380 protein-coding genes, 1 tRNA gene and 2 pseudogenes (1 of these 383 only partly in view) are annotated in these 461,373 nt (G+C 63.4%); 169 read left to right on the forward strand and 214 right to left on the reverse strand.

Annotation, left to right across the window (positions count from 1 at the left end; genetic code table 11):
• Positions 1 to 45 precede the first annotated feature (45 nt).
• The 3 genes from trpB to sstT all read left to right on the forward strand — a co-directional run bounded on the left by trpB (position 46) and on the right by sstT (position 3,796).
• Positions 46 to 1,293, forward strand: coding sequence for a tryptophan synthase subunit beta (gene trpB, locus NFG58_RS14950; protein WP_108133831.1), 1,248 nt, complete (start codon positions 46 to 48; stop codon positions 1,291 to 1,293).
• Between the two features lie 25 nt (positions 1,294 to 1,318).
• Complete coding sequence (gene trpA / locus NFG58_RS14955; protein WP_045993785.1) at positions 1,319 to 2,146, forward strand: tryptophan synthase subunit alpha; 828 nt, start codon at positions 1,319 to 1,321, stop codon at positions 2,144 to 2,146.
• Between the two features lie 429 nt (positions 2,147 to 2,575).
• The gene (gene sstT, locus NFG58_RS14960) at positions 2,576 to 3,796 is read left to right on the forward strand and encodes a serine/threonine transporter SstT (RefSeq protein WP_045993786.1); all 1,221 of its coding nucleotides are present in this window, start codon (positions 2,576 to 2,578) and stop codon (positions 3,794 to 3,796) included.
• 126 nt (positions 3,797 to 3,922) lie between these two features.
• Here the strand turns inward: sstT and pflA are convergent, their stop codons facing one another.
• Together pflA and pflB are read right to left on the reverse strand one after the other, a co-directional pair.
• A complete protein-coding gene (pflA, locus tag NFG58_RS14965) occupies positions 3,923 to 4,666 on the reverse strand; it encodes a pyruvate formate lyase 1-activating protein (RefSeq protein WP_348826860.1) in 744 nt (247 codons plus the stop codon).
• Positions 4,667 to 4,754: 88 nt separating this feature from the next.
• A complete protein-coding gene (gene pflB, locus NFG58_RS14970; RefSeq protein ID WP_348826861.1) occupies positions 4,755 to 7,031 on the reverse strand; it encodes a formate C-acetyltransferase in 2,277 nt (758 codons plus the stop codon).
• A 370-nt stretch (positions 7,032 to 7,401) separates the two neighbouring features.
• Between pflB and NFG58_RS14975 the strand changes: the two genes are divergently transcribed.
• Both NFG58_RS14975 and NFG58_RS14980 read left to right on the forward strand, forming a co-directional pair.
• Positions 7,402 to 7,902, forward strand: coding sequence for a hypothetical protein (locus NFG58_RS14975; protein WP_222515836.1), 501 nt, complete (start codon positions 7,402 to 7,404; stop codon positions 7,900 to 7,902).
• Positions 7,902 to 8,807, forward strand: coding sequence for a tetratricopeptide repeat protein (locus NFG58_RS14980; protein WP_222515837.1), 906 nt, complete (start codon positions 7,902 to 7,904; stop codon positions 8,805 to 8,807). Before NFG58_RS14975 ends, NFG58_RS14980 begins: the two co-directional genes overlap by 1 nt.
• A gap of 117 nt (positions 8,808 to 8,924) precedes the next feature.
• Here the strand turns inward: NFG58_RS14980 and htpG are convergent, their stop codons facing one another.
• The 3 genes from htpG to NFG58_RS14995 all read right to left on the reverse strand — a co-directional run bounded on the left by htpG (position 8,925) and on the right by NFG58_RS14995 (position 12,644).
• Positions 8,925 to 10,829 (reverse strand): molecular chaperone HtpG, encoded by a 1,905-nt coding sequence (gene htpG, locus NFG58_RS14985; protein ID WP_045993791.1) that lies wholly within the window; start codon positions 10,827 to 10,829, stop codon positions 8,925 to 8,927.
• Between the two features lie 242 nt (positions 10,830 to 11,071).
• Positions 11,072 to 12,091, reverse strand: coding sequence for a PaaI family thioesterase (locus NFG58_RS14990; protein WP_240184312.1), 1,020 nt, complete (start codon positions 12,089 to 12,091; stop codon positions 11,072 to 11,074).
• A gap of 196 nt (positions 12,092 to 12,287) precedes the next feature.
• Complete coding sequence (locus tag NFG58_RS14995; protein WP_045993792.1) at positions 12,288 to 12,644, reverse strand: YkvA family protein; 357 nt, start codon at positions 12,642 to 12,644, stop codon at positions 12,288 to 12,290.
• Positions 12,645 to 12,904: 260 nt separating this feature from the next.
• Here NFG58_RS14995 and NFG58_RS15000 point away from each other — a divergent pair, with 260 nt between their 5' ends.
• Positions 12,905 to 14,848, forward strand: a complete 1,944-nt coding sequence (locus NFG58_RS15000) for a transglycosylase SLT domain-containing protein (RefSeq protein WP_124803029.1) — start codon at positions 12,905 to 12,907, stop codon at positions 14,846 to 14,848.
• A gap of 157 nt (positions 14,849 to 15,005) precedes the next feature.
• Here NFG58_RS15000 and NFG58_RS15005 read toward each other — a convergent pair whose 3' ends face one another.
• Positions 15,006 to 15,659, reverse strand: a complete 654-nt coding sequence (locus NFG58_RS15005; RefSeq protein ID WP_045993794.1) for a LysE family translocator — start codon at positions 15,657 to 15,659, stop codon at positions 15,006 to 15,008.
• Entirely contained in the window at positions 15,659 to 16,084 is a 426-nt protein-coding gene (locus tag NFG58_RS15010) for a TM2 domain-containing protein (RefSeq protein ID WP_045993795.1), read from the reverse strand. Before NFG58_RS15010 ends, NFG58_RS15005 begins: the two co-directional genes overlap by 1 nt.
• Positions 16,085 to 16,441: 357 nt before the next feature.
• Between NFG58_RS15010 and NFG58_RS15015 the strand changes: the two genes are divergently transcribed.
• Entirely contained in the window at positions 16,442 to 16,648 is a 207-nt protein-coding gene (locus NFG58_RS15015) for a cold-shock protein (RefSeq protein ID WP_045993796.1), read from the forward strand.
• A gap of 271 nt (positions 16,649 to 16,919) precedes the next feature.
• On the opposite strand, the gene NFG58_RS15020 is transcribed toward NFG58_RS15015, so the two are convergent.
• Positions 16,920 to 17,480, reverse strand: a complete 561-nt coding sequence (locus NFG58_RS15020) for a hypothetical protein (protein ID WP_348826862.1) — start codon at positions 17,478 to 17,480, stop codon at positions 16,920 to 16,922.
• A 364-nt stretch (positions 17,481 to 17,844) separates the two neighbouring features.
• Positions 17,845 to 18,774, reverse strand: coding sequence for a lipid kinase YegS (gene yegS / locus NFG58_RS15025; RefSeq protein WP_045993797.1), 930 nt, complete (start codon positions 18,772 to 18,774; stop codon positions 17,845 to 17,847).
• A 258-nt stretch (positions 18,775 to 19,032) separates the two neighbouring features.
• On the opposite strand from yegS, the gene NFG58_RS15030 reads away from it, so the two are divergent.
• Positions 19,033 to 20,655, forward strand: a complete 1,623-nt coding sequence (locus tag NFG58_RS15030; RefSeq protein WP_197037166.1) for a cation:proton antiporter family protein — start codon at positions 19,033 to 19,035, stop codon at positions 20,653 to 20,655.
• 297 nt (positions 20,656 to 20,952) lie between these two features.
• Positions 20,953 to 21,246 carry a hypothetical protein gene (locus NFG58_RS15035; RefSeq protein ID WP_348826863.1) on the forward strand — a complete coding sequence of 98 codons (294 nt, stop codon included), beginning with the start codon at positions 20,953 to 20,955 and terminating at the stop codon, positions 21,244 to 21,246.
• Between the two features lie 112 nt (positions 21,247 to 21,358).
• Here NFG58_RS15035 and pepN read toward each other — a convergent pair whose 3' ends face one another.
• The 4 genes from pepN to NFG58_RS15055 all read right to left on the reverse strand — a co-directional run bounded on the left by pepN (position 21,359) and on the right by NFG58_RS15055 (position 25,804).
• Entirely contained in the window at positions 21,359 to 23,992 is a 2,634-nt protein-coding gene (pepN, locus tag NFG58_RS15040) for an aminopeptidase N (RefSeq protein ID WP_348826864.1), read from the reverse strand.
• A gap of 123 nt (positions 23,993 to 24,115) precedes the next feature.
• Complete coding sequence (locus tag NFG58_RS15045; protein WP_231498735.1) at positions 24,116 to 24,496, reverse strand: YbaN family protein; 381 nt, start codon at positions 24,494 to 24,496, stop codon at positions 24,116 to 24,118.
• 174 nt (positions 24,497 to 24,670) lie between these two features.
• Positions 24,671 to 25,156: a YajQ family cyclic di-GMP-binding protein gene (locus NFG58_RS15050; protein ID WP_108133842.1), complete on the reverse strand. Its 486-nt coding sequence runs from the start codon at positions 25,154 to 25,156 to the stop codon at positions 24,671 to 24,673.
• Between the two features lie 27 nt (positions 25,157 to 25,183).
• Complete coding sequence (locus tag NFG58_RS15055) at positions 25,184 to 25,804, reverse strand: N-acetyltransferase (RefSeq protein ID WP_108133843.1); 621 nt, start codon at positions 25,802 to 25,804, stop codon at positions 25,184 to 25,186.
• 317 nt (positions 25,805 to 26,121) lie between these two features.
• Here NFG58_RS15055 and NFG58_RS15060 point away from each other — a divergent pair, with 317 nt between their 5' ends.
• Together NFG58_RS15060 and cobO are read left to right on the forward strand one after the other, a co-directional pair.
• The gene (locus NFG58_RS15060; RefSeq protein WP_348826865.1) at positions 26,122 to 27,684 is read left to right on the forward strand and encodes a RimK family protein; all 1,563 of its coding nucleotides are present in this window, start codon (positions 26,122 to 26,124) and stop codon (positions 27,682 to 27,684) included.
• 78 nt (positions 27,685 to 27,762) lie between these two features.
• On the forward strand, positions 27,763 to 28,368 hold the full coding sequence (gene cobO / locus NFG58_RS15065; RefSeq protein WP_348826866.1) for a cob(I)yrinic acid a,c-diamide adenosyltransferase: 606 nt from the start codon (positions 27,763 to 27,765) through the stop codon (positions 28,366 to 28,368).
• Positions 28,369 to 28,560: 192 nt separating this feature from the next.
• On the opposite strand, the gene NFG58_RS15070 is transcribed toward cobO, so the two are convergent.
• The gene (locus NFG58_RS15070) at positions 28,561 to 35,229 is read right to left on the reverse strand and encodes a retention module-containing protein (protein ID WP_348826867.1); all 6,669 of its coding nucleotides are present in this window, start codon (positions 35,227 to 35,229) and stop codon (positions 28,561 to 28,563) included.
• Positions 35,230 to 36,099: 870 nt separating this feature from the next.
• On the opposite strand from NFG58_RS15070, the gene NFG58_RS15075 reads away from it, so the two are divergent.
• The 7 genes from NFG58_RS15075 to mgrA all read left to right on the forward strand — a co-directional run bounded on the left by NFG58_RS15075 (position 36,100) and on the right by mgrA (position 47,537).
• Positions 36,100 to 37,446, forward strand: coding sequence for a UDP-glucose/GDP-mannose dehydrogenase family protein (locus NFG58_RS15075; protein ID WP_213231477.1), 1,347 nt, complete (start codon positions 36,100 to 36,102; stop codon positions 37,444 to 37,446).
• A 10-nt stretch (positions 37,447 to 37,456) separates the two neighbouring features.
• Positions 37,457 to 39,370, forward strand: a complete 1,914-nt coding sequence (locus NFG58_RS15080; RefSeq protein ID WP_045992565.1) for a glycosyltransferase — start codon at positions 37,457 to 37,459, stop codon at positions 39,368 to 39,370.
• A gap of 90 nt (positions 39,371 to 39,460) precedes the next feature.
• Positions 39,461 to 41,029 carry a PilZ domain-containing protein gene (locus NFG58_RS15085; protein ID WP_124803043.1) on the forward strand — a complete coding sequence of 523 codons (1,569 nt, stop codon included), beginning with the start codon at positions 39,461 to 39,463 and terminating at the stop codon, positions 41,027 to 41,029.
• 81 nt (positions 41,030 to 41,110) lie between these two features.
• The gene (locus tag NFG58_RS15090; protein WP_205254744.1) at positions 41,111 to 41,989 is read left to right on the forward strand and encodes a polysaccharide lyase; all 879 of its coding nucleotides are present in this window, start codon (positions 41,111 to 41,113) and stop codon (positions 41,987 to 41,989) included.
• A 179-nt stretch (positions 41,990 to 42,168) separates the two neighbouring features.
• On the forward strand, positions 42,169 to 43,425 hold the full coding sequence (locus NFG58_RS15095; RefSeq protein ID WP_083970380.1) for an alginate lyase family protein: 1,257 nt from the start codon (positions 42,169 to 42,171) through the stop codon (positions 43,423 to 43,425).
• A 29-nt stretch (positions 43,426 to 43,454) separates the two neighbouring features.
• Positions 43,455 to 46,214: a tetratricopeptide repeat protein gene (locus NFG58_RS15100; RefSeq protein WP_348826868.1), complete on the forward strand. Its 2,760-nt coding sequence runs from the start codon at positions 43,455 to 43,457 to the stop codon at positions 46,212 to 46,214.
• Positions 46,215 to 46,508: 294 nt separating this feature from the next.
• Positions 46,509 to 47,537, forward strand: a complete 1,029-nt coding sequence (gene mgrA / locus NFG58_RS15105) for an L-glyceraldehyde 3-phosphate reductase (RefSeq protein WP_124803047.1) — start codon at positions 46,509 to 46,511, stop codon at positions 47,535 to 47,537.
• 198 nt (positions 47,538 to 47,735) lie between these two features.
• Here mgrA and NFG58_RS15110 read toward each other — a convergent pair whose 3' ends face one another.
• Complete coding sequence (locus NFG58_RS15110; RefSeq protein ID WP_108133714.1) at positions 47,736 to 48,188, reverse strand: hypothetical protein; 453 nt, start codon at positions 48,186 to 48,188, stop codon at positions 47,736 to 47,738.
• Entirely contained in the window at positions 48,188 to 49,036 is an 849-nt protein-coding gene (locus NFG58_RS15115; protein ID WP_287165881.1) for a tyrosinase family protein, read from the reverse strand. The genes NFG58_RS15110 and NFG58_RS15115 overlap by 1 nt, the downstream gene beginning before the upstream one ends.
• Before the next feature lie 279 nt (positions 49,037 to 49,315).
• Here NFG58_RS15115 and NFG58_RS15120 point away from each other — a divergent pair, with 279 nt between their 5' ends.
• From NFG58_RS15120 to NFG58_RS15130, 3 genes are all read left to right on the forward strand, one after another.
• Positions 49,316 to 49,615, forward strand: a complete 300-nt coding sequence (locus NFG58_RS15120; RefSeq protein ID WP_045992559.1) for a hypothetical protein — start codon at positions 49,316 to 49,318, stop codon at positions 49,613 to 49,615.
• A gap of 424 nt (positions 49,616 to 50,039) precedes the next feature.
• Positions 50,040 to 51,458 carry a DUF1800 domain-containing protein gene (locus tag NFG58_RS15125; RefSeq protein ID WP_348826869.1) on the forward strand — a complete coding sequence of 473 codons (1,419 nt, stop codon included), beginning with the start codon at positions 50,040 to 50,042 and terminating at the stop codon, positions 51,456 to 51,458.
• 33 nt (positions 51,459 to 51,491) lie between these two features.
• A complete protein-coding gene (locus NFG58_RS15130; RefSeq protein ID WP_348826870.1) occupies positions 51,492 to 52,631 on the forward strand; it encodes a DUF1501 domain-containing protein in 1,140 nt (379 codons plus the stop codon).
• A gap of 60 nt (positions 52,632 to 52,691) precedes the next feature.
• Here the strand turns inward: NFG58_RS15130 and zigA are convergent, their stop codons facing one another.
• Positions 52,692 to 53,915: a zinc metallochaperone GTPase ZigA gene (zigA, locus tag NFG58_RS15135; protein ID WP_348826871.1), complete on the reverse strand. Its 1,224-nt coding sequence runs from the start codon at positions 53,913 to 53,915 to the stop codon at positions 52,692 to 52,694.
• A gap of 115 nt (positions 53,916 to 54,030) precedes the next feature.
• Between zigA and NFG58_RS15140 the strand changes: the two genes are divergently transcribed.
• Positions 54,031 to 54,720: a DUF1826 domain-containing protein gene (locus NFG58_RS15140; protein WP_348826872.1), complete on the forward strand. Its 690-nt coding sequence runs from the start codon at positions 54,031 to 54,033 to the stop codon at positions 54,718 to 54,720.
• Positions 54,721 to 54,781: 61 nt separating this feature from the next.
• Here NFG58_RS15140 and NFG58_RS15145 read toward each other — a convergent pair whose 3' ends face one another.
• Positions 54,782 to 56,053 (reverse strand): FAD-dependent oxidoreductase, encoded by a 1,272-nt coding sequence (locus NFG58_RS15145; RefSeq protein WP_045992555.1) that lies wholly within the window; start codon positions 56,051 to 56,053, stop codon positions 54,782 to 54,784.
• Between the two features lie 153 nt (positions 56,054 to 56,206).
• Here NFG58_RS15145 and NFG58_RS15150 point away from each other — a divergent pair, with 153 nt between their 5' ends.
• From NFG58_RS15150 to nhaC, 11 genes are all read left to right on the forward strand, one after another.
• A complete protein-coding gene (locus tag NFG58_RS15150) occupies positions 56,207 to 57,658 on the forward strand; it encodes an NAD-dependent succinate-semialdehyde dehydrogenase (RefSeq protein ID WP_045992554.1) in 1,452 nt (483 codons plus the stop codon).
• 264 nt (positions 57,659 to 57,922) lie between these two features.
• A complete protein-coding gene (locus tag NFG58_RS15155; protein ID WP_071211106.1) occupies positions 57,923 to 60,106 on the forward strand; it encodes a bifunctional diguanylate cyclase/phosphodiesterase in 2,184 nt (727 codons plus the stop codon).
• Positions 60,107 to 60,212: 106 nt separating this feature from the next.
• The gene (locus tag NFG58_RS15160) at positions 60,213 to 60,809 is read left to right on the forward strand and encodes a sigma-70 family RNA polymerase sigma factor (RefSeq protein ID WP_045992553.1); all 597 of its coding nucleotides are present in this window, start codon (positions 60,213 to 60,215) and stop codon (positions 60,807 to 60,809) included.
• A complete protein-coding gene (locus NFG58_RS15165; protein WP_045992552.1) occupies positions 60,806 to 61,564 on the forward strand; it encodes an anti-sigma factor in 759 nt (252 codons plus the stop codon). The genes NFG58_RS15160 and NFG58_RS15165 overlap by 4 nt, the downstream gene beginning before the upstream one ends.
• A gap of 336 nt (positions 61,565 to 61,900) precedes the next feature.
• Positions 61,901 to 62,356, forward strand: coding sequence for a hypothetical protein (locus NFG58_RS15170; RefSeq protein WP_045992551.1), 456 nt, complete (start codon positions 61,901 to 61,903; stop codon positions 62,354 to 62,356).
• A gap of 337 nt (positions 62,357 to 62,693) precedes the next feature.
• Positions 62,694 to 63,626 carry a 4-hydroxyproline epimerase gene (locus NFG58_RS15175; RefSeq protein WP_045992550.1) on the forward strand — a complete coding sequence of 311 codons (933 nt, stop codon included), beginning with the start codon at positions 62,694 to 62,696 and terminating at the stop codon, positions 63,624 to 63,626.
• 122 nt (positions 63,627 to 63,748) lie between these two features.
• The gene (locus NFG58_RS15180) at positions 63,749 to 64,696 is read left to right on the forward strand and encodes a dihydrodipicolinate synthase family protein (protein ID WP_045992549.1); all 948 of its coding nucleotides are present in this window, start codon (positions 63,749 to 63,751) and stop codon (positions 64,694 to 64,696) included.
• A 151-nt stretch (positions 64,697 to 64,847) separates the two neighbouring features.
• Positions 64,848 to 66,425 carry an aldehyde dehydrogenase (NADP(+)) gene (locus NFG58_RS15185; RefSeq protein WP_045992548.1) on the forward strand — a complete coding sequence of 526 codons (1,578 nt, stop codon included), beginning with the start codon at positions 64,848 to 64,850 and terminating at the stop codon, positions 66,423 to 66,425.
• A 108-nt stretch (positions 66,426 to 66,533) separates the two neighbouring features.
• Entirely contained in the window at positions 66,534 to 67,205 is a 672-nt protein-coding gene (locus NFG58_RS15190; protein ID WP_045992547.1) for a GntR family transcriptional regulator, read from the forward strand.
• 453 nt (positions 67,206 to 67,658) lie between these two features.
• On the forward strand, positions 67,659 to 68,978 hold the full coding sequence (locus NFG58_RS15195) for an FAD-dependent oxidoreductase (protein WP_348826873.1): 1,320 nt from the start codon (positions 67,659 to 67,661) through the stop codon (positions 68,976 to 68,978).
• Between the two features lie 56 nt (positions 68,979 to 69,034).
• Positions 69,035 to 70,471: a Na+/H+ antiporter NhaC gene (gene nhaC, locus NFG58_RS15200; protein WP_348826874.1), complete on the forward strand. Its 1,437-nt coding sequence runs from the start codon at positions 69,035 to 69,037 to the stop codon at positions 70,469 to 70,471.
• 239 nt (positions 70,472 to 70,710) lie between these two features.
• Here the strand turns inward: nhaC and NFG58_RS15205 are convergent, their stop codons facing one another.
• Complete coding sequence (locus tag NFG58_RS15205; RefSeq protein ID WP_348826875.1) at positions 70,711 to 71,418, reverse strand: FadR/GntR family transcriptional regulator; 708 nt, start codon at positions 71,416 to 71,418, stop codon at positions 70,711 to 70,713.
• 245 nt (positions 71,419 to 71,663) lie between these two features.
• On the opposite strand from NFG58_RS15205, the gene NFG58_RS15210 reads away from it, so the two are divergent.
• The 5 genes from NFG58_RS15210 (at position 71,664) to NFG58_RS15230 (ending at position 76,855) form a co-directional block, all read left to right on the forward strand.
• The gene (locus tag NFG58_RS15210) at positions 71,664 to 72,656 is read left to right on the forward strand and encodes an asparaginase (RefSeq protein WP_348826876.1); all 993 of its coding nucleotides are present in this window, start codon (positions 71,664 to 71,666) and stop codon (positions 72,654 to 72,656) included.
• 114 nt (positions 72,657 to 72,770) lie between these two features.
• Positions 72,771 to 73,766, forward strand: coding sequence for a TRAP transporter substrate-binding protein (locus tag NFG58_RS15215; protein WP_348826877.1), 996 nt, complete (start codon positions 72,771 to 72,773; stop codon positions 73,764 to 73,766).
• 12 nt (positions 73,767 to 73,778) lie between these two features.
• Positions 73,779 to 74,300 (forward strand): TRAP transporter small permease, encoded by a 522-nt coding sequence (locus NFG58_RS15220; RefSeq protein WP_045992541.1) that lies wholly within the window; start codon positions 73,779 to 73,781, stop codon positions 74,298 to 74,300.
• Between the two features lie 13 nt (positions 74,301 to 74,313).
• Entirely contained in the window at positions 74,314 to 75,588 is a 1,275-nt protein-coding gene (locus tag NFG58_RS15225) for a TRAP transporter large permease (protein ID WP_045992540.1), read from the forward strand.
• A 10-nt stretch (positions 75,589 to 75,598) separates the two neighbouring features.
• A complete protein-coding gene (locus NFG58_RS15230) occupies positions 75,599 to 76,855 on the forward strand; it encodes a M20 family metallo-hydrolase (protein WP_348826878.1) in 1,257 nt (418 codons plus the stop codon).
• Positions 76,856 to 76,893: 38 nt separating this feature from the next.
• On the opposite strand, the gene NFG58_RS15235 is transcribed toward NFG58_RS15230, so the two are convergent.
• The 7 genes from NFG58_RS15235 to hutC form a co-directional block, all read right to left on the reverse strand.
• Positions 76,894 to 77,700 (reverse strand): SDR family NAD(P)-dependent oxidoreductase, encoded by an 807-nt coding sequence (locus tag NFG58_RS15235; RefSeq protein ID WP_348826879.1) that lies wholly within the window; start codon positions 77,698 to 77,700, stop codon positions 76,894 to 76,896.
• A 290-nt stretch (positions 77,701 to 77,990) separates the two neighbouring features.
• Positions 77,991 to 79,358, reverse strand: coding sequence for a nucleoside recognition domain-containing protein (locus NFG58_RS15240; RefSeq protein ID WP_348826880.1), 1,368 nt, complete (start codon positions 79,356 to 79,358; stop codon positions 77,991 to 77,993).
• 130 nt (positions 79,359 to 79,488) lie between these two features.
• Positions 79,489 to 80,451 carry an FAD-binding protein gene (locus NFG58_RS15245; protein ID WP_348826881.1) on the reverse strand — a complete coding sequence of 321 codons (963 nt, stop codon included), beginning with the start codon at positions 80,449 to 80,451 and terminating at the stop codon, positions 79,489 to 79,491.
• Positions 80,448 to 81,200: an electron transfer flavoprotein subunit beta/FixA family protein gene (locus NFG58_RS15250; protein ID WP_348826882.1), complete on the reverse strand. Its 753-nt coding sequence runs from the start codon at positions 81,198 to 81,200 to the stop codon at positions 80,448 to 80,450. The genes NFG58_RS15245 and NFG58_RS15250 overlap by 4 nt, the downstream gene beginning before the upstream one ends.
• 23 nt (positions 81,201 to 81,223) lie before the next feature.
• The gene (locus NFG58_RS15255) at positions 81,224 to 82,357 is read right to left on the reverse strand and encodes an acyl-CoA dehydrogenase family protein (RefSeq protein WP_348826883.1); all 1,134 of its coding nucleotides are present in this window, start codon (positions 82,355 to 82,357) and stop codon (positions 81,224 to 81,226) included.
• Entirely contained in the window at positions 82,354 to 83,496 is a 1,143-nt protein-coding gene (locus NFG58_RS15260) for a CoA transferase (RefSeq protein ID WP_348826884.1), read from the reverse strand. Before NFG58_RS15260 ends, NFG58_RS15255 begins: the two co-directional genes overlap by 4 nt.
• 466 nt (positions 83,497 to 83,962) lie before the next feature.
• On the reverse strand, positions 83,963 to 84,670 hold the full coding sequence (gene hutC / locus NFG58_RS15265) for a histidine utilization repressor (RefSeq protein ID WP_348826885.1): 708 nt from the start codon (positions 84,668 to 84,670) through the stop codon (positions 83,963 to 83,965).
• Between the two features lie 192 nt (positions 84,671 to 84,862).
• On the opposite strand from hutC, the gene NFG58_RS15270 reads away from it, so the two are divergent.
• A complete protein-coding gene (locus tag NFG58_RS15270) occupies positions 84,863 to 85,876 on the forward strand; it encodes a zinc-binding alcohol dehydrogenase family protein (RefSeq protein ID WP_348826886.1) in 1,014 nt (337 codons plus the stop codon).
• Between the two features lie 145 nt (positions 85,877 to 86,021).
• On the opposite strand, the gene nspC is transcribed toward NFG58_RS15270, so the two are convergent.
• Both nspC and NFG58_RS15280 read right to left on the reverse strand, forming a co-directional pair.
• A complete protein-coding gene (gene nspC / locus NFG58_RS15275; protein ID WP_348826887.1) occupies positions 86,022 to 87,197 on the reverse strand; it encodes a carboxynorspermidine decarboxylase in 1,176 nt (391 codons plus the stop codon).
• A 3-nt stretch (positions 87,198 to 87,200) separates the two neighbouring features.
• Positions 87,201 to 88,421: a saccharopine dehydrogenase family protein gene (locus NFG58_RS15280; RefSeq protein WP_045992530.1), complete on the reverse strand. Its 1,221-nt coding sequence runs from the start codon at positions 88,419 to 88,421 to the stop codon at positions 87,201 to 87,203.
• Positions 88,422 to 89,091: 670 nt separating this feature from the next.
• On the opposite strand from NFG58_RS15280, the gene NFG58_RS15285 reads away from it, so the two are divergent.
• The 8 genes from NFG58_RS15285 (at position 89,092) to NFG58_RS15320 (ending at position 96,292) form a co-directional block, all read left to right on the forward strand.
• Positions 89,092 to 90,090 (forward strand): TRAP transporter substrate-binding protein, encoded by a 999-nt coding sequence (locus NFG58_RS15285; RefSeq protein WP_108133688.1) that lies wholly within the window; start codon positions 89,092 to 89,094, stop codon positions 90,088 to 90,090.
• Positions 90,091 to 90,152: 62 nt separating this feature from the next.
• The gene (locus NFG58_RS15290) at positions 90,153 to 90,665 is read left to right on the forward strand and encodes a TRAP transporter small permease (RefSeq protein WP_348826888.1); all 513 of its coding nucleotides are present in this window, start codon (positions 90,153 to 90,155) and stop codon (positions 90,663 to 90,665) included.
• Positions 90,666 to 90,667: 2 nt separating this feature from the next.
• Positions 90,668 to 91,936 (forward strand): TRAP transporter large permease, encoded by a 1,269-nt coding sequence (locus NFG58_RS15295; protein ID WP_045992526.1) that lies wholly within the window; start codon positions 90,668 to 90,670, stop codon positions 91,934 to 91,936.
• A gap of 20 nt (positions 91,937 to 91,956) precedes the next feature.
• A complete protein-coding gene (locus NFG58_RS15300; protein WP_108448356.1) occupies positions 91,957 to 92,730 on the forward strand; it encodes an SDR family oxidoreductase in 774 nt (257 codons plus the stop codon).
• 16 nt (positions 92,731 to 92,746) lie between these two features.
• Entirely contained in the window at positions 92,747 to 93,682 is a 936-nt protein-coding gene (locus NFG58_RS15305) for a 3-hydroxyacyl-CoA dehydrogenase (protein ID WP_348826889.1), read from the forward strand.
• Positions 93,683 to 93,756: 74 nt separating this feature from the next.
• Complete coding sequence (locus NFG58_RS15310; RefSeq protein WP_348826890.1) at positions 93,757 to 94,689, forward strand: 3-keto-5-aminohexanoate cleavage protein; 933 nt, start codon at positions 93,757 to 93,759, stop codon at positions 94,687 to 94,689.
• Positions 94,690 to 94,700: 11 nt separating this feature from the next.
• Complete coding sequence (locus NFG58_RS15315; protein WP_108133685.1) at positions 94,701 to 95,228, forward strand: gamma carbonic anhydrase family protein; 528 nt, start codon at positions 94,701 to 94,703, stop codon at positions 95,226 to 95,228.
• 38 nt (positions 95,229 to 95,266) lie between these two features.
• Entirely contained in the window at positions 95,267 to 96,292 is a 1,026-nt protein-coding gene (locus NFG58_RS15320; RefSeq protein WP_045992521.1) for a LacI family DNA-binding transcriptional regulator, read from the forward strand.
• 67 nt (positions 96,293 to 96,359) lie between these two features.
• On the opposite strand, the gene NFG58_RS15325 is transcribed toward NFG58_RS15320, so the two are convergent.
• Both NFG58_RS15325 and NFG58_RS15330 read right to left on the reverse strand, forming a co-directional pair.
• Positions 96,360 to 98,696, reverse strand: a complete 2,337-nt coding sequence (locus NFG58_RS15325; RefSeq protein WP_348826891.1) for a type I secretion C-terminal target domain-containing protein — start codon at positions 98,694 to 98,696, stop codon at positions 96,360 to 96,362.
• Between the two features lie 626 nt (positions 98,697 to 99,322).
• Positions 99,323 to 102,103: a cadherin-like domain-containing protein gene (locus tag NFG58_RS15330; protein ID WP_348826892.1), complete on the reverse strand. Its 2,781-nt coding sequence runs from the start codon at positions 102,101 to 102,103 to the stop codon at positions 99,323 to 99,325.
• 1,299 nt (positions 102,104 to 103,402) lie between these two features.
• Between NFG58_RS15330 and NFG58_RS15335 the strand changes: the two genes are divergently transcribed.
• A complete protein-coding gene (locus NFG58_RS15335; RefSeq protein WP_348826893.1) occupies positions 103,403 to 103,612 on the forward strand; it encodes a hypothetical protein in 210 nt (69 codons plus the stop codon).
• A 25-nt stretch (positions 103,613 to 103,637) separates the two neighbouring features.
• Complete coding sequence (locus NFG58_RS15340; RefSeq protein WP_348828142.1) at positions 103,638 to 104,999, forward strand: arylsulfatase; 1,362 nt, start codon at positions 103,638 to 103,640, stop codon at positions 104,997 to 104,999.
• 113 nt (positions 105,000 to 105,112) lie between these two features.
• Here NFG58_RS15340 and NFG58_RS15345 read toward each other — a convergent pair whose 3' ends face one another.
• The 5 genes from NFG58_RS15345 to NFG58_RS15365 all read right to left on the reverse strand — a co-directional run bounded on the left by NFG58_RS15345 (position 105,113) and on the right by NFG58_RS15365 (position 110,247).
• Positions 105,113 to 106,006: a DMT family transporter gene (locus NFG58_RS15345; protein WP_261392059.1), complete on the reverse strand. Its 894-nt coding sequence runs from the start codon at positions 106,004 to 106,006 to the stop codon at positions 105,113 to 105,115.
• Positions 106,007 to 106,178: 172 nt separating this feature from the next.
• A complete protein-coding gene (locus NFG58_RS15350; protein WP_348826894.1) occupies positions 106,179 to 107,216 on the reverse strand; it encodes an Ldh family oxidoreductase in 1,038 nt (345 codons plus the stop codon).
• Between the two features lie 29 nt (positions 107,217 to 107,245).
• A complete protein-coding gene (locus NFG58_RS15355; protein ID WP_045992516.1) occupies positions 107,246 to 108,577 on the reverse strand; it encodes a TRAP transporter large permease subunit in 1,332 nt (443 codons plus the stop codon).
• Positions 108,574 to 109,089, reverse strand: a complete 516-nt coding sequence (locus NFG58_RS15360; protein ID WP_108133679.1) for a TRAP transporter small permease subunit — start codon at positions 109,087 to 109,089, stop codon at positions 108,574 to 108,576. The genes NFG58_RS15355 and NFG58_RS15360 overlap by 4 nt, the downstream gene beginning before the upstream one ends.
• 93 nt (positions 109,090 to 109,182) lie before the next feature.
• Complete coding sequence (locus NFG58_RS15365) at positions 109,183 to 110,247, reverse strand: C4-dicarboxylate ABC transporter substrate-binding protein (protein ID WP_348826895.1); 1,065 nt, start codon at positions 110,245 to 110,247, stop codon at positions 109,183 to 109,185.
• A gap of 376 nt (positions 110,248 to 110,623) precedes the next feature.
• Between NFG58_RS15365 and NFG58_RS15370 the strand changes: the two genes are divergently transcribed.
• Positions 110,624 to 111,226, forward strand: a complete 603-nt coding sequence (locus NFG58_RS15370) for an XRE family transcriptional regulator (RefSeq protein ID WP_185696385.1) — start codon at positions 110,624 to 110,626, stop codon at positions 111,224 to 111,226.
• A gap of 169 nt (positions 111,227 to 111,395) precedes the next feature.
• On the opposite strand, the gene NFG58_RS15375 is transcribed toward NFG58_RS15370, so the two are convergent.
• The 7 genes from NFG58_RS15375 to NFG58_RS15405 all read right to left on the reverse strand — a co-directional run bounded on the left by NFG58_RS15375 (position 111,396) and on the right by NFG58_RS15405 (position 118,429).
• Entirely contained in the window at positions 111,396 to 112,700 is a 1,305-nt protein-coding gene (locus NFG58_RS15375; RefSeq protein ID WP_348826896.1) for an amidase, read from the reverse strand.
• A 41-nt stretch (positions 112,701 to 112,741) separates the two neighbouring features.
• Positions 112,742 to 113,530, reverse strand: a complete 789-nt coding sequence (locus tag NFG58_RS15380; protein WP_348826897.1) for a sulfite exporter TauE/SafE family protein — start codon at positions 113,528 to 113,530, stop codon at positions 112,742 to 112,744.
• A gap of 113 nt (positions 113,531 to 113,643) precedes the next feature.
• Positions 113,644 to 114,624 carry an ABC transporter substrate-binding protein gene (locus NFG58_RS15385; protein ID WP_348814648.1) on the reverse strand — a complete coding sequence of 327 codons (981 nt, stop codon included), beginning with the start codon at positions 114,622 to 114,624 and terminating at the stop codon, positions 113,644 to 113,646.
• Positions 114,625 to 114,836: 212 nt separating this feature from the next.
• Positions 114,837 to 115,667 carry an ABC transporter permease gene (locus NFG58_RS15390; protein WP_348814649.1) on the reverse strand — a complete coding sequence of 277 codons (831 nt, stop codon included), beginning with the start codon at positions 115,665 to 115,667 and terminating at the stop codon, positions 114,837 to 114,839.
• Positions 115,664 to 116,506, reverse strand: coding sequence for an ABC transporter ATP-binding protein (locus NFG58_RS15395; protein ID WP_348814650.1), 843 nt, complete (start codon positions 116,504 to 116,506; stop codon positions 115,664 to 115,666). The genes NFG58_RS15390 and NFG58_RS15395 overlap by 4 nt, the downstream gene beginning before the upstream one ends.
• 331 nt (positions 116,507 to 116,837) lie before the next feature.
• On the reverse strand, positions 116,838 to 117,662 hold the full coding sequence (locus NFG58_RS15400) for a metal ABC transporter permease (RefSeq protein WP_348826898.1): 825 nt from the start codon (positions 117,660 to 117,662) through the stop codon (positions 116,838 to 116,840).
• Complete coding sequence (locus tag NFG58_RS15405; protein WP_348826899.1) at positions 117,662 to 118,429, reverse strand: metal ABC transporter ATP-binding protein; 768 nt, start codon at positions 118,427 to 118,429, stop codon at positions 117,662 to 117,664. The genes NFG58_RS15400 and NFG58_RS15405 overlap by 1 nt, the downstream gene beginning before the upstream one ends.
• Before the next feature lie 177 nt (positions 118,430 to 118,606).
• Here NFG58_RS15405 and NFG58_RS15410 point away from each other — a divergent pair, with 177 nt between their 5' ends.
• The 3 genes from NFG58_RS15410 to NFG58_RS15420 all read left to right on the forward strand — a co-directional run bounded on the left by NFG58_RS15410 (position 118,607) and on the right by NFG58_RS15420 (position 121,734).
• A complete protein-coding gene (locus NFG58_RS15410; RefSeq protein ID WP_348826900.1) occupies positions 118,607 to 119,536 on the forward strand; it encodes a zinc ABC transporter substrate-binding protein in 930 nt (309 codons plus the stop codon).
• A 74-nt stretch (positions 119,537 to 119,610) separates the two neighbouring features.
• Positions 119,611 to 120,318 carry a metal-binding protein ZinT gene (locus NFG58_RS15415; protein WP_348814653.1) on the forward strand — a complete coding sequence of 236 codons (708 nt, stop codon included), beginning with the start codon at positions 119,611 to 119,613 and terminating at the stop codon, positions 120,316 to 120,318.
• A 243-nt stretch (positions 120,319 to 120,561) separates the two neighbouring features.
• A complete protein-coding gene (locus NFG58_RS15420) occupies positions 120,562 to 121,734 on the forward strand; it encodes a hypothetical protein (protein ID WP_348826901.1) in 1,173 nt (390 codons plus the stop codon).
• Between the two features lie 513 nt (positions 121,735 to 122,247).
• Here NFG58_RS15420 and NFG58_RS15425 read toward each other — a convergent pair.
• Positions 122,248 to 122,451, reverse strand: a complete 204-nt coding sequence (locus NFG58_RS15425; RefSeq protein WP_045993826.1) for a cold-shock protein — start codon at positions 122,449 to 122,451, stop codon at positions 122,248 to 122,250.
• 621 nt (positions 122,452 to 123,072) lie between these two features.
• On the opposite strand from NFG58_RS15425, the gene NFG58_RS15430 reads away from it, so the two are divergent.
• The 4 genes from NFG58_RS15430 to NFG58_RS15445 all read left to right on the forward strand — a co-directional run bounded on the left by NFG58_RS15430 (position 123,073) and on the right by NFG58_RS15445 (position 126,986).
• Positions 123,073 to 123,888, forward strand: coding sequence for a CsgG/HfaB family protein (locus NFG58_RS15430; protein ID WP_045993825.1), 816 nt, complete (start codon positions 123,073 to 123,075; stop codon positions 123,886 to 123,888).
• A 29-nt stretch (positions 123,889 to 123,917) separates the two neighbouring features.
• Positions 123,918 to 124,652 (forward strand): hypothetical protein, encoded by a 735-nt coding sequence (locus NFG58_RS15435; RefSeq protein WP_045993824.1) that lies wholly within the window; start codon positions 123,918 to 123,920, stop codon positions 124,650 to 124,652.
• Between the two features lie 152 nt (positions 124,653 to 124,804).
• Positions 124,805 to 125,221, forward strand: coding sequence for a hypothetical protein (locus NFG58_RS15440; RefSeq protein ID WP_348826902.1), 417 nt, complete (start codon positions 124,805 to 124,807; stop codon positions 125,219 to 125,221).
• Between the two features lie 349 nt (positions 125,222 to 125,570).
• Positions 125,571 to 126,986 carry a sigma-54 dependent transcriptional regulator gene (locus tag NFG58_RS15445; protein ID WP_083970521.1) on the forward strand — a complete coding sequence of 472 codons (1,416 nt, stop codon included), beginning with the start codon at positions 125,571 to 125,573 and terminating at the stop codon, positions 126,984 to 126,986.
• Positions 126,987 to 127,160: 174 nt separating this feature from the next.
• Here NFG58_RS15445 and NFG58_RS15450 read toward each other — a convergent pair whose 3' ends face one another.
• Positions 127,161 to 129,419: an ATP-binding protein gene (locus NFG58_RS15450; RefSeq protein WP_348826903.1), complete on the reverse strand. Its 2,259-nt coding sequence runs from the start codon at positions 129,417 to 129,419 to the stop codon at positions 127,161 to 127,163.
• 3 nt (positions 129,420 to 129,422) lie between these two features.
• Positions 129,423 to 129,938 (reverse strand): hypothetical protein, encoded by a 516-nt coding sequence (locus tag NFG58_RS15455; protein ID WP_348814661.1) that lies wholly within the window; start codon positions 129,936 to 129,938, stop codon positions 129,423 to 129,425.
• 117 nt (positions 129,939 to 130,055) lie between these two features.
• On the opposite strand from NFG58_RS15455, the gene NFG58_RS15460 reads away from it, so the two are divergent.
• Positions 130,056 to 130,748 carry a response regulator transcription factor gene (locus tag NFG58_RS15460; protein ID WP_348826904.1) on the forward strand — a complete coding sequence of 231 codons (693 nt, stop codon included), beginning with the start codon at positions 130,056 to 130,058 and terminating at the stop codon, positions 130,746 to 130,748.
• A gap of 192 nt (positions 130,749 to 130,940) precedes the next feature.
• On the opposite strand, the gene NFG58_RS15465 is transcribed toward NFG58_RS15460, so the two are convergent.
• Entirely contained in the window at positions 130,941 to 131,738 is a 798-nt protein-coding gene (locus tag NFG58_RS15465) for an OBAP family protein (protein ID WP_348826905.1), read from the reverse strand.
• 439 nt (positions 131,739 to 132,177) lie between these two features.
• Between NFG58_RS15465 and NFG58_RS15470 the strand changes: the two genes are divergently transcribed.
• Together NFG58_RS15470 and NFG58_RS15475 are read left to right on the forward strand one after the other, a co-directional pair.
• The gene (locus tag NFG58_RS15470; RefSeq protein WP_348826906.1) at positions 132,178 to 132,966 is read left to right on the forward strand and encodes a CmcJ/NvfI family oxidoreductase; all 789 of its coding nucleotides are present in this window, start codon (positions 132,178 to 132,180) and stop codon (positions 132,964 to 132,966) included.
• A gap of 192 nt (positions 132,967 to 133,158) precedes the next feature.
• Positions 133,159 to 133,908 (forward strand): oxidoreductase, encoded by a 750-nt coding sequence (locus tag NFG58_RS15475; protein ID WP_348826907.1) that lies wholly within the window; start codon positions 133,159 to 133,161, stop codon positions 133,906 to 133,908.
• Between the two features lie 138 nt (positions 133,909 to 134,046).
• Here NFG58_RS15475 and NFG58_RS15480 read toward each other — a convergent pair whose 3' ends face one another.
• Positions 134,047 to 134,961: a LysR family transcriptional regulator gene (locus NFG58_RS15480; protein ID WP_348826908.1), complete on the reverse strand. Its 915-nt coding sequence runs from the start codon at positions 134,959 to 134,961 to the stop codon at positions 134,047 to 134,049.
• A 183-nt stretch (positions 134,962 to 135,144) separates the two neighbouring features.
• Here NFG58_RS15480 and NFG58_RS15485 point away from each other — a divergent pair, with 183 nt between their 5' ends.
• Positions 135,145 to 135,603 carry a YeeE/YedE family protein gene (locus NFG58_RS15485; RefSeq protein WP_348826909.1) on the forward strand — a complete coding sequence of 153 codons (459 nt, stop codon included), beginning with the start codon at positions 135,145 to 135,147 and terminating at the stop codon, positions 135,601 to 135,603.
• Positions 135,600 to 136,013: a DUF6691 family protein gene (locus NFG58_RS15490; protein WP_348826910.1), complete on the forward strand. Its 414-nt coding sequence runs from the start codon at positions 135,600 to 135,602 to the stop codon at positions 136,011 to 136,013. The genes NFG58_RS15485 and NFG58_RS15490 overlap by 4 nt, the downstream gene beginning before the upstream one ends.
• A gap of 263 nt (positions 136,014 to 136,276) precedes the next feature.
• Here NFG58_RS15490 and NFG58_RS15495 read toward each other — a convergent pair whose 3' ends face one another.
• On the reverse strand, positions 136,277 to 136,633 hold the full coding sequence (locus NFG58_RS15495; protein ID WP_348826911.1) for a nucleotide pyrophosphohydrolase: 357 nt from the start codon (positions 136,631 to 136,633) through the stop codon (positions 136,277 to 136,279).
• 482 nt (positions 136,634 to 137,115) lie between these two features.
• On the opposite strand from NFG58_RS15495, the gene NFG58_RS15500 reads away from it, so the two are divergent.
• On the forward strand, positions 137,116 to 137,403 hold the full coding sequence (locus NFG58_RS15500; RefSeq protein ID WP_348826912.1) for a hypothetical protein: 288 nt from the start codon (positions 137,116 to 137,118) through the stop codon (positions 137,401 to 137,403).
• Between the two features lie 54 nt (positions 137,404 to 137,457).
• On the opposite strand, the pseudogene NFG58_RS15505 reads toward NFG58_RS15500, so the two are convergent.
• From NFG58_RS15505 to NFG58_RS15565, 13 genes and pseudogenes are all read right to left on the reverse strand, one after another.
• A pseudogene (locus NFG58_RS15505) lies at positions 137,458 to 137,666 on the reverse strand (transposase); the annotation flags it as partial.
• A 222-nt stretch (positions 137,667 to 137,888) separates the two neighbouring features.
• Entirely contained in the window at positions 137,889 to 140,318 is a 2,430-nt protein-coding gene (locus NFG58_RS15510; protein WP_348814669.1) for a DUF2357 domain-containing protein, read from the reverse strand.
• 6 nt (positions 140,319 to 140,324) lie between these two features.
• Complete coding sequence (locus NFG58_RS15515; protein WP_348826913.1) at positions 140,325 to 142,841, reverse strand: AAA family ATPase; 2,517 nt, start codon at positions 142,839 to 142,841, stop codon at positions 140,325 to 140,327.
• Positions 142,842 to 143,253: 412 nt separating this feature from the next.
• Positions 143,254 to 143,532 carry a hypothetical protein gene (locus tag NFG58_RS15520; protein WP_348826914.1) on the reverse strand — a complete coding sequence of 93 codons (279 nt, stop codon included), beginning with the start codon at positions 143,530 to 143,532 and terminating at the stop codon, positions 143,254 to 143,256.
• Between the two features lie 716 nt (positions 143,533 to 144,248).
• Positions 144,249 to 144,776, reverse strand: coding sequence for a hypothetical protein (locus NFG58_RS15525; protein WP_348826915.1), 528 nt, complete (start codon positions 144,774 to 144,776; stop codon positions 144,249 to 144,251).
• 20 nt (positions 144,777 to 144,796) lie between these two features.
• The gene (locus NFG58_RS15530; protein WP_348826916.1) at positions 144,797 to 145,297 is read right to left on the reverse strand and encodes a hypothetical protein; all 501 of its coding nucleotides are present in this window, start codon (positions 145,295 to 145,297) and stop codon (positions 144,797 to 144,799) included.
• A gap of 178 nt (positions 145,298 to 145,475) precedes the next feature.
• Positions 145,476 to 145,922: a Holliday junction DNA helicase RuvB C-terminal domain-containing protein gene (locus tag NFG58_RS15535; RefSeq protein WP_348826917.1), complete on the reverse strand. Its 447-nt coding sequence runs from the start codon at positions 145,920 to 145,922 to the stop codon at positions 145,476 to 145,478.
• A 36-nt stretch (positions 145,923 to 145,958) separates the two neighbouring features.
• Complete coding sequence (locus NFG58_RS15540; RefSeq protein WP_348826918.1) at positions 145,959 to 148,721, reverse strand: SNF2-related protein; 2,763 nt, start codon at positions 148,719 to 148,721, stop codon at positions 145,959 to 145,961.
• Positions 148,722 to 148,734: 13 nt separating this feature from the next.
• A complete protein-coding gene (locus NFG58_RS15545) occupies positions 148,735 to 149,256 on the reverse strand; it encodes a hypothetical protein (RefSeq protein ID WP_348826919.1) in 522 nt (173 codons plus the stop codon).
• Positions 149,256 to 152,543 (reverse strand): hypothetical protein, encoded by a 3,288-nt coding sequence (locus NFG58_RS15550; RefSeq protein WP_348826920.1) that lies wholly within the window; start codon positions 152,541 to 152,543, stop codon positions 149,256 to 149,258. Before NFG58_RS15550 ends, NFG58_RS15545 begins: the two co-directional genes overlap by 1 nt.
• Before the next feature lie 2 nt (positions 152,544 to 152,545).
• The gene (locus NFG58_RS15555; protein WP_348826921.1) at positions 152,546 to 153,538 is read right to left on the reverse strand and encodes a hypothetical protein; all 993 of its coding nucleotides are present in this window, start codon (positions 153,536 to 153,538) and stop codon (positions 152,546 to 152,548) included.
• Positions 153,535 to 156,270 (reverse strand): hypothetical protein, encoded by a 2,736-nt coding sequence (locus tag NFG58_RS15560; protein ID WP_348826922.1) that lies wholly within the window; start codon positions 156,268 to 156,270, stop codon positions 153,535 to 153,537. The genes NFG58_RS15555 and NFG58_RS15560 overlap by 4 nt, the downstream gene beginning before the upstream one ends.
• Before the next feature lie 40 nt (positions 156,271 to 156,310).
• Entirely contained in the window at positions 156,311 to 156,505 is a 195-nt protein-coding gene (locus tag NFG58_RS15565; protein WP_348826923.1) for a ribbon-helix-helix protein, CopG family, read from the reverse strand.
• A 1,086-nt stretch (positions 156,506 to 157,591) separates the two neighbouring features.
• On the opposite strand from NFG58_RS15565, the gene NFG58_RS15570 reads away from it, so the two are divergent.
• Positions 157,592 to 158,698 (forward strand): GTPase, encoded by a 1,107-nt coding sequence (locus tag NFG58_RS15570; RefSeq protein ID WP_348826924.1) that lies wholly within the window; start codon positions 157,592 to 157,594, stop codon positions 158,696 to 158,698.
• A 63-nt stretch (positions 158,699 to 158,761) separates the two neighbouring features.
• Here the strand turns inward: NFG58_RS15570 and NFG58_RS15575 are convergent, their stop codons facing one another.
• Positions 158,762 to 159,781 (reverse strand): IS30 family transposase, encoded by a 1,020-nt coding sequence (locus tag NFG58_RS15575; protein ID WP_348826925.1) that lies wholly within the window; start codon positions 159,779 to 159,781, stop codon positions 158,762 to 158,764.
• A 41-nt stretch (positions 159,782 to 159,822) separates the two neighbouring features.
• Between NFG58_RS15575 and NFG58_RS15580 the strand changes: the two genes are divergently transcribed.
• The 5 genes from NFG58_RS15580 (at position 159,823) to NFG58_RS15600 (ending at position 165,589) form a co-directional block, all read left to right on the forward strand.
• Positions 159,823 to 160,488 carry a site-specific integrase gene (locus NFG58_RS15580; RefSeq protein ID WP_348826926.1) on the forward strand — a complete coding sequence of 222 codons (666 nt, stop codon included), beginning with the start codon at positions 159,823 to 159,825 and terminating at the stop codon, positions 160,486 to 160,488.
• Between the two features lie 363 nt (positions 160,489 to 160,851).
• Positions 160,852 to 161,484, forward strand: coding sequence for a phosphoribosyltransferase family protein (locus NFG58_RS15585; RefSeq protein WP_348826927.1), 633 nt, complete (start codon positions 160,852 to 160,854; stop codon positions 161,482 to 161,484).
• Complete coding sequence (locus NFG58_RS15590; RefSeq protein ID WP_348826928.1) at positions 161,481 to 162,347, forward strand: addiction module antidote protein; 867 nt, start codon at positions 161,481 to 161,483, stop codon at positions 162,345 to 162,347. The genes NFG58_RS15585 and NFG58_RS15590 overlap by 4 nt, the downstream gene beginning before the upstream one ends.
• 52 nt (positions 162,348 to 162,399) lie before the next feature.
• Positions 162,400 to 163,650, forward strand: a complete 1,251-nt coding sequence (locus NFG58_RS15595) for an SIR2 family protein (protein WP_348826929.1) — start codon at positions 162,400 to 162,402, stop codon at positions 163,648 to 163,650.
• A complete protein-coding gene (locus tag NFG58_RS15600) occupies positions 163,643 to 165,589 on the forward strand; it encodes an ATP-binding protein (protein WP_348826930.1) in 1,947 nt (648 codons plus the stop codon). The genes NFG58_RS15595 and NFG58_RS15600 overlap by 8 nt, the downstream gene beginning before the upstream one ends.
• Positions 165,590 to 165,692: 103 nt before the next feature.
• Here the strand turns inward: NFG58_RS15600 and NFG58_RS15605 are convergent, their stop codons facing one another.
• From NFG58_RS15605 to cadR (NFG58_RS15655), 11 genes are all read right to left on the reverse strand, one after another.
• The gene (locus NFG58_RS15605; RefSeq protein ID WP_348826931.1) at positions 165,693 to 166,688 is read right to left on the reverse strand and encodes a relaxase/mobilization nuclease domain-containing protein; all 996 of its coding nucleotides are present in this window, start codon (positions 166,686 to 166,688) and stop codon (positions 165,693 to 165,695) included.
• On the reverse strand, positions 166,672 to 167,190 hold the full coding sequence (locus NFG58_RS15610) for a relaxase/mobilization nuclease domain-containing protein (RefSeq protein ID WP_348826932.1): 519 nt from the start codon (positions 167,188 to 167,190) through the stop codon (positions 166,672 to 166,674). Before NFG58_RS15610 ends, NFG58_RS15605 begins: the two co-directional genes overlap by 17 nt.
• Positions 167,183 to 167,701 carry a plasmid mobilization relaxosome protein MobC gene (mobC, locus tag NFG58_RS15615; RefSeq protein ID WP_348826933.1) on the reverse strand — a complete coding sequence of 173 codons (519 nt, stop codon included), beginning with the start codon at positions 167,699 to 167,701 and terminating at the stop codon, positions 167,183 to 167,185. The genes NFG58_RS15610 and mobC overlap by 8 nt, the downstream gene beginning before the upstream one ends.
• Positions 167,702 to 168,203: 502 nt before the next feature.
• A complete protein-coding gene (locus NFG58_RS15620) occupies positions 168,204 to 168,497 on the reverse strand; it encodes a hypothetical protein (RefSeq protein WP_348826934.1) in 294 nt (97 codons plus the stop codon).
• 3 nt (positions 168,498 to 168,500) lie between these two features.
• On the reverse strand, positions 168,501 to 169,496 hold the full coding sequence (locus tag NFG58_RS15625; RefSeq protein ID WP_348826935.1) for a type IV secretion system protein: 996 nt from the start codon (positions 169,494 to 169,496) through the stop codon (positions 168,501 to 168,503).
• Positions 169,493 to 169,786 (reverse strand): EexN family lipoprotein, encoded by a 294-nt coding sequence (locus NFG58_RS15630; RefSeq protein WP_348826936.1) that lies wholly within the window; start codon positions 169,784 to 169,786, stop codon positions 169,493 to 169,495. Before NFG58_RS15630 ends, NFG58_RS15625 begins: the two co-directional genes overlap by 4 nt.
• A 9-nt stretch (positions 169,787 to 169,795) precedes the next feature.
• Positions 169,796 to 170,446, reverse strand: a complete 651-nt coding sequence (locus NFG58_RS15635) for a type IV secretion system protein (RefSeq protein WP_348826937.1) — start codon at positions 170,444 to 170,446, stop codon at positions 169,796 to 169,798.
• Between the two features lie 2 nt (positions 170,447 to 170,448).
• Positions 170,449 to 170,772, reverse strand: a complete 324-nt coding sequence (locus NFG58_RS15640; RefSeq protein WP_348826938.1) for a hypothetical protein — start codon at positions 170,770 to 170,772, stop codon at positions 170,449 to 170,451.
• Positions 170,773 to 170,845: 73 nt separating this feature from the next.
• Positions 170,846 to 171,811: a helix-turn-helix domain-containing protein gene (locus tag NFG58_RS15645; RefSeq protein WP_348826939.1), complete on the reverse strand. Its 966-nt coding sequence runs from the start codon at positions 171,809 to 171,811 to the stop codon at positions 170,846 to 170,848.
• On the reverse strand, positions 171,811 to 172,026 hold the full coding sequence (locus tag NFG58_RS15650; RefSeq protein WP_311948404.1) for a plasmid-related protein: 216 nt from the start codon (positions 172,024 to 172,026) through the stop codon (positions 171,811 to 171,813). Before NFG58_RS15650 ends, NFG58_RS15645 begins: the two co-directional genes overlap by 1 nt.
• Before the next feature lie 912 nt (positions 172,027 to 172,938).
• Positions 172,939 to 173,346 carry a Cd(II)/Pb(II)-responsive transcriptional regulator gene (gene cadR, locus NFG58_RS15655; protein ID WP_004364961.1) on the reverse strand — a complete coding sequence of 136 codons (408 nt, stop codon included), beginning with the start codon at positions 173,344 to 173,346 and terminating at the stop codon, positions 172,939 to 172,941.
• Positions 173,347 to 173,441: 95 nt separating this feature from the next.
• On the opposite strand from cadR (NFG58_RS15655), the gene NFG58_RS15660 reads away from it, so the two are divergent.
• Genes NFG58_RS15660 through NFG58_RS15670 form a run of 3 tightly spaced genes read left to right on the forward strand, consistent with a single transcriptional unit; the run spans position 173,442 to position 176,165 of the window.
• Complete coding sequence (locus NFG58_RS15660; protein ID WP_004574643.1) at positions 173,442 to 174,338, forward strand: cation transporter; 897 nt, start codon at positions 173,442 to 173,444, stop codon at positions 174,336 to 174,338.
• A 3-nt stretch (positions 174,339 to 174,341) separates the two neighbouring features.
• Positions 174,342 to 174,854, forward strand: a complete 513-nt coding sequence (gene lspA / locus NFG58_RS15665) for a signal peptidase II (RefSeq protein WP_004863699.1) — start codon at positions 174,342 to 174,344, stop codon at positions 174,852 to 174,854.
• Positions 174,855 to 174,875: 21 nt separating this feature from the next.
• Positions 174,876 to 176,165: an ISL3-like element ISPpu12 family transposase gene (locus NFG58_RS15670; RefSeq protein WP_004574636.1), complete on the forward strand. Its 1,290-nt coding sequence runs from the start codon at positions 174,876 to 174,878 to the stop codon at positions 176,163 to 176,165.
• On the opposite strand, the gene NFG58_RS15675 is transcribed toward NFG58_RS15670, so the two are convergent.
• The 4 genes from NFG58_RS15675 to NFG58_RS15690 form a co-directional block, all read right to left on the reverse strand.
• Positions 176,134 to 176,964: a DUF6216 family protein gene (locus NFG58_RS15675; RefSeq protein ID WP_348826940.1), complete on the reverse strand. Its 831-nt coding sequence runs from the start codon at positions 176,962 to 176,964 to the stop codon at positions 176,134 to 176,136. The genes NFG58_RS15670 and NFG58_RS15675 overlap by 32 nt on opposite strands.
• A gap of 66 nt (positions 176,965 to 177,030) precedes the next feature.
• The gene (locus NFG58_RS15680) at positions 177,031 to 178,089 is read right to left on the reverse strand and encodes a site-specific integrase (protein ID WP_348826941.1); all 1,059 of its coding nucleotides are present in this window, start codon (positions 178,087 to 178,089) and stop codon (positions 177,031 to 177,033) included.
• 97 nt (positions 178,090 to 178,186) lie between these two features.
• Positions 178,187 to 178,263, reverse strand: a tRNA-Ile gene (locus tag NFG58_RS15685).
• A 393-nt stretch (positions 178,264 to 178,656) separates the two neighbouring features.
• A complete protein-coding gene (locus NFG58_RS15690) occupies positions 178,657 to 179,697 on the reverse strand; it encodes a hypothetical protein (RefSeq protein ID WP_348826942.1) in 1,041 nt (346 codons plus the stop codon).
• Between the two features lie 381 nt (positions 179,698 to 180,078).
• On the opposite strand from NFG58_RS15690, the gene NFG58_RS15695 reads away from it, so the two are divergent.
• From NFG58_RS15695 to NFG58_RS15720, 6 genes are all read left to right on the forward strand, one after another.
• Positions 180,079 to 182,238, forward strand: a complete 2,160-nt coding sequence (locus NFG58_RS15695) for a TonB-dependent receptor (protein WP_348826943.1) — start codon at positions 180,079 to 180,081, stop codon at positions 182,236 to 182,238.
• 212 nt (positions 182,239 to 182,450) lie between these two features.
• Entirely contained in the window at positions 182,451 to 184,025 is a 1,575-nt protein-coding gene (locus tag NFG58_RS15700) for an MFS transporter (protein ID WP_348826944.1), read from the forward strand.
• Positions 184,026 to 184,147: 122 nt separating this feature from the next.
• Complete coding sequence (locus NFG58_RS15705) at positions 184,148 to 185,266, forward strand: iron-siderophore ABC transporter substrate-binding protein (RefSeq protein WP_348826945.1); 1,119 nt, start codon at positions 184,148 to 184,150, stop codon at positions 185,264 to 185,266.
• Positions 185,266 to 186,270: an iron ABC transporter permease gene (locus NFG58_RS15710; RefSeq protein ID WP_348826946.1), complete on the forward strand. Its 1,005-nt coding sequence runs from the start codon at positions 185,266 to 185,268 to the stop codon at positions 186,268 to 186,270. The genes NFG58_RS15705 and NFG58_RS15710 overlap by 1 nt, the downstream gene beginning before the upstream one ends.
• Positions 186,267 to 187,349: an iron ABC transporter permease gene (locus NFG58_RS15715; RefSeq protein ID WP_348826947.1), complete on the forward strand. Its 1,083-nt coding sequence runs from the start codon at positions 186,267 to 186,269 to the stop codon at positions 187,347 to 187,349. The genes NFG58_RS15710 and NFG58_RS15715 overlap by 4 nt, the downstream gene beginning before the upstream one ends.
• A gap of 65 nt (positions 187,350 to 187,414) precedes the next feature.
• Entirely contained in the window at positions 187,415 to 188,038 is a 624-nt protein-coding gene (locus tag NFG58_RS15720) for an RraA family protein (RefSeq protein WP_348826948.1), read from the forward strand.
• Between the two features lie 78 nt (positions 188,039 to 188,116).
• Here NFG58_RS15720 and NFG58_RS15725 read toward each other — a convergent pair whose 3' ends face one another.
• The 6 genes from NFG58_RS15725 to NFG58_RS15750 form a co-directional block, all read right to left on the reverse strand.
• Positions 188,117 to 190,225: an IucA/IucC family protein gene (locus tag NFG58_RS15725; RefSeq protein WP_348826949.1), complete on the reverse strand. Its 2,109-nt coding sequence runs from the start codon at positions 190,223 to 190,225 to the stop codon at positions 188,117 to 188,119.
• A 120-nt stretch (positions 190,226 to 190,345) separates the two neighbouring features.
• The gene (locus NFG58_RS15730) at positions 190,346 to 191,110 is read right to left on the reverse strand and encodes an aldolase/citrate lyase family protein (protein ID WP_306168585.1); all 765 of its coding nucleotides are present in this window, start codon (positions 191,108 to 191,110) and stop codon (positions 190,346 to 190,348) included.
• Positions 191,104 to 193,200, reverse strand: a complete 2,097-nt coding sequence (locus NFG58_RS15735; RefSeq protein WP_348826950.1) for an IucA/IucC family protein — start codon at positions 193,198 to 193,200, stop codon at positions 191,104 to 191,106. The genes NFG58_RS15730 and NFG58_RS15735 overlap by 7 nt, the downstream gene beginning before the upstream one ends.
• A gap of 8 nt (positions 193,201 to 193,208) precedes the next feature.
• Entirely contained in the window at positions 193,209 to 194,477 is a 1,269-nt protein-coding gene (locus tag NFG58_RS15740) for a type III PLP-dependent enzyme (protein WP_348826951.1), read from the reverse strand.
• The gene (locus NFG58_RS15745) at positions 194,470 to 196,296 is read right to left on the reverse strand and encodes an IucA/IucC family protein (RefSeq protein WP_348826952.1); all 1,827 of its coding nucleotides are present in this window, start codon (positions 196,294 to 196,296) and stop codon (positions 194,470 to 194,472) included. The genes NFG58_RS15740 and NFG58_RS15745 overlap by 8 nt, the downstream gene beginning before the upstream one ends.
• Positions 196,297 to 196,638: 342 nt before the next feature.
• Positions 196,639 to 198,774 carry a TonB-dependent receptor gene (locus NFG58_RS15750; protein ID WP_348826953.1) on the reverse strand — a complete coding sequence of 712 codons (2,136 nt, stop codon included), beginning with the start codon at positions 198,772 to 198,774 and terminating at the stop codon, positions 196,639 to 196,641.
• A gap of 419 nt (positions 198,775 to 199,193) precedes the next feature.
• On the opposite strand from NFG58_RS15750, the gene NFG58_RS15755 reads away from it, so the two are divergent.
• From NFG58_RS15755 to NFG58_RS15775, 5 genes are all read left to right on the forward strand, one after another.
• Positions 199,194 to 200,189 (forward strand): ABC transporter ATP-binding protein, encoded by a 996-nt coding sequence (locus NFG58_RS15755; protein ID WP_348826954.1) that lies wholly within the window; start codon positions 199,194 to 199,196, stop codon positions 200,187 to 200,189.
• A complete protein-coding gene (locus NFG58_RS15760; protein ID WP_348826955.1) occupies positions 200,186 to 201,238 on the forward strand; it encodes a sucrase ferredoxin in 1,053 nt (350 codons plus the stop codon). The genes NFG58_RS15755 and NFG58_RS15760 overlap by 4 nt, the downstream gene beginning before the upstream one ends.
• Before the next feature lie 74 nt (positions 201,239 to 201,312).
• A complete protein-coding gene (gene fhuF / locus NFG58_RS15765; protein ID WP_348826956.1) occupies positions 201,313 to 202,197 on the forward strand; it encodes a siderophore-iron reductase FhuF in 885 nt (294 codons plus the stop codon).
• 2 nt (positions 202,198 to 202,199) lie between these two features.
• Positions 202,200 to 203,222: an AraC family transcriptional regulator gene (locus tag NFG58_RS15770; protein ID WP_222515929.1), complete on the forward strand. Its 1,023-nt coding sequence runs from the start codon at positions 202,200 to 202,202 to the stop codon at positions 203,220 to 203,222.
• A gap of 534 nt (positions 203,223 to 203,756) precedes the next feature.
• Positions 203,757 to 205,754 carry a TonB-dependent siderophore receptor gene (locus tag NFG58_RS15775; protein ID WP_348828143.1) on the forward strand — a complete coding sequence of 666 codons (1,998 nt, stop codon included), beginning with the start codon at positions 203,757 to 203,759 and terminating at the stop codon, positions 205,752 to 205,754.
• A gap of 132 nt (positions 205,755 to 205,886) precedes the next feature.
• On the opposite strand, the gene NFG58_RS15780 is transcribed toward NFG58_RS15775, so the two are convergent.
• From NFG58_RS15780 to NFG58_RS15790, 3 genes are read right to left on the reverse strand one after another with little or no spacing between them, the layout of a single operon-like run.
• On the reverse strand, positions 205,887 to 206,852 hold the full coding sequence (locus NFG58_RS15780; RefSeq protein ID WP_348826957.1) for a biotin-dependent carboxyltransferase family protein: 966 nt from the start codon (positions 206,850 to 206,852) through the stop codon (positions 205,887 to 205,889).
• The gene (gene pxpB / locus NFG58_RS15785) at positions 206,849 to 207,571 is read right to left on the reverse strand and encodes a 5-oxoprolinase subunit PxpB (RefSeq protein ID WP_108132500.1); all 723 of its coding nucleotides are present in this window, start codon (positions 207,569 to 207,571) and stop codon (positions 206,849 to 206,851) included. Before pxpB ends, NFG58_RS15780 begins: the two co-directional genes overlap by 4 nt.
• The gene (locus NFG58_RS15790) at positions 207,568 to 208,320 is read right to left on the reverse strand and encodes a 5-oxoprolinase subunit PxpA (RefSeq protein WP_222570144.1); all 753 of its coding nucleotides are present in this window, start codon (positions 208,318 to 208,320) and stop codon (positions 207,568 to 207,570) included. Before NFG58_RS15790 ends, pxpB begins: the two co-directional genes overlap by 4 nt.
• Before the next feature lie 314 nt (positions 208,321 to 208,634).
• Here NFG58_RS15790 and NFG58_RS15795 point away from each other — a divergent pair, with 314 nt between their 5' ends.
• From NFG58_RS15795 to NFG58_RS15815, 5 genes are all read left to right on the forward strand, one after another.
• A complete protein-coding gene (locus tag NFG58_RS15795; RefSeq protein ID WP_045992313.1) occupies positions 208,635 to 209,072 on the forward strand; it encodes a VOC family protein in 438 nt (145 codons plus the stop codon).
• Positions 209,073 to 209,203: 131 nt separating this feature from the next.
• Positions 209,204 to 210,196 carry a TRAP transporter substrate-binding protein gene (locus NFG58_RS15800; protein ID WP_348826958.1) on the forward strand — a complete coding sequence of 331 codons (993 nt, stop codon included), beginning with the start codon at positions 209,204 to 209,206 and terminating at the stop codon, positions 210,194 to 210,196.
• Positions 210,197 to 210,352: 156 nt separating this feature from the next.
• The gene (locus NFG58_RS15805; RefSeq protein ID WP_045992315.1) at positions 210,353 to 210,910 is read left to right on the forward strand and encodes a TRAP transporter small permease; all 558 of its coding nucleotides are present in this window, start codon (positions 210,353 to 210,355) and stop codon (positions 210,908 to 210,910) included.
• Between the two features lie 54 nt (positions 210,911 to 210,964).
• Positions 210,965 to 212,269, forward strand: coding sequence for a TRAP transporter large permease subunit (locus tag NFG58_RS15810; RefSeq protein WP_348826959.1), 1,305 nt, complete (start codon positions 210,965 to 210,967; stop codon positions 212,267 to 212,269).
• A gap of 42 nt (positions 212,270 to 212,311) precedes the next feature.
• Positions 212,312 to 212,482 carry an acetyltransferase gene (locus NFG58_RS15815; protein WP_108132496.1) on the forward strand — a complete coding sequence of 57 codons (171 nt, stop codon included), beginning with the start codon at positions 212,312 to 212,314 and terminating at the stop codon, positions 212,480 to 212,482.
• A gap of 250 nt (positions 212,483 to 212,732) precedes the next feature.
• Here NFG58_RS15815 and NFG58_RS15820 read toward each other — a convergent pair whose 3' ends face one another.
• Positions 212,733 to 213,605 carry a LysR family transcriptional regulator gene (locus tag NFG58_RS15820; protein WP_108448298.1) on the reverse strand — a complete coding sequence of 291 codons (873 nt, stop codon included), beginning with the start codon at positions 213,603 to 213,605 and terminating at the stop codon, positions 212,733 to 212,735.
• Positions 213,606 to 213,742: 137 nt separating this feature from the next.
• Here NFG58_RS15820 and NFG58_RS15825 point away from each other — a divergent pair, with 137 nt between their 5' ends.
• The gene (locus NFG58_RS15825) at positions 213,743 to 214,978 is read left to right on the forward strand and encodes an oxidoreductase (RefSeq protein ID WP_348826960.1); all 1,236 of its coding nucleotides are present in this window, start codon (positions 213,743 to 213,745) and stop codon (positions 214,976 to 214,978) included.
• A gap of 48 nt (positions 214,979 to 215,026) precedes the next feature.
• Here the strand turns inward: NFG58_RS15825 and NFG58_RS15830 are convergent, their stop codons facing one another.
• The 4 genes from NFG58_RS15830 to NFG58_RS15845 all read right to left on the reverse strand — a co-directional run bounded on the left by NFG58_RS15830 (position 215,027) and on the right by NFG58_RS15845 (position 220,035).
• On the reverse strand, positions 215,027 to 216,079 hold the full coding sequence (locus NFG58_RS15830) for a hypothetical protein (protein ID WP_348826961.1): 1,053 nt from the start codon (positions 216,077 to 216,079) through the stop codon (positions 215,027 to 215,029).
• Positions 216,076 to 217,296 carry an MBL fold metallo-hydrolase gene (locus NFG58_RS15835; protein ID WP_348826962.1) on the reverse strand — a complete coding sequence of 407 codons (1,221 nt, stop codon included), beginning with the start codon at positions 217,294 to 217,296 and terminating at the stop codon, positions 216,076 to 216,078. Before NFG58_RS15835 ends, NFG58_RS15830 begins: the two co-directional genes overlap by 4 nt.
• A 169-nt stretch (positions 217,297 to 217,465) precedes the next feature.
• Positions 217,466 to 219,265, reverse strand: a complete 1,800-nt coding sequence (locus NFG58_RS15840; protein ID WP_348826963.1) for an ABC transporter ATP-binding protein — start codon at positions 219,263 to 219,265, stop codon at positions 217,466 to 217,468.
• Positions 219,266 to 219,423: 158 nt separating this feature from the next.
• Positions 219,424 to 220,035, reverse strand: a complete 612-nt coding sequence (locus NFG58_RS15845; protein ID WP_045992322.1) for a superoxide dismutase — start codon at positions 220,033 to 220,035, stop codon at positions 219,424 to 219,426.
• Positions 220,036 to 220,440: 405 nt separating this feature from the next.
• Here NFG58_RS15845 and NFG58_RS15850 point away from each other — a divergent pair, with 405 nt between their 5' ends.
• The 4 genes from NFG58_RS15850 to NFG58_RS15865 all read left to right on the forward strand — a co-directional run bounded on the left by NFG58_RS15850 (position 220,441) and on the right by NFG58_RS15865 (position 224,915).
• Positions 220,441 to 221,208, forward strand: coding sequence for an ATP-binding cassette domain-containing protein (locus NFG58_RS15850; protein ID WP_045992323.1), 768 nt, complete (start codon positions 220,441 to 220,443; stop codon positions 221,206 to 221,208).
• Positions 221,209 to 221,276: 68 nt separating this feature from the next.
• Positions 221,277 to 222,305 (forward strand): iron-siderophore ABC transporter substrate-binding protein, encoded by a 1,029-nt coding sequence (locus NFG58_RS15855; protein ID WP_348826964.1) that lies wholly within the window; start codon positions 221,277 to 221,279, stop codon positions 222,303 to 222,305.
• Positions 222,292 to 224,298 (forward strand): Fe(3+)-hydroxamate ABC transporter permease FhuB, encoded by a 2,007-nt coding sequence (gene fhuB, locus NFG58_RS15860; RefSeq protein ID WP_348826965.1) that lies wholly within the window; start codon positions 222,292 to 222,294, stop codon positions 224,296 to 224,298. Before NFG58_RS15855 ends, fhuB begins: the two co-directional genes overlap by 14 nt.
• Before the next feature lie 50 nt (positions 224,299 to 224,348).
• On the forward strand, positions 224,349 to 224,915 hold the full coding sequence (locus tag NFG58_RS15865; protein WP_348826966.1) for a peptide-methionine (S)-S-oxide reductase: 567 nt from the start codon (positions 224,349 to 224,351) through the stop codon (positions 224,913 to 224,915).
• Between the two features lie 186 nt (positions 224,916 to 225,101).
• On the opposite strand, the gene NFG58_RS15870 is transcribed toward NFG58_RS15865, so the two are convergent.
• Together NFG58_RS15870 and NFG58_RS15875 are read right to left on the reverse strand one after the other, a co-directional pair.
• Positions 225,102 to 227,240, reverse strand: coding sequence for a TonB-dependent siderophore receptor (locus tag NFG58_RS15870; protein WP_348826967.1), 2,139 nt, complete (start codon positions 227,238 to 227,240; stop codon positions 225,102 to 225,104).
• 314 nt (positions 227,241 to 227,554) lie between these two features.
• On the reverse strand, positions 227,555 to 229,258 hold the full coding sequence (locus tag NFG58_RS15875) for a multidrug ABC transporter permease/ATP-binding protein (protein ID WP_348826968.1): 1,704 nt from the start codon (positions 229,256 to 229,258) through the stop codon (positions 227,555 to 227,557).
• A 384-nt stretch (positions 229,259 to 229,642) separates the two neighbouring features.
• Between NFG58_RS15875 and NFG58_RS15880 the strand changes: the two genes are divergently transcribed.
• Positions 229,643 to 230,245 (forward strand): hypothetical protein, encoded by a 603-nt coding sequence (locus tag NFG58_RS15880; RefSeq protein ID WP_052704314.1) that lies wholly within the window; start codon positions 229,643 to 229,645, stop codon positions 230,243 to 230,245.
• 365 nt (positions 230,246 to 230,610) lie between these two features.
• Here the strand turns inward: NFG58_RS15880 and NFG58_RS15885 are convergent, their stop codons facing one another.
• From NFG58_RS15885 to NFG58_RS15905, 5 genes are all read right to left on the reverse strand, one after another.
• Entirely contained in the window at positions 230,611 to 231,486 is an 876-nt protein-coding gene (locus NFG58_RS15885; RefSeq protein WP_083970345.1) for an ABC transporter ATP-binding protein, read from the reverse strand.
• A 61-nt stretch (positions 231,487 to 231,547) separates the two neighbouring features.
• Positions 231,548 to 232,552 (reverse strand): iron ABC transporter permease, encoded by a 1,005-nt coding sequence (locus NFG58_RS15890; protein WP_348828144.1) that lies wholly within the window; start codon positions 232,550 to 232,552, stop codon positions 231,548 to 231,550.
• A gap of 101 nt (positions 232,553 to 232,653) precedes the next feature.
• Entirely contained in the window at positions 232,654 to 233,622 is a 969-nt protein-coding gene (locus tag NFG58_RS15895) for an iron ABC transporter permease (protein ID WP_274601865.1), read from the reverse strand.
• A 29-nt stretch (positions 233,623 to 233,651) separates the two neighbouring features.
• Positions 233,652 to 234,635: an iron-siderophore ABC transporter substrate-binding protein gene (locus NFG58_RS15900; RefSeq protein ID WP_348826969.1), complete on the reverse strand. Its 984-nt coding sequence runs from the start codon at positions 234,633 to 234,635 to the stop codon at positions 233,652 to 233,654.
• Positions 234,636 to 234,804: 169 nt separating this feature from the next.
• Positions 234,805 to 236,706: a ligand-gated channel protein gene (locus NFG58_RS15905; protein WP_348828145.1), complete on the reverse strand. Its 1,902-nt coding sequence runs from the start codon at positions 236,704 to 236,706 to the stop codon at positions 234,805 to 234,807.
• A gap of 672 nt (positions 236,707 to 237,378) precedes the next feature.
• On the opposite strand from NFG58_RS15905, the gene NFG58_RS15910 reads away from it, so the two are divergent.
• The 10 genes from NFG58_RS15910 (at position 237,379) to NFG58_RS15955 (ending at position 249,270) form a co-directional block, all read left to right on the forward strand.
• The gene (locus tag NFG58_RS15910; RefSeq protein ID WP_124803206.1) at positions 237,379 to 238,314 is read left to right on the forward strand and encodes a LysR family transcriptional regulator; all 936 of its coding nucleotides are present in this window, start codon (positions 237,379 to 237,381) and stop codon (positions 238,312 to 238,314) included.
• 88 nt (positions 238,315 to 238,402) lie between these two features.
• Positions 238,403 to 238,621, forward strand: a complete 219-nt coding sequence (locus tag NFG58_RS15915) for a DUF1656 domain-containing protein (protein ID WP_108132484.1) — start codon at positions 238,403 to 238,405, stop codon at positions 238,619 to 238,621.
• Positions 238,622 to 239,485 carry an efflux RND transporter periplasmic adaptor subunit gene (locus NFG58_RS15920; protein ID WP_348826970.1) on the forward strand — a complete coding sequence of 288 codons (864 nt, stop codon included), beginning with the start codon at positions 238,622 to 238,624 and terminating at the stop codon, positions 239,483 to 239,485.
• The gene (locus NFG58_RS15925) at positions 239,485 to 241,746 is read left to right on the forward strand and encodes an FUSC family protein (RefSeq protein WP_348826971.1); all 2,262 of its coding nucleotides are present in this window, start codon (positions 239,485 to 239,487) and stop codon (positions 241,744 to 241,746) included. The genes NFG58_RS15920 and NFG58_RS15925 overlap by 1 nt, the downstream gene beginning before the upstream one ends.
• A gap of 16 nt (positions 241,747 to 241,762) precedes the next feature.
• Positions 241,763 to 242,638 (forward strand): AEC family transporter, encoded by an 876-nt coding sequence (locus NFG58_RS15930; protein WP_045992015.1) that lies wholly within the window; start codon positions 241,763 to 241,765, stop codon positions 242,636 to 242,638.
• Positions 242,639 to 242,759: 121 nt separating this feature from the next.
• On the forward strand, positions 242,760 to 243,890 hold the full coding sequence (locus NFG58_RS15935) for a PQQ-dependent sugar dehydrogenase (protein WP_348826972.1): 1,131 nt from the start codon (positions 242,760 to 242,762) through the stop codon (positions 243,888 to 243,890).
• Positions 243,891 to 244,251: 361 nt separating this feature from the next.
• Complete coding sequence (locus NFG58_RS15940; protein WP_287164171.1) at positions 244,252 to 245,454, forward strand: glycine betaine/L-proline ABC transporter ATP-binding protein; 1,203 nt, start codon at positions 244,252 to 244,254, stop codon at positions 245,452 to 245,454.
• Positions 245,455 to 245,459: 5 nt separating this feature from the next.
• Positions 245,460 to 246,293 carry a proline/glycine betaine ABC transporter permease gene (locus tag NFG58_RS15945; RefSeq protein ID WP_045992040.1) on the forward strand — a complete coding sequence of 278 codons (834 nt, stop codon included), beginning with the start codon at positions 245,460 to 245,462 and terminating at the stop codon, positions 246,291 to 246,293.
• A gap of 106 nt (positions 246,294 to 246,399) precedes the next feature.
• The gene (locus tag NFG58_RS15950) at positions 246,400 to 247,254 is read left to right on the forward strand and encodes a glycine betaine ABC transporter substrate-binding protein (RefSeq protein ID WP_045992018.1); all 855 of its coding nucleotides are present in this window, start codon (positions 246,400 to 246,402) and stop codon (positions 247,252 to 247,254) included.
• 345 nt (positions 247,255 to 247,599) lie between these two features.
• Entirely contained in the window at positions 247,600 to 249,270 is a 1,671-nt protein-coding gene (locus NFG58_RS15955) for a BCCT family transporter (RefSeq protein WP_108132480.1), read from the forward strand.
• 109 nt (positions 249,271 to 249,379) lie between these two features.
• Here the strand turns inward: NFG58_RS15955 and NFG58_RS15960 are convergent, their stop codons facing one another.
• The 5 genes from NFG58_RS15960 to dctP (NFG58_RS15980) form a co-directional block, all read right to left on the reverse strand.
• The gene (locus NFG58_RS15960; protein WP_045992020.1) at positions 249,380 to 250,102 is read right to left on the reverse strand and encodes a 3'-5' exonuclease; all 723 of its coding nucleotides are present in this window, start codon (positions 250,100 to 250,102) and stop codon (positions 249,380 to 249,382) included.
• 5 nt (positions 250,103 to 250,107) lie between these two features.
• Positions 250,108 to 252,006 carry a DUF294 nucleotidyltransferase-like domain-containing protein gene (locus NFG58_RS15965; protein ID WP_348826973.1) on the reverse strand — a complete coding sequence of 633 codons (1,899 nt, stop codon included), beginning with the start codon at positions 252,004 to 252,006 and terminating at the stop codon, positions 250,108 to 250,110.
• Positions 252,007 to 252,368: 362 nt separating this feature from the next.
• Positions 252,369 to 252,758: a DUF4168 domain-containing protein gene (locus NFG58_RS15970; protein ID WP_108132478.1), complete on the reverse strand. Its 390-nt coding sequence runs from the start codon at positions 252,756 to 252,758 to the stop codon at positions 252,369 to 252,371.
• A gap of 292 nt (positions 252,759 to 253,050) precedes the next feature.
• Positions 253,051 to 255,246 (reverse strand): TRAP transporter large permease subunit, encoded by a 2,196-nt coding sequence (locus NFG58_RS15975; protein WP_108132477.1) that lies wholly within the window; start codon positions 255,244 to 255,246, stop codon positions 253,051 to 253,053.
• A 93-nt stretch (positions 255,247 to 255,339) separates the two neighbouring features.
• Positions 255,340 to 256,509, reverse strand: a complete 1,170-nt coding sequence (dctP, locus tag NFG58_RS15980) for a TRAP transporter substrate-binding protein DctP (RefSeq protein ID WP_083970293.1) — start codon at positions 256,507 to 256,509, stop codon at positions 255,340 to 255,342.
• A 674-nt stretch (positions 256,510 to 257,183) separates the two neighbouring features.
• Between dctP (NFG58_RS15980) and NFG58_RS15985 the strand changes: the two genes are divergently transcribed.
• Positions 257,184 to 258,056 carry a DMT family transporter gene (locus tag NFG58_RS15985; RefSeq protein WP_108448279.1) on the forward strand — a complete coding sequence of 291 codons (873 nt, stop codon included), beginning with the start codon at positions 257,184 to 257,186 and terminating at the stop codon, positions 258,054 to 258,056.
• 16 nt (positions 258,057 to 258,072) lie between these two features.
• Here the strand turns inward: NFG58_RS15985 and NFG58_RS15990 are convergent, their stop codons facing one another.
• The 8 genes from NFG58_RS15990 to doeA all read right to left on the reverse strand — a co-directional run bounded on the left by NFG58_RS15990 (position 258,073) and on the right by doeA (position 267,628).
• Positions 258,073 to 258,885 (reverse strand): DUF1206 domain-containing protein, encoded by an 813-nt coding sequence (locus NFG58_RS15990; RefSeq protein WP_108132476.1) that lies wholly within the window; start codon positions 258,883 to 258,885, stop codon positions 258,073 to 258,075.
• A 61-nt stretch (positions 258,886 to 258,946) separates the two neighbouring features.
• Complete coding sequence (locus NFG58_RS15995; RefSeq protein WP_287164182.1) at positions 258,947 to 259,906, reverse strand: cyclodeaminase; 960 nt, start codon at positions 259,904 to 259,906, stop codon at positions 258,947 to 258,949.
• A 58-nt stretch (positions 259,907 to 259,964) separates the two neighbouring features.
• Positions 259,965 to 260,999, reverse strand: a complete 1,035-nt coding sequence (gene eutB, locus NFG58_RS16000; RefSeq protein WP_108132474.1) for a hydroxyectoine utilization dehydratase EutB — start codon at positions 260,997 to 260,999, stop codon at positions 259,965 to 259,967.
• Between the two features lie 264 nt (positions 261,000 to 261,263).
• Complete coding sequence (locus NFG58_RS16005) at positions 261,264 to 262,673, reverse strand: aminotransferase (RefSeq protein WP_045992026.1); 1,410 nt, start codon at positions 262,671 to 262,673, stop codon at positions 261,264 to 261,266.
• Positions 262,674 to 262,782: 109 nt separating this feature from the next.
• On the reverse strand, positions 262,783 to 264,252 hold the full coding sequence (locus NFG58_RS16010; protein ID WP_045992027.1) for an NAD-dependent succinate-semialdehyde dehydrogenase: 1,470 nt from the start codon (positions 264,250 to 264,252) through the stop codon (positions 262,783 to 262,785).
• Positions 264,253 to 264,498: 246 nt separating this feature from the next.
• Complete coding sequence (locus tag NFG58_RS16015; protein WP_045992028.1) at positions 264,499 to 264,984, reverse strand: Lrp/AsnC family transcriptional regulator; 486 nt, start codon at positions 264,982 to 264,984, stop codon at positions 264,499 to 264,501.
• 114 nt (positions 264,985 to 265,098) lie between these two features.
• Entirely contained in the window at positions 265,099 to 266,112 is a 1,014-nt protein-coding gene (doeB, locus tag NFG58_RS16020) for a N(2)-acetyl-L-2,4-diaminobutanoate deacetylase DoeB (RefSeq protein ID WP_108132473.1), read from the reverse strand.
• 316 nt (positions 266,113 to 266,428) lie between these two features.
• Entirely contained in the window at positions 266,429 to 267,628 is a 1,200-nt protein-coding gene (gene doeA, locus NFG58_RS16025) for an ectoine hydrolase DoeA (protein WP_045992030.1), read from the reverse strand.
• A 210-nt stretch (positions 267,629 to 267,838) separates the two neighbouring features.
• Between doeA and NFG58_RS16030 the strand changes: the two genes are divergently transcribed.
• The gene (locus NFG58_RS16030) at positions 267,839 to 269,245 is read left to right on the forward strand and encodes a PLP-dependent aminotransferase family protein (protein WP_045992031.1); all 1,407 of its coding nucleotides are present in this window, start codon (positions 267,839 to 267,841) and stop codon (positions 269,243 to 269,245) included.
• A 31-nt stretch (positions 269,246 to 269,276) separates the two neighbouring features.
• Entirely contained in the window at positions 269,277 to 270,221 is a 945-nt protein-coding gene (locus NFG58_RS16035; RefSeq protein WP_045992032.1) for a glyoxylate/hydroxypyruvate reductase A, read from the forward strand.
• 165 nt (positions 270,222 to 270,386) lie between these two features.
• Here the strand turns inward: NFG58_RS16035 and yghU are convergent, their stop codons facing one another.
• The 5 genes from yghU to NFG58_RS16060 form a co-directional block, all read right to left on the reverse strand.
• The gene (gene yghU / locus NFG58_RS16040; protein WP_045992033.1) at positions 270,387 to 271,262 is read right to left on the reverse strand and encodes a glutathione-dependent disulfide-bond oxidoreductase; all 876 of its coding nucleotides are present in this window, start codon (positions 271,260 to 271,262) and stop codon (positions 270,387 to 270,389) included.
• Between the two features lie 178 nt (positions 271,263 to 271,440).
• The gene (locus NFG58_RS16045; RefSeq protein ID WP_045992034.1) at positions 271,441 to 272,199 is read right to left on the reverse strand and encodes an SDR family oxidoreductase; all 759 of its coding nucleotides are present in this window, start codon (positions 272,197 to 272,199) and stop codon (positions 271,441 to 271,443) included.
• A 123-nt stretch (positions 272,200 to 272,322) separates the two neighbouring features.
• Positions 272,323 to 273,429: an alkene reductase gene (locus tag NFG58_RS16050; RefSeq protein WP_222515954.1), complete on the reverse strand. Its 1,107-nt coding sequence runs from the start codon at positions 273,427 to 273,429 to the stop codon at positions 272,323 to 272,325.
• 285 nt (positions 273,430 to 273,714) lie between these two features.
• Positions 273,715 to 274,299 carry a TetR/AcrR family transcriptional regulator gene (locus NFG58_RS16055; protein ID WP_108132469.1) on the reverse strand — a complete coding sequence of 195 codons (585 nt, stop codon included), beginning with the start codon at positions 274,297 to 274,299 and terminating at the stop codon, positions 273,715 to 273,717.
• Between the two features lie 138 nt (positions 274,300 to 274,437).
• A complete protein-coding gene (locus NFG58_RS16060) occupies positions 274,438 to 274,995 on the reverse strand; it encodes a DJ-1/PfpI family protein (protein ID WP_222515955.1) in 558 nt (185 codons plus the stop codon).
• 175 nt (positions 274,996 to 275,170) lie between these two features.
• Between NFG58_RS16060 and NFG58_RS16065 the strand changes: the two genes are divergently transcribed.
• The 7 genes from NFG58_RS16065 (at position 275,171) to NFG58_RS16095 (ending at position 281,648) form a co-directional block, all read left to right on the forward strand.
• Entirely contained in the window at positions 275,171 to 275,860 is a 690-nt protein-coding gene (locus NFG58_RS16065; protein WP_045992038.1) for a hypothetical protein, read from the forward strand.
• A 348-nt stretch (positions 275,861 to 276,208) separates the two neighbouring features.
• Positions 276,209 to 277,135: a lysine exporter LysO family protein gene (locus NFG58_RS16070; RefSeq protein ID WP_222515956.1), complete on the forward strand. Its 927-nt coding sequence runs from the start codon at positions 276,209 to 276,211 to the stop codon at positions 277,133 to 277,135.
• A gap of 182 nt (positions 277,136 to 277,317) precedes the next feature.
• Positions 277,318 to 278,445, forward strand: coding sequence for a LacI family DNA-binding transcriptional regulator (locus tag NFG58_RS16075; RefSeq protein WP_348814725.1), 1,128 nt, complete (start codon positions 277,318 to 277,320; stop codon positions 278,443 to 278,445).
• Positions 278,446 to 278,593: 148 nt separating this feature from the next.
• On the forward strand, positions 278,594 to 280,033 hold the full coding sequence (locus NFG58_RS16080; RefSeq protein WP_045994065.1) for an ATP-binding protein: 1,440 nt from the start codon (positions 278,594 to 278,596) through the stop codon (positions 280,031 to 280,033).
• A complete protein-coding gene (locus tag NFG58_RS16085) occupies positions 280,030 to 280,737 on the forward strand; it encodes a response regulator (protein WP_045994066.1) in 708 nt (235 codons plus the stop codon). Before NFG58_RS16080 ends, NFG58_RS16085 begins: the two co-directional genes overlap by 4 nt.
• 223 nt (positions 280,738 to 280,960) lie before the next feature.
• A complete protein-coding gene (locus NFG58_RS16090; RefSeq protein WP_348814726.1) occupies positions 280,961 to 281,347 on the forward strand; it encodes a type II toxin-antitoxin system RelE/ParE family toxin in 387 nt (128 codons plus the stop codon).
• On the forward strand, positions 281,328 to 281,648 hold the full coding sequence (locus NFG58_RS16095; RefSeq protein WP_108132465.1) for a DNA-binding transcriptional regulator: 321 nt from the start codon (positions 281,328 to 281,330) through the stop codon (positions 281,646 to 281,648). Before NFG58_RS16090 ends, NFG58_RS16095 begins: the two co-directional genes overlap by 20 nt.
• A 281-nt stretch (positions 281,649 to 281,929) precedes the next feature.
• On the opposite strand, the gene NFG58_RS16100 is transcribed toward NFG58_RS16095, so the two are convergent.
• On the reverse strand, positions 281,930 to 283,453 hold the full coding sequence (locus NFG58_RS16100) for a DUF3360 family protein (protein ID WP_348814727.1): 1,524 nt from the start codon (positions 283,451 to 283,453) through the stop codon (positions 281,930 to 281,932).
• Between the two features lie 291 nt (positions 283,454 to 283,744).
• On the opposite strand from NFG58_RS16100, the gene NFG58_RS16105 reads away from it, so the two are divergent.
• Entirely contained in the window at positions 283,745 to 284,656 is a 912-nt protein-coding gene (locus NFG58_RS16105) for an AraC family transcriptional regulator (RefSeq protein ID WP_348814728.1), read from the forward strand.
• Positions 284,657 to 284,683: 27 nt separating this feature from the next.
• Here the strand turns inward: NFG58_RS16105 and NFG58_RS16110 are convergent, their stop codons facing one another.
• Entirely contained in the window at positions 284,684 to 285,280 is a 597-nt protein-coding gene (locus NFG58_RS16110) for a LysE family translocator (protein WP_348814729.1), read from the reverse strand.
• A gap of 279 nt (positions 285,281 to 285,559) precedes the next feature.
• On the opposite strand from NFG58_RS16110, the gene NFG58_RS16115 reads away from it, so the two are divergent.
• The 3 genes from NFG58_RS16115 (at position 285,560) to NFG58_RS16125 (ending at position 289,172) form a co-directional block, all read left to right on the forward strand.
• The gene (locus NFG58_RS16115; protein WP_108132461.1) at positions 285,560 to 286,186 is read left to right on the forward strand and encodes a hypothetical protein; all 627 of its coding nucleotides are present in this window, start codon (positions 285,560 to 285,562) and stop codon (positions 286,184 to 286,186) included.
• 416 nt (positions 286,187 to 286,602) lie between these two features.
• The gene (betT, locus tag NFG58_RS16120) at positions 286,603 to 288,648 is read left to right on the forward strand and encodes a choline BCCT transporter BetT (RefSeq protein ID WP_108132460.1); all 2,046 of its coding nucleotides are present in this window, start codon (positions 286,603 to 286,605) and stop codon (positions 288,646 to 288,648) included.
• Between the two features lie 176 nt (positions 288,649 to 288,824).
• Positions 288,825 to 289,172, forward strand: a complete 348-nt coding sequence (locus NFG58_RS16125) for a DOPA 4,5-dioxygenase family protein (RefSeq protein WP_181248601.1) — start codon at positions 288,825 to 288,827, stop codon at positions 289,170 to 289,172.
• A 3-nt stretch (positions 289,173 to 289,175) separates the two neighbouring features.
• On the opposite strand, the gene phnX is transcribed toward NFG58_RS16125, so the two are convergent.
• From phnX to NFG58_RS16140, 3 genes are all read right to left on the reverse strand, one after another.
• A complete protein-coding gene (gene phnX / locus NFG58_RS16130) occupies positions 289,176 to 290,009 on the reverse strand; it encodes a phosphonoacetaldehyde hydrolase (RefSeq protein ID WP_108132458.1) in 834 nt (277 codons plus the stop codon).
• Positions 290,010 to 290,157: 148 nt separating this feature from the next.
• Positions 290,158 to 291,186, reverse strand: coding sequence for an alcohol dehydrogenase AdhP (gene adhP / locus NFG58_RS16135; RefSeq protein ID WP_108132457.1), 1,029 nt, complete (start codon positions 291,184 to 291,186; stop codon positions 290,158 to 290,160).
• A gap of 189 nt (positions 291,187 to 291,375) precedes the next feature.
• Positions 291,376 to 292,896 carry an aldehyde dehydrogenase family protein gene (locus NFG58_RS16140; protein WP_348826974.1) on the reverse strand — a complete coding sequence of 507 codons (1,521 nt, stop codon included), beginning with the start codon at positions 292,894 to 292,896 and terminating at the stop codon, positions 291,376 to 291,378.
• A 147-nt stretch (positions 292,897 to 293,043) separates the two neighbouring features.
• Between NFG58_RS16140 and NFG58_RS16145 the strand changes: the two genes are divergently transcribed.
• On the forward strand, positions 293,044 to 293,742 hold the full coding sequence (locus NFG58_RS16145) for a response regulator transcription factor (RefSeq protein WP_108132455.1): 699 nt from the start codon (positions 293,044 to 293,046) through the stop codon (positions 293,740 to 293,742).
• 35 nt (positions 293,743 to 293,777) lie between these two features.
• On the opposite strand, the gene NFG58_RS16150 is transcribed toward NFG58_RS16145, so the two are convergent.
• The 6 genes from NFG58_RS16150 to ptsP all read right to left on the reverse strand — a co-directional run bounded on the left by NFG58_RS16150 (position 293,778) and on the right by ptsP (position 303,126).
• Entirely contained in the window at positions 293,778 to 295,190 is a 1,413-nt protein-coding gene (locus NFG58_RS16150) for a hybrid sensor histidine kinase/response regulator (protein WP_348826975.1), read from the reverse strand.
• Positions 295,174 to 296,379 carry a nitric oxide-sensing protein NosP gene (nosP, locus tag NFG58_RS16155; protein ID WP_348826976.1) on the reverse strand — a complete coding sequence of 402 codons (1,206 nt, stop codon included), beginning with the start codon at positions 296,377 to 296,379 and terminating at the stop codon, positions 295,174 to 295,176. Before nosP ends, NFG58_RS16150 begins: the two co-directional genes overlap by 17 nt.
• A 97-nt stretch (positions 296,380 to 296,476) precedes the next feature.
• Positions 296,477 to 297,049 carry an antibiotic biosynthesis monooxygenase gene (locus NFG58_RS16160; protein WP_204248979.1) on the reverse strand — a complete coding sequence of 191 codons (573 nt, stop codon included), beginning with the start codon at positions 297,047 to 297,049 and terminating at the stop codon, positions 296,477 to 296,479.
• A 430-nt stretch (positions 297,050 to 297,479) separates the two neighbouring features.
• Entirely contained in the window at positions 297,480 to 299,243 is a 1,764-nt protein-coding gene (locus tag NFG58_RS16165) for a PTS fructose-like transporter subunit IIB (RefSeq protein WP_348826977.1), read from the reverse strand.
• Positions 299,240 to 300,241, reverse strand: a complete 1,002-nt coding sequence (gene pfkB / locus NFG58_RS16170; protein WP_348826978.1) for a 1-phosphofructokinase — start codon at positions 300,239 to 300,241, stop codon at positions 299,240 to 299,242. Before pfkB ends, NFG58_RS16165 begins: the two co-directional genes overlap by 4 nt.
• Entirely contained in the window at positions 300,238 to 303,126 is a 2,889-nt protein-coding gene (gene ptsP / locus NFG58_RS16175; protein ID WP_348826979.1) for a phosphoenolpyruvate--protein phosphotransferase, read from the reverse strand. The genes pfkB and ptsP overlap by 4 nt, the downstream gene beginning before the upstream one ends.
• A 330-nt stretch (positions 303,127 to 303,456) precedes the next feature.
• On the opposite strand from ptsP, the gene cra reads away from it, so the two are divergent.
• The gene (gene cra / locus NFG58_RS16180; RefSeq protein ID WP_213229162.1) at positions 303,457 to 304,455 is read left to right on the forward strand and encodes a catabolite repressor/activator; all 999 of its coding nucleotides are present in this window, start codon (positions 303,457 to 303,459) and stop codon (positions 304,453 to 304,455) included.
• A gap of 53 nt (positions 304,456 to 304,508) precedes the next feature.
• On the opposite strand, the gene NFG58_RS16185 is transcribed toward cra, so the two are convergent.
• The 6 genes from NFG58_RS16185 to NFG58_RS16210 form a co-directional block, all read right to left on the reverse strand.
• Entirely contained in the window at positions 304,509 to 306,683 is a 2,175-nt protein-coding gene (locus tag NFG58_RS16185) for an ATP-binding protein (RefSeq protein ID WP_348826980.1), read from the reverse strand.
• Between the two features lie 166 nt (positions 306,684 to 306,849).
• Positions 306,850 to 307,263: a molybdopterin-dependent oxidoreductase gene (locus NFG58_RS16190; RefSeq protein ID WP_231498610.1), complete on the reverse strand. Its 414-nt coding sequence runs from the start codon at positions 307,261 to 307,263 to the stop codon at positions 306,850 to 306,852.
• Between the two features lie 242 nt (positions 307,264 to 307,505).
• Positions 307,506 to 308,324 (reverse strand): DUF2189 domain-containing protein, encoded by an 819-nt coding sequence (locus tag NFG58_RS16195; RefSeq protein WP_045994083.1) that lies wholly within the window; start codon positions 308,322 to 308,324, stop codon positions 307,506 to 307,508.
• A gap of 221 nt (positions 308,325 to 308,545) precedes the next feature.
• A complete protein-coding gene (locus tag NFG58_RS16200) occupies positions 308,546 to 308,974 on the reverse strand; it encodes a universal stress protein (protein WP_045994084.1) in 429 nt (142 codons plus the stop codon).
• Positions 308,975 to 308,985: 11 nt separating this feature from the next.
• Complete coding sequence (locus NFG58_RS16205; protein WP_287164204.1) at positions 308,986 to 311,580, reverse strand: TRAP transporter permease; 2,595 nt, start codon at positions 311,578 to 311,580, stop codon at positions 308,986 to 308,988.
• Positions 311,581 to 311,792: 212 nt separating this feature from the next.
• A complete protein-coding gene (locus tag NFG58_RS16210; protein ID WP_045994086.1) occupies positions 311,793 to 312,776 on the reverse strand; it encodes a TAXI family TRAP transporter solute-binding subunit in 984 nt (327 codons plus the stop codon).
• A 437-nt stretch (positions 312,777 to 313,213) separates the two neighbouring features.
• Between NFG58_RS16210 and NFG58_RS16215 the strand changes: the two genes are divergently transcribed.
• Both NFG58_RS16215 and NFG58_RS16220 read left to right on the forward strand, forming a co-directional pair.
• Positions 313,214 to 314,080: a carbon-nitrogen hydrolase family protein gene (locus NFG58_RS16215; RefSeq protein ID WP_348826981.1), complete on the forward strand. Its 867-nt coding sequence runs from the start codon at positions 313,214 to 313,216 to the stop codon at positions 314,078 to 314,080.
• 11 nt (positions 314,081 to 314,091) lie between these two features.
• Positions 314,092 to 314,619, forward strand: a complete 528-nt coding sequence (locus NFG58_RS16220; protein ID WP_348826982.1) for a macro domain-containing protein — start codon at positions 314,092 to 314,094, stop codon at positions 314,617 to 314,619.
• Positions 314,620 to 314,695: 76 nt separating this feature from the next.
• Here the strand turns inward: NFG58_RS16220 and NFG58_RS16225 are convergent, their stop codons facing one another.
• The 3 genes from NFG58_RS16225 to NFG58_RS16235 form a co-directional block, all read right to left on the reverse strand.
• Positions 314,696 to 315,991 (reverse strand): TRAP transporter large permease, encoded by a 1,296-nt coding sequence (locus NFG58_RS16225; RefSeq protein ID WP_045994088.1) that lies wholly within the window; start codon positions 315,989 to 315,991, stop codon positions 314,696 to 314,698.
• Positions 315,981 to 316,457 carry a TRAP transporter small permease gene (locus NFG58_RS16230; protein ID WP_045994089.1) on the reverse strand — a complete coding sequence of 159 codons (477 nt, stop codon included), beginning with the start codon at positions 316,455 to 316,457 and terminating at the stop codon, positions 315,981 to 315,983. The genes NFG58_RS16225 and NFG58_RS16230 overlap by 11 nt, the downstream gene beginning before the upstream one ends.
• Positions 316,458 to 316,546: 89 nt before the next feature.
• A complete protein-coding gene (locus tag NFG58_RS16235; protein ID WP_108132557.1) occupies positions 316,547 to 317,569 on the reverse strand; it encodes a DctP family TRAP transporter solute-binding subunit in 1,023 nt (340 codons plus the stop codon).
• A 424-nt stretch (positions 317,570 to 317,993) separates the two neighbouring features.
• Here NFG58_RS16235 and NFG58_RS16240 point away from each other — a divergent pair.
• A pseudogene (locus NFG58_RS16240) lies at positions 317,994 to 318,833 on the forward strand (EamA family transporter); the annotation flags it as partial.
• 54 nt (positions 318,834 to 318,887) lie between these two features.
• On the opposite strand, the gene NFG58_RS16245 reads toward NFG58_RS16240, so the two are convergent.
• The 9 genes from NFG58_RS16245 to gcl all read right to left on the reverse strand — a co-directional run bounded on the left by NFG58_RS16245 (position 318,888) and on the right by gcl (position 328,607).
• A complete protein-coding gene (locus tag NFG58_RS16245; protein WP_348826983.1) occupies positions 318,888 to 319,397 on the reverse strand; it encodes a DUF192 domain-containing protein in 510 nt (169 codons plus the stop codon).
• Positions 319,398 to 319,406: 9 nt separating this feature from the next.
• Positions 319,407 to 320,555 carry an ABC transporter ATP-binding protein gene (locus tag NFG58_RS16250; protein WP_348826984.1) on the reverse strand — a complete coding sequence of 383 codons (1,149 nt, stop codon included), beginning with the start codon at positions 320,553 to 320,555 and terminating at the stop codon, positions 319,407 to 319,409.
• Positions 320,556 to 320,557: 2 nt separating this feature from the next.
• Positions 320,558 to 321,226 carry a molybdate ABC transporter permease subunit gene (gene modB, locus NFG58_RS16255; RefSeq protein WP_222515969.1) on the reverse strand — a complete coding sequence of 223 codons (669 nt, stop codon included), beginning with the start codon at positions 321,224 to 321,226 and terminating at the stop codon, positions 320,558 to 320,560.
• A 7-nt stretch (positions 321,227 to 321,233) separates the two neighbouring features.
• Positions 321,234 to 322,049, reverse strand: coding sequence for a molybdate ABC transporter substrate-binding protein (gene modA / locus NFG58_RS16260; RefSeq protein ID WP_348826985.1), 816 nt, complete (start codon positions 322,047 to 322,049; stop codon positions 321,234 to 321,236).
• Positions 322,050 to 322,095: 46 nt separating this feature from the next.
• The gene (locus tag NFG58_RS16265) at positions 322,096 to 322,818 is read right to left on the reverse strand and encodes a GntR family transcriptional regulator (RefSeq protein ID WP_045994095.1); all 723 of its coding nucleotides are present in this window, start codon (positions 322,816 to 322,818) and stop codon (positions 322,096 to 322,098) included.
• Between the two features lie 162 nt (positions 322,819 to 322,980).
• Positions 322,981 to 324,456 (reverse strand): pyruvate kinase, encoded by a 1,476-nt coding sequence (pyk, locus tag NFG58_RS16270; protein ID WP_045994096.1) that lies wholly within the window; start codon positions 324,454 to 324,456, stop codon positions 322,981 to 322,983.
• A gap of 581 nt (positions 324,457 to 325,037) precedes the next feature.
• On the reverse strand, positions 325,038 to 325,922 hold the full coding sequence (locus NFG58_RS16275) for a 2-hydroxy-3-oxopropionate reductase (RefSeq protein WP_348826986.1): 885 nt from the start codon (positions 325,920 to 325,922) through the stop codon (positions 325,038 to 325,040).
• Between the two features lie 46 nt (positions 325,923 to 325,968).
• Positions 325,969 to 326,748 carry a hydroxypyruvate isomerase gene (gene hyi, locus NFG58_RS16280; protein WP_348814741.1) on the reverse strand — a complete coding sequence of 260 codons (780 nt, stop codon included), beginning with the start codon at positions 326,746 to 326,748 and terminating at the stop codon, positions 325,969 to 325,971.
• Between the two features lie 83 nt (positions 326,749 to 326,831).
• A complete protein-coding gene (gene gcl / locus NFG58_RS16285; RefSeq protein WP_213229135.1) occupies positions 326,832 to 328,607 on the reverse strand; it encodes a glyoxylate carboligase in 1,776 nt (591 codons plus the stop codon).
• Positions 328,608 to 329,187: 580 nt separating this feature from the next.
• Between gcl and NFG58_RS16290 the strand changes: the two genes are divergently transcribed.
• Positions 329,188 to 331,242, forward strand: a complete 2,055-nt coding sequence (locus NFG58_RS16290; RefSeq protein WP_348826987.1) for an EAL domain-containing protein — start codon at positions 329,188 to 329,190, stop codon at positions 331,240 to 331,242.
• Positions 331,243 to 331,309: 67 nt separating this feature from the next.
• Here the strand turns inward: NFG58_RS16290 and NFG58_RS16295 are convergent, their stop codons facing one another.
• The 3 genes from NFG58_RS16295 to puuE form a co-directional block, all read right to left on the reverse strand.
• Positions 331,310 to 332,152, reverse strand: coding sequence for a bifunctional allantoicase/(S)-ureidoglycine aminohydrolase (locus NFG58_RS16295; RefSeq protein WP_213229131.1), 843 nt, complete (start codon positions 332,150 to 332,152; stop codon positions 331,310 to 331,312).
• A 79-nt stretch (positions 332,153 to 332,231) separates the two neighbouring features.
• The gene (locus NFG58_RS16300) at positions 332,232 to 332,723 is read right to left on the reverse strand and encodes an ureidoglycolate lyase (protein WP_045995185.1); all 492 of its coding nucleotides are present in this window, start codon (positions 332,721 to 332,723) and stop codon (positions 332,232 to 332,234) included.
• 77 nt (positions 332,724 to 332,800) lie between these two features.
• Entirely contained in the window at positions 332,801 to 333,742 is a 942-nt protein-coding gene (gene puuE / locus NFG58_RS16305) for an allantoinase PuuE (RefSeq protein WP_045995184.1), read from the reverse strand.
• A gap of 939 nt (positions 333,743 to 334,681) precedes the next feature.
• Here puuE and NFG58_RS16310 point away from each other — a divergent pair.
• The 4 genes from NFG58_RS16310 (at position 334,682) to NFG58_RS16325 (ending at position 339,234) form a co-directional block, all read left to right on the forward strand.
• Positions 334,682 to 335,440 (forward strand): aspartate/glutamate racemase family protein, encoded by a 759-nt coding sequence (locus NFG58_RS16310; protein WP_108132434.1) that lies wholly within the window; start codon positions 334,682 to 334,684, stop codon positions 335,438 to 335,440.
• Between the two features lie 71 nt (positions 335,441 to 335,511).
• Entirely contained in the window at positions 335,512 to 336,873 is a 1,362-nt protein-coding gene (locus tag NFG58_RS16315; protein WP_108132433.1) for an NCS1 family transporter, read from the forward strand.
• 66 nt (positions 336,874 to 336,939) lie between these two features.
• Entirely contained in the window at positions 336,940 to 337,713 is a 774-nt protein-coding gene (locus NFG58_RS16320; protein WP_348826988.1) for an aspartate/glutamate racemase family protein, read from the forward strand.
• Between the two features lie 66 nt (positions 337,714 to 337,779).
• Positions 337,780 to 339,234, forward strand: coding sequence for an NCS1 family nucleobase:cation symporter-1 (locus tag NFG58_RS16325; RefSeq protein ID WP_348826989.1), 1,455 nt, complete (start codon positions 337,780 to 337,782; stop codon positions 339,232 to 339,234).
• 111 nt (positions 339,235 to 339,345) lie between these two features.
• Here NFG58_RS16325 and NFG58_RS16330 read toward each other — a convergent pair whose 3' ends face one another.
• The 3 genes from NFG58_RS16330 to uraH form a co-directional block, all read right to left on the reverse strand.
• Positions 339,346 to 340,080, reverse strand: a complete 735-nt coding sequence (locus NFG58_RS16330) for a GntR family transcriptional regulator (RefSeq protein WP_083970245.1) — start codon at positions 340,078 to 340,080, stop codon at positions 339,346 to 339,348.
• Between the two features lie 110 nt (positions 340,081 to 340,190).
• A complete protein-coding gene (locus NFG58_RS16335) occupies positions 340,191 to 341,423 on the reverse strand; it encodes a urate hydroxylase PuuD (RefSeq protein WP_348814748.1) in 1,233 nt (410 codons plus the stop codon).
• Between the two features lie 77 nt (positions 341,424 to 341,500).
• Entirely contained in the window at positions 341,501 to 341,854 is a 354-nt protein-coding gene (uraH, locus tag NFG58_RS16340) for a hydroxyisourate hydrolase (protein ID WP_045991737.1), read from the reverse strand.
• Positions 341,855 to 342,292: 438 nt separating this feature from the next.
• Here uraH and uraD point away from each other — a divergent pair, with 438 nt between their 5' ends.
• A complete protein-coding gene (uraD, locus tag NFG58_RS16345; protein WP_045991736.1) occupies positions 342,293 to 342,811 on the forward strand; it encodes a 2-oxo-4-hydroxy-4-carboxy-5-ureidoimidazoline decarboxylase in 519 nt (172 codons plus the stop codon).
• 713 nt (positions 342,812 to 343,524) lie between these two features.
• Here the strand turns inward: uraD and NFG58_RS16350 are convergent.
• The 3 genes from NFG58_RS16350 to NFG58_RS16360 all read right to left on the reverse strand — a co-directional run bounded on the left by NFG58_RS16350 (position 343,525) and on the right by NFG58_RS16360 (position 345,487).
• On the reverse strand, positions 343,525 to 343,881 hold the full coding sequence (locus tag NFG58_RS16350; RefSeq protein WP_045991735.1) for a hypothetical protein: 357 nt from the start codon (positions 343,879 to 343,881) through the stop codon (positions 343,525 to 343,527).
• A gap of 227 nt (positions 343,882 to 344,108) precedes the next feature.
• Positions 344,109 to 344,315 (reverse strand): hypothetical protein, encoded by a 207-nt coding sequence (locus NFG58_RS16355; RefSeq protein ID WP_348826990.1) that lies wholly within the window; start codon positions 344,313 to 344,315, stop codon positions 344,109 to 344,111.
• 458 nt (positions 344,316 to 344,773) lie between these two features.
• The gene (locus NFG58_RS16360; RefSeq protein WP_108132429.1) at positions 344,774 to 345,487 is read right to left on the reverse strand and encodes a glutathione S-transferase N-terminal domain-containing protein; all 714 of its coding nucleotides are present in this window, start codon (positions 345,485 to 345,487) and stop codon (positions 344,774 to 344,776) included.
• Positions 345,488 to 345,844: 357 nt separating this feature from the next.
• Here NFG58_RS16360 and NFG58_RS16365 point away from each other — a divergent pair, with 357 nt between their 5' ends.
• Positions 345,845 to 347,548, forward strand: coding sequence for an L-lactate permease (locus NFG58_RS16365; protein ID WP_108132428.1), 1,704 nt, complete (start codon positions 345,845 to 345,847; stop codon positions 347,546 to 347,548).
• Positions 347,549 to 348,162: 614 nt separating this feature from the next.
• Here NFG58_RS16365 and NFG58_RS16370 read toward each other — a convergent pair.
• The 10 genes from NFG58_RS16370 to NFG58_RS16415 all read right to left on the reverse strand — a co-directional run bounded on the left by NFG58_RS16370 (position 348,163) and on the right by NFG58_RS16415 (position 360,234).
• Positions 348,163 to 348,687, reverse strand: coding sequence for a gamma carbonic anhydrase family protein (locus NFG58_RS16370; RefSeq protein ID WP_045991732.1), 525 nt, complete (start codon positions 348,685 to 348,687; stop codon positions 348,163 to 348,165).
• A gap of 88 nt (positions 348,688 to 348,775) precedes the next feature.
• The gene (gene ltaE / locus NFG58_RS16375; RefSeq protein ID WP_253553135.1) at positions 348,776 to 349,804 is read right to left on the reverse strand and encodes a low-specificity L-threonine aldolase; all 1,029 of its coding nucleotides are present in this window, start codon (positions 349,802 to 349,804) and stop codon (positions 348,776 to 348,778) included.
• Between the two features lie 101 nt (positions 349,805 to 349,905).
• Positions 349,906 to 352,914 (reverse strand): FAD-linked oxidase C-terminal domain-containing protein, encoded by a 3,009-nt coding sequence (locus tag NFG58_RS16380; RefSeq protein ID WP_348826991.1) that lies wholly within the window; start codon positions 352,912 to 352,914, stop codon positions 349,906 to 349,908.
• Between the two features lie 65 nt (positions 352,915 to 352,979).
• Positions 352,980 to 354,203, reverse strand: a complete 1,224-nt coding sequence (locus tag NFG58_RS16385; RefSeq protein ID WP_348826992.1) for an aminotransferase class V-fold PLP-dependent enzyme — start codon at positions 354,201 to 354,203, stop codon at positions 352,980 to 352,982.
• A 178-nt stretch (positions 354,204 to 354,381) separates the two neighbouring features.
• On the reverse strand, positions 354,382 to 355,569 hold the full coding sequence (locus NFG58_RS16390) for a CoA transferase (RefSeq protein WP_045991728.1): 1,188 nt from the start codon (positions 355,567 to 355,569) through the stop codon (positions 354,382 to 354,384).
• 25 nt (positions 355,570 to 355,594) lie between these two features.
• Positions 355,595 to 356,389, reverse strand: coding sequence for an enoyl-CoA hydratase (locus NFG58_RS16395; protein ID WP_108132423.1), 795 nt, complete (start codon positions 356,387 to 356,389; stop codon positions 355,595 to 355,597).
• A gap of 28 nt (positions 356,390 to 356,417) precedes the next feature.
• Positions 356,418 to 357,704: a TRAP transporter large permease gene (locus NFG58_RS16400; protein WP_045991726.1), complete on the reverse strand. Its 1,287-nt coding sequence runs from the start codon at positions 357,702 to 357,704 to the stop codon at positions 356,418 to 356,420.
• 13 nt (positions 357,705 to 357,717) lie between these two features.
• Positions 357,718 to 358,284, reverse strand: a complete 567-nt coding sequence (locus NFG58_RS16405) for a TRAP transporter small permease subunit (protein ID WP_071211091.1) — start codon at positions 358,282 to 358,284, stop codon at positions 357,718 to 357,720.
• Between the two features lie 62 nt (positions 358,285 to 358,346).
• Positions 358,347 to 359,321: a TRAP transporter substrate-binding protein gene (locus tag NFG58_RS16410; protein ID WP_045991725.1), complete on the reverse strand. Its 975-nt coding sequence runs from the start codon at positions 359,319 to 359,321 to the stop codon at positions 358,347 to 358,349.
• A 436-nt stretch (positions 359,322 to 359,757) separates the two neighbouring features.
• Positions 359,758 to 360,234: a heme-binding protein gene (locus tag NFG58_RS16415; RefSeq protein WP_348826993.1), complete on the reverse strand. Its 477-nt coding sequence runs from the start codon at positions 360,232 to 360,234 to the stop codon at positions 359,758 to 359,760.
• Positions 360,235 to 360,468: 234 nt separating this feature from the next.
• Here NFG58_RS16415 and NFG58_RS16420 point away from each other — a divergent pair, with 234 nt between their 5' ends.
• A complete protein-coding gene (locus NFG58_RS16420; RefSeq protein WP_045991723.1) occupies positions 360,469 to 361,128 on the forward strand; it encodes a GntR family transcriptional regulator in 660 nt (219 codons plus the stop codon).
• Positions 361,129 to 361,174: 46 nt separating this feature from the next.
• Here NFG58_RS16420 and glcC read toward each other — a convergent pair whose 3' ends face one another.
• Positions 361,175 to 361,948: a transcriptional regulator GlcC gene (gene glcC / locus NFG58_RS16425; protein WP_108132421.1), complete on the reverse strand. Its 774-nt coding sequence runs from the start codon at positions 361,946 to 361,948 to the stop codon at positions 361,175 to 361,177.
• Between the two features lie 186 nt (positions 361,949 to 362,134).
• Between glcC and glcD the strand changes: the two genes are divergently transcribed.
• The 10 genes from glcD to NFG58_RS16475 all read left to right on the forward strand — a co-directional run bounded on the left by glcD (position 362,135) and on the right by NFG58_RS16475 (position 372,817).
• Positions 362,135 to 363,634, forward strand: a complete 1,500-nt coding sequence (gene glcD / locus NFG58_RS16430) for a glycolate oxidase subunit GlcD (RefSeq protein ID WP_108448248.1) — start codon at positions 362,135 to 362,137, stop codon at positions 363,632 to 363,634.
• 393 nt (positions 363,635 to 364,027) lie between these two features.
• Entirely contained in the window at positions 364,028 to 365,113 is a 1,086-nt protein-coding gene (gene glcE, locus NFG58_RS16435) for a glycolate oxidase subunit GlcE (RefSeq protein ID WP_348826994.1), read from the forward strand.
• 128 nt (positions 365,114 to 365,241) lie between these two features.
• On the forward strand, positions 365,242 to 366,474 hold the full coding sequence (gene glcF / locus NFG58_RS16440; RefSeq protein WP_348826995.1) for a glycolate oxidase subunit GlcF: 1,233 nt from the start codon (positions 365,242 to 365,244) through the stop codon (positions 366,472 to 366,474).
• A gap of 120 nt (positions 366,475 to 366,594) precedes the next feature.
• The gene (locus tag NFG58_RS16445) at positions 366,595 to 366,996 is read left to right on the forward strand and encodes a heme-binding protein (protein WP_045991718.1); all 402 of its coding nucleotides are present in this window, start codon (positions 366,595 to 366,597) and stop codon (positions 366,994 to 366,996) included.
• Positions 366,997 to 367,137: 141 nt separating this feature from the next.
• Positions 367,138 to 368,034 carry a DMT family transporter gene (locus NFG58_RS16450; protein WP_348814756.1) on the forward strand — a complete coding sequence of 299 codons (897 nt, stop codon included), beginning with the start codon at positions 367,138 to 367,140 and terminating at the stop codon, positions 368,032 to 368,034.
• Between the two features lie 182 nt (positions 368,035 to 368,216).
• Positions 368,217 to 368,531, forward strand: coding sequence for a hypothetical protein (locus NFG58_RS16455; RefSeq protein WP_045991716.1), 315 nt, complete (start codon positions 368,217 to 368,219; stop codon positions 368,529 to 368,531).
• Between the two features lie 533 nt (positions 368,532 to 369,064).
• Positions 369,065 to 369,415 (forward strand): hypothetical protein, encoded by a 351-nt coding sequence (locus NFG58_RS16460; RefSeq protein ID WP_108132416.1) that lies wholly within the window; start codon positions 369,065 to 369,067, stop codon positions 369,413 to 369,415.
• A 275-nt stretch (positions 369,416 to 369,690) separates the two neighbouring features.
• On the forward strand, positions 369,691 to 371,265 hold the full coding sequence (locus NFG58_RS16465) for a bifunctional GNAT family N-acetyltransferase/carbon-nitrogen hydrolase family protein (RefSeq protein WP_045991713.1): 1,575 nt from the start codon (positions 369,691 to 369,693) through the stop codon (positions 371,263 to 371,265).
• Between the two features lie 2 nt (positions 371,266 to 371,267).
• Positions 371,268 to 372,113, forward strand: coding sequence for a M90 family metallopeptidase (locus tag NFG58_RS16470; protein WP_083970243.1), 846 nt, complete (start codon positions 371,268 to 371,270; stop codon positions 372,111 to 372,113).
• On the forward strand, positions 372,110 to 372,817 hold the full coding sequence (locus NFG58_RS16475) for a TVP38/TMEM64 family protein (RefSeq protein WP_108132413.1): 708 nt from the start codon (positions 372,110 to 372,112) through the stop codon (positions 372,815 to 372,817). The genes NFG58_RS16470 and NFG58_RS16475 overlap by 4 nt, the downstream gene beginning before the upstream one ends.
• 16 nt (positions 372,818 to 372,833) lie before the next feature.
• On the opposite strand, the gene NFG58_RS16480 is transcribed toward NFG58_RS16475, so the two are convergent.
• From NFG58_RS16480 to NFG58_RS16490, 3 genes are all read right to left on the reverse strand, one after another.
• Positions 372,834 to 373,910, reverse strand: a complete 1,077-nt coding sequence (locus tag NFG58_RS16480) for a sensor domain-containing diguanylate cyclase (RefSeq protein WP_083970241.1) — start codon at positions 373,908 to 373,910, stop codon at positions 372,834 to 372,836.
• A gap of 167 nt (positions 373,911 to 374,077) precedes the next feature.
• A complete protein-coding gene (locus NFG58_RS16485; protein ID WP_348826996.1) occupies positions 374,078 to 375,415 on the reverse strand; it encodes a glycosyltransferase in 1,338 nt (445 codons plus the stop codon).
• Between the two features lie 236 nt (positions 375,416 to 375,651).
• A complete protein-coding gene (locus NFG58_RS16490) occupies positions 375,652 to 376,530 on the reverse strand; it encodes a LysR substrate-binding domain-containing protein (protein WP_045991711.1) in 879 nt (292 codons plus the stop codon).
• A gap of 164 nt (positions 376,531 to 376,694) precedes the next feature.
• Here NFG58_RS16490 and NFG58_RS16495 point away from each other — a divergent pair, with 164 nt between their 5' ends.
• The gene (locus tag NFG58_RS16495; RefSeq protein WP_348826997.1) at positions 376,695 to 377,873 is read left to right on the forward strand and encodes a TauD/TfdA family dioxygenase; all 1,179 of its coding nucleotides are present in this window, start codon (positions 376,695 to 376,697) and stop codon (positions 377,871 to 377,873) included.
• Between the two features lie 16 nt (positions 377,874 to 377,889).
• On the opposite strand, the gene NFG58_RS16500 is transcribed toward NFG58_RS16495, so the two are convergent.
• Entirely contained in the window at positions 377,890 to 378,795 is a 906-nt protein-coding gene (locus NFG58_RS16500; RefSeq protein ID WP_348826998.1) for a LysR family transcriptional regulator, read from the reverse strand.
• Positions 378,796 to 378,968: 173 nt separating this feature from the next.
• On the opposite strand from NFG58_RS16500, the gene NFG58_RS16505 reads away from it, so the two are divergent.
• Positions 378,969 to 380,045, forward strand: coding sequence for a tartrate dehydrogenase (locus tag NFG58_RS16505; RefSeq protein ID WP_045991709.1), 1,077 nt, complete (start codon positions 378,969 to 378,971; stop codon positions 380,043 to 380,045).
• 39 nt (positions 380,046 to 380,084) lie between these two features.
• Here the strand turns inward: NFG58_RS16505 and NFG58_RS16510 are convergent, their stop codons facing one another.
• The 4 genes from NFG58_RS16510 to NFG58_RS16525 all read right to left on the reverse strand — a co-directional run bounded on the left by NFG58_RS16510 (position 380,085) and on the right by NFG58_RS16525 (position 384,685).
• Positions 380,085 to 381,398, reverse strand: coding sequence for a TRAP transporter large permease subunit (locus NFG58_RS16510; protein ID WP_045991708.1), 1,314 nt, complete (start codon positions 381,396 to 381,398; stop codon positions 380,085 to 380,087).
• Positions 381,398 to 381,907, reverse strand: a complete 510-nt coding sequence (locus NFG58_RS16515) for a TRAP transporter small permease subunit (RefSeq protein WP_258183914.1) — start codon at positions 381,905 to 381,907, stop codon at positions 381,398 to 381,400. The genes NFG58_RS16510 and NFG58_RS16515 overlap by 1 nt, the downstream gene beginning before the upstream one ends.
• Before the next feature lie 55 nt (positions 381,908 to 381,962).
• Positions 381,963 to 383,012 carry a TRAP transporter substrate-binding protein DctP gene (gene dctP, locus NFG58_RS16520; protein ID WP_348826999.1) on the reverse strand — a complete coding sequence of 350 codons (1,050 nt, stop codon included), beginning with the start codon at positions 383,010 to 383,012 and terminating at the stop codon, positions 381,963 to 381,965.
• Positions 383,013 to 383,635: 623 nt separating this feature from the next.
• Positions 383,636 to 384,685: a class I SAM-dependent methyltransferase gene (locus NFG58_RS16525; RefSeq protein ID WP_124803316.1), complete on the reverse strand. Its 1,050-nt coding sequence runs from the start codon at positions 384,683 to 384,685 to the stop codon at positions 383,636 to 383,638.
• A 155-nt stretch (positions 384,686 to 384,840) separates the two neighbouring features.
• Between NFG58_RS16525 and NFG58_RS16530 the strand changes: the two genes are divergently transcribed.
• The 11 genes from NFG58_RS16530 (at position 384,841) to msrA (ending at position 394,925) form a co-directional block, all read left to right on the forward strand.
• Complete coding sequence (locus NFG58_RS16530; RefSeq protein ID WP_348827000.1) at positions 384,841 to 385,437, forward strand: lipocalin family protein; 597 nt, start codon at positions 384,841 to 384,843, stop codon at positions 385,435 to 385,437.
• 128 nt (positions 385,438 to 385,565) lie between these two features.
• Positions 385,566 to 386,588: an SMP-30/gluconolactonase/LRE family protein gene (locus NFG58_RS16535; RefSeq protein WP_348827001.1), complete on the forward strand. Its 1,023-nt coding sequence runs from the start codon at positions 385,566 to 385,568 to the stop codon at positions 386,586 to 386,588.
• Between the two features lie 428 nt (positions 386,589 to 387,016).
• Positions 387,017 to 388,024: a succinylglutamate desuccinylase gene (locus NFG58_RS16540; RefSeq protein ID WP_045992791.1), complete on the forward strand. Its 1,008-nt coding sequence runs from the start codon at positions 387,017 to 387,019 to the stop codon at positions 388,022 to 388,024.
• Between the two features lie 223 nt (positions 388,025 to 388,247).
• A complete protein-coding gene (locus tag NFG58_RS16545; RefSeq protein WP_045992792.1) occupies positions 388,248 to 389,018 on the forward strand; it encodes an ATP-binding cassette domain-containing protein in 771 nt (256 codons plus the stop codon).
• A gap of 18 nt (positions 389,019 to 389,036) precedes the next feature.
• Positions 389,037 to 389,741: an ABC transporter permease gene (locus tag NFG58_RS16550; protein WP_045992793.1), complete on the forward strand. Its 705-nt coding sequence runs from the start codon at positions 389,037 to 389,039 to the stop codon at positions 389,739 to 389,741.
• Entirely contained in the window at positions 389,741 to 390,472 is a 732-nt protein-coding gene (locus tag NFG58_RS16555; protein WP_108132404.1) for an ABC transporter permease, read from the forward strand. The genes NFG58_RS16550 and NFG58_RS16555 overlap by 1 nt, the downstream gene beginning before the upstream one ends.
• A 200-nt stretch (positions 390,473 to 390,672) precedes the next feature.
• On the forward strand, positions 390,673 to 391,434 hold the full coding sequence (locus tag NFG58_RS16560; RefSeq protein WP_045992836.1) for a transporter substrate-binding domain-containing protein: 762 nt from the start codon (positions 390,673 to 390,675) through the stop codon (positions 391,432 to 391,434).
• A gap of 415 nt (positions 391,435 to 391,849) precedes the next feature.
• The gene (locus NFG58_RS16565) at positions 391,850 to 392,632 is read left to right on the forward strand and encodes a transporter substrate-binding domain-containing protein (protein ID WP_253553179.1); all 783 of its coding nucleotides are present in this window, start codon (positions 391,850 to 391,852) and stop codon (positions 392,630 to 392,632) included.
• Positions 392,633 to 392,693: 61 nt separating this feature from the next.
• Positions 392,694 to 393,851 (forward strand): beta-aspartyl-peptidase, encoded by a 1,158-nt coding sequence (gene iadA / locus NFG58_RS16570; RefSeq protein WP_348827002.1) that lies wholly within the window; start codon positions 392,694 to 392,696, stop codon positions 393,849 to 393,851.
• A 115-nt stretch (positions 393,852 to 393,966) separates the two neighbouring features.
• The gene (msrB, locus tag NFG58_RS16575) at positions 393,967 to 394,413 is read left to right on the forward strand and encodes a peptide-methionine (R)-S-oxide reductase MsrB (protein ID WP_045992796.1); all 447 of its coding nucleotides are present in this window, start codon (positions 393,967 to 393,969) and stop codon (positions 394,411 to 394,413) included.
• Between the two features lie 2 nt (positions 394,414 to 394,415).
• Entirely contained in the window at positions 394,416 to 394,925 is a 510-nt protein-coding gene (gene msrA, locus NFG58_RS16580; RefSeq protein WP_045992797.1) for a peptide-methionine (S)-S-oxide reductase MsrA, read from the forward strand.
• A gap of 143 nt (positions 394,926 to 395,068) precedes the next feature.
• On the opposite strand, the gene cadR (NFG58_RS16585) is transcribed toward msrA, so the two are convergent.
• A complete protein-coding gene (gene cadR, locus NFG58_RS16585) occupies positions 395,069 to 395,518 on the reverse strand; it encodes a Cd(II)/Pb(II)-responsive transcriptional regulator (protein ID WP_045992798.1) in 450 nt (149 codons plus the stop codon).
• A 374-nt stretch (positions 395,519 to 395,892) separates the two neighbouring features.
• Between cadR (NFG58_RS16585) and NFG58_RS16590 the strand changes: the two genes are divergently transcribed.
• On the forward strand, positions 395,893 to 397,983 hold the full coding sequence (locus tag NFG58_RS16590; RefSeq protein ID WP_348827003.1) for a cation-translocating P-type ATPase: 2,091 nt from the start codon (positions 395,893 to 395,895) through the stop codon (positions 397,981 to 397,983).
• 140 nt (positions 397,984 to 398,123) lie between these two features.
• Positions 398,124 to 398,375, forward strand: coding sequence for a plasmid stabilization protein (locus NFG58_RS16595; protein ID WP_287164245.1), 252 nt, complete (start codon positions 398,124 to 398,126; stop codon positions 398,373 to 398,375).
• 12 nt (positions 398,376 to 398,387) lie between these two features.
• Here NFG58_RS16595 and NFG58_RS16600 read toward each other — a convergent pair whose 3' ends face one another.
• The 11 genes from NFG58_RS16600 to NFG58_RS16650 form a co-directional block, all read right to left on the reverse strand.
• A complete protein-coding gene (locus NFG58_RS16600) occupies positions 398,388 to 398,642 on the reverse strand; it encodes a type II toxin-antitoxin system prevent-host-death family antitoxin (RefSeq protein WP_045992800.1) in 255 nt (84 codons plus the stop codon).
• A gap of 211 nt (positions 398,643 to 398,853) precedes the next feature.
• On the reverse strand, positions 398,854 to 399,123 hold the full coding sequence (locus NFG58_RS16605) for a BrnA antitoxin family protein (RefSeq protein ID WP_108132401.1): 270 nt from the start codon (positions 399,121 to 399,123) through the stop codon (positions 398,854 to 398,856).
• Positions 399,092 to 399,376, reverse strand: coding sequence for a BrnT family toxin (locus NFG58_RS16610; RefSeq protein ID WP_108132400.1), 285 nt, complete (start codon positions 399,374 to 399,376; stop codon positions 399,092 to 399,094). The genes NFG58_RS16605 and NFG58_RS16610 overlap by 32 nt, the downstream gene beginning before the upstream one ends.
• Positions 399,377 to 399,504: 128 nt before the next feature.
• Entirely contained in the window at positions 399,505 to 400,239 is a 735-nt protein-coding gene (locus NFG58_RS16615) for a GMP synthase (protein WP_348827004.1), read from the reverse strand.
• A gap of 111 nt (positions 400,240 to 400,350) precedes the next feature.
• A complete protein-coding gene (locus NFG58_RS16620) occupies positions 400,351 to 401,529 on the reverse strand; it encodes an iron-containing alcohol dehydrogenase (RefSeq protein ID WP_185696393.1) in 1,179 nt (392 codons plus the stop codon).
• Positions 401,530 to 401,536: 7 nt separating this feature from the next.
• Positions 401,537 to 402,922: an aldehyde dehydrogenase family protein gene (locus NFG58_RS16625; RefSeq protein ID WP_348827005.1), complete on the reverse strand. Its 1,386-nt coding sequence runs from the start codon at positions 402,920 to 402,922 to the stop codon at positions 401,537 to 401,539.
• A 76-nt stretch (positions 402,923 to 402,998) separates the two neighbouring features.
• Positions 402,999 to 404,378 carry a glutamine synthetase gene (locus NFG58_RS16630; RefSeq protein WP_348827006.1) on the reverse strand — a complete coding sequence of 460 codons (1,380 nt, stop codon included), beginning with the start codon at positions 404,376 to 404,378 and terminating at the stop codon, positions 402,999 to 403,001.
• Between the two features lie 99 nt (positions 404,379 to 404,477).
• Complete coding sequence (locus tag NFG58_RS16635; protein ID WP_348827007.1) at positions 404,478 to 405,536, reverse strand: twin-arginine translocation signal domain-containing protein; 1,059 nt, start codon at positions 405,534 to 405,536, stop codon at positions 404,478 to 404,480.
• Positions 405,537 to 405,672: 136 nt separating this feature from the next.
• Positions 405,673 to 406,995 (reverse strand): TRAP transporter large permease subunit, encoded by a 1,323-nt coding sequence (locus NFG58_RS16640; RefSeq protein WP_045992804.1) that lies wholly within the window; start codon positions 406,993 to 406,995, stop codon positions 405,673 to 405,675.
• 184 nt (positions 406,996 to 407,179) lie between these two features.
• Positions 407,180 to 407,755, reverse strand: coding sequence for a TRAP transporter small permease subunit (locus NFG58_RS16645; protein ID WP_348827008.1), 576 nt, complete (start codon positions 407,753 to 407,755; stop codon positions 407,180 to 407,182).
• 183 nt (positions 407,756 to 407,938) lie between these two features.
• On the reverse strand, positions 407,939 to 408,898 hold the full coding sequence (locus tag NFG58_RS16650) for a LysR family transcriptional regulator (RefSeq protein WP_045992806.1): 960 nt from the start codon (positions 408,896 to 408,898) through the stop codon (positions 407,939 to 407,941).
• 183 nt (positions 408,899 to 409,081) lie between these two features.
• Between NFG58_RS16650 and NFG58_RS16655 the strand changes: the two genes are divergently transcribed.
• Positions 409,082 to 409,882 (forward strand): TraX family protein, encoded by an 801-nt coding sequence (locus NFG58_RS16655; protein ID WP_108132396.1) that lies wholly within the window; start codon positions 409,082 to 409,084, stop codon positions 409,880 to 409,882.
• A 116-nt stretch (positions 409,883 to 409,998) separates the two neighbouring features.
• Here NFG58_RS16655 and NFG58_RS16660 read toward each other — a convergent pair whose 3' ends face one another.
• On the reverse strand, positions 409,999 to 410,943 hold the full coding sequence (locus NFG58_RS16660) for a LysR substrate-binding domain-containing protein (RefSeq protein WP_045992807.1): 945 nt from the start codon (positions 410,941 to 410,943) through the stop codon (positions 409,999 to 410,001).
• Positions 410,944 to 411,144: 201 nt separating this feature from the next.
• Between NFG58_RS16660 and NFG58_RS16665 the strand changes: the two genes are divergently transcribed.
• A complete protein-coding gene (locus NFG58_RS16665) occupies positions 411,145 to 412,155 on the forward strand; it encodes a YeiH family protein (RefSeq protein WP_108132395.1) in 1,011 nt (336 codons plus the stop codon).
• Between the two features lie 110 nt (positions 412,156 to 412,265).
• On the opposite strand, the gene NFG58_RS16670 is transcribed toward NFG58_RS16665, so the two are convergent.
• The 3 genes from NFG58_RS16670 to purE all read right to left on the reverse strand — a co-directional run bounded on the left by NFG58_RS16670 (position 412,266) and on the right by purE (position 415,065).
• Entirely contained in the window at positions 412,266 to 413,255 is a 990-nt protein-coding gene (locus NFG58_RS16670; RefSeq protein ID WP_348827009.1) for a BMP family protein, read from the reverse strand.
• A 135-nt stretch (positions 413,256 to 413,390) separates the two neighbouring features.
• A complete protein-coding gene (locus NFG58_RS16675) occupies positions 413,391 to 414,506 on the reverse strand; it encodes a 5-(carboxyamino)imidazole ribonucleotide synthase (RefSeq protein ID WP_108448226.1) in 1,116 nt (371 codons plus the stop codon).
• A gap of 37 nt (positions 414,507 to 414,543) precedes the next feature.
• Entirely contained in the window at positions 414,544 to 415,065 is a 522-nt protein-coding gene (gene purE, locus NFG58_RS16680) for a 5-(carboxyamino)imidazole ribonucleotide mutase (protein WP_045992811.1), read from the reverse strand.
• 249 nt (positions 415,066 to 415,314) lie between these two features.
• On the opposite strand from purE, the gene NFG58_RS16685 reads away from it, so the two are divergent.
• A complete protein-coding gene (locus NFG58_RS16685; protein WP_052704348.1) occupies positions 415,315 to 416,013 on the forward strand; it encodes a YbaY family lipoprotein in 699 nt (232 codons plus the stop codon).
• Positions 416,014 to 416,105: 92 nt separating this feature from the next.
• Here the strand turns inward: NFG58_RS16685 and NFG58_RS16690 are convergent, their stop codons facing one another.
• From NFG58_RS16690 to NFG58_RS16715, 6 genes are all read right to left on the reverse strand, one after another.
• On the reverse strand, positions 416,106 to 418,109 hold the full coding sequence (locus NFG58_RS16690) for a TRAP transporter permease (RefSeq protein ID WP_348827010.1): 2,004 nt from the start codon (positions 418,107 to 418,109) through the stop codon (positions 416,106 to 416,108).
• A gap of 139 nt (positions 418,110 to 418,248) precedes the next feature.
• On the reverse strand, positions 418,249 to 418,848 hold the full coding sequence (locus NFG58_RS16695; RefSeq protein WP_348827011.1) for a DUF1850 domain-containing protein: 600 nt from the start codon (positions 418,846 to 418,848) through the stop codon (positions 418,249 to 418,251).
• On the reverse strand, positions 418,848 to 419,810 hold the full coding sequence (locus tag NFG58_RS16700) for a TAXI family TRAP transporter solute-binding subunit (protein WP_348814775.1): 963 nt from the start codon (positions 419,808 to 419,810) through the stop codon (positions 418,848 to 418,850). Before NFG58_RS16700 ends, NFG58_RS16695 begins: the two co-directional genes overlap by 1 nt.
• A gap of 245 nt (positions 419,811 to 420,055) precedes the next feature.
• Positions 420,056 to 421,258 (reverse strand): L-2-hydroxyglutarate oxidase, encoded by a 1,203-nt coding sequence (gene lhgO / locus NFG58_RS16705; RefSeq protein WP_348827012.1) that lies wholly within the window; start codon positions 421,256 to 421,258, stop codon positions 420,056 to 420,058.
• Positions 421,259 to 421,408: 150 nt separating this feature from the next.
• Complete coding sequence (gene glaH, locus NFG58_RS16710) at positions 421,409 to 422,404, reverse strand: glutarate dioxygenase GlaH (RefSeq protein WP_348827013.1); 996 nt, start codon at positions 422,402 to 422,404, stop codon at positions 421,409 to 421,411.
• Positions 422,405 to 422,569: 165 nt separating this feature from the next.
• Entirely contained in the window at positions 422,570 to 423,991 is a 1,422-nt protein-coding gene (locus NFG58_RS16715) for an APC family permease (RefSeq protein WP_045992816.1), read from the reverse strand.
• 323 nt (positions 423,992 to 424,314) lie between these two features.
• On the opposite strand from NFG58_RS16715, the gene NFG58_RS16720 reads away from it, so the two are divergent.
• From NFG58_RS16720 to NFG58_RS16735, 4 genes are all read left to right on the forward strand, one after another.
• Complete coding sequence (locus NFG58_RS16720; protein ID WP_071211119.1) at positions 424,315 to 424,599, forward strand: XRE family transcriptional regulator; 285 nt, start codon at positions 424,315 to 424,317, stop codon at positions 424,597 to 424,599.
• Positions 424,600 to 424,713: 114 nt separating this feature from the next.
• The gene (locus tag NFG58_RS16725; RefSeq protein ID WP_348827014.1) at positions 424,714 to 425,379 is read left to right on the forward strand and encodes a hypothetical protein; all 666 of its coding nucleotides are present in this window, start codon (positions 424,714 to 424,716) and stop codon (positions 425,377 to 425,379) included.
• 240 nt (positions 425,380 to 425,619) lie between these two features.
• A complete protein-coding gene (locus tag NFG58_RS16730; protein ID WP_181248598.1) occupies positions 425,620 to 426,771 on the forward strand; it encodes a diguanylate cyclase in 1,152 nt (383 codons plus the stop codon).
• Positions 426,772 to 426,950: 179 nt separating this feature from the next.
• Positions 426,951 to 427,622, forward strand: coding sequence for a hypothetical protein (locus tag NFG58_RS16735; RefSeq protein WP_306168907.1), 672 nt, complete (start codon positions 426,951 to 426,953; stop codon positions 427,620 to 427,622).
• A gap of 2 nt (positions 427,623 to 427,624) precedes the next feature.
• Here NFG58_RS16735 and NFG58_RS16740 read toward each other — a convergent pair whose 3' ends face one another.
• Together NFG58_RS16740 and NFG58_RS16745 are read right to left on the reverse strand one after the other, a co-directional pair.
• Positions 427,625 to 428,212: a peroxidase-related enzyme gene (locus NFG58_RS16740; protein WP_222516136.1), complete on the reverse strand. Its 588-nt coding sequence runs from the start codon at positions 428,210 to 428,212 to the stop codon at positions 427,625 to 427,627.
• A gap of 239 nt (positions 428,213 to 428,451) precedes the next feature.
• On the reverse strand, positions 428,452 to 429,951 hold the full coding sequence (locus NFG58_RS16745) for a CoA-acylating methylmalonate-semialdehyde dehydrogenase (RefSeq protein ID WP_348827015.1): 1,500 nt from the start codon (positions 429,949 to 429,951) through the stop codon (positions 428,452 to 428,454).
• Between the two features lie 248 nt (positions 429,952 to 430,199).
• On the opposite strand from NFG58_RS16745, the gene NFG58_RS16750 reads away from it, so the two are divergent.
• Positions 430,200 to 431,147 carry a LysR family transcriptional regulator gene (locus NFG58_RS16750; RefSeq protein ID WP_108448215.1) on the forward strand — a complete coding sequence of 316 codons (948 nt, stop codon included), beginning with the start codon at positions 430,200 to 430,202 and terminating at the stop codon, positions 431,145 to 431,147.
• Between the two features lie 127 nt (positions 431,148 to 431,274).
• On the opposite strand, the gene NFG58_RS16755 is transcribed toward NFG58_RS16750, so the two are convergent.
• The 3 genes from NFG58_RS16755 to NFG58_RS16765 all read right to left on the reverse strand — a co-directional run bounded on the left by NFG58_RS16755 (position 431,275) and on the right by NFG58_RS16765 (position 434,882).
• The gene (locus tag NFG58_RS16755) at positions 431,275 to 431,937 is read right to left on the reverse strand and encodes a response regulator transcription factor (protein WP_045992823.1); all 663 of its coding nucleotides are present in this window, start codon (positions 431,935 to 431,937) and stop codon (positions 431,275 to 431,277) included.
• A gap of 234 nt (positions 431,938 to 432,171) precedes the next feature.
• Positions 432,172 to 434,121 (reverse strand): acetate--CoA ligase, encoded by a 1,950-nt coding sequence (acs, locus tag NFG58_RS16760; protein WP_222516005.1) that lies wholly within the window; start codon positions 434,119 to 434,121, stop codon positions 432,172 to 432,174.
• Between the two features lie 170 nt (positions 434,122 to 434,291).
• Positions 434,292 to 434,882, reverse strand: coding sequence for a SprT-like domain-containing protein (locus NFG58_RS16765; RefSeq protein WP_348827016.1), 591 nt, complete (start codon positions 434,880 to 434,882; stop codon positions 434,292 to 434,294).
• Between the two features lie 97 nt (positions 434,883 to 434,979).
• On the opposite strand from NFG58_RS16765, the gene NFG58_RS16770 reads away from it, so the two are divergent.
• Positions 434,980 to 435,732, forward strand: a complete 753-nt coding sequence (locus NFG58_RS16770; RefSeq protein WP_108132384.1) for a YecA family protein — start codon at positions 434,980 to 434,982, stop codon at positions 435,730 to 435,732.
• Positions 435,733 to 435,806: 74 nt separating this feature from the next.
• On the opposite strand, the gene NFG58_RS16775 is transcribed toward NFG58_RS16770, so the two are convergent.
• Positions 435,807 to 436,919 carry a phospholipase D-like domain-containing protein gene (locus NFG58_RS16775; protein ID WP_348827017.1) on the reverse strand — a complete coding sequence of 371 codons (1,113 nt, stop codon included), beginning with the start codon at positions 436,917 to 436,919 and terminating at the stop codon, positions 435,807 to 435,809.
• A 141-nt stretch (positions 436,920 to 437,060) separates the two neighbouring features.
• On the opposite strand from NFG58_RS16775, the gene plsB reads away from it, so the two are divergent.
• Positions 437,061 to 439,505 carry a glycerol-3-phosphate 1-O-acyltransferase PlsB gene (gene plsB / locus NFG58_RS16780; RefSeq protein WP_348827018.1) on the forward strand — a complete coding sequence of 815 codons (2,445 nt, stop codon included), beginning with the start codon at positions 437,061 to 437,063 and terminating at the stop codon, positions 439,503 to 439,505.
• On the opposite strand, the gene NFG58_RS16785 is transcribed toward plsB, so the two are convergent.
• The 6 genes from NFG58_RS16785 to ampD form a co-directional block, all read right to left on the reverse strand.
• A complete protein-coding gene (locus NFG58_RS16785) occupies positions 439,489 to 440,193 on the reverse strand; it encodes a class I SAM-dependent methyltransferase (protein WP_306168922.1) in 705 nt (234 codons plus the stop codon). The genes plsB and NFG58_RS16785 overlap by 17 nt on opposite strands.
• 38 nt (positions 440,194 to 440,231) lie before the next feature.
• Positions 440,232 to 440,951, reverse strand: coding sequence for a tRNA (adenosine(37)-N6)-threonylcarbamoyltransferase complex dimerization subunit type 1 TsaB (tsaB, locus tag NFG58_RS16790; protein WP_306168901.1), 720 nt, complete (start codon positions 440,949 to 440,951; stop codon positions 440,232 to 440,234).
• Between the two features lie 100 nt (positions 440,952 to 441,051).
• Positions 441,052 to 441,708: an adenylate kinase gene (gene adk, locus NFG58_RS16795; protein WP_222516010.1), complete on the reverse strand. Its 657-nt coding sequence runs from the start codon at positions 441,706 to 441,708 to the stop codon at positions 441,052 to 441,054.
• Between the two features lie 289 nt (positions 441,709 to 441,997).
• Positions 441,998 to 444,052, reverse strand: a complete 2,055-nt coding sequence (aceF, locus tag NFG58_RS16800; RefSeq protein ID WP_108448209.1) for a pyruvate dehydrogenase complex dihydrolipoyllysine-residue acetyltransferase — start codon at positions 444,050 to 444,052, stop codon at positions 441,998 to 442,000.
• 74 nt (positions 444,053 to 444,126) lie between these two features.
• A complete protein-coding gene (gene aceE, locus NFG58_RS16805; RefSeq protein WP_045992830.1) occupies positions 444,127 to 446,799 on the reverse strand; it encodes a pyruvate dehydrogenase (acetyl-transferring), homodimeric type in 2,673 nt (890 codons plus the stop codon).
• A 358-nt stretch (positions 446,800 to 447,157) separates the two neighbouring features.
• Entirely contained in the window at positions 447,158 to 447,715 is a 558-nt protein-coding gene (ampD, locus tag NFG58_RS16810) for a 1,6-anhydro-N-acetylmuramyl-L-alanine amidase AmpD (protein ID WP_222516011.1), read from the reverse strand.
• 107 nt (positions 447,716 to 447,822) lie between these two features.
• On the opposite strand from ampD, the gene nadC reads away from it, so the two are divergent.
• Positions 447,823 to 448,680 (forward strand): carboxylating nicotinate-nucleotide diphosphorylase, encoded by an 858-nt coding sequence (gene nadC, locus NFG58_RS16815; protein ID WP_222516012.1) that lies wholly within the window; start codon positions 447,823 to 447,825, stop codon positions 448,678 to 448,680.
• Between the two features lie 185 nt (positions 448,681 to 448,865).
• On the opposite strand, the gene NFG58_RS16820 is transcribed toward nadC, so the two are convergent.
• A complete protein-coding gene (locus NFG58_RS16820) occupies positions 448,866 to 449,387 on the reverse strand; it encodes a GNAT family N-acetyltransferase (protein ID WP_045992833.1) in 522 nt (173 codons plus the stop codon).
• Between the two features lie 283 nt (positions 449,388 to 449,670).
• On the opposite strand from NFG58_RS16820, the gene tsaA reads away from it, so the two are divergent.
• A complete protein-coding gene (gene tsaA / locus NFG58_RS16825; protein ID WP_222516013.1) occupies positions 449,671 to 450,408 on the forward strand; it encodes a tRNA (N6-threonylcarbamoyladenosine(37)-N6)-methyltransferase TrmO in 738 nt (245 codons plus the stop codon).
• A 187-nt stretch (positions 450,409 to 450,595) separates the two neighbouring features.
• Here tsaA and NFG58_RS16830 read toward each other — a convergent pair whose 3' ends face one another.
• The 5 genes from NFG58_RS16830 to dapA form a co-directional block, all read right to left on the reverse strand.
• A complete protein-coding gene (locus tag NFG58_RS16830; RefSeq protein ID WP_348827019.1) occupies positions 450,596 to 454,957 on the reverse strand; it encodes a YadA-like family protein in 4,362 nt (1,453 codons plus the stop codon).
• Between the two features lie 1,878 nt (positions 454,958 to 456,835).
• Positions 456,836 to 457,549: a phosphoribosylaminoimidazolesuccinocarboxamide synthase gene (gene purC, locus NFG58_RS16835; RefSeq protein ID WP_045992003.1), complete on the reverse strand. Its 714-nt coding sequence runs from the start codon at positions 457,547 to 457,549 to the stop codon at positions 456,836 to 456,838.
• A gap of 56 nt (positions 457,550 to 457,605) precedes the next feature.
• Entirely contained in the window at positions 457,606 to 458,403 is a 798-nt protein-coding gene (locus NFG58_RS16840; RefSeq protein WP_348827020.1) for an MBL fold metallo-hydrolase, read from the reverse strand.
• On the reverse strand, positions 458,403 to 459,368 hold the full coding sequence (locus NFG58_RS16845) for an outer membrane protein assembly factor BamC (protein WP_045992001.1): 966 nt from the start codon (positions 459,366 to 459,368) through the stop codon (positions 458,403 to 458,405). The genes NFG58_RS16840 and NFG58_RS16845 overlap by 1 nt, the downstream gene beginning before the upstream one ends.
• A 60-nt stretch (positions 459,369 to 459,428) precedes the next feature.
• A complete protein-coding gene (dapA, locus tag NFG58_RS16850; protein WP_045992000.1) occupies positions 459,429 to 460,313 on the reverse strand; it encodes a 4-hydroxy-tetrahydrodipicolinate synthase in 885 nt (294 codons plus the stop codon).
• A gap of 213 nt (positions 460,314 to 460,526) precedes the next feature.
• On the opposite strand from dapA, the gene NFG58_RS16855 reads away from it, so the two are divergent.
• Positions 460,527 to 461,003 carry a peroxiredoxin gene (locus tag NFG58_RS16855; protein ID WP_348827021.1) on the forward strand — a complete coding sequence of 159 codons (477 nt, stop codon included), beginning with the start codon at positions 460,527 to 460,529 and terminating at the stop codon, positions 461,001 to 461,003.
• 94 nt (positions 461,004 to 461,097) lie between these two features.
• Here the strand turns inward: NFG58_RS16855 and NFG58_RS16860 are convergent, their stop codons facing one another.
• A protein-coding gene (locus NFG58_RS16860; RefSeq protein WP_045991998.1) for an AI-2E family transporter crosses the window boundary here: on the reverse strand, positions 461,098 to 461,373 show its 3' end. The gene runs 846 nt beyond the window's last position; the window shows 276 of its 1,122 coding nt (coding positions 847-1,122); its start codon lies off the right edge, out of view — the gene reads right to left on this strand; it ends in the stop codon at positions 461,098 to 461,100.

Raw genomic sequence — 461,373 nt, forward strand, 5'->3', positions numbered from 1 at the left:
GCCATTCGGGGCGCAGATCGCGCCTGGTCAGCCTTGGAGCCCGTCATGAACCAGCAACGCCCAACTCCCAGCCTCCGTCACGGACCCGACCCTCGTGGTTTCTTCGGTGACTTCGGCGGTCGTTTCGTGGCCGAGACCCTGATGCCGCTGATTCTGGATCTCGAGCAGGAATACGACGCCGCACGCCAGGACCCGACCTTCGCTGACGAGCTGGCCTCGCTGTCGGCCGACTACGTCGGTCGCCAGAGCCCGCTGTACTTCGCCGAGCGCCTGACCGAGCATCTGGGCGGCGCGCGCATCTATCTCAAGCGCGAAGACCTGATGCACACCGGCGCCCACAAGATCAACAACGCCCTCGGCCAGATCCTGCTCGCCCGTCGCATGGGCAAGCGTCGCATCATCGCCGAGACCGGCGCGGGCATGCACGGTGTGGCCACCGCCACCGTCGCCGCGCGTTTCGGCATGGACTGCGTCATCTACATGGGCAGCACCGATATCCATCGCCAGCAGCCCAACGTACAGCGCATGCAACTGCTGGGCGCCAAGGTGATTCCGGTCACCGCCGGCGACGGTACTCTGAAGGACGCCATGAACGAGGCGCTGAGAGACTGGGTCACCAACGTCGACTCCACCTTCTATATCATCGGCACCGTGGCCGGCCCCCACCCCTACCCAGCGCTGGTGCGCGACTTCCAGTCGGTGATCGGGCGAGAGGTGCGCGACCAGATCACCGCCAAGGAAGGACGCCTGCCGGACTCGCTGGTCGCCTGTATCGGCGGCGGCTCCAACGCCATGGGCCTGTTTCACCCCTTCCTCGACGACCCTGAAGTGGCGCTGGTCGGCGTCGAGGCGGCCGGCGAAGGCCTCGACACCCCACGCCATGCGGCCAGCCTCAAGGGTGGACGTTCCGGCGTGCTGCACGGCAACCGTACCTTTCTGCTGCAGGACGACGAAGGCCAGATCAGCGACGCCCACTCCATCTCCGCCGGCCTCGACTACCCCGGCATCGGACCCGAACACGCCTGGCTGCATGCCATCGAGCGCGCCGAGTACGTGGCAGCCACCGATCGTGAGGCGCTGGACGCCTTCACCCTGCTGTGTCGCAAGGAAGGCATCATCCCGGCGCTGGAGTCTTCCCACGCCCTGGCCGAGGTGATCAAGCGCGCCCCGCGACTGCCGGCGGATCATCTGATGGTGGTCAACCTGAGCGGCCGCGGCGACAAGGACATGGCCACCGCCACCGAATGTCTTGCCGATGAACTGGGCCTGGGAAAGCCCGACCAGCAGGACTGACACCCCGGATTCCAGGAGAGAGACCATGACCACGACCACGACCGCCGAGGGGCGCCTCGCACGTCGCTTCGCCGAGACTCGCCAGCAGGGACGCGCCGCCCTGGTGACCTACATCGCAGCCGGTGATCCCGACTATGACACCAGCCTCGCGACCCTCAAGGGCCTGGGCGAGGCCGGCGCCGATGTGATCGAACTCGGCATGCCGTTCACCGACCCCATGGCCGACGGCACCGCCATCCAGCATGCGACCCGCCGGGCGCTGGATGCCGGCCAGACCATGGACAAGACCCTCGAGATGGTCCGCCAACTGCGTCGGACCGATCAACAGACTCCGGTCGTGCTGATGGGCTACTACAACCCCATCTACGCCCGTGGCGTGACACGCTTTCTCGATCAGGCCAAGGCTGCCGGCGTCGACGGTCTCATCGTGGTCGACCTGCCGCCGGAACACGACGACGAGCTGTGCCTGCCTGCCAATCAAGCCGGGCTCAACTTCATTCGTCTGGCGACCCCCACCACTGATGCCCGCCGTCTGCCGGGGGTGCTCACCAATACCTCGGGCTTTCTCTACTACGTCTCGAGCAACGGGGTCACCGGTGGTGCTGCGCCAAGCGCCGAACGCGTGCAACAGGAGGTAGCCCGCATCCGCGAGCACAGCGATATTCCCATCGCCGTCGGTTTCGGTATTCGCACCGCCGCCCAGGCCAGAGAGATCGGCGCCTTCGCCGACGGCGTGGTGGTAGGCTCGGCGCTGATCGATGCCCAGGCCAGCGGCGACACTCCCGCCGAAGGTACCCAAGCCGTGCTCGAATTGACGCGCGAGCTGGCCCAGGCGCTGACCGGCGCCCGCTAAGCCCTGGCAAAGAACCCCGGTCAGGAACTCCGGTAAAGAACCCCTTATCGCGTGATCCCGGTACAGAGGCCCTGTCGGCGTCTGCTCGACATAAAGACGCCTCGAGGAGACTCACGCCAGGCCTTGCGCCAAGCCACTCCCGGGAAGCGTCTCTTCCCCACGCAAGCCCCGCCGATCAGGCGGGGCTTGCTGCCATCGGGCCGAACATCTCCCCAACCCAGTCAATATTTTCAGCGGACACCAGGAATGCAGCCACACCATCTATGCAACTGCTGATCCATGCCAGATTCTTACTGCTGATATCATGCTTAAGTCGAACCGTTGGGTGTGGCCGACGGTGATAGAATCGCCCTCCTTCCGGCCACAAGCCGACGCCCATCCGTCCTGACGCGACGGTCGATGCACACTCCACGCTTCGAGACCAGAGCCATGTCCACCTCCTTGAGCGCCCCCTTCAAGGCGCTGAATCGTCTGGGGCTGATCCCTCAGATCGTGATCGGTATCCTCTGCGGTATCGCCGTCGCCACCCTGTCCCCCGAGCTCGCCGCCTCGGTATCGCTGCTCGGCCAGGTATTCATTTCGGCCTTGAAGGCGGTCGCCCCGGTGCTGGTCTTCGTGCTGGTGATGGCCGCCATCGCCGGCCATCAGCGCGGCCAGCCGACCCAGATACACAGCGTACTGGTGCTGTATCTGATCGGCACCCTGGTGGCGGCGCTGGTGGCGGTGGTGGCCAGTTTCGCCCTCCCCACCGAACTGACCCTGAATACCGCTCAGGCCAGCGGCAATCCGCCAGGCGGCGTGGTAGAGATCCTGCGCAACCTGCTGTTGAGCGCCGTGGCCAACCCGGTCAGCGCATTGATGAACGCCAACTTCATTGCCATCCTGGTGTGGGCCGTCAGCCTCGGCCTGGTGCTGCGCAGCGCCAGTGCCGCTACCAAGGGCATGATCGAGGACCTGTCCCAGGCGGTATCGACCCTGGTGCGCTGGGTCATTCGTCTGGCACCGCTGGGTATCTTCGGACTGGTCGCCGGCACCCTGGCCGAAGCCGGAATCGGTGCGCTGCTGGAGTACGCCCAACTGCTGTCGGTGATCGTCGGCTGCATGCTGTTCGTCGCCCTGGTGACCAATCCGCTGATCGTCTTCCTGGCCACTCGCCAGAACCCTTATCCGCTGGTCTTCAGCTGTCTGCGCGGTAGCGCCATCACCGCCTTCTTCACTCGCTCAAGCGCAGCCAACATCCCGGTCAACCTGGAGCTGTGCAAGCGTCTGAAGCTGGATGAGGACACCTACTCCATCTCGATCCCGCTCGGCGCCACCATCAACATGTCCGGTGCCGCCATCACCATCAGCGTCATGACGCTTGCCACCGCCCATACCCTGGGCATCAGCGTGGACTTCGTCACCGCCCTGCTGCTGTGCGTGGTCTCCGCCCTGGCCGCCTGCGGCGTCTCCGGCGTGGCCGGTGGCTCGCTGCTGCTGATTCCCATGGCCGCCAGCCTGTTCGGCATTTCCGCCGACGTGGCGATGCAGGTGGTCGCCATCGGCTTCGTCATCAGCGTGGTCCAGGACTCCACCGAGACCGCCCTCAACTCTTCCACCGATGTGCTGTTCACCGCCGCCGCCAGCCGCAGGGGCGAACTGAGCGACTGACGCCCAGAGGCGCTGCCGCGCTTGCTCATCTCCTGAAACAACAGCTCTTCTGAAACGACAGCGAGCCCCTCTCACCAAAGGGTGAAAGGGGCTCGCTGTGTTGTTCGAGCGGGCGACATCGCCACGTCAGCCAGCGATGACCTCCGGATGATACCGCGAGGCGATCGTCACCAGGCGCTGCATGGTCTCGCCACTCGGTGGCGCCACTCCTGCCAGCGGATAGTGCTCTCCCAGCTCCTGCCACTTGTACTCGCCAAGTGCGTGATAGGGCAGCAGCTCGACACGCTCGACGTTGTCCATCGTCTCGACGAACTCCCCCAGCAGGTGCATGGATGCCTCGCTGTCGGTAAAGCCAGGCACGATCACCTGACGAATCCAGGTGGGCTTGCCGATCGCCGCCAGATGACGGGCAAAGGCCAGGGGACGGCGTCGGGGGATACCGGTGAGCTCACGGTGCACGCCCTCGTCGAGATGCTTGAGATCCAGCAGCACCAGGTCGGTGGCGGCAAGCAATTCGTCGAGGACCTCATCGTAGTGGCAGACGTAGCCATTGGTGTCGAGGCAGGTGTGCATGCCCTCGGCCTTGGCCGCCTGAAACAGGTCGCGCACAAACGCCGGTTGCAGCAGCGCCTCGCCGCCGGTGCAGGTGATGCCGCCCCCCGACGCCCGCATGAACGGCAGATAGGTTCTGGCTTCGGTGAGTATCTCGTCCACCGTCACCTCACGTCCGCCCTGGCGATCCCAGCTGTCGCGGTTGTGGCAGTACTGACAGCGCATCACGCAGCCCTGCAGAAACACCAGAAAGCGAATGCCTGGGCCATCCACGGCACCACAGCTCTCCAGGTGATGGAGACGGCCAGTGATCATCATCGGGACTCCTCACGAAAAGGGGCTCCGGGAGAGACCCGGAGCCCGGAAAGGGACCGCTGTCGCGGCCCCGGGCGAGACGACTGTCGGCTCAGAGCGTTTCGGTGAAGGTGCGGGAGATCACGTCGCGCTGCTGTTCCGCGGTCAAGGAGTTGAAGCGCACCGCGTAGCCGGACACGCGAATGGTCAGCTGAGGATACTTGTCCGGATTGACCACGGCGTCCTCGAGCATCTCGCGGTTGAGCACGTTGACGTTCAAGTGCTGACCGCCCTCCTGACGTTCGCTGTGGTGGAAGTAACCGTCGAGCAGGCCAGACAGGTTGCTGCGCTGGGCGCCCTCGTCCTTGCCCAGCGCCCTCGGCACGATGGAGAAGGTATACGAGATCCCGTCCTTGGCGTGGGCGTAGGGCAGCTTGCCCACCGACGTCAACGAGGCCACAGCGCCCTTGGTGTCACGCCCGTGCATGGGGTTGGCACCCGGTGCGAAGGGCTCGCCGGCGCGACGACCGTCCGGCGTGGTGCCGGTCTTCTTGCCGTAGACCACGTTGGAGGTGATGGTCAGCACCGACTGGGTCGGCTCGGCGCCACGGTAGGTATTGAGCTTGCGGATCTTGTTCATGAAGGTCTCGACCAGCTCGCAGGCGATATCGTCGACGCGCGGATCATTGTTGCCGAAGCAGGGGTAGTCGCCCTCGATCTCGAAGTCCACCGCCACGCCGTCAGGATCACGCACCGGGCGCACCTTGGCGTACTTGATCGCCGACAGCGAGTCCGCCGCCACCGACAGCCCGGCGATGCCACAGGCCATGGTGCGCTTGACGTCGAGGTCGTGCAGCGCCATCAGCGCTGCCTCGTAGCTGTACTTGTCGTGCATGTAGTGGATGGCATTGAGGGCGGTCACGTACTGGCGTGCCAGCCAGTCCATCAGGCCATCCATGCGCGCCCACACCTCGTCGAAGTCGAGCACCTCGGTGGCGATCGGCTCACTCCTGGGGCCGACCTGGATCTTCAGCTTCTCGTCGACGCCGCCGTTGATCGTGTAAAGCAGCGTCTTGGCCAGGTTGGCCCGGGCACCGAAGAACTGCATCTGCTTGCCGATCACCATGGGAGACACGCAGCAGGCGATGGCGTAGTCGTCGGAGGCGAAGTCCACGCGCATCAGATCATCGTTCTCGTACTGGATCGACGAGGTATCGATGGACACCTTGGCGCAGTAACGCTTGAAGCCGTCGGGCAATTGCTCAGACCACAGCACCGTGAGGTTGGGCTCCGGGCTCGGACCCATGGTGTAGAGGCTATTGAGGAAACGGAAGCTGGTACGGGTGACCAGGGTGCGTCCGTCAAGCGCCATCCCGCCCAGGCATTCGGTGGCCCAGATCGGGTCGCCGGAGAACAGCTCGTCGTACTCAGGGGTGCGCAGGAAGCGCACCATGCGAAGCTTCATGATGAAGTGATCGACCAGCTCCTGGGCGCGGGCTTCGTCGATCACGCCTTGGCGCAGGTCACGCTCCAGGTAGATATCGAGGAAGCTGGAAGTACGTCCCAGTGACATGGCGGCGCCGTTTTGCGACTTCACTGCCGCCAGGTAGCCAAAGTAGGTCCACTGGATGGCCTCCTGGGCGGTGGCAGCCGGGACCGAGACGTCGAAGCCGTACTTGGCGGCCATTTCCTTGAGCTGGCCGAGTGCACGATGCTGCTCGGCGACTTCCTCGCGCAGCTGGATCACCGCCTCCAGGTCCTCGCCCTGTTCGAAGCGCTGCTGCAGCGAGGCAAACTGCGCCTGCTTGTCACGCATCAGGAAATCGACACCGTAAAGGGCGACCCGGCGGTAGTCACCGATGATGCGTCCACGACCGTAGGCGTCCGGCAGTCCAGTCAGCACCCCTGACTTGCGACACTTGAGGATGTCCGGGGTGTAGACATCGAACACCCCCTGATTGTGGGTCTTGCGAAATTCGGTGAAGACCTTCTTGACCTGAGGATCGAGTTCACGACCGTAGGCCTGGCATGAGCCCTCCACCATCTTGATGCCGCCGTTGGGCATGATCGCCCGCTTCAGCGGCGCGTCGGTCTGCAGTCCAACGATGGTCTCGAGACGCTGATCGATATAGCCGGCGTCATGAGCGGTGATGGTCGAGACCAGCGAGGTGTCGAAGTCCAGCGGTGCATGGGTGACGTTTTCCTGCTTGACGCCTTCCATCACAGTGTCCCATAGCTCGCGAGTGCTGGCCGCCGGCTCGCTGACCAGGAAACGCTCGTCACCCTCGTAGGGCGTCACATTGGCCAGCAAGAAGTCTCGTACGTCGACGTCCTTCTTCCACTCGCCCCCGGCAAACCCTTCCCACGCTTGCGCGAATTGCTCTTTCATCGACTTGCACCTCAACAGAGTAAATGACAACGCTAGTCCTGCATGCTGAGCGACGGCCATCCCTCGGAGATGGCAGCCGGCCCGCCTGTTCGGTGGCAGCAGCGGTCGCCGCATCGGAGGCGGCGGGTGTGCTGCACGCTTCTCGATCGGCGAAAAAACACCTGCCCTCGAGAGCACAATTCGACCTTAGCAGTAGTCCCGTCGCCCCTACTTGACCCGCATCATGGCGCCACGGGACGGCGATACAGCGCGAGCGAAGCGGCCAAGAAACCTGTACCAGGCCAATTTCGCGCGGCGAGGACGGCCGCCTGCGCTATGCTGACAAGGGCATACGTAGGCCTGAGCCCTGTCCCACCGCCGGGTGCCCGTGATGAACAGCTTTCCCACGCTTCTGGAGTACGGTCTGCCAGGCTTCGCCGTGGTGCTGCTGATCCTCGGCTACCACCTGCTCAACAAGACCCACACCCTGTTGCTCAATGAGCGCTCTGGCGAGACCAGTGAGGGCACCGAGTTGCGCATTCGCTATCTGCAGGAGATCTCCAAGAACGCCAGGCTGTTCATGGCGCTGAGTCTGCTGTTCTTCGTCGGCGGGCTGGCCATGGCAATGATGAAACCCTCGAGCCAGGTCAATCTTTCCATCGCCCCGCCGGAAGGCGTACTGCCGGTCATCCGTCTGCAGGAGCGGGACATGCCGCTGGATGGCCGGGGCACGGTCGTGCTGAAGGTCCAGGACGACAATGTGCTGCGCATCTTGAACAACGATCTGCACGGCCGGCTGATCGCCATCGAGCAGGAGCGCGACGCCTTGAAGAGCCAACTGGCCGACGTCATCGCTGCAGCGGAGCGAGATTCTCCGCAGGTAGGCTTCTAATGAAGAACAGGCAGGGCGCCTTGGCGTCGCGCGCGATGGCGACAGACCTGGCCGGGCCAGCGAAGGGAAAACGACGGCGCCACCCCACGTCTACGATAAACGCCCTGCTGATCGTGCTGCTGAGCGTCGGGGTGGCGTGGCCGGTGATTGCCCAGCAGGCCCCGCTGTCCAGGGCCAAGGCGCTGTTGCAGCAGGGTGACAACCAGGCCGCCCTGCGCGAACTACGGCCTCTGCTCGAAAGTCCTGATCCGCTGGCCCGGATGGAAGGCTTGAACGCCCAGGGCTGGATTCTGTATCGGGAAGGCCGCCACGCTGACGCCTCAGCGCTGTTCGAGCAGGCGCTCAGGGCGAGTCAAGGTCATGACGGCTTGCGTGAGGTGCGCCTGAAGGCTCTCAACAACGCTGGCATCAACGCCTTTTCCGCCGGAGAGCTCGACAAGGCTCGAAGCTACTTCGAGGCCGCACTGGCCCTCGGCAGCGACGTGGCCCCGCGCTACCTGACCATCATCACCCGCCAGGCCCCCATGCAGTCGGCCCAGCAGCAGGTCAGCGCAGGACGTGAAAAGCGCATCGAGCGCGACTTCGAGGGGGCGGTGGCCGACTACACCCGGGCGCTTGCGATCGACCCGAACAACAACGACGCGCTCTCCTACCGCGGCTACGCCTACTACCGCTTGGGCCAGTACGACAGGGCCCGGGCGGATATCGAGGCGGCCCTGGCGAGTTCTCCCCAGCGGCTGGACGCACTGATCAACCTGCTCAAGGTGAGCTGCGCCAGCGGCGATGACATCGATGCGGTGCTCAAGCGCCGAGGTCACGCCATCCAGCGTCAGCGTGAGGCCATGCTCGACGACAGGGAGCTTCAGCGCCAGTGCCCCGACCTCTTCGCCAGCCTGAAACACTGAACAACCGCCATCGGCGCGGCAAGGACGTCGCCTTGCAGTTGCCTGAACGCAGCGACGCCACCCGAAGGTGGCGTCGTGGTTGGGGCGCTTGAGCTCTTGACGTAGGCAGCCAGCTTGTCAGGCACTCAGCAGGGCGTTGAGACGCTTGACGTAGGCGGCCGGATCGTCGAGATGACCACCCTCTGCGATGATCGCCTGATCGAGCAGGATCCGCGCCAGATCACCGAAGCCGTCACCGTCGGCCCCTTCCAGGCGAGCGACCAGGGCGTGGTCCGGGTTGAGCTCGAGGATCGGCTTGACCTCGGGCAGGCTCTGGCCCGCAGCCTCCATGATACGGCGCATCTGGAAGCCCATCTCGTGCTCGGGTAGCACCACGCAGGCAGGTGAATCGGTCAGGCGGTGGGTGATCTTGACCTCCTGGACCTCCTCGCCGAGCGCTTCCTTGACCCGCTTGACCAGATCCTCCTTGGACTTGGCGGTCTCCTCCTGGGCCTTCTTCTCGTCCTCGTCCTCGACGTCCCCCAGGTCCAGATCGCCCTTGGCAACATCGGCAAACTTCTTGCCATCGAACTCGGTGAGATGGCTCATCAGCCACTCATCGATGCGATCGTGGAGCAGCAGCACCTCGATGCCCTTCTTGCGGAAGATTTCCAGGTGGGGGCTGTTCTTGGTGGCGTTGAAGCCATCGGCGACGATGTAGTAGATCTTGTCCTGACCTTCCTTCATCCGCTCCACGTAGTCGGCCAGGGACTGATCCTGGGTGGCGCTGTCGGTGTGGGTGGAAGAGAAACGCAGCAGTCCGCTGATCTTGTCGCGGTTGGCGTAGTCCTCCGCCGGACCTTCCTTGAGCACCGAACCGAAGGTGTTCCAGAACGTCTGGTAGGCTTCCTTGTCCTTGGCCAGCTTCTTGAGCATGTCCAGGGCACGCTTGGTCAGCGCGGACTTGATCTTCTCTACCTTCGGGTCCTGTTGCAGCAGCTCACGGGATACGTTCAGCGACAGATCGCGGGTGTCCAGCACCCCCTTGATAAAGCGCAGGTACAGCGGCAGGAACTGCTCGGCGTCGTCCATGATGAACACGCGCTGGACGTACAGCTTGACCCCACGGGCACCGTCACGCTCGTACAGGTCGAAGGGTGCGCGGCCCGGCACGTACAGCAGGCTGGTGTACTCCAGGTTGCCCTCGACCTTGTTGTGGCTCCAGGTCAGGGGGTCGGAGAAGTCGTGGGCCACGTGCTTGTAGAAGGCCTTGTACTCGTCCTCGGAGACCTCGCTCTTGGGCCGCACCCACAGCGCGGTCGCCTCGTTGACGGTCTCCCAGGTGGTGACCTCGCTACCGTCGACCTCGTTGCCATCGTCGTCGGTGGCCTTTTCGGTACGCGGCATCTTCACCGGTACTTCGATATGGTCGGAGTACTTGCGCACCAGGCTCTGCAGGCGATAGTCGTCGGCAAACTCCCTGGCGTCCTCCTTGAGGTGGAGGATGATCTCGGTGCCGTGCTTCTCGCGCTCGATCTCGGCGACCACAAACTCGCCCTCGCCTTTCGAGCGCCACTCGACGCCGGCATCGGCGGCGTCACCGGCCTTGCGGGTACGCACGGTGATCTCGTCGGCGACGATAAAGCCTGAATAGAAGCCGACCCCGAACTGGCCGATCAGCCGGGCGTCCTTCTGCTGTTCGCCGGAAAGCTGCTTGAGAAACTCGGCGGTGCCACTCTTGGCGATGGTGCCCAGGTTGGCGATCACGTCCTCGCGGTTCATGCCGATACCGTTGTCACGAAGGGTGACGGTGCCGGCCTCGCTGTCGTGCTCGATCTCGACGCGCAGCTCGCTGTCGCCCTCGTAGAGCGCATCATTGTCCAGCGCCTGATAACGCAGCTTGTCGCAGGCGTCGGCGGCGTTGGAGATCAGCTCCCGAAGAAAGATCTCGCGGTTGGAGTACAGCGAGTGGATCATCAGGTTGAGAAGCTGCTTGACCTCGGTCTGAAAGCCCAGGGTTTCTTCGTGGGTAGCGGTGGTCATGGTAGATCGAACCCCTTTCGACATGGCGATTTCCGGGCCAGCGATGGGTCGCTGGCGGTCCAGAGTGCACGGCTCGCGCCGCACGTCATTCAAGATGACAATCGATATGGGGTCCGCGCTGCGCTTTTCAAGGCTGGCGCCACCAAGTCAAGGCTGGCACCTTCACATCAAGGCTGGCCAGACCTGGGCCGACGTCCCTGGCCGTGGTCACCCGGCTAACGGCTGCCCAGGCCGGCTCTCACCTACGCCGGCGCCCCCAGCACGTAGGTCAAGCGAGCCCGGGCAACCGGCGCGTCTTCGTCGTCCTGCCACGCCCATGCCTCGACATTGGCCATGCGCCGCCCTTCGCGCACCAGACGACAACGCGCGAAGGTTGGCTTCACCCCGGCCGAACTGAGGTAGTCCACGGTGACGTTGACCAGCCTCGGCAGGCGCGGCTCACGGGTCTGCGCCAGGGTATCCAGCGCTGCAGCAGTCTCCAGAAAGGCCGACACCACACCACCGTGCAGCGCCGGCAGCATCGGATTGCCAACGTTGTGGGGACGCGTCTCCAGTACAAAGCGCCTGCCGTGCTCATCGCGGTCCTCCCTCACCCCGATGAAGTCGGCGTAGGGCACCTCGCCAAGCCAGGCGTTGATCTCACCGCTGGCACGCCCACGTTCCAGCAAGCCGCTGACACTCTCGTGTGGAGCCGCCGCTATCGCACCACTGTCGGCATCGCCAACTGGGGCCTTCTCTTCGATAAGGGGATCGCCCTCGTCTTCCACAAGACCGGCGAACATGGCCTCGGCAAAACCTGCTGGCGTGTTGCGCGGCCCCAGCCGGGCAAAGTGCCCGCGGGCGCAGGCCACCACCTGTCCTTCGTGCTGCCAGGCCCGGGCCTCGGTGAACACCACCGAGTCGGTGATGGCCTCCACTTCGGCACGTACCCACAATGACGCCCCCTGACAGGCAGGGCGACGATGACTGATATGCAGATCCAGGGTGGGACAGACCTCAGGACTTGGCAGTGCCGGCAGGACCGAGGCACCGCAGGCGGTGTCCAGCAGTACGCTGAGCACCCCGCTGTGCACCAGGCTTCTCGAGCGATCACCGCACAACTCGGCGCCCCCGGGCAGATATAGGGTGACGCCGCTGGCATCCACCGCAACGACGCGCATGCCGAGCGCCTGGGTATGTGGAATGACATCGACAAAGCGCTGAAGCGCCTGCCGCCAGAGCGACACGGAGGGTGGCTGCAGGGTGCGGTGCGAGGAGGACATGAGCGGGCTCGAATTCAAACGTTTGACTGACAATCTAGACCCAGCCCGCCGACGCCACAATAGGTCCTTGGTCCGCATTTTTACCTTTTACCCGCCAAATGCTCGCCAAGCGTCAGAAACAGACGACGTACCCTGAAGCAAACGCAAAAAGCTCGAATCCGCACACTTCGAGCCAGAAAATCAAGAACAAGGCACCTTAGATGTCGTGGATATCCCGCTCCTCCCGCGGAGCATCGTCCTCGCCAATACCACGCCAGGCGCGATAGTCGGCCAGACTATTGTCCACCTTGGTCAGCAACCAGCCGACGATGACCACATCATCGAGAAGACCGAACAGCAGCAGCACATCGGGAATCAGATCCAGCGGTGACACCAGATAGGCAAAGGCCACCGCCATCCAGCCGAAAGCCGCCCAGGGCACCGGGCGGTAGCGACCGCTGAGCACGTCCTGCAGCATCGGGATAAACAGCTTGAGCGCCCGCATTATATGCTTGAACGCTCGGGTGCGTTGGGTAAAGCGACCAATAACGGGGATTCGATCAAACAGGGCCATGGATAGTCTCCTCGACTCAATTCAGCACCAACGATTGCCGATGGTATTTATCGGGTGTCAACGGCTATCTTCATGGCGTCGACGTCGTCTTATCGCAACATGGGGGCGAAGCTGACCGGGGTCAAGTCTCGTAACCTGGCCGGGCAACTGTTCAAGGCCCGCCGGTTCGGTCACCATGTGGCTTCGATCCGACATCGATTCGCCGTCTACGGCACAAAAAGGCAGCAATGTCTTCTTCTTCACAGACCAGGAGGGTCTCCATGCCATTCGCCTTGTTTCGTCGCCTCGTGCCGCTGGTGGCAGCCACGGCACTGTGCATGCCATTGACGGCTACCGCCCAGGGCAGTGACGGCGCCATGCGCAGCGCCCTGGAAGCCGCCCGTAGCGGCAACTTCCACAACATCAACGACGCCGCCATTCGCGGCCACGAACTGGCCGGCTATGTGGCGTACTATCGTCTGCGCGATCGCCTGCCCAACGCCAGCCCTCAGGAAGTTCTCAGCTACATCTCGGCCAATGCCGATGCGCCGCTGGGTGACTGGATGCGTGAGCAGGCCATCCTGCGCTACGGCAAGGCCGGGCGCTACGGCGATCTGCTGGCCGTCGCCGGCGGCGTTCCCGAGACCACCGCCGAGCAGTGCTACTACTACACCGCGCAACTGGGCCAAAGCCCCGCCGTCGCCGCTCAGGGCGGCCGCGAACTATGGCTGGTGGGTCGCTCCCAGCCGGATGCCTGCGACTCCCTATTCTCCACCCTGCGCGCCCGCGGCGAGATCGGTGGCACGGAAATCTTCGAGCGCATGATGCTGGCCTGGGAAAACGGCGAAGACGGACTGGTCAGCTATCTTGGCCGTCAATTGGGACCCGCCTGGAGCTCCGCTGCAGCAGCGCAGCAAAGCGTGGCCGCCAACCCGTCGCGACTGGCAAGCGTAGCGCGCTGCGTCGGCCCCAACTGCGCCGGCACCGCCTCCTTTGTGCGGGCCGCCATCATCGCCACTGCAGAGTCATCCCCGGCGGCGGCGCTGTCCGCCTGGCAGCAGGTCTCCGGCAGTGTGAGCCTGCCGGCCCAGTCTCGCCAGGCGCTGGAGCGCGAGATCATCTATTACGCCCTGCGCCGCGACCAGCGCAGCCTGCTCGGCTGGATCGACGGCGCCCTGGCCGGCCAGCAGGATCCGGAGGTGTTCGAACTGCGTGCACGCCTGGCCATCCGCGATCGCGACTGGGCCGCCGTCGAGCGCACCGTTGGCATCATGCCCGCCGAGACCCAGGCCAAGGCGCGCTGGCAATACTGGCTGGGCCGCGCGCTGGCCCTGCGCGGGCAGCAGGCAGACGCGCAGGCCGCCTACGCCCGGGCAGCGGGTCAACGCGACTTCTTCGGCTTCGTCGCCGCCGACCGCCTCGGCCAGTCCTACGATCTCAACATGGAAGACACGCGTTTCAGCGAAGCCGAGCGCGCCCAGGTCGCCGGCTGGCCGACGGTGCGTCGCACCGAGGCGCTGCTGCGCGTCGGACAGGAAGGGCTTGCCAACCTCGAGTGGAATCACGCGGTACGCAGCGCAGGCCCCACCGACGCCCGGCGCCTGGCGGACTACGCCGCAGGACGCGGTTGGCACGTACGCCTGGTGCAGACGACCATCGTCGGCAAGATGCTCGACGCCCTGCCCTGGCGCTTTCCCGAAGCCTACCGGGAGGACTTCCGCCGCTGGGGCCAGGCCAACAATGTCGATCCCTACCTGCTGATGGGGATCGCCCGTCGCGAGAGCGCCTACAACCCCGAAGCGCTATCACCCGCCGGGGCCAGGGGCCTGATGCAGTTGATGCCGGGTACCGCCGCGCTGGTAGGACGCCAGGTGGGCATCGGTGATCCTGGACCCTACGGCGTGCTCGACCCGGCCACCAACATTCGTCTGGGCAGCACCTATATCCGTGACATGATCGCGCGCTACGGCGGCAACCGTATCGCCGCGGCGGCGGCCTACAACGCCGGCCCCCACCGGGTCGACACCTGGCTTGCCCGCGCGCCGGGCGAATTCGACCTGTTCGTCGAGGAGATCCCCTTCAAGGAAACCCGCCGCTACGTCCGCGCGGTGCTCGAGTACCGGGTAGTGTTCGAAAGCCTGGCCCAGGGCTCGACCCAGGGCGTGCAGGTGCTGACAGCGGCCGAGAAGAGCTCGCGCTACGACGGTTCCATGGTACGTCGATGATGTAGCGGAGCCCCGGTGCGTCGATGAGGTGAGATCGCCTCGCAAAGCAAGAACCCCCGGCCTGTGGTCGGGGGTTCTTGCTGTCGAGGTCCGGCTTTTGCGGTAGCTTCGCTGGCCTGTGTCTCGGGCTATTGGCCTACGCGCCGATCGCGTCGGCTCAGGACGGCGCCCGCGTCAACGCCAGCTTGACCCCGAACGCCACCAGCACGCCACCGGTCAAGCCGTTGAGCACGCGCGAGAACGCCGGCCGAGCGAGCCAGTGGCTGGCGCTGCCCACCAATACCGCGACCAGGATCTGCCACAGGTTGGCAATCACGAAGTGGATACCGGCAAGCCACAGGGACTTCAGCAAGGCCGGATCCGTGGGGGCGATGAACTGGGGCAGAAAGGCCATGTAGAACACCACCGTCTTGGGATTGAGCACGTTGGACAGCAACCCCTCGCGCAGCGGCCGCCACGGCGATACGCGCTGGCGGCGGGCGCCACTCGCCGCCGACACCGCGAGCCCCTTGCCGGCCCAGGCCTGACGCAGGCTGGCGACTCCCAGCCAGGCCAGGTAGCCGGCCCCGATCATCTTCAACGCCGAAAACGCCCAGGCCGACTGCAGCAGGATCAGCGATACCCCCAGGGCGGAGATGGTGGCGTGGACGAACAGCCCCGAACAGATCGCCAGGCTGGTCAGCACACCGTCGCGCAGACCGCCCCGAGCGGTGTTGCGAATCACCAGCAAGGTGTCGACCCCGGGAGTGACGCTCAACAGCGTGATCGCCACCACGAAGCCCAGCAACTGGGCATCGATCCAGCCTTCCATCAGCGCACGGACTCGAGGCTATCGGAGTGTTTCAGCGAAATCTGGTCGTTGAGCGTCCAGAAGTCGTAGAGGATGCCGATCAAGAACAGACCACCGGTGAGCAGATAGATGATGCCGGTCACCCATTTGCCCATGTAGAAACGGTGCAGGCCGAATACCCCGAGGAAGGTCAGCAGCACCCAGGCCAGGGTGTAGTTGGTGGGACCACCGCGGAACCGCAGGTCGGCCTCGCGATCCATGCTCGGGATCAAGAACAGGTCGATGATCCAGCCGATGAAGAACAGTCCGAGGGTCAGAAACCAGATGGTGCCGGTCACCGGCTTGCCGTAATAGAACCGGTGGGCGCCGAGGAAACCGAACAGCCACAACAGGTAGCCCACCACCTTGGAGTGGGTATCGTCGCTATGGATCACGGGGGCAGTCATGTGAATTCCTTGTGTCATCTTTTCCGTTAAGAGGCAGCAACGGGCGTCCGGCTGGACGCTGCTGGCCTTTCGATCTACAGTAACTTGGCGAGTCGAGGTAAGCCATTCTCGCCTGCCAGGGGTGGTCGACACCAGAGGTGTCGTTTCCCGGGTAATCGGAATCGCCAACTCGACCGCAGCGTAGGACAGCAAGTAGAAACGTCAGCAGTGGTAGTTCGATCGCTCTATTGTCGAAACACGCAATGCGCCCTTCTTTCTTGTCATGCCCACGCAACAGGGTTCAGACCACACGACGGGAGAAAAGCTCCCCGGGTGGTTGAGCCTGCACCATCATTTAGCGAGTTAAGGAAATCGACAATGGCAACTGGCACTGTCAAGTGGTTCAACGATACCAAGGGCTACGGCTTCATCTCTCCGGACGACGGCGGAGACGACCTGTTCGCCCACTTCTCCGAGATTCAGGCTGAAGGCTTCAAGTCCCTGCAGGACGGCCAGAAGGTCTCCTTCGAGGTGACTCAGGGCAAGAAAGGCCTTCAGGCCTCCAACATCAAGGTCGCCGACTGAGCCTAGTGCCTGTCTGACCTTGTCACGGGGAGATCGCATTCTGCGTGATCTAGCCACCCCGTGAAGCAACAGCGCTTGAGCAGGATTGCCGCAAGTTGTGACGATCCTCGATCATGCGACAAGAAGGCCCACCATACGGTGGGCCTTTCTTGTTGGTCGGCAGAGCCTGCCGGGGGGCCGATCGGATGCCGTAAGAGCTTGCTAGCACGCCTTGGGCCCATGACTAAGCCATGATTAAGCCACCCGGACCTGATGCCCTGCCAATACCAGCTCAGGGCGAGTTGTCGGTACGGGTCTCGACGTCGCCTTCGGCGTTGACGTCGGCATCGAAGGACGCGTCCGCGTCGGCGGGCACCTCCTCGGGGACCTGGCGCTCGGCCTGCTCGAAGGTCTCGTCGATCTTGCGCTTGGCTTCCTCGAACCGGCGTTCGGTTTCCTGAAGGATGGCGTCGACCTCCTCGCTCGATCCCTCGAATTGCACCGGTTCCTCGACAGGGTCCGGCACCGAGGGCACCGAGGCTTCTCCGTCGCCTGTGTCGCTCTGCTGCCCTTCACTGTCCGGTGTGCCTTGGCTAGCGCTCGTTGCCTCGGCCTGCTTATAGGTCTCGTCGATCTTGCGTTGCGCTTCCTCGAAGCGACGCTCGGTCTCCTCCAGGATGGCATCGACATCTGACTCGGTGCTCTCCCCCGGCAGCGCCTGGCCCTGCTCCAGGGTGTCGGTGGCACTGCTGCCGAGGTCTACATCGGCCCCATCGGCGTCACTGTTGCTCTGCGCCCCGTCGGCCCCGCTCGACGCCGCTTCACTCGATGACTCTGACTGGGCTGCGGACATCCCGCTCTCGGAATCGGATGGCTGTTGTTGAGTCGCTGACGGCTCCTCGTCAGTAGCTGAGGGCTCTTCCTCAGTAACTGAAGGCTCTTCCTGAACAGCGGAAGGCTCACTCTGAGACGCCGGGGGCTCCTCTCCATCACACCCAACCAGCCACAGCGGTACGCTCAGTGCCACCAGGGCCGCCGCCATTCGAGGGGTCATTGCCATCGTCTTCTCTCCATAAAGCCTTTGTCCATGCGCCCAATCTCCATGATTGATCGCGCGCTATTGCACCAAAGCCACCCCGGCCACGCAACTTGCGTTGGCGCTGCAGCAAGCCGCAATCTCGCCTATCGGGCGACGTCTATGGCGGCTCCCGCCCTGATCATTCTCCCCGGGGTGAGGCCATGCGACAGCTGTCGGGCATGGTCAGACGCAGCGCCAACGGCATGACCCGGGCCTCGAACGCGCGCTGATAGCAGGCTTCGCCGTCCAGCGTCAGCGGCAGGCGCGCCTCGCCATCGGCTTCAAAGCGCAACCAGGCGCTGCGAAAGGCGTCGACGTACTGGCCATGGTAGGGCCTGGCCCGCAGTTCCTGCATCATTGCCCGAAGCTGGCGCAGCGAGCGGAAGTCACGCACCAGCAGCACGTCGAACAGGCCGTCGTCCAGTCGCGCCGCCGGCGTCAACTGCTGACCGCCACCGGCCTGGATGCCATTGCCGATACCCAGCAGAAAGATGCCCGCTCGACTCTCCCCACCATCCCAGGCCAGGTGGCCCTGGTAGAGCTGATAACGCCAGGCCTTGAAGGCACCGAACACCGAGTAGGCTCCCCCGCCCATCAAGCGCTTGAGCGGCTTCGGTGTCGATGTGGTGATCTCGGCACCGAAACCACCGGTGGCCATGTTGATGAAATAGCGATCATTCATCCTTGGCACATCCACCCAGCGGCTGGGCAGACGACAGGCGGCGTCCAGCGACGCTGCCTGGCCGAGCGGCAGGCCCAGGGACTTGGCCAGGTCATTGGCGCTGCCCAACGGCATGATGGCAAGCTCCGGACGCTCTTCGCGCGGCAACTGCATCAGCCCGTTGACCACCTCATGCACGGTACCGTCACCACCGCCGGCGATGACCCGCTTGACCCGATCGCGTCCAGCCTGGGTGGCCTGGCGTTCGCCGTCGCCCTTTTCCCAGGTGACACGCACGTCCACATCGAGGCCGCCTCGCCGACAGGCGAAGACAGCGCTTCGCACTTCCGGCAATTGCGCCGATTGTCCGTTGAGGATCAGCCGATTGGTGCCCGGCGGCTGGGTCATCCTGACGCTTCCTTTTTCACATGAGGTTCATGAAAGTCGCACATCCTCCCTGTGCGGCGCCTATTTCATCACATCCTTCCCCCGGCATGGAGGCCCGCAGCGGCGATCCGACACCTGCCGGCGTCCAGCCACGTCCTGCTGCCGACGCCGCACCTATGCTGTTGCGGGACGGGCACAATCGCAGCCATAGCGCTGACTTGACCCGTATTTCCCTTACAATTGATCAAGACACGCCCCCCTTTGCGACCGAGTTCCTGCATGATTGAACCAATTTTTGTGCTGACCGCCTTTGTTTCAGGCCTGGCCGCCATGGCCCTCAGACTACCACCCTTGGTGGGTTTTCTCGCCGGTGGCTTCATCCTCAATGCTCTCGGCTACGACGAAACGCCGGTCCTGACGCTGATCGCCCACCTTGGCGTCACCCTGATGCTGTTTACCATCGGTCTCAAGCTCAACGTCAAGACCCTGCTGCGCCCGGACGTCTGGGGAGGCGCCAGCCTGCATATGCTGGCAAGCGTCGTGCTGTTCGTAGGTATTCTGGCTGTCCTGAAGGCGATCGTCACCCTCGGCTGGCTGACGTCACCCAACGGTCTACTCGCTGGACTCGACCTGACGACGCTGCTGGTGCTGGCGTTCGCCCTGTCCTTCTCCAGTACCGTCTTCGTGGTCAAGGTCCTCGAAAAGCGAAGCGAGACCCATGCGGCCTACGGACGCCTGGCCATCGGTATCCTGATCATGCAGGACCTGTTTGCGGTGATCTTTCTCACCGCCTCCACCGGCAAGCTGCCGAGCCCCTGGGCCCTGGGCCTGTTCGCGCTGCTGCCGCTGGCGCCGTTGCTGCGGCGGCTGCTCGACCGCATGGGCCACGGCGAGATGCAGATGCTGTGTGGCGTGGTGATGGCCCTGGTGCTGGGCTACGGCCTGTTCGAGGCGGTCGGCGTCAAGGGGGATCTCGGGGCGCTGATCATCGGCATGCTGCTGGCGCCCCACCCCGCCGCCCAGACGCTGTCGCGCTCGATGTTCAATATCAAGGAACTGCTGCTGGTCGGCTTCTTTCTGAGCATCGGCCTTACCGCCCTGCCCAGCTGGTCGCTGTTCGGCATCGCCTTGCTGCTGGTGGCGCTGTTGCCGCTGAAGAGCCTGCTCTACCAGCTTATTCTGATGCGTTTCGGCATGCGCCACCGTACCTCGGTGCTGGCCACCCTCAGCCTGAGCAACTATTCCGAGTTCGGTCTGATCGTCGGCGCCATCGCGGTATCCAGCGGCTGGCTGGCGCCGCAGTGGCTGGTGGTGGTGTCGCTCGCGGTCGCGCTGAGCTTCGTGGTATCGGCGATCCTCAATGCCGTCAGCGAGCAGTTCTACCGCTGGCTCGAGCCACGCCTGCCACCGGTCGACGAGGCGTCGCTGTCCCCCAGCGACCGCCCCATCGAGGTCGGCGACGCCGAAGCGGTGGTGCTGGGCATGGGCCGTATCGGTCGCAGCGTCTACCGTCGCCTGACCAAGGAGTATGGACTCAAGGTGCTGGGGGTCGACTCCAATCCCAAGAGCGTGAAGATGCTGGCCGACAAGGGCTTCAATATCGTCGAGGGCGACGCCGTAGACTCGGACTTCTGGGACAAGATGCTGATGTCCTCTCAGGTAGAACTGGTGGTGCTGGCGATGCCCCACCATGCCGGTAACCTGTTCGCCCTGAAGCAGCTGCGAAGCCGCCACTTCCCGGGCAAGATCACCGCCGTGGTCGAGTACCTGGAGGAGATCGACACCATCCGCGAACTGGGCGCCCACGCGGTCTACCACGTCTACGACGAGGCCGGCCGCGCCCTGGCCGACAGCGCGGCGGAGGAAGCGGGAATCATCTCGCGTACCGAACAACTCGGCTAGGCGCTGTCCGAAAAGTCGACGAGCGAAGGTTAGACAAGGCAAAAATCGGTGAGAAAGCGCAGTTTACGGGGTGTAAATGAGCATGTTGATCCGATTTTTAACGCCGTATTACCGAGCGCAGGCACTTTTCAGACAAGCCCTAGCAAGTGGCGCGCGCAGACCTGTGCAACACCCAGACGCGCTCGGCCACGGGGCTTGCCGTGGACAGGTCGGATGCGGATACTCGGGGCTCCCATGGCCAAGGCTCGTGCTCAAGGCGCGCGCCGAGGCCCTTTGCAAGCTCCACGACAAGGATGCATGGCGGTGGAAGACGTCTTTACCTGGCTGGGCGAGGCCCTTGGCACCCTGATTCGCTTTGTGGTCGATACCCTGGGCACCTTCTTCAACAACATCGATGACGCCGCCGCCGGCTTTATCGACGGCCTGTCTCGCTCGCTGGGCATCGCACCGACCTTCTTCACCCTGGCGCTGCTGGTGCTGGGCCTTTTCTTTCTTTGGCGGGGTCTACGCGCGATCCTCACAGGCTCCCCCATCGCCGCCCTGCTGTGGGCACTGCTGGGCCTCTTGACCCTGGGCATGCTGCTGCCCTGACGCGGGACGGGCTTCAAGGCCAGCCGAGCCGGTAGCACACAGCACAACGCCGCCCCGAGGGGCGGCGTTGGCATTCATGACGGTGGCTCAAGCAGCGATCGTCGTCGCTACATCAGGCCAGCGCCTTTTCCACGATCTCGTAGACGTTGGGCGAGAGTTCCTCGCCACGGATGCGCTCCAGCTCGGCGCGCATCAGCGCCTGGCGAGCCTCGTCGAAGCGCTGCCAGCGGGTCAGCGGCGTGATGATGCGTGCGGCGATCTCGGGGTTCAGCCGGTTCAACTCGATCACCACGTCGGCCAGCAGGCGATAGCCTTCGCCATCCAGGCGGTGGAAGTTGACCCGGTTCTGCCCGGCAAAGGCACCGATCAACGCGCGCACCTTGTTGGGGTTCTTCAGCGAGAAGGCCGGGTGCTCCATCAGATAGCGCACCCGATCCAGGGCGTCCGCCTGGGGGCGGGTCACCTGCAGGCTGAACCACTGGTCCATCACCAGCGGATCGTGGGACCACTTGCGCCCGAAGGCCTTGAGTGCCGGATCGGCGATATCCGAGCGGCTACTGTGGACCAGCAACGTCAACGCTTGGCGCACGTCGGTCATGTTGTGGTCGGCCTCGAACTGGGCCTGGGCCAGCTCGATCGCCACCTCGTCCTCGATGCTCATCAGGTAGGACAGCGCGACATTCTTCAGGGCGCGCTGGCCGATCTGCTCGGGCGTGGGCGCGTAGGCGGCGTCGCTCTGGTTGTCGCGATACAGTGCCAGCAGTTCGTCACGCAGCTCTTGCGCCAGCGACTGCTGGATGAAGGTGCGCGCGGCGTGGATGGCGTCGACGTCGACCAGCGGCTGCTGTTCGGCGATGTAGGCTTCGCTCGGCAATTGCAGCATCTCGGCCAGCACCGCCTTGTCGTCATTGCCTTCCTCGATCAGTGCGCGGAAGGCCTCGACCAGGCGCGTATCCATGACCTTCTCGACACCATTGCGGTGGGCCGCGATCAGATCATCGAGTGCCAGCAGGGTCAGCCGCTGGCCGGCGTCCCAGCGGTTGAAGCCATCGCTGTCGTGGGCCATCAGGAAGGCCAGATCCTCCCGCGAATAGGGGAAGGACAGCTTGACCGGCGCCGAGAACCCGCGCAGCAGCGAGGGCACCGGAGCCTCTTCGATATCGGTGAAGATGAACTCCTGCTCGTCTTCACGCAGATGAATCACGGCGTCTCTACCCAGGCTCTCGCCGTCCAGGGTCATCGACAGGTCGCGGCCGCTCTTGGTGCCGACCAGGCCCAGGCGAATGGGGATATGCAGCGCCTGTTTCTCCGGCTGGCCGGGGGTGGCCGGCGTGCGCTGACGCAGGATCAGGCGGTAGCGGGAGTTGGCGTAGTCGTACTCCCCGAAGGCGTCGATCTCCGGCGTACCCGCCTGGGAGTACCAGCGCATGAACTGCTCGAGATCCTGCCCGGACACCTCGGCCATGCAGTCGACGAAGTCCTCGATGGTGACCGCCTGCCCGTCGAAGCGCGAGAAGTACAGATCCGAGCCCTTGCGGAAGGTCTCCGGCCCCACCAGGTTGGACAGCATCCGCACCACCTCGGCACCCTTCTCGTAGATGGTCAGGGTGTAGAAGTTGCCGATCTCGATGTAGGAGTCGGGGCGAATCGGATGCGCTGTGGGGCCTGCGTCCTCGGCGAACTGGGCGGTGCGGAAGAACGACACTTCCTCGATGCGCTTGACCGGCGCGGAATTGACCTCGGCCGAGAAGCTCTGATCGCGAAAGACGGTGAAGCCTTCCTTCAACGACAGTTGGAACCAGTCACGGCAGGTAACGCGGTTGCCCGACCAGTTATGGAAGTACTCGTGGGCGACGATTCCCTCGACCCGCTGGAAGGCAGCGTCGGTGGCGGTGTTGGGGTGGGTCAGCACCGCCGCCGAGTTGAAGATGTTGAGCCCCTTGTTCTCCATGGCGCCCATGTTGAAATCATTGACCGCCACGATCATGAACAGGTCCAGGTCGTACTCGCGACCGTAGGCCTCTTCATCCCAGCGCATGGCACGCTTGAGTGAGCCCATGGCGTGGTCGGTCTTGTCGAGGTTTTCTTCCTCGACCCAGATCTGCAGGGTGACGTCGCGGCCGCTCATGGTGGTAAAGCGATCCTCGACCTTCTTCAGGTCACCGGCCACCAGCGCAAACAGGTAGGCGGGCTTGGGATGAGGATCGTCCCAGGTCACGAAGTGGCGGCCATCCGGCAGCTCTCCCCGCTCCACCGGATTGCCGTTGGACAGCAACACCGGCTCACGAGTCAGGTCGCCGATCACGGTGGTCGAGAAGGTCGCCATCACGTCCGGGCGGTCCGGGTAGAAGGTGATGCGGCGGAACCCTTCGGCTTCGCACTGGGTGCAGAACATGCCACCGGAACGGTAGAGGCCGGATAGCGCGGTATTGTCCTCGGGCGAGATCTCGACCTCGGTGTCCAGAACAAACGCCTCCGGCGCACCGGTAATCGACAGCCCCTTGCGGGTCAGTTCGTACTCGCCTTCCTCCAGCGGCTGGCCATCGATGGCGATGGCCTTGAGCGAAAGCTGCTCGCCATCCAGCCAAAGCGGTGCACCAGCCTCGCGCTCGGGATGACGCTCCAGATGCAGGCGTGCCTTGACGCGGGTGGTGCCAGGCGCCAGGTCGAAGGTCAACTCGGTGCGTGAGACAAGGTAGGCCGGCGGACGATAGTCGCTCAGATGGATCGGCTGGGGGTCGGACATCGGGGATGCTCCAATCAGAAAAGTCGACGATATTGTACGGGTACGGACGTGCCGGGCTCAAAGAACCGGCGCGACCCGGAGCACGTCGGAACCATCAGGCGAAACGGATCAAGGCGGAAGACGTCAGGACGAGGAGGCGGGCTCGGGCCGGGTCACGATCCAGATGGCAATCCCTATCAGCATGACGGTCAACCCAAGCTTCAACCACCACAGTGACACCGTGATCAACAGCACCACCACCGACAGTGACAGCATCGCCAGCGCCATCCACTTGGCATGACGGGGAATCGCACCGGATTCTTCCCAGGCCACCACCGCAGGGCCGAACCGAGGATGACTGCGAATCCAGCGAGCGAACCGCGGCGACCCCTTCGACGCCGCCCACACCGCCACCAGCAGAAAGCAGGTACTGGGCAACAGCGGCACGAAGGCCCCGATGACACCGAGGGCAAAGCTGGTCCAGGCCAGCAACTGCCAGGCCAGGCGACGGGTGGTGGAAATCAAGGGCGAACTCCGGCGGCGCACTCGCCACGCCAATTGGTCAAGAATTCACTTATTGAAACGCAGCAGGTGCGACGAGGCCAATCGGACGCCGCTATCAGGCCAGTAGCCTGCCGAATCCGCAGGGCCACTCGCCTCACGATGCCGGCAACAGAGACATGTCAGCCGCCGATCCTGTCAGTCGCGGAAATTGTCGAACTGCAGCGCCAGATCAGGGCCCTCATCAGCGCGCAGCAGTGCCATCACACTTTGCAGGTCATCGCGCTTCTTGCCGGTCACGCGTACCTTGTCGCCCTGAATCTGGGCCTGGACCTTGAGCTTCGAGTCCTTGATGCGCTTGACGATGTCCTTGGCTTCCTTCTGCTCCAGCCCCTGCTTGAGGGCGACCGTCTGACGCGCCTTGACGCCGGACAGCTCAGCGTCCTGAACGTCCATGATGCGCGGGTCGATGCTTCTGGCGATCAGCTTGTTGCGCAGGATGTCGAGCATCTGCTTGAGCTGGAAGTCGACCTCGGCGTGCAACGCCACGGATTCATCGGACAGCTCGAAACCGGCGTCGACACCGCGAAAGTCAAAGCGCCCCTGGACCTCACGGTTAGCCTGGTCCACGGCGTTCTGGGCTTCGTGGCGATCGAATTCGGACACAATATCGAAAGAGGGCATGCTCGCTCTGCTCCGCTGACAAAAACGCTAGTCTACCATCGACGGCGACCCGCAGGGTGTCACTACCGAGTCCTCCCCGGATGTCACGGAGGACGGCTCGGAAGGTGGTGTAGAAGACGGCGCCGAAGATGTCGCTGGAGCTGCCACGGAAGGTGAACCCCGAGGCACGACGGCAGGCTGCTCTCGAGACAGGCCCAGCGACTTGACCATGCGCCAGGCGGCACAGCCATCCTCGTAGTAGTCGTCGAGCCAGCAAGCCAAGCGAAAGCCCGCCCGTCGATAGAGGCCGAGAGCAACACGATTGTCGGCCCGCACCTCCAGCGTCATGCGCTCGCAGCCACGCTTGCACCCGTCACGCTCGAGCGCCTCGAGCAAGGCCTTTCCCACTCCTTGGCCACGCGCCTCGGGGGCCACACACAGCGAATAGAGGCGCGCTGCGCGGCTGTTGCGACGAAACAGCAAGGTACCGTAGCCGAGCGGCAAAACGGAGCCGGTGGCGTCCTCGGCGATCAGGGTCAGCCCATGGGCGCGCTGGAGCAGGTGGCGCAATTGGCGACGAGTGAAGCGGTCCCCCGAAAAACCGCGACTCTCCAGTCCCTCCAGGGCATCGAGATCGCTTGGGGTGGCCGAACGCAAGGCAAGTGGCATAGTGAGAGGTCCCGTCTCGGCAGCCCGACGCCCGACTCGGGCGACGTGTGTTATCTGTTGATTCTGTCTGGCCCACACGGCGCTGTCAGCCGCCGACAGAATGAATATTTTTCACTTTCTTGCCGTATTGCTTTGCCGCCAACCCAGGCGCATCCTGCCACCGTCGGCCCTGACCTCTACCCCGACTCGTGCGGTGTCCTCCGGCTTCGGGCTATCACCTTGTTTCGGCCTTGCTTCACCCTTGCTCCGCCATTGTCTCGTCCCAGTTTCGCCCCTTGTCTCGCCCCTATCTCGCCCCTTGCCGAGGAATTCTTGCGATGTGCGCCCTGCGTATCGTTGTCGACCGCCAGCGCGACTGGCAGCCCTACCACCCCAGTGACGATGTGATCGACGCCGACCACTATGTCGACGCCGCGGACATCGCCGATGCCAAGGCCACCTCGGGCGCCACCAGCGCACAGGTCATCAACCTGTGTTCCGACCTCGGCTACCTGGGCCGAGGCTACTATGTCTCGCTGCTCGCCCAGGCGCGAGGCGCCAGAGTGATCCCCAGTGTCGATACCCTCAACTCCCTGCGCCGCAAGTCGACCACCGACATGCAGCTCGAGGGCCTTACCGGACTGCTCGATGAGCTGAGCCGGCCTGCTGCAGTCGAGCGACTCGGCGATGACGTCCATTTCAGGGTGCTGTTCGGCGAATGCGTCGAGCCCCTGCTGGCACGCGTCGCCCGCCGCCTGTTCGAGCGCCTGCCCTGTCCGCTGATGGAGGCGCGCCTGAATCGCACCGCCCAGGGCTATCGACTGGTGCGGCTGCGTCCGCTTGCGCTTGGGCGGCTTCATGAAGACGAGCAGGACGCCTTCGCTCGCGCCCTCAATCGCCATTCGCTGAAGATCTGGCGTACCCCCAGGGCGCGGAGGCGCTATCGCTTCGACCTGGCCATGTTGATCGACCCTGAAGAACACCTGCCGCCCAGCAACAAGGGCGCGCTCAAGCAATTTATCCGCGCCGGTCGGCGCCAGGGCATCAATGTCTCGCTGATCACCCATCGCGACAGCGCCCGGCTGGCCGAGTTCGACGCTCTGTTTCTGCGCCAGACCACCGCCCTCGACCACCCCACCTGGCGCATGGCCCGACGTGCCGAACACGAAGGCCTGGTGGTCATCGACGCGCCCCAGGACATTCTGCGCTGCACCAACAAGGTCTATCTGCATGAACTGCTTCGCACCCGGGGGGTCGCCGCTCCCGAGGGACTGTTGCTCAAGCGTTCGGATCGAGCACGTCTCCTCGAGCAGACGCAGGGTCTCAGCTACCCGAGGGTGCTGAAGGTCCCCGATGGCGCCTTCTCCCGTGGCATCGTCAAGGTAACGTCCAGCGAATCGCTGGCTCGGGAAGCCGATACCCTGTTCAAGAGCTCGGACCTGCTGTTGCTGCAGGAATGGCTGCCTACCGAATACGACTGGCGCATCGGCGTGCTCGACGGTGCTCCACTGTTCGCCAGCCGCTACTACATGGCCCGTGGCCATTGGCAGATCTACGATCATTCCGGTTCTCGCACCCGCAGCGGCGGCTTCAGCAGCCACCCCATCGACGAGGTGCCGGCCGCCGTGCTGCGTGCGGCGCTCAAGGCCACCCGGCTGATCGGCAATGGCCTCTACGGTGTCGACCTCAAGCAGGTCGGCGACCGTGTGCTGGTGATCGAGGTCAACGACAATCCCAACATCGATGCGGGCATCGAGGACAGCGTGCTGGGTGCGGCGCTCTACGATCGCCTGATGGAGGTCTTCGCCAGGCGCATGGAGGCGCGCCGACAGGCACGCTCGGCTAACACGGCTTCGCCCCAGGCGGGACGCCAGAGCCTTCCAGCCAATGATCCCGGCTGAGGCGGAAAGGCATATCCGGGCTGACGCCGGCGTCCGCCTCGGCTACCCTGCGCTTTTCACCAGACAGCGGGAGCCGGCATGAGCGAGCAGGACAGAAACACCCGACACAAGAAGGCCATGGAGAAGCTCAAGTCCCACGTCGACGCCAAGGTCGCCGCCGCCGACGAGGAGCGCGGGCTGATGCTGGTGTTTACCGGCAACGGCAAGGGCAAGACCACCGCCGCCTGGGGCACCGTCACCCGCGCCCTGGGTTACGGCTACCGGGTGGGCGTGGTGCAGTTCATCAAGGGACTGTGGGAGTGCGGAGAGCGCGACCGTCTCGAGGCCGACGACAACCTCGAGGTGGCGATCATGGCCACCGGTTTCACCTGGGATACCCAGAATCGCGAGTCGGACACCCAGGCATGCCGCGAGGTCTGGCAGGAGGCCAGCCGCATGCTGGCCGACCCCGAGGTCTATCTGGTGGTGCTCGACGAGATCACCTACATGCTCAAGTTCGGCTACCTGGACATCGACACCGTGCGCACGGCCATCGCCAACCGGCCTGCCGAGCAGACGGTCATCATCACCGGGCGCAACGCCCATCGCGAACTAATTGCCATGGCCGACACCGTGACCGAGATGCAGGAGGTCAAGCACGGCTTCACCAATGGCCTCAAGGCCCGCCGCGGCATCGACTTCTGAGCACACCCGACGCCAGCAAGCGCCGCGAGCGACGATAGGCACCTCGCGGCACAAATGCCCTCGACCCGACGACACAGAGCCCGACGCCAGCCGGGCTCTGTTCCTTTTCACTCGCCGAGACCGGACAGCCCTGTCCGGCGTTGGCCTCCCCCGGTCGCGCCGAGGGAGACCGCTGCCCTGCAACTCAACCTGCTATTCCACCTGCAACTGGCCGTCGTCGATCATCTGCTGCAGGAAGGTCGCCGAGTCCTGTCCCCCCATATCGACGCCATTGAGGGTAATGACCTGATCGGCATCGCCTCCTGTATTGCCGATGCCACCATCGCTCTTCACGTACAACACGGTATTGCCGCCGCCGTCCTCCTCGGCGTAAAGATAGTTGTTGACGGTTGCCTCGGTCGCTCCATCGAGTAGATCCGACATCTCCAGGCGATCGGCCTCGGCGTCACTGCCGACGTCTCCCAGGGTAAAGTCATTGATCTCATCACTGGCAGGCGCAGCACTGGTCCCAGCGTCGCCATCATTCCAGGCGACCACATCGGCGCCGGTGCCCAGATCGATGATATCGTTGCCCGCGCCGCCATCGAGCGTATCGTTGCCGTTGCCACCAACCAGGGTGTCATCACCTTCGCCGCCAAGGAGGGTATCCCCCCCGGCGCCGCCGATCAGGGTATCGTTGCCTTCGCCGCCGTCCAGGGTGTTGATCCCGCCTTCATCACGCGACTCGTCAATCAGATCGTCGAGATTGTCCCGGATATAACCGATCATTTCGCCATCGGTGGGTTCGGTACCACCATTGACTCCCCACTTGACGTATTCGTAGAGCCCTTCGTAGCCCAGACCGTCATGCCCACCCGCGGTAAAGACCTCACCGGTGTCGGTATTCGTCCAGGCCAGGTGGTCACTGTTGAGCACATCGCCGATCAGGATGTCGTCGCCGCCTCCGCCCGACAGGACGTCATCGCCAAGTGCCAGAAGCCCTCCTGCGGCTTCCTGGATGGCACTGTTGAGACCGTCCTCGTCGTTGACGATCTGAACCTGGCCGACCGGATCATTAAACGTCGTACCGCCAATGGTCAGGCCTCCGGTGCCATCGACGTTGCTGTTGTCGAAGTACTCAAGCGTTTCCTCGTTGATCCCGTTGCCGATGCCGATGGCGGCCACCTCGACATCATTGGCGACCAAGTCATTGAAGGCGGCGATCGATTGCGTCATCACCGCGGTGCTGTTGTTGCCTCCGGGGCCGCTGAAGCCACCTGAGCTATTGACATGGTAAGTCGGCTCGCCATCGGTCAGAAACAGCGCGAGGTTCTTGTAACCCGAGGTCGAGCCAGCAATACCTTCGAAGAACGTCTCGGATTCGTTGAACCCAGCCTCGTAGTTGGTGCCCCCGAAAGCCACCATGGCCTCGATATAATCAATTGCATCCTGTAGATCATCAGGGCCGAAGTTCTCAATGATCAGCGAATCAACCGTCTGACCTGTGCCGTCGAGCCCAGGCCTCACCAGGGAGTCAAAGTCCACGATCTGCAGATTGATGGTCCCACCGTAGGTCTGGAGATGGATAAGAAGATTCTCCAGGGCGTCCTTGGCCAGCTGCATCCGCGTCTTGCCGGCGGTGCCCGACGCATTGCCCATGCTGCCCGAGCTGTCGATGATCAGTGACAGGTTGTAATTCTCCGGCTGCGCCTGGGCCACCCCGCCGGCGTCGCCGATCAGCACGTCGTCGCCATCACCACCGGCCTGTTCGCTGTTGTCGTTGTCATCCACGTACAGGGTATCCGGCGCCTCTCCGTTAAGGGTCAGGGTGCTCTCGAGTCGATCGCCGTCGCCATCGACACCGACCAGACCGAGGGGCACCTCGAAGTCCTCGCGCTGCTCGCCGCTGCGATGGTTGATGTCACCCAGTGACAGATCGCCAGGGGACTCACTGCCACTCTGCTCCGCCTCGATGGAGACCGCCTCGAAGGGGCGATCGTCACCGGTGCTCAAGCGCACCTCCCAGCCATCCTTGAGGCCGTCGACCTCAATGCCATCGCCGGTATCGACCAACGACACCCTTCCCGTGACATCCACGCCCCGAGCGTCGAACACCTTGACGTCATCGACGCTCAGATCCATGGCGGCACCGCTGGTCGCCCCTGGATCACCGCTGCCTGCGCCTTCAGCATCGAACACGACGGCAGAGAGCAACAGAGCGGCGGTGACGCCGTTGGTCACATGGACCTTCTGCGAATAGCTCGTCAGGCCAACGTGGTCCTGCCACTCGGGCGTCGCCCCGGAAGCGGTAACGCCCTTGAGCGCATCGATGCGCAGGGTCCCGTCGGTACCGAGGGCGATACGGCCGTCGCTATCCTGGTCGGTCGTTCCCGACAGCAAGAGGTCGTTGACCGCGACGTCATCACCGGCGTGCAAGGCCAGGTAGTCACCGATCGTCTGGGCATCTGCCGGGCTTGAGTCGAACGCCTCGCCATTGGTGATCGCACCGATCACCTCGACGCTGTAGCCATCACCTGCTGCGTTGAGGGTGACGCTGAAGCCGTCCTCGGCACCATCGGCGCTTTCGGCGTATAGCGTCGTTCCACCAGCGCTCAAACGGTAGTTCAGCGGCTTGCCGTCGACCCGCAGCGCGTTGCCCTGGCTATCCGTCGCCGGCTGTCCGTCGAGGGCGGCGGCAAAGACCACCTCCCCGACCCCATCGGCTCCGACATTGGGCCCGAAGTCCAAAGTGCCGTTGCCACTTTCCAGGACGTGCTCCGCCTCGGAGAACACCTGGGGCACGTCGTCCTTGATGTCGATGGTCAGGGTGGCCGGATCACTGGCGTCACCGTCGGAGTCGGTCACCACCACGCTGAAGGCGTCCTGCACAGCGTCGCTGGCGGTACCCTGGCTGGTATGGTCCGTGCTGTTGTCGGTCAGGGTATAGCGATACTGATAGGTCCCCGCGTTATCCTTCCACACCTCCAGGGTGCCGAGGTCTCCGTCGACCTCGACCGGATTGGCCTCGGTACCGTCGGTCACATCGATACCATCGATCTCCACCTTGGCCAGGCTGTCGCTGCCGGTGTCGATGGTGAGCGACCCCAGAGTGGTCTCGAGGTCGGTGGAGGCCTTGCTCCCGCCGTCGTCGAGACCCGCCTCGTCCACCTCGCTGTTGCCCGAGGCATTGGGCGACTCGGGATTGACCTCGACCTCGGGCGTGGCGTCCACGGTGATCGTCAGGGTCGCGCTGCTGAGATCACCGTCGGCGTCGCGGATCGAGTAGTTGATCACCGCGTCACCCTCGAAGCCGTCGGCTGGCGTGAAGGTGATATTGCCGCTGGTGTCGACGCCACTGATGGTGCCGCTGCCACTCTCCAGCTTCACGCTGTCGATATCCATGGTGATCGGTCCATCGGCACCAGGGATATCCTTGCCCCCGGCCGTGCCGTCGAGCACGTTGACGGTGACCGGCTCGCCCTCGTCAGTCTGGACCTCGTCATTGACGGCCGCGGGCACGTCATCCTTGATGTCGATGGTCAGGGTGGCCGGATCACTGGCATCACCGTCGGAGTCGGTCACCACCACGCTGAAGGCGTCCTGCACGGCGTCGCTGGCGGTACCCTGGCTGGTGTGGTCCGTGCTGTTGTCGGTCAGGGTATAGCGATACTGATAGGCCCCCGCGTTATCCTTCCACACCTCCAGGGTGCCGAGGTCTCCGTCGACCTCGACCGGATTGGCCTCGGTACCGTCGGTCACATCGATACCATCGATCTCCACCTTGGCCAGGCTGTCGCTGCCGGTGTCGATGGTGAGCGACCCCAGAGTGGTCTCAAGGTCGGTGGAGGCCTTGCTCCCGCCATCGTCGAGACCGGCCTCGTCCACCTCGCTGTTACCCGAGGCATTGGGCGACTCGGGATTGACCTCGATCTCGGGCGTGGCGTCCACGGTGATCGTCAGGGTCGCGCTGCTGATATCACCGTCGGCGTCGCGGATCGAATAGTTGATCACCGCGTCACCCTCGAAGCCGTCGGCCGGCGTGAAGGTGATATTGCCGTTGGCGTCGACGTTGGTGATGGTGCCGCTGCCGCTTTCCAGGCTCACGCTGTCGGTGACGAAGGTGTAGGGACCGTCGGCCCCGGCCACGTCAGGCTCGCCCGCCGCACCGTCGAGCACATTGACGGTGATCGGCTGGTTCTCGTCTGTCTCGGCGGCGTCATCCTTGGCCAGGGGCACGTCATCCTTGATGTCGATGGTCAGGGTGGCCGGATCACTGGCGTCACCGTCGGAGTCGGTCACCACCACGCTGAAAGCATCCTGCACAGCGTCGCTGGTGGTACCCTGGCTGGTGTGGTCCGTGCTGTTGTCGGTCAGGGTATAGCGGTACTGATAGGTCCCCGCGCTATCCTTCCACACCTCCAGGGTGCCGAGGTCTCCGTCGACCTCGACCGGACTGGCCTCGGTGCCGTCGGTCACATCGATACCATCGATCTCCACCTTGGCCAGGCTGTCGCTGCCGGTGTCGATGGTGAGCGACCCCAGAGTGGTCTCGAGGTCGGTGGGGGCCTTGCTCCCGCCGTCGTCGAGACCCGCCTCGTCCACCTCGCTGTTGCCCGAGGCATTGGGCGACTCGGGATTGACCTCGATCTCGGGCTCGTCGTCCTCCACCTCCACCCGCCAGGTCGCCTGGCTGGTATCACCGTCGTTGTCGGTCAGGGTATAGAGGATTTCGGCGGTCCCCTCGAAGCCCGCCGCCGGGGTAAAGGTAATGGTACCGTCGGCGTCGAAGTCCAGGCTGCCGGCGGTGCTGTCCACCAGTTCTGCAGCGGTCAGCTCGGCGCCATCGGCACCGAGCGTATCGGCGCCTGGCCCATCGTTGATAACGTTCAACATGACCGGAGCATTGTCGGACGCGCCGATAGTCTCGTCATCCTTGGCCTCGGGCACGTCATCCTTGATGTCGATGGTCAGGGTGGCGCTGTCGTTGACGTCGCCATCGCTGTCCTCGATCACCAGCGCGAAGTCGTCCTTGATCCCGTCGGTGGCGGAGCCCTGGGTCGAGTGCTCTTCGGTGTTGTCAGCCAGGGTGTAGCTGTAGCTGTAGTCGCCGTTCGACTCGGTCACCGTCAGGGTGCCGTAGACGCCTTGCACAGTACCGCCATTGGTCACGTCGACCTGTGTGCCATCCTTGTCCACGATCTTCAGCGAGGCCAGGGTGTCACTGCCGGTGTCGATGTTGATCGCACCGCTGGTGGTCTCCAGGTTGGTCTGCGCCTTGCTGCCGCCGTCATCGAGACCCGCCTCGTCGACCTCGCTGTTGCCCGAGGCATTGGGCGACTCGGGATTGATCTCGATCTCGGGCTCGTCGTCCTCCACCTCCACCCGCCAGGTCGCCTGGCTGGTGTCACCGTCGTTGTCGGTCAGGGTATAGAGGATCTCGGCGGTCCCCTCGAAACCCGCCGCCGGGGTAAAGGTGATGGTACCGTCGGCGTCGAAGTCCAGGCTGCCGGCGGTGCTGTCCACCAGTTCTGCAGCGGTCAGCTCGGCGCCATCGGCACCAAGCGTATCGGCGCCTGATGCGTTGGTGATGACATTGATACTCACCGCCGTATCGTCGGTGGTCTCGACGGTAGGATCGTCCTCGGCGCGGGGCGCGTCATCCACGATCAAAATGTCGAGCGAGCCGCTGGCGCTACTGCCGTCCACGTCCACCGCCTGCACATTCAGGCTCTCGAGATAGCCGCCATCGGTGGCGCCGGCAACGCTGTCATTGTCGACGTTGTCGGTCAGTTCATAGGTGTAGCTGACGGTGCCCCCTGCGGCCGAACCGGTGAAGCCGGTCAGCGTCACCACACCATGATCGGTGACGATGGTGACCGGCGAGGTCCCCAGGGCATCAAGCTGGGCAAGCGTCAGGGAAACCGGCCCCACCGTCAGGGTGGCCAGGCCGTCAGGTGAATCAAACCCAAAGGAGCCGGTGCGAACCAGCTGGGTGGCGTCGCCACGGCTACCGCCGGCCAGGTCTGCTTCGAACAGCACTTGTTCGGCACCGGCGGCGCCAATCGGCAGCTCGCCAGGGCCGCCAGGACCACCAGGGCCGTCAGGACCACCGGGGCCATCAGGACCACCGGGGTTACCTGGGTCACCAGGGCCAGTGGGATCTTCGGGGCCGTCAAGACCGGTCAGGGTGACACCTTCGTCGTCATCGCCGGGATCCACCGCGTCGACACCGGTGAAATCGCGCTCGATGGGACCATCGCGCCCCTCAAGGCCAAACTGGAAGGCCAGCGGATCCACCGTCTCCACGATGCGCAGCAGACGGACAAAACCACTGCCCTCGTCGTCCCCTCCCCCGCCGGTGCCGCCGGCCGCCGGATCCTCAAGATCATCGAACAGGTCGCCTTCGCCGGAGTCGATGGCGGCCAACAGCTCGTTGAGCTCTTCGTCACCCAGCACGTTGTCGGCCTGCTCGGCGATCTGGGCGAGAGCCGCGAGCTCATCGTCCGTGGAGCCGGACGCCTGGGTACCCTCGGGAACCGGTGCGTCAATGCCGACAGCCGCGCCAGCCGTCACCGGGCTGCCCAAAGGGGTCGCGGGTGCAGCAATGGGTGCCGAGTCGTCGGTGGTCTGCACAATACCCTGATCGACCAGCGAAGGGCCGGCCGGCTCGGTGGTGGAAGGCAACAGGCGCACCTGTCCGCTACCGGAAAGTGTCACGGGGTCGCCGACGCCACCGGGCGAAATCGAGATTTCACCACCCTGTGACGTCACCAGGCGCTCCCCGTCGCTGATCACGTCTCCCGGCCTGAGTTCGCGAAGGCTTCCATCGGTGCCCTGAACAAAAGCCTGCCCCTGTACCATCACCACCGTCGCCGTGCTCATGTCGCTTCCCCTGATGCTCGTTGTCGTTTATCGAGCGCGCCCAAGGATATTTCTGTCCTCGATAACGCACCTTATCGGCACACTGTGGAAGCAGTATTAGCGAAGCTTTTTTATGACTAGCATTGGACTCAAGTACAGTGGTTTTGGGAACCATCTATTCCATAGATGTTTTATGCAAACTTCTGAAAACAACGCTCATATAATTAACGCCAATAACTTCGCGTAATTCATACTTAACTAACACCAATGATGGCGATAAACCTCATACTCTCCAGTGGACGCATGTGAGCTTCGGTCCCTCCTGGTCCCCCTGTCCGGCCCACATTCAAAGCCTAAGCCACTGTTCAACAAAGCATTCCTCCCCTCATCCGCTGAGGGCGCTGTTTCACTGCCGGGTCGTCCAGCTCGACGTTCGCCACGGCTCGACGCCTGGCGGCTATGCCGTTACTCGGCTTCGATAACGTCAGCATGGCGATCGTCATGCCGCAAAAACCGTCTCAAGCATGATGCTCCGATCGGGTGCTGATCGGAGAAACGTAAGAAAACAGTGTTTTCACTTTATTATCAATAACTTATAACACAAAAAACCATTGGCGTATCCATAGAGCAACATATAACTAATTGATTTCTAATGATTTATACGAACGTCGCACACCATTGTCTCTTAATGGCGACATTCCGCCCGACCATCGGTCATCCCGGAGAACGCTCACCAGAGTAAGTCATCCAATAACCTATTGTTTTTTAAAGATAAAAAGATAACTGGATCGATCCTTGCCCTCATTGCGGTCAGAACAAGGCTTTCCCGGCGTCCCTCCGACGCCCGAGGCAAGGCCGCCAATATCACAAGCGACGGCAAGGAGTGAGTTCATGAAAATCACGATTCACGGCTCGGGTTACGTAGGACTGGTCACCGGCGCCTGCCTGGCCGATGTGGGACACGACGTGATGTGTGTGGACGTCGATCAGGTCAAGGTCGCCCGCCTCAAGCGCGGTGAGGTACCGATCTTTGAGCCAGGCCTCGAGGATCTGATCCGCCACAATATGGAAGACGAGCGCCTGACCTTCTCCGATAGCCCGGAGGAAGGAGTGGCCCATGGCCTGTTGCAGTTCATCGCGGTGGGAACGCCCCCTGACGAGGACGGCAGCGCCGACCTGACCCACGTGCTTGGGGTGGCCCGTACCATCGGCCAGCACATGGACGGATATCGCGTCATCATCAACAAGTCCACCGTCCCGGTGGGGACCGCCGACAAGGTTCATCAGGCGGTGGCCGATACCCTGGAGGGACGCCAGGCCGAGGTCGACTTCGACGTCTGCTCCAACCCGGAATTCCTCAAGGAAGGCGCTGCTATCGAGGACTTCTCGCGGGGGGCGCGGATCGTCATCGGTACCGACAGCGACAAGGTCCGCAAGCTGATGCGCGAATGCTATGCCCCCTACAGCCGCCAGCGCGACAAGCTGATGTTCATGGACGTGCGCAGCGCCGAACTGACCAAGTACGCCGCCAACGCCATGCTCGCCACCAAGATCAGCTTCATCAACGAAATCGCCAACCTGGCCGAGCACCTGGGTGCGGACGTCGAGCAGGTCCGCCACGGTATCGGCAGCGACCCGCGTATCGGCTACCACTTCATCTATCCCGGCTGTGGCTACGGCGGCTCCTGCTTCCCCAAGGACGTCAAGGCACTGGCTCGCACCGCCAGCGAGGTCGGCGCCCCCGCCCGCATGCTGCAGGCGGTGGAAACGGTCAACGACGCCCAGAAGACGCGGCTGTTCGACAAGCTGGAACTGGCGCTCCACGGCAACCTCAAGGGCCGTACCATCGCCCTGTGGGGGCTCGCCTTCAAGCCCAACACCGACGACATGCGCGAGGCGCCGAGCCGAGTACTGATGGAACAGCTGTGGCAAGCCGGCGCCCGGGTCCAGGCCTACGACCCCGAGGCCGCCGCCGAGTGTCACCGCATCTACGGCGAGCGCTCGGACCTTTGTCTCTCCAAGCAGCGTGACGCTGCCCTGGAAGGCGCCGACGCCCTGGTCATCTGCACCGAGTGGAAGGCCTTCCGCACCGTCGACTTCGACAAGATCGCGCGCACCCTCAATCACCCGCTGGTGATCGATGGACGCAACCTCTTCTCACCCGAGGACGTCGAAGCGGCGGGTCTCGAATACTACGCCATGGGTCGCGGCGCCTCCCTGCAACACCCCCGGGTGTAAGGACGCCACCATGTCATCGCTACCCAAGCACACCTCCGTGGCCAGCAAGGCCACGGAGCTGACCACCCTGGCGCTGCTGCTGTCGCTGCTGATCGTGCTGGTCAGCGAGTTGCCCTCCGAGGTGTTCTCGCCGGCGTCGAAGAGCTTCTTCTTCGCCATTGGCGCGGTCGGTGCGTGGCGCTATTCATGGTGGTTCGTCCAGGCGCTGCGATCGGTGTGGTACAACCGCCGCGTCTTTCCACAGATGCGGGCCGAGGCCGACGCCCTGGGAGAGTCCGGCAAGCCGTCAGAGCTCTACGTGCTGTGCACCTCCTTTCGCATCGACCCCGACGTCTGCTTCCGGGTCTACGACGCGCTGATCGAGGAGACGCGGCACTATGGCGTGCCGACCACCATCTTTGCCTCGGTCTCGGACCAGACCGACGTGGACATCATCTCCCACGTACTGCAGGAACACCGCTGGCCGTCGCACATCGAGGTCCGCTACATGTTCCAGAAGGGCGACGGCAAGCGTTCGGCCATGGCCGAGGTGCTGCGTGCGATCTCGCGCCGGGCCCCGGCCCCCGACGCCCTGCTGGTGTCCATGGACGGGGATATCCTGCTCGAGCCCGGAACCCTGGAGCGCTCGCTGTCGTTCTTCGCCCTGCGCGATGATCTCGGCGCCCTGACCACCAACAACAGCGCCATCGTCACCGGCAACGATGCCACCAAGGAGTGGTACGACCTGCGTTACGCCCAGCGTCATCTGGTGATGAGCTCGATGTCGGTGTCCGAGCGGCTGCTGGTCCTGACCGGCCGCTACAGCGCCTTCCGCGCCGACCTGGCGACCCACCCGGACTTTATCGACATGGTCGAGAACGACCACGTCGAGCATTGGCGCTTCGGCAACTTCAAGTTCCTGTCCGGGGACGACAAATCGACCTGGTACTGGTTGCTCAAGAACGGCTGGAAGATGCTCTACCTGCCGGATGTCTACGTCTCGGGATTCGAGGAGCTGCCGGACCGCAAGCGCTTCTTCGCCTCGACCACCGACCTGATGCGTCGCTGGTACGGCAACATGCTGCGCACCAGCGGTCGCGCCATTGCCCTGGGGCCGAGGCCGATGGGGCTATTCACCTGGTGGAGCCTGATCGACCAGCGGCTGTCCATGTGGACGACACTGATCGGCCCCATCGTGGCGATCCTGGTGACGCTGTTTGTGCGGCCGTCGTTCATCTTCGCCTATGCCCTGTGGATCCTGTTCACCCGCGGGATCTCCACCTCGATCCTGGCCTGGCAGCGTGGTCGCTTCAGCCTTCTGTGGATCCCGCTGATCTACTACAACCAGGTCTACGGCGCCCTGCTCAAGACCTACGTGAGCTTTCGCTTCAACCGTCAGAAGTGGTCACGCCAGGGCATTTCTGCCGGCGAGCCTGGTGACGAAAAGGCGGTACGCCGCCAGCGTCGCATGGGGCATCTGCTGCATGGCTTTCATGTGTGCCTGATGTTGTTCGTGCTGACCCTGGCCACCGGCGTACTGAAGGTACCTGACGCTACTTCGCTGAAGATCCTCGAGCGTGCAGGCCCGGTGCCCAGCGACAGTGCCGCGCTGCCTGACGCCAGTCGCTGGCTGGCCAGCCGCATCGAGGACGGCTCGGGTGAGCTACGCCTGCCTGCCGGCGAGCTGCGGATCAGCGATCGGCTGATCGAACGCCTGGGCGCAAGCAGCATCGGCGAGGCCACCAATCTCAGCGGCAGCCCCCAGGGCACCACGCTAGAGGTTCCGCCGACCTTGATCGATCGCCTCAAGGACGCCCAGGGCACCACTCCAGCCCCCGGCGATCTGTTGAGCTGCACCGACCAGCAGCGCTGCTCGCTTGATCTTCACGACACCAGGCTGTCGCTGAGTGACCTGCGCATCCAGGTGCAGCCACGCCACGGCTGACAACGACGACACGGCCACACTTTGTCGCTGAGCCGCATGTACGGCCAGACACCGCCACGGCTCAGCGAATACTGACTTCAGGACACCGATATGAGCGATTACTTCGACGACAAGGACACCTCCACACCTCGCCACGAGCCCACACACCAGCCGGAACCCGCACCTCGCGCCGAACCCCATCTGGGCGATACGCGCTCCCAGCCGCGCCAAGAAGAGGCACCGGCAGGCTCGGGACTGGCCCATGAGCGCCGCGATGAGCGCCGCTACATCCGCGTTTCGCCGACCTTCGAGGTGCGCTTCGATGACGGCAACCGCTTCCGCGGGCTGGACCTGTCCCAGGGCGGCTTCGCCATCGAGAGCCCGCGCCCGATGCGCCAGGACGCTAGGGTGCGCGGCAGCATCGCCATCACCACCGCCAGCGGCGAGCTACTGGTGCCCGTGAGCGCCCAGTGCCGCCATAGCCTGGCGCTGGAAGGTCGCGGTGGTGCACACCACGCCGGCTTCGAGATCACCGACATCTCCCCCTCCCACCTTGAGCTGCTGCGCCGCGTGGTCCGCGCCCACCTGGCCGGCCGACCGCTGGACGTCGAGCAGATGGTCCAGGGCGAGGATGCCCAGACCCCACGCAAGCGTCGCGGCACCGGCAGCACGCCCCAGGCAGCGGCTCGTCCGCCGAGGCCCATGGGCCGCTACGTGGCGCTGTTCATCGGCTTCGCGGTACTCGCGGTGGTGGCGGCGGCCACCGCCTACCGCAACTTCATGCTGATCGAGCCCAACTTCGCCGCTGTCACCGCGCCACGCATCGACATTCGTGCACCGAGCCCCGGCATCCTGATGGCGCACGAGCTCAAGGCCGGTGACCGTGTCACACGGGACGAGCAGCTCACCCGGGTCAAGGACGTCGATCTGGAGTCCGACCTGATCCTGGCCGAGGCCGCCCAGCGCTACAACAGCCAACTGATCGAGAACCTTCAGGAAAACCTCGACGGCGCCAATGGCGGACAGGTCAGCCTGGCCAACTCCGCCGAGCCCGGCAACGGTGACGCCGTGAGCTTCGAGACGGTGTCCCCGGACATCGCTCGTGCACGTATCGATCAGTTCGAGACCGCCCGAGACTTCCAGGCGTCCAGGGTCACCGCGCTGCAGGCGCGCCAGTCCCAGAACGAGATCTACAGCCCCTGCGACTGTCTGGTGGCGTGGGCGCTGTCGAGCTCCGACGGCACCTACATCAACGAAAGCGAAAAGATCATGACGCTGATGCGTACCGGCGACGACGAGGTCATGGTCGAGGCGCTGGTGCACATGGACGACATCGATCGCATCGAGCCCGATCAACTCGCCTATCTGTCGCTGCCCAACGCCTCCGGCCCGATCAGCGCTCGGGTGCGCAGCGTGGCGCTGGACATCGAGCGCCAGCCGCGCGCCGGCTTCCCGAGCTGGGTACGCCAACAGCAGAACGTCGCCAGCGTGCTGCTGGTACCGGAAAAGCCGCTGCCGGTGGAAAGCGTCGGTACTCCGGTGGACGTGCGCTTTACCGAACAGGCCCTGCTGGGCGCCACCGCCGAGTGGATCTGGCAGAGCGGCCGCCGGGTGGTCCAGCAGGCCAGCCAGCTGTTCTCGGGCATTGGTGACAACGACGCCGCCGACACCGCCGGCTGAGCCACGCTCTTTCTTTACACGTATCCGTCCCACTTGCCACGACCACCGCGGTGGTCGTGAGCCAACAGGAGTACGAACGCCATGTCGACACTGACGACGCGCCTGTCCGCCACCCTGCTGGCCATCTGCGCTACCCAACCCGCCCTGGCGGACAACGGCGCCAATGACAGCGACGCCGATCAGCAGAGCCCCGGCGTCCCCCAGGTCGCCGCCTGCTCGGCGCGCCATCCGCTGGTCGCCTCACCCGCCCCTGCGCTGGGTGAGAAAAGCGCCCACGACGCCATCCGCGAAGGCTTCGACACCACCCGTACCTGGGGCACCGAGGAGAACGTCGAGCTGTTGTCGGGTCATTCGGCGACACCGGCGCTCAGGGTCCTCTATCCCGAGGACACCTCCTCGCCTGGCGACACCGACACCGGAGGCGCCGGCTTCTACACCGAGCCTTCCGCGCTCGAAGGGCGCGATCACGCCTGCCTGAGCTACCGGGTTCGCTTCGAGAGCGGGTTCAACTTCGTCAAGGGCGGCAAGCTGCCGGGGCTCTACGGCGGCGAAGCGCCCAGCGGCGGTGACGATGTCACCGGCGAGAATGGCTTCTCCATGCGCTACATGTGGCGCGAAGACGGCCAGGGTGAACTTTACGAATACGTGGTCGGCGGCGAGGGCGACTACGGCGACTCGGTGGCCCGAGGCCGCTTCACCTTCCCCACCGGTCAGTGGGTCACCCTGGAGCAGGAGATCATCCTCAACGACCCCGGCAAGGCCAACGGCATTGCCCGGGTGTGGGTCGATGGTCGGCCGGTGCTCGAGCAGACCAATCTCACCTACCGTACCGACGACGACGTGCACATCGATGGCCTGATGTTCTCGACCTTCTTCGGTGGCCACGGTGAGGACTGGCGCACCCCCAGTGACCAGCACGCCGACTTTGCCGACTTCCGTTTCTACGCCCCCCGTTCATGATCGCGGCGCCCCCAGGGGCGCCGCCAAGGAGACGCTTGATGCCCCCATCCCATGGCTCATCCCCCGGTCCCCTCCCCACCCGAGGCCTGGGCCCATCGATGCCGGCATTCGAATCCGGCCGGTGCCACCACTTCGACCAACGCTCGGCAAATCCGCTCAAGCGTCTGGCACACAGAGTGATGGGATGGCCGACGGCCAGGTTGTCGGGAAAGCTGGCAACGGGCCTGACGCTCGGCCTGACGATGGGTGCCGCCCTGGTATCGTCCGCGCACGCCATGACCCTGGAAGAACGGGCCGAGCTGGACCTCAGCGACTACCGAGTGACCAGACCTGACGCCTCCTACTTCGATGTAGAGGCCCGCATGGAAACACTGGCCGACACCGACAACTCGATCCTGTTGCAGGAGCTCGATCAACTGACCAACGGACCCAGCTGCCAGCAACTGCTGGCCCAGGAGCCGATTACCACGCGCCTGCGGATCCCCGGCTATTATCCCAGCCCCAAGGAGTGGGAACTGGCATCCGAACCCCTGTTCGACTTCGAGGACAGTGTGTCGATGCTCGCCGGCTCCTTCGTGGCCACCGGCGACACCTACTACGCCGACTGCCTGGTGACCTTTCTCGATCAATGGGCCCAGCACGATGCCCTGACCGACTTCCACTACGATCCCAAGGAGCCTCAGGCCTGGTTCGCCACCGAATCGATGATCTTCGCCGCGGGCATGGCCTACTCGGTGGTGCGTCCCCGCGTCGAGGGCAGCGACCAGGCCAAGCAACGTGTCGAGCAGTGGCTCAACCGGCTCGCCCACAAGCACGCCGCCATTCAGGGGCAGCCCGGCAACAGCTGCTGCAACAACCACTTCTACCGCCGCGCCCTCTACGCCAGCATGATCGGCGTGATTACCGAGGACGATGAGCTGTTTCGCTTCGGCGTCAGCGCCATCCATTCGGCGCTCTCCGACATGACCGAGCGCGGCGCCTTTCCGCTGGAGATCGAGCGTGGTCGTCGCGCCACCCACTACCAGAACTATGCGCTGCTCTACCTGATCACCAACATGCAGGTCATCGCACGCCAGGGCTATGACATCTTCGAACTCGAGATCAACGGCCATGACATCCACGACGCCGTGGACTTCGCCATGACCATCTTCAACGATCCCGAGGCGCTTGGAGACCTGGCGCCCCACGAGCAGTACACCGGCTTTCTCAAGGACAACCAGTACTTCGCCTGGATGGAGATCTATCAGAGCCGCTTCGATGACCCGCGCATCGAACGGTTCCTGGCCCAGGTGCGTCCGGTCTACAACCGCAGCGCCGGCGGTTACCAGACGTTGTACTTCATGTCACCCGAGGCGCAGCAGCACCTCGTCGTCGATGAACAGGAGCGCGAGACCACCGCCTTCGAGGGTCTCGACGACGACAGCGCGTCTCAGTGACAGCACACGATCAACCAGGAGGCCTGCTTATGATGCTCCCCCGTTTTCGCCCACACACCGCCCAGGGCCAACGCTGGTCCCGGGCCTTTCCGCTCACCGCCTCGGTCGCCGTGGCGCTGTGGCTTGGCGGCTGCGCCGCCCCCGGTACCGAGTTCCAGAGTACCGGCGTCGACCCGCTGCCTGCCGAGTATCAGGACTTCTTCGACAAGGAGCAGCCGCGCAACCCCGAATGGATGCATGACAACACCCTGGAAGAGGCGCAGCAGCTCGTCGCTGCCGGCCAGACCCGAGAGGCGATCCTCAAGCTCAAGGGGCTGGCCGCCCAGGACATCCCCAAGGCCTACTACGAACTCGGCAAGATCTGGGATCAGGGCAAGGGCATCCAGGCGGACCCCGCCAAGGCCGCTGCCTACTACGAGGACGCCGTGCGCACGCCGTCCTATATCCTTGGCCACGCATCGCTCAACCTGGCCAAGCTGAGCCTGGAACAGCAGGGTGCGCCCTATCGTCCGGTACTGGCCTACTATCTGCTCGAGCAGGCCATGGAAGAAGAAATCGGCCGTGACGAAGGCGTGGTGATGGCCTCATTGCTGGCCCGCGGCGCCGACGGCGTCGCGGCGGACCCCCAGCGCGCCCTGGCGCTGTATCGTCAGGCGGCGAACAACGGTAATCCGGATGCCATCCTGGCACTGGCCAACGCCTACGCCGAGGGCGGTTGGCTCGACACCGACAAGGCACGCTCGCGCGAGTACGCCGAGCGTTACGCCGAAGGCCTGCGCGAGCGCGCCGGCGGCGGCGATATCAAGGCGATGACCGAACTGGCTGAGCTGTACTCGGCCGACGGCCTGCTGGCCGGCAACGACGATCGCCGCCTGCACTGGCTGACCCAGGCCGCCCAGGCCGGTGACCCCGACGCGGTGGCCAAGGCGGGCCGCGAGATGCTCGACAGCGGCCGCGCCGAACAGGGCGTGACCCTGCTGACCCAGGCGGCCGAGAACGGTGACGTCGACGCCATGGAGCGCCTGGGCCGGATTCTGCTGGAGGGCGACGGCCTCAGGGCACGGCCAATCGAGGCACGCAATTGGCTCGAAAAGGCCATCGACGAGGACTCGGTCGAGGCCCGCGTGACCCTGGGTCGCGCCTTGCTGGAAGGCGACGCCCTGCCGGCGGAACCCCAGCGCGGCATCCGCCTGCTCGAGCAGGCCGCCCGACACGACGACCCGCTGGCACTGGCGATGCTCGGCCAGGCCTACCTGGCCGATGAGGTGGTGCCGACCCAGCCAGTGATCGCCGCCCGCTATCTCGAGCGCGGACATGAGCTGGGCCATCCGTTTGCCACCGAACAGCTGGGCGCGCTCTACCTCAGCGGCCGTGGCGTGGCCACCGATCCGGCCCGGGGCGAACGGCTGTTGCGCGAGGCCATCGACCAGGGGCAGAGCGGCGCCCTGCGCACCCTCGGCGAGGCCTATCTGGCCGAGGACGGCCCCCTGCCCTATCAGCCCCGTGAGGCGGAGCGCCTGCTGACCCAGGCGGTGGAAGCCGGCGATACCAGCGCCGCTACCCGCCTGGGCGAGGCCTATCTGACTGGCGAGCTGACCGGCGAGACGACAGGCCCGAATCCCACCCAGGAACCGGGCGGCGACGCCATGGCCGTGGCCGATGGTGCTTCGACCCAGCGAGGAAATTCTCGGGTGGATCACGGACGGCGCCTTCTGGAGAACGCCGCCGAGCAGGGCGACGCCTACGCCATGGTCGTCCTCGGCCGCGCTTACCGCGACGGTACCGGGGTGAGCCGTGACCTTGCCCAGGCCACCGAGTGGCTCGAACGGGCCGAGGCCGCCGGCCACCCCTCCGCCGCCGAGGCGCTGATGCGCACCCAGCGCGATCGCGGCCAGGCCGGTGACATCCAGGCGCTGATCGCCTCTGCCCGTCAGGGCAACGTCAACTCCATGGCGGACCTGGGCCGCGCCTATCGCGACGGCCAGGGCGTCGGGCGCAACCTGTCCGAGGCCAGCCGCTGGCTCGAGCGTGCCGCCCGCCAGGGTCATCCAGGCGCCGCCGCCGCGCTTGGCCGCATGTACCTGGACGGTGAAGGCGTCGCCCGCGACCCGGCCAAGGGCGCCGAACTGCTCCAGGTGGCGGTGGCCGGTGGCCACGCCGGCGCGCGTGCTGACCTGGGCGGCATGCTGCTGACCGGAAACGGCGTGGAAGCCGACCCCGAGCGGGGTCGTCGCCTGCTGAGCGAAGCCGCCGAGGCCGGCAACGAGTATGCCGCCCAGACCCTTGGCGAGGCCTACCTCGAAGGCAATGGCGTCAGCGCCGACCCGGCCGAGGCCGAGCGCTGGCTGACCCGGGCCAGCGACGCCGGCAGCCTGTCGGCACGCGCCCTGCTTGGCACCGCCCTGGTGCGAGGCGACCAGAGCCTGGCTCAGGACCCGAGCCGGGGCGAACAGCTGCTGACCAGCGCCGCCGACCAGGGACACGCCGGCGCCCAGGCCAGCCTCGGCCGCGAGTACCTGCGTGGCGAAAACCTCGAGCGGGACACCCGCCAGGGCGCCGACTACCTGCTCAAGGCCGCGCGTCAGGGCCACGAGACCGCGCGGCTGGCGCTGGCCAAGGCCTACCTGGCCGCCAATGGCCTGGAGAACGCCAACCGTGAGCAGGCGCTGGTATGGCTCGACGGGGTCATGGACGGCAACTCCCAGATGGCGTCCCAGACCCTGCACGACCTGCTCTCCGACGAGGCTACCCTGGCCGCCATGCCGGAGACCATGAACGCCGGCGGCTGACCCCTGCCCCTGGCGTCACGCCCCAGGCGCCATGTGCCCACTAACTGGTACATGGCGCCCTGGGTTACCTCACGGCTTCTCATGCCCGCAGCTTCACCGTCGCCTGAGTCCCCCTGAGTCTTCTCCCGCTCGCCTTTCCAGGCGCTCACCATCTTGCCCGGACTGCGCCCTTGCCTGCGTGCTGCCCGCCTTCACCTGGCTTTTTCGGGGCGGCCCTTTTGGATACCTCGACAAACACAGCTAAAGTGCTGAGACGACAGCCACGGCGCCCGTGCGCCCTGACAGGAGACCATCATGAGCTATCGTCCCGCCGAAGACCGTTACGAACGCATGCGCTATCACCGCTGCGGTCGCAGTGGCCTCAAGCTGCCCGCCCTGTCCCTCGGGCTGTGGCACAACTTCGGCCACAACGCCCATGAAGACAACGCTCGCGAGATCTGCCGTACCGCCTTCGATCACGGCATTACCCACTTCGACCTGGCCAATAACTATGGCCCGCCGCCTGGCAGCGCCGAGTCCATGTTCGGGCGCATCCTCAAGACCGACTTCGCCGGCCACCGCGATGAACTGATCATCTCCACCAAGGCGGGCTATAACATGTGGCCCGGCCCCTACGGCGAGTGGGGCAGCCGCAAGTATCTGCTGTCGAGCCTCGACCAGAGTCTCAAGCGCCTGGATCTGGACTACGTCGACATCTTCTACTCCCACCGCTTCGATCCCGAGACACCGCTGGAAGAAACCATGGGCGCGCTGGACCAGGCGGTACGCTCGGGCAAGGCGCTCTACGCCGGTATCTCGTCGTACAGCCCTGAGCGCACCCGCGAGGCCGCTCGCCTGCTGCGCGAACTGGGAACCCCCTGCCTGATCCACCAGCCCAGCTACTCGATGATCAACCGCTGGATCGAGGACGACGGGCTGCTCGATGTGCTGGACGATGAAGGCATCGGCTCGATCGTCTTCTCGCCACTGGCCCAGGGCCTTTTGACCGCCAAGTACCTGGGTGGGGTGCCTGACGACAGCCGTCTTGCTCGCGGTGGTGCGATCCGCGAACAGCACCTGTCCGACGACAACCTCGAGCGTGTCAGGGCGCTCAACGCCATCGCCGAGCGGCGTGGCCAGAGTCTGGCGCAGATGGCGATTGCCTGGGTGCTGCGCGGCGGCCGCGTGACCAGCGCCTTGATCGGCGCCAGCCGCCCCGATCAGGTCAGCGACTGCGTCGAGGCCCTGGACAACCTCGACTTCAGCGACGAGGAGCTGGCCGACATCGACCGCTACGCGGTGGATGGTGGGGTCAATCTATGGGCCCAGTCCTCCAAGGCCTAGGGCTTGTCTGAAAAGTGCCTGCGCTCGGTAATACGGCGTTAAAAATCGGATCAACATGCTCATTTACACCCCGTAAACTGCGCTGTCTCACCGATTTTTGCCTTGTCTAACCTTCGCTCGTCGACTTTTCGGACAGTGCCTCGGTAAGGCAGAAAGCATCAAGCCTGCCGCGCACACCGAAACTGCGCCTGCGCTCGATCACAAGGTGACCAGTTGCACCCCGCTGCAACACACCAGTGACTTGTCGCCACGATCGGGCCAGGCCTCGCGCGTATAGGCGTAGATCTGGATGTCCAGGGTGCTCTTGCCGGCGTGCAGGTGGCGCTTCAGGGCCTGGGTCACCGGTACCCGCTTGAACGCCGGTGTCATCGGATGGGAAGGCCGGGTATCGAAGCGTCTGAGACCATCCGGGCCATGGCAGTGTCCTGGCGAGCCCCAGCATTCGGCGTGACCGAACAGCGCAAAGGTGCCAGCATAGCCCCGGCTTTGCGGGGTCACCTTGGCCGGCAGGCGCGCGCTGAAGAAGAGCCAGGCGGTGTAGCTGGGGCGCAGGTGGTGGATGCCATACAGCTCGACGAAGGCTTCCTCGAACTCATCGGCGCGAAGCGCGCCCAGGTCGAGCCGCGGCAGGCGATAGCGTTGCTCGATCATCAGGCCTCCTCCAGACCGCTGCCGGCCAGGGTCAGGTCCGCCACCGAACGGGCATACTCGTAGCCCAGCGACTGGACATTGAGCACTTCACCGACGGTCAGGCCGAAGGGTTCCAGCACGATATCCTCGAGCCCCGGGGGAAAGTTGGTGATGCCGTGGCGCTTCTGCCACAGCGACCAGAGCCGGTCGATCATGCAGTGGTGAGAATAAAAGATCGGATCATAGGCGGCGTAGGTGGTGCTGGCCATGGTCGCACCGACATAGACGTGGAGCTGATCATGCACCGTCTCGATCAGGTCGTTGAACTGCTCGAAGGTGTCTACCCGCTCCACCAGGAAGGCCGCGATCTCGCCCAGCGTCGCCCGGCCATCGCCGTTCACGTCGGCCACCGGAAAGGAAAACACCGGCAACAGGCCGTCGGGATCACGCTCGGTGACCAGGTCCACCGGTTCGGGCACCTGGGGGGGATAAAGCTGGATGCGCGAGGAGTGGAGCGGATTCTCCTCGCCATCGATCAGCGCAACATCGAAGGCCTCGGGAATGCCCTCGCCTTCGGTCCAGTCCCACCAGGGGATCGAGACCTCTTCATCGATATCCTGCAGCGACTGCTCCAGACGATGGAGGTAGGCCCGGTGCCAGGGCAGAAACAGCCTGGCGCTCAGGCTGGTGCGAGGCGAGAACTGATGATGCCAGCACCAGCGCCCCGGGGCGCCATGGATGCCGGCGTAGTGGTAGAAGCCTCGATTATCCTGTCGAGCCTTGGACGCGCCCAGTGCAGCGATGTAGCGGCGCATGTGCACACGCTCGGCAGCTTCCACCGGCAAGCGATACATCATCTGACCCGACATGCTTCCCCCTTGCCATCCCGGTCGACGGCAGTCTCGGGCGCCGAGGAACCATTGCCTCCGGCTCGTTTCAGCCTAGTTCAGTCCACAAGGCTCGACCACGCCGCCGTTCGCCCTCATTACCGGCCAGCCAGCCGGCTCGGCTCGCCCCCGAGACATCGTCCTGATGGTCCCAGCCTGCACGGAGCGACCGCCCGTTATTGAGCAATTGCTCAAAATGCGTTTGAATGGTGGCCTCCCACGACATCACCGAGTCGTCCCGCGCCCCTCCAAGGAGTCCCCATGGCAAGCGTCACCAATCGAACCCTGCTGGATCTGGGGCGGCTGACCGCCAACCTGGTCACCTACCCCGAAGGCCACAGCGTCTATCGCCACAATGACCCCATGGGTGGCGGCCGCTACTACAAGCTGAACCTGATCCTGAAGGCCCCTCAGGCTGGCGGGGTGTTCGAGACCGAAAAGGTGATCTTCAACCTGTTCGACCGGGTGATCCTGTTTCGTCCCGACCTCTACCAGCACAGCGTCTCGAAAATCGAAAAGGGCAAGCGGGTACTGTTGAGTATTGCCCTGCACACGCCCTGAGCCTATGGCTTTGCATGAAAAGTGCCTTCGCTCGGTAATACGGCGTTAAAAATCACACCAACATGCTCATTTACAACTCGTAAACTGCGCTGTCTCACCGATTTTTGCCTTGTCTGACCATCGCTCGCCGACTTTTCGCCATCCACCTTGCGCCGTCGCCGAAGACTCTGACCTGAGACGTTGGCGTGGGCGTTGGCGTTGGCGCGACACGCCTATCGAAAATGCACGAAAGGTGCGCCTCAGGCCGGTGCAAACGTAGCCCTGGCCTCGGACCTGGGCCTGCTCGATCATCCCCCCCCGCTCGGCTGAACGCCCCCGCCACCTACCGGCCAAACTGTTGGCGATCCCCGGCGCCTCACCCCAGGGCCGGCCCCCGGCATCCTGCCCCAGGCTTCGTCAGCCATGCCAACAGGAGGCGTCAGCTGTGACAACCACCCTCGTTCAGGCGGAAATCGCCGCCAATCGCTTTGGCCTCGGCGCGGGGCCAGGTGAGCTTGCCGAGATCGCCAAGGACCCCCAGGGCTGGGTGCTGGCGCAGATCGACGAGGCCGAACGAGCGCCACTGATCGATCCTCTCGCCGCGTTGCCATCCACCATCACCTACCTGGAGCGCTTTGATCGCTTCCGCCGAGACCACGCGGCCGCCCGTCGACGCATGAGCGAGGCCCCCGCCAATGACAAGTCCACACAGAGCCTGCCGACCCTGCTCGAGCGTTTTGGCGCGATGAAACAGGCCGAGATCCAGGCCAGGGGGTGCCAGCAGTGTCTGAGTCCGTTTCCGGTACTCGAGCGCTGGGTGATGTTCTGGAGCAACCACTTCACCGTGTCCGCCGACCGCGGCGGCGTACAGTTGCTGCCCGGGGCCTTCGAGCGCGAGGCCATCCGGCCCTATGTGTCGGGTAGCTTTTCGGCCATGTTGCTGGGCGTCGAGCAGCATCCGGCCATGCTGCTCTATCTCGACAATGCAGCGTCGGTGGGCCCCGATTCGCCGCTGGCCAGAAGTGCCAGAGCCTCTGCGGGGCGGCTCGGGCTCAACGAGAACCTGGCGCGGGAAATCCTGGAGCTGCATACCCTCGGCGTCGACGGCCCCTATCAACAGCAGGACGTGATCGAACTGGCCAGGGCCATCACCGGATGGCGGACACGGCTAGAAATGCCGCCATCGACCGAGGCGCCGGCCCTCGGACCCTACGGTAGCCTGTTTCATGGCGCGGCCCATCAAGGCGGCGAGCGAGAACTGCTGGGGCGGCGCTTCGCTGCAGGCGGGGCCAGGCAGGGGCGTGACATGCTGCGCTTTGTGGCCGGCCAGGAGGCCACCGCAACCTTTGTCGCCACCAAGCTTGCCCGTCACTTTGTCGCCGACGACCCACCCGGTGAGCTGGTATCGGCCTTGGCCTCCACCTTCCAGCGCGAGAACGGTCGCCTGTCGACGCTGTTTCGCACCCTGTTCAGCCACCCCCAGGCGTGGCAGCCGCAAGCGCTCAAGTTTCGCCGTCCGCAGGAATATCTCGTCGCGCTCTATCGCGCGCTGGGCAAGGCACCCTCGCCCGATGGCAGTGACTGGGGCCAGCAGCTTCGCCTGCTGGGCCAGCCACCTTTTCTCGCCGGCGCCCCGGCCGGATGGAGCGATGATGCCAACGACTGGATCGGTGCCGACGCCTTGAACAAACGACTGCTGGTGGCCCAGCGCCACGCCGGTGACGCCAGCGGCGAGGCCATGGAGCTGGCCCAGCAGAGCCTGGGCCCTCGCCTGCGTGAAACCACCGCCGTGGCACTCAGTCAGGCGCCCCGCAACCAGGCGCTGGCCATGGTGCTGGCAAGCCCCGAGTTTCAGTGGCGCTGAGCGCCGTCGCGACACCACCCAATGGAATCCGCCATGTTCAACCGACGCGAGTTTCTCAAGGCGCTGGGCGTAGGCACCAGCCTGCTGCTGTGGCCCTCGCTGGCTGCGGCAGACTCCCCGCTCGGCAAGCGCCGCCTGGTCGTCGTGCTGCTGCGCGGTGCCCTCGATGGCCTCGCCGCCGTCCCCTGCGACAGCGACCCCGCCTACCAGCGCTTGCGCGGTAGCCTGGCATCGCAGGAAGGAGTCGTTGCACCACGACTGGACGGGACCTTTTCGCTGCATCCGTCACTGGCCTTCTGCCACCGTCTCTACCAGGCCGGCGACTTCGCTGTGGTTCACGCCTGCGGACTGCCCTATCAGGGACGCTCGCACTTCGACGCCCAGGAGTGCCTGGAAAACGGCACCGCCACCCCCACAGGAAGCCGCACCGGCTGGCTGAACCGTGCGGTGGGCAGCCTCGGCGACACCCAGGGACTGGGCCTCACCTCCTCGCGCCCGTTGTTGATCCGTGGGCCGGCCCCCTTCGCCACCTGGTCGCCGTCGGCGCACGGCACCACCCTGCCGTCACTGGCCCAACGGGTCGCTGCGCTCTATCGACAGGATCCCCGGCTGGGCCCGGTGTTCGAGCGCGCCCTGGCGATGCAGCAGATGGCCCCCACCGATATCGACAGCGGTGGCCTCCTGAAGGACACCCTGGCGGCGGCAGCACAGTTCCTGGCCGCCGCGGATGGCCCCCAGATCGCCATGGTGGAAGACGACGGCTGGGACACCCACGCTCGCCAGAATGCGGTGCTGTCACGCAAGCTTGAACAGCTGGATGGCGGGCTTGCGGCGCTGCACGGCAAGCTCGGCGAACGCTGGCAGCACACCGCCGTAGTGGTCATCACCGAGTTTGGCCGCACGGTGGCCGTCAACGGCACCGGCGGCACCGATCATGGCACCGCCAGTTGCATCCTGTTGGCCGGTGGCGCCATTCGAGGGGGGCGCGTCCACGGCCAGTGGCCGGGGCTCGCCCGGCTGCGTGACGACCGTGATCTGATCGCCGCCCAGGACACCCGCGCCGTCCTCAAGGGTGTGCTGCGCGACCACCTTGGCCTCGACCTCGATCCCCTGGCCGAGCAGGTCTTTCCCGACAGTCGGCAGGTGGGCCCTCTAGCTGGCCTGATTGGCTGAGCGGATGGCCTGATCGGACAGCCTGGGCTGACTCACTGAGCCAGCGTCGATAGCCTGGTTTTACCAGGACGGGAAAGGGTCATCCGAGTCGACCCAGGCGTCCATACCGAGGGCCAGCTCCGATTCGCTCAGCAGGCACTCATCCAGCGCCTGACGAATGCGATGCTCCGCCAGGTTCTGGCCGATGAACACCAGTTCCTGGCGCATATCACCGAAGGGCTCCTGCCATTTGGCCAGAATCGCCTCGCGATACTCCGGGTCCTCGGGCCACTGATCCTCGGGTACCGCCCGCCAGAAGCGACCCGCCAGGCCATGGTGAGCGATGCCTCCCGCCTGACTCCACTGACCGGCGAACTGAGGACGGCTGGCAAGCCAGAAGAACCCCTTGGAGCGCAGCAAGGTGCCACCGAACCAGTCGCCATGCAGCAGTTCATGAAACCTGCGCGGGTGGAAGGGGCGGCGCGCCTCATAGGCAAAACTCGAGATACCGTACTCCTCGGTTTCCGGCACATGCTCACCGCGCAGCTCCTTGAGCCAGCCCGGGGCCCGCTTGGCCCGCTCAAAGCTGAAGCGTCCGGTATCCAGCACCCGCGACAGCGCCACCTCGCCCTGGACCATGTGGACGATGTCGGCCTCTGGATTGAGGGCGCGCAGTACCGCCTCGACCTCCGCCAGTTGCTGCGCCGAGATCAGGTCGCACTTGCTGATCGCCAGCACATCGCAGAACTCGATCTGGTCCACCAGCAGGTCGGCGACATTGCGCTCATCGTCCTCGCCCAGCGACTCCCCCGCCTCCTTGAGGGAGCGGGCTTCAGCGTACTGGCTCAGAAAATTGGCGCCATCGACCACGGTGACCAGGGTATCGAGTCTGGCGATCTCGGACAGGCACTGACCGTCCTCATCGGCGAAGGTAAAGGTCTCCGCCACCGGCAGGGGTTCAGAGATGCCGGTGGATTCGATCACCAGGCTGTCGAAGCGCTCCTCCTCGGCCAGCCTGCGGACCTCGATCAACAGGTCCTCGCGCAGGGTGCAGCAGATACAGCCGTTGCTCATCTCCACCAGGCGCTCTTCGGCGCGGTTCAGCGTGACCCCGTCCTCCAGCTCGTCTGATGCCCCTGGCCCACCGCGCACCTGAGCGGCGTCGATATTGACCTCGCTCATGTCATTGACGATGACCGCGACCCGACGCCCCTGGCGATTGGCCAGAAGGTGATTCAGCAAGGTGGTCTTGCCGGCTCCCAGAAAGCCTGACAGTACCGTGACCGGCAACCTGGCATCATTCATGAACCTGTTCTCCCGATGTGCGCTCGCAAAGGAAAGCCCCTCGCGGCACGAGGTGCTTTCCTTGTTTTAAATGTTACGTTATAACATTGTAAACACATCCCATGGAGACGCCAAGATGTCGCTGTCCAGCTCACTGTCCACCTGCGTCGACAGAGACGCCCCGACCGCGTCTTGCGAGGCGCAGCCAAGTGTCCACTGGGCCCAGGGTATCGATGCCTCGATCCTGCCGCGCATCTTCGAGCAAGGCATCACCATCGCGGTGATGCAGCGCGCGCTGTCCCCCAGCCTGGAACGCAGCATCCAGGCACAGTGCGATACCAAGCGTCGCTGGAGCTTCCAGTGGCTGGGAGTTCCCGACGCCGCCATGAAGCGCGAACTCCGGCGCAGCATGCCCGCCCCGGAGCAAGCCTGCCCCCTGTTAGACGACGTCGTGCTGTTGACCCAGGCCATGGCGATGCTGTTCGACACCGACACTCTGGGAATACGGCTGCGCCTGCTGGACAGCGCCATGTGTCCACGCTTTCACTGCGACAAGTTGCCGGTGCGACTGGTCACCAGCTATCGGGGGCCGGGCAGCGAATGGCTGCCCGAGTCTGCGGTCAATCGCGCCGGGCTCGGCGCACCCTCGCCGGACAAGCCCGAGACGCTTCGCCAGGCCCATGCCATTCAGCGGCTGGGCACCGGCGACCTGGCACTGTTGAAGGGAGACGGCTGGAGCGGCAACGAGGGCCGCGGACTGGTACATCGCAGCCCGGCGCAGCAGGCAGGGGAGACGCGCCTTTTGTTGACCATCGATCCGAGCTGAGTCGAGCGGCCGCCGACGCTTTGCCAGGGGCGTGGCGGCCGCCGGCGCACGCAACGCGTGGTCAGTGGATCTTCAGGCGTGGCCCGACCGAGCGGCCGAGGACGTCGCTCAGCGCCTCGGCGGTACCCTTGAGCGGCCCCAGCAGGATGAACTGGTGCTGGCGCTGCAGTCCCTGGTAGGCCGCCCGCGCGAGTCGCCCGCGCAACTGGACGTCATCGGCGAACCAGCCTTTCACTTCGCCGACGCTGCCGGCCTCACCCAGCGACAGCAGGGTACCCTTGTCCTCGTAGACGAAGGGCGCCGGCGTTTCCCCCGCGAGAAAACGCGGCAACTCCTTGGCCAGATGTTCTGCCTGCTCGCTGGCCGCCTGGGCGGTGGGAGGTGCGGGCTCGTCGTCGATAACCGAGCAGTCACCCAGCACAAAGACGTGATCACTGTCGACACTCTGCAGGGTCGGCTTCACCCGCCACTGGCGCTTCTTGTTGGTCGCCAGCGCGTCGATCGAGTCGGCCACCGGCGGCCCCACGCGGCCGGCCGCCCAGATGGTCAGGTCCGCCGGAAACTCGTCGCCGCCATCGGTGGTAAGACGGTCGCGATCGACGCGACTGACCTGCTGTTCGGTATGAATGTCGATGCCGACATTCAAAAGGCGCTTGCGGATGGACTGGCGCACCTCATCCTCCATGCCCGGCATGAAGGTATCGGTCGCCTCCAGCAGGGTCACCTTGACCCTGGGCTGGCACTCTCGTGGGGCCACACTCGAGGCCCGCGCCTCGGTGGCCAGCAGCCCTGCCAGTTCCACCCCGGTGGCCCCTGAACCGACGATGGCGATATGGAAGGGATCACTGCGCTGCCCGGCGCGATGCGCCAGCAGCCCCGTCGAGAAGCGCTCGAACAGTCGCTCGGCGTCGGCCTCGCTGTCGAGCATCAGGGCATGCTCGAGCACGCCCTCCACGCCCATGTCCGGGGTCACCCCGCCAATCGCCAGCACCACCGCCTGGTAGCCGATGCAGCGACCGGGCACCCTCACCCGACCGTCGTCTTCGGGCCACTCGGCCAGGGTCAGGGTACGCGCCTCGGGATCGATGTCCGCGAGTTCACCGCGCTCGAAGCCAAACCCCCAGTGCTCGGCGAGTCCTGCGTAGTCCAGCTCATCGACCTCGCCACGCCGAAAACCGGCGGCAAGCTCATGCAACCGCGGTTTCCACACATGGGTGGCGCTACGGTCGATCAGCAATACGTCCTTGTGGCCTGCCTTGGCCAGCCGGATGGCAAGCTCGAGGCCGCCGGCACCACCACCTACGATCACCACGCCTTCACTGCGAACGTTCATGGGACCTCCTGTCATCGCCCCTGCGGGGGATCCACAGGGACGTCCGGTGTCGATTCGTCCCCACCCTACCACTCCGTGCCCGGCTTGAGGACATGCTCGTTGCAGCGTAGTTTGGGGAGGTCGGAAACGGAACTTCTTCAGGAGATTGCCCCTATGCACACCCCTGAGAACCAGCTGATGACTGACCATGCCTATCTTGGCGGACGTTGGGTCGAGGCCAGTGACGGCAAGACCCGGGAGGTCGAAGACCCGGCCACCGAAAAGACCATCGGCAAGGTGCCCCAGCTGACCGAGGACCAGTTGGGCGAGGCCATCGATGCCGCCAGTCAGGCCTTCGAGCGCTGGCGTGACACCCCCGCCCTGGAGCGCGCCGACGCGCTGATGGCCTGGTACCAGGCGATGCAGGACAACGCCGAGGCGCTGGCCCGCCTGATGACCCTGGAGCAAGGCAAGCCCCTGGCCGAGGCCCGTGGCGAAGTCGATTACGCCGCCAGCTTCCTGCGCTGGTTTGCCGGCCAGGCGCGACGCATCGCCGGTGATACCCTGGCCTCGGATGACCCCGACATCTCGCTTGGCACGCTGCGCCAGCCGGTCGGCGTGGTGGCCATCATTACCCCCTGGAACTTCCCGCTGGCGATGATTACCCGCAAGGTCGGGGCCGCGCTGGCGGCGGGCTGCACCACCCTGGTCAATCCAGCAAGCCAGACCCCTTTCTGCGCACTTGCCCTGGCCAGACTGGCCGAACAGGCCGGGCTGAACCGGGGCGAATTCAACGTCCTCACCTGCCCCGGCAAGCGCTTTTCCGAAAAGGTCTGTGACGACAATCGCGTTCGCGCGCTGTCGTTCACCGGCTCCACCGAGGTCGGCCGGACGCTGCTGGCTCAGGCCGCCGACACGGTCAAGCGCAGCGCCATGGAGCTGGGTGGCAACGCCCCTTTCATCGTCTGCGAGGACGCCGACCTGGACGCCGCCGTGGAAGGCGCCATCGCCGCCCGCTTCCAGACCAGCGGACAGGACTGCGTGGCGGCCAACCGCCTGTTCGTCCACCGTTCTCTCTACGACACCTTCATCGAGCGCTTCACCCAGCGCATGAATGACATGCCGGTGGGCAACGGCTTCGATGAGGACATCGAGATCGGCCCGCTGATCAACCGCGACGCGGTGGCCAAGGCCCGCGAACTGGTAGAGGACGCCAGATCCCGGGGGGCGCGCGTGCTCGGTCGCGGCCAGGGCCAGGCCCCAGGGCCACGCTTCTTCATGCCGACCCTGGTGGCCGGCTTCACCGATGATATGCGCATCGCCAGTGAAGAATCCTTCGCGCCCCTCGCCCCGGTGCGCGCCTTCGACAGCGATGACGAGGCCATCGCCGCTGCCAACGACACGGTCTACGGTCTGGCCGCCTACGTCTATGCCAAGGACCAGCAGCGCATCCGTCGCTACCAGCAACGTCTGGAAGTCGGCATGGTGGGTACCAACACCATGGATATCACCGGGCCCCAGGTCCCCTTTGGCGGCGTCAAGCAGTCCGGCCTCGGTCGTGAAGGCGGCCTCGAGGGCATGGAGGAATACCTCGAGACCAAGTACCTGTGCACCGCCCATGGCTAGCGTGTACACACCCTGAGTCCCCCGGGAGAAGCGCAGCCTTCTCCCGGGGAGCACGGTTATCTCCTGCGACCCCGTCCCGCCGAGGATACCCGGCAGGGCCTGCGGCGCCCCCACCGACCCACAGATCCCCCCTCCAGACTCCGTCAGAAACTTAAGAAAAGCTGGCTTTTCAGGAGATTGCCTCACCTCCTGCACAAGGCTGAGGGTAAAGTGAATGCGACACCTGGCCGATACTAATACTTTACTCTCAAGGATCTCACCTGCATGGACCACTCGCTTGCGTCCTACAACCCGGCACTGGTCGCCCTGAGCCTTGGCATCGCCGCCATCGCTTCGCTCACTGCCCTCGATCTCGCCGGACGCGTCAGAGCGAGCCAGGGCCTTGCCCGCCACCTGTGGCTTGCCGGCGGTGCCTTCGCCATGGGCACCGGCATCTGGTCGATGCACTTCGTCGGCATGCTGGCCATGGACCCCGACTCGCACTTCGCCTACGGGATCCCCCTTACCCTGGCGTCCCTGCTGGCGAGCCTTCTCGCTTCCGCCTTGGCACTGGCAACAGTGCAGTCAGGCCACCTCACCGGTCCTCGACTGGCCGTCGGCGCACTGATCATGGGTAGCGGCGTCTGCCTGATGCACTACATCGGCATGGAGGCCATGCTGTCGGTAGACAGCCTGCGCTACCGACCGGACCTGTTTGCCCTGTCCGTGGTCATCGCCGTGCTGGCCTCAGCGGTCGCCCTCAGCCTGGCCTTTCGACTCAACCCGGTGGGGGGACGCTCCCCGCTGTGGCAACGTGGCCTGGCCTCGCTGGTCATGGCCGCAGGCATTTCGGGCATGCACTACACCGGCATGTCCGCCACCAGCTATCGCACCCTGAGCTACTCGGCCTCGGCCCCGGGCATCGGCACCGACCAGCTGGCCATCGTGGTGGCGCTGATCGCCACCTGCATCATGCTGGCAGCGTTGATGATGTCGATCTACGACGCCCATCTGTCCTCGCGCAATGCTCAGCTGGCACGTTCGCTACAGCAGGCCAACCAGGAGCTCAAGGACCTGGTCCATCATGACGTCCTGACCCAACTGCCCAACCGACTGAAGCTCGAGGAGCACCTCGATGAACTGCTCGAGGACAACATCGATACCTTCGCGGTGTTCTTCGTCGACCTGGACCGCTTCAAGCAGGTCAATGACGGCCTCGGCCACCATGTGGGTGACGAGCTGATCAAGGGCGCGGCCCGACGCCTGCAGATGGCGGTGCGCGACAGCGACCTGGTCGCCCGGGTGGGCGGCGACGAATTCATGGTGGTCACCCATCAGGTTGCCAGGCGCGGCGACGCTGAAGCGCTGGCCCAGCGCATCGTCAGTTCGCTGGACAAGCCCTTCCAGATCGGCAACAGCATGGTCAAGGTCTCCACCAGCCTGGGCATCAGCCTTTACCCCGACCACGGGCGCAGCAAGCATGCCCTGATGGTCCACGCCGACGCCGCCATGTATCGCGCCAAGCAGCAGGGACGCAACAACTTCCAGTTCTTCGCCTTGGACATGACCTCCGAGGCGGACCGTCGCAGTACCCTCGAGCGACGCCTGACCCAGGCCATCGAGGAGGATCGCCTGAGCCTGGCCTATCAACCGAAGATCCGCGTCGACAGCGGTGAGGTCTCTGGCGTCGAAGCGCTGCTGCGGTGGCACGATGAGGAACTCGGCCAGGTCACTCCTGACGAGATCATTCCCGTCGCCGAAGACTGTGGCCTGATCCTTCCCCTGGGCGCATGGGTGCTACGCACCGCCTGCCGGTTTTCGAGCGAGTGGCTCAAGGAGTCCGGCGAGCCATTGCCGGTGGCGGTCAACATCTCGGCCATTCAGCTCAATCATCGCGGCTTCGTGGCCACCATCGAGGCTGCGCTTGCCGAATCGGAGCTTCCCCCTCACCTGCTGGAACTCGAACTGACCGAAAGCACCCTGGTACAGAACCCTGATCGCGCCCTGGAAGTACTGAGTACCCTGCGCAACATGGGTGTGCTGCTGTCCATCGATGATTTCGGCACCGGCTATTCCAACTTGACCCAGTTGAAGTATCTGCCCGTGGACCGTCTGAAGATCGACCGCACTTTCATGCAAGGCGTGGTCGATTGCGAACAGGACGCGGCCATCGTCCAGGCGGTGATCTCGCTGGCCAGGTGCCTGGGGCTTCATATCATCGCAGAAGGTGTCGAGAGCGAAGAACAGCTGGCCTTTATCCGCCAGCTGCAGGGCCACGAGTACCAGGGCTACCTGTTCAGCAAACCGGTCCCGGCCGAAGAGCTCAAGGCACTGTTGGCCAAGGGTCACCTCGTGGCAGCGGCCGCAGCGGAACCCCGACACGTCACCCGGGATACGCCGGTGCGCGAGGCCCGCCTATCAGGGCTCGAGCCTGAAGGCAGACCTTCCCACCCCACTGGCATCGTCTAAACGGCAGCCCGATACCGTCGATACAGGCTGCTTGACCTTGCCGGTCAGGCAGCGTCACCCTTCAGCCACCACGACAACAACACTCCGCAGCGCAGAGATCGCCGCCATGTCCAATGCCTTTCGCGCCCCGCCCCCGGCGCACCAGGAATCCCCGCCGCTGTCCTCCCCGGAGCGGCTGGTTCATCTGCTGTCCAGAGTCGCCGACAAGGACCGGGAGGCCTTCGCCGAGTTGTACGAGGCCAGCGTGGCGAAACTCTTCGGCACGGTGTTACGTATCTTGAAGCAGCAGGCCTGGGCCAACGATGTCATCCAGGAGGTCTACGTGACCATCTGGCAGAAGGCCGGACGCTTCGAGAGCGAGCGCGCCTCCGCCATCACCTGGATGGTGACCATCGCCCGCAATGCGGCCATCGACGAGCTACGCAAGGCACCGACACGGCCCACCGAGAGCGACAGTATCCTCGAGAACTGGGTCGCCGAGACGCCCTCCGCCTACGATCAGCGTCACCAGGACGAGACGTCGACACAGCTGACGTTGTGCCTTGATGAACTGGAAGAGAGCCGGCAGCAAATGGTGCGCCTGGCCTATCTGGAGGGCTGGTCGCGGGCCGAACTGGCAAGCCACTTCGACCAGCCGGTCAATACCGTCAAGACCTGGCTGCATCGTGCACTGAAACAACTCAAGGGGTGCCTGGGATCATGAGCGACCGCGACGACAAGGACATGCTGGCCGCCGAGTTCGTGCTGGGCACCCTGGATCGTGACGAGCGCGACAGGGTGCGCCGCCAGCGTCAACACGACAGCGAACTCGAGCAGCGTATCGGTGAATGGGAGAGCCGACTGGCGCCTCTGGCCGACGAGATCCAGGACCTCACCCCGGGCCCGGACCTGTTGCCGCTTATCCAGCAACGCATCAAGGCCATCGAGGACGCCGCGCGTGGCGATACGGCGCCCAACGCCCCCCCGAGCACCGCCAGCGTCACGCCGCTGCACCGCCGCCTGGCCTTCTGGAAGGCCGCCACCGGCCTGTCCAGCGCCGCGGCGGTCATCCTGGCGGCGGTGCTGCTGGCACAGCCGTCGCCGTCCACCAGTGAGTCCAACTTTGTGGCGGTGTTCCAGCAGGACGATCGCCAGCCCGCCTTCATGCTCAGCGTCAACCTGGAGCAGCGCCGCCTGCATGTCCGCCCGGTCAGCGCCGAACCTCTGCCCGACCGCTCCTATCAACTTTGGATCAAGCATGATGATCTGGGCTCCGCTCCCCGGTCCGTCGGTGTACTCGACGATGACCTGAGCCTCGACCAGGCCGCCCTGCGCGACTACGAACCTGAATTGCTGAAGCATGCCACCTTTGGCATCAGCGTCGAGCCTCCGGGTGGCTCGCCCACCGGCCAGCCTACCGGCCCCGCTATCCACGGCTACCTGTACCCCACCGAGCCCAGCGGCGGCCAGCGTCTCTGAGAATTTCAGTCCTCACTGAAACCTTTTCGCCTCCCCTGCGTAGCTAGTCGATGACCCCGCCACCGGCAACGGCCGATGGCGGGGTCATCGTGGCGGGCATGCGTTTCGACACCCTCGAGGCGTACGCCCCGCACCACGACTTCCCTGCTTGGCCACTCGTTCGAGTGGCCTTTTTTATCTGGACGTCGGCTCTCGCCTTGGCGTCAGGGCACAACATTTTTTTTCGATGACCTGAAACCCACCGTGGCATCGGCACGTAGCTGTTATCAACTCGGCAGCCATCCTGTCGTGGAGCACCTTCGGCAAGCCAATCAGCAACACCAGGAGACCATCACCATGTTCAAGCCATTGGCAGCACGTACCCTCATCACCTCAGCCCTCCTCGTCGGCGCGGCCACCCTGGCCACCGGCGCCCAGGCCGCCCACCATGGAGAGATGGACGAAGCCGGCCATCTCGGCGTCTGGGCCGAAGATCAGTCGGTGGAGAGCGGCACCGTCACCGCCGATCGCATCGTCGCCGAGAACAACGGTTGGCTGGTCGTCCACCGTACCGACGAAAGCCACAAACCAGGGCGCGTTGTCGGTCACGCCCCGCTCAAGGCCGGTGAGAACACCGATATCGCGGCCATCCTGACTGAAGAGGTCAGCAGCGGCGAACATCTGATGCTGATGCTCCACGGCGAGGACGGCGGCATGCAGACCGGCATCTTCGAATACACCCTGGGCGCCAGCGAAGACGGCCCGGTCAAGGTCGACGGCAACCTGGTGATGAGCGTGATCACCGCTCAATGACACCAGCCCCCTCCTTTTGACGACTTGGCGAGGGCCCTGCCCCTCGCCTTTTTTGTGCCTGCTGCTCGCCCTTCGTACCCCACCGCTGTCCTTCCGCGCCGGCCTCCCGGTCTTTTTTGTGCCTGCTGCTCGCCCTTCGTATCCCGCCGTTGTACTTCTGCGTCGGCCGCCCGGTCTTTCCTGTGCCTGCCGCTCTTCCTGCTTGCGCCAGCCCCCGCAAAGAATCCTCTTTGATGACTTCACAACGCCTCTTGAAGATTGTATAAAATATAAAACCTGATCAACGACGCCCAGATGATCGTCGATCACCACAACCGACAACAAACCGGGGTACTCCATGCAACGCGTACACGTCATCGATTCCCACAGCGCCGGCGAGCCCACGCGCCTGGTCATGGACGGCTTTCCGACGCTTGCCGGCGCCACCATGACCGAGAAACGCGACTGTCTGCGCGACCGACACGACCACTGGCGCCGCGCGGTGATGCTGGAACCCCGCGGCCACGACGTGCTGGTCGGCGCACTCTACTGTGAGCCGGTATCTCCGGACGCAACCTGCGGGGTGATCTTCTTCAACAACGCCGGCTACCTGGGCATGTGCGGTCACGGCACCATCGGCCTGGTCGCCTCGCTGCATCACCTGGGCCACCTCAGCCCCGGCGACCACCGCATCGACACGCCGGTGGGCCAGGTCGAGGCGACCTTGCATGCCGACGGTGCCGTGACCGTACGCAACGTCCCCTCCTACCGCTACCGCCGGCAGGTCGCGGTGGAAGTGCCCGGCCACGGCATGGTCCATGGCGACATTGCCTGGGGCGGCAACTGGTTCTTTCTGGTCAGCGACCATGGCCAGCGCATCGCCCTGGACAATGTGGAGACCTTGACCGGCTATACCTGGGCCATTCGTCAGGCGCTTGCAGGCCAGGGCTTCACCGGCGATGACGGTGGCGAAATCGACCACATCGAGCTGTTCGCCGATGACGACGAGGCCGACAGCCGCAACTTCGTGCTGTGCCCCGGCAAGGCCTACGACCGATCCCCCTGCGGTACCGGCACCAGCGCCAAGCTGGCGTGCCTGGCCGCCGACGGCAAGCTCGCTCCCGGCGAACGCTGGCGCCAGGCCAGCGTCTGCGGCGGCCTGTTCGAGGCGAGCTATGAATGGCAGGGCGATCAGATTCGCCCCAGCATCACCGGACGCGCCTTCATGAGCGCCGACAGCACCCTGCTGATCGACGAGCAAGACCCCTTCGCCTGGGGCATCGGCGGCTGAAGCCCCAGCGGCTGGCGCCCCAGTACCCGACGACGGCCATTGACGTTTTTACCCACCGGCGGCTGCCCAAGAAGGGCGGCGCCTCCCTGACCCCGTGACACCGTCCCACTCAAGGACCCGACATGAACGACAATATCTTCACCGGCTGCATCCCCGCCCTGATGACCCCGTGCACCAAGGACCGCCAGCCCGACTTCGACGCCCTGGTCGCCAAGGGCCGTGAACTGATCGAGGCCGGCATGAGCGGCGTGGTCTACTGTGGCTCCATGGGCGACTGGCCGCTGCTGACCGAGGCCCAGCGCCAGGAAGGCGTCGCCCGCCTGGTGGAAGCCGGCATCCCCACCATCGTCGGCACCGGCGCGGTCAATTCCCGCGAAGCGGTATCCCACGCTGCCCACGCCGCCAAGGTCGGCGCCCATGGACTCATGGTGATTCCTCGGGTGCTGTCTCGCGGCACCTCGGTGACCGCCCAGAAGGCACACTTCGCCGCGATCCTAGACGCCGCGCCGGACCTCCCCGCGGTCATCTACAACAGCCCCTACTATGGCTTTGCCACCCGCGCCGACCTGTTCTTCGAATTGCGTCGCCAGCATCCCAACCTGATCGGCTTCAAGGAATTCGGTGGCGCCGATGACCTGCGCTACGCCGCCGAGCACATCACCTCCCAGGATGATCAGGTCACCCTGATGGTCGGCGTCGACACCACCGTCTTCCATGGCTTCGTCAACTGCGGCGCCACCGGCGCCATCACCGGCATCGGTAACGCCCTGCCCCACGAGGTGCTGACGCTGGTGGCCCTCAGCAAGAAGGCTGCCAAGGGCGATGTCGAGGCCCGCCGCCGGGCCCAGGAACTCGAGCAGGCCCTGGGGGTGCTGTCCTCCTTCGATGAAGGTGCCGACCTGGTGCTCTACTACAAGCACCTGATGGTGCTCAACGGTGACGAAGAGTATCGCCTGCACTTCAACGAGAGCGACGCCCTCAGTGATGCCCAGCGTCGCTACGTCGAGACCCAGTACGACCTCTTCCGCACCTGGTACGCCGGCTGGTCAGCCTCGCTCGACCTGTCCTGAAGCCCGATATGTCCTGAAACCACCGGGGAGGCTCGCTCGACGCCGGGCCTCCTGTTGTTTTCGGCATGGGCGACAGGGGCGTTGGCACAACACCCCTCTCACCCATGCCGCTTCCCGCACTTCCCACACTTCCCCTCGACAGGAGAGTCAAATGACACTGGAAGGCAAGATGCTGATCGGACAGGACGCCGTGACTGGCAGCCAGGCGCCGATCCACGCCATCGACCCCGCCACCGGCAAGCGCCTGGAGCCGGCCTACCCGGGCGGCAGCCAGGCCGAGGTGGAGCGCGCCTGCGCCCTGGCAGAGGCCGCCTTCGATGACTACCGCGAAACCACGCTCGAGACACGCGCCCGTTTTCTCGAGACCATCGCATCGGAAATCGAGGCACTCGGCGATGCGCTGATCGAGCGCGCCATGCAGGAAACCGGCCTGCCCCAGGCCCGCCTTGCCGGAGAGCGCGGACGCACCTGCGGACAACTCAGACTGTTTGCCGACACCGTACGCGCGGGCGAATGGCTCGACGTTCGCATCGACCCTGCCCAGCCACAACGCCAGCCCATGCCCCGTGCCGACCTGCGTCAGCGTCAGATCGCCCTGGGGCCTGTCGCGGTGTTCGGTGCCAGCAACTTTCCGCTGGCCTTCTCGGTGGCCGGCGGCGACACCGCTTCGGCCCTGGCCGCTGGCTGCCCGGTGGTGGTCAAGGCTCACTCGGCCCACCCCGGCACGTCGGAGCTGGTCGGCCGCGCAGTACAACGGGCGGTGGCCCGGTGCGAGCTGCCCGAAGGCGTGTTTTCGCTGATCTTCGGCTCCGGCCGCGTGGTAGGCCAGGCGCTGGTCGAGGACCGCCGAATCAAGGCAGCCGGCTTCACCGGCTCTCGCTCTGGCGGCATGGCCCTGTGGCAAAGCGCCCAGCGCCGACCGGACCCCATCCCCTTCTACGCAGAGATGAGCTCGATCAACCCGGTATTCCTGCTGCCCGAGGCGCTCAAGGCCCGCGGCAAGGACCTCGGCGAGGCCTTTGTCGGCTCACTGACCATGGGCGCCGGACAGTTCTGCACCAACCCGGGGCTGGTGATCGCGGTCAAGGGCGAGGCCCTGGACGCCTTCATCGAGTCGGCCGCCGAAGCCGTCAAGGCCGCGGGCGCCCAGACCATGCTGACCCCGGGCATCCATGACGCCTACACCCAGGGCGTAGAGACCCTTGGCGACAGCGACAAGGTCCGAGAAATCGCACGTGGGCCGCAAGGCGAAGGTGTCAATCAGTGTCAGGCGGGTCTCTTCGTGGCCACGGCCAGCGACTTTCTCGGCGACGAAGCACTACAGGCCGAGGTATTCGGTTCGACGTCCCTGGTGCTGGAGTGTGCCGACATAAGTGAGGTCAAGGCGCTGGCCGAAGGTCTCGAGGGCCAGCTGACCGCCACCTTGCAGATGGACGACGGCGATACCGAGACGGCCCGCGGCCTGCTTTCGATCCTCGAACGCCGGGCCGGACGTATCCTGGTCAACGGCTGGCCAACCGGGGTCGAGGTATGCCATGCCATGGTGCATGGTGGCCCCTTCCCCGCCACCTCCGATGCCCGTACCACCTCGGTGGGCAGCGCCGCGATCCAGCGCTTCCTGCGCCCGGTGTGCTATCAGGATCTGCCCGAATCGCTGTTGCCCCAGGCACTGCGCGACGACAACCCCTGGGCCCTTGGCCGCCTCATCGACGGCAAGCGCGAGGCCTGAATCAGGTCCCTTGCCCAGGCGGCGGCCCCTGGGGCCGCCGCCTGCCCATGGACATTCATCGCGGTTTGTATACAGTGTGCAATAACATCCGATGGGCAGAGAGAGGCTATGGCGACTTTCAAGACACGCGCACAGTTCGTCGCGGATGACCTGCGCAGGCGTATCCTGGGCGGAGAGTTCCAGGGGGGAACCCAGCTGCGCCAGGATGCCCTGGCAAAGGACTATGACGTCAGCCGTATTCCCGTGCGCGAAGCCCTGCTGACCCTGGAGTCCGAAGGGCTGGTCGAGTTCCATGCCCACCGCGGTGCCTTTACCACCGAACTGTCGGTCGCCAAGATTCGCGAGCTGTTCGACCTGCGAGTATTGCTCGAGACCTACGTCCTGCGCCATGCCATCAGCGAGTTGACGGAAGACGACCTGCTCAAGGCAGAGCGCATCCTCGAGAAGTACGACGATGCCCTGAACAGCGGCGGCGAGATCGACAACTGGAGCGAGTACAATTTCGCCTTCCACCAGGCCCTCTATGCACCGGCCAGGTTGCCCGAAACCCTGGCGTTGATCAGTCAGCTCAACACCAAGTCGGATCGCTACATCCGCATGCAACTGCTCTACACCCAGGAGATCGAAAAGGCCGAGCGCGAACACCATGGGCTGCTCGACTTCGCCCGTCAGGGCAAGGCCGACGAGGCCTGCGAATTGCTCCAGCGCCATATTCAGGAAGCCTGTGAAGGCATCGTGACCCTGCTCGAAGAACGCGCCCAGCGCGGCGACGCCGACTGAAGCGCCATCCCTCCCCTTGTGCTTACCCTGTCGGCGCCTTGCGGGCGCCGACTCGCTAGAACCCTGGCGTCAACGCCATAGCCCCCTGAACGTCCGCGGGTGAGCTGCCCGCTTTCAGTGTCATCGCCCTTGGCCTGCCAGTGGCGTTATCGCCCTCGTCGGCGCCAGCCGCCTGTCATCAAGGTTTCCTCCTGCGCTGGCTTGTTCAAGGCCCTGCCCTGAACGCACCGTCCTGACGCTCCATCCCCTTGGCACGTTTTCTGCGCTCCGAACACGGCGCATTCCTTTGCGCTCCGGCCCCAGCGCGTCGTTCATGCGCTCCTCCTCAATGCGTCGCCCATGCAGACCGTCCAGCGGATAACGCCAACGTTGAATATCGACCCTATTGATCCGAAAGGGCACCTATCTTATATTTTATACAATCGACAAAGACAAACGCTGCAGAGGCAAACCATGGGTTCACCCGGCTCGCGACAAGACCGCCAACCCGGCGACACGCGCATTACCGTGATCGGTGCTGGCGTCATCGGCCTCGCCTGCGCACTCGAGCTGCGCCGCCAGGGCTTTTCGGTGCAGGTACTGGATCGTCAGGCTCCCGGCATGGGGGCGTCATACGGCAACGCCGGGCATATGGCCACCGAGCAGGTCTTTCCCATCGCCGACGCCTCGATCCTGACGCAGCTTCCCGCCATGCTGCGTGATCCGATGGGGCCGCTGCGACTGGACTGGCGCTACCTGCCCCGCGCCCTGCCCTGGTTCACTCGTCTATTGCTGAACCTGCGCTCTGCCCCCTACGCCAACAGCGTGGCCGGGATTCGTGCCCTCAACGAGGTCAGCCTGGACGCCTGGCGCAAGCTGCTCGATTCGATCGATGGCCGCCATCTGATGAAGGAGGACGGCTCGCTGCTGGTCTATGAGCAGGACCTGTCAAAGCCCCGGATCGACCACCTGGCCGCCGCCATGTCGGCCCAGGGGGTAGCCCTCGAATCCTGGTCGGGTGACGCCATACGCGAGCTTGCACCGTCCCTCTCGACCAAGCTCCGTGGCGGCCTCTTCTTTCCCGCCACCGCCCATGTGGTCGACCCCGCCGCCATCTCCCGGGCCCTGGTCGACGCCGCCCGCCATGCAGGCGTTACCTTCGCCACGGCGGAGGTACGCACTGCCCGTGTCCATGGCCAGGGCGTCAGCCTCCAGACCGATTCGGGGGCGCTGGACTGTGAACGGGTACTGCTGGCCTGCGGCGCCCACTCGGCCCCCCTGGCCGCAGACCTCAGCGGTCGCCGGGTGCCACTGGATACCGAGCGTGGCTATCACCTGATGCTGCCGGAAGAGCGGCACCGATTGCCGGTGGCGGTCACCTCGCTGGAGCGCCGCTTCATCATGACGCCGATGAGTGACGGCCTGCGCCTGGCCGGCACTGTCGAATTCGCCGGCCTCAAGCGCCCCCCCAGCATGGACCGCGCCTGGCAGCTCCACCGCCTGAGCCAGGGTCTGTTCGAGCACGACCTGGACGCCACCGATGCCAAGCCCTGGATGGGCTTTCGCCCTTCCCTTCCCGATTCGCTGCCGATCATCGACAGCGCCCGTGACGGCCGCGTGCTGCTGGCCTTCGGCCACCACCACCTGGGACTGACCCAGGCCGCTGTGACGGCACAGCTTGTCGCCCGCCTGGCGACGGGGCGGACGGGCCCAGCGACCGGATCCGGTCCGGTGTCACTCCCGCCACCATCGCCACTCCCGCCACTGTCGCCCTATCGGCTCGAGCGCTTCTGAGCATGACCGCTCGGCCCCTGCACCGCAGAACCCACAACAACACCAAAGGAGATCCCATGACGTCGTCTTCCACCCCCATCCGCCTACCCGGCATGGCCGAGGTTCTGGCCGTCATGATCGGCTTCATCGCCATCATGTTCTTGAGCATCAATGTCCTTGGTCTGCCCATCCAGCTTGCCCTGTTCGCCTCCTGGTTTCTGGTCATGGCGCTGGGCGTCAGGCTCAAGATCCGCTACGCCAGCATGCAGGAAGGACTGATCAACGGCATTCACAACGGCATGGAAGCCATACTGGTGCTGACCACCGTCGGCGCCCTGATCGGCACCTGGATCGCCGGTGGCATCGTGCCGAGCATCATCTACTACGGTCTGACGGTGATGGACCCGCAGATCTTCCTGTTCGCCGCCTTCATCATCTGCGCCCTCACCTCGCTGGCCACTGGTACCTCCTTCGGTACCGCAGGCACCGCCGGTGTCGCCATGATGGGCATCGGCCACAGCTTCGGCATCCCGCTGCCGCTGGTCGCCGGCGCGGTGATCTCCGGTGCCTACGTCGGCGACAAGATGTCGCCGCTGTCCGATACCACCGTGATGACCGCCTCGCTGTGCAAGGTCAACCTGATCGACCATATCCGCTCGATGATGCTGGTCAGTGCACCGGCAATCCTGATCGCCGGCGTGCTGTTTCTAGTGGTCGGCTTCTTCTTTATCGACGGCGACGTCGACACCTCCCGTGCCACTGTCGCCATGCAGGCGCTGGAGACCCACTTCACCATCAGCCCCTGGCTGTTGCTGCCGGCGGTGATCGTGATCGGCCTGCTGACGCGCCGATTCCCCGCCATCCCGGTAATCACCTTCGGCGCCGTGCTGGGCAGCATCTGCGCCTGGTGGGCCCAGGACGTGTCTCCGGTCGATGCCATTCGCATCGCCTATGACGGCAACACCATGGCCTCGGATGTGGAATTCCTCAATACACTGCTCAATCGCGGCGGCATCCAGTCGATGCTCGGCGTGGTGGCACTGATCCTTTTCGCCCTGGGCCTCGGTGGCCTGATGGACCGGGTCGGCATCCTCAAGGCGATCAGCAACGGCTTCCTGCGCTGGGCCAACAACCCGGGCCGGCTGACCCTGTCGACCATGCTCGGTGGCTTCTTCGGCAATTTCTTCGGGGGCGCCGCCTACGTCTCGCTGATCACCGCCAGCACCATCACCGAGAAGAACTACGACGACCAGGGCATCGATCGTCGGGTGCTGTCGCGCAACGCCGAAGCCGGTGGCACCGTGACCACCCCGATGGTGCCCTGGACCGATGGCGGCGTGTTCATGGCCACCACCCTCGGCGTGTCCACCATGGCCTACCTGCCCTTCCTCTGGTATCACATGCTGGTCATCGCCATCTCGCTGTTCTACGGCTACGCCAATATCGCCATCTGGCGCACGACGTCGTCCACTGAGAAAACGACCACCTCCAGCGGCGAATTTCAGACCACCTGAGCCGTCACCAACAGCAGGCAACCAAAAGCCCCCGCTCGCCTTCACGGTGAGCGGGGGCTTTATCTTGTAGCGGGGCTGGGTAGGCGCGCGCCAGGCTCGTCCCCGGTCGAGGCATCCAGGTCTGGTTCGTGCAGGACGCTTCCTGCCTGGCCTTCTGCTCACGACGGAGTGTCAGCAACGGCCGCGCGGGTGTCGACGCTGGTCCAGGTATCCGGCAAGCTTAAGAGGCCAAACGCCGCTCAGCCACCTTCTGTACCTTCCAGATAGGTCAGGGTGGTTTCCCAGCTTTGGCTGCTGACCTCAATCGCGGCCCTGACGGCCGCTTCGTCGCCGTCACGAAACGCCGCGTAGATCGCCTTGTGGTCCTTGAGCGCCACCTCCGGTAGGGTCTGCATCGACGTCTCCAGGCCCGCCTCGACCAGTTGAATCAGCGTCTCGCCGACGCGAATCGTCATGGGGTTGTGGGTGGCGGCCAGGATCGCGCGATGAAAGGCCGTATCGTGGCAAGCCGTCTGCTCGTCATTGGCAATGGCTGCCTCGAGCGCGTCAATGGCAGCGCCAATCGCCTCATGATCCTCGGGCGTGGCATTGTCCATCGCCTGCAGCGTATAGGCGGGTTCGAACATCTTGCGAAACTCCAGAACGTCACGGGTCATGCCTCTGGCCAGGATCATGCCAAATGCCATCGGATCGACCAGCGGCTCTCCGGGCTCCTTGCGAATCAGCGTCCCCTGCCCCCGCTTGACCTCGACGATGCCGATCGCCTGCAGCATCTTGATCGCCTCACGCACACTGGACTTGCCGATTCCCAAGCTATGGGTCAATTCCGTCTCCGAAGGCAGATAGTCTCCTGGCTTGAGCTCACCGGCGATCAGCGCCGTCTTGATGCGCTCGAGCAGCTGCACCGCGACCGACTGGCGGTCGATTGAACTCCCGAAGAGATCCATTGGCTTTATCCTTGTTGATGCGTTTCGAACTTGGCGTGGCGCGGCTGGGTAACACGTCAAAAGCGGTCAGCGACAGAAAATATCCAACCAATCTGCGCATCGACACAAGACGGCCGCGACGAAAATCTATTTTTATCGGTTTTATCATTACTTTTTGAGCGCCAGGACTTGCCTGGACAGCAACCTTGAGTCTAGCATGATGACAGACATCTGATGTCTTATGACAACAACAAAGAGACGCGAACATGTCCTCCCTACCCCGTATTCTGGTGATGACCACCGGAGGCACCATTGCCAGTGCCCTGGATAGCTCCGGGCGCAGTCTGTCCGGCGCGCTCCCAGGCGACGCCTTGCTGGCAAACGTTGCGCTACCCGAAGCGCTCCGCGCTCGCGTCGACGTGGTTTCGGTCCTGCAAAAGCCAAGCAACGCCATCAGCCGCGCCGACCTTGTAGCGTTGCACCAGCGTTGCCTGGACGCCATGGCCGACCCAGGCGTGCAAGGCATCGTGGTTACCCACGGCACCGATACCCTGGAAGACACGGCGTTCTTCCTCGATCTGACCCTGCCGTCGCACAAGCCTGTCGTGGTGACTGGCTCCCAGCGACCGCCACACCAGGCCGGGACGGACGCTTTCATCAATCTGGCCGACGCCATCCGGGTGGCCGCCGACGAGCAGGCACGAGGACTGGGCACACTGGTCGTGTTCAACCAGTCGTTGTTCGCGGCTCGGCAGGTACGCAAGGTCTCGACCTATCAGCTGGACGGCTTTACCGCGCCTGCCGCTGGCCCCGTTGGCCGAGTGGATGGAGAGAACGTCCACCTGCTGCAGCGCCCCGTCGATCACCAGGTCTTCGAGTTGCCCTTGCAGGCACAACTTCCTCGCGTCGACATCGTTCCCGCTTACCTCGACGCCAGCCCCGCACTGCTCGAATGCGCCATCGACAACGGCGCCGCCGGCATCGTCATCGACGCCCTGGGTAGAGGCCATGTCCCTCCCGACTGGATGCCGGCTGTTCGTGATGCCAGCTCGCAAGGACTTCCTGTACTGGTCACGAGCAGTTGCCTGTCAGGCCCGCTCCACCAGAGCTACGAATTCTCGGGAAGCCTTGTCGATCTGTGTCAGGCAGGCGCACTGCCGGTCAGCGGGCTTGGCGCACGCAAGGCGCGAATTGCCCTGTCGATATTGCTGGCCAGCGACACTCCACTGGCGGCAACACTCGATGCACTGGCTCGCTGAATCGAAGCACCAGGTCTGACTCAGCCATCTCCGATGGTGCTCCACCATTTTCATCGCGTTGTACCGACCACAACAACAACCCCGACAACAACCACGACAAAAAAGGAACCATCCATGAAAATGTCCCTGAAGCTGGCCCTGCCCCTGGCCATCGCCGCAGCCTCCATCTCCGGCCAGAGCCTGGCCGCCGACTACACCTTTTCCTTTGCCCATGTGTTGATTGAAGACACGCCCAATGGCAAGGCCGCCCTCGCCTTCAAGAAGGAGGTGGAGGAGAACTCCGACGGCCGTATCAGCATCAACGTGCTGCCCGCCGCCCAGGTCGGTGGCGATGTCGAAATCATCGAACAGATCCAGATGGGGCTGGTGGATATCGGCATCCCCCCCACCGCAACCCTGGGCAACTTCGAACCCCGCCTGCAGATTCTTGACCTGCCTTTCCTGATCTCGACCTACGATGACATGGAAGCGGTGCTTGATGGCGACGTGGGACGGGAAATCCTCGATACCCTCGAAGATGATGGCATGCATGCCTTCAACTTCTGGGGCGCGGGTTTTCGCCATATGACGAATAACGTGCGTGCCATCGAGTCCCCCGAAGACCTCGACGCCATTCGCATGCGCACCATGCAGGCCCCGATCATCATCTCGACCTACGAGAACTATGGCGCAAACGCGACTGCGATGGCGTTCACCGAGGTCTACAACGGCTTGCAGCAAGGCGTGGTAGAAGGACAGGAAAACCCGCTGGCCAATATCTACACCATGCGCTTCCACGAGGTTCAGGACTACCTGTCACTGACCAGCCATGCCTACCACGCCTACGCCGCCGTCATGAACAAGGATGCCTGGGAATCCCTGCCCGAAGACCTCCAGCAGGTCATGCTCGAAGCCTTCGACAACGGTCGCGATGCCTCACGCCAGATGACGCTCGAGAACGAGGAAGTGATCATGTCCGAGATCAAGGACGAGATCGCCATCAACGAGATCAGCGATGAGGCTCGCCAAGCCTTTGTCGAGGCCAGCATGCCGGTACACGAGGACTACGAAGACGTGGTGACGCCGGAACTGCTGCACAAGGTCTACGACGTCGTCGGTATCGAATACTAAGAGAGAGCTCCGATGATCAAGACGCTGAATGCAGCGATTGATCGCCTGGAGAGCGTTTCGATGGTCGCGTTCATGTCGATCGCGACCGTCATTACGGCGGTTCAGGTGGTTTATCGTTATGGCTTCAACAGCTCGCTGTTCTGGGCCGAGGAAGTTGTCATCTATTCCATCATCTGCATGAGCTTCGTCGGTGCCAGCATGGGGGTGCGACACGGCGCTCATATCTCGGTCGATGTGCTCAATGCCATCGCCTCGCCCAGGGTCAATCGCCTGTTGCATCTGGTCTCGGCGGTACTCGGCATCATCTTCGCCGGATTCATGGTCTTCTACGGGTTCCAGCTATTCGGAAAGACCATGGATCGCGGACAGCTGACGGCAGCCCTGAGACTGCCGATGGCATGGTTCTACCTGCCGATCGGTATCTCGGGAGTGCTGCTGATCATCCGTTACCTTGGACTCTTGCAGACGATGTGGTCGAGCCCCCCCATGAGCCACGCTGAACAACTCGCCGCAGAGGCAGACAAGCTCGTCTAACCAGGAGACTCCCATGATTACGGCGCTTCTGCCAATCTTCTTCGCGGTGTTGTTGCTCGGTCTACCGATATTCGCCGCACTCTCACTCGCCGTTTTTGTCGCAATTGAGCTGTTCGGCTCGACCAGTGCGCTGATTGTTCCCATGCGCATGTTCACGGGCATGAACAACTTCTCGCTGATGGCGATCCCCTTCTTTATTCTAGCCGCCGAATTGATGCGTATCGGCGGGCTGTCCGACCGCCTGATCAACCTGGCCAAGGCACTGGTCGGCTGGGTGCCCGGAGGACTCGCAGCGGCCACCGTGCTGTCATGCCTGTTCTTTGGCTCCATCTCAGGTTCCAGCCCAGCCACCGTGGTGGCCATCGGCACCATCATGTTTCCCGCCCTGGTCGCGGCAGGCTACAACCGGCTTTTCGCCATTGGCCTGATCGCCACGGCCGGCACCCTTGGCCCGATCGTGCCCCCCAGTATCGCCTTGATCATCTATGGTTCGGTGACTGGCACCTCGGTGGGTCAGCTATTCGCTGCGGGGTTGCTGCCGGCCATCCTGATCGCCTCTCTGTTGATCGGCTACTGCATGGTCTACGCCAGCCTCAAGGGCTATGCGCGTGCGCCGATTCCCTCTTTGGGCGAGATCCTGCGTGCCTTCAAGGCGGCAGCCTGGGGCCTGGGGCTCCCCTTTATTCTGCTGGGCGGCATCTACAGCGGCGTCTTCACCCCCACGGAGTCGGCCGCGGTGGCCTGCGTCTACGGACTCTTCATCGGCATGGTCGTGTATCGAACCATTGGTCCCCGGGAGCTGGTCGCCACCCTGAGAAGCTCTGGCTTGACCTCTGCGACCTTGCTGCTGATCACTGCCGGCGCCTCTGCCTTCTCATGGCTGCTGGCGATCACCGGTACGCCAACCCAGCTGGCCAGTCAGGTGCTATCACTGACCGACGATCCCATTCAGGTCATGGCGCTGTTCAATGTGGTGATGATCGTCGCAGGCTTCTTCCTCGACAGTGCCTCGGCCATCATCGTGCTGTCCCCTCTCCTTCAGCCTATCGCCGAGCAGGTCGGCGTCGACCCCGTGCATTTTGGCGTGATCACCCTGATCAACTTCTCGGTGGGAATGATCACTCCCCCGGTCGGGCTGAATCTTTTCGTGGCCATGTCCATCTCGAAGATGTCACTGCAGGAAGTGTTCAAGGCGTGCCTGCCCTTCATAGCCATGATGCTGCTGGCGTTGATTGTCATCAGCTATGTTCCCTGGTTCAGCACCTGGCTGCCCTCACTCATCTATTGAGACGAGCACAATGCAACAGCACAGCACATTAGGGCGAGAGGTCGATATCGATCGCTTCTGGCAGGACGTTCAGACCCAGGCGCGCATCGGCGCGCTACCCGAAGGCGGCCTCGGCCGCCTGGCACTGGACGAAAGCGACATCGAGGCACGTCTGTGGCTGATGCAAGAGGCGGCTTCCCTCGGCGCGAGCGCCTTCCACGACCCCATCGGCAACCTCTACCTGCGCCGAGAGGGGCGCTCCCCGGAGCTCCCGCCGCTGTTGATCGGCAGCCATCTGGACAGTCAGCCTCGAGGGGGAATCTACGACGGGGCGCTGGGCGTCATCGCAGGCCTCGCCGTGCTGCGCACACTGCACGAACAGGACATCACGCTCGAGTGCCCTGTCGAAGTGGTGAGCTGGACCAACGAGGAAGGCGCCCGTTTCGCCCCGGGAACACCGGGGTCTGCGTGGTTCGCGGGGGTTAGAGACATCGCGGCGATCATGGCGTCACGCGATGATGCCGGAGTGTCATTCGAACAAGCCCTGGCCCCTTGTCTAGAGGCCATGGAAGCCCGGGGGTCGACCAAGCGAGAAACCCCCTTTTCACCATCGGCCTACCTGGAGCTGCATATCGAGCAAGGTCCCGTGCTGGATGCAGGCCAACTTCCCGCCTGTGTGGTCGTTGGTATTCAGGGTGTCAACTGGTACCGCTTTCGCCTCCAGGGACGTGCCAACCACGCCGGCACAACGCCCATGGACATGAGACGAGACGCAGTGATGGGGGCACATGCCCTGATCAGGGAGCTGGAGAACTGCGTCAACCGGCGGGGCTCGCAGGTACGTTTCACCATCGGCAAGTTCAGCGTGGCACCAGACTCGATCAATACCATCGCCGACGAGGTCACCTTCACGGTCGATCTGCGCCACCCCGATGGCTCGGTACTGGCAGCCATCGACGACGATTTTGCCGCCCTGGCAGCGACTCACTGGCAGGGCTGTCCGGCCACACTGGAACGGTTGTCCTCGATCGCACCGGTCACCTTCGATTCGGCCATCCTGGCATCACTTGAACAGAAGCTTGAGACGTACGCCACCAAAGCCCCCCGACTGGTGTCTGGCGCCTTTCATGACGCCATCCATCTGGCCAACCTGTGCCCTGCTGCGATGCTGTTCGTCGCCTGTCGGGACGGCATCAGTCATCACCCGGACGAACATGTCGAGAAGGACGATGCCGCAGTGGCCGTCCGAACCCTGACCGACACCGTCCTCGAGCTTGCTCAAGGCTAAACACGACTGGCCAGGGCACTCTCGTTCGTGGCAACGGGCTAGGCCTGGCGCTCCAGCACCTCTTCCATGGCCTCGACCAGGCGACGGCATCGGCCATCGTCCATGGCGTGGGCATGCGGTGACGAGAAGCCCTTGCCGTCGTTGTCGTAGTACTGGCCGCCGGCGTTGCCGAACTCCTCGGACAATGCTGCCCGGACCAGGATGTCGACGCCGATGGACAGGTCGTTGCCGGCCACGCCAAAGCCTTCCTTGACCATCTTGCTGGCCAGCAAGGAGCCGGGGTTGACCGCCACCACCATGGGATCACAGGCACTGGACCTGGCGGCCAGGTCGCGGGTCCACATGATCAGCGCCAGCTTGCTCTGGGCGTAGGCGTCGAAGTCACCGTCGGCGTCGGCGGTGCCGGCAAGCGCCGCCAGCGACACCGGCGCCTGGGCGGCAGAAGCCAGATTGACCACGCGCCCCTCGTCACCGAGCACAGGCGCCAGGCGCTTCGTCAGCACATAGGGCGCCAGGGTATTGACCGCAAAGCGCACATCGAGGGCGTCTTCGGTGCGGGTGTTCGGGGTGCGGTAGACACCGGCGTTGTTGATCAGCACATCGATGCGCTCATCGCTCTGCTCGATCTCCACCGCCAGTGCCGCCGCCTCGGCCAGGCGCGACAGGTCGGCGACATGCCCGGCGGGCACCTCGCCTTGCGAGACCGCTGCCAACTGCTCACGGGCCGCCGCGAGCTTGTCCGGGTTGCGTCCATGCAGGATGACGCGATGGCCCTGGCGCGCCAGTTCGCTGGCGGTGGCAAGGCCAATCCCATCGGTGGACCCGGTGATCAAAATCGTCTTCATGGCAATCTCCTGGCGGCGCCGGCAACCGAATAGGGCCCGGCGGCATGTTTTCCCTCATCCTAGTGCAGCCCGACACCGACGATAAGCCGGCAAGCGGCGCAATCAGTTTTCGGTTTTTTCAACAAGCCATCGCCGGCACCCATTCCGCAGCCGCTGCCATCGGCATTCCATGTTCTTCCCGACACCCCGGCGACGCCTCAAGTCCGGCACATGAAAAAAGGCGCTGCCGACGGAGGTCGGTAGCGCCAATGGGCGACACAAGGAGATGAGGCTAAGGCTTTGGACAAGCCTTAGAACAGCAGATGGGTCGCCAGCGCCACCATGGGCATGGCCACCAGGGTGCGCAGCAGGAATACCACGACCAGGTCACGCACCGTCAGCGGGATGTCCGACTCCAGCATGGCGTTGGCACTCTCGGTGAAGAAGATGATCTGCACCGACGACAGGGTGCACACGAAGAACACCGCCATGGGGTCGACGTCGGCGCCGGAGATGATGATCGCCGGCAGCGCGATCTCGGCGATCGACACCAGCACGGTGGGGGCAATGGCGCTGGCATCCGGCAGCTGAAGCGCAGAGATCAACGGCTCCACCAGCACGCCCAGGTAGTCGAATACCGGGGTGTAGGTCGCCAGCAGCAGCGCCAGGGTGGCGATGGCCAGGATGTAGGCGACGATCTTCTGGGCAAAGGTGATGGCCTCCCAGAAGCCCTTGTAGAACACATCGAGCCGAGTCTGGGAGGCGCGCTCGGCGGCGGCGCCACAGGCACGGGCCAGGATGTGTCCATCACTGGAAACCTCAAGATCCTGAGCCGTCTGGGTGTTGCCCTGATGGTAGACGTCGAGCTTGCGCGACAACGGCGGAATCCTGACCATCAGCGCCGCCAGGGTGAAGTTGATGATGAAGGAGACGATGATCATGTGCGGCAGGTAAGCCATGATGCCGCCGATGGACGCCAGCAGGGCGAAGAAGCCCAGGCTGCAGATACTGAAGTTGGTGGCAATGCTGGCCGACTCCCGCTGAGTATAGTGGCCTTCCAGATAGAGCTTGTTGGTGATGAAGATGCCCACCGCCGGGGCGGCGACGAAGGAGGCAACCGCGTCCACCGCAGACTTGCCCGGCAGACGATAGAGCGGACGCATCAAGGGCTCCATCAGGGTGCCGACAAATTCCAGGAAGCCGAACTCGGTCAGAAACAGCACAAACAGGCCGGCGATGGCCACGGTCAGAAAGACGCTGCCCCCCAGATAAAGCGCCAGCCCTCCGACATCCTTGTGCAGCAGCCAGTCGGGGCCAATCTGGAACACCAGCATGAAGGTGAACACCGCCGCCAGCAGGAAGGTCAGCCCGGTCATCGTGCCGTCCTTCTCATGGTAGGCGGCGACGGCTCGGCGCCATGGAGACGACGCCCCGGAGGAAGCCACCAAGCGTGACAGCAGCCAGGTCACGCACAGCAAGGCAACAAGGCCGAGAGTCACGTACTCGAGGGCCCCGCCGAGCGCTGTCTTCAGGTAGTCGATGATGATCACCAGCGGAATCTTCAGCTCGCCGTCCGCCGTCGGGAAGGGAAAAAAGAAGAAGCAAAGACCGATCAGGCTGCCGACCAGTGAGGTCAGGCCAGCGCTGCGTGGAGGGGCTGCCACCTTGGGATTGTTCATGTTGTGTCTCCAGTGAGGCTTGCAATGAGCATCGCCCGCTGGGGCGACGCTCGTTGGTGCCGGCGCCGTCATCGACACCAGCGGGATGGGTGATACTCAGGGACGAATGGCCAGTGCCGTAGCGCACCAATCAGCGATCGGCCAGCGCCCGTTCGAGCTCGGGCAGTGCCTCGAACAGGTCGGCGACCAGACCGTAGTCGGAGACCTGAAAGATTGGCGCCTCCTCATCCTTGTTGACGGCGACGATGACCTTCGAGTCCTTCATCCCCGCCAGGTGCTGAATGGCGCCGCTGATACCCACCGCGATGTACAGCTCCGGCGCGACCACCTTGCCGGTCTGTCCCACCTGCAGGTCGTTGGCCACAAAGCCTGCGTCCACCGCGGCTCGCGATGCCCCGATGGCGCCGCCAAGGGAATCGGCGATGCCTTCGAGCAGAGCAAAGTTGTCACCGCTGCCCATGCCGCGACCACCGGAGATGACCACCCTGGCGGCCGAGAGCTCCGGGCGTTCGCTCACCGCCCGAGTCTCGCCGACAAAGTGCGAGTGCTCATTGACGATGGCAATATCGACGGCCTCGATGGGGGCTGCGCTTGACGCCTGGACCTCCGCATCGAAGGCGGTGACCCGCACGGTGATGACCTTTATGGGGTCCAGGCTCTGAACCGTGGCGATGGCGTTGCCGGCGTAGATCGGCCGTTTGAAGGTATCGGCGGACTCGATCGCGATGACCTCGGAGAGCTGGGCAACACCCGCAAGCGCCGCCACCCGTGGCAGCAGGTTCTTGCCGCTGGTCGATGCCGCCGCCAGCACGTGGGTGTAGTCGCGGGCCAGGCTCGCCACCAGATCTCCCATGGGCTCGGCCAGTTGATGGGCAAGACTCGCCTGATCCGCCACCCGCACTTGGCTCACGCCCTCAAGCCTTGCCGCTGCCTCGGCGATGCCCGCGACGCCCTCGCCTGCCACCAGCACATCGATATCGACGTCGCTTGGGTCCGGCGCTGTCTGCGCGATCTGCCGGGCGGCGGCGACGACCCGCGCGGTGGCCTCGCCGAGCTGTCCGTGATGGTGTTCCCCCACAACCAGAATCTTCATGCGATCACCTTGGCGTCGTTCTTGAGCTTGTCCACGAGTTCGGCCACCGAGGCCACCTTGATGCCTCCCTGCCGCTCGGGCGGTGGCTCCACCGCCTTGAGCCTCAGCTGAGGGCTGACGTCGACGCTCAAGGCGTCAGGCGTGGTGACGGCCAGGGGCTTCTTCTTGGCCTTCATGATGTCCGGCAGCTTGGCGTAGCGAGGCTCGTTGAGGCGCAGGTCGGTGGTGACCACCGCCGGCAGCGCCAGCGCCAGGGTCTCGAGGCCGCCGTCGATCTCGCGGGTGACCTTGATCTGGCCCTGCTCCACCTCCAGGGCGGAAGCGAAGGTGCCCTGAGGCATGCCACCGAGGGCGGCCAGCATCTGGCCGGTCTGATTGTTGTCACTGTCGATGGCCTGCTTGCCGAGCAGCACCAGGTCCGGCTGTTCCTGCTCGACGACCGCCTTGAGCAGGCGTGCCACCGCCAGCGATTCCAGCGCGACCTCGGTGTCGATGTGCAGAGCGCGATCGGCACCGAGAGCCAAGGCGGTACGCAACTGTTCCTGCACCGCCTTCGGCCCGGCGCTGACCACCAGCACCTCGCTGGCGACGCCGGCCTCCTTGAGGCGCACCGCTTGCTCCACGGCGATTTCACAGAACGGGTTAAGGGCCATCTTGACGTTGGTGAGGTCCACGTCGGAGTGGTCCGGCTTGACCCGGATCTTGACGTTGTGATCGATGACGCGCTTGACCGCGACAAGGATTTTCATGGGCTATCTCCTGTGCTGGGCGATCAGGCGGTGATGGCACGGCCGATAATGATCTTCTGAATCTCCGAGGTACCCTCGAAGATCCGGGTGATGCGGGCGTCACGGTAGTAACGCTCGATGGGCAGATCGGAGATATAGCCGTAACCGCCGTGGACCTGCACTGCGGCGTCGGTCACCTTGGCCGCCGCCTCGGAGGCCACCAGCTTGGCCACCGCCGACTCCAGGCTGAAACGCTGGCCGGAGTCCCGCGCGTCCGCCGCCTTGTAGGTCACCAGCTTGGCGGCCTCGAGCTGGGCGTGCATTTCGGCCAGCATCCACTGGATGCCCTGGTGCCGGCACAGCGGCTTGCCACCGACGATGCGTTCCTTCGACCAGGCCAGCGACGCATCTCGAGCGGCCCGCGAGATACCGACGCTCATCGCCGCCACCTCGACCCGGCCGCGATCCAGCACCTCCATGGCGGTGGCGAATCCGGCCCCCTCCTCGCCCATCAAGGCATCCAATGGCAGCACACAGTCGAAGCCGATCTCGTAGATATGGCTACCGCGCAGGCCCAGGGTCTTCTCGGGACTCGAGAACTCGATGCCGGCGGTGTGACGGTCGACCAGAAAGGCAGAGATGCCGCGGTGGCCCTGATCGGGGTCGGTCTTGGCGTAGACCACCAGGAAGTCGGCAAAGGCGCCATTGGTGATGTAGTGCTTGGTGCCGGTCAGGTGCCAGCCGTCACTGGTGCGTACCGCCCGGGTGCGCATCTCGGCGGGATTGGAGCCTGCTCCGGGTTCGGTCAGGGCGAAGGCGCCCAGCTTCTCGCCGCTGGCACATTGGGGAAGCAGCGCCTGCTTCTGATCCTCGGTGGCGCCGATCAGCACCGAGTCGGTGGCCAGAAAGTGAGCGGTCAGCGATGAACAGGTGGCCGCGCAGTGGTAAGCGATTTCTTCTACCGCCAGCGACATGGCAATGCTCGAAATCTCGACACCGCCGTACTGCTCGGGCAGGTTCATGCCCCAGAAGCCCAGCTCGCCCAGGGCGTCGAGGCTTTCGCGGCAGAACTCCCGCGTCTCGTCGTAGCGTGCCGCATTGGCCTTGAGCACCTCGGCACACACCCGGTGGGCGGCATCCTGGAAGGCGATATCATCTTCATTGAAGGTAAAGTTCATGCGTCGATCTCCTTGTTGAGGTGCAGTAACTCGAGACAGGCGTTGTGTTGGCCAAGCGTCGGCGCGGGCCGATCGCAGACGACCCGACGGCCATTGAAGAACACCGGCTGAGCGGGCGAGCGCCAGTGCCCCATATCGAGCAGCAACTGACGGTCTCCGGCATGCGGGGATTCGGCAAGCTGGGCAATATTCCAGATCGGAGACGCCGGCACCCCGGCCTGATCGAGGCGTGTGCAGACCTCCTCCACGGTGAACTGGCCGGTCCAGCCTTCGATCAGCGCCTTGAGCTCGGCCTGGTGGAGGCAGCGCCGCTCGTCGTCGACAAAGCGTGCATCTTCGGCGATCTCCGGCGCCTGCATGCACTCGGCCAGGCGGGAAAACAGCGTGTTGTTGATCACCGCGATGATCACCTGGCCATCCTTGGCCTCGAAGCTGTCGAAGGGTGCCGACAGCGGATGGCGGTTGCCGATGGGAGCAGGCGCCTGGCCGCTGGCGACAAACTGCGCCAGGTTGGTGACCTGCATCGAGAACAGGCAATCGAGCATGGACACATCCAGGTGACAGCCCTGGCGCTCCGGGTCACGTTCACGGGCGAACAGCGCCGCCGCGATCGACCAGCTGGCGAACATTCCGGCGCACACATCGCCCAGCGACTCGCCGATCCGGGTCGGCATGCCGCCATCGGGCCCGGTGGCCGCCATCATGCCTGACAGCGCCTGGGCGATGATGTCGTAGGCCGGTTTGGCCCGCATGCCACCGCTCTGACCGAAGCCGGAGATCGAGCAGTAGACGAGACGGGGGTAACGCGCACGTAGCGTGGCCTCGTCGATCCCCAGCCGCTCGGTGACCCCGGGCCGGAAGTTCTCCACCACCACGTCGGCGCTCTCGCAAAGACGATAAAAACGCTCGAGGTCCTGAGGGTCCTTGAGGTTCAGGCACAGGCTCTTCTTGCCACGATTGAGCATCGAGAAGTACAGGCTTTCGCCCTCGACGTAAGGCGCGATATGGCGGCTGTCGTCGCCCTGCCCCGACTCTACCTTGACCACCTCGGCGCCCAGATCGGCCAGCATGGCGGTGCAGTAGGGCCCGGCGAGCACCCGGGACAGGTCGAGGACGGTGATCCCCTTGAGTGGTTGCATAGGGTGTTGCCTCCGGTGTTGTTGTTGGCGGTGGTATCGAGCGCTACAGGACGCTCAACATGTATATACATTTTTATCGCTAAATTCGGAGGCTTTCCACCCAGGCAATTCTTCTGACAATGCAGAATTAACTATAAATATCTGCTTTTTAAAGATTTATAGAAATTTGAGTAAAAATACCAACGACCAAAGTCTAAGAAAAACCGACGGCACGAGGCGCTTATAGCACATATTGGTATATACATCTAAAGGCGTCGAAGGCCCACACCGGCGATACGAGACCCGCCACAGGAAGCCCGGCAGGCGTGAAGGGAGAGGAAAGTCCGGAAGACCCGGCGCGCTCGATCGCACCGGCGAGAACTGGCTAGAGAGAGGTAAAAAGCGCAGGCACTGGATGACGCAGACAGCGGAAAGGCTTGCCGAAGGTAGCCGCCCGCGCGGGAGCGGCAAGGCTCGAAGGAAGACGTCAGGTGTTGCGGGAGGCGTTCAGCTTGTAGCGCTTGCCGGGATGCAGAAGCTGGGTGTAGCTGATCAACAACTCCCCTGACCAGGTGCGACGAACCACCAGCAGGCAGGCATCGCGGGAAGACATCTCCAGCAGCGCCGCTTCCTCGTCACTTGGCAGCATCGCCTCGACGCTGTTCTCGACATCGGTGACCGGATAGCGCGCCACCAGGATGGCGTTGGGCGTCTGGCGCTCGAAGTCCTGCTGCAGGTAGTCCGGCGCCAGCTTCGGGTTGACGTGGCGCCGCTCGAGCTGGATCGCCACGCCATTTTCCCGGTGGACGATCTCGGAGTAGAACACCCGGGTCCCGGTCTTCACCCCCAGAAAGACGGCGACCTCTTCGGATGCCGCCACCTCTTTCAAGGCGATGATCTGGCTTGAGTGCTCACCGCCCCGCAGGCGGATCTCGTCGGCGATATTGCGGATGTCGAACAGCGACGATTCGGACTTGCGCTGACTGACGAAGGTACCGGACCCCACCCGGCGCACCAGCAAGCCCTTCTGTACCAGATCGCGTATGGCCTTGTTGGCGGTCATGCGGCTGACCCCAAACTGGGTGGCGAGTGCGTTCTCGGCAGGGATTCGATCACCGGCGACGTAGGCCCCGCTCTCGATCTCGGACAGCAGGTATTCCTTTATTCTTGCGTAGCTGGGCCGCGAGCTTGCCATGTAACGTCCTGTGGGCAATGGGAAACGACAAGTGTAGCCATGTCTCTGACGCCAAGGAAAGCGAAAACCTGTTGCCTCCTGATCGGGCCATTGTCCGGCATTTCCGAATAGTGTGTTTGGCGGCCGCCGGTGTTTCACGACTCCATAGCACGCTAAGGTGTTGCCATTGATGAACACCTTACGGGAGATCCCATGAAAGCTATCGGTTACCACGCCCCCGGCCCCATCGACCGCGCCGACGCCCTGGTCGACCTGACCCTCGACACGCCACAGGCCAGCGGCTTTGACCTGCTGGTCAAGGTCGAGGCGATTTCGGTCAACCCGGTGGACGTCAAGATTCGCCAGGCCCGCGCCCCCGAAGAAGGTCAGCCTGCTGTGATTGGCTGGGACGCGGTCGGCGAGGTGGTCGCGGTCGGTGACCAGGCCTCACGCTTCGCCGTGGGCGACCAGGTCTGGTACGCCGGCGATATCTCCCGCCCGGGCACCAACAGCGAGTACCATCTGGTCGACGAGCGCATCGTCGGGCATGCGCCTCGCTCCATCCCCACCGCCCAGGCAGCGGCACTGCCGCTCACCACCCTGACCGCCTTCGAGATGCTGTTCGATCGCCTGCGGGTGCTTGATCCGGTCCCCGGTGCCGCCCGTGCAGTGCTGGTGATCGGCGGTGCCGGCGGCGTGGGTTCCATCACCATCCAGCTGTTGCGCGCCTTGACCGACCTGCAGATCATCGCCACCGCCTCGCGCCCGGAGACCCAGGCCTGGGTGAAGGAACTCGGCGCTCACCACGTGATCGACCACAGCCAGCCGCTGCCCGAACAGGTCGAGGCGCTGGGCCTGGGTGCGCCAGCCTTCGTCTTCTCGACCAACTATTCGGAGCACTATGCCCCCCAGGTGGCCGAGTTGATCGCCCCCCAGGGCCGCTTCGGGCTGATCGATGACCCAGAGACGCTGAACATCACGCCGTTCAAGCCCAAGGCGGTGTCGATCCACTGGGAGCTGATGTTTACCCGCGCGCTCTTCACCACCGACGACATCGCCCGCCAGGGCGAGATCCTCGACAAGGTGGCGGGGCTGATCGACACGGGTCGGATTCGCTCCACCGCCACCGACAGCTACGGCACCATCAACGCCGACAACCTCAAGCGCGCCCATGCGCTGATCGAGAGCGGCAAGGCCAAGGGCAAGATCGTGCTCGAAGGTTTTTAAGGCGCAGACGAAAAGACGCCCGCCCCGCTCGGCAGTGCCGAACGGGGCGGGCGGCTTGCGTATCGAAGACGGTCCGATCGAATCGATACCACGATCCGCGTCAGTCGAGCGCCAGAACCTCGGACTCGAACCTTCCACCCTGCGGTCAGGACAGGCGTTCGCGGAAGTCCTGATAGCCGAACTCGCGGATCACCCTGAGCTCACCGGTCTCGGAGTTCCACACCGCAATGGCCGGCAGGCGCGTGCCATTGAAGGTGGTGGTCTTGACCATGGTGTAGTGGGACATGTCCTTGAAGATCAGCTTCTGACCGATCTCAAGCGGCTCGGGGAAGCTGTAGTCGCCGATCACGTCCCCGGCCAGACAGGTCAGCCCGCCCAGTCGATAGGTGTGCGGGTACTCGCCTGGCTCCCCCGCCCCCAGCAGACCAGGGCGGTAGGGCATCTCCAGCACGTCCGGCATATGGCAGGTGGCCGAGGTGTCGAGGATCGCCTGGTTCAGCGCATTGAAGCTCGTGTCCAGCACCGTGGTCACCAGAACCCCGGAACCGATGGCAACCGCCTCGCCGGGCTCCAGATAGACCTGCACCTGGTGACGCTCGGCGAAGTCACGCACGCAGCGGATCAGATCGTCACGCTGGTAGTCGGGACGGGTGATATGGTGGCCACCGCCGAAGTTGACCCACTGCATGCGCCCGAGCAGATGGCCGAAGCGCTCTTCCACCGCCGCCAGGGTACGCTCGAGCGGCGGGAAGTCATGCTCGCACAGGGTATGGAAGTGCAGGCCGCTGATGCCGTCGAGGCTCTGCTCGTCGAGCTCGGACAACGGGATACCGAGCCGCGACCCCGGTGCACAGGGATCATAGATCGGCACATCGCCCTCGGAGTGCTCCGGATTGATGCGCAGCCCGAAGCGCAGCCCCGGACGACGCGCCAGCGCCTCGCGCACCAGCGGCTGGGCCCGCCGCCACTGAGCCGAGCTGTTGAACACCACATGGTCGGCGATCTTGAGGATCTCGGCCAGATCGGCGTCGCTGTAGGCGGCACCGAAGACGTGGACCTCGCCACCATAGTGCTCACGCCCGAGCTGCGCCTCGTGCAGGCCGCTGGCGCAGGTGCCGCTCAAGTAGCGCGACACCATCGGCGCGAAGTGCCACATGCTGAAGGCCTTGAGCGCCGACAGCACCTTGGCACCGCTGGCCTCGGCGACCTCGGCGAGGATCGCCAGGTTGCGCTCCACCGCCACCTCGTCGACGACGTAGCAGGGTGACGGCCGCGCCTCGGCGTCCAGCCGCGTGATATCCGTGAACTGAAGGATCTCCACGCCTTAGAGGTCCTCGCCCTTCTGCACGTCCAGACGGAACGACGGATCCAGCTCGATGACCTTCCACGGCAGACCGTACTCGTTCATGTCGGCCATGAACGGATCGGGATCGCACTGCTCCATGTTCCACACGCCCGGACGCTTCCAGTGGCCCTCGAGGATCATCTTGGCGCCGATCATCGCCGGCACGCCGGTGGTGTAGGAGATCGCCTGGGACTTCACCTCGGCGTAGCAGTCCTGGTGGTCGCAGATGTTGTACAGGTACATGACCTTTTCCTGGCCATCCTTCTTGCCGCGCACCACGGTGCCGATGCAGGTCTTGCCCTTGGTGCGCGGGCCCAGAGTGGAGGGGTCGGGCAGCAGGCTGGCCAGGAACTGGATCGGCACGATCTGCTGGCCGTTGTACTCCACCGGCTCGATGCCGGTCATGCCGACATTCTTCAGCACCTCCAGATGCTTGAGGTAGCTGTCGCCGAAGCTCATCCAGAACTGGGCACGCTTGAGGCTCGGGAAGTGCTTGGACAGCGACTCCAGCTCCTCGTGGTAGAGACGGTAGATGTTGTAGTCACCGACCTCTTCGGGGCAGCTGAAACGCGCCATCTTGGACATCGGCGGCGTGGTAACGAACTCGCCATCTTCATAGTGGCGGCAGTCCGCGCTGACCTCCCGGATGTTGATCTCCGGATTGAAGTTGGTGGCGAAGGGGTAGCCATGATCGCCGCCGTTGACGTCGATGATGTCCAGCTCCTCGATCTCGTCGAAGTAGTGCTTGGCGAGATAGGCGGTGAACATGTTGGTGGCGCCCGGATCGAAGCCGCTGCCGAGCAGCGCGGTCAGGCCGGCCTGCTTGAAGCGATCCTGGTAGGCCCACTGCCACTTGTACTCGAACTTGGCGGTATCCAGCGGCTCGTAGTTGGCGGTGTCGAGGTAGTGCACGCCGGCGGCCAGGCAGGCATCCATGATGCTCAGGTCCTGGTAGGGCAGCGCCACGTTGATGACCAGCTCCGGCTTCTCGGCTTCGAGCAGGGCAGTCAGCTCGGCGACGTTGTCGGCGTCGACCTGGGCTGTGCGAATCGGGCGCGGCAACTGCTCGGCGATGGCCTTGCACTTGGACTCGGTGCGACTCGCCAACAGGATATCGGTAAACACCGATTCAAGCTGCGCACACTTGTGAGCGACGACACTGCCCACACCGCCGGCACCGATGATGATCACTTTTGACATAACAATACGCTCCCGCCTGAGTACAACGACCCGTCAAGATGGATAGGCCCGGTCGAGGTGAGCCGAATCGCGACCCACGAGGCTCGTCCACCCGACGAGCCCCCTACCCTACTACCGGACGGCGCATGCTAACCAGATTTGCCGTTTCACGCCACGGCTTTTCGCCCCTTGCTTGTGCGTCGCCGAGGTGGACGTCAAGGCGTGCCACCGACCTGGCGACAGTGTAGTCAATCACCACCAGATGACAGCTTGATGTGACGCTGTCGAGCGCCTGGTGCGAGCCCATGAACGAGCCGCCCTCACCTCGCGCCAGCTCACTCCACCTCACGCCAGCCCACTCCAGCTCACTCCACCTCACGTCAGCTCATTCCAGCTCACTCCACTTCAGGTCACCTGACGTCACTTGCCCCAGCCTCCACCCGACGCTACAGAGCGCGCACGCTACCCATCAGTCCACAAAAAAAGACTACGTAGTCACTAAATTAAACTAAAGTATATTTAATTACTATTCAGCAACTTACTTCACATACATGGATCATGGAATTTTCTATTGTTGAATACGTATGTCGTTTGGATTTACAAGTGTGCACTCCGCAGCGCCACCACCTCGAGCGCCGCCGATTGCCCCTCGCTGCCGGCCAGGGGCTCACAACGACAACAGGAGAGCTCCATGCGCCACTTTCACCCCCTCCCCTTCAGCCTGACCGCCCTGACCGCCGCTGTCGGTCTTGGCCTGTCCGCGACCGCCCTGGCCCAGCAGGAACGCACCATCGACGTCAGCCTGCCGCTGGGACCCGAGTCACAGCAGGGCATCGGTATCCTCAAGTTCGGTGAGGAACTTGAGCGCCTGTCGGATGGCCGTCTGACCATCGAACCTCACTACGACAACGCCTTGGGCGCCGAGCGTGAGGTCATCGAGGGCATGGGGCTTGGCATCATCGACGCCGGCATCGCCTCCACCGGCCCCATGGGCGGTTTTGTCGACGAGTTCCTGCTGTTCGACCTGCCCTACATCTTCGAGGACCACGAGCACGCCTACGGCTTCCTCGACAGCGAACACGGCGAACAGCTCGCTCAACTCGCCGAAGAGCAGATGAACGTCAAGTTCCTGGCCTGGATGGAAAACGGCTTCCGCCACAACACCAACTCGGTACGCCCGCTCGAGCACCCGAGCGATCTCGACGGCATCAATCACCGCACCCAGGAAAGCCGCGTTCAGGTGGACACCTGGGAAGCGCTGGGCGCCAACGCCACGCCGATGGCCTGGACCGAGGTCTACACCGCGCTGCAGCAGGGGGTCATGGACAGCCAGGAAAACCCGCTGGCCACCATCTACGACGTCAACTTCTACGAGGTCCAGGACTACCTGAACATCACCCAGCACGTCTATTCGCCGGCGCCGCTGATGATGAGCCTGAACCTGTTCAACTCGTTCAGCGAAGAAGATCAGCAGATCATCCTCGAAGCCGCGCAGATCGCACTGCCGGTGCAGCGTGAAGCCAGCCAGGAACTGGAGCAGCGCTACAAGGGTGAACTGGCGGAACTCGGCATGACCGTGACCGAGCCGGACCTGGGTCCCTTCCGTGAGGCCGTCCGTCCGGTCATCGACAAGTGGGCGCCGACCGTGGGCGAGGACCTGGTCGACGCCGCGATCAACTTCGACCACTAAGCAACAAGGCGCCCACCGAGCCCATGGCAAGGCGGGCGCCGTCTCTTCCTGCGAGGCATCCCATGCAATCCTTCCTGCAATTCGTCAACGTCGGGATCGGGCACTTCAACCGCTTGATCGGCTGGGGCCTGGCGCTGCTGCTGCTGGTCATGACCGTACTGATCTTCTGGCAAGTCTTCGCCCGATTCGTGGTCGGCAGTCCCTTGTTCTTCTCCGACGAGATCGCGCGCTTTTCGATGCTCTGGCTGACCTTTATCGGTGCCGGCTACGCCTACCGCAAGGGCACCCTGATTTCGGTCGACATCGTGCTGGAGTATTGCGGCGAACGCGTGGGCCGCCTGATGCGCATCCTGGTTGTGCTGTGCTCGGCGGTGTTCGCCTACGTCATGATCAAGTACGGCTTCGAGCTGGTCGGCCGGGTCTCCAGCCAGACCGCCCCCAGCACCCGTATTTCGATGATGTGGCCTTACCTCGCCATCCCGGCAGGCGGCATCGTGATCATGGTCAATAGCCTCGGCCTGCTGATCGACGAAGCCCTGGGCCAACCGGTCCACCACCATCAGGAGGTGAACTGACCATGGCACTGTTACTGTTCGTCCTGCTGATTTCACTGTTCATTCTTGGCGTCCCCATCGCCTTCTCGCTGGGCTTGGCCTCGGCCATTACCGTCTGGCATGGCGACCTGATGCCGATGCTGATCGTCGCCCAGCAGATGCTGGCCTCGGTCAATTCCTTTCCGTTGATGGCGATCCCGTTCTTCATCCTGGCGGGCTACCTGATGCAGGGTGGCGGCATCTCCAAGCGCCTGGTCGACTTTTCCAACACCCTGGTGGGCAGCATGACCGGCGGCCTGGCCATGGTGGCCATCGTCACGTCGCTGTTCTTCGCGGCGATCTCCGGCTCCGGCGCCGCCACCACCGCCGCGATCGGTGCCATCCTGATTCCGGCCATGCTGTCCAAGGGCTATCCCGGTGGCTACGCCGCCGCCAACCAGGCCGCCTCCGGCGCCCTCGGCGTGATCATCCCGCCCAGCATCCCGCTGATTCTCTACGGCATCGCCGCCAACGTCTCGGTTGGCGACATGTTCATCGCCGGTATTCTGCCGGGCATCCTGGTGACCCTGACCCTGCTGGTGTTTGCCTACTTCTTTGCCCGTGCCAATGGACTTGGCGGCGGAGAAAAAAGCTCGCTCGGCGACGTCTTTCGCGCCGGTAAAAAGGCGATTCTGGCCATCCTGATGCCGGTGATCATCCTCGGTGGCATCTATGGGGGTGTCTTTACGCCCACCGAAGCCGCCGTCATCGCGGTCGCCTACTCCTTCGTCATCGGCACCCTGATCTACCGCGAGATCAAGTTCGCGAGCCTGGTCGGCATCCTCAAGCAATCCGCCGTGACCACCGCGGTGGTGCTCAGCATCATCGGCGCCGCCGGGCTCTATGGGCGCATCCTGCAAAGCCTGCGGGTCCCCGACATGATCTCGGACTTCGTGATCTCGGCCATCGACAGCCCGCTTCTGTTCATCCTGCTGGCGAACCTGTTGCTGCTTCTGGCCGGCATGTTCATCGAGGCCGCCGCCGCCATCCTGATCTTCGTGCCGATCCTGCTGCCGATCGCGGTGAGCTACGGCTTCGACCCGATCCACTTCGGCATCATCATGGTGGTCAACCTGGCCATGGGCATGTTCACCCCGCCGGTCGGGCTCAACCTCTTCGTCGCCTCCCAGATCACCAACATCGGCATTGCTCGTCTGACCTGGGCGGTCATGCCCTTTGTCGCGATCGTGCTCGCCAACCTTCTGATCATCAGCCTGCTGCCGGTGTTGTCCACCTGGCTGCCGTCGCTGTGACCCCACACAAGGAGAACACCATGAACGTCGTTGAAAGCCTCACCCCGCGCCAGGGACTGCGCGTGCTGGTCACCGCCGGCGCCTCCGGCATCGGCCTGGCCATCGCCGAGGCCTTCGTCCAGGCCGGCGCCAGGGTCCACGTCTGCGACATCGACAGCGAGGCCCTGGCCGCCCTGCCAGACGGCATCACCCATACCCGTTGCGACGTCAGCCGCGAGGACGAGGTCGCCCGCCTGTTCGATGACGCCCGCGCACTCGGCGGTCTCGATGTGGTGGTCAACAACGCCGGGATCGCCGGCCCCACCGCGGGCATCGACGAGATCGATCACGCAAGCTGGACCCAGACCATCGACATCAACCTGAACGGCCAGTACCGCGTCGCCCACCGCGCCGCGCCGCTGCTGCGCGAAAGCCAGGGACTGCTGGTCAACCTGGCCTCGGTGGCCGGACGGCTTGGCTTCGCCTACCGCACGCCCTACGCCGCGAGCAAGTGGGCGGTGGTCGGCCTGACCAAGAGCCTGGCCTGCGAGCTCGGCCCGGACGGCGTGCGGGTCAATGCCATCCTCCCGGGCATCGTGCGCGGGCCACGCATCGAGAAGGTGATCGAGGACCGTGCCGCCAAGCGCGGCATCAGCTACGCCGAGATGGAAACGGAGAACCTGTCGAAGATCTCCATGCGTCGCATGGTCGAGCCCACCGATATCGCCGCCATGGCACTGTTCCTGGCGGCGCCGGGGGGCACCAACATCAGCGGCCAGGCACTCAGCGTCTGCGCCAACGTCGAATCCCTGTGACCACGGAAGCCTCCTTATGACCAGACCCGTAGGTATTCTCGGCGCCGGCCTGATCGGCCGCGCCTGGGCCATCGTGTTCGCCCGAGCCGGCATCGACGTGCGCCTGCATGACGCCGCAGACGAGGCGCTCGAACGGGCCCGCGACGCCATCGCCACCTCCCTCGACGACCTCCACCAGGCGGGGCTGATCGAGGACCCGGAGCGGGCGATGTCGCGTATCCGCTACGACAGCGACCTGGCATCGGCCATGGCCGGGGTCGGCTACGTGCAGGAGTGCGGGCCGGAAGATGTCGAGACCAAGCGGCGCATCTACAGCGACCTTGAAGCCGTGGTGGCCAAGGACACGGTGCTGGCTAGTTCGACCTCCGGTATCGCCGCTTCGCGCTTCACCGATCACCTCCATCACCCTGACCGTTGCCTGGTGGCCCATCCGGTCAATCCGCCCTACCTGATCCCGCTGGTGGAAGTGGTGCCGGCGCCGGCCACCGGGCAAGCCGCGGTGGCGTCCACCATGGCGCTGCTGGAGCAGGCCCGGCAGACACCGATCCTGGTCAACAAGGAAGTCCCTGGCTTCGTGCTCAATCGCCTGCAAGGCGCCCTGCTCAACGAGGCGCTGAGACTGTTCGCAGACGGGGTGTGCTCCGCCGAGGATCTGGACAAGACGGTCAAGCACGGGCTGGGCCTGCGCTGGTCGTTCATGGGGCCCTTCGAGACCATCGACCTCAATGCGCCCGACGGCGTGGTCGACTATGGCAACCGCTATGGGCCGCTGTATCGCGACGTCGACCGCGAGCGCGGTGACGACGATCCCTGGCAAACCACGACCCTGGCGGCACTCGACCAGCAGCGCCGTCAACAATTGCCGGCCCAGCGCCTAGGCGAGCGACAGGCCTGGCGCGACCGACGCCTGATGGCGCTGATCGCCCACCAGCAGTCGCTGACAAACGATTGACCCGGGCCAACGACGGACCCAGACCAGCCACTGTCCCACCTTACCCGCCTATCCATCATTCAAGGACCCGACCCATGGCAAAGCAACGCAAGGTCATCATCACCTGCGCGGTCACCGGCGCGATCCACACCCCGTCCATGTCGCCGCACCTGCCGGTCACCCCGGAAGAGATCGCCGAGGCAGGCATCGCCGCCGCCGAGGCCGGCGCCTCGATTCTGCACCTGCATGCGCGTGATCCCGACAACGGCAAGCCGACCCAGGACCCGGCCATGTTCGAGCGCTTCCTGCCCCGCATCAAGGACGCCTGCGACGCGGTCATCAACCTCACCACCGGTGGCAGTCCGCACATGAAGGTGGAGGAGCGCATGCGCCCGGCCATGGAGTTCAAGCCCGAGCTTGCCTCCATGAACATGGGCTCGATCAACTTCGGGCTGTTCCCGATGCTCGACCGCTACGCGTCGCTTGAGCACCAGTGGGAGCGTGAGCACCTGGAGAACAGTCGCGACCTGGTGTTCAAGAACACCTTCGCCGACATCGAGAAGGCGATGACCCTGGGCGCCGAGAACGGTACCCGTTTCGAGTGCGAGTGCTACGACATCGGACACCTCTATTCCCTGCGCAACCTGCTCGACCGCGGCGTCATCGGCGGCCGCGTGTTCGTCCAGAGCGTGTTCGGCATCCTCGGTGGCATCGGTCCTCACCCAGAGGACGTGATCCACATGCGGCGCACCGCGGACCGGCTGTTCGGCGACGCCTACGAGTGGTCGGTGCTGGGCGCCGGCAGCAGCCAGATGCGCATCGCCGCCCAGGCCGCCGCCATGGGGGGACACGTGCGGGTCGGGCTCGAGGATTCGCTGTGGCTGGGCCCGGGCAAGCTGGCCGAGACCAACGCAAGCCAGGTCGCCAAGGTGCGCGAGATCCTCGAGGGTCTGTCGTTTGAGGTGGCGACACCGGACGAAGCGCGTCAGATGCTGGGACTCAAGGGCGCCGACCAGGTCGGCTTCTAGGGAGACGGGCAATGACCCTGTATCGACTCGGGGGCAAGGCCCCCGATATCGCCGCCAGCGCGCTGGTGTTCGACGAGGCCACGCTGATCGGCGACGTACGCCTGGGTGAGCGCGTCAGCGTGTGGCCCGGGGCCGTGCTTCGTGGCGACAATGCGCCTATCGTGGTGGGAGACGACAGCAACCTGCAGGACGGCTGTGTGGTTCACTCGGACCCCGGCTATCCGGTTACCATGGGACGCCAGGTCACGGTCGGTCACCTGGCCATGCTGCACGGCTGCCGCATCGGCGATGACGTGCTGGTGGGAATGAATGCCACGGTACTCAACGGTGCCGACATCGGTGATCGATGTATCATCGGCGCCGGCGCGCTCGTCACCTCGGGCAAGCGCTTTCCCCCTGGCTCGTTGATCGTCGGCAGTCCAGCCAAGGTGGTCAGAGAACTGACCGAGGACGAGATACAGTCGGTGCGCGACAATGCCAGCGTCTACACCGACAAGATCGCCGCCTATGCGTCTCTGGAGCCTGTCGAGCCGGCGTGATCGCCGGCCATTTCTGCCACCCGACACGACATGACTCGATGAAAAAGAAATCCGTCACCTCACACGATGTCGCCCGTCTTGCCGGGGTCTCGCAGTCTGCCGTCAGCCGGACCTTTTCGCCGGATGCCAAGGTGTCGGACAAGACCCGCAAGAAGGTCATGGAAGCGGCGCGGCAACTGGGCTATCGGCCCAACACCATCGCCCGCTCTCTGATCACGCGATCGAGTCGCACCATCGCGGTGGTCGTCTACAGCCTCGAGAATCCCTTCTACAGCTATATGCTGGAAAAGGCGTCCCGCTTCTTCAAGCAGCAGGGTTACCACCTGCTGCTATTCTCGGCGTCCAGCAGCGACGGCTTCGATGACGTGCTCGACGACATCCTGAGAAGCCAGGTCGAAGGCATCCTGATGCTGGCGATTACCCTCAATGACGACCAGGCGGCTCTGGTCTGCGACTACGGCATTCCGGTGGTGATCATCAACCGTACGGTCGACTACGCGGGCATCAGCCAGGTCGCCTGTGACAACTTCCAGGGCGGCTACTGGGCGGGCCGCCACCTGGTCTCGCTGGGCCATCGCCGCATCGCCTACCTGTCAGGCCTGGTCGACTCCTCCACCGACATCCAGCGTCGCGCTGGCTTTGTCGAGGGCCTGGCCTCCATGGGGGCAGCCCTTCACGACAGCGGCATCGGCCACTATCAATACACCAGCGCCTGCCAGGCCACCCGTCTGCTGTTCGCCAGCACCACCCCGCCCGACGCCCTGTTTGCCGCCAACGACCTGATGGCCATCGCCGCCATGGAAGTCATCCAGAGCGAGTTCTGCCTCAAGGTGCCCGAGGACGTCTCGGTCATCGGTTTCGACGACGTGCCCATGGCCGCCTGGCCGAGCCACTCGCTGACGACCCTGCAGCAGCCGGTACAGACCATGATCATGCGTGCCACCGAATTGCTGCTGGCCCAGATCGACCAGCCGGACACCCCACCACAGCAGATCACCCTGCCGGTCACGCCGATGCTGCGCGGCAGCGTCAGGCGCCCTTCAGGCGACGTCAACGACACCTAGTGAAGCGACGACCCTCTCGCCATCCGCCGACGCATGCGTGAGCATGCGCCGGCGGATGGGCCAGCGCCTATTCCACCTCGAGCTGTCCATGGTCGATCAATCGATCGAGGAAGGCGTCGCTGGATGCTCCGCCCATGCGCACGCCGGCCAGGACGATAAACTGATCGGCGCCGGCGCCGTGTGCGCCGATACCACCATCGGACTTGACCGCGATGACGGTATCGTCCCCCTCCTGACTGGCGTGCAGGAAGTCCGACACCTGGTGGTCACGGGCGTCATCGAGCAGATCAGACAGATCGAGCCGGTCTGCCTCGGGGTTGCGGGCGGTGTTGCCCAGGGTGAAGTCCTTGATCTCGTCTTCTGCAGGCCTGCGCACACTGCCCGCATCCCCCGCCTCGTAGCCAAAGGTGTCGGCGCCAAAGCCGCCCCACATCACGTCGCCACCGCGACCGCCGATCAGCACGTCGTCACCACCACCGCCGATCAGCACATCGCGCCCCCCTTGCCCAAGCAGGGTGTCGTTGCCGCCATCGACACGGTCTGTATCCATCAGCTCCCGGTAGTGGTCCTGGATATAGGCAATGATCTCTGCGTCGCTCGCCTCGGCGCCATTGCCATGGTGAACCGACCACTTGAGGTACTCGGTCAGCCCTTCGTAGCCGAGGCCGTCGTGGCTGCCGGCGGCAAAGCTCTCGTTGGTATCGCCGTCTCTCCAGCGGAGGTGGTCGGAGTTGACGGTGTCGCCAAACAGAATATCGGCCTTCACCCCGCCGGCAAGCACATCGTCACCGAGCACCTCGAGCGGTGCGTCGGGGCCACCCTGCGCCAGCGCGGCGTTCAGTACCTCCTGGGTGTTGACGATGACCGACTCACCGGCGGGTGACGTCCACTCGGTGCCGTCCTGCAGGGTGATGGTGCGAGCCCCCTGGGTCTCGGTATTGTCGAAGATGTCCAGATAGTCCTTGCGCAGCAGACCCGCAGGATCCGGCTCCCCCGCGACCTCTTCACCGATGCCGAAGGTATGCACCTCGGACAGCCGACCGAGTTGAAGGAACTGTTGATACGCCTTGTGGACAGGGGTAAAGGCCCCCGCCACATCGCTCTCCACGATGTGTCCACCCTCCCGGTAGGCGGTTGGGAGACCATCGGTCAGGAACAGGGTCAGCGACCCGTCACCTTCATCTTCCTTTGCGACATGGTATTTTCTGGCGGCGGAGAGGGCTGCCTGATAGTTGGTGGAGCCCTGGGCCGCCGCACCGTTGACGTAAGCGATAAGGCCAGCCACGTTATGTTCGTTCAGACCATCGACCGCTCTGGGTGAATGCGCCTTGTCGTCAAAACGCACCACTTGTACGTCCACATTTCCGTCGTGACCCGCCAGACGTGTGAGCAACAGATTGACGTTCTGCTGCAATAGCTGGAGCCGAGTCAGACCATCGGTGCCGGACGGCTGGCGCATGCTGCCGGACTCGTCGATCAGGATCGAGATATTGTAGTCGACACCTGACGCAATCAATCCCTGCTTGCCGCCCAGGTCGCCGATCAGGACGTCATCACCCGGGCCGGTCGACCCATGATTGTCCCCATTGTCACCGACATAGAGTTCACCATCTTCCCGGCCCGCCATCACATCGACCGTCAGTGACGCCGAGGTGATATCACCGTCGCCATCGGTGCCGTTGTAGTCGATCACTGCGTCACCGGCGAAGCCCTGGTGCGGGACGAAGGTCAGGGTGCTGTCGGGGTTGATGGTGACGCTGCCGACGCCAGCACCACCCTGAACGCTGGCCCTGATGACATCGCCCGGGCCATCGGCACCATGCTCATCGTTGGCCAGCACATCCACACGCACCGGCGTGCCGCTGGCGGTAGTGGCACTGTCGTCATGGGCGATTCCGCTGTCGTCATCGATGATGATCTGCACAGCTCCGTCAGCGCTGTCGCCGTCCCCATCCGTGACGGTGTAGCCCACCGCGAACTTGATATCGTCTTCAAACGTACCGCTGCGGTGGTCCAGCGGACCTTCGACAAACAACTTGTAATAGGCCGTTTCAGGGCCATGCAGTATCCAGATAACGCGGTCACCGTTGTCGTCGAAACCTTCCAGCGAACGACCGTTACCACTGAGCTGCCAATTGATCGGGACGCCGCCGGAAGTTAGTGACGGCAGCCCGGCGGTGTGCCAGGTGAAGGAGCTCACGCCGTCGTTGCCGACGTCATAGTTCAAACGAGCGGCGGTAAAGCTCTGGGAAGTCAAGGCGTCGCCTACGCCACCTCGAATGCCGCCGGGCAGGCCCTCTTCGTCAACCACCGACCTGATCAGACCGGCGGTCGGGGTATGGTCGTGTGGACTGTCGATCGAGGTGTAGGTGCTCACATTGTCTGTTTCGGAATCGGTGTTCATGACAGTCTCCTGTCCTTGGGTGGGTCGAAATTCGCGTATGACTCCTTGAAGCTAGGCGGTCGATACCGACCTCGACACTGGACTGGTGGCCACCACTTTTCGCCCCATTACTCCTCGATATCTGGCACCAAACGCGACTTTCATAAAAAACCGACACTTGCGAATCAGCAAAAAACCACTTCGCACCAAAAGCCACACGAAAGAAAATTCACGAAATTCGTTACCAACTGAAAAATAAACCTTTTTGTTTTTCCAGCGATTTTAAAACATGAGATTCCGGCATCGAAAAACTCGAAACAACACAGTTCCGTAGGTCGGATCAACGCCGGCGCTGCCCTGGCTTATAAAAGCCAACAGTCCACCTTGTCGGTCACCGCTACCTTTTGGAATATTGATCGATCAACATTGATCACACGACAGAAAAAACATCCATCAATCATCAAGACGTCGAGGCAGCGTTTCAGCCGGTTTATCGACACAAAAAGACGCGAAGAATATCGCGATAGCCGACAAGACATCACCCAGCCAAAGGCCGGGTGATCGAAGGGAATCTTCGCTGGAGTGATCCACCGCTGACTCCACTCTCTACTCCACTCTCTACTCCACTCTCTACTCCACTCCACTGCCTACTCCACCAGCAGCGCAGCCTCCTGGCCGATGCGCTCCAGCGTGGTGTCGCCGGCACCGGCGCCGTTCAGGGCCAGTGCTTGTTCACTATCTGCGCCGCTGTCCATGCCGCCACCACTGCCTCCACCACTGCCCCCTGCCGACGCGGGGCCTACGCTGTCGGTCTGGTCCTGTTCCGGAGGCAGCCAGACCGATACCTCCTCGTCGCTCTCGTCATCAAGCAATTCCGACAGCGCCAGCCGGTCCGTCTGGGCGTTGTCCAAAGCGTTGCCGAGGACGTCGTCCTGAGCCTCGGCTTCGAGGACACTCACGGAGCCAAAGTCGTAGGGCAGCGATCCCGACTGGATGCTGGACTCACCGGGGGCGTCATCACCGCCATCGGTGATACCGTCCGCCAGACCGTCCTCAGCGACGACAACCGGGGTGAGACTCGAGTTGGCCCTGGCGTAGTCACCGGTATCGACATTGCTCTCCACTGTGATGGAAACATCGTCCACATCGATGGAGCCGTCACCGTCGATGACGTTCAGGTAGACGGTGGCGATTCCCGTAAAGTCGGGATGGGCCGTGAAGAAAAATCCTGCGCTGGTGGTGCTGACGCTGCCGACCGCGTCACCCCCCTGAACCTCGACGCTGAAGTCGAGGCCATAGTCGGCACCGGACCTGGAGAAGCGCAGTACATTGCCGAAAAATACCTTGGAGCCACTCTCGATGGTTGCTTCCATGCTGGCCACGGCGAAGGGGCTATCATCGTTTACCCGTACCTGTATCTTGCTTGCGGCACTGTCACCGTCGCCATCGGTGATCCGGTAACCAATATCGAAGTCGATGTTGCTTTCCACATAGGCATCGTCATGGTCCATCGACTGCTCCAACCACACCTGATAGTCCCCGCTGAGGACATCGGTGAGTTCAAACCGTATTACCGTACGCCCATCGGCAGCGCCCCTGAGCACAAGACCGTCGTCGCTGAGCTGCCAATCGATCGAAGATCCCCGACTCGTCAGCGTCGGCAGGTCCTCGGTCAGCCAGGTAAAACTGCCAGGCCCGTCATCGCCGAAGTCATAGCCCAGTTGACCATTGTAAGAAGTGCCAGCGGGGTCAGGAATATCGCCAGGACCACCACCTATACCGTCAACCAGACCGTCCTCGTCGAGGAGAACCCAGGGCGGCGTGGAGGGGGTGGTGGGGATACCATTCCCCTGCGGGTCCCTGACGGTGACGGTAAGCCGCCCCTCACTGGTGTCGCCGTCGCCATCGCTGGCGCTGTAGTCGATCAGGGCGCTACCGGTGAAGCCGTCGCCAGGCACGAAGGTCAGGGTATCGTCGCCATTGACGCTGACGCTGCCGACGCTCGCCCCTCCCTGGACGCTGGCCGCGACCACCCCGCCACTCCCGTCGGCACCGAAGGCGTCATTGGCCAGCACGTCCACGGTCACCGGTGTCTTGGTGCCGGTGGTGGCGCTGCCGTCGCTGACCTGCGGGCTGTCGTCGTCCACGGTGATACGCAGCACGCCTGAGGCGCTGTCGCCGTCTCGGTCGGTGACGGTATAGCCCACGCTGAAGTTGAGATCGTCCTCGATGCCGGCGTAGGTGTGATCCAGCGGCTGTGCCACCGCCACCTTGTAGCTGCCGCTCGCCACATCCGTAAGCTGCACCGAAATCACCCGATCGCCGTTGCCGTCGAACCCCACCAGCGAGCGACCATTGCCATTGAGTCTCCAGCTCACCGGGTCGCCGCCGCTGGTCAGCGCCGGCAGGCCATCGGTGTGCCAAGTGAAGCCGCCCAGACCGTCATCGCCAGCGTCGTAACCCAAGACGCCGGTCTCCACGGTCTGCTCGGTGAGCGCATCCCTGACACCGCCGTGGATGCCGCCGGCCAGGCCATCCTCGTCGACCACGGCCTTGGCCGGACCGGTGGCCGGGTCACCATCGGTTTCAGGGGTGGTCGGGACATCGTTGCGCTGCCCCTCGACCGTGACAGTAAGCTGGCCGTCACTGGCGTCGCCATCACGATCCTGCATGGTGTAGTCGATCAGGGCGCTACCGGTGAAGCCGTCCCCCGGCACGAAGGTCAGAGTATCGTCGCCATTAACGTTGACACTGCCGACGCTCGCCCCGCCCTGGACGCTGGCCGCGACCACCCCGCCACTCCCGTCGGCGCCAAAGGCGTCATTGTCCAGCACATCCAGCGTCACCGAAGTGCCAATGGTGGTGGTGGCGATGTCGTCGTTGGCCCGGCCACTGTCGTCATCCACGGTGACGCGCAATACACCGTCGGCGCTGTCGCCATCAGCGTCGCTGATGGTATAGCCCACGCTGAAGTTGAGATCGTCCTCGATGCCGGCGTAGGTGTGATCCAGCGGCTGTGCCACCGCCACCTTGTAGCTGCCGCTCGCCACATCCGTAAGCTGCACCGAAATCACCCGATCGCCGTTGCCGTCGAACCCCACCAGCGAGCGACCATTGCCATTGAGTCTCCAGCTCACCGGGTCGCCGCCGCTGGTCAGCGCCGGCAGGCCATCGGTGTGCCAAGTGAAGCCGCCCAGACCGTCATCGCCAGCGTCGTAACCCAAGACGCCGGTCTCCACGGTCTGCTCGGTGAGCGCATCCCTGACACCGCCGTGGATGCCGCCGGCCAGGCCATCCTCGTCGACCACGGCCTTGTCGGGACCGGTGGCGGGATCATCGTCGGTCTCGGGAGTGATGGGGGCATCCACGCCGCGGGTATTCATCAGCGCAGTGGCGCTGGCATTGGCTCTTTCGGTGTCGGTATTCATGGGAGCGTCCTCGCCACCGGTTGGTGGCGGCAAACAACGAAAACAAGGCAACAAGCTCGGTTTTATTCCTGCGTCTGCCCTAAACCTAGGCACTGATTTTCGCTCTCGACACTGGACTGACGAACATCATTATCACTCGAAGCCTCCTTGTTTTCCGACATCAAAAATTTCTTTTTTATAAAACAGATAATTGCGCGTCAGAAAACGCCTCATCCACCAATTCACACTTTGTGATAAAAAATTCACAAATTTTTAAATGATTGATAATTCGACACTTTACTGTATAAATAAATACCAAGGTCGCTGCCATCAAGCGACTAAACAATCGATTAAGCACAATTTTGCATGCTTATTCCACGCCTCGGGCAATGATGACTGCGAACAATCACACAAAACACTCTAGATTTTACGTCACGATTTTCTTCCCTTGTCAGTTCGACAACTGAAAAAACAAAAACCACACTTCCATCTTTCCATAAGCGAGTACACGCCGGCCTTTACGCACGTCGCTATAACGCCATAACAAAAAATTATCACCTTTTGATAAAAACCCCGATTGGCCGAATTCAAGTGCTGATGTTGTGGGTCGAGATCACCGCCCGAAGAACAGCCGATAGTTGCTGCGCTTGCAGGATGCAGTGCACGGCCCTGTCGCTGGGAGGGGGCTGGGAGAGAGGGCTGGGAGCGCTCGTAGCGATGCGAGATAGCCGAGGCGTCTCGTACTCGAGGGAGGCTCGTCGCTATGCAAAAAACATCACCCGGCCAAGGGCCGGGTGATCGAAGGGGACTTTCGCTGGAGTGATCCACCACTTGCTCCACGGCCTATTCGACCGCTTGCTCCACTCTCTACTCCACTGCCTACTCCACCAGCAGCGCGGCCTCCTGGCCGATGCGCTCCAGGGTGGTGTCGCCGGCACCGGCGACGCTCAGGGCCAGCGCTTGTTCGCTGTCTGCGCCGCTGTCACTGCCACCACAGCGCCATTGGGATGATCAGCCCAGCAGCCTTCGAAGCTCGAATGATCGCATAGACCGGTGTCCACTTTTGTTGGGCAAGATCAGGAAGCACCCGCCTGGCGATGGAGCCCAGGCCGTTATGCCTTTCGGGGGATGGCGCCCTCCCACCTCACTCGCCACACTGCGACCACGCCCGAGCAACACGCCAATGCTGCACATCCTGGCACCACCCGACGGATACCGGGAAGACATCAGGCGCCAGACAGCGTCCTGCTTCAGTGATCACATGTCTCCCCTGGCACCGCGGCTCTTTTCTTTCCCTGGGCCCGACACATGGAGTGGAAAATGAGGACTTCCATCGCTGCGACAATGCTGACCGTGGCCCTGTCGGCAGGCCTGTTGGCGGCCAAGGCCCCCATCGCCATGGCCAGCACGCTGTCCCGGGCGGTGGCGGAAAACGACCATCGCCAACCGGCCATTCCCCACCCCCCAGCAGCAGGCTGCGGCCGCCCAGGCACTGGCGGACTTCGAGGCCCGCGCGGGCCAGAAGCCTAATATCCTGCTGTTTATCGTCGATGACCTGGGCTACGGTGACCCCGGCGCCTTCGGTGGTGGCGAGGCCGTCGGCGCCCCCACCCCGCATATGGACCGGCTGGCCGATGAAGGCCTGATGCTGACGTCGACCTATTCGCAGTACACCTGCACGCCCACACGTGCGGCCATCTTTACCGGCCGTCTGCCGGTACGCACCGGACTGATCCGCCCGATCCTTGCCGGCGACAGCGTCAGCGTGAATCCATGGGAAGGCGAGACGTCCATTGCCAGGCTGCTGTCGAACCAGGGCTACTACAGTCTGCTGGTGGGCAAGTGGCATATCGGGGAAGAAGAAGGCATGCGCCCCCACGATGTGGGCTTCGATGAGTTCTACGGCTACTATCGCGCGCAGAAGGAGTACACCCAGCGCTTCGATGAGCGTCGCTATCCCGACCTGGTACTGGATGACGACAAGCTTGAGCGCTACGACCGGATCAAGGCCGATGACAACCTGATCCACGGCCTCGCCGACGGCACCACCGAGGTGGTCAGCCAGGTCAGCTCCATCGAGGACATGGCCGAGGGTGACGCCCGACTCAGGGACTACACCGTCGACAGCATCCAGCGGCTGTCGCAGCAGGACGCGCCCTTTTTCATCACCCACGCCTTCATGAAGGTGCACGCCGACAACTGGCCATCGGAGGCGTTTCGCGGCGCCAGTCCATCGAAGTATCCCTACAAGGACGCCGTCGTCGAGGTCGACAGCTATATCGGTGACATCGTTCAGGCGCTGGAAGACAGCGGCGAGCTGGAGAACACCTTCATCTTCGTCACCTCGGACAATGGGCCCCAGATGGATAGCTGGCCGGACAGCGGCTACACCCCCTTCCGTGGCGCCAAGGGCACCACCTGGGAAGGCGGCGTGCGGGTCCCGGGCATCGCCTACTGGAAGGGCATGATCCCGCCCGGCCAGCGCTCCGACGGCCTGTTCGATCTGATGGACCTGTTCAATACCTTCGCCACCCTGGGCGGCGCCGAAGACGGCATCCCTCAGGACCGCTACATCGACGGCATCGACCAGACGTCCTTCCTGCTTACCGAGAACGGTCAGTCCCACCGCGAGCAGGTCTACATGTGGCTGGGCAACCAGTTCACCGCCCTGCGCATGCGTGAGTACAAGATGCATACCGCCGTGGTGCGCGCCGACGATGGCCTGCGCTGGATCGACATGGCGACGGTGGAAAGGACCGCCCTGGCCCCTTGGCTGTTCAATCTCTACATCGACCCCAAGGAACAGATGACCGTCGGCCACCGACGCAACGCCTGGCAAGCGTCCATGGTGGCCGAAGCCGGCGCCCATCGCGCCACCTTCGAGAAATTCCCGGCCAAGAACATCGGACTGGAGTAGCCCGGGCGCCGGGCTCAAGGCCCGCAGCCCCCCTCGCAGGAATCGTCTCTGCCAGGTCGGCAGACGGTGACGACCGTGGCGCCGACGACGTCTGTGCTATCGAGGCGACTTGCCTACTCTGAGGCTGTCGCCGCACGGTGCTTGAGCAGGCTGATACCGGTCACCGCGCCGAGAATCAGCAGCATGCCCCCGACCTGAGGCAGGGTCAGGCTCTCGTCCAGCACGAACAGCCCGAACAAGGTCGCGGTGACCGGTTCGACCATGGCGACGATGGAGGCCATGGTCGGCAGCGTATAGCGCACGCCGACAACGTAGCAGAAGAACGACAGCGCGCCGCCCAGCACACCGACCAGCAGAAACAACGAAACGTCAGCGGACGCCGGCACCGAGGCCAGTGTCGAGAAATCCGCCAGCGGCAGGATCAACAGGGCGGCGGTGGCCAGCGCCATCGGCAGCGCCGCCGTGGCCGAGCCATGCAATGCCGCAAAGCGAAAGCCGAAGATGAAGAAGGCGTAACCGACGCCTGCCAGCAAACCGGCGGCGATGCCGAACGGCGTCACCACCCCGGCATCGGCGCGATAGATGCCGGTCAACAGCACGATACCGCCCATCACCACCGCCATGGCCAGCCACTGCACCAGTGACGGACGCTCGGCCCCGGTGAGGAAGGACACCACGAACACGAAGATCGGCGCGCTGTACATCAGGGTCGCCGCCACCGCCACGCTGCTCTCACTGATGCTGATGAAGTAAAAGGTGAAGTTGGCGGCGATACCGCACCCGGCGAGCATTGCCCACATCACCATCCGGCGGTTGACCGTCGGTCGCCCGCGCCGCCACCAGGACAGCGCCAGCCATACGAGCATCACACCCACTCCCACCAGCGCCCGCCAGAAGGACACCGCCTCAGGCGTCCAGTCGCGCTGCAACAGCAGGCTGCCGAAACCGCCGGCGAGCCCCCACTGCAGCGATGCCAGCATCACCAATAACGTCCCTGTCATTGCCATGACATGCCCTCGCTTCGAACAAATGAGCTCTCGGTCGGGCGTCGCTGCCCAACCGTACCCCAGCGTAGGAAATGATCACGGCGCGTCCTAGAGGCGCGGCAATGACTTCGTGTAAGCCTCATGTACCTTCGGTCGGGTGGCGACACCTTCGGCTAAGGCGCCCCGTGTCACCTCACTCCAGCAGCGCCTCGATATCATCGAGCAGCGCCTGGGGCACCCAGGCGCCACGGGATTCACTCAGCGCCCGCTCACGGTAACGACGCTGGGCCGGCAAGCGTGCGCCCTGGCCCAAAAGATCGTCGAACAACCGCTCGGCCCTGGCCATGTGCGCCTCGCTGGCGGCGCCTGCGGTGCGCGCCGGGTCGATGGCAATGATCAGTTCGCCGTGGTACGGAAGCCCTGCGCGACCGGCGTCGTGCTCGCTGGACTCGACGCTCAGCAGGTCGCCGATCATCGGGCCGGCGATCAGCTCGACCATCAGCGCCAGTGCCGATCCCTTGTGCTGACCAAACGGCAGCATGGCGCCGTGATCCAGTACTTCTTCGGGATCGGTGCAGGGCGCCCCGTCGCGATCGATCCCCCAGCCCTCGGGGATCGGCTTGCCCTCACGGCGATGCAACTCGATGTCGCCCCGGGCGATGGCGCTGGTGGCAAAATCAAACACCAGCGGCTCGCGCCCTGGCCTGGGCCAGCCAAAGGCCAGCGGGTTGGTGCCCAGAAGCGGGCGACTGCCGCCGTGGGGCGCCATATAGGCCTGGGTGGGGTTACAGGCGATCGCCACCAGGCCCTGTTCCGTCAGCCGCTCGAGCTCGACCCACAGGGCGGTGGAATGCACGCAGTGATTGATCGCCATCAGCGCGACCCCCGCGTCGCGGGCCTTGTCCACCAGCAGCGGCAGCCCCAGCTCGAAGGCCAGCGGCGAAAAGCCCCCGCCGGCATCGACCCGCACCACTCCGGCGGCCACGTCTTCTACCTCCGGGACGGCGTCGGCGACCACCGCGCCCTGGCGCAGCGTCTGGACGATCCCCAGCAGACGGTAAAGCCCGTGGGAGTGACTGGCGTCCATCTGCGCCGCCACCAGGGTCTCGCCGAGGGCCCTGGCCTGCTCGGCACTGAAGCCCTGGTGCTCCAGCACGCGGCGACTGAGCGACATCAGCGCCTCGCGGGTCAGGTAGGCCCCGTTGTCGACGGTGGTGTCGGTGTCCTTCATGGGGGCGTCTCCTTTTTCAGTATCCGGGGTCATTTCCACGAGGGGCCACTCAACTGCTCGGGTAGCCACAGCGCCAGCGACGGGAAGCTGAGTACCAGCGCCAGCACCACCAGCTGTACCACGATAAAGGGCACCACCCCGATGTACATGTGCTTGAGCGTCACCTCCGGCGGCGTGATCGCCCTGAGGTAGAAGATCGACGGTGCCAGCGGCGGCGTCAGATAGCTCGTCTGCATCACCACCAGGAAGGCCACGCAGAACCAGATCTCGTCGAAGCCGAGTGCACGCACGATGGGCATGGCCACCGGGATGACGATCAACACCACCGAAATCATGTCGAGCACGAAGCCGGCCAGGAAGGCGATCAGCAGGATCATGCCGAGGATCATCCAGGGGCTCATGCCGGTGTCCATCAACAGCGACTGCACCGTGGCCATGCCACCGGCGGCGAAGAACACCCCGGCAAACATATTACCCCCCAGCACGATCAGCAGAATCATCGCCGAGATATTCAAGGTCCGCTTGGCCGAGTTCCACAGCACGTCCAGGGTCAGGTTGCGATAGGCCAGCGCCAGTACCACCGATCCCAGGGCGCCGCAGGCGGCCGCCTCGGTCGGCGTGGCGATGCCGAGCAAGATCGTGCCGAGCACCGTCATGATCAGCGCCATGGTCGGCAGCAGCGCACCGAAGGTCATCTTGAGCTTCTCGCCGAGGGTCGCCCGCTCGGCGTCATCCTGCGCCATGCGCGGTGCCATCTCCGGCTTCAAGTAGGCGATCAGCACGATGTAGAGCAAGAAGAACAGCGCCATCAGGAAGCCCGGGAACATCAGGCCGCTGAACAGCGACCCCACCGAGACGCTGGCCACCGGGCCCAGCACCACCACCGTGATAGACGGCGGGATCGCCGTCCCCAGCGAGCCGCTGGCACAGATGGTGCCGGACATCAGCGACTTGCTGTACTGATGCTTGAGCATGACCGGGATGGCCAAGAGCCCAATCACCGCCTCGGTGGCACCGACCACGCCACTGGCCGCGGCAAACAAGGTCCCCATGACCACCGCGCCGACGCCCAGTCCCCCCGGCAGCCGACGGGTCCAGAAGTGGATCGCCGTGAACAGCCGCTCGGCGATACCGGAGCGCTCGAGCATGGCGCCCATGAAGATGAACAGCGGCACCGCCGCCAGGATCGAATTGGAGGCGGTGTCCTCGATCTTGGTCAGCAACTGATAGGCGGCAGCGTCGCCGAACTGCATGATGCCGAACAGCGTCGCCACCAGAATCATTGAAAATGCGATCGGAAAGCCGGCGATGATGAAACCGATCAAAGCCGGGAACATCACCAGCGCAAGATAGTCGCTCATGCCGCGCCCCCCTGTTCGGGCGTGCGCCCTTGCATGATATGAACCGCCTTGAGGATCTCGGCCACGACCTGCAGCGCCAGCAGCACGAAGCCGGCCCACCAGGTCAGAAATACGGGCCAGATCACCGGGTTCCAGGCCGAGCGGCCAGAGCGCTCGTTCGAGGCGAAGGCCTCCAGCGCATACTGCCCCAGCTCCCACACCAGCCAGCCCAGCACCGGCAGAAACAGCAGGTAGCCGACCAGGCGCACCGCTGCGTTGGTGCGATCCGACCAGCGCAACGTCAACAGATCGACGCTGACGTGCTGGCCCAGGCGCAGGGCGTTGGCCATGCCCAGCATGAAGATGGCACCCATGACCATGTAGCTGACCTCGAAGGCCCACAGGGTCGGGCGGCCCAGCACGTAACGGCTGAACACCTCATAGACCAGGGCCGCGATCAGCGGAAAGGTCAGCATGGCGCCCAGCCCTCCCGCCAGGCGGGTCAGCCGCTCGATAGCGTGAATAAGCTTCATCTCGTTTGCCCACAGGTGGTGGTAAAGACAGCGGCCCGACCAGGCAGCAAGGGGGTTAGCTCTTGCTGTCTGGCCGGGCCGCAAGACGTGTGGTCAGTCGCGACCCATGGCACCGATCGGCAGGCGATACTGCTGCCAGTTGGTCATGCTGGCCTTGAACTCACGCTGGGACTCGAGCACCCGGGCAAACCACTCGTTGCTCTCGGCGTTCTCGTCTTCCCACTTGCGCGTTTCTTCATAGATGGCGTCGATGAACGACTGATCCAGCTGGACGATCTCGTTGGGACCGTCGACCAGCTCCTGGTAGGCCTCGAGGTCGGCGTAGGAGCTCGCGAGCCAGGAGTCGAACACGCTTAGCTTGCCGGCCAGACGCAGCAGCTCCTGCTGTTCGGCGCTCAGCGCATCCCAGGCGTCCTGGTTGACCTGGCACTCGAGGAAGCCACCCGACTGGTGCACGCCAGGCAGGATCACGTACTGCGCCACGTCCTGGAAGCCGGTGGGCTTGTTCATCTCGGGGCTACCCCACTCGGCGGCGTCGATCACGCCACGGTCCAGGGCGTTGTAGATCTCGCTGCCCGCCATGACCACGGTGGATGCACCCAGCTGAGAGGCGATCTCGGCCCAGGCGCCGGAGGTGCGCAGGCGCAGACCCTGGAAGTCCTCCAGCGTCTCGACCTTCTTGTTGGAGTGCAGGAAGATCTCGGTGCCCAGAATCGAACAGGGGAAGGCCACCACATCGAAGACGTCACGGCGGAAATCTTCATACAGCTCCACGCCGCCGCCCTCGTACATCCACATCATGAACTCTTCCGGCGTCAGGCCGCTGGAATGCCCGGCCAGCAGCGCCGCGGTGGGATCGGTGCCGTAGTCGTAGTTGACGTAGTTGTGGCTGACCTCGGCCACCCCGGCCTTGACCGTATTGGTGACCCGCAGCGCGCCCCCTAGGGTGCCACCGGGGAACACCTCGATGGCGATGTCGCCGGCCGTCAGCTGGTCGACATAGTCGGCGAAGGTCTGGGCATCGCGCTCAAGCCAGGGACCGCCGCCCCAGGGAGTGGCCATCTTCCAGTTCATTTCCTCGGCGTTTGCACTCAGCGAGGCACCCGCCAGCGCGGCCGCCAGGGCGACACCGCCCGCCAGTCGATTCAGTTTGTACATTATTATCCCCATTGGATTTTCTTGTGGAAATTAGGCGCTGTCCGAAAAGTCGACGAGCGAAGGTTAGACAAGGCAAAAATCGGTGAGAAAGCGCAGTTTACGGGGTGTAAATGAGCATTTTGATCCGATTTTTAACGCCGTATTACCGAGCGCAGGCACTTTTCAGACAAGCCCTAGGAGCGCAATGACCGTGCTGGCAAGCGCTTTGGCAACCCCGGGATCACGCCGGAGCGCCCGCTCACACGCACACACCTTGCTATTGTCGCGTTCGTGAATGAGGATTGCATATACGCAATATTCAGTCAAAATTATAAAAAAAGACCAACAATCAACGCTTTTTCTTGAAAAATTCGAGACAAAGGCGTCGGAGACCAGCATGAGCGACACCGTCACCCCGCCTCCACGCGTCAGGGAGCGTCCGCGCAAGGCAGGTTCCATCGGCACCAACCTGAAGGCACTCAGAAGCGATAGGGGCCTGACCATCGCCCAGATGGCCGAGGCCTCGGGCAGTTCCGCCGCCAGCATCTCGCGTATCGAGAACGGCCGGCTATCCCCGACCTACGACGTGATCGTCAAGCTGGCCGCCGCCCTGGAGGTAGATGTCAGCGAACTCTTCTATCACAACGAACGCAGCGCCCTGAGCGGCTGGCGCACCCTGACCCGGGCGGGCCAGGGGCCGGTGGTCGAGACGCCCAACTATCGCTTCGAGCTTCTGTGCAACGACATGGTGGCCAAGGACTTTCTGGTGTTTTCCACGACGGTGCTCAACACCAGTATCGAGGAGTTCGGCGAGTTGCAGCGCCACACCGGACATGAGCAGATCGTGGTGCAGCAGGGTGAAGTGGAGGTATGGACGGAGCACTACGAGCCGACCCGGCTCAAGGTCGCCGACAGCATGTCCTTCGACAGCCAGATGGGCCACGCGGTGATATCGGTCGGTGACGAGCCGGCGCGGATACTGTGGATCTGTACGTCCTGAGGGGCCCGGCAGCCGTAGGCTCGTCCCGACGCCGAGCCCCATGCACACTGCGCCGACCCGGGCCGAGCGCCGGCGTGGTCGGCCACACAGGGGGCCGACCACGCTCGTCGCCCGTAGCGCTTGCGTACAGGCAGACGAGCGATGGCTCCAGTGCGAGCGACGCCAGGCATCAAGCCGACAGCGCTGGCTCCCGTTCGGCAACGGCCACGGGCTTGAGCCCGCCAACCAGACCGGATGCCAGCGAAAGCAGGTGCTCATCGGCCCAGCGATCGGCGATCAACTGCACACCGATGGGCATGCCATTGCTGCCCTGCCCGATCGGCAGGTTGAGACAGGGCACCCCCAACAGGGTCCAGGCACGGCAGTAGAGTGGATCGCCTGTGGCCTCCAGCCCCAACGGCGCCTCGCCCGTGGCGCTGGCTGCCAGGATCGCATCGACCTGGGTGTCGAAGATCTGCGTCAGCGTTTGCCGGACACTGGCCACGGCACGCATTGCCTCGCAGTAGCGCATCCAGCTGATGTTGCGCCCTTCTTCGATCAGCTCGACCAGCTTGGGGCCCATCTGATCCGCGAATCGGTCGTACTCACTGGCCAGGGTGCCCGCGGACTCGTAGGCCATGACCACCCGCTGATGTTCGACCAGTTGTTCAAAGTCATCACCGAGCGCCAGCGGCACGATCTCGGCACCGGCCTCTTTCGCCAGCGCTTCGGCGTCGGCAATCACCTTCTGCACGTCGGGCGCCAGTGGCTGGCCTGCCGGCAGGCTGAAGGTGCCGATGCGAACGCCGGCAAGGCTTTGCTGCGGGGCGATCTCGGCCGCACCGGTCAGACTGGTGAATACCGTACAGATGTCGCCGATGCTGCGCGCAAACCAGCCGAGGGTATCCAGCGATGGGGCGAAGCCCCTGACGCCTGCGGTGCTCAGGGTATTGAACGTCGGCTTGAAACCATAGACGCCGCAATAGCTGGCCGGACGAATCATGCTGCCGGCGGTCTGCGTGCCGAAGGCGATGGGCACCATGCCCGCCGCCACCGCGGCGGCGGACCCACTGGATGAGCCGCCCGGCGTACGCGCTTCATCGTGGGGATTGCGGGTCTTGCCCGGGGTGAAATAGGCGAATTCCGTCGATACCGTCTTGCCCATGATCAGCGCGCCCTGCTGCTTGAGCAGGGTGACCAGGGACGCATCGACCAGCGCGCCGGCAGAACGCAGGTAGCCGCCGGTTCCCCAGGCTGTCGGCAGGTCCACCGTATCGATGATGTCCTTGATGCCCACCGGCACACCGTACAGGGGGCGATCCGCCAGCGCCGGATCCAGCGCCGGCGGCGACTCGGCGAGCGCCTCCCAGGCCCCTACCGAGGCCTCGCTGTGTTCGATTGTTGCCGTACACTCGTGCCACCAGTCCAGCGCCTCGGCGTCGGACTGGTCGAGCCTGTTACGAAAGGCGCCAATGGTGTCAGGACCTGATTGCATATGGATCATCCTCGAGGATTGTTGAAAGCGTTGTTGTGACGTCAGAGGATCAACTTGAGACCCACCACCAGCATCACCGCGGCAAACAACTGGCGCAGCCGGTGGGGGGGAAGAAAGTGGGCGAGCTTCGCGCCCAGCCGGGCCGCCGGCACACTGAACAGGGCGACGCCGAAGAAGGCCGGCCAGTAAAGGTAGCCGGAGCTACCGCTCGGCAGGCCGGAATGCCCAAGCCCGGTGAACAGGAAGGTGATGGCACCAGCGGCGGCGATCGGCAGGCCACACGCTGCTGATGTGCCGACAGCGTGGGTGACCCCGGCGCCGTTTCGGGCAAGCCAGGGCACGCTGAGCACACCACCGCCGACACCGAACAGCGCCGAAAAGGTACCGATGGCGGTGCCCGCAGCAAACATGGCCGGACGACCGGCGCCACTGTCGGCTTCACTGACACCCTTGGAAAGCAACATGTGAAGCGCCAGCAACAGCATGAACACACCGAAGTAGCGCTCGAGCTGCTGTGCGTCCAGCTGCTCGGCCACCAGCCCCCCGAGCACCGCACCACACATCAACCCGGGCAGCATGCGCGTCAGCAGATCCAGTGACACCGCCCCCTTCCTCCAGTGGCTGAAGGCCGAGGAGGCGCCGGTCACCACGATGATGGCCAGCGAGGTACCGATCGCCAGGTGCATCACCAGGTCCGCCTCCACGCCCTGGTGGGCCAGGGCCAGTGACAGTGCCGGCACGATGATGATGCCGCCCCCGATGCCAAACAGCCCCGCGACCAGCCCCGCCAGTCCACCGACCGCGCTGAAGAACAACAGTGCCGCTAGCATTCACTTTTCCTCCAGCATCGAAGATGGGCGGAGGTCATCCTCCACCCACCTTCTCGCTTATGGCGTACTCGACGCCCTGTTACGGTGGTCGACGAGCGACCCGGGAACGCGCCTTAGTTCACGACCTTGGCGGCGAAGGAGTCATCGACGATATCTTCGTAGTACATCTCGCCCTGGATGTTGCCGACGAACTGCTGCATCTCGATGGCGTTGGTAAAGGCGTCTTCGGTAATCGTCACGCTTTCGGGATAGACGTTGTTGTCGATCATGCGCTGCACCGCCGCGTCGACGACCTCACCGGACAGATCGCCGAACTCCTCACGCGCCACCGCCTTGGCAGCATCGGCGTCGGAATGGATCAGCGCCAGGGAGTCATTGATGGCATTGACGAAGCGCAGTACCAGGTCCGGATTGTCATCGATCATCTCCTGGGAGGTGTTGATGGTCGAAAACGCGTACTCGGGATAGTCATCGGTGAAGGCGTGGATTACCTCCAGCCCCTGGGAAATACCCTGCTCAACCTGAGGCTGGTACGCCACGGCGATGTCGCCACGCCCGGACAGCACCGGCCCCAGCTCCGAGCCATTCTGCACCTCGGTGATGGACACCTCGCCGTCGAGCCCGGCGTCTTCGATCAGCCGCTTGATCAAGGTATTCGACGTACCAGGCGCCAGCCCCACGACGACTTCCTTGCCGGCCAGATCAGCAGGCGAACTGTAGTCGAGATCGGGGCTCGCCAGCACCCAGACAGGGGCGCTGTTGGCCACCGCGCTGATGGCCTTGCCGCTGCCCCCCTGTTCCTGGGCAAAGCCGACATGCTCTGGTCCATGCACGGAGAACTGCGATTCGCCGGCCAGCACCGAGGCCAGAGCCGCCGGTCCAGAGCCCGCCGAACGTACCACCGGGACCTCGATGTTGTACTCGTTGAACAGCCCTTCGTGCTTGGCCACGTAGACCGGCAGGTAGAGCAGCGAGTGAAACGCCTCGTTGATCAAGATGGTATCCATGTCTTCGGCCTGAGCCTGGAACGAAGACACGCTGGCCAGGAGGCCGAGACCGACGACAATTTTCTTGGAGCACGCAAATGAATTCATGATGGTTCTGTTCCTTGTCGTTATATTTTCAGCTTCGGGACTGCACTCACTGCACTCACTACTTTCACTACACCTTCAATACTCACTACGCTTACTACCTTCACTACATCTTCTGCACTTTCCACACCTTCCACTCTTGCCACTCTTTCCTTTTGCCACGTCTATTGCTTGTTACACTCACCACCTGACACAGCGTTCTGCGACGGAAATTTCTACTTGTTCTCCCACGGCAACAGACGCTTCTCCACCTTCGATACCACCACGTAAAGTGCGATAGCCACCATCATCAGGACGATCACGCCTACCCAGACCACATTCAGGTTGAACAGGTTGCCCGCCACGAAGATCATTCTGCCCAGCCCGCGATCGGATGAGATGAATTCACCACCGATTTCGGCGATCAACGCAAAGCCGATGTTCAGACGGAAGGCCGAGATGATCCAGGGGAGGGTTGCCGGGGCGACCACCTTGGTAAAGATCTCGCGGCGGGTGCCACCCAGCGACCTCATCAGGTTGATCATGTTGCGATCGATCTGATGGGTACCCTGGTAGGCCGACAGCAACGCCACCACGAAGGTCGCGACGAAGGCCAGCATGATCTTGGAAAACATGCCCGAGCCGAACCAGATGATGATCATCGGTGCCAGGGCGATCTTCGGCAGACCGTTCAAGGCCACCATGAAGGGATCGATGATCCTTGCCGTGGTACGCGAGAACCACAACAGCAGGCCACACACCGAGCCGAGCACGCTGCCGAGAAGAAAGCCCGCGATGGTGGCAGAGACCGTGGCCAGGGTGTCATCCAAAAGCTGACCCGACTGCAACAGGCGCCAGGCCTCTTCCGCGATGCCTGCCGGCGAGCCCATCAAGAACGGATTGATCCAGCCGAGATTGACGCCCATCTGCCACAGCACCACCACCAGCGCGATGCCCGCGCCACGCCAGAGGTTGTCCGTCAGCAGGATCGAGCGACCGGGCGCTTCGCAGTTTTCCCTGTTGCTGCCCGACTGGATCGTATGGGTGTAGACCTGGGCCTCACTCATGCCGCACCTCCGGCTACCTGGATATCCAGGTCATCCCAGATGCGGTCGAACAGCTGTTGATAGCGGACGTCACTGCGTGCCTTGAGGCAGGACCCAAGCTCCCTGGACAGGCCCACGTCATAGACCTTCTTGACCGAGGTGGGTCGCTTAGTCATGACGGCGACACGATCCGACATGGCGATGGCCTCGCCGATGTCGTGGGTGATCAGCACCACCGTCTTGCGATGCTCTTTGAGGATCGACACGATCTCTTCCTCGAGCACCAGGCGGGTTTGATAGTCGAGCGCGGAGAACGGCTCATCGAGCAGAATCAGATCGGGTTCGGTGATCAGGGTGCGTATCAGTGCCACCCGCTGACGCATACCTCCCGACAGCGTATTGGGATACTGATCGGCGAAATCGGCCAGGCCATAGCGCGCCAGTTGCTCCCTGGCCATTTCATAGCGCTTCGCCTTGGATACGCCTTTGACTTCAAGCCCGAGGCAGACGTTGTCGATGATGGTACGCCAGGGAAAGAGCAGGTCACGCTGCAGCATGTAGCCGATCCGCGCCCCACAGACTGGATCGCTCCCGCGCAGCGTGATCTTTCCATCCGTGGGTTCCAGCAGGCTGGAGATGATGTTGAACATCGTGCTCTTGCCACACCCGCTGGGCCCGACGATGCTGACAAACTCTTCCTGTTTGATATCGAGTGTGATGTCTCTTATCACCTCGACGCTGTCATTGCCTGGACTGGAAAAGGTCTTCCTTACCCCCTCCAGCGAGATGACACTCGGGCGCGGCGGAGCTATCGCCTGCGGCTGTTCCAAGGGTAGTGCGTGCGACACCGGGGCATTCATTCGTTACCTCCTGAGCAAGGCCAGTATCCAAGATCATGTGACCTTTACTCAGGCATAACCGGTGCCACAAAAGCGGTTTTCCTTATCAATCAACTCCATAACAAATAATTCATGTACATGAGTCAGATGTGTGCCGATTCGCTCACCTCTTTGTGGTGCAGCGCACCATCCCCATGCACCAAGGCGCTCTGCTGACGGATTCGTAAGCTTTCCAGTGCTCTCACCCCGATTCTCGCCACCTCTCATCGCCCTCGGGACGCGCGACGAGGACACGCGGGTGGTCGCCCTCCCTCCCCTCTGCGCCCATAGCAGCAACGCACGGGTCACCCGTTCAGGACGAGATATCGCTGGAAGACATTCTTGCGAGCCGGCGCCTGCCGAGATCCACCAGGCTACACAGGACAAACACCACAGCGGCGAGGCTGACGATGGTGGGACCGGTGGGCGTGTCGAGCCAGTAGGCCGCCTGAAGACCGCCGCTAGTAGACGCGGCACCGATCACCGCTGCCACCAGCACCATGGCTTCCGGGGTGCGGCAGAAGGGTCTGGCGGCGGCGGCGGGAATGATCAGCAGTGCAGCGATCAACAGTACCCCCACCACCTTGAGCGCCACCGCCACGACCACCGCCAGGGACAGTGTCAGCACCAGTTGCTCGCGCCCGGGATGGATGCCATTGGCCCGTGCCAGATCCGCATCCAGGGTCGCCGTCAACAGTGACGACCAGCGCCACCCCACCAGCGCCATGACCAGCAAGGCGCCGCCAGCGATCAACACCAGATCCCCCTTGCCGACCGCCAGAATGTCACCGAACAGATATGCCATCAGGTCGATACCCACCCCGGACACGAAGGACACCGCCACCAACCCGAAGGCCAGCGCCGAGTGAGCCATGACCCCGAGCAAGGTATCCATGGCATAGCCACGACCGCTGAGCAACGAGACCAGAATCGCCATCAGCAGCGACACCACCAGCACTCCGGCGAAGATCGAGGTCGACAGCAACAGCGACAGTGCCACACCAAGGATGGCGGCGTGCGCAGTGGCATCGCCGAAGTAGGCCATGCGGCGCCACACCACAAAACAGCCCAGCGGGGCGGCGGCCAATGCCACACCGATTCCGGCGAGCGCCGCACGCAGCATGAAGTCATCGAGCATCAGGCCGAGACCCCCAACGAGCGGGCAGCGCCCACCTGCGCCAAGGCCGGGCTAGCGGCGTCTTTTTCGCGCAGGTGTTCGTGGCGGTAGAAGGCGAGCGCGTCAGCGGTATCGGGGCCAAACAGCGCCTGATAGGCCGGGGACGCCAGCACTCGCTCGGGCGTGCCCTGGCAGCAGACGTGGCGATCGAGGCAGATCACCCGGTCCGAGGTGCGCATCACCACATGCAGCTCATGGCTGACCATCAGGATCGCGCAGCCCGTTTCGCGCCTCACCCGCTCGATCTGGCGATAGAAATCCGCCGTACCCCGGTGGTCGAGGCCCTGGGTTGCCTCATCGAGCAGCAACAGGTCGGGCTTCTCCAGCAGGGCTCGCGCCAGCAGAACGCGCTGTCGCTGGCCGCCTGACAACGACAGCAACTGTTGCGAGCCCAGCTCAGGCACGCCGGCCTGCGCCAGGGCCTGCTGCACGGCTTCGCGGGAACGTCGACGAGGCAGGTTGAGAAAGCGCGTGACCGTCATCGGCAGGGTCGGATCGATGGCCAGTCGCTGCGGTACATAGCCGATGGTGAGCCCGGGCCTTCGCACCAAACGTCCGCCAGCGGACGTCAGTGCACCGATGATGGTACGCAAAAGCGTCGATTTGCCCGACCCGTTGGGGCCGACCAGCGTCACGATTTCGCCGCATTCGAGCTTGAGGTCTATGCCCTCGAGGATGGTCTGCCCTCCCAGGACGACCCGCAGATCATCGATCGACAATAGCGGCATGAACATTCTCCAGAGCCTTTCTCGATTTCGAAAACAATGTTATATCATAACAAAATATGCCACAATCACCCGCCCCGAGAACGCTCCAAGAGATCGATGACGATGCACACCTCGCTACGCCCCCTTCTCCTCCCTTGCCTGCTGCTTCCTGCGATGGCTGCCGCAGAGGTCCCCTCGGTGGCTGTGGATATTCCGCCGGTCCACAGCCTGGTGGAGCGCGTGATGGGAGACCTGGGGACGCCGCAACTGGTGATCCAGCCTGGGGCCTCCCCCCACGGCTACGCCATGCGTCCTTCCGAGGCCGAAGCCCTGGCGCAGGCCGACGTAGTGTTCTGGGTCAGCGATGGATTGACGCCCTGGCTTGCCAAGGCACGCCAGTCACTGGCGGTGGATGCGCAGCAGGTGGAGCTGATGGAAAGCGCCGGCACGCAGCGCCTGACCTATCGCCAGGGCGCCACCTTCGAGGCCCACGATCATGATGAGCACCATGAGCACGAGGAGCATAAGGGCCACCGGCACCACGAAGGGCATGACGGGCACGAGCACGAGCAGCATGCCGGCCACGACCATCACGACCATTCAGGCTGGGACCCCCACGGCTGGCTCGACCCGGTCAACGCCCAGGCCTGGCTCGATGCCATCGCCACCTCACTGGCCGAACTCGATCCCGACAACGCCGACATCTATCGACACAACGCAGAGGAAGCCCGCAGCGAGCTCGACGACCTGATCGATGAACTGGAGACCCGCCTCCAGCAGGCCCAGGGTACGCGCTTCATCGTCTTCCACGATGCCTACCAGTACTTCGAGCGCCGCATCGATGTGCCGGCGGCCGGGGCGATCTCCCTGGGGGATGCCTCCGACCCGAGCCCTGCGCGTATCCGAGAGATCCAGCAGCGTGTCGCCGAACTCGGCGTGCAGTGCGTCTTCCGAGAGCCCCAGTTCAACCCGGCGCTGGTGGACAGCGTGTTCCAAGGCACCGGGGTCGAGACGTCGCTGGTCATCGATCCTCTGGGCGTCGACCTGCCGCTTGGCGCCGAGCTCTATCCCGCATTGCTGCGCCAACTGGCCGACGGCGTCGCCCGCTGCGCCGCCGAGGCCGAGTGATGAAAGCCCTGTTCTTTCCAAGGCCTCCCCGGGGAGGCCACAACGCCCCACCGATCATCCCAAGGAGCAAGACGATGGACCCGATTCTGACCCGCCGCATGGCCGTCGCCGCAATCAGCGCCCTGACACTGGCGACCGCCCCCCTGGCCCTCGCACAAAGCGATTCCGCGGCCAGCGAAGCGCACGATCACGATCACGATCACGATCACGATCACGACCATCATGATCATGAGCATGATCACGCCAAGGACATCTACGCCGGCTATTTCGACGACGACCAGATCAAGGATCGGCCGCTGTCCGACTGGGAAGGCGACTGGCAGTCCGTCTACCCCTACCTGCTGGACGGCACCCTCGACGAAGTGTTCGCCCACAAGGCCGAACAGAGCGATGACAAGACCGCCGAGGAATACAAGGCGTACTACGAGATCGGTTACGAGACCGACGTCGACCGTATCGTCATCGATGGCTCTACCGTCTCCTTCCACGAAGATGGTCAGGTGCTCTCCGGCGAATACGCCTCCGACGGCTACGAGGTGCTGACCTACAAGGCCGGCAACCGCGGCGTTCGCTACATCTTCGAGTACCAGGGTGAAGACGACAGCCTGCCGAACTACATCCAGTTCAGCGACCATGCCATCTACCCGACCGAGGCCGATCACTACCACCTGTACTGGGGTGACGACCGTGCGGCCCTGCTTGAAGAGGTCACCAACTGGCCGACCTACTATCCCTCCGAACTGGATGGCCAGGGTATCGTCGATGAAATGCTGGCCCACTAAGGCCCAGGCATAGGCACAGAGAGACCAAAGCCCCTCGATCGAGGGGCTTTGTTTTATCGGTGAGTCGGTGCACTAGCCGGAATGCACAGCAGTGCGCCGGACGAACCGTTCACCCACCAGAAACGGTTCGCCAGCGCCATCCTGCTGAACTCGCCTATCGTGCTGGCGATGCAGGCCCGCATTATCGCCCTTTACCGCCATGATGCATAATTTTACGCATAGCTGCGTAAAGAGGCGTATTCCATGGTTTCCGCAACTTATGTCTTTCACCGACCAGCCCTCGCACAGTCGATCGTGACAGGCCTGGCTGGCGATGGCCTGATCGACTACAGCGGCGGGCTATTCCTCGCCGCACCACGGCGCACCGGCAAGAGCACCTTCCTGCGGCAGGACCTGATGCCTGCCTGCGAACAGCACGGCTGGGAAGTGGTTTACGTCGACCTCTGGGCAGACCGCCAGATGGATCCAGGCCTGCTGATCGAACGCGCCATCATGGCCAGATTGCAGACCTACGCGCCGCGCATCAAGAAGCTCTGGAGTGCTGCCGGCGTCGATTCCGTCACGCTACACAAGAGGCTGACGTGGGACCTGACAGGTTCCGCTCTGCCGGATGAAGCCACCCTGACGGAAGCCCTGCAGGCACTGCACGAAGCATCGGAACGTCTGGTCGTACTCTTCATCGATGAGGCACAGCATGCACTCAGTAGCGAGCAGGGGATGAACACCATGTTCGCACTCAAGGCCGCTCGCGATGCGCTGACCCTGGGCAGGGCGAAACCAGGCCTGCGTCTGGTGTTCACTGGGAGCAGTCGTGACAAGCTGGCCCAACTGGTGTTGAGCCGCGACCAGCCCTTCTTCGGCAATACCGTCACACCCTTCCCGCTGCTGGGGGATGATTTCGTGGAGGCATTTACCCACCACGTCAATGCAAGGCTGACTCCTGGCAACACCTTCCAGGTCGCAGATGTCGCCAAGACCTTCGAACGTGTGGGTCGCCGTCCTGAACTGCTGTGGGACTTCATCAAGCGCGTTGCCTTGGAGCACGGGCGGGCCGACGACCTCGGAAAGCTGCTGGAGCAAGGTGCACAATCGATCCAGGCAGACTACCAGGCCCTCTTCCAGTCCGACTTCGATCAACTGCCCGAGCCACAGCGCGCCATCCTGCTCGTCCTGGCCCGAATGTCGGCGCAACAGCGCCCTTTTACACCCTTCACCAAGGATACGCTCAAGGAGATCCAGGCTCTTGCCAAGCGCAAGACCCAGCCTTCGGCATCCACCGTTCAACGTGCACTCGACTCGCTTCGCGATAAGGGCCTGGTATGGCGCTCTGGTCGGGGAGTTTACGCCCTTGAGGACAGCGGCATGGGAGACTGGCTGCTCTATGCTGATGAGGCAGGCCCAGCGAAGCCCCTTTGACGCGTTAAAGCCGTCAGCAAAGTTTGCTATCCACCACTATCGCCTCTTGGGCAGGTTGAGCTACCGGCCTGCCAATCCCGCTGGTCCAGCACGAAGGCCTCCTAGGCTCAGTCCGGAAAGTCGACGAGCGAAGGTTAGACAAGGCAAAAATCGGTGAGAAAGCGCAGTTAACGGGGTGTAAATGAGCATTTTGACCGGGATGGCGAACCAGCCGATTTTTAACGCCGTATTACCGAGCGCAGACACTTTTCAGACAAGCCCTAAGCCGTATCCAGAAACACTCTTACAGGGATGGCAGCCTTGCCCACCCAGTACCCGGGCCGCTAGAAGCAGACGATCTACAAAGACAGATCATCGCCAGAGATTGATCTACGCAAGACAACCCGAGCAGGCTGAGCGCGAAATGAAGCTCAACGCCGGCCACACACGGCCAGACCTAAACTTTTCACACACAAAAACGACAAGACCCGCCGAAGCGGGTCTTGTCATTCATCTCAGTCAGCTAACTAGAAGTTAGATAACCTTGATGTTAGAAGCCTGAAGGCCTTTCTTGCCCTGGGTCACGTCAAAAGAGACCTCTTGACCGTCCTGCAGGGACTTGAAACCTTCAGCCTTGATTTCGGAGAAGTGGGCGAACAGGTCGTCACCACCGTCGGCCGGAGAAATGAAGCCGAAACCTTTAGCGTCGTTGAACCACTTAACTGTGCCAGTTGCCATGATCGATTTCCTTAACGCAGAGCGTTGTCATTACAGTTTGCCGGGTGTCATCCCAGAAATATGGATATAACAAGGGGGATATTGCCAGGCTACCGAATGATTCGATCACTACTGAAATATACGACTTGCTAACCAACGAGAAGCATCGTCTCACGGCTCGCCGCGCCTTGTCAAACCTTTTTAAAGCATGGCAACAGAACTTTCGCACGTTGCGCTGCTGGTCCTCGGGACGATCGAAAAAACATCATCAAGATCCGATAAAAAACTGAATTATTAATCACTTACACGAAATCAGCCTGCGTGATCGACATTGGCATCGTCCGGTACGGCCAGGCGATGGCGGCAATCACCCACGCTTTCGTCCTGCTCTCGGCCCAGCACTCCTGTCAATCGCGCGCCGCATGTGTACGACGGTTTCTCCTAATTCAGTCGTGCAAAACGCCAGAGTCTGGCGATTCGCCACGCTTTCCCTCTAGCAAAACGCTTCGGTTGGCCGAACACGGCTACCTCAAGTCATCTCCTCGCTGCTATTCACTACCCCAACCTATTGAATAAAAAGACCAATTGGTCTTTCTGGCACGACTTGAGCAATAGCCATGTCAATCACAGGAGGACGCCAGGATGAAGGTCTCGCTGCCCCACAAACTCACCACCGCCTTAGCACTCACTGCAACCCTGGGTGGCTGCGCCTCCATCGGTACCGATCCCGTGGCACCCCGTGAAGGCTCGCGAGTGATGACCAACCACACGCCCTACACCCGCTGCCTGAGCGCACTCAGCCAACAACCCGGTGAAAACCTGCCAGTGGTCAGCGTAGGACAGATCCTCGACCGGACCGGCCAAGTCAGCTACTCGACCATCACCGAGAGCCGCACCTTGACCCAGGGCGTGTCTGAAATGCTGATCAGCGCGCTCTACAAGACGCGCAAGGTACGCCTGGCCGAGCGCCTCGACATTCGCATTCCGCTAGCCGAGCGCCAGCTCAAGGATGCCGGAGCCATGCAACGCGCGCCCGCAGCGCTCAACGTGCAGCCCGTCAACTACGTCATTCTCGGCGCACTCACCGAGCTCAACTACAACATCCTGACCCAGGGGGCACGCCTTTATGTAGGACTGATAGGCGCAAGCAACCGAGAAGCGGTCATCAACGTAGGCCTGGATCTCCGAGTGGTGGACGCCACTACCTTTCAGACCGTCTACGTCACCAGTTTGCAAAAGCAGATTGTCGGCAACCAGGTGGAAGCGGGCGTCTATCGCTTCTTCGACAATCAGCTCGTGGAATTCGATGCCGGGACGGTGAGGAACGAACCTCTCCAGCTCGGTGTTCGATCCGTCGTGGAAATGGCTGCATACCAGATCCTGACGGAAGGGCTCGGCCTGCCGATCAACGACACCCAAGCGTGTCAGGTGGCAGACGGGCATTACCCTGCGGCTTGAAAACATCCGAAAAACCAAGGAACGCCGTCATGAAAACTCAGCAAAAAACCGCACTGTCCGCTGCTATCGCCCTCACTGGTCTGATGTCAGCCTCCTCGGCCTTGGCCTTCGACTCGGTGACCTGGGTGTGGGATGCCACGGTCAACAGCACGGTCGACACTTCGGCGCTGTCTGAAGTCAATGTCGCCCCCGAAGGCCTGAACATGACCGAAAATGACCAGACCGCCCTGGGCACCATCAGCGCCACTAGCCTGGTCACCGCCGTCGACAACACCATCATACCGCTGCTCGATGGAAACGCCTTTGAAGACCTGGCGGCGGTAGAAAGCATCGCGACCGCAGTGGGTAACAACGCCGCGATCGAGTCCGATGTGTCGACCCAAACCGACAACTCTCAGGTGTACGCGGGGCTCGACGCCTCAGTCGGCACGCCGCTGACCGGTGAACTGGTGGATGCCACGCTGCCTGGTGCCGTCACCGCGACCGCCTCGGCACTCGCCATCCTCAACGCCACAGTAGACGTTGACGCAACGGCCGTAGGCAACAACATGACCGTCGACCTGACCACCCTGTCTGACAACGACGCCTTCGCCATCACCAACAACGAACAGCTCTCTGTGGCACTGGTCACCAGCACTGCCACTGCCGACGGTGTGCTGTTCAACGGCATCAACGGTATGGGAGGAGGCGATACCGCCGCCGTATCCTCCACCGCCACCGCCGTGGGCAACAACCTGTCGGTCAAGGTGGATGGCAACTTCTGATTCCTCATCTCAACCCTGGCTCGGGCATCCGTGGCCTCCACGGATGCCCTGGGAGTTCTCTCATGACACGCACAGTTAACCGACATGTTTCCGACATTGACTGCCTCCCCCTCGACTCTGGTGCCCTTCCCTCTCGGCGATGGGCCAGCTGGATGGCCGCAGCCCTTGGCGCAGCGCTTCTATCTGCCGGTGGCCCCGCTGAGGCGAGAGATCGAGATCCGCTCGTCGGCCCCTACCCCTACGACTTCCCCGCGCGAGCCAGCATCCAGGGTTCCCTCATCCTGCAGGAGGCACGGCGTCGCAGTAACGGTAGTGGTGGTTCAGGATCTGGCGGCAGCGGCAGCATTAATGCCGGTGCCATCGTCAACAACAATTCCACGTCGATCGCCGTGGGCAACTGGCAACAGATCGAAATGACCCTGGGCGATGGGGCAGAGGGTCTGATCATGACCGAAAACCATCAGACTAATGAAGCCGAGGCCAACGCCCTGTCAAAGATCAATACCACGCTGAACCTGGATGCCGAGAGCTCAGAGGACGTGCTTTCCAACGAACAAACAGCGAAGTAGCAATAACTTGCCCTAGCAATAATGAGAAATTCAGTACTCAAAGTGGAATAACTACGAATGGAGTACCAGCCAAATCCCAGACAATGTCAAACACTGTTAAAGCAACCTTTAAAACAAGGAAAGCTGCTTCGAGTCTGGCTAGGGTGGCAATTGACTCTTGTACGAATCAGAAAGGCTGCGGCAACCGGTACACCCGTTCATACCGAAGCCATCGGTGTCATCAAACCCGATCGCCAAGCGCTGATCGGACGGCGCACTGAAAGATGGCGACGCACGCATCCAAAGAGCACCTCGAGTGACAACTCGTACAAGCTCTGAAACCGGCTTAGAGCCAGCCAAGGGTATTGCCATGACGTCTTACAATGCGCAGGAGCATCACCTTACTTCAACCACATGTCTCCCCAAGCCTGGAGTGCTGATAATCGTAGTCGAGGATGACACCGATACCGCTCACCTCTATCAGACCATCCTGGCCACGCGTTACCACCACGTGGCCGTCTGCCACAGCGGTAGTGAAGCCGTCGCCAGGCTGGTCAGCCACCAAGGCCCTGCCGTAGTGGTACTGGACTACCACCTTCCCGACATGACCGGTATCGAAGTCATGGCCACCTGTCGTGACCTTGAACACCCAGTCGCCTGCATGATGGTGTCCGCCGACCGCCTGAACGACCAGGAGGCCGGATGCGGCGAAGCGATACGTCTGACCAAGCCGCTCGGCTGTCAGACGCTGCTGCAGTGGACCGCAAAGCTCGTGCACAAGGTACAGACTGCAGTTCACGGCGAAGGCCCCGGCGACCATGCCCCCGAAAATCTGCTGATCGGTCAGAGCGCCGCCATGCAACACCTCCGCACGCTCATCCCACGCTTGGCGCAGTCGCGTTCTCCCTTGTGGCTACACGGAGAAAGCGGGACCGGAAAGGAACTCGCAGCGCGCAGTGTGCACTACTGCAGCCCAAGATCCTCCGGTCCGTTTGTGGCCGTTAACTGCGCAGCATTTCCCGAGGCACTGATCGAATCCATGCTCTTTGGTCACGTCAAAGGAGCCTTCAGTGGGGCCACGCGGGATCACAAGGGTTTCTTCGAAGCGGCCGACCAGGGCACCCTGTTTCTCGACGAAGTCGGCGATATGCCACTTCCCTTCCAGGCCAAGCTGTTGCGCGCACTTCAGACCGGCACCATCACTCCCGTGGGAAGCACGCGAGACGTTCGTGTCGATTGCCGGGTGATCACCGCCTGCCACCGAGACTTGGCGCAGTCCGTGCGAGAGGGGGCGTTTCGGGAGGATCTCTATTACCGTCTCAACGTTCTGAGTCTTGCCTTGCCACCCCTGCGCGAGCGACAAGGGGACGCCTTGATGCTGGCAGATCACCTGCTGGAGTCGCTGGCCAGAGAAGAACGTATCGCAGTCTGCCCCCTGGATGAGGAGGCCAGAAACTGGATCCAGCAGCACGACTGGCCCGGCAATGTCCGAGAACTGGAAAATCGTCTGAGGCGCGCCTTGCTGCTATGCGACGGAAAAGCGATAACGGTCAACAACCTGATGCTGAACGATGACGAGCGCCTTCCGTCCGCACTCCCGCCCTCGCAAGCGCCGTCTGGCGTCGGTATACACTTCAGCCCAGGTCGCATGACCTTGCGCCAGATAGAAGACGCGGCCATCGAAGCGACTCTGGAAGCCTGCGACGGCTGTATAGAACGCGCCGCCCGGCAACTCGGAGTGGCGGCGTCCACCTTGCACCGACGGCGCAGGCGCCAGGCCGCCTGAGGCATGTCGAGACCAGCGGCCCGGACACCAGCAAACTCACACACTGTCCTCAGACAAACCTGGGGCGGACGCCGGTCCCCGCCTCCTCGGTACCTGACATGGGACACTCGAACGCCAAGGTCCATCGCCGATGACACTGCGACAAGACCTTATGCATCGGTGCTGCTAGGCCGCTCAGGACAGATCGACACCCCTGCCACGCCATTGGCAAACCGCGTCACTACCCCCGCGCTCGATACGGGCAATTTGCTCGCGACAGTGCGACATTTTTGCCTTCGGCGCCAACTGCTCCAGGCGCGCCGCTTCCGCGGCAAGCTGCCGACACCCCAACGAGGCCGCCGCGCCCTTGAGCGAGTGCGCCTCGCGTTTGATCCGCTCACGGTCACTGCCATCGACAGCCTCGCGCAACGCTTCGACCCGACCATCGAGTCGAGAGAAAAACGCTGCGAGCAGCGACTTCAACGTCTCATGCTCCAGGCTCTGCTTGATTTCGATCACGGTGTCAGCATCCAGGCCGCCCCTCCCGACGCAGCTGTGATCCTGCACGGGCCTGGCGCCGTCAACATCGGCAACCTGCTCGGGCGCGTAGTCAAAAGGCACGACATGCAAAGCAGCCTGACGGCGCCTGGGTGGGTAAGCGCGAAGGACATCGGCCAGCTCCAGCCGCGTGAAAGGCTTGCTCAGAATGTCGTCCATTCCCGCATCACGACATGCCTGCCGATGCTCCGGCATGACATTGGCCGTCATGGCCACAATAGGCAGGTGGCCCTCGCCCTCTTCGGCACGAAAGCGCCGAGTCGTCTCCACGCCATCCATGCAGGGCATCTGCATATCCATTAGCACCAGGTCATAGTCCTTGCACTTCATCGCAGCCAGCCCCTGCTCTCCGTCTTCGACAAGGTCGAAGGTCTGACCGAGGCGCTTGAGCAAAGCGGCCACCAGATCCCGGTTGACAGGGTTGTCTTCCACCACCAGCAGATGTCGTGAGGCCAGTGCTTCAGACGGATCGTCGAGCAGACGCTCGCTGACACCCTCGGCGGCGCTCAGTGGAAGACAAAAGCGAAAGACGCTGCCCAGGCCCGGCATGCTGTTCAATTCAAGGTTTCCCCCCATGGCTTCTATCAGCCGGTAGCAAATCGCCAGGCCAAGACCGGTCCCCTCGTGACGGCGCGACAGAGATGTATCCACTTGCGTGAATGGCTCGAAAAGCGCGGCCTGGGCCTGTTTGTCGATTCCGACTCCAGTATCACGCACCTCGAAGATGATCGACGCAGGCTTTCGCGATTGGACAGCGAGCGTAATGCTGCCCGCCTGGGTGAACTTGAAGGCGTTGTCCATCAGGTTCATCAGCACTTGTCGTAGGCGGGTCGCATCACCGATCACCACCGCAGGCAAGTCATCACCTAACTGCACGATAAACGACACGTCTCTGGTCTGACGTGATCGATATCCTTCGGCAAGCCTCGCGACCATCCGCGTCAAGGGAAATGGAGAATGGTCAAGATCAAGACGTCCGGCCTCGATCTTCGAGTAGTCCAGTACGTCATTGATGACCGCGCGCAGCGAGGCGGTGCTTTCCCTCAGGGTCGCAAAGTGCTGCTCACGCTTTTCCTGGCAGCGCTCATCCTCGAGCACATCGAGCATGCCCACCACACCATTGAGCGGGGTGCGGACCTCGTGACTCATGATCGCCATGAATTCCGACTTGGCCTGACTCGCCGCTTCTGCCTGCTGCACAGCACGCTGAAGTTCCTGAGACTGCTGCTGCAGACGCTCACCGTGGCGAGCACGAGAGCGCGCCTCGCGCCACAGCGCCATGACAAGATAAGTTCCTGCCAGCATGATCAATATCATCAGCGCGAACAGCAGGACGTACACCCGCAGCATGCCCTGCCGGGTCTGTTCACGAACGCTAGCGAGCGCCTTGTTATGGTCGAGCAGCAACCGTTCCGCATCGTCACGCATGGCGCTGATCAGCTGTGACAATTGCCGGCGCTGAGCAGGCAGCGGTGCCAGCGCTTCCTGATAGAGTGGCTGCAGCAGTACATCAATATCTTCAAGGCGGGCATCGAGGTGCCACAATGCTTCGAGGAGCTCAGGTTGTGAAGCCAGATATTCTCGATATTGTCCTTGCTGCAGCAGCTTTATCCGGCCGTAGAGAATGTCGAAACGCTCCATCAGCCGGGTCCAGGAAGAAAGCTCGCCACGAGTACCTGATACGCCGTGCGTCAACTGGCTGTCCACCTGCTCCAGCGCCACTTCGACTTCACGTGATTGACGATCCAGTTGATAGATCGCCCAGGTGACGTTCTCCAGCCCTTCATGTCGCAGTCGATCGTGACGCTGGAAAGCGGTCACACCGATGACAAGACAGGCCGCGAACAGCAAAAGTGCCGCTGCCGCGGATAACTTGAGACCGCGCGCCTCCTTCATCGACTAGTTGTCGTATACATCAATGGCGGCTACCTGCCAGACGGAGCGGGTGAGATAGGTCTCGGTAAGTAGATCGGGATTGTCATCGAACGGGTAGACGATAAAGAGAGGCCCTTGTTCGCGAATGCTCATCGGCTCACCATTCTTGTGGGTCGCCAGCACGACCCCATGTTCAGCAAAGTCAGAGGCCGGCACATCGGCGGCGTAATCGTTCAGCGCGGTGACGCGCAGATCACTCCCTTGTGCTCCCACCTCCGCCAGCAAGGCGACGCCCAGCGGTCCACTGAAAGACACCTTCCCCTCATGCCAGGGAGTCTGTGTCACGATCTCGCCCTGCTCGAGGCTCGCCAACATGGCCATGTCGAAATGTGCCTCGTCACCGACATTGGTCTGGGTGATGTCACCGCTCACCACCAGTACCGTCTTGCCGGCAGGCGACTCCAGCGCCATTGCCTGATTCGCAACAAGCCCAACCGCCAGGACCAGCAGGACAGGAGTCTTGCACCACAAGGTCTTCATCGACGCATCTCCAAACGTTTGAGCACTTACCTATTCGGTATATGCTAATTTTGGATGTAGGTTTGTGAAACTTTGTCAAACCTGCTCCTGCGAGGCACCAAGACAGGAAACTTCGGTATGCGCATCGCTATCCTCGAAGACGACCCCGACCAGCAGGCTTTGATCGCCGCGGCGCTAGGCGACGGCACAGCCACGCTGACCCCCTTCACCACGGCCCACGACCTGTTTCGGGCAATGCAGAACACAAGTTTCGAGCTACTGGTGCTCGACTGGCGTTTACCGGAAGTCGATGGGTTCGAAGTGCTTGAGACCTTGCGCAATGCATATCAGTGGCCGGGCGCGGTGCTGTTCATTACTGCCGACGACGCCGAAGACAACGTCGTCCGAGCCCTCGGGGCAGGGGCCGATGACTTTCTGCACAAGCCGCTGCGGGTCCCCGAGCTCAGGGCTCGGATCGAAGCCCTGAGTCGCCGGCTAGGTCACGTAGACAGCGTTGGAACGACGCTGTTCGAATGCGGCCCCCTCCAGCTCGACCTGACGGCAGGGATCATCCGCCTACATGGCGATATCGTCGAGCTCACCGATCGGGAATATCGGCTGGCTGCCCTGTTTCTCCAGAATCCCGGTCAGCTCTTCACGCGCGCCTATCTGCTTGAGCGAATCTGGAGCGTCAGTGGTGACCTCAATACCCGTACCGTCGACACCCACATCAGCGGCCTTCGGCGCAAGCTGAAGCTGGATGGGCAACAGAACCACCGACTCAAGAGCGTCTATCAACAAGGTTATCGTCTTGAACTGAGCCAGCCCTAAACCTCTGCCACGCGACGCCCCCTCCTCCGAGCCCCGCCAAGGCAACAACACGACGCGACACCCTCCTGTGGGCCGCCTGTAGCGTTTGTAGCGCGGCATGCGTCAACCCGGTAGTTAAACCGACATCAAGGGGATGGTCAGCGCCACGCGAAACATCAGCGCAGCCGACCGGTAAAGCTGTGAACGTCAACATCACTCGCTGGTCTTGGCTTCCACACCAGGGATGGGCTGGGTTGACCTGGGAAACTCTCCTTTCAACACATCAACACCCGACTGGGGATTGGCCAGCGGCACCAGATCTTGCCTGGCCTGACGCCGCTCCTCTGTGTCGATCCCCATACGTTGGTCTCGATCTTCGACCAGGCCCGGCTGCGGCTCTCCGGTACGATTAAAGGACCAAGCCAGCTCGGGCTTACCCAGCGGCAACGCCTGGTCTTGTTCATCGCTGTGTGAACTGCTCCATGTGTGCCACGTCTTGCCATAGCTGTTCATCTTGGATTGCATCAGCTCATGATCAGCGGTTTCAGGCAGGTTGGGCGCGACCAATTGGCCAGACAGAATCTCCCCGTTATGGGGATGCCAATATTGCTTCTCTTCTTCAGGCAGGGTCTCAAAAACGCTTTCGGATATGATGTATTCCACCCCGGTGAGGTGGGCATCCGCAGTATTTCCATCGTAAAGCGCACACTGCATGAAGTCTTCATTGATCTGCTGGCAGAAATGATGCGCTTCGAATTGATGGCTTGGCTCATCCTTCATGGGATGGAAACCGACAAGATAGATATTGAGCTGATCCGTCGGTGCGTCGGTCTGCAATGCACTGGCTCCTGCTTCCAGCACATTGGTCTTGGTGCTTTCTGGCTGTCCGGGCACGTCGGCTGCAGGGCCCGTCTCGGCCATACCGGTACAGCCGTTCAGAGCGACGACACACAGAGCCGCTGACGCACCGCGATAAAACACTGGAGTTCCAGGCACACGCTTATCTTTCATGACCATTCCCTTGGCACGATGAATATCACGCTCCCCCATCGCACAATCTGACAGATGCGCCTGGGAGACGTCTTTGCAATAGCAACTTGACTATACAAGCCGACCCTTATTTACATCAACACGCCGAATGCCAACTCTATAAGACGTCAGCCTTGCTCTTGGCGGCTCCCCAAGTCTTTGCTTATCAGTTGCTTAGCGGTTTATTGGGATGGAAACAAGGACGGAGACGGAGACAACATGCGGAAGCCACGGACGCTTGTCAGCCGTTGATTATTGCCACTCGTGCAATAACAAATTGCAGACAGGCGCCTTTTTTGTATCTGCGCCAATGCACTAAGCTCGCGAACCAGCCTCTTGGACTCGCCACAGCACAGGCGGCCGGCCCAAGTGCATGTCAGTGCTCATCCTCTGACAACTCATCGTGAAGGAGGTCTCGATCATGTCAGCGCCCATCCTTACCCGCTTGGCGTTCGTCAATTATCAGCTCGATCGCCCGGAAGGTCTGCAGATCAAGGTGGACCCGGACGGCGAGACCGGTCGGCGCATTGAGCCGAAGCATGATCGCCAAAGCGTCAGCTTGCAGGATCTGCGCGCCACTCCGCCAAGCTTCGCGTCCCATGGCCTGCTGTTTCTCGATACGCCCGAGCTTGCCGTGGATGTACGCGACGCCAAGGCGCGCGACCGCCTGCACACGCCAGCCATCGAGGCGTTGCTCAAGCAGCAGCTCGGTGTCAGTGAGGTGCATGTGTTCGACCACACCTTGCGTGGCTTCGAAGGTGAACGCGTGCCGGCGCAGCATGTGCATGTCGACTACTCGCCACGCTCTGGCCCGCAGCGCGTGCGCGATCTGCTGCCGCCCGAGCAGGCCGAGCAGTGGCTGAGCGGCCACTACGGCATTGTCAATGTCTGGCAGCCCGTCGAGCAGGCCGTCGCGCGTGACCCGCTGGCGTTCGCCGATACCCAAAGCGTGCACCACGAGGACTGGGTCAACATCGACATCCTCTATCCGGATCGCTGCGGCCAGATCCAGGGCCTCGTCCACAACCCGGATCACCGCTGGTACTTCGTCTCACACATGCGCCCCGACGAAGCCATCGTCTTCAATGCCTTCGACAGCGCCGGCAAGCCACCGGTCGCGCATACCGCGGCCGAGCTGCTCGACACGCCCGAAGATGCGCCGACACGCACCAGCCTGGAGACGCGGGTATTGGTCCGCTATCCCGACTGAGGTGCATCGGCCGTTGGTGGCGGCTGAGTTCCACGGTCAACATGGCGGATACCGGGCCCATCCAGGTAGCTGACTATTTCTCCTCGGTACCGACACTCACCGCCAGTTGACGGTCATCCAGGCCTTCCTCCCGGCAGGCATCGCTGTCCCCACGTTTTCGTCTCACATTCTTCGTCATTCAGGAGCTTTGCCATGAGCTTGTCATTCCATGTCGTCAGCCACGAACGCGGCTTCTCCCCCATGCCCCTGCCCATCTGGACGGACAACGGCGACGTGTCTGACCTCTTCGAAGCCGACGCGACGCCAGAGGTTGTCCGTCAGGAGGTCGAGGGTGTCCCCGGCGCCTTCCAGCTGCTCAATGTGCTGACACCTGCCGAGGCCGACAACTTCGTTGCCGTTGTGGAGGACATGGGCTTCGAGGAAGATGCGCCCGTCTCCCTGCCGCGCTCGGTACGCCACAATCACAACGTCAACTGGGTCGTCAGTGAAGCGGTCGATCAAGTCATCTGGCAGCGCTCGGCGCCGCGGGTCACCGAGCAGATCCAGGGCGAGGGAGCCAAAGGCATCAATGCGCGCTTTCGTGTCTATCGCTACGAGGCCGGCGACTTCTTCAAGCCGCACACCGATGGCGCCTGGCCGGGCAGTCGCGTCATCAATGGCGAGGTCGTCCAGGACGCCTATCCGGGCCTGATGAGCCAGTACACCTTTCTTATCTTCTTAAGCGATGGCTACACTGGCGGACGCACCGAGTTTCTGGTCAGCCGCCGTGATCCCGACAAGCCGGCTCAGTCGCGGGACGATATCCAGACGGTCTCGGTCTCCACGCCCAAGGGTGGCGTACTGTGCTTCCCGCACGGCTCGCATCCGCAGCACTGCGTGCACGCCAGCGAGCCGATCCGCGACGGCGCCAAGTACATCATCCGTAGCGATATCCTCTACTGAAGGCTGCCAGATGAGCACCATCTGATAAACACCGCCTGATGAGTATCGTCCAAGCAGTCGCGACGTGCGCACAGGGCCCGATCTCCCTTTAGATCGGGCCCTTCGTGTATCTGGACGACGGACAGCGCGCACGGCTGGCTAGTGACAGGACAGCCGCTCGCGGCGGGCCAGCAAGAAGTCGATCCAGGCGCGCACGCGCGGGTTATGCTGATTCTCGCGCGCGTAGACGACATGGATACCGGTGTCGAAATCCGATGAGGTGACCTGATAGTCCCCCAGCACCGGCATCAGGCGGCCGCTTGCCAGCTCTTCTCGTATGGCCCAGAGCGGCTGTACCACGACGCCGGCGGCGCCCAGCGCCGCCTGGGTGAGAATGTCGGCATTGTTGGTGCGCAACGCACGGGCCCGCACCGAGATACGATGCTCACGATCCCCTTGCACCAATCGCCAGTGATGATTGGCGGTGGTATAGCTGAAGGTCAGCAGACGGTGCTGCTCCAGGTCTTCCGGCCGATGGATCGGGGGCTGGGCCGCGAGGTAAGACGGCGCGGCGGCCAGCACGAAGCGCTGGTCACTGATGTGCCGCGCGATCAGGCTCGAATCTTCCAGGTGACCGATGCGCAGGGCCACGTCGAAGTGGTCCTCGATCAGATCCACACGCTGGTCGCTGCTGACGATATCCAGCGCCACCTCGGGATAGCGCTGCATGAACTCGCTCACCAGCGGCGCCAGATAGAGGCGTGAATAGCGCCACGGCACCGAGATACGCAGCGGCCCCGCGACGCGCTCACTCAGCGTCTCGAGCTCACCCTCCAGTTGTTCCACCTCGGCCAGAATGGCGCGAAAGCGGATCAGCGCTCGCTCTCCAGCGGGTGACAACCGCACATGGCGAGTGGTGCGCACCAACAGCGGCTCGCCCAGCTGGCGCTCCAGATGATTGACATGACGTGTCGCCGTGGAACTGGCGATATCCAGCTCACGCGCCGCCACATTGAAGCTCTGATGCTCCGCCACCTTGAGAAAGGTGCGCAGGCGTTGGGTCAGTTCGTTCATGGTGCTCCTGCGAATCCTCGGCGTCCTTGTCGCATGCCCCACAGGTCAGCCGGCCGGCCAATCACCTGACCAGTAGACTCGGCAATCGGTGGGCGACGTCGCCTGGCGATGACGGTTGGCGATGGTCGGGCACGAGCATATCATCGTCGCAACGCTGGATGGCCGAAAGGGAGAACGAATGACATGGACATCATGAGCAGCATGAAAGGACTCGCCGGCGGCGTCCTGATCGGCCTCTCGGCAGTGATGCTGATGGCCTTTCTGGGACGTATCGCGGGTATCAGTGGCATCACGCGGGGAGCGCTTCTGGAATCAGGCCCGGACCACCGCTGGCGTATTGCCTTCGTGCTCGGGTTGATCAGCGGCCCGCTGCTCCTTGTGCTGTTCAATCTTGACTGGGGCAATGTGGCCGAGCGCTCAGATGCGCTGATCGGCGATCCCACCAGCGGGGGTGTGAGCATGATGTTCGCAGGCCTGCTGGTAGGCGTGGGAACCGGCATCGGGGGCGGCTGTACCAGTGGCCACGGCGTCTGCGGTATCGCTCGTCTTTCACTCCGCTCGCTGGTGGCCACTGTGGTGTTCGTGGCCGTCGCCATGCTGACGGTCTTCGTGAGCCAACACCTGCTGGGAGAGTCACCATGAAAGCGATCATCGGCTTCATCACCGGCCTGGTCTTCAGCCTCGGGCTGACACTCAGCGGCATGACCGATCCCGCGCGTGTCGTCGGCTTTCTCGACGTGGCCGGTGACTGGGACCCCACACTGATCTTTGTACTTGGCGGTGCCGTCATCACCACCTTCATCGGTTATCGCCTCGTCTGGCGGCGTGGCGCTCCCCTGCTGGGCGAGCGCTTCCAACTGCCCAGGCGTCGCGATATCGATGCCCGCCTGCTGCTCGGCGCGGCCCTGTTCGGTGTTGGCTGGGGCCTGAGCGGTTACTGCCCCGGGCCTGCCATCGTCTCCAGCAGCGCCATGAGTCTGCCATTGGCGGGTTTTCTGCTGACGATGCTACTGGGCTGGTGGCTGGCCACACGCCTGACTCGCGGTCACTGAACCGAATGCCACGCTTCGCCCAGCAAACGCCGGCCATCCGGCCGGCGTCACAACGGCGTCACAACGGCGTCACACGGGATATTGTGCGGTAGCTGGTTTATTTATCACTCTTAAATCGGAACAAAAGACCGCTTTTAGCAGATAATTTAAACCGAAAGCTGAGTCTCTGGCCCTGCTTGAGGCCAAAATCAGTCGTAGGAAGCTTGAGGGACGAGGCCAGGCTGAGAAGGCCGCTGCAGAGGACGAAGCGGCCACGCATCACGTCAATCCTGATAGTGCGTGTACTTTTTCGCACTACCCTTCACTTTCTCGGCCGGATATTTCACCGCATTCTTCTCCATCTTCGTCCGGCACGCCGCTTCGATATCCACGTCCAGCTTGCCTGCCAGCCGGATCAGGTAGAGCTGAACATCGGCGATTTCATCGCGTACGGCGGCCAGTTGCTGCTCATCCAGCACCCTGGACTGCGCCTCGGTCAGCCACTGAAAGCACTCCTGCAGCTCAGCTGCCTCCACCGTCAGCGCCATGGCCAGGTTCTTGGGTGAGTGGAACTGATCCCAGTCGCGCTCGGTGGCGAACTGGTCCATGGCGTCGCGGAGCTGCTTGAACGGGTCTGACATCTGGGGGTCACCTAGTTCAGCGGTATCGGATAGCGCTGAGCATGCCTGCTCTGTCACTCGCTATCCAGCCAGCATCGACAAAGGCGACCACTCAGCCGTCCACTCGCTCACAGCGTAGAGAGGAATTTTCCGATGCCAGTCAGGTCCCCGACCTTCTCGCTCTGATACAGCTTGATCGTGACACTGCCGCCGTGGTCCGGGCCCTCAATGGCGCGATGCTGCACCACAACGATCTTGCCTTGCCGTGTGTCACCAGGATTGGCGCGGACCAGGCGCCGTTGGGGATGCGCCCTCACCGCACAAACGATGGTCTATCTACCATTGAGCAAAAACAGCGTGATATCCAGAGCCTGACGTGTGTCTCGAATAGTCGGTGCGATTCAGTACCGGTGGTGTACCTGTTCAGGGAAGATGCGAGTGGATGCATGGCATACTTCCCGTGCTATCCCGTGGTCACCGTGTAACACATGAGGATGTGTGTCATGAGCGATGCTACCTTCACCTTTCGGGTCGATGAAGGCCTGAAAGCAGAATTTGCCAGTGCTGCCAAGGCTCACGATCGTGCCGGGGCACAGCTTCTACGCGACTTCATGCGCAACTATGTAGCCCAGCAGCAGGAAGCGCAGGACTATGATGCCTGGCTGGTTGCCAAGGTCGAGCAATCACGGGCCTCGGCAGAAGCTGGCAATCTCATACCTGCCGCCGATGTGGAAGCCAGGTTTGCTGCCCGCCGTGCGTCTACCCGTGCACGTCTGGAGAAGACTAAATGATGGGTTCTTCGTCACTTCATGTGGATTTGACCTGATCCCGCATACGCTCCACAGGCTGCCGATCTGGTAGATCATGGTGATGAAATAGGCCCCGTTCCGGTATCCACGTGTACCTGACCTGGCAGCCTGAAACAGTCCGTTCATACCTTCCAGCCGGGCGTTGGTCGGCCTCGAGTCCCACGCCTCATCACTTGTTCAGCATGGCGCTTGAGTGTCGACAACGCCTTCGCCATCGGTTAGAGCAGTGGCAGATCACTGCCGGCCGCCGCCATTGCCGGAGAGGTGCTGGGCCACCGAGATCAATAGCAGGCGCATGCCTTCGTTAATGTAGGCGCGAGAGAAGAACTTCTCGGCATCCTAATACTCCTCGGCGACCGTGCCGGTTGCCACCTGGGTGATATCCGCAGCGCATTCCGACTACTTGAGGGTGCCTCCCAGCACGTCCTTATGTGGCATGACGACATCTAGCCAGGCTTTCAGTGACATTATGACGACCCCACGTCTGCTTGTGCGATGAATTCAAGCTCACTCTCTGGCTGCCCAGTGACTGGGTCAGTGAAGCGTTGCCGCTGAATACGTACTGAGGGGAAGCGCGTCTTCAGCGTCTTCCATTCAATGAATTTTTCCCAGCTGCTGAGAAACTGCAATTCTGGCTCCAACTCCTGGAGCGCCACCTCCAGGCCCAGTCGGGTGATGAAGTAGCGCCCTGTGCGATTACCCTTCATCTGGCCACCAGCATGCAAGTCGGCGTGCTGTATCGGCTCAAGACGATAGACGTAGTAGGGCTGGTCAGGCCGGTTCGGCGCCCAAGTGGTACCCGTCTGCTTGAGCTCCTTGCCCAGCAGTACCTCAATACCCACGACGTTGGCCCAGCCGATGATCTTTCTCTCTTGCTGGTCATAGAGCGCCACCGCCTTTACCTCATGCAGCGGATAGCGTGGTGAGTCCGGACGCTGGGTGTAGAAAATCTGGCAGTTACGATGGTAGTGCAGCCTGGCTTCCCGATCCCTGGCGGGAATCATGCCCACCATTACCAGGTCCCGACTGGACTGCCGGCGCTGCTGGTAGGTACGGTCGTCGTAGTGGTAAAGCGACTCGGTAATCACCTCGCCAGGTTGCTCAAAGAGGCTATCCAGATACTGCCGGAACAGTAGGTTCTCGCGCGCTCTACCCGGCTGTAGCGGTACCGCTCCGATATTGACCTTCTCGATGCTCTGGTAGAAGGGGTGGGCCACAAAATCCTGCTCATTTTCCGGATAGGGGAACAGGATTACCCCGCCGATACTCTTGTTGGCCATCTTGACGGATTTCTGCTGCTCCCCCTTGTCCTCCCACAAAATGGCATCACGATAACGATGCAGCTGAGCGATGGTATCCAGCGGCGGACCATAGGGCGTGTCCTTGGGGCCGGTGGGGTACCCCTTCGAGCCACGATCGAAGCGGTACTTGGCATCCATCATCACCTTGAACGACTTTTTGTCACGGCTGCTGCCGAACCCGCTCCGAGAGAATTCGATGAACTGATCCGGCTTTTGGTCGAAGGTGTAGGTGTAGTCCTTCCGCGGGAAGGTGCGGTTGAAGTAGATGGCAATGTCATCGCCGGTACCGCGCTGCACGAAGTTGACCGCAGATTTCGTGCCCTTGCGGAGGTTCACTTTAAAGCGGTGGTGCTCTAGCTTGACGATGTCATTGCTGGCCAATTCGTACTTGGGATTTTCCCGCAGTAGCTTCACTGTCTTCAGGAAGCACCAGTACTCGTAGATGGTGGCGATGTCCTTATAGTCCATCTTGAACAGCGGGTGCTCGGCCATGGTAAGGCCCTTACGCAGCAGCAGGAAGCGGTGATAGAAGTCCTTGTACCCCGGCGCCATGGTCAGGGTGGTCGAGAAGAACATCTGGTGATTGAAGGCCCCTACTTCGGCCAGCACCGGACCTCTCAGGCGGCGCCGCAGGTGGGATTTGCTGCGCTCCAGCGCCTCCACTTCCACTTGGACCCGTTGACTGTCCAAGCCCCGACCGCCGCTCAGATGGCGGATGGCACGCTGAATCTGACGCAGGATTTCGGTGATTGCCCAGGCGACGAAACGGTTCTCCTGGGTGTCGTAACTGATACGCTTATGCTGCTCGCTCAGGTGTGAAAGTTGAACCCCAGGAACCACCTGCAGCCCACCGCCGCGGCAGTAGCGGTCGGGGCGCTGGGTGGCGGCCTTGATCGCCCGAGGTGTCGCCCGCTTCACCCGGTGAATGGGCTTTACCCGTGACTCCTTGCGCAGATCCGACTTGGGCGAGCGCAACAGCGTGTCCAGGCTCTGCTCTAAGCTGTGATAGAGCGCCTTGAACAGATTCAGCCACTCCGAGGTGAGCTGGTGGTAGGTAGAGCGTGGACGGGTCGATGCAAAGGTCCTGGTGAACGCATCGAAAGCTAGCGAGTAGAGGATCTCGGTGATCTCATCGAGCATCGCCGGGAAGTCGTCCTTGTAATCCAGCTTCTGGGGAAACACCTCGCTATCCAGGGCGAACAGCACCTTGCCACCGGCGTCACGCACCTCGAAGCGCGTCAGCCCGACGCTATTCTCGAGGTTTATGGTGCCCATCAGGCGGACCTGGCCATGTAGCGACCTCGACCTGACCCGCTTCTGATGCACGCCATTGACGTAGAGCGACAGAGGAGGCTCGCAGCGGCAGCCCGGGCCTGGCTCGAACAGCCACTCCAGCTGCTGCCATTCGAAGAACAGCGGCGAGTTTAGCGAGCCTTCCAACTCCGACTCAGATTCGTTGAACGCCAGGCCGTGTGCCTTGAAACGAGAACGCTGCTCGCGGTGACGCTGAGCCTCAATCGCCGGCGTCAGGGCCACCTCGCTTACGGCGAGTTGGCAGATGGTGCCATCGGGGTGGTCGAAACAGAGCGCCGTCATACCCACCTACAGCCAGAACGAGGTGAAGCCGTCGTCGTGGAAGCGCTGCAGCATGAACAGCAACTTCTTGACGCTTCTGGGGTAACGGGTCTGTTCTGGGCTTACCTCCTTCTCGACAACGCTGTATTCCGCTTCATCATCGAGCGGTTTGTTGGCCAGCAGGCCCAGCAGGCGTATCAGCACCTTGAGCACGCTCAGCGAACTGCCTTGAATGCGCGGCAGCACCTTCTGCATCAGCTGGAAATCCAAGGCAGCGTCGGCACCGAAGCCATCTAGCCGTTCTAGGCCCTCTTCGCGGTGCAATGTCAGGTAAAAGGCGACCTCGTCGCGCACGCGGTAGCCAAAGTGGAGCCCGGCAGGCTCCAAGATGGCGTTAACCTTCATAAGAAACGCCATGGGCGTCTCGAGCGCCTGCTTTTGGCCGGCGGTCAGGTCAATAGAGTTAAGGAACGGACTTCTCAGCGCATCGGCATGGATGTCGGAGACCGGCCCCACATTCAGAGGCGGGCTCACCCACGCCAAGTCGATATCGTTCATCTCGATGGCATTGGCCCGGTCCAGCACCTTGCGGCTGAAGGCGTGTGTGGTCTCGTCCATGTTTACCGTGCCCACCACCATCAAATTCTGGGGTAGGTAGATCGGGCGCCCACCGTTCACGTCGGCACGGCTGATCAGCGGCTCGGTGACGATGACGTCATCGTTGTCACCCCCGCGGGTCTCGATAAAGCTCAGGAACTCCGAAAAATAGTGCTCAACCCTGGCCAGGTTCATCTCATCCAGGATAACGAAGTAGAGCTCATCGGGGTGCTCGATGGCTCGGGCCATTACATCCAGCAGCGGCTTGGTCTCGAACTTGCCCTGGATGTTAGCGTAGCCGATCAAATCCGAGCTATCGGCCCAGTCCGGACGCACGGCGATTAACACGCAGTGGTCGGAATCTCCATAGCCGATGGCCTTGGCGAACTGGCGCACCAACTGGGTCTTGCCAGTACCCGAGATCCCCGCCAGCATCGCAAGCGGCTTTGTACGCAAACAAAGATAGAAGTTGGCCACCTCCGCCAGCGAATAGTAAAAGCCCTGGCTGGCCATATAGGCCTTCACCCGGGGTAGCCACTCCCTGGCCGGTGTCTGGGTGACCGCGACTGGCAGACGGCGCTCCTCGGCTGCTTCAGAAGCGTCGTCTTCGTCGGAGGCTTCCTCTTCGTCCTCGATTAGGTGGTCGAGGGCCGGCAGCCAGCGCTGTATTTCGTCGGGTAGCGCCAGAGTGTACCCATCGAGCAGGATCGCCAGCGCCTCCCAGGTAAATTCGAACAGGTAGCCCTGATTTCCTGTGCCATCGCGATTGTAGGGTCCACGTACGTTGGCTAGGGCTTTCTGCAGCTGCGCTTTCTTCTGACGGATGGTGCCTAGGACAACTGGCTGCTCAAGCTGGACTAGCACCTCTAGCTCGACGCGGTGCCCATTTCCTCGCCACTCATTGTCAAACGCATCCGGCTGCGGGGCCACCATGGGCATGGAGGCCGCCCGGGTGATGGCTTGGACCCCACCTCCCGCATGATGAACGATGATGTCACCCAGCCGAACATCGCCGACGGCCTTCCAGTGACTAAACGACCGCCCGTTTTTCCCCTCCAATGGGGCCCAGATGTATGACAGGGCTTTCTGATACGAGAACGTCTTCCCCTGCATGACATACCAAATCTTGGGCTCACGCTGCTGTTCGGGTTCGTCATCATCCACCAGGTGGCTGAGCAACGCCTGGTAGCAGGTCTGCAGCTGTAGGACGATCTCTTCCTCTCGCGCGAACACCTCAAGCAGCAAATTAACTCGCTCCAAGTTGTTCCTGGCAGCATTGGCGCCGACTTGTTGTCCCGATATGTAGGAGTGTTCACCGCTACCAAAGGTCTTCCACTGCCAGCCCGACGGCGGGTGCTGGAGCGATCTGATCTCGATGCAGACGAACTCTGGATATTCGCCGCTGACTTCGAACGTCTCGCCTTGATGAGTAAAGCGGCTGACATTACTCTGCTCGTCAAACTCCGCGCGGATCATGGTGTCCTGAACGTAGCCAAACAGCACTCGGGCAGCGCTATTGTTGACCACAAACACCGGGGCGCCGCGATCAAGCTTGGCAAACTTATCGCGGTTCCAGTAGAACCGATTCTGGTTGGCTGAGAACAAGCGCTTAAAGTTCTCCTGCACAAGAGGTGGCTTCTTCACCTCGTAGACCATCACGGTCAAACTAGTATCACCGATCTCGCCGCAATTGCTGACCACCGAAAATTCGCGTTCCTTGAGTGCCTCGACAAAGGGCTCGTAGGACGCTTGCTCGAGCACCTCAGGGTCGACTTTGTGCTGTTTGGCTTGTACCAGAGCCTCCGCCAACAGCTGCTTAGGATCGAAACGGCGCCCCAGGTAGAGGCACGAGAAGCACTCACCAGGCGGTATGCGCTGGCCGTTCGCATCGATGGTGCGAATCAGATCGTTGCGCGTAAGCTGCTGTATCGCCTGCTCAATACTCATTGCGTCCCTCAGTACTCAGTCGCCATAGTGTCCACCTCATCTAGCCAATTCAGCAACCGTCCAGGGCACCTCAGCACCCGAGGAAAATCGGTCAACGATCTTTTGGTGCGAATCAACTGCCTCAAGCCGCCGTTTCAGCTTAAGCCGCAAATTACCCGGATCGACAGCGCGTGGGAATAGTTTTGACGGGTTGCGGGGCTGTCCCAGATCCAGGACCACCCCCAGCCGTAAGCGACTCACTGCCAGCCGCGCTCCCTGGTCAGGACCTCCAGACGCTCGAAGAGCAAGCGCTTCCCGGTTGGGGTCTCCGGCCGCACTCTGCACGGCATATCCGAAGAGATCATTGTCGAGAAGTGTGCTGAGCTCATCTGCGATATAGGCCGGAAGATCGCTGCCGGTGGCTCTCACCTCATCAAGTAGCTCGGGGGCGGCCATCAACAAGATTGAGGATGTCCTCGATGTCGTGGCTCGATAAAGGATCGTCCTCACCCCGCCCCTTGTAGGCTTCAAGCTTGGTGGCAACGAAAAGCGGTGGTGCGACCACGCGGATGGAAAGATCCCCACCTAACGAGACGGGCTGTGCCGTTTCCAGTGCCTGGGGGTGCCAGTGATTGCTGAAACCGAGCACGTCGTCATGGTCCGGCATCAGATCGACGCGCAACTCCCCCAGCTTCATGGCGCAGATTGGCATATCCTCATCTAGAGAGGAGGGCTCATTGCCCCCCTTTGCCTTCAGCAATGCTGGGGACTATCTAGATGGAGACTGCGGGGGCAGTGGACGATCGCCCATTGCTTGACGCCCGTTCATTCAAGGAAGTAGTACTGGAACGATCTTCGTCGAGAGTCAAGCATCGAGAAGCCCCTGCGTACAAGAGCAATGTAAAACCCAGACAGGACAACCAACAGGAAGGAAGGAAGGAAGGAAGGAAGGAAGGAAGGAAGGAAGGAAGGAAGGAAGGAAGGAAGGAAGGAAGGAAGGAAGGAAGGAAGAGACGATGGTGGGCCCAGTAGGACTTGAACCTACGACCAAGGGATTATGAGTGCAACCAAGCCGCTTCGAGGATCGCGCCTGCAACGCATATCTTCGTAGTTTCAGTAGGTTACGGCTTTCCATCGATTACATGGCTCACTCTGGTTACACCCAATCAGCAACCAAAACGCAACCAGTGTGGTTGTAGTGATCCCCTTCAAAACTGGGACACCACCACAACTCACGCTGGCTATGGCTGAGGCCACAGCGGCTGCCACTGCAGCAGAGACGGGCCCCGGGAGTGGTCGGCTGGCCAGGAATTGGACGAACCGCCACGTCCGAGGCCGCAAGCGTCTTGCACTAACCAGGCGTGAGGGACGGGCTATGACCAGGACGGCGCAAGCAGCGAAACGTGACTTATGGTGAATTCAGACTATTCAGACGCCATATGTCATCAAGTAATCTTTGAATTCTGCCAGCTCATTATCTGATATCGGGCCAGTGGATATTTCGTTGATGTTTTCGTCGTCCGTAAGATGCTGCCGAAATTTATTGATTAGTTTTCGGGAATAAGGGGATATACCTCCACGAAGCTCTCTGAACGTACCCCACCACTCAATCTGCGAACAGCCTTCTAGCTCTTTATTAAGCTTTTCCCGACCTTGCTCTAGGGATAAGGAGTCATTGCGAATATCTTTGATAACAGCGGAAACTGCATCCATTATCGGAAGTGGATCTCTATTATCTGGGCCGCGGGGAGAAAAAGGCAAAACCTCTTCAATGAATTTCAACATTGAGGCACGATCCTCAAACCAAGCAAACGCACCAAACCCTCCACCCAAAGCTGCGGGGGCGTCACCATAGCTAAACATTCCCCAATTTTCGTCAATAGGCACAGCATCTGTGACCTGCGCCCATGCTTCATCAGCGGAACTCACAAGCCTATTTATTTCATCGTTCCTCATAAAACCTCCAACTTTAAAAATCACCTTTTCTTCCCACCTCCGGGACTTCCTCCTTGATACACCTTAATGTGCTTATATTTCCCAGACCCCCTAGATCTGTCATCTAACTTCATACTCAAATTTTCGTGCCTTATACAGTACTTTTGCCCCGGCTTTGGCGACACAAGAACCACACCACATCTTTGGCATTTTTTGTATATCTTTTGATTTACTCTACCTCCGTCCTCCCCCATTCCGATTTTCTTTAAATGATCATCGGCAACAGTCTTTTGTCCGACTTTCTTCAAGCCATCTTGATTATTTTTTTTGCGTATACTGAGAAGCAGCTCCCTTTCAAGTTTTTTTATTTCTTCATTCTTCTCTTGGAGCTTTTCTCTCAGCCGCTCGTTTTCATTTGCTAGCTTTTCTATCTGAAAATCCTTTTCTCTATCTACGCAATAATTATCATGCTCCATTTTCAACCCCGTCCGCCCACCATGAAAAATAGAGTATTCCCAATATTTCAATACCAAAGCTGTCATTTGACATGAGAGATTTCATCCCACCAGATCGCGCACCGAAGTGCCATCTGCTCACACCTTAGCGCCAGGCATTGCCTCGTCTCGGCAAACTTAGCCCGACGGTATCCCGGCCAGCTCGCGATCCTCGCATTTGACGCCGACCAATGAGAAAGTTACTCTCCTTAGAAACACGAAAGTTTCACACTGAAGAAGATGAAGCCGATTCAAGAATCTCTTCTATGAGATCCAGCCTTTGCTTTAACCAAAACCTATCTTCTTCAAGCATTTTATCAGCGACCATCTTTAAAACCACTGCACCTTCTTCAGAGACTTCACAAATCGCTCCGTCATATTTCAAGAAATTACTCTCTTCCATATCTTCGATGTGCTCAATAACCTTCTCTTGGTCCCAACCCAAGCCAGCTGCAATTAACTTCACAGCCACTGGGCCTTTTTCATAAACTTTTGCCAACAACTGAACATGAGAAACATCATACCCATCCAATCCATTATTTCCCCTGATATCAATATCAGCCATTATTCTTCGTAGATTTGCAGGCGAGTGCTGATACTCCCCTGGAGCATGACGATGCCGCCCTTCAGACATAATGCTTGCAGCTTGTTTGTAAAAATCATGATTCTTCATACGAACCTCAAAGTATCTAATATAAAAAAAGATGCTTTAATTTACATCTATCCAGGCCAGAAGCTCTGTAGAGTAGCCCTTATCAGGGCTAGCAACCCCACGGTGCTTCAATTCTCGTTGCAATGTAGGCTCGATATATTCATGCAGCAGAGCCGCTCGTTCATTAGGTTGAAATTGGGGCCTACCAGACGGGGCCTTAAAACAATCACGATATTGTTTCTCTACGTTTGGTACGCGTTTACCCTCTTGATCAACAGCGATGGGAATCAGGTGGGAACCAATATCTTGCTTGGCACCAAAGGAATGTACCAACCAAATACTAAGCGCAACCGGCTGATCGACACCGAATGAAGCCGTGGCACCTAGAAAAGGAGGTTCCGCTGAACGCCATCGATTTAGAAGTCGATCAACAAGCGGGTGATCTATACCGATCAGTTCAAGCTTCTCATCTTGCTGCGCGAGGTCGCGATCCAATGTACAAACAATCGGCGCTGAACCCGAATCCAGTGCCATCTCGAAGCGAAGCCCATCGACTGGTCGAACACTTCCCCCGTTATTCTCTACAGCAGCCCTCACAAACTCCATGATGCGTGACTTGCTTTCATCAATATTCGCAAGCGGCTTGTAATCATCAAGGCTGAAACGATCCAGGTCCTGAAATAGCTCGAAGACTACCTTGCGCGCCTCCCTGGCATTGCTCATCGCCGCTTCCAGTTCCTGCCGCGTTCGCTTCAATTCAGGATCGGACAGCGCTTCACGGTAAAGCTGGTCGTAGCTCAGGCGATCGGTAAGCTGCCCGAGAATCTGGCCTCGCAAATCCTCGGCTACATTCCCCTGCTCATCTACCTTGCCCAGGGTACGCGCGATTTCCTGGAGCTTGTCAGTCAGCATCAGGAATATGCGCCCCTCAATCGTGTCGGAGAGCACCAGGTTGTAAACCTGAGCGGTATCCTTTTGCCCATAACGATGGATGCGTCCGATTCGTTGCTCGACATCCATCGGATTCCAAGGCAGATCAAAGTTGAACAGCACCCGGCTAAATTGCAGGTTGATCCCCTCTCGCCCCGCCGCGGTGCAAATCAAAACGCGCGGGCCATCGGATTTGCGAAAGCGCCTTTCTGCCGCCAACTTCGAGCCATGGTCACCACCACGAAGCACCACTACGCCCTGTCCTGGGTAAGCAGCTTCAATCTCCCTTGCTAGCAGATCAACCGTCGCCAGGTAGGTCGCAAAAATGACGATTTTCTCGCCCGCATTTTGATCCCACAAGGCCCCCAGACCCCGCAGCAACTTGTCGATCTTAGTTTCTCGTTCTTTCGGGAAAACCTTGAGCAAATCCGTGATGCGTAATCTCTCCTCCGGCAATGATAGCTCGACTGCCGTTGTTGCCACATCCTCACCTTCCGCGGTCACATTCTCGGCGGAATCAGACGAAGCCACCGCCGCCAGGCGTTCTTCATCTAGCTTGCGAATCAAACGGAGCTTGAGGTCCGCGAGGATACGATCAACCTCACCTCGACTGACGGAGTCATCGGCCAGGCCGTTTTGCTGGTGAATCAGTTGGCGCGCTTCTTCCATCAGGGCATAGTGCCCGTCGATATCCAGGGACTCATCTTTCAGAATGGCTTCATGGATGGTCAGTGCCAGCTGGCGACGCAGTAAAGTGCTGCGAACAGCCGCAAAGCTGGAGGCAGCGATCTTCTGAAAGATGGTCATCACGAAACCCAGGGCGCGACCCTGGTTGCCCTGCTGCTTCGCAAGGTCAAAGCCGTCGATCAGGTACTCTCGAAGCTTTGCGTAAAACGCCTTTTCCGAGGGGTTCATGGTGAAGGATTCCGTATGCACCCAGCGTCGCGCGAATAGCGGCGAACCGTCCGGGGTGCACGCATCGGCTTTGGTGCGCCGATATACCAACTCATTAAGACGGTGACGCTCGTCCACCATCTCTTCGGGGCTCTTGAACAGGGTCGGGTTGAGCAACTGGATCAGCATCCAAAAGCGGAAGTGGTCCCCCTGGTGTGGTGTGGCCGAGAGCAGAATCAAATCGCGGGCGTGGTCGCGCAGGGCTTCGGCTAGCTTATAATTCTCGGTCTTGCGCACCTTCTTGCCGTTCCTGTAGGCCGAAAGGTGATGCGCCTCATCGAACACTACCAGGTCCCATGGCGGCGCTTCCTTCAAACGGTTGATTCGTGCCCGCCGTTTCAAGGTGTCGACGCTAGCAATCAAACGGTTGTGCTTGTCAAAGGCGTTGCTACGGCGGTCAGTCACATCGCCTTCTGCACCGAACACCTCAAAATCCAGTTTGAAGACCTCGTTAAGCTCCCGGTGCCAGTTGTTGACCAGACCAGCCGGCACCACCATCAAGGCACGCTCAAGTTCACCGCGGCTTGCCAGCTCACGCAGAATTAAAGCAGTCTCGATGGTTTTTCCTAATCCCACCTCATCGGCTACCAGAAAACGTCGGGGCAAAGCGGTTGCAACCTGGTGCGTCAGCACCACCTGGTGGGGCAGCAGGTCAATGCGTGCGGACGTCAGCGCCGCCGCGTTCTCCATCAACGGCAGCGCATGTGCCTCGACATGCAACCAAGCCGTACGCAGGCGATCCGCTTCGCCAGCCACTTGGGCTATAATCTGCTCGGCACGGCTCGTGACCAGCTGCAGTGATTTACCGAAAACCTGACGCTCACCACTCGGAAAAAAGGCACGCACATAGCCATTGGCGGTGAGCTGTACCACCACGCCTTCGCCGAACTCGGCATGTAATACCCGCTGGCCCGGTTGTAAGCTGGGCTCGGCCATGGATCGTACCTCCCTAACTGATCCGCGGGTGGTGCAATCCCGCCCAATGTTTGCCGTCATAGTCAGCGTGCGGGTCATCCGTATTCAGTAGGCGCTCCACCTCATTTTCAGCGCCAGAAAACAGCAGACGCCCAATAGGCAATCCCCCCTGCCCGGAAGGCCTGTGCCGCCAGTAGTAGGATTCGCTAGCTCCCTTCATGCTGATGCGGTTCCGTCCACTAGGCATCCAGAAGATCAAGCCGGCCTGCCCCTGGTAGAAATCCTGGAAGGACAGCAAGGCCTCTTTCAGGTCGGTTTCCAGCCACCACCTGGCATCCTCCCCATCCAGGACATCCAGGCACCCTTCCAGCCCCGCAACCACCAGGGCGTCACCATCCGCGGCGGGCAATTCATCCGGCCAATCGTCGGCCATGGCAAAAAAGTGACGCAGCGACACCACCTCGTCTGGCGTATTCAGTCCGGACAGAACCCCCGCATCCCAAAGCAGCGCAATGCCGCGGCGGGGCCAGCCTTGATTGAAGCGTGTTCTGACCATCAATCCTCCTCTTCGCCCATACGCTCAAACAGGTTGAGCTGCTTCACCTGGGCCTGGTTGCGTGTCTCCCAGGATTGGTAGAGCGACGCTGCGGTCGAAGCCGCATTCCGGGTCGGTGAATCCGCACCACGGGTCTTGAACCAAGTCAGAATCGCTCCCAAGGCCGGATGGGGTTTGAAGTTTTCGTTATTCAGGGTTTCGCTGGCATTGATGCCACTGCCTTCAAAGCAGGCGCCGATAAGGAACATCGCCTGCTCGTAATCGCTCTGCATACCGCGCCGATGCCGACCGATCCAGCCTTGAGCCAGGTCCAACGGTGAGGTGAGATGAAAAATTTTCTTCTCTTCGTACACCCAACCACGGCTTGCAAAGTCCGAGGGCCCAATGCCCGTTCCGCGCAGGAATTTCTGCAGTTGGTCTCGGGGCAACTGATTGATACCATTGAAAAGACGCAGCAACATGCGCGTGAAGGGCTCGGCATTATGCGGTGGCGGCTCCTTAATGCCACCGGCCTCCTCATCGAGCAGCTGGTTGATGCCCAGCAAGGCCTCCAACACTGACATCGACGTGTCCTGGTCCTTGTAGACCTGACCATAGTGGCGGGAGAAATACTCCAGCGCCTTGCCGCGCCGAATCACCTGCACATCGGCCTCCGGCAGACCTTCTTCCTGGTGATGTTCCAGCAGGTCTTGCAGGTCCCGCACATCACGCAGCACCTGCCGGCGCAATTTGGCCCAGGAAATCGGCTTGGGGTCCTCAATCCGCTTGCGGCAGACATGAATGATGTCGTATTCGATCTTGCGGGACCCGAACTCCCCCTTACCCTTGGTTTCATCACTACGGATCGGGTAGGTCGCTTCCAGATAAAAGCCGGCATCGAATAGTGATTCGAGCACGGACACCCAAGGCGCATCCTCGCTGTGGTGAAAGGTAAAGCTCAACAGGCCGCCCGGCTTTAGAATCCGGCTGGCCTCCCGCCAGCATTCAGTGAGCAGGCGCTGGTAGAAACGATCAGCGTTCTCAAGACCTGTCTCTTCATCCCGCCCCGGATGACGCGCCCGGTTCGCGACTGCTTCCAGTGTTTTGGGGGTGTACTCCGGGCCAAAGTACTGGGGGTAGCGTTCTTTCAGAGCCAGGCGGAGCCAGACATAGAAGAAATCGGAGAGCTCAGAATAGTGAAGCAGGCCGCCGAAGGGGGGGTCGGTAACAACGAGGTCATGACTGCCCGAATCCAGCATGCTGAGATCTGTTGAAGAACCACAGTACACCTCAGCATCTTTCACAGGGTCCCCACATTCGACTTTTTCGCTTTTTCCTGTCAATGCACCATCAAATATGTGGGATTGATCGGAAAGCCTGTCATTTTGCACAAGCTCCCATGGCGTATCCTTCCAATGAAGCGCTGAAATAAGGTTACTCTTTTGGCTATTCCAATTCCCCCGCCCGTAATCCGCGAACACACAGTTTTCTACCGTTGTAGATTTTGGATGAAAATTGCTATTAGAGAACATGGGCTCCATCTTATCGGCAGGTACATTCCAGATAGTGAACATGTTCTGGTTTCTCAGGTATTGCTGAAACCCTCCCAGCACAAAGTCTCGAGTTATATCCGAATAATCACCACAGGAAATTATTGCCTTTAAGATATTGCAGTGGACAAGCAACTGCCGTGGGTTAAACATCTTCCACCAGTGGGTAAAACCATGGTTCGGTATCCCACCATTAAGCTTGTGCGTCATAAACCCGAAGGGTAATTCACTACGAGGCCAGTACTCGGCCAAGTCCGCTTCCGCTCGGGCTTCCCACTCCTTGGAAGCGGCATCGAATGCAGAAGGGTCCCCCCCGTCGATAAAGAAGCGTCCACCATAGGCCTGCCCTTCATCATAGCAATGTGGGCAATAGCCTTGATGGGCGTAGATGGACACCGGCCCGGTCTTTCCCGAGGCCTTGACCGTCTTGAGCACGTCTTGGACGGTGCCACAGGCACCACAGGCGTAGTTGCTACGCTTGGGAACCGTGCCCCCTTCGTTGCCCGTCAGGATGACAACGCCGGTATCCGGACATGTGATGGATTCGGGTAGCTTGCCGCGTACCTCTATCAGCTTGCAAGTCTCTGCCCGGGCACTGTTCCAGCGCACAGTGGCATCCACTGGATCTTCGACACTGCCGCCGAAGGGCTGCCCTTCCTCATCCTTGGACGCCTCGCCCGCCAGCCATTCTGGATGAACCAGCAGCGAAAGCTCTACTTTTTTGCGTTTGCCTTTGCCCAGCTTGCCGAATGACTCGATCTGTCCGCAGCAGGGGCATTCAGCGCTGTCAGGCTCACCGCTGTGCTCGTTCAGCCGGGCAACGGCGAAGGGTCTTTCCGTGTCGGCCACTACCAGCGAAACGCCAGGGGCCATGCGGGCATCGCGTTCTTCCAGATCGTAGTTGTCGCCGCAATGCTTGCAGGTGCGCGCCCAGGCCTTCACGGATAGGGTTTTTACGGCCATCACCGGGTTGGTCATGATCGGTGTGCGATGGCCGCATCCAGTGACCTGACAAGGGCCGTGTTTGGCCCAGAAGGAGTAAATGACCTCCGGACCATGATAGTGATAATCCTTGCGCTCCTGCGGCGGTAGCGCCAATGGGTCGAAATCATCCCCCATGACCTTGCCGGTGCTGACCTGCGTCCACTGTCCGCTGTGGCCCCGCGGACAATCACAGGCGTAGAAGGGCATGATCTGCGGCTTGACCTCGGCCTCGATCTCCGCCAGGAGAGCCTCAACCTCAGCCTTGTTCACAGGCGCTAGCTCATTCTTCACCACAAACCAGGCGACTGGATTGAGCTCGTTACCGACCATCTGCATGCCGAGGCGCGAACCTTCCACGACGGTGGTGCCGCCACCCATGAAGATATCCGCCACTTTCAGATGCTTAAAAGCACCTTTTTTCTGATGGTTGCCGTAGTAGGCATCCCAGACGACCTTTGCGGCTTCTGCCGGATCATCGGGGGCCTTAATGGCGGACGCTAGCAACAGCGACCGAAACACACTGCTGCGCCGGCGCGCCCACCACTTGGACATCTGGTATATGGGCTTGCCGGCATTACCTTCGATGGCGGCAATCTGATTGATCGGGATAATCGGGAAATCGACCTCGACACAGGTCGGTGGCCGATTAGGATCGGAGAAGTCGACGGTCTCACACTCCCAGGCTTTGCCTGCACCTACCGCGTTGGCGACCTCCTCGGCCAACCAGTCCGCCTTATTCATTCCACTGGCTTTCCAGGGCTGATCATTTGCCATGCTTATTTCTGCCTGCTCAATTCGATAAAGGGTACGGCCACCTCAAGAACACTCAGCCCACCATGGGCAAGTGTGGGGTAACCGCCCTGGCTCTTCCATTTGCGGCGGCCGTTGACGTATAGGTGGCGTCCGTGTTCGCTATCGATGGCCAGATCAATCGGTGGTACCCAATCACCGGCCGGGGCATCACCGGGAATGCTCCGGCCGCTCTTGTAGTGCGCCTTGAGGTAGTCCGATTGCTCGCCATTGCTGTCGATAAACTGCCCACTGGCGGCATAACCGTGGTCTGCCGTTATGATAAGACGGCGCCCGGTCGCCAGCCGCCCAACCAGTGACCAAAAGGCATCTCCGGCAAGGTGTTCTTCCACCTCTCCGGTAAGTGTTTGCAGTCCCTTGCCAGGGTCGTCGTGATCATGCAGACGGTGATCCGGCCAGTGGTGCCAGAAAATCCAGTCTGGCTCCGAACCGATCAGTGCTGCACAATCCAACCAGGCGATGTCCACCGATTCTGTCCGCGCACCTGGAAAACGGGCGCTGCGCGCTCCGTTGTTTCCGAGCGCGGAGCGCTGTCCGAAACCCAGGGCTTTAGCGAAGGGCGTAGTATCGGGGGGTAGTTCGGCTCCAGTGGAGCGGGCGTGATGCACGGAAAAGCCACGTGCCTCCGCCTGGTGTAGAACCCATGGCACCTCACGCATTGAGAAGGCATCCAAAATCAGAATGGCTCTACCGGGCGAATGACTAGCCCACCAGGCCGCCAGCTCTTGCGAGGTGCGGGGAGCAGCCTGTTCAAAGTGAGACCACAGATCCCACCCCGCAGTCGCAAGATAGTGATCCAGATCCGCCAAGCTACGATCGCGGCTCAAGACTTCCGCCACAGCTGGCCCCTGGTCGAGGCTCTGCGAGCAAATCTCCCAGGAGTAATCAAAAATGGCTGCCCAGGCCTCTTTCGGCTCAGCATTTTGTAGCGTTTGTACCAGTTGGAGCGGCAGAGTCATTGTCCCCCCTCTTTCTCTAGGTCCAGCGCGTAGGTCATGCCATCTGGCAATTTGCGGATCAGCTCTTGTAGTTGCGCGCCTGTCAATTGATCCACCCGAAGCGTGAGCCCGTGAAGTTGTGTTCCGGTGCCAATTCCCCATTGCTCGATTTTTCCCAGCAGGTTCAGCGACGACGTTGCTGGAGCGGATAGCGACGTAAAGCTGTCACCGCCACCAAAAATGTCGCCCGGAGAAGGTTGCTCTGGGGTTCCCGAATCGCCCGGTGTACCAGGCTGCGGTGGCTCTTTGACGCCTCCTGGACCGTCAGTCGGTTGGCCCGGGGGAACTGTGCCACCAGGAGAGGGCGGCACTGGCTGTTCGCTACCCGGTTGAGTCACACCGCCTGTGGCAGGTACATTCTGTGGAAGCAGGACATGGGTTTCATCCAGATGTTTACCGGTGCCGAGTTTGCCACGCATGCGCTTGAACGCGGCCTCCTCATCCTCACCATCGTGTGCTTGGAGGTACTCCATGCCTCGCAAATTAATCGCGATATCGCCGCGAGCGCATAACCGAATAATGCGCTCTTTAACTAACGTTTCGCCAAGCCAGGGAATGCAGTCTTCACCGCCTGGGCGGGGCTCTCTCAGCTCCTTTAGCAGCTTACTAATGGGCTCGTTGTTTGGCGCGGCCGTCAGAATGAAGGCATCAAAATCCTCCGGGATGAAGAGGTTCTCTCGGATGCTCTTGTCAATGGCATCGGGAATCCTGGCACCTTCAGCCTTATGGCTTTCGATGAAAAAGCGGCAATTCTGGGGTTTTTGGTAGTTCCAGTTCGCAATAATGGCAAAACGATCAAAGCGCGACTTGAGGATGTCGCGAATTTCCTTCTGGTATTTAGTTTGCAACCGACCATATTCCGGATTCTCTTTCTTCCAGCGCTCTGCGAGATAAACACAACGGGCGAGCACCAGAAGATCGCGATCCAGGAAAAGATTACTTGATCCATCTCTGGGGATCAGAAAGCGAACAACATTTCGGCCGCTTTGCATGTTGTCCCGCAGCCATTCACCCAGTGTTGCCTCGATATTGGCTGGTGACTCTGGTAGTACAACGATGGGAAGGCGGTTTCCCCAGTTGGTGGGCACCTCACTTTCATCCAGCTTCTCCCACGGGCTACTCTTCCACGTCTGGGGGAGGACAATGACCCGGTAGGGTAGCTCTATGTCCCCGCCGCCTTCGATGACATAGCGTGTTTCCTTAGCGAGATGCCAACGGTCCTCATCGTTTTGGAATAGCTTATCGTTGCGTGCACTGGCAATGAGCTTGGCCTGGGGGTTTTCCTCTTCCCTGAAGATGAACCGGTTACCGTCTTCGTGGATGTTGAAGCTGTTCTCGACAATGGTGGTCAGTTCCACCTGAAAGGCATTATCATCAACCAATTTGTCTCGGGTTACATCGACATGAAGGGTGTCTCGGTCCGCACCTGCCTGGTTGACCTCGGCGAGAGAGCGCAGCCATAGGGCCCCAATAATCTCTTCAAGGTGAGGAAGGTTGTGGCCGCTTCCGGCGATGGCGTCGCTGACCGCTTCGAGATTGCGAAGCGCTTTTTCGCGCAGCTTCGCATGGTGCTGATTCGCCACCGAGTCCAGCAGTGCAGTGATGCCGCTGTGTTCATCGTCAAGACGGAAATCCGCTGCGGTCAAAATCGGCTGTTTGTCACCGTTTCTTTTGAATAAGTCTGCCAGAATACGGATCAGGTCACGTGTGCCTTGCGCGCTGGTAGCAATCAGCACCTGATCTTCCAGCAGGTCCATCAGGTGGGGCGCATACGGCCAGGCCTCAATAAACTCCTCACGCATCCTTTCCTGCTCCGCAGGAGGGATATTTTTCAGGCGAAAGTACTCAATGACGTGTGTTTCAACCAGATCGTGAATGGCCGAAGCATCCACATGGATGCGATTCTCGAACAATCGATGCAGCAACAGACGTAAGCGATCTGTTTTTGCCGACGGTCCCTTAAAATCGACGATGACCGGGTTCACCCGTTGAATCTGCTGGAAGGCATCGGTATTACCGTTTCGCACGGAAACCACCAGCACCAAATACTCCGGGTACTCCATGGCAATCTCGGAAAGCACCTGTATGAAATTGAAGGCCCAAGTTCGCCATGGATACTGTTTCGTATTGGTCAGGCCGTCGTACCAGGTCTGGAATTCGTCCAAAACCAATGCCGTCGGTGTGTGCTTGAACAATTCAAGCAATATCTCATCACTTGGCACATCCGGTTTTTTCTCGCCGAGCGCTTCCCATTTTCCGCGGCAGTAGTTGCCATTGGGGTGGTTATCGAACACCAGATCCCACAGAAACTTGTAGCGCTGCCTGTGCAGGCTTTCACTTATGACATGCATTCTGCCACGCAATGGCAGCTTCCCCATGTTGGCGTCATGCAGGGTGTGCGACCAGCTATTCAACCAGTCTTGCGTTGCTGAATGATCGGTAAACGTATGGTACAGCACTGCCATTAAATGTGATTTACCTAGCCCACGCTCGCCTTTCAAGGTGATGGGACGCCCTTGATCGGGGCCAATAGCCTCAATTGCTTTCAACAGATCACGAGATGGATAGGTGATGCGCAGAAAATCGGACGCTGAAACTTGCGTTGCGCCTGTATTATTTTTATTTGTAAGCTCAATGGCCGTTCCCTTAAGTCTACGCCCTTTGAACTCATCGCGAAGGGTTAATCCAAGCATAATTTCCTCCAAAGCTCCCCTGGTATCCCTTCAATCATTCTCACTTTTCATCCGTGCCTTCGGTATTCGCATCCGAATCAGGGACTGCTACGCCGTTTTTTTGGCAATAGTCACGAATGAGTACCTCTATCATGTTGGCAATAGAACGGTGCTCACGAGCGGCGGCGGTGCGTAGCGCCTCCTTCACACCGGGATCTATGCGGAACGTCACGGTTGCTGTCTTAGTGGTGGCCATGGCCTTCCCCCACGAGATGACTGCAGATGTACTGCAATTTACTGCATCCCCTTATCACATCCAAGGAAATTTTGCTCAGTATTGGACATGCAGGCTTGGATTGGCTCGGATCGCGCCCCCCTCCTCATCAATGTGTGCAAAAAATCTCATAAGTCACCTATACCGCCACATAGGCGGCATAGCGTCGTTCACCCGCAATCATAGGTGCCCCAGCTAATGCGACACGATATGTCGCTGACTGATGACAGACTCTCCATGCATTTATGGCAACGCCGGAGGTCGCATGGATAGTAGGCGAGAGAGCTTTCAAAGGAACGGAAGGCAGGTCTGTGCTCAGGCTGCTGAGAGGCACACGACACTCAAGGAGGAGCAAGTCGCCCTCTGGGAAGCCGACCGCGCCTCATGGGCCTCCGAACAGCCCGCCACCGCTTGGCTGGCTTCTCACTTGTCGTTGGTACCGACCTGCGATCCCCGCTTCCCCACAGCAACCACAGATGGACGCGACCTCTTGTTCAATGCCACCTGGAGTGTCGGGCTCGATACCCAGACTCGCCGGTTTCTGCAGGCACACCTGGTCTGGCACTGCGTTGCGGGGCATCTACACACACCCCGCGAGGGTGATAGGAGACGCTGGCACCTGGCTTGCGATCACGAGGTCAATACCGCGCTGCTGATGCTGGGACTCCCATTGCCGCCACAGGCGGTGCTGTTCCCCGCCTGTATCGGACGACCACTATCGGCGGTATACGCTTGGTTGGCCGACAATCCGCTGCTCGATTATGAGCACAGCCTGGATGCCCCTCCATGGATCGCTGCTGCCGCGGAGCCTTTCCTTGTCGACACCTGGGCGCCGCGTGTGGATGAGCTGGTGAGGCGCCACCTAGGCAGCCCGCTCCTGCCCACGCCAGTAGCGGCGTGGCTGCTAGGTCGGTGGTAAACCAACTCATGCAAATTTCAACTCGACCGTTGGCCATCCAACGCTAGAAATGCATAACAAGAAAAACGTGAAAAATTAAAGATATTAAGATTTCTGCTGATATAACAGAAAACAACCATTATAAGCCATATGTTGAAAGGAGGAAAAAGATGAAGGACTTTGACCTTGAGAAGGAAATAGGCGTGGCTGTTGACGAAGCCCTTAAAAGTAGAGGTGTCGCAAATATTCTGCTTGCCGGAAAAACCGGAGTTGGCAAGAGCACATTATTGAACTCAGTATTCCAAGGAGACTTTGCAACCACTGGTCAAGGAAAACCCGTCACAAGCAAAACCAGGAAAATCACAAAGCCCGGAATTCCTCTAAGCATTTACGACACAAGAGGGCTTGAAGTAAAAGACTACAAAGAAACACTTGATGAACTCGAAAACCTGGTTGACAGCCAGAACTCTCTCAAAGATCATCACGAGCATATTCATGTATGCTGGCTATGCATATCAGAGGGAACCAGAAGAATTGAGCAGGCCGAAATTGATCTGGCTAAAATGATGGCTAAAAAAATGCCGGTCATTATTGTAATAACAAAATCACAGTCAGATCAAGGCTTTCGCTCAAAATGCTCAGAGATAATTCCAGAGGCTGTAAACTATGTCCGTGTCAACTCTCTGTCCACAACCTTGGATACAGGGCATGTAATTCCAGCATCTGGCTTGGATCACTTGGTCACGCTCACTATGGAAGCCATTCCAGAAGGGCAGCGAAGGGCTTTTTCTGCAGCGCAGAAAATCAAGATTGAAGACAAAGTTGTTAATGCGCATAAAGTTGTAGCTGCAAGTGCATCAACTGCCGGAGCTACTGCTGCAGTACCTATTCCATTTTCTGACTTCGTGGCGATTGCCCCAATTCAAATAGGCATGTTGGCCGGAATCAGTAGCTGCTTCGGACTAAATGTAGATAGAGCTTTTCTTTCAACCCTAGTTAGCGGGACATTCACAAGTGTTGCTGGCTCTTTTGCGGGAAGAGCAATTGCTGGGGCTCTACTAAAATTCTTCCCTGGAGTAGGGAGCACTGGTGGTGCTGCAATTTCGGCAAGTGTAGCCCTTACATTAACAACGCTATTCGGCGAAGCATATATAGCCACTCTCTATATGCTGCTGAAAGATGATCCAGAGAAGAAGCTTACAGCTGATGAAATAACCGAAGCTTTTAAAGAGAAGCTAAGCAAAGAAAAAAATGCGGAAGGCGCTATACACACATAGCACATACAGCCACCGGCAACTAGTTGCCGGTGGCTATCCTGAATTCAACCTACAAGCGCAACACTATTGGAGTGCCGGAGATCCGGGCACTGACTTCTGGAGAACCTCCGCGTATACCTCCAGAGGCGTCTTGGCGTTCAACGTCTCTCTAGGCCTGGTATTGAGTGAGTCTGCGATCTCATCGAGCTCCTCCTGGGTGTAGGTCGATAGGTCCGTTCCTTTGGGCAGATACTGTCGAAGCAGACCATTGGTATTCTCGTTAGACCCACGTTGCCACGGGCTGTGTGGATCGGCGAAGTAGATGGCTGTCCCGGTACGTTGGGTTATTTCGGCATGCTTGACCATCTCGCTCCCTTGGTCGTAGGTCATCGACAGCCGTAGTGAGCGTGGAACACGGTTCAATTTGTCACTAAAGCCGACCATCGCATCCGTCGCGGTCGTACCGTCCATTTTCACCAGGATGACGAAGCGTGTCGTGCGCTCAACCAACGTGCCTACGGCAGAACGGTTGCTGGCCCCCATGATGAGGTCGCCTTCCCAATGCCCGGGCATCAACCGATCTTCGATCTCAGGCGGCCGGAGATGAATACTGACCAAGTCAGGAATTTGGCGGCGACGATCCTTGCCACGACTGCGTGGACGCCGCTTTCCCTTCACCTGCCGAAGGCAAGCAATGAGCTCTTTTTTCAGCGAGCCTCGGGGCATCACATAGAGCGCGTTGTAGATGGCCTCGTGGGAGACCTGACGTGTAGGGTCATTTGGATACATGCGCTTCAGTGTGATGGCTATCTGCCTAGGAGACCAGTACTTGCGCAACAGGTAGGTCACCAGATCGAAGAGAGGCGTACCAAGGCGCAACTTAGATTGTCGTCGTGCTCGATGTCGCGTCAGCGTGGCCCTGAAACCCGCCAGACTGGCGTCATAGCCAGCATGAGAAGGTACCGCATGCCGAGCCAGTTCTCGAGAAATCGTGCTGGCAGCTCTCCCAAGGAACTTGGCGATGGAGCGTATCGAGTGACCTTCACGCATCAGCATGATGGTGGCACGTTCTTCAGCAGTAAGGTGGTGGTAGCAATGAGTCATAGCGATAGCGTACCTGATCGATCAGGTGTTGCACTTGCTCATTGAGACCGCCGGAGAAGGGACTAGCGCAGTCGACCATCAACAACCGCACTCAGGTCGTCAAGCGGGTACTCTCGCTGTCGTACCGGGAATGGGACTGGATCGACCTGCCGCTGGACGGCAAGCTCCGCAAGCCATCGCCCAAGAACGAGCGCCATGTCTACTTGACCGAGATGGAGCTCGCCGAATTGCTTGAAGCAGTGCCGGAGCGCTATAGGATCGAACGCAAGGTGATCTTGCTGGCGATGCTGACCGGGATGAGGCGGGGGAAGCTGATGGCACTGGAATCAGGGAACGTCTATAACGGCCGTATCGTGCTCAGGCCCAATCAGACAAAAAGCGGGAAGCCGAGGGTCATCCCCCTGACGGAGGAAGCCCTACCGCTGGTGGAAGCCTTGCCGTTTGACACAACCGGCGACAGGGTGCGTGGCGCGTTCGAGAAAGCGAGGGAGAAGATAGGTCGCCCCGACATCCGCTTTCACGATTTGCGTCACTGCTATGCCTCATTGCTGGCGAGCAAGGGGGAAGCGCTGACGAGCATCAGGGATCTGCTCGGGCATTCGTCACTGACGGTGACCAGCCGCTATGCGCATGCCGACCCGGCAAGATGGGAGAGCGTGGTGGCGAAGCTGCCGCGGATCAGCAACCAATCAGCAACCACACACTGAAGAAAATTGACTCTTGGCGGCGTAACCGATTGATTTCATTGGTGGGCCCAGCTGGACTCGAACCAGCGACCAAGGGATTATGAGTTCGCTTTTAAATCAATATGTTACTGATACTCAAGGAAAAGCAACCGTAATCAAGCGAAAGGTACAGTTCTTTAGAATCAGTAGTTTAGCGAAGGTTGAGGATAGCATACGAAGCTGGTGTGTGTACCTCTAGTGTACCGCCACTGCCACTCTCCACCCTTCAAACTGTGTCACTTAGCTTCATAATGAACGTTCTTCCTACTGTTCATCCTGACTAGCGGTCGTCAGCGCGATCGCTTCAGCCAATGCTTGTGCAACGACTTTGCCAGACTGTAGCCCATGGGCTACAGTTGGGGTGATTGCAACAGCCGGGAATCGCTCAATATGGTCACCATCCACCCGCAGAAGATCGAGGGGCGTTGGCAATCCGGCGTTGCGCTCGATTTCCATACGACCAGCAGCACACCGATCGGCTACAACGAATATGGTCACATGCAGTTTGACACTGTACGGCCCGAGATTGCCGAGCTGCTGTACCAGCTCAAGTATCAGGGCAGGCAGGACGCCGCAGCCGGAATCATCGAGGCCGCTGCTGCCTTCCTGGCCTCGTATCGGGACAAGTTCGATATCCTAGTTCCGGTACCACCTTCAAGCGCGCGAGCGGTCCAGCCGGTGATTGTTCTGGCTCGTGGCATTGGGACGGCCGCCAATCTCCCCGTTGTCGAGTGCATCACAACCACTCGGGAGACAACACAGCTCAAGGGAGTGACTGATCCCGAAAGGCGAAAAGAGCTTGTGGACGGGCTTTACACGGTTGATGCTTCCCAAACTTCGGGGAGAAATGTGCTGCTGTTCGATGACCTGTTTCGGTCCGGCACGACCATGAATGCGATTACCGATGTGCTGCTCGGCCCTGGCAGAGCGGCGAGCGTACGTGCCCTTACTATCACCAAGACCCGGAGCAACCAATGAATAGCACAGTTTTCATCGGCGGCTCACGCCATGTTTCGCGCCTCTCCGAGAAAGTGAAAGAGCGCCTGAACAACGTCATCAACAGCGGCCATCGCGTGGTTGTAGGCGATGCCAATGGTGCCGACAAGGCAGTTCAGAAATATCTGAGCGAAGCACATTATGACAAAGTGACAGTGTTCTGCTCAGGTGATAAACCGCGTAACAACCTCGGCCATTGGCATATTCACCACATCACTCCGCCGAAAGGCACGAAGGGTTTTCAGTTCTACGCGGCTAAGGACCGTGAGATGGCTCGCGAGGCCGACTTCGGACTTATGATCTGGGACAGCAAGAGCGCGGGAACTGTGCTTAATGTGCTCCGTCTAGTGCGTGCGGGCAAGATCGCCGTGCTCATCAACGTGTCTGATAAAACGACTTTCAATATCAAGTCGACCGCTCAGTGGGAGGATTTCCTGTCATGTGTGAGCCCTAAGCTACGCGCCGATCTGCGCGAAAGGGCAACACCGGATGAATGGATGCCGGCCGAGGCCAGCTCACAGCACAACCTCTTCGAGTCTTGCGAACCGGAATCGGCGGTGCATAAACGGGGCGAGCTTACTGTACCATCTGACGACGAATTAGCTGCCGCCATTAATGCCGCCCTCGCCGCCGGAGATCCAGCCGCAGTCATCGATGCTCTGGGCAGCATTGCTCGGGCACACGGTATGTCTCAAGTCGCGAAGCATACTGGCCTGGCACGAGAGTCTCTCTATCGGTCACTCAGCGCTGGTGGCAACCCCGAGTTCGCGACAGTGCTCAAGGTAATGGCCGCTGTCGGGTTGCGCCTGGAAGCTAATAAGCAACACACGGATAACGCAGCCTGACGGGCGGCGCTGCATCGTGAGGGTGCTGACGTAAAAAGAAAGGGAAACGCCAATGACAAAGGCCGAGTTTAGTGTAACCACTTCGTCCGCGAGGACGCCTTCGCCTGCTGATGGCCTAACGATAGAGCGGCTGCGGACAATTATCCAAGACTCACACATTAACTTCCTAATTGGTGCAGGCACGTCAACTCCTTACTTTGAACAGCTTGGTGACATCGAAGAAGCACTAACGCAGATTGGTGAGTCTGGACCAGACCGGCCAGCTGCGAGCGTTGCACGGGCTTCGTTACAGGGATATTTCTTCGAGAAGGTTTTAGTGCCAAATCTTCCCCTCATCAAGCATGCAGATGAAGCGAAAGATCTAATTCGGTCGTATGCACGCTTCGTAAGCATCTTGAATCGTATTCTACTAAAACGGCGTAGCACCTTGCTCGGGAAGCAGGCAAACATTTTCACTACAAACGTCGACATGGCATGCGAAGTTGCCCTTGAATTACTCGAGATAGACATGAACGACGGCTTCTCGGGTAAGCTACGGCCTCGACTTGATCTCGGCGAGTACGGCACACTGCGAATCCGCCAAGGAACTAGATATGAGTACCGGTCCGAGATTCCGGTCATAAACCTTTTCAAGATCCATGGATCCTCGTCATGGCGACAAGAAGGAAATGAAATTTATTTCGACCACCAGTTGGCACAGATTATTGAAACGCGGGCCGCTTACGAGTCCGCAAAGCAAGAGCTTATCCACATAAAAAATTCCGACAATGTAAAAGCAAACCTCCTCCTCAATGAAGCAAGGGACAAGAGCCTAAGCGGCACCGGGAAGGCGTTCGCAGCCGCTTACAACAAGCTAAGCATCGTGAACCCGGAAAAAACAAAGTTTGCGACCACTGTTTTAAATAAGACCTATTACGAACTCATACGTCGCCTCGCAAACGAACTTGAAAAAGAAAACTGCGCTCTCTTCGTCCACGGATTCTCGTTCCGCGACGAGCACCTTCGCGACTTAGTCCTCCGGGCGGCGAAGACAAACCCAACACTGCAGGTGGTCGTCTTCTGCTACTCACGTAACGCTCGTGATGGGATGAGTGAGCTGATCTCGGAAGAGCAAATCAAGAATGGCAACATCCTCTTCGTAGCCCCCAATGAGCCGACAGACGGAGAGGAGGAACACAAAATCACGATCGACGTGCTTGTTGATGATTATCTCACGCCTCTTCTGGCCGAGGCGCCCGGCCCACCCGACCACGTTATAGAACTCAAGCTTAACGGCTCGACAGAAGGCGATACCGATGCATGATGATGATGCACTTTTGCAACGCGATGCTGTATTCAGTGTCGGTAAGATAATCTCTGTCGATGGACGCCGCGTCAGAATAGAGGTGAGTAAGCTGAAAAATGGCTCTCACCTCCTGTACAAAGGAAAAGTTGTCAGAAATATCGCTGTTGGAAGCTACATCAAGATCGCGAAGGGCTTCGACGAACTTGTCGCCGTCGTCGACGGAGAACGAGTCGAGGAGGACCGAACAGTTTCAAAAGAATACCGTCGAGCTTCAGATTCGCTGAGTCGTGCACTCGATGTCAGTCTTATTGGTTACCTGGAGGGCGGAGTTTTTTTTCGTGGCGTACGTGAAATGCCGCTCCTTGGCAACGAGTGCTTCATTTTAACAGAGGAAGAATTCGAGGCCATTCACAACTTTGTAAGCAAACAAGACACACCGCTGCAAATAGGCACGTTGGCGATGGAGCCGACTCAGCCCGTGAATATTGGTACCAATGCAATCTTCGCGAGTCATGTTGGCATCTTCGGTAACACGGGAAGTGGTAAGTCCTACACGCTCGCCAAGCTATACCACGAGCTATTCGCTCGGTTCGGTGACAAGCCTGGGTTTCGAGAACGCTCACAATTCGTGTTGATTGACTTCAATGGTGAGTACGTTGACCGGTTACCAGAAGTGGGAGACAACTGCTCAACTGAAGTCATCACCTCGCAAGAAAACAAGCGCGAATACGTTCTTACGACGCGCAGGGAAGACGGTGCGAAACTTCCACTAGCAAAGACGGCTATCGAGGATGTCGCGTTCTGGACAGTGCTCCTGGATGCCACCGAGAAGACCCAGGCACCGTTCCTCGCTCGCGTCCTGTCAAGCGACTACTGGGAGCGGAGATTACAGTATCCGCAGGACCTGCTTGAAATTATCGGCGACATGGTTCTACGCGCGACCAAGAGCAGCGACATTTCCATTGACCGACAGACTGTCCTGAACCTGCTCGGTGAGATTCAGACCTGCCTGGGTAGCTCCGCTCCGCAAGAGCTCACGAACGTCATAGACGACTTTCAGCAGAACCTCCACTATAACGGCACCTTGCGAAAGTTCTTCTGGGGGCCGTGGAGCAACAGACCCACCGATCCTGATACCCCGGTGTGGCCATCGCTGACCAAAGACAAGATCACTTCTTTGCCAATCGATTTCACCGCGATTCAGCCAGGCATAGACCTAATTCGCTTCAAGATCGTTCTTCAGTATTACAGCGATATCATTAGCGGCTTCTCCAACCGCGAACATTTGTCACCACTTATCAAGCGTATGGAGACACGCGTACCAGATATAAAGAAGCTGATACAGGCAACAGACGATGATATCCCCGCTGAGCCGCTGATTGTTGTTTCCCTCCGTGATGTTAACCTTTCCATGCGCAAGGTCATACCAATGCTGCTGTGTAAGCATCTGTATGACCGAAAGAAAGAACTAGATCCCGGCAATGAACGGCACCTTAATCTGATCATCGATGAAGCGCATAACATTCTCTCATCAGAATCTACTCGCGAAAGTGATGCGTGGCGTGATTACCGGCTAGAAACCTTTGAAGAGATCATCAAAGAGGGACGCAAGTTTGGTGTATTTTTGACGATCGCGAGCCAGCGTCCACACGACATTTCACCGACTATCATCTCCCAACTGCACAACTACTTCCTTCACCGCTTAGTAAACGATCTAGATATCCGAGCGGTTGAGAAGGCGGTCGCATATCTCGACCGAGTATCATTTGAGTCGCTTCCCATTCTTCCGACCGGTGTATGTGTTCTTGCCGGCGTCTCAGCTCAGGTTCCCATCATGGTAAAGGTATCCAAGATGAACGATGAGTTCACACCGAATAGCCGTACGATGTCAGTGACCGACGCTTGGCTACAGCCCATTGAGGCACCTGAGGACATAGACGACGAATACTTGTTCTGACTACTTAAGTACAAAGGTGCCGCCGGGTCCTGTCAGCAAATTCATAGACCATACAGATTTTACCGTGCTCCGGTAGGGGAAAAGTTTATCTGCCAAAACTAACCTATCGTTCATCTTGGTGATCCTGCGCCCTGCCCTTCTCTCTCCCCTGACGCGTTTGAGCACTACGTTGTAGCCGCTCCACAACCATCTTCTGGAGTTCGTGTCGCTCGGTCTTCATCGGCGGCATGGAACCCACAAAAGCCGCGATGCTCTCGGCCAGCTCCTGGTCCTCAGGGTCACGGCTTTGGTTCAAGTCCTTGGCCGCCGTCAGCCAAGCTTTGCGAACGTAGGTCTGGCGCTCCTTGATACGGTCTTCCCAAGGCCGTGGCCTCTGGGGTTTTCCCGCCCGCTGGTCACGGAAGTCTTCTAAGATCTCTCGGACCTTCGCCTGATCCACTTGTGGCGTCTGGCCTTTCTCGCGGATGTGGCGCACCACTTGGCTGACGCCCCTCTTTATCACGCCACGGGTGGCACGCGGCGTGGCCTCGGCTTCTACCCCTCGGCGCTCTAGCTCCGCCGCGAAGGCCTCTCGCCACTTCTGCGGGTCACCCTTCTTCACGTTCAATCGACGGCCGTCATAGCCCAGGCACTTCACCGTCAGGTGGACGTGGGGACTGTCCGTGTCGGTGTGCAGCGCCATGACATACTGATGATTTTGGCCAAACTGTCGTTTGGCGAATGCTCGGACGGCATTCTTCACGTCGCGCGGTTCAGTGCCGGCTGGCATGGACATGATGATGTTGGTGGTGTCGCGAGTGTTCTTCCGGCGCTTGCCCTGATCCTGCGACCAGTCCTTGGCGAGGGAACGCACCTCGTCTTTCCCCTTGATCATATCGCCATGCTCGTCCTCGAGCTCCAGCTTGCCGTTCCGGCTGATGTAGTCCAGGTGGGACTGGACATGATCGGCTCCCTTGGCATTACCGGTGATCTTCACCATGACCTCGGGCGCATAGTTCACCACCCGCCGGGCACGCGCACGGTTGCCGGATCGTCCACCCTTGCTCTTGACCGGGCCTTCCAGCAGGTCAGCAATCGTGTCGTCAGCCAGACTCCCCATCTTTCCTCCTTCGGATGGCCTTTAATGTGGCTTTCGCTTCCACCCCGCACCGTTCCAGCTCGGCTGCAAAGACCTCCCGCCACTTCTGCGGGTCGCCCTTCGCCACATGCAACCGACGCCCATCATTGCCAAGATTCCGCACCGTGAGTTGGACATGCGGATTGTCGGTGTCCGTGTGCAGAGCCATGGCATACTGATAATTCTGACCAAACTGCCGCTTGGCGAACGCCTGGGAGGCCCTTTTTAGCGCCTGCAGGTCGGTTCCGGCCGGCATCGACAGAACGATATTGGTGGTATAACGAGAGTTCTTGCGCTGCCGACCTTGAAACCTCGACCAGTCTTTAGCCAAGTCACGTACCATATCTTCCGTGAAAGAGAACTGGCCGCTTTCGTCCTCAAGCTCCACGGCTCCGTTCTTACTGATGCGAAGCAAATCGCTCTCTACTTGGTCCGCATCGTAGGCATTACTGACGATCCGCACGACGACTTCCGGCTTATCCATCATCCCTCCATCGATTCATGTTCCTGGACAGCAGACTGGCCACCTGGTCCTTGTGCTGCTCAATTCTCTCGGCCAGCGCCTCGATGGCCTCCCGCTTGAGCTTGTCGCTATCACGAAATTCGATATTCAAAACCTTGGTGATCTGGTTCAGGTTTTTACCAATGGCACGTAATTCCCTGTTTGACTCCCGCAAGACGGCCACCTCGGAGTCTGTCAGCACGGGCTCTTGATACAGTTCAGCCATAACCATTGCCGTGACCCAACTGGTCCGGCTGGGATAGCCCTCCTCTTGGGCGCGTTGTGCTAGCCAGCGTTCCTGGGTGGGCGATAGGCGGATGGTAAGTTTTCGGGATCTAGTTTCGATTTCATGGTCGTGCGACGTTACTGCTCTTCCTGAAACGCGCTGAATCATCCGCCGTAGCATGTCCGACTCGCGCAGGCCGTTAGCCTTGCAGAACTGCGTCCAGGCTTCCTTCTCGCTGTCTGTCAGGCGTGCTTCAACTCTCGGCATAGTCCAGTTCTCTCCACCGATGAGAGGTGGGGCTAGGCAAGCTTGCCGGCATACGCCAGCACTTGCCGAATCCTGCCCTAGCCCTAAACCCATACTTTCTTTTCGTACGTAAGAAAAATGGAGGCTCCTCGGGCGAGGCTAGCAACCACAGGGATATGCGTTAGGCTTCGCCATTAGTAATACGCACGGACCCTTGAACACCTTTGGAACATCCAGAAATTTCGTGCGCACGAAAAGCTGCATGTGCTATTGGCTGCGTTGCCATCCTCAATCCCAAGGGCTTCGCCATTAGTAATACGCATGGACCTGTCTCAAACCTGCTCGTCGCCAGGGGCTGATCGGGAGGCTTCGCCATTAGTAATAGGGGAGGCACTTGTCTCAACCGCTTCCGTCTCTCCATGCTTCCGGCGACGCTTGGCCAGCTCAGCTTTCATCCACTGCCCAGAGGCACGCATCTCAGCTTGCAGGTCTTCGATCTCTTCGGGTGTCAAGCGCCGGTAGCTCATGAGGTCTCCTTCTGAGATGGATCACGCCGAAGCTCGGGATATATCGTTGTGCGCCATAGCCACTGGAGAACACACACGGCAATGCCGGCCACGCAGACAAACAGGGTACGAGCAGCCTCGCCATCGCCAGTAAGAGCGACGCTGACCAAACCAGGCAGTTCAGGGAGCAACGCCACAGACAACAGGATACCCACCACCAGTAACAGGCCCGAGATGACCAGCCCCACCCCACGCTTTACCCGCGCCACGCGGACGCGCCAGGTATCTAACCATTTGATATTGGTATTCATGACTTATCCTCCTGTCATCGTGTTGCCAGCACCGAAACGCTTCTGGTAGGCACGATAGGCAGACTTGGCGCCACGGTAAGGAGAGGTTGCCGCACTGCCTGCTAAGCGTGCATCACGTTGAACACCGCGATACTGACGGCGGATGGCTGAGGGACGCATCGCGGACATAGCAGAGCCCAGAGCGCCCTGAGTTGCCAATGCCACACCACCGCCCAATGCAGAAGCAATGGCCGGCACCTGCTTAAGCACGAGGATGCCAAGAGCAAAAAAAGCAATCAGATAGGCGCTTGTGGTCATACTGGCCATGCTGCCTGCCGAGGATTCCACGATGTTCATGAACGCTTCACTGACATCGATGACCATGCGCCCAATGGCGGAACCCAAAACCAGCAGCATGCCGAAATTTATCACCATGCCCAGCCAGCTCTCGAAAAAGCGTTGGGTGCTGTTAAACAGCAGGCCGATGATAAAGAGCGGACCAATCGCCAACAGCACTGTCGTTGCCACCTTGCTGGCCAGCAGGAGAAAAGCCACTACGATGGCAACACCACCACCAAACACCATGATCAGAATTGCCACTAAATACATGCCGAAATCACCACTCATGACTCCCGCTTTATCCCAGGCCTGATCAGCTACGGCGAGAACGCGGGAGAACAGGCTGTCCAAAATGGCCGCGGCACCTCCATTGGACCCCGTGATGACTACTGCTACCTTTTCCGGGCCGTGAGCCAGCACGTCCACCACGACGCCCATATAGGTACCGACCGTCAGTCCCAGTGTCATGATGAAGCCGATGCGAAGGATGCGAAAAACACCCTCCTGCAAGGGCTCACTGACTTTGCCAAACATCATCAAATAGCCCCAGATGGCAATCCAGACGATCAACATGCTGGTAAACATTGGAGTGATGTAAGCGATGAGGTCAGTAGCCGTGTTGACGATGTACTGGTCCAGTGCCTGATCAACCACGGAGAACATGCCTTCAAACAGGTTCATGAGTCCTCCTCGCTTTTTAGGCTAGACAGATCGAGCTCGAAGGGCTCACCGCTAGACAGTGCCCGCTCCGCTTGGAGTGCATTAATGCAATTCGGCGCCTCCTGGAGTTCGCCAGGGTTGTTGCCACACGTCTCCAGTGTCACCTTGCGCTCGTCGTCATGCGTTTTGTACCAGTCCACGGTCTGCACCAGGCCAGTATCCGGGGTGTCATCAAAGCACCCGGACTGCGCAACGCTGACCAGAACCACAACGGCGATATTTCGTGCGCACGAAATTTTCCTGGTACTCATAAAGCCTCCTTACCAATCAAGCTCGAAAGGTTCTCCTGATGAAGCGACACGCATCTGCTGAACCCGCTGTGCGTGAAGCGCCTGGTTGGCCTCGGCCTGCGAACGGAACATGGACAGTTTGGCCATCTCGTTTTGCAGCATGACTTGTTCGGCGCCGATACGGGCCTGGAGGTCCAGAATGTCTTTCTGGTCCGGGCTGTTGTTGACCTCAGCCACCAAGCCCGTCAGCTCGATGAAACGCTCCTGCGCTTGCTCCAGGGACTTTTGGGACTGGCCAAGCCAGGTCGCCGTGTTCTGGTTGCCGCTGTCGTACAGGTCCGCCACGTCGCCGGACAGGCCGTGTTCGCTCGCCCCCCTGATGCCGGCGTCACTCAGCACCTGGTTAGGATCGACGTTCACGGCGGTGTCATAGGCCGAGTCGATGACGTTGCCCAAGCCACGAACCCCGCTCATGTTGTCCAACTCCTTGTTGGCCGTTTCGAGCTGGCTTTTCAGTTGGTCGATCTGATCCAACATGTGTTGGACCTGCAAAATCTGCTGGGTCAGGCTCGACACGTCGATAACGGGAATCCCGCCTGCCATGGTTGGCTGCGACAGTCCGATGGTGGCCGCGAGGGCGAGACCGCCCATTTTTCGTGCGCACGAAATTTTGTTGCTCATGATCAAACCTCCTTTTGACGATCCTGACGGGTCGACTTGGCCTCCAGACGCCGTTTCGTTCTCTGGAGCGTGAGCGACCGCTTTTCAAAATCCAGACTTTTCAGGTCAATGGACTCCATCACCTCTTTCATCTCCTCGATGCAGGTGAAGAAGTCTTCGGGAAGGGCTTCCACCCCTTCGGTGAGAAAATCGCAAGCGTAACCGGCGATGATCACCAGAGTTTGAATCTCACTTTGGATGGCGTGCTGTTCGACCGCGTGTGATCGGTACAGCCGTGACAGTCCACTGTCGGTGAAGGCGGGTGTGATACCCTGTCTGTTAGCCATGGGTGCCTCCTACGCAGGCAGTTGTGGTTAGGCGCGGTCGGGGCCATCACCCCCGTTCCGCGCCGCTTGAATCCTATGTGCGGAGGGTTCTTCGCATTTCTTCTACTGCAGGAGCTCCAACCTTGTCGCTGCCGTAGCGCTTGGCGATGAGATCCGCCCTTCTCCGTCCTAGGTGCTCTGCTAACTCGGCTCGAGGAAGCTCATCTTTATAATCTTCTGAGGCCTGGAACTTTGACATAGCACGGTTACTACCCGATTTATTTTCTTCAGCGCTAGAAGAGTAAGATTTTCCACACGAACTCGACTTCGCTCTTTTTTTCTTAGCCTCTCCTTTTCGGTTTTCTGAACACCAACGTGCAAGCAGGTCATTCCATCCCCTGTCGGTAAGACACCTATCCATTTCTGAGTAATGCCCAACGAAATTGGCCAGCTCCTCTGGACTAGGACTGACAATCTCAGTCATGTTTCGGCGAAGACAAGATTCGTAAAACATATCTAGATTCGGCTTCCAATCGTAATCTAACTGATACTTTTCACGAGGGCTGTCACATGGCCAGTCCATGTGAGTGTGTGTGTTTTTGGTTAAGGACGGTTTGGGTGCAGAATCTGCACCCCGCTCCGCAGTCATTTGCACCCCGTCATCGAAACGAGGTGCAGCATCTGCATCCCGTGATTTTCTGCGGGGTGCAGACCCTGCATCCCGGTGCCCGTTCTCTTTCTCATCAGTTACTGAGAAACTATCAACCCCAAGATCAATGCGAATGTCATATACTACAGGGCGCCGATCAGCTCGCTTTATTTTCGCTTCAGCAATTCGTTGATTTCCTCTCACAACCACCCCTATATCTTGTAGCAACTTGAGCTTATCCAATACTGTTCGTCGCTTTAGCCCCGTATAGCGACAGAGCAAATTAACACTTGGATAAGCATCTCGACCCGTATTGTCTGCATGATTGGCTAATGCCACGAGAACATGACGGGCGCTGGCATCAGTCACGATCTGCTGCTCCAAGGCCCAAGAAATTGCCTGAACGCTCATTAGTTATCCAGGTTCAAGACATCTTTGACTTGAAGTGTCCGAAAATACACACGACGCCCCACCTTCACCATTGTCGGCTTCAGTTTTCGCGACACGTCAGTATCTGTGTAAAGGGATACACGTACACCGTCAGGTGAGCGACCCAGCAAATCAGCAAGGTCATTAATACTCATCAAAAGCCCGAAGCGCTGGATAAGATAGTCCTCAGCACGCATGACCACACCTCCATAAAGCAACCTTCGATTGAGGAATTGTTAATCCATGCTAGCCAGAATTCAACGAGCTAAGTCCAGCCCAAGGAACTGCGACAATCAAAACGATATATTTTGACGAAAAAATGTAAACAGATAAGGAAAACCTTTTAATACATTGTCACCTCTACTTCCCAACGAACCTCTTCCAAATCATGGTGTTATGAATGCTATAAGCATATTCCAAAAAAATATCAAACAACCAAGATTGAGCTTATGTATGAGGGAGGCGTTTACCCTACATGGATAGGAACCGGCGTTACCACTAACCTGTCCGTCAGCTATCCGCCCATGGCATCACAACCCAAAGCCTTTCGTATTTCATATTTCGTATAATATGAAATACGATACGAAATACGATATTAAGCTATCATCCACTTAAGCGCTTGAAGATGACACTGCTTGACCGCAGAATCTTAATGAAAATCCTTATCGGTTTTTCAGAGATCGAACTTCACGGTCGCCCCCTACCTTTGGCTAGCACCTCCCCTGCTAACCATGGCACTAACTTTGGAAATAGCCCCATACATGTGTTGCGCGCCGTGCCTGGCGCACAATAATAATAAGAATAATAATATCATTATTCTTATTATCTCATTAAACGGTTGGGCTAAAGCATGGATTAATCCACACTCAAACACCACCAACGTCGACGCGAGAAACTTACTTCGCGAAAGAAAAGCTATCTATTTTTATAAGAATTATATTTATGCAGGATATGGCGCCGTGCGATTGCTGCTTTTGATGTTGCCATCAACTCTAAAAACGGAATCAGCATCAACAAAAAAGGGGTAAGCGGATTAAATGGTTGATCTTACCTTTGCATGAGAGTGAGACAGACCGGCATCTCATCGGATTATCTGGTTGATGCTTCACCTACTGCTGGTGCATGTTTCCTTCGCTAATTCCAGCAAGAACCCCACACGCCTCAACTTCCCGGTCATCGTTGCAACTCGCTCTCAGTGAAACGAGTTGTTTCTCAAGCGCTTGCAGAGCGGTTATCTGCGACCGCACATGAGAGATGTGATCATCGAGCAAGGCGTTGACGGCGGTACAAGGCTGATGAGGGTCGTCCTGATAGCTCTGTAGTTCGTGAATCTCAGCCAGTGACAGGCCCAGGATTCTGCAGCGACGGATGAAGGCCAGCCCCTCACCATGCTTCTCGGTATAGACACGGTAACCGTTGTCCTGCCGATCAGGCGGCGGCAACAAGCCCTGCTGTTCATAGAAGCGGATCGTCTGTGTTTCGACCCCTACCAACTGCGCCAACTGACCAATGCGCATCAGCCTCCTCCCCAACGGATTCTTTACTCTATTGACCTTATAGTAGCTTTATAGTTTTAAATGGTACCACAACATTGTTCAAGTGGAGTCGTATCATGAGCAAATCCTGTGGTGGCGCCTGTGGCGGTGATGCAACGTCCGCAGCGGATACCGATATACAGGCCTCCTCCGAGGCGCCAGGGAGATGGGTCAGTGTTTATGCCGTGCCGAAGATGGACTGTCCATCAGAAGAACGAATGATTCGCCTAGCCCTGAACGGCTTTGAGGAGATTCGGGCGCTGTCCTTCGACTTGTCGAACCGCCGGCTGAAGGTCGTGCATGACGGCGAGGTCGAGCCCGTCACCTCGAAACTGAAGACCTTGGGGCTAGGCGCCTCGCTTCAGGAAACCGTCGCTGCAAATCCGGAGACCATCAAGGCCGCCGAGTTTTCGGCAGCTTCTGCTAAGCAAGAATCCGGGACCCTGCGCTGGTTGCTCGGCATCAATGCACTTCTGTTCGTGGTGGAAATGACTGCCGGTCTGATCGCCCAGTCCACCGGCCTGATTGGAGAATCCCTGGACAATTTTGCCGATGCGGCGGTGTACGGGCTTGCCCTTTATGCGGTTGGACATAGCGTGAAAATGCAGGTACGTGCCGCGCATCTTGCTGGTGTACTGCAACTGATCTTGGCTGTGGGCGTGCTCGTAGAGGTGGTGAGACGCTTTGTATTCGGTAGTGAGCCTGAATCGCTGGTGATGATGGCTATCGCATTCGTCGCATTGATTGCCAATACCAGTTGTCTGCTGCTCATATCCAAACATCGGGAAGGCGGGGCGCACATGAAGGCAAGCTGGATATTCTCGGCCAACGACGTGGTGATCAACCTGGGGGTCATCACCGCCGGCGCCCTGGTCGCGTGGACCGGTTCCAATTATCCGGATCTGATTATCGGCACCATCGCGGGGGGCATTGTACTTAACGGTGCTAGACGCATTTTGGCGTTGAAGGGTTAAATAATGCTCATTATTGGCAAAAAGCTCTCGCCGTATGCCCTATTGTCCATATCGGGCCTGCTGGCAGCGTCTGATCAGGCTGTAAAGTGGCTGGTGCAGCAATCAATGGCCTATGGCGAGTATGTTTCGGTGACCCCGTTCTTTAACTGGGTGCACCTATGGAACACCGGTGCCGCATTCAGTCTTTTTGCGAATGGTGGAGGCTGGCAGCGCTACTTTTTTATCGGAATCGCGGTAGTGGTCTCGATTTTTCTGATCAAGCTGATCCTTGAAAATCGTCATAAAGGAGAAGCCATCGCTTACAGTCTTATCCTCGGTGGCGCCATGGGCAACCTGATTGACCGGGTCTTTCGCGGCTATGTTGTGGATTCCTTTGATTTCTATTGGCGAGACTGGCATTGGCCGGCCTTCAACCTGGCTGATATTGCAATTGTCCTCGGTGCCTTACTTTTCGTTTCCAGCAGCTTGTTGGGTAAAAAAGCAAACACCAATGCCGAGCCGGATGGATCTGACTGACACCTACGCCTATACAACACCATGACCGAACTTCCCGACAACATCCTTCACCTGCCGCAATACCAAGTACTGGGCTGCAAATCAACCGACGACGAAATGCACTTCCAGGTGGACGTGCCCGATCCCATCGCCTGCGAGGAATGCGGCGTGCAGGGTGAGTTCGTACGGTTCGGCAAGCGTGACGTTCCCTATCGTGATCTGCCCATCCACGGCAAGCGGGTCACTCTCTGGGTGGTCCGCCGCCGATACACCTGCCGGGCCTGCAAGACAACATTCAGGCCCCAGCTACCGGAGATGGTGGACGGATTCCGTATGACACTGCGGCTGCATGAGTACGTGGAGAAGGAATCCTTCAACCACCCCTACACCTTTGTGGCGGCACAGACCGGCCTGGACGAGAAGACGGTGCGCGACATCTTCAACGCCCGCGCCGAGTTCCTGGGGCGCTGGCACCGCTTCGAGACGCCCCGCATCCTGGGCATTGACGAGCTATACCTGAACAAGCGCTACCGCTGCATTCTGACCAACATTGAGGAGCGAACCCTGCTCGACCTGCTGGCCACCCGCCGCCAGGACGTGGTGACCAACTACCTGATGAAGCTGAAAGACCGGCAGAAGGTCGAGATCGTCAGCATGGACATGTGGAACCCCTACCGGGCAGCGGTCAAGGCTGTGCTGCCCCAGGCCCGTATCGTGGTCGATAAGTTCCATGTGGTGCGCATGGCCAACGATGCCCTAGAGAGAGTGCGCAAGGGCCTCAGAAAGGAGCTGAAACCGTCCCAGAGCCGGACTCTCAAGGGAGACCGGAAAATCCTGCTGAAACGCGCTCACGAAGTCTCAGACCGGGAGCGCCTCATCATGGAGACCTGGACAGGCGCGTTCCCGCAACTGCTGGCCGCCTACGAGCACAAGGAGCGCTTCTACGGCATCTGGGACGCCACCACACGGCTCCAGGCAGAAGCCGCCCTGGACGAGTGGATAGCCACCATCCCGAAGGGCCAAAAGGAAGTCTGGAGCGATCTGGTCAGGGCAGTGGGAAACTGGCGCGAAGAGACCATGACCTACTTCGAGACGGACATGCCCGTCACCAACGCTTACACGGAGTCCATCAACCGACTGGCCAAGGACAAGAACCGTGAAGGGCGCGGTTACTCCTTCGAGGTGATGCGGGCACGAATGCTCTACACCACGAAGCACAAGAAGAAGGCACCGACTGCGAAGGTCTCTCCTTTCTACAAGAAAACCATCGGTTACGGACTGCCGGACTTCGCAGAGGAACTCAACTACGGAGTCGATCTATCAACCATCTGAGGGTGGTATCAGATTGATGGGGTGAAGGTGCCCCATCAACCATTAAATCCGTATACCCCAAAAAAGAACCTATTGCCGGAGCAAAGAAAACCTTTTGCTCTTTTATTATCTTATCAACCTCAGCAATCTCTTCCTCATCAAAAAAAGAATTGCATATGATATTCACAACCTCTTCATTAGGACCGGAATCGAAAAGCAAGTCTTCATAATCCCCCTCGGCTTTGTCACACTCTGACTTAGAAATAACCCATTTTTCACCGCCATTGACTAAATCATTCAGGGCTGTACTATAAGCTTTTTCGTGACCCAACCACAGCCATTGGCCATCCCCCTTAAACTTCAACAATGCTGAGCTGGAAGCTGCTATTGATAAAAAAAACATAAAGACGATAAAAACAGAAAGCAAAATAGACATAAAAAACGGTGGTTCCCACCACTTAACCTTAACCACCTTCATCCTTTCCAGATCAATTCTCTTCCTCAAGCTGGTCACCAAGCGCACATCTATACCAAACTTCTCAACCCAAGCTTTAAAACCAACCACCTCTCCAATAGACCTAGCTCCCACATTAAAAAGGGCATTAAACCTCTCAATATCTCTACGCTCTTTCCAAAACCCACTTATTTCTTCGTTATAAAACTCCCCTCCCCCCATCAACAACGCATAAACCCTATTCAAGACACCATAAGAATAACCAGCCCTTCTATGAAAATAAAAAGCCAATGATAAAACTGCCAACAGCATCGAAAGAAATGCCACTGGAGAACCTAGACTGAATGAATAAAATGACTCCAACACTTCAACCTCTCCCTAGGTTGTTAAGATCGATTTAATCAAATGGAACTTTTATTGATATCATGAACTTCACTTTGGTATACGATCAAGCTTTTCCACTAAGTCTTCTGCTCTAAGGTGCGTATACCGCCTCAACATCTGCATGGACTTGTGGCCACTGATCGCGGCGACCTCCTGGTCGGATAGTCCTGCCTCTACCAGCCGGCTGACGGCTTCGTGGCGTAGGTCATGAAAACGAAAGTCATCGAGCCTGGCCTGCTTCTTCGCCTGGTTCCAAAGCTTGGTGTAGGCGTAGGGGCCGCGCTTGCCATCCTTTCCAGGCTCGCCAAAGAACACCAGGTTGCACTCGAGCGGGCGCACCGGATTGTTCAGCGCCCGCTTGAACACCTCGGTGGCAGCCTGGGTCAGCGGTACCAGGCGGGCCTCGTTGTTCTTGGTGTCCGTGAGACGCACCACGCGGCGTTTCACGTCGACCTGTGAGCGAGTGAGGGTCAGGATCTCCGACGAACGCATGCCCGTCTCTAGGGCGATTCTGGCGATCCAGGCCAGCATGGGGTTGCTGTGCTGCCGTAGCACGGCAAACAGGCGCTTCTCCTCGTCGGCGCTCAGGCGCCGGTCGCGCCCTTCTCCAGGGCTGGGTTTGCGGATGTTTTGGACGGGGTTGTAGGTCAGGCCCAGACCCCATTCCTGGATGGCCACGGTGTAGAGATGGCCGAGCAAGGCGAGCTCCAGGCGCACGGTATTGGCGCTGATAGGCTGGCCACGATGGCCAATGCTGTTCAGGCGGGTGTCACGGAAGTTGGCAATCAGCTCCGGCGTCAGGGCCGCGAGGGAGTACTTGCCCAAGTGCTCGATCAGCGTGCTGGCCTTGTGGCGCTCGCTCTTTTGGGTGCTGGGCTTCTTGGTGGGTGTGACGTCGGCCAGGTAGCGCTTGAGGGCTGCTTCGAGCGTCATGCGCTCCGAAGCGCTGCGCTGGATATAGACACCGCGCACCATTTCGTCTTCGGTGCGGCGTGCCCAGTCCTGGGCGTCTCGTTTGGTGCGGAAGGTCTTGGCGGTGGTGGGCCAGCCGGTCTTGCGGATGACGGCTTTCCAGCTACCGGCAGGGGTCTTGACGATGGTGGCCATGAAAGTCTCCAGGGGGCTGAAGGATCGGCACTGTACCGAAACTGTACCCTTGGACCATGGGACTCACCAGGCAAAATTCGTAAGACACTGATTTCATTGGTGGGCCCAGCTGGACTCGAACCAGCGACCAAGGGATTATGAGTCCCCTGCTCTAACCAACTGAGCTATAGGCCCTTATCAGCGCGGGCGTATGATAGCGAAAGCTGCGGCCGTAGGCTAGCGGGTTTCGGGTGGACGCTTGCCACTGATCAGTATGGCGGCTTTCGAGGCGCTTTGGCTGTGCCCTTCCTCGCATCACAGCCCTTGTCGCATCATCGTTCCGGCGCCTCGAAGTCCGGTTTTGGCGGCTGGGTGTACCGCAGGCGTACCCGCCATCGTCCAGTTCCGCACGCACTTTTCCCCGCGCCATTTCTTCCCGCACCCACTCTCACGCGCAATTAATCGCTATCGTTACTTGTCACTCTCTATCCCTCTTTACTCCACTCCAGAGCTATCCAGTCCCCAACTCCGCGTTTTGCTCTGCCTCGGTTCGATGTGGCGTTGTGCCATGCCTGAACCGCTTCGTGCCTACTGCACCAGTCCGAGGATGGTGTAGGGGGCTTCGCAGCAGCGGCGTTCGTCGCGTTCGCTGACGCTGTGCAGGTCGTAGTTGCGGTCGTTGTCGTAAGCGACGAACAGGCGTTCGCGGTCCAGCACGGCGAGGCCTTCGGCCTTGTGTTCGAACTCGAGCACCTTGTCGTTCTCGTCGCGTACCAGGGTGGGTGCCCTGCCCTGGCGGAAGTCGTGCAGCGACATCACCCACAGATAGCCGCCGATGACCTCGTCGTCACCCTCTTCGGTCTCAAAGCTGGTCAGCAGGTACAGCTGGCCGTGGTAGGGATCGTACTCGAGGCTCGACAGGCCACAGATGTGCTCCACGCCGTCGTACTCGCCGGGGTCGAAGCTGAAGACATCGTGCAGGGCGTCGACGAACTCCAGGTTGTCGTCGTCGTTGATGATGTAGTGGGCACCAATGACCCGGCGCACGTAGTCGAAGTCATCGTGGGCCTTGCCCTGCTCGCGGATGCCGAACAGCAAAAGGCCATCACCACGCTCCCCGGGGATCGCGGCCAGACCCTCGATCTTGTAGTAGGGCTCGCCTACGGCTGCGTCCATCTTGCGACGAAATTCGAGCGAGCCTTCCACACCGTCGCGGGGGTCGGGGTCCACCACCTGGACCCGGTCAGGCTCGTGAAGTGGCCAGATCAGCAGGTGGTTGTAGGCGTTGAGTTCGTGGGTCTCGTCGTCGATGCGATCGAAACCGGTGGTGGCGATCATGTGGCGCCCATCGGTGGTCAGGGCGAAGTCTTCATACTTCACCGCTTCCTTGATGGTCTGCTGGGTCAGGTAGTCGATGCGGCTGTCGTCGGGACCATCGGCGGTCAACGGCAGGCTGAAGGCGGCAGAACGCTCGTGGCCGGGAATCGGCTTGTCGCTGGCCATCAACAGTCGCTCGCCGTCGTAGGCCACCGCAGAAATCTCGGCGTTGACCAGCTCGCCCTGGTCGTCACGCAGGCCGGGAGGAAAGCAGTGGATCGTGCCCTGCTTGAGGATCTTTACTCGTGCCATCAGGCCTCCTGATCGTCGCGTGGTAGATGCATCCAGCCTACGCCTTGTGCCTCTGGTCGGCGAGGGGGTGAGCTTGACTTGCACAAATCTTAAAATTGAATACGAACGCTTCGCATTATTTTCACAATTCGCTATATTGCTTGCCGCTGCCGAAGCTGCACACCTGCCCCACGGGCAACACGCAGCTCCCTCGGCAGGTGGCGCGAGACGGGCCGCCAGAAGCCCGGTCCGCACTGTCCCATCGGCTCGTCTCGACAAGCCGGTCAACATCAGCCAAGCGATCATTCCATGCCTTCCCAGATTCCGACCCAGATCCACACACGCCCGCGGCCCGTTACTACTGCGCCAGTCACCGGCGTTACGTCATATGGCGGCTCTCCCTTGTCAGCGTCACTTTCCCTCGGTGCAGGCCTTTTGCTGCTGGCCGCTGCTCCGTCGCTTAGCTGGGCGCAGGCGGTTGGCGCCGATCAGCCAGGCACCGACGCCAGGGCGGCCACCGACGAGGCAGCTGTCCAATCCCAGGAGACCATGGTGGTGGTCGGCTCGCGCACGCCGAAGTCGATCAGCGAGATTCCCGGTGCGGTGTGGGTGGTGGACCAGCAGCAGCTGGAGACTCAGATCGCGACGGGAGCCGACCTCAAGACCGCGCTGGGTCGGTTGGTACCGGGGCTGGATCTGGCCCCCCAGGGACGCACCAACTATGGCCAGAACATGCGTGGCCGCAGCGTGCAGGTGCTGATCGACGGCGTCTCGTTGAACAGCTCCCGGGGCCTGTCGCGCCAGTTCGACGCCATCGACCCGTTCAACATCGAGCGCGTCGAGGTGCTGTCCGGCGCAAGCAGTCTTTATGGCGGTGGCGCCACCGGCGGCATCATCAATATCGTGACGAAGAAAGGTGACGGCCCAGGTCGCCACTTTTCCACCGCGACGAGCGTCACCAGCGGCTTCAATGACAGTGACGACGCCGACTTCCGCCTGGCCCAGTCGATCAGTGGCGGCAACGAGCGTGTTCAGGGACGTCTGGCGGTGGCCTATCAGGACAATGGACGCTTCTATGACGGGCGCGGCGACGAGATATTCCCGGACATCGCCCAGACCGACCTGCAGGACAATCGCTCCATCGACATCATGGGCAGCGTCGATCTGGCGCTGAGCGCCGAGCAGACGTTGACGCTTGGCGCTCAGCTATACCGCTCGGCCTATGAAGGGGACCGTGGGCTCTATTTCCCCAACCTGGCGCTAGGCAATCTGGAAGGCGCCGAGATCCGCGACGGCTATTCGTCGGATCGCGATCCCGAGACGGATCGTCGCATGGTCAACCTGCAGTACCACCACGCCGACCTGCTGGGTCAGGACTTCTACCTGCAGGCGTTCTATCGCGAAGAAGAGGCAAGCTTCAATGCCTTCCCCTACGCCACCACTCAGGGCGTCGAATTCCGCGCCTCCAAACAGGACACCGATCTGGGCGGTATCAAGGCGCTGTTCGATGCCGAGCTGGGTGAGCACGTCTCGCTGACCTATGGCCTCGACATGGACCGTGAGTCCTTCGACGCCGACCAGATGTACTTCGACATCGCCACCTCGAATGCCAGTGGCGGTCTCACCCAGGAAGAGCGCGAGATCGGCCCACGCTATCCAAGCTACGAGGTCGACGGCTACGCCGGCTTCGCCCAGGGCGACTGGCGGGTCACCGACGGCCTGACCCTGTCCGCCGGGGTGCGCCAGCAGCATATGGACGTCGAGGTCGATGACTTCAACGGCGTACCGGGTGGCGAGAATGACTATGATGCCACCCTGGTCAACGCAAGCGCCCTCTACGATTACGGCAACGGCCACCAGAACTGGATCCAGTTCAGCCAGGGCTTTGAGCTGCCGGACCCGGCCAAGTACTACGGCAAGAGCGCCGATATCAGCGTCGACGACAACCCGCTGGACGCCATCAAGACAGACCAGGTGGAACTCGGCTGGCGCTTCAATGACTCCGACTGGAGCACCCAGGCAGCGATCTACTACGCCTGGTCCGACAAGGCGGTGGAAAATGCCGAAGACCTGTCGGTCAGCGTGGTCGAGGAAAACAAGCGCGACTACGGCCTGGAGGCGGCGGTGACCCGCTTCCTGGACAGCGGCTTCGAGGTCGGCGGCACCCTGCACCTGGTGCGCTCGGAGCAGGAAGACGAGAACGGCAGCTGGGAAAAGCGTGACGCCCGCTATGCGTCGCTGTCCTCCGCCACCGCCTTCGTCGGTTGGCAGGACATGGCGGCAGGACGCAGCGCCCGGCTGCAGGCCAACCATGCCCATAACCTGGAAGATGACGATGACCGTCAGATCGACGGCTACACCACGGTGGACATGGCGCTGGCCCAGGATATCGATATCGGCCGTCTGACGCTGGGTATCGACAACCTGCTCGACGAGGAATATTCCACCGTCTGGGGACAGCGAGCGGCAATGTTCTACTCGCCCTACTACGGTCCGGAGTACCTGTACGACTATCAGGGTCGGGGACGGACCTTCACCCTTGGCTGGACCATGGACTTCTAATATTCATCCAGGGAATTCCCATCCCCACCAAGCGCCGGGCCATTTCAGGTCCGGCGCTTATGGTTTCAGGCTGGTGGCATCGCTCACCTGGCGCGACGACTTCGGGTAGTATTCCTCTCTCCTCTCATTTGATAATGAATTGCATTTGCTTTTGCGTCATGGCATGCTCTTGGCCCTCCGCATTTCCGCTTTCCAGGACTGTGAGACGGTTCATGTTCCAGGCCCGGCCCACCAACACACTCGCCAAGGCCCCTGCGTCGCGGGGTGCTGAGCCGTCTTCCGATGCCTCGTCGAAGACCCGCGCCGGGGGAGCCTGGGTGCTGGTCAGCGTGTTGTTGGGCACCTTTACCGTCAGCCTCAATAACAGTGCGCTGAATCTGGCGGTGGCGGAGCTGATGGCGACCTTCGATGCCAGCGCCAGCCAAGTGAACTGGGTCATCACCCTGTTCATGATCAGCATGGCCATGACCATGCCGCTGACCGGCTATCTGGCCGATCGCTTCGGCCGGCGGGTGATCTATCTGCTGGGGCTGGTCGGTTTTATCGCCGGCTCTGGTCTCGGCGCCGTGGCCGACAGTCTAGACAGCATCATCATCGCCCGGGGCGTCCAGGGCATGGCGGCGGGGCTGATGATGCCGCTGTCGCTGGCGCTGATCTTCGCCGCCTACCCGCCCGAGCAGCGTGGCCGCGTCAGCGGCATCTGGGGGTTTGCGGTGATGATTGCGCCGGCCATCGGCCCAAGCGTCGGCGGCCTGCTGCTGGAGGTCAGCCACTGGCGGGCGCTGTTCGTCATGAATCTGCCCTTTGCGCTGCTGGGGCTGGTAGTCGGCTGGCGCTGCCTCCATCGGGAGGCACCCAATCGCGCCAGGCGCTTCGACCTGCCGGGCTTTTTGCTGATTACCCTCGGTATGGGCGCGGTGCTGTTTTCGCTAAGCCGAATCGACAGTCTGGCCGAACTGCTCACACCCTCGGCGCTCGTCCCCCTGGGGCTCGGACTTGCCGCCCTGGCAGGGTTCGTGGTGGTCGAACGGGGTATGGAGTTCAAGGCAGGGCGTATGCAGGAACGGAATGCCGACCCAACAGCAGCCCAGGGCGCCCCGGCGCCTTTACTGTCGCTGTCCCTGTTTGGACACCGCGCCTTTCGCCTGAGCGTCGTCCTGGCCTGCCTGCAGTCCATCATCCTGTTCGGCTGCGTGCTGCTGGTGCCGCTGTGGATGCACCAGGTGCTCGGGGCGAGTCCGCTGACCACCGGGCTGGTGTTTCTGGCCACGGCCCTGATGGCGTCGCTGTCCTCGCCCATCGCCGGGCGGATGATCGACCGCCACCCGCCCCAGTGGTGCCTGCTCGCCGGCCTTGTGCTGACCGCTGCCGGTCTTGCGGGGCTCGCGCTGATGTCGTCGGCGATGCCAGCCTGGGTAGTGGGGCTGTGGATGGGGACGCGTGGCATTGGCCTGGCTTGCGGCTATCTGCCCTCCACCACCGTGGGCATGCGCGCCCTGCCCGACCGGGACATGGCCCAGGCCTCGGCCATGAACAATATGGCGAGGCGCTTGATCGCCTCGCTGGGTCTGGTGGCGCTATCGCTTTACTACGACACCCGCGTAAGTGGCGTCACCGCCGCTGGCGTGAGTGCTGCCGAGGCCAGCGCCCAGGCCCTGCACGAGACCTTTATCGCCCTGGCCGCCATTGCCCTGCTGTGCCTGCCGCTGGCCTGGGCGCTGGGGCGAGAAATCGGCCACTCGTCGGGCGCCAGACACGCCAATACAGGTGAAGGATCATCCCCATGACGTTCACGCCATCGCTGCGACCGCCGTCGCAACCCTCACCAGGCTCGCGCTCACCATTTTCATCGCACATGCCACCCAAGCCGCCGCACCGCTCCCGGCCCCAGCCTCGGCAGGCACCCTCAGTGCTGCGCAGTCTGCTGCTGGTGCTCGGGCTGTTCGCCGGCGTGCTGGCCTTTGTGGCACTCGCCCTGCTCGCCGGGATGCTGTTGTTTGCAGGCGCTGCCGAGGCCAACATCAGGGGTGATGAAAGGGCTGGTGTAAGCTCTGGTGTAAGCGCTGATGCAAGGTCTGACTCGGCGGCCGCTGCGCCGGTAGTCTCCTCGGCTTCGACACCACGCCTGGTCACGCTGTATCAGGGGGCCACGGACAGCGCCGTGGCGCTGGGGGTAACGCCCATCGGGGTAGTCGATGCCTGGATGGAGAAGCCCACCTATCGCTACCTGCGCGAGGCGCTCGATGGCGTCGAGCACGTGGGCCTGGAGACCCAGCCCAACCTGGAAAAAGTGGCCTGGCTCGATCCCGAAGTGATCGTCGCCACCCGCTTTCGACACGAACGGGTGCGCCCGCTGCTCGAGCAGATCGCGCCGACGGTGTTCTCGTCCACGGTGTCTGACTTCAAGGCCTCGCTCACGCTGGTGGCGGCGGCGACCGGGCGCGAGGACAGGGCCGAACAACTGCTGGCCTGCTGGGACGACCGGGTAGCGGATCTGCGTGCGAAAATCGCCACGACACTGGGTGACGCCTGGCCGCAGAAGGCCGCGGTGGTGCGCTTCAAGAGCGACCACGTGCGTCTGTATTCCTCCGGCTTCGCCGGCAGCATCCTGGAGGAGCTGGGCTTCCGCCAGCCTGACGCCGCCGCAGACCAAGGCTGGGGCATGAAGTTGACCAGCGAGGAGAACATCCCCGCGCTGGACGCCGACGTCATCTTCGTGCTGCTGGAAGACGACCCGGCGATCCATGACACCTACCGCCACTGGACCGCCCACCCGCTATGGCAGCGGCTGACCGCGACCCGCGCCGACCGAGTGTACGAGGTGGACACGGTCAACTGGATCATGGGCGGCGGTATCCTCGCCGCAAACGCCATGCTCGATGACCTCTATCGCCACTACGGCCTGGCGCCTCAGGCGCTCTCCCCTTCCTGCGCGCTGGGTGACGCGCTGGGTGGGGAGCCTTCATCTGTGAAAGAGCCTTCAGCTATTAAAGAGCCGTCGCCAACAACAGACGAGGGTGCTGCCTGATGCTGGAACGCACCTCCACCCGGGCCGCCGGACTTATCTTCGGTACCCTGCTGCTGCTGGCGGCGTTCGGCGCCAGCGTGGTCCTCGGCACCACCGAGATCGCGCCGCTGACCGCCCTTGAGTCCATCACCGACTACGACGGCGGCAGGGTCAGCCATATCATCATCCTCAGCGAACGCCTGCCCCGAGCGGTGATCGCCACCCTGACCGGTGCAAGCCTAGCGGTGGCCGGTGCGCTGATGCAGACCATGACGCGCAACCCGCTGGCCTCGCCAAGCATCCTCGGCATCAACGCCGGCGCCATGTTCTTTGTGGTGGTGGCGGTATCGCTGCTGCCGCTGCACACCCCCGGTCAGTACGTGTGGGCGGCCTTGCTCGGCGCGCTGGTCGCCGCACTCGCCGTGGTGGCGCTCAGCCGTGGCCGGCGCGGCGAGCTGTCACCGCTTCGGGTCGTGCTTGCCGGGGTGGCGGTGACGGCGATGTTCGTGTCCTTCAGTCAGGGCCTGTTGATCATCGACCAGCAGAGCTTCGAGAGCGTGCTGTACTGGCTGGCGGGCTCGGTCTCCGGGCGCGAGCTAGAACTGGTGGTGCCGCTGTTGCCGCTGTTTGCCTTGGCCCTTGCGATCACCGCGGCCCTCGCCCGTCAGGCCAACGCCCTGCTGCTGGGTGATGACATGGTCACCGGCCTTGGCATGCGCGCCGGCACCCTTAAGCTTGCCCTGGGTCTGTGCGTGATCCTGCTGGCCGGCAGCTCGGTGGCGCTTGCCGGGATGATCGGCTTCGTCGGCTTGATCGTGCCACACATGGCCCGCGGCCTGGTCGGCATCGACCATCGCTGGCTGCTGCCGGCCTGTGCGCTGCTCGGGGCCACGCTGCTGCTGGTCGCCGATATCGCCTCGCGCTTTCTGATGGCGCCCCAGGAGATCCCGGTCGGCGTCATGACCGCGCTGATCGGCACGCCCTTCTTTATCTATCTGGCCCGCAAGAAGCAGGTATCCGCATGAACAGCTTGTCTGGCGCCAACGCCGAATCCGCCACACAGGACCAGACACCGGGTCATGCACAAGGCCATACGCAAGGCCATACACAAGATCGGGCCAACCGGCGCTATCGCCGCCTGGTAGCGCTGCTGGCGCTTGCGCTGGTGGCAAGCGCAGGCCTGTCGCTGTCGCTGGGCAGCTTCCCCACCCCACCCATCGAGGTGCTTAAAGCCCTGGCCGCGCCCCAGGCCAGCGACATCGGCTTCATCGTCTGGGAGTTGAGGCTGCCGCGCATTCTGCTGGCGGTGCTGGTGGGCGCGGCGCTGGCGGTGGCCGGCGCGGTGCTCCAGGGCATCGTCAGAAATCCCCTGGCCTCGCCGGATGTGATCGGTATCACCAGTGGCGCGGCGCTGGCGGCGGTGGTGTTTCTGGCCGGCTTTGCCAGTCAGCTGAGCATCCACCTGCTGCCGCTGGCGGCGCTGGGCGGCGCTGTACTGGCCACCGTGCTGGTGGTGGCGCTGGCCTGGCGAAAGGGGCTCAACCCCAGCCGGGTGGTGCTGGTGGGTATCGGGCTATCCGCCGCCATGGGGGCGGCGACGACCCTGCTGATCGTGATCAGCGACGACGCCTCGGCGCTGCACGCCTACGTATGGCTCACCGGCAGCCTGTATGCGGCCCAGTGGCGCCATGTGCTGTCGCTGCTGCCCTGGCTGCTGGTGGCGATTCCGCTGTGCCTGAGCCTGGCTCGGCATATGGACGCCCTGGCTCTAGGCGACGCCGTGGCCGTCGGGCTCGGTGTCGATGTACTGAGAAGCCGGCTGATCCTGCTGGCCCTCAGCGTGGCGCTGGCCGGCGCGGCGGTGGCGTTTGCCGGGGGCCTCAGCTTCGTCGGACTGGTGGCGCCCCATCTGGCGGCCCGCCTGGTCGGGCGCAGTCTTGCACGGCTGGTGCCGGTGGCGGCGCTGTGTGGCGCGCTGATCGTGCTCTACGCCGACTTGATCGGCCGAGTGGCCTTTCTGCCAAAGGACCTGCCCGCCGGGGTCTTCGTCTCCGCGGTGGGTGCGCCCTTCTTCGTCTATCTGCTCTATCGCACCCGGCAGTGATGGCGTCGGCTGCTCGTCGTGATCTGGTCAGCACTCCCTCAGCAACACATCCGACAGGAGGTCCAATGTTCCACATTGCCCCGCGCCGGGACAGCTTCAGCCAGGCGCAGATCGATCGCTTCGCCGGGCTTGCCACCTCGACCCTGGGCCACTTCAGTGACTTTGGCGCCATCGCCTCGCTGGAGCCGCTGCACCGCCCGGTACGCCTGGTCGGCACCGCCCTGACGGTCAGAATTCCCCATGTCGACGGCGCCATCATCCGCGAGGCGCTGACGCTCGCACGCCCCGGTGACGTGCTGGTGATCGACGTGTCCGGTGATCATCGTCGCGCCTGCTGGGGCGAATTTCGCGCCTACGCGGCGCTGACCAAGGGACTGGCCGGCGTCGTCACCAATGGCGCTGTCACCGACCGAGAAACACTGTCTCGGCTGACCCTGCCGATGTTTGCTGCAGGTACCAGTCCGCTGACTACTCGCTCGCTGTCGCTGGAGGGTGAGATCAACACTCCGGTATCCATCGACGGGGTCTCCATCGCGCCCGGCGATCTGGTGCTCGGTGACGACGACGGTCTGTTCGTGGTGCCCCCGCACCGGGCCGACGAGCTGGCCGAAAAAGCCCTGGCCAAGCAGCAGGACGAAACTCGTCGGCGCGAGGCGATGCTCGCTGAGCATCCCGAATGGCTTCGCTGAATATCCCGTCTCTTGCGCACGAAAAAACGGCGGCATCGGTGTTCACCGATGCCGCCGCGTATTTTCCTGACGATGAGATCAGGCTTGCTGCAGTGTCCCTAGGCGGTCGGCTTCGCCAGCGGTACCGACACCCTGTTCAACACCAGCAGTTGCCTCGGCGTTCTGATGCGTCAGCTCCCCCTGGCAGGCCCTCAGCGGATTGACGGTCTCGCTGACGCCAAAAGGCATGCTGCCGGGGCCGCCCGCACGCTCGATGATCGGGGCGATCAGGCGCTTGTAGGGCCAGCGCTCGCGCTCGAACAGCGCGGACTTCAAGACATTGCGCTCGGCGGCATCGAAGGGCACGGCGTCGAGCTGGGCCTCGAGCTGAACCGTCAGATCCCGCCATAGGGCGCGCTGGCAAAGGCCATAGTGTCCCGCCAGAGTGTCGATGATCGCACGCAGGTTGACCTGGATCGCCAGGGTCTGCAGCCAGAACAACAACGCCTCCTGACTGTCGTGGTAGAGGGTGTTGGCGTGACCCGGCTTGATCCGGTAGCAGGGATCCTGCATGCCGTGGCGCTCGAGCTGGCCGACGTTGATACGCAGCGAGTCATGGTCACGCAGCAACAGGCCCTCGACCCTACCCTGGCGCACCACCAGCACGGCGTTCTGGCCGTGCACCTCCGCCAGCATACCGAGCCTCAGCATGCGCAGGTTGATCTCGAAAAAGCGCGCACACAGCTCACCAAATAGCGTTCGTGCGTTCGCGGCTCCGGCTTCCATGCCACGTAGCGCCATCCAGTCATCGAAGACGTGATGGGCGCTGGTGCGAGCTGGACCGGACGCCCCGACCATCGGAAGTGGCGTGCCCAGGGTCGCCATGGGTACCAGCTGGGTGCCGGCCTGCTCGAGCAGCGCCTGAGGATAGCTGCGCACCATGGCGCTCAGATGGCGCGGGGCCTCATCGAACAGACTGGCGTCCTCGGGCAGGTAGGCCCACCACTTGCCCTCGTCGCACAGGTGCAGGGCGCTTGCCAGCAGCGGGTCGCGCTGCTTGGCTTCAGCCAGCAATCGGGCGCTCAAGTCGCCATTGATCATCTTCACCGCCGGCAGGTAGCGCGAGGCCCCCAGCGAGTGGATGGCCATGGGCAGCTTGAGGCTATACGCTGCGCCGTCTGACGAGGGCGCAGCCGGCAGCAGCGAGCGCAGCGATGAGGTCGGCCACCAGCGCCCGGCGCGAGCCTCCAGGGTGATGCAGTGACCAGCGGCGAAGTCCTCGGCAAGCCACTTCGGCAGGGCATGATCGTGCTGCCAGGGGTGCACCGGCAGTGCCAGGTGGCTGTCGGCGATGCCCTTGGCACGCATCTCATCGTCCAGTGCCTGACGCTCCTCGGCCGCGAGCAGCCAGTCTGCGGGTTGTTCCAAATGGACGCTCGCTCTATCGCCGCCCGACCTCGCGCCGGCTGTCGCTCTATCGGCGCCCGAAGCCGCGCCGGCTTCAAGACCCCCCACCCCTGCGCCATGGGTCAGCCGGTGACGCGCTACCGCCACCCAGTAAAGCTCGACGGGGTTGGCAAACTCGGCCATATAGGCACGGTACTCAGCAGCGCTTAAACCCTGTTTGGCCTTGGCGGTGGGATGGTAGGGCCGGTCGAGCAGCGACGCCCACTGCTCCAGAATGGTGAAGTGCTCAAGGGTACCCAGGGAGGCGAGATGGCGGGTATCCACGCCGTGCGCCATGGAGGCCGTGGCTTGCCACAGGCTGTCCTCCAGGGCGTCGAGAAAGACGCGCTGGCCAGGCGTCAGGGCCTGTTCATCGCCGCCGAACACCCGACGCATCACTGCCACGGGGTCCAGGGGTGCCGGCGCTCCCCCATCGAGCGCCAGCACCGGCGTGCCAGGCACCTTCTGCCAGTCCTGGGCGATGCCGGGCTCCAGCAGCATCACCAGGCTGGTCTTTTGGCTAGCGCCCTGGGCCCGCTCTTGGCGCCACAATCGCGCCCCGGGGTGGGCCACCAGAGTGTCATCACCAAACAGCTCAGCGGCAAACGAACGGGCATCGCCGTCATCACCGGCCAGCGAGTCGATCTCGAGGATCCCCTCGACCAGCAGGCCATCGACCAGCGATTGAAGGATCTGCTCGCTGGCCAGGCGCCTCGCCTGGGGTGAAGGAACGGGTGAAGAAACGGAATCAAACGAGGCCATATTGGGCTCTCCTTGCAACTGCAACAATCGGGGGCACCGACGAAGGCGCGACAGCAGGGTTCGGGGTTCGGGCAACAGGGGTTCGGGACCCAGGGGCACCGGAAGCAAGCGGCAGCCACCTCATGCGCGTGCCTCCTTCAAGGCGCTCGTCAGGGCGCGAAAGGCGATGCCCCGCTCGTCGCCGAGCAGGAAGGTACGCACACCGCGCTCGCGCCACTCGGCCTTGGCGTCCGCATGGCGCAGGAAGGCGGCGTAGGGAAGGCCGTGGTCCGCCGCCCGCTGCTGCACTCGGCAAAGCGCTTTTAGCACCTCGGGGTGGGCGGTCTGCCAGCTCACGCCCAGGGACTGGGACAGATCGGCGGCACCTTCCAGCACCAGGTCGAGACCATCGACGGCGCACAGCTCGTCGATGCGCTCGACGCCGGCCCGGCTCTCGATCATGGCAACAACCAAGATCTCGTCGTTGGCCTTTTGAACGTATTCGGCCAGGGAGTGCTTGCCGAAGGCGCCGGGGCGCCCGGCGTTGAGGCTGCGCGTGCCCTGGGGCGCGTACTTGCAGGCACCCACCGCGGCGGCCAGTCGCTCGGGGTCTTCGACGCTCGGCAACACGATGCCCTGGGCGCCGCCGTCGAGCAGGCGCAGCAGGGTCTTGGGGTTGTCGTCGGCGACCCGCACCAACGGCGTCAGTCCGTAGCTCTCGGCGGTGCGGATCATGTGCTCGACGGTTTCCGGGTTGATCAGCACGTGCTCGGTGTCGATCACCACGAAGTCGAAGCCGGCTTCGGCGATCAGCTCGATCGACGCCGCCGTGGGCAACGACGCCAGCACTCCGTAGATCTCGCGCTGCTCGATTAGCGCACGTTTCAGGCGATTGGTTCTCAGCATGGGGTACGCTCCTGTATCGCTGCAGCCTTCCCCGTGGTCACAGACGCAGGGCGCTGCACCGGTGCATGCAAGGCCAGGGGATTGGGCACCCGCTTGATCTGAGGCATCTCGTCGCCGAACAGCCGCCGGCGGGTCAGTGCTTCCACTTCCCACTCGGGGACGAAGACGTCGAACTGGCGATAGCGCTCGGCGTGCTCTGGATGGGCGTCCTGGTAGGCGGTGATGACGTCGGCGACCATGGCCCAGAAGGAGCCCTCGGTGAGTCCGAAGTGACGCTCGAGGAAGATCGCCATCTCGGCCAGGGCGATAAAGAAGAAGGCGTCGCAGGAGTAGTCGCGCACCGCCGCCAGGTCATCGGTGACGATAAAGGAATTTCGGTTGCGCGCGGCGTGGGCCGCCGGTAACGGCTCCAGGCTGGGGGCCAGCTCGGGACGGGCCAGCGCCGAGGGACAGAAGCGCACCCCGTCGTGGAAGTCCTTGAGCGCGACTCGCACTGGCCAGCCGTCTCGGTGGATCACCACGATATTCTGGCCGTGGGACTCAAGCCCCACCCCTTCGGCGAACAGCAGGTGGATGATCGGCAGTGTCGCCACCCTCACCAGCTGGCGGGTCCAGGCGTCGCGCCCGTGACGGGCGATCCAGTCGGCAATAAAGGGCTCTGCGGGCGCCCCGTCCGGGTCGCGCAGACACTGGCTCAAGCCGTTGAAGGGAACCGCCTGCTCGCCAGGGGCGAGAAAGCCGTCGATGTGCTCACGCCACAGCGCGCCGGCCTGGCCGTACACCTCGTCATGGCGCAGGCCGCCAAAGGCGCGTTCGTCCAGGGCAACACCGGCCACCTCGCCGAGGATCACAACGTTGGCCGCCCCGGCGCCGGCGTCGCTCTCCAGAAGCTGCTTGAGCCAGGCGGTGATGATAGGCCCGTTGGTGATGGTATGGCGCGCCAGGATACGAGTGCTGGAGGTGTTGGTGATCCCCAGCGCCAGCTTGAGATAGGGCGTCGGGGACGCGCGCCGATCGTGATCCAGCGGCGCCAGGGTACGAATCGACTGCTGCGGCCGATAGCGGGTCTCGCCCTCGCCGAGCAGGAGGATCTCGCCACTGGCAAGCTCCGGGTAGAGCGCGCCGACCAGCACGTTTTCCCACTGCCAGGGGTGCACCGGCAGCAGCACCGCCTGCTCGCGCGCAAGGCCTCGCTCGCCTAGCCATTTCACCAGGCGCTGCCTGGCCGGCGATCCCTCTTCACCCAGCTCGGCATCGGCCATGGCCGCAAACGTCGCCAGGGCGCCGAGACCAGGAACAGCCCCCTGATGCGCCAGCCGCGCCGGCAGCGCCAGCCACAGCACCCGCAGCGGCTGGCCGAACTCGGGACCGAAGCGACGGTTGTCGCCAAGCGTGAAACCAAGCCGAGACTTGTAGCAGGGATGGTAGCTGTGGGCGTCGGTGAAGTACTGCTCCAGGGCGTCGGCGTCGAGCGTGTGAGGCGCGCTCTGGCCGTCGACGGGCGCTGCTGTCGAAGACTGCAGGTCCTTGATCAGGGTCTGCTTGAGCTCGTTGATGAACCCCGGCTGCAGCCGCCCTTGAAGGTCTCCCTCGGCCCTGGCGCTCAGTGTGGACGCCAGGTCGTCCAGAAACTCCGAGAGCGACGGCGACTGGGTCCGGCCATCGTGTCCGGCCAGAGCCGGCGCCTTTGTCGACGCCCGAGCCGACGCCTGTGTCGACGCAACAGCCAGACTCTGATGATCGAGGCGAATCAGTGAGAAGCTGTGGCACAGCCAGCCTCGCACCCGATAGTCGCGCTCTCCAAGCGAGACGACGAAGGTGGTTTCACGCCCCTGCCCTTCACCCTCAGTCGGGGCCAGGTGCTCGCAGCGATACTCGAGCACGTCTTCGTACAGCAGGGTCTGCAGCAATTGGCCGATGACCCGCCGCTCGATGCGCGACCGATGACGCCAGTCGTCGGAACGGGCAAAGGGAACGGCAGCGGGGACAGCACTGGGAGCAACAAAGGAGGCAACTCGAGGTGCGGCGACGTCTGCGACGGCGTCAGCGGACCCCGTCGCGGGCTCGGCAACGTAGGAAGGTGATGACATGAACAACCTCAGCGTGCGGTATCGGGTGACGCCCTGTCGGCGCCAATGAAGATCTGCGGCGGCCTTGGGTGGCACAGAAAGTCGGCGTGGGAGATGTTGTAGCCGTAGGCCCCGGCCAGCGGCAGCACCAGCAGGTCTCCCGGGGCGACGTCGCCAAGCAGTCGATCGCGCCCCAGCACGTCCTTGGGCGTACACAGCTGCCCCACCACCGTCCAGGGTCGCTTCTCGCCGGACGACGCTTCGCCGCGCTCCCCGCTCGGCAGGTGGATGACCGGGTGGTCGTGGCCCTGGGCCGCGGGCAGCCGGAACTGGTGGGTACCGCCACGACAGACGACGAAGCCCTGACCATGGCTGTGCTTGGTGTCCAGCACCTCGATGGCGTAGTAGCCACAGAAGGCACTGAGGAAGCGGCCGATCTCGAAGCGCACCCGCGGGGCCTGAGCCATCGCCTTGAGTCGCGCGTCCAGATGGGCGCACAACGCCTGCCAGTCGAATTGCCGCTCGGGTTCGAACGGCGCCATGTAGTCGACGCCGATGCCACCCCCGACATTGAGCTGGGTGACCCTGGCAGGCGAGGCGGCAAGCGCTCGCCATTCGGGCCAGCGCGCCAGGTAGCCGTCCAGCAACGCCTGGTGGCGCGCCACGCTCGTCTGGTGGGACATGGCGTGGATATGAAAGCCGACCAGGGTGAGATGGGCAGCGGCGTCCACCGCCGCCACCGCCTCGCCAAGACTGGCTTCGTCGATGCCGAAGGGGGTGGCGATACCGGCCATGCGCAGACGACTCGACAGCGCCTCGGGCAGGGTCGGATTGATGCGGATCAGCACCGCCTGTTGACGCCCCCTGGCCGCGGCGAGTCGCTCAAGGCGCGCGATCTCGCCAAGGCTCTCCAGGTGAAAGGCCTCAATGCCCTCGTCCATGGCCAACGCCATCTCCGTGTCGAGTTTGCCCGGTCCCGACAGCACCCAGGGCAGCGTGCTCGTCGCCTCGCGCATGCGACCGATCTCGCCACCGGAGGACAGCTCGAAGCCGTCCACGATGGGGGCCAAGGTCCCGAGGACCGGCGCCTCGCTATTGGCCTTGATGGCGTAGAAAAGCTCTACACCGTCGGGCAGCGCGGACTTGATCGAACGCGCCCGGGCGGCCAGCGCCTCCAGGTCATAGAAGAAGGCGGCGATGGGATCTTGCGCTTCGGCCTGGTGGCAACGGATCGCCTCCCGCACCGCTGGCGGCAACCGCTGGGCCTCTTTACGGCCCGAGGCAGCAACGCTAGCCATGGGCCACCTCCAGACGCTCACCTGCGAGCTGATGCCAGGGGTTGGGTAGCCACACATAGTCGGCGTGACGATCGGCGCGGGCCATCAGCCTGAGCTTGAGGTTGGTCTTGCACGGCAAGTCGCCGCCGGCGAGCAGCACATCGAGCTCGGGCGTGGCGACTCCGAGCCGTTGCCTGACCCGCGAAAGCTCCTCCCCGGTGGCCGCCCACAGACGCTCGGCGAGGGCCGGGCGGCGCCAGCTCAACGCCAGGATCGCCTCGGCCAGGTGATTGACCAGCAGGCAGTAGGCGATGCGCTTCCAGCCCTTGTCGCGGCTGTAGGTCATCGACGCGCGCACGCGCTCATCCAGCGTCTCGCCGGCGAGCCAGTCAAGGCCCTGATCCTCGGTCAGCTTGACTCCTTCGAAGTCGCGCAGCAGTACGCGACGGGGCCAGCCCTGGTCATGGATCAGCACACAGTTCTGCAGATGCGGCTCGACCACGATGCCATGACGGAAATACAGCGCCAGCACCGGCTCGACCAGGGCGCCAAGATAGGCCTTGTACCAGTCGACAATCCTGTGTTCGGGCACATCGTCGGCGTGAGCGCCGCTCACAGCAGCGGACGCAGGCGAACTCGCGCGCGCCACCAGCGTTGGCGCCATCGGCTCAAGTTCGGTGTCACGGGCGAATACCGTCGCCGCCAGCAGGCAACGCTCGGCGCCGAAGCGCTGGCAGAAGTTCTCGCGCAGGATGACCCCGGTCTGCTCGCGGAACCAGCGGCGCTGGTCGTCGTCAGCGTCCTGCGGGGCCCAGTGCAGGGTGGCGGGCTCCCGAGCCAGCTCGAGGGTCTCGAGCGCCGGGTCTTCACTGTCGATCAAGCGACTCATGATGCGATCGATGACCAGGGTGCTTTCGAGCTCGTACCAGGCGTTCTTGCGCACGCAGTTGGTAATGCGCACGTTGAGCGAGCCCTTGATGAACCAGGGATGCTCAGGCGCATGCCAGGTACGCATCGAGGCGGTGGGCAGCGCCAGCGGGCCGCTTCTGCCCAGGTCGCGGATGCTGCCGTCGTTGATCCGCGCGGCGACATCCGGCACCTGGCGAAACAGCTCGGCCTGGACCGGGTGCATGGCCAGCACCACCCGCCCGGCCTCGGGCTCCGCGCTCTGGTCGGCGACCTGGCTGAGCACCTCACCGGGCTCCAGGCCATTGCAGGCGATCCGTAGCCCTTGTGACGGAAACGAGAACTGGTGCAAGCGGGAACGCTGACCAAACTCGGGGGAGCAGTCCCTGCCCTGCCCGTTCAAGCCTTGCGGCCACTGCCTGGCCTTGGGTGTGGGGTGATTGGGATGGCCGAACCACAGCCCCTGTTCGCTGGCGGCGTAGTCCTTGAGCGGGTCATGGGGGCGTCGCCGAGCGTCCTCGATGATGGAGGCCATCACGGCCTGGCTCTGCAGCACCTGGTCGCCGAACTCGGGGTTGGGGCTGGCCTCGCGCCAGGGGCCATCTTCCAGCAGGGCCGATACCAGCTCGTCGGTATCGGCCTCCCGCCAGGGCTGATCGAGGCTGCGGCGCAGATACAGCGGCGACACAACCTGATGGCAGCCCATCGCCGAGTGGCGATCGACCAGCACGAACAAGGTTAAAGAAGACGACCAGGCGACCTGCAATGGCAGGCCCTGGAGGCTCGTTGGCAGGCCACGCCTGTTGGCGGGCCAGTGGTGGCTCAACAGGTCGTGGGGGATAGCCACTTCCTTGATGATGCCGTTGAGCAGGGCATGCTGTGAGGCATGCCGAGCGATCTCGCCAGGGGTGCGAGTACATGGGGGGAATTGCATGTGCAACCTCCGCAAGGATTCCTTCCTTGTTTTGCTTCCCCGGACGTCGAATCATCGACGCCTTTCGTCAGGGGAAACCGCGCTTTCCTGGCTAGTCACTTGGCGAAGGGTTGTTGTTATGGCGTAGTTGTTATGAAGTCGTTGATCTGGAAACTGATTCTGCAGATGGCCTGAAAACAGCCTCAGGCGTTGCCTGATGTCATCGAAGCGGCACCACGGTCCGTCCGCGTGGACCGCCGCCGTCCTGGCGGCGGTCCGGGTCAGCCAAATAGCAGCGCTTTCCAGCAGCGGCGCTCTACAGCAGCGGTGCTTTCCAGCAGCAATGCTTACGAATAACGGCCTTTAGAAGTCGACGCTATACCCTACCGTCAGGGTACGACCACGACCGGCGAAGTAACGGTCGTCGTTGACCAGCGCGCTCTGGGAGTAGTAGGTGATGTAGTCCTCGTCGAGCAGATTGGACACGCCCACATTCAGCTTACCGGTAGGCAGTTGGTAGCCCACCGCAGCGTCCACCAACAGATAGCCGTCGAACTCGCGATCGTCCTCGTCATAGGTCTCATCGAACGAGTAGTTGGCCTGGAGGAAGGTGGACACCTTGTCGGTCCAGTTGGCGGACCAGCTACCGATCAGACGATCCGGCGAGACATCCAGGCCGGACAGTTCGGCATCGAGGTCGCCATCGTCGTCGCTGTCATACAGCCCGGTCATGTGGGAGTAGGCCAGGCGACCGGAGTGGCGCTCGGTAAAGGCGTAGTCCACCGAGGCCTCGATACCGGTGATCTGGGTCTCCTGGCGGTTCATGATGAAGACGCCGTCTTCTTCGGTCAGGCGGCTGCCGAAGTCGGAGGTGGACTCGTAGTAGCTCAGCTCTGCCGACAGGCGATCCCCTTCGAAGCGCACGCCGGTCTCGACGTTCTCGGTCACGATGGGACGCAGGTTGTCGATGCTGTCGACGGACTGTCCCGGGGTATCGATGCCGCGCAGCGCACGACCGACATCAGGGATCGAGAAGCCTTCGGAGTAGTTGGCGAACAGGCTGACGCGATCGACCGGCTTCCACACCGCGCCGACGTTGTAGAGCGTCTCGTCGAAGTCAGGATTGCCGCCCTCGACGTCGACGCCATTGTTGGCCCACACCGTCTGATAGTCATCGATATCCAGCTCGGCGTACTCATAACGCACCCCGGCGGACAGCAGCAACGAGTCGATCGGCTGCAGTTCGGCCTGGAAGAACGGCGACAGGTCGGTGTAATCGGTGGGCGGCACGTAGGTGCGGTTGCTCTGATACAGGTACTGCTCGGTCTCGTCGAACAGCGTATCGAAGCCACCGGTCAGCTTGAGCCGGTCATTCCACAGGTCGTCCTTGGTCAGCGAGACCTTGGTGCCGAACTTCTCGGTCTTGGCCGAGCTCTGGTCGTAGTAGGTGCCTACCGGCGCCAGTGACGGATCCTGGAAGCTGCTGGAGTCGGTGGCGCCGAACAACGCCTCGTAGTCCTGATAGTAGGCCTGGGCACTCAGGTGCATGCCGGCCAGGTCATAGTTCTCGTAGCTAAGCCCAGTGGTCCAGACCTCGTTGAAGGGGGCGTCGCCCTCGGGGGTGCCACGCTCGGAGGTGGTCGGAATCCCGGCGTCGCGATCGCCGGTCACGCTGACGTAGTCGTTGTGACCTTCGATGTCGTAGTGATTGAGGGTGAACTGGATGCGCTGGTCATCGTCGATCCAGTAGGCGATCTTGCCGAGCAGGTCATAGCTGCGCGAGTCCATCAGGTCGCCCTGGGTGTTGTCGACACCGACCGGGTCGTCCTTGGCGTCGAGGTACAGCCCCTGGTCCTCGTAGCTCAGACCAAACAGGTAGTCGACGTTGCCCTTGTTGCCGCTGAAGCCGTAGTCGGTCTTGTAGCTCAGGGTGTCCTCGTCCAGCTCGCTGGTCGGGGTGGTCATCTGCACGCCGAAGTGCTGATTGAAGGAACCCGGCTCCGGACGCTTGGTGATGATGTTGATCACCCCGCCGGCTGCGCCGACGCCGTTGGTGGCGTTGGCACCCTGGATCACCTCGATCTGCTCCACCTGGGAGAAATCGATGGTGTGGGCCTCACGACCGGTCGGACGCAGCGGATTCGACTGGGGAATGCCGTCGATCAGAAACAGCGGTGTGCGGCCCCTCAAGGTCTCGCCGCTGCCGGTCATCTTCTGGCGGTTGGGCGAGTAGGACGGCAGCAGGTTGCTCAGGATCTGGGAGGAGTCGGTGGTCACGTCCAGCTGCTGGGCGATCTCCTCCTCGCTGATGATGCGCACGGTCTGCGGCGAATCTTCCTTGGTGGTGTTGGTCCGCGAGGCGGTCACCACCATGGTCGGGGCCTCGTCGGCACGGGCGCCGTTCGAGGAAGAGGTATCGACGGAGGTCTGCGCCGCGACCTGCTGTGCGGCCACCAGGCCAAGCAGTGAAACGGTGGGCCAGAGAGCATGACGTTTCATGTCGTGCATCGTTCCTTTTGCTAAATCGAATGATCGCGCAAACGCTGACTCGAGGTCTGGCGAATCCCTCACGCCAGGACGTTGCTCTCGGACGTCGTCCCTGCCCCGTGCTGCCGCTACCGGCGAGCGGTGGCGATGCGATTCGCCACCTTCCCGAAGGGCCGCACCTTACCGAAGCCTCGATGCCGCATTGCGTCGTTTATTGCCATCTCACATACAAATGAGAACGATTATCCTAATTAATCGCTTTCATGATGTCCACGAAATGCGAACCATTCGTTCGGCATAAGCTAACAACACACTGTGCTAAAACGCCGCGCGCCATGCCGACAAACCGCGCCGATACGGGCTTGGCCGGATTGAAAATGAGAATTTTTTGTCATACCGTGCTGCTGCCACACACCCCAGGCGGGCCTTGCATGACCTCATCTCAGCCTTCTTTGCCGACCACACCCTCGTTCAGCGCGGCCCCCCGACACCGGTCCGATGCATCGTCTGACGAGCCGTCAGACGGATCGACCGCGGCGTCCGCGCTCGGCCACCAGTTGGCGGGACATTCTCTCAAGGTCGGCTACGAGGAACGGCTGGTACTGGACGGGGTGGATATCGCGGTGGCGCCAGGCAAGCTGACGGTGCTGCTCGGTCCCAACGGCAGCGGCAAGTCGACCCTGCTGAAGACCCTGGCACGCACCTTGAAGCCCCAGGGCGGTCAGGTGCTGCTCGACGGTCAGGATATCCACCGTCGCTCCACCCGCGAGGTCGCCCAGCATCTGGGGCTGCTGCCCCAGGGGCCGACGGCACCGGAGGGGCTGAGCGTGCGCCAGCTGGTGGCAATGGGACGCTTTCCCCACCAGCGCCTGTGGCAACGCGATGCCCGTCGCGACGCCGAGGTGGTCAAGCAGGCGATGGCCTACACCCGGGTCACCGAGTTCGCCGAACGCCACGTCGACACCCTGTCCGGTGGACAGCGCCAGCGCTGCTGGATCGCCATGGTGCTGGCCCAGCAGACCGACCTGATCCTGCTCGATGAGCCCACCACCTTTCTTGACCTCAAGGTCCAGGTGGACCTGCTGGAGTTGCTCTCGGGACTGGCCCACGACCAGGGGCGCACCCTGCTTTTGGTGCTGCACGACCTCAACCTGGCCGCCGCCTACGCCGACGAGCTGGTGATGATGCGCGACGGCCGCATCCTCACCAGCGGCGCGCCGCGAGAGGTGTTCACCGCCGACAATCTGAAGCGCGTCTTCGACCTGGACGCCCACGTCATGGTCGACCCGGAAAGCGGCAAGCCGCTGTGCGTGCCCTTGCTGGGGCGCCGTGAATCGCAGGCGCAACAGCAGAGACCAACCGACGAGTCGCCGGCCCCACACACTCAGCCAAGGCATCCTTCGACAACGTCAGGGCCGAGGCCATGAGCCACGTCTTCTGTACCGACCTGTCTCGCGAAGCGGGGGACCCATTGCCCGGCAGCGGCGCCCACGCCGAGCGCAACCTCTTGATCAGCTGGCCCCGGGCAAGGTGGCAGCGCAACCTGCGCCACGCCAGCGACATGCCCCCCGATCTGGCAGCACAACTCGACGCCCTGGCCGCCAGCGGTCGCCGGGTCAATCTGATCCATCGTCGTGATCAGCCTGCCGAGGTCCACGAGGTGATCCTGATGCCGGAGCGTCGGCGTCTCCAGCTCGAGCGCAGCGCACTGCTGGCCTTTGTCGAGGCGCTGGCGGCGGGCGAGGATCTCGAGCGCTGGCCGTCCACACCACAGCACCACGACCTGGTGCTGTGCTGCACCCACGGCAAGAAGGACAAGTGCTGCGCGCGCTACGGCTATCGCAGCTACAAGGCGCTGGCCCGCGCCGTGGAGGAACATCGCCTGCCCTTCGACGTGTGGGAGAGCAGCCACCTGGGCGGTTGCCGCTTCGCCGCGAGCATCATCCTGCTGTCACCGGTGCGCAAGTACGGGCGCATCGAGCCCGACCAGGCTTTGCCCATGCTGCAAGCCGAGGCGCAGGGGCAGCGCTTCCTGCCCGGCTATCGCGGAGCCTCCCACCTGACCCCGGCCCAGCAGTGTGCCGAGGTCGCCGCACTCCAGTGGCTGGCCAGGGACTCGGCCCTGCCCTGCGTCGAACTGGCGCTGGTGGAGGACAGCGCCCTGGCACCGGAGGAGATGCCCGGCCACCTTGGCGGCAGCAGCAGCAGCAGCAGCGACAACGACGGCGACAACGAACCGCAATACCGGCGCCAGATCTGGCGCTGGCGCCAGTCCGGCGAGGGCGAGGGCGAGGGCGAGGGCGAGGCCAAGGCCAAGGGCGAGAGAGCGAGCGGTGAGCTGGTCGTCCATTGCCATACCCTCACGCTTGCACGGATCGACATGTGCTCGGATATCGACCAGGGGCCCAGCCCCAGCCAGGTCTGGCGGGCCGCCAGCGTTCAGTCGATCGACGCCGGCTATCGGCAATATTCTTGATAACAATTCGCATTTAATTTATGGTGTCCACCGTTGGTCTTATGACCTCAAGCCTCCGGCCTGCAGGACACCCCATGACATCAGCGCTGCCTCGTCTGTATTGCGGTCCCCTGGAACACCTTGCCGTACCCACCGTCGCGGCCGAGCTACCCGACGACGCCATGCCTGCCGAGCGTCTGCTCGAACCTGGCGTGCTGGACGAATTGCTCGAGCGCTTCGCCGCCCAGTACCAGGGCGATGACCTCAAGGCGGTGGCCTCGCTCTGGTCCAAGTGGCATTTCAGCGCCATGGTCGCCCATACCCTGGCCTCCAACCTGCTGCTGGAGCGCGACCTGCCGGTAGCGCTGGATCAGATGGGCCTGTATCTCAGCGACAGCGGCCAGACGACTGGCATCGCCCTGCCCCACGAAGGCACCCCGCTGGGGTCGCTCGACGCCTTCGAGCGCTTCGAACGCCTGCTGCAGGGGCATGTGGCACCGCTGGTCGACATGCTGGGCTGCGTCTCCGGGGCCTCCCCCAAGGTGTTCTGGAGCAACTTCGGCAACTACTTCGAGTACTTTGCCAAGGCTGCAGTGCACCACCCCATGGCCTCACCTGGGCTCGGCGACGAGGCGCTGCGCCTGATCGACCACCGGGTCTACCCGGATGGCCGGCGCAATCCCCTGTTCATGCCGGTGCGCTACCTGCCCGACGAACACGGAGAGACCCAGCGCACACGGCGGCTGTGCTGCCTGCGCTATCGACTCGAGGACTTCGGCTGCTGCGGCAACTGCCCGCTGGACGATGCCGCCGTTGCCAGGGCGAGCAGCACGACCAGCAAACAGACCAGCAGCACGACCGGCAACAAGGTCAGCAATAAGACCAGGCAGCCCAGGACCACAGCGATGCCCCAGAGCACGGGGGCAGTGGTGCAGACCTTCCCCTCCCGCGGCGACGCCCGCCGCCTGGTCGCAAGCTGAAGATGAGCGCTGCAAGCCACGCGCAAGCCTGCGAGTCGAGTGGCGCTCAGCCTCGCTCGCGCCCGCTGGCCGGAGCCGCCGCGGGACTTGGTGATACCCGGGTCATCCGCGCGCGGGACTTTCTGCGATTCGGCCAGCGCCACGGCATCGACTACCGCTTCGACGGCGCCCGCTTCCCGGCGGTGGCCCACCACCTGGAAATTCTCAGAGGCCGCGTCATCGAGGAAGAGGTGCGCAGCGGCTGGCATCTGACCTTTTCCGATGTCGAGGTGCTCAAGCCCTACGACTCCTGCTCCACCATGGCCTCGCCGCTGTTCGTGTGCGTGGTGATGGAAGGCGCCATCGTGGTCGACACCGGGGGACGGCGGCAGCGGCTCACCGCCGGCAGCGCACTGAGCGCCCGGCTCGCCGATCAGGTTTCCCTGCGCGTGCATCAGGATGAGGGGCAGCGGTTGCGCACCCTGAACCTGTCGCTGGACCAGGCCGCGATCGCCTCGTTGAGCCAGCGCCCGGACATCACCGAACTGCTCGACGCCCCGCGTCCTCATCTGCACGTCTGGCCGCTGCCGGGCTACCTGGCGCCGATGCTCGAACAGGCGGTCATGCCGCAGCCTTCCCCCGGCCAGCGCCAGCTCTTGATGGAGGCCATCGGCCTGCAACTACTGGCCCATGGGCTGCGACATCCCGGCCCGCGCCAGCGCGGTGACCTGCCCCTGCCGGAGCGCCAGCGGCTGGAACGGATCCGCCAGCGGCTACACGACTTTCCCGCCGAGTCCTACTGCCTCGAGCAGCTGGCGGCGATGGCGTCCATGAGCGCCTCGGGCCTGCGCGCCAAGTTCCAGCGCCTGTTCGGCGTTTCGGTCTTCGACTACCTGCGAGAACGCAGACTGACCCTGGCCCACGAGCTGCTGGCCCAGGGCGCCAGCGTGCAGCAGGCCGCTTTCGAGAGCGGCTACAGCCACGCCTCCAACTTTTCCACCGCCTTTCGGCGGCGCTTCGGGGTCTCGCCACGCGACGTTGGCTAGGCGCTTCCAGGACCTTCGCCCTTCGCCCAGCCCCCCCTGGGCAGCTCTCCCCCAGAGACCTCAACTGGACGCAGTACACCGCAACGGCACCCAGCCGTCGGGCGGTGCTTCGTCGATGACTGGATCCACTACATCAGCTAGCACTCGCTACGCCGATAGCACTCGCTACGCCGATAGCACTTGGCTACTGAGGTTTCATTATCGGTGCAGGTCCTGTCACCACGCATAAGGTTCTTGGCGCCGCGCATAAACAGGCCTACTCGCAAAATGTAATAATTCGCATTACCGAAACATGACCGCTTTGTTCAGGTGCCTACCCCGCGGCGCCTTTCCCTGCTCCCAATGGTAAGCGACAACATGCGTATCACCTCGACCCTGCCCTTCGCGCTGACGCCTTTCGCCCTGAAACCTTTCGCCTTGAAGGCTGGCCCGGCGCTGCTGGCGGCCAGCGTGTCCTCCGCCGCACTGGCCCAGACCGCCCTCAGTGACAATGCCGTCAATGCTGGCACCTCCGCCGATACCGAACTGGGCACCATGACGGTCACCGGCCAGGCCGCCACCAAGACCGATACGCCCTTCCTCGAGACGCCCCAGGCCACCTCGACGGTCAGCGCCGAGCAGATCGAGCGACGTGGTGCCCAGACGGTGCAGCGGGCGCTGGACTACACCCCCGGGGTCTATACCAACCAGCTCGGGTCGTCCAACCGCTACGACTATCTGGTACTGCGGGGCTTCTCCGACGGCAGCCTGAGCAATACCTTCCTCGACGGCCTCAAGCTGATGGGCGACACCAACAGCTTCAGCTCGCTGAAGGTCGACCCCTGGATGCTCGAAAGCATCGAGGTGGTAAAGGGACCGGCCTCGGTGCTCTATGGTCGCGCCTCCCCTGGCGGCCTGGTCGCGCTGACCAGCAAGCGCCCTGAGTTCAGCGACAGCCCCACCGGCGAGGTGCAGGTCGGCTTCGGCAACAATGAGCAGCAGCGCGCCGCCTTCGATGTCACCGGCAGCGTCGACGAAGGCCAGCGTGCCGCCTTCCGCCTGACCGGCATCGCCCGCTCCTCGGATACTCAGTTCGATCAGGTCGAGGAAGAGAGCTACGCCATCGCGCCGTCGCTGACCTGGGACATCACCGACGCCACCACCCTCAACCTCAACGCCTACGTCTCGCGTGAGCCCGAAGGCGGCTATCACGCCGGTCTGCCCTACGACGGCACGGTGACCAGCCATGCCGGTGGGAATATCGACAACACCTTCTTCGAGGGCGAGGACGACTACGACAACTTCGAGCGCGACCAGACCCTGCTGGGCTATGAGCTGGAGCACCGTTTCGGCAACGGCATCACCGCTCGCCAGAAGCTCAAGTATCTGGAATCCGACGTCGAGATGGATCAGGTCTACGCCTACGGCTGGGCCAACGACACCGAGCTCAACCGCTACTACTCCGGCGCCGACGAAGACCTCGAGGCCTGGACCGTGGACAACCAGCTCGAAGCCAACTTTTCCACCGGCGGCTTCGAGCACCGGGTGCTGACCGGGTTCGATTACCAGACCCGCGAGAACGACGTGGTCTGGTCCGGGGGCACCTTCCCCAACATCGACGCCTTCAACCCGAGCTACGGTGCTGGCCCCATCGGCGATATCGTCGTGACCACCCGTGAGAAGCACGAACTCGACCAGACCGGCGTCTACCTGCAGGACCAGATCAGCTGGGATCGCTGGCACCTGACCCTGGGTGGCCGCTATGACTGGGTCGACATCGAGAACACCAATCTCGATAGCGGCGACAGCTCGGATCTCGACGAAACCCAGTTCAGCGGCCGCGCAGGCCTGCTCTACGCCTTCGACAACGGCGTCTCGCCCTACGCCAGCTACTCGACCGCCTTCACCCCGACCAGCTTCGTCGATGCCTCCGGCGATCTGCTCGAGCCGATGGAGGGCGAGCAGGTGGAAACCGGGCTCAAGTACCAGCCGTTGGGTACCCAGGACCAGTACTCCATCGCCCTGTTCCATATCACCCAGGAAAACGTGGCCACCAAGGAGCAGCCCACCGATCCGTATCGTGCCGTGGGCGAGATCGAATCCCAGGGAATCGAGCTCGAGGCGCGCACTCAGCTCACCGAGGCACTGAGCCTCCAGGCCGGCTACGCCTACACCGACATCACCTACGCCGAAAGCGATGACCCCAGCGAGGAAGGCAACGACGCCATCTACTCGCCCAAGCACATCGCCTCGGTGTGGGGCTACTACGACTTCCTCAAGGGACCGCTGGCCGGGCTCAACACCGGCCTCGGGGTGCGCTACCACGCCGATATCCAGGCCGACCGCGACAACACCAAGTCGGTCCCGGACTACACCCTGGTCGACGCCACCCTGGGCTATGACTTCAGCCAGGTCGGACTGACCAACGTCAGCGGCCGCCTCAACGTCAGCAACCTGCTGGACGAGGACTACGTGGCCTCCTGCAACTCGCTCGAATTCTGCTACTTCGGCGCCGAACGCAGCGTCAGCGCCACCCTGAGCTATCGTTTCTAGCCACTGACCCAAATGAAGGAAAAGCGCCCCGTCCATGAACGGGGCGCTTTGCGTTTCGGCCCGACCGCTATCCTCGCCTGCTGCTGCACCGGAATCCGCAGCAAGGCCTTGTTGGTGGGCAGCCCACCGCCCCTACTCCCAACGGGCAAGCTGCCTCAGATGGTCATCGCGGGCACGCTCCGGCGACTCCGGCACCAGGCGCACCTCGGTGCCGGGCAGGCACTGGGCCAGACGGGCGCAGGCCAGCGGGGTCAGAGCGCCGAGGCGCGGGTAGCCGCCGATGGTCTGGCGGTCGTTCATCAGAATGATCGGCTGGCCGTCCGGCGGTACCTGCACCGCCCCCAGCGGAATGCCTTCCGACACCATGCCGCTCATGCTGCCCTCAAGCTGCGGCCCGGTCAGGCGAATCCCCATGCGATCGGCGCGCTGATCCAGCGTCCAGACGTCATTGAAGGCGCGATACAGGCTGGTGCCCGAGAAGCTCGCGATCTGGGCCCCGGGCACCAGCGACAGCGCCAGTGGCCCGTCGCTTGCCGTGACCAGAGCCCCCGGCTCTCGATCAGCATCCCGCTGCCCCTTGTCGGCGTCCCGCTGTGGCAGGCGACGATCGCCGCCCGAGGGCCGATCCTGCTTTGGCGTCAGCACGTCGCCCTGGGCCAGCGGCTTGCCGAAACCGTCGAGGCCACCGAGCCCTTCTCGCACGGTGCTCGTGACGCTGCCCATGATGGCGCTCGCCTCGATCCCGCCCGGCAGTGCCAGATAGGTGCGCAGGCCACTTTTCGGCCGCTCGAACACCAGCCGCTGACCACGCTTGAGCGTTACCGGCTCCGCCAGGGCCAGGGGTTCGCCGTCCAGGGTCGCGCCCAGGTCGGCACCGGCCAGCGCCACGCTCACGTCGGCCTCGACCACCAGCGCAAGGCCGCCCACCATGATCTCGATGCCGGGGGCGTCCGGGGCGTTACCCAGCAGCCAGTTGGCCCAGCCTAGCGCCACCCAATCCATGGCACCGCCCTGGGTCACGCCCAGATGGCGCACACCCTGACGACCACCATCGACCACCAGCGCCAGGGGACCTGCGCGTTCCACCTTGAGACTCATGCGCCGCTCTCCTCGGCCGGGGGTTGGGGAGTGGTGTCGCCACCCTGCGCCTCGAAGGTGGCGCGGTCGATGGCCACAAAGCGCACGCGATCGCCGGGCTTGAACAGGGTGTAACCCTCGCGCTCGCGATCGAACAGCCGGGTGGCGGTGCGTCCGATCAGGTTCCAGCCGCCAGGCGACGGCGCGGGATAGACGGCGGTCTGGCGATCGGCGATGCCGACGCTGCCCGCGGCGACCTTCTGGCGCGGTGTCTTGAGTCGAGGCGTGGCCAGGGCGTCCTCGACCAGTCCCATGAAGCCGTAGCCGGGGGCAAATCCCAGCGCGAACACGCTGTAGTCGTGGGCGCAGTGGCGTTCGATGACCTGGTCGGCGGTGATGCCTGCGCGCTGAGCGATCAGCTCAAGCTCAGGGCCGACGCTTGCGTCATACCACACCGGGATCTCGTGCAGGCTACCGTCCTCCGTCGCCCGGGGCGAAAGGTTCGCCAAGGCCTCGCCGAGGCGCGCTCGAGCCTCGCCAAGCGACAGCCTGCGGATATCGAGCTGCACCAGTACCGTGGTGTAGGACGGCACCACCTCCAGGGCATCCTCGCCCAGCCGCTCGCGGATGGCGTCCACCGCCGCCAGCACCCAGGGCATATGCGACTCGTCGATGGCGTCGAACAGCCGCACGATCAGGCTGTCGAAGGCCACCGTCTCCAGACGTGGGCTCGGCGTCATGCCCCCTCCAGCTGGTCGAAGGCCTCGCGGATGGCACGCACCGCCGCCACTGAACTCTCGTTGTCGCCGTGCACGCACAGGGTATCGGCGGGAAGGACCAGTTTGGTGCCGTCGCGGGCGGTCAGCGCCTCGCCCCGGGCCAGGGTCACCGCCTGGCCGACGATGGTGTCCTCATCGTGATGCACCGCGTCTGGCTCACGCCGGGATACCAGCCGACCTTCGCCGTCATAGGCACGGTCGGCGAACACCTCGAACCACAGGCTGACGCCCTCCTCCTCGGCAAGCGCCCTCACACCGGCGGTGTCGGCGGTGGACATCACCAACAGCGGCAGGCTTTCGTCATAGGCCTTAACCGCGCGCATGGTGGCGCGCAGCAATTCCATGTTGGTGGCCATGTCGTTGTAGAGCGCGCCGTGGGGCTTGACGTAGCCGACCCTGGTGCCCTCGGCACGACAGACGCCGTCGAGGGCACCGATCTGGTAGAGCAGCAGGTTCTCGGCTTCGCTCGGGGACACCGCCAGGCTGCGCCGACCAAAGCCCACCAGGTCGGGATAGCCGGGGTGGGCGCCGACCAGCACGTCATTGGCCACTGCGTAGCCTACGGTGCGTCGCATCACGTCAGGGTCGCCGGCATGGAAGCCGCAGGCGATGTTGGCGCAGTCGATATAGGGCATCACGTCGGCGTCACGGCCCATCTTCCAGGCACCAAAGCTCTCGCCAACGTCGCAGTTGAGTCGGGGTATCGGCATGGGGGCAGCCTCTGTTGTCGACGTCCTTTGGTGAACCTTCGCCAACGGACGTCAGGTGGTTAACGAACCTGTTATTGTCGTCTTCCGCTGTCTTCTGTCGCCATCGTGGCGTCCAGCGCGCGCTCCGAGCACTTGCCTTCGAGCCCTTTCGCGGATGCTTCGATCGCGTTGCCGGGGCGCCACACAATATTCTCTTGTCAGTTGAATCTAACGCCCGAGTCGATTCCCGACAAATTCGGCAAGAAGATTGACGCCACGATCCTCCCCGGCCAAGAATCAGTGATATACCCCTTCACCTACTCCGGAGTTTCCCCATGGCCGTCAGCGACCCCTTCCATCTTGCCATTCAGGTCCGTGATATCGACGAGGCCCGCGAGTTCTATGGCAACTTTCTCGGCTGCCCCGAAGGCCGCAGCTCCGAGTCCTGGGTCGACTTCGACCTCTACGGCCATCAGTTCGTCTGCCACCTGAACCCCGGTCTCAAGGACGCCGCCGACGCTGCCCACAAGAACCCGGTGGACGGCCACGGTGTGCCGGTGCCGCACTTCGGCGTGGTACTGGAAATGGACGCCTGGGAGGCCCTGGCCGAGAAGCTCAAGTCCCATGGCGTCAAGTTCGAGATCGAACCCTACATCCGCTTCAAGGGCGAGCCCGGCGAGCAGGCCACCATGTTCTTCAAGGACCCGTCCGGCAACGCACTGGAGTTCAAGGCGTTCAAGGATCGCGAAAGCCAGCTGTTCAAGAAGGCCTGAGAGCCCAGCGGCATCGGCAAGGCGGCTTGATCTTCAACGCCATCCTGCCCGATGCTGCATAGTCAGACTGATACCTCCATCACGACACGTCGTTTTCACCGCCACGTTTCTACAACAACAAGGTAGGCATCATGACGCGATACTCCTCCCTGGGGCTGGCCGTTGCCGTGGCCACGCTCTCCACCGCCACTGCGTTCAGCAGCGCCCAGGCCGCCGAATGGAATCTGGCGACGCCCTACGGGGATGCCAGCTTCCACACCGAGAACACCAAGCAGTTCGCCGAAGACGTGCGCGAGGCCACCGAGGGCGAGCTCGACATCACCGTGCACTCCGGCGGTTCGCTGATCAGCCACGGCGAGATCAAGCCATCGGTGCGCCGTGGTACCGTTCAGGCCGGCGAGATCTTCATGTCGATCCTGTCCAACGAGTCGCCGGTGTTCGAGCTGGACACCCTGCCGGGGCTCGCCGGCAGCTACGACGAGGCCTGGGAGCTGTGGCAGGCGAGCAAGCCGGTGATCGAGGAGCTGTTCGCCGAGCAGGGCATGAAGCCGCTGTACGCGGTGCCCTGGCCGTCACAGGGTATCTACACCGACTTCGAGTTGAATGACCCCGCCCAGTTCGAGGGGCTCAGGGTAAGAGCGCCCAACATCAATACCCAGCGCCTGACCGAGAACCTCGGCGGCCTGCCCACCGAGACCGAGGAATCGGACATCCCCACCGCCTTCTCCACCGGCCGGGTCGACGCCATGATCACCTCGGTGTCCACCGGCGAGTCGATGGCGGCCTGGGACTATGTCTCCCACTTCTCCGACGCCAACCTGTGGATTCCGAAGAACATCATCTTCGTCAATCAGAAGGCCTTCGATCGCCTGGATGAGGCGACCCAGCAAGCGCTGATGGAAGCGGCGGCCGAGGCCGAAGAGCGCGGCTGGGAGGCCAGCAAGGCCGATATGGAAGGCAGCGCCCAGGCCCTGGAGGAAAACGGCATCACCATTGGCGAGCCCAACGAGGCGGTGGCCGGAGCCCTTTCCGAGGCCGGCGACAAGCTCTTCCAGGACTGGGAGAGCCGCGCCGATGACCGGGCCAAGGCGCTGATCGAGGACTACCGCGCCAACACCGAATAGCGCTCGGGACGAGCGGTGAGGGACTTCCTCGCCGCTCGTTCGTTGTCCCGTTCACGGCCTGTCTTTCGCAACACGCCACGTCGCGACGCCGTGCAAGAAAGGTGCGGTCAACGACTCACGGACAACGTATCGCTCCACTGACGCCAAGGATCGCCCATGAAGTTTCGCCTGATGCCGCTTTACCGCCTTGGTGGGCTGGGTGCGGCCGCCTCCATGGTCGCCATCTGCGGCCTGATCACCATCCAGGTGCTGTTTCGCCTGCTGGATGCCCTGCTGGTGCTGTTCGGCGGCGCGCGTCTTGGCCTCGAGATCACCGGGGTGTCGGAACTGGCGTCCTTCCTGCTGGTGGGCGCGACCTTTCTCGGCATGGCCTACACCTTCAGCCACCACGCCCACATCCGCATGTCGCTGGTGATCCAGCGCCTGCCGGCGGCGGTGCGCGCCTTCACCGAACTGTTCTGCCTGGCGGTGGCTTCGGCGCTCAACGCGCTGTTGTGCGTATCGCTGTGGCAACTGATGCACGAGAGCCTCGAGTTCGACGACGTCTCCTCGGGACTGCTCGCCGTTCCGCTGTGGATTCCCCAGCTGGCGTTGCTGGTCGGCATGGCGCTGATGAGCCTGGCCCTGGCCGAAGCGCTGATCGACACCGCCAGACAGGCGCTGACGGCGCCGCGCCGTTTCGAGGCCCCGGACGAGGAGCCCAGCCATGACTGACCCGAGGATTCCTGTTCGCCTGCTGCGCATGTCTCGCCAGGAGGGCTTGCCGAGATGCTGACGATCAGTCTGGTCACCCTGCTGGCGCTGGCGGTGCTGCTCGGCAGCGGCGTGTGGATCGCCTACGCCCTGCTCGGCACCGGCTTTATCGTGCTGACGCTGTTCTTTCCGCTGGAGCCCGGCCCGATCCTGGCCTCGGACTTCTGGGGCGCCAGCTACGGCTGGGACCTGACCGCGCTACCGATGTTCGTGTGGATGGGCGAGATCCTGTTTCGCTCGGGGCTCGCCAACAACATGTTCCAGGCGCTGTCGCCCTGGCTCGGGCGTATTCCCGGACGTCTGTTGCATTCCAACATCATCGGCAGCGGGCTGTTTGCCGCGGTCTGCGGCTCCTCGGCGGCGACCTGCGCCACCGTCGGCAAGATGACCCTGCCGGAGCTTGAAAAGCGCGGCTACGACAACGATCTGGCCATCGGTACCCTGGCCAGCGCCTCGACCCTGGGGCTGTTGATTCCGCCGTCGATCATGATGATCGTCTACGGCGTGGTCACCGAACAGTCGATCTCTCGCCTGTTCATCGCCGGCGTCGGGCCGGGACTGATGCTGCTCGGTCTGTTCATGACCTACGTGATCGGCTGGTCGCTGCTGGTGGGCAATCGTCGTGGCGCGGTGGGCAAGCGCGACAGCGACATGCCGCTGCGCCAGAAGCTGTCGGGAAGCCTGCAACTGCTGCCGTTGCTGGCGCTGATCGGCGGCATCCTCGGCAGCATCTACGGCGGGCTTGCCTCGCCCACCGAGGCCGCCGCCTCGGGGGTCGTGCTGTCGATGCTGACCGCTCGAGCCAACGGCCACTTCAACGCCACGATCTTCAAAGACGCCCTGTTCGCCGCGGTGCGCACCTCCTGCATGATCGCCTTCATCATCGCCGGGGCCTCGTTTCTGTCCTCGGCCATGAGCTTCACCCAGCTGCCCATGGACCTGGCCGAGAAGATCGGCGCCATGGGTCTGTCACCGGCCTGGCTGCTGGTGGTGCTGACCCTGTTCTTGCTGGTGCTGGGCTGCTTTCTCGACGGTATCTCGCTGATCCTGCTGGTGACCTCGATCATCATGCCGGTGATCGAGACCGCCGGCTTCGATCTGATCTGGTTCGGCATCTACCTGGTCATCGTGGTCGAGATGTCGCAGATCACCCCGCCGGTGGGCTTCAACCTGTTCGTGATCCAGGGCCTGACCGGGCGCGACATCATGTCGATCACCCGCGCCACGCTGCCGTTCTTCCTGCTGATGATCGTGGCCATCGTGCTGATGAGCCTGTTCCCGGGCATCGCCACCTACCTGCCCCAGGCGATGAGCGGCTGATAGACTAGTTGACAAGATGCTAGGCAGACAGGGGTACGCTACATGAACAGCAAAGTTGAAAAGTACGGCCTCCAGGCCGTGGAACGCCCGCGAATCAAGGCGACCAGAAAATTGGACCTCTCAGGTCCCGAGGGGCAGCAAATCGTCAAGTCGGAGACCAAGCTGGCGTTACGCACGCACAGAAATACCTTCCGGAAACTGGCCGACATGTAATGGAGATTATCCAGTTTCCATTTGAAAGAGTCATTGAGATCAACACCTTGATTCTAGCCACCGAGCCTGGGATGCAAGGTTCTGTGGATGTTTGAAAACTTCAGGGAGCACTGGGTCGTATTGACAATGCCATCGTCTACAGCGGGCTTTCCTGAGCACTGAACCACTTCTCCTTTAGCGGTTTCGAAATCCATCAACTTCGGCCGATAGCGCCTGGAATCGGCCAGCAGCCCCCTATCGAGAAGTCCCCTTACGCAAAGCGCTCCACCAGAAAGTCGATCAGCACGCGAACGCGTCTGGGCAGCAGGGTCGTGGCCGGCCGCACGATGGACACTGTCGTCGCCTGCTCGCTGGCGACGACGTCATCGAGCAGGCGTTCGAGCCGACCCGCCTGAAGATCCTCGTCGACCATGTACGCGGGTAGGCAGGCGATGCCTCGCCCCTGCAGACAGGCGGCGTGCAGTGTCTCCAGCGAATTGGAAAGAAACCCGGGTTGCGGGAGCCTGCTGTCCTTGATTCCCCACATGACGGCGCCCCGGCCCTGATGCAGGAACAGCCCCACATGCCGGGGCAACTCATCTTCCGCCAGCGGCCTGCCGTGGCGAGCCAGGTAGGCAGTTGCGGCGCAGATCAGCCGGGGATGCGCCACCAAGGGCCGAGCGATCAGGCTCGAATCGTCAAGCGTGGCGCTGCGAATCGCCAGGTCCATACGCTCGTGCACCAGATCGACCATCGCGTCGGTCAACGTCAGGTCGATCTCCACCGCCGGATAGCGCTCCATGAACGCCAGCAGCAGCGGCATCAACCGCTGCTTGCCCAGCGCGGTGGGCGACGTGAGGCGAATACGCCCGCGCAGCTCGCTGCGGCCTTCGGCGATACCCTGTTCCACCTGGGAAAGCCGCTCCAGCAGCCCCCGGGTCTCGCTGGCGAAGGTCTCTCCCGCTTCGGTCAGGCTCATTTGTCGCGTGGAGCGCAGGATCAGGGGGACACCCAGCCGCTGTTCCAGCCGGCTGATGCGCTTGCTTACGGCCGAGTGGGTGACGCCCAACTGGCGGGCGGCCCCTGAAAAAGTGCCGGCGTCGATGACGGCATGGAAGACGGAAAGTTCGCTGACAGTATCCATCTGTTCCTTATAGTCACAAGTCCTGTGCCTCGACAAGGGATTATCGCTGCCCCGGCGGCGTGCCAGGATGGCGGCTCCTGCTCAGGTGCCGTTCTACCGTTCCCTTTTCCCTTCCCATCGACGCTCGGAGTTTGCCCATGATCCCTTCCTGCGACACCGCGCACGACGACAACGACATCGGTCCGCTGTTCTCGCCGCTGACGCTGCCCTGCGGCCTGGTGCTGAAAAACCGCATCGCCAAGGCGGCCATGTCGGACTCACTCGGCGATGGCACCGGTCACCCTACCGAAGCCCAGGGCCGGCTCTACGAGCGCTGGGCCCAGGGCGGAGTCGCCCTGTCGCTGATCGGCGAGGTACAGGGCAGGCCCGATGTGGCCGAGAAGCCCGGTAATCTAGTCTTGAACGAGCACTCGGATCTGACGGCCTTCGAGCGACTGGCACAACGTGGCAATCAGCATGGCAGCGGCCTGTGGCTGCAGCTCGGTCACGCCGGAGCGCTGGCCTATCCGCCGACCAGTGTCGCTAGGGGCCCCAGCGCCCTCGACCTGCCGGGTCTACGCTGCGCGGCCTTGAGCCCAGACGAGATCCACGCCCTGCCCGATCAGTTTGCACGCACCGCCGCACTGGCCAGGGCGGCAGGCTTCGCCGGCGTGCAGGTCCACGCCGCCCACGGTTTCCTGCTCAGCCAGTTTCTTTCCCCGCTGTTCAACCGACGCGACGATGCCTACGGTGGCTCGATCACGGGACGCCGACGCCTGCTGCTCGAGGTGATCCAGGCGGTACGCGATGCCGTGGGGCCGGCGTTTCCGGTGGCGGTCAAGCTCAACGCCAGCGACCAGCTCGAAGGCGGGCTCGACCAGGAGGATGCGCTCGAGGTGGTGAAGTCGCTGGACAGCCAGCCCATCGACCTGATTGATATCAGCGGTGGCACCTACTTTCCCGGCGCCCGTTCTGCCTCAGACACGGGCACGGCGGCTGGCAGCCCCTACTTTCTGGCGTTTGCACGTCGGGCTCGCCGACACACGACGCTGCCGCTGATGCTGACCGGAGGCTTCAAGACACTGTCCCAGGCACGCAGCGCGGTGGATGAAGGGAGCGTGGATATCGTCGGACTGGCCCGGGCCCTGGCCATTAAGCCCGAGCTGCCCCGCCACTGGCAGCAAGGTCAGAGCGCGGGCCCGTCCTTCCCACGCTTCGACACCCCGCCCGAGGGCGGCATCACCGCCTGGTACACCATGCGCCTGACGCAATTGGCCGAGGATCGCGACGACGAGTCGCCGGGATCCCTCGAGCAGGCGCTGACTGACTACGAGGCCCGCGACCAGACCCGCACGCTAGCCTGGTGTCGCCACTTCTATTCGACCCCGGGTTGATGCTGCGTCGTGCCCCAAAGCCCCTGAACGCTTCCTCGGCCCTCGCGCTCAGGCCTGGTGGCGCTGCCTGAGCGTCTCGATCACCTCTCCCAGACGACGCCTGGCCTCGCCGTCTGGCTGCTCGGCGACCAGATCATCCAGCACCTGAACCACGTCGGCGTCACGGCGAGCCCGCGCCGCCTTGCCAGTCTTGTCGCCCGCGTCGTTTGCCAGCAAGGCGCAGATCACCCGGTCCAGAGTACCGAACAGAAAATCGATGCTGTAGCCGGCGAGAAAGCCCAGGGCGGCGCCGCTCAGCGCCACCTGTGCGCCCTGATCGGTGGGAATCTGGGAGACGAACAACACGATGGCGCCACCGGAGAGCGTGCCCAGCACGATGCGATTGACATGCTCGCCGATCCGCGCGGGATCGAAGGTGCGACTGTACAGCCGGGTCGCGGTCACCCGCAGCACAAAGGCGAAGGCCCCGAGGGCACCATAAAGAAAGGGCTCTGTGTGGCGAAGTCCCTCGTAGATAAAGTCGAGCGCGGTATTCCAGTGGGTCCAGTCGAGCCCAGAGGACGGCCGGCCAGTATCGATGGCGTACATCAGCACGTTGGAGCCGATCACCGCCATCACCACCGCCCCGGTCCACCACCAAAGGCGAATCAAGTACTTGCCGGTGCGGCTGTCGCGCATTCGACCATCGCTGTCCGGGCGCGTCGCCGCCAGGGTACGAGGCGAGATACCTGGGTAGAGCCGGGACAGGCGCCGGTAGCAATCCACCACGCCGGCCAGTTCTTCGGTGGTCAACAGCTCCTTGCGATCGGTCTTTTCCTTGGCCACGAAGTAGGCGGTCAGGTCGATCTCCGGCGGGTAACCTTCGAACTCCTGGGCGTAGTCCAGCAGCGCCGTGGTGTCGTCGAGCAGCTTGCGGATACGCTCTCCGCAGCCATCTTCACTGCCGTTGCCGTTGCCGTTGCCGTTGCCGTTGCCATTGCCGTTGCCGTTGCCGTTGCCGTTGCCGTTGCCGTTGCCGTTAACATTGTCACTATCGCTGCCGCCGTCGGCATCATCGTCCCTGCGATCGCGACGAGGCCCCTCCTGCTCTGAACTGCTCATCGACAGTGTCCTCCCTCGCTTGCCTGGGTGCGCTCGTCCACCACACAGATCAGGCCGTTGATGGTGTAGCTCTCGCCATCGGTATGAACGACGATGTGGCGATTCTCGACGTAGGCCCCCAGGTAGCTTCCACCTTCGCCCTGGCGCGTCTGGAACAGCAGCGGTGCCGGGCTGAGCTTGGCCAGGCGATCCAGCGGAGCCTGCCGCGGCAGGCGATAGCGCAGGTTCACTCCACCATCGCCGACGCTGAGCACGGCCACCTCGGGTCTCAGCGTCTGCACAAAGGTGTCGCTGGTGCTGGTGTCGGAACCGTGATGATTCAGCTTGAGCACGTCGACGTTGCCCACCTGGGCGGCGACGAAGGCCTCCATGGGTACGCTGCGAGCACCACCTCCGGTGAGGTCGCCGCCGGTGAAGTAGCGAAAGCGCCCGTGCTCGATGATCAGTGCCACGCTGCGGGCGTTTTCCCGCCGTGGATGAAGTGACTGCTCACCGACCTCACAGAAACCGATATCCCCGGCCAGGTGCCGGCCGCCCGCTGCGGCCACCTGGATACGGGTGTCGGCGCCCAGGCGCAGCTGGGGATGATCGGGACGACAGTCGGGGATAAGCTCGACCAGCCGCGCCCCCACGGCCCGGGCCGCCGCCAGGTACTCGCCGTACTGGGTGTCGCGGCCGGTGGGAGACAGCACCTCGGGCTTGATGCCGGGTCGTTCCAGTACCGTCTCGACGGTGACGCCCGCCTCGATGAGTTCATCGAAGCCACCGATATGGTCGGCGTCATAGTGGCTGGCGAGAAAATAGTCGAGTCGATCGATCCCCAGTGCGATCAGGGCCGGCGCCACCACCCTGCGGCCATCACCGCGATTTCCCGCATCGATCAACAGACTCTGACCGCTGCCGGTATCCACTACCAGGGTGGCGTCACCCATGCCCACGTCGAGGTGCAGGATGCGCAGGTCGGCGAGGGCCGGCGTCGTTGCCAGGCAACCCAGCAGCAGAGCCGCCCGGACCAGGGCACTCGGACGCCAAGCCGCCAGTAAACAAGCCGCCTGTAAACAAGACGCCGACACTCGCAAGGCCCGCATCGCCAAGGCGGGTGCAGCTAAGCCTGGTATAACAAAGCCCGGTACAACAAAGCCCGGTACAACAAAGCCCGACAGCAGACGATGGAACGCCCGGCGACGAACCCCGTCCCCGAGCAGTACGCAGCTCATCCTTCACGCCTCATGCAGCATAGGAAGTTACTACTTACTTACCCTAGACTGCACAGACGGTGCTGGCGAGCCGTATCCTCCACGCCTGAACCGGTTTCGGGGCCTGTTCCGGGGCCGGCACCGAGCCCGCGGCCAAGTCCCGCGCATCGCGACAGGTCAGTGCGCCAGGTCAGGGCGACGTGGCTGCCACCGTCGCCGCCTCGCCGGTCTGCACCTGCCACTGGGCGGCGTAGCGCCCGCCCCGGGCGATCAGCTCGGTGTGGACGCCGCGCTCGACCACCTGTCCGCGCTCCATCACCACGATCTGGTCGGCGTGGACGATGGTCGAGAGCCGGTGGGCGATCATGATCACGGTACGCTCACCGCCGATGCGCGACAGCGAGCGCTGAATCGCCGCCTCGGTCTCGTTGTCCACCGCACTGGTGGCCTCGTCCAGCACCAGCACCGGGGGATCCTTGAGCAGCGCCCGGGCCAGCGACAGACGCTGGCGCTGCCCGCCGGACAGGCGCACGCCGCGCTCACCGACACGGGTATCGAGGCCGTCCGGCAGACGCTCGATGAACTCCCAGGCTTCGGCGGTGCGTGCCGCGGCGATGACCTCCTCATCACTGGCCTCGGGACGGGCATAGGCGATGTTGTCACGCACGCTGCCCTCGAACAGGTAGACGTCCTGGCTGACCAGGCCGATGGCGTCGCGCAGCGCTCCCTGGCGAAGCTCCGCCACCGGGACGGCGTCGAGCTCGACCCGCCCCTGGTCGGGGTCGTGAAAGCGCAACAGCAGCTTGATCAGGGTCGACTTGCCGGAGCCGGTGGGCCCGACCAGCGCCAGGGTACTGCCGGCGGGTACCGCCAGCTCCACAGCGTCGATGCCGGCGCCGCTGCCCGGGTAGTGAAAGCTCACTTCTGCAAAGCGCACCTCGCCACGCACCGGCGTCTTGAGCTCACGGCGTCCATCGTCACGCACCCGGATCGGGGTAGCGATCAGATCGAGGATGCGCCGGGTGCTGGCCATGGCCCGCTCGAACAGGTCGATGACCTGGGCCAGTCCGGTCAGCGGCCATAGCAGCCGCTGGGTCAGGAACACCAGCACGCCGTAGGCGCCGACGTTGAGCTCACCGGACAGCGCCTGCATGCCGCCGACGATGAAGGTGGCCAGAAACCCGGTGAGGATCGCCATGCGGATCACCGGAATAAAGGCCGAGCTGATACGAATGGCACGGCTGTTGGCGTCCACGTAGGCCTCACTGTCGGCCTTCAGCCGAGCCGCCTCGCGGGCCTCTGCGGTAAAGCTCTTGATGGTGGCCATGCCCTGAATATTGTTGGACAGCCGGCTGGACAGCACCCCGACCTTCTCACGCACGTCGGCATAGAGGGGACCGGCCTTGCGCTGAAACACGAAGGCACCCCACAGGATCAGCGGCACCGGGGTAAAGGCCAGCAGCGCGATCAGCGGCGACAGCACGAAGAACACCGCCCCTACCGCCACCACGGTGACTGCGACCTGGATCAGTGAGTTGGCACCGCCGTCGAGGAAGCGCTCGAGCTGGTTGACGTCGTCATTCATGGTGGCGACCAGCTCACCGGACGAGCGCGACTCGAAGAAGCCCATGTCCAGGCGCTGCACGTGCTCGTAGGCGTCCTGGCGCAGGTCGGCCTGCAGGCGCTGGGCAAGATTGCGCCACAGGATCTGATAGAGGTACTCGAACAGCGACTCGCCGGCCCAGATAAAGAAGGTCAGCACCCCCAACACGATGATCTGGGAGCTGGCCGAGACGAAGCCGAGCCCCGCCACGAAGCTCTGCTCCTGGTTGACCACCACGTCGATGGCCACCCCGATCAGGATCTCGGGGGCGATATCAAACAGCTTGTTGATCATCGAACACAGGGTGGCGGCGACGATCCGTCGACGATAACCGCGGGCGTAGCGCAACAGGCGCCCTAGCGCCTGCAGGCTGGATGAGCGGGACACGGCGTGAACTCCTTGTTGTCGCACCACAAGGGCGACGACCAATCCAGACGGCGCCCTGACCGGGGCACCAACCAAAAGCGCCGCGGCCCTGGGGGCCGCGGCGCGGGTCTTGCGCTAGCTCGGATGACGTCGAGACATCGACGTCAGGCCGGCTTCGCTCAGGCAGTGGCGGCCTGGTAGCGACGCTCGACTTCGTCCCAGTCCACCACGTTGAAGAAGGCGGCGATGTAGTCGGGACGCTTGTTCTGGTACTTCAGGTAGTAGGCGTGCTCCCACACGTCCAGACCCAGCACCGGAGTGTTGCCGTGCATCAGCGGGCTGTCCTGGTTCAGGGTGTTTTCCACCACCAGGGCGCCGTCCGGAGTGACGGAGAGCCAGGCCCAGCCAGAGCCGAAGCGGCCCAGCGCGGCCTTGGTGAAGGCATCCTTGAAGGCGTCAAAGCCGCCCAGTTCCTTCTCGATGGCCTCACCGACCTTGCCCTTGGGGTCGCCACCACCGTTCGGGGACATCACGGTCCAGAACAGCGAGTGGTTGGAGTGGCCGCCGCCGTTGTTGATGACCGGCTGGCGCTTGTCTTCCGGCAGACGCTCCAGGTTGGAGATCAGCTCGTCGACCGGCAGGTCCTCGAGACCGGTGCCTTCCAGGGCGCCGTTGAGGTTGGTGACGTAGGTGTTGTGGTGACGAGAATGGTGGATCTCCATGGTCAGCGCATCAATGGAGGGTTCCAGTGCGTCGTAGGCGTAGGGCAGTTCCGGCAGAGTATGTGCCATGGTGATACCTCCTTCCTTGTCGAAATTGGGCTGGGTTCAGGGGGGATAATCGTATCCCACTCACCAGCTTACGTCATCGTGGGCCTCATACTATAGGCAAGACGCGTTCTTCTCGCTAGCGTGCTCCACGCCAAACGCATTGCCCGCCTGGCGGTGTCGGCATCCCTGCCGTCGTTGAAGAGGCCCGATGTCGTGGACCACAGGGTGTCATCCTTTACGCCCCTTCTACAAGGGTTGATCAATAGTCTTTCAGCGCAACGCCTCCCTGACGTGCATCATTGACAATAACAAACAAATTGATAACCATTCCTATCCATTATCTTTCCTGCCCGGTCGCCCGGACCAGCCTGCCCGGACCAGCCAGCCCAAGCCACCCTGCCCCAGTCACCCAGCGGAGCCGTCTTCATGTTCGATCTTCAGTCCGCTTCCTTCGCGATCCCGGGCAAGACCCTGCTGTCGCCGACCAGCCTGAGCTTCGATGCCGGCCGGGTCCACGGACTGATCGGCCACAACGGCTCCGGCAAGTCGACCCTGCTCAAGCTGATGGCTCAGCAACAGCCGGCCAGCGAGGGGCGCATCCTGTTCAACGGCCAGCCGCTCGAGGCCTGGGGGCGCCGCGCCTTCGCCCGCGAAGTGGCCTATCTGCCGCAACACCTGCCCAGTGCCGAAAGCCTGACCTGTCGCGAGCTGATCGCCTTTGGTCGTTACCCCTGGAAGGGGCTGCTGGGTCGCTCGCGGCGCGACGATCACGAACACGTGGCGCGAGCCATGGCGCTGACCCACACCGAGGGCTTTGCCGATCGCCTGGTGGACACCCTGTCCGGCGGCGAACGTACCCGGGTGTGGCTGGCCATGTTGCTGGCCCAGGGCAGCCGCCTGCTGCTGCTCGATGAACCGCTGGCGGCGCTGGATATCGCCCATCAGGTGGAAGTGATGACCCTGGTACGCAAGCTGTCGCGGGAGCTCGACCTGGGCGTGGTCATCGTGTTGCACGACATCAACATGGCCTCACGCTTCTGTGATCGCCTGGTCGCCCTGCACAGCGGTCGCGTCATCGCCGAAGGCGACCCGCAGACGCTGATGACCGGCGACCTGCTCGAGGACATCTACGGCGTGCCGATGCAGGTGATGCCCCATCCCTCCGGCGAACACGCGGTGGCGCTGGTGCAATGAGGTTGTCCTTGAATGTCCGCCGTGCTCTGACTGTCCGCCGTTCTATGGTGTCCCTGGCTTCCCTGCGCTTGCGTTCCGGCCTTTTTCGCTCGGGTGGCTACCATAGCTTGGTGTGGCTGGCGCTGTCGGCCTGGCTGCTGGCGTCTCCGGCCAGTGCCGCGCCGCGTATCGCCAGCCTGGACTGGACCCTGGCCGAGACGCTGATCGCACTTGACGCGCCACCGGTGGCGCTGGCCCAGGTCGACGACTACGAAAGCTGGGTGGGGCTCGAGGCGCCGCCAGGTGCCACCGACATCGGCCTGCGTACCCAGCCGAACCTGGAACTGCTGTCCGAACTCGACCCCGACGCCATCGTGATCTCGCCGATGTTCGCCAACCTGGCGCCGCGGCTTTCATCGATCGCCGAGGTCAAGCAGCTCGCCATGTACAGCGGCGAGGGCACCTTCTGGTCGCAGTCTCTGGCGCTGACCCGACAGCTCGGCGAACTGGTGGATCGCGAAAACGCCGCCGAGGCATTGATCGAGGAGACCGAGGCCTACATCGCGGACATCGCCGCTCGGCTGCCCGAGGACACCCGCCCGCTATTGCTGCTCCAGTTCATGGATGAGCGCCACGTGCGCCTGTTCGGTGAGCACAGCCTCTACCAGGCGGTGCTTAGGCGCATGGGCCTGACCAACGCCTGGCGAGGCGCCACCAATGCCTGGGGCTTCAGCCTGATCGGCATCGAACAGCTGGCCAATTATCCCGAGGCCCGCATCGTGGTGGTCGAACCCTATATCGCCGGGGTGCGCGAGGCGCTGGCCGACAGTGGCCTGTGGCGCCATCTGGGCAGCGTCCAGCGTGACGACGTCGTCACCCTGCCACCGGTGTGGAGCTTCGGCGCCCTGCCCTCGGCCAGGCGCTTTGCCACCCTGCTGGGCGACGCCCTCTCCAGCAACATGCCAGATACTCGCGCTCCCGATACTAGCCCCCCCGACACCAGCGCTCCCGGCACCAGCGCTTCCGATACCCACACTCTCGGCACCAGCGCTCGCGACACCAGCGAACGGGCCACCACACCGGATCAGGCACAAGGAAATACCGATGCTCGCCGCTGAATCCCGCGCCCGCCGTACCTCCGCGCTGGGCATCACCGGCCTGGTGCTGGCGCTGGCCTGCATGCTGGCCGCCTTCTACTCCCTGGCCGAGCTGGGCGGCCCACAGGCGGCGCTTGCTGCCCTGACCGATTCGGGGGCGCTCGGCGCCAATGAACCGCCAAGCCCGGATACGCTGGTGCTGCACTATAGCTGGTGGCCGCGCCTGGTGATGTCGCTGAGCGCCGGCGGCGCCCTGGGGCTGGCCGGGGTGCTGATGCAGCAGGTGCTGCGCAACCCACTGGCCGCCCCCACCACCCTGGGGGTGGCCAGCGGCGCCAATCTGGCGCTGATGGTCGCCACCCTGATGGCGCCTGGCCTGCTGGTGCTGGGCCGCGAGTGGGTGGCGCTGGCCGGCGGTGGCCTGGCCATGGGACTGGTGTTCGCCCTCGGCTGGCGTCGTGGCCTGTCACCCGGCGTCGTGGTACTCGGCGGCCTGGTGGTCAATCTCTACTTCGGCGCCCTGGCGGTGGTGCTGTTGCTGTTCAACCAGGAGGCGCTCAAGGGCGTGCTGGTGTGGGGCGCCGGCTCGCTGGCCCAGAACGGCTGGGACGGCGTGCTCTACCTGTTGCCGCGTCTGGTGATCGCCGGCGCCCTGGCCATCTGGCTGCTGCGCCCGCTGGCGCTGCTGGAACTGGACGACGCCAGCGCACGCAGCCTCGGCGTCTCGCTCAAGTGGCTGCGCCTGGGCGGGCTGGGTCTCGCGGTCTTCATCACCGGCTGTGTGGTGGCAGTGGTCGGCATCATCGGCTTTATCGGCCTGGCGGCGCCCAATATCGCGCGCATGGCCGGTGCCCGGCGTCTGCCGGCGCGGCTGGGTTGGTCGATCGCGTTCGGCGCGCTGCTGCTGGCGGTCACCGACCTGGTACTCCAGGGCGGCGTCGACGCCCTGCCTACCCTGCTGCCCACCGGGGCGACCACCGCCGCCCTGGGGGCACCGCTACTGCTGTGGCTGATCCCACGCCTGCGCCTGACCGCCCGGCGTCCACCGCCCAGCTCGAACCCGCAGGCCCTGCGTGCCGAGGCCCCCGGGCGCCTGCTGCTGGTGCTCGCCGTGCTGCTGGCCCTGGCGACCCTGGTCGGCATTCTGATCGGCCAGTCCAGCACCGGCTGGTCGTCGAGCCTCGACGGCGACGTTCTCGACTGGCGCTGGCCGCGCATCTTCGCCGCCGCCGGCAGCGGCGCCCTTCTGGCCATCGCCGGCACCCTGATCCAGCGGGTCACCGCCAACCCCATGGCGAGCCCGGAACTGCTGGGCATCAGCGGTGGCGCGGCGATTGCGCTGATTCTCACCATCTTCCTGGTGCCAGCGCCGAGCAACCTGACGCTGGTGGGCGCCGGCACCGTTGGCGCGCTGGTCGTGCTCGGCGTGCTGGTGGCGCTCAATCGCGCCAGCGGCTTCCAGCCAGAGCGCCTGCTGCTCAGCGGCGTGGCGATCACTGCGCTGTTCGACGCGGTGCGCTCGATCGTGCTGGCCGGCGGCGACCCTCGCGGTCAGCAGGTCATCGCCTGGCTGTCAGGGTCGACCTACTACGTCGACCCGGCCTCGGCGCTGGTGGTACTGGGTATCGGGGCGCTGGCCGCCGTCGCCGCTCAGGCGCTGACTCGCTGGCTGGATATCCTGCCGCTGGGCGCTGCCACCGCCAAGGCGCTTGGGATCCACGTCGAGCGCGCCCGCCTGGGCCTGCTGGCGACGGTGGCGATACTGACCGCGGTGGCCACCCTGATCGTCGGTCCGTTGTCCTTTGTCGGCCTGCTGGCGCCTCATATGGCACGTCTGTTGGGGCTGTCCCGGGCACGCGCGCACCTGGCCGGGGCGGCGCTGATCGGGGCGCTGCTGATGGTGCTGGCCGACTGGGTCGGCCGCCAGTTGCTGTTTCCCCAGGAGATCCCGGCAGGCCTGGTCGCCTCGCTGATCGGCGGCAGCTACTTCATGTGGGGGCTGCGAAAGTTGTAAGCTAAAGGCGTCTTCGGTGACAAAGCCGCTCCGCCAACGAGGGAATCCCGATGCACGACAGCCTGCCCCTGCTCCGTCCTTCCCTCGCCCGTCTGGCCCTCGGCGGTAGCTGCTACTGGTGCCTGGAGGCGGTCTATCAGTCGCTGCGCGGGGTCGAATCCGTCCACCAGGGCTGGGTCGCCGCCGACGGCGAGCACTCGGACTTTCATGAAGCCGTGGTGGTGGACTATGACCCCTCTCGCCTGCCCCTCGACGTGCTGATCGAGATCCACCTATACACCCACCGGGCCACCGCAGACCACCAGCGCCGCGGCCGCTATCGCTCTGCGGTCTATGTGCTGACCGAGTCTCAGGCAGCTTCTGCTCGAGACACCCTGGCCCAGTTGCAGGATGACTTCGACGCGCCCCTGCTCACCCGAGTACTGCCGCTGGTGGACTTTCGCGCCTCGAAGGAGGACTACCACGACTACTTCTACAGCGACCCGTCGCGGCCCTTCTGCGAACGCTGGATCACCCCCAAGCTAAAACTGTTGCTCGAGCGCTTCGGCGACGTCGCCGACGGCGAGCGCCTGGCCCGGGCCGGGGTAACGGCGGAGGGCGGCCAGGGCCAGAGCTAGAGAGCTAGAGAGATAGAAAGATAGAGAGATATGGCTATAGAAAGACAGGAATAGCGATAACACTCGGACCGCCTAGGCCCGCTGTTCTTCCACCGGCAGCCTCCATGCCAAGACGCCCCCGGGAAAACCGGTCGGGGCGTCTCGATTCAGCGAGTTGATCAGCGGGGCTGGAAGCCCGCCACTGGATCAGAAGCGGTACTTGATGCTGCCGACCACGCTGCGCTCCTCGCCGTAGTAGCACCAGTATTCGCAGCCTGAAACGTACTCTTCGTCGGTCAGGTTGTTGACGTTGACCTGGGCGGTCCACTGGGGCGTGATGTCATAGCTGACCTTGGCGTCCCACAGGGTGTAGGAGTCCACCGTGGCATCAGAGTAGCGCGGGCTGTCCTTGGTCTCGCCCACATAGCGCACACCGCCCCCCAGGTTCAGACCGTGCAGCGCTCCCGGGACCGCGTAGTCCAACCACAACGAGGCCTGGTTACGCGGGATCAGGCCGGCGCGCAGGTCGCGCTCCTCACGGCTGATATCGACGCGTACGTCGGTATAGGTGTAGGCGGCGGTGACCTTGAGGTCGTCGGTGACATAGCCCACCCCCTCGATCTCGAAACCCTGGGACTCGCGCTCACCGCCCTGGCGGTTGGCCGACTCACCGCTGGTATAGAGGGTATCGCTTTCCTCGAGGTCGAACACCGCAGCAGTAATATAGCCATCCAGCCAGTCCGGGGCATACTTGACGCCGACTTCCCACTGCTCGCCCTCGCTGGGACGATAGGCACGACCATCCGGATCGGTGCCGATCTGCGGTGAGAAGGACTCGCTGTAGCTCAAGTAGGGCGAGATGCCGTAGTCGCCCAGGTACATCACGCCGCCGGAGAAGGTGGTCTCGTCCTCGCTGCCGCCACCGTTGTCCTCCCCGTCGATGCGGTTGGTCACGTCCACGCTGTCATGACGCAGGCCGGCCAGGAAGATCCAGCGGTCATCCAGACGAAGCTGGTTCTGGGCGTAGAAGCCGAGTTGTTCCTTGCCTTCCTCGTGATCGGTTCCATTTCGGGAGCTCGGAGTAAAGTTGCCGTACTCCGGATCGAAGATGTCGAAAGGCGAACCGAAGGCGAAATCGTCGTAGTTGTCGTAGTCAATATCCAGATCCTGGTAGTCGACGCCGACCAGCAGGGTGTTCTCGGTGCGATCGCTGTACCAGCGGCCGATGGCGCGGGTATCCACCGTGACCGCGTCGAAGTCGCCGTCGCGATAGGTCAGGCCGCGCTGGGCGTTGCGGTCGTCCAGCAGGTAGGACACATAGACGTCACGCTCGAGCAGATCCAGATGGCTGTAGCGGAAGTTCTGCTCGATGTCCCAGGTATCGTTGAGACGGTGGGACAGTTCGTAGCCCAGCGCCCACTGCTCGTGTTCCTGGCGCTCGTAGTCCGGCTCTCCCAGGTTGTCCTCGGGGTCGAGCTTGCCGAAGGGGGTGTTGTCCACGGTGCCGTAGGGCAGCTTGAAGCCGTTGGTAGGCGTGCCGTGGTCCTTCAGGTAGCTGGCCAGAAAGGTGACGCTGGTATCCTGCGACAGATCGAGCTCCAGGCTCGGCGCCAGATAGACCCGCTGATTGTCGGTGTCCTCGATCTGGCCATCATTCTCGCGGAACAGTCCGACCATGCGATAGCGCACATCATCGCGCCCTGCCACAGGCCCCGAGACGTCGACGCCCACCTGCTCGTGGTCGTCGCTGCCGTATTGCAATTCGATCAGCCCCTGAGGCTCGTCGGTGGGACGCTTGCTGATGGCGTTAATGACACCCCCGGGAGGCGCCTCGCCATAGAGGATCGAGGCCGGCCCCTTGAGCAGTTCGACGCTCTCGAGGCCGAAGGTCTCGGTGCTCCACCAGAAGTAGCCGCCCTCACGAAACTGACGCAGGCCATCCTGGTACAGTGAGTCCTCGCCATTGAAGCCGCGAATATAGAACCACTCGGCCTTGTTGTCCTGGCCGAACGGCTGGGATACCACACCGCTGCGGTAGCGCAGCACCTCGTCGTACTTGTTGACCTGGCGGTTATCGAGTTCCTCGCGGGAGACCTGGGAGGTAGCCCGAGGCGTCTCGAGCACCGGGGTCTCGACCTTCAGCGCCGAGGTGCTCACCACCATGGTGTCGCTCGTCACCTCGGTGACCGCCTCCTCCTGGGCAAACGCCATCCCCGCCCCGGCAAGTGGGGCCAGCCCCAGCGCGAGGCGCACGGCGATGGCAAGCGGGCGACGGGAGACAGGGCTGCCGGGCAGGAAGTCGGTGAACAGTGGGCTGGCGGATGGACGGGGACTGGCGGGTTGCATGCGGTAGGCCTCGGAGCGCATCGAAGACGACAACGAACGACGTTGAACGTTCGTGAAACATCTACGGCATGCTAATTGTTTTCATTTTTACACGCAATCAAGACCAGCTTTCATTTACATAAATCCCGCCAAAGGCCGATGTCGATCAAGGGCTGCGAAACCACCTCGCGCCATCAGCGACACCAGAGCGACCCATTAACCACAGGCACACGAAAGCCCGAACAAGCCGTGCTCGGGTGCGAGGGAGCCAGGCAGGGGGGATGGATGAACCGCTGGATGGTGGCGAGAGCGCTCTACCGGCTGAGCGAATCGCCCTACAGCGGATCGAGCCGGGCCACGGCATCACGACTGGCGGCCTCGCGGCTGGACCCGGTGAGTTCGACAAGCTGCCCTGCGCGCATCTCGAACAACCGGTCGGCGTGCTGAAAGTAGTGGTCGTCGTGGCTGATGGCGAACACCGTCTTGCCCATGTCCTTGAGTCGCGGCAGCAGCTCACGATAGAACACCCGTCGGAACTGCGGGTCCTGGTCGGCGGCCCATTCGTCGAGCAGCAGGATATCTCTCTCCTCGGCCACCGCCATCAACAGCGCCAGCCGCTTGCGCTGCCCCTGGGACAGCTCCGGGTTGGTGACCCGCTGGCCGTCGAAGTGAAGCTTCTCGCGCATCGCCAGGTACTCGAGCCAGTCCTCGACCAGCGCGGGGTCGGCCTTGTCACCGCCGGGGCCTATCAGGGTGTCGAACTGGTGGAAGTCGGTGTAGACCGCGGAAAAGCGCTGGCGATAGGCGCCCATCTCAGCGGCCCCCACCTCCTGGTCGTCGATCAAGAGACGCCCCTGGTGGGGCCGGTAGAGACCGGTCAGCAGCTTCGCCAGGGTCGACTTGCCGCTGCCGTTGCCGCCGATCAGAAATACCAGTTCACCACGCCGCAGGGTCAGGTCCAGCGGCCCCACGGCGAAACCCGGGCCTTTCGACGCTCGTCCTGCCCCGTCGTCTTCGTCGGACGCTTTAGCGGGCTCGGGGTAGCGAAAGGCCACGCCTTCAAGGTGCAGTCGCTGCCAACGCTCGCCATCTGCCTCCTGCACCCCGAAGTCGCCCTTGGCCTCGGCCAGATCGAGTCCACGCAGCTTGTCGAAGGCCACTTGGGCGCTTAGCAGCGTCGGCAGTGCGCCCACCGCCGAGATCAGCGGGGTACGCAGGAACAACAAGGTCAACGAGAAGGTCGCCGCCACCTCGGTGGTGGCCCAGCCAAGCCCATTGGCCAGATAGAACACCACCCCGATGGCGCCGAGCATCATGATATTGGAGACATTGACCGCGCTCAGGTGATAGGTGTCGGCGCGGATGACATGGTGACGATAGCGGCGGGCATCATGGTCGTAGGTGTCCTCGAACAGGGCTCGCGCCCGGGCACGATTGAGCGCCAGTTCCTTGCGTCCATCGATGACCGCCTGATAGTCGCGATAGAGCGAATCTTCGGTCGCACGAACCTGGGCCAGATGGCGGTAGACCCGCCCTACCAGCCAGGCCCCTCCTGCCATGGTCAGCGTGACCCACAGCGCGGTGACCAACAGCAGCCCGGGGGACAGCCAGCCGAGATACAACGCCGAGCCCAGCGTCAGCACGATGCCCTGAACCAGCTCGGGCAGACGTACGAAAGCGATGGTGATATTGCGGATATCGCTGGACAGACTGGCCAGTAATTCGGCGCTGCCCAGGCGTTCGAGGCGCTCGATATCGGTATCGAGGATCTGCTTGACCAGGCGGCCTCTCAGGCCATAGACAAAATGATGCCCCAGGGTGGTCAAGGCCAGCTGAGAGGCCAGAGTCACGGCCAGCAATGCCACGATCACCCCGAGAAACTGCGGCAGCACGCCGAGCGCATCTCCGGACACCTCGATCAAGCGGCGGTTGATAAAGGCGATGGCGCCGATACCCAGTCCGGCACTGGCAAGGCTCAGCAGCATGACGCCGATAAAGGGCCAGCGATAATGACGAAAGACGACGCTCAACAATTCCACGAAACAGGACCTCGAGGGGCGGGCCAGACGGCGCTTTCGCACCGCTTATACGGTGTCGATCGTCGCCCTGGCCATGATAATGCGGACAAGGGGCCGGTATTGTCCCAGAGGCAACACACCATGGAAAGCCGCATGCGCACCTGACTTTTCAAACAGGGATCATCCCTGAAATAGCGCCAGGTCGGCTCTCTCGAGCACGTTTGAAACAAGCTCTGTGGTGGCGTCATCGATAGGCAACAGAGCCTTGCATGTTTCTTTCACAAGACTGGCTTGAAATCTTGTACATAACCTCCACAATGATTCGTGCAACATCGCAAGTCGCAGCACAGGAACCCGCTGCGACCGATGACATCGCTGGAACCATCCGCGAGAAGGAGAAATGGAATGATCCGCAAGAATCTGCTGACTACCGCTATCGCAAGCACCGTCTTCGCCGGCACCATGGCCGTGGGCACCAACGCCTTCGCCGAGCAGAACACCGCTCAGAATAATGGCGCCGGTAACCAGCAGCAGGCTCAGGGCCTCTACTCCGCCGATGAGCTGATGGACGCCGACGTTTTCGCCAAGGGTTCGAGCGAGGATGAAGTGGGCGAAGTCGAGGACATCCTTCTCGACAATGACATGAAGGTCCGCGCCATCGTCGTCGAAGCGGGCGACCTGCTTGACCTCGGCGGCAGCGAGTATGTGGTCGAAACCGGCAACTTCACCGTGCAGACTGCCAACGGCGACAGCCTCGACAACATCGAGTACAGCGTTCATCTGGACATGACTCAGGACGAGGTGTCCCAGCTGCCCGAATACACCGATACCTGGTGGAACCAGACCAAGTCCAGCGTTCAGCAGGCCTGGATGGACACCAAGGAAGGCGCCCAGAGCGCCTGGCAGACCACCAAGTCTGCTACCGCCAACGCCCTGACCAGCGCCGGCAACGCCATCGAAGGTGCGGGCGACAATGCCCAGGACGCCGCTCAGGACGCTACCAACTAAGAGCGATCCGAAGCTGACGGGCAGCACCCGTCAGTCAGCGAACACACCCGGCCTTCGCGCCGGGTGTGTTGCGTCTGGCTCCCCGAATTCGCTTCCCTAAAGGCCTGCATACCCGTTCGGCCCCGCCAACCATGACCCGCCGCCGACTATGCCTCGCGCCGACTAAGCCTCGCGCCAACCAGGCCCTGCCGACCAAGACCTGGCGACTAGGCCTCGCGCCAACTAGGCGCTGTCCGAAAAGTCGACGAGCGAAGGTTAGACAAGGCAAAAATCGGTAAGACAGCGCAGTTTACGGGGTGTAAATGAGCATGTTGATCCGATTTTTAACGCCGTATTACCGAGCGCAGGCACTTTTCAGACAAGCCCTAGGCCCTCCGACTAAGCCCGGCCAGCAATGGCTTGCCGGTCAGCGGGTCTTCCACCAGCGAGCAGTCCACGTCGTAGAGTTGCCTGACCAGTGCCGGCGTCACCACCTTTTCCGGCTCGCCCTCTGCCACCAGGCGCCCATCGCGCATGGCGACCAGGTGATCGGCGTAGCGGCAGGCGCTGGAAAGATCGTGGACCACCATGATCACCGTACGCCCTCGTTCCACCAGCCGATGCAGCAGTTCGAAGACCTCCAGCTGGTGGCCCAGATCCAGCGCCGAGGTGGGCTCGTCGAGCAGAATGATCGGCGTCTGCTGGGCGATGGTCATGGCGATCCAGGCGCGCTGGCGCTGACCGCCGGACAGGGTATCGAGGGCGCGTTCGGCCAGGTCCTCAAGCCCCGCCGCGGCGATGGCGCGCGCCACCACCGCCTGGTCCTCCTCGCTCCACTGGCGATACCAGGCCTGGTGGGGCTGGCGCCCGAAGCGAATCAGGTCGCTGACGCTCAGCCCCTCCGGGGCCGACGCTTCCTGGGGCAACAGGGCGATGCAGCGGGCCAGCTTGCGCGCCGCAAACCGCTTGAGGTCCTGGCCTTCGAGCCAGACGCGCCCGCCACTTGGTGCATGCAGGCGGGACAGCCCGGCCAGCAGCGTCGACTTGCCGCAGCCGTTGGGGCCGACGATGGCGGTGAGCTTGCCCCGCGGGATCGTCAGGTCGAGACCATCGATGACCTTGTGACGGCCGTGGCAGAGCACCAGATCCTCGACCACATAGGGATGCGGCACTGCGGTGTCCCGCTGCTGGCCCGAATCCGGGTGCGAAGCCACCTCAGCCCGGGGAATCCCATCGGATCGTGAAGACAGCGTCAGTGACATCAAGGTCCCCTTGCACAAGCGCCCCCGGCCGCCATTGGCCCGGGAGCGGGTCAATATGAATTCAGCGGCGAATCAGTATCCACAGAAGCCAGGGGCCACCGACCACGGCGGTGACGATGCCCACCGGCAGCTCCAGCGGCGCCAGCATCAATCGTCCTGCCAGGTCGGCCAGTACCATCACCGCCGCCCCGGCCAGGGCAGCACCGATCAACGGCACCTGACGGTTGCCGCACAGATGGCGCGCGATTTCCGGACCCAAAAGCCCCACCATGCCGACCGGCCCCGCCACCGATACCGCCAGCGCCGTCAACGCCACCGATACCACCAGTACCTGCAGCCTGTGACGCCTGAGCGGCGTCCCCAGGCCGAGTGCCACGGCATCGCTGAAACGCATCAGGCTAAGCGAGCGCGACAGCCACAGCGCCACCGGGGTGAGCAGCGCAAGACCGATGGCGAGAACGACGACGGCTTCGGCCGGCCGTGAGTTCAGGGTGCCCACGGTCCAGGGGTAGGCGGCGTTGGCCGCATCGATGGCGGCACGCGACAGTATCAGCTGGGTCACCGCGGCGAAGATCGCCCCGACGCCGATGCCGGCGACGATAAAGCGATAGCCCTTGGCACCGCCCCCGGCGGCCAGACCGAAGGTCAGGGCCGCTGCGGTGGCAGCCCCGGTCAACGCCATGGCAGAAGGCGCCAGGCTCAAGCCCATCCCCACCACCGAGGCCACCGCAAAGGCGGTGGCGCCGTTGTCGATGCCGATGATGCCGGGCGTGGCCAGACGGTTGCGCGCCAGCGTCTGCATCAGGCACCCCGACAGCCCAAAGGCGGCGCCGCTGGCAAGCGCCGCCAACAGCCGTGGCAGGCGTAGCTGTTCCACCACGAAGGTATCGAGCATCGCGCCCTGTCCATTGATGACCGCCCAGATTTTACCCGGCGACAGCGGTTTCTCGCCGAGGCACAGATAGGCCAGGCTCGCCCCGACCAGCAAGACAGCGAGCAACAGGGCGCCAAAAAGCTGGCGTCGATCGACCAGCAGGCTGAACCGCCCACCGCGCAGCAGCCACATGCCGTCGGGGGTGGCGCTGGCATCGCGGCGGTCGTGACAGTCGCGATATTCATCCGGCGAGCGGGTGGCGGCGGCAGACAAGGAACGATCATCCAGCATGGTCACAGGCTCGGCAGACGGCGGGCGCGAACGACGCTGATCAGCACCGGCGCCCCGCATAGCGCGGTCAGCACCCCCAGCGGCATCTCCGAGGGCGCCACCAGGCGGCGCGAGATCACGTCGGCGGTCAGCACCAGCAGAGGCCCCAGCGGCAGGCACAGCCACAGGGTGCGACGCAGCTCCGGGCCGGCGATGGCACGGGCGATAAAGGGCACCACCAGGCCGACGAAGGCGATCGGCCCGGCGATAGCGGTAGCCCCGCCCACCAGAAGGGCGACGATCAGGATGGCCAATAGCCGCAGTCGCCCCGGATGGTGACCGAGACCGGCGCTGGCGCGCTCGCCCAGCGCCAGGCTGGCCAGCGGCCGCACCACCATCACCAGCACCAGCGCCGCCAGCGCCATGCTGGGCAGTACCGCCAGCAGGTCGTCGAGCCGCCGTCCCGACAGGCTACCCACCACCCAGAAACGAATCTCGTCGGCGGCGCGCCGGTCGGTGATCAGGATCAACGAGGTCATCGCGCCAAGCAGCCCCGAAAAGGCCGCCCCCGCCAGCACCAGGCGCACCGGATCGGCGCCGAGCCCACGGATGCGGCTGACCCCGAGCACGCACAGACAGCCGAGCAAGGCCCCCAGCTGGGCCACGCCGATGCGCAGCTCCAGCAGGCTGCCACCCAGCAGCAACATCAGCGCGACGGCAAAGGCGGCGCCGGCGCTGACGCCGAGCAGGCCCGGCTCGGCCAGGGGATTACGGGTGATCGACTGCAGCAGGGTACCGGAGACACCCAGCGCCACCCCGACCACCAGGCCGACCAGGGTCCGCGGCAGCCTCAGGTCCCACACCACGAAGCGTGCCTCCTCGTTGCCCAGGCCCAGCAGCGCCTGAAACGACGGCACCGGACCGATCTCCCCGGCACCCACGACAAGGCTCGCCATGATGGCGAGCCCAAGCAGAACGACAAGGCCGAACAGGATTCCTGCGGGTAAGCTGCGCTCTGCACTCACGGTGTCACGACGCCCTCCAGGGCCTGCTCGATGTCATCGAGCACCGCCTGGGCAGCGATGGGACCGCTGGCACTGGTCCACAACTGGCCGTCCACCGCCACCACACGGTCGTTGCCGACCACCGCCAGACGCTTGAAGGCATCGCTCTGCATCGCCTGATCCAGCGCCTCGGCCCCGTTGGCGTCCAGGGTCGCGACGAACAGCCAGTCACCGTCGACCCGGGACAGCGCCTCCAGGCTCAGCGGGTCGCTGTGGGGCCGTCCCTGCGGCACCAGCTGATCGTCCTGGACGTCGAGGCCGGCGGCGGCGAGCAGGCCGGTGGTGAAAAGCTCGGTGGACATCACCAGCGGCCCCTGGGGCATCCAGCGAATCAGGAAGGCGTTGTCCTGGGACGTCTGTGCCTCGAAGCTAGCGGCGAGCTCGGCGGCGCGCGCTTCGACCGTCTCGATGGCCCGATCGATCTCGCTTTCGTGGCCCAGCGCCCTGCCGAACAGCCGCGCCTCGTCCTTCCAGGCCTCGGGGTCGAAGCCCTCGGTCGCCGGCACCACGGTGGGGGCAAGCTGCGACAGCAGCGCGTAGGTATCCTCGGACAGTCGCGAGGAAGCCAGGATCAGGTCCGGCTCGAGCCCGACCACCGCTTCCACATTGACCTCGCCGGCGGTGCCCACGATCTGGATATCGGGCACCTCATCCTTCAGGTAGTCGGCCACGTCCTCGGCGGCGCGGGTCGCCACCGCGCCAAGCGGCGTCACCCCGGCGGCCAGGGAGGTGTCCAGTGCCCCTTCGTAGAGCGTGACAACCCGCTCGGGCTGGCCCTGGATCTCGACCTCACCGAAGGCGGTGTCGAGGACACGAGGTTCCTCCTGGGCGCCGGCCACCCCCAGGGTGGCCAGGCTGAGTCCGAGTGCCAGGCCGATCCCCGGACCTACTTTCTGGCCCAGCGCGACGGCGCCTCGGGCCAGGGGTGACATTCCACGCATGCTCATCTTCCTTGTCGGTTCCCCCGCACCAGGGCGGGGCATCACTATTGACGCTTATAGTAATCAATCTCGTTTGAGAATACCTGCCCTTCTCGTCCAGGCTCGCGCAACGATGCGTTCGATCATGGCGGACAGGCATTCCCATTTCTTCCCTTGGTCCCCCAGAGGGTCAGAAATCGACGTTCAGCCCCAGCCACAGCCGGCGGCCATCCTCGACGTAGCCATACTCGTCGTAGTCGATGTCTTCATCGAACAGGTTGTAGATGCCGACGTTGACGCGGGCGGCGTCGGTCAACTGATAGCCGAGGCCGGTGTCGACGAAGGTGTAGTCCGGCGCGACGATTTCACTCTGGGACGGTCCGGTGGTGGGCTGACTCTCGTCGCCACGGTAGGTGACCCGGGTCCACTGGGACAGGCGATCGTTGATCTCCCAGTCGAGACTGGCCGAGAACTCGTGCTCCGGCAGCTGGGTCAGGGGCTCGCCCTCGTACTCGCCACTCTTCTGCTCGGAGTCGGTGTAGGTGTAGCTCGCCGACAGCTCGAGCGAGTCGCCAAGCGGCGTCGACAGCGACAGCTCCACCCCCTGGGTGACCGCTTCGTCGACGTTGACCCGATAGGTGGGGTTGCTGCCGAACTGGTTGGGGCCGTCGGTACAGACGTCGGCCGGACACTCGATCCGCGTGATCTTGTCGTCGAAGTCGTTGTGGAACAGCGTGGCGCTGGCCGACAACCCGCCAGCCCCGTTATAGAGAAGGCCCAGCTCCTTGTTGAGCGAGGTCTCCGGCTCGAGATCCGGGTTGCCGTAAACGTCACCGCCGCGGCTGACCTGGCCCCAGTCCGGGGTGATTTCCCTGAGGTCCGGAGAGCGATAGCCGGTGGACACGCCACCCTTGAGGGTCCAGTCCTGGGTCATGTGCCACACGCTGTAAAGCCGTGGGCTGATCTCGGAGCCGTAGTTCTCGTCATGATCCATGCGCACGCCACCGGTCAGCGACCAGTCGTCGAGCAGCATCCATTCGTCCTCGGCGAACAGCGCCCATTGGCTGTTGCGGACATTGGTGAGATCCGATATCTGATTCGAGGTACGATCGTCCAGCTCCTCTTCCTCGAAGCTTGCCCCGACGGTGACGATATGGGCACCGAGCGGCACCACCAGGCTCGACTTGGCGTTGGTGTTGGTGATCTCCATCTCGCGGGTCTCGTTCTCGGACACCTCGCGCTGGACATAGGTCTCGCTGGTGCCGAAGGAGAAACGCCCGGTATGGGTCAGGGCGACGTACTCCTGGGTGTAGTCGTCGAAGCTGTCCTCACAGCCGCCACGACAACCGTCCGGATCGACGCTGTTGCCCACCAGCCCCTCGCGCTGCTGCTCGGTGCGACTGGCCTCCAGCGCCAGGTCGTGGTTGACGCTGGGTGTCAGCGACAACCTCGCGGTCAGGCTCTGGACCTGCTTGTCCTCGTAGCCATAGAGGATATTGTCTTCATCGCGCTGGGTCGCACGGCCGTAGAGGGTCAGCCCGGCCAGCCCCTCGACCAGCGGACCAGAGGTATAGAAGTTGGCCTGACGGCTGTCGCCGGACGCGCTGTCTTCCTGCAGCATGGTGTCGAGCTGCAGGTTGCCGTGCCACTCATCGGCCACCTTGCGGGTGATGACGTTGATCACCCCACCGATGGCATCGGAGCCGTAAAGAGTGGCCATGGGGCCACGCACCACCTCGATGCGCTCGATGGCCTGCAGTGGCGGCAGCCAGTCCTGCTCGAAGCCGGCGCTGCCGTTGGGGCGGGTCTCACGAGTACTGACACGGCGCCCGTCGATCAGCAGCAGGGTGTACTCCGCGGGCATGCCGCGCATGCTGATGTCGTAACCGTTGTCACCACCGCCGCCGCCGGTCACGATCACCCCGGGCACGTCACGTAGGGCGTCGGTGACGTCCTGGTAGTAGCGCTTTTCCAGATCCTCCCGGGTCACTACGCTGATCGAGGCCGGCGCATCGGCCACGCTCTGATCGAAGCCTGAGGCGGTGACCACCACGTCATCAAGCGCCATGTCTTCGGCGCCGAGCGCCGGCACTGCGCCACACAGGGCGATCCCCGACAGCCCCGCCGCCAGGCGGCGAATGTGAAGCGATAGAGGGTGAAGCGACAGGCAACGAGGTGACAGGCTGCGAGATGACAGAGGTTGAGCTGACAAGCGCTGAGGCAACATCTTCTTCATGACTCCGAAAAGGGGTGGCAAGCCACCCGGTGGCACGCGCAATGGCTGGCGTTTCAGGACCGCCGCCCTGGGTCGAGACGACCTGCGCACAACAATGAATGTGAATATTTATCATTTAGATTCTTCCATCAAAGTTGCACAATTGCTCGTGAACGTGACGTTGCAACTCTCGCAACCCCCTCCCGAAGCTGGCTTGCCTGCCTTGTCTGCCTTGCCTGTCTTGCCTGTCTTGCCTGTCTTGCCTGTCTTGCCTGTCTTGCCTGTCTTGCCTGTCTTGCCTGTCTTGCCTGTCTTGCCTGTCTTGCCTGTCTTGCCTGTCTTGCCTGCCTTGCCTGCCTTGCCTGCCTGATTCGCCCGCCCCTACTCGCCTTGCCCGCCTGCCCTCCCGGCTTGTGTCGCTCCACGCGCAGGACGTGCACGGCTGGCATGCGGTAGAGGCCGTCAGCACAAGGGAGAATGATTTTCATCCGCACGATCCCGTGGCATACTGGCGGTTCGTGTTGCCCCTCTTCCCGCTTGCGTGATGCCATGCCAGATCTCGACGAACTGCTTGCCTTCAACCGCGTCATGGAGACCGGAAGCCTGACCCAGAGCGCCATCCAGCTGGGTCTGGCGAAGTCGACCTTGAGCCGGCGAATCAGCCAGCTCGAGTCGCGGCTGGGCCAGCCGCTGCTCAAGCGTCAGGCCAACCAGCTCCTGCCCACCGAGGCCGGACAGCGCTACTACGTGATCAGTCGGGAAATCCTGGAACTCGCCGAACAGGGTCAGCGCACCCTGGACAGCCTGCGCGAGGACGTCAGCGGCGAGCTTCATGTCGAAGCCCATCGCACCCTGACGCGAAGCTGGCTGGGCGGCGTGATGGAGACCTTTCTGGAACGTCATCCGGCGATACGCCTGACGCTGAGTACCGGCGAAACGGCGCCACGGGATCCCGACTTCCAGGGCATCTGCGTATGGCTTGGCGAGACCGACGAGGGCAACCTGCGCCAGGAGCGCCTCGGCGCGCTGGAGCGCGGCATCTACGCTCATCCGGACTATCTGGCGAAGCACGGTACCCCGGAGGCTCCCGACGCCCTTGGCCATCACGCCTGGATCGACCTGATGGGCGACAGTCAGGGCGGCATCACCCTGTCCCACCGTCACGGCGGCACGGTGCACTTCCAGCCACCGGCGTCACGCTTTCGCGTCGACCAGTCGATGCTGCATATCGACGCCATCGCCCGGGGACGCGGGCTCGGCATCCTGCCGGTGTGGACCACCGAAGCCCGCGAACGCCATCACCCCGGCGAACTGGTGCGCTGCCTGGAAGACTGGTCGCTGGCACCGCTGCCGGTGACCCTGCTTTACGGTTTCGGCCATCAGCCGCGCAAGGTCAGCGCCCTGCTCGACCATCTGCGCGACGCCGTGCCGGACGCCTGGCGAGCCCTGGAGACCACAGCCCTGCCCCGCCGTCAGGCAGGGTGAGCCCCTCCCGCCTTGCTTGCATGTTTGCTACGCTTGGTCTCGGTTACACGATTCACAACCGCACGGTTGAATCCCGGGGAGGCCCAGCATGGCGCTCAAGGAAGTCGCGCTTGGCGGTATCTATTTCAGCCCACTGCTGGTCTACGCCCTGATCGGACTGCTGCTCGCCGCAGTACTGCGCTTCGCCCTGCACCGCCTGTGTGGCACCTCTCGGCTGTGGTACGAGGCGTGGCTGGACACCTCTCTTTTCGTTCTGTGCACCGCCGGGGTCGCCTGGTGGGGTGCGCTTGCCAGCGGAGGCGCCTGAATGCGCAAGACCCTGCGCGTGCTGATCACCCTGGCGGTGGTCGCCGCCGCCGTGGCTGCCGGACTGTGGCTATGGCGCTACTATCTGTACAGCCCCTGGACCCGTGACGCCCGAGTCGGCGCCGACATCATCACCGTGGCACCCGACGTCTCGGGCCGGGTGATCGCCCTTGCGGTCGACGACAACGACCACGTTGAAAAAGGCCAGGTGCTGTTTCGTATCGACGATGCTCGCTACCAGGCCGCCCTGGCCAAGGCCTCTGCCATCGTCGCCCAGCGTGAGGCCGAGCTTGCACTGAAGGAACACGAGGCGTCGCGGCGAGAGCAGCTCAGCCGCCAGGCGATCAGCGCCGAGAATCGCGAAAGCGCCAATCGTGACCGCGATGTCGCCGCCGCCTCCCTCGACCAGGCCCGCAGTGACCTGACCAGCGCCCGCCTGGACCTGGAGCGCACCGAGGTCACCGCCCCGGCCCCGGGGCACCTGATCAACCTCAAGCTCACTCAGGGCAACTACGTCAATCGGGGCACCTCGGTCATGGCGCTGGTGGTGGAGGATTCCTACTACGTCACCGCCTACTTCGAGGAGACCAAGCGTCCTGCCCTGGCCGTGGGCGATCCAGCCAAGGTCATTCTGATGAGCGGCAACCTCGAGCTGGATGGCCACGTCGACAGCATCGGACGAGCCATCGCCAATGACAACGCCACCCCCAACGACCAGCTGCTGCCCCAGGTCGAGCCCACCTTCAGCTGGGTGCGCCTGGCCCAGCGCATTCCGGTACGCATCGCCCTCGACGAGGTGCCGACCAACCTCGACCTGAGCGCCGGCATGACCGCCACGGTGCGGGTCCGGCCCGAGTCTCGCTGATGCCTTTTTCGGTATGGTGGCAGGCCTACCTGACGCCGCCGGCCAGTGCGGTCAAGTTCGCCATCAAGGCCACCCTGGCCATGGGTCTGGCGCTGTACATTGCTCTCTGGTGCGACCTCGATCGTCCCTACTGGGCGCTGATTTCCGCCGCCTTTCTGCAGATTCGCCCGATGAGCGGCATGGTGCTGGAGAAAGGCATCAGCCAGATCACCGGCACCGTCGTCGGCTGCCTCGCCGGCATCGCCATCATGTCGCTGTTCGTGCAGTCGCCGACACCGGCACTGGTCTGTCTGACCGCCTGGATCATCCTGTGCGCCTACGCCGCCTCGGTGACCCGCAACAACGCTTCCTTCGGCTGCATCATGGCGGCCGTCACCGCCATGCTGATCGTGGTCATCACCGCCAGCGCCCCCACGGGTCTGTTCGCGGTGGCCGTGGCGCGCCTGTCGGAGCTGGCGCTGGGGGCCATCTGCGCCACCCTGGTCAGCGCCTTGCTGTGGCCGATTCAGGTCCGTGATCATCTCGCCGGCCTGGCCGATCAGGTGGTCAATCAGGCCTTCCTGCACGGCGCCCTGCGCCTGGACAACAGCCCCGATATCGCTGCCCTGCAAGCCACCCTGACCGCCAGTCTGCAACCCCTGACCCAGCTGGAAACCGATAGTCAGGCGGCACGCTACGAAGGCCCGGAAGGCATCGGCCGGCTACGCGCCAGCCATGTGCTGACGGTGCGCACCGCCCGCCTGCTGGCGATCCTCCACGCGCTCCAGCAACTGCTGCGCTCCCACGGCGGCGAGCTGCCATCGTCCACCCGACGCCTGATCGAGGACATGGCCAGTGACCTGCGCCAAAGCGCCGAGGGCAGCGGTGTGGCCCAGGCCCGCCAGCGGCTGCAGGCGCTCAGGCATCGGGCCCTTCAGTGCATGGCCGCAGACTTGGACGAGGACATAGCCCCGGACTTAGACCAGGCCCCAGACCTGGCCTCGGACCAGGCCCCAGACCAGGCCGCAGGCCAAACCACAGCCCGGTGCGGGCGCAGCGCCAGTGGGCCCATCACCAGCGACCCCGCTACGACACGCACTACCGAGTCACCAGAGGCGCTGCTGCAACGGCGCATCCATCTCGGCCTGCGCGAGGCCCTCGGCCACGCCCTGATCATCCTCGATGCGCGGGAGGCGATCCACACCCCCGGCAAACGCCGCCTCAAGGCGCCGGCGCTGGCCTTTCACCGGGATCATCTGGAAGCCGCCCTCAACGGACTGCGAGCCGGACTGGTGTTCACCCTGCTGGCCATCGTCTGGCGCTACACCGCCTGGGACAATGGTCAGATCGCGATGCTGGTCGGCACCCTGTTCTCGGCCTTCTTCGCGACCCGCGACAATCCGGCAGCGGTCGCCACCACCTTCCTCAAGGGCATGCTGGCGGCGGTGCCCAGCGCCTTGCTGTTCGGCCATGTACTGCTGGCCCAGGCCAATGACTTCGTCACCCTCGCGCTGGTGTTCATGCCGCCCTTGTTCCTTGGTCTGCTGGGCGCCGCCAACCCCCGCTTGATGGGCTATTGCCTGGCCTTCACCATCGGCAACATCCTGCTGACCATGCCCGGCAATGGCATGGACTTTTCCGTCGACGGCTTCCTCGGCCGCGCTATCGCCCTGCTGCTCGGGCTCTCCACCGTGGTGATGGCCTTTCGCCTGGCGCCAGGCCTCCCCACCACCATTCGCAAGCACCGGCTGGTCAGCGCCACGGTGAACGACCTCCACGGGCTTCACCGGCGCAGCCTGCATGAAGCCGAGTCACGCTTCGGTGGTACCATGGCGGACCGCCTACTCAGGCTCGCCCAGCACGACGACAGCCTCCCGGAAGAACGCCGCTATCTATTTTCGCTGGGCCTGGTGGGGCTGGACCTTGGCTACGCCAGCCTCAATCTGCGGCGACGGCTGGGCGGGCGCAGTGACGCGCTCGACCTCGCCCTTGACGAGCTCGCCGCCGCCCTCGCCGACGACTACGGCGCCAGCGCCAGAGGCCACGCACCAGATAGAGCTCGTGAATACGGCAACCGGCTGCTGCAGACGCTTGAACGACAGGCGGATGACGGCGCCGAGTACCGGCTGATGGCGGGTCTGATAGAGCGCTTGACGATGTCGCTGGAGCACCAGGCCGCTCGCTCTCGACAGGCCCGGCAAGCCGCGCCTGCTGTCGGCGTCACTGGCCGGCAGCGTACTCCAGACCGACAGGGTGCCAAGGCCCCGGGTGTCGACCGATAAGGAGATAGATCCTCGCATGTTTGCCCAACTCTTCGCCGTGATGGCGCCGGTGATCACCGGCGCCGGTCTCGGATTCTTCTGGATCCGCCGCGGTTTCGACTATCCAGTGGCCTTCGTCACCAAACTGGTGTTCAACATCGGTACGCCTGCGTTGGTGATCGCCTCGCTGGCGGGCGCCGAGATCGACGCCTCGAGCTTCGGTCGCACCATGCTGGCAGCCGCCCTGGTGCTGTGCGCCATGGCCGCGCTGGCCTTCGTGCTGGCGCTGGTGCTGCGCAAGGACTGGCGGGTACTGCTGGCTCCCACCATGTACCCCAACACCGGCAACATGGGGCTACCGGTGATCCTCTACGCCTTCGGCGAGGCAGGTTTCGCCTTCGGCATCACGGTGATGGTGACGGTGTCGCTGTTCCAGTTCACCCTGGGCACCATGCTGGCCAGTCGCGGCAATCCGCTGAAGTCGCTGGTCAAGACGCCCACGGTCTACGCCATCCTGATCTCCATCGCGCTGTTGTTCACCGACACCGAACTGCCGCTGTGGCTGCAGAACAGCGTCGATCTGATTTCAGGCTTCACCGTGCCGCTGATGCTGATCACCCTGGGGGTGTCGCTGGCCAGCATCCAGGTCAGAAGCCTGCGCTCGGGCGTCTGGTTCAGCCTCTTGCGCATCCCCCTGGCGGCGGGCGTGGCCTGGGGCATAGGCATCTGGCTTGACCTGCCCCCCATGGCACTGGCGATCCTGGTGCTGCAGATGAGCATGCCGGTGGCGGTGTTCAACTATCTGTTTGCCCAGAAGTCCCAGCGCGAGCCCGCCTATGTGGCGAGCCTGGTGTTCTGTTCCACACTGCTATCCTTGATCTATCTACCGGTGCTGCTGGCGCTGCTGCTGTAACGCTTGTTGACCTTGGCAGGAAAAGCGTCTCCGTCGACCTGGCACGCCATCGCCGCTCGGCGTGCCCGGGACTGGGAAGCGGTCCGCCACCGGAAACCCATACTTGCCGTGCGGAGTCTCCATGTTGCGAAGCCTCACCCTCGCCCTGCTGACATTGTCATTGCCTGCAGGCGCCCAGGCGGCGTCGTTGCCCGAGCAGGTGCCGGGGCTTCATCACCCGGTCGCGCTCGAGCTGATCACCGATGAGCTGGACACCCCCTGGTCGCTGGCCTTTCTGCCCGATGGGCGCATGCTGGTCGCCGAGCAGCCCGGGACCCTGGCGCTGGTGGATGACGGTGATGTCCAGAGACTCGACGGCCTGCCGGAGGTCTCACACCGCGGCCAGGGTGGGCTCTTTGACCTGGCGCTGCATCCGCAATTCGGCGATGGCACCCACGACTGGCTCTACTTCAGCTGGGCGCAGCCCGGCAAGGACGGCGACTCGGACGACGCCACGGCGGTATCACGGGTCAGGTTCGAGGACGACGCCCTGGGCGCGATAACGCCAATTTTTGTGCAGAATCGCTTTTCCACGCCAGGCCGCCATTACGGTGGCCGCCTGCTGTTCGACGACCAGGGCCTGCTGTGGCTGACCATCGGCGATCGCGGCGTCAGCAAGAGCCGCGCCCAGGACCCGGCAGACCACGCCGGCAGCCTGCTCAGGCTGACCGCAGACGGCGATCCCGCGCCGGACAATCCGGGCTTCGACGATGACGCGGCCCCAGAGGTCTACTCGATCGGCCACCGCAACCCTCAAGGCCTTGCCCAGGCTGCCGACGGCACCCTGTGGTCGACCGAGCATGGCCCGCGCACCGGCGACGAACTCAATCGTATTCTGCCCGGCGAGAACTACGGCTGGCCCGAGGTGACCCTCGGACGCGACTACGCCACCAACCTGCCGCTGGGCGTCGACAGTGCCCCGGGCATGCGCGATCCGGTGCATGTGTTCGAAGGACGCTTTGCGCCGTCCGGGCTCGCCGTGGTCAGCGGTGAAGAATTCCCTGCCTGGCAGGGCGATCTGCTGGCGGGCGGGCTTCGCGGCGAGCGACTGCTGCGCCTGCGCCTCGAGGGCGACAGCATCATCGAGCGCGAGGTGGTGCTGGATGGCGAGGTCGGCCGCATCCGCGACGTGCGGCTCGGCCCCGACGGCGCCATCTACCTGCTGACCGACAGCGATCCCGGCCGTCTGATCAGGCTGACGCGGGTACGCTGAGCGGCGCCGATACGGAGCGTGACATGGAAATAGCTCCCCTTGCCCATGCCGTTCCGGCATGGGCTTCTCCCCCACTTCTACCCAATACCGCACCCACCGGGGCTTTCTCGATTCAGTGAACGTGCGCCCATGCTGAATTTGAATGATCTTTCAAAGACCTTTAGGGTATTGCACCTTTCTGCGCCTCAACGGTGAAAGCTGGCATGCTGTTCAGCCGTGGGGATGCGGCAAGGAGTGCCGCCCCTGACGCAGCCGCGCCAGCGCTGGACGATGAACGCCGACGCCAGGATGCACGTGACGTCGACCTTCATCGTTCGACCGGCTGGACGTGTTTACGCAACCCAACAAGGCACCCCTACCCATGAGCGAGAACCGATCCGTCAAGATCAAGGTTCGCGGGCTGAGCAAGGTCTTCGGCGACCAGCCGAAGAAGGCACTCAAGCTACGCGATGAAGGGCTCAAGCGTCCTGAAATCCTGGACAAGACCGGCCAGACCCTGGGCCTGTCGAACATCGACTTCGACGTCCATGAAGGCGAACTGCTAGTGATCATGGGCCTCTCAGGCTCGGGCAAGTCGACCCTGATCCGCTGCCTCAACCGGCTGATCGAGCCCACCGAAGGCGAGATCATCATCGACGGCGAAGACATTCCGCAGCTCTCCGACAAGGCACTGCTGGAGTGCCGTCGTCGCCACTTCTCGATGGTCTTCCAGAACTTTGCCCTGTTCCCCCATCGGACCGTGCAGCAGAACGCGGAGTTCGGGCTGGAGATTCGCGGCATCGATGCCGACACCCGCACCAAGACCGCCCGTGACGCCCTGACACAGGTCGGGCTGAATGGCTGGGAAGACGCCTACCCCAATCAGCTGTCCGGCGGCATGCAGCAGCGTGTTGGCCTGGCCCGGGCGCTGGCCAATGACTCGACCGTGTTGCTGATGGACGAGGCCTTCTCGGCGCTCGACCCGCTGATCCGCAAGGATATGCAGCAGGAGTTGCTGGAACTCCAGCACCGCATGAAGAAGACCACGGTGTTCATCACCCACGACCTAGACGAAGCGCTGAACATCGGTGACCGCATCGTCCTGCTCAAGGACGGTGAGGTGGTGCAGATCGGCACGCCGGAGGAGATCCTGACCAAGCCGGCCGACGACTACGTCGAGCGCTTCATCGAAGGCGTCGACATGTCCCGGGTGCTGACCGCCGAGAGCGCCATGCGCCCGGTGCGTGCCACCGCCCGCGAGGACGACGGCCCGCGTACCGCACTGCGCAAGATGAAAGAAAACGCCATGGACTCGATCTACGTCACCAGCCGCGATCGCAAGCTCAAGGGACTGGTCGAGGCCGACGCCGCCAACAGCGCCATCCAGAGCGGACAGGATCGACTGGATAGCGTGATGACCCAGGACTTCCGCACCGTGGGACCCGACGAGCCGCTGCACAATCTGTTCGCGCTGTTCAACGAAAAGAGCTTCCCCATCGCCGTCATCGACGACGAGCGACGCCTGCTGGGCGTGGTGGTCAAGGGCGCGGTACTGGATGAACTGGCACAGGCAGGAGACCACTAATGGCGATCGAGATTCCTCGCATTCCCCTCGGTGACTGGATCGAAACCGGCCTGAGCTGGCTGACCACCGAATACTCTGCCGTCACCCGCGGCATCTCGCGGATTACCCAGACCGGTATCGACGGCCTCAATGACGCCCTGATGTGGCTGCCCGACTGGGCCCTGCTGCTGATCATCGCCGGCCTGTGCTGGAAGATGGCAAGCCCCAGGCTCGCCATCGGCGCGGTCTTGGGCCTTGGCCTGATCTGGAACCTCGATCTGTGGGACCCGATGATCGAGACCCTGACCCTGGTCGTCATCGCCACCCTGGTGGCGGTGGTCATCGCCTTGCCGGTGGGTATCGCCGCGGCGCTGTCCGATCGACTCTACCGCCTGATCATGCCGGTGCTGGACTTCATGCAGACCATGCCGGCCTTCGTCTACCTGATCCCGGCGATCCCGTTCTTCGGTATCGGCTCGGTGTCGGCGATCTTTGCCACCGTGATCTTCTCCATGCCGCCGGCCATTCGCTTCACCACCCTGGGCATCCGTCAGGTACCGGTGGAGCTGATCGAGGCCGCCGACGCCTACGGCGCCACCCGCGGCCAGAAGCTAGTCAAGGTGCAGCTGCCGCTGTCGCTGCCCACGGTAATGGCCGGCATCAACCAGACCATCATGCTGGCCCTGTCGATGGTGGTGATCGCCGCTATGATCGGCGCCGATGGCCTGGGCAGCGAGGTCTGGCGAGCCATCCAGCGACTGCGTCCGGGCGATGGCTTCGAGGCCGGCATCGCGGTGGTCATCCTGGCGATGCTGCTGGATCGCCTGACCCAGTCCCTGCGCAAGGAGCGCAAGCAGTAAACGCTCGACGCGGGCTCCCTCGGCCGGGGGAGCCTGCGGGGCGGCATTTGCAAGACACTGTCGCCTGCTTCACGCTAATACCTCTTATCGCAAGGAGAGTCGCACCATGTCACCCAAGGCAACTCGTTCTCTCGGTCTGGCCCTGGCCATCAGCGCCGCCGCCACCAGTGTTCACGCCCAGGACAAGGGTTCCGTGCACCTGGCCTACGTCGAGTGGTCGTCCACCGTGGCGTCCACCAACGTGGTTCGTGCTGTGCTCGAACAGGCCGGCTACGAGGTCGAGACCTCCGCACTGTCTGCCGCGGCCATGTGGCAGTCCGTCGCCAGCGGCGACGCCGACGCTCTGCTCGCCGGCTGGCTGCCGACCACCCACGAGGACTACTACGCGCGCCTCCAGGACCAGCTGGTCGATGCCGGCGTCAACCTCGACGGCACCAAGCTGGGCCTTGCGGTTCCGGCAGATTCCGAGGTCAACTCGATTGATGAGCTCAATGAACACGCCGACCAGTTCAATGGCGAGATCATCGGTATCGATCCCGGCGCCGGCCTGATGCGTCTGACCGAGGAAGTGGTCGACGCCTACGAGCTCGACCTGGACCTGCGCACCGGCAGCGGCGCCACCATGACCGCCGCACTGGGCAGCGCCATCGACCGTGGCGAGCCGATCGTGGTCACCACCTGGACCCCGCACTGGATGTTCGCCCGCTGGGACCTCAAGTACCTCGAGGACCCCCAGGGCGTCTACGGTGGTGCCGAACAGATCCACACCATCGTCCGTCAGGGCCTCGAAGAGGACATGCCGGAGGCCTACGCCATCCTCGAGAACTTCGAGTGGACCACGGAAATGATGGGTGAAGTCATGCTGATGAATCAGGAAGACGACACCGATCCCTACGAAAACGCCCAGAAGTGGGTCGAGGATAACCAGGACGTGGTCAAGGAGTGGCTCGGCGAGGCCTGAGTCCGATAGATGCCACGCCACCGTCATGATGCTGTGGCAATGGTCAGGGGTGCCCCGGGGCGCCCCTGCTGTCGTTGCGGCCAGCACCTGCGTCGCCCACGCGGTGCAAGCGGTCGCCGGCAGAACCTTGGGTCTCGGACGATCGTGGCAAGCTGACCCAGGCGTGCCCGGGCGGCCTTCGAACAGATGCCGTTGACGGCACAACTGGCAAGCTGGCTCAGGCAGGCCACACTTCAGGCAGGCTGGACCATACGGTATCGATGACAGGCGAGCCAGCCGCGACCCCGCTCCGAGTCGATGGCGTGACGCCACAGTTACCATTTTTAAACGCAAGGGAGATCGCACGTGGAAAAAGACCCCAACCACAAGCCTTCATCTGCCGATACCGGTAGTGAAGGAGTACCGGCCCCGGAGGGGCCAGCCAACCTGATCGATACGGACTACGTTATCGGTCAGGACAATATCGTCACCAAGTCCTTCGGCGTGGACGTGGACCTGCACGGCAAGGTGTTCACCGTCTCGTCGCTGCTGATCCTGGTCTTCGTGATCCTGACCCTGGCCTTTCAGGGCGGCGCCGAGCCGTTCTTCAATGGCATCCGTGGCTGGCTGACCAGCAACCTGTCCTGGGTCTTTCTGCTCGGCGGCAACGTATTCGTGCTGCTGGCACTGGTACTGATCTTCACCCCGCTGGGCAAGGTCCGCATCGGTGGTGCCGAGGCCACGCCCGACTACAGCTACATGGGCTGGTTCGCCATGCTGTTCGCCGCCGGCATGGGCATCGGTCTGATGTTCTATGGCGTGTCCGAGCCGATGACCCACTTCTCCACCGCGCTCGGGGGCACTTCGGTCGGCGAAAACGGCATACGTACCGACTGGGCTCCGCTGGGCGCCGCCGCCGGTGACGAACAGGCCGCGGTCGATCTCGGCATGGCGGCAACCATCTTCCACTGGGGTCTGCACCCCTGGGCGGCCTACGCCATCGTCGGCCTGTCACTGGCCATCTTCGCCTTCAACAAGGGTCTGCCGCTGACCATGCGCTCGGTGTTCTACCCGATCCTGGGCGAGCGCGTATGGGGCTGGCCGGGCCACCTGATCGACATCCTGGCGGTCTTTGCCACCCTGTTCGGTCTGGCCACCTCGCTGGGGCTTGGTGCCTCTCAGGCTGCCGCCGGCCTGAACGAGCTGTTCGGTACGCCGAATACCGACACCACCATGGTGCTGCTGATCGCCGGCATTACCGCTGTCGCCCTGTGTTCCATCATGCTTGGCGTCGAGAAGGGTGTGCAGCGCCTGTCCCAGGTGAACATGGTGCTGGCCTTCCTGCTGCTGGCGTTCGTGATCCTGGTGGGCCCGACTCTGGCCATCGCCACCGGCTTCTTCACCAACCTGGGTCACTACCTGGCCGAGCTGCCGGCGCTGTCCAACCCCTTCGGTCGCGAGGACGCCAACTTCGTCCAGGGCTGGACCGCCTTCTACTGGGCCTGGTGGATCTCCTGGTCTCCGTTCGTCGGCATGTTCATCGCCCGGGTCAGCCGTGGCCGCACCGTGCGTGAGTTCCTCACCGCCGTGCTGCTGGTCCCGACCCTGGTATCGGTGCTGTGGATGACCTCCTTCGGCGGTACCGCCATCGAGCAGTACATCACCGACGGCTTCCAGGGCGTCCAGGACGCCGCACTCGAGCTCAAGCTGTTCGCCATGCTCGGCGAGCTGCCGCTGGCCTCGATCACTTCCTTCATCGGCATCGTGCTGGTCATCGTGTTCTTCGTGACCTCTTCGGACTCCGGTTCGCTGGTCATCGACTCGATCACCGCCGGCGGCAAGGTCGACGCACCCAAGCCGCAGCGCGTGTTCTGGGCCATCATCGAAGGCGCCATCGCCATCGCCCTGCTGCTGGGCGGCGGTCTTACCGCCCTGCAGGCGGCGGCGGTCTCGACCGGGCTGCCGTTCACCCTGGTGCTGCTGGTGGCCTGCTACGCCATCATCAAGGGCCTGATGAGCGAGCCCAAGGCGGTCTAGGCCAGCCTTACGCAGACAGCAAGTGCATGAAAAAAGCGGCAGCCCTCGGGCTGCCGCTTTTCTTTTGGAGAGATGGCTGACGCCTCGACGGGCAGCTCAACTCCCTTATTCAGCTCCACAACATGCCGATGGGCGTCTCCGGGCCGTAGTTGCCGGCTACTTGCGCCTGCAGCAACTCCGCCGTGGCGATGGCGTCGGTCAGGGCGTGGTGGCCATGATAATGCGGTAGCCCGTAGCGCAGCCGACTGTCGTGCAGGCGGATCGACCTGGGTGGTCGGCCCATCCAGCGACGAAAGCGCGCCATGGTCGACTGACGGTGGATGCGCGCCTCCAGCGACATGGTGTCGATCACCGGGAAGCTCAGTGACTCCTTCCAGGCCGCTCGTACCGCGGCGTCCAGAAAGGACCTCTCGATATGGCGAAAGTGCACCACCAGCAGGTGGCCGGCCATGGCGCGGAAGACATCGGCGAGCACCTCCTCGATCCGCGGAGCCCCCTGGATATCGGCGTGGGTGATGTGATGAAAGGTCACCGACTCGGCGTTCAGGGTGCGATGGGGACGCACCACCCAGTAGCGCCGCTCGGCGAGCCGAATACGCGACAGCGAAAAGGGCACCAGGCCAATCGAGACGATCTCGTCACGCCTGGGATCGAGCCCGGTGGTCTCCAGGTCCAGTGCCATCAGCGGCGCCTCCTGAATCGGCAGGATCGGCGACAGGTCGGCCCCGGCGAAGAAGTCCACCAGCGCCTGCTGGCGGCTCTTCTGACGTCGGGCGACCAGGTAGTCGTGCCAATCCGGCGCCGAGCGAGTCTTGGGGCGAAGCAACGGCATGGCGGCTACCTGCTGGTAAGGGGATAACGGAACTTGAGGAACTTCTGGGCGTTGCTGAGCGCCTGGAAGGCATCCTTGAGATTGTGTCGCTCCTCGCTGGAGACGTTTTCCGGCTCGATATTGTTGTCGGGCTCGTGCTCGTGCTCCAGATCGATGACCTGGTGACGAATCCGCGACATGGACAGAAACTCGAGCGCGTAGCGCAGCTTGTCACTGACCCCGGGCGCCAGCAACTGGGTGCGATCGATATCGTCCAGGCGGTCAAAGCTGTTCTGGGCGCGGGAACCGCAGGCCAGGGCATGGATACGGATCAGGTCCACCATCGGCGCCGTGCCGCGACGCTTCAGATTGATCGAGTTGTTGTGCTTGCCGTCCTTCTCCATCACGAAGGTGCGGAAGATGCCCAGCGGCGGCGTCCGATTCAGCGCATTACGCGCCATGGCGGAAAGAAAGCGCTTGTGCTTCGACGCCTTGGTGGCGACCAGGTCCTGCAACTCCTCCACCAGCGGATTGTCACCGTGGACCGTGTCCAGATCGAAGAAGATCGAGCTGTGCAGCAGCCCTTCCGGTGACGGCCGCTCGATCCATTCGGTGAAGTAGCCCTTCCACACCGACAGCGGCTGGCGCCACTTCGGATTGGTGGCCATCACGTCCCCCTTGCAGTAGGTATAACCACAGGCGGCCAGGCCATCGCTGACCCGCTTGGCCATGGTCGCGAAGTACTCGTCGTGCAACGCTGGATCGAAGTCATCGGACAGTACCAGAGCATTGTCCTGGTCGGTGACGATGCTCTGCTCGTTGCGCGCCATCGAGCCCAGCGCCATGAAGCAGTACGGCACCGGTGGCGGCCCGAGCTCCTCTTCCGCCATCTCCAGAAGCCGTCGGGTGAAGCTGCGCCCGATGGTCGACAGCGCCTTGCCCACCATCTGCGAGTCGGCACCGTCGTGAACCATGCGCACAAAGGCGGCCTGGACGTCCGGCGCCAGCTTGGCCAGACACTCCACCGACGGCTGATGGAAGATATTGCTGACCAGATAGAGGCTGCTCTGGGTCTCGTAGCGAATGATGTCGGAGAGGTGCACGATGCCCACCGGCGAACGACGGTGCATCACCGGCAGGTGGTGGATATTGTTGCGCAACATGCACAGCATCGCCTCCTGCACCGACTCGTCGGACTGCACCGCGATCAGGCGGCGGCCGGCGACCTCACCCACCGGAGTATCCGGCGACAGCCCCTCGGCCACGACCTTGGTGCGAAAGTCGCTGTCGGTCAGGATCCCGGTGACCTGCCAGTAGCCACCTTCACTATCCCTGAAGGTGTAGCGCGGGTTGTTCTCGGGCTTGTCCAGCACCAGCACCGCCGAGGCTTGGGACTCGCTGATCTGGCGCGCCGCCTCCTGCACCGTGGCTCGCGCCTCGACCATGACGGGATAGCGGGTCAGCAGCTTGCGGATCCGCGTCACCATCATGTCGTTGTTCTTGCGCTGACTTTCCACCGCCGTCTCGAGCCGTGGGCGATCCACCTCGACGAACTCGGCGAACTGCTCGTCGGCTTCGCACAGCTGGTGAAACATCGCCTCGGGGATGAAGTAGATCAGGCTGTCTTCCAGCGCCCTGGCCGGGAAGCGCACGCGACTGTGGCGCAGCAGGCTGAAGTGGCCAAAGATGTCGCCCTCCCCCAGCAGGTTGTAGAGCTCTCCGTTGCGCCGGGTGACCTCCACCGCGCCGCTGCGGATGTAGCAGAACTCCTGATGCACGGCATCAAGCTCGAGAATGGTCGAGCCGGCCTTGAAGTAGCTGACCTGCACCTGTCCGGCGACCTCGTCCAGCAACTCCTCCGACAGCCCGTCAAAGGGCGCAAAGCGCCCCATATGCTGGCTGATTTCCAACAGTTCCGCTTCCATGGTGTCCTCCGCGCGGTCGCCGTGGCTGGCAGCAGGACGCTCCCTGGTCCCCCACCCTCTGACTATCGGAAGCATGGAGCCGAGGCCAGCGGCTGTAAAGCATTAGCAGTATCTTGATCGGCCTCTCGCCAAACGCCGCAGAAGCCATCGAGCGTGGCCCGGAGAGCCAGGCATTGCTGACACTGCGACCTGATGACCGATCCATCCTTCGTTGATCACGACTTCACACCCGACCGGCCGCTCGAATCCTCGCCCTGTGCAAACATCTTCAGCACTGCAAACAACAACGCCCGCCCACCCCGAGGGCGGCGGGCGTCGATCTAGGCGGCCAGTCTCTTTGACTGGCGAGAGTGGCGGTCAGCTCACGACTGCGCCATCTCCTGTACGCGCTTCATCATGTCCGGGTTCTGCTGGATAGCCTGACCGATAGCGTTGAAGGTCTCGACCTCGAGCCCGCTCTGCTGGACGGCTTCGACCATCTTCTGGTTGGCCTCGGTGCGCACATCCTGCTGGGCCTGCTGGCCTTCGGCTTCCTGCAGCTGCTGGGTGTAGTCCTGGGAAATCGCGGCGATCTCCTTGGAAGCGTCGGCGAACTTCTCGAGCTGGGCATCAGAGAAATTCTGCGCCTGAGCGGCAGCCTCGACGTCAGCGTTGCCTGACGCCTGCGCGTTTGCTTCCTGGGCATGGGCGGTGGCGCTCATCAGACCAGCAGAAAGCAGGGCGGCGGTGATCAGGGCGGTGAATCGTTGCATGAAGTCCTCCAGGAGGTGGTTGAGAATTCGTCAATCGCTCGCACAGTGTGACGACGCAGTTGCATGAGGGTTCCCCACAATCGTGTTACGAAATGCAAGCCATTTTCGCCTCCGCGTCGCCGGTCGGCGACAACCGCCAGAGGCCACGGCAGGCCATGGGGATAAGCGTCATGATACGCCAGGCAATTCTTCGGCGAAGCACCGAAAAAGGCGTGTTGCCTGCCACTGCTGAACATCTTGCAAAAACGCCTCCGGCCGAGCCGGCCGGAGGCGTTGTCATGACACCGCCCGACTAGCCGTAGGCCAGGTTGGGCAGCCAGGTGACCAGCGCCGGGAACATGATCACCAGCAGCAGGCCCAGCGCTTGCAGCGCAAGGAAGGGAAAGGACGAGCGGAAGATCTGGCCCATGGTGATATGCGGCGGACACACCCCCTTGATGTAGAACAGCGCATAGCCGAACGGCGGGCTGAGGAAGGACATCTGCATATTGACCAGGTAGATCACCCCGAACCACAGCGAGACGTCGGCGGGGTCCACCCCGGGCAGGCCAAATACCCCGGTGAAGTCCAGCCCCTTGATCAGCGGTACGAAGATCGGCACCGCCAGGAGCAGGATACCGACCCAGTCCAGGAACATCCCCAGCGCCACCAGCAGCACCATCATCAGCGCCAGCACCGCGTAGGGGCCAAGCCCTGCCCCGGCGATCAACTCCTGCACGAAGGTCTGGCCGCCCTGCAGGATGTAGAAGCCGACGAAGATGCTGGCACCGAAGATGATCCACATGACCATGGCGGTCGCCACCAGGGTGGTCATGCAGGCGGCGTGCAGGTTGGGCCAGGTCAGCCGCTTGTGCATCGCCGCCACCACCAGCGCACCGAAGGTGCCGATACCCGCCGCTTCCACCGGGGTCGCCACCCCGGTGAAGATGATGCCGAGCACCAGCAACACCAGGGCGATAGGCGCCAGCATATTGCGCAGCAGGCGCAGCTTCTCGGCGGTGGAGACCCGGTCTTCCTCCGGCATCGGCGGCGCCACCTTGACGTTCAGGGTGCCCCTTAGCCAGCAGTAGAAGGCGTACATGCCGGCCAGCAACAGGCCGGGAATCAGCGAGCCCAGGTAGAGCTCGCCCACCGACTGCTGGGCGATGACGCCGTAGATGATGGCCAGGATGGACGGCGGGATGAGGATGCCCAGGGTGCCCCCGGCCATGATCGACCCCAGCGCGATCTCCGGCTGGTAGTTGCGCTTGAGCATGGCCGGCAGCGCGATCAGGCCCATGGTCACCACCGCCGCGCCGATCACCCCGACCATGGCGGCCAGCAGCGTCGAGGCGATGATGGTGGCGATCGCCAGGCCCGCCTTGAGACCGCCCATCCACTTGTAGACCACATCGAACAGCTCTTCGATGATGCCGGCCTTCTCCAGTACCGAGGCCATGAAGATGAACAGCGGAATGGCCGAGAGCTGGTAGTTGGTCATCATCGGGAAGATGCGCGAAGGCATCAGGTTCAGCATGTGCTGATCGCCCACCAGGTAGAGGAACACCACCCCCAGACCGCCGGTAACGAAGGCCAGCGGTAGCCCCGCTACCAGCACCACCATCAGGGTGCCGAACATCAACAGGGTCAGCGCGCCGATACCCACCGTGGACAGCGAGTTCTCAAGGCTAAGCGCCAGGCTCTCGTAGTCGGTCAGGGCGATATTGACGATTTCGTGGATGGTGTAGGCGCCGAGGATCACCGCCAGCACCACCAGAATGCTGGCAAACACCGTCGATCCTTCGTGGTGCTCGCGGTGGTGACGATAGGCCTGGAGGTCCTTGATCAACTGCGCGATCCCCTGCAACAGCAGCAGCAAGGCACCGAAGAACAGCATGAACTTGACCGGGAAGTACTGCACCGCCCATTCGGTGAAGGACACCTCGTTGGCGTAGCTGTCACCGAACCACCAGACGTCGCTGACCGACTGCGAGAAGAAACGCCAGCCGGTGGTCAACAGCGCCAGGGTGAAGATGAAGAAGAAGATCGAGGTGACCAGGTCCAGCGCGGCCTTGTTGAGCGGCGCCGCCCGCTGGTAGAGGATATCGACGCGCACATGCCCGCCCTCGCGCAGCGCGAAGGCACCCGCCAGCAGGTACTGCATGCCGAACATCAGGGTCATCGACTCGTGAGCCCAGTTGGTCGGCGAGTTGAAGGCGTAGCGCAGCACCACCTCGTAGGTGAACACGAAGGGCGCGATCAGCGACCAGTAGGCCACGTAGCGCCCGGCAAAGCCGGAAATGCGGTCGATGCCGCGGGTCACCACATTGCCAGGCGCTGCGTAGGCCTGCTCGCTCGTCGCGACGGGAGTCTCGGCGGTATCGCCACCGCTCACCTCGCCACCCCGGCGGAAGCTTCGATCCACCAGCAGCATCACGATCAGCGGCAGTCCTGCCAGCACCGCCCAGTAGAGCCAGTGCGGCAGAACGAAATCAATCTGTAGATTCATTGACGCTCCTCCGCTGGTCGCCTGGCGTTTCGCCAGGCGACCACGGAATATTCATCGACGTCGACCGGGTCGCCCCGGTCGACACGTGCAGGCCTAGGCGTTGAGCTCGAAGTCCTTGATGTCCTCTTCGGTGATCAGTGCCACCGACGGATCGAGCATGGTGTTGAGGTGGGCACGGAACAGCTTGGCCGCGTCCGGATCCTTGTTGGCCCATTCGAACCACAGCGGAATCGCGGCGTCGCGGAAGCGGTCGGCGTCGTCCTCGGACAGGTGGATGATCTCGACGCCCTTCTCGCGGTACTTGGGCCAGGCCTCCGCGTTGGCCTTCTGGATGGCGGCGTAGTGCTCGCGGGAGTAGGCCGCGACCAGGTCATGCATCAGGTCCTTGGTCTGATCGGACATGCGCTCGTAGACCCGGCGATTGACCGCGATATCCATCAGGTCGACCGCCTGGTGCAGACAGGGAGTCGAGGGCGGGCCCATGATGATGTAGTCGGTCACCTGCCAGAAGCCCAGCTCGAAGTTGACCGCCGCACCGGTGTAGTCGGCGGCGTCGATGGTGCCCTTCTCCAGCGCCGGATAGACCTCGGAGCCCGGCAGCAGCGTGGTGCGCGCACCGATCTTGGCGAAGGTCTCGGCGACGATGCCGCCGGGCATGCGGATCTTCACCCCTTCGAAGTCATCGAAGCTTCTCAGCGGTACCTTGGAGTGGATCAGGTTGAGGTCGTGGTGGACGTAGCCCAGAAGCTCCTGACCCTGCTTGCGGTAGAGGTCCTTGGCGATGCCGAAACCGCCGTAGGCACCGAACATCATGTCCCACTGGTGGGGTACCGACAGCCCCATGGGATAGGCGGTGAGAAAGACCCCGGCGGGCATCTTGCCCGGCCAGTAGACGGTGAACCAGTTCTGGCCATCGAGCACGCCGTTGCGCACCGCGTCGGCTACCTCGAAGGCACCGGCCACGGCTCCGGCCGGGAACGGCTCGATGGTGACCTCGCCGCTGGTGGCCTCGGCGACGCCGGCGGCCCACTCCTCGAAGATGCGGTAGCCGGTGGTGCCGGGCTGCCAGGATGACTGCATGCGGATGCGGATGCCCTGCTGAGCCTGGACGTTGCCGACCCAGGGTGCCGCCACCGCGGCGGCGGAACCAACCGCAGCAGCCTTCAGAAAGCGGCGGCGGTCCGGGGTCGCGATGCGTTCGGACAGGGAGGCCGTTGGCGAGGCCGTATCAAGGTCTTGCTGGGGCTTGTCTAGCCGGGACATGGCATAACTCCTGGTGGATCGGTGCGGTCTCGATCTGCCGCACCCGGTGTGTTGTTGTTGTCGATCCATGGCATCGTCATGAGCGCTCGAGGCACTTTCGCCGCAAGCGAGGCCCGCCTGTTGCAAGCGATTTGCGTCGCTGCGCTCTTGAGCCGGGCGTTGCCCGTGCGCGTCCTTGCGAGGACCTCCTCGGGGCATGAACGGGACATCGCTTCGATGCAAGCGAGGCGTCCCCCTCCCGGGGTGTCATCGAAAAGAAAGCTAGCGAAAAGGCCCCAGGCGGCCAACGGCCCCATTCAACGCAACCTGTCTGCATTATTGGTCTGACCAGCGGCCATTTCGCCTATAAACTGCGCAAAAACAAGCATCGGCGTGGTCAGACCAATCTCACTCTCCCTCCACGACCTACGACCAAAGCACGAGAACAACGCTTGGCAATCCCCTCCTTGAGGGAGGCGGGATAGGGCATCATGATTGGGCGATCGCCCTGCCGATGACATGAACCACAAGGAAGTCCCCGCGATGCCACCCTCAGTGATCACCGCCCAGCCCCCGCTTGCCGCATCGTGTGTCGGGTGGCCGCTTGCCGCACCTTTTGTCGGGTGCCCGCTTACCGCACCTTGTGCGAGGTGCGCGTGAGCCGCCCCGCCCTGCCGTCCTGGCTGTTGCCGGCCATGCCGCTGGTGTTCGTGGTGCTGTGGAGCACCGGCTTCATCGGTGCCAAGTTCGGCCTGCCCTACGCCGAGCCCTTCACCTTCCTGAGCATTCGCTTCGCCGCCACCCTGGCGCTGCTGGTCCCCATCGTCTGGCTGACCCGCTCGGCCTGGCCGTCGAGTCCCCGTCTGTGGGGGCATGTGGCGGTGTCCGGCTGTCTGGTTCACGGCGGCTACCTGGGCGGCGTGTTCTACGCCATCAGCCTGGGCATGCCGGCGGGACTGGCGTCCCTGCTGGTGGGGTTGCAACCCTTGCTGACCGCTGCGCTGGCGGGCCCCCTGCTGGGCGAGCGGCTGTCTGCGCTGCAGTGGATGGGACTGGCCCTGGGGCTGGCCGGGGTCAGCCTGGTGCTGGGAGGCAAGATGGACCTGTCGGCGCTGTCCTTCGAAGGGTTTGGCTGGCCGGCGCTGGCCTGCACCCTGGTGGCGCTGGTGGGGATTTCGCTGGGGACGCTGTACCAGAAGCGCTATTGCAGCGGCATGCCGCTGCTCGGCGGCACCGTGGTGCAGTACCTCGGGGCGCTGGCCTTGCTTGGCGCCGGCAGCCTGCTGCTGGAAACCCGCGAGGTGGAGTGGTCGCTGACCTTTGTGCTGACGCTGGGCTGGCTGGTGCTGGTGCTGTCCATCGCCGCCATCATGCTGCTGATGATGCTGATCAAGCGTGGCGAGGCGTCCCGCGTCGCCAGCCTGTTCTACCTGGTGCCGCCGGTCACCGCGGTGGAGGCCTGGTGGCTGTTCGATGAAGGGCTGCCGCCGGTATCCCTGATCGGCATGGCGCTGGCCATTGCCGGCGTCGCCCTGACCGTGCGGGCCAAGAAGCCCCGGGCGTCCTGAACGGCCGCTGCAGGCGCTACACTTTCACCTTGCGAAAGCGGGCATTGATGACGCAGTAGGTACCGTAGTTCATCAGTCCACCGGCCACGGCGGCGAGCAGCCAGGGGCCGAAGGGCTGGGCGGCCAGGGTATCCAGGGTGCCGCCGAGCCCTTCGGCCTTGGCGGGATCGACCTGCCAGGCGGCCACCAGCAGGAAACTGCCGATCAGCGCGAACACCAGCCCCCTGGCGGCCAGCCCCCAGCGGCTGAGGCCCGAGGCCAGATCACGCTGGCGTTGGCTCATGTCCTGCTGACGCCAGCGATTGAGATAGCTGCGCGCCAGGGCGCGCCACGACTGACGCAGCCCCACGCCGATAAAGATCGCCCCCAGGATCGCCACCAGCCAGACGCCGCCGGGGTGCGACATCAGCATGGCGGTGCGCTCCTCTGCGCCGCCGGTGGTCTCCTGGGGATCGTCCAGCAGCTCAACACCATACCAGCCGAGACTTGCGTAGATACCACCGCTGATGACCAGCGCCAGGCGGGTACCCAGGGCCTTCCAGCTACGCCCCCGATGCTCGACATCGAACAGCCCCTGCAAGCCCCGCCAGGCGGCGTAGGCGTAGAGCCCCAGCACCAGGGCCCCCAGCATCAGGGTGCCGAAGGGCTGGCGAGCCAGGTGCGCCAGCGCCTCCTTGGTGCCGACGTTGTCGCCGCCAAGGCCCGCAGCGCCGAGTGCCGCCAGCACGCCGATCAGCAGGTACACCAGCCCCTTGGCGGTATAGCCCAGGCGGGCGATGATGACGATCAGTCGGCGCCGGTGGCGCAGCAGGCACTGCAGCGAGGGCATGGGGGCTCCTGTCGGGATTAGGGTCCCCCATCCTCCCCAAAAATGCCTGATTCGGCAAAGCCTATCGTGCCGAATCCTCAGCCGACAGACGCGTCAGGGCGAACCCGGCGATGGCCGTGTCCTGGACACCGGTACCGGTCAGGTCGCATACCGTGATGGTGGCGTCCGACAGCCGCAGACGCTCGCCGCGGGCAATGACCGCGCCCAGTTCGTGGACCTTGAAGGGCACCTCGCGACCGGCAAGGGCCTTGAGCTCGCCGTTGGACTCGCTCTGGGGCCGGGTATCGCAGACGAAGGCGTCCGCGCGGGTCAGCACGCTCTCGGCCAGTTCACGCTTGTCGGGACTGTCGGAGCCCATGGCGGTGACGTGGACGCCCTCCGGCAGGTCCGCCGCCTCGAGGATCGGCGTCTGCGACGGCGTCGTGGTGACGATGATGTCGGCCGCTCGGCAGGCCTCGCGCACGCTGTCGTGGACGGTGACCTCGAGACCCGCAGCGCGCATGCGGGTAGCGTATTCCTCGGCGGCCTGGGGCCTTCGCGCCCAGACGTCGATGGCGGTGATGTCGCGCACCAGCCGCAGCGCCTCGACCTGCTTGACCGCCTGCTCGCCGGCCCCCAGCACCGCGACCCGGCGGCTGTTCTCCCGCGACAGGTGCTTGGCGGCGATGGCGCCGGCCAGGGCGGTACGTACCATGGTCAGGTAGCCCTCGTCGAACAGCACCGCATCGACGAGCCCGGTGCGCGCGGAGAACACCATCATCAGCCCGTTGAGGCTTGGCAGCCCCAGCTTGGGGTTGTCGAAGAAGCCGGGGCTGACCTTGATGGCGAAGCGCTCGTTGCCACGAATATGGGCGGTCTTGACGTCGACCTCTCCGTTGGCCTCCTCGATGGCCATGGACAGGATCGGCGGTTGCACCACCTCGCCACGCCCCAGGGCGGCGAAACCGGCTTCCACCGCCGCCAGCGCGTCCTGGTCGATGGCGACCGCCTGGCTGATCTGCTCACGCTTGTAGAGTTGCATCCTTGGCTCCTGATCGGGTTGTTGCTGGGCTTGTCTGTCGGTTGGTGGCCTTGACGGTCTATCGCTGGCCTTGACTGGCGCAATCCGCCGCCAGGCGGCGCGCCTGATCGAGGGTATCCAGTGACACCCCGTTGCCGGAAAGCACCAGCACGACCCGCTCCCCCTTGACCTCGAGGTGGCCCTCGGCCAGTGCCGCCAGTCCCACGGCGGCGGCGCCTTCGACCAGCAATTTCTCGCTTTCGAGCATGTCCACCATGGCCTGGGCGATGGCGCCTTCCGACACCTGACAGTGGTCGTCCATCACCGCTTCGACCAGCGCCAGGGTGCAGCGGTTGTCGAGGCCGATGCCGCCGCCCAGCGAGTCGCCCAGGCTCTCGACCTCTTCCACCGCCACCGGCTTGCCGGCCTTGAGGCTCTCGCACATGGCCGCCCCCGCCGACAGACTGACCCCGCTGATTCTGGCCTGGGGTCGAACGCCCTTCAGCGCGGCGCCGATGCCGCCGAGCAGACCACCGCCGGACAGCCCGACGATGACCCGATCGACCCGCGGCAGGTCCTCGAGGATCTCGATGCCGATGGTGCCCTGCCCCGCCGCGATCAGCGGATCATCGAAGGGGGGAATCAGCGTCATGCCCTCTTCCTGCACCAGCCTTGCCACCTCCTCGAAGGCCTCGTCCTGGCTGGCGCCGACGCGACGCACCTCGGCACCGAGCGCCTCGATGGCAGCGACCTTGTTGGCCGGCACCAGCCGCGACAGGCAGATCACCGCCGGCACCCCCAGGCTGGAGGCGGCGTAGGCCACGGCGCGGCCATGATTGCCGGTGGACGCGGTGGTGACGCCCTGGGCCAGGGCCTCGCGTCCATGGCGCTCGATCAGTGCGGCGATCATGTTGGTGGCACCGCGCAGCTTGAAGGCGCCGGTGGGCTGCAGCGTCTCGAGCTTGAGATAGACCTCGGCGTCGAAGCGTTCGGACAGGGCCCGCGACAGCACCAGTGGCGTGCGCGTTACCTGACCGGCGATGCGTCCCCGGGCCTTGAATATCTCGTCCAGGGTCACGCCGTGACTCGGGCAAGGGGGTGAATCCACCTTCATGACCTTCTCCTTGAACTCATATCGTGAAGACCGGTTGCCAATGCCGGGAGGGCAGGCCCTGTCGGCGGTTCGGCGCTCGCCTACCTGTTCCGCGCTCGCCTATCTGTTCCGCGCTCGCCTACCTGAATGAAAACCGACAGGGGCCGCCTCCTTCAAGGAAGCGGCCCCTTTTGCACCTGCCAAGGTGCGGGCGTCAGGCCAGACACCGGCCTGGGCTTGGACCAACCATCGGACCAGGCATCAGGCCAATCATCGGACCAGGCATCAGGCCGTCTGCAGTACGCCTTCCTTGACCAGCTCGTCGGTGACCTTGTTCACCGCACGCTCGGCGCGGGCAACGATCTCGTCGACCTCGTCACGGGTGGTGACCAGCGGCGGCGCGAAGCCGAGGATGTCCCCCTGGGGCATCGCCCGGGCGATCAGGTTCTGCTCCAGCGCAGCGGCGGCGATGCGTGCACCGACCTTGTGGCTGGGATCGAAGGGACGGCGAGTCTCCGGGTCCACGGCGAATTCCAGCGCCGCCAGCATGCCGACGCCGCGGGTCTCGCCGACGATCGGGTGATCGCCGAAGGCGGCCTGCATGCGGCTCTGCAGATAGGCGCCGGTATCACGGGCGTTGCCGGTCAGGTCCTCGCGCTCGATGATCGCCAGGTTGGCAAGGGCAGCGGCGCAGCCCAGGGCGTGACCGGAGTAGGTCCAGCCGTGGCCGATCGGGCCAAGCTCGCTGGTGCCCTGCTCCAGCACCTGCCACACGCGATCGCCGACGATCACTCCGGACAGCGGCTGGTAGGCGCTGGTCAGGCCCTTGGCGATGGTGATCAGGTCGGGCTTGATGCCGTAGGCATGGCTGCCGAAGTCGGCGCCGATACGGCCGAAACCACACACCACCTCGTCGGCGATCAGCAGGATGTCGTACTTGTTCAGTACCGCCTGGATCGCCTCCCAGTAGCCTTCCGGCGGCGGCACGATACCACCGGTGCCGAGCACCGGCTCACCGATGAAGGCCGCCACGGTGTCCGGGCCCTCGGCCAGGATCATCTCTTCGAGCTTGGCCGCACAGTGGGCGGAGAACTCGCGCTCGCTCATGTTTTCCTGCTCGGCGCTGCGCTGGTAGTAGTGCGGTGCTTCGGTGTGCAGGATGCCGGCCATGGGCAGGTCGAACTGGTCGTGGAAGGCCTTGAGCCCGGTCAGCGAGCCGGTGGCGAGACCGGAACCGTGATAGCCGCGCTGACGCGAGATGACCTTCTTCTTCTGCGGACGGCCAAGCACGTTGTTGTAGTAGCGCACCAGCTTGAGCTGGGTCTCGTTGGCATCGCTGCCGCCGAGGCCGTAGTAGACCTTGGACATGCCGGGGCCGGCGAGCTTGAGGATCTGCTCGGACAGGGCGATCTGCGGCTCGTTGGAGTGACCCACGTAGGTGTGGTAGTAGGACATCTCCAGCGCCTGCTGGTAGATGGCCTCGGCCACCTCGGTACGGCCGTAGCCGATGTTGACGCAGTACAGCCCGGCAAAACCGTCGATGAACTCGCGACCGTCCTTGTCGACGATGTTGATGCCCTTGCCGCCGGTGATCACGCGACCCGGTGCGTCGCCATGGGCGAAGTCACGCAGGTGGGTGGAGGCGTGGAAGGTTACCTTGCGGTCGCGGTCGATCAGGTCCTGATGGGTGCTCATCTCGTTTCCTTTTTTTCCTTGGACCGCCCTCGCCGGGAGGGCGGCGTCATCTGTTCATCGAAAGGTGGCCGGCCCGCTGTCAGGCCGGCGATCACTGCCGCTCAGGGCATCAGCTGCCGGAGACGGAGCCCAGGGCGCCGAGGCAGTAGTACTTGGTTTCCAGATACTCGTCGATGCCGGTCGCGCCGCCTTCGCGGCCAAGGCCGGACTGCTTGACGCCGCCGAAGGGCACCGGCGGGCCGGTCATCTTCACCGAGTTGACCGATACCATGCCGAACTCCAGCGCCCGCAACAGCTTCCAGATGCGGCGGATATCGTGGGTGTAGACGTAGGCGGCAAGACCATACTCGGTGTCGTTGGCCAGGGCGATCACCTCGTCGTCATCGCGATAGGCGGTGACACCGGCCACCGGCGCGAAGCACTCCTGACGCCACACCTGCATGTCCTGGGTCACCCCGGTCAGCAGCACCGGCATGAAGAAGTTCTCGCCCGGCGCCTGGGACTGGTCCCCGGCCACCAGGGTGGCACCCTTCGACAGGGCGTCATCCACCGTGGCGCGGGCATTTTCCACCGCCCGGCGGTGAATCAGCGGGCCGAGATCGACTTCACTTTCCATGCCGTTGCCCACGGTCAGCGCGGCCATGCGCTCGGTGAAATGCTCGATAAAGGCGTCGTGGATCGACTCGTGGACCAGGATGCGGTTGGCCGCCAGGCAGTCCTGACCGGCGGTCTGGAACTTGGCCGCCACCGCGGCCAGGGCCGCTTCCTTGGGGTCCATGTCGGGGCCGATGATAAAGGGCGCATTGCCGCCAAGCTCCATGGACACACGCTTGACCGTGGGCGCCGACTGTTCGAGCAGCAGGCGGCCGACCCGGGTCGAGCCGGTGAAGGATACCGCCTTGACGCGATCCTCGGCACACAAAAGCGAGGACACCTGGGCGGCGTCGCCCAGCACCACATTGAAGATGCCCGCCGGAATACCGGCACGCTCGGCCAGCTCCGCCAGCGCCAGCGCCGAGAACGGGGTCTCGTTGGCCGGCTTGACGATCACCGGACAGCCAGCGGCCATGGCGGCGGCGGCCTTGCGGGTGATCATCGCCAGCGGGAAGTTCCACGGCGTGATCAGAAGCGCAATGCCCACCGGCTCCTTGATGGTGCCCAGCGCCGCATTGGGGATGTGGCTGGGGATGGTCTCGCCGTAGGTACGCTTGCCTTCCTCGGCGAACCAGCGCACGAAGCTGGCGCCGTACTCGACCTCGCCACGGGCGTCGGGCATCGGCTTGCCCTGCTCCAGCGTCATGATGGTGGCCAGATCCTCGCGATGGGCCTGCAGCAGGTCGTACCAGGCCAGCAGCCGCTCGCAACGCTCGTCGGCGCGCAGCGCCCGCCACTGGGCAAAGGCCTCGTCGGCGACGTCGACACTGGCGCGGATCTGCTCGGGCTCGAGCAGCGGGATATGGCCGATCACCTCGCCATTGGCGGGGTTGATCACCGCTTCCTCGCGGCCTTCGTCACCGTGGGTCCACTTGCCGCCGATGTAGGCGTACTGACGGAACAGGCGCGGATCGCTGAGTTTCATGACACTACCTCCCCAAGTGTGTCCCGCCGCAAGGTCAGGGGGTGCGGAACACGAAAACGACGTCATGGCCAGCGCCATGTACTGCCGTCATGGTAAGGGAGAAGCCAGGGTCGGACTTTTTGAAGCGCCCGTCTGTCGATGGCGTTTTTTTTGTCCAGAACCGTGAAAACGCGGTTTTTTCTGCAACGCCTGTTTTAGCAAAAACCTGCAAGCCGACAAGAACTTCCGGGCCTGTGCCGATGGCGCTCAGAGCGCCCCGTTGGCCAGCTCGTCGATATCGACTCCCTCGCGAGGAGCCTTGACCGTCTTGGTGACGATATAGGTGAAGTAACGCTCGATGCCGACATCCGAGGTCAGCCAGTCGTCGATCAAGCGCTGGTAGGCGTCGATGGTCTCGGACTCGACCTTGATCAGATAGTCGACTCCGCCGCCCACCGCCACGCACTCGGTGACCGCGTCGGTGGCATGCACCAGCGACTCGAAACGCTGGAAGCTTTCGGCATTGTGGGCCTTGAGTTCGATCTGAACCCACACCGGGGTACGCCGGACCAGGGCGCTTGCGTTGATCCGGGCGCAGTAGCCTTCGATGATGCCGGCCTTCTCGAGGCGGCGGACGCGCTCCCAGCAGGGGCTCACCGACAGGTTGATGGCCTCGGCCAGGCGGGACTTGGTGATGCGGCCGTCGCGGGACAGGATGGAGAGGATCTTGAGGTCGTAGCGGTCGAGTTTCATGGCCGGGCTTGTGTGGTTGAACGGGACCGCCCCGCGAGAGGCTCTCGGCGGGGCGCTGATGACGAGAAACGGCGGGCGGGCTCGGGCAAGACGGTATCCCGAGCACTGGCCCGTTCAGTCGCCCAGGGTCTCGACCACCTCGGCGATGACGGCGATGGTGTCGCCCATGTTCACCTGGGCGGGGAAGCGTCGAGCCGCCAGGATACCATCACGCTCGGCACGGTACTCGATCGGCTCGGCGCCGCTGCGGGTCATGTCGTAGACCCGGGCGATCACGTCGCCCTTGGCAATACTGTCGCCGAGGGCGTGGGTCAACTCCAGAAGCCCGGTGTGCTCGCTTTGCACATAGCAGCTGGCATCCGGCATATCGAGATAGACCTGGGTCTCGGGCATGGCCACCTCGCCGTCCTTGAGCCCGAAATGGATCAGCACATTGTCGATGCCGCGCTCGGTGATGGCCAGGCTCTCCGGCGTGGAGGTGCCGCCGCCCCCGAGTTCGGTGGCGATGAAGATCTTGCCCTGGTTCTCCACCACGGTATCGAACAGCGCCGCGGCGTCCAGCTCGAACATCATCATCGCATAGGGCGCGCCGAAGGCCTTGGCCCCTTCCAGCGCCTGACGCTGCTGTTCGGGGTTGTCGAGCACGTGGGAGGCACCGAAGGGAATGATGTCCAGGGTGCGGCCGCCGGAGTGCAGGTCCAGCACCACGTCGGCCATGGGCACCATCTCCCGGGTGAAGTAGTCGGCGATCTTCTCGGTCACGCTGCCGTCCGGGTCACCGGGGAAGCTGCGGTTCAGGTTGCCACCGTCCATCGGCGAGGTGCGACGGCCGACCTGGGCCGCCGGGGTGTTCATCATCGGTACGATGATCACCCGTCCCTTGACGTCTTCGGCCTTGAGCGAGGTCGAGAGCTTTTGCAGCGCGGTGATGCCCTCGTACTCGTCGCCGTGATTGCCACCGGTCAGCAGGGCGGTGGGGCCTTCGCCGTTGGCGATCACGGTCACCGGGATCATCACCGCGCCCCAGGCGGACTCGTCGTTGGAAATGGGCAGTTTCAGAAAGCCGTGCTGCACACCCTGGGCGTCGAAGTCGACGGTGGCGGAGATGGGGCTCTTGCGCTTGCTCATGGTGACTCCAGAAACAGGGACAACGGTCAGATTGGATTGTAGTGGTGATGGGCGACGTCGGTCGCCGAGGGCCGATCACAGAAGGCTAGGGCTTGTCTGAAAAGTGCCTGCGCTCGGTAATACGGCGTTAAAAATCGGATCAAAATGCTCATTTACACCCCGTAAACTGCGCTTTCTCACCGATTTTTGCCTTGTCTAACCTTCGCTCGTCGACTTTTCGGACAGCGCCTAATCAACAGGGCCGATCACACCGGGCCGATCACAGAGGGCTAGTCAACAGGGCCTGATCGACAAGCCCTGCTCAGCCGCCCCCGGCCTACTTGACGAACAGCTGTCGCGGAAACTCCGCCAGCGGCTCGGCGCCATTTTCGGTGATCAGGATGCTCTCGGTGATCTCGAGCCCCCAGTCGTCCATCCACATCCCGGGCATGAAGTGGAAGGTCATGCCCGGTTGCAGGATGGTCTCGTCAGACGGACGCAGACTCATGGTGCGCTCGCCCCAGTCCGGCGGGTAGCTGATGCCGATGGGATAACCACAGCGCGCACCGCCTCGGTCGAAGCCGTACTTGTCCATGGCCGCGCCGAGCGCCAGGGCGATGTCCGCGGTCCGGTTGCCCGGCTTGGCCACGGCCAGGCCTTTCTCGATGCCTTCGAGCAGTGCCGACTCGCCACGCACGAAATCCCGCGGCGGCTTGCCGAGAAACACCGTGCGCGACAACGGGCAGTGGTAGCGCTTGTAGCAGCCGGCGATCTCGAAGAAGGTGCCCTCGCCTTCGCGAAACGGCGTGTCGTCCCAGGTCAGGTGGGGGGCAGCTGCGTCGCTGCCGGTGGGCAGCAGCGGCACGATGGCGGGATAGTCGCCACCGTAGACGCGCCCTTCGCTGTCGGTCCAGCCCTCGATGCCGACCCGATAGATCTCGGAGACCAGCTTGGACTTGGCAAGGCCCGGCTCGATCATCTCGAGGATGCGCGAGTGCATGCCCTCGACGATACGCGCGGCGATGCGCATGTACTCGATTTCACGCGGTGACTTGATCGCCCGGCACCAGTTGACCAGCGCGTTGGCATCCTGGAAGCGCGCGTGGGGCATCTCCTTGATCAGGCTCTGGTAGGCCTTGGCGGAGAAGTAGTAGTTGTCCATCTCCATGCCCACGACCCCTTCGCACCAGCCGCGATCCGGCATGATCGACTGTGCCAGATACTCCATCGGATGCATCTCGGGATTCTGGACATAGTAGTCGGGGTAGTAGGTGATATTGTCAGGGTCCATCCAGCAGGTACGCAGGGCACCATTGCTGTCCTGACGTCGTCCGTACCACACGGGCTCGCCTTCGAGCCCCACCAGTACGCACTGATGGACATAGAACGACCAGCCGTCATAGCCGGTCAGCCAGGCCATATTGGAGGGATCGCTGACAATCAGCACATCGATGCCTCGCATGGCCATCTCGGCACGCACCTTTCGCAGGCGCTGAGCGTATTCCTCACGAGTGAACGGCAGGGATACCTGAATCATGAAACCACTCGCCACACAGTGTCATCACCGAAAAACCGGACTCATTGGAGTCCGGCGCGCCCTTGAAGCGACATTGCATCCCCTGTAGCGTGCTGACAGGTCACAATTGTCATGAGAAGCTCTTAACAACGTCATGACAATGACTGATCAATGCCGTCTTGCTGATACTAGCACTACGAATAAGCTACCGGTCAAAGGCTTTATTGGATCATGACAATTGACCTGCTGCCATATCTGGACGATAGCCAACCCAAGTATCTTGCGATTGCGCGGGCACTTTCTCGCGCGATCCGTTCCGGTGAGCTTACGCCAGGCACCCGGCTGCCGCCCCATCGACAGTTGGCGGAGCACATAGGCGTCAGCGTCCAGACGGTGTCACGGGCCTATTCACAGGCAGAAAAGATGGGCCTGGTGCAGGCCAGGGTCGGCAGCGGCACCTGGATCAACGCCCTCGATGACAACCGCGAATCCGCCTACCTGAGGGCCGGCGAGCCGCGAACCGAACAGGCGGTGATCGACCTGTCGATCGCCCATCCGGTCTGTCCCCCAAGCCATGACCAGCACTTTCGCGATGCCCTGAGAACGCTGGCCGACAGCGCACATCCCGACGTCTTCACCGCCTGCCGGCCGATCGCCGGCCTGCCCCATCAGCGCGAACGCGCCAGCTGGTGGCTGAACGAGCGCCTGGGCATGCCCGGTGAAGCGGACGACCGCATCCTGACCAACGGTGGCGCCCACGGCATCATGCTGGCGATTTCCAGCGTGGTACAGCACGGCGACCTGGTCCTGACCGAGGCACTGACCGACCATGGCCTGATCGCCCTGTCTCGCACCCTGGGCTTCCAGCTGCGTGGCGTCACCATCGATAGCCAGGGCATCGTACCCGACGCCCTCGACGCCGCCTGTCATCGCTTCAAACCGCGCGCCGTGTGCCTGACCTCGTGCCAGCTCAATCCCACCGGGGCCACCCTGGACGAGAGGCGCCGCGACGAGATCGCCGCCATTCTGGAGCGCCACGGGGTGTGGCTGATCGAGGATGACGTCCACACCCTGCTCGAGCCCGAGCCGCTGATGCCGATCAGCGCGCGCATCCCTTCCCATGCGTTCCACGTCACCAGTCTGACCAAGGCCACCCTGCCCGGGCTTCGCGCCGGCTATCTGACGGTGCCACGCAGTCAGCTGCACCACACCCTGCCCCGCCTGCGGGCGACCTCCTGGATGGCCACACCGCTATGCTTCGAGGTCGCCAATCTATGGCTGGAGGACGGCACCATCGAGCGCATGGCTCAGCAGCAACGCGAACTGCTGGCAGAGCGCCAGCAGCTCGCCGCACGCATCCTGCACAGCCATGGCAGGGCCTCCCGCCCCACCAGCCTGCACGTCTGGCTGTCGCTGCCGGGTAGCTGGCGGGCCGAGGAACTCCAGCAGCTGGCCGAACAGGAAGGGGTGGCCATCACCACAGCGACCCCCTTCATGGTCGAACAGAGTCCGGCGCCACGCCGAGTGCGCCTGAGCCTCGGCGCGGAGCCCGAGATCGAACGTCTCGAGGACGGCCTCAAGCGCCTTGCCAGCCTGCTGGATGACGCTCCGCCGCCCATGATGCAGATTGTCTACTGAACCCCATTCATTCGACCGGAGCGGAATTGTCATGAAGGTGATCGTACACACCGACCAGGCCGGCCAGTGGCAGCAGGCGCTAAGCGAGCGGCTGCCCCAGGCCACCATCTGGAAGAGTCAGGAGGCCGACCGCGAACAGCGCGCCCAGGCGGACTTTCTGGCGGCCTGGAAGCCAGACGAGACGCTGCTGCGGGAGTGCACCGGACTCAAGGGCATCGTCAACCTGGGGGCCGGCGTCGACGCCCTGCTCGGCAACCCGGCCCTGCCTCGCGACGTTCCCATCGTCAAGTTGCGTGACGCCGGCATGGCCGAGCTGATCGCCGATTACGTGCGTTACGGTCTTTTCCACTTCCAGCGCGACTTCGACCGCTACGCCCGCCAGCAGCAGCAGTGCGAGTGGCGTGAGCACGAGGTGATCGACAAGCCGGACTGGCCGGTGGGCGTGCTCGGCCTCGGCGCCATCGGCGCCAAGGTGGCCCGGGCCATCGCCGCCGATGGCTTCCCGGTGCTCGGCTGGAGTCGCTCGCACAAGGATATCGACGGCATCGAATGTCTGAGCGGTGACGAAGGGCTCGACCGGCTCCTGTCGCGGGTGAAGACCTTGGTGCTGCTGCTGCCCGATACCTCCTCGACCCGCCATATCATCAACGCCGAGACACTCGGCAAGATGCGCGAGGGGGCCAGCCTGATCAACCCCGGGCGCGGCACCCTGATCGACGAGGACGCCCTGCTCGCAGCGCTGGGCGACAAGAACCAGCGCCAGGAAGGTCGCCTCCGGGGCGCGCTGCTCGATGCCTTCCCGACAGAGCCGCTGCCGGAATCCAGCCCGCTGTGGCGCCACCCGCGGGTCATCGTCACCCCTCACATGGCAGGACCGACACCCTTGAGCGAAGCGCTCGATCAGGTCGCCGCAAGCCTCGACGCCCTGGACAAGGGCGAGGACATCGAGACCGTCGACCCCGACGCGGGCTACTGACCCAGGAGCCGGCAAGTGCCAGCGAGGGCCGGTAAGGAACGAGGCGGCAATCGTCTCGCGTTCCAGGCCCGACCCGGATCAAGCCCCAGATTGATTCACAAAAAAAGGGCGCCTCCTCGGAGGCGCCCTTGTCGGTGCTGAAACGACAGATTGTCGTTCAAAGGATCAAGCGTCGTCGCCGATCTTGTCCTGGGTACGCAGTTCGAAATCGCTGGCGTCGTGACGCTCGTGGAGCTGCTCTTCGGGCTCACCGAAGGTGCGGTTGACCATGCGTCCACGCTGTACCGCCGAGCGAGCATCGATGGCCTTGGCCCAGCGCTGGACGTGCTCGTACTCGTGCACGGACAGGAACTCCGCCGCGTCGTACAGACGCCCCAGGGCGAGCTGGCCGTACCAGGCGAAGGTCGCCATGTCGGCGATGCTGTACTCGTCACCGGCCAGGTACTCGTGCTCGGCCAGATGCCGGTCGAGCACGTCGAGCTGGCGCTTGGCCTCCATGGCGAAGCGGTTGATCGGGTACTCGTACTTTTCCGGCGCGTAGGCGTAGAAGTGGCCGAAACCACCGCCCAGGTAGGGGGCCGAGCCCATCTGCCAGAACAGCCAGCTCATCGCTTCGGTACGCGCCTTGTGCTCGGTCGGCAGGAAGGCGCCGAACTTCTCGGCCAGATAGAGCAGGATCGAACCCGACTCGAAGACCCGGGTCGGCGGCGTGGTGGTGTGGTCCACCAGGGCCGGAATCTTGGAGTTGGGGTTGATCTCGACGAAGCCGCTGGAGAACTGGTCGCCCTCGCCGATACGGATCAGCCAGGCGTCGTACTCGGCCTGATCGTGGCCCTGCGCCAGCAGTTCCTCGAGCAGGATATTGACCTTGACCCCGTTGGGCGTGGCCAGGGAGTAGAGCTGTAGCGGATGCTTGCCCACCGGCAGCGCCTTGTCGTGGGTCGCACCGGCGATGGGACGGTTGATGCTGGCGAAATGGCCGCCACTCTCACCTTCCCACTTCCACACCTTCGGCGGCTGATACTCGGCATCGTTGCTCATGATGTTCCTTCTCGTTGAGTGGGGCACCACCCGGCACCGCCGGGCTCATTGATGCAGTAAAGATACACAAGCCTAGCGAAAAATAGCGTCAGACGAAGCACCTTGGAGCGACCTGGCGTATTGCGCCGCGGCCGGACTGGCGTCTCCCGGGACGGCGACGCCAGTCGAACGCCAGCCCTTACAGCTCCTGGCGAGTGGGGCGCAGGATCAGTTCGTTGACGTCGACGTCCCCCGGCTGCTCTACCGCAAAGGCGATCGCCCGCGCCACTGCATCGGCATCGATGGCCAGGGTGTAGAGCTCGTTGACCCCCTCGGCGGTCTCATCATCGCTGATCGTCCGAGTCAATTCGGTGTCGATCGCGCCAGGAGAGATATTGGTCGCGCGAATCTCGCCATTGGATTCCTGACGCAGGCCCTCGGTCAGCGCCTTGACCGCGAACTTGGTCGCGCAATAGACCGACGCGGCGGGGAACACCACATGCCCGGCGACCGAGGACAGGTTGATCACGTGGCCTTCGTGCTGTTCGCGCATGGTCGGCAGCACCGCGGCGATACCGTAGAGCACGCCCTTGATGTTGACGTCGACCATCTGCTCCCACTCGTCGACCTTGAGCTTGTCCAACGGCGAAAGCGGCATCAGCCCGGCGTTGTTGACCAGCACGTCGATGCGCCCGAATTCGTCGCGGGCAAGCTTGGCCAGGGCCTCGACCTGCTCACGGCTGGTCACGTCGGTGACACGGTAGACGGCCTGGCCACCGTCTGCCTTGATGTCGTCGCACAGTGCCTTGAGGCGGTCCTCGCGACGCGCGCCCAGCACCAGGCGGGCACCGCCCTTGGCCAGGCGCTTGGCGGTGGCCTCACCCAGCCCACTGCTGGCACCGGTGATGATCACGACCTTGTCCTTGATACCGTCGGTGTTCAGGTTGTTCACGTCCATGCGGTCCTCCTGTCGGGCCTCCAAGGCCCCTTGAAATGTTCCAGATCGATGACGTTGGCAAGACGGCGAACCGCTTGGCCGTCATCGAGAAAAAGATGTCATCGCGCCAGCGAACTTCAAGCGCTAGCGGTCTTCGAGAAACGGGTAGTCGGTATATCCCTTTTCATCGCCGCCGTAGAAGGTGTCGTAGTCCGGCTCATTGAGCTCTGCTCCGCGACGAAAGCGCTCCGGCAGGTCCGGATTGGCGATAAAGGGACGCCCGAAGGTCACCAGATCGGTCTTGCCGGCGGCGATGCGCTCACGCGCTTCCTCCGCGCTGTAGGCGCCATTGGCGATATAGACACCGCTGAAGCGCTCGCGGATGGCGCTGATGATCGACTCGGGGCGACCATTCTCGTGGTTGCCCTGGAAGGAATCTTCCACGACCTCGAGGTAGGCGATGCCGATCTCGTCGAGCGCGGCGGCGAAGGCCGGGAAGGTCTCCTCGGGCTTCTGGTCGTGGACATCGTTGAAGCTGCCGGTGGGACTGATGCGCACCCCGACACGGCCCTTGCCCCAGACGTCGACCACCGCACGCACCACTTCGAGAGGCAGTCGCAGGCGGTTTTCCAGGCTGCCACCGTAGGCATCGGTGCGCGCGTTGCTGTCGGACTTGATGAACTGATCGAGCAGGTAGCCGTTGGCGGCGTGCACCTCGACGCCGTCGAAACCGGCTTCGCGGGCGTTGATCGCCGCCTGGCGGTACTGCTCGACGATGCCTGGAAGCTCGTCGGTGTCGAGCGCACGCGGGGTCGGCACTTCCACCATGCCGGACTCGGCGCTGATGAAGGTCTTGGCGCCTTCAGGCTTAATCGCCGAGGGCGCCACCGGGTCGGCGCCACCGGGCTGCAGCTCCGGATGCGAGATTCTTCCCACGTGCCATAGCTGGGCGTGCATACGACCGCCGGCGTCATGCACGGCGTCGGTGACACGGCGCCAGCCAGCGATCTGCTCCTGGCTATGGATGCCCGGGGTAAAGGCGTAACCCTTGCCCTGGGGCGAGATCTGGGTGGCCTCGCTCAGGATCAGGCCCGCGCCGGCCCGCTGACGGTAGTACTCGACATTCATCGCCTGGGGCACGTCCCCCGGTTGGGCCGCGCGAGAACGGGTCAGCGGCGACATCAGCACTCGGTTTGGCAAGGTGATGTCACCGAGGACCTGCGGGGTATAGAGGGGATCTTGCTCGCTCATGGAAATCTCCTGTCGTGAAGCTGATACCACGAGGCGCTGCGGCCTCAGCGAGGATGCACGGCTGCACGGTGGCTGGCGCTTCGTTGGCTCGTCGCCAACGGCTGCCCAAGGTGTTCGACTAACGTTTTAGCGAATGTTCAGCACTTACCGTACAACTCATGCATCACATATCAAGCAGTTTTGTACAAAAATAGAGGCTTTTATAGACCAGTCTATTATTACTTAGGACCAAGAAAACGGCAGGGGAATCGAGGACCCACCCTGCCACGCCTTCACCTCGATGCGTTAGCGTTTGATACAGGCCAGTAACGTATTCTCGAATTCGGTCAGTGGCTCACAGGTTCTGGCCATCTTGGAGCGCAGCAGCGCCCCCTGCCAGCCCGCCAGAATAAAGGCCGCCATGGCCTGGGGCGTGATGTCGTCACGCACGCTGCCGTCGGCCTGGCCTTCCTTGAGGCAGCTGGTGAAGTAGCCTTCCCAGCGCTTGAAGATGGCGTCTAGGGCATCGCGCAGGCAATCGCTCTGGGATGACATTTCCTGGCCGAGGGTACCGATCAGGCAACCCCGGGTGTGGCCGCACTCGGCCATCGCCTGGCGCACGTCTTCAAAATAGTGGCGCAGGCGCGCAACGGGGGCGTCGTGGGAATTCACCAGCAGCGCCTGGAAGCGCTCGTCGTAGTCTTCGGCGAACACCTCGACCACGGCAAGGCCGAAGGCCTCCTTGCTGGAGAAATAGTGGTAGAAGGAACCCTTGGGCACGCCAGCAGCCTTGAGCACCGTATTGATGCCCGTCGCCGTATAGCCGTGCTCGGCAAAGGTGTTCATGCCGACCTGTATCAACAGGTCACGTGTGGGAGCCTTGGTTGTCATGCCCCAGACACTAGACCAGTCGTCTAGTCGTCGTCAAGTGGCTTTCTGCCAAGAGCCCAACGGTTGGGTTTCCAAGGGATCTGGCCTCACTCCTGGCCTGGGCCTGTACCCAGGCCAGAAGGGGCCGGACTGGCGGGCCTACAGCAATTCGTTGAGCTGGCGCAGCCACTCCGGGTGCGCGGGCCAGGCTGGCGCGGTCACGAACTTGCCGCAGGTGATGGCGTCGGTGACTTCGATGTCGACGAATTTGCCACCCGCCAGGCGTACCTCGGGGGCGCAGGCGGGATAGGCCGAGATACGATGTCCTGACAGTGACACCGCCGCCGCCAGAAGCTGGGCGCCGTGGCAGACAGCGGCCACCGGCTTCTCGCTGTCGACGAAGTGGCGCACCACTTCCAGCACGCGCTCGTCCAGGCGCAGGTACTCCGGCGCTCGCCCACCGGGGATGACCAGGGCGTCGTAGTCGGCCAGAGTGATGTCGGCGAAGGTCTCGTTGAGCGCGAACAGATGCCCGGCCTTTTCGGTGTAGGTCTGGTCGCCCTCGAAGTCATGGATGGCGGTCTTGACCTTGTCGCCTTCCTTCTTGTCGGGGCACACCGCATCGACACGATGCCCCATGGCCTGCAGCGCCTGGAAGGGCACCATGATTTCGTAGTCCTCGACAAAATCTCCCGCGAGCAGCAGCAAACGTGCCATGTGGCAAACTCCTTGGTCATTGAGGGGCGGCGCAGGGTCATGATGGCGACCATGCTGTAATGCAGCGTAACCACTGGACCGCGCTTCTGCCAGCCCGCCGGGGAACCTTCAGGCCGCACCGGCCTCCCAAGGTGACAGCTCGTTTCCATATGCCACTCAAGCAGCGGACGCTACTATGCCCAGCAACTCCATCGCCTACCGCTCGCCGTCTCTTCGCCCGCGCCTCGCGGCGGGGCTGCTATGGCTACTGTTCTTGCTGCCGTTTGCAGCACAAGCCGCATCGATGGCCAGCTTCGATGCCCGCTACCACCTGTCGGTGGACGGCTGGCCCGATGCCACCGTGCATCATCGGGTGTACCGCGAAGGCGATCACTGGCGCAGCGACATGCGCGCCCAGGTGGCCATCGCCGAAGGTCAGGAAACCGCGCGCTTCGCCGAGAACGGCGACGGCTTGCGTGCGCTGGGCTATTCCAGTGGCTATCGTCTGCTGGGCATCGGCAAGAGCTACCGACTGGACAACCGTCAGCTACTGCGTCACCCCGACCGTCAGACCGCACTGGTGGATCTGTCACGTAGCGTCCAGCGAGAGCGCTGCGCCAGCGGCTGCGAGATTCACTATCTCGATCACAAGGGCGACATCGAGACACTGGTCGCAAGCCCTCTGCCCACCGCCGCCATCGACGTGAACGGGCGCATGGTGGACGCCCTGCGGGTCCGCCTGGTCGAGCCCGGCAAGGACGACCGCCACATGGTCGTGGCCTTCCACCCGGACCTGCCCGGCCTGCTGCTGGGGGTGGACTACATCAAACGCGGCGAGCGGGTCAGTCGGCTGAGCCTGACCTCCTTGACCACTTCCAACAACTGAAGCTGCTCCGTCTCTCCCTTCCTCGGGCGCCTTTTTGCGCGCTTGGTCAGGGGCTTGTTCAGCCGCCCTGCCTCACCACCATCCGGCCTTCCGCCCCGCCGAGGCCGACGGCTCGTTGCCAGGATGCCTTGTCGACGTCCGGGGTATGGCGCCGATCTTGCCGACCACTGACGCTTTGGTCGTCTTTTCTCCCTTGTGAAACTTGCATAGAGTATTGCGCTTTTGGTCGCGCCGTTGACCACCGATTTGTCCTGCTCATCCTCGACGGACGGGCTCACGAGCGCAGCAACTCATCGATGCGGTGCCTGACCGACACGCACCGCCTCCATCGAGCAAGGAAGTTCGTTCATGTTCACCGGTCTGTTGATCGTGCTGCTGCCGCTGGTGCTGGGCTATCTGGTACCGGTACGCCGCGCAAGCGTCATGGCCTGGATCAATCGCGGCGTCAGCGCATCGATCTACCTGATCCTGCTGTTGATGGGGGTGAGCCTGGCGGGCCTGCCCGACCTGGGCACTCAGCTGTCGCGCATGGGCGGCCAGGCGCTGTTGCTGTTCGTGGTCATCTCGGCCTTCAACCTGGCCGCCCTGTGGTGGCTGTCGCGTCGACTGCGCCTGGACCTTGGCGAAAAACGCGTGATCGACGGCGCCCCGACCAGCAAGCTGGCGGCCATGGCGGGTTCGTTGTCACTGGTCGGGGTGGTGATCGCAGGGCTGGTCATCGGGCTGATGCTGGTGGGACGCTGGGGGACGACGCCCTTCGAGCTGGCGGAACACCTGGCAGAATGGGTGCTCTACGTACTGCTGACGCTGATCGGCTGCCAGCTGCGCAACTCCGGCATGCCGCTCAAACAGATCCTGCTAAATCGTCATGGCCTGTTCATCGCCATGACCCTGGCGGCAAGCTCGCTGATCGGTGGACTCGCCGCGGCACCGATGCTCGGGCTCGCCTGGAACGAGGGCCTGGCCATGGCCTCGGGCTTCGGCTGGTACTCGCTGTCCGGTATTCTGATCGGCGAACACCTGGGGCCGGCCCTGGGCGGCGTCGCCTTCTTCAACGACCTGACCCGGGAACTGCTGGCCTTCGTGCTGATTCCGCTGGTCATGCGACGCTACGCGCCCCTGGCAATCGGCTATGGCGGCGCCACATCGATGGACTTCACCCTGCCGGTGATCCAGCAACACGGTGGCGTGCGCTGCGTGCCCATCGCCGTGGTCAGCGGCTTTATCCTGTCGCTGCTGTCACCACCACTCATTCTGTTTCTGGTCGCACTATGATGCCGGATCACGACAACCACTCATTTGGTCGCACTATGATGCCGGGTCACGACAACCACTCATTCAGCGCTTTATGGAAGCACTCTGATGCCGGGTCACGACAACCACTCATTCAGCGCTTTTCGGTAGCGCTGTGATGCTGGAATAAGATGCCCGGTTGTGCTGCCAAGCCGTGACGCCCGGTGGCCCAGCGCTTTATGCTGTCGAGTGCACGCAGCAAGGAAGACAAGCCCGTGGTGAATCCTGAGGACCGCCCCATCACCCTGAAGAATCTGGCCCAGCGACTTGGGGTCTCTACGGCCACCGTCTCCAACGCCTTCAATCGCCCCGATCAGTTGTCTCGCGCCCTGCGAGAGCACATCCTCGAGGAGGCCCGACGCCTGGGCTACCGCGGCCCCGACGCCAGGGCCCGCAGCCTGCGCACCGGGCAGTCCCGCATCGTCGCGGTGGTGCTGGCAGAGACACTGACCTACAGCCTCAACGACGCGGTTTCAAGCGAGCTTCTGACCGGCATCACCGAGGTGCTCGACGCCCACGGGCACACCCTGCTGCTGCTGTCGGGACGTCAGCCCGAATCTCCCCGTCACGCCGACGCACTCTGTCACCCGGGCTCCGCCAGCATGGCCGACGGCTTTGTCGTCTATGGTCTGATGCCCGGGGATCGGCTGATCAACGAGCTGCCGGCCCAGCGTCCACTGGTCGGGGTGGATTTCCATATCGATGCCCGCCCCACCGTCCATATCGACAACGAACCGGCCTGCTACGCCATCGCCTGCCACGCACTGAAAAAACGTCCACGGCGGGTCGGCATCCTCAGTCTGCGCTTGATCGATGAATCCTATAATGGCCCGGTGAGTGCCGAGCATCGCTGCCTCGATGCCCATCGCACCATCACCCGCTCGCGCCTGGACGGTTTCCACCGCGCCCTGGACGAACACGACATCGACCCCAGCGGCGTCCCGGTGTGGAACATCGACGAGAACACCCACGCGGTCTGCGCCCCGGTGATCGAGAAGATCCTCGACCTGCCGGCAGAACAGCGCCCGGATCTGCTTTTGTGCATGTCCGACCGCATCGCCCTGACCGTCCTGACCCTGGCCGAACAGCGTGGCATCCGCGTCCCCGAGGACCTGCGCCTGACCGGCTTCGACGGTATCGAAGAAGGCCAGTACCGAGCCCCACGACTGACCACCGTGCGCCAGGACAGCATCGAGAAGGGGCGCGTCGCCGCGCGCATGGTGCTGTGTCTGGAACCCGCCGAGAACCGCCTATTGGGAACGCGACTGCTGATCGGGGAAAGCTGTCCCTGACGGTATGACCGCTACGGACTGAGGTGAACGCTCGACTCATCCGTCGGCGAAGGCTGCACAAAGGTTTCACCGTTATTGGCGCCTTTTTGGCGCCGACGATGGCATGCTGTGTTCATCTTTTTCGCCATTTCGGTCAAGGAATCGTCGCATGTCCGCGAAACGCCTGTTTCGCCCGGCCTTCTCACGTCTGGGTCTGAAGCTCTTCGTCATCATCCTGGTGGTCAATGTGGCCATCGCCGGGCTGGTGTTCGTGGCGATTTCGCGCAGCCTCGACCAGGGCTTCATCGAGTACCTCGACCGCTCCCAGACCCAGCGCGCCGAGACCCTGGCGGAAGGCCTCGGCGAGGCCTGGGCGCGACGCCAGAACTGGCAGTGGCTGCGCCAGTCGCCGCGCGCCTGGCACCACCTGGTACGCCGCCAGCTTTGGCCCGGCGACAACCTGCCGCCGATGAGCATCGAAGGCGACCTGGGCGACCCCAGGGACTTCGTGCTCCATGACGAAAGCGGCCTGCCGGTGATCGGCCTGCCCCCGGACAAGGACGACATGGCCGCCGAACTGCGCTGGCTGCCGGTGATGAGCGCGGGCCGCCAGGTCGGCACCCTGGGCTATCGCCCGCCGGAGCAGTTAATGGCACGCATGGACCGGCTGTTTCTGGCCCAGCAGCAACGCAACCTGACCATCATCGTCATCGCCCTGGCGCTGACCTCGCTGCTGCTGGCCGCCGCCCTGTCCTGGTGGATGGGCCGACGCGCCCGCGGCATGGCACTGGCCACCCGCCGGCTGACCGAGGGCGACTACAGCATCCGCCTGCCGGAGCGCGGTCGCGACGAGCTGTCCAGCCTGTCCCACGACTTCAATGTGCTGGCGGAAACCCTGGAAGCCAGCCGCGAGGCACGTACCCGCTGGGTTTCCGACATCGCCCATGAGCTGCGTACCCCACTGGCGGTGCTGCGCGGCGAGATCGAAGCGATGCAGGACGGCATTCGCGCCCTCGACCAGGACAACCTGCGCTCGCTGTCCCAGGAGGTCGGCCAGCTAGAGCGCCTGGTCGCCGACCTGCGCCTGCTGTCCCAGAGCGACGCCGGCGCGCTGGAAGTCCAGCTCGCACCGCTGGACCTGGGCGAGCAACTGGCCACCCGGCTGGACGAAGCCGAGGGCTGGCTTGCCGATCATGGCCTGACCCTCGAGCACGATATTCAGGGCCCGGCGTGGATTCGCGGCGACCTGCAGCGCCTGCGCCAGCTATGGAACAACCTGATCGACAATACCTGCGCCTACACCCAGGCGCCGGGGCGACTCAAGGTATCGCTGCGGCGTGAGGCCGACGACTGGGTGCTGCGCTGGGAAGATAGCGCCCCCGGGGTGCCGGTCAACGAACTGCCGCGGCTGACCGAACGCCTCTACCGGGTGGAAGGCTCGCGCAACCGTTCAAGCGGCGGCAGCGGCCTGGGGCTGTCCATCGCCACCGCCCTGGCCCGCGCCCACGACACCGACATGCGCCCCTCCCCTTCCGAGCTTGGCGGGTTATGCTGGACCCTGCGTTTTCCGGCCCTGCCGGACCATCAGCAGCACGAGGACGATGAATGAACGACACCGACGCCAGTCTCGACGACATCCTGATCGTCGAGGACGAACCCAAGATCGCCCGTCTGGTGGCGGACTACCTGGAGGGCAGCGGCTACGCCACCCACCATATCGACCACGGCGACCAGGTGGTCGGCTACCTCAGCGAGGCCGAGTCGCGCCCCAGCCTGGTACTGCTGGACCTGATGCTGCCTGGCACCGACGGCCTGACCCTGTGCCGCGAGATCCGTCAGCGCTGGCCCGATATCGCGGTGGTGATGCTGACCGCCCGAGTCGAGGAGGTCGACCGCCTGCTGGGCCTCGAACTGGGTGCCGACGACTACATCTGCAAGCCGTTCAGCCCGCGCGAGGTGGTCGCCCGGGTCAAGGCCGTGCTGCGCCGCAGCCAGGCACACCAGCAGGACAGTGAAGCCAATCACGACCTGGTGCTGGACGAAAGCGGCTGGCGCGCCCTGGCCGACGGACAGGACCTGGGCCTCACCGCGGTGGAATTCCAGCTGCTCAAGGTGATGATGCACTCGCCGGGTCGAATCTTCGCCCGCGAGCAGTTGATGGATCACATGTACCGCGACCACCGCATCGTCTCCGAGCGCACCGTGGACAGCCATATCAAGAAGCTGCGCAAGAAGATCGCCGATATCTGGCCCGAGCGAGAAATCATCCGCTCCGTCTACGGCGTCGGTTACAAGTACCAGCCGGAAGAGTGATCCCCGGGGCTGCCTCTGATGGCAGCCGTCCCCCGGCAGCAGTCCCTCGGCGGCTGGACATCGTCCGGCCGCGCTGCCTTTCCCTTTTTCTGCTTGATGCCCCGAGTCTTATGCATCGAAAAGGAGACACTGCCCTGCAACGCCCTGCTGCAGGCAGGACAGTTGCTGCGGGCCGCATGATGTCACACTATGTAGTACACTACGAATGGCAAGGACACGGCCGGTGAGGATCTTCAAGAACGCCTGGTTTGAACGCTTCGCCAGAAAGCAGAAACTTGACGCCGCCGCGCTGCGCGACGCTATCCAGCGAGCGGAACGGGGCTTGATCGATGCTGACCTGGGCGGAGGCGTGATCAAGCAGCGGGTGGCTCGTCCCGGGCAAGGCAAGTCAGGCGGCTACCGCACGATCATCCTCTACCGCCAGGCACACCGAGCCTTCTTCGTTTACGGCTTCGCCAAGAGCCAACAGAGCAATATCAGCGACGAGGAAAAGGTTGCGTTCAAACGGGCCGCCCAACACATCCTCGAGCTGTCAGAAGAGCACCTGGTCGAGTTGATTCATAAGGGGCATTTTTTGGAGGTGGAAGACGATGGCGAAGAAATACCGTAGCGAAGCGATGGCGGCGATCCATGAAACCATGGAAGCTCTGCACGAGGTAGGCGCCGTCGACAAGCAAACGATGCGCGACTTCGATGAGAGCTGCCTCACCACTGTAGAAATGATTTCCCCCGACGCCATCAGAGCGCTGCGCGAGCGCGAAAATCTTTCTCAGTCTGTCTTCGCTCGCTACCTCAACGTCAGCAAGAACCTGGTCTCAGACTGGGAGCGCGGCGTGAAGCGTCCTGGAGGGCCCGCGCTGAGGCTACTGGCAGTCATCCAGAAAAAAGGCATTCAGGCCATCGCTTGCTGAGCGCGCCTCTCCATACCTGCCGGTGGACGGGCCACTTGCGTGGAGAGGCGAGTCAAGCACCGTACTCAGGGGGGCCGCCATATATCACGTTGTGCCCTCTGTCACGCTGCCATGGCCGTAATCGAGAGCCCCCTCTATCTGTTTCGCCTCGACTGACGGCAGGCCCGAAGATTCAGTCGCCAGCACCAAGCAAGCCGGTCGGCTAAGTGTCTCGACCGACTCACCGATAACGCAAGAGGCCGCCCAAGGGCGGCCTCTTGCGTATGGCACTTGCGCTCGATCTAGAACAGCGCGGGAATCCCGTACTGTCCCTCGAACATGCCCACCGCCAGCATGGCGAACAGACACACCGCCAGCACCGAGGCGGGGATGATCAGACGGTCGGCCAGCGACAGCCGGGTGGCGCGTTCGCGATCACCGATCCAGCCGTTGTTGTCGAGCAGCATGGTCACCGCCCAGGCCAGCACCGGGTTGGTGACCGCCGCGGCGAACAGGCAAACGCCGGCGGCCTGGGCGTCGCGGCTTTCCTTGATCATCTGCACGCCGGCCTCCAGCATCGGCAGGAAGACTCCGACCAAAAGCGCCACGCACATCACCGGCGGCCACACCGCCACATCCATGGGGAAGCCGAGGATGGCGATGGCGATGGTCAACAGCCCCAGCAAAATGGCGCCGGCGGGAATCGGCCGCTTGGCGATGGCCGCCGGGATCATGTAGGTGCCCCAGGACGAGGTGATATTGCCACCGCCGAGGGCGGTGCCGACCACCTGACGCAGCGAGCACATCGTCATGGTGTCGTCGACGTCCATCAACACCCGATCGGTCCCCTTGGGATAGTTCATCTCCTGGAAGATGCGATGACCGAGAAAGTCCGGTGACCACATGGCAACCGCCAGGATCGCGAACGGCAGCGAGGCGATGAAGTGCTGCATGTTCGGCAGCCCCAGCATCCAGCCTTGGTCGGTGCTGCCCCACCAGTAGCTGGGGCTGAGCGGCGGCAGGCCGGTCTCGGTGGTGAACTCGAGATCGAAGCCCGCACCCAGCGCCAGCGCCACCACCAGGCCGGTGACCGCGCAGGCGGGAATCGCCAGCCAGCGCTTGCCCAGCCGCGCCAGCACGGCGTACAGCAGGATATTGACCGCCAGCACCACCAGAGCGACGTAACCCATCTCGCCCTCGAGCCCCATGCCCCACGCCTTGAGGCTGCCGATCTGGCTCATGGCGCCGGAAAAGCCGAGAAAGATCAGCAGGCCACCGGCGGTGCCCTGGGAGGTCAGGTTGACCAGGCGCGAGCCGCCCTTGACCCAGGAAAGGCCGAGGCCAAAGGCGCCGATCCACAGCGCCAGGGCCAGCGGGTGGGCACCGGCAAGGGCCATGCTGGCGATCAGCGGAATCATCGGGCCGTGATTGCCGGCCAGGTTGGCACGCGGATTGAAGATACCCGAGCCCAGCACGCAGAACAGCAGGACCGGCAGCAGCATCTCCAGGCGCGAGACGGCGATGGCGAACTCGCGCCCCAGGGTGACATCGGGCCAGGCGGCGGACAGGCCATTGGCCCAGGACATCATCACCGCCGAGTACATGGCGATGATGCCGATGGTGCCGGCAATCGCCGGTACCAGGTCCTCGAGTTCGAAGTGGAAGTCCCGGCCGATCAGATTGAGACCATAGCGCCGGGGACGCATGATCTTGAGTTCATGCTCGAGGTAGTCGGAACGGCTGGCAAATTCGCTGGCATCGCGGTGCATCTCGCGATAGCTGGGGGCCTCGCCGGCCTCCCGGGTGGACGTCACGGTGTCTGTCATGTGGATCTCGATGTCTGAGGTGACGCTGCTGTCCGACGCCGAGCCAAGTCCCCCTGACCGTTCGTCGAATTGACAGCGCGCCTTGAAAAAAGATGACAGACCTTAACAATGCCCCCCGCGGGCCTCGTTGACGGCTATCAGGCTTTGGCCTCGCCAAGGGTTGCGACGCCAAAAATGCCTGACAAACTCCCCTCTCCCTTGATCCAGCGCAGGCGTCTCTTGCCTGGCATCTCAGGATCGACGAGAGTGAAGACCTCGACGCAGCCACCGCGTCTTGCCAGGAAGACCGTCATGCCCCCCAGGATCGCTGCCACCTTTTCCCGCTATCTGCGCGACCCGCGGATGCCCCAGGTCGAGGCGCGCCGAGTCAGGGGCGGGCACCGGCTAAGCCACGCGCCCCACAGCCACGACACCCACTCGCTGGGCGCGATCGTCCAGGGCCACTCGAGCTTCCTCAACCGCCACCGTACCCTTGAGGTGCGCCAGGGAGACGTGGTGCTGATCAACCCCGGCGACGTCCACGCCTGCAACGCCTTGAGCGAGCGAGACTGGGGCTATGACATGCTCTACCTGGACAGCGCCTGGCTGACCGAGCGCTGCGGCCTCGACGGCGACGACGGCGCGGTGTTCTCGGCACTGACGACGCAAGACGCCCACCTTCACCATGCCATTCGCGTCGCCACCGACGCCCTTGCCGATGGGGATGCCAGCCTGCTTGAGCGCGAGACCGTGCTTGAGCGGCTCGCCGAGCGCCTGACAGGCCTGCTCGACCTGCCGGCGCAAGGCGAGGCAGAACATGGCGCGCCTCCCGAGCGACTGGTGCGCGCCTGGGAGCGGCTTCACGACGACTGGCAGCAAGAGCTGCGCCTGGACGATCTTTGCGCCGCCGCCGAGTGCCGCGCCACCAGCCTGATTTCGGGCTTTCGACGTCACTATGCCACCACCCCCCATGCTGCGCTGATCGACCTGCGCGTGCGTCATGCCAGGCAACGACTGCGACGGGGCGATCCCATCGCTGCGGTCGCCAACGACTGCGGTTTCGCCGACCAGGCGCACCTGCAGCGCACCTTCAAGAAGCTGCTGGCCACCACCCCGGGGCACTATATCCAGGGTCATATGCAGGATCAGATGCAAGGTTATATGCAAGATCAGATGCCAGGCCCGTTGAAGGGTCAGATTCAGCACCTTAAGCAGCGCGCCTGACCGTCGTACCGGTGGCCGCAAGCTGCCTCACAGCAGCATCAGCGCGCCGCTGCAAATCAGCAAGGCCGCCAGCAGGCGCTGGAGAACCCGCCGTCTTGCCTCGCACGACAGCCAGCCCCGGGCGTGTCCACCGAGCCACGCCCAGCCGATGGCGCTCGCCAGACAGACGCTGCCCCAGACCAGGGTGAACAGCGCGATATCGACGCTTCCCCGTCCCGCCGTAAACAGTCCCAACCCTGCCAGCGAGGCGATCCAGGCCTTGGGGTTGAGCCACTGCATCAGCGCGCCGGTGGCGGGACCCGGCGGTTCACGCCGCTGGTCCGTGCCCCAGTCGCCTGCGTCCGTCAACAGGCGCCAGGCCAGCCAGGCCACAAAGCTCAGGCCCGCCAGCCGCACCAGCCACTGAAGCCCGGGCAGCGCCAGCCAGACACTCCCGAGCCCCGCCGCAAGCAGGCCCAGCAGCAGGGTGAAACCGCCGCTGGCACCCACCACCAGGGGCATCGCTCGGCGCCAGCCGTGACCCACTCCGGTGGACAGGATCAGCAGGTTGACCGGGCCCGGCGATATCGAGGCCACCAGCGAGAAGGCGAAGATCGCCAGCAGTTCTTCCAGAGAAAACGTCATCACACATGCCTCACAGGATGGCGTTTCAGGCTGACGCGATGACGGCCTTCGGTATTGAAGAAAATTTCACCGGCGCCGACTCCTCGGCCGCTGCTCTACTCCCCCATCGAAAATTCGAACCCTGCGTTGCACGAACTCGTCTGCGCTTGCCGCTTCTCTGCACATTGGCTGCATCAGCCTTGCACGAGCCAGGGTCAAGATGGATCACGTCAACAAGGGCATCGCCCGCCATAACGCCACGTCCTGTGACGAGGCATCAACGCTGAAGGAAGTCGACCCATGAAAATGACATTTGCCCGCAAGGCCCTGCTGTCCGCCGCTGTCTCTGCCGCCCTGCTGCCGGTCGCCATGACCGCAACAGCCTCGCCCGACCGCCCAGAAGGCCCGCGCCACGAAGGGGGCGAGATGCGCGCCGAGCTGTTTGACCGCGCCGGCATCGACGCCGAGACCCGCGAAGCCCTGAAGCAGGCCGCCATGGAGCACCGTCAGGAGGTCAAGGAACTCAACGACGATTTCCGCGAGCAGCGCATGGAGATCCTCGGTGAAGACGGTGTCGCCGCCCTCGAACGTGCCCGCCACGAGCTGCGCGAGGAGCGCATCAACGCCCTGGTCGACAAGTGGGAGCTGTCCGACGACGAGCGCGACGCCTTCAACGCCGCTCGCGAATCTTTCAAGGAAGGCGCCGAAGCGCTGAAGGCCCAGGACTTCGAGAACCCCGAAGCCCGTCATGACGCCTGGCGCGAACTGATGTCCTCCACCCGTGACCAGCTGGCCGAGATCCTCGACGAGCGCCAGCTGCGTGAACTGAAGCACACCATGATGCCGGGCCACGGCGACCACCCCCGCGGTGGTCCGGGTGAGCACCGCGCTCATGGTCACGACAAGCATCACGCCCCCGAGGCCTGATATTGACGCCACCGGTTCGGCCATAGGCGCTGCTCCGGGGGACCAGAAAGCCCTGTACCAACACGCCATGTCCGAGCCTCGGGCATGGCGTTTTCGTGCGCCCCCTGCCCGCCGTTTCTCCCCCTCGGGTTGAAAGATGCTCCCCATCTCTGTATTTTATTGAACGTTCAATCAATAAAATAACCGCGCGCCCCTGGCCGCGGTGGGTCGCCCAGACCCTTCGCAAGAGCCGCCAACAGGTGCCGAGCCACGACTCGGCCACTCCGCCATCATCATTTTGTTAATTGGTCGGTCAATTAACAAAATGGCGTAACGCTCACGGAAGCAGCATCAGGATGCCAGGATGGCATCGTGGAGAACGGCGATAGCCTCGCCGGGCAGGCTCTGTCTCACTTCATCCTCGAGGGAGCACGTGCATGTCACATCACGAGAGCGCCTCCCGCGATCGCCTCAACCCCGTCGTCTTTCACGGCGCGGTAGCCGGCATCGTGGTCTTTCTGTTCTTCACCATGACCTTCACCGAACGGGCCGGTGCCCTGTTCGACAGCGGTCTTGCCTGGGTCAACGACACCTTCGGCTGGTACTACATGCTGGCCGCCGTGGCCTATCTGGTGTTCGTGCTGGTCATCAGCCTGTCCCGGGTCGGCAACATTCGCCTCGGCCCGGACCACTCGCGCCCGGAGTTCTCGCTGCTGTCATGGGCCTCGATGCTGTTCGCCGCAGGCATCGGCATCGACCTTCTGTTCTTCTGCGTGGCCGAGCCGCTGTCGCACTATCTGACGCCCCCGGACATGGCCCCGGAAAGCGCCGCCGCCCTTAGGCAGGCGGTGCCCCAGACCTTCCTCCACTGGGGCCTGACCGGCTGGGGCATGTACGTGCTGATGGGCATGGCCCTGGCCTACTTCAGCTATCGCCATCGCCTGCCGCTGGCCATCCGCAGCGCCCTCTATCCGCTGTTGGGCAAGCGCATCTACGGCCCCATAGGCAATGCCGTCGATATCACCGCGGTGATCTCCACCGTGTTCGGCATCGCCACCAGCCTCGGTATCGGCGTCATCCAGCTCAACTACGGCCTGAGCTTCATGTTCGGCGTACCCGAAAGCCTGTCGACCCAGGTGGTGTTGATCGTGCTGGTGGTGATCCTGGCGACCATCTCGGTGGTCACCGGCGTCGAGAAGGGCATTCGCCGGCTGTCCGAGTTCAATATGCTGCTGGCCGCCGCCCTGCTGCTGTTCGTGCTGTTCCAGGGTGACACCCTGGCGCTGCTCAACGCCCTGGTGCTCAACGTCGGCGACTATCTCAGTGGCTTCGTCGGCAAGAGCTTCGACACCTACGCCTTCGCCGGCAGCGACGCCCAGCAGTGGAAAGGCTGGTGGACCATCTTCTTCTGGGGCTGGTGGATCGCCTGGACGCCCTTCGTCGGGCTGTTTCTGGCGCGCATCTCGCGCGGGCGCACCATTCGTCAGTTCGCCCTTGGCGCCCTGCTGATTCCGCTGGGCTTCATGATGGCGTGGATGTCGATCTTCGGTAACGCCGGCATCGACATGGTCGCCAATGACGGCCTGGCGGTGCTCGGCGAGCAGGCGCTGGCCACTCCCCAGACCACCATCTACACCTTCCTCGAGCAGTACCCCTACATCGGCGTCACCGCCTCGGTGGTCACCCTGCTCGGAGTGGTGTTCTTCGTTACCTCGGCGGACTCCGGCGCCCTGGTGCTGGCCAACTTCACCTCGATTCTGCGCGACGTCAACCACGACGCGCCGATCCGCCTGCGCATCTTCTGGGCGGCGGTGATCGGCCTGATTACCATCGCCCTGCTGATGGCCGGCGGCCTCGACGCCCTGCAAAGCGCGGTGGTGATCACCGCCCTGCCGTTCTCGCTGGTGATGTTCGCCATCATGGTGGGACTGGCCCGGGCCCTGCGCACCGAGAAGGAAAAGGCCGACGCGCGCAAGCTGGTCGCGGCCAGCGGCGAAGGCGGCAACTGGAAGGAACGCCTGGATCGGGCGCTGGACACCTCCAACCGCGCCGGTGCCGAGTCGACCATGGAGCACGCCCTGCGCCCGGGCCTGAAACAGTTCGTCGAGGAGCTCGAGCGTCGCGGCCAGTCGGCCACCCTGAGCGAAGAGCAGATCGAGGGCGAACCGCTGCCGCGGCTGACCCTGCAGGTGGACTTCGAGGCGATGCAGAGCTTTGTCTACCAGGTCCGCCCCCATCGCATGCGCACGCCGAGCTTCCTGCCGGCGGACGATGACTACTACCTGCGCCTGGACGTGCATCTGGCCGAAGGCGGCGTGGGTCAGAACCTCAATGGCTACACCCGGGGTCAGGTCATCGATGACGTGCTCGGCGAGTACGAGCGCCACCTGCAGTTCCTGGCCATCGCCCGCCAGGGCACGCCGACGCCGGCCATGCCGGGCTTTATCGGCGAGCCACCCCAGGGCACGACCCAGGAACCCTGAGCGTGACCCGGCAAGGTCGTCACCGACGACGCCGGAGCAAGTGACAGCGGCGGCCCCAGGGCCGCCGCTTGGGTATGTAACGCTGGTGGGCAGGCGGGCGTGACACCGCGATTGCCATGCATCGCCAGGGACGCGATCCTTGTCGACGTCATCAGCAGAGCGCCCAGGAGAGTCCCATGCCCGACGTCGACCAGATTCGCTACTACCACGCCCACCTCTACTACGACGATGCCGAAGGGCTTGCCCAGGCCAGGACCCTGGCCGAGCAATGCCAGGCGCGCTTTGCCGTTCAGGTGGGGCGTTTTCATCAACAACCGGTGGGGCCGCATCCGCGCTGGAGCTGCCAGCTATCCTTCGCGGCCGAGGCCTTCGGCGAGATCGTGCCCTGGCTCGCCATCCACCGAGGCGAGCTGGACATCTTCGTGCATCTGGGTACCGACGACGACCTCTTCGACCATACCCAGGGCGTCATCTGGCTGGGACACAGCCACGCACTCGACCTGTCCGTTTTTTCCACGAGCTGACCTTCACGAGGCCTGGGGCCGCTCTCCCCTGGCGAGCCGAGCCGCGATCTGATCCAGCACACCGTCAAGCTCGGCGACGCTTGTGATCAGGTAATGGGGACGACAGGCGCTCAGTCGCTCGGCTACGTGGCGCCGGCGCCGCTCGAGCGCATCCGGCGCGGTCGCTTGGTAACCCTCGAGATCCAGTCCCATGGCGTTGCCGGTATCGGTCACCGCCACCGACCACATGCCGGCGGCGCGCCCCTCCTCGATGCCGGGAGCGGTATCATCGACCTTGACGCAAGCCGCCACATCACCGATACCGAGCGCCACCACATTGGCCAGCGCCTGGGCCGGCCCGGGTCGCCCGCGCACCACCTCGTCACCGGCGACGGCGTGGTCCACCTCGAGCCCCGCCTGGCGCGCCGCACGGCGCACCGGCGCCAGCACCTCGGCGGGATAGCCGGAGCAGGAACCGATCTTTAGCCCTCTTCCACGCAGCCCCGCGAGACATTCCAGGGCGCCAGGAATCGGCGCGGAATGCTCGGCCACCTTGGCCACCTGCAACGGCATGAACCGCCGATAGAGCACGTCGACGTCCTCGTCGCTCGGCGAGTGGCCACAGGCCCGACGAAAACGCTCGGCGATGTCGGGCAGATCGCACAGGGCGCGGATATGGTCCCACTTGCTCATGCCCATGGGGCCGCGGGCTTCGTCGAGGCTTACGGCCACACCGATCTCGGCGAACACCTCGACAAACACCTGGGTCGGGGCGAAGGAGCCAAAGTCGACCAGGGTCCCGGCCCAGTCGAAGATGACGGCCTCCAGGGCCAGAGGAACGTGATGGTCGGTACTCATGCGGTCGGCTCCTTGCGGGTTCGAGATGCCATGGATGGTGCCGCGACACCAGCGTAGGCAAGGATGACAAGGACATCACATGCATATGACAGGGCGGCGACACCCGGTGTCGCCGCCCTGCTGTATCGGTCGCCGCTGCTCAGTCAACCTAGCCCTGCATATCGAGCACGACTCGGCCCTCGATCTTGCCATCGATCATGCGGCCGAAGATGTCGTTGATATTGGCCAGACGGTCGGTGGAGACGGTGGCCTTGACCTTGCCTTCACCGGCAAAGTCCAGCGCCTCCTGAAGGTCCTGGCGGGTACCGACGATGGAGCCACGCACGGTGATGCCATTGAGCACGGTATCGAAGATCGGAAGCGGAAAGTCTCCCGGCGGCAGGCCGTTCAAGGCGATGGTGCCACCGCGCCGGACCATGCCCTGGGCCTGCTCGAAGGCCTTCGGCGAGACCGCCGTGACCAGGGCCCCATGGGCGCCGCCGATGTCCCGCTTGATCGCCGCCACCGGGTCCTCCTTCAAGGCGTTGACGGTGACCGTGGCGCCGAGCCGTCGTGCCAGCTCCAGCTTGTCGTCGGCCACGTCCACCGCCGCCACGTTCAGGCCCATGGCCACGGCGTACTGCACCGCCATATGGCCAAGACCACCGATGCCAGAGATCACCACCCACTGCCCCGGGCGGGTATCGGTCATCTTCAGGCCCTTGTAGACGGTGACGCCGGCGCAAAGTACCGGGGCGATCTCGACGAAGCCGACGTTGCTCGGCAGATGGCCGACGAAGCCGGCGTCGGCGATGGCGTACTCGGCGAAGCCACCGTTGACCGAGTAGCCGGTGTTCTGCTGGGACTCGCACAGGGTCTCCCAACCGCCCAGGCAGTGCTCGCAGTGGCCGCAGGCGCTGTACAGCCAGGGAATCCCCACCCGATCGCCTTCCTTGACGTGGCTGACGCCTTCACCCACCGCGGCAATCTCGCCGACGCCTTCGTGTCCGGGAATAAATGGCGGGTTGGGCTTGACCGGCCAGTCGCCGTGGGCGGCGTGCAGGTCGGTATGGCAGACCCCGGAGGCGGCGATCTTGACCAGAACCTCGCCCCTGGCGGGACGCGGCACCTCGACCTCCTCGAGGGTCAAGGGCTGACCGAACTGACGAACGACGGCGGCTTCCATGGTGCTTTGCATTGTTGTGCTCCTTGCCCTGATCCGGGCAAAAAGGGTCTCTGTCCGCCCGCTATCAAGGAAGGACGGTACAGAGGAGAAAGGTGTCCGGGGACACCCGGTGAACGGTCGCGGCGCTGAGAGTCAAACGGCGTCAGGCCGCTGGGGTGAAGCTTCCCGGGCCCGGTGGTACCGGGCCCGGATCGACTCCCTTTAGAAGAAACCGAGGGGATTGGTGTCGTAGCTCACCAGCAGGTTCTTGGTCTGCTGGTAATGCTCGAGTGCCATCTTGTGGGTCTCGCGACCGACGCCGGACTTCTTGTAGCCGCCGAAGGCGGCGTGGGCGGGATACTGGTGGTAGCAGTTGGTCCATACGCGACCGGCCTGGATGCCACGCCCCATGCGGAAGGCCACGTTGATGTCACGACTCCAGACGCCGGCGCCAAGGCCGAATTCGGTGTCGTTGGCAATCGCCAGGGCTTCTTCCTCATCCTTGAAGGTGGTCACCGCCACCACCGGGCCGAAGATCTCTTCCTGGAAGACGCGCATCTTGTTGTTGCCCTTGAGCAGCGTCGGTTCGATGTAGTAGCCGGTGTTCAGATCGGCATTGAGCTTGGCCTGGTTGCCACCGGTCAGGAACTCGGCGCCTTCCTCCCGGGCCACGTCCATGTAGGACATGATCTTGTCGAACTGCTCCTTGGAGGCCTGGGCGCCGACCTGGACCTCGGTGTCCAGTGGGTTGCCACGCTTGATGGTGGTGACCCGCTCCATCACCTTGGCCATGAACGGCTCGTAGATGCTCTCCTGGATCAGCGCCCGCGACGGGCAGGTGCATACCTCACCCTGGTTGAAGAAGGCCAGCACCAGCCCCTCGGCGGCCTTGTCGATGAACTCCGGCTCGGCGTTCATGATGTCGGCGAAGTAGATGTTGGGCGACTTGCCGCCAAGCTCCACGGTAGAAGGAATGATGTTGTCGGCAGCGCACTTGAGGATGTGCGAGCCCACCGGGGTGGAACCGGTAAAGGCGATCTTGGCGATGCGCTTGCTGGTGGCCAGGGCCTCCCCCGCCTCGGCGCCGAAGCCGTTGACCACGTTGACCACGCCGGGAGGCAGCAGGTCACCGATCACCTCCATCAGCTTGAGGATCGAGGCCGGGGTCTGCTCGGCGGGCTTGAGCACCACGCAGTTGCCGGCGGCCAGCGCCGGGGCCAGCTTCCAGGTGGCCATCAGCAGCGGAAAGTTCCAGGGGATGATCTGGCCGACCACGCCCAGCGGCTCGTGGAAGTGATAGGCCACGGTGTTGGCGTCGATATCGGCGGCGGTGCCTTCCTGGGCACGAATGCAGCCGGCGAAGTAGCGGAAGTGGTCCACCGCCAGCGGAATATCGGCGTTCAGGGTCTCGCGCACCGCCTTGCCGTTGTCCCAGCACTCGGCCACCGCCAGCGCCTCCAGGTTGGCCTCGATGCGCTCGGCGATCTTCAACAGGATATTGCTGCGCTCGCCAGCGGAGGTGCGCCCCCAGGCCGGCGCTGCCCCATGGGCGGCGTCCAGTGCCTTGTCGATATCCTCGGCGCTGGAGCGGGGGATCTGGCAGAACACCTGGCCGTTGACCGGGCTTACGTTGTCGAAGTACTGGCCCTTGACCGGGGCGACGAACTCGCCGCCGATATAGTTGCCGTAGCGCTCGTCGAAGCTGACCACGGCTTCGGGTTGTCCGGGGTTGGCGTAGATCATGGCGTGTCTCCTTGGAAAGGATGTTGTAGTTGTCTGCCACTCCAGTCTTGGTCAGGAACCTGGCTTGCGACATACTGCCCTGGCAGGAGAGCGCCTCCTCCTTCGGTAGGAGACCGACCAAGGACACAGACAACCGGGACGCCAGACATGCACAGCCTGATGGTGGCTGACGATCACCCGCTCTTTCGCGACGCCATTGCCGCGGTCATTCAATCGGGCCTGCCCGGCACCGAGCTGCGCGAGGCGGACTGTTTCGCCGCGTTGACCAGCGCCCTCGACGCCGACGACGACGTCGACCTGGTACTGCTGGACTTGAATCTGCCCGACGCCTCGGCCCTGGACGGACTGCGCGAACTGCGCCGGGCCTTTCCGGCGGTGCCGGTGGCGGTGCTGTCGGCCGAAAGCGAGCGCGCCACGGTGCTCGGCGCCCTGGATCTGGGCGCCATCGGCTACCTGCCGAAGTCCACGCCACGCCCGGACCTGCTGGCGGCGATCAAGCAGATCCTCGACGGCCAGATCTATCTGCCCGCCGAGATCATGCGCCGCCCGGCCGAGGCCTCGAGTGCCCCGCCTGTGACGCAGGGGGCGACACAGGGGATGACGGGTCCAGCCGATGCAGGCGCACTCGAGCAACTGACGGTCAAGCAGCTCGAGGTGCTGTCCCTGCTGATTCGCGGCGCCTCCAACAAGGTCATCGCCCGCGAGCTCGATATCGCAGAGACCACGGTCAAGACCCACGTCTCGGCGATCCTCAAGAAGCTTGGCGTCGGCAGCCGCGTCCAGGCGATCCTGGCAGCCGACGAGCCCACCCTGCTGGCCTGCCTGGCCAGGCGGCGGGCGCGCTAGAAGGCAGAACGTCTCGCTGACCAAGGCAAGACGGCTCAACCGGCGTCGAGCAGGTGTATCAGTGCCTGACGCAGGCGCAGGGGCTTCAGCGGCTTCAGTAGACAGGGGAAGCCAAGCTCACGACAACGCCGCTTGATCTCGGCGTCGTGGTTGGCAGTGATCAGTATCGGGGCCAGGTCTACATGAGAGCCGGCCAGGCGCTGCGCCAGCGCCAGGCCATCTTCTTCGTCGCTGGACAGGTGGTAGTCGATCATCACCACCGTTGGCGACGGCCTATCCATGCCCTGTGTCTCGTGGCGCTCGGCCAGGCTCTGTTCCAGTTCAACCACTCGCGACGCCAGGCGCGCCCGACATCCCCAGCCACCCAGCAGCGCGCTCATGCCCTCGAGGATGGCGGGATCGTTGTCCAGCACCCATACCTCGGTACTCTGCAGTTGACGCGTGCCGGCCTGCTGCAGGGTCGAGGCCGACGGGGCCACCGCACGCGCCGGGCGAGCGCAGGGCACGCTTACCGAGAACTGGGCGCCCTGGCCGGGTCGGCTATTGAGGGTAATGGGATGATCGAGCAGGCGGGCGATGCGATCGACGATGGCAAGCCCCAGTCCCAGCCCGCGCTCCTGCCCCGGGGCTGCGGCGTTGCCGCGGCGAAACTCCAGAAATATCTCGTCACGGCGAGCCTCGTCGATGCCCGGACCGGTATCCCCCACCAGGATCTCGAGCCAGTACTGCTGGCCTACCCGCCGCCTGCGACAGCCGAGCAGCACCCGCCCCGACTCGGTGTAGCGCACGGCGTTGGACATCAGGTTGCGAATCACCCGGGCCAGCAGCGCCAGGTCGGACTCGACCCAGGCGGAACTCGGCACATAGCGAAACGCCAGCCCGCGGGCGCCGGCCATCTGACGAAATTCCTCGGCGAGCGCATCCAGCAGTTGCGAGACGGCGAAGGGGGCCACGTCCGGGGTCAGCACCCCGGCATCCAGTCGCGAGATATCGACCAGGGTCCCCAGCAGCAATTCCACGTCGCTGAGCGAGCGATCGATTCGCTGCACCAGACGACCGGATTCTTCAGGCAACTTTCGCACTTCCAGGGCGCTGGCAAACAGCCGCGCGGCGTTGAGCGGCTGCAGCAGGTCGTGGCTGACCGCCGCCAGGAAGCGGGTCTTGGAGGCATTGGCGGCCTCGGCGTCGCGCCGGGCCTCCTCCAGACGGGCATTGGTTTCGGCCAGTTCATCCAGGGTACGGTGCAGGGTCTCGGTGCGCTCGCGCACCTGCTCGGCGAGCAGCACCGCGTGCTCGAAGGCACCATAGGGTGCCCCGCCCGCCCCGGCGGACTCGACCCGCTCGATCAGCGCCTGGCAGATCCGGCGCAGCCGATGGTTTTCCTCCAGCAGTTCCTGTTCCAGTGCACTGCTGGCGCGATCCTGCCTTGGCTCACCGACCAGATCCAATCGCCACCCCCGTGAAGGTCTGGTTGATATGCATGCCGTGGTGCTGCTCGCCGTAGGTGTTGAAGCCCACCACCGAGGCCTTGGAAAGTCGTTCGGAGGCGTCGTCGATCTGCTCGAGCGCCTCGAACTCCAGACGCCTGAGAAAGCAGTCACAGCCGATGATCAACTGAGGTCGCCCCAGTCGGCGCTGAAGGCCCCCCAGGGTATCGTCGAGGGCCTCGAGAATCGGCGTGCCGGCCATGGCGGTCAGCACGATGCCGGTCTCCACCGCGCAGTAGAAGCTGAGGCTACCGTCGGCGTTGGCACGCTGGATCGAGCGGACGTAGTAGGCGTCGCCCAGCTTGACCGCCAACGGGTGGCGGGCAAACACGCCCTCATCGAGCTCGCTTGGCAAAACCCCGACCAGCCGGGCGTACTCGTCCACCGCCGGCAGGGCATTGAGCTCCAGCACGCGCCGGCCCGCAGGGTCGGCGCGGGTGACCACCAGCTTGTCACGGCGTGCCGCCAGGTGATGGGTCGAGAACACCTCGAAGGGATGGTGGGTGGTGATCAGCACCACCACCGCCGCCGCGCTGTGAAAGCGCCCACCGGCAAACACGTGGGTATGCGCCAGTCGGTTGTCGTCCCCGGCCGAGCCACCGAAGCTCGGGATCCCCCCCAGGGCAGCGTCCAGAGTGGTCAGCACCTGCTCTTCGCTGGCCGACAGCCCATCGAGCAGGGTCAGCGCGAAGGCCTCGCCATCCAGATGCCCCCTGGCGGTGGCCAGAAGCGACTCCACCCGACGCTGGGCGTCGATCAGGGAGACGCTCTCGAGGTCCTCGAGCAGGGTGGTGGCCACACCAAAATGACGGCGATCGAACCCGATGGCGACGATGGACCCGCGCTCGTACCCCAGCGGGGTGATCTCGCCCGCCGTGGTGCAACCCGCCAGCGGCAGCCCACCGAAGGTCGACTCCAGGGCCTGGGCCAGGGGGTCCAGCGCGTATTCGGCGCTGACGAAGAACAGCACGAAACCCAGGTCGGGATGATAGAGCTCGTGATGCAGCTCACGAGCCGCCTGTTCGGCCTTGGGGTGGCGGCTGGCCGCCACCTTGAGTCCCAGCGACGCAAGCTCTTGTTGTTCTGGTGTAGGGCGCTCCCGCGCGGTGATGTCGCCTTCCACGCGGGGCGCCGTGCTCGCACTGCCCATGGGCTGTCCTCAAGATCCGCGGCAACGCCGCATGACCTGAGTGTAGGCGCGAGCAGTGGCCAGACTCAATGCGAGCCGGGAGGGCCGCCTGTCAGCCTCAGCTGCGGCGCAGACGCAGGCTCAGGCGAGCGCCACGTCCGGGCGGCGCCTGAAGCCAGGGCGCCAGCAGGCGGGTAGACAGGGGGATGAAAAGGAACACCATCACCGGGGTCAGCATCAGGGTGCTGGCGAGTACCCGAGGAACCAGCGGCAAGGTCGCCAGGGTATCGCCCAGCAGCCACTGGAACATCAGCGACACCGGGAAGAACGCCAGCCAGATGGCGATCGCCTGCTTCCAGCGCGGCGGCACCCTGGGGCCGGGGCTGGTGAACCAGCTGTCGAGTCCCAGGGCACGCCGCTCCTGGGGGGCCTCGAACAGGCCGGCACCACGCTCGAGCCAGGCACGGCGCGAGGCGGAATGCTCCCAGCGTGCGAGGGTATCGGTGTCCTGAAAGCGAAAGATGATCTGATACTCGTCGTCGCCGGGGGGCGGCGCCAGGATGCCGGAACCGAGATAGCCGGGGAAGTCCGCCGCCAGCTCGCGGCCTTCATCGAGCCACAGGGTGAAGTCGCGGTAGCGTCCACGCGCCACGCGGCGGGCCACCATGAGAGTCACGGGTTCGCTTGACATGGGATCTCCTCATCAATCGGACGTACCGCCTCGTGCCTGCTCGCGCCAGCTCACGCCAGCTAGCGCCGACTCTCGCCGGCCTTCACAAGAAAACGGTCGTCCTTGTCAGGCCCCGGGTGGGGGCCGCCTGGGCCCGGTAAGGCCCTGTCCCGGCTGAGGTGGGGTCGCCACCTGCTCCGGGTCCTGCCTAGCATGAGGCAAGAAGCGCGCCATTATGCCATGCGCTCGGAATTTTTCCGTCTATTTACTGAGAATCCAGCAAAATACCAGTCGATCATTTCGCCAAAGGGTCATGAACACAAAAAAATGGCCCGACCTATAAGGCCGGGCCATTGAGCAACACCCTTCATCGTGCACCAGTGAGAGGCACCCAGGGCGCCAACTGCACCTTGCTGGCCGTCAACCGCCGGTGAGTGCCAAGCCCCCCATATCAGGCCCCCTCGCCCACCGGCATGGAGGCCGTCTCGCCGCGCTTGATGGCGGCGTAACCGAGCCCGGTCACCAGCGAGCCCGCGACGATCGCCAGCAAGTACCACAACACTGGAGTAATCGCATTTGGAATCAACAGCACGAATACGCCGCCGTGGGGGGCCATCAGCTTGGCGCCCACCAGCATCGAGATGGCTCCGGTGATGGCGCCGCCCAGCATGCTGATGGGAATCACCCGCAGCGGGTCCTTGGCGGCGAAGGGAATCGCGCCCTCGCTGATGAAGCACAGCCCCAGCACGAAGGAGGCCTTGCCGGCCTCGCGCTCGGGGTCGGCAAACTTGCGCCCGGCGACGAAGGTGGCGATGCCCATGCCGATCGCCGGCACCATGCCGGCGGCCATGATCGCCGCCATGGGGGCGTAGGTCTCGGAGGCGAGCAGGCCCACCCCGAAGGTGTAGGCCGCCTTGTTGACCGGTCCCCCCAGGTCGAAGCACATCATCGCCCCAAGCAGAATCCCCAGCAGCACCGCATTGGTGGAGCCCATGCTCTCGAGGAAGGCGGTCAGTGCCTCGAGCACCCCGGCCACCGGCTCACCGACCACATAGATCATCACCAGACCGGTGACCAGACTCGCGACCAGCGGGATGATCAGGATCGGCTTGAGTGACTCGACGCTGGAAGGCAGCTTGACGTAGCGGGTCACCGCCTTGGCCACGTAGCCGGCCAGAAAGCCCGCCAGGATACCTCCGATGAAGCCGGCACCTATGTTCGACGCCAGCATGCCGCCGATCATGCCCGGGGCGATGCCGGGCCGATCGGCGATGGAATAGGCGATATAGCCAGCCAGCACCGGCACCATCAGGGCGAAGGCGGTGCCCCCACCGATCTCCATCAAGGCGGCAGGCAGGGTGCCCTCCTCCTTGAAGGCCTCGATGCCGAAGACGAAGGACAGCGCGATCAAGAGGCCCCCGGCCACCACCATGGGCAGCATGAAGGACACTCCGGTCAGCAGGTGCTTGTAGACGCCCTTCTCCTTGAAGCTCTTGGCGGACTCGGCCCTGGCACCGCCATCCGCGCTTTCCACCTGGGCCTCGACCAGCGCTGCCTCGATGGTCTGGCGCGACTTCTTCAAGGCGTTGCCGGTGGACGTGCGGTAGATCCGCTTGCCGGCAAAGCGGGTGGGATCGACCTCGATATCGCAGGCCAGGATGACCAGATCCGCCTGGGCGATCTCGTCGTCGGTCAACTGGTCCTGAGCGCCCACCGAGCCCTGGGTCTCGACGCGTACCTGATGGCCGAGCCCACGCCCGGCCTCGGCCAGTGCCTCGGCGGCCATGAAGGTGTGGGCGACCCCGGTGGGACAGGCGGTCACCGCGACGATGCGCGCCTCGTCGCTGACGTCTGCAGCCACGGGGCCATTCCCTGAAGCGCTGGCCGCCTCATCGTTGAGGGGGGTAAACACCTGGGCGTCGCGTGCCGCCCGCTCGAGAAAGTCCGACGGGTCGCTCAGGGCATCTTCCAGGCTGCCACGATACAGGCGCTTGCCGCTGAAGCGGTGGGCCCCGGCGATGGGTTCGCCCACCGCGATCACCAGCTCGGCCGCGGCCAGGGTCTGGTGGGACAGGGTCTCGACCGGTGCCAGGCTCGAGTGCACCTCGGTGGAGAGCTGCCAGCCCTTGGCCTCGGCGGCAGGGGTCAGGCGCTGGGCGGCCAGGTAGCTCGTGACGCTGCCGCCGGGGCAGGTCGTCAACAGGATCACGTTCATGCAAGTACTCCCCGGGCTTCGACGTCATTGAGGCGCCGCACCCTGGTGTCGGAAAGAAGATCGGTGAAATCGGAGGCGTCGGCCCGGCCCACGCCGGTGTGGCGCACCGCCTCGGCGGACAGCGCCGTGGCAAACCTCAGCGCCTGTTCCACAGGCGCCTCGCACAGCACGCCGTGCAGCATGGCGGCAAACAGGGTGTCGCCGGCACATACGGTATTGGCCACCCTGACCGCAGGAGGCAGCGACTGCCACAGGCCATGCGGACCCAGCCAGGTCACACCGTCGGCACCGGCGGAAATCAGCACGTCGCCGACGCCGGCGGCGTAAAGCTCAAGGGCTGCACGCTGAACGTCGACGTCTGTTGCAATGTCACGATCCGCCCAGTCGGCCAGCTCCTCCAGGTTGGGCTTCACCGCGTCGGCCCCCGCCTTGACCGCTGCCTTGAGCGCCTCGCCGCTGGTGTCCACCCACACGGGTACGCCGGTGGCCTTGATCCGAGTGATCAGTTCGGCCAGCGCCGAAGCGCCGACTCCCGGTGGCTGGCTGCCGCCGATCATTACCGCGGCGGGGCGCAGCGCAGGCGTCGTCAGGCGCGCCTCGATGGTGGCGATCAGGCGCTGCCAGGCGTCGGCATCGACGCTGAGTCCCGGCGCATTGATATCGCTGACGCGACCGTCGGCCTCGCTCAGCTTGGTGTTGATGCGGGTGGCGCCGGGCAATCGCACAAAGGCGTCCTCGACCCCCATCTCGGCGAAGGCATCGATGAAGGGCGAGTCGTTGTCACTGCCCAGAAAACCGGTGACACAGACCGGGTGGCCCAGGGCGGCAAGCACCCGCGCCATGTTGACGCCCTTGCCGGCGGCGGTCAGCTCGACTGACTCGGCGCGGTGCAGCGCACCTGGCGTCAGCCGGTCCACGGCGACAGACAGGTCCAGCGCCGGGTTGGCCGAAACGGTCAGCACCGGTGGCTTGGCGGCGTTGCCGGATATCTCGCTCATTGGCTCGCCTCCAGCTCTCTGCGCACGTCCCGGGCGGTGGGAGCGGCCAATGCCAGGGCGGCGAGTTCCCGGGCCCGGGTGGTGGAGACCGACGCCAGGCGTGCCTTGACCATGGGTACCTGGCGGGCGCTCACCGACAGCTCGTCGATGCCGAGGCCAACCAGCACCGGAATCGCCTGGCGGTCGCTGGCCAGCTCACCGCACACGCCGACCCACTTGCCATGGGCATGGGCCGCCTGGACGGTCATCTGGATCAGCCGCAGCACGGCCGGGTGCAGGCCGTCGGACTCCCCGGAAAGCTCAGGGTGACCACGGTCGATGGCCAGGGTGTACTGGGTCAGATCGTTGGTGCCGATGGAGAAGAAGTCGACCTCGGGCGCCAGGCTCGGCGCCAGCAGCGCGCAGGACGGCACCTCGATCATCACGCCCAGCTGCAGGCGGTCGCCGTCTCGGCTGACGCCGAGTTCGCGCAGCACCTCATCGAAGATCGCACGAGCGGCGCGGAACTCATCCAGGTCCTTGACCATGGGCAGCATGATGCGCAGCGGCCGGCCGTCGGCGGCCTTCACCAAAGCGCTGAACTGATCGCGCAGCACCTGGGGACGTCTGAGGGCCAGACGAATTCCACGCAGGCCGAGGAAGGGGTTGTCCTCCTGAGGCAGTGGCCAGTAGGCCAGCGGCTTGTCGCCGCCCACGTCCAGGGTCCGCGCCACCAGCGGGCGGCCGTCCAGGGCATCCAGGGCTTCGCGATATTCGCGCTCCTGGGTCTCCACGTCCGGCAGCGAGGCGTGGGCCATGAACAGGAATTCGGTTCGCAGCAGCCCCACCCCCTCGGCGCCGCGCGATACGGCGTCGCGGGCGTGGGCGGTATTGCCCAGGTTGGCGACCACCTCCACGCGGGTACCATCCTCGGTCCGGGCGTCCTCGAAGCGAGCATCCCAGGCACGTGCCTTGAGCGCCTCCAGCGCTTCCATGCGCGCCTCGAAGCGCTCGCGACGCGCTTGCGAGGGTGCCGGCACGACCCAGCCTTCATCGCCGTCGAGCAGCATCTCGGTGCCATTTTCGAGCGCCAGCACGCCGGCACCGGCACCGACTACCGCCGGTATCCCTAGTGCCCGGGCGAGTATCGCGCTGTGGGCGGTGGCGCCGCCCCGGGCGGTGAGGATGCCGCGAACCCGCTCGGTGTCCAGGCGGGCGACATCGGACGGACCGATATCGTCGGTCACCAGCAGGTAAGGCACGGCCGGCGGCTCGGGCAGCTCGACGTCGCACAGGATACCCAGCACACGACGGCCGACGTCACGCAGATCCGCGGCTCGTTCGGCCAGCAGGCGATCGGCCAGCTGTTCCTGGGCGCGGGCGGCGACGTCGATTGCCTGCCACCAGGCGGCCTCGGCGGAAAGCCCCTCGTCGATGCCCTCGCGCGCGGCCTGGGCCAGTTCCGGGTCTTCGAGCATTTCCTCATGCATCGACAGAATGGCGGCGACCTCGCCTCCGGCGGTCCGGGCGATCAGGGCCTTGAGCTGCTCGCCGCCCTGGGCGATGGCCCGCTCGAGGCGCTGTCGCTCCAAGGCGGGGTCCGCCGCCTCGCGGGGATAGTCGAAGTCCGGGGTCTTGATCACGAAAAGTGGCGCCACCGCGAGCCCCGGCGATGCGGCCACCGCTTCCAGCGGCTGGTCGGCGGACGGCATGCTTGCCGCCACCGGCTCCGCGACCGCCTGCTCGGCCCCGGCCTGCGACACAGCCGAAGACGCCAGTGGCGTCACCTGCTCCCCCAGACCATCGTTGATCGCCTCGACCAGCGATGTCAGCGCCTGTTCGGCACCCTCGCCCCGCGCCGACAGGATCAGCTCCTGTCCTCGTCTGGCCCCAAGGCCGATCACCTTGGTCAGCGACGCCGCCGACACCGGGCGTCCACTGCCCTCGGCCAGGCGTACCTGCACGGCGACCCCGCTTTCGCGTGCCTTCTGGACCAGCACCTTGGCCGGACGAGCGTGAAGCCCATGGGCGTTGAGCAGGCGTACACGGCGACTCTGGGCCGAGCCGCCTTCGCCAGCCAGCAGCGCCAGCCAGTCGTCAGCGTCCCGCTCGCGCAGATGGGCGGCGTCGGACTCATCCAGTGACCCCACCAGCGACACGATGGCGTCGGCCAGCGGGCGTCCAGCCTCGCCATGGGAGGCCAGGCACAACACCGCTTCGACGTCGCTACCCTGATGCTGGACGGGCTTGGCCGGCGTCACCGCAGCGAGTGCCGGCGTGGACACGCCGGCTTCGCTGGACGCAAGCCACAGCCCCCGTCCCAGGTGCGTCGGCATGGAGGTGACCATCTCGGCAAGATAGGCGGTATCGACCAATGCCAGCTGGCGCAGCCGCTGAGCCCCGGCCAGCGCCAGATCGAGCAGGTCGTCGGCGCGATGGCCCAGCACCAGGGTGTCCTGGTCCAGTCGCGGGCGAACCACCGGCCGAGCCAGCAGCTCGGTGATCTCCTCGGCGCTGCTCGCCTGGGCCAGGCGTTCGGAGACACCGTCCCGGTCGAGCACGTGGGTCAGGCTTCTGAGGATATCCAGGTGCTCATCACTCTGGGCGGCGATGGTCACCAATACGTGAACGAGGTTGCCGTCGTGCCAGCGCACGCCCTCGGGGAACTGCAGCACCCGCACCCCGGTGCGACGCACCGCGCCTCGACTCTCGGGAGTGCCGTGGGGGATGGCGATGCCATTGCCAAGCCAGGTGGAGGACTGGGACTCCCGATCGACCAGGCCCTGGCGGTAGCCGTCATCGACCAGGCTGGCCGCCTTCAGGGTGTCAAAGGCGGCGTCAAGGGCGTGGCGCCAGCTCTCGGCACGACAATCCAGCAGGATGTCGTCGGCGTTCAGCGTCAGCATGAAGGGCTCTCCTGGGTGAGGTGCAGCGTTTCCTCACCGGTATCGGTTGAACGGTGTCGGCGAGGAGGTCCAGCGCCCCGGCACTGCCGGGATGCAACAGATACAGCGCACGCCGGATGCTGGGATCACCTGGCTTCGGCAAATGCAGATGCTCGAAAGCTGAATCGTGTCACCTCACCATGCCACAATGCTGGTACGATTCAGCGCACATGGCAAGTCGCAAAAGCTACGACTTTGGCAGGGGGACACTGCTGCCATGCCAGGTAGACTAGAGGGAATTGACACCTTGTCGCCGTGACCACGCCCGACGCCTTCAATGGAGACACCCGCATGACCTTGGCCGAAATTGCCCGCCTGGCCGGCGTTTCCCGCACCACCGCCAGCTACATCGTCAATGGCAAGGCCAGGGAGCGCCGTATTCGTCAGGACACCGTGGACCGCGTGATGGCGGTGGTCGCGGAGCATGGCTACCGCGTCGATGCCCAGGCGGCGGCCCTGCGGCGTGGCAGCAGCCGTATCCTGGGGCTGATCGTGCCGGACCTGGAAAACTCGAGCTACGCCCGCCTGGCCAAGCACCTGGAACGCGGAGCGCGGGCCCAGGGCTACCAGCTGCTGATCGTCGGCTCCGACGACCAGCCCGACAGCGAGCGGGACCTGGCCCTGTCACTGCGCGCCCAACGCTGCGAGGCGCTGATCGTGGCAAGCTGTCTGGCGCAGCCGGAGTCCTTCTATACCGAATTGATGCACGAGGGTTTGCCGATCATCGCCATCGACCGGGGCCTGCCCGAGGCGAGCTTCGCCAGCGTCGTCAGCAATGACCGCGAGGCCGCCGAACAGCTCACACGCTCGCTGATGACGCCGGCAGTCAAAAGCGTGCTATGGCTCGACGCGGTGCCGCACCTTTCGATCACCGAAGAGCGCCGCGCCGGCTTCCGCGCAGGCGTGGAGGGACGCGAGCTCGAGTGCACCCTGGAAAGCGGCGATCACTATGCCCGCGAGGAAGGCGCCAGGCTGCTGGCTGACTACATCGACAAGAAGGGACTGCCCGACGCCCTGGTAACCGCGTCCTACATTCTGCTGGAAGGCGCCCTGGACGAATTGATTGCACGCGGCGGCCTGCCCCCGCGTCTGGCCATGGCGAGTTTCGGCGACAACCGCCTGCTGGACTTCCTGCCGCTGGCGGTCAACTCCGCCGTCCAGGATCATCGGGGCATCGCCGAGCAGGCCCTGGCGCTGGCGATGGATGCGGTGCGGGGTGAATACCGGGCTCAGCGGGTGGTGGTGCCACGACATCCGCGCTGGCGGCGTCCCCGTCCCCAAGGCAACTGAGCCACTGAGCCGTCCACCTTCACCAGCAACACAGCGGGACGCCGAAGCCGACCTCAGGTCTGGGAGGCGCGCCTCTCGCTGCGGGAAAAGGCCGCCAGGGTGCGTTCAAGCAGCTCAGGCAGCGCATCGATGACGCCTCTGGCATCCTCGATGCAGCCATCCAGGGCACAGCGCTCCAGCGCTCGCGCCGCCTCGGCCAGAGCCATGGCGCCGACGCCGGCGGCCTCGCCCCTGAGCTGATGGGCCAGTTGGGCCAGCGGCTCCTCCTCGCCTCGCCGGTAGGCGCTCTGGATCTCCGGCAAGCGTTCGCGCGCCTGTCGCCCGAACAGGTCCACCAGAGCATCCCGGCGCTCGCCCCCAAGCCCTTCGTCCAGGGCATCGAGCGTATCGGCATTGATCAGTGAGGTGATACCCCTCGGAGTCGTCGAGGTCTCGGACTCTCCCAGCAGGTGGCGCTTGAGCACCATCAGCAGCGTGCCCATCAACAGCGGCTTGGTCAGATAGTCGTTCATGCCGGCGGCCATGCAGTCCGACTCATCGTGACTGGCGCCACCAGCGGTCATCGCCACCACGGGAACCTCACTACGCCAGTCGGAAAAGCTGCGAAGGCGTCGGGTGACCTCGCGACCATCGAGGTCAGGCATCTGGACATCCATCAATATCAGGTCAAAACGGCGCTGTGAGCAGAGAGCCAGCGCTTCCTTGCCGCAGGAAGCCAGGGTAGCCGAACAGCCGAGGCGTTCCAGCATCGCGATCGCCACTTCCTGGTTGACCAGATTGTCTTCCACCACCAGCAGATCCGCCTCGGCGAGCTGCTTGGGATGGGCGCGCGCCCTGGCCACCGTCAGCGGTTGACGGCGGGGTTCGTCACAGGGCACCAGCGGCAATCGGAACCAGAAGCGACTGCCCTTGCCTCGGCGGCTGTCGACCCCTATATCGCCCCCCATGGCTACCACCAGGCGCTTGGAAATCGCGAGGCCCAGACCGGTGCCACCATAGCGCCGGGCGACGGAGGCATCGCCCTGGCGGAAGGGCTCGAACAACTGAGGCAGCAGGGACGCCTCGACACCCTGACCGGTATCCACCACGTCGAACTGCACCCAGCCCTCGTCCACAGGCGCTACCGACAGCCTCACCATGCCGCGGTCGGTAAACTTGATGGCGTTGGCCAGCAGGTTGAGCAGCACCTGTCGGAGCCGGCCCGGGTCCCCCTGGAGTCGTGCCGGCAGCGTCTCGTCCACGTGGCCAAGCAAGCGCAACCGCTTGTCGAGTGCGCGCGGACGAAACAGCTCCAGGGCATCTTCGATCAAGGCATCGAGTGCCACCGGCTGAACATCCAGCTCCATGCGTCCTGCCTCGATCTTGGAGAAGTCGAGGATGTCATCGATCATGCCCATCAGTTGGCGGGCGCTGTCATGAATGGTGTGCGAGTAGCGGCTGGCGGGCTCCGACAGTTCGAGATCACGCAACAGTTCGCTCATGCCAATGACGCCATTGAGCGGTGTGCGTACCTCGTGGCTCACCGTCGCCAGAAAGTCGGACTTGGCCTGACTGGCGGACTGGGCGCGCCGGGCACTGATTTCCAGTTCGCCGCTCAACGTTTCCAGTGCCTTGCGCGAGGCCTCGTTATCACGGGCTTCCTTGAAAAGTACGGCAAGCATGACCCCTCCGGCCAGGCTCATACCGAGGATCATCACCAGCAGCAACAGGTACAGTCGCTGCAGACGAACACGCTCTGCGGTATTGATCTCGGCCAGATGGCCGTTGACGGCCATGATCAACCTTTCGGTCTCGGTGGATAGCGCGGCAAGATGCTGGTCAAGAACGGCCTCTGCCTCGCTATCGAGGGACGCCAGGGCACTGACCTCGGCATCCAGGTCCTGCATCAGGCTGATGATGATCGACAGTTGGCGACGCGCGGCCGGAGCCTCCTCGACCAGATCGTGAATGTCGCTGTGGCGAAACAGGTTCAGTCGACTGAACAACAGGTCGAACTCGAGCCTGAAGCCGGCCAGTTGTTCGGGTCCATGCTCCCCGAACAACAGGTGATTGCGCAGCAACACCACGTCTCGGTCCAGCTTGTAGGAATGCCAGGTGATGTCCTCCACCACCTGGTGGGAAAGATTGTCATGGCGCCAGGCGACCAGACCGATCACCACCATGGCAGCAGCAAAGAAGGTCAGTGCCGCCACGGCACTGAATACCAGTCTCAGAGGATAGCGTCGCATACGGAACGGATGCGCCGAGCACCCTCCTCCTTGGGTCGGGAATCTGCTGGCAGAATGTTCGGGGCGACACCAGCCGATACACCGGGATCACTCACTATGGTATTGGGGCGCTGCACTCCCTGCCTTGCCTCCTGATGGCCTTCGACCGATCTCCCGGTGACATTGATCACGGGACCTCGATGGCATCTACCTGCCACACCGAGCGAAACTGGACCGACTCGTTAAGTAGTTCTGGATGATCATCGAAAGGGTACAACACGAACAGCGGGCCGAAGTTTCGCACCGACATCGCTTCGCCGTCCTGCTTCATGGCCAGGATGACGTCATAGCGATAGGCATCGGAGACCGGGATATCGGCCACGAAGCCGTTCAAGGCGTGCACGCGAATGCTGTCGGCGGTGACACCGGCGGATTCCAGCACGCTGCGGAGCAGCGGCCCCTCGAAACGGCTGGCCTGGCTATGCCACGGGGTATCGGTCACCAGCGCACGACTCTCCAGATCGTCGAGCATGGCACGATCCAGCAGAAGCTGTGCATCCACATTGGTGTTCTGGATATTGCCCGATACTTTAAGCAGCACAGGCCCCTCCGGAGCTGGCAGAGGCTGGGAATGGGCCTGGCCGATTCCCCCTGCTACCAACAGCCCCAGGAGGACACCCACCTGGCAAAGGAAAGCTGGCACCCGCATGACGTCTCCTGACTCTTTCTGCAGGAGTAGATTACGTGATCGAGCGCCAAAGGTCAGTCTGCGGGCCCCTCGAGCTTTGCTGGTTCAGGAAAACGCCCCCTGTCGGGGCGTCTTCGCGGATCAGGTTGCCGCCCTCAGGCGCCGGGGTCGTCCAGCCGTTCGCACACCACCAGGTCTTCGTAGGCGTGCCAGCTCGCGTGCCCCAGTACCGGCAGAATCAAGGCAAGCCCGATATAGAAGGTGGCCATCCCCACCAGTACGCAGCCGGTGAGAATCGCTGCCCACAGCAGCATCGGTCGGAAATTGCGTGCCACCGAACGAATACTGGCCTCGATGCCCTCCATGAACGTCAGGTCCTGATCCATCAGGGTTGGAATCGCGACCACACTGATGGAAAAGGCGCCAAACGCCAGCACACAGCCAAAGGCCAGCCCCACCACCAGCATGCCGAGGCCTTCCGGCGTGGTCAGAAGTGACGCATAGACCGTGGACGGATCCGGCGACTGGAGACCGAAGAACAGAGCAAACAGCAAGGTGGCCAAGCGAATCCAGGCGAGAAAGAAGATCATCATCATCACGCCCATCATGGCCAGTTGCCCGGTGTGGCCGCGCCAGGCGCCAAAGGCATCCCCCAGGGTCGGCGAGCGGCCTTCTTCCAGCGCCCTGCTGATACCGTAGGAGCCCACCGCCACCAACGGCCCGATGAACATGAAGCCGGCCACCAGCGGCAACAGCCAATGCCACAGTCCCAGCGTCAGCGCCCCTGCCGTGACGGCGATGCTGAGCCCGACCCAGAACATGCCATAGGACAGGCTGACCGCAGTGGCGGCCCGAAAATCCTCGAATCCCGAAGATAACCACACCCTGGGCCGCCCCATACCGACGTTCTTGATGGAGATCTTTACCCTGGCCCCGCTCGACTCCTTGTCGTGTCGTGATGCTGCTGCACTCATCATCTACTCCCCCTTGTACCCACGGATGACGGTTGCCACCGCCCACCTGTCACGGGAGTCAAGGGGCAAGATGCGAGGTTCCTTCACGCCATCGCCGGCGCCCATCGACTCTAATTTGACTGTAGTTGATGGGCCCTGGATTCGCCTTCAACCTACGCAAGCTTACGAAAACGCCCCCTCATGTGAGGGGGCGTCGATGGCGCTAGCGCTTGTCGTCTGGGTCAACGCACGATCATCACCGAACACTTGCTGTGATGGACGACGTGCTCGGCGTTGGGGCCGATCACGTAGTCGGCGAACTTGCGCTTGGTATGCGAGGCCATGACGATCAGGTCGGCATCGATCTTCTTGCCGACCTTGATGATGGCTTCCCAGGGGGAGCCATCGGCGATGATCGCCTGAGCCGTCAGGTCCTCCGGCACGTGCTCGACGATGAAGTCATGCTGCGCCTTCTGTACCGCTTCATGGGCCTTCTTGGCGAAGTCCTTGGGGAAGTAGGACCCCACCAGCGGCATGCGGTAGTCCGGCAACACCGTCACCAGGTGCAGGCTGGCCCCAAAGTTGCGGCACAGCGAGAGCGCCACCGGCAGTGCCCTCTCCCACGACGATGGCTCATTGAGATCGACCGGTAACAGGATCTTCTGGTACATGACGGACCTCCTCAGGCCGTGGCCTCAGTGGTTTCAGGGGGCCGGCGACGGCGTTGTGCCAACACGATCAGGGCGAACAGCAGAAGCGCCGGAATCCACATCAGCTCTTTCGGCCAGCGATCCACCGGTGCCTGAATCTCGACGATCTCCTGATCGAAGTCGAAGCCGAGGTCCGCAGCCTGACTGCCATAGGTCACCATGTCGACGATGGCGCGACCGTCCTCGACGATCAGCTCCAGACCGAGATTGAGCAGGCGATCCTCACCGGTCTCGCCCTCTGCCACCGGAAGCGTCATGTAGGTCGTCAGCGGATCGCCGAAGGCGTCCTCGCCCTTGACCTGCAGACGCAGGGTGCTGTCCTCGTCCACGTTGCCGTAGGCCTCGACGAACTCGGACGGCGGCACACTGCGATAAGGATCATGGATGATGTCCATCCAGAAGCCCGGGCGGAACAGGGTGAAGGCCACCAGCAGCAGCAGGATGCTCTCGTACCAGCGATTGCGGGTGATCATGTAGCCCTGGGTCGCCGCGGCGAAGATCAGCATGGCGATGGTCGCCACCACGAAGATCAATACGCCCTGCAAGGGCGCCACATCGATCAGCAGCAGGTCGGTGTTGAAGATGAACAGGAACGGCAACGCGGCGGTACGCAGGCTGTAGTAGAACGCCTGGAAGCCGGTGCGGATCGGATCCCCTCCAGAAACCGCCGCGGCGGCAAAGGAGGCAAGGCCCACCGGCGGCGTGACGTCGGCCATGATGCCAAAGTAGAACACGAACAGGTGCACCGCGATCAGCGGTACCAGCAGACCATTCTGCTCACCCAGTTGCACGATCACCGGAGCCAGCAGCGCCGACACCACGATGTAGTTGGCGGTGGTCGGCAGCCCCATGCCCAGGATCAGGCTGAGAATGGCGGTGAAGAACAGAATCAGCATCAGGTTGCCCATGGACAGGATCTCGACCACGTCCGCGAGCACCAGGCCGACACCGGTCTGGGAGACCGCACCCACGATGATGCCGGCGGTGGCGGTGGCGATACCGATACCGATCATGTTGCGCGCGCCGGTCACCAGCCCCGTCCACAGGTCCAGACAGCCTTCGCGCAGATCCTTGCCAAGATCACCCCGCCCACGGAAGGCGTGCATGATCGGGCGCTGGGTCAGCATGATGAAGATCATGAACACCGTCGCCCAGAAGGCGGACAGTCCCGGTGACAGGCGCTCCACCATCAGACACCAGATCAGCACGATCACCGGCAGGATGTACTGCAGGCCTACCAGCACCGTGGGTCGGGTCTGGGGCAGCTTGTAGATAGGCTCGTTGGGATCATCGAGCTCGAGCTCGGGATAGTTTGCACCCAGCTTCAACAGCGCCACGTAGACCACCGAGAGCGCCACGGCCACCACCCAGGGAGTCGCATCACCCAGTACCGGCTTGAGCCAGCCCAGGCCGTAGTAGACACCCAGCGCCACCACCATCATCAGCAGCAGACCACCGAGGAAGCCGATCACCTTGCGTACCAGCGGCTTGGGCGGGTTGGAGCTTTCCAGCCCCTCCATGTTGGCCTTGAGCGCCTCGAGGTGAACGATGTAGATCAACGCGATATAGGAAATCAGCGCCGGCAGGAAGGCGTGCTTGATCACCTCCACGTAGGAAATGCCGACGTACTCCACCATCAGGAAGGCGGCGGCGCCCATCACCGGCGGCATGATCTGGCCATTGACCGAGGAGGACACCTCCACCGCACCGGCCTTCTCCGAGGAGAAGCCGACACGCTTCATCATCGGAATGGTGAAGGTACCGGTAGTCACGGTATTGGCGATGGACGAGCCGGAGATCAGGCCGGTCATGCCGGAGGCCACCACGGCGGCCTTGGCGGGCCCGCCCTTGTAGTGGCCCAGCAACGAGAAGGCGACCTTGATGAAGTAGTTGCCGGCACCTGCCTTGTCGAGCAGCGCGCCGAACAGCACAAACAGGAAGACGAAACTGGTCGAAACGCCCAAGGCGATACCAAACACACCCTGGGTGGTCAGCCACTGGTGATTGACCAGGCCGTAAAGGCTGACGCCACGGTGAGCGAGGATACCCGGCATCCAGGGCCCCGCCAGCGAATAGAAGATAAAGATCGAGGCGATGATCATCAGCGGCGGCCCGAGCGCCCGCCGTGTTGCCTCGAGCAGCAGAATCAGGCCGGTCACACCGACGATGACGTCCTGCAGGATGGGTGCGCCAGGACGGTCAGCCAGCTGTTCGTAGAACACGAACATGTAAGCCCCGGCGGAAGCGGCCAGAATCGCCAGCACCCAATCCTGAAGAGGAATGCGGTCCCGCGGCGAGCGCTTGGTCGCGGGGTAGGCCATGAAGGCCAGAAACAATGCAAAGGCCAGGTGAATAGAGCGCGCTTCGGTGGCGTTGAAGACGCCGACGCCGGCCATGAACGGCAACGGCGAAGCAATCCATAGCTGGAACAGCGACCATGCCGCCGCAACGCCTACCAGCAGCTTGCCGGGCGCACCCAAGGGGTTGCGCGAACCGGAGTCGCTGGAGGCGACCATGTCCTCGAGATCCACTTCGGACTGCGTGGATCTCTTGTTGTCCTCAGTCATAAGCGTGCCCTGCCTGGAAGAGGAATCGTCATGATGGAGGGCTTCGCCTCCATCCCCGAATGCCCGCTTTCGCGAGCCAGTCGTGCTGGGCTGTCTGGTCTCTACCGAACGTCCGGTGTCGATCCATCGACGGGCCACAACGCACTGCGCGGCCGCCCAACGGCCGACCGCGCAGAGATTAGCTGGCTATTCCCCCGAGAGGGGAAGAACCCTTACTCGATCCAGCCCTGCTCGCGATAGTAACGAGCGGCACCTTCATGCAGCGGTGCGGACAGACCGTTGGATACCATGTCCTGCGGATCCAGGTTTTCGAAGGCCGGGTGCAGACGCTTGAAGCGATCGAAGTTGTCGAACACTGCCTTGACGGTCTGGTAGACCAGCTCGTCGTCGGCCTCGGCGCTGGTCACGAAGGTCGCGGCGACACCGAAGGTCTCGACGTCATCCGGGTTGCCCTTGTACAGACCGCCAGGAATGGTGGACATGGAGTAGTACGGATACTCCTCGACCAGGCCCTTGATGGCGTCGTCGTTGAGCGGCACCAGCTTGGCGTCGACGGTGGTGGTGGCTTCCTGGATGGAACCATTGGGGTGGCCGACGACGTAGGCCATGGCGTCGATGTTGTTGTCCGACAGGGCAGATGCCATCTCGGCTGCGTCGAGCTGCGAGGCCAGCGAGAAGGTGTCTTCGGTCCAGCCCTTGGCGTCCATCACCACTTCCATGGTGTTGCGCTGGCCGGAACCCGGGTTACCGATGTTGACGCGCTTGCCGGCCAGGTCATCGAGGCTCTCGATGTCGGCGTCGGCACGGGCCAGGATGGTCAGCGGCTCGCCATGCACCTTGAACACGGCACGCAGGTCTTCGTAGGCTTCGCCCTCGAAGTTGCCGGTACCGTTATAGGCCTGATACTGCACATCAGACTGGGCGACACCCATGGTCAGCTCGCCACTGCGAATACCATTGACGTTGGCCACGGAGCCACCGGTGGACGGCGCGTTACAGCGGATGCCGGTCTCTTCGCTGTTGCGATTCACAAAGCGGCAGACAGACTGGCCAACGACGTAATACACGCCGGTCTGACCCCCGGTGCCGATGGTGATGAACTGTTCTTCGTCCTGGGCCATGGCCGGGGACGTGAACATGGCGGCTCCGAGAATGGCGCTGGACAGTGCAGCGGCGGAGAAAGCATGGCGCTTCATGGTCACACCTCTTTTGGTATTGTCGACGTTGACGGCATGGACTCGTGCCTTGCCCCTCCTGGGCCGGCAAAAGATCCACCAGTCATTCCTTTCGCGATAAATTCACCTGGAGAGACCAGGCCGAATCATTGTAAAACGAGAGTTTAGCTACCGCTAACGTTTAGTGGGCGTTAATTTTTTCTGCAAGATCCCCCACGACGATACGAGGCATCGTCTCCCCCCTCTTTCGCCGGCCTGTGACGGCGACCTGCAACGATGACCAAGTACACCACAGGGTCTCGGGGCGCTCGACCACTGACACTCGAAAATCGGAAATCGAGCGTCGACGGTCTACCGTGAGCATAGCCCTTGGCACCGCTGACGCAATCGACTGCCGCCCATGTCGTCGCGCTGTCGATTCGGGTTACCCTGGCGCTTTCGCCAACTGCGAGGAATCCATGCGCCTGCTGGCTTGCCAGACCTCTATCGCAGCGACCCGCAATCGGCTCGACCAGCGTGCCCATCTCGACGCCCTGGCCGAGCACCTGCGCACTGCCGCATCGCAGCCACGCCCACAGCTGATCGTGCTGCCGGAGCTGTCGTCCCAGGAGTACGGCGAGCAGGCCTTCGAGGCGATGGATGAACTCGATGACGACCTGCAAGGGCCTGTGACAGCACACTATTGCGCACTGGCCCAGGAACTCGGGTGCCCGATCGCCTTCGGCGTGGCGCGTAGATCACGCCGGGCCGACGGCTCCCTCCAACGCCATATCAGCCAGGTGGTCGTCGACGCCGAGGGGCAACTGGCGGGAGCCTACGACAAGCTGCACTGCGCCCAGTTCGGCGCCAGCGCCGAGGCGACCCACTTCAGCCCGGGCGAGCGCCTGGTGACGCTGGATATCGCCGGCTGGCGCGTCGGCTTCATGATCTGCTACGACCTCAGGTTCGGTGAGCTGGCGGCCCGCTACCGCCAGTTGGGCGTCGACCTCATGATCCACCCGGTGGCCTTCACTCGGGACTTCTCCTTCACCAGCTGGCACAGCTTCGTCATCACCCGGGCGATGGAAAACCAGTGCTACTGGCTAAGCCTCAACCGGGCCGGTAACGGCTGGGGGCACTCGCTGCTGTGTCCGCCACTGGTCACCCCCGAGGCGTCGCCAGAGGTTCTGGGCGAAGAGGAGGCGTTCGTCAGTTGGCAGCTCGAGCGCGACAGCCTGGAGCACGCCAGGAAGCGGCTTCCACTGGCGGGCGACCGCCGTCAAGACATCGAACGGCTGGCCACAGGGCCGCTACCGTCACCGACGGTTACCACCGCAAGCCAATGACAGGAGTCTCCATGGACTATCCCTTGATCGAATGCATTACCGGTGACATCGCCCGCCAGGCCGACGTCGAGGCGGTGGTCAACGCAGCCAACGCCCAGCTGGAAAGCGGCGGCGGTGTGGCTGGCGCCCTTCACCGCGCTGCCGGCCCGGAGCTGGCCCAGGCCGGACGGCCGCTGGCACCGATTCGCCCCGGCCAGGCGGTCATCACCGAAGGCTTTGCGCTGCCCAACGCCTGGGTGATCCACTGCCTCGGCCCGGTCTACGGCGTCGACGAACCGAGCGCCGAGCTGCTCGCCGGCTGCTACCGAGAGGCGCTGGGCCTGGCCCAGCAGCACACTATCCGTCGGCTGGCGTTCCCGGCACTGTCCACCGGCGTGTTCGGCTACCCGCTGAACGAGGCGGCGGAAATTGCCGTGTCCACGGTCCTGACCACCCTGCCCGCCTGCCCCGATATCGAACTGGTACGCTTCGTGCTGTTCGACGAGGCCAGCCGAGACGTCCATCAACGCTGGCTCGAGACGCTGACCGACAACGACTGAAGACCATGAACACAACAAGGCGCGAGCCATGCTCGCGCCTTGTGCCCCCACTGCCCAGGGTACTGCCCCAGGCGGCCTAGACGTTGTAACCCAGCACCCGAGGCAGCCACAGCGCGATCTCCGGGAAGATCACCACCAGTGCCAGCGCCGAGGCCATCGCCGCCACGAACACCATGGCCCAGCCCAGGGTCTGCTCCAGCCTGACCTTGGCGACCTCGGTGGTCACCATCAGGTTGACCGCCACCGGCGGAGTAAACTGGCCGATGGCGATGTTCATGGCCAGCAGGATGCCGAACCACACCGGATTCCAGCCGAAGTGCTGCATCACCGGGATCAGGATCGGCATCATGATCAGGTAGATCGAGATGGCGTCCAGCAGCATGCCCGCGGCCAGCACCGCCAGCATGATCAACAGCAGCAGCAAGGTTCCGTTGTCGGATAGCCCGATGACCCACTCTGCCAGGTGACGGAAGGTGCCGAGCATGGTCCCGGACCAGGCGAAGATGCCCGCCAGGGCGATGATCAGCATGACCACCCCGGACACCACCGCCGCCTCGCCCATCAGCCCCCACAGGTCCTTGAGCGACAGCTCACGGGTCAGCACCAGGCCGACCAGGATGCCGTAGGCCACGGCGACCACCGCCGCCTCGGTGGGCGTGAACAGGCCACTGCGCAGACCGCCGAGTATGATCACCGGCGCGAACAGCGCCGGCAGCGCCTCGCGGAAGCTCTTGCCGATGGGTGGGCGCTCCATCTCGGCAGGGTCTTCCCAACCATAGCGCCGGGACAGCCACAACGCCGGAATCAGCAGCGAAGCGCCGGCCAGCACCCCGGGAAAGAGTCCGGCGGCGAACAGCGCCCGCAGATCCACTCCCGGCACCACGATGGAGTACAGGATCAAGGCCACCGAAGGCGGGATCAGGATGGCGGTAGACGCCGAGGAAGCGATCAGGGTCGCCGAGAAGGGCCGCGGATAGCCCGCGCGGGTCATGCTCGGCAGCATCACCATCGCCACCGCGGCGGCGTCGGCGGGGCCGGAGCCGCTCATGCCCCCCATGATCATGCACACCACCACCGCGACCACCGCGAGGCCACCATGGCGAGGCCCGATCAGCGCCTGGGCGAAGCGCACCAGGCGTGCCGCGACCCCCGCCCGCTCGAAGATCAGCCCGGTCAGGATAAATAGCGGAATGGCGATCAGCGGATACTTGGCCACGCTGTTGTAGGTATTGGTGCCAAGGGTCGCCAGCATCGCCGGCGACAGCCCGGTGACGATGCCCACGGCGCCGGACAGGCCCAGCGAAAAGGCCACCGGCACGCCGGCGATCAGCAGCACCAGAAAGGCGATCAGCATCCATACATCAGGCGTCATCGTGAGCACCTCCGCGCAGTCGCTCCAGGCTCGCCTGGCACTGGCGGAGGAACATCAGCCCCGACAATAGCGGCAGCCAGATCAGGTACCACCACTGGGGCAGCCCAAGTCCGGGCGACAACGACTGCCACTGGTACTCCTGCCAGGTCATGAGCGCACCGAACCAGGTGATCAGGCCCAGCACCAGCAGCCCGCACAAGCCCTGGAAGATCACCAGCAGGCGATAGCCAAGCGGCGGCAGCGCCCGCTCCAGCAGGCCGATACGGATATGGCGATGGCTTCGCAGAGCCACCGAGGCACCGGCGAAGGTCAACATGACCAGCAGAAAGACAGAAAACTCTTCGGTGAACGCAAAGGAACCACCGGTGATGTAGCGCACCACCACATTGACCAGGCTGATCGCACCGATGATCAGGATCGCCAGGGTGGCCAGGGTGCGCTCGATTCGTGCATCAGGACGTTTCATCGAGAAAGGGCGTCGGTAGGGAGTCAATCAACGCCGACCCTCGATCATGAGGGTCGGCACAAGGTTTACCGCCGCGTCAGAGCGGTTGCTCAGCGCGCGTCGATGGCGCTTCGGGCGGCCTCGACCAGGTCCTCGCCGATGCGCGGTACCCACTTCTCGTAAACCCCTTCGGTCGCCGCGACGAACGCCTCGTGCTGCTCCTCGTTCAAGTCGGTGACGGTCACACCACGCTCCTGAATGGCCGCCAGGCGCTCGCTCTCCTGCTCGCGGGTCATGGCGATCTCCCAGGCGCCGGCTTCGACCGCGGTCTCACGCAGCAACGCCTTCTCGTCATCGGACAGGGTGCTCCAGACCTGCTGGTTGGCGGCGAAGATCAGCGGATCGTTCATGTAGTTCCACAGCGTTACGTGCTCCTGGCCGACCTGGTCGATACGCGCCACGTCGAACACCGACAGCGGGTTCTCCTGGCCATCCACCGCGCCGGTGGTCAGCGCCGGCTTGGCGTCGGCCCAGCTCATCTGGGTCGGGTTGGCGCCCAGTGCGCTGAAGGTGTCCTGGAACAGCGGCGACCCCACCACCCGGATCTTCAGGCCTTCCAGGTCCGCCGGCTCGTCGATCACGCCCTGGGAATTGGACAGCTGGCGGAAGCCGTTCTCGCCCCAGGCCAGCGGCACCACGCCCCGCGACTCGATCGCCTGGAACACCAGCTCGCCGGCCTCACCTTCGGTGATCGCGTCCACCGCGCTCTCGTCCGGCATCAGGAAGGGCAAGGAGAACAGATTGAGTTCCGGCACCTGGGGCGACCAGTTGATGGTCGAGCCCACCGCCAGGTCGATCAGCCCCGAGCGCATCGCCGAGAACTCCCGGGTCTGGTCACCGCTGACCAGCTGGGAATTGGGAAAGACCCTGAGCGTCAGCTCGCCGTCGGAACGCTCCTCGACCAGGTCAGCCCACTTCTGAGCGGCCTGGCCCCAGGGGAAGGCATCGGAAAGCACCGTGGAGACCTTGAGTTCCCGCGCTGCGACGTCCGCCGAGGCGGCCAGCGAGCCAAGGGCGATGGCCGCACCGACCAGGGTGAGAGAGAAACGAGACGGCGAGCGCGAGCCGAACAGAGATGTCATGACGTGTCCTTGCATTGATGCCCCCTTGGCCAGGCCAACGCTGACCGGCACCTGACACAAGCGCTGCATCAGAAGCCGGATCTAGCCTGGCGAAGGCTGGGGGTCGAGTGTGGTGATTAAGGGAGAAACGTATTGATCTTGTCGACTTTTCAATATGCCTGCAAACGGTAATCCGCGACAAGTGCCGCGCGATGCGCGAAAGGCCCGTTGGCCTTCGGACACGCACGCTCAGATGTCCTCGCCATGTCGTTCGTGCGAGGGCTGCACGGCTGGAGCGTGTGAGAGCGTGGACATCGAGCGTCTGCGAAGGGGGGACCGATCATGACGTGGTGAACAAGGCAGTCGAACGAAGGCGCCCCTCGGACCGGCCCAGGGGCTCTGCTATGCTGCTCGTTTTACCCATCAAGGACGACCGGTGCCCCTACGCGACCTCCTTCTCGGCCTCCTGGTCATCGCCATCTGGGCGTTGAACATCATCGTCATCAAGCTTGGCGTGTCAGACATGCCGCCCTTGCTCCTGACCACCCTGCGCCTGGCATTGGTGGCCGCGCTGCTGGTGCCCTTTCATCCGGTGGCGCGCCATCAGCTGCCCTTCCTGGCACTGCTGTCGGTGACCTTCGGGGTGATGAACTTCGCCCTGCTGATCATCGGGCTCGGCCAGGCCGAGGCGGGTACCGGTGCCTTGCTGGTGCAGATGGGTACGCCCTTCGCCACCCTGCTGGCGGTGATCTTTCTCAGGGAGCGGCTCGGCGCAAAACGCCTGGTGGGACTGTTGCTGTCGTTCGGTGGCATCGGCGTGCTGGCCGGAGGGCCGACCCTGCCGGCGCCGCTGCCTACCGCACTGCTGCTGGCCAGCGCCCTGGGCTGGGCGGTATCCCAGCTATTGATCAAGCTCGGGCCCAAGGTCTCGCCGATGGCGATGGCCGGCTGGATCGCGCTGTTCGCCACTCCACAGCTGGCGCTGGCCTCCTGGTGGTTCGAGGACAACCACTGGCAGGCGCTGCAGGATGCTGGCCTTGCGGGATGGGGAGCGGTGCTCTACACCGCCCTGATGTCCTCGATCCTGGCCTACGGCATCTGGTTTGGCTTGATCCGGCGCCACGACGTCAACCGGGTGGTACCGCTGACGCTGCTGGTGCCGGTGCTGGCGGTGATCCTCGGCATCGTGCTGCTGGGTGACAGCGTCAACGCCTACAAGCTGGGCGGTGGTGGCATGGTGGTCGCCGGGGTGGCGCTGATCGTCATCCGCTTCGGGCCCCGTCGTGCTCCCGCCCCCCCCGCCGGTACCCAACGCCGTCAGCAAGGACCCCTAGCCGCTGCAGCTCCCGCTGCTGCCCGGCCAGCTGACACAGTCGCCGGGACCGACGCCCAGCGCCTCGAACGTCCCGGCCTTGACCTCCAGGGCAGCGTGGTAGCGCGACGCCGGGCGGGTGGTCGGACATCCCTGGGCCTCGCCCTGGCAGGGCTCCATGCGACGAATCTCCTGGATGCGTCCGTCGGCACCGATAAAGGCGATATCCAGCGCCAGCAGGGTCTGATACATCCAGAAGCCGTTATGCACCCCCTGGGGACTGGCGTAGAGAAACAGCATGCCGGCATCATCGGCCAGTCGCTCGCGCCCCATCAGCCCACGGTTGCGCTCCGCCGCCTCGTCGGCCACCTCGACCGTCAGACGACTCGGCCCCTGGGATCCATGGACCACCAGGGTCACCTCTTCCCTGTCGGCGGCGGCAAAGGCCGACGTCACCAGAAAGGGAGTAGAAAACGCCACCGGCGCGAGCGCCAGGGAGCTGAGGAATCGACGGCGAGTCAGGGTCATGGAGGCCTCTCAGTCAGGATGGTCATCGGCAGACAAGGCAGGCAGCTTATCCGCTTGCATCAGGTGGATGCCAGCAGCCAGCAACGAGACATTGACCCAGGCACCCTGCTCGAGTCCATTGCGCCTGGCGGCGTGGGTCGAGATATCAAAGCGCAGGGGCTGGCTTTCGTGAGGCACCCTCAGGGTCACGGAACTCTGTCCGCCCAGCACCAGCAGCTCGTCTACCCGCGCGGTGACCAGGTTTTCCCGCACCCCGCGGGAGGGCCGGTCGCGGCGCTGCAGCACGATATCGGATTCCGGCAGGTACCAGGTCACCCTGGCTCCCTCGCCAAGCCCCTCGAGGCCTGCGGCCACCTCAAGACACCACTCGCCCCAGCCAAGGCGCAGTCCCTGGGCGGTATCGACCACTCGCCCGCTGAAGATGTTCGGCCGGTCCAGCAGGCGCGCCACCTCGGGACTGTCGGGGCGCCGGAACAGTTCGCTCGGGGTGCCCTGCTGCAGGGTCCGGCCGCCATGCAGCACGCACAGGCGATCGGCCAGGGCGCTGGCCTCGTTGAGGTCGTGGGTGACCAGCACGATGGGGATATTGAGGCGTTCGCGCAACTGCACCAGCTCACGCTGAAGCCGCCGGCGCGTCACCTGGTCCACCGCCGAGAAGGGTTCGTCGAGCAGCAGCACCTGTGGCTCCCTGGCCAGCGCCCTGGCCAAGGCCACCCGCTGACGCTGGCCGCCGGACAGCTCTCGCGGCAGGCGCCGCTCCAGCCCTTCGAGGTTGACTCGCTCGAGCCAGTGCGCGGCTCGCAGGCGACGTTCACGCCGCGGCAGGTGGCCCAGGGCGGTGGCGATATTGTCGGCGGCGTCGAGATGAGGAAACAGCGCATAGTCCTGAAACACCAGCCCCACCCTGCGCCGCTGCGGCGACCACACCACCCCCTGTTCGGCGTCAAACCACCGCTCGCCGCCACAGCGCACCGTCCCCGAGGCAGGAGCATAGAGCCCCGCGATGGCGCGCAGCAGGGTCGACTTGCCGCTGCCCGAAGGACCGACCAGCGCCAGCAACTCCCCGGGACGGCAGGCGAACCGTGCCTCGAGCGGAATCGGCCCGGGCTGGGCCAGGTCGACGTCGAGTCCCGCATGGACATCCTGGTGATGGTGCATGCTCAACGCCCCCGCCAGCGGCGGCGCGCCGCCAGCCCGTAGACCACCGCAATGGTCACGAAGGAGACCACCAGCAGCAGCGCCGACATCACCCCGGCGGCCCCCTCGTCGAAGGCCTGGACGTGGTCGTAGATGGAAATCGCCAGGGTGCGGGTCTCGCCATCGATGGCCCCGCCCACCATCAGGATGACGCCGAACTCCCCCAGGGTGTGGGCAAAGGTCAACGCCAGCGCCGAGATGACACCGGGCATCACCAGCGGCAGTTCGATGGTCATAAAAGTGCGCCAGGTCGATAGCCCACTGCACCAGGCGGCCTCACGCAGGTGGTCCGGCAAGGCCTCGAAGGCACGCTGGATCGGCTGTACCGCGAAGGGAATGTTGACCACCAGCGAGGCCAGCAGGATGCCGCTGAAGGAGAAGTTCAGGCTGGTGCCGGTCAGCGCCTGCCAGGCGCCGCCCAGCGGGGCGTCGGCACTGAAGGTGAGCATCAAGTAGAAGCCCATGACGGTGGGCGGCATCACCAGCGGCAGTGCCACCAGGGATTCCGCAAGCGGCCGCCAGCGTGACCGGCTGTGGGCCAGGCGCCGCCCAAGCCAGATACCCGGTGCCAGCAACAAGAGACTGGTCAGCAAGGCCAGCTTGAGCGAGACGACCAGCGCCAGAGCGTCCATAAAGCGGCTACTCGCCGGTCACGGGCGCAGTGAAGCCATAATCCCGCAGAATCTCCTGCGCCTCGGGCGTCTGCAAGAAGTCAAAGAAGGCCTCGGCGCCGGCGCCCGCCCCTTCGAGCAGCACCATGCGCTGTACCAGCGGTCGATGCCAGTCAGCCGGGATCAACCGCCAGGCAGCGCGCTCGGCCAGGCGTGGCGCCTTGACCAGGGAATAGGCGACCAGGCCACCGGAGGCCTCGGCGGACAGCGCGAACTGGGCGGCCTGGGCGACGTTTTCACCCAACAGTTGCAGGGGTTCACTTGCCTGCCACAGCCCTTGGCGTTCGAGTACCTCGCGGGCGGCCATGCCATAAGGGGCGTGGCGCGGGTTGGCCAGGGCGATACGCCGCGCAGGGCCGCCCTGCTCAAGCCCTGCGACCGCCTCGCGCACCGCCTCAAGCGGTGCGTCCTGCGGCGGCAGCGGTCGATCGTCACGCTGCAGCCAGACCAGCCGGCCCTGGGCATAGTCGACGCCCTCGCCCTGGGTCAGCCCGGCCTGCTCGAGGTCCTGAGCGCGGCGCTCGTCCGCCGACAGAAACAACGCGAAGGGCGCCCCCTGTTCGATCTGGCGCTGCAGATTGCCCGAGGCGCCGAAGGTGACGCTGAGGTCGATGTCGCCATCCTTGCTGGCGCCGCTGTCGCTCGTCTTGAAGCGCTCGATCAGGGAGGGCATCGCGAACTGCAGCGAAGACGCCGCCGCGACGTGAACCCGGTCGGCCACGGCGGACATCGGTGCAAGTCCGAGAGACAGGCCAAGGAGAAGGATCGACAAGGGAAAACGCATGATCAACACGGCTCGCGGCGGCAATCAGGAAGAAAGGAGTCTCGCCTCAACCCTCGCCGCCCAGGATCGACTTGAGGTCGATACGGCTGTCCCGTGGTCCCAGGTCGAGAAGGCCCATCAGGCTGTCGAGGTGATGCTCGATGTCGTTGCGACTGGCTGCGGCGTCGCCACTGCGCAGGTGCTCGAGCAGACGGTGGTGATCGCCCTCGAGATAGCAGCTACCGAGCCCCTGGCGCTTGTACAGCGCGATGACGATCGAGGTGCGCAGGATCAGGTCAGTGAGCATGGTGCCCAGCACCCGGTTGGGAGAATGCTCCGCCAGCAGGTGGTGGATCGCCAGGGAATGTTCGATGCGTGAAGGCTCATCATTGGCGAGAAAGGCCTGACGCTCACGGTCGGCACGATCCTCGATCTGCAGCAGTACCGTCGATGGCAGCGTGCCGGCGGTCAGCGCCGCCAGCTCACCTTCCACCAGGCGTCGGGCGGCAAAGGTCTGGCGGGTTTCGTCCACGTCCGGTGAACGCACCCTCGCCACCTGATTGGGACGCTGGTCGACCACGTATTCGGAGGCCAGACGCGTCAGCGCCTTGCGCACCACCGAACGACTCACGCCGAACACCTCGCCCAGCGTCACCTCGGGCAGTCGAGTGCCCGGCGGCAGCCGCTGGGCCAACACGGCTCGGCGAACCTGGCGTACGATATCCCCATCGCTGATGCGTCCCCCGGCCTTGATCTCGGCCAGCACCTCTTGCTGCCAGGCGTTGCTCATTGCTGCCTACCCATCATCTTGGAAAGCTTGACCTTCTCACGTTTTCTGCCATTGCACCACATTCGGCGCATCATATGTATACACCAGTGGTGGCACCCCACAACGACCGCGCCCGATCCATTGGATCGGGCGCGGAACCTGTGCATCGGGCTGAGTGAAGGTTCAGCCAGCGACGTGACCGTCGTTGACGTCCAGGATCTTCAGGGTATTGGTGCCACCGTGGGCGTTCATGTGGTCGCCGCGGGTCAGGATGACGTGATCCCCCGGCACGGCCACGCCGTGGTTGACCAGACGCTCCAGGGCGCGGTCGTTGAGCTCGGAGGCGGACATTTCGCTGGTGTCGAAGGGCAGCGAGATGACCCCGCGATACAGCGCCATGCGCCGCTGGGCGATGGGGTTGTGGGCCAGCCCGACGATCGGCAGGCCCGAGCGGATGCGCGAGGCGATCAGCGGGGTGTAACCGGTGGAGGTCATGCAGGCGATGGCGGCCACCCCCTCCAGATGGTTGGCGGCGTACATCGCCGACAGCGCGATGGTCTCGTCGATGCGCTCGAAGCCTTCGTGGATGCGGTGCCCGGACTCCTGGGCGATACGCTCGCGCTCGGCGCCCAGACAGACGCGATCCATGGCTTCGATGGTTTCCACCGGGTAGTCGCCGGCGGCGGTCTCGGCCGACAGCATCACCGCGTCGGTAGCGTCCAGCACCGCGTTGGCCACGTCGAACACCTCGGCCCGGGTGGGCAGCGGCGACTCGATCATCGACTCCATCATCTGGGTGGCGGTGATCACCGCGCGGTTATGGCTGCGGGCATGCTTGATGATGCGCTTCTGGGTACCGATCAGCTTCTCGTCACCGATCTCGACGCCCAGGTCACCACGCGCCACCATCACCGCCTCACTGGCCTCGATGATGCCATCCAGGGTTTCATCGGAGGCCACCGCCTCGGCGCGCTCGAGCTTGGCGACCAGGCCGATCTCGGCGCCGGCCTCGCCCAGCAGGCGACGCGCCTCCAGCATGTCCTCGGCGGTACGCGGAAAGGACACGGCCAGATAGTCGACGCCGATATCGATGGCGGTCTTGAGGTCTTCCTTGTCCTTGTCGGTCAGTGCCGGCGCCGACAGGCCACCGCCCTGCTTGTTGATGCCCTTGTTGTTGGACAGCTTGCCGCCGACCACCACACGGGTATGGATCTGGCTGCCGTCGACGCGATCCACGTCCAGCACCACGCGGCCATCGTCCAGCAACAGACGGTCGCCACCGGCCACGTCGTCGGCCAGTTCCTTGTAGTCGCAGCCGACCCGAGTGGCGTCGCCGGCCTGGGAATCCATCGACACATCGATGACGAAGTCAGCGCCTTCTTCCAGATTGACCGCCCCCTCGGCGAAGCGGGCGATGCGGATCTTGGGTCCCTGAAGATCCCCCAGCGCGGCCACACTGCGACCGAGTCGATCGGCGATGGTCCGGACCTCGTTCAGGCGGCGGCGATGGTCGTCGGCGCTGCCATGGGAAAAATTGAGGCGAACCACGTCGACGCCGGCACGCAGCATCTCCTCCAGGACCCCTTCACGATCACTGGCGGGCCCGAGGGTGGCAACGATCTTGGTACGACGTACGGGGGTATGCGGGAGTTGGCTCATGCTGTCCTCGACTGGTTCGAAAATGACGCAAGCAGGATAGGTGGAAGCCACTTCGATGGCATCCAGATCCGAATCCTGTAATTTTACTACAAAATGATCGCTGTAGCGACCACCACTAAAGGCCAAGATGCTGGTGCCACCACCTCTGCAATGCGCCAAGGTTAGGCGCAACCTGATGATATACGAGGATCATCACGGAATTCGAGCACGCCTTTTCCGGCGCAGGAAAATTTGATCGCGACCTGTAATTAAACTACAAAACTTTCGTGATAGCGGGGCTCGCCAGCAGTGATACCTGTTCAAGGCTGCCTTGCTCAAGAGGCTATCGCAATCCCTCTTTCCGTCGATACGAGAGAGATGCCCAGGAAGAAGGACAACCAGGGCTCAGGTCAGCATCGCCTGGCATCAAGCGTCGCCTGACAGCAAAAAGAGCTCACCGATGGGAAAAATGGGGGGGCCCATCGGCGAGCAAGGATCGCCTGCGCGATCCCGACGAGTGACGACCTCACACCCGCCGTTCAGGGAGCAGTCATCTCCCTGCCCGGCCCCCGGACCTTGCCGGCCCGAGGGCTCGAACCCGTCTACTGACCGATTTCGTGATCGGCCAGGGCCTCGAGGGCACGCACAATACCGGCGTGATCCCAGTCGCTGCCACCCAGGGCGGCACAGGACTGGAACAGTTGCTGAGCGTTGGCGGTACCCGGCAGCGCCAGATTGAGCCCTCGCGCTCCTTCCAGTGCCAGATTGAGATCCTTCTGATGCAGGCGAATACGAAAGCCAGGATCGAAGGTCCGCTGGATCATCCGCTCACCGTGCACGTCGAGGATCTTCGACTGGGCCAGACCACCCAGCAGCGACTCACGCACCTTGGCCACGTCGGCGCCTGCCTTGGAGGCGAACAGCAATCCCTCGGATACCGCCTCGATGGTCAACGCCACCACGATCTGGTTGGCCACCTTGCAGGTCTGCCCGGCCCCGTGACCGCCGATATGCGTGATGGTCTTGCCCATCACCTCCAACAGCGGCAAGGCACGCTTGAAGCCTTCTTCTGTTGCGCCCACCATGATCGTCAGGGCGGCATTGATGGCGCCCCCCTCGCCGCCGGATACCGGCGCGTCGACATACTCGCCCCCGGCCTCATGGATACGGCGAGCGAACTCCTGGGTCGCCAGCGGGGCGATCGAGCTCATGTCGATCACCAGGGTGCCGGGCTTGAGCCCTTCGATCACGCCGTCTTCGCCGAACAGGACGTCTTCGACATCCGGGGTGTCGGGGACCATGGTGATGATCACCTCGCTGGCCTCGGCCACGGCCCTGGGGCTTGCGACCTCACTGAGCCCCTTTTTCGCCAGGGTCGCGTCGAGCTTGCCGCGCTTGACGCTGACCAGCTCATGCCCTGCATCCAGCAGATGTCCCGCCATGGGACGCCCCATGATGCCCAGTCCGATAAAACCGATCTTGCTCATTGTGATTCTCCTTGCCTGATCTTTCAGGGGGTTACGAATATCGGGATCACGCCCCGGCCTGGTCGAACCAGCCCAGGCCTTCCTGGGTGGTCGTGGCCGGCTTGTACTCGCAGCCGATCCAGCCCTGATAGCCGATCCGGTCGAGGTGGGCGAAAAGGAAGGGATAGTGGATCTCGCCACTGCCCGGCTCGTGACGTCCGGGGTTGTCCGCCAGCTGCACGTGGGCGATGCGTGCGAGATGACGCTCCATCGTCGGCGCCAGGTCGCCCTCCATGATCTGCATGTGATAGATGTCGTACTGCAGCTTCAGATTGTCGCTGCCCACCTCATCGAACAGCGCCAGCGCCTGTTCGGTGCGATGGAGAAAGAAGCCCGGGATATCACGGGTATTGATCGGCTCGGCCAACAGCACGATACCGGCGTCGGCCAGGCGTTCGGCGGCGTAGCGCAGGTTGTCGACCAGCGTACGGTGAGCCTCGTCCTGACTGACGCCCTGGGGCACGATGCCGGCCAGACAGTTGACCTGACCACAGCCCAGGGTGGTGGCGTAAGCGATCGCGGTGTCGACGCCGGCACGAAACTCTTCGACGCGATCCGGGTGGCAGGCGATACCGCGCTCTCCGGCGGCCCAGTCGCCGGCCGGCAGGTTGTGCAGCACCTGGGTCAGGCCATGGGCGTCGAGCCGCGCCTTGATCTCCTCGGCGGGATGATCATAGGGAAAAAGGTACTCGACACCCTGGAAGCCGGCCTTGGCGGCGGCCTCGAAGCGATCGAGAAAGTCCACTTCGGTGAACAGCATGCTCAGGTTGGCGGCAAACTTGGCCATGAAAATCTCCTGTTGCGCGTAAGACACTTCGTCGATCGACGACCGCCAGACCACGGCGGCCGTCGCTCTCAGTTCGAGCTGAATCAGGTCAAGGCAGCGATGGAACTCGGTGCGTCCTCGAGGTTCTCGGCCAGCGCCTCGAACTCGTTGATACCGGTCAGGTCGGTGCCCATGGCGATATTGGTGACCCGCTCGAGGATGACCTCGACCACTACCGGCACGCGGTGCTGACGGGCCAACTCGCGGGCCTGCTCCAGCGCCGGCGCAATGTCATCGGGCCGACTGACCCTGAGCGCCTTGCAGCCCAGTCCCTCGACCACCGACACATGGTCGACGCCGTAGCCGTCGATCTCCTCGCAGTTGATGTTCTCGAAGGCGAGCTGCACGCAGTAGTCCATGTCGAAGCCGCGCTGGGCCTGGCGAATCAGGCCGAGATAGGCGTTGTTCACCAGCACGTGGACGTAGGGCAGCTTGAACTGCGCCCCAACCGCCAGCTCCTCGATCATGAACTGGAAGTCATAGTCCCCCGACAGCGCCACTACCTCGGCCTCGGGATCCGCCCGGCAGACACCGAGGGCGGCAGGAATGGTCCAGCCCAGGGGGCCAGCCTGACCGCAGTTGATCCAGTGGCGCGGTCGATAGACGTGCAGGAACTGGGCCCCGGCGATCTGTGAAAGGCCAATGGTGCTGATGTAGCGGGCGTTGCGACCGAAGACCTTGTTCATCTCCTCGTAGACCCGCTGGGGCTTCACCGGCACATCGTCGAAGTGGGTCTTGCGCAGCATGGTGCGCTTGCGCTCCTGGCAGGACTCGGCCCAGCCGCTGCGATCCTTGAGCCGCCCCTGTTCACGCCACTCGCGGGCCACCTCGACCATCATCTCGAGCGCCGCCTTGGCGTCGGAAACGATGCCGTAGTCGGGGCCGAAGATGCGCCCGATCTGGGTCGGCTCGATATCGACGTGCACGAAGGTGCGGCCTTCGGTGTAGGTCTCGAGATTGCCGGTGTGACGGTTGGCCCAGCGGTTGCCGATCCCCATCACGAAGTCCGACTCGAGCAGGGTCGCGTTGCCGTAGCGGTGGGAGGTCTGCAGCCCCACCATGCCCGCCATCAGCGGGTGATCGTCCGGCACCGCGCCCCAGCCCATCAGGGTCGGAATCACCGGCACTCCGAGCAGCTCGGCCAGGGTCTGAAGCTCGCCGGCGGCGTCGGCGTTGATGATGCCTCCTCCCGCCACCAGCAAGGGGCGCTCGGCCTCGTTGAGCATACCCAGGGCCTTTTCGCACTGGGCACGGCTGGCCCGCGGCTTGTAGGCCGCCAGGGGCTCATAGGCGTCTACATCGAACTCGATCTCGGTCAACTGGACGTCGATGGGCAGATCGATCAGCACCGGCCCCGGACGCGAGGAACGCATGATCTGGAAGGCCTGCTGGAAGGCGTGCGGCACCTGGGCCGCCTCCCGCACGGTGATCGCCCACTTGGTCACGGGCCCGGCGATGGCCTGGATATCCACCGCCTGGAAGTCTTCCTTGTGCAGCTTGCTGACCGGAGCCTGGCCGGTGATGCAGAGGATCGGTATGGAGTCGGCGCTGGCGGAGTAGAGCCCGGTGATCATGTCGGTCCCGGCAGGCCCGGAGGTGCCGATGCAGACCCCGATATTGCCGGCCTTCGTGCGGGTATAGCCTTCAGCCATGTGGGAGGCGCCCTCGACATGGCGCGCCAGCACATGGTCGATCCCGCCGACGCGTCGCATCGACGAATAGAAGGGGTTGATCGCGGCCCCGGGCACGCCGAAGGCCACCTCGATACCTTCCTTGATGAGTACGTGAACAGCGGCGTCGGCAGCAGTCATGCGAGTCATGATGCATCTCCTGAATCGTCTATTATTGTATACATTTTTTGCAGCGCAACATCATACGAAACTGTTTTTTTGGAATCTCTTTCCATTATTTCTAGCAGCCAGACAAGCGCCCCGCAAACATTTTTGGAAATTTTTTCCATTAGCCCATTGGCGTCAGCCAACTTGCGTCGACAAGTCCCTGATACAACGAGTGATCGGTGAGATGTGCCGTAACGGGCATCGCCCATCCGGGCGAATCGCGCGACAACTGGCGGTCGCGCGGACAAGGAAAGATTCGAAAGCACGGCGCCGTGCGGATGAACCAGAGAAAACGTCAAGAAGAGTGAGCGGAACAGGAACACTCACCCGCACAGCAACGGGCTATACTCGATAAACTGTGCGGTCTAAAGCACGACAGGCCGTCGGATTGGCGGGCACCCGCCGCAATCACCTCTGATGACCAGACGGGAAGGCAACCTTGCCCAGCGTTTCATGGTGCGCCAGCCAATGACGCTCTTGCTCTTGCTCTTGCCCCTGCCCCGCTCTCCTGCGCGCAAGCGTCACCGGGCGCTCGAGATCGACTGCCACGGTGATCGACACGATGGCCAACTTTCGCGATATCGATGAGCGCTTGTCCAGCCTGTCGGCGCATCGCACCCTGCTGGCCATTCGCAACGCCTATCTGTCGATCCTGCCCTACGTCATCGTGATGGCAGCGGTGACCGTGGCCGCCAATCTGTTTCACTTCGCTGGCATCGACACCGGCATCGCCGTCTATGTCAGCCACCTGGCCCGCTATCTCGGAGAGCTGTTTCCCGAAGTGATCCTGCTGTCGTTGAGCTGGTCACTGAACAGCCACAACCGCATCCGTGCACCGGCCGTCATGCTGGTGTCACTGCCGGTGTTCTGGATCCTGTGCGGCTGGGATCAGCTCTACTCCGAAGTCGGCCAGCAGACCCGCAGCCTGGGGTCGACCATCGCCATCTACCCCGCCATCCTGCTGACCCACACCACCTTCAAGCTATTCGCCCGGGAGAACACCCGGAGCCATCCCCAGCGAGTGGTCATGAGCCAGATGATCACCTTCAACCTGCGCTACGTGCTGCCTGGCGTCATGGCAGTCATGCTGGCCATCGTGCTGCGCTTTGTCTTCGTCGCCCTCGCCGATCGCTACGCCCAGGACATCTATGCGCTGCTGGTGGACCGTATTCCCTATCACCTGGAGGTCATCCTGTTCGTGATGTTTCTGCAGGTGCTGTCGCTGTTCGCCATCCACGGCTACGCCACCATGCTGGGGGTGTTCGAATACCTGCAGAACAAGAGCGACGTGCTGGGGCTGCCCTCGCCGGAATTCTTCACCCTCTACGCCACCCCGGGTGGGGCGGGCTCAGTGTTGTGCCTGATGCTGGTGATGCTGGTGGTGAGTTCCCGCCGGGAGTACAAGTCGCTGGCGCGCATCTCCGCCCCGCTGACCTTGTTCAACATCAGCGAGACCCTGGTCTTTGGCATACCGCTGGTGTTCAACCTGCGCATGGCCTGGGCCTTTATCTCGGTGCCGACGATCAATGCCAGCCTGGCCTACGCCGCCATGTCCATGGGCTGGGTGGCGCCGCCACCCAACAGCGTCCACTGGGCGGTGCCTTATCTGATCTCGAGCTACCTGGCCTTCGATGGCGTCTACCTGCCATCGATGCTGCTGCAACTGACCTGTATCGGCTGCGGGGTGCTGATATACAGCGTGGCGTGGCGCCGCTATGTTCACCGCGAGCGCTCCAGCAAGGACGAATACCCAGTCTTTCCCTCGCGCAATGCAAGCGACTCGGCGTTTGGCGATGACGCCCTGGATATTGTGCTGATGGAAGAGAACGTCAGCCGCTGGAGTCGTATCAAGCAGGCAGACCGAACCCTGAAATGGCTGAATGAAGGCCAGCTCGAACTGGTCTTCCAGCCCATCGTCGACGTCAGCACTCACCGCATCAAGCACATCGAGGCCCTGCTGCGCTATCGCGATGCCCAGGGCCTGCTGCATCCCCCGCAGTTTCTGGACGTGCTGCGCCACCACCCCGGCGTCATGGAAGGCATCGAATGCTGGGTGATAAGGACTGCCGCTCACCATGTGCGGCAGTGGAATGAGGCGGGGTTTTCCAAGCGTCTGTTCATCAACGTGACGCCGCTGTTCTTTTCCAGCGGCAACGTCCGGCGATGCTTCTTCAATGCGCTCAACGATTGCCCGATCAACTCGCTGGGCATCGAGATCACCGAACAGGCCCTGCTCGAGGACCTTCCCCGAACGCTTTCCGATATCAAGCTGTTTCAATCCATGGACGTCCAGTTCGCACTGGATGACTTCGGCAGCGGGTACTCCTCCTTCAACTACCTGAGCCAGCTTGGCGTGGACTTCATCAAGCTGGACAAGACGCTGATCGACAACATTCACCTGCCCCGCCAGGCCAGTGTCGTCGAATCGGTGTACCAGTTGTGCCGGCACTTGAGCCTGCAGGTCATCTGTGAGGGCGTCGACAAGGACGCCAAGGAGGCTCGCCTCGAACGAATCGGCGTCACCCTGATGCAGGGCTTCCTGCTCTACCGCCCGATGGAGGCCCCCGCGCTGGAAACCCTGCTGCGCCAGGAGAAGCACGCAGCAGGTTCCCTATAAGGGGCGAGAGGGGGGCGGGGTCAGGGGCCTCGATCGAGCTCGCTTTCCGGGTCGAGGCCCTGGTCGCTCAGTCCAGCGTCGGCAGCTTCATGTGCCGATTGACGTCCTTGTACAGCAGGTAGCGGAACGGACCGGGACCACCGGCGTAGCATGCCTGCGGGCAGAAGGCGCGCAGCCACATGTAGTCTCCCGCCTCGACCTCGACCCACTGCTGGTTGAGGTGGTACACCGCCTTGCCCTCGAGCACATAGAGGCCGTGCTCCATGACATGGGTCTCGTCGAAGGGAATCACTCCGCCGGGCTGGAAGGTCACCACCGTCACATGCATATCGTGACGCATGTCGTCGGGATCGACGAAGCGGGTGGTCGCCCACACCTCGTTGCAATCCGGCATCACCGTCGGCGCGATATCGTTCTCGTTGGTGACGATGGGCTCGGGCAGATCGATACCGTCGACGCGTTCGTAGGCCTTGCGTATCCAGTGGAAACGCACGGCTTCCTTGCTGCGATTGTGCACCTGCCAGTCGCTGCCGGGAGGGATAAAGGCGTAGCCGCCGGGCACCATCACGTGCACCTGGCCCGCCAGGGTCAGCTCAAGCTCACCCTCGACAACAAACAGCACGCCTTCCGCCTGAGGGTTGGGCTCCGGACGTTCACTGCCGCCCTCCGGGCCGACTTCCATGATGTACTGGGAGAAGGTTTCGGCGAACCCCGACAGCGGCCGTGACAGCACCCACAGCCGGGTGTTGTGCCAATGGGGCAGCTTGCTGGTGACGATGTCCCGATAGACGCCCTTGGGGATCACCGCGAAGGCCTCGGTGAACATCGCCCTGTCGGTGGTCATCACCTTCTGGTCCGGATGCCCACCGCGGGGCGCATAGTAGTGTCGTGTCGGTTGAGAAGTGCTCATTGAAAAATCCTTGTTGTTGGCCCGTATGCCATGCAGCAGTATCGCTCAGCCGTGTCTTTCGCCCGGTCGACGGGGCTCGTCACTCACCCAGGGTGACGCGAATCTCGAGGGGGTATTCGTCGCAATTGTTGCCGTCACCACCGCGATCGACGACGAGAAACTCGCCTTCACGCTCCAGCACGGACTGGATGGCGTGCCAGGTACCGGCGCGGTAGTTGACGCCCTGGCGGCCGTCGGTGACGAAGGCACGGACCTCGGCAGGGTCGATGCTATCGCCGGCCGGAGCCACCACGATGATGAAGCGTTCCTCATGCAGCGGCATGAAGGCCTGGCTGCCGAGAGGATGGCGCTCCAGAAAGGACAGCGTCAGCGGCAACTCGATGGGCTGGCTGACGAACAGGCTGATCATCGGCCGCGCGTTGTCGCCCAGGGTCTCGATCGGCACCAGATCATGGTGGCGCTGGGTGCGACCAGCATTGATCGGAAAGGAGGCGGAGTTGCGCGCGTCGATGACCTCGCCAAAGGGGGCGAAGGCCTCCGCCGTCAGGGGATGTGCGGTCAATTCGAGCATGGTATTTCCTGAAGTACGGGCGAGAAAGGGCTCCCCGAGGCGGTCGACACTCGGGGAGATCAGGGCGATGGCTTGCGTCAGCCGATCGGCGCCGGCGTCGGCGCGGGAAACTGCTCCGCCCAGTGACGGGCAATATCGATCCGCCGGGTGACCCAGACCCGATCGTGGGCCTCGATATGGTCGAGAAAGCGCTGCAAGGCGCGAAAACGTCCCGGACGGCCAATCAAGCGGCAGTGCAGGCCTACCGACAGCATCTTGGGAGAGTCCTCGCCCTCGGCGTAGAGCACATCGAAGGCATCACGCAGATAGGTGAAGAAGTGATCGGCAGTGTTGAAGCCCTGGGGCGCGGCGAAGCGCATGTCATTGCTGTCCAGGGTATAGGGCACCACCAGATGCGGATGGTGCTGGCCCTGGCTGTCGGCCTCGCAGGTCCAGAACGGCAGGTCGTCGCCGTAGTAGTCGCTGTCGTAGAGGAAACCGCCTTCGTCGAGTATCAGCCGCCGCGTGTTGGGGCTGTCGCGGCCGGTGTACCAACCCTGAGGACGCTCGCCGTAGAGCCGCTCGAAGATCTCGATGGCCTTGCGCATGTGCTCCCGCTCGACCTTCTCCGAGACCTGCTGGTAGTGAATCCAGCGATAGCCATGACAGGCGATCTCGTGCCCCAGCTCCTTGAAGGCGTGGGCCAGTTCAGGGTGGCGTTCCAGCGCCATGGCGACTCCGAATACCGTCAACGGCAGCCCCCGCCGCTCGAATTCCCGCAGCACTCGCCAGACCCCGGCACGGGAGCCGTACTCGTAGATCGATTCCATGCTCAGATGGCGATCGGGATAGCTGTCGGCACCGATGATCTCGGACAGAAACTGCTCGGAGCCCGCGTCACCATGGAGCACACAGTTCTCGCCGCCCTCTTCGTAGTTGAGCACGAACTGCACGGCGATCCTGGCCTTGCCCGGCCAGTTGGCATGGGGAGGCGTGCGACCATAGCCGATCAGATCACGCGGATAGGATGTTGTTGTCATGGGTAGCTTCTCCTGAAAGTCGGGCGATGGCCGGGGCCACCACTGCCGTGCGAGCGTGCAAGTACATAGGCGACAGAGCAAGGTGGCGTGCCTGCGGCCCCCGGACGCCTGCGGTTGAATGGGCACCTGAAACACAGTTTCTGGAACCTGGGGCCCGGGTCGTGGTGGCAGGCACACGGGACCAGGCGCTTTTAAGGCTTGTCTGAAAAGTGCCTGCGCTCGGCAATACGGCGTTAAAAATCGGATCAAAATGCTCATTTACACCCTGTAAACTGCGCTTTCTCACCAATTTTTGCCTTGTCTAACCTTCGCTCGTCGACTTTTCGGACAGAGCCTAGCCAGACACATGAGCAACGACGCCTGGGGCTCCCTGAATAGCGCGCTTCAGCCGATCGTTTCAACGAGACACTTCAGCTGAACGCTACCCTCCGGGCGCAGCGTTTGCGCCTGCCTTCGCTCCTCCCTTGCGCCTGCCTTCGCGCGCCGTGCGTGACGTCACCGCACGCCATTATGTATACAAACTAAAAATAGACTGTACTCACTTTCTTGGCAACACCTTCATCGATCCCCTACCAGGGGAAAAAGGCACATCGTACTTCGCCGCAGAACTCGCCGCAGAACTCGCCGCGAGGCCACGCCCACGCCCTCCCCTCACTGCCCATACCGTTCATGACGACAGGCCGCATGAAGTCCAGACACGACATACTGTATACAGTAATTACCATGAAATTGTACGGACTATATCGATAACCCAGTATTCATTTACAGTTCACACTCCTCATGATCGTGACCCTCGCACCATAAAAACACTCAATACACTGTATTTTAAGGCGTTTTCCCGCCAACCGCGTTCGACCAATTCAGCCCTTGATGCGTATCCGATATCGATCTATTTTGTGTACAAAGATATTAATTCCTCGTCCATGAAGGAAGACAGGCATGCATCTCCACCTGATCAACCCCAACACCACCGCCGGCATGACCGAGACGATTCGCCTCGCCGGCAGTGCCATCGCTGCGCCAGGCACGCGCATCACCGCCTCCCAGCCGGTCAGTGGCCCGGTTTCCATCGAGGGCCATTTCGACGAGGCGATCAGCGCCGTGGGCGTGGTCGAGGAGGTCCTGCGCATGGACAGGGAAGCCCAGGTCGATGCCTACGTGGTGGCCTGCTTCGGCGACCCGGGCTTGTTGGCGGCGCGAGAAGCCACCCGTGCACCGGTGATCGGCATCGCCGAAGCGGCCTTCCATATGGCCAGCCTGATCAGCACGCGCTTCTCGGTGGTGACCACCCTGGGACGCACCGTGATCATCGCCGAGCACCTGCTCGACCAGTACGGTTTCCGTCACCAGTGTCGCCGAGTGCGTGCCGCCGAGATCCCGGTGCTGGACCTTGAAGACGATAGCGACTGCGCGCTCGACAAGATCATCGAGGAGAGCCGTCGTGCCAGGGACGAGGACGGCATCGGCGCCATCGTGCTGGGCTGCGGCGGCATGGCCGACCTGACCGAAACCATCAGCCGCGAGGTGGGCCTGCCGGTGGTGGAAGGGGTGACGGCGGCGGTGAAGCTGAGCGAGGCACTGGTAGGGCTGGGCCTTGGCACCTGCAAGACCGGTGACCTGGCCTTTCCCCGACCCAAGGCTTTCAGCGGCACCTTCCAGCATCTGTCCCATCTGGATCTGGAGACCACCGGCCGCTGACCCCTTCCCTCTGCCCCCTCACCGCATGACAAGGCTTGACCCATAACAATCCACAACGAGCGAGGTCCAAGATGACCACTTCCACTTCCCGGCCAGGCGAGCCCCAGGGCGTCGCCGAGGCCACCACCAAGAGCGTCGGCGACGAATCGCTGGCCCCCCAGAAGACCCGTATCATGGGGCGCACCTCCTACCTGCTGGCCTGGTTCGGTGGCTGCGTCTCGATCGGCACCTTCACCATGGGCTCCAGCGTGGTCGGCACCCTCAACCTGATCCAGGCCACGGTGGCCATCGCCATCGGCTGTTTCGTCATCGGCATCGCCCTGGCCATCAATGGCGCCGCGGGCTACAAGTACGGCATTCCCTTCATGGTCCAGGCGCGCAGCGCCTTCGGTTTCCAGGGCACTCGTCTGCCAGGACTGGTCAGGGCGGTGCCGGCCATCGTCTGGTACGGCTTTCAGAGCTGGATCGGAGCGGGCGCCCTGAACCTGGTGTCGGCCACCCTGTTCGGCTACGACAACCTGATCGTGTTCTTCATCGGCTTTCAGTTTCTGCAGATCGGCCTGTCGGTGCTCGGCTTCCAGGGCATCAAGTGGCTGGAGAACGTGGGTAGCGCCTTCATCCTGGCCTCGCTGGTCTACATGTTCTATAGCACCGTGGTCCGCTACGGCGATGCCCTCTCGGCCAACCTGTTGACCATGGAAGGCTCCTGGGGGCTGCCTTTCTGGGGTGCCACCATGCTGTTTCTGGGCATCTACTCGACCATGATGCTCAATGTCAGCGACTACTCCCGCGAGCACGTCAAGGGCACCGGGCCGGGTCTGTTGACCACCATCTACGCCATGTCGATCCTGCCCTGCACGCTGTTCATGGGGTTGATCGGCTACATGGTGTCCGAGGCCACCGGCGTGGCTGACCCGATCAAGGTCTTCGCCAACGCCGTGGACAATACTCCGCTGCTGATGACGACCCTGTTGTTCATCGCCTTCGCCCAGGTCACCACCAACGTGCTCAACAACGTGGTGCCGCCCACCTACGTGCTGATGGACACCTTCAAGATGAGCTTCCGCAAGGCGACGGTGGTCGTCGGCCTGCTGGCCTTCGCGACCTTTCCCTGGGAGCTGGTCAAGGACGAGTCTGCCGCCGGCCTGCAGGTGTTCGTGCAGACCTACTCCTCCTTCCTCGGCCCGATCTTCGCGGTACTGGTGGTGGACTATTACCTGATTCGCCGCCGCACCCTGGATCTGGACAAGCTGTACGACGAGAACGGCCCTTACCGTGGCGTCAATCTGGCCGCCTTCATCGCCACCGCAGTGGGCGTCGTCGCCGCCTTCAGCATGCCCACGGTGTCCTGGTACGCAAGCCTGATCCCGGCGGGCCTCACCTACCTGCTGCTGATGCGCTACTGGAAGGGCTGCCAGCGCTTTACCCAGTGAACAAGGCGAGGCCCCGACCCCAGTTGGTCGGGCGCCTCGCACTCGTCGAATTCCGAGGACAACAAGATGACACTCTCTCTTCCTTCCCTGCTCCAGGCTGTCGCCGTTCCCGGGCTCGCCCTGATGATGGCCGTTGCGCCGATGGCCAACGCCGAAAAACCAGCATCGGCACCCCTGAGCACCATCGTGCTCATCAACCCCAACTCCAGCGATACCGCCACCCAAGCCATGGCAGCGCTGGCCGAGCGGGAAACCCAGGGAAAGGCGCGGGTCGTCGGGGTCAGCAATACCTCGGCGCCTCGCCTCTTGACCACCCCCGAGGATATGGTCGCGGCGAGCCAAGGCGTAGTCGAACTGGGCCGCCAGGCCGCCGAAGACCCATCCACCGGCGCCATTATCGTTTCGGCCTTCAGCGATCCCGGACTTGATCAACTGCGCGAAGCCGTCGACATTCCAGTATTCGGCATCGGCGAAGAGGTCTTCCACGAGGCAGCGCGCGATGGCCGCCCCTTCGGTATCGCCACCATCACCCCGGACCCGGCACTGATCGAGTCCTTTGCCGCCAAGGCCGAGGCTCTGGGCTATCAGGATCAGTACAGAGGCACCCGCGTCACCCCCGGCGATCCGGTTGCCTTGCTCGACTCGCCGCAGGCACTCGATACCGCCCTGGCTGACGCCATCGAGGCCTCGGTCGGCGAAGACGGCGCCGAAGCCGTGATCATGGGCGGGGGGCCCTTGTCAGATGCCGCCATTCGCCTTCAGGACAGCACCGAAGTGCCCTTGGTGATAGCCGTCAGTGCGGCGGCCAGGGCGGCGGGCGCGGCCCTGGGCCGCGACTGAGCGCGTCCTTTGCATCAATAGTCACGACGGCTGAAACAACAACAGAAACAAGAAAGAGACACCTTTATGTCCCATGACGATCTAAGCCTCGATACCTCCCGGGTCGATCCGGGCCTGTACAACGAGGACCTGGCCCCGCTGCCCCACGCTCGGCGCAACTGGGGCGCCTTCGAGATCTTCAACGTCTGGTCCAATGACATCCAGAGCCTGTTCGGCTACACCCTGGCCGCCTCGCTGTTTCTGTCCTACAACCTGAGCGGCTGGGCGGTGATGGCGGCGATCATCCTGGCCGGGGTGATCGTGATGTTTCTGGTCAATCTGACCGGTGCCCCCAGCGTGCGCTACGGCATCCCCTTCCCGGTCATGGTGCGGGCGAGCCTGGGCGTGCGCGGCTCCAACCTGCCGGCGCTGTTGCGCGCCCTGGTCGGGATCTTCTGGTACGGCGTCCAGACCTACTTCGCCTCCACCGCCGTCACCCTGATGATCACCGCCCTGATCGGCACCGACGGCGGGGCCGGCATGCTCGGTCTGTCACCGGTCGCCTGGCTGTCCTTCGTGCTGGTGTGGCTGTTTCAGATCGCGATCTTCTGGTCGGGGATCGAGCGCATCAAGCACTTCCTCAACTGGGCGGGGCCGCTGGTCTACGTGGTCATGGTGGCGCTGATGGTGGTGGTCTGGTGGCAGGCCGGCAGCGAGCTGCTGCCGGCGGTGGGCACCATCTTCTCGGCCAGCGGGGAAGGCGGTGGTGGCATCGGCGCCTTCGCTGCCGTGGTCGGTACCATGGTGGCCTACTTCGCCGCCGTGGTGATCAACTTCGGCGACTTCACCCGCTTCGTCAGAACCGAACGTCAGATGAAGCTTGGCAACCTGCTGGGGCTTCCCCTCAACGTCGCCTTCTTCTCCTTTATCGCGCTGATCATCACCGCCGGTACCCTGGTGCTGTTCGGCGAGGCCCTGACCAACCCCACCGATATCGTCGAACGGGTCGACGCCTTGCCGTTGACGCTGCTGGCGGCGGTCACCTTCTTCGCCGCCACCGTCGGCATCAACCTGGTGGCCAACTTCATTCCCCCGGCCTACGACCTGGCCAACCTCTTTCCCCGGGTGATCAGCTTCAAGGTCGGCGGCCTGATCACCGCCTGCGTGGCCTTTTTCGTCGGCGCGCTGTGGGTCTCGGTGATCAGCCAGATCGGCGTGCCCGGCTTCGTCAACGCCGTGGGTGCCATCGTCGCTCCGTTCTACGGCATCATCGTGGTCGACTTCTACCTGATCAAGGGCCGCCGACTCGACGTCCAGGCGCTGTTCTCGTCCCGTGAAGGCGACGCCTACACCTACACCAACGGCTGGAACCTGCGCGCCGTGGTGGCCTTTGCGCTGGCCGCGATCTTTTCGCTGGCGACGGTAGTGGTGCCGGCCCTGCAGGGGCTGGCCGGCTTCGGCTGGATGATGGGGGCAGCACTCGGTGGCGCCATCTACTACGCGCTGATGCGCCAGCACAAGCAGGCGGTGACGGCCCACTGAGGCCAGGCCCGACAGCCGAGCTTCCTCGAGCAGCAACTAGTAACAAGGCTCCCGGCGATCGCCGGGAGCCTTGTCGTTTCAGAGCCAGGAATTCTAGAGACGCGGTGAGCGTCAGGGCGCAAAGATATCGAACAGGTTGGGTGCCTCGTCCTCTTCCTCGACGATCGACAACGAGGCCTCGATGGCCTTGAGGTGGCGGCCCATGAAGGCGGCGGCGCGCTCGCCCTTGCCGTCTTCCAGGTACTGGATCAGATCCTGATGGTCGTGTGACTCGCAGCCCAGGTGCCCGGCGTTGCCATAGACGGCCAGAATCAGCGAACTGCGCGAACACAGGCGCTCGACGAAATCCGCCAGGGTGCGGTTGCCGGAGACCCTGGCCAGGTAGGTGTGGAAATCGGCGGACAGGCGAATCGCGACGCTCTGCTCACCGCTGCGCAGCGCTTCCCGCTCGCGCTGGGCCATGTCCTTGAGGGTGACGATGTCGTCCTGGGTGATTCGCCTGGCGATATCCGACATCAGCCCGCACTCGACCATCTGGCGGGCATCGAACACGTCCTTGGCTTCGTCAGCGGTAGGACGCGTCACGCTGGCGCCACGGCGTGGCGTCAGGGTGACGAGCTGCTCCAGCGCCAGGCGCTGCAGGATCTTGCGAATGCCGGTACGACTGACCCCGAACACCTCGGACAGGGCATCCTCGCGCAAACGTGCGCCCGGCTTGAGCCGGTGCTCGATGATGGCGTCGCTGATCGAGCGATGAATGGCCTCGTGACGCTCGGCGCCGTCACCGTTCTTGCCCTGTCTGGGGGCAGGTGAGGCGGGGGGCGAAGGCTTCACGCGCTGATTCATCGACACTGTCCTCGGATGCAATATATCCCCATTGTATACGAGATATACCGACAGGAAAGAACCGCAGTTCCCCGCGTCTCGCCGGGGCAACTGCGGCTCATCCTGGTCCTCTATTCGCCCCAGTTGGCGACCAGAGCACGCTCCTCGTCGGTCATCTGGGTCAGGTTGCCAAGCGGCATATAGCCGCTGGCGACCACCTGCTGGATCGCGGCCTTCTGCTGTTCGACCTGGGCCTCGGTTTCCAGCGCCACACCGGCGGGCGGAGCGGTAAATCCGGCGTGGGCGGGCTGGGCGGCGTGGCAGCTGACACAGCGCTCCTGCATGACAGCATGCACCTGGGCCAACGGCGAAGCGTCGGATGCGACCGGTGCACTGCTGCCGCTGTTGGCGTTGTCGGCGGCCGGACTGGTCGTCAGGCTCGGAGCCCCCACCGCGAAGGCCACCAGAATCAGCGCCACCCCGGCGGCCGGGTAGCTCGGCTTGTGCTGACCGCTGTGCATCAGCACGAAGTACTGGCGAATCAGGGCGCCGGCAAAGATCAAGAGCGCCATGATCACCCAGGCCCATTCGCTGGTATAGGCGAAGGAATAGTGGTTGCTGATCATCAGCAGCACCACCGGCAGGGTGAAGTAGGTGTTGTGCACCGAGCGCTGCTTGCCGCGCTTGCCGTCCAGGGGGTTGGGCGTCTCGCCCGCCTTCATCGCCTTCACCATGCGGCGCTGACCCGGAATGATCCAGAAGAAGACGTTGGCGGACATGGCGGTGGCCATGACGGCACCGGTCAGCAGGAAGGCGGCACGTCCGGCGAAGATATGCACGCTGAGGTAGGCCACCACCACCATCATGACGGCGACACCCAGGCTCAAGAGGCCATCGCGCTCCATGTTGGGACTGACACGCTTGCACATCTCGTTGTAGACGACCCAGCCACCGAGCAGGAACAGCAGAGCCACCACATTGGCCTGCCAGCCGGACAGATTGGCGGCCCACTCCCAGGGACTCTGGGGGTTGACCAGGTAGAAACTGGGGTTGGCCATGTACAGAATCACGAACAGCGCAAAACCGGACAGCCAGGTGGTATAGGCCTTCCAGAAGGACCAGTGCAGATCGTCCGGCAGCTTGGCCGGCGCCGTGGCGTATTTCTGATTGTGGTAGAAGCCGCCCCCGTGGACCGCCCACATTTCGCCGAACACACCCTTGCCGCGGTCTTCTTCGTCCTTGGGGGTCTTCAACGAGTTGTCCAGCATGACAAAGTAGATCGACTCGCCTATCCAGGCGATGGCCGCGATGACATGCAGCCAGCGCAGCAGAAAATTGCTCACGTCCAACAGGTACGATGACATGGCCCTATCCCGACTTCAGTTGTTGTTGGAAGGCAGTCAGTATCGATGGCTGCCTGGTTGATCGTGCTCGATGACGCTCAGCTTCCGCGGTAGGTGGAGTAGCTATAAGGCGACAGCAAGAGCGGCACATGGTAGTGCTCACTGGCATCCGCCACGCCGAATCTCAGGGGAATCCGATCGAGGAAACGCGGCTCCGAGGCCTCGACACCCAGGGCGCGCAGATAGTCACCGGCGTGAAACAGCAGTTCGTACTCTCCTTCGACGAAGTCGTCGCCTTCGAGGATCGGGCTATCGCAGCGCCCGTCATCGTTGGTCATCGTCTCCCCGAGGCGCTGACGTTCGTCGCCAAGGATGCGAAAGAGCTCAATACGAATCCCCTGGCCTGGGCGGCCAAGCGCGGTATCCAGTACATGGGTGGTCAGGCGTCCCATAAGTGTCCTCCCCTCTCGCGGGTCATCAGCGGGTCGATCAGCGGGTCAATGTATCCAGTCCTGGACTGGCTAAAGTGAATCACTGATATGGAGCATCATCGTCTCTCGTCACACCTGGCCAGAGGCTTTCGCCGGTCGTGGCTTGCAGCAACACGAAGATGACTTCAGCGATGCCGGCATGGCGGAACCAGTGCATGGTGGTGTGGAACCATGACAACATACATCATTGACCAAATTAAGAGTACATTTCAAACTATTTTTTGTATACAGTTTGAGCATGCATAGCTGCCTGGTGTTTGCCGACAGCAACAAAGGCTCGACCGACCTCTTGCCGTCTGCGCCTACGCCCGCTGCCAACAAGGTGTGACCGACACCAACGAGTCATCAGAGCTATGCTCGTCCCCATCTACCTTGCCGTCATGACAGGAGCCACTCCCCATGCCTAGCCTCACCCAACGCCCCAGCCAGATGGACAAGACCCAATTCGTGACCACCTACGGAGACGTCTTCGAGCACTCACCCTGGGTGGCGGAGCGTGCCTTCGATCGTGGCCTGAACGAGCAGCATGACGACCCGGTACGTCTTGCCGAGCACATGGGCCAGGTCCTCAGCGACGCCTCCCCGGAGGAACAGCTGCAGGTCATCCGGGCGCACCCTGATCTTGCCGGCAAGGCTGCCGCCGCAGGCGAGTTGACCAACGACTCCACCCGCGAGCAGGCCGGGGCCGGGCTGGACCAGTGCACCCCGGAGGAGCTGGAGCGCTTCACCCGCCTCAACGAAAGCTACAAGGCGCGTTTTGGTATTCCCTTCATCATGGCGGTCAAGGGCGGCAATCGGCACACCATCCTCGCCGCCTTCGAACAGCGCCTGAACAACTCAGCCGAGCAGGAAAGGCAGGAAGCCGTGGTGCAGATCAATCGGATCGCTCGGTTCCGACTGGAAGATCGCGCTAGCTGAAGTAGCAAGCACACAAAAACGGCCGGTCACCTGGTGACCGGCCGCCAAACCCTACGTCGATGACCAGAGGCCTTGGCGCTCTCGTCATCCTGAAACCGTCACGCTTTTCGCGTCCGGGCTGGTTGTGGACGAACGGCCCCATGTGGATGGCGGCCTACCAGACCCTTTCACGTGGTGCCCATCGGCCACGTTCAGCGAACCACCGGGTCATGCTCTGGGCCCTGCCAGCTGCACGACAGTAGAGTTGCGCTACCTCACTTCTGGGGCTCGTCGCTCTCGCTTGAGTTGCACTACCTCATCTCACGACCATGCTGAAACTGCACCCAAGGCGGGACCATTACGCTCGTGCCCACCTTTCCGCGACTTGCGCAGCGCCTGTCGCTCGGGGCCAGGCACCTTTTTACTGCTTTATTTACTTCTGACTAATCTCTTTCTAGCTAATCTCTTTCTAGCTAATTTCCTGCTAGCTAAACGCTTGCTGGTGACGCTCCTGCTGGCTCCATTCTTCTTTTTTGATATCTCTGCTTGAGCCTGCCGGTGTCATCATCGACATGTCGACGTCGATATCTCCGGGCCATATCACCGAGCCATGAATCCGGCCATGTATCCGGGCCGTGTCTCCGAGCCATGTCTCCGGGCAAATTTCTCACCGATGACGCTAGCCGATGTCTCCGACCGACGCCCCTGGCGTCCAGAACGTACCAGCTTCGCCACTACTCCTTGGCCGAATCCAGCGCTTCCTTGGCCACTCCCTGACACTTTTCCTGGTACTCCTTGCTCAACTTGAGCAACGTCTCGCTCTCCTCGCGCAGGCTCTCTCCGATCACCGACAGGGTTTCCTGCTGGGACTGGCTGGCGTTCTTCAGACTTTCGGCATCGCGCACTTCGCACCAGGACCGGGCCTGTGCGATACCTGCCTTCATGGCGGAGTCCATAGTCTTGAAACGCACATCCAGCATCTTCTGGGAATATTCCAGCGTCAGCAGGCTCCCCTCACGCCACGGACTCAACAATTTGTCCATGGAGGGGATCATGTTTTCCATTGTCGGCATTGCCTTGTTCTCGCTCATGTTGGTACTCCCTATAGGTATGCCAGCACGCTCGGCCCACGGGCAGCCTGATCGCCGTAACAACGACGAGACGAGGCAGCCTGGCAGTATCTTGTGCTGCACCGGTTACATATCGTCTTCAAACGAGCACAGAATCGTCTCGCATGTGAAGACTAGAACGCACCTTGCTGCACCGCAACATCATATAAGGCATATACGAGCCACTAATTACACTAACGCGGGTATAGTCACCCAGCATTCTCAGCATCTACCCAGCGGCGCACCATTCGCACCATAGCAGTAGATGATTGACGCTCTGATGACAGCAGCGGCGCCAGCTCCAGAAGCACAATAAACACGCTTTTGTAAGAAATAACGACAAATACAATCGCCAATAACGACGGTTGCCGATAGAGACAATCGACAGCTGCGACAATCGACAGCTTCGTCATCAAGCACAGAACCGCTGTTTCGCCATTTCCGACGGACCACCGGGGCAACTTGCACGCAGATTCACCAGCTCGGTACAGCTACCGCAGCGTTGTCCGGGGCCCTTCCAAAAGATATCTGGAAGATTAGCCAAGACGAGGGCCCTTGTTGGCGATCCTCTAAAGCCATGATCGACATGCGGTAATAACCGAGGGGTCACGATCGCCGCAGACTAAAGGCGAAAGCTTACCGAAGGAAACTGAGGAGGGAAGCGCAACGAGGAGTCGAGAGCAGAGAGCAGAGAGCAGAGAGCAGAGAGCAGAGAGCAGAGAGCAGAGAGCAGAGAGCAGAGAGCAGAGAGCAGAGAGCAGAGAGCAGAGAGCAGAGAGCAGAGAGCAGAGAGCAGAGAGCGGAGTGCGAGACAGAGCAGCGAGCAAAGAGCGAGACGACGATATCAGGGCGTCGCCTCGCTCGGCAGCAAGGGTCAGGCGCGATAGGCGCCTTCGATATCACAGATGCGCACCGCGTTGCGGCCGACACCGCCATTGGCATCAAGCATCCGCTCGATCCAGGCGTAGACCGGATCGGCATTGGACACCAGATCCGCGGTGGACACCGAACGCGCCCACATGAAGTTGGCAAACACCAGGTAGTCCGCCGCACCGGGCGCATCGCCATCGATGAAGTCGCTTCCCGACAGCTGGCCACGCAGGGGCTCCAGGGCGCTATCGAGCTGGCTGAGCCCCTTGGCCGGAGAATGGAACTGCTCCAGCGTCATGCCCAGGCGTTTTTCACGAGTGGTGCGGAAGTAGTCGCGGTCCTTGGGATGGATGGCGTTCATCAGGTCCATCACGATGGTGCGCAGGATCGGCAACTGCAGGGCGCGCTCGCTGTAGTGCTTGAAAAAGCGGGCGCGGGATTCGGCCAAGGGACCGCCAAGCAGCGTCGGGGCCTCAGGGTAGGCACGATCCAGGTATCGCAGGATCTCGAAACTGTCGGTGATCACTTCGTCGCCATCGATCAGCACCGGGACCTTGTCATGGTCCGTGAATTCGAGCTTCTCCTTTTCGGTAAAACACCAGGGCCGCGCCTCCACCTCGAGCCCCTTGTGGGCGATGGCCAGCTTGGCTCGCCAGCAGAAGGGAGAAAAACGCAGTGATTCGTCGATGCCACACAGGTCGTACATCACCAGGGCCATGCCAGATACCTCTAGAAGGGGAATGTCTGCCGATAGTGCCATCAACCGCCCACCTCGCCAACGCCATGATTTCCTGAGGGATGGAGACAAACCTGTCCATTAGTCTAAGAAACTAGCCTCGTTCGCACCCGCCTCCAGCGTCTTTGTCGCCTCTAACCTACTGTTAATCAATAAATTTGAAGAATGATCGGACGAGGAGTCGTCAGCACCGCATTGGTCTGACCAATATCCCAGTCTAGAACGATTTCGCTAGTCGGCTTATCGTGCCGCCTTGTCCGAGCCTTACCCCGGCGTGAGACCGCCAACTTCGACACAACGGATATTACAAACAAGGACACGACAAGAGACCCCAACACCATGACCGACACCACTCTAGCCTTGATAGCCTTTGTGCCGCTCATACTGGCCGGCATCCTGCTAATCGGCATGCGCATGGCCGCCAAGGTCGCCATGCCCATCGTCTTTCTGGTCACCGCGCTGATTGCCCTGGTGGCCTGGGACATGACCTTCACACGGGTCCTGGCCTCGACCCTGCAAGGATTGATCCTGACCGTGGCGATCCTGTGGATCATCTTCGGCGCCATCCTGCTGCTCAACACCCTGAAGCACTCCGGCGGTATCGCCGCCATTCGCAATGGCTTCTCCGGCATCAGCCCGGACCGCCGCGTCCAGGCGATCATCGTGGCCTGGCTGTTCGGCTGCTTCATCGAGGGCGCCTCGGGCTTCGGCACGCCGGCGGCGGTGGCCGCCCCGCTGATGGTCGCGCTGGGCTTCCCGGCACTTGCCGCTGTGGTGGTGGGCATGATGATCCAGTCCACTCCGGTGTCCTTCGGCGCTGTCGGCACCCCCATCGTGGTCGGTGTCGCCGGTGGCCTGGACAGGGTCGGCATCACCGAGACGCTGGAAGCCGGTGGCTCCACCTGGATGGAGTACTTCCGCCTGATTGCCGGAGAAGTCGCGCTGGTGCATGCCGTGGTCGGTGTGCTGATGCCGCTGATCATGGTCAGCGTCATGGTGCGCTTCTTCGGTGCCAACCGCTCCTGGAAGGAAGGCCTGGCGATTGCTCCCTTCGCGATCTTCGCAGGCGTCGCCTTCGTGGTGCCCTACGCCCTGGCTGGAGTCTTCCTGGGCCCCGAATTCCCGTCGATGATCGGCGCCATGGTAGGCCTTGCCATCGTGGTCCCGGCCGCCCGTCGCGGTTTCCTGATTCCCGAAAAGAGCTGGGACTTCCCGGAAAGTGACAGCTGGCCTGCCCACTGGATCGGCAAGCTCAGCATCAAGGCCGACGAGGTCGTGGGCCGCGCACCGATGAGCACCTTCATGGGCTGGCTGCCCTACGTGCTGCTGGCGGTACTGCTGGTGGCGTCACGTACCATCGAGCCGTTCAAGCAGGCACTGACCTCGGTAAGCCTGGGCTTCAGCGACATCCTGGGTGAGGCCGGTATCTCCGGCAGCCTGCAGCCACTCTACCTGCCCGGCGGAATCCTGCTGATGGTGGTGCTGATCACCGCTCTGATGCATCGCATGAACGGCAATCAGCTCAAGGCGGCCTTCAGTGAATCCAGCCGTACCCTGCTGGGCGCCGGCTTCGTACTGGTGTTCACCATCCCCATGGTGCGCATCCTGATCAACTCCGGCGTCAACGGCGCGGATCTGGCCTCCATGCCGGTGGCCATGGCCACCGCGGTGGCCAACGGTGTCGGCGACATCTATCCGCTGTTCGCTCCTGCCGTCGGCGCGCTGGGTGCCTTTATCGCCGGCTCCAACACCGTGTCCAACCTGATGCTGGCAGACTTCCAGTTCAACGTGGCCCAGCAACTCGGTGTGTCCACCGCGCTGATGGTGGCGCTTCAGGCCGTCGGCGCCGCCGCCGGCAACATGATCGCCATCCACAACGTGGTAGCCGCCTCGGCCACCGTGGGCCTGCTGGGACGCGAGGGCATCACCATTCGCAAGACCATCCTGCCGACCATCTACTATGTGCTGGCGGCGGGGCTGATCGGGCTGGTGGCGATGCAGGTCGTCGGTATCTCCGACCCGCTGATGGGGCTGTTGCAGTAGGCACTGCGCCAAGCCAGGCGCCACCTGGCTGACCGACAAGGGGGTGTCATCGACGATGACACCCCCTTCTTGTTGGCGACAGGCGCCACCTTTGCTCGAGAACTGCGCCACTCTAAGCACAGTTTGACTACCTCTGTGCCGATATGGCGACCCTTATACCCTGCGCCTAGAGTTAATTCAGTGTAGTACGCACGTGCAGCATTCTTGCTTTCAGGTTCACCGGCAAGGCGCGTTGTCTGCGTACTGACCAGGGGCTGGCTCTTCGTGAGCGCCCACGGACGTATGGCCTCGACAAGGGCCACGACTCTCGACCAGGGGAAATTCAGATGTCCTATCTGCTGCTTGCCATGATCACCGTGATCGCCGTCGTGGTGATTACCAACGGCGCGAGATCCTCGGAATCCATGCTGTTGCTGAGGCACAAGGCTCCCGGTCCACACAGGGTCAAGCGGCACAGAAGGCCGACCCGACGGCATCTCTAGGCCGGGGAGGCTCCCTCCAGGGTGTTGACGAGTTGCCCGCAGACCACAGACAGCGCGGCGAAGTGTCCGTGGCCTCTTGCGAAGGGGCGCCAGGCGCTGTCCGAAACGTCGACGAGCGCAGGCTCTGATGACCTAGCCGATGCGAGCCAGCCGGGTACGATGTAGCCGCGCCTTGGTCACGTAGCCCTCGGCATTGGTCTTGAGTGCGGCGATGGCCTTGTCGTCCAGTTGCCGGATCACCTTGCCCGGCGAGCCGACGACAAGGCTGTTGTCGGGGATCTCGGCGCCTTCCTTGACCAGCGCCCCTGCCCCGATCAGGCAGTTCTTGCCGATCACGGCGCCGTTGAGCACCACCGCCTGGATGCCGATCAACGAGCCCTCGCCCACGGTGCAGCCATGCAACATCGCCTGGTGCCCCACCGTGACGCCCGGTCCTACCGACAGCGGGTAGCCGGGATCGGCGTGCAGCACGGCGCCATCCTGGATATTGCTGCCTTCGCGCACTTCAAGTGATTCGGTGTCGCCCCTGAGTACCGCCTGGTACCAGATGCTGGCGTCTTCATGGATTTTCACCTGGCCGATGACCTCGGCGCTCTCGGCGACGAAGACGGTGCGATGAATATGGGGGGAATGGTTACCCAGACGATAGATGGCCATGGCCCGCTCCTGACGAGGTTATCCTTGTGGATGGGGGGCGCTGGGCGCCCACCCTGCCTATATAGTGGACGCTGTTTCCAAACTCTGCCTACTCCGTTGTCGGTTCCTGTGCGAGAGAGGCAAAGTACGCTGCGATCTCCGTCGCCACTCGGCGTACATCCGACTCGCTGACCCCCAGATGGGTCACCAGGCGGGTGCGCGGCCTCACCGCGATCAAGATGCCACGCTCGGCAAGAAAGCCCTCCAGTGCGGCGCAGTGAGGAGCCGGCACGTCGAGAAAGACCATGTTGGTGGCCTGACCTGCCACTCCGATGCCGTCAATACCACCCAGCCACTCGGCGAGCTGGCGGGCATGACGGTGGTCGTCGGCCAGTCGCTCCACATGGTGATGCAGGGCATGCCGACAGGCCGCCGCCAGCAGCCCCGACTGGCGCATGCCGCCTCCCAGCGTCTTGCGCCAGCGACGGGCCGCGGCGATAAAGCGCTCGCCGCCGACCAGCAACGAGCCCACCGGCGCGCCCAGCCCCTTGGAAAAGCACAGCGATACAGAATCGAAACCGGCGCACAGCTCCGCCAGCGACTTGCCGGTGGCGACACTGGCGTTGAACAGGCGGGCGCCATCGAGGTGACAGGCCAGGCCTCGCTCGGCGGCAAGGCCGGTCACCTCCTGCACATAGTCCTGGGGCAATACCCGGCCCTGAAAAGTATTTTCCAGTGCGATCAGTCGGGTTCGCGCATGATGGATATCGTCTCCCTTGATGGCCTCGGCGATATCCTCGAGCGCCATGCGTCCATCTGCCTGCTGGGCCAGGGGCTGGGGCTGGATGCCGCCAAGTACCGCAGCACCGCCGCCTTCATCGCGATAGATGTGCGAGCGTTGCCCGGCGATCACTTCGTCGCCACGCGCGCAGTGGACCAGCATGGCGGTCAGGTTGCTCTGGGTGCCGGAGGGGAAGAAGGCCGCCGCGGCGAAGCCCGCGCGATCGGCCACCTCCGCCTCGAAGGCGGCGACGCTGGGGTCGTCGCCCCAGACGTCATCGCCCACCGGTGCGATGGCCATGGCATCGCGCATGGCCTCGGTCGGTTGGGTCACGGTATCGCTGCGTAGGTCGATCATGGCGCTCTCCTTGTTCGCGCTGGCCTTTCCCCGAGTATGCCAGTTCGGCCTTCAGCTGAGGACTGCCCCCACGCGCATTGGCCCCCTGCCCTCCCGACGACTCAGGCCAGCGCCTCGGCCAGTACCCTGGCAACATGACGCGCCTCACGTGCGGCACCGTCACGAATCTGGTGACGACAACTGGTGCCGTCGGCCACGATCAGCGCGTCCTCGGCGTCGCGCACCGCCGGCAGCAACGAGAGTTCCGCCATCTGCATGGAGGCCTCATAGTGCTCACGCTCGTAGCCGAAACTACCGGCCATGCCGCAGCACGACGACTGGATGGTCTCCACCTCGAGCTCGGGAATCCAGGACAGCACCTGCTGCACCGGCGTCAGGGCATCGAACGCCTTCTGGTGACAGTGGCCGTGGAGCAGCGCCCGCGACACCGGTAGCGCCTCGAGCGACAGCTCGAGCCTGCCGGCATCCTTCTCGCGCACCAGAAATTCCTCGAACAACAGGCTCGCCTCGGCCAGTCGCTTGGCGGGCTCGCCCAGGCCGAAGCCCAGGAACTCGTCGCGCAGGGTCAGCAGGCAGGATGGCTCGAGCCCGACCACGGCAAGCCCTTTTTCCACGTGGGGGGTCAGCGCCGCCAGGGTCCGCTCGGCCTCCGCCCGGGCCCGATCGACCTGACCGCTGGCCAGGTAGGTACGCCCGCAGCACAGCGGACGACGATCCGCAGCGCTCGCCAGGATCACCCGGTAACCCGCGGCTTGAAGCACGCGCATGGCGGCCTCGGCGTTGTCGGCTTCCATATAGTTGTTGAAGGTGTCGACGAACAGCACCACCTCCCTCACCGCCTGGTCGGCAACGGCCGGTCGCTCGCCCTGTCGGGCCCGCCCCAGGTAGTTGTCGGTGACGCGTGGCAGCGCGCGCTCCTCGGCCAGCCCCAGCGCCCGCTTCAGCGGTGAGGCCAGCCAGGGCATGCCGTCGATGGCCTTCACCAAGGGTGACAGGCGTCGCAGCACCGGAGCGCGCCTGGGCAGGTCACCGATCAGTCGCTCGCGCAGCGATACCCCGTCCTTGGCGACCCGTGCCGCCCGGGCCTCGATCTTGATCCGCGCCATATCGACGCCGGTGGGACAGTCACGCTTGCAGCCCTTGCAGGAAACGCACAGGTCGAGCGCCTCCTTGACCTCGTCGCTGGCCAGGCCGTCGCGACCGAGCTGGCCGGACAACACCAGGCGCAGGGTATTGGCGCGGCCGCGGGTCAGGTGCTTCTCGTCGCGGGTGATGCGATAGCTAGGACACATGGTGCCGGCGTCGAACTTGCGGCAGTGGCCGTTGTTGTTGCACATCTCCACTGCGCTGGCGAGGCCGCCGGTGACATCGCGGCCGCTACCCGGTGGGGTCTGCTCGCCGTTCAAGGGATCTCGCTCGACGTTCCAGGGCGACCAGTCCAGCACCGGCGTCAGTTCGATGCGCTGGTACTCCCCGGGAAAGCGGAAAAGCCGAGAGTCGTCCATCTTCGGGGTATCGACGATCTTGCCGGGGTTGAGCAGGTTGTCCGGGTCGAACAGCCCCTTGACCTCGCGGAAGGCGTCGTTGAGTGTCTCGCCAAACTGCCAGGCCACCCACTCGCCGCGACAGATGCCGTCGCCGTGCTCACCGGAGTAGGCGCCCTTGTAGGCCTTGACCAGTGCCGAGGCCTCCTCGGCGATGGCGCGCATCTTCTCGGCGCCGTCCCGGCGCATGTCGAGAATCGGGCGCACGTGCAGGGTGCCGACGCTGGCGTGGGCGTACCAGGTGCCCTCGGTGCCGTGACGATGGAACACCTCGGTGAGCTTGTCGGTGTACTCGGCCAGATGCTCGAGCGGCACCGCACAGTCCTCGATGAAGGACACCGGCTTGCCGTCGCCCTTCATGCTCATCATGATGTTGAGTCCCGCCTTGCGCACGTCCCACAGCGCCTTCTGGGCCTTGGGTTCGGGCATGTCGACGACACAGTCCGGAAGCCCCAGGTCGGCCATCAGCTCGTTCAACCGGGCCAGGCTCGCCAGCAGCTCGTCGCGATTCTCGCCGGCGAATTCCACCAGCAGCACCGCCTCGGGCTTGCCGATCAGGGCCTTCTCGATCACCGGACGGAAGGACGGATTCTCCAGCGACAGCGCGATCATGGTCTGATCGACCAGCTCCACCGCCGTCGGTGACAGGGTCACGATATGCTGGGTCAGGTCCATGGCCTGATAGAAGGTGGGGAAGTTCACCACCCCCAGCACCTTGTGCTGCGGCAGAGGTGACAGCTTCAGGGTCAACTGGCGGGTCAGCGCCAGGGTGCCCTCGGACCCCACCAGCAGATGGGCCAGGTTGGCACGGCCATCGGCCTCGTAGGGCAGCGGGTTCTGACAGTCGAACAGATCGAGGTTGTAGCCCGCCACCCGCCTGAGCACCTTGGGATAATGCTCGCGGATGCGCTCGCCTTCGCGCCGGGCGATGGCCTCGACCTGCTCGGCCAGCCGCGCCGCCCGGGAACCGGCTGCCAGCTCGTCGACCAGACCGAGGTGCACCTTCTCGCCGTCGGCCAGCAGGACGTCCAGTGCCTGTACGTTATGCACCATGTTGCCGTAGTGGATCGAGCGCGAGCCGCAGGAGTTGTTGCCGGCCATGCCGCCCAGGGTGCACTGGGCGCTGGTGGAAACATCCACCGGGAACCACAGGCCATGGGGCTTGAGCCAGGCGTTGAGGTGATCGAGCACGATGCCGGGCTCGACCACCACCGTGCGCGCCTCCTTGTCGAAGGACACCACACCGTTCAGATGGCGGCTGGCGTCGATCACCAGCGCCTCTCCCACCGTCTGACCGCACTGACTGGTGCCGCCACCCCGAGGCAGCACCGGAATGCCTTCCCCGCGAGCGATCTCCAGAGCCGTGGCCAGATCATCCTGATGGCGCGGGATCACCACGCCCACCGGGGTGATCTGATAGATCGAGGCGTCGGTGGAATAACGGCCGCGACTGGCGGCGTCGAACAGCACCTCGCCCTGGATTTCCCTGGCCAGGCGCGCGGCAAAGTCCGGCAGCGGCTGGATCCGTGCATCCCGCCCCTTGGCGGCAGACGTCAACGAGTTCATCACCCTCTCCTTGATAACCCTGGGTAGACCGTCGGCGACAGCGCCGCCGACGGGCGGGCGGTGGTTCAATCGCGAGCAAGGCGGGCCACGTGGGGCGCCGGGTTCTCGGAGAAGTACGCCATGGCAGCCTCGACGCCGCTGCCGGCAAGGCTCACCCCGGAGAGTTTCAGCCCCATCTCGCAGCCGGCCAGGGTCGCCATCAGCGTCAGGTCGTTGCAGTCGCCCAGGTGGCCGATACGGAACATGCGTCCCTTGGCCTTGCCAAGCCCGGTGCCGAGCGACAGGTCGAAGCGCTCGTAGATCAGCTTGCGCACGGCATCGGCGTCGACGCCCTCCGGCATCACCACGCCGGTCAGCACCGGCGAGTAGACCTCGGGGTCCTGGCACTGGATCTCGAGTCCCCAGGCGTTCACCGCCGCGCGCACGCCCGCCGCCCAGCGCTGATGACGGGCCAGGACGTTATCCATCCCCTCGTCCAGCAGCATGTCGATGGCCTCGTTGAGGCCGTAGAGCAGATTGGTATTGGGGGTATAGGGCCAGTAGCCGCCCTGGTTGGCCTCGAGGATCTCGTCCCAGGCCCAGAAGCTCTTGGGCAGCCGCGACTCGCGACTGGCGGCCAGGGCCTTGTCGGAGATCGCGTTGAAGCTGATCCCCGGCGGCAGCATCAGTCCCTTCTGGGAGCCGGAAATAGTGACGTCGACACCCCACTCGTCGTGGCGATAGTCGGCGCTGGCAAGCCCCGAGATGGTATCGACCAGCAACAGCGCCGGATGACCGGCGGCGTCGATCGCACGGCGCACCGCGGCGATGTCGCTGGTAACACCGGTGGAGGTCTCGTTGTGAACCACGCACACCGCCTTGATCCGCTGCTCGGTGTCTTGCTTGAGGCGTGCCTCGATCATGTCGGCCTGGACACCGTGGCGCCAGCCCTCGGCCCCCGGCAGGCCAAGAAACTCGGGCTCGAGACCAAGACGCAGGGCCAGACGATGCCACAGCGAGGCGAAGTGGCCGGTCTCGAACATCAACACCTGATCCCCCGGCGACAGGGTATTGGCCAGGGCGGCCTCCCAGGCCCCGGTACCGGAAGCCGGATAGATGATCACCGGCTTGTCGGTCTTGAAGATCTTGCCGACCTTGCAGAGCAATTCACGTCCGAGGGCGCCGAACTCCGGGCCACGGTGATCGATGGTCGGCAGGCTCATGGCCCGCAGGATACGATCCGGTACCGGCGAGGGGCCGGGGATCTGGAGGAAGTGACGTCCGGTGGGATGAAAGTCGAGATTCAGCATGTAAGGCCTCCTGGCCAGGCGTCGCACTGGGCGACGCCAGGATAGCTGTTCGGGCGCCAAGCGCTACCGCGCCCCTCTTGTAATAATCTGTAATAATGAATGCAATTTTTATGGTGGCACCGCCCCACCGATTCGGCGACATGCCAGACGCTAGCTGCCGATCACGGTGGTGCCGGTGTCAGCGCACGGCACCCTGCTGACGCAGCGCGTCGATCTCGTCCGCTGCCAGCCCGATCTCCCCAAGCACCTCGTCGGTGTGCTGGGCGAACAGCGGCGCCGGCTGGCGAATCGCCAACGGGGTCGCCGAGAACTTGCTGGGAAAGCCCAGGGTCTTCATCCGCCCCATGGTCGGATGATCGACCTCCAGCACCATCTCGCGGGCCAGGTAGTGTTCATCGTGCATGGCCTGGTCGAAGTCGTTGATCGGCCCTGCCGGCACCCCGGCGGCGTCACAGCGATCGAGCCAGTAGGCGCGATCCTGTTGCCCGAGGATGTCCTCGAGGATGGCTTCCAGCGCCTCGACGTTGGCCCCGCGGTCGAGGTTGGTCTTGAAGCGCTCGTCGACCATCAGCTCGGGGCGCTCGATGACGTCCTCGCAGAAGCGCTCCCAGGTACGCTGGTTGGCGCAGCCGAGCATCATGTAACCGTCGCGTACCCGCATCGCCTGGTAGGGCGCGGACACCCGATGGCGCCAGCCGGTGGCCTCGGGCACTCGGCCTTCGGAGAAGTAGGCGCCCGCCTCCCAGGTGAACCAGGGCAGGCCACACTCTGCGATGGCGATGTCGAGGTGCTGGCCTTCGCCACTGCGCTGACGGTGGATATAGGCCGCCAGGATCGAGTAGATGGCAGTCAGGCCGGCGCCGATATCGTAGACGGCGACCCCGGTCTTGAGCGGACGCCGGCCCGGCTCGCCGGTCATCGACATCAGCCCGCTCATGCCCTGGGCCACCAGGTCGAAGCCGCCCTTGTGACGCGACGGACCGGTCTGGCCGTAGCCCGAGATCGAGCAGTAGATCAGCCCCGGGTTGATCGCCTTGAGGCTGTCGTAGTCGATCTTCAGCGACTGGGTGACGCCGGGTCGATAGTTCTCGACCACCACGTCGGCTTCCTTGGCGAGGCGATAGAACACCTCGCGGCCCTTCTCTTCTTTCAGGTTGAGCGAAATGCTCTTCTTGTTGCGGTTGATCTGGGCGAAACAGGTCGATTCGTCCTCGACGTAGGGGCCCATCTGGCGGCTGTCGTCGCCGCCGTTGGCCTTCTCGACCTTGATCACCTCGGCGCCCATATCTCCCAGCACCATGGTGCAGTAGGGGCCGGCCATGATCTGCGAAACGTCGAGTACCTTGATCCCATCGAGTGGCAGCATTGTGGTTCTCCTTGCCTCAGGGCCTTTATCGGCCCTGCCAGCGGAAGGGTGTCTTGTTGACGAACTTGTCCACCGCGGCCTTGAAGTCGCGGCTGGTGTAGCAGGTGGCGATCCAGTCGTCGCTGGCGTCGAAGGCCGGGCGGCGCTGTTCGATGACCCGCTGGATCACCTCCTTGGCCGCCCGCACGGTCAAGGGGGCACGCTCCTTGAACGCCTGCGCCCGCTCGGCCACCGTCGCCTCGATGGCCTCGGCGTCGACGATCTCGCCGACCAGCCCCAGGGCCAGGGCCTCCTCGGCACGTACCAGTTCGCCCGCCATCAGTACCTGCTTGGCCCGGGCGATACCGGCGTGCTCGACCAGCCGCGAGACGTTGGTGATCGACAGGCAGTTGCCCAGCGTCCTGGCGATGGGGATACCGAACTTGAGACTCGGTGTCGCCAGGCGGAAGTCGCAGGCCAGAGCGATGGCCGCGCCACCGCCGACACAGAAGCCTTCCAGCAGCGCCAGCGTCGGCAGCGGCAGGGTCTCCACCCGCCCGACCACCCGGTCGATGCGACGCTCGTAGGCGATGGCGTCTTCGCCCTTGTCGAAGGCAGCGAACTGCTTGATGTCAGTGCCGGCGACAAAGGCTTCTCCGCCGGCGCCACGCATGACTACCGCGACCAGCTCCGGGTCGTTCTCGATGGTCTCGCAGTGGGCCTCGAGCTGGTCGTACATCTGCCAGGTCATGGCGTTGCGGCTGGCGGTGCGATCGAAGGTCAGCCAGGCGACGCCATCTTCGCTGTGGTAGTGCACCTGGCCCTGATCGTTGTCGCTCATGTCGTTGTTCTCCTTGTGGTGGTCGCGATCACACGCCGTAGATCAGGTTGACCAGCGCCAGGGCCACGGCGGGCACGTAGGTGTTGATCAGCAGGATCACGAACAGCACCGCCAGGAACCAAAGATTGGTGCGCGTGGTGGCCCAGATGTCGGCCTTGGCGATGGAGCAGGAAGCGATCAGTACGCTGGCCACCGGCGGGGTCTGCTGGCCGATGGCCAGGTTCAGCGTCACGATCAGACCGAAGTGCAGCGGATCGATGCCCACCGCGGTCACCAGCGGCAGCACGATGGGCACCACCAGGATGATCGCCGCCGCCGAGTGCAGGAAGATGCCCAGCACCAGGAAGATGACGTTCAGAAGCGCCAGTACCACGTACTTGTTGTCGGTCATCTCGGCGATCGAGTTGGCCAGCTGCTGGGGAATCTGGGTCTCGGTCAGATACAGACCGACCACTGCAGAGGAAGCCACCAGCAGCATCACCACCGCCGTCTGCACGCCAGCATCGAGACAGGCCTTGTAGAAGATCTTGAGGCTGAACTCGCGATAGATCACCGCGCTGATGAAGATCGCCACGACCACCGCCAGCGCCGCGCCCTCGGTGGCGGTGACGATGCCGCCGAAGATGCCGCCGAGGATGATCACCGGAATCAGCAGCGCCCAGATGGCGCCCTTGAAGGCCTCCCACAGACGCGAGGCCTGGAAGCTCTGCTCCGCCGGCAGGTTGTGACGACGCGCCAGGAAGTAGCACATGGCCGCCAGCCCCAGGGCGCCGAGCAGCCCTGGGAAGATGCCGGCGACGAACATCTTGACCACCGATTCGCCGGACATGACCGCGTAGAGGATCATCGGGATCGACGGCGGCAGGATGATCGCCAGGCTCGCCGCCGAGGACGAGATGGCTGCGGCGAACTCCTTGGAGTAGCCCTTCTTGCGCATGGCCGGAATCAGGATCGAGCCGATCGCCGAGACACCGGCGACGGCGGAGCCAGAGATCTCGGCAAAGAAGATCGAGGCGCCGATGGTCACCATGGCGAGACCGCCCTTGATGAAGCCGACCATGGCCGAGGCCAGATCGATCAGACGGCGCGAGATGCTCGAGGCGTTCATGATGGCGCCGGCCAGGATGAACAGCGGTATCGCGATCAGCGGGAACTTGGTAGCACCGTCGAACATCACCATGCCGACATTGGGCAGGGCCAGGGTGCCGTAGCTGGCCACGGTGGCCAGGGCGCCGACGAGGCCGAGGGCGATGGCCACCGGCACGTTGATCAGTATCAGCCCGATCAGGCCGAAGAACATGGAAGCAATGATCATGGGGTTCTCCTCGTCAGCTGGCGCGCTGCGGACCGGTGGGTGAATCGTCGGTACGCACGTCGTCGGCCAGCACACCGGCCTCTTCGAGCTCGTGATCGACGAAGCCGGCTCCCTTGGCCGCCCGGATGACCTCGGGGAGCCTGAGCAGCTGGGCGAGAATGAACATCGCGGCACCGATCGGAATCACCGACTGGGTGAACTGCACCGAGATGCTGGGCAGGCTCACCAGGGTGGAGCCTTCAAGAATCTGCACCACCTGAAAACCAGTGACGCCGAGCAGCACGAAGAAGCCGATGGTGATCGCCTCGGCGAGCAGCGCGATGGGCAGGCGAATGGACGGCGAAACCATGTTGATCACGCTGGGACAGGCGATATGGGCGCCCTTGAGGGCGGCCAGGGCGGCGCCATAGTAGGTCAGCCAGGCCAGTCCGATCGAGGCGACCTCGTCGTACCAGCTGAAAGGAGAGCCCAACAGGCGTGACGCGAACCCGATGGTCACCACCAGGGTCAGCGCCAGCACATTGAGAAAGACGATGACCTCCAGAATCTTCTGGTAGGCCGCGGAAATGGTGGTAAGCACAGAGCATCCTCCGAAGGTGGATGCGGCCTCACCGAAAGTGGAGAGGCCGCAGTGGACAGGCGTTATTCGCGCAGTGCTTCCACCCGCGACAACAGTTCCTCACCACCTTCCACCTCGGCGGCGAACTTCTCGTAGATCCCGCGGGAACCCTCGACGAAGGCGTCGGTGTCGACCTCGTTCACCTCCATGCCTTCCTCTTCCATGGTGCTGACCAGGCTTTCGTCAAGCGAGGCGCCCTGCTCCAGTGCGAAGGCCTCGACCTCTTCGGCGGTCTCGATCAGCACCTCGCGGACGTGCTCGGGCAGGCGGGTCCAACTGGCACCTGCCAGCACATAGGCCGGGGAATAGACGTGATTGGACAGCGACAGGTAGTCCTGAACCTCCTGGAAGCGCTGGGAATAGATCTGTACCAGCGGGTTTTCCTGACCGTCCATGGCGCCGGTCTGCAGCGCGACGAACGCCTCGGACAGCGCCATGGGCGCCGGCGATGCGCCGTAGCTCTTGAACATCTCGACCCGCCACACACCGTTGGGGGTACGCAGCTTGATGCCGTCCAGATCCTCAGGGACCACGATCGGGCGGACGTTGTTGGTGATCTGGCGGAAGCCGTTCTCCCAGATGCCGATGATGCGGTAGCGCTTGTCTTCGGCGACCGGATACAGGACATCGCGCAGTACCTCGTCGCGGACTCGGGCGAGGTGCTCCCGGTCCTCGATCAGGTAGGGCATCTCGAACAGCGAGAATTCCGGCGCCACGCTGCTCATGATCGACGACGGCAGCGACAGATCGATGGTGCCGAGCTTGAGCTTGTTGAGCATCTGCTCGTCGGAACCCAGCTGGCTGGAGCCATAGGTCACCACCTCGGCCTCGCCTTCCAGGCGCTCGTTGGCCAGACGGGCGAACTCGTTGGCGGTCTTCTCGAACAGCGATCCCGGGCCACCGACGTGGCCGAACTTGATCTGCACCTCGTCGGCCTGAGCGGCACCGACGCCAAGCGCCAGTACGGATGCGGCCAGTACGGTCTTCAGCAGTTTCATAACCCTCACTCCGATTGTTGTTGTCCATCGTGGTCTGGCGGTGGGCGCCGACTGGCACCCTGGAGGAAGCCTCAACGGGAGCTGGCGTGCTCTTCACGTAACGGTTCCGTCAGTCGCGGTTTCCGTCACTTGAGCTTTCCGTTTCCAGGGCGTTCAGGGCCTGGGGACAGGAGTCGCTTCCCGCTGGGTCAGGGTCAATATGGATACATAATTCAAAATTAGGTATTAGACTTTTGTCTTTCGCAAACTCGCCTTAGAGAACATTTGTTGCTTAAATTTCAATGGTTTATATCGAAACAACGAGCTATCCAAGCCACTCGTTCCCTTGTTGCATCCCTGGAGACATACACAAAAAAAGCGAGCTCGAAGGCTCGCTCTGTCACTTGCTGTCGGGTCTGGCACCCGTCCCTGTCGCCAGACAGTTGCCAGCCCGGGATCAGGGATCGGGGGCCATATCGGGCTCCAGCCCGGCTTGCCAGCCTGCCGCCTCGATGCCAGCGATGGCGGCGGCCTGATCGTCGGCCGAAGAGGCGCCACTGATACCGACCGCGCCCAGAATGCGCTGGTCGTCATCCAGGATCAGCACCCCCCCCGCCACCGGCACGAAGCGGCCCCCGGAGGCCTCGGCCACCGCCGCCAGGAAGGCGGGACGCTCGCGGTTACGCTCGCCGGTGGTACCACTGGATACCCCGATACCCAGCGCGGCGTAGGCCTTGCCGTTGGCCACCGGCCAGCGCAGCGGGCTGCAGCCGTCTTCACGCTCGGCCGCCACCGGATTGCCGCCGGCGTCCAGCACCACCGCGGTCAGAGGAGGCAGTTCGCCCTTGCGGGCAAAGGCGAAGGCGGCGTCGAGCAATTGCCGCGCCGACTGACGCGACAATTGTACCTGTGCAAGAAATACGTTTCCGGCCATAGCAACTCCAGCGCAAGATATGAGAGAAGACAGAAAAGGCAGGCAGCAAGACAACGGCCGGAATCCGATCGATGCCATTCGGCCCCACCCTCCGCTGCCTCACAGGGTTACCCGAGTGCCTGGCCAAATACGCTCGCCAACACTCGCATAATTTGAATAATGAATTCATAATACGGAAAAGTCGAACCGTCAAGCGTTCGACCGTCAAACGATGATGAGCCCGGGAAATCCGCTATGGAAAAGATTCAGCCGCGTAGCCTGTACCTGGAAGTGGCCGACAGGATCCGCGACCTGATCGAGCAAGGCAGCCTGCTGCCCGGCGAGAAGATCGCCGAAAAGGCCCTGTGTGAAACCTTTGGAGTGTCACGCACCCCGCTCAGAGAAGCCCTCAAGGTGCTGACCTCGGAAGGGCTGGTCGAGAACCTGCCCAACCGAGGTTCCCGCGTGGTGCGATTGACCAGGCGTGGGGTCAAGAATACCTACGACGTCATGGGCGCCCTGGAAGGCCTGTCCGGTGAGCTGGCCTGTCAGCACCTGACAGATACCGACGTCGAGGAGATCCGTCGTCTGCATCAGCTGATGCTGGGCCACTACCAGCGTCAGGAGCTGGCCCCCTACTTCGAGGTCAACCAGCAGATCCACGAGTGCATCCTGGCCGCGTCGAACAACGACGTGCTGATCGAGATGTACAACAACCTGAGCCAACGGGTGAAGCGCATTCGCTACAGCGTCGAGATGGGCTCGGCCAACTGGGCCAAGGCCGTCGACGATCACGAGGCCATGCTGGAGGCGATCGAGGCCCGCGATGGCAAGCGCCTGGGCGACATCCTGCGCGCGCACCTCGGCCACAAGCTCGAGGTAGCCGCCGTCAGCGGCATCATCGACGAGGAATAGCAGGTCCCGGGACGGCGCGCAGAAGTCTCTGCCGTCGTCCCGGCACTTACCACTCTTCCAGGCGCATGGCCGAGCGCTCCAGACGCTGATCCTCGGCCTCGATCTCGCGCAGCATGTCACCGATGGTGGACAGGTGCTCCAGCGCCACCCGCCGCGCCAGTTGTGGCTTGCCCTCTACCACCGCGCGGTGCAGGCGGGCGTGCTGGCGGTTGATCATGTCCCTGGCGTCAGGGCGATGATAGAGGTGCTTGACCGAGGCGAACACCGAGCTCAGCAGCAGATCGGTGAGGCTCTGCAGCGTATGCGCCAGCACCGGGTTATGCGACGCCTGGCAGATGGCCAGGTGAAAGGCGTGGTCGAGTCGCGCCAGACGCTCCACCTCGAGGGGGTCCGCCTTTTCCACGTAGTCCGCCATCTCGCGATAGCGTCGGGTGATCAGCACCCTGTCCGAGGCGGTGCCGCGGCTCGCGGCCAGGCTCGCCGACTCCCCTTCCAGCAGCGCACGCACCTCGAGCAGGTCGTACAGGGTGCGTGGGTGCTCGCGGAACAGGTGCATCAAGGGCGTGGCATGGGGCGCCTCCACCAGCGGCGCCACCTCGGAGCCACGCCCCTGGCGAGTCACGATCACCCCTTTGCTTCGCAGGCTGCCAAGCGCCTCGCGCAGCGACGAACGCCCCACCCCCAGCCGCTCGCACAGCCGCCGTTCCGAGGGCAACAGCTGGCCCGGGCGAAAGACACCGTCAAGGATCAGCGTCTCCAGCTTCGAGGCGATGGCCTGGGAGGTGCTGCTCGGTGCCAGTCGTTCTTCGTTGTCCCACATGTCCTACCTCCCGCAGCGTGCGCGGTTCGTCGTCCGTATTGATGCCCTGAACCGAGCACATCTGCCAATAACTGGTCAGACCAGCAAACCAAAATCTGGACACCGAGGTCAAGACAACGCAGATTGTAGTGCAGACAATAACCATCATTTGCCGCACGACCGTGCTAGCTCAACCGAGGAAGCGTCATGAACATCCTCTATGACGAACGCCTGGACGGCGCCTTGCCACGCCGCGACAAGAACGAGGTGCTCGCCGAACTCACCCGCGTGGTCCCCGACCTCACCCTGCTGCACCGCGAGGAAGACCTGCGCCCCTTCGAATGCGACGGCCTGTCGGCCTACCGCGTACTGCCCATGCTCGTGGCCCTGCCAGAGCGCCTGGACCAGGTCGAGGCGCTGCTCAAGCAGTGTCGTGAACTCGGCGTGCCGGTGGTCACCCGCGGCGCTGGCACCGGACTTTCCGGTGGGGCCCTGCCGCTGGAACAAGGCGTGCTGCTGGTCATGTCGCGCTTCAATCGGATTCTCGACATCGACGCCGACGCCCGCATCGCCCGGGTCCAGCCCGGGGTGCGCAACCTGGCCATTTCCGAGGCGGCGTCGCCCTACGGGCTCTACTATGCGCCGGACCCCTCCTCCCAGATCGCCTGCTCGATCGGCGGCAACGTGGCCGAGAACGCCGGCGGCGTGCACTGCCTCAAGTACGGCCTCACCGTACACAACGTGCTGAGGCTCGAGGTGATGACCATCGAGGGCGAGCGCATGACCATCGGTTCCGAGGCGCTCGACAGCCCCGGTTTCGACCTGCTGGCGCTGATGATGGGCTCCGAGGGCATGCTCGGCGTGGTCACCGAGATCACCGTCAAGCTGCTGCCCAAGCCCGAGACCGCCAAGGTGCTGATGGCCAGTTTCGATGACGTGGAAAAGGCCGGCGCCGCGGTCGGCGACATCATCGCCGCCGGTATCATCCCCGGTGGCCTCGAGATGATGGACAACCTGGCCATCCGCGCCGCCGAAGACTTCATCCGAGCCGGCTACCCGGTGGACGCCGAGGCGATCCTGCTGTGCGAGCTCGACGGCGTCGAGGCCGACGTGGACGACGATATCGAAACCGTGCGTGAGGTGCTGGCCAAGGCTGGCGCCAGCGACGTTCAGCTCGCCCGCGACGAGGCCGAACGCGCCAAGTTCTGGGCCGGTCGCAAGAACGCCTTCCCTGCGGTCGGCCGCATGTCGCCGGACTACTACTGCATGGACGGCACCATTCCTCGCCGCGAGCTGCCGAGGGTGCTCAAGGGCATCAGCGATCTGTCAGAGCAGTACGGGCTCAAGGTGGCCAACGTCTTCCACGCCGGCGACGGCAACATGCACCCCTTGATCCTGTTCGATGCCAACCGCGAAGGGGAACTCGAAACCGCCGAGGCACTGGGCGGCAAGATTCTCGAGCTATGCGTGGAAGCCGGCGGTTCGATCACCGGTGAACACGGCGTCGGCCGCGAGAAGATCAACCAGATGTGTGCCCAGTTCGACAGCCTGGAGATCACCGCCTTCCACGCGGTCAAGGCCGCCTTCGACCCGGAGGGACTGCTCAACCCAGGCAAGAACATCCCGACGTTGGCCCGGTGCGCCGAGTTCGGCGCGATGCACGTGCACAACAACGAGCTGCCGCACCCGGAACTGCCAAGGTTCTAGCCATGACAGCCACGAGAGCGTCCCGACGCTGGCGCGCTGCGCGCGATCAAGGTTCAGTGCGATGCACGTGCACAACAACGAACTGCCGCACCCGGAACTGCCGAGGTTCTAGCCATGACAGCCACGAGAGCGTCGCGACGCTGGCGCGCTGCGCGCGATCAAGGTTCAGTGCCATGCATGGTGCACAACAACGAGCTGCCGCACCCGGAACTGCCAAGGTTCTAGCCGGAGCCGCCACGCTTCCAGGCGCCGCAGGAAAGGGGCACGGTTCAGACAGGAAGGCGGCAAGCCTCGTCTCCTGCCGTCGACCGTGACGCCCTTGCAGCGCTGCCGTGCTCCGTGTGTCGCGCCTTGTCGACGTTTGTCCCTCTTTGTCGGAATTCAGGTACCACCATGTCCAACAATGACGTTTCCCCTTCCGCCTTCGACGGCCTGGCGGCTCTGTCCGCAGCGATCCAGTCGGCAAGCGCCGAACGTCCGCTTCGCATCGTCGGCGGCAACACCAAGGCCTTCTATGGCCGCCCGGTGGAAGGTACGCCGGTATCCACCCGCGAACACCGCGGTATCACCAGCTACGATCCGGTCGAGCTGATTGTCTCGGTGCGTGCCGGCACCCTTCTCTCCGAACTCGAGGAGGCGCTGGCCGACCAGGGCCAGATGCTGCCCTTCGAACCCCCGCACTTTGGTGCCGAGGCCACCGTCGGCGGCACCATCGCCGCCGGACTGTCCGGCCCCCGCCGCCCCTGGGCCGGCTCAGTGCGAGACTTCGTGCTGGGCCTGCGGGTACTCGATCACCAGGGGCGTGAACAGCGCTTCGGCGGCGAAGTCATGAAGAACGTGGCAGGTTACGACCTGTCACGCTTGATGGTCGGCGCCCAGGGCACCCTGGGACTGATCACCGAAGTCACCCTCAAGGTGCTGCCGCTACCCACCGCCAGCGCCAGCCTGCGTCTGGAAATGTCCCAGTCAGAGGCTCTGAGTCGTCTGGCCGAATGGGGACGCAAGCCGCTCCCCTTGAGCGCAGCGGCCTGGCACAGTGGCGCCCTGCATCTGCGTCTCGAAGGCGGTGCAAGCTCGGTGGCCGCCACCCGCGAGGCGATCGGCGGGGACGCCCTCGAGGCCGACTTCTGGCGCGGGCTCAGAGACCTGTCGCTGCCCTTCTTCAGCGACGCCAGCACGCCGCTGTGGCGGATCAGCCTGCCGACCAACACCCCGAGCCTGGACATCGCCGGCGTCGAGCCACATCAACTGCTGCTCGACTGGGCCGGCAATCAGCGCTGGCTCAAGGGGCAGGTCGACGCCGAGTCGCTGCGCGACGCCGTCGCCCAGGCAGGTGGCCACGCCACCTGCTTCACACCGGGCACCGCCGAGCCCTTCACGCCACTGCAGCCGGTGGTCGCCAAGTACCACCAGCGGGTGAAACGCAAGCTCGATCCCGACGGCATCTTCAATCCGCGCCGACTGTATCCGGACTGGTAGACCGGGCGCTGAACGATCACAGCCGCCCGGCGAAGGCGGCATGATCGGACAGCCATCGACAGACGACCTGATCCCCCGTTTGGCCCCGGCGAAGGTCCGGGCCTCGACCATGACTAGCGGATAACAACATGCAGACCCATTTCAGCGAAAAAGACCTCGAGAAGCCGCACATTCGCGAGGCCGACAGAGTCCTGAGAAGCTGCGTCCACTGCGGCTTCTGCAATGCCACCTGCCCGACGTACCAGTTGCTTGGCGATGAGCGCGACGGTCCGCGAGGCCGCATCTACCTGATGAAGGAGATGCTCGAAAGCCCTGAAGACGACGACCAGATCACCGAGGAAACCCGTCTTCACCTCGACCGCTGCCTCACCTGTCGCAACTGCGAGACGACCTGCCCCTCAGGCGTCGAGTACCACAAGCTTCTGGATATCGGCCGCGCCGAGATCGAGCGGCGTGTGCCGCGCAGCACCTCCGACAAGGCGCTTCGCTTCGGCCTGCGCAAGGCACTGGTCGAGCCCGGCCGGTTCAAGGCCCTGCTGGCGCTGGGCCAGACCTTCAAGCCGCTGGTCCCCGGGGCGCTCAAGAGCAAGATGCCCCCGGCCCCGGTCGACGCTGGCAAGCGCCCCGACGGCAAGCGTCATCCGCGCCAGATGCTGATTCTCGAAGGCTGCGTGCAGCCCGGCCTGTCGCCCAACACCAATGCCGCCACTGCCCGCGTGCTGGACCGCCTGGGGATCGGCCTGACGCCTGCCCCCGAGGTCGGCTGCTGCGGCGCCATCGACTTTCACCTGAACGCCCAGGAAGCCGGACGCGAGCGAGCCAGACGCAACATCGACGCCTGGCTGCCTCACCTGGACGCCGGTTGCGAGGCCATCATCCAGACCGCCAGCGGCTGCGGCGCCTTCGTCAAGGAGTATGTCGAAGTGCTGGCCGACGACCCCGACTATGCCGAGAAGGCACGCCGGGTCAGCGAGGCCGCCAAGGACCTGGTCGAGGTGCTGGGGCAGGAAGACCTGACAACCCTCGACGTACGCGCCGACCAGCGCCTGGCCTTCCATTGCCCCTGCACCCTGCAGCACGCCCAGAAGCTCAACGGCGCGGTGGAAACGGTACTGACCAGGATGGGCTTCACCCTGACGCCGGTGCGAGATGGTCACCTTTGCTGTGGCTCCGCCGGCACCTACTCGATCACCCAGCCCGAACTGTCACGCCAGTTGCGTGACAACAAGATGGACGCGCTGGAGGAAGGCAAGCCGGAGGTGGTTGTCACCGCGAACATTGGGTGCCAGACCCATCTCGCTGCGACTAACCGCACCCCGGTGCGCCACTGGATCGAGATCGTCTATGAAGCGCTGGGCTAGCGCGAGAGCCACTGGATCGAGATCGTCGACGAGGCTCTGGTCAGACAGGCCCAGAGCGCCTAGACTAAAAACGAAAATATTTTCCATATTAACCACAACCCTCAATCACAAGGACTCCCCATGCCGACCAAGCCTTACCTCGACCAGTCCCAGGTCAACGCCATCCTCGACGCTGCCCAGAAGGAAGCCGAGGCCAATGGCTTCGCCGTGACCATCGTCGTCAGCGATGATGGCGGCTACCCGCTGGGCCTGCGCCGCCTCGACGGCGCTGCACCGTTCAGTGCCGACGTCGCGATGGCCAAGGCCCGCTCCGCCGCTATCGGTCGCAAGGAGACCCAGGTCTTCGAAGACATGATCAACGGCGGCCGCAACGCCTTCCTGTCGGCGCCCATGGAGGGCCTGATGTCCGGTGGCGTACCGGTGATCATCGACGGCCAGGTGGCCGGTGCCGTGGGCATCTCCGGCGTCAAGCCGGACCAGGACATCCAGGTCGCCAAGGCCGGTGCCGCCGCTATCGGCTAAACGCCTGGGCAGGACACAGTGATACGTCACTCGAATCCTGTACAAGCCTGCTGTACAACTGGTATTGCGTTATCGACCGCCGCCTTGACTGGCGGCGGTGCCTTTTCCGCCAGACCTTCTCGATGACATGGACCCGTCCCGATGCCCCTCCTGCCCTTTCTGGCCCCCCTGGGCGCCGTCTTGATCTGGTCCGGCAACATGACCATCAACCAGCTGACCGTCGGCACCATCGCCCCCAGCAGCATCGCCTTCCTGCGCTGGTTACTGGCGGTGGCCGTGTTGACGCCCTTCGTCTGGCGCCAGAGCTGGCGCGAGCGACACGCCATCGCCGCGCATTGGCCCAAGCTTGCGCTTCTGGGACTGCTGGGCATGGCCCTGTGGCAAGGATTGGCCTACGTCGCGGCGGCCTCTACCAGCGCCACCAACATGGGCATTCTGGCGGCCATGGTGCCGCTGTTGACGATTCTGCTCAGCGCCCTGGTGCTGCGTGAGCCACCTAGCTGGGGCGGCTGCCTGGGCGGCGTGATGGCTCTCGCGGGCGTGCTGTGGCTACTCGGCAGAGGTGACATCGCCGTCCTGGCCAACCTGGAAGTGGCCCCTGGCGATGCGCTGATGGTGGTGGCCGCGACCTGCTACGCCCTTTACGGGGTCATGCTCAAGCGTTGGCCGCTTGCCATATCGCCCTGGGTCATGCTCTACGTTCAAGCGGTGTTCGCCGTCCTGCTGTTGCTGCCGGCCTACCTGCTGGGCCCAATGACACCGATCGACACAAGCAACGCCGGCCTGATCCTGTACGCCGGCATCCCCGCCTCTATCATCACCACCTATCTGTGGATGTTCGCGATTCGCCACATCGGCGCCAGCCGCGCCAGCATCTTCATCAACCTGATGCCGCTGTTCAGCGCCCTGATCGCCATGCTCTGGCTCGGCGAACGGCTTGGCTGGTACCACCTCAGCGGCGGCGCTCTGGTGCTTGCCGGCGTACTGACGGCCCAGACCTTCCGGCAGCCGATCCGCCGTCACGGCGAGGCCCGCTGACTTTCGTCCCGCGGCCCCGTCACAAGGGCCGAGGACGTCAAGATGTCGCTGAAACGGCTAACCATAGTTAGACAAGAATAACGTCCGTATTTGCAAAACCACCATGCGTTGTATAGGTTTAGTACAACCGTTGAGCACAGGACGCCAACGGCCTCTGCAAATCCAGCGACGAGAGGTTCCGCATGAAACACATCGTCAAGGCCGCAGCACTCATGAGCACAATGGCACTGTTCTCCAGCATGGCCATGGCCGCTCACCATGAGGAAAACGAAGCCCAGGAAAGCGGCGTCGATACCTCAAACAATGTGACCGAACAGCAAGACTCTTCCAGCATGGCCGATGACAGCGCCATGAATGCCGACAAGCCCCTCGTCGAAGACGGTGGCGTCGACTCTTCCAACAGCGCCGAGCAAGCCGACGACAGCATGTCCGAGACCCAGCCGAAGGGTGAGCTGGCAGAGGATAGCGGCGTCGACTCCGCCAACGACACCGAATAATCGCCAGGCCACGGATGGTCATAGTGGCAGGGACTCGCCACGGCATGGCGGCCAGGATGGCTGCCGGTGGTTCCAGGAAGGAACCGCAGGGCAGGACGCCCACGACTGAGCGATGGACAGGCTCGCGCCCGATATCCCCATGGACGATCTCGGGGCCCACGGAAGGGCCCAGGCCTTGACCCGAACAGCCGCGTGGCAGTCATCGCCGCGTGATAGCGGCCAGGATGGTCGCAAGAGGTTCCAGGACGGAACCGCTGGGCAGGAAGCCCAACAGAGCCAGCGGACAGGCTCAGTGCCCGACACCGACAGGGAAGAACACAGGGCCCACGGAAGGGCTCAGGCCACCCACTCGATGGCGTCACCAGGAAGGTGACGCAATATGTCGCGAGCAGGCCTGCTCACGACCCGCCCCACATCCCGCCCCCCACCCTTCAGTCCCCGCATGAAGCGACGGACAATGAAAGGTCGACGACGGGAATGCCGTTGGGCCGTCATCAGAGCATCATCAACAGCTACAACCCGGAGGTACTACGATGAACACCTACCAGACCACACTGCTGAAGCGCCTCGCCCTGGCCGGCTTGATCGGCCTGTTCTCCAGCGCCGCCCTGGCCGATCACCACGCCGAGGGAGACGAAGAGATGAAGCAGGAGCAAGTCATGCCTGAAGATAGCGGCGTCGACTCCTCCAACGATTCAGCGAAGGCCGAGGGCGAAGATGGCGCCATTCCCGGAGGCGAGATCGTCAAGGATGGCGGTGTCGACTCCAACCACGCGCCCAGCGACGACGCTTCCGCCAGCGACAGCCAGTCGGCGCTGGACGAGGGCGACCTGGTGGAAGACAGCGGTGTCGATTCGGCCAACGAGCCGGAAAACGACGTCTAAGCCTCCAGATTGCAGGACACCTGCGCTGCAGAGCTTGCACGCAGCATCCCAAGGCTCCGCTACGGCGGGGCCTTTGTCGTGGCAAGGCCCGCTGTTTGTTGGACGCGTTCTTTCCAGCGCTCTCTCCAGCGCTTCATGCTTCCCTTGATGTGCACTACTGCCCCCCGAGCTTTAGATGCATAACGCTTATGCTTTTGCGCTATGCTGCACACCTCGTTCCGCCTTGCCCTGGGCGGCATGTTAGACTATGCGGTCCATTTCCGGAGGAACGCTTCATGTCCCTCGATGATCTTCAGCTCAATCTCCGTAACCTCACCTGTGACGACTACCCTCAGCTCAAGGGGCTGATGGACAAGGTCTACCACGACATCGGCGGAGCCTGGCCCAGGATCACCATCGACAGGCTGGTGGCGGAGTTTCCTGACGGCCAGATCGTCATCGAGGACGACGGCCGGGTCATCGGCGTGGCGCTTACCGCCCTGGTCGACTACGAGGAGTTCTCCAACCCGCACAAGTACGACGACCTGATCGGCAAGCGCGAGACGATCCAGAACGCCAAGGACGGCGATGCCATGTACGGCATCGACGTGCTGATCGACCCCGACTACCGCGGCTATCGCCTTGGCCGTCGCCTCTACGAGGCGCGCAAGGAGGTCTGTCGCCAGCTCAACCTCAAGGCCATCCTGGCCGGCGGACGCATCCCCGAGTATCACCGGGTGGCCGACAGCATGTCGGCGAGCGAGTACATCGACAAGGTCTCGCGCAAGGAGCTGCATGACCCGATCCTGTCGTTCCAGTTGTCCAACGACTTCCAGGTCAAGCGCCTGCTGCGCAAGTATCTGCCGGAAGACGAGAAGTCCCAGGGCTACGCGACCCTGCTCGAGTGGAACAACATCCTGTTCGAGCCGGCCGAACGCATGCTGGAAAGTCGTCCGACCCAGGTTCGAGTCGGCGCCGTGCAGTGGCAGATGCGCGAGTTCGCCTCGGTGGAGGCGGTGCTGCAGCAGGTCGAGTACTTCGTCGATGCCTTGTCCGACTACCAGAGCGACTTTGCGGTCTTCCCGGAGCTGTTCAATGCACCGCTGATGGGCCTTCAGGACCGCGCCGCCCAGCAGGACCAGATGGCGGCCATCCGCTTTCTGGCCGGCTTCACCGAGCGCTTCAAGACCGAAATGTCGCGCATGGCGGTGGCCTATAACATCAACATCATCGCCGGATCGATGATCGAGGAAGGTGACGACGGACGCCTCTACAACGTGGCCTACCTGTGCCACCGCGACGGCTCCATCGAGCGCCAGGCCAAGCTGCATATCACCCCCCAGGAGCGCCGCGACTGGGTGATCGAGGGCGGCGAGGATCTGTGCGTATTCCAGACGGATGCCGGACGCATCGGCATCCTGATCTGCTACGACGTGGAGTTCCCGGAGCTGGGCCGACTGCTCGCCGATCAGGACATGGACCTGCTGTTCGTGCCCTTCTGGACCGACACCAAGAACGGCTATCTGCGGGTTCGTCACTGCGCCCAGGCCCGAGCCATCGAGAACGAATGCTACGTGGTGCTGTGCGGTAGCGTCGGCAATGTGCCGTCCATCGAGAACCTGGACATCCAGTACGCCCAGTCATCGGTGTTCTCGCCTTCCGACTTCGCCTTCCCCCACGACGCAGTGATGGCAGAGACCACCCCCAACACCGAGATGATCATGTTCTCCGACCTGGATCTGTCGCGGTTGACCGTGGTGCGCGCCGAGGGCTCGGTGACCAACCTCAAGGACCGCCGTAAGGACCTGTTCGACCTGCGCCTGCGCGACTGGTCGTGGAAGTCCGGCGCCAGGGACCAGGACGACAGCTAGTCGTGCTGTCACGACTCAAGCGCTGGCGGGCGGCCCGCTTCGATGCCCGCCACCCCTTCCCCGCCGCCACCTGGGCAGGCGCCCGAGCGCGCCTGCCCTTGCTGGCCCGCGTGCCCGAGGCTTCGGCCCAGCGCCTGGGCCAGCGTGCCTGGCGGTTTCTTCACGACAAGCGTCTGAGCCTTCACCCGGACCTGGACCCTGCGGCACTGGATAGCGAGGAACGCCTGGCCCTGGCGGCCCAGGCCTGTCTGCTGACGCTGGGCTGGAGCGAGCACGAGCACCAGGAAGCCTTTGCCAACGTGCACGAAGTACTGGTGTTGCCCGACGCCTTTCGTCGCCAGGTCGAAGAGATGGACGAGGCCGGGGTGATGCACGTCTACGAGGACGAGCGCGCCGGCGAGACCTTCTACCAGGGGCCGGTGGTGATCGCCTTTCCCGATCTGGTCGAGAGCGGTGGCCTGGATGGCTTCAACGTGGTCATCCATGAATTCGCCCACAAGCTCGACATGGGCAATTCTCAGGACGTCGACGGATTTCCACCACTGCCGGTCACCATCGCCTCCAGGGAGTGGCATCGCGAGTTCACGGCGGTCTGGCAGGATCTGCAAAAGCGCCTCGAAGCAGGCGACCCCACGCCCATCGATGACTACGCCGCGAGCCATCCCGGCGAGTGCTTTGCCGTCTGCTGCGAGACCTTCTTCAGCGCCCCCGACCGTCTGATGGAGGCCTACCCGGGACTCTACGATCTGCTCTGTCGCTACTTTCAGCAGCAGCCCCTCACATGGGCGCTGACTGCCGATAACGACCATCCCGCACCCTCACCCGCCACTCAGGAATCCCCCCGATGACGAGGCGCTGGCTACTGCCGACCCTGGCCATCACCGTGCTGGCAGCGCTGGGACTGACCTGGCAGTGGCTGGCCATGCATGACCTGCTTACCGTCGACACCCTGATGAAGCTTTCCCAGGGTGGCACGGCGTGGCGCGACAGCCCCTGGGCCATCGTCGTGGTGGCTGCTGTCTATGCAGGGCTATCGCTTGTGATGTTTCCGCTGAGTCTGCTGGTGGCAGCGACCGGGCTGGTATTTGGCCCCTGGTGGGGCTTCGGCTACGCCCTGATCGGTACCCTGTCGGCCTCCTGCCTGACCTGGTGGGTCGGTCGCAAGCTTGGCCGCGATGCGCTGTTGCGCTACGGGGGAAAGCGCTTGAACGGCCTGTCACGCTACCTGTCGGGACGCGGCATCCGCACCATGACGCTGGTCAACCTGCTGCCGCTGGCCCCCTTCACCCTGACCAACATGATGGCCGGAGCCTTCCATCTGCGCTTTCGCGACTACCTGATCGGTTCCACCCTGGGCATCGCCCCGGGCCTGGCCGGGGTCACCCTGCTCGGCAGCCAGTTGGGCGAGTTGATCACCGCCGACAGTCGCAGCGAGATCTTCTATGCGCTGGGTGGCCTGGCGCTGGGTGTCGGCCTGCTGGTCGGACTCAAGCGCTGGGCCGACGGGAGAAAGGCCGATCGGGGATCATCCAGACAAGTGGAAAGCAAGTAGCACCGCCACGGCTGACCTACTGCGTCACGTGCACGAACTCGACTCGGTTTCGACCATTGGTCTTGGCCTTGTACATCGCCTGATCGGCCTGATTGACCAGGCTGTCGAGGTCAGCGCTGTCACTGTCGATCAGCAACGCACCGATACTGGCGGTGACGCGTATCACGCTATCGGCGACGGGTATCTCCAGCTCGGACAGGGCAAGGTTGAAACGCTCGAGGGCGGACATCAAGGCAGGCTTGTCGACGTCCGCCATGACCACGCAGAACTCCTCTCCCCCCATGCGGGCGATAAGGTCCGACTTGCGAAAGCTTGCGTCGAGCGCCTTGGCCACGGCGACCAGCACCCTGTCCCCGGATTCATGGCCGTAGGTATCGTTGATCGACTTGAAGTGATCGAGATCGACCAGCGCGACACCCAGCGCTCCCTTGCCGCGCTGCCAGCGCTTGGCCAGGGTGGCAAAACGGGTAGCAAAGGCGCGACGATTGCACACCCCGGTCAGGGGGTCGGTCTCGGACAGCACTTCCATCTCTTCGATCTGATGATGGATGCGTATGCTGGCGGCGACCCAGTGGGCCATGGCCTGCAGGCGCTCACGATCTTCATCGGTGAAGGCATTCGGGCTTTCGTGGGCGATGTTCATGGTGCCCACGCAGCGACTGCCGCTGATCATCGGGACATCGAGACAGCACCCTAGCCCCTTGGCACTGAGCATCTGGCAGTCGAGATCGGGACTCCCGTCAAAACGCTCGGCGTACTCCGCCTGGCGAGTGCGATAGACACGTCCGACCATGGTGCCGTAGATCGGCACAGGCTGATCCATCGGGATGGCGTTGTTACCTTCCATGGCGATCAGGGTCAGCTCGGTCTCGGACTGCGCCAGAGTGATGGAAGCGCGGTTGGCGCCAAACACCGTACTTGACCAGCGTGCCACCGTATCCAGCACGTCCTGGAGCGATTCGGCCGCGGACAGCTCATGCACGAAGCGTATCGGTAACTCGATGGTCAGATCCGCGCGCAGGGACACGGCGTCGTCATCACGCTGCGCCGACGATGATCGCTTGCTGTCCTGCCGTGTCTGTTCCAACGTCATACCCTCACCGAGCGCTGTTCGCTCTATCCAACCGAAGAAACGAAGCCTTTGGAGATTCTATCGTGCTCTCCTGGTGAAGCCGAGTCACATGAGCATAAAATGAATGAACGCACTATTCGGAAAATTTTGTGCGTTTAAACCTAGGTGTCTTGAATCAGCAAGCGGCGTCACCTCGACGGCAGTTCGGGTTCGTCTTCATGTTGGCCGGGCCACCAGGATGGCCGCTCCTCACGCCACTCTTCACGCCACTCCTCCTGGACCAGGTGGCGTAGCACCCTCCCTCGGTAGCGTAGCATCTGCCACTCCGCGCCCAGTCGGCTGCGTACACGCTCCCAGCCGCCGTCATCGGCGTGGGTGAAGGGGCCGCCGCGGGCGATCGCCAGGCGGTAGACCCGCAGGCAGCGCTCGGCGCAGCGAGCCTCGTCGTAGGCCTGGGCCGTGCTCAGGGCGGTCTCGTGCAGGGCCGGCCAGTATCGTGCGTCGGTACATTCGGCCAGGGCCAGGGCGAAGGCCTGCTCATCCTCATGCGCCAGCAGCCGTCCATTCTCGCCATTTCGCACGACTTCGCGAACGCCAGGGGCATCGAGGGCCACCACCGGCAGCCCCGCTGCCATTGCTTCGGCCACCACCATGCCCTGGGTCTCGCTGTGTGATGCAAAGGCAAAGACGTCCATGGCGTGGTAGGCGTCGATCAGCGCCTGCCCGTGCAGGCAGCCGGTAAAACAGACACGCTCGCTCACCCCATGACGATCGGCGGCGGCTTCCACCGCTTCTCGGGCATCACCGTCTCCTACCACCAGCCACCAGGCCTCGGCATCCTCGACCAGCGCCTGGCACACCGCGCCCGCCAGAAATGCCAGATTCTTCTCCTTGGCCAGCCGACCAAGATGGCCGATCACCCGGGCATCAGCGGGGATCGCGAAGTGGTCCCGCCAGCGATCACGCTTGCCCGTCGCAAAGAGTGAAGTGTCCACTCCGCTGGGCACCACCGTCATGTCCGGGTTGCCGGCGCGCTGGACCAGCAGCTGCTTGACGCTCTCGCTGGGAGCAATCACCTCATCGCACAGCCAGGTGTACTGGGTCGCCAGCGCCACCGCAAAGCGCTGCATCCGCGAGGAATCCCCCGGCACGTAGTGTGTGTAGTGCTCGTACAGCGTGTGGTGGGTGAACACCAGTGGCAGGCCGTAGGTTTCCGCCGCGCGCGCTGCGGTGTCGCCCAGCAGGAAGGGATGGTGGGAATGCACGATGTCCGGCTCGAAAGCCTCGATGGCGTCGAACAGTTGTCCGGGTATTGGCACCGGCAGCGAGAAGTCGCTGCCGTTGAAGTGCTGCACCGCGACGACACGCACCACATCCGGCTCGTGCTCCGGCTGTCCCTCCAGCCGAGGCGCCACCACCAGGACACGATGCCCCGCCTGCTGCAACTGGTGCTTCAGGCGCTGCACGGACTCGCTGACACCACCGACGATCGGCGCATAGGTGTTGGTGAACATCAACACATTCACGGCGGCAGCAGTCTCCCGAAACAGATAATGGACCGCACCCCGGCGACAACAATCCCAAGGTGCGGTGCAGGCGGGGGCCGGACGGCACCCTCACTCTCAATTCTATGCTCTTACGAGCGCCAGCGCCCGCCAGCGATAGCGCTCGATAAGCGGGCACGATCATACCGACTCGAGCGGCTCAGCCCCAGCCCTCCTGGAGCAAAGTGCCGAGGCCTGACCTCTTGCCGACAAAGTTGTCACGATGGCCCAGGCGCCACTTCGCCCGCCAGCCAGCGCCATAGCCGTTCGCTTTCGATACTGCCCTGCGCACTGCGCGGGCGACACAACCAGAATCCTTCGCGGGTGGGCACCTCGATGTCGAACGGGGCAACCAGCCCCTGGGGATCTTCCAGCAGGCAGCGGTGCACCAGCGCCACCCCCGCCCCTTGCCGGGCCAGGGCCATCACCATGGACAGGTTGTCGCAGATCAGACTGTGACAGTGGCTCGACAGGTCCTTGCGCCCGGCGTGCTCCAACCAGGCCGGCCAGCCGGCCGCGAAGCCCGCCGCGTGGAGCAAGGTCTGCCCGGCCAGGGCATCCAGAGAGACGAGCTGCCCTGCCAGCGGCGGCGTACAGACCGGCAACAACGACGACGCCCCCAGAGAGATCGACTCCATGCCGCGCCACTCTCCCTGGCCGTAGCGCAGTTCGATATCGGCCCCTTCGGCACCGAAATCCGAACTCCAGACGGCGCTGACCACACGCACGGTCACCTCGGGGTGGGTAAGGTGAAATCGTGCCAGACGAGGCGCCAGCCATTGGCTCTGAAGCGCCGGCGTAGTGCGCAGCGTCACCGAACGATCCGGGGTCACGCCGAACACCTCCAGGGTGCCCTCATCGAGCCGCGCAAAGGCTTCCTGAACGCTCGGCAACCAGGCCTGGCCCGCCGGCGTCAGCGTCAGGCTGCGCGGGTGGCGCACGAACAGTGGCTGCCCCAGGCGGTCCTCCAGCAGCCGAATACGTTGACTGATGGCGGCCTGGGTTACCGACAGTTCCTGGCCCGCTGCGGTAAAGCTCAGGGTTCTTGCCGAGGCCTCGAAGGCCTGCAGCCAATGCAGAGGAGGAAGTCGGTGCATGTGGTTTCTGGCCCTGTGGTTTAGCGTCGATGAAAAAGACAGTCATAAGCCAGGCTTGGCCTAAGGCGTCATATTAGTCGTTTGTCGCCATCGCCTCGAGCCCCCACCATCGTCGTCAACACTCGTCACCTATTTCGTCAACACTCGTCACCTGGGAGCCATCCATGAGCACCACCTCGTTGACCTCGACCGCCGACGCCCGCCACATCGATATGCACGAACTGGCCCCCTGGCCCCAGCACCTGACGCTGACCGACGTGGTCGCTGAAGGCTTGCGTCTCTCGCTGGTCTGGAACAACGGCGACCGAGGACAATTTCCTCTGTTGTGGCTGCGCGATCACTGCGCCTGTGATCAGTGCCGCCACCCGCTGACCCGGGAACGCCTGGTCACACCGATGGCCGCCGTTCCAGGGCTCGACGAGGCCCGCATCGAGCACGGTCAGCTCCACCTTGACTGGCAGGACGGACACCACAGCCGCTTCGCCGCCGGCTGGCTGCACCAGCGTCGCCCCGGCGAGGCCGCCATCGACAGCCTGCCGCGGCCTGTCGCCTGGCAGACACCGTTTTCCCCCCAGCATGTGCGGCATGCCGATCTGGTAGCCGGTGGCAACGGCGAAAAAGCCTGGATCACGGCGTTGCTGCGCGACGGCCTGGTGCTGCTCGACGAGGGGCCGCTGGAACTCGAGGAGGTCAGTCGCCTGGCACGGCGCATTGGCCCGCTCAAGGCCACCAACTTCGGGGCTCGCTTCGACGTCATTTCGAAGCCCAACCCCAACAACGCGGCCTACACCTCGATTGCCCTGGCGCTGCACACGGACCTGCCCAACTGGCGCCAACCGCCGGACATGCAGTTGCTGTATTGCCTGAAGAACGATGCCGAAGGCGGCGGCTCGATCTTCGCCGACGGCATCCAGGTCGCCGAGGCGCTGCGCGCGGCCAACCCCGATCACTTCCAGCTTCTGGCCGAGACCGCCATCGACTTTCGCTTCCAGGACGAGGAACACGATATCGGCGTCCGCGAGCCGGTCATCGACGTCGGCACGGATGGTCGCATCCGCGAAATTCGCTTCAACAACTGGATTCGTGACACCCTGCACCTGCCTGCCGACCTGATCACCTCCTGGTACGAGGCCTACCACCACTTCTGGACCCTGCTGCATGCACCACAGCATCAGATTGCCCTCGACCTGCGTCCCGGGCAGATGGTGGCCTTCGACAACCGCCGGGTACTGCATGGACGTGAGGCCTTCGATCCCTCCACCGGAGAGCGTCACCTCCAGGGCACCTACCTGGACCGCGACATGCTGGAATCCCGGCTGCGAGTGCTGGCACGCAAGGGCTGACGGGGCCGGCAGTCGTTCAATCGAGTGACGGGATCCTGGCCGCCAGGCGCCGAGCGAGGAAGTCGACCAGCGCACGCAAGCGCGCGGGGACGTGCCGGCGCTGGGCGTAGACCGCGAAGAAGTCGGCACGCACCCCCTGCCAGCTCGGCAGCAGGCTGACAAGGCGCCCCTCCTTCAATTCATCGTGAACGTCCCACCAGGAGCGCAGCATCACCCCGTGACCATCGAGCGCCAGTCGCTTGATGACCTCACCGTCATTGCTGGTAAGGCGCCCGCCGACCTTGACCGACGTCTCGACACCGTCGGCGTCGACGAATCGCCACAGCGCAAAATCGCTGTCATTCTCTCGCAGAACCAGACAGGCGTGGCGCTGCAGCGCCTGGGGAGTCTCGGCCCGACCACAGCGCTCTATATAGTCGGGAGAGGCGCAGGCAACACGTCGGCTGGCCACCAGACGGCGGGCCACCAGGCGCGAGTCGGGGGGCTCGCCGATACGGATGCCCAGATCCACGCCCTCAACCAATGGCGCGGGAAAGTTCGAGAGTTCCAGTGACGCCTCGATGCCCGGATGCAAGGCACAGAACTCGGACAGCAAGGGCGCCACATGGCGACGGCCGAAACCGAAGGTCGCGTTGAGCCGCAGCGGTCCCGCCAGCGCCTTGCGATCCTCGCCCAGGCTCTCTTCCAGTTCGGCCAGCTCATCCAGTAGCGCTACCCCCCTTGCCAGGTAACGCTCACCTTCGGCGGTCAGGGTAAGCCGCCGGGTGGTACGCGTGGCGAGCTCCACCCCGAGCCGCGCCTCCAGCTGCTTCAGGCGCTTGCTGACCGCCGACAGCGACAGTCCCAGCTCGCGTGCGGTGGCGGTCAGATTGCCGGCCTGGGCCAGTTGACGAAAGAACGCCAGATCATCGAGCGATGCCACCCTTTTCTCCACTTGAGATCAACAATGAATTGCCATCGAGCCCCATTATCGCCTCGCTGTAAAGAGCTAGACTGACCTTACACCTTGCCGCCGCCACCCTTCACACCAAGCACAATCGTGGCCGCTGCGCGAGGCACCCTCTACACGCCAGCAGACAGGATCAAGGAGCTTTCATGGCCCATCGCATCGCCATCATCGCCGGTGACGGTATCGGCACCGAAGTCATGCCCGAGGGCGTGCGCGCCCTCGAGGCTGCCGCCAAGCGCTTCGCTATCGACCTGGATACCCAGACCTTCGACTTCGCCTGCTGCGACTACTACCTCGAGCACGGCAAGATGCTGCCGGACGACTGGCGCGAGACGCTGATCGACTTCGATGCGATCTTCTACGGCGCCATCGGCTGGCCCGAAAAGGTACCGGATCACATCTCGCTGTGGGGCTCGCTGCTCAAGTTCCGCCGCGAGTTTGACCAGTACGTCAACCTGCGCCCCTGCCGCCTGCTGCCGGGTATCAAGAGCCCGCTGGCCGGTCGCGAGCCCGGCGACATCGACTTCTACGTGGTCCGCGAGAACACCGAAGGCGAATACTCGAGCGTCGGTGGCACCATGTTCGAGGGCACCGACCGGGAGGTGGTGATCCAGGAAACGGTGATGACCCGCCACGGCGTCGACCGGGTGCTCAAGTACGCCTTCGACCTGGCCCAGAGCCGCCCGCGCAAGAAGCTGACCTCGGCCACCAAGTCCAACGGCATCGCCATCACCATGCCCTGGTGGGACAGCCGTGTGGCCGAGATGGCCAAGCAGTACGGCGACGTCGAGGTGGACAAGTTCCACATCGATATCCTGACCGCCAACTTCGTCATGCATCCGGACTGGTTCGACGTGGTGGTGGCCTCCAACCTGTTCGGCGATATTCTTTCCGACCTGGGGCCCGCCTGTACCGGCACCATCGGCGTGGCGCCCTCGGCCAACATCAATCCCGAAGGCACCTTCCCGAGCCTGTTCGAGCCGGTTCACGGCAGCGCCCCGGATATCGCCGGCAAGGGCATCGCCAACCCCATCGGCCAGATCTGGTCCGGCGCCATGATGCTCGAACACCTGGGTCACAAGGACGCCGGCGACGCCATCCTGGCCGCCATCGAGGCGGTGCTGGAAGACGGCGACAGCGAAGTGCTGACCCCGGATCTGGGCGGCAACGGCACCACCGAGCGTCTGGGCGCCGCGATCAGCGAGCGTATCGCCCAGGGCTGAGCCCCCTGCCGGCCCGGCATCCTCGAGCCGGGCCGGTCTTCAGAACCCCACGATCTGCTCTGGCAACCATGTAGCCAGACTCGGCACCAGTGCCACCGCCAGTAGCGTCACCAGCTGGATCGCGATGAAGGGCAGCACGCCTCGGCACATCTGACCGTAGGTGATGTCATCCGGGGCGATGGACTTCAGATAGAAGATCGACGATGCCATCGGTGGGGTGAGATAGCTGGTCTGGATGGTCACCAGCACCAGGGTGGCGAACCAGACCGGATCGATGCCCAGTTGCTTGACCACCGGCGTGAAGATCGGAACGCAGATCAGCACGATGGAGGTCCAGTCGAGCACGAAGCCGAGCAGGAAGGTCACGCCGAGGAAGAACAGTATGACACCGGTGGGGCCGCCGAGCTGCTCAGCGATCTCGGCCACCATCTCGCCGCCGCCGTTGACCGCAAAGATCCCGGTAAACATGGTGCCCCCCGCCACGATCAGCAGAATCATGGCGGTGATGCGCACCGTCAGGGACAGCGACTCCCCTAGCGCCTGGACGCTGATACCGCCATTCATCACAGCCAGCAGCAAGGCGCCGCCCACGCCGACCGCCGCCGCCTCTGTCGGTGAGGCAATGCCCATCAGCAGCGAGCCCAGCACCGCAAACATCAACAACAGCGGGGGTACCAGGGCCTTGGCGGTGATCGCGAGCTTCTGGCCCAGCGGCAAGGGTGTCGCCTCCACGGCCGGAGGGCCGTCCTGGGGGCGCAGGGCGCAGCGCACCAGAATGTAGAGAGCAAACAGCGAGACCATCAATCCGCCTGGCAGAATGATGGCGGCAAAGAGTTCGCCGATGGAAAGCTGGGCAAGGGCCGCATACACCACCACGATCACGGTCGGCGGAATGATCGTGCCCAGAGAGCCCCCGGCGCAGATGGTCCCGCTCATCAGGCTATTGCGATAGCCATAGGCGCGCATCGCGGGTATCGCCATCAGACCGATCATGATCTCGACAGCACCGACCACTCCAGAGGCGGCGGCAAAGATGGCCGCCATGGCGATCGTCGTCAGCGCCAGCCCCCCAGGCAGTCGGCCGATCCAGAGCTGGATGGCATCGAACAGTTGACGCGCGATTCCCGACTTCTCGAGGATTCCTCCCATCAGCACAAACAGCGGGATGGAAGACAGCACATAGTGGGTGGCGGCGCTGTAGACGCTACCGTACAGCTGCTGAAAGATCATCGGTCCGAAGGCGTACCAGCCAGCGGCAACCGAGACCAACGTCAACGAATAGGCGATGGGGATGCCCAGGAAGATAAGCAGAAATAAGCCGGGAAACATCAGACCGGCAACGAGGGCATCCATCAGCGACTCTCCTCGGTGGTACGTGCTGTACAAAGCTGCCGCACTCCGTCCACCGCAAGCTGGCAGGCGAAGAGGGAAAGCCCGATGGCGATAAGGGCGTAGAGCGGCCACATCCTGGGTGCCCATACGCTGACCATTTCCACCTCATTGGTGTGCCAGGCCCGCAGGGTGCGCAGCCATCCGTGATGCGCCATCAGCGCCACCACCGGCATCATCAGCAGTAGATAGACGGCACCGTGCAGGCGCTGGACCAGACGCGGCGGAAGCAGGCGACTAAAGGCATCGACCCTGACGTGGCCATCCACCTTGGCGGTCCAGGCGATGCCGAGAACAAAGGCAGTTCCCGTGGCCATGTAGGACAGATCGAAGGCCCAGATGGTCGAGGCATTGAAGACATAGCGTGCAATGACTTCGTAGAGCATGGCGCCGGTCAGGGCGACAAGCGCCAGGCGACTGCCCCACGCCAGCAGCGTCGACGCCCTGTCGATGAGGTTCATCAGTGTATTCATGAATAGGCGTCACCCCGCAGGCCGAGGTGACGTTCCTCCAGGATCGGTTGAGGGGTCAGTCGCGGATCAGGTAGTCGTTCTGCTCGCTCCAGCGCTGCTGGTAGGTGCGGTAGTCTTCCAGCAGCGCCTGCATTGCAGGATCGTCTGACGCTTCAACCGTGGCCTCCATCCAGGCCCGACCGCTCTGGGCCAGATCCTCGACAAACTCGGGGTCCAGGCTCACCACTTCATTGCGGCCCGAACGGTAAGCCTCCATGGCCAGCATGTCCTGGTGATAGAACTGGCTCAGGCCTTCATAGGTCGTGAGCTTGGCGGCGGCTTCGATCAGCGGCTTGAGGTCGTCTGGGACGGCCGCCCAGGTGTCCTCGGTCACGACAACCTCCCAAAGGAAGGTGGGCTGATGCACGCCGGGAACCACGATGTACTTGGCGGCTTCATGGAACCCTTCTGGCTGGTTGCTCGATGGGGTTGCCCACTCCACCGCGTCGACACCCTTGCGCTGAAGCAGGGTGTAGGTGTCCCCCGGCGGCACCACGGTCGGCACTGCGCCGTAGTATTCACGCATCACCTCCGCCCAGGGGCCCGACGTACGATACTTCAAACCTTCGAGATCGTCGGCACCATCGATCCTGACGTTGGCGTGAGCGAAGACTTCGGTGGAGCCGATACCGACGATCAAGGAATGCAACCCCTCGCTGGCACGCAGCTCCTGCAAGGCCTCTTGACCGCCCCCCTCGTAGATCCAGTTGATATAGGTCTCCGGCCCCATGCCACCGGGGAAGCCGGCAAAGATGGCGTTGATGGGCTTCTGGTTTACCAGGTAGCTGGGCGTGGAGTGCCCCGCCTCCACGGTGCCTTCCAGCACGGCCTCGTATACCTGCAACGCAGGTACGATCACCCCTGCGCCGAAGGGTTTGATCTCCACCCGACCCTGGCTGAGGGTGTCGGCGTTATCGGCAAACCGCTCCAGAAAGTTCTCGTAAAAAGGGGAGCCCGCCGGTACCGAGGTCGGCACCTTCCACTCGACGTCAGCCGCCAGGGCAGGCGCCACCAGCCCCATCACCAGACTTCCGATCACTGCTGCACTCAAGGCCTTGTTGTTCATTGTATTGACTCCATCGGTGTATCCAGCGCCCATCGCCAGATTCCACATTCCCCAACGCTTCGACAGGCCGATACACCCAGACTCAGGCAACACCGCCAAAACGTAGATTGTATAAAATATATTTACAGGATACCCAAATGCAAGAGCGCCGTGAAAGCCCGCCCCTGTGATCCATCACGACAACGGTCAGCCCAGAACCCGGTCAGGTGGCGCATGCCAGCTCGACGTGACACAACCGCACCAGGCCACCCTGTACCAAGGCGTCGCGCGTCGGCCGAGAGAGCCAGAAAAAAAAGCACGGAGGGAAGGCAGGAAACAGAGAAGGATGCCGAGCAGAGAGAGCGCAGAGCATCAGTAGACTTGGCAAGCCCGTGCCCCCTGAGGAGGCAACCATGGGAGAGAGAGCCTCCTTGAGGAGGCACTCCGCTGCACGACATACAGCGGCAGTGGAGGGAGAAACTGTCAGGTTCGCGGCAATGGCTGGGCTTTCACAGAAAAGTCGACGAGCGAAGGTTAGACAAGGCAAAAATCGTCGAGAAAGCGCAGTTTACGGGGTGTAAATGAGCATTCTAAGGCGATTTTTAACGCCGTATTACCGAGTGCAGACACTTTTCAGAAAAGCCCTAGTGTTGCCACACCCCCTGGACCACCCGTACCCGGTCGTCGCTGAGGTTATCGAGCAGGTTACGGCCCATCTCCACGAAGACCTCACCAAAGATCAGCGCAGGCCCGGGCAAGCGGGGACGAATGGGAGGACGGGCAGCAGGTCCTGACGCCTGAGGTGACGACTCGCCCCCCTCCTGCCTGGGCGGCTGCGCCTGGTCCGTGTTGCTGCCCCCATGGGCTCGGCGGTCGGTCCCGCCCTGCTCGCGACGCCGGTGATGGCTGCGCCAGGCCAGCGCCTCGGCGCTGACATCCTCCAGTGCCTGGCGCTGAAACCCGGCGGCCTGGAGGTGTTGCTCGAGATCCTTCAGGGACAACAGTCGGCTATGCTCGGGCGTTCTCGCCCAGGGCACCGGCAGCGATAACGGCGCAGGATTGTCGCCTCGAACCACCTCGTGGAGCAGCAACCTGCCGCCCGGGGCGAGCACCCTGCGACACTCGCTCAGCACAGCGGCGATGTCCGGCATATTGAGCAGGGCATGCTGGCACCACACCGCCTCGACACTGGCATCCCCCAGCGGCAACTCGGCAGCATCGGCGCACACGAAACGGGTACTGTCCTCCAGTCCACAGGCCCGACTCAGCCAGGTCGCGACCTCGATGAAACCCGGCGTGATATCCACCCCCACCACTTCGTAGCCAAGCTCGCGGGCCAGCAGACGACTGGCGCCGCCGGTACCGCACCCCAGATCGAGAAGGCGCGCTGCGCCGCTGGAACCCGTGCCCGCACCCGCGACCGCGTCCAAGCGAGGACCGTCCCCCTTGTTCGGGGACTGGCCGGCATCTCCCCCCGCCAGGGCCATCAATCGCCGGCTGGCCGCCCTGCCCCCCAGATGCAGTTGATCGATACCGGCCATCTCGTCGTGACTCAGATGGTCGGGGTCGCATCCCGCCTCGACGAAGGCACGCTCGAGCCGTGCCAGCAGGCTTCCTTTGGCATCATAGTGCTGGCCCAGCTGGCTACCTGCCGTTCCCTGCGCGGCCTCTCCGGGTGTCCCCTTTAGCGTCATGCGGCGCTCCTTGCACGTTTATGGCTGCTCGACCTCAAGCGGGAAGCCTCTTGGACAACAGCAGCAAAAAAGACATACACTTCTTGTACGAAAATTATGCAACACATTCAGCGGTGACTCGTCTTCCACCCGCCTGCCCCCCTTCAGGAGCCCTCATGGATACGCAAGGACGCCGGCCTTCGTCGGCCCCGGCTCGAAAGCCGACGCGCCTCTCCACCCTGCTCGCAGCCGTTGGCGCCCCGCTGGTGCTGTCGGCCTGCACAGGCCTGCCCTCTGGCACCCAGCCCATCGATGACTTCGCCCTGGAGGACTATCTGGGTCGCTGGTACGAGATCGCGCGCTTCGATCACAGCTTCGAGGAAGGGCTCGACTGCGTCACCGCCGACTACGCCACCCGGGATGACGGTGGCATCCAGGTGATCAACCGTGGCGTCGACCTGTCCAAGGGCGAGCCCGACGTGGCCGAAGGCAAGGCCTACCTGCTGGAGGAAGACAACGTCGGCCGCCTGAAGGTGAGCTTCTTCGGCCCCTTCTATGCAAGCTACAACATTCTGGCGCTGGATGACGCCGGACAATGGTCGCTGGTCACCGGACCGGACCGCGACTATCTGTGGATCCTCGCCAGAAGTCCCCAGCTTGACGATGCGACCTACCGCTCGCTGGTCCAGCGCGCACAGGATCTGGACTACCCGGTCGAGGAGCTGATAGAGGTCGAACAGGGCGAGGAGTGCGAGCCCTATCGCCAGGGCTGAGCAATAGTCAGGCGCTGCCGCAGGGCCGCCTGACCTCGTCAGAATGTATAACATACAGACCAGTGAACACCTCATACGCTGAAAGGGCGACCACCTCGGTCGCCCTTTCACTGCATGGAGGTCAAGCAATGTCACTGGGAAGACGAGAGTTTCTTGCCGCCACGGCGGCCATCGGCGCCACCGCTGCGGCGCCGTCGCTATTTGCCCACGCCGGCGGCACGCCCGAGCGCTATCCGATCGACGCCTGGCAGGTGGTGGATGATCGCTTCAAGCAGTACATGCTGTTCAACGCCCCGCTGGAACGGGAATGGACGGGCGGACTCTGGCTCGAGGGGCCTGCCTGGAACGCCGTGGGTCGCTACGCAGTGTTCAGCGACATCCCCAGGGCCCGGCAGATGCGCTGGGACGAGGCCAGCGGCCAGGTCAGCGTGCTGCGTGATCATATCGGCCATTCCAACGGCAACGCTTTCGACGATCGTGGTCGTCTGATCGCCTGCGAACACTCGCCGGCCCAGGTGGTTCGCTACGAGTGGGACGGCAGTCGCCATGTGCTGACCAGCACCTTCGACGGCAAGCCACTCAATGCCCCCAACGATCTGGTCACCCTGCCCGGCGGCGCCATCATCTTCACCGACCCCGGCTACGGCGCGCACTCCGACTACGAGGGCAAGCAGCGCTCGCTCGAACTCGAGACCGCCATCTACTACTGGGAGGACGGCATGCAGGAGCCGACCCTTCTGACCACAGAGCTCTACAAGCCCAATGGTATCGCCCTGGGGCCGGACGGCAGCTCGCTGTATGTCACCGATACCGCCCCTTCGCACCATCCCGATCAGCCCGCTACCATCACGCGATTCACCTTCAGCGCCGAGAACAGGACGCTGGCTGGTGCCGAGAGGCTGGTGGAAAGCACCAGCGAGGGCTACGACGGCATGTGCTGTGATGAGGACGGCAACCTCTGGGTCGGCACCTCAGGGGGCGAGGGCAAGGATGGGGTCAGCGTGTTTGCTCCGGATGGCACCCTGATCGGTCGCGTCCTGCTGCCGGAAGTCTGCGCCAACGTCTGCTTCGTCGGAGAGAAGCGCAACCGTCTGCTGATGGCCGCCAGTCAATCGCTGTATACCCTCTATACCGGCGCTCGCGGTCTCTAGGCGCCTGCCGCTGTGGCCGCTCATCTCCAACCCGGCGGCGAATGCTGCCGGGCCTTTCATTATCGCACCCCCGGTTTTCACCAGATCGACGCTCGCTCTTGCGAGGTCCCTCGCTGCCTAAGAAGGTGAAGCGGCATCCGCGCCTCCAGCGATGATCGAATGCCCGACCATCGGCCGCTGACAGGCCACGCCCTGCCCTGTTTCCGTTCGCCCCAGCTCGGCTGGCGAGTCGGCCCGGAGGGTCGCTAGTGGGTAGGTAGTGGGCCAGCTCTGGGCCGATAAGAGGCAACGGGGTCCTCCTGGGGGCTCGCAATGGTGCGGCGACAAGAATTCGATAAATGCCTTGGCAACAAGAAGACTCCCGATGACGTTTGTTCTGACACCCGACTCAGGTTCCCTTTGTTCCTCGCCTCTGGCGGGAGGTCGCCATGCTGGCTGAGTGGCTGACGGCAAGTCTTGAGGCCGATGCGTCGTCCCCCGACCGGCCGATCAAGGGCCGGGAAGGCTCGCTAAAAGGCGGCCGCTATCGGATCGAGGGGCCAGGCCTGCTGCGCCTGATCCCGGACACCGTCGGCGCAGATGCACGCGCCTGCGTGCTGTCCGTCGGCATCCACGGCAACGAGACCGCGCCGATCGAGCTGCTGGGTGATTGCCTGGCGCGCCTGGAGGCAGGGCTTGCCTCTGTCGGTGCTCCGGTATTGGTGATCCTCGGCAACCTCGAGGCGATTCGTCGCAACACCCGCTTCGTCGAGACCAACCTTAATCGGCTGTTCCGGCGGGAACTCGACCAGCCAGGCGACGAGGCCGTCCGCGCGCGTGAGCTGATGGCCGCGGTGGATGCCTTCTTCGCCGACCACAGCCAGCTGCCAAGGCTGCACTACGACCTGCACACCGCGATCCGCGACAGCCACTACCCACGCTTCGTGGTGGACCCTTTCGCCGAGACTCGTACCGATAGCGAGCAGTGGCACTGGATGGCCGGCGCGGGCATCCAGGCGGCGCTCAAGCAGCATCAGCATAGCTGGACCTTCTCCCACTACAGCAAGCACTACCACGGCGCCCAGGCGTTTACCCTGGAACTCGGCAAGGCGTTGCCGTTCGGCCACAATGATCTCGAGCCACTTGAACCCATGGGCCGGCTGATTCAGTCGCTGATCGCCGGACAATTGCCCGAGTCGGGCGAGATCCAGCAGCTTGATGGCTTTGCGGTGGCTGTCGAAGTGTTCCGTGAAAGCGAGGACTTCGCGCTGTGCTTTGCCGATGACATTCCCAACTTCACCGAGTTCGCCCCCGGTACCGTGGTGGCGCGTGACGCCCAGGCCGGCGATACCCGTATCGGTGACGAGCCGCTCAAGGTGGTGTTCCCCAACGCCAGGGTAGAACTCGGCGCTCGAGCGGCGCTGCTGGTGCGCCCGGTGAGGCTGACATCAGCGTGAGATCGCACCTCTTTTACTTACAATAAATATATACATAACAACAACCTGGAGATAGACGCATGACAACTCCCGCCCCTATACTCGACGAAGGTCTATACCCCCTCGGATCAGCTTCGTCTGCTGCGCCGTTCCAAGCCTGTTAGAATCCCCCGTTTTTTTCGCGCCAGCCCGCGCCATCCGGCCGGCCCACCCGGCACGGCCGATTCTATCTGGAGCCCGATTCATGGCTGATACACCAATTCCGCTGGAAGTGCGCAATATCAAGAAGCGCTTTGGCAACACCGAAGTGCTCAAGGGGCTGTCTCTCGAGGCCCGCAAGGGGGACGTCATCACCCTGATCGGCGCCTCCGGCTCCGGCAAGAGCACCTTCCTGCGCTGCATGAACCTGCTTGAACAGCCCAACGAGGGCGAGCTGTTTGTCCACGGCGAACAGATCCGCTTCAAGGAAACCAAGCACGGCCGCGAGCCTGCCGACTGGAACCAGGTGGTACAGATGCGCGCCAAGCTGTCGATGGTGTTCCAGAGCTTCAACCTCTGGGCCCACATGACGCTTCTGGAGAACGTCATCGAAGCGCCTGTCCACGTGCTCAAGAAGTCGAAGAAGGAGGCCATCGAACACGCCCGCGCCCTGCTAAAGCGGGTCGGCCTGGCCGAACGCGCCGACTACTATCCGGCCCAGCTTTCCGGTGGCCAGCAGCAGCGTGGTGCCATCGCCCGGGCACTCGCCATGGACCCGGAGGTCATGCTGTTCGACGAGCCGACCTCGGCGCTGGACCCGGAGCTTGTCGGCGACGTGCTCAAGGTCATGCGTGACCTGGCCGAGGAAGGCCGCACCATGATCGTGGTAACCCACGAAATGGCCTTCGCCCGCGACGTCTCCAGTCAGGTGATCTACCTGCACCAGGGTCAGGTCGAGGAAGCGGGTCCGCCCGACCAGGTGCTGGGCAACCCCAGTTCCGAGCGACTCAAGCAATTCCTTGCACCCAAGCGCTGAGGCGGCCAGGAGAGACCCATGATTGACCTTCACGGTTACGGGCCACGCCTTCTCGAGGGGGCGCTGGTCACCATCGAACTGGCGGTGCTGTCACTGATCCTGGCCATCGGGCTTGGCCTTGTCACCGCCAGCGCCAAGATGTCGCGCAACTGGGTGGCCCACCGCCTGGGCACCCTCTATACCACCATCATCCGCGGCGTACCGGACCTGGTGCTGATGATGCTGCTGTTCTTCGGCGGCCAGATCGGCATCAACATGGTCACCGACTGGCTGTATGCCCGCTTCGGTATCGACATCTTCATCAACGTCAACGAGTTCGTCGCCGGCGTCCTGACCATCGGCCTGATCTTCGGTGCCTATATGGGCGAGACCTTCCGTGGCGCCTTTCTGGCGGTGGACAGCGGCCAGATCGAGGCAGGCCGCGCCTACGGCATGAGCCACGCCCTGGTGTTCCGCCGTATTCGCTTCCCGCAGATGATGCGCCATGCCCTGCCGGGCCTGTCCAACAACTGGATGGTGCTGTTGAAGACCACCGCCCTGGTCTCGGTAATCGGCCTGTCCGACATGGTGCGGGTCGCCGCGGAGGCCTCCAAGGCCACCCGCGAGCCCTTCCTGTTCATGATCATCGTGGCGGTCATCTATCTGCTGATCGCCAGCGTCTCGGAGTGGTTCTTCGCCAGACTGCAGAAGCGCTACGACGTCGGCTTCGGAGGGCATGACTGATGGATTCACTGCTTGCCTCAATCGAAGCACTGCTGGCCGACAACACCATCTTCACCCTCGACACCCTGTCGTACTACGGTGAGGGCCTGACCACCACGGTCCAGCTGGTGTTCCTGTCATTGATCGTCGGCCTGATCGCCGCGGTGCCACTGGCCATCGGCCGGGGTTCCAAGCGCCGCTGGATCAAGATGCCGATCTTCTTCTACACTTATGTATTCCGCGGCACGCCGCTGCTGGTGCAGCTCTACCTGATCTACTACGGCGTGGTGTTCGTCGAGGGCATCCAGGACACCTGGCTATGGGTACTGCTGGAGAAGCCGTTCTTCCCGGCGCTGGTGGCGTTCTCGTTGAACACCGCGGCCTACACCACCGAGATCTTCCATGGTGCGATCAAGGCCACCCCGCGGGGCGAGATCGAGGCGGCCAGGGCCTACGGCATGCGCTACTCGCTGATGATGCGCCGCATCGTGCTGCCCAGCGCCTTCCGCCGGGCGCTGCCGGCCTACGGCAACGAGGTGATCTTCATGCTCCACGCCAGCGCCATCGCCAGCGTCGTGACCATCATGGACCTGACCGGTGCGGCTCGCTTCGTCTATGCCCGCTACTACGCGCCCTTCGACGCCTTCCTGTTCGTGGCGGCGATCTACCTGTGCCTGACCTTCGCCATCCTGTACCTGTTCCGCTATCTGGAAAAGCGCCTGCTGGCCCACTTGAAGCCGGCCTCCGGTTAAGCCGTCGTGACGCCGGAGGCCACCGCCTCCGGCGCCGTCGCGCTATCGTCAAACAAGCGTTGGGAACTGGCGTTTCATTTCTGCCGCCCTGCCCTTCCTGAGAGGGCCCCGATTCGCTAAGGTGATGGTATGCGTCCACAAGACGCCCTCCCATCGCATCAACACCCGCTTATCAATAACAAGGGTTTACCTATATGACACTGCGCAAGCTCTTTACCGCTGGCCTGATCGGCACCGCGGTTCTCGCTTCTACCGCCCAGGCCGAGGTTCGTGACATCCGCATCGGCGTCGATGTGCCCTACGAGCCGATGGAATACCGCACCCCCGACGGCGAGCTGACCGGCTTCGACATCGATCTGGGTAACGCTCTTTGTGCTGAAGTCGGCATCCAGTGCGAGTGGGTGGTTCAGGGCTGGGACGGCATCATCCCCGGCCTGATGGCGCGCAAGTACGACGCCATCATGTCCTCCATGACCATCAACGACGAGCGTCGTGAGCAGGTGCTGTTCTCCGACCCCTACTTCACCCCGCCGTCCGCCTGGTTCGCCCCGACCGACCTGGAGATGGGCAACCCTGACGTCGAGTCCCTCGAGGGTCTGACCATCGGCGTGCAGCGTGGCACCCTGCAGGACAACTACGTCACCGACCTGTACGGCGACGTGGCCGATGTCAGCCGCTACGCCACCGCCGACGACCTGGTGCTGGACATGGACTCCGGCCGCGTCGACATCGGCTTCCTCGACTATCCGGTCGGCAAGTCGACCCTGCTGGACAGCGAGGCAGGCGACTACAAGGTGGTCGGTGAGCAGATCACCGAGCCCAAGGAGTACTTCGGTGACGGCTTCGGCATCGCCTTCCGTCAGCGTGACGAGGACCTGGCCAAGGCCTTCAACGAGGCGCTCGCCACCCTGAAGGACAACGGCACCTACGAAGAGATTCATGCCAAGTACTTTGCTGAATAAGTCTTTGCTGAATAAGCATCTTGCTGAAGCAACAAGTCCTGCCCGAGCCAACGCCTCGAGCAGGCACCGCGCCGGACCCTCTTGGGTCCGGTGTCACCACCGGCACTCGCTGGAACACTTGCTGTAGCACTCGCTAGAACACTCGACAGCACCTTGAAGCGACAGGACATCTTCGTGCCCCTGACCTGGCTCCCCATCTTCGCAGAGTCCCTTCCCCGGCTGCCCTGGCTGGATGGCTTTGCCCTGAGCGAATGGTTCGACGAATAGCATCCCCTGCGCATACTCCAATGCCTTGAAAGTTCTGCTTGTTCGCCCTCCCCTGGCGACATTGCCCTGTCTGTCGGCAGCTCCCTGCTGATGCATCGTTGCAGGGGTCCTACTCTGTGGTTATTCACTCTTTTCCAAGGAAATCCCCATGAATCGTTCCCCCCTTCTGCTGGCCTCCGCCCTGTCCGCGCTGATGATCGGCGCAGGCCCATCACTCGCCGAAGAGCCGCTGCGTCTGGCCGTCGATGTGCCCTACGAACCCTTCGAGTACAAGACCGCCGACGGTACCCTGACCGGCTTCGAGATCGACCTGGGCAACGCCGTCTGCGAGCGCCTCGAGATCCAGTGCACCTGGGTCGAACAGCCCTGGGACGGCATGATCCCGGCGCTGATGGCGCGCAAGTTCGACGCCATCATGTCGTCCATGGCGATCACCGAGGAACGCAGCCGCCAGGTGCTGTTTTCCGAGCCCTACTACACCACCCCGAGCGCCTGGATCACGCCGCGCGACCGCGACATCGACATCGCCGACAAGGCCAGCCTCGAGGGCCTGAGCGTCGGCGTGCAGCGCGCCACCCTGCAGGATCGCTACGTCACCGACCTGTACGGCGATGTGCTCGAAGTACGCCGCTACGCCAGTGCCGACGACGTGGTCGCCGACCTGCGTGCCGGCCGCCTGGACCTGACCTTCATGGACTACCCGATCGCCGAGGCGATGATCGACATCGATACCGAGCAGAGCGACTTCGTGCGCATCAGCGACTTCATCAAGGAGCCCGAGACCTACTTCGGCCAAGGCGTCGGCGTGGCCTTCCGCAAGCGCGACCGTGAACTCGCCGAACGTTTCAACGAGGCCCTGGCCGAGCTCAAGTCAGACGGTACCTACGACGAGATCATGAACGAGTACTTCAGCTACGACGTCAAACTGTGAACGTTGCCCTTTATCGTTCAGGCCGGCCTGCCCCAGGGCCGGCCCTGTCTCGGGAGCCACCATGCTGACCCTTCTGAAGAATGCCCGCCTCTACGCCCCTGCCGCGATGGGCCTGAAGCACCTGCTGATCACCGACCGCCGCATCGCGGCGGTGCTGGACCCCGAGGCCAGCGTCGATGAACACTTTCCCGGCCTCGAGGTACACGACCTCGAGGGCCGTCGAGTCATCCCTGGCCTGGTCGATCCACTGGTGCACATGACCGGCGGTGGTGGCGAAGGCGGCTTTGGCACCCGCACCCCCGAGCTCCGCCTCGAGGATGCCATCGCCTCCGGCGTCACCACCCTGGTGGGGGCGCTCGGCACCGACGCCCTGACCCGCACGCCGGCCAACCTGCTCGGCAAGGTACGCGAGCTCGCCGCCGGCGGCCTGAGCTGCTACGCCTACACCGGCTCCTACCAGCTGCCGCCGGTGACCCTGACCGGCTCGGTGGCCGAGGATATCGTCCATATCCCCGAGTTCATCGGCGTCGGTGAGGTCGCCATCAGCGACCATCGCGGCTCCCAGCCCAGCGCCCATGAGCTTGCTCGGCTGGCCTCCGAGAGCCGCACCGCAGGAATGCTCGCCGGCAAGTCCGGGATCGTCTTCATCCACACCGGCGACGCCGAAGGTGGCCTGGAGATCCTGCGTGAGGTAGCACGCACCACGGCCTTGCCCATCGCCCAGTTCATGCCGACCCACATCAACCGCACCGCGGCGCTGTTCGAGGATGGCCTGCGCTTCGCCCGGGACGGCGGGCGGATCGACTTCACCACCAGCACCACGCAGGAGCTTCTGGCCGACGGCGAGGTGCCGGCCTCCGAGGCCGCCGCCAGGGCGCTCAAGGCCCGCGTCGCCCCTTCGCGCATCAGCCTGTCCTCCGACGCCAACGCTTCCCTGCCCCGCTTTGACGCCGAGGGGCGATTCGTCGGCCTCGAGGCTGGCCGCCTGGACAGCCTGTTCGAGGTACTGGGCGAGTGCGTCAACGACCACGGCATCGCCCTGGAGGTCGCCGTGGGCCTCGCCAGCACCCACGCCGCAGACGCCCTCGGGCTCAAGCGCAAGGGACGTCTGGCGGTCGGTCAGGACGCCGACCTGCTGGTGCTCGGCGACGATGACTGGGCCATCGACCAGGTCTGGGCGCTGGGCCAATGCCTGCATCGGCGTGACACGAATCGTTAGGCGTGTAAGGATCTCTCCATCACCACGACTGATTACGGTCCCGCAAGCTGGCGTGTAACCTTGATGGCAAGCCATCGCGCCGAGCCTGCGTCTCCCCCACCCACGAGGAGAGCCCATGAAAACCTATGAAAAGTCACCCGAGGCCATCGCCCGACTGAACCGCGAGCAGTATCGGGTCACCCAGGAAAGCGGCACCGAGCGTCCCGGCACCGGGGAGCACCTGCACAACCAGGAGCCCGGCATCTACGTGGACATCGTCTCTGGCGAGCCGCTGTTCGCCTCGTCGGACAAGTACGAGTCCGGCTGTGGCTGGCCCAGCTTCACCAAGCCGATCGAGCCGGCCTACGTCAACGAGCTGGTGGATTCGTCCCATGGCATGATCCGCACCGAGGTGCGCTCGTCCCACGGTGACAGCCACCTGGGTCACGTCTTCAACGACGGCCCCAGGGACAAGGGAGGCATGCGCTACTGCATCAACTCGGCGTCGCTCAGGTTCATCCATCGCGATGACATGGAAGCCGAGGGCTACGGCGAATATCTGAATCAAGTCGAGGAGGTCTGAACATGGCACAACAACGCGCAGTTCTCGCAGGCGGATGCTTCTGGGGCATGCAGGATCTGATTCGCCAGTTGCCAGGGGTCGAGTACACCCGGGTCGGCTACACCGGTGGCGACGTGCAAAACGCCACCTATCGTAACCACGGAACCCACGCCGAGGGTATCGAGATCCTGTTCGATCCCGACGTGATCAGCTATCGCAAGCTGCTGGAGTACTTCTTCCAGATCCATGATCCGACCACGCCCAATCGTCAGGGCAACGACCGTGGCATGTCCTACCGCTCGGCCATCTACTACGTGGACGAGGAGCAGAAGCGTGAAGCGCTCGACACCATCGCCGACGTGGAAGCCTCGGGTCTGTGGCCCGGCAAGGTGGTCACCGAGGTCGAGCCGGTGGGGGATTTCTGGGAGGCCGAACCCGAGCACCAGGACTACCTGCAGCGCATTCCCCATGGCTACACCTGCCACTTCCCGCGCAAGGACTGGGTACTGCCCAGGCGCACCGAAGAGGCCTGATGCGCGTCGTCTGACAACGCCAACCAGGCCATCGCATCACGGACCCACCAGCGCCGCCCCTCGGGGCGGCGCTGTCGTGTCCGGCCCTTGGTGTCCTGTCCGGGCTCTCTGCAAGGGGAGCCGCGGGCTTGCGCCAGCCGGGCTCAACGCCGCGGATGGACGCCACCGACATGGGCATGCTCCAGCGTCTCGGGGGGATCGACCGGCTGGGACAGTTCATTGAGGATGCCGCACTCGCCGACCTTGCCCTGGCCTGCGCAGCGACGACGCAGGCCTTCCAGTTCGACCTTGAGCCTGGAGAGCTGTGCGATCCTCTGCTCGACGTGCCCCAGGTGCGCCTCGATCAGGGCGTCGGCCTCCTCGCAGGGCTGCTCGGGATCGTCCTGACAGACCAGCAGCGCGCGGATCTCGTCCAGCGTCATGTCCAGGGCGCGGCAGTGACGGATAAAGTCCAGGCGCTCGGCGTGGGCCTCACGATAGAGTCGATAGTTGCCCTCGCTGCGCGCAGGCTCGGGCAGCAGTCCTTCGCGCTCGTAGTAGCGCACCGTCTCCACCTTGACCCCGCTGCGTCTTGCCAGCTCGCCGATCTTCATGGGTTTTCCTCTCGCCAAACGTCCGTCCATTCTGGCCAGGCATCGACTGTCTCGTGCCAGCCCTTGACCCTATAGTGACTACAGGGTGTCAACTCTGACTCAGAGACCCGAGTGGAGTTCCCAGGATGGTAGATTCCCCCAAGATGGCAGATTCCCCTGAAGAGCGCAGCGCGAAAAGTACGAGCAAGGCCGGCTGCTGCGCCTCCAGTGCCACGCCCCGCACTGAAACCAAGACCGAAACTAGAGACGAAACAACAAGCGAAACCAGGCCGGCGGGAACCAGTACCTGCTGCGGGGCAGCCGAGACTGCCGACACCCCACAGAGCAGCGAAGCGTCCCCTTCGGCCAGCCGTCTTGCGCTGACCATCGACGAGATGTGCTGCCCCACCGAAGAAGGCGTGCTCAGAAAGGCGCTGGCCGATCTTCCCGGGGTCGAGGCACTGAGCTTCCAGCTGATGCAGCGTCGTCTGGTCGTCCATCACCAGGGTGTCGATCGCGACGCCCTGACCGCCCGTGTCCGCGATACCGGCATGACGCCTCGCTTCGAGGATGACCAAGGCGCGGATGCCACCGATGATTCCCGCAGCACCACGACGACGCCCTGGGGGCGCCTCGCGCTGGCCGGCATTCTGGCCCTGGGCGCCGAGGCCATCGGCTGGCTCGGGCTGACCGCTGGCTGGCTTACGCCGCTGCTGGCCATCGTCGCCATCGCCCTGGTCGGCATTCCCACCTGGAAAAAGGGCCTTGTGGCGCTACGCCACGGCACCCTCAACATCAATGCGCTGATGAGCGTAGCGGTGACCGGCGCTGTGCTGATCGGCCACTGGGCCGAGGCGGCCATGGTGATCGTGCTGTTCACCCTGGCCGAGCACCTCGAGGCCAGGTCGCTTGCACGCGCGCGCCAGGCCATCTCCGGGCTGCTCGACCTGGCCCCGCCCAGGGCACGGGTGCTGGATGAAGGAGAGTCTGGCACCGGCGAGTGGCGCGAGATCGACGCCGACGACGTCGCCATAGGTGATCTGGTCAGGGTACACGCCGGCGAGCGTCTGGCGCTGGACGGCGAGATCGTGCGCGGTGACCCTAGCCTGGATGAGGCGCCGATCACCGGCGAGAGTCTGCCGCGTGATCGCTCCCTCGGCGAGAGCGTCTACGCCGGCTCCATCAACCTGGCCGGCGACTTCGATTACCGCGTCACCCGGCGGGCCAATGACACCACCCTGGCGCGCATCATCCACGCGGTGGAAGAAGCCCAGTCCCGTCGTGCGCCTACGCAGCGCATCATCGATCGCTTCGCCGCCATCTACACCCCGGTGGTGTTCGTGCTGGCCGGGCTGGTCGCGCTGGGCTGGCCACTGCTCGGCCTCGGCCCCTGGCTCGACGGGGTCTACCGCGCCCTGGTGCTGCTGGTCATCGCCTGCCCCTGCGCGCTGGTGATCTCCACCCCGGTAACGGTGGTCAGCGGCCTCGGTGCCGCCGCACGCCAGGGTATCCTGATCAAGGGCGGGGTCTTTCTCGAGCAGGCCACCCGGCTCACCCACCTGGCGCTGGACAAGACCGGCACCCTGACCGAGGGCAAGCCACGGCTGGTGCGCTCAGCTGCGCTCGGTGACAGCAGCGACGCCGAGGGACAGCGCCTGGCCCTCGCCCTGGCGGAGCGCTCCAACCATCCGGTGTCCCGCGCCCTGGTGCAGGGGCTGGGCTCTCAGCCTACGGTGTCACTGGAAGGTGTCGAGGAGCGCGGCGGTCGTGGTCTGGTGGCAAGCGAGGCCGATAGCGGTGCGACGGTGTGGCTCGGCAACGCCCGCCTGGCCGGCGAGATGGGGGTCAGCCAGGCCCAGCTGACCAGCGGTGACGCCGACAACGACGACGCCGGCATCGTCTGGCTGGGGCGCGACGATCGGCTGCTGGCCTACTTCGCGGTCAGGGACGCCCTGCGCAGCACCAGCCGCCAAGCCATCGAGCGCCTGCATCGCCAGGGGGTGAGCGTCAGCATGCTCAGCGGCGACGCCCAGGCCAGGGTCGACGCCATCGCTCGTGAAGCTGGCATCGACGAGGCCTACGGTGAGCTGTTGCCGGAGGACAAGCTGGCGCGCCTGGACGCGCTGTCCCGCCGCGGTGTGTGCGCCATGGTCGGCGACGGCATCAACGACGCCCCGGCGCTGGCCCGGGCCGATATCGGCATCGCCATGGGCGCGGCAGGCAGCGACGTGGCCATCGAGACCGCCGATATCGCACTGATGAACGACGACCCGGCCAGCCTGCCACGGCTGATCGACCTGGCCCGCAGCACCCGCCGCCTGCTGGTGCAGAACATCGCCCTGGCGCTCGGCATCAAGGCGGTATTCCTGGCCCTGGCGCTGACCGGCCACGCCACCCTGTGGATGGCGGTGTTTGCCGACCTGGGCTCGAGCCTGCTGGTCGTCGGCAACGGACTGAGGATACTCAGACAGCGGTTTGATGGTTGATAGGCAAAGAGGGAGCACCTGAGCCTGGCTTTTCTGGCGAAGGAAGCTCCCATACTCCCGACCAACACCGCAGCGCGCCTAGTTGCCATGCAATCAGGTGACTACGATGAATGCACTGAATGCACTGGGAGACGCTACCTATGGCCATGCTGACGGTTCACAACCTTCCCGACGAGGTACATCGCGCCCTGCGCATCCGTGCGGCTCGACACGGTCATAGCATGGAGGCGGAGGTACGCGAGATCCTCGAGACGGCGGTATCGCTCAAGGGCAAGGTCAAGCTGGGTTCGTTGCTGGCCGATATTGGCAAGCAGGCCAGGCTGAGCGACAGCGAATTTGCCGTGTTCGAGCAGGCCCGCGACAAGACGCCTGCGCGACCGGTGAGTCCATAACCCGACGCGCCATCACGGTATCCCTTGCGACGAGTCGAACTGGGAGAAGGTGTCCCATACCGACATACGATCAAAGTCCTCCGGCACGCTGAACTGGCCATCAAGAAAGCCAAGCCGCCTCAGGTGCTCGGGCTCCGGTCTTTCGATGGAGGTAACCCGAACCACCGGCTTGCCCGCCATTGTAATGAAGCATCCTTCTCCCTGACGGACTCGCTCGACGAGCTGTACCAATTGCGTGCTGGCTTCTTCGATGTCAAAGGATCGCATGCTCTTCCCCGCGCCTGGTCACGACAAACTGCCTGCGACATGAGACAAGCGTACAGCCGTATTCAGCTTGCTGCAGTCATCGTCCCCCCTCCCTGACCGCCATCGCCTCGCGCATGAAGCGCAGTATCCACTCGGCCATCACGCCGTCGTCGATGCGTCCGGCTAGCGAGGCCTGGCCTGGCATGTCCGCCAGCTATTTGGCGGCCAGACCTCAATCGCTACCATGTTCTCGAATATACTGTTTCAGGGCCTGGTCGATGCGGCGCTGCCAGCCATCACCGCCCTGCTTGAAGTGGTCAATGACGTCCCGAGACAGACGGATCGACGTCTTCACCTTCGTCGGCGTTCGTTGCGCCCCCCGCTGTCCGATGGCCCGTTTGAGGTTTGCAGGCAACACCTCATCCATGGGGCGCATACGTTCGATATCCTCATCGGTGAGTTCCCGGACCTCACCTGTCCTGTCCGTGAGTCGCCTTGTCATAGCGCCGCACCTCCCGAGCGTTGGCCTTTCTCAAGCTGATGACGCGAATTCCACCTTCAATCGGCGTGAAGCACACCACGTGGGCCCGCTGACCGATCATCCCGATGGCAACAAACCGACGCTCCGGGTAATCGTTGCGCTTGTCTTCGGTCAGTAGCGCCCCTTCCCAATCGAAATGAGACACCTCGCTGAAGGGCAGGCCGCGCTCTCTGGCATTCCAAGCGCTCTTCCCCGGATCGAAGTCGATGATCATGCTTTAAATGTATGGACAAAAAAAGGCCAAGAAGGTTCGTTCTCCCACTACGCACTCGTTGCCGAAACTAATGCTTGCCAGGTGCCTTGGCTGCCACCACCAAATAATGGCCTCCATCTTGCGTCTCGTCACCCCTCCCTGACCGCCATCGCCTCGCGCATGAAGCGCAGTATCCACTCGGCCATCACGCCGTCGTCGATGCGTCCGGCCAGCGAGGCCTGGCCCTGGCGTACCCGTTCTTCCCCGACCAGGCCCTGGCGCAGTCGCATCAGGTCGCGGGAGTAGTCGGGGCGAAACTCGGGGTGGCCCTGGACGCCAAGAAAGCAGCGGCCGACGCGGATCAGGTAGTGGGGGCAGAAGCCGCTGCCGCCCAGGGTCGAGGCGCCTTCGGGCAGCGTCTCGACCTGATCCTGGTGGCTGACCAGCAGGTCGAGGTCATGCTGCCAGGGGGTCATCCAGGGCTCGCGCTCGCCGACCCGATTGTTGGAAAGCCCTACGCCCCAGCCCTTGGGACTCTTGATCACCTCGCCGCCCAACGCCTTGACGATCAACTGGTGACCGAAGCACACCCCCACCAGCGGCTTCTCGGCGCGATAGAGCGCGCGCACGAAGTCCTCGAGCCGGACGATCCAGGCGTGGCCGTCGTTGACCCCGAACTTCGATCCGGTGGTCAGCCAGGCGTCCACGGCCTCGACGTCATCGGGAATCTCGCCGTCCAGGCAGCGGTAGACCTGCCACTCGAGGCTGACCCCCAGAGAAAAGGCCGCCGGCGCCAGCAGCGCCTCGAACATGGCCGGATAGTTGCCGTGGGCGTCGATCAGCTCCGGCGCCACATCGTCGCACTGCAGTAGACCGATTCGCATGATGTTGTCCATCACCAGTACCCCCTTGACGCTGGCCGGCCACCTTGCCAGAGACGACCCGGGCGCCGCCAGGGCTACGTCATCGGGCGGGGCCGGGCGCTATTCCAAGCGCTATAGCCGGCCCTGCTGGGCCGCCAGGAAGATGCGTTGATAGTCCTCGGCCGTAAAGGCGATGGGATTGCTTGCCGCGGACGGGTCGACCACCGCCATTTCGCCGATCTTCACCGCCTCGGCGTCGTCGATGCCGATGGCCGCCAGGTCGTGGGGGATCGCGAGCCGCTCACGCAGCTCGAGCACCCAGTCGATGGCACTTGAGGTGCCCGGCTGGCGGATATCGAGATAGCGACACAGGCGCACCATGGGCTCGCCGATGGCGCGCTCGTTGGCCTTGAGCACATAGGGCATCAGGATGGCGTTCAAGGTGCCATGGTGAGCGTCGTACAGCGCCCCCAATGGATGGGCCAGGGCATGCATGGCGCCGAGCCCCCGCTGGAAGGCGGTGGCGCCCATGCTCGATGCCACCAGCATGTTGAGCCGGGCCTCCAGATCGTCGCCGTGGGCGTAGGCCCGGGGCAGATAGTCACGGACCCGGCGCATGCCCTCCACCGCGATGCCCTCGGCCATGGGGTGATAGCCCGGCGCGCACCAGGCCTCCAGACAGTGGGACAGGGCATCCATACCGGTAGCGGCGGTAACCGCAGGGGGCAGGCCCACGGTCAGGGTCGGGTCCAGGATCACCCGGGCCGGCACCATGCCGGGGTGGAAGATGATGCGCTTGACCCGCTCGGCCTCGTCGGTGATCACCGAGGCGCGTCCCACCTCCGAGCCGGTACCTGCGGTGGTCGGCACCGCCACCAGCGGCACGATGGCGTCGCCGTCGGCGTTCTTCCAGTTGTCGCCGACGTCCTCCAGCGACCACAGCGACAGGCCGTCGCGCTGATTGGCCATCAGCGCCACCGCCTTGGCCGCGTCGAGTCCGGAGCCTCCGCCGAAGGCGATCACGCCGTCGTGCTCACCCTGGCGGAAGGCGTCGACGCCGGCGATGACGTTGGCACCGGTGGGATTGCCCTTGATCTCGGCAAACAGCCCCGCCCTGAGTCCTTCGCCGGCGCAGTGATCGAGCACTTCGCGCACCATCGGCAGCGCCGCGAGCCCCGGATCGGTGATCAACAACGGCGCCGTCATGCCAAGCTCTCGGCACTGCGCTGGCAGATCACGAATTCGACCGGCGCCGGTGAGGATGGCCGAGGGGTAGTTCCAGCTGGTGGTGTAGCGGCTGATATCGCTCATGGTTGCCTCAGGCGTGTTTCAGGTGGAAGGACTTGGGCCGGGTCAGGCTGTCGAAGCCGAGCCGCGACAGCGAGCAGCCGCGCCCCGAATGCTTGACGCCGGTCCAGGCCAGCTCCGGATCCAGATAGTCGCAGCGGTTGACGAAGGCGGTGCCGACCTGAAGCCGCGCAGCCAGCGCTTCGCCGGCGACCAGGTCGCGGGTGAAGATCGCCCCGGTCAGGCCGAATTCGGAGTCATTCATCAAGGCGATGGCCTCGTCGTCGCCGTCCACCGCCATCACCCCGACAACCGGGCCGAAGCTCTCCTCGCGCATCACCGCCATGCTGTGGTCGACCCCGGTCAACAGCTGTGGCGCCAGATAGGCGCTGCCGGGGCGCGACAGCGGATACTCGCCGGGGTCGATCCAGGCGCGGGCGCCGGCGGCCACCGCCGCCTCCACCTGGCCCCGTACGAAGTCAGCGGCGGCGGGCTTGACCACCGGCCCCAGGCTGGTGGACGGGTCGCAGGGGTTGCCGAGCCTGAGCTGCTTCAGCCAGGCCACCGCCCGTTCGACGAAGTCATCGAAGATGGCACGCTCGACATAGATCCGCTCGATGCCACAGCAGCTCTGGCCCGAGTTGAAGAAGGCGCCGTCCATCACCCCTTCCACCGCGCTGTCCAGGTCGACGTCGGCACGCACATAGGCGGCGTCCTTGCCGCCGAGTTCCAGCGCCGTGGCGATAAAGCGCCCGGCGGTGGCGGCTTCGACGGTGCGACCACCGCCCACCGAGCCGGTGAAGGACACATGGTCGATGCGAGGGTCACCCATCAGGGACTCGGTGGCCTGGTGGCTCAGATGCAGGTACTGGAACACCCCCTCGGGGATACCCGACTCTCGGGCGGCCTCGACCATGCGCTCGGCACACAGCGGGGTCTGGGCGGAGTGCTTGAGGATCACCGCATTGCCGGCGAGGATCGCCGGCACCACGGCGTTCACCGCGGTCATGTAGGGGAAGTTCCAGGGCGCGACGATCAGCGAGACGCCCAGCGGTTCGCGGCGGATATAGCGGGTAAAGCCGGGCTTGTCGGCCAGGCGCAGCGGCGCGAGCGCCTCAGGCGCCATGGCGATCATCGCCCGGGCGCGCTCCTCGAAGCCGCCGATTTCCCCGCCGCCCTGAGAAATGGGCCGGCCCATCTGCCAGCACAGCTCCTCGGCGTGCTGATCGCGCCGGGCGACGAAGGCGTCCACCATCGCACTGCACAGGCGGCAGCGCTCGGCGACGTCACGTTCGCGCCAGTCCTGCTGGGCCTCGACCGCGCGGGCCAGGGCCGTTTCGATCTCGGCCGCGCCGGCCTGCTCGCGCTCCACGTACACCGAGCCGTCCACCGGCGATATCGTCTGTTGAATGGCCATGCAGTTCTCTCGTCTGTCGGTTGGCGGGATGCCGGGATGCCGGGATGCCGGGATGCCGGGATGCCGGGCATCCGCGTCAGATAATCTCGAAATAGCGATCGAGCTCCCAGTCGGTGATATGCCGACGGAATTCGCGCTCCTCCCACTCCCGGGTGGCGGCAAAGTGCTCGACGAAGTCGTCGCCGAAAAGCCCGCGCGCAGGCGTCGATGCCTTGAGCCGCTGGGCCGCCTCCCACAGGGTTCGCGGCAGCGCCTGGTGCTCGGGATGGTCGAGCTCGTAGGCGTTGCCGGTAACCGCGGTATCGGGCTCGAGCCCCTGCTCGATGCCATAAAGGCCGGCACCGATGGCCGCGGCCAGCGCCAGGTAGGGATTGGCGTCGGCGCTGCCGAGCCGGTATTCGACCCGCTGGGACTTGGCGCTGCCGGGGATCACGCGCAGGGCGGTGGTGCGATTCTCGACGCCCCAGGTGGCGTCCGTCGGCGCCCAGAAGCCGGGAATCAGCCGGGTGTAGCTGTTGATGGTGGGGGCGAACATGGCCAGAAACTCCGGCATCAGCCGCTGCTGGCCGGCGACGAAGTGACGCTGGATGGCGCTCATGGAGTGCTCGGCGTCGGCGTCGTAGAAAGCCGACTCGCCGCTCTCGAGGTGCTTTAACGACAGGTGGATATGGCCGCTCTGGCCGGGATAGTCCGGCGACCACTTGGCCATGAAGGTGGCCATCAGGCCGCGTCGCTGGGCCCACACCTTGGTGAAGGTCTTGAACAGCGCCGCCTTGTCGCCGGCGGCCAGCGCCTCGTCGACGCCGATGGCGGCCTCGAGCACGCCTGGCCCGGTCTCGGTGTGCAGCCCCTCGATGGGGAAGTCCATGCGCTGGGACAGCTCCAGCAGCTCGTGGTAGAGCTCGGCATGCACCGAACTCCTGAGCATGGAGTAGCCCATCATGTCCGGGGTCAGCGGACGCAGGTTGCGAAAGCCCTTCTCGCGCACCGATTCCGGCGTCTCCTGGAACATGAAGAATTCATACTCCAGCGAGCCGTGTACCGAGAAGCCCATCTCGGCGGCCCGGCCCAGCACTCGCCGCAGCAGGCCACGCGGACAGATCGCCTCGGCCCGCTCGGTGAATTCGGCCATGAACAGCAGCATGTCGCCTTCAAAGGGTACCTCGCGACAGCTCTCCGGCAGCACGCGCAACTGGGCGTCGGGATAGCCGGTGTGCCAGCCGGTGTAGCGCGTGTTGTCGTACAGCTCGTCCTTGCTGTCCCAGCCCAGCACCACATCGCAGAAGGCGAAGCCGCCGTCGAGGGCGGCAAAGAACTTGTCACGGTGCATGTACTTGCCGACCATCACCCCGTCCAGATCGAGGAAACCGATCTTGACGTGGGAGAGGTTGCGCGCCTCGACCACCCGGCGGGCGTCATCCGCCGTACGCACGTCCCTGGGATTGAGTCCTGACATCGATCACCCTCCTCATGGGCGAAGGAACAAGGGCGAAGAAACAACGGGCCGACCTTGATTGCCGAGCCGGCCCGCAACGCCCGATATCTACCGTGAGTGTCAGCTGAAGCGGTAGGGAGGTCCCGCCTGCTGCATGGTCTGACGATAGTCCTTGAGGATCTGCACCACCTTGGCGTTGCGCTCGCTCTGGCCTGCGATCTCGTCCCAGAAGCTCAGCGCCTCGTCCTCGATGGTCTGCCACTCGCTTTCCGGGATCGAGGTCAGCTCCAGCTTGCCGCCCTGGGTGCGGTAGTGGGCCTCGCCCCACCAGTACCAGTGCTGACGATAGTAGTGAGAGCTGTCCATGCACATTCTGAACAGTGTCTTCAGGTGATCCGGCAGCTCGTTCCAGCGCTCGCTGTTGGCGAAGTAGGAGCCGGCCCAGGCGCCGGAAATATTGTTGGTCAGGTAGTAGCTGGAGACGTCCGCCCAGCCCACGGTGTAGGCCTCGGTGATGCCGGCCCAGGCGATGCCGTCGAGTTCACGGGTCTGCATGGCGACCTCGATGTCCTCCCACGGCAGGGTCACCGGCACCACCCCGAAGCGGGTCAGGAAGCGCCCGGCGGTGGGGAAGGTGAAGACCCGTTTGCCCTCCAGGTCCTTGATGCTGCGGATCGGCTCCCGGGTGACAAAGTTGCAGGGGTCCCAGCTGCCGGAGCCGAGCCAGGTCACTCCCTCGATCTCGCCGTAGGCCTCCTCCCAGATTTCCTTGAGGCCGTAGTGGTTGAACAGGGTCGGCACGTCCAGGCTATAGCGCGAGGCGAACGGGAAGTAGCCGCCGAACACCGAGACATCGACCGGAGCATTGATCGAGTCGTCGTCGCTCTGCACCGCGTCGATGGTGCCCCGCTGCATCGCTCGAAACAGCTCGCCGGTGGGCACCAGCTGGTCGGAGAAGTACAGCTCGATCTCCATCTCGCCGTTGGCGGCCTTGTTGAAGGCCTCGATGGAGGGCTTGATCACGTGCTCCGCCAGGGCTGGCCCCGCATAGGTCTGCAGTCGCCAGCGGATCGGCGTCTTCGACTGGGCGTGGACGTAGGGGGCGGCCAGGGTGCCCGCCCCCACGGTGGCGGCGGTGGCGACACCGGCCTTCTTGAGGAAGTCGCGACGATTGGTCATCCGTTCTCTCCCGTTTTCGTTGTTGTTGCCTGACGTTGCGTCCGTAAAGGACGCCTGTGGTCGTCTTCTCCTGCCTTCTTTAAAGCTCCTTGCTTCACATCCCTGCCTGCCGGGCCAAGACCGCGACAGTCCTGCCTCAGTAGTCCCTGAACAGACCCGGCAGCCATAGCGCCAGCTCGGGAAACGCGGTGATCAGCGCAAGCCCCGCCAGCATGATGGCGACGAATGGCCAGACGCTGCGGTAGATGTCGCCGAGACTGATCTCCGGCGGGGCCATGGCGCGCATCAGAAAGAGGTTGTAGCCAAACGGTGGGGTCATGTAGGCGATCTGCACGGTGATGGTGTAGAGCACTCCGTACCAGATCGGGTCGAAGCCCAGGGTGATCACCAGCGGCACGTACAGCGGCGCCACGATCACCAGCATGGCTGTGTCGTCGAGGAACATGCCCAGCAGAATGTAAGACAGCTGCATCATCACCAGGATCTGCCAGGGGGTGAGGCCGAACTGGTCGAGGAATACCGACTCGATGGCGCGCACCGCGCCGAGACCGTCGAACACCGCGCCAAAGCACAGCGCCGCCAGGATGATCCACATGAACATGCAGGTGATGCCGAGCGAGCGGCGCACCGTGGTCTCGATCACCGCCAGCGTCAGACGGCGCTTGAACGCCGCCGCCAGGGTCGCCGACAGCGCCCCCACCGCGGCGCTCTCGACCAGGCTGGTGACGCCCATCACGAATAGCCCGGTCATGAAGAAGAAGATCGCCAGCGGCATAATGCCCGCGCGCAGAAGCTTCAGCTTGTCGGCGGTGGACAGGTTGCGCTCCTCCGGCGGCAGCGCCGGGCCCAGGCTCGGCTGCAGGCGACAACGCACCACGATGTAGATGACGAACATCGCCGCCAGGATCAACCCGGGGATGGCTCCGGCCAGCCATAGCTGGCTGACCGGCTGTCGCGCGATCATGCCGTAGAGCACCAGCACCACGCTGGGCGGCACCAGGATGCCAAGCGAGCTTCCGGCCTGGATCACCCCGGTGACCATGATCTTGTCGTAGCCCCGGCGCAGCAGTTCCGGCAGGGCGATGGTGGCACCGATGGCCATGCCGGCCACACTCAGTCCATTCATCGCCGAGACCACCACCATCAGCCCGATGGTACCCACGGCGAGCCCGCCCTTGAGCCCGCCCATCCATACGTGGAACATCTCGTAGAGCTCGGAGGCGATGCCCGACTCCGACAGCATGTAGCCCATGAAGATGAACAAAGGCAGGGTCAACAGCGGATACCAGTTCATCAACTGGATGGCAGCGCTGAACGGCATCTCCATGCCGCCATCGCCCCACAGCAAGAGCGCCGCCGCCGCGCCGACGAAGCCGATGACGCCGAACACCCGCTGTCCGGTCAACAGCAGCAACATCATCGAAGAGAACATCGTCAGCGCGATCATTTCATAGCTCATCGATCGCCCTCCGTCCCTGGCTCTGGCTTAGAAACAGCAACATCATCGACGCTCTCGACAAGGGCAGCATAAGCGCGATCATTTCATGGCTCATCGATCGCCCTCCGTCCCTGGCTCTGGCTTAGAAACAGCAACATCATCGACGCTCTCGACAAGGGCAGCGTAAGTGCGATCATTTCATGGCTCATTGATCGCCCTCCCCGTCCTTCCGGTCCTGCTCTTCCCTGCCGTCCTTCTCCCCCTCGGTCTGCTCGAGCGGGTGTCCTCTCAGCACGGCGATATCCTTGAACAGGGTCGACAGGCACTGGGCGAGCATCAGCGCTACCCCCAGGGTCATGATGATCTTGATCGGCGCCAGCGGCGGCGCCCAGGAGCTGTAGTTGGTCTCGCCGTACTTGATCGCGTAGCTGGTGCTGGAGATGCCGCCGGCCAGCAGGGTGGCGAGGAACACCAGCAACAGCAGCATGGTCAGGATGTCGCTCATGGCCTTGGCCCGTGGCGACAGTCGGGTATAGAAGAGATCCATGCGCACATGGTCGTCGAGCTGCATGGAGTAGGCGCCGCCCAGCAGAAAGTAGGCGACCATCAGGAACTGAGAGACCTCGACGCCCCAGATCAACGGCCGATCAAACAGGGTGCGCGAGAGCGAGGCATAGAGCAGGACCCCGATCATCACGAAGATCAGGTACATGACGATACGACCGATACGCCGATTGAATCGGTCCACGTAGCGGACGTAGAGACGAATGGCTGCCGGCATGGGCGCTCCCGGACACAAGAGGAATCTCCTGAGTCTTGGCCCAGCCTGGCCGGACGTGCCAGTTGCATCGACTTCAACGACGTGATGACTATCGAAGCTTTCGATACTGCTCAAGCAAAGTGCAGAGAAAAGCAGCCACTGCACCGAAACCGGCCATGCAACTGGCCATCGCCGGGAAGATCCTCAGACGGAAGTGACGATCTGCTCCTCGACCCAGGGCAGCTCCTCGGTGAGCGTGGCACGAAAGTCGCCGTCCAGCAGGCGGCGGGCGTCCCGCGCCAGCTGTCCAGGCAAGCCACCGAGTTCGTCGCGCCTGGCGACCAGCGTCAACGAGCGCTTGAGCGGCGCCAGCGGCAGCGCTTCGATGCGCACCCTGAGCTGATCGAGCCCCGCCTGATACAGGCACAGCGGGGTCGTCACGGTAAAGCCGACGCCGTCGCTCACCGCCTTGAGCAAGGCGCAGGTATTGTCCAGGTGCAGCCGCGCCGGCAGCTCTACTCCGGCCAGGCGCAGGTGGCGCTCGATACTCTGGCCGATCAGCGACTGTGGCACATAGCGCACGAAGTCGAGCTGACGCGATAGCCAGCGCAGATTGTCAGCAGGCCCCGTCCAGCTCGCCGGCAACACCAGCACAAAGGGCTCGTCCAGCACCCTGTGACGCTCCAGGCCATCGTAGTTTTCCAGCCGATCGTCGGAGATGATCACGTCCACGTGCCGCGTCAGCAGCGAGTGGCCGTGCATGTGCGAAAGCCCGGTGGTCAGGGTGTAGTCACGGGTGTGGCGGCGGATGACATCGATCAGCGGCTTGCCCACGGCGGTGGCCAGCGAATCTACCAGCGCCAGGCGCATCTGATGCAATTGACCAAAGGCGCCGGTGATCAGTTCGCGGCGGGTATCCCGGGCCTCGCCCAGCAGACGGCGGGCACGGTCATAAAAGAAGCGTCCGGCGCTGGTGGGTTCCAGCGGCCGCGAGCGGCGCTCGAACAGCGCCAGCCCCAGGCTCTCTTCGAGGGTCGCCAGACAATGCGACACCGACGACTGGGTCAGGCCGAGCGCCTCGGCGGCGGCGCTCTGGCTACCGCGTTCCAGGGTCTCGACGAAGATTTCCATACTGCGCAGGTCGAAGCCGAAGCCATTCTTCATGGCGTCTCCTCGGTGGTGATGTTGTTATTGTCTCGGCGCTGTTGTCGGCTCTTGCAGGGGCTGTCGCAGCGATCCTTGACCCGGTGCTGATCCTGGTCGGTGTCGAAGCTCTACTCTGACTCCTGCGGAACTTGTCGGCCCGGCACAAGTCTACCCTGGCAAGCCGAACAACAGGGAAGTCCGATGACCTACGTCGCCAGCGCCAGCTACCACGAACGACCGTCCTCCCACTGGACCGGCTGGGGCCAGTGGATCGCGCTTGTCACCATGACCCTGGACCACCTGGCACGCTACCTGGCCACCGACGCCTGGCACCTTGGCTGGGTCGACTCGAGCGTGGGCCGTATCGCCTTTCCGCTGTTCGCCGGCATGGTCGCCTGGCACGGGCTATTCAATACCCGTGATCCGCTGCGCTACGCACGCCGGGTGATGATCATCGGTCTGCTGGCCCAGTTACCCTACCAACTGATGCCCCGCGAGGCGCTGTTTCAGCTCAACATCTGCTTTACCCTGGCGCTCGGGCTGATGGCCGGCCACTGGCTTGAGCAACTGACCCGGCGACAGGAAGCCGGAGAGCTCGGCCATGTACGCCTGGCGCTGGAAACCCTCGGCGTGGCAACCGGCTGGTACTTTGCCGGCTTCTGGGTCGAATACGGCCACCATGGCCTGTTGCTGGTGCCGTTTTTCATGCTCGGCATGGGCCAGCTCCATCGTACCGACGACGCCCTGCTCTCGCGCCTGCTGGCGGTGGTCGGCTGCCTGCCGCTGCTGCTGGTGGCAGGCATGATGAACAGCTCCGACATGGCCAAGTCGGTGACCGTGGCCACGGTCCTGGCGGTACTGCTGCTGGCCGCTGGTGCTCACCGGCTATGCCGCGCGCCCGGCATCGTCATGCCGCGGCGGATGTGGCTCGCATGGTATCCCGCCCACTTCGCGGTGATCGCCGCCATCCTGCTATGGACCGGCAACGCCCAGATCATGTAACGGTACCGGCAACGCCCAGAGAACCCGCCAAGGTGGCTCGCCTGCTCTTGATACCCCCAGGCCCACTTCGCGGTGATCGCCGCCATTCTGCTGTGGAACGGCAACGCCCAGATCCTCTAGGCGTCCTGCGCCGGCAGCGCGAAACGGCTTCTCTGTTCCATCAAGAAGACCTTGAAGGCCTGCCAGGCCGGGCTGCGGTAGCGGTCCGGATGCCACACCAGCGAGAAGTGGCGGGTCAGCGGCAGGTCATGTGACAGCGCCAGCAACTCCCCTCGTTCGAGCTCTCCCCGCACGCTCAGGTGCGACAGGCAACCCAGTCCCAGGCCCGCCGCCACGGCCTGCTTGATCGCCTCGTGCTGTCCCAGCTCCATGCGTACCTTGAGCCTCGGCACCCGGGGCAGCACCGCCGCCTCGAGTACCTCCCGGCTGCCGGAGCCGATCTCGCGCAGGATCCACGACTGCTCGACCAGATCAGCGTCCTCGACCCGGCCCTTGGCCACCAGAGGGTGCCCGGGCGCGCAGACGATCACCATATGGTCTTCGCACCACACTTCGCTGGCGAGCCCTGGCTCGTGACAGCGCCCCTCGATCATCCCCAGGTCGGCGTCGAAGCGCTGTACCTCGGAGATCACCTCGCCGGTATTGCGCAGTCGCAGGCGCAGGTCGACCCCCGGATGCAGTCCGCCGAACTCCCCAGCCAGCGGCGGCAACAGATAGGTGCCGATGGTGGCGCTGGCGGAGATCGCCAGGCTGCCGTGGAGCTCGTCTCCCGGTTCCTCGGCGGCGGCGATCAGCTCGCCCAGATCATCCAGCAGCTGTTCGGCGCGCGGCAGCAGTCGATGGCCCATGTCGTTCAGGCCAAGCCGCCGTCCCGGGCGTTCGAACAGGGTGACACCAAGTTGACGCTCCAGGTCCGCCAGCGCCTGGCTGGTCGCCGACTGGGACAGGCTCAGTTGTCTGGCCGCGGCGCTGACGGTTCCCAGCCGGGCCACCGCCACGAAGACCTCGAGCTGGCGCAGGGTGATATGGGAGCGGGTGGGACTGTCTGGCGAGAAACTCATCACGGTGCTCGACGGTTGCAGGGAAGATGGCGGGGAAACGACAACGGCTCCTATATCGGCTCAGCTTATAACAGGTTTCGTTATTACACGATAATCATCTGGTATATCCACGCCTAGAATCTCCCTATCGAACCGACGCCTCAGGCTCCACCCAGACGAGCCGGTAGCGGCGATACCCTGACACGAAGAGGAGATCCGCTCATGTGGCAAGGACTTGCGCTATGCGCACTATTGACGCTGGCCGGGCAGGCCATCAGCCGACTGCCCGGTATCGCCGACGCAGGCGTGAGTCCGCTGGTGTTCGCCCTGCTGCTGGGCATCGTGGTCGGCAATCTGCCGCTCAAGCGCACCGTCGAGGGCGCCCAGCCGGGGCTCGCCTTCGCTACCCGCTGGCTGCTGCGCGGCGGCATCGTGCTGTTCGGCCTGTCGCTGACCTTCGCTCAGGTGGTCGGACTCGGGCCCAAGGTGCTGCTGCTGGACGCGCTGATCATCACCGCGGTACTGCTGGTCGGCTACCAGATCGGCACCCGGGTGCTCGGCATGGATCGCGAGACCACCCTGCTGACCAGTGCCGGCAGCGCCATCTGCGGCGCCGCTGCGGTGCTCGCCACCGAGTCGACCATTCGCTCGAAGCCGGCAGCGGCGTCCATGGCGGTGGCCACGGTGGTGCTGTTCGGCTCCCTGGCCATGCTGACCTACCCGCTGCTGTATCCGTGGCTGGGCATGGACGAGGGACTGTTCGGGGTCTATATCGGCGCTACCGTGCATGAGGTGGCCCAGGTGGTCGCCGCCGGCGACGCCGTCGGCCCGGATGCCCTGGCCAACGCGGTCATCGTCAAGCTGGTGCGGGTGATGCTGCTGGTGCCCTTCCTGCTGGTGGTCGGCCAATGGTGGCTGCGTCAGCCGACCCAGGAAGGCGCCGAGGCCGGCGCTCAGGGCGCACACAAGGCCAAGCTGGTGATCCCCTGGTTTGCCCTCGGCTTTATCGCCATGGTCGGCGTCAACAGCGTCATCACCCTGCCCGCGCCCCTGCACTCGGGTCTGGTGCTGGCCGGCCAGATCGCCCTGACCATGGCCATGGCCGCGCTTGGCATCAACACCCGGATGTCGCGCCTCAAGGCGCTCGGCGTGAAGCCCTTTCTGCTCGCCCTGATCCTGTTTGTGCTGCTGGTGGTTGGTGGCGGGATGGCCAGTGCCCTGCTGATGGGCTGACCGGATCGATGGACCGGGCAGGAACCCGACACACAGCGAAGAAGGCGGCCTTGCGGCCGCCTTCTTGCGTGGAGCTGATCCATCATTGAGCAGCGAGAGACTTGCCCCTGCTACAGAGAGAATTCCTCGCCGTCGTAGGACGTCTGTACCTCGATGCTTCCTTCGACGATCTCGGCGGCGAGGCGATCGAGTTCGGCGACGATGTCGTCCTCGACCCAGGGCGCCAGCGACAGACTCACCGCCTCCGGGTTATCCAGGCCGATACGCACCACCTCACCCGAGCTCCAGCTGCCCTGCTTGACCGCCTCGGCAGCAACAAAACCCGCCATGGACACGTTGGCGATGGCGGAGCCGGCGAACACCTCCGGGTAGTCCTCATGCCACTCGCGCACATTGCCGAACTGCCAAACGCCTTCGGCCTCCTGCATCGCCTCGATGGCCCCTTGGCGACCTGCATTCAACATGGTGAAGATGATATCGGCACCGGCCTCGATCTGGGCGCTGGCCACGTCATGGGCCAGTGACACATCGTCCTGATCGCCGGCGAAGATGGTGAGGAAGTCGGCGTCCGGTCGGGTATGCTGCAGACCGTGGTAGAAGCCCCCGCGACCCTTGAGACCCGGAGTGACGCGAATCCCCGAGATATGGCCCACCACGCCGCTTTGGGTCAGCAGACCCGACGCTGCACCGGCGAGCCAGGCGGATTGCTCCTGAAGGACCTCATAGCTCGACACATTGTCGCCGGTGACATCCCCCTGGGTGACGGAGAACAGCACCTCGGGATAGTCCCCTGCCACCGTCATCACCGCCTCGGAATTCTGACCGCCGTGGGCGATGATCAGGTCCGGCCCGGCATCCGCCAATCGCCGCAGGGCGGCCTCAAGCGCGTCGGGCTCCGGCGCTATCCCGTCCTCGTAGCTGATCTCGGCGCCAAGTTCGGCCTCGATGCGCTCGAGTCCACGGTAACCCGCCTCCATGAAGCCGCCGTCATCCTTCTGCCCCGGCAATAGCATGGCCACCTCGAAGGCATCCGCCACGGCCAGGGAAGGCGAAAGCGAGAGACCACACAGCGCCGCCATGTATCCAACTTTGCGAATCATCGAACACCTCATTACTTATTTTTGTATACAGAACGCATCAACTACTCTAGCGCCGCGGTGGCGTCATCGCCACCCCGAAACGACGACGGGCCCCGTGTTGGGGCCCGTCCTGGAGGGAGCAAAACAGCGCCTGGCTCAGTCTTCGAAGCTGAAGCGCACCTCGGGCGCGTCCGGCACCAGGGCGGCGCATTCGCGCACCCGCTCAAGCAGGCTCGCGTGATCGTCGGCGACCAGGTTGATGTGACCAAGCTTGCGACCGGCGCGCTCGCTCTTGTCGTAGCGATGAAGATGAGCGTCGCGCATGGCCAGCACCTGGCTCGGCTCGGGCTCGCGTCCGATCACGTTGACCATGCAGGTCGGCGCCCGGGCACTGGTGTCCCCCAGCGGCAGGCCCTGGATGGCACGCAGATGATTCTCGAACTGGCTGGTCACCGCGCCATCCATGGTCCAGTGGCCGGAGTTGTGCACTCGCGGTGCCATCTCGTTGGCCAGCAGGCTGCCGTCGGCGCACTGGAACAGCTCCAGGGTCAGCACACCGACATAGTCCAGCTCATCCAGCAGCGCCCGGATGTATTCATCGGCGGTGTGCTGGACGCTGTCGTCGAGATCCGGCATCGGCGCCAGCGAGTAACGCAGGATGCCATCGACATGGACGTTTTCCGCCATGGGATAGAACACCACCTCACCGTCGCGTCCACGCACGGCGATGATCGACACCTCGCGCACGAAGTCGACAAAGGACTCGACGATCAACCGCGGGTGATTGATGCGCTTCCAGGCATCGGCAGCTTCCGCCGGGTCCTTCAGCACCGCCTGCCCCTTGCCGTCATAGCCCTCGGTGATCGACTTGGCCACCACCGGCGTGCCCAGCTCACGAGCGGCGGCTTCCAGCGACTCGGCGCTGTCCACCAGGCGATAGGCCGGCGTCGGAATACCCAGTCGATCGAACAGCGCCTTCTCCTCGGCACGATTCTGACACACCCGGATCGCCTCACTGCCGGGGTAGACCGGTTTCTCGGCTTCGATCGCCTGGACCAACGACACCGGCAGGTGCTCAAACTCGTAGGTGACCAGGTCGACGTCTTCGAGGAAGCTCTGGACGTGCTTCTGGTCGGTGTCGATCATCACCTCGCCGATCCCGGCGCTGGGGTGGCCGGTGGTATCGAGAAAGCGGAACCGGTTGGCCAGCGGATAGCCGGCCAGCGCCAGCATACGGCCGAGCTGTCCGGCCCCGAGAACGCCAATCTTCATGACTTGCTCCTGTTTTCCTGCGGGTACACGACGCCGTTCAGCCCTGGCGAGACTCGGGCGGACGAGGATCGGGATTGTCGAGCACGGTCTGGGTCTGCTCGGCGCGGAAGGCCTCGACGGCCTCGCGAACCTGGCTGTCCCCGAGCCCCACGATCTGGGCTGCCAGCAGGCCAGCATTGGTAGCGCCGGCCTTGCCGATGGCCAGGGTGCCGACGGCGACGCCGCCCGGCATCTGGGCGATCGACAGCAGTGAATCCAGCCCCTTGAGCGCCTTGGACTCCACCGGCACGCCGAGCACCGGCAGCGCGGTCTGGGAGGCGACCATGCCGGGCAGGTGCGCTGCACCGCCAGCCCCGGCGATGATCACCTGAATACCACGCTCGGCGGCACCCTTGGCGTAGTCGAACAGCAGATCCGGGGTGCGGTGGGCGGAGACCACCTGGGTCTCGTAGCTCACGCCGAGGCGCTCGAGCATGGTCACGGCGTGTTCCATGACCGGCCAGTCGGACTTGGAACCCATGATCACGCCGACCCGGGGCGCTGGGGAAGTGGATGACATCGGCAACTCCTCGAAGAAACGACGGCGCCGCGGCAAAGAAATCGCCACGACAAGGGAACAATCGGGAAGCGGCATAGTCTAGCAGAGCCGGGGGAGCAGTACCTCTCCCTATGCGGAGACGTCGCCAGCCAGCGACAGCGCCTTTCACCCTGACTGCGCATTGGCCTGCTAGGGTAACGCTGCTGTCGCGGCCATCGCCGACACTCCACGCCGCCTGACAGGACGACCCGCTCACCCAAGGAGAGAGCCATGAAACCGACCCTGCTGCTTATTGCCGCCCTGACCTCCGGCCTGGCGCTGGCCGGTTGCGATGAGGGACAGAGCACCGCCAGCACCGCGCAGGAGGGCTCGAACGCCAGCCAGCAGAGCACCACCGAACAGGCGCAGAAAATGACGCTTGACGGTACCCTGAGCTTCGCCGAGGCCGGCCAGAGCCTGCCCGACAATGCCGAGGTCACGGTGTTGCTCAACGACGTTGCCCTCGCCGACGCCCCGGCCAGGACCATCGCCGAAACCACGGTGACCATCGAGCGCCAGGCACCGACCGACTTCTCGCTGAGCTACGCAAGCGACGCGGTGAACCCGCGCCACACCCACAGCCTGCGTGGCGAGATCCGCAACGACGAAGGTCAGTTGGTGTGGACCAGTACCGAAGCCACTCCGGTGGAAGTCGGTGCCGACGCCGACCAGCCGCCGGTGTCGGTGGTGCTGCGCCCGGTGGGTGCCGACGGCAACGCCCAGAGCGACAGCATGCAGAAGGCCCAGGAGGCGCTGCTGTCCAGCGGTGATGAACCCACCGCCGCCGAGAAGCAGGCCGTGGAAGAGGCCGACGCCGTGGCCGAACAGGCCGCCGGCATGCAGGAGCCCAGCCAGGGCGCCGCCGCGGCGAGCGGCGAAAATGCCGACACCGGTGCCAATACCGAGACGTCGTCCAGCCAGCCGCAGTAAGCGAGCGCCCTCGACGGACCGGCTCCTCCCGATACGACAACGCCGTGCCCTTGGGCACGGCGTTGTCGCTGTTGGCGGCTGCCCTGGCGCCGCTACGCTGTTGCCGGCGTGCGGCGGGCCTGCCAGAAGTTGAGGCTGATGATCGCCAGCATGACGGCGGCACCGGCGACGTCGAACACCAGCGACGGCAGGAACACCCCGACGATCGCCGGCAGCAGCAGCACGCGCTGCCAGATCGCCATGCGGGTGAACAGATAGCCTTCCAGGGTGGCGGCGAAGGCGCCCAGCGCCAGAAGCCCGGTGAAGCCCTTCCAGATCAGCAGCCAGACCGGCCCGCCGACGATGATCTCGGGGTTGTAGACCATGAACAGCGGCACCAGATAGAGGCCCTTGGCAAACTTCCACGACTGGAAGCTGGTCTCCATGGGCTTGGCCCCGGCGATGGCGGCCCCGGCGAAGCCGGCCAGCGCAATCGGCGGCGTCACGTTGGAGTCCTGGGAATACCAGAACACCACCAGGTGGGCGATCAGCAACGGCACCCCGAACTCATTGGCCAGCGCCGGCCCCACCAGCACGATCAGCACGATATAGCTGGCCGTCACCGGCAGCCCCATACCCAGCACGAGACTCGCCAGCAGCACCATGATCAGCGCCAGCAGCAGGTTACCGCCCGAGAAAGCCAGCATCATGGCCGAGAACTTGAGGCCGAGACCGGTCAGCCCCACTACCCCGACGATGATCCCTGCCACCGCACAGGCCATGGTCACCGCCACGGCGTTGCGCGCACCGAGTTCGAGGCCTTCAAGCAACTTGAGCAGACCGTTGCGACAGGCCAGCCCCAGACGCTCGGCGGTCACCGGCTGCCCCTCGCCTGGCGCCACGAACAAGAACCACACCGCGAAACGCAGCACCGCCACCAGCAGCATGCAGACGATGGCGTAGTAGCCCACTCGCATCGGCGACATGTTCATCATCAACAGCCACACCAGCACCGCCAGCGGCAGCAGGAAGTGCCAACCGTGCTTGAGCACGTCGCTCATCTGCGGCAGCTCGTCCTTGGCCATGCCCTGCATACCCTCCTTGAGGGCGATGATATGCACGAACAGATAGACGGTGGCGAAGTACATGAAGGCCGGCAGGATGCTGACCTTGACCACCTCGAGATACGGCAGCCGGGTGTACTCGGCGATCAGGAAGGCACCGGCCCCCATCAGCGGAGGCATGATCTGGCCACCGGTAGACGCCGCCGCCTCGATGCCACCGGCCTGGTGGGGCTTGTAGCCCAGGCGCTTCATCAGCGGGATGGTAAAGGCGCCGGTGGTGACCACGTTGGCGATGGCACTGCCGGAGATCGAGCCCATGCCGGCAGAAGCGATGACCGCGGCCTTGGCGGGCCCGCCACGCTGGCGTCCGGTGGCGGCGTAGGCCAGATCGATAAAGAACTTGCCCGCCCCGGTGATCTCGAGAAAGGCACCGAACAACACAAAGATGAAGATATAGGTCGCGGCCACCCCCATGGGCAGGCCGAAGATGCCTTCCTGACCCAGGTAAAGCTGGCCCACCAGACGATCGAGATTGTAGCCGCGATGCTCGAGGATGCCAGGCAGGAACTGGCCGAGCCAGGGTAACTCGCCACGGGGCCCGGCAAAGGCGTAGAGGATGGCGATCAGGCCGATGATGGTCATGCCCAGCCCCACCGCGCGACGGCTGGCCTCAAGCACCGTGATGGTGGCGATGATGCCGACGGTGATGTCGGTCTGGCTCCAGAAACCGGCGCGATTGATGATCTCGTCCAGAAACAGCGCCATGTAGCCGCCGGTGATCATCGCCCCGATGAAGAACACAAGGTCGATCGCCCCACCCAGCACGCCCCTGTCACGCTTGGGACCGAACACCGGAAACATCAGGAACGCCAGCATCATCACCAGCGCAAGGTGGATGCTGCGCTGATAGAACAGCCCCAGCGGCTGAATCCCCGCCGAGTAGAGCTGGAACAGCGACAGGCCGACCGCCACCAGGGTGATCAGCCATAGGATGGTCTTGGGGTGGTTGGCCTGGCTGCCAGGCACCACCGGTGAAGCTGCCGTTTCGCTCATTGTCGTGATTCTCGTCAGGCCTTGCCGGCGCTTGGCCGGTTGGCATAATTCGGAATGCTGTCGCAGGTCGCAGGCCCTCGAGGGGCCGAAGTGCCCACGCGGTTGGTGGCATCATTCGATAGCCTGGGCCAACGACAGGCTAGTCGCGCCGCTCGAGTCCAACGCTGACCAAACGCCCCGCCGCCAGATCGCTCAGGCTGATGGGCGTGGAGGCCGCCGGCACGGCCAGGGAGTCCCCGTCCGCACAGTCGGCCCGAGCCTTGATCAACGTCTCCAGGGTCGGCTCACCACGGCTGACCAGGCGATGATCGACGCGCTTGGCGCCGACCCTCAGCCGATAGCGATTGCCGGGGACGGGCTCGTCGATGTCCTCGATCCAGTAGCCGCCCTGACCGTCGCTGACCTGGCGTCCGCGCCCGGGCACGTGGTCGAGGCCCGCGGCAAAGTCCGGCAGGTGACTGCGTTCAAGCACCATGGCACCGCCGAGGTTGCGATAGCAGTCGAGCACCTCGAAGCCTTCTACCGAGTGGTTCCAGGCCAGGCACCAGCCGGCACCATCGGGCATCGGCAGTTCCACCAGCGCTGCACCCTCGGCGTCGCGCACGCTCAAGGTAAATAGAGCATCGCAGTCGGCATCACTTGCCTGGCCAGCGCCCGCCACAGTCATCAGCGTGACCAGCCCAAGCGCAGGCAGGGCGAGCCCGGAGGCCCGCCCTGCCATGAATCGACGCCCCGCCATCAGGGACGCTGCTTGTCCTGCACCTCGGCACCGACTTCCTCGTAGTAGCGCAGTGCGCCAGGGTGGAAAGCGATGGGTGTGGAGTTCACCGAGAACTCGACGGTGGTGTCATTGGCCGCCGGATGGATGGCGATCAGCTCGTCGGTCTGCTCGAACAGGGTCTTGGTGATCTGGTAGGCCAGTTCCTCGTCCATCTCGCTGCTGGCGATCAGCACGTTGGGTACGCCAAGGGTCTGCACCGCTTCTTCCATGCCTTCGTAGAGACCGGCCTTGAGCTCATACGGGGCAAACACCGGTTCGTCCTCGCGCGCCTTGGCGACTTCCTCGTCGCTGAGGCCGATCAGCCGAACATCGCTGGTGGTGGCCAGATTCAGAATCGAGCTGGTGGGCGGCCCCACGCTCCAGAAACCGGCATCGATATCGCCATCACGCAGGGCGTCGGCGGTCTCGTTGAAGTTCAAGCGACGCGGGTCGAAGTCGTCGTAGCTGATGCCGTTGGCTTCGAGAATGGCGCGGGCGTTGAGCTCGGTGCCGCTGCCCGGCGCGCCCACGGACACGACCTTGCCTTCCAGGTCATCCAACGAGTCGATGCCGGAGTCGGCCATGGTCACGATCTGCACCGCATTGGGATAGATGGAGGCGATGGCACGAATGTTCTCGAGCTTGCGCCCCTCGAAGTCACCGGTACCGGTAGCGCCCTGGTGGACAGTGTCGGCCAGCGCCAGCGCCAGATCGGAGTCACCACGCCAGACCAGTCCCATGTTCTCCACCGAGGCGCCGGTCACTTCGGCCACTGCGTCGTAGCCGTCGACGTGCTTCTTGATCAGCTCGGCCAGGCCTCCACCGTAGGGGTAGTAGGTGCCGCCGGTTCCACCGGTGGCGATCGACAGCTGGCTCTGGGCCACGGCGCTGTGGCTGGCAACCAGCAGGGATGCCGTCAGGGCAAGGGTCAGTGCTCGCATGGTCTTCCTCCGTTCCTCGTGGGAACCGCTTAGAATTTATTGTGCGGAATTGAAGTGTCGATACAGCAATCGCCTAGGCAAGCTAGCAAGAGCCGGCCTCGCTTGCCACTGCAGACATTTCGACGTTTTTTATCTTTGTCTGCAATTCTCACAAGGTCTTAGAGACACTGGCCCGCCATCCTGCCCGTCGAACCCCCGAAGGGCGCGCTTCTCAGGGAGCTGGCGTCGCGCCGGCTTTTCACGCCTCAGCGTTGACTGTCGACCTGCTCGCGTACCTTGGCGACGATATGGGCACCGATCGGCAACGCCGAGGTCGCCGCCGGCGATGGCGCATTGCCTACGTTGATGGTGCGCGGCGTGTTGACGAACAGGAAGTCGTCGACCAGCTTGCCGTCTCGTGTCACCGCCTGGGCACGCACCCCGGCCGGGTAGGGCTTCAGGTCATCGAGGGTGAGACTCGGGCAGTACTTGCGCACCTCTTCCAGATAGCCACGCCGTGACAGCGAGTTCTTCATCTCACGCATGCCAGGGCCCAGATGACGCCACAGCACTTTGAGAATACCCGGATGGCTGACCATGCCGACCAGATCCGCTGCCGAGACATCACGCTTGCGATAGCCCTCGCGGGCCAGTGCCAGCACGGCGTTGGGCCCCACCGTCACGCTGCCATCGATCATGCGGGTAAGGTGGACGCCGAGAAACGGCATGCTGGGGTCCGGAATCGGGTAGATCAGATGATTGACGATGGCGTTGCGGTGCTCGGGCAACTGAAAGTACTCCCCGCGGAAGGGACAGATGGTGAAGCTCGGGGTCTGCCCCAGCATGCGCACCACCCGGTCGGCCATCAGCCCTGAGCAACTTACCAGGTAGCGACTGCTGAAGGTCTCGGTGGTGGTGGTCACCACCACTTCCTGGCGACGTTCGTCGAGCCCGGTTACCTCCCGTGAGTAGCGGATCTCGCCACCGCGTCGCTCGAACTCGGCGGCCATGGCGCGAGTGACCTCGGCATAGTCGACAATACCGCTGGACGGCACGAAGATGCCGCCGACGCCGGTGATGTTGGGCTCACGCTCTGCAAGGGCACCGGCGTCGAGCCATTCACGCTCAAGCCCATTGGCTTCGGTGCGTTCCCACAGGGCCTTCATCCGCCCCAACTCCACCTCGTTGGTGGCGACCAGCAGCTTGCCGCAGCTTTCGTAGGCGATGTCGTGGGTCTCGCAGAACGCCTTGGTGGCACGGTTGCCTTCCAGACAGAAGCGCGCCTTGAGGCTGCCCGGTGTGTAGTAGACCCCGGCGTGTATCACGCCACTGTTGTGACCGGTCTGATGGCGAGCCGGACCGTCCTCCTTTTCCAGCAACAGCATGCGCTTTTCAGGATAGGCGTCCTTGAGATGCATGGCGGTGGACATGCCCAGAATGCCACCGCCGATGATGATGAAGTCGTACATGGGGGTCTCGTTGTCCTTGGTCTTGCCCCGCCGCCGGGACGGGGCCGGATACATCGTGGGCGACCGGGTATCGCGGGGCCCATCACCCTAGAGTACCGCGTCGGGCCGTGCCCCGCTGCCCCGCTGCACCCCTCTTCCCCGGAGGACACCTCAGTCCTGGCGAGCTCGCAGGGTGCTGCCACAGGTGAAGACACCGCGCTGGCGCATCAGCTCGCGCCTGAGCTGCGGGTGAGCCTCGAACTTGTCGCGACCGTGCAGCCAGAAGTGGTTATTGATCAGCAGGAAGCTGCCGACCGGATTGGGCAGGGAAATGACGCCGTCGCTCGACTCCAGCGAGTCCGACAGCTCGCAAAGCCAGTTGCCCTCCTCCAGATCACGTGGCTGGACGAACTGATCGATGTAGGCCATCACCGGGCGGCCATCACGGTCGACGTCGAATACCGGGTGAAAGACGTCGCGCACCACATTCTTGCTGGGCGGAGCCGACCAGCGCATCTCACTGAACGCCAGCGGGTGACGGCAGAACCGCTCCAGCTCGTGCCAGTCGTCCAGATGGAGCAGCCGCGAGTTGCCGCCTTCCATGTGTTGCTCGTCGATCTTCATCATCAGTACGTAGTCGGTGACCTGCTCGACGAAGGTGCCGTCGTTGTGAAGCTCCATCACCCGATGCGGCGCCCGCAGATAGCTGTCGGAGGTGTCGACATTCTCGACCACGAAGCGGGCATAGTACTGACCACTCATGGCATCGAAGTTGGATCGTCCGATCAGGTGGGCAACGGCGGTGGAAAACTTGACCATGTCCTCGGCCTGCTCGACCCGGTCCAGCCCTTCCGGCACGACCTGCAGCGCTCCCTGGCGACGGTCCAGCAGGATATTGGCCAGCCGCGGCTTGAGCGTCCCCTCGCACAGCTCATCGAGTATTCCCGCGACACGAAAACGCAGCATCGACTTGTACTCCAGCGCCTGAATCGGCCATTCGGCACAGGCGTCGAGGAAGGCAGCGACGACCGACCGCTCGACACGCAGCTCCTGCAGACGCTCGGAAGAGGTCGACGGGACCAGGGTGAACCCGCGTGGATCGCGTGCGCCAGGGGCGGTGGTCTGATCATCACGATCCTGAAGCTGGGCAGAGGCAAGGATGGACATGGCAGGGCTCCGTATTGTTTTGACGTTTTGTAAAAATATCTACATTTTTACTTTTGGTCAACAAAAACACGGCTGCCGCCGGGTGCTGATTTTCGGGACAAGGTCCAGAGTTCTTGAAGCGTCCGCCGGCCGGCAAAGCCGCCGACCGGCGTTGCGGTCAAGGCGTCAGGTGCCTTCCAGCTCACGACGCATCTGTCGCTGGCTGTAGGCCGTGCCATAGCGGCGGCGGGACCACAGGTACAGGCCAAGCCCGGCACCCATCCAGCCGGCGAACAGCCCCCACTCGATGGGTGACAGCGCCGAGGGGCTGCCGGGCAGGTAGAGCCCGATCAGTCCCAGCGACAGCACCACCGCCAGCCAACCGACCAGGCGAGGATGGCTGACCTTGAACGGCCTTTCGAGTTCCGGCTCCTTGCGCCGAAGCACCAGAAACGAAATGGATACGAACAGGTAGGCGATGACGATGCCGAGACCACCGGCCACCACCAGCCACACCATGGCCTGGCGGCCCAGCAGAGGCGCCAGGCTCGACAAGGCTCCCATCAACAGGATGGCGTTGACCGGCGTCCTGTGACGAGGATGCAGCTTGGCCAGAAAGGCCGGCAGCATGCCGCAGTGGGCCAGTGCATAGATGGCGCGAGAGCCACCGACGTAGAAGGCGTTCCAGCTGGTCAGGATGCCGGCGATACCCGCCAGCACCATCAGGTTGGCCGCCCAGGGGGTGTTGAACACCGCCCCCATGGCGTCAGGTACCGCCAGGGAGCTGTTCTCGAGCTCCGCCTTGGGCAGCATCAATGCCGTTCCCAGCACGATGAAGGCGTACCAGAACACCGCCAGGACCACCGACAGCATCAAAACCCTACCGATCTCGCGAAACGGCAGGTCGATCTCTTCCGCCGCCTGCGGGATGACGTCGAAGCCGACAAACAGGAAAGGAACCATGATCAGCACCATGGTGATCCCGCCCAGCACACCCTCTTCGGTGTTGAACAACGGCGTCAGCGAAGCGCTGCTACCCTCGAACAGGGCGCCGGTGATGAACATCACACCGACGGCCAGAATCAGCAGCGTCACCACCTTCTGGACCAGCGCCGCGGTGCGCACGCCAACATAGTTGATGGCCATCATGACCACCGAGCCGGCCACACCGACGGCAACCCAGGTGGCCTTGACGTCCCAGCCCGCCAGGGTCCACAGGTGACCGACGGCGTAGCCGGGGAACAGATGCTCGACCACGGTGGGCAGCGCTACCGCCTCGAAGGCCACCACGCTGAGATAGCCCAGCACGATCGCCCAGGTACACAGGAAGGAGGCAAAATGGCCCAGGGCACGGTAGCTGTAGACGTGCTCACCGCCGACCTGGGGCATCGCCGAAGCGAGCTCAGAGTAGGTCAGCCCCACCAGCACGATCACCATGCCGCCCAGCACGAATGCCAGTATGGCGCCAAGGCTTCCTGCCGAGGTGATGAAGCCACCCGTCAATACGATCCAGCCCCAGCCGACCATGGCACCGAAGGCCAGCGCCAGGACGTCCTTGCGGGCCAGCACTCGGCTCAGCTGGGCTCCGCCATTGCTGTTATTGTCCATGAGATAAACCTCTCGCCGCAGTGGTGCGTTCCCGCAGAACAGTGATTGTTGACCGGGGACAGGACGCACCGTTGAATTTATCAATCGCGCGTGCAACTTATCATGAGGATGTTTGCCGTCCGCAGCCTTCGTTTATACCTCTTTGGTCTAAGTTTGTAGGGCCTGCAGATGGCGCCATCGCCGTCAGCCGCAGTCTCCCGCGGCGTCTGCGGAATGAGGAGTTTTCGTCGCTGCGCCACGTCCAGAACGGACACCAAATTGGACTGGCAAGAGGGCAAAAAAGGTTGCATGCTGTAGGGGTCGAAAACGCCCATTGGAGTACCATGAGCACCGCAGATTCCTTGTCTCGAGCAGACGCTTCCGAACCGCCTCCTCGACGATGCCCTGACCTCGATGTCAGGGACCTGGAACAGCGCACACGACTGATGCGCATTGTTACGCGGCTTATCGCCGTATCTGATCTCGGAAGCCGCGAGATCGCACGCCGCGCGGGTCTCCCCATGCAGAAGATCAGTGATCTGCTGTCAGGACGACTGGAACACTTCACCTGCGACGAGCTGCAGGCCATTCGCCGCATCATCGACGATGGCCATCTGTCACTCTCCTGAATGGCCCGTGCTGGACGGCGCCCCGGAAGGCAATTCTGCCAGGGCGCCGCGTCTTGTTGGCGCGAGCCATTGCCCCGCCCTTCCCCTTGATCTTCATGCCATGAGGAATCATCGATGCGCCGTCTGCTAGCGGCTTGTCTGCTATGTGTGTCTGCAAGCGCCCTGGCCGATGGCCAGGCCACCCTGGTCGATGGCAGTGGCGACCCCGAGAGCGCCGTCACCGCACGCTGGATCGGTGATCAACTGCGCCTGGACTTTCCCCGCCACGCGGCCAAGGGCTATCTGCTGTTGAGAGACGGCAAGGGCCACGTGGTCACCAACTTCGGTGGTCAGACGGTGGTGCTGGGCATCCGCGATGTTCAATCCATCGCCGGGCAACTCGGTGGCCAGGACCTGTCCGACCTCGGCAGTTACCAGGCCCAGCAGGTGCTGTCGCTGGAGCCTGTCGGCACGCGGGAAAGCGTCGCCGGCATCGAGGGCGAGGTCTATCGTCTTGACTGGATTACCCAGGAGGGCGATCGCCGAGAGGATGAACTGGTACTCAGCCAGCGACCGGAGGTCATCGAGCTTTTACGGGTCGTCGACCGCTATCAGAGCATTCTGTCGGGGCAACCGGACCCGGTGGCGGCAAGGCTCGAGCAACAGGGGCTCGGACTTCTGCGTTTTGGCGACAAGTTTCAGGTGGCCAGCCTGACGGCGACGTCGCCCGATCCTGCCGTGCTGGCATTGCCGTCCCAGAGTGGCAACGTTGGTGAGCTGTTGCGTTCGGTCATTCAATAGACTTAGGGCCAGGCGCCAACTTTCCCCCTCTCCAGCACTAGATCCACAGCATACCTAGGATGGTGTACTTGATCGCGCACCGCGTGGAATAGGTGTGTGTCAATTGCGTGTAAAACCGCGAAAATGCGATGCAGGAGTCTCCAATCCACGATATATCTTGAAGGTAGCCTTCAAGACATGGTGCGGCCGCACGGCTCGATGTCGTTCCGCAGTGGTCGCACCCATCCAGTGAGAGTTGCCATGAGGCCAATCGACAAGTCCCTGCTGGAACAGATGCACATCAGCGAGGTCGAGATCCAGCGTCGCAAGGAATTCCTGAGCCTCGACGAAGCCGACCTGGCCGATCTGGCAGCGCTCAAACCCCTCATCAACGAGCATATCGAGATCATCGTCGAAGAGTTCTACGAGCGGCAGACCGAGATCGACGAGATCAGCCTGCTGATCGGCGACTCCGAGACCCTGCAGCGACTGCGCTCGGCCCAGCGCCAGTACGTCCTCGACATCTTCACCGGCTACTACGACGCGGAATACGTCAACAGTCGGCTGCGCATCGGTCTGGTGCACAAGCGTATCGGCGTCGAACCCAAGCTGTTTCTGGCCGCCATGCGCACGCTCAAGGAAATCCTGTTTCGCGTCATCGACGAGAACCTCGAGGACGTGCAAGCGACCAAGTCGGCGAAGAACAACCTCGACAAATTGATGTACTTCGATATCACCCTGGTCTTCGATACCTATATCGATACCCTGCTCAACGAGGTCCACAGCGCCAAGCGCCGAATGGAGCTCTACGCTCGCAACCTGGAAGAGAAGACCAAGGAGCTGGCCGCCTACGCAGAAAAGGACGCCCTCACCGGGCTGTTCAACAAGCGAGGCATGAGCGAGGCCCTGAACAGGGAGATCCGCATGGCCGAGCGACGTCACTCGCTGGTCAGCCTGATCTACTGCGATATCGATGACTTCAAGCAGATCAACGATACCCACGGCCACCACAAGGGTGATGAAATCCTTGTCACCTTCGGCCAGATCATGCGTGAAACGGTCCGCAGCAGCGACATCTGCTGCCGCCTCGGGGGGGATGAATTCTGCTGTATCCTGCCAGACTGTGACGCCAAGAGCGCCAAGACCATCGGCAGCAAGATTGAACTGGCCTTCCAGAGCAAGTACCCGAACTTCTCGATCAGCCTGGGCGTCGCCGAGACCGGGGATCGAGACTACCTGCGCGAGGAAGAACTGCTGCGCGCCGCCGACGCCATGATGTATCGCAACAAGGAAGCCAGAAAGCGCAGTGCCGCAGAGGCCGCCTCGAAGACCTCAGCCAGGACGTTGCCAGCCCCCGCCCAGGCAGCAGAGAAGACAACCAGCTCAACGGCCGCCCAGAGTGACGATCACTGACTTCCACTCGCCTGGCTCGGCATTGTCTCGATAAAAATTTAAATTTCTGCTAATAAAGTTGGATCTAAAATAAAAAGCCTCGATCAGGGCATGCGGGAAGCTCGGCAGACGCTCCTGCTTCGACCAGGTCCTGATGGTGGCATGTGCTGGTTGTCGTACGGTCTCGAGGAAAATGCCCCATGTCCTACCATGAAGCCAAGGAACACGCGCCCGGTCGCCTGCATCGGCTATTCAGTTCGCCCTATACCGCCTTCGACAACCAGACCAGCGAGCGACGCCTGCATCTACTGCTGGCCCTCAATCTGCTGGTCTTCGCGCCGATGCGCCAGGGCCGACTGACGTTACGACTGCTCGATGGCTGGGAAAACGGCGACTGCGAACAGCACACCCTGAACTTCCGGGACGCCGACATCCACCGCCCCCATGACCTCATCAACGCCGCACCACACACCCAGTCACGCCCACTGCTCGCCCCGGCCCTGGAAGAGGCGTTGTCCAGCGCCGAGGCCAATGCCATGGGGCTGGATAGCGATATTCGCCTTCACCCGGCGAAGTGGCCGGCCTTCCCCGGCGGACTCTCGCTCTACACACGCTACAAGGTCTGCCATCGCCTCATCTATGGCGAAGACGACAGCTACCGCTCGATTCGCTGCGAGACCCCGGTAGGCCTGCGCGAGATTCACGAGTTCCACCTGGAAGAAGGCGACTTCGCCGTCAGCCTGCCCCACGATGACTCCCCCGCCGACAGCGATGACACCGTGGGCCTGGTCCTTCATGCGGCCCAGCGCTCCGCCCTCACCCACTGGCTTGCCGATCTGGCAGAGCAACCACTGTCGAAGCTGATGGGCTGAGTTCAGGCGTCTCTGGGCACCCTGCCCATCAAATAGAATTCCGGGTTGGGTGGCGTCCCGGTCAAGGTCACCAGGCGGTTGGACAGCCCAAAGAAGGCGCAGATCGCACCGATATCCCAGATATCGTCGCGGCTGAACCCCACCGCCTGCAGACGTTGCTCCCACTCATCGGTCAGCTCGCCCAGATCGATTGCGCAGTGCAGCGCGAAGTCCAGCATGACGCGATGTCGCTCGCTCAAGCCAGAACTGCGATGGTTGACCGCCACCTGGTCGGCGAGCAGAGGATCCTTGCTGTAGATCCTGACCAGCGCTCCATGAGCCACCACGCAGTAGAGGCAGTGGTTGCGGGCGCTGGTGGCGACCACGATCATCTCCTTCTCGGCCTTGGTCAGGCTATCGGACTCACGCTCCATCAGCGCATCGTGATAGGCGAAGAAGGCACGAAACTCCGCCGGCCGATGGGCCAGCATCAAGAAGACATTAGGCACGAAGCCCGCCTTCTCCTGAACCGCCAGGATGCTGTCACGGATATCATCGGGCAGATCGTTCAGTGATTCGGGGACGGGAAAGCGGCTGAGAGATGGGCTGATCGAGGGGCTCATGGGGGCTCCGGGCTGACGTGGGCATGGAAGAAGGGCCAGGCAATACATTGACGTTAACGTAAAGGTCAATTTAGTGCTCTGGTACTTTGATCGAATGCCGGGTCGCCGCTGCCGAAAACGACGATGCCCCCTTGATGGGGGCATCGCAGCCTGCAGCCGGGCCAGGCCCGAGAGCTCGAGTCAGACAGGACGTGGCCGCTGCGTCAGCATGCCTGCTCGGCCCTGGATCAGCCGAGCGAGATGGTGCTGTTGATGCCGCTCGAGACGTTTTCCGGCTCGAACCAGCGCGCGGTCACCGTCTTGGTCTGGGTCCAGAAGCTGATGGCCTGCTTGCCATTGGGGCCAAGGTCACCCAACTTGGAGGCGCGCGAGCCGGTAAAACTGAAGTAGGCCACCGGCACCGGGATCGGCACATTGATGCCCACCTGACCGACATCGATATCGCTCTCGAAGCGACGCGCCACCCAGCCGGAATTGGTGAAGATGGAAGTACCATTGCCGTTGGGGTTGGCGTTGACGAAGGCGATGGCCTCGTCCAGCGTGTCCACCTCGACCACGCACAGCACCGGACCGAACACCTCTTCACGATAGATGCTCATGTCCGCCGTCACGCCGGCGAACAGGGTTGGGCCGACGAAGTTGCCGTCGGGGTAGCCCTCGACCTGGCAGCCACGTCCGTCGACCAGCAGCCGAGCGCCTTCCTGTTCGCCCTTGGCGATCAAGCCTTCGACACGATCCTTGGCCGCCGGTGACACCAGAGGCCCGAGATCCGCCTCGCGGTCGGTGCCCGGCCCCACCTTCATGTTGCGAGCCCCCTCGACGATATCCTCGAGCCACTCCCGGGCCTGGCCGACCAGCACCACCACCGAGTTGGCCATGCAGCGCTGGCCGGCGGCGCCGAAGGCCGACCCCAGCAGGTTGTTGATGGCCTGAGAGCGGTTGGCGTCAGGCATCACCACACAGTGGTTCTTGGCACCCATCATGGCTTGAGCGCGCTTGCCGGACTCGCTGGCACGGCGATAAAGCTGGGTGCCGACATGGGTGGACCCGATAAACGACATGGCCTTGATATCCGGGTGCTCGCACAGGTGATTGGCGACATCAGGGCCGCCATGCACCACGTTGAGCACACCGGCGGGGACACCGGCCTCGAGCGCCAGTTCCACCAGGCGCAGGGTGGAGCTCGGGTCCTGTTCGGAGGGCTTCAGCACGAAGGTGTTGCCGGTGGCAATGGCCAGCGGGAACATGAAGCAGGGCAACATGATGGGGAAGTTGAAGGCGGTGATGCCGGCACCTACCCCCAGCGGCTGGTTGAGGGTGTAGACGTCCACCTCGTTGGCGGCGTTCTCGGCCAGCTCCCCCAGTTGCAGCGAGGTGATCGAGCAGGCGTGTTCGACCACCTCGAGACCACGACCGACTTCACCTTCGGCGTCGGGCAGGGTCTTGCCGTGCTCCTCGGTGATCAGGGCGGCAAGCTCCGGGGTATGCTCGCGAATCAGCGCCTGCAGCTTGAGCATGATGCGCATGCGCTTGGCCAGCGGCACCTTGCGCCAGGTGGCAAAGGCCTGATGGGCGCTGGCAACGGCCTGGTCGACCTCCTCCAGGGTACAGAACGGCACCCGCGCGACCACTTCCTGGGTCGCCGGATTGATCACATCGCGCCATTCGCTGGACTGCGAGGGGACGGCCTGGCCATCGATGATCATGGGAATTTCGCGGACTGACATGGGCGTGCTCCGGCTGTTGTCGTTGTGCATGAGCGTGGCGTCGTATGAGATGGACTGGGCGTACTGCCATGCCAGCAGCCGCCTTGATCGCTGTGGCGGTGTGCACCACGGCACGGCTATCCATGCTGTCCAGTCTAGACACAGGTAGGATGGCCAAACAACGGCCAGCCAGGCACATTGCTTGTGCACTGATGCACAACCACAAACACATCGAAGTCCACGACGTCGTCGCTCAGCGGAGGTGATTTTTGCTCGATTGGCAGGACCTTCAGGTCTTTCTCGAGGTGGCCAGGCATGCCCGCCTGTCCGACGCCGCCCGACGGCTGGGCGTTGACCACTCGACCCTGTCGCGGCGAACCCGCCGCTTCGAACAGCGACTCAACACCCAGTTGTTCGAACGCAGCACCCATGGCTACCGCCTGACTCCCGCCGGCGAACGTCTGAAGAGCCACGCGGAACAGATGGCCCGACACGCCGACGAGGCCGCCGACAGTCTGACCGATCAGAACCTGCGCCTGGAGGGCCAGATCCGACTTGGCGTGACCGAAGGCTTCGGGACCTGGGTGGTGGCCCCGCTGCTCAGCGCCTTCTGCCGGCGTCATCCCGGCCTCACCCTGGACCTGCTGGCGCTGCCTCGCGTGGTCAATCTCAGCCGCCATGAGGCAGACCTGGCGATCACCATCGAACGACCGGGCAACCCCGGCCTGGTCACCTCGCGACTGTGCGACTACCGGCTCAAGCTCTACGCGGCGAGGCACTACGTCGAGCGCCACGGGGCACCGCAGCAGCTTGCCCAGCTGGGCACACATCCGCTGATCGGCTACGTGGACGACCTGTTGTTCAGCGAGCAGCTCAACTACCTGGATCCGTTGCTGTCGCCGCAGGTGCAACAGGCGCAGCAGACCCACTTTGCGCTTCGCAGCACCAGCGTGACGACCCAGATGATGGCCACCGAGAGCGGCGCAGGCCTGGGCATTCTGCCGTGCTTCATGACGGCGGGACGAGACGGGCTGATGCCGCTGCTGGAGGATGAAGTATCGGTGGTGCGTCAGTTCTGGATCACCGCCCGGCAGGAGCAGCGCCAGCTTGCCCGGGTGCGTCTGCTGTGGGACTTCCTGCGCGAGGCGCTGGCAATGAATCAGGATTTTCTGATGGGCCGCCATGACCGGCTGGTGCTGCCGGACGACGTCGAATGAACACCGGCTGGCTGCCACCAGGGCCGGCGCCAGCATAGGACTGGGCCCCCGCTGGCGGTGGTGTCGCAAGCCCCAGAACCACGACACCCCGCCTGGGCGGGGTGTCGTCGATGCGCAAGCAACCGCGTCAGGATTCGACCTTGGGTGGCTCGACCTCGAGCTTCTGGGCCGCGATCACCGCCTGGGTGCGCGAGTGCACGCCCAGCTTTCTGAGAATGGCGGTCACGTGGGCCTTGATGGTGGCCTCGGAGACGTTCAGCTCGTAGGCGATCTGCTTGTTGAGCAGGCCTTCGGTCAACATGTTGAGTACGCGGAACTGCTGAGGCGTCAGCGAGGCGATGGCCTCGGCAAAGCGCGCCTCTTCCTCGTTGGCCTCACCCAGGGCGTCGGCCATCTCTTCCGGCAGCCACACTTCGCCGTCGAGGATCTCGCCCACCGCCTCGGCGATCAACGCCAGCGACGAGGACTTGGGAATGAACCCCGAGGCACCGTAGTCGATGGCGCGGCGCACGACGTGCACTTCATCGCTGCCGGATACCACCGCCACCGGCACATCCGGGGTCTGACCACGCAGCTGGATCAGCCCGGAGAAGCCGTGGGCTCCAGGCATGTGCAGATCGAGCAGGATCAGGTCCGCGTCGGGGTGGCGAATGACCACGTCCGAGGTGGCCTCCATGGTGTCGGCCTCGATGATTTCGGCCTGGGGCGCGAGCTGGCGAAGCGCCTGCGTCAGGGCGGCACGGAACAGCGGATGATCATCGGCTACGATGAATTTCTGGGCAAAGGCCATGGACTCTCCTCCGGATTCCGATGCAGCGTGTCAGGCCTGGACGCCGCAACGCAAGACGCTTGTTTGCACAGCATGTTACCCCATGGTTGCCGGCTTTCCCAAGCGCCCTGACGCAAGCATCCTCAACGGCTACCCGTGGTGCCGACTCTGCGGCCTCCGTCACTATGCAAAAACGGGCCGGCGCCGGAAGTTTCCGGCAGCCGGCCCGCGGGACCTGCTGTTACGCCATGAGCCTTACTTGGCGGCGCGGTGCTCGATCAGATCCTCGACCACCGAAGGATCGGCCAGGGTACTGGTGTCGCCGAGGCCATCACACTCATTGGCGGCAATCTTGCGCAGAATCCGGCGCATGATCTTGCCCGAGCGGGTCTTGGGCAGTCCCGGTGCCCACTGGATATGATCCGGCGAGGCGATCGGGCCGATGTCCTTGCGCACCCACTGGGTCAGTTCCTTCTTGAGCTCGTCGGTGGGTTCGGCCTCGTCGTTGAGGGTCACGTAGATATAGATACCCTGCCCCTTGATGTCATGGGGGAAGCCCACCACGGCGGCCTCGGCCACCGCTGAGTGTGCCACCAGCGAGGACTCGATCTCGGCGGTGCCCATGCGGTGACCGGACACGTTGAGGACGTCGTCCACCCGGCCGGTGATCCAGTAGTAGCCGTCCTCGTCACGGCGACAGCCGTCACCGGTGAAGTAAGTCCCCTCGTAGGTGGAGAAGTAGGTCTGGATGAAGCGCTCGTGATTGTTCCAGATGGAGCGCGCCTGTCCCGGCCAGGAATCGAGGATGACCAGGTTGCCGTCGGTGGCGCCCTCGAGGCGCTTGCCTTCGTTGTCCACCAGCGCCGGCTGCACACCGAAGAACGGCAGGGTCGCGGAGCCCGGCTTCTGGTCGATGGCACCGGGCAACGGGGTGATCATGATGCCGCCGGTCTCGGTCTGCCACCAGGTATCGACGATCGGGCATTTGCTGTTGCCGATCACCCGGTAGAACCACTCCCAGGCCTCGGGGTTGATCGGCTCGCCCACCGAGCCAAGCAGGCGCAGGCTATCCCGAGAGCTGGAGTCCATCACCTTGTCGCCGTGGGCCATCAGGGCGCGCACTGCGGTGGGGGCGGTGTAGAGGATACTGACCTTGTGCTTGTCGACGATCTCACCCATCCGCCCGTGGGTCGGATAGCTCGGCACCCCCTCGAACATCAGGGTCACCGCACCGTTGGCCAGGGGCCCATAGACGATGTAGCTGTGGCCGGTGACCCAGCCCACGTCCGCGGTGCACCAGTAGACCTCGTCCTCGTGATAGTCGAACACGTACTGGTGGGTGAGGCTGGCGTAGGTCAGGTAGCCACCGGTGGTGTGCTTGAGCCCCTTGGGGGTGCCGGTGGAGCCGGAGGTATACAGGATGAACAGCGGATCCTCGGCGCCCATCTCTTCGGCGGGGCAGTCGGTGTCCTGGTCGGCCACGGCGTCGTGGTACCAGACGTCACGTCCCTCGTGCCATTCGATGTCACCGCCGGTACGCTTGACCACCAGCACCTTCTCGGCCACGTCGGTGCCATCACGGGTCAGTGCAGCGTCGACGTTGTCCTTCAGCGGTACCTGCTTGCCACCGCGTACGGACTGGTCGGCGGTGATGATGACCCGTGAGGCAGCGTCCTTGACCCGCTGTGCCAGGGCGTCGGGAGAAAAGCCGCCGAACACCACCGAGTGCACCGCACCGATACGGGCGCAGGCCAGCATGGCCATGGCGGCTTCCGGGATCATCGGCATGTACAGGGTCACGGTGTCACCCTTGCCGATCCCCATGGACTTCAGGGCGTTGGCCAGCTGGCAGGTACGCTCGTACAGCTCGCGGTAGGTGATCACCGAAGATTCGTTCGGATCGTCCCCTTCCCAGATGATCGCCGGCTTGTCGCCACGCTTGTCGAGGTGTCGATCCAGGCAGTTGGCCGCCACGTTGAGGGTGCCATCCTCGAACCAGCGGATATCGACATTGTCGCTGGCGAAGGATACCGACTTGATGGTCTGCGGTGGCTTGATCCAGTCAAGGCGTGCGGCCTGCTCCTTCCAGAAGCCCTCGGGATCTTCCACCGACTGCCGGTAGAGCTTGTCGTAGGTGGCCTTGTCGGCCCAGGCGGTCTTGGCAAACGCATCGGAAACCGGATAGACGTGCTGATGATCGCTCATGGTGCTCTGTCCTTGGATACCCATCGAAGTGAAGAGCCAGCCGCCTGAATAAGAGAGACCGACCGGCGCGAATAACCTGACAGCCAGCATAACGTCGCCAGGCCAGGGTTTCCCCTTAGACATTGGTATGACTATTTTTTTATTTTATAACAAGAGGTTAAGCGCAAATTTCAGCACTTCTTCCCAACCAGGCACAGTCGGCCGCGACAGTGCCGGCAGCGATACTCCTGACCGGCCTGGGCGTTGGCGTGACGCCGTGCCGAGAATCCGTGCTCGCGACAGGCGCAGCGATAGCGATACGGGACAGGGCTCGAGCGGGCGGTATCGAAGCGATGGGTGACCCGGGGGGCCAAGCCGAACAGCCTGAGCATGACGGTCTGCCACTCCCTGCCATGGGGGCGAAAGGTAGGCCCATCTTCCAGGTGCCAGACCAGCCAGTGGGCCACCTCGTGGGGCACCACCTCGGTGAAGAAGGCGTGGCGGTTCTCTTCCAACAACTGGCCATTGAAGCGCAGTCCGCCGCGACCGAAGTGGGCCTGCCCTGCGCCCTTGCCGCGCAGATCGCACCACACCTTCGGCTCCGGCAGCCCAGGATGATAGTCAAGACACAGCGCCACCGCCTCCACGACTCTTGCCATCAGCGCCTGGCGCAGGGCGGCGACGTCGAGTGACTGAAGCCAGGCGTCGTCGACGTCGGGCAACACCGGGGTGGGAGAGTCACCGCGAGCGCGCGGGCGAATTGATGGCCGGGTCGAGGTCATGACGCAGTCAGAGTAGGTAAAGGAGTGCTAGAATGCCGCCTCGAACGGGGACGGTAAAGACCACCGTCCAGTCATCCCCTCGCCAAGTGAGCGCCCCATGTCCGACGCCGAAACGCCGCTCCCCCTCCCCTTGCTCGAAGACGACGCTCTGGACCTGCTCGATGACTTTCTCGAGGAGCGCGCCGGTCCCGATGCGCTGGACCTGATCGGCGCCCACGGCTTCCTGGTCGCGCTGGCGGTGGCGCCGCGGGATGTCGAGGCTGCCGCCTGGGTCGCGGAGCTGTTTCACGGCACCCCCGAGTTCGAAAGCGACCAGGAAAGGGAGATCATCCTGGGCCTGCTCGAGCAGCTCAGGACCAACGCTATCGGCGTGCTGGAAGGCGGCGGTCTTCCCGAACTGCCCTTCGAGCTGACGCTGGACGGCATGGCGTCGGAAGAGACGCCCATCGGCGACTGGTGTGCCGGCTTCATGGAAGGCGTCTTCCTCGACGAGGCCGCCTGGTTCGAGGGCGATGAAGAAACCGTGGCCACACTGCTGTTGCCCTTCATGGCGCTGTCGGGACTGTTCGCCGACGAGCCCGACATGGCCGATCTGGCCGGGGAAGGCGAGCGACTCGAGCGCCTGGTCGGTCAGTTGCCGGAACTGGTGCTGGATCTGTACCTGCACTTCCGGGTACCGCCGGACACCCCCAAGCCCAAGCCCCGCGGCAAGGCGCCAGCCGGCGGCAGGGGTGGCAAGGCAGGCCACAAGGGTCATGGCAACAAGGGGCAAGGCAACAAGGGGCAAGGCAACAAGAGCAAGAGCGGCCAGGGCAGACCCCAGGCCAAAGGCCCCAAAGGCAAGCGATAGCGAATAACAGGCCAAGCGATAGCGCGTCACAGGCCAGGCGCTGGTCAGCACCGGAGCAAGCGATAGCCGGCGCCTCAGCGCAAGCGGGTCAGCCAGCCATCAAGGGTGCCGTACAGCCAGGTCCTGATCCTGGCCCACCAGGAGCGGCGCGCCCAGCTTTCCCGGGTGATCTCCCGACTCGCCGCGAAATTGCGCTCGAACAGCGCCGCGACCTCGTCGGCCAGGACGGCGTCCTCGACCTCCTGATTGGCCTCGAGGTTCCACTGCAAGCTCCAGTGGTCGAAGTTGCAGGAACCCAGGCTGACCCAGTCATCGGCGACCACAAACTTGGCGTGGATGAAGCTGGGCTGGAACTCGTAGATGCGCACACCCGCCCGCAGCAACCGAGTGTAGAAACGCTGCCCGGCGTAGCGGATGCCGGGATGGTCGTGGTCCCGCCCCGGCAGCAGCAGGCGCACGTCGCGGCCCTTGCGCGCCGCACGCTGCAGCCTGAGCCTCAGCCCCAGGGTGGGCACAAAGTAGGGCGTACACAGCCACAGGCGCCGTTCGGCGCGGGCGATTCGCTCCTGCAGTGAGTGGCGAATGGCCTGAAAGCGGTACCCCCGCCCCCAGATCACCCGTGCCCTGACTCCAGGGTCATGGCGCCTCTCGCCACTCGGCGACGGCAGCGCCGGCGCCTGCGGGGCGCCTCTGGTCAGCGGCGAGTTCCACACCTGGGCAAACAGCGCCACCCAGTCGGCCACCACCGGGCCCTCGACACGCACGGCCACCTCGAACCAGGCCGCCAGGAACTCATCGACGGCGCCAAAGCCCCCGGTAAAGGCCAGTCGCTGATCCACCACCACCAGCTTGCGATGATCACGACTGACGTTGCGTCCCAGCGAGTGCCAGCCCAGCGGGTTGAAGTCCCGCAACCACACGCCGGATGCGACCAGGCGTTCTCTATCCTGGCCTGAAAGCCCCATGGCGCCGAAACCGTCCAACAGTAGATAGACGGCGACGCCGCGCTGCGATGCGGCCACCAGCGCCTCGATGACTCGGTCGGCCAGTTCGCCGGACTCCATCAGATAAAGTTCGATCAGCACGCTTTGACGGGCCTCGGCCACCGCCTCGAACAGCGCCGGCAGGAAGCGATCGGCCTCCGGCAATAGATCGACGCGATTATGCTGTCGCCACGCGGTGGTCATGCTGCACGTCTCCCTGGCGGTGTCATATCAACCGGATATCAAGCAGATCATGGCGCCACCCTACCCGATCGTTATACTGACGGCACGACATGGATGGCCCGCAGACGGTCCTCGCCTACTGCCCCGAACAACGGAATTGCTATGCCTGGCATGCTTCGCGCACCGCTGCGCCGACTCATCGAACTGTGGACCGAGGTTCGGCTGGCGGAACCGACGCCGGATAAACTGGCGCTGGATCCGCAGCTGCCGACGCTCTATGTGCTACCGCGCCCCTCGCTGAGCGACGCCCTGCTGCTGGACAGCTACTGCCAACGTCATGGCCTGCCCCCGGCGCGTGGCCGGTTGGCGCTGCCCGACAGCAACCTGCCGCGCTGCGTGGCGCTGCCGGCACGCCGGTTCCGGCTGTGGCCGGGCCAAGCCACCGGTGTCGCGCCCTTCACCGAGCTGATCACCAGCGACACCCGGATACAGCTGGTGCCCGTCAGTGTGTTCTGGGGGCGAGCCCCGGGCAAGGACTTCGGCCTCTGGCATCTGCTGGCAGCGGACAGCTGGCGCCTGACCGGACGACTGCGGCGAGCGCTGTCGGTGCTGGTCAACGGCCGCGACGTGGAAATCCAGTTCGGCGCCCCGCTGCACCTCGAAGAACTGCATGACGGTGACGCCCCACGCACCAACCGCAAGGCGGCAAGGCTGTTGCGGGTACACTTTCGCCGGGTGCGTACGCGGGTGCTGGGGCCGGACCTGTCGCACCGCAGCACGATGATTCAGGGAGTGGTGGCAAGCGACGAGGTGCGTCGGGAGATCGACCAACTGGCAGAGAAGGCCAGCTCACACAAACGACTCAAGCGACGCGCCAGACGCTATGGCCACGAGATCGCGGCCAACATGACCTATCCGGTGCTGCGCTTTCTGGCCGGCGCCTTGAAGCGCCTGTGGAACCGGCTCTACGACGGCGTCGACGTCAATGGTCTGGAAGAGGTCAAGGCCCTGGCCGAGGATCACACCCTGATCTACGTGCCCTGCCACCGCAGCCATATCGACTACCTGCTGCTGTCCTACGTGCTCTACCGCGAAGGCTTGATGCCACCCCACATCGCCGCAGGACGCAACCTTGACATGCCGTTGATCGGCCCTTTGCTGAGACGTGGTGGCGCCTTCTTCCTGCGTCGCAGCTTTCGCGACAACCGCCTCTACGGCGCGGTGTTCAACGAATATCTGCACCGCCTGCTGGCCCGGGGCTATCCGATGGAGTACTTCATCGAAGGCGGTCGTTCCCGCAGCGGTCGCATGCTCACGCCTCGTCCCGGCATGCTGGCGATGACTCTGCGGTCCTTCCTGCGCTGCCAGCGGGTCGACGAGCGGCCGATGGTCTTTGTTCCGGTCTATATCGGCTACGAGCGTATTCTCGAGAACTCCAGCTACCAGCGCGAACTGGGCGGTGGCAAGAAGCGCAAGGAGTCCCCGCTGGATCTGCTGCGGGTGCTCGGACGTCTGCGCGAGCCCTACGGCCGGGTATCGGTCAATATCGGCGAGCCGCTGCCCATCGGGGGCTTTCTCGATAGCCACGCCCCCGGCTGGCGAGACGACGAGTCGCCGCGCCCCGACTGGCTGGCACCGACGGTCACCACGCTTGGCAGATCCCTGACCCGGCGCATCAACCGGGTGGCGGCGCTGAATGCCATCAACCTGACAGGCCTAGCGCTACTCTCGTCGCCGCACCGCGCCCTGGAGTACGCCACCCTGACCGACCAGCTCGCCCTGCTCTGTCGCCTGGCCGACAGCCCCGCCTGCGGCGAAAGACCCAGTCTGCCCGACGAGTCTCCGGAAGCCTGCATCGCCAGGGCGGTGGACCTGGACATGGTCGAGCGCCACGCCCATAGCCTTGGTGACATCGTTAGCGCCACGCCCGAGCAAGCGGCACTGCTGGCCTGGTATCGCAACAACGTGCTGCACCTGTTCGCCCTGCCGGCGCTGGTCGCCTTCGCCTTTCGCAGCCGCCACCAACGCAGCCTCCACGAACTCTGCGACCTGTTGACGCCGCTTTGGCCACCGCTGGCCCGGGATTTCTGTGTCGATGAAAGCGCGGACATGAAGGAACGCCTCGCGGCCATTCTTGCCGTCCAGGTGGACCTGGGGCTGCTGGAGCGCCATGGCGAAGGCTTTACGCCGGTGGAAAGCCTAGAAGGCCGAGAACGCCTCGAACTGATCGGCCGCATGATCCAGCCATCGCTGGAGCGCAACGCCCTGCTGATCGAGGTGCTGCTGCGATCCGGATCGGGGGCACTGGACCGGGCCACCCTGAAGGAGCGCTCGCGTGCGCTGTCGGAGCGCCTTGGACTCCTCAGCGGTCGCGAGGCACCGGAGTTCTTCGACCCCAAGCTGTTCGAGACCCTGATCGATACCCTGGAACAGGAAGGCTGGGTGTGGCTCGAGCAGGACCGGCTGCACTTCGACGAGTGCCTCAAGCGCGCGGCCCAGCGGGCCTCACGCCTGCTCGACGCCTCGCTGCGACGGCGACTGGCGTTGATCAGCCGTCACCGCGAGGAGGCCGCCGAGGCTCCCTCGGAGGTCAGCGCTCAGCCTTGAGCGAGCGGTGCACGTAGATGTCGTAGCGGCTGGTCTTCTCCTCGAGTCGATGCCTCGGCTCGGGGCCTGCTATGGGAGGCGCCTTGCGCGGACGCTTGACCACCACGCGGTGGCTGGCGACGTCCAGCGCCGCTTCCAATAGCCGCGGTGCATCGTCATCGTCCCCCGCCAACTCGCGAAACAGCCGCATCTCCTTCTTGACCAGGGCCGACTTGTCGCGGTGGGGGAACATCGGGTCCAGGTGGATCACTTCCGGGGCTACCCCGGCCGCTGCCACGATGTCGCCAAGCTCACGACTGCTGTCGCCATGGGCAAGGTGCATGTGCGCCGCCGCTTCCTGAGTGTCGCTATCCTCCCGGGCACGCCGGAGTCCGTCATCCAGCAGGGCCGCAATCGCGGCTACCCGCTCGATCAGCAGCACCTCGGCGCCCAGGCTCGCCAGCACGAAGGCGTCACGGCCTAGACCCGCGGTGGCATCGATGATGCTCGGGGTGACGCCCTTGGCAAGACCACAGGCCCGAGCCACCAGTTGACCGCGCCCGCCGCCGAAACGCCGTCGGTGGCCGGCTCGCCCACCGACGAAGTCCACCCACAGCGGCTTGCCATAGCGGGCCTCGTCACCGACCAGCACCAGCCGACCCTGGTCATCCCATTCCAGCGCCAGCGCCGCCTCGGGATCGCTGTCCATAACGAAAGGCAGCGCCATGTCAGGGCTCAGGCGAACACTCACGAACGCGCCTTTCGCTCGGCCTTCTTCCAGGCCACCTGATCGCGCAGATAGACGGGCTGGGCGTCATGGGGGCGCTGGGCATCGCCTGCGACAAAGACCTCGACGGCCAGCCGCACCATGTCCTCGGCGGCAGGGTCGGCATCGGTCACGGTCAGGTTGAGGCTGGCCTGGATCTCGGCGGGCATCTGATCCCACAGCGCCCAGCCAGACCCCAGTCCCACCCAATCATGGTCTTCATGCTCGCGGGGCAGCACCAGCCGTTCGGGCGGCAGCACCGCTTCGTCCATCAGTGCCAACGGCCGCCCATCCTCGACCCGCCAGGCACCGACGTAGATTTCGCCCATGCGGGCGTCCAGCGCGGTGACCATGTAGCGATAGCGATGGCGCAGGTGGCCGCCCAGCGCCAGTGCCTCCAGCGTCGATACACCGACCAGCGGGCGGTCCAGTCCGTAGGCCAGCCCCTGGGCCACACCCGCGGCAATCCTCAAGCCTGTGAAGGAGCCTGGTCCGCGCCCGTAGGCCACGGCGTCCAGTTCGCTGGCCGCCACCCCGGCCTCGGCCAGCACTTCGTCGACCATCGGCAACAGACGGCGGGTATGCTCTCGCGGGGTCTGCGCAAAACGCGCTATCACCTCGTCCGGGCTACCCTCCTGGCGACGCAGCAGGGCCGCGGAGCAGGCGCTCGAGGAGGCATCGAGGGCCACAATCAAGGTCATGTCAGGCTCATCCTGGTAGTGAATCCGGCACATTATAAACGACTCACGGCCCGCCTTGGGGCGAGCCGTGAGTCGAATGCAGCAAGCGTGGTGCGGTAGATCAGCCTTCGAGGGCCTCGCGCACCTGACGGGTGATGTCATCGACACTCCCCACGCCTTCCACGCGATGATAGCGCGGGGCATCCTCAGGCGCCTGCTGGGCCCATTGCTGGTAGTAGCCCACCAGCGGCTCGGTCTGCTCGTGGTAGACCGACAGACGATTGCGAACGGTATTCTCGCGATCATCATCACGCTGAACCAGCGCCTCGCCGGTCACATCATCCTTGCCGTCTTCCTTGGGCGGATTGTGGTCGACGTGGTAGACGCGGCCGGACGCCGGGTGGACCCGACGACCCGCCAAACGATTGACGATTTCCTCGTCGGCCACGGCGATCTCGAGCACGTGATCGATCTTGACGCCACCTTCCTTCATGGCATCGGCCTGGGGAATGGTGCGCGGGAAGCCGTCAAACAGGAAACCGTTGGCGCAGTCAGGCTGGGTGATGCGTTCCTTGACCAGGGCGATGATGATGTCATCGGAGACCAGGCCACCGGTGGTCATGATTTCCTTCACCTTGAGGCCCAGTTCACTGCCTTCCTTGACCGCTGCACGCAGCATGTCACCAGTGGAAATCTGTGGGATATCGTAGCGCTCACAGATGAATTGGGCCTGGGTGCCCTTGCCGGCACCCGGGGCACCCAAGAGGATCAAGCGCATCGTTGGAACTCCTTCGAGAAAGCGAAAAGTCGGGGTGAAGAATGGGTTAAGCGAACAATACCCGTGCCGTCTTGGCGACACAACCTGAGGTTACTCGCAACTCACCGAAAACCTGCAGAAAAAGCGTTTAACATCAAGCTGCTGGCATCTAGATTGCACTTTGGTCAGGAGTCATAGAAGCGTCACGATTCGCCCGGCCTGGCACATCCACATGGCACGCTGTCAGAGCTGACGGCAGGACGAGAAACGGCGCCTTGCGGCGCCGTTCTGTTCTCGCATTCGGCCTGAATTACAGCAGAAGGCGACGCACGTCGGTCAACAACTGTCCCAGCAACGCGGTGAAGCGCGCGGCATCGGCGCCGTTGACGGCACGGTGGTCATAGGACAGCGACAGCGGCATCATCAGTCGCGGCTGGAAGTCCGCGCCATTCCACACCGGCTTCATCGACGCCTTGGAAACCCCGAGGATCGCCACCTCCGGCGGGTTCACGATGGGCGTGAAGGCGGTCCCGCCGATGGAGCCCAGGCTCGAGATGGTGAAGCAACCACCGGTCATCTCGTCACGCTTGAGCTTCTTCGACTGAGCCTTCTTGGCCAGCTCCACCGACTCCTTGGCCAGGTCGATCAGCGACTTCTTGTCGGCATCGCGGATCACCGGCACCATCAGGCCATCGGGCGTGTCCACGGCAATACCGATGTGCACGTACTTCTTCTGCACCACGGTCTCGCCGTCGGCCTTGAGGCTGACGTTAAACTGCGGGTACTTGTTCAAGGCATAGGCGCACGCCTTGATCAGGAACGGCAGCGGAGTCAGCTTGGCGCCCTGGGCTTCCGCCTCGGCCTTCATCGACTTGCGGAAGGCCTCGAGCTCGGTGATGTCCGCCTCGTCGAACTGCGTGACGTGGGGAATATTGACCCAGCTGCGATGCAGATTGTTGGCGCCCATCTTCATCAGGCGGCCCATCTGCTTCTCTTCGATCTCGCCGAACTGGCTGAAGTCCTGATCCGGGATCGGCGGAATGCCAGAGCCCCCGGCAGCAGGTGCCGCAGCGGCGTCGCTCTTGCCCTTGCCCTGGTTGGCCATGGCCTGCTTGACGTAGTTCTGCACGTCTTCCTTGAGCACTCGGTCCTTGGGACCGGAGGGCTTCACCAAGGCCAGGTCGACACCCAGTTCGCGGGCCAGCATGCGCACCGCAGGGCCGGCGTGGACGCTCTTGGCATCACGCGGCTTGTCGGCCACCGCAGAGCCCTGACCGGACGCCGCCTGCTGCTTGGGCGCGTCCTTCTTCGGGGCATCCTTTTTCGGGGCGTCCTTCTTGGGAGCGTCCTTCTTCGGCGCCTTCTTCTTGGGCGCCGCGCCGGCGACCTCGATGTAGCCGATCAGGTCACCCTCGGAGACACTGTCGCCTTCCTTCACCGACAGCTCCACCACCTTGCCCTTGAACGGACTCGGCACGTCCATGGAGGCCTTGTCGGACTCCAGGGTGATCAGGGCGTCCTCGACGTCCACCTCGTCACCTTCGCTGACGGCCATCTCGATGATCGGCACGTCGCTGGAACCGGACAGGTCGGGGACACGAACCTCCTGACGACCACCTTCGGCGGCCTCGTCGTCGGAATCGTCCTCTTCCTGCTCTTCCGACGCGCTTTCGGCGGACTCGGCTGCACTATCATCGGCAGACTCATCGGCCGACTCATCGGCAGAGTCGTCATCGCCATCATCGCCTTCACCGGCGACTTCCATGGAGCCGATGACGTCACCTTCGGAGACGGTATCCCCTTCCTTGACGTTCAGGCTGACCAACTTGCCGGCGTGGGGGCTCGGCACGTCCATGGAGGCCTTGTCGGACTCCAGGGTGATCAGGGTGTCTTCCTCGCCGACCTCGTCGCCTTCGGACACCGCCACCTCGATGATCTCGACGTCGCTGGAGCCACCCAGGTCCGGCACCTTGATCTCGACGGTCTTGCTGCCACCGCCGCTCTTCTTCTTCGGTGCCGGCTTGTCGTCGGACTTGGGCGCTTCCTGCTCGTCGCCGCCGGAATCGGCCTGCGACTCTTCAGCCGAATCGGCGTCGGCGTCAGCATCCTCGTCGGCGTCGCCACCACCTTCGGCCTCGATCTCGACGATGTCATCGCCTTCCGAGACGGTGTCGCCTTCCTTGACCAGAACCTTGAGGACCTTGCCGCCCTTGGGCGCCGGCACGTCCATGCTGGCCTTGTCGGATTCCAGGGTAATCAGGGTGTCTTCCGGCTCGATCACGTCACCTTCGGACACCGCGACTTCGATGATTTCCACATCGGTGTCACCACCGATATCGGGCACTTTGATGATTTCGCTACTCAAGGTCGCGCTCCTTCAAACTCTTGACGGAGGCGGGCCACCGGCCCGCCATGCCACCGGACAGTCCAACCGATGCCTTACACCTCGAGCGGGTTGGGCTTATTCGGGTCGATGTCGTACTTCTTGAGTGCCTCGGCCACGACCTTGCGGTCGATCTCGTCACGATCGGCCAACGCCTTGAGCGCCGCCACGGTGACGTAGTAGCGGTCGACCTCGAAGAACCGGCGAAGCGCTTCGCGGGTGTCGGAGCGACCATAGCCGTCGGTGCCCAGTACATGATAGTCGGTCGGCACCCAGGCGCGGACCTGGTCGGCGTACAGCTTCATGTAGTCGGTCGAGGCGATCGCCGGTCCCTTGCGCCCTTCCAGACACTTGGTGACGTGAGGCTTCTCGGGGTCGGCATCCGGGTTGATGAAGGCCTGACGATCCAGCCCCAGGGCCTCGCGGCGCAGCTCATTGAAGCTGGTCACGCTCCAGATGTCGGAGCCCACACCCCACTCTTCGGCCAGTATCTCGGCGGCAGCCTCGACCTCGCGCAGGATGGTACCGGAGCCCAGCAGCTGGACGTGGCCCTTCTTGCCCTTGGTCTCGCGCAGCAGGTACATGCCCTTGATGATGTCCTCGGCGGGAATCTCCTCGAGCTCGGGGTGCTCGTAGTTCTCGTTCATCAGGGTCAGGTAGTAGAAGCAGTTTTCCTTGTCGGAGAACATCCGCTTCAGACCATCCTGCACGATGACCGCGACTTCGTGCCCGTAGGTCGGGTCATAGGTGCGGCAGTTCGGGATCATCGCTGCCTGCAGCAGGCTGTGACCGTCCTGGTGCTGGAGACCCTCGCCGTTGAGCGTGGTACGACCGGCGGTACCACCGCACAGGAAGCCGCGAGCCTGCATGTCACCGGCGGCCCAGGCCAGATCACCGATCCGCTGGAAGCCGAACATCGAGTAGTAGATGTAGAACGGCAGCAGAGTGGTGTTGTTGTTCGAGTACGAGGTGGCCGCGGCAATCCAGGCAGACATGGCGCCGGCCTCGGTGATGCCTTCCTCGAGGATCTGACCCTTCTGATCCTCGCGGTAGAACATGATCTGGCCCTTGTCGACCGGCTCGTACTTCTGGCCTTCGGAGGTGTAGATACCGAGCTGACGGAACATGCCCTCCATACCGAAGGTGCGCGCCTCGTCGGGGATGATCGGGACCACCCGCTTGCCGATCTTCTTGTCCTTGACCAGGCCATTGAGGATCCGCACGAAGGCCATGGTGGTGGACACTTCGCGGCCCTTGGAGCCGCCGGTCTGGGAGGCGAAGGTCTTGTCATCGAGGCCGGGAATCTCGAGCGCCTCGAAGTCATTGCGACGGCTCGGCAGATAGCCGCCCAGCTGTTCGCGCTGATAGTGCATGTACTTCATTTCGGGCGAATCGTCGTCCGGCTTGTAGTACGGCACTTCCTTGAGCTGGTCGTCGGAGATCGGGATGCCGAAGCGATCACGGAAGCGCTTGAGCGCCTCGTACTCCATGGTCTTGACCTGGTGCGCCTCGTTGGCCGCCTCGCCGTCGCCGCCACCCATGCCGTAGCCCTTGACGGTATGCGCCAGGATCACGGTGGGGCGACCATTGGGTTTGGTGGTCGCCTCGTGGTACGCCGCGTAGACCTTGAACGGATCGTGGCCACCGCGATTGAGCTTCCAGATGTCCTCGTCGGACATGTCCTTGACCAGGTCGGCGGTCTCCGGGTACTTGCCGAAGAAGTGCTCACGGGTGTAGGCACCGCCGTTGGCCTTGTAGTTCTGGTAGTCGCCGTCGACCGCCTCGTCCATGCGCTTCTGCAGCATGCCCTTCTTGTCCTTCTCGAAGAGCGGGTCCCAGTGACGACCCCAGACGACCTTGAGCACGTTCCAGCCGGCACCGCGGAAGACACCCTCGAGCTCGTCGATGATGCGGGAGTTGCCGCGCACCGGGCCATCGAGACGCTGCAGGTTGCAGTTGATAACAAAGATCAGATTGTCGAGCTTCTCGCGGCTGGCCAGGTGGATGGCGCCGAGAGATTCCGGCTCGTCACACTCACCGTCGCCCATGAAGCACCAGATCTTGCGATCCTGCATGTCGTGCAGCTCGCGGGAGTGCAGGTACTTCATGACGTGGGCCTGGTAGATCGCCTGGATCGGGCCCAGACCCATGGAAACCGTCGGGAACTGCCAGAACTCCGGCATCAGCCACGGGTGCGGGTAGGATGACAGGCCGTTGCCATCGACTTCCTGGCGGTAGCTGTCCATCTGCTCTTCGGTCAGCCGGCCCTCGAGGTAGGCGCGGGCGTAGATGCCCGGTGCCACGTGACCCTGGATGTAGATCAGGTCGCCTTCGAAGTCGCCGTTGGGGGCACGGAAGAAATGGTTGAAGCCCACGTCGTAGAGAGTCGCGGAGGACATGAAGCTGGCGATGTGGCCACCCAGTCCCGGCTTCGCCTTGTTGTTGCGAATGACCTGAGCGATGGCGTTGTAGCGGATCACCGAGCGAATACGACGCTCCATGAACAGATCGCCAGGCATCGGGGCCTCGCAGTGCACCGGAATGGTGTTGCGATGCGGGGTGGTGACCGAGAAGGGCACCTGCATGCCGTCCTGGCGATAACGGTCGGCGAGCCGCGTCATCAGGTACCGGGCACGATCCTCGCCCTCACGATCCAGAACAGACTCCAGGGAATCCAACCATTCCTGGGTTTCGACCGGATCGAGATCTTCTCTTGAACCAAGACTCATAGAACGTCTCTCCGAATGACGATGGGGGTCCATTGCCCCACGATCGAGGCCAATGAGCGAGCGGGATAGAGGGGGTGATTCCCCGCCCGCCTCGCAGCGTCAGGCATGTAGTAATATTACTAGAATGTCCGTGCCAAACGAGCACGATTGGGCAAGAAGATACCTCAAACGCCCTGCACTGCCAATTGAAGCAGCTATGGAAATATTTTTCAATTACCTCATATTGCACTGCAACACAATGGCTTAACCCAAAGGGGGTATGACTTAAGCGCCTCAAGTCAGCCACTTGTAAACAAACTACCGTTTGACCTGAAGGTGATGGCTCGCGCTATGCCGAAACGATGCATCGCATCTTCATCTAGCGGTGCTGCAAACAGCGCCGCAGGTACGCCCAGTCGAAGGAGGGGCCGGGATCGGTCTTTCGCAGGGGAGCGATTCGCGCGTGACTGGTCAGTCGTTGGGGGGTGATCTCGGGGTAGACGTCAAACAGCGCGTGCAGCACCTGGGCCAGGGCACGGTACTGGGCGTCTCGATAGGGCGACACCTCGTCCCCTTCGAGCTCGATCCCGATCGAGAAGTCGTTGAGCTCGCGGCGCAGGCAATGGCCATCGAACCAGCTGGAGCGTCCCGCGTGCCAGGCCCTCGCCTCGAAGGGCGCAAACTGAACACACTCTCCGTCGCGACGGATCAACAGATGCGCCGAGACCTTGAGTCCGGCGATACTCGCGAAGTAAGGGTGGGCCTCGGGATCCAGACGGTTGGTGAACAGTTCCTCGATGTGCTCGCCGCCGAATTGACCCGGCGGCAGACTGATGGAATGCACCACTACCGCCGATATTTCTCGTTCGGGTCGTTCATTGACGTTGGGCGAAGGCACTCGCCTGGCCCCGTCGAGCCACCCGTCGTGACACTGCATGCTGGTGTCTCCATTGTCTGAATATGGGATCGTCACCTCGCCCACTGACGTCGAGGTGCTAGTGCCCCTATAATGTCGGCTCCACGCGCCGCAATACAGAGATACCCATGCACTTTCAGGACGCCCTTGCCGAAGACATCCGCAACAGTGCCGCTCGCCTGCTGGCCGAGGACGTCGGTCCGGTGGACATCACCGCCCAACTGATTCCCGAAAAGCATCTGGGCAAGGCCCGCGTCATCAGCCGCGAGCCGGCGATACTCTGCGGCGTGGCCTGGGTCGACGAACTGTTCCGCCGCCTCGATCCCCGGGTCGCTCTGACCTGGCACGCCGCGGACGGCGATCGACTGACGCCAAACGAGCCCTTTCTCGAACTGGCCGGCCCCGCACGCAGCCTGCTGACCGGCGAGCGCGCGGCTCTCAACCTGCTGCAGACGCTGTCGGCCACCGCCACGCGCACCCGCCACTACGTCGACCTGCTCGAGGGCACCGGTGTGCGGCTGCTCGACACCCGCAAGACGTTGCCAGGTCTGCGTATCGCCCAGAAGTACGCGGTGGCCTGTGGCGGTGGCTGCAACCATCGGATCGGCCTCTACGACGCCTTCCTGATCAAGGAAAACCATATCTCGGCCTGCGGCGGCATCGCCGGCGCCGTGAAGGAGGCCCGCAGCATCGCGCGTGACCTGACGGTGGAGGTGGAAGTCGAGACCTTCGAGGAACTGGATCAGGCGCTGGCCGCCGGCGCCGACGTGATCATGCTCGACAACTTCTCACTGGATGACATGCGAGAAGCGGTGCGCCGCGTCGCAGGCCAGGCGACGCTGGAGGCGTCCGGCAATGTCGACGAGACGACGCTGAAAGCCATCGCCCAGACAGGTGTCGACTGCATCTCGAGCGGTGCACTGACCAAGGACGTGAAAGCCATCGACCTGTCCATGCGCATGGTCGAGGAAGGCCCGGCAGGCTGACGCCCTGCCCGTTTCGAGAAGCGATCCCCCGGCCTGGACCCTGGCCCATACCTGGGGGCTATTCTTGAAGGGCACTCTCGGGGGCACTCCTGGAGATTACTCTCAGGGGGCTCTCCAGCGGGGGGGCTCTCCAGCGTCCAGCGGGGCCAGCGTCCAGCGGGGGGCATTCCAACGTCCAGCGGAGGTCACTCCAACGGCTTGCTCATGCATAGCCGTGGCAGCAGCTCTCCGGCGCGCTCGACCCACTCTTCACCGTGGGATTCCCAGCCAGCGTCGAGCAGTGGCTCTGCCAGCATCAGGCTGGCTTCGATGATCATCCGCCGGGCGCCGGCGTTTCTCAGGCGCTCCTCGGCAAGCGACAGCAAGCGGCCGCCGATGCCCTGGCCGGTCAGCGAGGGCCACACATAGAGCGTCTCGACGCGCGCGCGACCGGGGTCCAACTCGACAAAGCCGACGCAGCGACCGTCACACTCGGCCACCAGGGTAGTAAACAATGCCTGACGAGCACGCCAGGCGGAACCGTCCCTGGGCAGCGCCGAAGCCCAGGCCTGACGCTGGGCCAGGCTGTAGTGGCGACTGGCCCCCATCATGACGGCGTGATAGAACACTTCGGCCTGATCCGAGCCATCCTTGGCGAGGGCCTCACGATAGTGAATACGGGAACGTCGCTCGACCGGCATGGCTTGCGACATTCTGGGTTCGGACATGTAGGGAACTCCTGCAGGACTGGAGACGGATAATCCGGCGCGTCGAGGTTCGCCAAGCCTAATCAGATAACGGGCGCGATCCAACACTCCTGACCACCCTGATGCCCGGCGACGCTGTTTCATGCCCAACTGGAGCTTTGTCATGTCACGATACCTGCAAGCACGTTGCTGGAGCCATTCAGGTCAACCCTGACCCACTTCCTGCGTCATCAGAGTTTCGACATCAGAGCATCGACGTAACAGCATCCACATCAACGCCTCGACATCAGAGCCTCACCAGATCATGCCCGACGACTTCTATACCCTGACGCCCATCGGCACCATACGCAGCGACTTCCCGGACAAGTTCGGCGTACCCCGTCAGCCAGGGCTTGCAGAAGATGCCAGAGCTCGTCTGGTGCTGGAGGGCGACTTCGCCGATCCCATGGCCGTACGTGGGCTGGAGGGGTTCAGCCACCTGTGGCTGACCTTCATCTTTCACCTTAGTCCGCCCCACTGGAAAGCGATGGTCCGTCCGCCTCGACTGGGAGGAAATGCACGAATAGGCGTATTTGCCAGCCGCAGCACCCACCGCCCCAACCGTCTCGGGCTCTCGCTGGTGGAGTTGATCGACATCGATACGCGCGACGGCGTCAGCCTGGTGCTCAAGAGCGCCGATCTGGTCGACGGCACACCAGTGGTGGATATCAAGCCATACCTGCCCTGGGCCGAGAGTCGCCCCGACGCCCGTACCGGTTTTGCACCTGAAGCGCCGACGCAGCATCCGGTGGTGTTCTCGGCCGAGGCCGAAGCGGTGCTTTCCAGCAGCGACAACGATGGTTCCTTGCGTCGCTTGATCGCCCAGGTCCTCGCCCAGGACCCGCGCCCCGCCTATCGCAGCAAGGGCAGTGACGACGATCGCCAGTACGGCGTCAGCCTGAGAGGTTTCAACGTGCGTTTTCGCGCCGAAAACGACAAGGGCGCCCTGCGCTTTCGCGTGGACGCCCTTGAAACCGGACAGGAACCAGGACGAGACGACTAACCCGCTGTGCTCGCAACTCCACTGGCCGCAGCATCATATGCCGCTACTTTAACTTCCGCGCCCCCTGTCACTGTGCATCGACGCCGATCACCATCCGTGATCGCGACACCGTCAGTACCGCTGTGTCTTGCGACACAGCCGCACCCAAGGTGAACGACCAGATTTTCGTTTGACCTGCCCACTGGTCTCAATCGATGACCCCGGAGATTCCCAGACCGATCGTTGGGCCACCGTGGGAGGCGCCAATCCCCATCCCGACACTCCAGCGGCCAGTATCAGCGGTTCGTCGTACGCTCACACCTAGTGCCGATTCTCCGTTGTAGTAGCCAGTCCCCACATGATAGGTGAGCTTTCCTGCGACATAGGGTGCATCGCCCATGGCGGCCAGGGCCGCGATCCCCGCACTGGCATCTCGCTCTACTTCGTCAATCTTGTGGTCGAGTTGGTTGTAGTCGGAAGTGAACTTACGGTTCAGTTCATTGAGCTGCGACATGTTGACCGCATCGGTGGGTGCCGAACCGGCAGCCACGTTATGCAACTGGGTGGGGCCACTGCCATTGCCCAGGCTGACAGAGTGGTAGTCGACGCTGCCATCCTCGCTACGATCGTAGTTGACCGCTCCCTCTTGCACGGCACTGAGCTGGCGCACATTGACCGCATCGGTGTCCTCGGTGCCCCCCGCGACGTGGGTGATCTGACGTTCACCACCCTCGCTGCCGACCGCAACAGCTCCCTTGGATGACTCCACCGCCACGTGCGAAAAGGCTTCCTCCTCCCCCTTCATGCCTTCTCTATCGGCCACAGCGCCATCACCAAGTGCAACACCTCCTTCAGCTTGTGCCTTGGCGCCACCTCCGATGGCAACGGTGTCTGCAGCACTAGTAGTGGCAGCGTCTCCCTGCGAATTCGCCTGGAAGTACTTGGTGTCCTGACCACTCAGTGCCAGGTCGCCGATATCCTCCATCAAGTCCCAGATCTGACCACCATTGACCGCATCAGTACTGCCTTGATGGATATCGCCTTCGGCCAGATTGCTGATCACGGTACCACCGTCGGCACCAGCCAGAGTGATCTTTCCCTGGTTGGAATCTGGGTCATATTGCACGACATTCTGGGCCGGGTTGCCACTGCCTCCCCCCAAGCTGTCGAGGGTCGTCTGGATATCACCGACATCGCCTTCAAGATTGGTGAGACGACCATTGGTGGCGTGGAGCTGACTGCCGTTGACCGCCTCTAGACTGGTGTCGGAAAGCGACCCATCCGCAATATTACCGAGCACGGTACCGCCGAAGGCTCTACCAGGCGACTTCAGGGTTACGTGGTTCCAGTCGACGCTGCCGTCGTTGAAGTGGTCATACGCCACCACTTCCTCAAGCGCCTTATTGGTCGCATGGAGCTGGCTGCCATTGACCGCATCGGTACTGGTAGCGGAGATTCGACCCGCGGCCAGGTGGGTCAAGGTTCGCTCCTGCCCTTCGTCACCGATGCTGACGGTAGCAATGGGGTTTGTGCCGGCGTATTCATGCTGTTCACAGAAGATAATGCCTGACTCGGTGCCTATTGCCTCCTGTGAGGTCGACTGGGCCCCCAACGCCACATCCATAGCCTGATTGGCGCTGGCTCCAGCACCCAGGGCCATCGCCTGCTCGCCCGAGGACACTGCCGTACTACCGACCGCAATCGCATCTTCCAGCAGGGTGTGGCTCTGGTCGCCAATGGCAACCGCACCGGCTGCCCCTATCTCCACCTTGGCGCTCACCCCCATACCGATGGCGTCATCGCCATTGACCGTGGTATCAGGCCCAATGGCGATGGAGCCTTCGCCGGTGGCGAGGGCGTCGACTTCCCCTCCCCCGTTGGCATGAAAATACAGCGATCCCGTATCCGAGAGCGACCCCACGGCCCCCTTGAGCTGACGCATGGTCACCGCATCGTGATCCTCGATACCATCGGCGATGTTGATCAACTGGCGATACTCACCGTCCCGCCCCACGGAGACCGCTCCCATTAGATCGGCGTCCGAAGTGTTGTACTGAATGGTGGCATTGCCCACGACGATCTGGCCGGAGACCTTCGCCACCTCGCGGTTCGCGATCGCTCCGCTGCCCAGTGCCACGCCGCCAAACACCGAGCTTGAAGCGCCATTGCCGATGGACACCGCATTGGTTGCCGACGACACCGCCGCCGGCCCCATCGCCAGGCTGTCGGTGCCGCTGGCACTGGCGCCGCTACCGCTGGATTTTGCCTGGTAGTAGATGCTGTCGGCGGCGATATCCCCCAGGTTGGTGGTGAGATTGGCGACATCGCCTTCGTTCTGGGTCACGCGCACATTCGTCGCGTTCAACTGACGACCGGTGACCGCATCGGTGCTGTCGGTGGACAGGGTGGCGTCGGTCAGATTGGTGATTCGGGTACCGGCATCGCCGGCCAGGGTGATACTGCCCTCATTGAGCGTGCCACCGGTGCCGCGGTCGTAGACCACTGCGCCCTCGGCCAGATTCCCCAGGTTGGTGGTGAGGTTGGTGATATCGCCTTCGTTCTGACTGACTCGAGCATTGGTCGCGTTCAACTGACGACCGGTGACCGCATCGGTGCTGTCGGTGGACAGGGTGGCGTCGGTCAGATTGGTGATTCGGGTTCCGGTATCACCGGCCAGGGTGATGCTGCCCTCATTGAGCGTGCCACCGGTACCGCGGTCGTAGACCACTGCGCCCTCGGCCAGATCCCCCAGTGCCTGATTGGTGGCATGGAGCTGGCTGCCGTTGACCGCGTCGGTACTGGTGGCCGAGAGTCGACCTGCTGCCACGTGTGTGATGGTACGCTCGCTGCCGCTGGTGCCCACGCTGACCGTACCGGTCGGGCTGCTGCCGGCCAAGGCGTAGTCAGTACCGGCCACGGTGGCCGTGGTGGTGGCCACCGCCGCTTCCGTGGTGGCACCGTTACCCAAGGCTACGCTGTTGGCGACGCTGGCCTTCGCGCCATTGCCGATGGCCACCCCATTGGTTGCCGACGACACCGCCGCCGGCCCCATCGCCAGGCTGTCGGTGCCGCTGGCACCGGCGCCGCTACCGCTGGATTTGGCCTGGTAGTACGCGCTATCGGCGGCGATATCCCCCAGGTTGGTGGTGAGATTGGTGATATCGCCTTCGTTCTGGGTCACCCGCACATTGGTGGCGTTCAACTGACGGCCGGTGACCGCATCGGTGCTGTCGGTGGACAGGGTGGCGTCGGTCAGATTGGTGATTCGGGTACCGGCATCGCCGGCCAGGGTGATACTGCCCTCATTGAGCGTGCCGTCGTCGCTGCGGTCGTAGACCACCGCACCGGCCGCCAGATCCCCCAGGTTGCTAGTGAGGTTGGTGATATCGCCTTCGTTCTGACTGACTCGAGCATTGGTCGCGTTCAACTGACGACCGGTGACCGCATCGGTGCTGTCGGTGGACAGGGTGGCGTCGGTCAGATTGGTGATTCGGGTACCGGCATCGCCGGCCAGGGTGATACTGCCCTCATTGAGCGTGCCTCCGGTACCGCGGTCGTAGACCACTGCGCCGTCGGCCAGATCCCCCAGTGCCTGATTGGTGGCATGGAGCTGGCTGCCGTTGACCGCGTCGGTACTGGTGGCCGAGAGTCGACCTGCTGCCACGTGGGTGATGGTGCGCTCGCTGCCGCTGGTGCCCACGCTGACCGTACCGGTCGGGCTGCTGCCGGCCAAGGCGTAGTCAGTACCGGCCACGGTGGCCGTGGTGGTGGCCACCGCCGCTTCCGTGGTGGCACCGTTACCCAAGGCTACGCTGTTGGCGACGCTGGCCTTCGCGCCATTGCCGATAGCTACCCCATTGGTTGCCGAGGACACCGCCGCCGGCCCCATCGCCAGGCTGTCGGTGCCGCTGGCACTGGCGCCGCTGGCGGAAGAGTTGGCCTGGTAGTAGATGCTGTCGGCGGCGATATCCCCCAGATTGGTGGTGAGATTGGCGATATCGCCTTCGTTCTGAGTCACGCGCACATTCGTCGCGTTCAACTGACGACCGGTGACCGCATCGGTGCTGTCGGTGGACAGGGTGGCGTCGGTCAGATTGGTGATTCGGGTACCGGCATCACCGGCCAGGGTGATGCTGCCCTCATTGAGCGTGCCGTCGTCGCTACGGTCGTAGACCACTGCGCCGTCTGACAGATCTCCCAACGCCTGCACGCCTTCAGACAGTTCTCCCAGCGCCTGATTGGTGGCGTTCAGCTGACTGCCGTTGACGGCATCCGTGCTGGTGACAGCTAACCGTCCGGCCGCTACGTGGGTAATAGTACGCTCGACGCTGGCTACCGCATTGCCCCCGCTATCGGTCGTTGCCGCCGCGCCAAGGCTCAGAGTGCCTGTCGGTGCCGCACCGGCGAAACTGTAGCTCTTGCCCGCGATGGTAGCCTGGGTGGTTCCCACCACCGCCTCGGTGGTGGCGCCGTTTCCCAAGGCCACGCTGTTGGCCACGCTGGCCTTGGCATTGGTACCGATGGCAATGGCATTGCTGGCGGACGCCTCTCCGGAATCACCGAGCACCATGGAGTAGTTGCCACTCGCTTTCGACCAATTTCCCACTACATTGGTAGCGGCGCCGGCGACGGTATTTTGAAGACCTACTACATTGGCACCAGTAGCAGTCGATGACAGCGTGTTACTTGAGCCGAAAACACCGGAAAAATCGCTGGTCACGTTATTGGTATTGCCAACGACCCGGACTGCATTGCCTTGAACGGTATTGTTGAGACCAATCGCAGACGCATATGTCGATGCGCCTTCGATCTTGTTGGAAGTACCAATGGCAATCGCGCTCTTGGCGCCTGTCGATGTGGAGTTGCTCTCACCCAATGCAAGGCTATTGTCGCCATTGGAAACGTTGAGATGGCCAGCACTGACACTTTTCGCGCCGTTGGCAACACTGCCTGATCCCAGTGCCGTGGAGTGGCTACCCGTCGCTTTAGCCGTGGCCCCAAGTGACGTCGCATTGGTCGCCGTGGACGTCGCCTTTGCGCCAATAGCAAGACTCGAGGTGGCGCTGGCAACGGACCCTCCGGTCAGGTCTCCGCCAATGGCAATGGCGTTTACACCTATCGCTTGTGCGCCGTTTAATCGAGCGACCGTGCCGCTAGACAGTGCCCCGCCACCAATAGCGACGCCATTCTTGCTTTTCGCATAAGCCCCACGCCCGATCGAGACACCGGCTAAGCCGCTGGTAACAGCCTGATCGCCCAGGGCAATACCAGAATCTGCCGCCGCACTCGTGGTCGCATAGTAGCCCATCGCGATAGAGGCATCACCATCGCCAACGGCACCGGTGCCTATATGGATGGCAGATGCCCCCGCAGCGGGCTGGATGCCCACCGGCGCCAGATAACGATTGACGACAAACTGTTCAGGCTTGTCGGCAGGCGTCGACGTCTCACCTGGCATGACGCATCTATCTTTAGTCGGTGACGTCAGAGGTATCATTGCCTCCTCTGACGCTATGTTGCCGACTTCACCTGCCACCGTCGGACAGTCATCAACGAGGGGGCCAGCCTCCGCTTTACTCGACCCCAGCCCAGGCGTGACAGCCGATAGAGACATCAGGATACAGGTGATACAAACGCTTTTTGTCCCACTTCTTGCTGTTTTGAGCGAGTTAACGAACAAAAAAGTACGGCCATCCAATTCACTCACTCCGACCTCCTTGCCACCAATACTTAGGTGACATCTTCGTGCGCCACCAAAACACTCACTTTCATCCGAAATCCATCTTCAACCACCCAAAACTCTCTTATAAAAATCCTAAAAACAGAAAAACGAATCAAAAAACCAATAGCGTGCAGAAACCCGACTTCTTTACACAAAACTTTCGAAAAGAAACATGATTAAAAAATCTACACGCGCAGCGCTGTCACTTCCATTTTTAAACGTGACACAGATCATTTCTTGCTTGTAATTGGCGCAAGGCGCGCCAAATAAAGCACAAAAACTGACGGTCCGTTTCAGAAGCTGTACGGGCACTGATGAGATTCATCTTTCCACCCAGCCATAGCCAGGTGCCATCAAAAACTGACGAGCGATGGTCAAATAAACAGGAATTTTCCCGACAGCTCAGTGCAAAGGAAGGTGCTGTACTGCGGTTAGACGCAGCCACACCAGGCACAGGGGGCTTCAGGACTTGCGGGAATGCGAATAACGTTGCCGCACACCTATCCGAGTCGACACTTCCCAGTACCCAACATCAGCGTAGCGCCAGGAACTTCATTCACTCGTGGGAGCCCAGCCATTGGTACAGACGTGGGCAGCGGAAAGCAGATCGCCCGGGCCAGGCCCGGGCGATCCTCTACATGCTTTCGGCGTTATCACCACTTGCACCACCGTCGTTGCATCATGCCCTTGCGGCAGTCAGCGCAGACCAGTGCCGGCAAGCGGCTGTCAGCTGAAATCGATGCCGATACGACGGCCGACTTCCTCGTAGGACTCGATGACACTGCCCAGCCCCTGGCGGAAGCGATCCTTGTCGAGCTTTTCGCGGGTCTTGGCGTCCCACAGGCGGCAGCCGTCCGGCGAGAATTCGTCACCCAGCACGATCTTGCCGTGGAATACGCCGAACTCGAGCTTGTAGTCCACCAGCAGCATGCCGCCGTCGGCGAACAGCTGCTTGAGCACCTCGTTGACCTTGAAGGTCAGAGCCTTCATCTCGGCCAGTTGCTCGGCGCTGGCCCAACCGAAACTTTCGGCCAGGGACTCGTTGACCATGGGATCGTGGAGCTCGTCGTTCTTCAGGAACAGCTCGAAGGTCGGCGGTGTCAGCGGCTCGCCTTCCTTGACGCCGAGGCGCTTGACCAGACTGCCGGCGGCGATGTTGCGTACCACACACTCCACCGGAATCATGTCGAGCTTCTTGACCACGCACTCGGTGGGCGACAGCAGCTCTTCCACGTGGGTGGGGATGCCGGCCTCTTCCAGCTTGGCCATGATGAAGGCATTGAAGCGGTTGTTGACCATGCCCTTGCGCTCGAGCGACTCCATGCGGCGTCCGTCGAAGGCGCTGGTGTCGTCACGAAAGTGCAGGATCAGACGATCCGGGTCATCGGTGGCATAGACCGACTTGGCCTTGCCGGCATAGAGTTCTTCGCGCTTTTCCATGGGTGCCTCCACAGGCAAATCAAAAAAAGGGGTTCAAGCAGGACCAGGGTCCTGAATCAGTGAATCGCTTGCCAATCCAGGCCGTCATCCTGGGCAGCCACGGTCAGGCGGGTCTCGTCGCCATCCAGCAGAGGCGTCAATGCCTCCAGAGCGAGTTCGGGGCGGTTATTATGCTCCGACAGGTGGGAGCAGACGATACGCTGCAGCCGATCCAGCCCCAGTTCGGTCAACAGCGCCGCAGCCTGGCCATTGGCCAGGTGCCCCCAACGTCCGCCGACACGGCGCTTGAGACTGGGCGGATAGGGACCTTCAGCCAGCATGCGCACGTCATGATTGCACTCGAGCACGAGGGCATCGCAGCCACGGAAGGCCTGGCGCACGTGTTCGCTGGGGTGGCCCAGGTCGGTCAGCAGCCCCAGCTTCCTGTCACCTGCGGCGATACGAAACTGCACCGGCTCTCGGGCGTCATGGGGCACCGTGATGGCGTCGACGTCGAGTCCCTTGATGGCAAAGCGCGACTGAGGGGTGATCCAGTGGGTCCGGGGGAGCCGGCCGAGCTTGCCGGATAGCCAGGTGCCCGGGGTCAGATGTACCGGCAGGTCATAGCGACGGGCCAGGGGGCCGATGCCACGCACATGGTCGCCATGTTCGTGGGTGACCAGCAAGGCATCGAGCTGACGCGGATGGACACCCAACCGCGCCAGCCGGCGTTCTGCCTCCTTGAGACCGAAACCGCAGTCCACCAGCAACATCGACTCGCCGTCGCTGACCAGGGTGGCGTTGCCCTTGCTTCCGCTGCCCAGGGAGGCGAAACGCAAGCCTCCCTGGGAACCATTGGCATGCCCGACGCTCATCAGCGCAGCAAGCCCTCCATGCGCTGCAGCAGCTCACGCTGGTCATCGCCGGAAAGCGGCTCGTCGTCGGCGCTACGTGCCTCCATCAGGGTTTCCTGGCCCTGGGGCGACAACCTGAGCTCGATGCGTTGCATCGACTCAAGCAGATCCATCGAGGTCAAGGAGTCGATGAAGCCACGGGTACGCTCGCTCTCGGTGATGTAATCGATCACGAAGCGCTTGCCGCTTTCATCCACGGAGACCAGTTCCCGGCGATCTTCCATCTCGAAGTTGTTCTCGAGCTGGAAGGCGAGCTCGGCGTAGGCCCGCTCGATGTCGAAGGGCATCACCATCACCCAGTCATCGCCGCGGGGCTCGAAGCGAACGCTGTCGGCTTCGGGCGTCTGCTGGGCCGACGCCGAGGCGATGCTGGCCGAGGCGCTACGCGCTTCAAAGTGACGCTGCAGAGAGTTCAGGCACAGCCGGTTGAGCTGGCCCGCGGTATCACAGCGCACCTCACTGGTGCCCGACCTGAGGCCCTGGCGCAGTACCAGGCTGGCGTCGGAGGTCTCGATGACACCGCTGGCGCTGTCGCTGCGGGTGATCTCCAGCCCGCGCTGTTCGACGAAGCGCTCGAGCTCCGGCCACACCACCGCAGGCGCGGCCCCTACCACCAGCCAGCGATCGGCGTCGGTCTCGCGCACCGCCACGTCACCGGCGGCCACCGCAGTGCTGGCAGACAGCGTCTGGGGCAAGGGCGCGGCGAAGTCCCCCTCGCGGGCGTAGAAGTCCCCGCGAGCCTGAGGCACCGGCATGATATCGCGATAGCGGCTCTGGTCGCGGCTGCCGGGGAGGGTCAGCGGAGCCGCCTGACGGGCGCCCGCGTAATCCTCGTTGCGATCGTGATAGTGACCGTCCTTGGCACAGCCGGCCAGGGTCAGGGCCGCGATCATCGCCAGCGGCAGTCCTTTAAGCGCAGAATTCATGCATCCACCTTGATTGAAAATTGGGTCCACGACATCACGACCGGAGGCACGGTTCAGGCGTCAGTCCTCGATCAGTCCTGCCAGCTGCAGGGCTTCGCTGATGGTGGAGTGATACTTCTCGCTCAGCCAGGTCAACGGCAGGCGGATGCCGGGCTCGATGATACCCATGCGGTTGAGCGCCCACTTGACGGGGATAGGATTGGCCTCGATGCCCAGGTTGGTATGCAGGGGTAGAAGCCGGGTGTTGATCTGGTGAGCCTTGTCGCTTTCACCGGCCACGGCGGCGGCGCACAACTCGTGCATGGCCTTCGGCGCCACATTGGCGGTCACCGAGATATCGCCATGACCGCCCATCAGCATGAAGTCGCAGGCGGTGGCGTCATCGCCGGAGTAGAGCATGAAGTCGCTGCCCTTGAGACGTTCGATCAGGTCCTCGGCGCGCTCCAGGTTGCCGGTGGCATCCTTGAGGCCGATGATGTTGTCGACCTCGGCCAGACGCAGCACGGTCTCGTTGTAGATGTCCGAACAGGTGCGTCCCGGCACGTTGTACAGGATCACCGGCAGATCACTGGTCTCGGCGATCACCTTGAAATGCTGATACAAACCTTCCTGGGTCGGCTTGTTGTAGTAAGGCGCCACGGTCAGGCAGTAGTCGGCCCCCACTTCCTTGGCGTAGCGGGTCAGCTCCACCGCCTCGGTGGTGTTGTTGGAGCCGGTGCCGGCGATGACGGGAATGCGGCCATTGACCTCTTCGACCACGCTGCGAATCACGTCGAAGTGCTCGGCGAAGGTCATGGTGGTGGGCTCACCGGTGGTACCCGCCGCCACGATGGCGTCTGTGCCATTGTCGAGGTGGAAATTCACCAGTTTGCGCAACACTTCCCAGTCGATATCGCCGTTGGCCTTCATCGGTGTCGCCAAGGCGACAATACTGCCCGTGATCATCCTCGTTGTTCCTCTGTTGTCTGCCCTCCCGCGACCCTGACGATGGCGGTCGGGGTGAACGAATGTGGCCAAGGGGGTCGCGACCCGGGGAAGCGTGGTCGTGACCAGAGCACAAATGGTACTCAGGCGGCCATATCCTGTACAGCCGCGTCTTTACATGAAGAGCGTCATTGCGTGTAATCGGACGCCTATTTTTGCGATTCTGGAGCCACCATGACAGTGTCCATCGGCGAGCCGGTCCCCGACTTCAGTGCCAGCGCCACCGGCGACAACACCATCACCCTGTCGCAACTACGCGGTCGCCAGGTGGCGATCTACTTCTACCCCAAGGCCAGCACCCCCGGTTGTACCACCGAGGGCGGCGACTTTCGTGACCACAAGGCAGACTTCGACGACGCCAACACTGTGGTCATCGGCGTCTCCCGTGACGGCATCCGTGCCCAGGAAAACTTCAAGGCCAAGCAGGGCTTCAATTTCGAGCTGATATCAGACAAGGACGAAGCCGTGTGTGGCCTGTTCGACGTCATCAAGCTCAAGAAGCTCTACGGCAAGGAGCACCTGGGTATCGAGCGCAGTACCTTCCTGATCGACAGCGAAGGTCTCCTGGCCAGGGAATGGCGCAAGGTCAAGGTCAAGGGCCACGTGGAAGAAGTGCTGGAAGCCGCCCGCGAATTGCACGCCCAGTCCTGACACGCCGGCCCACGGATGCAAGCCTCGTCCTCCCCGGCAAAGAACGAATGCCCGGCCATTGGCCGGGCATTGTGGTTCGCCTAGAGAGCAGGGCTCAGCCGTCGGTGCCGGTCCCTGTACCTGCGTCAGAGTGGGGCGGCAACCTTGCCATGCTGCGCTCCTTGATCCCGCGAGGCCAGGCGTAGACCAGCGCCTTCAACAGGGTCGCCAGCGGGATCGCGAAGAACACCCCCCAGAAGCCCCAGACGCCGCCGAAGAACAGCACCGCCAGGATGATCGACACCGGGTGCAGATTGACCGCCTCGGAGAACAGCACCGGCACCAGCACGTTGCCGTCCAGCGCCTGGATCACGCCGTAGGCGACGATCAC

This window comes from Halomonas sp. RT37, from assembly GCF_040070525.1.
Taxonomy (GTDB): Bacteria; Pseudomonadota; Gammaproteobacteria; order Pseudomonadales; family Halomonadaceae; genus Halomonas; species Halomonas litopenaei.

Coding starts and splice junctions, on each gene's coding strand:
- trpB (WP_108133831.1), top strand. CDS start 46: ATGAACCAGCAACGCCCAACTCCCAGCCTCCGTCACGGACCCGACCCT.
- trpA (WP_045993785.1), top strand. CDS start 1,319: ATGACCACGACCACGACCGCCGAGGGGCGCCTCGCACGTCGCTTCGCC.
- sstT (WP_045993786.1), top strand. CDS start 2,576: ATGTCCACCTCCTTGAGCGCCCCCTTCAAGGCGCTGAATCGTCTGGGG.
- pflA (WP_348826860.1), bottom strand. CDS start 4,666: ATGATGATCACTGGCCGTCTCCATCACCTGGAGAGCTGTGGTGCCGTG.
- pflB (WP_348826861.1), bottom strand. CDS start 7,031: ATGAAAGAGCAATTCGCGCAAGCGTGGGAAGGGTTTGCCGGGGGCGAG.
- NFG58_RS14975 (WP_222515836.1), top strand. CDS start 7,402: ATGAACAGCTTTCCCACGCTTCTGGAGTACGGTCTGCCAGGCTTCGCC.
- NFG58_RS14980 (WP_222515837.1), top strand. CDS start 7,902: ATGAAGAACAGGCAGGGCGCCTTGGCGTCGCGCGCGATGGCGACAGAC.
- htpG (WP_045993791.1), bottom strand. CDS start 10,829: ATGACCACCGCTACCCACGAAGAAACCCTGGGCTTTCAGACCGAGGTC.
- NFG58_RS14990 (WP_240184312.1), bottom strand. CDS start 12,091: ATGTCCTCCTCGCACCGCACCCTGCAGCCACCCTCCGTGTCGCTCTGG.
- NFG58_RS14995 (WP_045993792.1), bottom strand. CDS start 12,644: ATGGCCCTGTTTGATCGAATCCCCGTTATTGGTCGCTTTACCCAACGC.
- NFG58_RS15000 (WP_124803029.1), top strand. CDS start 12,905: ATGCCATTCGCCTTGTTTCGTCGCCTCGTGCCGCTGGTGGCAGCCACG.
- NFG58_RS15005 (WP_045993794.1), bottom strand. CDS start 15,659: ATGGAAGGCTGGATCGATGCCCAGTTGCTGGGCTTCGTGGTGGCGATC.
- NFG58_RS15010 (WP_045993795.1), bottom strand. CDS start 16,084: ATGACTGCCCCCGTGATCCATAGCGACGATACCCACTCCAAGGTGGTG.
- NFG58_RS15015 (WP_045993796.1), top strand. CDS start 16,442: ATGGCAACTGGCACTGTCAAGTGGTTCAACGATACCAAGGGCTACGGC.
- NFG58_RS15020 (WP_348826862.1), bottom strand. CDS start 17,480: ATGTCCGCAGCCCAGTCAGAGTCATCGAGTGAAGCGGCGTCGAGCGGG.
- yegS (WP_045993797.1), bottom strand. CDS start 18,774: ATGACCCAGCCGCCGGGCACCAATCGGCTGATCCTCAACGGACAATCG.
- NFG58_RS15030 (WP_197037166.1), top strand. CDS start 19,033: ATGATTGAACCAATTTTTGTGCTGACCGCCTTTGTTTCAGGCCTGGCC.
- NFG58_RS15035 (WP_348826863.1), top strand. CDS start 20,953: ATGGCGGTGGAAGACGTCTTTACCTGGCTGGGCGAGGCCCTTGGCACC.
- pepN (WP_348826864.1), bottom strand. CDS start 23,992: ATGTCCGACCCCCAGCCGATCCATCTGAGCGACTATCGTCCGCCGGCC.
- NFG58_RS15050 (WP_108133842.1), bottom strand. CDS start 25,156: ATGCCCTCTTTCGATATTGTGTCCGAATTCGATCGCCACGAAGCCCAG.
- NFG58_RS15055 (WP_108133843.1), bottom strand. CDS start 25,804: ATGCCACTTGCCTTGCGTTCGGCCACCCCAAGCGATCTCGATGCCCTG.
- NFG58_RS15060 (WP_348826865.1), top strand. CDS start 26,122: ATGTGCGCCCTGCGTATCGTTGTCGACCGCCAGCGCGACTGGCAGCCC.
- cobO (WP_348826866.1), top strand. CDS start 27,763: ATGAGCGAGCAGGACAGAAACACCCGACACAAGAAGGCCATGGAGAAG.
- NFG58_RS15070 (WP_348826867.1), bottom strand. CDS start 35,229: ATGAGCACGGCGACGGTGGTGATGGTACAGGGGCAGGCTTTTGTTCAG.
- NFG58_RS15075 (WP_213231477.1), top strand. CDS start 36,100: ATGAAAATCACGATTCACGGCTCGGGTTACGTAGGACTGGTCACCGGC.
- NFG58_RS15080 (WP_045992565.1), top strand. CDS start 37,457: ATGTCATCGCTACCCAAGCACACCTCCGTGGCCAGCAAGGCCACGGAG.
- NFG58_RS15085 (WP_124803043.1), top strand. CDS start 39,461: ATGAGCGATTACTTCGACGACAAGGACACCTCCACACCTCGCCACGAG.
- NFG58_RS15090 (WP_205254744.1), top strand. CDS start 41,111: ATGTCGACACTGACGACGCGCCTGTCCGCCACCCTGCTGGCCATCTGC.
- NFG58_RS15095 (WP_083970380.1), top strand. CDS start 42,169: ATGGGATGGCCGACGGCCAGGTTGTCGGGAAAGCTGGCAACGGGCCTG.
- NFG58_RS15100 (WP_348826868.1), top strand. CDS start 43,455: ATGATGCTCCCCCGTTTTCGCCCACACACCGCCCAGGGCCAACGCTGG.
- mgrA (WP_124803047.1), top strand. CDS start 46,509: ATGAGCTATCGTCCCGCCGAAGACCGTTACGAACGCATGCGCTATCAC.
- NFG58_RS15110 (WP_108133714.1), bottom strand. CDS start 48,188: ATGATCGAGCAACGCTATCGCCTGCCGCGGCTCGACCTGGGCGCGCTT.
- NFG58_RS15115 (WP_287165881.1), bottom strand. CDS start 49,036: ATGTCGGGTCAGATGATGTATCGCTTGCCGGTGGAAGCTGCCGAGCGT.
- NFG58_RS15120 (WP_045992559.1), top strand. CDS start 49,316: ATGGCAAGCGTCACCAATCGAACCCTGCTGGATCTGGGGCGGCTGACC.
- NFG58_RS15130 (WP_348826870.1), top strand. CDS start 51,492: ATGTTCAACCGACGCGAGTTTCTCAAGGCGCTGGGCGTAGGCACCAGC.
- zigA (WP_348826871.1), bottom strand. CDS start 53,915: ATGAATGATGCCAGGTTGCCGGTCACGGTACTGTCAGGCTTTCTGGGA.
- NFG58_RS15140 (WP_348826872.1), top strand. CDS start 54,031: ATGTCGCTGTCCAGCTCACTGTCCACCTGCGTCGACAGAGACGCCCCG.
- NFG58_RS15145 (WP_045992555.1), bottom strand. CDS start 56,053: ATGAACGTTCGCAGTGAAGGCGTGGTGATCGTAGGTGGTGGTGCCGGC.
- NFG58_RS15150 (WP_045992554.1), top strand. CDS start 56,207: ATGCACACCCCTGAGAACCAGCTGATGACTGACCATGCCTATCTTGGC.
- NFG58_RS15155 (WP_071211106.1), top strand. CDS start 57,923: ATGGACCACTCGCTTGCGTCCTACAACCCGGCACTGGTCGCCCTGAGC.
- NFG58_RS15160 (WP_045992553.1), top strand. CDS start 60,213: ATGTCCAATGCCTTTCGCGCCCCGCCCCCGGCGCACCAGGAATCCCCG.
- NFG58_RS15165 (WP_045992552.1), top strand. CDS start 60,806: ATGAGCGACCGCGACGACAAGGACATGCTGGCCGCCGAGTTCGTGCTG.
- NFG58_RS15170 (WP_045992551.1), top strand. CDS start 61,901: ATGTTCAAGCCATTGGCAGCACGTACCCTCATCACCTCAGCCCTCCTC.
- NFG58_RS15175 (WP_045992550.1), top strand. CDS start 62,694: ATGCAACGCGTACACGTCATCGATTCCCACAGCGCCGGCGAGCCCACG.
- NFG58_RS15180 (WP_045992549.1), top strand. CDS start 63,749: ATGAACGACAATATCTTCACCGGCTGCATCCCCGCCCTGATGACCCCG.
- NFG58_RS15185 (WP_045992548.1), top strand. CDS start 64,848: ATGACACTGGAAGGCAAGATGCTGATCGGACAGGACGCCGTGACTGGC.
- NFG58_RS15190 (WP_045992547.1), top strand. CDS start 66,534: ATGGCGACTTTCAAGACACGCGCACAGTTCGTCGCGGATGACCTGCGC.
- NFG58_RS15195 (WP_348826873.1), top strand. CDS start 67,659: ATGGGTTCACCCGGCTCGCGACAAGACCGCCAACCCGGCGACACGCGC.
- nhaC (WP_348826874.1), top strand. CDS start 69,035: ATGACGTCGTCTTCCACCCCCATCCGCCTACCCGGCATGGCCGAGGTT.
- NFG58_RS15205 (WP_348826875.1), bottom strand. CDS start 71,418: ATGGATCTCTTCGGGAGTTCAATCGACCGCCAGTCGGTCGCGGTGCAG.
- NFG58_RS15210 (WP_348826876.1), top strand. CDS start 71,664: ATGTCCTCCCTACCCCGTATTCTGGTGATGACCACCGGAGGCACCATT.
- NFG58_RS15215 (WP_348826877.1), top strand. CDS start 72,771: ATGAAAATGTCCCTGAAGCTGGCCCTGCCCCTGGCCATCGCCGCAGCC.
- NFG58_RS15220 (WP_045992541.1), top strand. CDS start 73,779: ATGATCAAGACGCTGAATGCAGCGATTGATCGCCTGGAGAGCGTTTCG.
- NFG58_RS15225 (WP_045992540.1), top strand. CDS start 74,314: ATGATTACGGCGCTTCTGCCAATCTTCTTCGCGGTGTTGTTGCTCGGT.
- NFG58_RS15230 (WP_348826878.1), top strand. CDS start 75,599: ATGCAACAGCACAGCACATTAGGGCGAGAGGTCGATATCGATCGCTTC.
- NFG58_RS15235 (WP_348826879.1), bottom strand. CDS start 77,700: ATGAAGACGATTTTGATCACCGGGTCCACCGATGGGATTGGCCTTGCC.
- NFG58_RS15240 (WP_348826880.1), bottom strand. CDS start 79,358: ATGAACAATCCCAAGGTGGCAGCCCCTCCACGCAGCGCTGGCCTGACC.
- NFG58_RS15245 (WP_348826881.1), bottom strand. CDS start 80,451: ATGAAGATTCTGGTTGTGGGGGAACACCATCACGGACAGCTCGGCGAG.
- NFG58_RS15250 (WP_348826882.1), bottom strand. CDS start 81,200: ATGAAAATCCTTGTCGCGGTCAAGCGCGTCATCGATCACAACGTCAAG.
- NFG58_RS15255 (WP_348826883.1), bottom strand. CDS start 82,357: ATGAACTTTACCTTCAATGAAGATGATATCGCCTTCCAGGATGCCGCC.
- NFG58_RS15260 (WP_348826884.1), bottom strand. CDS start 83,496: ATGCAACCACTCAAGGGGATCACCGTCCTCGACCTGTCCCGGGTGCTC.
- hutC (WP_348826885.1), bottom strand. CDS start 84,670: ATGGCAAGCTCGCGGCCCAGCTACGCAAGAATAAAGGAATACCTGCTG.
- NFG58_RS15270 (WP_348826886.1), top strand. CDS start 84,863: ATGAAAGCTATCGGTTACCACGCCCCCGGCCCCATCGACCGCGCCGAC.
- NFG58_RS15280 (WP_045992530.1), bottom strand. CDS start 88,421: ATGTCAAAAGTGATCATCATCGGTGCCGGCGGTGTGGGCAGTGTCGTC.
- NFG58_RS15285 (WP_108133688.1), top strand. CDS start 89,092: ATGCGCCACTTTCACCCCCTCCCCTTCAGCCTGACCGCCCTGACCGCC.
- NFG58_RS15290 (WP_348826888.1), top strand. CDS start 90,153: ATGCAATCCTTCCTGCAATTCGTCAACGTCGGGATCGGGCACTTCAAC.
- NFG58_RS15295 (WP_045992526.1), top strand. CDS start 90,668: ATGGCACTGTTACTGTTCGTCCTGCTGATTTCACTGTTCATTCTTGGC.
- NFG58_RS15300 (WP_108448356.1), top strand. CDS start 91,957: ATGAACGTCGTTGAAAGCCTCACCCCGCGCCAGGGACTGCGCGTGCTG.
- NFG58_RS15305 (WP_348826889.1), top strand. CDS start 92,747: ATGACCAGACCCGTAGGTATTCTCGGCGCCGGCCTGATCGGCCGCGCC.
- NFG58_RS15310 (WP_348826890.1), top strand. CDS start 93,757: ATGGCAAAGCAACGCAAGGTCATCATCACCTGCGCGGTCACCGGCGCG.
- NFG58_RS15315 (WP_108133685.1), top strand. CDS start 94,701: ATGACCCTGTATCGACTCGGGGGCAAGGCCCCCGATATCGCCGCCAGC.
- NFG58_RS15320 (WP_045992521.1), top strand. CDS start 95,267: ATGAAAAAGAAATCCGTCACCTCACACGATGTCGCCCGTCTTGCCGGG.
- NFG58_RS15325 (WP_348826891.1), bottom strand. CDS start 98,696: ATGAACACCGATTCCGAAACAGACAATGTGAGCACCTACACCTCGATC.
- NFG58_RS15330 (WP_348826892.1), bottom strand. CDS start 102,103: ATGAATACCGACACCGAAAGAGCCAATGCCAGCGCCACTGCGCTGATG.
- NFG58_RS15335 (WP_348826893.1), top strand. CDS start 103,403: ATGAGGACTTCCATCGCTGCGACAATGCTGACCGTGGCCCTGTCGGCA.
- NFG58_RS15345 (WP_261392059.1), bottom strand. CDS start 106,006: ATGGCAATGACAGGGACGTTATTGGTGATGCTGGCATCGCTGCAGTGG.
- NFG58_RS15350 (WP_348826894.1), bottom strand. CDS start 107,216: ATGAAGGACACCGACACCACCGTCGACAACGGGGCCTACCTGACCCGC.
- NFG58_RS15355 (WP_045992516.1), bottom strand. CDS start 108,577: ATGAGCGACTATCTTGCGCTGGTGATGTTCCCGGCTTTGATCGGTTTC.
- NFG58_RS15360 (WP_108133679.1), bottom strand. CDS start 109,089: ATGAAGCTTATTCACGCTATCGAGCGGCTGACCCGCCTGGCGGGAGGG.
- NFG58_RS15365 (WP_348826895.1), bottom strand. CDS start 110,247: ATGTACAAACTGAATCGACTGGCGGGCGGTGTCGCCCTGGCGGCCGCG.
- NFG58_RS15370 (WP_185696385.1), top strand. CDS start 110,624: ATGAGCGACACCGTCACCCCGCCTCCACGCGTCAGGGAGCGTCCGCGC.
- NFG58_RS15375 (WP_348826896.1), bottom strand. CDS start 112,700: ATGCAATCAGGTCCTGACACCATTGGCGCCTTTCGTAACAGGCTCGAC.
- NFG58_RS15380 (WP_348826897.1), bottom strand. CDS start 113,530: ATGCTAGCGGCACTGTTGTTCTTCAGCGCGGTCGGTGGACTGGCGGGG.
- NFG58_RS15385 (WP_348814648.1), bottom strand. CDS start 114,624: ATGAATTCATTTGCGTGCTCCAAGAAAATTGTCGTCGGTCTCGGCCTC.
- NFG58_RS15390 (WP_348814649.1), bottom strand. CDS start 115,667: ATGAGTGAGGCCCAGGTCTACACCCATACGATCCAGTCGGGCAGCAAC.
- NFG58_RS15395 (WP_348814650.1), bottom strand. CDS start 116,506: ATGAATGCCCCGGTGTCGCACGCACTACCCTTGGAACAGCCGCAGGCG.
- NFG58_RS15400 (WP_348826898.1), bottom strand. CDS start 117,662: ATGCTCGATGACTTCATGCTGCGTGCGGCGCTCGCCGGAATCGGTGTG.
- NFG58_RS15405 (WP_348826899.1), bottom strand. CDS start 118,429: ATGCCGCTATTGTCGATCGATGATCTGCGGGTCGTCCTGGGAGGGCAG.
- NFG58_RS15415 (WP_348814653.1), top strand. CDS start 119,611: ATGGACCCGATTCTGACCCGCCGCATGGCCGTCGCCGCAATCAGCGCC.
- NFG58_RS15420 (WP_348826901.1), top strand. CDS start 120,562: ATGGTTTCCGCAACTTATGTCTTTCACCGACCAGCCCTCGCACAGTCG.
- NFG58_RS15425 (WP_045993826.1), bottom strand. CDS start 122,451: ATGGCAACTGGCACAGTTAAGTGGTTCAACGACGCTAAAGGTTTCGGC.
- NFG58_RS15430 (WP_045993825.1), top strand. CDS start 123,073: ATGAAGGTCTCGCTGCCCCACAAACTCACCACCGCCTTAGCACTCACT.
- NFG58_RS15435 (WP_045993824.1), top strand. CDS start 123,918: ATGAAAACTCAGCAAAAAACCGCACTGTCCGCTGCTATCGCCCTCACT.
- NFG58_RS15440 (WP_348826902.1), top strand. CDS start 124,805: ATGGCCGCAGCCCTTGGCGCAGCGCTTCTATCTGCCGGTGGCCCCGCT.
- NFG58_RS15445 (WP_083970521.1), top strand. CDS start 125,571: ATGACGTCTTACAATGCGCAGGAGCATCACCTTACTTCAACCACATGT.
- NFG58_RS15450 (WP_348826903.1), bottom strand. CDS start 129,419: ATGAAGGAGGCGCGCGGTCTCAAGTTATCCGCGGCAGCGGCACTTTTG.
- NFG58_RS15455 (WP_348814661.1), bottom strand. CDS start 129,938: ATGAAGACCTTGTGGTGCAAGACTCCTGTCCTGCTGGTCCTGGCGGTT.
- NFG58_RS15460 (WP_348826904.1), top strand. CDS start 130,056: ATGCGCATCGCTATCCTCGAAGACGACCCCGACCAGCAGGCTTTGATC.
- NFG58_RS15465 (WP_348826905.1), bottom strand. CDS start 131,738: ATGAAAGATAAGCGTGTGCCTGGAACTCCAGTGTTTTATCGCGGTGCG.
- NFG58_RS15470 (WP_348826906.1), top strand. CDS start 132,178: ATGTCAGCGCCCATCCTTACCCGCTTGGCGTTCGTCAATTATCAGCTC.
- NFG58_RS15475 (WP_348826907.1), top strand. CDS start 133,159: ATGAGCTTGTCATTCCATGTCGTCAGCCACGAACGCGGCTTCTCCCCC.
- NFG58_RS15480 (WP_348826908.1), bottom strand. CDS start 134,961: ATGAACGAACTGACCCAACGCCTGCGCACCTTTCTCAAGGTGGCGGAG.
- NFG58_RS15485 (WP_348826909.1), top strand. CDS start 135,145: ATGGACATCATGAGCAGCATGAAAGGACTCGCCGGCGGCGTCCTGATC.
- NFG58_RS15490 (WP_348826910.1), top strand. CDS start 135,600: ATGAAAGCGATCATCGGCTTCATCACCGGCCTGGTCTTCAGCCTCGGG.
- NFG58_RS15495 (WP_348826911.1), bottom strand. CDS start 136,633: ATGTCAGACCCGTTCAAGCAGCTCCGCGACGCCATGGACCAGTTCGCC.
- NFG58_RS15500 (WP_348826912.1), top strand. CDS start 137,116: ATGAGCGATGCTACCTTCACCTTTCGGGTCGATGAAGGCCTGAAAGCA.
- NFG58_RS15510 (WP_348814669.1), bottom strand. CDS start 140,318: ATGACGGCGCTCTGTTTCGACCACCCCGATGGCACCATCTGCCAACTC.
- NFG58_RS15515 (WP_348826913.1), bottom strand. CDS start 142,841: ATGAGTATTGAGCAGGCGATACAGCAGCTTACGCGCAACGATCTGATT.
- NFG58_RS15520 (WP_348826914.1), bottom strand. CDS start 143,532: ATGCCAATCTGCGCCATGAAGCTGGGGGAGTTGCGCGTCGATCTGATG.
- NFG58_RS15525 (WP_348826915.1), bottom strand. CDS start 144,776: ATGAGGAACGATGAAATAAATAGGCTTGTGAGTTCCGCTGATGAAGCA.
- NFG58_RS15530 (WP_348826916.1), bottom strand. CDS start 145,297: ATGACAGCTTTGGTATTGAAATATTGGGAATACTCTATTTTTCATGGT.
- NFG58_RS15535 (WP_348826917.1), bottom strand. CDS start 145,922: ATGAAGAATCATGATTTTTACAAACAAGCTGCAAGCATTATGTCTGAA.
- NFG58_RS15540 (WP_348826918.1), bottom strand. CDS start 148,721: ATGGCCGAGCCCAGCTTACAACCGGGCCAGCGGGTATTACATGCCGAG.
- NFG58_RS15545 (WP_348826919.1), bottom strand. CDS start 149,256: ATGGTCAGAACACGCTTCAATCAAGGCTGGCCCCGCCGCGGCATTGCG.
- NFG58_RS15550 (WP_348826920.1), bottom strand. CDS start 152,543: ATGGCAAATGATCAGCCCTGGAAAGCCAGTGGAATGAATAAGGCGGAC.
- NFG58_RS15555 (WP_348826921.1), bottom strand. CDS start 153,538: ATGACTCTGCCGCTCCAACTGGTACAAACGCTACAAAATGCTGAGCCG.
- NFG58_RS15560 (WP_348826922.1), bottom strand. CDS start 156,270: ATGCTTGGATTAACCCTTCGCGATGAGTTCAAAGGGCGTAGACTTAAG.
- NFG58_RS15565 (WP_348826923.1), bottom strand. CDS start 156,505: ATGGCCACCACTAAGACAGCAACCGTGACGTTCCGCATAGATCCCGGT.
- NFG58_RS15570 (WP_348826924.1), top strand. CDS start 157,592: ATGAAGGACTTTGACCTTGAGAAGGAAATAGGCGTGGCTGTTGACGAA.
- NFG58_RS15575 (WP_348826925.1), bottom strand. CDS start 159,781: ATGACTCATTGCTACCACCACCTTACTGCTGAAGAACGTGCCACCATC.
- NFG58_RS15585 (WP_348826927.1), top strand. CDS start 160,852: ATGGGCTACAGTTGGGGTGATTGCAACAGCCGGGAATCGCTCAATATG.
- NFG58_RS15590 (WP_348826928.1), top strand. CDS start 161,481: ATGAATAGCACAGTTTTCATCGGCGGCTCACGCCATGTTTCGCGCCTC.
- NFG58_RS15595 (WP_348826929.1), top strand. CDS start 162,400: ATGACAAAGGCCGAGTTTAGTGTAACCACTTCGTCCGCGAGGACGCCT.
- NFG58_RS15600 (WP_348826930.1), top strand. CDS start 163,643: ATGCATGATGATGATGCACTTTTGCAACGCGATGCTGTATTCAGTGTC.
- NFG58_RS15605 (WP_348826931.1), bottom strand. CDS start 166,688: ATGGGGAGTCTGGCTGACGACACGATTGCTGACCTGCTGGAAGGCCCG.
- NFG58_RS15610 (WP_348826932.1), bottom strand. CDS start 167,190: ATGGATAAGCCGGAAGTCGTCGTGCGGATCGTCAGTAATGCCTACGAT.
- mobC (WP_348826933.1), bottom strand. CDS start 167,701: ATGCCGAGAGTTGAAGCACGCCTGACAGACAGCGAGAAGGAAGCCTGG.
- NFG58_RS15620 (WP_348826934.1), bottom strand. CDS start 168,497: ATGAATACCAATATCAAATGGTTAGATACCTGGCGCGTCCGCGTGGCG.
- NFG58_RS15625 (WP_348826935.1), bottom strand. CDS start 169,496: ATGAACCTGTTTGAAGGCATGTTCTCCGTGGTTGATCAGGCACTGGAC.
- NFG58_RS15630 (WP_348826936.1), bottom strand. CDS start 169,786: ATGAGTACCAGGAAAATTTCGTGCGCACGAAATATCGCCGTTGTGGTT.
- NFG58_RS15635 (WP_348826937.1), bottom strand. CDS start 170,446: ATGAGCAACAAAATTTCGTGCGCACGAAAAATGGGCGGTCTCGCCCTC.
- NFG58_RS15640 (WP_348826938.1), bottom strand. CDS start 170,772: ATGGCTAACAGACAGGGTATCACACCCGCCTTCACCGACAGTGGACTG.
- NFG58_RS15645 (WP_348826939.1), bottom strand. CDS start 171,811: ATGAGCGTTCAGGCAATTTCTTGGGCCTTGGAGCAGCAGATCGTGACT.
- NFG58_RS15650 (WP_311948404.1), bottom strand. CDS start 172,026: ATGCGTGCTGAGGACTATCTTATCCAGCGCTTCGGGCTTTTGATGAGT.
- cadR (WP_004364961.1), bottom strand. CDS start 173,346: ATGCGCATTGGTCAGTTGGCGCAGTTGGTAGGGGTCGAAACACAGACG.
- NFG58_RS15660 (WP_004574643.1), top strand. CDS start 173,442: ATGAGCAAATCCTGTGGTGGCGCCTGTGGCGGTGATGCAACGTCCGCA.
- lspA (WP_004863699.1), top strand. CDS start 174,342: ATGCTCATTATTGGCAAAAAGCTCTCGCCGTATGCCCTATTGTCCATA.
- NFG58_RS15670 (WP_004574636.1), top strand. CDS start 174,876: ATGACCGAACTTCCCGACAACATCCTTCACCTGCCGCAATACCAAGTA.
- NFG58_RS15680 (WP_348826941.1), bottom strand. CDS start 178,089: ATGGCCACCATCGTCAAGACCCCTGCCGGTAGCTGGAAAGCCGTCATC.
- NFG58_RS15690 (WP_348826942.1), bottom strand. CDS start 179,697: ATGGCACGAGTAAAGATCCTCAAGCAGGGCACGATCCACTGCTTTCCT.
- NFG58_RS15700 (WP_348826944.1), top strand. CDS start 182,451: ATGTTCCAGGCCCGGCCCACCAACACACTCGCCAAGGCCCCTGCGTCG.
- NFG58_RS15710 (WP_348826946.1), top strand. CDS start 185,266: ATGCTGGAACGCACCTCCACCCGGGCCGCCGGACTTATCTTCGGTACC.
- NFG58_RS15715 (WP_348826947.1), top strand. CDS start 186,267: ATGAACAGCTTGTCTGGCGCCAACGCCGAATCCGCCACACAGGACCAG.
- NFG58_RS15720 (WP_348826948.1), top strand. CDS start 187,415: ATGTTCCACATTGCCCCGCGCCGGGACAGCTTCAGCCAGGCGCAGATC.
- NFG58_RS15725 (WP_348826949.1), bottom strand. CDS start 190,225: ATGGCCTCGTTTGATTCCGTTTCTTCACCCGTTCCTTCACCCCAGGCG.
- NFG58_RS15730 (WP_306168585.1), bottom strand. CDS start 191,110: ATGCTGAGAACCAATCGCCTGAAACGTGCGCTAATCGAGCAGCGCGAG.
- NFG58_RS15735 (WP_348826950.1), bottom strand. CDS start 193,200: ATGTCATCACCTTCCTACGTTGCCGAGCCCGCGACGGGGTCCGCTGAC.
- NFG58_RS15740 (WP_348826951.1), bottom strand. CDS start 194,477: ATGGCTAGCGTTGCTGCCTCGGGCCGTAAAGAGGCCCAGCGGTTGCCG.
- NFG58_RS15745 (WP_348826952.1), bottom strand. CDS start 196,296: ATGCAATTCCCCCCATGTACTCGCACCCCTGGCGAGATCGCTCGGCAT.
- NFG58_RS15750 (WP_348826953.1), bottom strand. CDS start 198,774: ATGAAACGTCATGCTCTCTGGCCCACCGTTTCACTGCTTGGCCTGGTG.
- NFG58_RS15755 (WP_348826954.1), top strand. CDS start 199,194: ATGACCTCATCTCAGCCTTCTTTGCCGACCACACCCTCGTTCAGCGCG.
- NFG58_RS15760 (WP_348826955.1), top strand. CDS start 200,186: ATGAGCCACGTCTTCTGTACCGACCTGTCTCGCGAAGCGGGGGACCCA.
- fhuF (WP_348826956.1), top strand. CDS start 201,313: ATGACATCAGCGCTGCCTCGTCTGTATTGCGGTCCCCTGGAACACCTT.
- NFG58_RS15770 (WP_222515929.1), top strand. CDS start 202,200: ATGAGCGCTGCAAGCCACGCGCAAGCCTGCGAGTCGAGTGGCGCTCAG.
- NFG58_RS15775 (WP_348828143.1), top strand. CDS start 203,757: ATGACGGTCACCGGCCAGGCCGCCACCAAGACCGATACGCCCTTCCTC.
- NFG58_RS15780 (WP_348826957.1), bottom strand. CDS start 206,852: ATGAGTCTCAAGGTGGAACGCGCAGGTCCCCTGGCGCTGGTGGTCGAT.
- pxpB (WP_108132500.1), bottom strand. CDS start 207,571: ATGACGCCGAGCCCACGTCTGGAGACGGTGGCCTTCGACAGCCTGATC.
- NFG58_RS15790 (WP_222570144.1), bottom strand. CDS start 208,320: ATGCCGATACCCCGACTCAACTGCGACGTTGGCGAGAGCTTTGGTGCC.
- NFG58_RS15795 (WP_045992313.1), top strand. CDS start 208,635: ATGGCCGTCAGCGACCCCTTCCATCTTGCCATTCAGGTCCGTGATATC.
- NFG58_RS15800 (WP_348826958.1), top strand. CDS start 209,204: ATGACGCGATACTCCTCCCTGGGGCTGGCCGTTGCCGTGGCCACGCTC.
- NFG58_RS15805 (WP_045992315.1), top strand. CDS start 210,353: ATGAAGTTTCGCCTGATGCCGCTTTACCGCCTTGGTGGGCTGGGTGCG.
- NFG58_RS15810 (WP_348826959.1), top strand. CDS start 210,965: ATGCTGACGATCAGTCTGGTCACCCTGCTGGCGCTGGCGGTGCTGCTC.
- NFG58_RS15815 (WP_108132496.1), top strand. CDS start 212,312: ATGAACAGCAAAGTTGAAAAGTACGGCCTCCAGGCCGTGGAACGCCCG.
- NFG58_RS15820 (WP_108448298.1), bottom strand. CDS start 213,605: ATGGATACTGTCAGCGAACTTTCCGTCTTCCATGCCGTCATCGACGCC.
- NFG58_RS15825 (WP_348826960.1), top strand. CDS start 213,743: ATGATCCCTTCCTGCGACACCGCGCACGACGACAACGACATCGGTCCG.
- NFG58_RS15830 (WP_348826961.1), bottom strand. CDS start 216,079: ATGAGCAGTTCAGAGCAGGAGGGGCCTCGTCGCGATCGCAGGGACGAT.
- NFG58_RS15835 (WP_348826962.1), bottom strand. CDS start 217,296: ATGAGCTGCGTACTGCTCGGGGACGGGGTTCGTCGCCGGGCGTTCCAT.
- NFG58_RS15845 (WP_045992322.1), bottom strand. CDS start 220,035: ATGGCACATACTCTGCCGGAACTGCCCTACGCCTACGACGCACTGGAA.
- NFG58_RS15850 (WP_045992323.1), top strand. CDS start 220,441: ATGTTCGATCTTCAGTCCGCTTCCTTCGCGATCCCGGGCAAGACCCTG.
- fhuB (WP_348826965.1), top strand. CDS start 222,292: ATGCTCGCCGCTGAATCCCGCGCCCGCCGTACCTCCGCGCTGGGCATC.
- NFG58_RS15865 (WP_348826966.1), top strand. CDS start 224,349: ATGCACGACAGCCTGCCCCTGCTCCGTCCTTCCCTCGCCCGTCTGGCC.
- NFG58_RS15870 (WP_348826967.1), bottom strand. CDS start 227,240: ATGCAACCCGCCAGTCCCCGTCCATCCGCCAGCCCACTGTTCACCGAC.
- NFG58_RS15880 (WP_052704314.1), top strand. CDS start 229,643: ATGATCCGCAAGAATCTGCTGACTACCGCTATCGCAAGCACCGTCTTC.
- NFG58_RS15885 (WP_083970345.1), bottom strand. CDS start 231,486: ATGTCACTGACGCTGTCTTCACGATCCGATGGGATTCCCCGGGCTGAG.
- NFG58_RS15890 (WP_348828144.1), bottom strand. CDS start 232,552: ATGTGGCTGCTGCGCGGTGGGCGGTTCAGCCTGCTGGTCGATCGACGC.
- NFG58_RS15900 (WP_348826969.1), bottom strand. CDS start 234,635: ATGCGTGGAATGTCACCCCTGGCCCGAGGCGCCGTCGCGCTGGGCCAG.
- NFG58_RS15910 (WP_124803206.1), top strand. CDS start 237,379: ATGCCAGATCTCGACGAACTGCTTGCCTTCAACCGCGTCATGGAGACC.
- NFG58_RS15915 (WP_108132484.1), top strand. CDS start 238,403: ATGGCGCTCAAGGAAGTCGCGCTTGGCGGTATCTATTTCAGCCCACTG.
- NFG58_RS15920 (WP_348826970.1), top strand. CDS start 238,622: ATGCGCAAGACCCTGCGCGTGCTGATCACCCTGGCGGTGGTCGCCGCC.
- NFG58_RS15925 (WP_348826971.1), top strand. CDS start 239,485: ATGCCTTTTTCGGTATGGTGGCAGGCCTACCTGACGCCGCCGGCCAGT.
- NFG58_RS15930 (WP_045992015.1), top strand. CDS start 241,763: ATGTTTGCCCAACTCTTCGCCGTGATGGCGCCGGTGATCACCGGCGCC.
- NFG58_RS15935 (WP_348826972.1), top strand. CDS start 242,760: ATGTTGCGAAGCCTCACCCTCGCCCTGCTGACATTGTCATTGCCTGCA.
- NFG58_RS15940 (WP_287164171.1), top strand. CDS start 244,252: ATGAGCGAGAACCGATCCGTCAAGATCAAGGTTCGCGGGCTGAGCAAG.
- NFG58_RS15950 (WP_045992018.1), top strand. CDS start 246,400: ATGTCACCCAAGGCAACTCGTTCTCTCGGTCTGGCCCTGGCCATCAGC.
- NFG58_RS15960 (WP_045992020.1), bottom strand. CDS start 250,102: ATGCCGTTGCTTCGCCCCAAGACTCGCTCGGCGCCGGATTGGCACGAC.
- NFG58_RS15965 (WP_348826973.1), bottom strand. CDS start 252,006: ATGGAAGCGGAACTGTTGGAAATCAGCCAGCATATGGGGCGCTTTGCG.
- NFG58_RS15970 (WP_108132478.1), bottom strand. CDS start 252,758: ATGCAACGATTCACCGCCCTGATCACCGCCGCCCTGCTTTCTGCTGGT.
- NFG58_RS15975 (WP_108132477.1), bottom strand. CDS start 255,246: ATGAATCTACAGATTGATTTCGTTCTGCCGCACTGGCTCTACTGGGCG.
- dctP (WP_083970293.1), bottom strand. CDS start 256,509: ATGTCCCGGCTAGACAAGCCCCAGCAAGACCTTGATACGGCCTCGCCA.
- NFG58_RS15985 (WP_108448279.1), top strand. CDS start 257,184: ATGCCGCTGGTGTTCGTGGTGCTGTGGAGCACCGGCTTCATCGGTGCC.
- NFG58_RS15990 (WP_108132476.1), bottom strand. CDS start 258,885: ATGCCCTCGCTGCAGTGCCTGCTGCGCCACCGGCGCCGACTGATCGTC.
- NFG58_RS15995 (WP_287164182.1), bottom strand. CDS start 259,906: ATGCAACTCTACAAGCGTGAGCAGATCAGCCAGGCGGTCGCCATCGAC.
- eutB (WP_108132474.1), bottom strand. CDS start 260,999: ATGAAGGTGGATTCACCCCCTTGCCCGAGTCACGGCGTGACCCTGGAC.
- NFG58_RS16005 (WP_045992026.1), bottom strand. CDS start 262,673: ATGAGCACCCATCAGGACCTGATCGACCGCGACCGCAAGGTAACCTTC.
- NFG58_RS16010 (WP_045992027.1), bottom strand. CDS start 264,252: ATGAAACTCAGCGATCCGCGCCTGTTCCGTCAGTACGCCTACATCGGC.
- NFG58_RS16015 (WP_045992028.1), bottom strand. CDS start 264,984: ATGAAACTCGACCGCTACGACCTCAAGATCCTCTCCATCCTGTCCCGC.
- doeB (WP_108132473.1), bottom strand. CDS start 266,112: ATGAGCAAGCGCAAGAGCCCCATCTCCGCCACCGTCGACTTCGACGCC.
- doeA (WP_045992030.1), bottom strand. CDS start 267,628: ATGATTCAGGTATCCCTGCCGTTCACTCGTGAGGAATACGCTCAGCGC.
- NFG58_RS16030 (WP_045992031.1), top strand. CDS start 267,839: ATGACAATTGACCTGCTGCCATATCTGGACGATAGCCAACCCAAGTAT.
- NFG58_RS16035 (WP_045992032.1), top strand. CDS start 269,277: ATGAAGGTGATCGTACACACCGACCAGGCCGGCCAGTGGCAGCAGGCG.
- yghU (WP_045992033.1), bottom strand. CDS start 271,262: ATGAGCAACGATGCCGAGTATCAGCCGCCGAAGGTGTGGAAGTGGGAA.
- NFG58_RS16045 (WP_045992034.1), bottom strand. CDS start 272,199: ATGGACGTGAACAACCTGAACACCGACGGTATCAAGGACAAGGTCGTG.
- NFG58_RS16050 (WP_222515954.1), bottom strand. CDS start 273,429: ATGAGCGAGCAAGATCCCCTCTATACCCCGCAGGTCCTCGGTGACATC.
- NFG58_RS16055 (WP_108132469.1), bottom strand. CDS start 274,299: ATGACAACCAAGGCTCCCACACGTGACCTGTTGATACAGGTCGGCATG.
- NFG58_RS16060 (WP_222515955.1), bottom strand. CDS start 274,995: ATGGCACGTTTGCTGCTGCTCGCGGGAGATTTTGTCGAGGACTACGAA.
- NFG58_RS16065 (WP_045992038.1), top strand. CDS start 275,171: ATGCCCAGCAACTCCATCGCCTACCGCTCGCCGTCTCTTCGCCCGCGC.
- NFG58_RS16070 (WP_222515956.1), top strand. CDS start 276,209: ATGTTCACCGGTCTGTTGATCGTGCTGCTGCCGCTGGTGCTGGGCTAT.
- NFG58_RS16080 (WP_045994065.1), top strand. CDS start 278,594: ATGTCCGCGAAACGCCTGTTTCGCCCGGCCTTCTCACGTCTGGGTCTG.
- NFG58_RS16085 (WP_045994066.1), top strand. CDS start 280,030: ATGAACGACACCGACGCCAGTCTCGACGACATCCTGATCGTCGAGGAC.
- NFG58_RS16095 (WP_108132465.1), top strand. CDS start 281,328: ATGGCGAAGAAATACCGTAGCGAAGCGATGGCGGCGATCCATGAAACC.
- NFG58_RS16100 (WP_348814727.1), bottom strand. CDS start 283,453: ATGACAGACACCGTGACGTCCACCCGGGAGGCCGGCGAGGCCCCCAGC.
- NFG58_RS16105 (WP_348814728.1), top strand. CDS start 283,745: ATGCCCCCCAGGATCGCTGCCACCTTTTCCCGCTATCTGCGCGACCCG.
- NFG58_RS16110 (WP_348814729.1), bottom strand. CDS start 285,280: ATGACGTTTTCTCTGGAAGAACTGCTGGCGATCTTCGCCTTCTCGCTG.
- NFG58_RS16115 (WP_108132461.1), top strand. CDS start 285,560: ATGAAAATGACATTTGCCCGCAAGGCCCTGCTGTCCGCCGCTGTCTCT.
- betT (WP_108132460.1), top strand. CDS start 286,603: ATGTCACATCACGAGAGCGCCTCCCGCGATCGCCTCAACCCCGTCGTC.
- NFG58_RS16125 (WP_181248601.1), top strand. CDS start 288,825: ATGCCCGACGTCGACCAGATTCGCTACTACCACGCCCACCTCTACTAC.
- phnX (WP_108132458.1), bottom strand. CDS start 290,009: ATGAGTACCGACCATCACGTTCCTCTGGCCCTGGAGGCCGTCATCTTC.
- adhP (WP_108132457.1), bottom strand. CDS start 291,186: ATGCAAAGCACCATGGAAGCCGCCGTCGTTCGTCAGTTCGGTCAGCCC.
- NFG58_RS16140 (WP_348826974.1), bottom strand. CDS start 292,896: ATGATCTACGCCAACCCCGGACAACCCGAAGCCGTGGTCAGCTTCGAC.
- NFG58_RS16145 (WP_108132455.1), top strand. CDS start 293,044: ATGCACAGCCTGATGGTGGCTGACGATCACCCGCTCTTTCGCGACGCC.
- nosP (WP_348826976.1), bottom strand. CDS start 296,379: ATGGGCAGTGCGAGCACGGCGCCCCGCGTGGAAGGCGACATCACCGCG.
- NFG58_RS16160 (WP_204248979.1), bottom strand. CDS start 297,049: ATGTCAAGCGAACCCGTGACTCTCATGGTGGCCCGCCGCGTGGCGCGT.
- NFG58_RS16165 (WP_348826977.1), bottom strand. CDS start 299,243: ATGAACGTGATCCTGTTGACGACCTGCCCCGGCGGCAGCGTCACGAGC.
- pfkB (WP_348826978.1), bottom strand. CDS start 300,241: ATGAGCGAGATATCCGGCAACGCCGCCAAGCCACCGGTGCTGACCGTT.
- ptsP (WP_348826979.1), bottom strand. CDS start 303,126: ATGCTGACGCTGAACGCCGACGACATCCTGCTGGATTGTCGTGCCGAG.
- cra (WP_213229162.1), top strand. CDS start 303,457: ATGACCTTGGCCGAAATTGCCCGCCTGGCCGGCGTTTCCCGCACCACC.
- NFG58_RS16185 (WP_348826980.1), bottom strand. CDS start 306,683: ATGCGACGCTATCCTCTGAGACTGGTATTCAGTGCCGTGGCGGCACTG.
- NFG58_RS16195 (WP_045994083.1), bottom strand. CDS start 308,324: ATGAGTGCAGCAGCATCACGACACGACAAGGAGTCGAGCGGGGCCAGG.
- NFG58_RS16200 (WP_045994084.1), bottom strand. CDS start 308,974: ATGTACCAGAAGATCCTGTTACCGGTCGATCTCAATGAGCCATCGTCG.
- NFG58_RS16205 (WP_287164204.1), bottom strand. CDS start 311,580: ATGACTGAGGACAACAAGAGATCCACGCAGTCCGAAGTGGATCTCGAG.
- NFG58_RS16210 (WP_045994086.1), bottom strand. CDS start 312,776: ATGAAGCGCCATGCTTTCTCCGCCGCTGCACTGTCCAGCGCCATTCTC.
- NFG58_RS16215 (WP_348826981.1), top strand. CDS start 313,214: ATGCGCCTGCTGGCTTGCCAGACCTCTATCGCAGCGACCCGCAATCGG.
- NFG58_RS16220 (WP_348826982.1), top strand. CDS start 314,092: ATGGACTATCCCTTGATCGAATGCATTACCGGTGACATCGCCCGCCAG.
- NFG58_RS16225 (WP_045994088.1), bottom strand. CDS start 315,991: ATGACGCCTGATGTATGGATGCTGATCGCCTTTCTGGTGCTGCTGATC.
- NFG58_RS16230 (WP_045994089.1), bottom strand. CDS start 316,457: ATGAAACGTCCTGATGCACGAATCGAGCGCACCCTGGCCACCCTGGCG.
- NFG58_RS16245 (WP_348826983.1), bottom strand. CDS start 319,397: ATGACCCTGACTCGCCGTCGATTCCTCAGCTCCCTGGCGCTCGCGCCG.
- NFG58_RS16250 (WP_348826984.1), bottom strand. CDS start 320,555: ATGCACCATCACCAGGATGTCCATGCGGGACTCGACGTCGACCTGGCC.
- modB (WP_222515969.1), bottom strand. CDS start 321,226: ATGGACGCTCTGGCGCTGGTCGTCTCGCTCAAGCTGGCCTTGCTGACC.
- modA (WP_348826985.1), bottom strand. CDS start 322,049: ATGCGTTTTCCCTTGTCGATCCTTCTCCTTGGCCTGTCTCTCGGACTT.
- NFG58_RS16265 (WP_045994095.1), bottom strand. CDS start 322,818: ATGAGCAACGCCTGGCAGCAAGAGGTGCTGGCCGAGATCAAGGCCGGG.
- pyk (WP_045994096.1), bottom strand. CDS start 324,456: ATGAGCCAACTCCCGCATACCCCCGTACGTCGTACCAAGATCGTTGCC.
- NFG58_RS16275 (WP_348826986.1), bottom strand. CDS start 325,922: ATGAGCAAGATCGGTTTTATCGGACTGGGCATCATGGGGCGTCCCATG.
- hyi (WP_348814741.1), bottom strand. CDS start 326,748: ATGGCCAAGTTTGCCGCCAACCTGAGCATGCTGTTCACCGAAGTGGAC.
- gcl (WP_213229135.1), bottom strand. CDS start 328,607: ATGACTCGCATGACTGCTGCCGACGCCGCTGTTCACGTACTCATCAAG.
- NFG58_RS16290 (WP_348826987.1), top strand. CDS start 329,188: ATGGCCAACTTTCGCGATATCGATGAGCGCTTGTCCAGCCTGTCGGCG.
- NFG58_RS16295 (WP_213229131.1), bottom strand. CDS start 332,152: ATGAGCACTTCTCAACCGACACGACACTACTATGCGCCCCGCGGTGGG.
- NFG58_RS16300 (WP_045995185.1), bottom strand. CDS start 332,723: ATGCTCGAATTGACCGCACATCCCCTGACGGCGGAGGCCTTCGCCCCC.
- puuE (WP_045995184.1), bottom strand. CDS start 333,742: ATGACAACAACATCCTATCCGCGTGATCTGATCGGCTATGGTCGCACG.
- NFG58_RS16310 (WP_108132434.1), top strand. CDS start 334,682: ATGCATCTCCACCTGATCAACCCCAACACCACCGCCGGCATGACCGAG.
- NFG58_RS16315 (WP_108132433.1), top strand. CDS start 335,512: ATGACCACTTCCACTTCCCGGCCAGGCGAGCCCCAGGGCGTCGCCGAG.
- NFG58_RS16320 (WP_348826988.1), top strand. CDS start 336,940: ATGACACTCTCTCTTCCTTCCCTGCTCCAGGCTGTCGCCGTTCCCGGG.
- NFG58_RS16325 (WP_348826989.1), top strand. CDS start 337,780: ATGTCCCATGACGATCTAAGCCTCGATACCTCCCGGGTCGATCCGGGC.
- NFG58_RS16330 (WP_083970245.1), bottom strand. CDS start 340,080: ATGAATCAGCGCGTGAAGCCTTCGCCCCCCGCCTCACCTGCCCCCAGA.
- NFG58_RS16335 (WP_348814748.1), bottom strand. CDS start 341,423: ATGTCATCGTACCTGTTGGACGTGAGCAATTTTCTGCTGCGCTGGCTG.
- uraH (WP_045991737.1), bottom strand. CDS start 341,854: ATGGGACGCCTGACCACCCATGTACTGGATACCGCGCTTGGCCGCCCA.
- uraD (WP_045991736.1), top strand. CDS start 342,293: ATGCCTAGCCTCACCCAACGCCCCAGCCAGATGGACAAGACCCAATTC.
- NFG58_RS16350 (WP_045991735.1), bottom strand. CDS start 343,881: ATGAGCGAGAACAAGGCAATGCCGACAATGGAAAACATGATCCCCTCC.
- NFG58_RS16360 (WP_108132429.1), bottom strand. CDS start 345,487: ATGGCCCTGGTGATGTACGACCTGTGTGGCATCGACGAATCACTGCGT.
- NFG58_RS16365 (WP_108132428.1), top strand. CDS start 345,845: ATGACCGACACCACTCTAGCCTTGATAGCCTTTGTGCCGCTCATACTG.
- NFG58_RS16370 (WP_045991732.1), bottom strand. CDS start 348,687: ATGGCCATCTATCGTCTGGGTAACCATTCCCCCCATATTCATCGCACC.
- ltaE (WP_253553135.1), bottom strand. CDS start 349,804: ATGATCGACCTACGCAGCGATACCGTGACCCAACCGACCGAGGCCATG.
- NFG58_RS16380 (WP_348826991.1), bottom strand. CDS start 352,914: ATGAACTCGTTGACGTCTGCCGCCAAGGGGCGGGATGCACGGATCCAG.
- NFG58_RS16385 (WP_348826992.1), bottom strand. CDS start 354,203: ATGCTGAATCTCGACTTTCATCCCACCGGACGTCACTTCCTCCAGATC.
- NFG58_RS16390 (WP_045991728.1), bottom strand. CDS start 355,569: ATGCTGCCACTCGATGGGATCAAGGTACTCGACGTTTCGCAGATCATG.
- NFG58_RS16395 (WP_108132423.1), bottom strand. CDS start 356,389: ATGAGCGACAACGATCAGGGCCAGGTGCACTACCACAGCGAAGATGGC.
- NFG58_RS16400 (WP_045991726.1), bottom strand. CDS start 357,704: ATGATCATTGCTTCCATGTTCTTCGGCCTGATCGGGCTGATACTGATC.
- NFG58_RS16410 (WP_045991725.1), bottom strand. CDS start 359,321: ATGAAACTGCTGAAGACCGTACTGGCCGCATCCGTACTGGCGCTTGGC.
- NFG58_RS16415 (WP_348826993.1), bottom strand. CDS start 360,234: ATGGCCGGAAACGTATTTCTTGCACAGGTACAATTGTCGCGTCAGTCG.
- NFG58_RS16420 (WP_045991723.1), top strand. CDS start 360,469: ATGGAAAAGATTCAGCCGCGTAGCCTGTACCTGGAAGTGGCCGACAGG.
- glcC (WP_108132421.1), bottom strand. CDS start 361,948: ATGTGGGACAACGAAGAACGACTGGCACCGAGCAGCACCTCCCAGGCC.
- glcD (WP_108448248.1), top strand. CDS start 362,135: ATGAACATCCTCTATGACGAACGCCTGGACGGCGCCTTGCCACGCCGC.
- glcE (WP_348826994.1), top strand. CDS start 364,028: ATGTCCAACAATGACGTTTCCCCTTCCGCCTTCGACGGCCTGGCGGCT.
- glcF (WP_348826995.1), top strand. CDS start 365,242: ATGCAGACCCATTTCAGCGAAAAAGACCTCGAGAAGCCGCACATTCGC.
- NFG58_RS16445 (WP_045991718.1), top strand. CDS start 366,595: ATGCCGACCAAGCCTTACCTCGACCAGTCCCAGGTCAACGCCATCCTC.
- NFG58_RS16450 (WP_348814756.1), top strand. CDS start 367,138: ATGCCCCTCCTGCCCTTTCTGGCCCCCCTGGGCGCCGTCTTGATCTGG.
- NFG58_RS16455 (WP_045991716.1), top strand. CDS start 368,217: ATGAAACACATCGTCAAGGCCGCAGCACTCATGAGCACAATGGCACTG.
- NFG58_RS16460 (WP_108132416.1), top strand. CDS start 369,065: ATGAACACCTACCAGACCACACTGCTGAAGCGCCTCGCCCTGGCCGGC.
- NFG58_RS16465 (WP_045991713.1), top strand. CDS start 369,691: ATGTCCCTCGATGATCTTCAGCTCAATCTCCGTAACCTCACCTGTGAC.
- NFG58_RS16475 (WP_108132413.1), top strand. CDS start 372,110: ATGACGAGGCGCTGGCTACTGCCGACCCTGGCCATCACCGTGCTGGCA.
- NFG58_RS16480 (WP_083970241.1), bottom strand. CDS start 373,910: ATGACGTTGGAACAGACACGGCAGGACAGCAAGCGATCATCGTCGGCG.
- NFG58_RS16490 (WP_045991711.1), bottom strand. CDS start 376,530: ATGCACCGACTTCCTCCTCTGCATTGGCTGCAGGCCTTCGAGGCCTCG.
- NFG58_RS16495 (WP_348826997.1), top strand. CDS start 376,695: ATGAGCACCACCTCGTTGACCTCGACCGCCGACGCCCGCCACATCGAT.
- NFG58_RS16505 (WP_045991709.1), top strand. CDS start 378,969: ATGGCCCATCGCATCGCCATCATCGCCGGTGACGGTATCGGCACCGAA.
- NFG58_RS16510 (WP_045991708.1), bottom strand. CDS start 381,398: ATGGATGCCCTCGTTGCCGGTCTGATGTTTCCCGGCTTATTTCTGCTT.
- NFG58_RS16515 (WP_258183914.1), bottom strand. CDS start 381,907: ATGAATACACTGATGAACCTCATCGACAGGGCGTCGACGCTGCTGGCG.
- dctP (WP_348826999.1), bottom strand. CDS start 383,012: ATGAACAACAAGGCCTTGAGTGCAGCAGTGATCGGAAGTCTGGTGATG.
- NFG58_RS16525 (WP_124803316.1), bottom strand. CDS start 384,685: ATGACGCTAAAGGGGACACCCGGAGAGGCCGCGCAGGGAACGGCAGGT.
- NFG58_RS16530 (WP_348827000.1), top strand. CDS start 384,841: ATGGATACGCAAGGACGCCGGCCTTCGTCGGCCCCGGCTCGAAAGCCG.
- NFG58_RS16535 (WP_348827001.1), top strand. CDS start 385,566: ATGTCACTGGGAAGACGAGAGTTTCTTGCCGCCACGGCGGCCATCGGC.
- NFG58_RS16540 (WP_045992791.1), top strand. CDS start 387,017: ATGCTGGCTGAGTGGCTGACGGCAAGTCTTGAGGCCGATGCGTCGTCC.
- NFG58_RS16545 (WP_045992792.1), top strand. CDS start 388,248: ATGGCTGATACACCAATTCCGCTGGAAGTGCGCAATATCAAGAAGCGC.
- NFG58_RS16550 (WP_045992793.1), top strand. CDS start 389,037: ATGATTGACCTTCACGGTTACGGGCCACGCCTTCTCGAGGGGGCGCTG.
- NFG58_RS16555 (WP_108132404.1), top strand. CDS start 389,741: ATGGATTCACTGCTTGCCTCAATCGAAGCACTGCTGGCCGACAACACC.
- NFG58_RS16565 (WP_253553179.1), top strand. CDS start 391,850: ATGAATCGTTCCCCCCTTCTGCTGGCCTCCGCCCTGTCCGCGCTGATG.
- iadA (WP_348827002.1), top strand. CDS start 392,694: ATGCTGACCCTTCTGAAGAATGCCCGCCTCTACGCCCCTGCCGCGATG.
- msrB (WP_045992796.1), top strand. CDS start 393,967: ATGAAAACCTATGAAAAGTCACCCGAGGCCATCGCCCGACTGAACCGC.
- msrA (WP_045992797.1), top strand. CDS start 394,416: ATGGCACAACAACGCGCAGTTCTCGCAGGCGGATGCTTCTGGGGCATG.
- cadR (WP_045992798.1), bottom strand. CDS start 395,518: ATGAAGATCGGCGAGCTGGCAAGACGCAGCGGGGTCAAGGTGGAGACG.
- NFG58_RS16590 (WP_348827003.1), top strand. CDS start 395,893: ATGTGCTGCCCCACCGAAGAAGGCGTGCTCAGAAAGGCGCTGGCCGAT.
- NFG58_RS16595 (WP_287164245.1), top strand. CDS start 398,124: ATGGCCATGCTGACGGTTCACAACCTTCCCGACGAGGTACATCGCGCC.
- NFG58_RS16600 (WP_045992800.1), bottom strand. CDS start 398,642: ATGCGATCCTTTGACATCGAAGAAGCCAGCACGCAATTGGTACAGCTC.
- NFG58_RS16605 (WP_108132401.1), bottom strand. CDS start 399,123: ATGACAAGGCGACTCACGGACAGGACAGGTGAGGTCCGGGAACTCACC.
- NFG58_RS16610 (WP_108132400.1), bottom strand. CDS start 399,376: ATGATCATCGACTTCGATCCGGGGAAGAGCGCTTGGAATGCCAGAGAG.
- NFG58_RS16615 (WP_348827004.1), bottom strand. CDS start 400,239: ATGCGAATCGGTCTACTGCAGTGCGACGATGTGGCGCCGGAGCTGATC.
- NFG58_RS16620 (WP_185696393.1), bottom strand. CDS start 401,529: ATGAGCGATATCAGCCGCTACACCACCAGCTGGAACTACCCCTCGGCC.
- NFG58_RS16625 (WP_348827005.1), bottom strand. CDS start 402,922: ATGGCCATTCAACAGACGATATCGCCGGTGGACGGCTCGGTGTACGTG.
- NFG58_RS16630 (WP_348827006.1), bottom strand. CDS start 404,378: ATGTCAGGACTCAATCCCAGGGACGTGCGTACGGCGGATGACGCCCGC.
- NFG58_RS16635 (WP_348827007.1), bottom strand. CDS start 405,536: ATGACCAATCGTCGCGACTTCCTCAAGAAGGCCGGTGTCGCCACCGCC.
- NFG58_RS16640 (WP_045992804.1), bottom strand. CDS start 406,995: ATGAGCTATGAAATGATCGCGCTGACGATGTTCTCTTCGATGATGTTG.
- NFG58_RS16645 (WP_348827008.1), bottom strand. CDS start 407,755: ATGCCGGCAGCCATTCGTCTCTACGTCCGCTACGTGGACCGATTCAAT.
- NFG58_RS16650 (WP_045992806.1), bottom strand. CDS start 408,898: ATGAAGAATGGCTTCGGCTTCGACCTGCGCAGTATGGAAATCTTCGTC.
- NFG58_RS16655 (WP_108132396.1), top strand. CDS start 409,082: ATGACCTACGTCGCCAGCGCCAGCTACCACGAACGACCGTCCTCCCAC.
- NFG58_RS16660 (WP_045992807.1), bottom strand. CDS start 410,943: ATGAGTTTCTCGCCAGACAGTCCCACCCGCTCCCATATCACCCTGCGC.
- NFG58_RS16665 (WP_108132395.1), top strand. CDS start 411,145: ATGTGGCAAGGACTTGCGCTATGCGCACTATTGACGCTGGCCGGGCAG.
- NFG58_RS16670 (WP_348827009.1), bottom strand. CDS start 413,255: ATGATTCGCAAAGTTGGATACATGGCGGCGCTGTGTGGTCTCTCGCTT.
- NFG58_RS16675 (WP_108448226.1), bottom strand. CDS start 414,506: ATGAAGATTGGCGTTCTCGGGGCCGGACAGCTCGGCCGTATGCTGGCG.
- purE (WP_045992811.1), bottom strand. CDS start 415,065: ATGTCATCCACTTCCCCAGCGCCCCGGGTCGGCGTGATCATGGGTTCC.
- NFG58_RS16685 (WP_052704348.1), top strand. CDS start 415,315: ATGAAACCGACCCTGCTGCTTATTGCCGCCCTGACCTCCGGCCTGGCG.
- NFG58_RS16690 (WP_348827010.1), bottom strand. CDS start 418,109: ATGAGCGAAACGGCAGCTTCACCGGTGGTGCCTGGCAGCCAGGCCAAC.
- NFG58_RS16695 (WP_348827011.1), bottom strand. CDS start 418,848: ATGGCGGGGCGTCGATTCATGGCAGGGCGGGCCTCCGGGCTCGCCCTG.
- NFG58_RS16700 (WP_348814775.1), bottom strand. CDS start 419,810: ATGCGAGCACTGACCCTTGCCCTGACGGCATCCCTGCTGGTTGCCAGC.
- lhgO (WP_348827012.1), bottom strand. CDS start 421,258: ATGTACGACTTCATCATCATCGGCGGTGGCATTCTGGGCATGTCCACC.
- glaH (WP_348827013.1), bottom strand. CDS start 422,404: ATGTCCATCCTTGCCTCTGCCCAGCTTCAGGATCGTGATGATCAGACC.
- NFG58_RS16715 (WP_045992816.1), bottom strand. CDS start 423,991: ATGGACAATAACAGCAATGGCGGAGCCCAGCTGAGCCGAGTGCTGGCC.
- NFG58_RS16720 (WP_071211119.1), top strand. CDS start 424,315: ATGAGCACCGCAGATTCCTTGTCTCGAGCAGACGCTTCCGAACCGCCT.
- NFG58_RS16725 (WP_348827014.1), top strand. CDS start 424,714: ATGCGCCGTCTGCTAGCGGCTTGTCTGCTATGTGTGTCTGCAAGCGCC.
- NFG58_RS16730 (WP_181248598.1), top strand. CDS start 425,620: ATGAGGCCAATCGACAAGTCCCTGCTGGAACAGATGCACATCAGCGAG.
- NFG58_RS16735 (WP_306168907.1), top strand. CDS start 426,951: ATGTCCTACCATGAAGCCAAGGAACACGCGCCCGGTCGCCTGCATCGG.
- NFG58_RS16745 (WP_348827015.1), bottom strand. CDS start 429,951: ATGTCAGTCCGCGAAATTCCCATGATCATCGATGGCCAGGCCGTCCCC.
- NFG58_RS16755 (WP_045992823.1), bottom strand. CDS start 431,937: ATGGCCTTTGCCCAGAAATTCATCGTAGCCGATGATCATCCGCTGTTC.
- acs (WP_222516005.1), bottom strand. CDS start 434,121: ATGAGCGATCATCAGCACGTCTATCCGGTTTCCGATGCGTTTGCCAAG.
- NFG58_RS16765 (WP_348827016.1), bottom strand. CDS start 434,882: ATGACCTCGACCCGGCCATCAATTCGCCCGCGCGCTCGCGGTGACTCT.
- NFG58_RS16770 (WP_108132384.1), top strand. CDS start 434,980: ATGTCCGACGCCGAAACGCCGCTCCCCCTCCCCTTGCTCGAAGACGAC.
- NFG58_RS16775 (WP_348827017.1), bottom strand. CDS start 436,919: ATGACCACCGCGTGGCGACAGCATAATCGCGTCGATCTATTGCCGGAG.
- plsB (WP_348827018.1), top strand. CDS start 437,061: ATGCCTGGCATGCTTCGCGCACCGCTGCGCCGACTCATCGAACTGTGG.
- NFG58_RS16785 (WP_306168922.1), bottom strand. CDS start 440,193: ATGGACAGCGATCCCGAGGCGGCGCTGGCGCTGGAATGGGATGACCAG.
- tsaB (WP_306168901.1), bottom strand. CDS start 440,951: ATGACCTTGATTGTGGCCCTCGATGCCTCCTCGAGCGCCTGCTCCGCG.
- adk (WP_222516010.1), bottom strand. CDS start 441,708: ATGCGCTTGATCCTCTTGGGTGCCCCGGGTGCCGGCAAGGGCACCCAG.
- aceE (WP_045992830.1), bottom strand. CDS start 446,799: ATGAGTCTTGGTTCAAGAGAAGATCTCGATCCGGTCGAAACCCAGGAA.
- ampD (WP_222516011.1), bottom strand. CDS start 447,715: ATGCAGTGTCACGACGGGTGGCTCGACGGGGCCAGGCGAGTGCCTTCG.
- nadC (WP_222516012.1), top strand. CDS start 447,823: ATGCACTTTCAGGACGCCCTTGCCGAAGACATCCGCAACAGTGCCGCT.
- NFG58_RS16820 (WP_045992833.1), bottom strand. CDS start 449,387: ATGTCCGAACCCAGAATGTCGCAAGCCATGCCGGTCGAGCGACGTTCC.
- tsaA (WP_222516013.1), top strand. CDS start 449,671: ATGCCCGACGACTTCTATACCCTGACGCCCATCGGCACCATACGCAGC.
- NFG58_RS16830 (WP_348827019.1), bottom strand. CDS start 454,957: ATGGTGCTCGGTGATTCCGGAGAGGCGTCCGCCAGCAATGCCATTGCC.
- purC (WP_045992003.1), bottom strand. CDS start 457,549: ATGGAAAAGCGCGAAGAACTCTATGCCGGCAAGGCCAAGTCGGTCTAT.
- NFG58_RS16840 (WP_348827020.1), bottom strand. CDS start 458,403: ATGAGCGTCGGGCATGCCAATGGTTCCCAGGGAGGCTTGCGTTTCGCC.
- NFG58_RS16845 (WP_045992001.1), bottom strand. CDS start 459,368: ATGAATTCTGCGCTTAAAGGACTGCCGCTGGCGATGATCGCGGCCCTG.
- dapA (WP_045992000.1), bottom strand. CDS start 460,313: ATGATCACGGGCAGTATTGTCGCCTTGGCGACACCGATGAAGGCCAAC.
- NFG58_RS16855 (WP_348827021.1), top strand. CDS start 460,527: ATGACAGTGTCCATCGGCGAGCCGGTCCCCGACTTCAGTGCCAGCGCC.